Origin of the sequence: Delftia sp. Cs1-4 (assembly GCF_000214395.1) — a bacterium.
In the GTDB taxonomy this organism is placed as follows: Bacteria; Pseudomonadota; Gammaproteobacteria; order Burkholderiales; family Burkholderiaceae_C; genus Comamonas; species Comamonas acidovorans.
On sequence record NC_015563.1, the window covers coordinates 5,469,658 to 5,927,241 of the forward strand.

The 457,584-nt window shown below is 67.5% G+C and carries 399 protein-coding genes, 2 tRNA genes, 1 other RNA gene and 1 pseudogene (2 of these 403 cut by a window edge); 150 read left to right on the forward strand and 253 right to left on the reverse strand.

Features of this window, described 5'->3' with window-relative positions:
* The 16 genes from DELCS14_RS24045 to acs all read left to right on the forward strand — a co-directional run.
* Window positions 1-1,152 carry the 3' portion of an LLM class flavin-dependent oxidoreductase gene (locus DELCS14_RS24045; RefSeq protein ID WP_013803957.1) on the forward strand. Its footprint begins 213 nt before the window's first position, so the window shows 1,152 of its 1,365 coding nt (coding positions 214-1,365); the start codon falls outside the window, past its left edge; it ends in the stop codon at window positions 1,150-1,152.
* A gap of 88 nt (window positions 1,153-1,240) precedes the next feature.
* Window positions 1,241-2,542, forward strand: a complete 1,302-nt coding sequence (locus DELCS14_RS24050; protein WP_013803958.1) for an acyl-CoA dehydrogenase family protein — start codon at window positions 1,241-1,243, stop codon at window positions 2,540-2,542.
* 271 nt (window positions 2,543-2,813) lie between these two features.
* Window positions 2,814-3,437, forward strand: coding sequence for an FMN reductase (gene msuE, locus DELCS14_RS24055; protein WP_013803959.1), 624 nt, complete (start codon window positions 2,814-2,816; stop codon window positions 3,435-3,437).
* Window positions 3,434-4,615 carry an acyl-CoA dehydrogenase family protein gene (locus DELCS14_RS24060; RefSeq protein WP_012203700.1) on the forward strand — a complete coding sequence of 394 codons (1,182 nt, stop codon included), beginning with the start codon at window positions 3,434-3,436 and terminating at the stop codon, window positions 4,613-4,615. The genes msuE and DELCS14_RS24060 overlap by 4 nt, the downstream gene beginning before the upstream one ends.
* Window positions 4,616-4,624: 9 nt before the next feature.
* Window positions 4,625-5,767: a sigma-54 dependent transcriptional regulator gene (locus DELCS14_RS24065; RefSeq protein WP_013803960.1), complete on the forward strand. Its 1,143-nt coding sequence runs from the start codon at window positions 4,625-4,627 to the stop codon at window positions 5,765-5,767.
* A complete protein-coding gene (gene ssuD / locus DELCS14_RS24070; protein ID WP_012203698.1) occupies window positions 5,764-6,918 on the forward strand; it encodes an FMNH2-dependent alkanesulfonate monooxygenase in 1,155 nt (384 codons plus the stop codon). Before DELCS14_RS24065 ends, ssuD begins: the two co-directional genes overlap by 4 nt.
* A 100-nt stretch (window positions 6,919-7,018) precedes the next feature.
* Window positions 7,019-7,933 (forward strand): LysR family transcriptional regulator, encoded by a 915-nt coding sequence (locus tag DELCS14_RS24075; protein WP_012203697.1) that lies wholly within the window; start codon window positions 7,019-7,021, stop codon window positions 7,931-7,933.
* 167 nt (window positions 7,934-8,100) lie between these two features.
* Window positions 8,101-9,474, forward strand: coding sequence for an SLC13 family permease (locus tag DELCS14_RS24080; protein ID WP_012203696.1), 1,374 nt, complete (start codon window positions 8,101-8,103; stop codon window positions 9,472-9,474).
* 63 nt (window positions 9,475-9,537) lie between these two features.
* A complete protein-coding gene (mdcA, locus tag DELCS14_RS24085; RefSeq protein ID WP_013803961.1) occupies window positions 9,538-11,220 on the forward strand; it encodes a malonate decarboxylase subunit alpha in 1,683 nt (560 codons plus the stop codon).
* 10 nt (window positions 11,221-11,230) lie between these two features.
* Window positions 11,231-11,563 (forward strand): malonate decarboxylase acyl carrier protein, encoded by a 333-nt coding sequence (gene mdcC / locus DELCS14_RS24090; protein ID WP_012203694.1) that lies wholly within the window; start codon window positions 11,231-11,233, stop codon window positions 11,561-11,563.
* Window positions 11,560-12,477: a biotin-independent malonate decarboxylase subunit beta gene (locus DELCS14_RS24095; RefSeq protein WP_013803962.1), complete on the forward strand. Its 918-nt coding sequence runs from the start codon at window positions 11,560-11,562 to the stop codon at window positions 12,475-12,477. The genes mdcC and DELCS14_RS24095 overlap by 4 nt, the downstream gene beginning before the upstream one ends.
* Window positions 12,478-12,482: 5 nt before the next feature.
* On the forward strand, window positions 12,483-13,184 hold the full coding sequence (locus DELCS14_RS24100) for a biotin-independent malonate decarboxylase subunit gamma (RefSeq protein ID WP_012203692.1): 702 nt from the start codon (window positions 12,483-12,485) through the stop codon (window positions 13,182-13,184).
* A 14-nt stretch (window positions 13,185-13,198) separates the two neighbouring features.
* Window positions 13,199-13,909, forward strand: a complete 711-nt coding sequence (mdcG, locus tag DELCS14_RS24105; RefSeq protein ID WP_228676813.1) for a malonate decarboxylase holo-[acyl-carrier-protein] synthase — start codon at window positions 13,199-13,201, stop codon at window positions 13,907-13,909.
* Window positions 13,906-14,766 (forward strand): triphosphoribosyl-dephospho-CoA synthase, encoded by an 861-nt coding sequence (locus DELCS14_RS24110; RefSeq protein WP_013803964.1) that lies wholly within the window; start codon window positions 13,906-13,908, stop codon window positions 14,764-14,766. The genes mdcG and DELCS14_RS24110 overlap by 4 nt, the downstream gene beginning before the upstream one ends.
* A complete protein-coding gene (locus DELCS14_RS24115; RefSeq protein WP_013803965.1) occupies window positions 14,763-15,674 on the forward strand; it encodes an acyltransferase domain-containing protein in 912 nt (303 codons plus the stop codon). Before DELCS14_RS24110 ends, DELCS14_RS24115 begins: the two co-directional genes overlap by 4 nt.
* A 78-nt stretch (window positions 15,675-15,752) precedes the next feature.
* Entirely contained in the window at window positions 15,753-17,735 is a 1,983-nt protein-coding gene (gene acs, locus DELCS14_RS24120) for an acetate--CoA ligase (RefSeq protein ID WP_013803966.1), read from the forward strand.
* A gap of 35 nt (window positions 17,736-17,770) precedes the next feature.
* Here acs and DELCS14_RS24125 read toward each other — a convergent pair whose 3' ends face one another.
* The 4 genes from DELCS14_RS24125 to DELCS14_RS24140 all read right to left on the reverse strand — a co-directional run bounded on the left by DELCS14_RS24125 (window position 17,771) and on the right by DELCS14_RS24140 (window position 23,089).
* On the reverse strand, window positions 17,771-19,108 hold the full coding sequence (locus DELCS14_RS24125) for an MmgE/PrpD family protein (protein ID WP_013803967.1): 1,338 nt from the start codon (window positions 19,106-19,108) through the stop codon (window positions 17,771-17,773).
* 71 nt (window positions 19,109-19,179) lie between these two features.
* Window positions 19,180-21,282: an acetate--CoA ligase family protein gene (locus DELCS14_RS24130; RefSeq protein ID WP_013803968.1), complete on the reverse strand. Its 2,103-nt coding sequence runs from the start codon at window positions 21,280-21,282 to the stop codon at window positions 19,180-19,182.
* A gap of 4 nt (window positions 21,283-21,286) precedes the next feature.
* Window positions 21,287-22,078, reverse strand: a complete 792-nt coding sequence (locus tag DELCS14_RS24135) for an enoyl-CoA hydratase/isomerase family protein (protein ID WP_013803969.1) — start codon at window positions 22,076-22,078, stop codon at window positions 21,287-21,289.
* A 33-nt stretch (window positions 22,079-22,111) separates the two neighbouring features.
* Window positions 22,112-23,089, reverse strand: coding sequence for a tripartite tricarboxylate transporter substrate binding protein (locus DELCS14_RS24140; RefSeq protein WP_013803970.1), 978 nt, complete (start codon window positions 23,087-23,089; stop codon window positions 22,112-22,114).
* Window positions 23,090-23,365: 276 nt separating this feature from the next.
* On the opposite strand from DELCS14_RS24140, the gene DELCS14_RS24145 reads away from it, so the two are divergent.
* The 8 genes from DELCS14_RS24145 to DELCS14_RS24180 all read left to right on the forward strand — a co-directional run bounded on the left by DELCS14_RS24145 (window position 23,366) and on the right by DELCS14_RS24180 (window position 31,937).
* Window positions 23,366-24,154 (forward strand): IclR family transcriptional regulator, encoded by a 789-nt coding sequence (locus tag DELCS14_RS24145; protein ID WP_013803971.1) that lies wholly within the window; start codon window positions 23,366-23,368, stop codon window positions 24,152-24,154.
* 186 nt (window positions 24,155-24,340) lie between these two features.
* Window positions 24,341-25,285, forward strand: coding sequence for an RNA polymerase sigma factor RpoH (rpoH, locus tag DELCS14_RS24150; RefSeq protein ID WP_012203622.1), 945 nt, complete (start codon window positions 24,341-24,343; stop codon window positions 25,283-25,285).
* A 97-nt stretch (window positions 25,286-25,382) separates the two neighbouring features.
* Complete coding sequence (locus tag DELCS14_RS24155; RefSeq protein WP_013803972.1) at window positions 25,383-26,375, forward strand: tripartite tricarboxylate transporter substrate binding protein; 993 nt, start codon at window positions 25,383-25,385, stop codon at window positions 26,373-26,375.
* A gap of 19 nt (window positions 26,376-26,394) precedes the next feature.
* Complete coding sequence (locus DELCS14_RS24160) at window positions 26,395-27,141, forward strand: sterol desaturase family protein (protein WP_012203620.1); 747 nt, start codon at window positions 26,395-26,397, stop codon at window positions 27,139-27,141.
* Window positions 27,138-28,073, forward strand: coding sequence for a fatty acid desaturase (locus DELCS14_RS24165; protein ID WP_013803973.1), 936 nt, complete (start codon window positions 27,138-27,140; stop codon window positions 28,071-28,073). Before DELCS14_RS24160 ends, DELCS14_RS24165 begins: the two co-directional genes overlap by 4 nt.
* A 15-nt stretch (window positions 28,074-28,088) precedes the next feature.
* Complete coding sequence (locus DELCS14_RS24170) at window positions 28,089-30,041, forward strand: StlD/DarB family beta-ketosynthase (protein ID WP_013803974.1); 1,953 nt, start codon at window positions 28,089-28,091, stop codon at window positions 30,039-30,041.
* On the forward strand, window positions 30,041-31,018 hold the full coding sequence (locus tag DELCS14_RS24175) for a hypothetical protein (RefSeq protein ID WP_013803975.1): 978 nt from the start codon (window positions 30,041-30,043) through the stop codon (window positions 31,016-31,018). Before DELCS14_RS24170 ends, DELCS14_RS24175 begins: the two co-directional genes overlap by 1 nt.
* A 235-nt stretch (window positions 31,019-31,253) precedes the next feature.
* Complete coding sequence (locus DELCS14_RS24180) at window positions 31,254-31,937, forward strand: Crp/Fnr family transcriptional regulator (protein ID WP_043796446.1); 684 nt, start codon at window positions 31,254-31,256, stop codon at window positions 31,935-31,937.
* Window positions 31,938-32,053: 116 nt separating this feature from the next.
* On the opposite strand, the gene DELCS14_RS24185 is transcribed toward DELCS14_RS24180, so the two are convergent.
* The 5 genes from DELCS14_RS24185 to DELCS14_RS24205 form a co-directional block, all read right to left on the reverse strand.
* Window positions 32,054-33,841 (reverse strand): GGDEF domain-containing phosphodiesterase, encoded by a 1,788-nt coding sequence (locus DELCS14_RS24185; RefSeq protein WP_013803977.1) that lies wholly within the window; start codon window positions 33,839-33,841, stop codon window positions 32,054-32,056.
* Window positions 33,838-35,415, reverse strand: a complete 1,578-nt coding sequence (locus DELCS14_RS24190) for a PAS domain-containing methyl-accepting chemotaxis protein (RefSeq protein ID WP_013803978.1) — start codon at window positions 35,413-35,415, stop codon at window positions 33,838-33,840. The genes DELCS14_RS24185 and DELCS14_RS24190 overlap by 4 nt, the downstream gene beginning before the upstream one ends.
* Before the next feature lie 161 nt (window positions 35,416-35,576).
* Window positions 35,577-36,191 (reverse strand): SCO family protein, encoded by a 615-nt coding sequence (locus DELCS14_RS24195; protein ID WP_013803979.1) that lies wholly within the window; start codon window positions 36,189-36,191, stop codon window positions 35,577-35,579.
* Window positions 36,192-36,377: 186 nt separating this feature from the next.
* On the reverse strand, window positions 36,378-37,067 hold the full coding sequence (locus tag DELCS14_RS24200) for a hypothetical protein (RefSeq protein WP_013803980.1): 690 nt from the start codon (window positions 37,065-37,067) through the stop codon (window positions 36,378-36,380).
* Window positions 37,054-37,827 (reverse strand): SURF1 family protein, encoded by a 774-nt coding sequence (locus DELCS14_RS24205; RefSeq protein WP_013803981.1) that lies wholly within the window; start codon window positions 37,825-37,827, stop codon window positions 37,054-37,056. Before DELCS14_RS24205 ends, DELCS14_RS24200 begins: the two co-directional genes overlap by 14 nt.
* Window positions 37,828-37,856: 29 nt before the next feature.
* Between DELCS14_RS24205 and DELCS14_RS24210 the strand changes: the two genes are divergently transcribed.
* Window positions 37,857-38,099: a twin transmembrane helix small protein gene (locus DELCS14_RS24210; protein WP_013803982.1), complete on the forward strand. Its 243-nt coding sequence runs from the start codon at window positions 37,857-37,859 to the stop codon at window positions 38,097-38,099.
* A 70-nt stretch (window positions 38,100-38,169) separates the two neighbouring features.
* Here the strand turns inward: DELCS14_RS24210 and DELCS14_RS24215 are convergent, their stop codons facing one another.
* From DELCS14_RS24215 to DELCS14_RS24240, 7 genes are all read right to left on the reverse strand, one after another.
* Window positions 38,170-39,051, reverse strand: a complete 882-nt coding sequence (locus DELCS14_RS24215) for a cytochrome c oxidase subunit 3 (protein ID WP_013803983.1) — start codon at window positions 39,049-39,051, stop codon at window positions 38,170-38,172.
* A gap of 68 nt (window positions 39,052-39,119) precedes the next feature.
* Window positions 39,120-39,332 (reverse strand): DUF2970 domain-containing protein, encoded by a 213-nt coding sequence (locus DELCS14_RS24220; RefSeq protein WP_013803984.1) that lies wholly within the window; start codon window positions 39,330-39,332, stop codon window positions 39,120-39,122.
* Window positions 39,329-39,949: a cytochrome c oxidase assembly protein gene (locus DELCS14_RS24225; protein ID WP_013803985.1), complete on the reverse strand. Its 621-nt coding sequence runs from the start codon at window positions 39,947-39,949 to the stop codon at window positions 39,329-39,331. Before DELCS14_RS24225 ends, DELCS14_RS24220 begins: the two co-directional genes overlap by 4 nt.
* 24 nt (window positions 39,950-39,973) lie before the next feature.
* A complete protein-coding gene (locus DELCS14_RS31100) occupies window positions 39,974-40,081 on the reverse strand; it encodes a cytochrome oxidase small assembly protein (protein WP_012203604.1) in 108 nt (35 codons plus the stop codon).
* Window positions 40,082-40,104: 23 nt separating this feature from the next.
* Window positions 40,105-41,775, reverse strand: a complete 1,671-nt coding sequence (ctaD, locus tag DELCS14_RS24230; RefSeq protein ID WP_012203603.1) for a cytochrome c oxidase subunit I — start codon at window positions 41,773-41,775, stop codon at window positions 40,105-40,107.
* A 35-nt stretch (window positions 41,776-41,810) separates the two neighbouring features.
* Entirely contained in the window at window positions 41,811-42,992 is a 1,182-nt protein-coding gene (coxB, locus tag DELCS14_RS24235; RefSeq protein ID WP_013803986.1) for a cytochrome c oxidase subunit II, read from the reverse strand.
* Window positions 42,993-43,656: 664 nt separating this feature from the next.
* The gene (locus DELCS14_RS24240; RefSeq protein WP_013803987.1) at window positions 43,657-44,559 is read right to left on the reverse strand and encodes a hypothetical protein; all 903 of its coding nucleotides are present in this window, start codon (window positions 44,557-44,559) and stop codon (window positions 43,657-43,659) included.
* Window positions 44,560-44,648: 89 nt separating this feature from the next.
* On the opposite strand from DELCS14_RS24240, the gene DELCS14_RS24245 reads away from it, so the two are divergent.
* From DELCS14_RS24245 to DELCS14_RS24255, 3 genes are all read left to right on the forward strand, one after another.
* On the forward strand, window positions 44,649-45,383 hold the full coding sequence (locus DELCS14_RS24245) for a phosphoribosyltransferase family protein (RefSeq protein ID WP_013803988.1): 735 nt from the start codon (window positions 44,649-44,651) through the stop codon (window positions 45,381-45,383).
* Window positions 45,384-45,435: 52 nt separating this feature from the next.
* Window positions 45,436-45,933 carry a tRNA (uridine(34)/cytosine(34)/5-carboxymethylaminomethyluridine(34)-2'-O)-methyltransferase TrmL gene (gene trmL / locus DELCS14_RS24250; RefSeq protein ID WP_013803989.1) on the forward strand — a complete coding sequence of 166 codons (498 nt, stop codon included), beginning with the start codon at window positions 45,436-45,438 and terminating at the stop codon, window positions 45,931-45,933.
* Window positions 45,934-46,116: 183 nt separating this feature from the next.
* Entirely contained in the window at window positions 46,117-46,422 is a 306-nt protein-coding gene (locus tag DELCS14_RS24255) for a DUF4148 domain-containing protein (protein WP_013803990.1), read from the forward strand.
* 152 nt (window positions 46,423-46,574) lie between these two features.
* Here the strand turns inward: DELCS14_RS24255 and DELCS14_RS24260 are convergent, their stop codons facing one another.
* Window positions 46,575-47,039 carry a MaoC family dehydratase gene (locus DELCS14_RS24260; RefSeq protein WP_034390662.1) on the reverse strand — a complete coding sequence of 155 codons (465 nt, stop codon included), beginning with the start codon at window positions 47,037-47,039 and terminating at the stop codon, window positions 46,575-46,577.
* 76 nt (window positions 47,040-47,115) lie between these two features.
* On the reverse strand, window positions 47,116-47,745 hold the full coding sequence (locus tag DELCS14_RS24265; RefSeq protein ID WP_012203595.1) for a LysE family transporter: 630 nt from the start codon (window positions 47,743-47,745) through the stop codon (window positions 47,116-47,118).
* Window positions 47,746-48,041: 296 nt separating this feature from the next.
* Between DELCS14_RS24265 and kefC the strand changes: the two genes are divergently transcribed.
* On the forward strand, window positions 48,042-49,925 hold the full coding sequence (kefC, locus tag DELCS14_RS24270) for a glutathione-regulated potassium-efflux system protein KefC (protein WP_013803992.1): 1,884 nt from the start codon (window positions 48,042-48,044) through the stop codon (window positions 49,923-49,925).
* Between the two features lie 10 nt (window positions 49,926-49,935).
* Here the strand turns inward: kefC and DELCS14_RS24275 are convergent, their stop codons facing one another.
* Window positions 49,936-50,826 carry a LysR family transcriptional regulator gene (locus DELCS14_RS24275; protein ID WP_013803993.1) on the reverse strand — a complete coding sequence of 297 codons (891 nt, stop codon included), beginning with the start codon at window positions 50,824-50,826 and terminating at the stop codon, window positions 49,936-49,938.
* A 106-nt stretch (window positions 50,827-50,932) separates the two neighbouring features.
* Between DELCS14_RS24275 and DELCS14_RS24280 the strand changes: the two genes are divergently transcribed.
* Both DELCS14_RS24280 and DELCS14_RS24285 read left to right on the forward strand, forming a co-directional pair.
* On the forward strand, window positions 50,933-51,532 hold the full coding sequence (locus DELCS14_RS24280) for a short chain dehydrogenase (protein WP_013803994.1): 600 nt from the start codon (window positions 50,933-50,935) through the stop codon (window positions 51,530-51,532).
* Between the two features lie 78 nt (window positions 51,533-51,610).
* Window positions 51,611-52,069, forward strand: coding sequence for a DUF1841 family protein (locus DELCS14_RS24285; RefSeq protein WP_012203591.1), 459 nt, complete (start codon window positions 51,611-51,613; stop codon window positions 52,067-52,069).
* 93 nt (window positions 52,070-52,162) lie between these two features.
* Here DELCS14_RS24285 and DELCS14_RS24290 read toward each other — a convergent pair whose 3' ends face one another.
* Complete coding sequence (locus DELCS14_RS24290) at window positions 52,163-52,837, reverse strand: c-type cytochrome (RefSeq protein ID WP_012203590.1); 675 nt, start codon at window positions 52,835-52,837, stop codon at window positions 52,163-52,165.
* Window positions 52,838-52,953: 116 nt separating this feature from the next.
* On the opposite strand from DELCS14_RS24290, the gene DELCS14_RS24295 reads away from it, so the two are divergent.
* The 7 genes from DELCS14_RS24295 to DELCS14_RS31050 all read left to right on the forward strand — a co-directional run bounded on the left by DELCS14_RS24295 (window position 52,954) and on the right by DELCS14_RS31050 (window position 64,837).
* Window positions 52,954-53,808: a MoxR family ATPase gene (locus DELCS14_RS24295; RefSeq protein WP_012203589.1), complete on the forward strand. Its 855-nt coding sequence runs from the start codon at window positions 52,954-52,956 to the stop codon at window positions 53,806-53,808.
* An 11-nt stretch (window positions 53,809-53,819) separates the two neighbouring features.
* The gene (locus DELCS14_RS24300; protein WP_013803995.1) at window positions 53,820-54,530 is read left to right on the forward strand and encodes a GNAT family protein; all 711 of its coding nucleotides are present in this window, start codon (window positions 53,820-53,822) and stop codon (window positions 54,528-54,530) included.
* Between the two features lie 31 nt (window positions 54,531-54,561).
* Window positions 54,562-55,749 carry a VWA domain-containing protein gene (locus DELCS14_RS24305; RefSeq protein WP_012203587.1) on the forward strand — a complete coding sequence of 396 codons (1,188 nt, stop codon included), beginning with the start codon at window positions 54,562-54,564 and terminating at the stop codon, window positions 55,747-55,749.
* A 4-nt stretch (window positions 55,750-55,753) separates the two neighbouring features.
* Window positions 55,754-57,676, forward strand: a complete 1,923-nt coding sequence (locus DELCS14_RS24310) for a BamA/TamA family outer membrane protein (protein ID WP_013803996.1) — start codon at window positions 55,754-55,756, stop codon at window positions 57,674-57,676.
* A 2-nt stretch (window positions 57,677-57,678) separates the two neighbouring features.
* A complete protein-coding gene (locus DELCS14_RS24315; protein WP_013803997.1) occupies window positions 57,679-62,013 on the forward strand; it encodes a translocation/assembly module TamB domain-containing protein in 4,335 nt (1,444 codons plus the stop codon).
* A 78-nt stretch (window positions 62,014-62,091) separates the two neighbouring features.
* Window positions 62,092-62,166, forward strand: a tRNA-Arg gene (locus DELCS14_RS24320).
* 598 nt (window positions 62,167-62,764) lie between these two features.
* Window positions 62,765-64,837: an IPTL-CTERM sorting domain-containing protein gene (locus DELCS14_RS31050; protein ID WP_228676814.1), complete on the forward strand. Its 2,073-nt coding sequence runs from the start codon at window positions 62,765-62,767 to the stop codon at window positions 64,835-64,837.
* Between the two features lie 235 nt (window positions 64,838-65,072).
* Here DELCS14_RS31050 and DELCS14_RS30890 read toward each other — a convergent pair whose 3' ends face one another.
* Window positions 65,073-65,342, reverse strand: coding sequence for a hypothetical protein (locus DELCS14_RS30890; protein ID WP_139093415.1), 270 nt, complete (start codon window positions 65,340-65,342; stop codon window positions 65,073-65,075).
* Between the two features lie 113 nt (window positions 65,343-65,455).
* On the opposite strand from DELCS14_RS30890, the gene DELCS14_RS24330 reads away from it, so the two are divergent.
* Window positions 65,456-65,866 (forward strand): hypothetical protein, encoded by a 411-nt coding sequence (locus DELCS14_RS24330; RefSeq protein ID WP_013803999.1) that lies wholly within the window; start codon window positions 65,456-65,458, stop codon window positions 65,864-65,866.
* A gap of 12 nt (window positions 65,867-65,878) precedes the next feature.
* Here the strand turns inward: DELCS14_RS24330 and DELCS14_RS24335 are convergent, their stop codons facing one another.
* Window positions 65,879-67,216, reverse strand: coding sequence for a methyl-accepting chemotaxis protein (locus DELCS14_RS24335; protein WP_013804000.1), 1,338 nt, complete (start codon window positions 67,214-67,216; stop codon window positions 65,879-65,881).
* Between the two features lie 789 nt (window positions 67,217-68,005).
* Here DELCS14_RS24335 and DELCS14_RS31350 point away from each other — a divergent pair.
* The 3 genes from DELCS14_RS31350 to DELCS14_RS24350 all read left to right on the forward strand — a co-directional run bounded on the left by DELCS14_RS31350 (window position 68,006) and on the right by DELCS14_RS24350 (window position 69,347).
* Window positions 68,006-68,368, forward strand: a complete 363-nt coding sequence (locus DELCS14_RS31350; RefSeq protein WP_026062393.1) for a hypothetical protein — start codon at window positions 68,006-68,008, stop codon at window positions 68,366-68,368.
* A gap of 109 nt (window positions 68,369-68,477) precedes the next feature.
* Window positions 68,478-69,101 carry a glutathione transferase gene (gene yfcF / locus DELCS14_RS24345; RefSeq protein WP_013804002.1) on the forward strand — a complete coding sequence of 208 codons (624 nt, stop codon included), beginning with the start codon at window positions 68,478-68,480 and terminating at the stop codon, window positions 69,099-69,101.
* A gap of 21 nt (window positions 69,102-69,122) precedes the next feature.
* Window positions 69,123-69,347 (forward strand): hypothetical protein, encoded by a 225-nt coding sequence (locus tag DELCS14_RS24350; protein ID WP_012203534.1) that lies wholly within the window; start codon window positions 69,123-69,125, stop codon window positions 69,345-69,347.
* A 33-nt stretch (window positions 69,348-69,380) separates the two neighbouring features.
* On the opposite strand, the gene DELCS14_RS24355 is transcribed toward DELCS14_RS24350, so the two are convergent.
* Window positions 69,381-69,914, reverse strand: coding sequence for a DUF2939 domain-containing protein (locus DELCS14_RS24355; RefSeq protein ID WP_013804003.1), 534 nt, complete (start codon window positions 69,912-69,914; stop codon window positions 69,381-69,383).
* Window positions 69,915-70,401: 487 nt separating this feature from the next.
* On the opposite strand from DELCS14_RS24355, the gene DELCS14_RS24360 reads away from it, so the two are divergent.
* Window positions 70,402-72,009 carry a methyl-accepting chemotaxis protein gene (locus tag DELCS14_RS24360; protein ID WP_013804004.1) on the forward strand — a complete coding sequence of 536 codons (1,608 nt, stop codon included), beginning with the start codon at window positions 70,402-70,404 and terminating at the stop codon, window positions 72,007-72,009.
* A 95-nt stretch (window positions 72,010-72,104) separates the two neighbouring features.
* Here DELCS14_RS24360 and DELCS14_RS24365 read toward each other — a convergent pair whose 3' ends face one another.
* The 7 genes from DELCS14_RS24365 to DELCS14_RS24395 all read right to left on the reverse strand — a co-directional run bounded on the left by DELCS14_RS24365 (window position 72,105) and on the right by DELCS14_RS24395 (window position 80,456).
* Window positions 72,105-73,136: a sensor domain-containing diguanylate cyclase gene (locus DELCS14_RS24365; protein WP_013804005.1), complete on the reverse strand. Its 1,032-nt coding sequence runs from the start codon at window positions 73,134-73,136 to the stop codon at window positions 72,105-72,107.
* Between the two features lie 170 nt (window positions 73,137-73,306).
* Window positions 73,307-74,779, reverse strand: a complete 1,473-nt coding sequence (locus DELCS14_RS24370) for an ATP-binding protein (RefSeq protein WP_013804006.1) — start codon at window positions 74,777-74,779, stop codon at window positions 73,307-73,309.
* Window positions 74,776-75,450 (reverse strand): response regulator transcription factor, encoded by a 675-nt coding sequence (locus tag DELCS14_RS24375; RefSeq protein ID WP_012203526.1) that lies wholly within the window; start codon window positions 75,448-75,450, stop codon window positions 74,776-74,778. Before DELCS14_RS24375 ends, DELCS14_RS24370 begins: the two co-directional genes overlap by 4 nt.
* 182 nt (window positions 75,451-75,632) lie before the next feature.
* Window positions 75,633-76,037, reverse strand: coding sequence for a hypothetical protein (locus DELCS14_RS24380; protein WP_012203525.1), 405 nt, complete (start codon window positions 76,035-76,037; stop codon window positions 75,633-75,635).
* Between the two features lie 36 nt (window positions 76,038-76,073).
* Window positions 76,074-77,597, reverse strand: coding sequence for an ATP-binding cassette domain-containing protein (locus tag DELCS14_RS24385; RefSeq protein WP_013804007.1), 1,524 nt, complete (start codon window positions 77,595-77,597; stop codon window positions 76,074-76,076).
* 307 nt (window positions 77,598-77,904) lie between these two features.
* A complete protein-coding gene (locus DELCS14_RS24390) occupies window positions 77,905-79,458 on the reverse strand; it encodes a Do family serine endopeptidase (protein WP_013804008.1) in 1,554 nt (517 codons plus the stop codon).
* Window positions 79,459-79,532: 74 nt separating this feature from the next.
* Window positions 79,533-80,456 (reverse strand): LysR family transcriptional regulator, encoded by a 924-nt coding sequence (locus DELCS14_RS24395; RefSeq protein WP_013804009.1) that lies wholly within the window; start codon window positions 80,454-80,456, stop codon window positions 79,533-79,535.
* 202 nt (window positions 80,457-80,658) lie between these two features.
* On the opposite strand from DELCS14_RS24395, the gene DELCS14_RS24400 reads away from it, so the two are divergent.
* From DELCS14_RS24400 to iaaH, 6 genes and pseudogenes are all read left to right on the forward strand, one after another.
* Entirely contained in the window at window positions 80,659-81,975 is a 1,317-nt protein-coding gene (locus tag DELCS14_RS24400; protein ID WP_013804010.1) for an NAD(P)/FAD-dependent oxidoreductase, read from the forward strand.
* Complete coding sequence (locus tag DELCS14_RS24405; RefSeq protein WP_013804011.1) at window positions 81,975-82,424, forward strand: RidA family protein; 450 nt, start codon at window positions 81,975-81,977, stop codon at window positions 82,422-82,424. The genes DELCS14_RS24400 and DELCS14_RS24405 overlap by 1 nt, the downstream gene beginning before the upstream one ends.
* A 25-nt stretch (window positions 82,425-82,449) precedes the next feature.
* A pseudogene (locus DELCS14_RS30895) lies at window positions 82,450-82,545 on the forward strand (DUF1028 domain-containing protein); the annotation flags it as partial.
* A complete protein-coding gene (argE, locus tag DELCS14_RS24410) occupies window positions 82,538-83,755 on the forward strand; it encodes an acetylornithine deacetylase (RefSeq protein WP_013804012.1) in 1,218 nt (405 codons plus the stop codon). The pseudogene DELCS14_RS30895 and the gene argE, both read left to right, overlap by 8 nt.
* Before the next feature lie 118 nt (window positions 83,756-83,873).
* Complete coding sequence (locus DELCS14_RS24415; protein WP_013804013.1) at window positions 83,874-85,265, forward strand: cytosine permease; 1,392 nt, start codon at window positions 83,874-83,876, stop codon at window positions 85,263-85,265.
* An 8-nt stretch (window positions 85,266-85,273) separates the two neighbouring features.
* The gene (iaaH, locus tag DELCS14_RS24420; protein WP_049801455.1) at window positions 85,274-86,758 is read left to right on the forward strand and encodes an indoleacetamide hydrolase; all 1,485 of its coding nucleotides are present in this window, start codon (window positions 85,274-85,276) and stop codon (window positions 86,756-86,758) included.
* Between the two features lie 29 nt (window positions 86,759-86,787).
* Here iaaH and arsC read toward each other — a convergent pair whose 3' ends face one another.
* From arsC to DELCS14_RS24445, 5 genes are all read right to left on the reverse strand, one after another.
* Entirely contained in the window at window positions 86,788-87,156 is a 369-nt protein-coding gene (gene arsC / locus DELCS14_RS24425; RefSeq protein WP_013804015.1) for an arsenate reductase (glutaredoxin), read from the reverse strand.
* Window positions 87,157-87,187: 31 nt separating this feature from the next.
* The gene (locus tag DELCS14_RS24430) at window positions 87,188-88,504 is read right to left on the reverse strand and encodes a nucleobase:cation symporter-2 family protein (RefSeq protein WP_013804016.1); all 1,317 of its coding nucleotides are present in this window, start codon (window positions 88,502-88,504) and stop codon (window positions 87,188-87,190) included.
* A 206-nt stretch (window positions 88,505-88,710) separates the two neighbouring features.
* Entirely contained in the window at window positions 88,711-90,096 is a 1,386-nt protein-coding gene (locus DELCS14_RS24435) for an 8-oxoguanine deaminase (protein WP_013804017.1), read from the reverse strand.
* A gap of 111 nt (window positions 90,097-90,207) precedes the next feature.
* Entirely contained in the window at window positions 90,208-91,116 is a 909-nt protein-coding gene (locus DELCS14_RS24440) for a LysR family transcriptional regulator (protein ID WP_012203519.1), read from the reverse strand.
* Between the two features lie 57 nt (window positions 91,117-91,173).
* Entirely contained in the window at window positions 91,174-92,820 is a 1,647-nt protein-coding gene (locus tag DELCS14_RS24445) for an iron ABC transporter permease (RefSeq protein ID WP_013804018.1), read from the reverse strand.
* A gap of 212 nt (window positions 92,821-93,032) precedes the next feature.
* Here DELCS14_RS24445 and DELCS14_RS24450 point away from each other — a divergent pair, with 212 nt between their 5' ends.
* The 4 genes from DELCS14_RS24450 (at window position 93,033) to DELCS14_RS24465 (ending at window position 96,671) form a co-directional block, all read left to right on the forward strand.
* On the forward strand, window positions 93,033-94,130 hold the full coding sequence (locus DELCS14_RS24450) for an ABC transporter ATP-binding protein (RefSeq protein ID WP_013804019.1): 1,098 nt from the start codon (window positions 93,033-93,035) through the stop codon (window positions 94,128-94,130).
* 96 nt (window positions 94,131-94,226) lie between these two features.
* Window positions 94,227-95,618 (forward strand): SpoIIE family protein phosphatase, encoded by a 1,392-nt coding sequence (locus DELCS14_RS24455; protein ID WP_013804020.1) that lies wholly within the window; start codon window positions 94,227-94,229, stop codon window positions 95,616-95,618.
* Complete coding sequence (locus DELCS14_RS24460) at window positions 95,615-96,247, forward strand: DUF6272 family protein (RefSeq protein WP_013804021.1); 633 nt, start codon at window positions 95,615-95,617, stop codon at window positions 96,245-96,247. Before DELCS14_RS24455 ends, DELCS14_RS24460 begins: the two co-directional genes overlap by 4 nt.
* 37 nt (window positions 96,248-96,284) lie before the next feature.
* Window positions 96,285-96,671, forward strand: coding sequence for a DUF1987 domain-containing protein (locus tag DELCS14_RS24465; protein WP_013804022.1), 387 nt, complete (start codon window positions 96,285-96,287; stop codon window positions 96,669-96,671).
* A 25-nt stretch (window positions 96,672-96,696) separates the two neighbouring features.
* Here DELCS14_RS24465 and DELCS14_RS24470 read toward each other — a convergent pair whose 3' ends face one another.
* From DELCS14_RS24470 to DELCS14_RS24500, 7 genes are all read right to left on the reverse strand, one after another.
* On the reverse strand, window positions 96,697-97,173 hold the full coding sequence (locus DELCS14_RS24470; protein ID WP_013804023.1) for a GNAT family N-acetyltransferase: 477 nt from the start codon (window positions 97,171-97,173) through the stop codon (window positions 96,697-96,699).
* A gap of 14 nt (window positions 97,174-97,187) precedes the next feature.
* Window positions 97,188-97,937: a lysophospholipid acyltransferase family protein gene (locus DELCS14_RS24475; protein ID WP_013804024.1), complete on the reverse strand. Its 750-nt coding sequence runs from the start codon at window positions 97,935-97,937 to the stop codon at window positions 97,188-97,190.
* Window positions 97,938-97,939: 2 nt separating this feature from the next.
* Entirely contained in the window at window positions 97,940-99,235 is a 1,296-nt protein-coding gene (locus DELCS14_RS24480; RefSeq protein ID WP_013804025.1) for a dihydroorotase, read from the reverse strand.
* Between the two features lie 244 nt (window positions 99,236-99,479).
* Window positions 99,480-100,442 (reverse strand): aspartate carbamoyltransferase catalytic subunit, encoded by a 963-nt coding sequence (locus tag DELCS14_RS24485; protein ID WP_013804026.1) that lies wholly within the window; start codon window positions 100,440-100,442, stop codon window positions 99,480-99,482.
* 2 nt (window positions 100,443-100,444) lie between these two features.
* On the reverse strand, window positions 100,445-100,963 hold the full coding sequence (pyrR, locus tag DELCS14_RS24490; RefSeq protein WP_013804027.1) for a bifunctional pyr operon transcriptional regulator/uracil phosphoribosyltransferase PyrR: 519 nt from the start codon (window positions 100,961-100,963) through the stop codon (window positions 100,445-100,447).
* Complete coding sequence (ruvX, locus tag DELCS14_RS24495) at window positions 100,960-101,418, reverse strand: Holliday junction resolvase RuvX (protein WP_012203508.1); 459 nt, start codon at window positions 101,416-101,418, stop codon at window positions 100,960-100,962. Before ruvX ends, pyrR begins: the two co-directional genes overlap by 4 nt.
* On the reverse strand, window positions 101,415-102,014 hold the full coding sequence (locus tag DELCS14_RS24500; protein WP_012203507.1) for a YqgE/AlgH family protein: 600 nt from the start codon (window positions 102,012-102,014) through the stop codon (window positions 101,415-101,417). Before DELCS14_RS24500 ends, ruvX begins: the two co-directional genes overlap by 4 nt.
* A gap of 24 nt (window positions 102,015-102,038) precedes the next feature.
* On the opposite strand from DELCS14_RS24500, the gene DELCS14_RS24505 reads away from it, so the two are divergent.
* Window positions 102,039-103,520, forward strand: coding sequence for a deoxyribodipyrimidine photo-lyase (locus DELCS14_RS24505; RefSeq protein ID WP_013804028.1), 1,482 nt, complete (start codon window positions 102,039-102,041; stop codon window positions 103,518-103,520).
* A 63-nt stretch (window positions 103,521-103,583) separates the two neighbouring features.
* On the opposite strand, the gene DELCS14_RS24510 is transcribed toward DELCS14_RS24505, so the two are convergent.
* The 6 genes from DELCS14_RS24510 to DELCS14_RS30225 are packed head-to-tail and all read right to left on the reverse strand — an operon-like array spanning window position 103,584 to window position 113,831.
* The gene (locus tag DELCS14_RS24510; RefSeq protein WP_013804029.1) at window positions 103,584-110,006 is read right to left on the reverse strand and encodes an Hpt domain-containing protein; all 6,423 of its coding nucleotides are present in this window, start codon (window positions 110,004-110,006) and stop codon (window positions 103,584-103,586) included.
* 50 nt (window positions 110,007-110,056) lie between these two features.
* Window positions 110,057-112,306 (reverse strand): methyl-accepting chemotaxis protein, encoded by a 2,250-nt coding sequence (locus DELCS14_RS24515; protein ID WP_012203504.1) that lies wholly within the window; start codon window positions 112,304-112,306, stop codon window positions 110,057-110,059.
* A gap of 18 nt (window positions 112,307-112,324) precedes the next feature.
* Window positions 112,325-112,852, reverse strand: coding sequence for a chemotaxis protein CheW (locus DELCS14_RS24520; protein ID WP_012203503.1), 528 nt, complete (start codon window positions 112,850-112,852; stop codon window positions 112,325-112,327).
* Between the two features lie 15 nt (window positions 112,853-112,867).
* Window positions 112,868-113,233, reverse strand: a complete 366-nt coding sequence (locus tag DELCS14_RS24525; protein WP_013804030.1) for a response regulator — start codon at window positions 113,231-113,233, stop codon at window positions 112,868-112,870.
* A complete protein-coding gene (locus tag DELCS14_RS24530; protein ID WP_012203501.1) occupies window positions 113,233-113,631 on the reverse strand; it encodes a response regulator in 399 nt (132 codons plus the stop codon). Before DELCS14_RS24530 ends, DELCS14_RS24525 begins: the two co-directional genes overlap by 1 nt.
* Window positions 113,632-113,678: 47 nt before the next feature.
* On the reverse strand, window positions 113,679-113,831 hold the full coding sequence (locus DELCS14_RS30225) for a rubredoxin (protein ID WP_013804031.1): 153 nt from the start codon (window positions 113,829-113,831) through the stop codon (window positions 113,679-113,681).
* 115 nt (window positions 113,832-113,946) lie between these two features.
* Here DELCS14_RS30225 and DELCS14_RS24535 point away from each other — a divergent pair, with 115 nt between their 5' ends.
* Window positions 113,947-114,903: a bifunctional hydroxymethylpyrimidine kinase/phosphomethylpyrimidine kinase gene (locus tag DELCS14_RS24535; protein ID WP_012203499.1), complete on the forward strand. Its 957-nt coding sequence runs from the start codon at window positions 113,947-113,949 to the stop codon at window positions 114,901-114,903.
* 78 nt (window positions 114,904-114,981) lie between these two features.
* Window positions 114,982-116,280, forward strand: coding sequence for a glutamate-1-semialdehyde 2,1-aminomutase (hemL, locus tag DELCS14_RS24540; protein ID WP_013804032.1), 1,299 nt, complete (start codon window positions 114,982-114,984; stop codon window positions 116,278-116,280).
* Between the two features lie 71 nt (window positions 116,281-116,351).
* On the opposite strand, the gene DELCS14_RS24545 is transcribed toward hemL, so the two are convergent.
* The 7 genes from DELCS14_RS24545 to DELCS14_RS24575 form a co-directional block, all read right to left on the reverse strand.
* A complete protein-coding gene (locus DELCS14_RS24545) occupies window positions 116,352-116,750 on the reverse strand; it encodes a hypothetical protein (protein WP_013804033.1) in 399 nt (132 codons plus the stop codon).
* 503 nt (window positions 116,751-117,253) lie between these two features.
* Window positions 117,254-117,856 carry a DNA-3-methyladenine glycosylase I gene (locus DELCS14_RS24550; protein WP_013804034.1) on the reverse strand — a complete coding sequence of 201 codons (603 nt, stop codon included), beginning with the start codon at window positions 117,854-117,856 and terminating at the stop codon, window positions 117,254-117,256.
* A 2-nt stretch (window positions 117,857-117,858) separates the two neighbouring features.
* Window positions 117,859-118,371, reverse strand: coding sequence for a c-type cytochrome (locus DELCS14_RS24555; protein ID WP_013804035.1), 513 nt, complete (start codon window positions 118,369-118,371; stop codon window positions 117,859-117,861).
* The gene (gene purH, locus DELCS14_RS24560; RefSeq protein ID WP_013804036.1) at window positions 118,371-119,969 is read right to left on the reverse strand and encodes a bifunctional phosphoribosylaminoimidazolecarboxamide formyltransferase/IMP cyclohydrolase; all 1,599 of its coding nucleotides are present in this window, start codon (window positions 119,967-119,969) and stop codon (window positions 118,371-118,373) included. The genes DELCS14_RS24555 and purH overlap by 1 nt, the downstream gene beginning before the upstream one ends.
* Before the next feature lie 44 nt (window positions 119,970-120,013).
* The gene (locus tag DELCS14_RS24565) at window positions 120,014-120,247 is read right to left on the reverse strand and encodes a Fis family transcriptional regulator (RefSeq protein ID WP_013804037.1); all 234 of its coding nucleotides are present in this window, start codon (window positions 120,245-120,247) and stop codon (window positions 120,014-120,016) included.
* A complete protein-coding gene (gene dusB, locus DELCS14_RS24570) occupies window positions 120,244-121,314 on the reverse strand; it encodes a tRNA dihydrouridine synthase DusB (protein WP_013804038.1) in 1,071 nt (356 codons plus the stop codon). The genes DELCS14_RS24565 and dusB overlap by 4 nt, the downstream gene beginning before the upstream one ends.
* A gap of 143 nt (window positions 121,315-121,457) precedes the next feature.
* Window positions 121,458-122,009: a hypothetical protein gene (locus DELCS14_RS24575; RefSeq protein ID WP_228676815.1), complete on the reverse strand. Its 552-nt coding sequence runs from the start codon at window positions 122,007-122,009 to the stop codon at window positions 121,458-121,460.
* Window positions 122,010-122,163: 154 nt separating this feature from the next.
* Here DELCS14_RS24575 and DELCS14_RS24580 point away from each other — a divergent pair, with 154 nt between their 5' ends.
* Window positions 122,164-122,688: a YqaA family protein gene (locus DELCS14_RS24580; RefSeq protein ID WP_013804040.1), complete on the forward strand. Its 525-nt coding sequence runs from the start codon at window positions 122,164-122,166 to the stop codon at window positions 122,686-122,688.
* A gap of 40 nt (window positions 122,689-122,728) precedes the next feature.
* Here DELCS14_RS24580 and DELCS14_RS24585 read toward each other — a convergent pair whose 3' ends face one another.
* Window positions 122,729-123,652, reverse strand: coding sequence for a LysR family transcriptional regulator (locus DELCS14_RS24585; protein WP_013804041.1), 924 nt, complete (start codon window positions 123,650-123,652; stop codon window positions 122,729-122,731).
* A gap of 102 nt (window positions 123,653-123,754) precedes the next feature.
* Here DELCS14_RS24585 and DELCS14_RS24590 point away from each other — a divergent pair, with 102 nt between their 5' ends.
* The 5 genes from DELCS14_RS24590 to DELCS14_RS24610 all read left to right on the forward strand — a co-directional run bounded on the left by DELCS14_RS24590 (window position 123,755) and on the right by DELCS14_RS24610 (window position 129,248).
* Complete coding sequence (locus tag DELCS14_RS24590) at window positions 123,755-124,459, forward strand: pirin family protein (RefSeq protein ID WP_012203489.1); 705 nt, start codon at window positions 123,755-123,757, stop codon at window positions 124,457-124,459.
* A gap of 69 nt (window positions 124,460-124,528) precedes the next feature.
* Complete coding sequence (locus DELCS14_RS24595) at window positions 124,529-125,227, forward strand: isochorismatase family protein (protein ID WP_013804042.1); 699 nt, start codon at window positions 124,529-124,531, stop codon at window positions 125,225-125,227.
* A gap of 40 nt (window positions 125,228-125,267) precedes the next feature.
* Window positions 125,268-125,540 carry a XapX domain-containing protein gene (locus DELCS14_RS24600; RefSeq protein ID WP_013804043.1) on the forward strand — a complete coding sequence of 91 codons (273 nt, stop codon included), beginning with the start codon at window positions 125,268-125,270 and terminating at the stop codon, window positions 125,538-125,540.
* Between the two features lie 124 nt (window positions 125,541-125,664).
* Window positions 125,665-127,563 (forward strand): amidohydrolase, encoded by a 1,899-nt coding sequence (locus DELCS14_RS24605; protein WP_013804044.1) that lies wholly within the window; start codon window positions 125,665-125,667, stop codon window positions 127,561-127,563.
* An 11-nt stretch (window positions 127,564-127,574) separates the two neighbouring features.
* Window positions 127,575-129,248, forward strand: a complete 1,674-nt coding sequence (locus tag DELCS14_RS24610) for an MFS transporter (protein ID WP_013804045.1) — start codon at window positions 127,575-127,577, stop codon at window positions 129,246-129,248.
* A 50-nt stretch (window positions 129,249-129,298) separates the two neighbouring features.
* On the opposite strand, the gene DELCS14_RS24615 is transcribed toward DELCS14_RS24610, so the two are convergent.
* From DELCS14_RS24615 to mdlC, 9 genes are all read right to left on the reverse strand, one after another.
* Window positions 129,299-129,937 carry a response regulator gene (locus tag DELCS14_RS24615; RefSeq protein WP_013804046.1) on the reverse strand — a complete coding sequence of 213 codons (639 nt, stop codon included), beginning with the start codon at window positions 129,935-129,937 and terminating at the stop codon, window positions 129,299-129,301.
* Window positions 129,930-131,030 (reverse strand): ATP-binding protein, encoded by a 1,101-nt coding sequence (locus DELCS14_RS24620; RefSeq protein WP_013804047.1) that lies wholly within the window; start codon window positions 131,028-131,030, stop codon window positions 129,930-129,932. The genes DELCS14_RS24615 and DELCS14_RS24620 overlap by 8 nt, the downstream gene beginning before the upstream one ends.
* A 62-nt stretch (window positions 131,031-131,092) precedes the next feature.
* Window positions 131,093-132,466 carry a TolC family protein gene (locus tag DELCS14_RS24625; RefSeq protein WP_013804048.1) on the reverse strand — a complete coding sequence of 458 codons (1,374 nt, stop codon included), beginning with the start codon at window positions 132,464-132,466 and terminating at the stop codon, window positions 131,093-131,095.
* A gap of 11 nt (window positions 132,467-132,477) precedes the next feature.
* Entirely contained in the window at window positions 132,478-135,651 is a 3,174-nt protein-coding gene (locus tag DELCS14_RS24630; RefSeq protein ID WP_013804049.1) for a CusA/CzcA family heavy metal efflux RND transporter, read from the reverse strand.
* On the reverse strand, window positions 135,648-136,871 hold the full coding sequence (locus DELCS14_RS24635; RefSeq protein WP_013804050.1) for an efflux RND transporter periplasmic adaptor subunit: 1,224 nt from the start codon (window positions 136,869-136,871) through the stop codon (window positions 135,648-135,650). Before DELCS14_RS24635 ends, DELCS14_RS24630 begins: the two co-directional genes overlap by 4 nt.
* 447 nt (window positions 136,872-137,318) lie before the next feature.
* Entirely contained in the window at window positions 137,319-138,317 is a 999-nt protein-coding gene (locus DELCS14_RS24640) for a tripartite tricarboxylate transporter substrate binding protein (protein WP_013804051.1), read from the reverse strand.
* A gap of 70 nt (window positions 138,318-138,387) precedes the next feature.
* On the reverse strand, window positions 138,388-139,362 hold the full coding sequence (locus DELCS14_RS24645; RefSeq protein WP_013804052.1) for a tripartite tricarboxylate transporter substrate binding protein: 975 nt from the start codon (window positions 139,360-139,362) through the stop codon (window positions 138,388-138,390).
* A gap of 42 nt (window positions 139,363-139,404) precedes the next feature.
* Window positions 139,405-140,343, reverse strand: coding sequence for a 2-dehydropantoate 2-reductase (locus tag DELCS14_RS24650; protein ID WP_013804053.1), 939 nt, complete (start codon window positions 140,341-140,343; stop codon window positions 139,405-139,407).
* A gap of 28 nt (window positions 140,344-140,371) precedes the next feature.
* A complete protein-coding gene (gene mdlC / locus DELCS14_RS24655; protein WP_172642968.1) occupies window positions 140,372-142,006 on the reverse strand; it encodes a benzoylformate decarboxylase in 1,635 nt (544 codons plus the stop codon).
* Window positions 142,007-142,136: 130 nt separating this feature from the next.
* On the opposite strand from mdlC, the gene DELCS14_RS24660 reads away from it, so the two are divergent.
* Window positions 142,137-143,066, forward strand: coding sequence for a LysR family transcriptional regulator (locus tag DELCS14_RS24660; protein ID WP_013804055.1), 930 nt, complete (start codon window positions 142,137-142,139; stop codon window positions 143,064-143,066).
* A gap of 157 nt (window positions 143,067-143,223) precedes the next feature.
* The gene (locus DELCS14_RS24665; RefSeq protein ID WP_013804056.1) at window positions 143,224-144,006 is read left to right on the forward strand and encodes a 3-hydroxybutyrate dehydrogenase; all 783 of its coding nucleotides are present in this window, start codon (window positions 143,224-143,226) and stop codon (window positions 144,004-144,006) included.
* 48 nt (window positions 144,007-144,054) lie between these two features.
* Here the strand turns inward: DELCS14_RS24665 and DELCS14_RS24670 are convergent, their stop codons facing one another.
* From DELCS14_RS24670 to DELCS14_RS24700, 7 genes are all read right to left on the reverse strand, one after another.
* Window positions 144,055-145,050, reverse strand: coding sequence for a tripartite tricarboxylate transporter substrate-binding protein (locus DELCS14_RS24670; protein WP_013804057.1), 996 nt, complete (start codon window positions 145,048-145,050; stop codon window positions 144,055-144,057).
* Window positions 145,051-145,060: 10 nt separating this feature from the next.
* Window positions 145,061-145,942, reverse strand: a complete 882-nt coding sequence (gene nadC, locus DELCS14_RS24675; protein ID WP_013804058.1) for a carboxylating nicotinate-nucleotide diphosphorylase — start codon at window positions 145,940-145,942, stop codon at window positions 145,061-145,063.
* Window positions 145,943-146,066: 124 nt separating this feature from the next.
* Window positions 146,067-147,017 carry a membrane protein gene (locus DELCS14_RS24680; RefSeq protein ID WP_013804059.1) on the reverse strand — a complete coding sequence of 317 codons (951 nt, stop codon included), beginning with the start codon at window positions 147,015-147,017 and terminating at the stop codon, window positions 146,067-146,069.
* Between the two features lie 69 nt (window positions 147,018-147,086).
* Window positions 147,087-148,067 carry an SMI1/KNR4 family protein gene (locus DELCS14_RS24685; RefSeq protein ID WP_228676816.1) on the reverse strand — a complete coding sequence of 327 codons (981 nt, stop codon included), beginning with the start codon at window positions 148,065-148,067 and terminating at the stop codon, window positions 147,087-147,089.
* On the reverse strand, window positions 147,968-148,510 hold the full coding sequence (locus tag DELCS14_RS24690; RefSeq protein WP_013804061.1) for a CbrC family protein: 543 nt from the start codon (window positions 148,508-148,510) through the stop codon (window positions 147,968-147,970). Before DELCS14_RS24690 ends, DELCS14_RS24685 begins: the two co-directional genes overlap by 100 nt.
* Window positions 148,511-148,670: 160 nt before the next feature.
* Window positions 148,671-149,765 (reverse strand): redox-regulated ATPase YchF, encoded by a 1,095-nt coding sequence (gene ychF, locus DELCS14_RS24695; protein ID WP_012203464.1) that lies wholly within the window; start codon window positions 149,763-149,765, stop codon window positions 148,671-148,673.
* A 69-nt stretch (window positions 149,766-149,834) separates the two neighbouring features.
* Entirely contained in the window at window positions 149,835-150,701 is an 867-nt protein-coding gene (locus DELCS14_RS24700) for an MOSC N-terminal beta barrel domain-containing protein (protein WP_013804062.1), read from the reverse strand.
* Between the two features lie 174 nt (window positions 150,702-150,875).
* On the opposite strand from DELCS14_RS24700, the gene DELCS14_RS24705 reads away from it, so the two are divergent.
* The 5 genes from DELCS14_RS24705 (at window position 150,876) to DELCS14_RS24725 (ending at window position 156,042) form a co-directional block, all read left to right on the forward strand.
* Window positions 150,876-152,021 carry an FAD-dependent monooxygenase gene (locus tag DELCS14_RS24705; RefSeq protein ID WP_172642969.1) on the forward strand — a complete coding sequence of 382 codons (1,146 nt, stop codon included), beginning with the start codon at window positions 150,876-150,878 and terminating at the stop codon, window positions 152,019-152,021.
* A 146-nt stretch (window positions 152,022-152,167) separates the two neighbouring features.
* On the forward strand, window positions 152,168-152,890 hold the full coding sequence (locus tag DELCS14_RS24710) for a DsbC family protein (protein ID WP_013804064.1): 723 nt from the start codon (window positions 152,168-152,170) through the stop codon (window positions 152,888-152,890).
* A gap of 130 nt (window positions 152,891-153,020) precedes the next feature.
* Entirely contained in the window at window positions 153,021-154,982 is a 1,962-nt protein-coding gene (locus DELCS14_RS24715; protein WP_013804065.1) for a M61 family metallopeptidase, read from the forward strand.
* A 74-nt stretch (window positions 154,983-155,056) separates the two neighbouring features.
* Window positions 155,057-155,836, forward strand: a complete 780-nt coding sequence (locus tag DELCS14_RS24720) for an enoyl-CoA hydratase (protein WP_012203459.1) — start codon at window positions 155,057-155,059, stop codon at window positions 155,834-155,836.
* Window positions 155,837-155,965: 129 nt separating this feature from the next.
* Window positions 155,966-156,042 (forward strand) — tRNA-Met (locus DELCS14_RS24725).
* A gap of 94 nt (window positions 156,043-156,136) precedes the next feature.
* Here the strand turns inward: DELCS14_RS24725 and DELCS14_RS24730 are convergent.
* The 5 genes from DELCS14_RS24730 to DELCS14_RS24750 all read right to left on the reverse strand — a co-directional run bounded on the left by DELCS14_RS24730 (window position 156,137) and on the right by DELCS14_RS24750 (window position 163,638).
* Window positions 156,137-157,339: a DUF1513 domain-containing protein gene (locus tag DELCS14_RS24730; RefSeq protein WP_013804066.1), complete on the reverse strand. Its 1,203-nt coding sequence runs from the start codon at window positions 157,337-157,339 to the stop codon at window positions 156,137-156,139.
* Window positions 157,323-158,408, reverse strand: coding sequence for an imelysin family protein (locus DELCS14_RS24735; protein ID WP_013804067.1), 1,086 nt, complete (start codon window positions 158,406-158,408; stop codon window positions 157,323-157,325). Before DELCS14_RS24735 ends, DELCS14_RS24730 begins: the two co-directional genes overlap by 17 nt.
* Window positions 158,408-159,919 (reverse strand): di-heme oxidoredictase family protein, encoded by a 1,512-nt coding sequence (locus DELCS14_RS24740; protein ID WP_013804068.1) that lies wholly within the window; start codon window positions 159,917-159,919, stop codon window positions 158,408-158,410. The genes DELCS14_RS24735 and DELCS14_RS24740 overlap by 1 nt, the downstream gene beginning before the upstream one ends.
* A 104-nt stretch (window positions 159,920-160,023) precedes the next feature.
* The gene (locus tag DELCS14_RS24745; protein WP_013804069.1) at window positions 160,024-161,220 is read right to left on the reverse strand and encodes an imelysin family protein; all 1,197 of its coding nucleotides are present in this window, start codon (window positions 161,218-161,220) and stop codon (window positions 160,024-160,026) included.
* 249 nt (window positions 161,221-161,469) lie between these two features.
* Window positions 161,470-163,638 (reverse strand): TonB-dependent siderophore receptor, encoded by a 2,169-nt coding sequence (locus tag DELCS14_RS24750; RefSeq protein ID WP_013804070.1) that lies wholly within the window; start codon window positions 163,636-163,638, stop codon window positions 161,470-161,472.
* Window positions 163,639-164,350: 712 nt separating this feature from the next.
* Here DELCS14_RS24750 and DELCS14_RS24755 point away from each other — a divergent pair.
* Complete coding sequence (locus DELCS14_RS24755; RefSeq protein WP_170962147.1) at window positions 164,351-165,535, forward strand: MFS transporter; 1,185 nt, start codon at window positions 164,351-164,353, stop codon at window positions 165,533-165,535.
* Between the two features lie 94 nt (window positions 165,536-165,629).
* On the opposite strand, the gene DELCS14_RS24760 is transcribed toward DELCS14_RS24755, so the two are convergent.
* From DELCS14_RS24760 to DELCS14_RS24770, 3 genes are all read right to left on the reverse strand, one after another.
* Window positions 165,630-166,040 (reverse strand): hypothetical protein, encoded by a 411-nt coding sequence (locus DELCS14_RS24760; protein WP_013804072.1) that lies wholly within the window; start codon window positions 166,038-166,040, stop codon window positions 165,630-165,632.
* Window positions 166,041-166,149: 109 nt separating this feature from the next.
* On the reverse strand, window positions 166,150-166,425 hold the full coding sequence (locus DELCS14_RS24765; protein WP_013804073.1) for a hypothetical protein: 276 nt from the start codon (window positions 166,423-166,425) through the stop codon (window positions 166,150-166,152).
* A gap of 189 nt (window positions 166,426-166,614) precedes the next feature.
* Window positions 166,615-167,442 (reverse strand): TOBE domain-containing protein, encoded by an 828-nt coding sequence (locus tag DELCS14_RS24770; RefSeq protein ID WP_013804074.1) that lies wholly within the window; start codon window positions 167,440-167,442, stop codon window positions 166,615-166,617.
* 103 nt (window positions 167,443-167,545) lie between these two features.
* Here DELCS14_RS24770 and modA point away from each other — a divergent pair, with 103 nt between their 5' ends.
* The 9 genes from modA (at window position 167,546) to DELCS14_RS24815 (ending at window position 177,585) form a co-directional block, all read left to right on the forward strand.
* Window positions 167,546-168,307, forward strand: coding sequence for a molybdate ABC transporter substrate-binding protein (gene modA / locus DELCS14_RS24775; protein WP_013804075.1), 762 nt, complete (start codon window positions 167,546-167,548; stop codon window positions 168,305-168,307).
* A 151-nt stretch (window positions 168,308-168,458) separates the two neighbouring features.
* Window positions 168,459-169,139, forward strand: a complete 681-nt coding sequence (gene modB, locus DELCS14_RS24780) for a molybdate ABC transporter permease subunit (RefSeq protein ID WP_013804076.1) — start codon at window positions 168,459-168,461, stop codon at window positions 169,137-169,139.
* Window positions 169,136-170,266, forward strand: coding sequence for a molybdenum ABC transporter ATP-binding protein (gene modC / locus DELCS14_RS24785; RefSeq protein ID WP_013804077.1), 1,131 nt, complete (start codon window positions 169,136-169,138; stop codon window positions 170,264-170,266). The genes modB and modC overlap by 4 nt, the downstream gene beginning before the upstream one ends.
* A 52-nt stretch (window positions 170,267-170,318) precedes the next feature.
* Window positions 170,319-171,251, forward strand: coding sequence for a formate dehydrogenase accessory sulfurtransferase FdhD (gene fdhD / locus DELCS14_RS24790; RefSeq protein WP_013804078.1), 933 nt, complete (start codon window positions 170,319-170,321; stop codon window positions 171,249-171,251).
* Between the two features lie 73 nt (window positions 171,252-171,324).
* Window positions 171,325-171,723, forward strand: coding sequence for a hypothetical protein (locus tag DELCS14_RS24795; protein ID WP_013804079.1), 399 nt, complete (start codon window positions 171,325-171,327; stop codon window positions 171,721-171,723).
* A 144-nt stretch (window positions 171,724-171,867) separates the two neighbouring features.
* The gene (miaB, locus tag DELCS14_RS24800; RefSeq protein WP_012203445.1) at window positions 171,868-173,196 is read left to right on the forward strand and encodes a tRNA (N6-isopentenyl adenosine(37)-C2)-methylthiotransferase MiaB; all 1,329 of its coding nucleotides are present in this window, start codon (window positions 171,868-171,870) and stop codon (window positions 173,194-173,196) included.
* 203 nt (window positions 173,197-173,399) lie between these two features.
* The gene (locus tag DELCS14_RS24805) at window positions 173,400-175,688 is read left to right on the forward strand and encodes a tetratricopeptide repeat protein (RefSeq protein WP_013804080.1); all 2,289 of its coding nucleotides are present in this window, start codon (window positions 173,400-173,402) and stop codon (window positions 175,686-175,688) included.
* Window positions 175,685-176,914, forward strand: a complete 1,230-nt coding sequence (locus DELCS14_RS24810) for a hypothetical protein (RefSeq protein WP_013804081.1) — start codon at window positions 175,685-175,687, stop codon at window positions 176,912-176,914. The genes DELCS14_RS24805 and DELCS14_RS24810 overlap by 4 nt, the downstream gene beginning before the upstream one ends.
* Window positions 176,911-177,585 carry a DUF1266 domain-containing protein gene (locus tag DELCS14_RS24815; protein ID WP_013804082.1) on the forward strand — a complete coding sequence of 225 codons (675 nt, stop codon included), beginning with the start codon at window positions 176,911-176,913 and terminating at the stop codon, window positions 177,583-177,585. The genes DELCS14_RS24810 and DELCS14_RS24815 overlap by 4 nt, the downstream gene beginning before the upstream one ends.
* Window positions 177,586-177,633: 48 nt before the next feature.
* On the opposite strand, the gene DELCS14_RS24820 is transcribed toward DELCS14_RS24815, so the two are convergent.
* The 3 genes from DELCS14_RS24820 to ffh form a co-directional block, all read right to left on the reverse strand.
* Entirely contained in the window at window positions 177,634-178,038 is a 405-nt protein-coding gene (locus tag DELCS14_RS24820; RefSeq protein WP_012203441.1) for a helix-turn-helix domain-containing protein, read from the reverse strand.
* 80 nt (window positions 178,039-178,118) lie between these two features.
* The gene (locus DELCS14_RS24825) at window positions 178,119-178,673 is read right to left on the reverse strand and encodes a C40 family peptidase (RefSeq protein ID WP_013804083.1); all 555 of its coding nucleotides are present in this window, start codon (window positions 178,671-178,673) and stop codon (window positions 178,119-178,121) included.
* Between the two features lie 106 nt (window positions 178,674-178,779).
* Window positions 178,780-180,174, reverse strand: coding sequence for a signal recognition particle protein (gene ffh, locus DELCS14_RS24830; RefSeq protein WP_013804084.1), 1,395 nt, complete (start codon window positions 180,172-180,174; stop codon window positions 178,780-178,782).
* Window positions 180,175-180,431: 257 nt separating this feature from the next.
* Here ffh and DELCS14_RS24835 point away from each other — a divergent pair, with 257 nt between their 5' ends.
* The 10 genes from DELCS14_RS24835 (at window position 180,432) to DELCS14_RS30230 (ending at window position 196,239) form a co-directional block, all read left to right on the forward strand.
* Window positions 180,432-184,331: a response regulator gene (locus DELCS14_RS24835; RefSeq protein WP_013804085.1), complete on the forward strand. Its 3,900-nt coding sequence runs from the start codon at window positions 180,432-180,434 to the stop codon at window positions 184,329-184,331.
* The gene (locus DELCS14_RS24840; RefSeq protein ID WP_013804086.1) at window positions 184,324-185,250 is read left to right on the forward strand and encodes a diguanylate cyclase; all 927 of its coding nucleotides are present in this window, start codon (window positions 184,324-184,326) and stop codon (window positions 185,248-185,250) included. The genes DELCS14_RS24835 and DELCS14_RS24840 overlap by 8 nt, the downstream gene beginning before the upstream one ends.
* An 83-nt stretch (window positions 185,251-185,333) precedes the next feature.
* Complete coding sequence (gene ccsA, locus DELCS14_RS24845) at window positions 185,334-186,149, forward strand: cytochrome c biogenesis protein CcsA (protein WP_013804087.1); 816 nt, start codon at window positions 185,334-185,336, stop codon at window positions 186,147-186,149.
* Entirely contained in the window at window positions 186,146-186,397 is a 252-nt protein-coding gene (locus tag DELCS14_RS24850) for a PP0621 family protein (RefSeq protein WP_013804088.1), read from the forward strand. The genes ccsA and DELCS14_RS24850 overlap by 4 nt, the downstream gene beginning before the upstream one ends.
* A gap of 2 nt (window positions 186,398-186,399) precedes the next feature.
* The gene (locus DELCS14_RS24855; RefSeq protein ID WP_013804089.1) at window positions 186,400-188,163 is read left to right on the forward strand and encodes an ATP-binding protein; all 1,764 of its coding nucleotides are present in this window, start codon (window positions 186,400-186,402) and stop codon (window positions 188,161-188,163) included.
* The gene (locus DELCS14_RS24860; protein WP_013804090.1) at window positions 188,163-189,710 is read left to right on the forward strand and encodes a sigma-54 dependent transcriptional regulator; all 1,548 of its coding nucleotides are present in this window, start codon (window positions 188,163-188,165) and stop codon (window positions 189,708-189,710) included. Before DELCS14_RS24855 ends, DELCS14_RS24860 begins: the two co-directional genes overlap by 1 nt.
* A complete protein-coding gene (gene ampD / locus DELCS14_RS24865) occupies window positions 189,697-190,332 on the forward strand; it encodes a 1,6-anhydro-N-acetylmuramyl-L-alanine amidase AmpD (protein WP_013804091.1) in 636 nt (211 codons plus the stop codon). Before DELCS14_RS24860 ends, ampD begins: the two co-directional genes overlap by 14 nt.
* Before the next feature lie 529 nt (window positions 190,333-190,861).
* On the forward strand, window positions 190,862-193,783 hold the full coding sequence (locus tag DELCS14_RS24870; protein WP_013804092.1) for a ribonucleoside-diphosphate reductase subunit alpha: 2,922 nt from the start codon (window positions 190,862-190,864) through the stop codon (window positions 193,781-193,783).
* 206 nt (window positions 193,784-193,989) lie between these two features.
* Window positions 193,990-195,081, forward strand: a complete 1,092-nt coding sequence (locus tag DELCS14_RS24875; protein WP_012203430.1) for a ribonucleotide-diphosphate reductase subunit beta — start codon at window positions 193,990-193,992, stop codon at window positions 195,079-195,081.
* A gap of 177 nt (window positions 195,082-195,258) precedes the next feature.
* Window positions 195,259-196,239, forward strand: coding sequence for a hypothetical protein (locus DELCS14_RS30230; protein ID WP_013804093.1), 981 nt, complete (start codon window positions 195,259-195,261; stop codon window positions 196,237-196,239).
* A gap of 97 nt (window positions 196,240-196,336) precedes the next feature.
* On the opposite strand, the gene DELCS14_RS24885 is transcribed toward DELCS14_RS30230, so the two are convergent.
* The 7 genes from DELCS14_RS24885 to DELCS14_RS24915 form a co-directional block, all read right to left on the reverse strand.
* On the reverse strand, window positions 196,337-197,239 hold the full coding sequence (locus DELCS14_RS24885) for a carbohydrate kinase family protein (RefSeq protein ID WP_012203428.1): 903 nt from the start codon (window positions 197,237-197,239) through the stop codon (window positions 196,337-196,339).
* Window positions 197,240-197,274: 35 nt separating this feature from the next.
* A complete protein-coding gene (locus tag DELCS14_RS24890) occupies window positions 197,275-198,675 on the reverse strand; it encodes a zinc-ribbon and DUF3426 domain-containing protein (RefSeq protein WP_013804094.1) in 1,401 nt (466 codons plus the stop codon).
* A 75-nt stretch (window positions 198,676-198,750) separates the two neighbouring features.
* The gene (gene prmA, locus DELCS14_RS24895; RefSeq protein WP_012203426.1) at window positions 198,751-199,641 is read right to left on the reverse strand and encodes a 50S ribosomal protein L11 methyltransferase; all 891 of its coding nucleotides are present in this window, start codon (window positions 199,639-199,641) and stop codon (window positions 198,751-198,753) included.
* An 84-nt stretch (window positions 199,642-199,725) separates the two neighbouring features.
* Complete coding sequence (gene accC, locus DELCS14_RS24900; RefSeq protein ID WP_012203425.1) at window positions 199,726-201,090, reverse strand: acetyl-CoA carboxylase biotin carboxylase subunit; 1,365 nt, start codon at window positions 201,088-201,090, stop codon at window positions 199,726-199,728.
* Between the two features lie 132 nt (window positions 201,091-201,222).
* On the reverse strand, window positions 201,223-201,687 hold the full coding sequence (gene accB, locus DELCS14_RS24905) for an acetyl-CoA carboxylase biotin carboxyl carrier protein (RefSeq protein WP_012203424.1): 465 nt from the start codon (window positions 201,685-201,687) through the stop codon (window positions 201,223-201,225).
* Between the two features lie 145 nt (window positions 201,688-201,832).
* Entirely contained in the window at window positions 201,833-202,333 is a 501-nt protein-coding gene (locus DELCS14_RS24910; RefSeq protein WP_013804095.1) for a TlpA disulfide reductase family protein, read from the reverse strand.
* A gap of 46 nt (window positions 202,334-202,379) precedes the next feature.
* Complete coding sequence (locus DELCS14_RS24915) at window positions 202,380-202,988, reverse strand: hypothetical protein (protein ID WP_013804096.1); 609 nt, start codon at window positions 202,986-202,988, stop codon at window positions 202,380-202,382.
* 244 nt (window positions 202,989-203,232) lie between these two features.
* Between DELCS14_RS24915 and mpl the strand changes: the two genes are divergently transcribed.
* Complete coding sequence (gene mpl / locus DELCS14_RS24920; RefSeq protein ID WP_013804097.1) at window positions 203,233-204,672, forward strand: UDP-N-acetylmuramate:L-alanyl-gamma-D-glutamyl-meso-diaminopimelate ligase; 1,440 nt, start codon at window positions 203,233-203,235, stop codon at window positions 204,670-204,672.
* A gap of 74 nt (window positions 204,673-204,746) precedes the next feature.
* Here the strand turns inward: mpl and DELCS14_RS24925 are convergent, their stop codons facing one another.
* Entirely contained in the window at window positions 204,747-205,064 is a 318-nt protein-coding gene (locus tag DELCS14_RS24925) for a hypothetical protein (protein ID WP_012203420.1), read from the reverse strand.
* 259 nt (window positions 205,065-205,323) lie between these two features.
* Between DELCS14_RS24925 and DELCS14_RS24930 the strand changes: the two genes are divergently transcribed.
* Window positions 205,324-205,692 carry a YqcC family protein gene (locus DELCS14_RS24930; RefSeq protein WP_013804098.1) on the forward strand — a complete coding sequence of 123 codons (369 nt, stop codon included), beginning with the start codon at window positions 205,324-205,326 and terminating at the stop codon, window positions 205,690-205,692.
* A gap of 58 nt (window positions 205,693-205,750) precedes the next feature.
* On the opposite strand, the gene DELCS14_RS24935 is transcribed toward DELCS14_RS24930, so the two are convergent.
* From DELCS14_RS24935 to rodA, 4 genes are all read right to left on the reverse strand, one after another.
* Window positions 205,751-206,908 (reverse strand): 3-deoxy-7-phosphoheptulonate synthase, encoded by a 1,158-nt coding sequence (locus tag DELCS14_RS24935; protein ID WP_012203418.1) that lies wholly within the window; start codon window positions 206,906-206,908, stop codon window positions 205,751-205,753.
* A gap of 440 nt (window positions 206,909-207,348) precedes the next feature.
* On the reverse strand, window positions 207,349-207,969 hold the full coding sequence (locus DELCS14_RS24940; protein ID WP_013804100.1) for a hypothetical protein: 621 nt from the start codon (window positions 207,967-207,969) through the stop codon (window positions 207,349-207,351).
* 93 nt (window positions 207,970-208,062) lie between these two features.
* On the reverse strand, window positions 208,063-209,523 hold the full coding sequence (tldD, locus tag DELCS14_RS24945) for a metalloprotease TldD (protein ID WP_013804101.1): 1,461 nt from the start codon (window positions 209,521-209,523) through the stop codon (window positions 208,063-208,065).
* A 353-nt stretch (window positions 209,524-209,876) separates the two neighbouring features.
* A complete protein-coding gene (gene rodA / locus DELCS14_RS24950) occupies window positions 209,877-211,046 on the reverse strand; it encodes a rod shape-determining protein RodA (protein ID WP_013804102.1) in 1,170 nt (389 codons plus the stop codon).
* 212 nt (window positions 211,047-211,258) lie between these two features.
* Between rodA and DELCS14_RS24955 the strand changes: the two genes are divergently transcribed.
* The 6 genes from DELCS14_RS24955 to ruvC are packed head-to-tail and all read left to right on the forward strand — an operon-like array spanning window position 211,259 to window position 217,066.
* On the forward strand, window positions 211,259-211,843 hold the full coding sequence (locus DELCS14_RS24955; protein WP_012203415.1) for a YqiA/YcfP family alpha/beta fold hydrolase: 585 nt from the start codon (window positions 211,259-211,261) through the stop codon (window positions 211,841-211,843).
* Window positions 211,844-211,898: 55 nt separating this feature from the next.
* Window positions 211,899-213,977, forward strand: a complete 2,079-nt coding sequence (locus DELCS14_RS24960) for a ribonuclease catalytic domain-containing protein (protein ID WP_012203414.1) — start codon at window positions 211,899-211,901, stop codon at window positions 213,975-213,977.
* A 36-nt stretch (window positions 213,978-214,013) separates the two neighbouring features.
* The gene (locus tag DELCS14_RS24965) at window positions 214,014-214,877 is read left to right on the forward strand and encodes a TonB family protein (RefSeq protein ID WP_012203413.1); all 864 of its coding nucleotides are present in this window, start codon (window positions 214,014-214,016) and stop codon (window positions 214,875-214,877) included.
* Window positions 214,878-214,915: 38 nt separating this feature from the next.
* Window positions 214,916-215,776 carry a shikimate dehydrogenase gene (gene aroE, locus DELCS14_RS24970; protein ID WP_013804103.1) on the forward strand — a complete coding sequence of 287 codons (861 nt, stop codon included), beginning with the start codon at window positions 214,916-214,918 and terminating at the stop codon, window positions 215,774-215,776.
* A gap of 7 nt (window positions 215,777-215,783) precedes the next feature.
* Entirely contained in the window at window positions 215,784-216,500 is a 717-nt protein-coding gene (gene mtgA / locus DELCS14_RS24975; protein WP_012203411.1) for a monofunctional biosynthetic peptidoglycan transglycosylase, read from the forward strand.
* A gap of 17 nt (window positions 216,501-216,517) precedes the next feature.
* Entirely contained in the window at window positions 216,518-217,066 is a 549-nt protein-coding gene (gene ruvC, locus DELCS14_RS24980) for a crossover junction endodeoxyribonuclease RuvC (RefSeq protein WP_012203410.1), read from the forward strand.
* Window positions 217,067-217,229: 163 nt separating this feature from the next.
* On the opposite strand, the gene DELCS14_RS31055 is transcribed toward ruvC, so the two are convergent.
* From DELCS14_RS31055 to dapF, 25 genes are all read right to left on the reverse strand, one after another.
* A complete protein-coding gene (locus DELCS14_RS31055; RefSeq protein ID WP_012203407.1) occupies window positions 217,230-217,406 on the reverse strand; it encodes a hypothetical protein in 177 nt (58 codons plus the stop codon).
* Between the two features lie 13 nt (window positions 217,407-217,419).
* The gene (gene lpxC, locus DELCS14_RS24985; protein ID WP_012203406.1) at window positions 217,420-218,343 is read right to left on the reverse strand and encodes a UDP-3-O-acyl-N-acetylglucosamine deacetylase; all 924 of its coding nucleotides are present in this window, start codon (window positions 218,341-218,343) and stop codon (window positions 217,420-217,422) included.
* 93 nt (window positions 218,344-218,436) lie between these two features.
* Window positions 218,437-219,675, reverse strand: coding sequence for a cell division protein FtsZ (gene ftsZ / locus DELCS14_RS24990; RefSeq protein WP_012203405.1), 1,239 nt, complete (start codon window positions 219,673-219,675; stop codon window positions 218,437-218,439).
* Between the two features lie 119 nt (window positions 219,676-219,794).
* The gene (ftsA, locus tag DELCS14_RS24995) at window positions 219,795-221,024 is read right to left on the reverse strand and encodes a cell division protein FtsA (RefSeq protein ID WP_012203404.1); all 1,230 of its coding nucleotides are present in this window, start codon (window positions 221,022-221,024) and stop codon (window positions 219,795-219,797) included.
* Between the two features lie 84 nt (window positions 221,025-221,108).
* Window positions 221,109-221,909: a cell division protein FtsQ/DivIB gene (locus DELCS14_RS25000; protein ID WP_013804104.1), complete on the reverse strand. Its 801-nt coding sequence runs from the start codon at window positions 221,907-221,909 to the stop codon at window positions 221,109-221,111.
* Entirely contained in the window at window positions 221,906-222,886 is a 981-nt protein-coding gene (locus tag DELCS14_RS25005; RefSeq protein ID WP_013804105.1) for a D-alanine--D-alanine ligase, read from the reverse strand. Before DELCS14_RS25005 ends, DELCS14_RS25000 begins: the two co-directional genes overlap by 4 nt.
* Window positions 222,883-224,316, reverse strand: coding sequence for a UDP-N-acetylmuramate--L-alanine ligase (murC, locus tag DELCS14_RS25010; protein ID WP_013804106.1), 1,434 nt, complete (start codon window positions 224,314-224,316; stop codon window positions 222,883-222,885). The genes DELCS14_RS25005 and murC overlap by 4 nt, the downstream gene beginning before the upstream one ends.
* The gene (gene murG / locus DELCS14_RS25015) at window positions 224,313-225,407 is read right to left on the reverse strand and encodes an undecaprenyldiphospho-muramoylpentapeptide beta-N-acetylglucosaminyltransferase (RefSeq protein ID WP_013804107.1); all 1,095 of its coding nucleotides are present in this window, start codon (window positions 225,405-225,407) and stop codon (window positions 224,313-224,315) included. The genes murC and murG overlap by 4 nt, the downstream gene beginning before the upstream one ends.
* Window positions 225,404-226,669, reverse strand: coding sequence for a putative lipid II flippase FtsW (gene ftsW, locus DELCS14_RS25020; protein ID WP_013804108.1), 1,266 nt, complete (start codon window positions 226,667-226,669; stop codon window positions 225,404-225,406). Before ftsW ends, murG begins: the two co-directional genes overlap by 4 nt.
* Window positions 226,666-228,618: a UDP-N-acetylmuramoyl-L-alanine--D-glutamate ligase gene (murD, locus tag DELCS14_RS25025; protein ID WP_013804109.1), complete on the reverse strand. Its 1,953-nt coding sequence runs from the start codon at window positions 228,616-228,618 to the stop codon at window positions 226,666-226,668. Before murD ends, ftsW begins: the two co-directional genes overlap by 4 nt.
* A 4-nt stretch (window positions 228,619-228,622) precedes the next feature.
* Window positions 228,623-229,801 (reverse strand): phospho-N-acetylmuramoyl-pentapeptide-transferase, encoded by a 1,179-nt coding sequence (mraY, locus tag DELCS14_RS25030; protein ID WP_012203397.1) that lies wholly within the window; start codon window positions 229,799-229,801, stop codon window positions 228,623-228,625.
* The gene (gene murF, locus DELCS14_RS25035) at window positions 229,792-231,207 is read right to left on the reverse strand and encodes a UDP-N-acetylmuramoyl-tripeptide--D-alanyl-D-alanine ligase (protein ID WP_013804110.1); all 1,416 of its coding nucleotides are present in this window, start codon (window positions 231,205-231,207) and stop codon (window positions 229,792-229,794) included. Before murF ends, mraY begins: the two co-directional genes overlap by 10 nt.
* A complete protein-coding gene (locus DELCS14_RS25040; protein WP_013804111.1) occupies window positions 231,204-232,733 on the reverse strand; it encodes a UDP-N-acetylmuramoyl-L-alanyl-D-glutamate--2,6-diaminopimelate ligase in 1,530 nt (509 codons plus the stop codon). Before DELCS14_RS25040 ends, murF begins: the two co-directional genes overlap by 4 nt.
* Window positions 232,730-234,478, reverse strand: a complete 1,749-nt coding sequence (locus DELCS14_RS25045; protein ID WP_013804112.1) for a penicillin-binding protein 2 — start codon at window positions 234,476-234,478, stop codon at window positions 232,730-232,732. Before DELCS14_RS25045 ends, DELCS14_RS25040 begins: the two co-directional genes overlap by 4 nt.
* Complete coding sequence (gene ftsL, locus DELCS14_RS25050) at window positions 234,475-234,759, reverse strand: cell division protein FtsL (RefSeq protein WP_012203393.1); 285 nt, start codon at window positions 234,757-234,759, stop codon at window positions 234,475-234,477. The genes DELCS14_RS25045 and ftsL overlap by 4 nt, the downstream gene beginning before the upstream one ends.
* Window positions 234,760-234,796: 37 nt before the next feature.
* Window positions 234,797-235,726, reverse strand: coding sequence for a 16S rRNA (cytosine(1402)-N(4))-methyltransferase RsmH (rsmH, locus tag DELCS14_RS25055; RefSeq protein WP_012203392.1), 930 nt, complete (start codon window positions 235,724-235,726; stop codon window positions 234,797-234,799).
* A 15-nt stretch (window positions 235,727-235,741) separates the two neighbouring features.
* Window positions 235,742-236,170: a division/cell wall cluster transcriptional repressor MraZ gene (mraZ, locus tag DELCS14_RS25060; RefSeq protein ID WP_012203391.1), complete on the reverse strand. Its 429-nt coding sequence runs from the start codon at window positions 236,168-236,170 to the stop codon at window positions 235,742-235,744.
* 368 nt (window positions 236,171-236,538) lie between these two features.
* Complete coding sequence (hslU, locus tag DELCS14_RS25065; protein WP_170962086.1) at window positions 236,539-237,858, reverse strand: ATP-dependent protease ATPase subunit HslU; 1,320 nt, start codon at window positions 237,856-237,858, stop codon at window positions 236,539-236,541.
* 117 nt (window positions 237,859-237,975) lie between these two features.
* The gene (hslV, locus tag DELCS14_RS25070; RefSeq protein ID WP_012203389.1) at window positions 237,976-238,521 is read right to left on the reverse strand and encodes an ATP-dependent protease subunit HslV; all 546 of its coding nucleotides are present in this window, start codon (window positions 238,519-238,521) and stop codon (window positions 237,976-237,978) included.
* Window positions 238,522-238,645: 124 nt separating this feature from the next.
* Complete coding sequence (locus DELCS14_RS25075; protein WP_013804114.1) at window positions 238,646-240,427, reverse strand: STAS domain-containing protein; 1,782 nt, start codon at window positions 240,425-240,427, stop codon at window positions 238,646-238,648.
* Between the two features lie 45 nt (window positions 240,428-240,472).
* Window positions 240,473-240,967 carry an RNA polymerase-binding protein DksA gene (gene dksA, locus DELCS14_RS25080; protein WP_012203387.1) on the reverse strand — a complete coding sequence of 165 codons (495 nt, stop codon included), beginning with the start codon at window positions 240,965-240,967 and terminating at the stop codon, window positions 240,473-240,475.
* Between the two features lie 531 nt (window positions 240,968-241,498).
* On the reverse strand, window positions 241,499-242,614 hold the full coding sequence (locus tag DELCS14_RS25085) for a GTP-binding protein (protein WP_013804115.1): 1,116 nt from the start codon (window positions 242,612-242,614) through the stop codon (window positions 241,499-241,501).
* Window positions 242,615-242,748: 134 nt separating this feature from the next.
* Window positions 242,749-243,840, reverse strand: a complete 1,092-nt coding sequence (locus tag DELCS14_RS25090; RefSeq protein ID WP_013804116.1) for a tyrosine recombinase XerC — start codon at window positions 243,838-243,840, stop codon at window positions 242,749-242,751.
* Between the two features lie 14 nt (window positions 243,841-243,854).
* Window positions 243,855-244,568, reverse strand: a complete 714-nt coding sequence (locus tag DELCS14_RS25095; RefSeq protein ID WP_012203384.1) for a DUF484 family protein — start codon at window positions 244,566-244,568, stop codon at window positions 243,855-243,857.
* Window positions 244,565-245,425, reverse strand: a complete 861-nt coding sequence (gene dapF, locus DELCS14_RS25100) for a diaminopimelate epimerase (protein WP_013804117.1) — start codon at window positions 245,423-245,425, stop codon at window positions 244,565-244,567. The genes DELCS14_RS25095 and dapF overlap by 4 nt, the downstream gene beginning before the upstream one ends.
* A 115-nt stretch (window positions 245,426-245,540) precedes the next feature.
* Here dapF and DELCS14_RS25105 point away from each other — a divergent pair, with 115 nt between their 5' ends.
* The 4 genes from DELCS14_RS25105 (at window position 245,541) to DELCS14_RS25120 (ending at window position 252,055) form a co-directional block, all read left to right on the forward strand.
* Window positions 245,541-247,211: an MBL fold metallo-hydrolase gene (locus tag DELCS14_RS25105; protein ID WP_013804118.1), complete on the forward strand. Its 1,671-nt coding sequence runs from the start codon at window positions 245,541-245,543 to the stop codon at window positions 247,209-247,211.
* Window positions 247,212-247,264: 53 nt separating this feature from the next.
* The gene (locus tag DELCS14_RS25110) at window positions 247,265-248,008 is read left to right on the forward strand and encodes a S4 domain-containing protein (RefSeq protein ID WP_012203381.1); all 744 of its coding nucleotides are present in this window, start codon (window positions 247,265-247,267) and stop codon (window positions 248,006-248,008) included.
* 95 nt (window positions 248,009-248,103) lie between these two features.
* Window positions 248,104-249,426 (forward strand): sigma-70 family RNA polymerase sigma factor, encoded by a 1,323-nt coding sequence (locus tag DELCS14_RS25115; protein WP_013804119.1) that lies wholly within the window; start codon window positions 248,104-248,106, stop codon window positions 249,424-249,426.
* Between the two features lie 154 nt (window positions 249,427-249,580).
* Window positions 249,581-252,055 (forward strand): TonB-dependent siderophore receptor, encoded by a 2,475-nt coding sequence (locus DELCS14_RS25120; protein ID WP_013804120.1) that lies wholly within the window; start codon window positions 249,581-249,583, stop codon window positions 252,053-252,055.
* A gap of 44 nt (window positions 252,056-252,099) precedes the next feature.
* On the opposite strand, the gene rnpB is transcribed toward DELCS14_RS25120, so the two are convergent.
* An RNA gene (gene rnpB, locus DELCS14_RS29605) (RNase P RNA component class A) lies at window positions 252,100-252,525 on the reverse strand.
* A 56-nt stretch (window positions 252,526-252,581) separates the two neighbouring features.
* Window positions 252,582-253,376 (reverse strand): helix-turn-helix transcriptional regulator, encoded by a 795-nt coding sequence (locus DELCS14_RS25125; protein ID WP_013804121.1) that lies wholly within the window; start codon window positions 253,374-253,376, stop codon window positions 252,582-252,584.
* Window positions 253,377-253,472: 96 nt separating this feature from the next.
* On the opposite strand from DELCS14_RS25125, the gene DELCS14_RS25130 reads away from it, so the two are divergent.
* The 4 genes from DELCS14_RS25130 to DELCS14_RS25145 all read left to right on the forward strand — a co-directional run bounded on the left by DELCS14_RS25130 (window position 253,473) and on the right by DELCS14_RS25145 (window position 258,150).
* The gene (locus tag DELCS14_RS25130) at window positions 253,473-254,372 is read left to right on the forward strand and encodes a DMT family transporter (RefSeq protein WP_012203377.1); all 900 of its coding nucleotides are present in this window, start codon (window positions 253,473-253,475) and stop codon (window positions 254,370-254,372) included.
* Between the two features lie 273 nt (window positions 254,373-254,645).
* Window positions 254,646-255,965: an MFS transporter gene (locus DELCS14_RS25135; RefSeq protein ID WP_013804122.1), complete on the forward strand. Its 1,320-nt coding sequence runs from the start codon at window positions 254,646-254,648 to the stop codon at window positions 255,963-255,965.
* Between the two features lie 86 nt (window positions 255,966-256,051).
* On the forward strand, window positions 256,052-256,729 hold the full coding sequence (locus DELCS14_RS25140; protein WP_013804123.1) for a DUF2848 domain-containing protein: 678 nt from the start codon (window positions 256,052-256,054) through the stop codon (window positions 256,727-256,729).
* A gap of 50 nt (window positions 256,730-256,779) precedes the next feature.
* Entirely contained in the window at window positions 256,780-258,150 is a 1,371-nt protein-coding gene (locus DELCS14_RS25145; RefSeq protein ID WP_013804124.1) for an amidase, read from the forward strand.
* Between the two features lie 20 nt (window positions 258,151-258,170).
* Here the strand turns inward: DELCS14_RS25145 and DELCS14_RS25150 are convergent, their stop codons facing one another.
* Window positions 258,171-259,106: a LysR family transcriptional regulator gene (locus tag DELCS14_RS25150; protein WP_013804125.1), complete on the reverse strand. Its 936-nt coding sequence runs from the start codon at window positions 259,104-259,106 to the stop codon at window positions 258,171-258,173.
* A 140-nt stretch (window positions 259,107-259,246) separates the two neighbouring features.
* Here DELCS14_RS25150 and cysK point away from each other — a divergent pair, with 140 nt between their 5' ends.
* From cysK to DELCS14_RS25160, 3 genes are all read left to right on the forward strand, one after another.
* Window positions 259,247-260,164 carry a cysteine synthase A gene (gene cysK, locus DELCS14_RS25155; protein ID WP_013804126.1) on the forward strand — a complete coding sequence of 306 codons (918 nt, stop codon included), beginning with the start codon at window positions 259,247-259,249 and terminating at the stop codon, window positions 260,162-260,164.
* A 41-nt stretch (window positions 260,165-260,205) separates the two neighbouring features.
* Window positions 260,206-260,337 carry a hypothetical protein gene (locus DELCS14_RS31440; RefSeq protein ID WP_013804127.1) on the forward strand — a complete coding sequence of 44 codons (132 nt, stop codon included), beginning with the start codon at window positions 260,206-260,208 and terminating at the stop codon, window positions 260,335-260,337.
* Between the two features lie 139 nt (window positions 260,338-260,476).
* Entirely contained in the window at window positions 260,477-262,333 is a 1,857-nt protein-coding gene (locus DELCS14_RS25160; protein WP_013804128.1) for an ABC transporter ATP-binding protein, read from the forward strand.
* Here DELCS14_RS25160 and DELCS14_RS25165 read toward each other — a convergent pair.
* Window positions 262,330-263,076 (reverse strand): GntR family transcriptional regulator, encoded by a 747-nt coding sequence (locus DELCS14_RS25165; protein WP_013804129.1) that lies wholly within the window; start codon window positions 263,074-263,076, stop codon window positions 262,330-262,332. The genes DELCS14_RS25160 and DELCS14_RS25165 overlap by 4 nt on opposite strands.
* Window positions 263,077-263,173: 97 nt before the next feature.
* On the opposite strand from DELCS14_RS25165, the gene pcaB reads away from it, so the two are divergent.
* From pcaB to DELCS14_RS25180, 3 genes are read left to right on the forward strand one after another with little or no spacing between them, the layout of a single operon-like run.
* Window positions 263,174-264,556, forward strand: a complete 1,383-nt coding sequence (pcaB, locus tag DELCS14_RS25170) for a 3-carboxy-cis,cis-muconate cycloisomerase (protein WP_013804130.1) — start codon at window positions 263,174-263,176, stop codon at window positions 264,554-264,556.
* 44 nt (window positions 264,557-264,600) lie between these two features.
* A complete protein-coding gene (locus DELCS14_RS25175; protein ID WP_012203368.1) occupies window positions 264,601-265,593 on the forward strand; it encodes a tripartite tricarboxylate transporter substrate-binding protein in 993 nt (330 codons plus the stop codon).
* 4 nt (window positions 265,594-265,597) lie between these two features.
* Window positions 265,598-267,031 carry a class II fumarate hydratase gene (locus tag DELCS14_RS25180; protein WP_013804131.1) on the forward strand — a complete coding sequence of 478 codons (1,434 nt, stop codon included), beginning with the start codon at window positions 265,598-265,600 and terminating at the stop codon, window positions 267,029-267,031.
* Between the two features lie 5 nt (window positions 267,032-267,036).
* On the opposite strand, the gene DELCS14_RS25185 is transcribed toward DELCS14_RS25180, so the two are convergent.
* Window positions 267,037-267,993, reverse strand: coding sequence for a tripartite tricarboxylate transporter substrate binding protein (locus DELCS14_RS25185; protein WP_012203366.1), 957 nt, complete (start codon window positions 267,991-267,993; stop codon window positions 267,037-267,039).
* A 382-nt stretch (window positions 267,994-268,375) separates the two neighbouring features.
* On the reverse strand, window positions 268,376-270,364 hold the full coding sequence (gene ggt, locus DELCS14_RS25190) for a gamma-glutamyltransferase (protein ID WP_013804132.1): 1,989 nt from the start codon (window positions 270,362-270,364) through the stop codon (window positions 268,376-268,378).
* Window positions 270,365-270,689: 325 nt separating this feature from the next.
* Here ggt and DELCS14_RS25195 point away from each other — a divergent pair, with 325 nt between their 5' ends.
* Both DELCS14_RS25195 and DELCS14_RS25200 read left to right on the forward strand, forming a co-directional pair.
* A complete protein-coding gene (locus DELCS14_RS25195) occupies window positions 270,690-272,474 on the forward strand; it encodes an FAD-dependent protein (RefSeq protein WP_013804133.1) in 1,785 nt (594 codons plus the stop codon).
* Window positions 272,471-273,040, forward strand: a complete 570-nt coding sequence (locus DELCS14_RS25200) for a VUT family protein (protein WP_013804134.1) — start codon at window positions 272,471-272,473, stop codon at window positions 273,038-273,040. The genes DELCS14_RS25195 and DELCS14_RS25200 overlap by 4 nt, the downstream gene beginning before the upstream one ends.
* Before the next feature lie 165 nt (window positions 273,041-273,205).
* On the opposite strand, the gene DELCS14_RS25205 is transcribed toward DELCS14_RS25200, so the two are convergent.
* Entirely contained in the window at window positions 273,206-274,582 is a 1,377-nt protein-coding gene (locus DELCS14_RS25205; RefSeq protein WP_013804135.1) for an amidohydrolase, read from the reverse strand.
* 96 nt (window positions 274,583-274,678) lie between these two features.
* Between DELCS14_RS25205 and DELCS14_RS25210 the strand changes: the two genes are divergently transcribed.
* Entirely contained in the window at window positions 274,679-275,725 is a 1,047-nt protein-coding gene (locus tag DELCS14_RS25210) for a helix-turn-helix domain-containing protein (RefSeq protein ID WP_013804136.1), read from the forward strand.
* 85 nt (window positions 275,726-275,810) lie between these two features.
* On the opposite strand, the gene DELCS14_RS25215 is transcribed toward DELCS14_RS25210, so the two are convergent.
* From DELCS14_RS25215 to DELCS14_RS25300, 18 genes are all read right to left on the reverse strand, one after another.
* Window positions 275,811-276,131: a type II toxin-antitoxin system mRNA interferase toxin, RelE/StbE family gene (locus DELCS14_RS25215; protein ID WP_013804137.1), complete on the reverse strand. Its 321-nt coding sequence runs from the start codon at window positions 276,129-276,131 to the stop codon at window positions 275,811-275,813.
* The gene (locus DELCS14_RS25220) at window positions 276,092-276,376 is read right to left on the reverse strand and encodes a hypothetical protein (RefSeq protein WP_013804138.1); all 285 of its coding nucleotides are present in this window, start codon (window positions 276,374-276,376) and stop codon (window positions 276,092-276,094) included. Before DELCS14_RS25220 ends, DELCS14_RS25215 begins: the two co-directional genes overlap by 40 nt.
* A gap of 161 nt (window positions 276,377-276,537) precedes the next feature.
* Window positions 276,538-277,536 (reverse strand): tripartite tricarboxylate transporter substrate binding protein, encoded by a 999-nt coding sequence (locus DELCS14_RS25225; RefSeq protein WP_013804139.1) that lies wholly within the window; start codon window positions 277,534-277,536, stop codon window positions 276,538-276,540.
* Window positions 277,537-277,690: 154 nt separating this feature from the next.
* Window positions 277,691-278,620 (reverse strand): glyoxylate/hydroxypyruvate reductase A, encoded by a 930-nt coding sequence (locus DELCS14_RS25230; protein ID WP_013804140.1) that lies wholly within the window; start codon window positions 278,618-278,620, stop codon window positions 277,691-277,693.
* A gap of 8 nt (window positions 278,621-278,628) precedes the next feature.
* Entirely contained in the window at window positions 278,629-279,399 is a 771-nt protein-coding gene (locus tag DELCS14_RS25235) for a class II aldolase/adducin family protein (protein WP_012203336.1), read from the reverse strand.
* A 47-nt stretch (window positions 279,400-279,446) separates the two neighbouring features.
* The gene (locus DELCS14_RS25240) at window positions 279,447-280,991 is read right to left on the reverse strand and encodes a class I adenylate-forming enzyme family protein (RefSeq protein ID WP_013804141.1); all 1,545 of its coding nucleotides are present in this window, start codon (window positions 280,989-280,991) and stop codon (window positions 279,447-279,449) included.
* An 86-nt stretch (window positions 280,992-281,077) separates the two neighbouring features.
* A complete protein-coding gene (locus DELCS14_RS25245; RefSeq protein WP_012203334.1) occupies window positions 281,078-282,064 on the reverse strand; it encodes a tripartite tricarboxylate transporter substrate binding protein in 987 nt (328 codons plus the stop codon).
* Between the two features lie 125 nt (window positions 282,065-282,189).
* A complete protein-coding gene (locus DELCS14_RS25250) occupies window positions 282,190-283,122 on the reverse strand; it encodes an electron transfer flavoprotein subunit alpha/FixB family protein (protein WP_013804142.1) in 933 nt (310 codons plus the stop codon).
* A 14-nt stretch (window positions 283,123-283,136) separates the two neighbouring features.
* Complete coding sequence (locus tag DELCS14_RS25255) at window positions 283,137-283,886, reverse strand: electron transfer flavoprotein subunit beta/FixA family protein (RefSeq protein ID WP_012203332.1); 750 nt, start codon at window positions 283,884-283,886, stop codon at window positions 283,137-283,139.
* 122 nt (window positions 283,887-284,008) lie between these two features.
* Window positions 284,009-284,983 carry a nitronate monooxygenase family protein gene (locus DELCS14_RS25260; protein WP_013804143.1) on the reverse strand — a complete coding sequence of 325 codons (975 nt, stop codon included), beginning with the start codon at window positions 284,981-284,983 and terminating at the stop codon, window positions 284,009-284,011.
* 7 nt (window positions 284,984-284,990) lie between these two features.
* Window positions 284,991-286,004 carry a tripartite tricarboxylate transporter substrate binding protein gene (locus DELCS14_RS25265; protein ID WP_013804144.1) on the reverse strand — a complete coding sequence of 338 codons (1,014 nt, stop codon included), beginning with the start codon at window positions 286,002-286,004 and terminating at the stop codon, window positions 284,991-284,993.
* A gap of 65 nt (window positions 286,005-286,069) precedes the next feature.
* On the reverse strand, window positions 286,070-287,089 hold the full coding sequence (locus DELCS14_RS25270) for a tripartite tricarboxylate transporter substrate binding protein (protein WP_013804145.1): 1,020 nt from the start codon (window positions 287,087-287,089) through the stop codon (window positions 286,070-286,072).
* Between the two features lie 118 nt (window positions 287,090-287,207).
* On the reverse strand, window positions 287,208-288,464 hold the full coding sequence (locus tag DELCS14_RS25275) for a CoA transferase (protein ID WP_013804146.1): 1,257 nt from the start codon (window positions 288,462-288,464) through the stop codon (window positions 287,208-287,210).
* A gap of 42 nt (window positions 288,465-288,506) precedes the next feature.
* Entirely contained in the window at window positions 288,507-289,307 is an 801-nt protein-coding gene (locus DELCS14_RS25280; protein WP_013804147.1) for an enoyl-CoA hydratase, read from the reverse strand.
* Between the two features lie 16 nt (window positions 289,308-289,323).
* The gene (locus DELCS14_RS25285) at window positions 289,324-290,460 is read right to left on the reverse strand and encodes an acyl-CoA dehydrogenase family protein (protein ID WP_013804148.1); all 1,137 of its coding nucleotides are present in this window, start codon (window positions 290,458-290,460) and stop codon (window positions 289,324-289,326) included.
* A 20-nt stretch (window positions 290,461-290,480) separates the two neighbouring features.
* Complete coding sequence (locus DELCS14_RS25290) at window positions 290,481-291,677, reverse strand: acyl-CoA dehydrogenase family protein (protein WP_013804149.1); 1,197 nt, start codon at window positions 291,675-291,677, stop codon at window positions 290,481-290,483.
* 166 nt (window positions 291,678-291,843) lie between these two features.
* Entirely contained in the window at window positions 291,844-293,025 is a 1,182-nt protein-coding gene (locus DELCS14_RS25295) for an acetyl-CoA C-acyltransferase (protein WP_013804150.1), read from the reverse strand.
* Window positions 293,026-293,133: 108 nt separating this feature from the next.
* Window positions 293,134-295,251, reverse strand: a complete 2,118-nt coding sequence (locus DELCS14_RS25300) for a 3-hydroxyacyl-CoA dehydrogenase NAD-binding domain-containing protein (protein WP_013804151.1) — start codon at window positions 295,249-295,251, stop codon at window positions 293,134-293,136.
* 275 nt (window positions 295,252-295,526) lie between these two features.
* Between DELCS14_RS25300 and DELCS14_RS25305 the strand changes: the two genes are divergently transcribed.
* Window positions 295,527-296,438 carry a LysR family transcriptional regulator gene (locus tag DELCS14_RS25305; RefSeq protein ID WP_013804152.1) on the forward strand — a complete coding sequence of 304 codons (912 nt, stop codon included), beginning with the start codon at window positions 295,527-295,529 and terminating at the stop codon, window positions 296,436-296,438.
* 1 nt (window position 296,439) lies between these two features.
* Here DELCS14_RS25305 and DELCS14_RS25310 read toward each other — a convergent pair whose 3' ends face one another.
* The 9 genes from DELCS14_RS25310 to DELCS14_RS25350 all read right to left on the reverse strand — a co-directional run bounded on the left by DELCS14_RS25310 (window position 296,440) and on the right by DELCS14_RS25350 (window position 304,762).
* On the reverse strand, window positions 296,440-296,799 hold the full coding sequence (locus DELCS14_RS25310; protein ID WP_013804153.1) for a YXWGXW repeat-containing protein: 360 nt from the start codon (window positions 296,797-296,799) through the stop codon (window positions 296,440-296,442).
* A 127-nt stretch (window positions 296,800-296,926) separates the two neighbouring features.
* Entirely contained in the window at window positions 296,927-297,805 is an 879-nt protein-coding gene (gene htpX, locus DELCS14_RS25315) for a protease HtpX (protein ID WP_013804154.1), read from the reverse strand.
* A gap of 82 nt (window positions 297,806-297,887) precedes the next feature.
* Window positions 297,888-298,697, reverse strand: coding sequence for a DUF3025 domain-containing protein (locus tag DELCS14_RS25320; protein ID WP_013804155.1), 810 nt, complete (start codon window positions 298,695-298,697; stop codon window positions 297,888-297,890).
* Window positions 298,694-299,599, reverse strand: coding sequence for an NYN domain-containing protein (locus DELCS14_RS25325; RefSeq protein ID WP_013804156.1), 906 nt, complete (start codon window positions 299,597-299,599; stop codon window positions 298,694-298,696). Before DELCS14_RS25325 ends, DELCS14_RS25320 begins: the two co-directional genes overlap by 4 nt.
* A 33-nt stretch (window positions 299,600-299,632) precedes the next feature.
* Window positions 299,633-300,673 carry a dihydroorotase gene (gene pyrC / locus DELCS14_RS25330; protein WP_012203315.1) on the reverse strand — a complete coding sequence of 347 codons (1,041 nt, stop codon included), beginning with the start codon at window positions 300,671-300,673 and terminating at the stop codon, window positions 299,633-299,635.
* A 72-nt stretch (window positions 300,674-300,745) separates the two neighbouring features.
* Window positions 300,746-301,981, reverse strand: a complete 1,236-nt coding sequence (locus tag DELCS14_RS25335) for an alpha-hydroxy acid oxidase (protein ID WP_013804157.1) — start codon at window positions 301,979-301,981, stop codon at window positions 300,746-300,748.
* Window positions 301,982-301,983: 2 nt separating this feature from the next.
* On the reverse strand, window positions 301,984-302,961 hold the full coding sequence (locus DELCS14_RS25340) for a tripartite tricarboxylate transporter substrate binding protein (RefSeq protein WP_099734656.1): 978 nt from the start codon (window positions 302,959-302,961) through the stop codon (window positions 301,984-301,986).
* Window positions 302,962-303,028: 67 nt separating this feature from the next.
* On the reverse strand, window positions 303,029-303,724 hold the full coding sequence (locus DELCS14_RS25345) for an RraA family protein (protein ID WP_012203312.1): 696 nt from the start codon (window positions 303,722-303,724) through the stop codon (window positions 303,029-303,031).
* A 24-nt stretch (window positions 303,725-303,748) separates the two neighbouring features.
* Window positions 303,749-304,762, reverse strand: coding sequence for a hydroxyacid dehydrogenase (locus DELCS14_RS25350; protein WP_013804159.1), 1,014 nt, complete (start codon window positions 304,760-304,762; stop codon window positions 303,749-303,751).
* 100 nt (window positions 304,763-304,862) lie between these two features.
* On the opposite strand from DELCS14_RS25350, the gene DELCS14_RS25355 reads away from it, so the two are divergent.
* Complete coding sequence (locus DELCS14_RS25355) at window positions 304,863-305,792, forward strand: LysR family transcriptional regulator (RefSeq protein WP_013804160.1); 930 nt, start codon at window positions 304,863-304,865, stop codon at window positions 305,790-305,792.
* Between the two features lie 16 nt (window positions 305,793-305,808).
* Here the strand turns inward: DELCS14_RS25355 and DELCS14_RS25360 are convergent, their stop codons facing one another.
* Window positions 305,809-306,546: a Crp/Fnr family transcriptional regulator gene (locus DELCS14_RS25360; protein WP_013804161.1), complete on the reverse strand. Its 738-nt coding sequence runs from the start codon at window positions 306,544-306,546 to the stop codon at window positions 305,809-305,811.
* 153 nt (window positions 306,547-306,699) lie between these two features.
* Here DELCS14_RS25360 and DELCS14_RS25365 point away from each other — a divergent pair, with 153 nt between their 5' ends.
* Genes DELCS14_RS25365 through DELCS14_RS25395 form a run of 7 tightly spaced genes read left to right on the forward strand, consistent with a single transcriptional unit; the run spans window position 306,700 to window position 315,975 of the window.
* Entirely contained in the window at window positions 306,700-307,764 is a 1,065-nt protein-coding gene (locus DELCS14_RS25365; protein WP_013804162.1) for a porin, read from the forward strand.
* A 9-nt stretch (window positions 307,765-307,773) separates the two neighbouring features.
* Window positions 307,774-309,891, forward strand: coding sequence for an acetate--CoA ligase family protein (locus DELCS14_RS25370; protein WP_013804163.1), 2,118 nt, complete (start codon window positions 307,774-307,776; stop codon window positions 309,889-309,891).
* Window positions 309,888-310,910, forward strand: a complete 1,023-nt coding sequence (locus tag DELCS14_RS25375) for a tripartite tricarboxylate transporter substrate binding protein (protein ID WP_013804164.1) — start codon at window positions 309,888-309,890, stop codon at window positions 310,908-310,910. Before DELCS14_RS25370 ends, DELCS14_RS25375 begins: the two co-directional genes overlap by 4 nt.
* Window positions 310,911-310,934: 24 nt before the next feature.
* Window positions 310,935-312,320 carry a DUF1254 domain-containing protein gene (locus DELCS14_RS25380; RefSeq protein WP_013804165.1) on the forward strand — a complete coding sequence of 462 codons (1,386 nt, stop codon included), beginning with the start codon at window positions 310,935-310,937 and terminating at the stop codon, window positions 312,318-312,320.
* 8 nt (window positions 312,321-312,328) lie between these two features.
* A complete protein-coding gene (locus DELCS14_RS25385) occupies window positions 312,329-313,684 on the forward strand; it encodes a DUF1254 domain-containing protein (RefSeq protein ID WP_013804166.1) in 1,356 nt (451 codons plus the stop codon).
* Complete coding sequence (locus DELCS14_RS25390) at window positions 313,681-314,934, forward strand: alkyl sulfatase dimerization domain-containing protein (protein ID WP_013804167.1); 1,254 nt, start codon at window positions 313,681-313,683, stop codon at window positions 314,932-314,934. The genes DELCS14_RS25385 and DELCS14_RS25390 overlap by 4 nt, the downstream gene beginning before the upstream one ends.
* A gap of 51 nt (window positions 314,935-314,985) precedes the next feature.
* Entirely contained in the window at window positions 314,986-315,975 is a 990-nt protein-coding gene (locus tag DELCS14_RS25395) for a tripartite tricarboxylate transporter substrate binding protein (protein ID WP_013804168.1), read from the forward strand.
* A gap of 25 nt (window positions 315,976-316,000) precedes the next feature.
* Here DELCS14_RS25395 and DELCS14_RS25400 read toward each other — a convergent pair whose 3' ends face one another.
* The 3 genes from DELCS14_RS25400 to DELCS14_RS25410 are packed head-to-tail and all read right to left on the reverse strand — an operon-like array spanning window position 316,001 to window position 319,299.
* Window positions 316,001-317,029 carry a tripartite tricarboxylate transporter substrate binding protein gene (locus tag DELCS14_RS25400; RefSeq protein WP_013804169.1) on the reverse strand — a complete coding sequence of 343 codons (1,029 nt, stop codon included), beginning with the start codon at window positions 317,027-317,029 and terminating at the stop codon, window positions 316,001-316,003.
* 54 nt (window positions 317,030-317,083) lie between these two features.
* Window positions 317,084-318,100, reverse strand: coding sequence for a tripartite tricarboxylate transporter substrate binding protein BugE (locus tag DELCS14_RS25405; protein ID WP_013804170.1), 1,017 nt, complete (start codon window positions 318,098-318,100; stop codon window positions 317,084-317,086).
* A gap of 14 nt (window positions 318,101-318,114) precedes the next feature.
* Window positions 318,115-319,299, reverse strand: a complete 1,185-nt coding sequence (locus DELCS14_RS25410) for a M20 family metallopeptidase (protein ID WP_013804171.1) — start codon at window positions 319,297-319,299, stop codon at window positions 318,115-318,117.
* A 77-nt stretch (window positions 319,300-319,376) separates the two neighbouring features.
* On the opposite strand from DELCS14_RS25410, the gene DELCS14_RS25415 reads away from it, so the two are divergent.
* Window positions 319,377-320,324 (forward strand): MurR/RpiR family transcriptional regulator, encoded by a 948-nt coding sequence (locus tag DELCS14_RS25415; protein ID WP_013804172.1) that lies wholly within the window; start codon window positions 319,377-319,379, stop codon window positions 320,322-320,324.
* Here the strand turns inward: DELCS14_RS25415 and DELCS14_RS25420 are convergent.
* The 8 genes from DELCS14_RS25420 to DELCS14_RS25455 form a co-directional block, all read right to left on the reverse strand.
* A complete protein-coding gene (locus DELCS14_RS25420) occupies window positions 320,317-322,719 on the reverse strand; it encodes a TonB-dependent siderophore receptor (protein WP_043796450.1) in 2,403 nt (800 codons plus the stop codon). The two genes, DELCS14_RS25415 and DELCS14_RS25420, sit on opposite strands and share 8 nt — an antisense overlap.
* A 360-nt stretch (window positions 322,720-323,079) precedes the next feature.
* Window positions 323,080-324,126, reverse strand: coding sequence for a FecR domain-containing protein (locus tag DELCS14_RS25425; protein WP_013804174.1), 1,047 nt, complete (start codon window positions 324,124-324,126; stop codon window positions 323,080-323,082).
* On the reverse strand, window positions 324,123-324,734 hold the full coding sequence (locus DELCS14_RS25430; protein ID WP_228676818.1) for an RNA polymerase sigma factor: 612 nt from the start codon (window positions 324,732-324,734) through the stop codon (window positions 324,123-324,125). Before DELCS14_RS25430 ends, DELCS14_RS25425 begins: the two co-directional genes overlap by 4 nt.
* 188 nt (window positions 324,735-324,922) lie before the next feature.
* The gene (locus DELCS14_RS25435) at window positions 324,923-325,660 is read right to left on the reverse strand and encodes an amino acid ABC transporter ATP-binding protein (RefSeq protein ID WP_012203297.1); all 738 of its coding nucleotides are present in this window, start codon (window positions 325,658-325,660) and stop codon (window positions 324,923-324,925) included.
* A gap of 150 nt (window positions 325,661-325,810) precedes the next feature.
* Entirely contained in the window at window positions 325,811-326,482 is a 672-nt protein-coding gene (locus DELCS14_RS25440) for an amino acid ABC transporter permease (RefSeq protein WP_012203296.1), read from the reverse strand.
* Window position 326,483: 1 nt separating this feature from the next.
* Entirely contained in the window at window positions 326,484-327,236 is a 753-nt protein-coding gene (locus DELCS14_RS25445; protein WP_013804176.1) for an amino acid ABC transporter permease, read from the reverse strand.
* Between the two features lie 112 nt (window positions 327,237-327,348).
* Entirely contained in the window at window positions 327,349-328,248 is a 900-nt protein-coding gene (locus DELCS14_RS25450; protein ID WP_013804177.1) for a transporter substrate-binding domain-containing protein, read from the reverse strand.
* A gap of 443 nt (window positions 328,249-328,691) precedes the next feature.
* On the reverse strand, window positions 328,692-329,627 hold the full coding sequence (locus DELCS14_RS25455; protein ID WP_170962088.1) for a LysR substrate-binding domain-containing protein: 936 nt from the start codon (window positions 329,625-329,627) through the stop codon (window positions 328,692-328,694).
* Window positions 329,628-329,833: 206 nt separating this feature from the next.
* On the opposite strand from DELCS14_RS25455, the gene DELCS14_RS25460 reads away from it, so the two are divergent.
* Genes DELCS14_RS25460 through DELCS14_RS25470 form a run of 3 tightly spaced genes read left to right on the forward strand, consistent with a single transcriptional unit; the run spans window position 329,834 to window position 332,750 of the window.
* Window positions 329,834-330,379 carry a TRAP transporter small permease gene (locus tag DELCS14_RS25460; protein WP_013804178.1) on the forward strand — a complete coding sequence of 182 codons (546 nt, stop codon included), beginning with the start codon at window positions 329,834-329,836 and terminating at the stop codon, window positions 330,377-330,379.
* Window positions 330,376-331,674, forward strand: a complete 1,299-nt coding sequence (locus tag DELCS14_RS25465) for a TRAP transporter large permease (protein ID WP_013804179.1) — start codon at window positions 330,376-330,378, stop codon at window positions 331,672-331,674. The genes DELCS14_RS25460 and DELCS14_RS25465 overlap by 4 nt, the downstream gene beginning before the upstream one ends.
* A 32-nt stretch (window positions 331,675-331,706) precedes the next feature.
* Window positions 331,707-332,750, forward strand: coding sequence for a DctP family TRAP transporter solute-binding subunit (locus DELCS14_RS25470; RefSeq protein WP_012203290.1), 1,044 nt, complete (start codon window positions 331,707-331,709; stop codon window positions 332,748-332,750).
* 158 nt (window positions 332,751-332,908) lie between these two features.
* Here the strand turns inward: DELCS14_RS25470 and DELCS14_RS25475 are convergent, their stop codons facing one another.
* Window positions 332,909-333,565: a TetR/AcrR family transcriptional regulator gene (locus DELCS14_RS25475; RefSeq protein WP_013804180.1), complete on the reverse strand. Its 657-nt coding sequence runs from the start codon at window positions 333,563-333,565 to the stop codon at window positions 332,909-332,911.
* A 131-nt stretch (window positions 333,566-333,696) separates the two neighbouring features.
* Between DELCS14_RS25475 and DELCS14_RS25480 the strand changes: the two genes are divergently transcribed.
* A complete protein-coding gene (locus DELCS14_RS25480; protein WP_013804181.1) occupies window positions 333,697-334,122 on the forward strand; it encodes a hypothetical protein in 426 nt (141 codons plus the stop codon).
* 8 nt (window positions 334,123-334,130) lie between these two features.
* Here the strand turns inward: DELCS14_RS25480 and DELCS14_RS25485 are convergent, their stop codons facing one another.
* The 7 genes from DELCS14_RS25485 to DELCS14_RS25515 form a co-directional block, all read right to left on the reverse strand.
* Window positions 334,131-335,078, reverse strand: coding sequence for a 2-hydroxyacid dehydrogenase (locus DELCS14_RS25485; RefSeq protein WP_013804182.1), 948 nt, complete (start codon window positions 335,076-335,078; stop codon window positions 334,131-334,133).
* Window positions 335,079-335,184: 106 nt separating this feature from the next.
* The gene (locus DELCS14_RS25490) at window positions 335,185-336,147 is read right to left on the reverse strand and encodes a PDR/VanB family oxidoreductase (protein ID WP_013804183.1); all 963 of its coding nucleotides are present in this window, start codon (window positions 336,145-336,147) and stop codon (window positions 335,185-335,187) included.
* 33 nt (window positions 336,148-336,180) lie between these two features.
* Window positions 336,181-337,257 (reverse strand): aromatic ring-hydroxylating dioxygenase subunit alpha, encoded by a 1,077-nt coding sequence (locus DELCS14_RS25495; protein ID WP_013804184.1) that lies wholly within the window; start codon window positions 337,255-337,257, stop codon window positions 336,181-336,183.
* A gap of 30 nt (window positions 337,258-337,287) precedes the next feature.
* Window positions 337,288-338,640, reverse strand: coding sequence for an MFS transporter (locus tag DELCS14_RS25500; protein WP_013804185.1), 1,353 nt, complete (start codon window positions 338,638-338,640; stop codon window positions 337,288-337,290).
* A 259-nt stretch (window positions 338,641-338,899) separates the two neighbouring features.
* Entirely contained in the window at window positions 338,900-339,373 is a 474-nt protein-coding gene (locus DELCS14_RS25505) for a MarR family transcriptional regulator (protein ID WP_013804186.1), read from the reverse strand.
* Between the two features lie 96 nt (window positions 339,374-339,469).
* Entirely contained in the window at window positions 339,470-340,561 is a 1,092-nt protein-coding gene (locus tag DELCS14_RS25510) for an aromatic ring-hydroxylating dioxygenase subunit alpha (RefSeq protein ID WP_013804187.1), read from the reverse strand.
* A gap of 104 nt (window positions 340,562-340,665) precedes the next feature.
* Window positions 340,666-341,424 (reverse strand): GntR family transcriptional regulator, encoded by a 759-nt coding sequence (locus DELCS14_RS25515; RefSeq protein ID WP_013804188.1) that lies wholly within the window; start codon window positions 341,422-341,424, stop codon window positions 340,666-340,668.
* 230 nt (window positions 341,425-341,654) lie between these two features.
* Between DELCS14_RS25515 and DELCS14_RS25520 the strand changes: the two genes are divergently transcribed.
* Window positions 341,655-343,547, forward strand: a complete 1,893-nt coding sequence (locus DELCS14_RS25520; RefSeq protein WP_085929074.1) for a S9 family peptidase — start codon at window positions 341,655-341,657, stop codon at window positions 343,545-343,547.
* Window positions 343,548-343,599: 52 nt separating this feature from the next.
* Here the strand turns inward: DELCS14_RS25520 and DELCS14_RS25525 are convergent, their stop codons facing one another.
* The gene (locus DELCS14_RS25525; RefSeq protein ID WP_012203279.1) at window positions 343,600-345,426 is read right to left on the reverse strand and encodes an ABC transporter ATP-binding protein/permease; all 1,827 of its coding nucleotides are present in this window, start codon (window positions 345,424-345,426) and stop codon (window positions 343,600-343,602) included.
* 41 nt (window positions 345,427-345,467) lie between these two features.
* Here DELCS14_RS25525 and DELCS14_RS25530 point away from each other — a divergent pair, with 41 nt between their 5' ends.
* The gene (locus DELCS14_RS25530) at window positions 345,468-345,944 is read left to right on the forward strand and encodes an acyl-CoA thioesterase (protein WP_013804190.1); all 477 of its coding nucleotides are present in this window, start codon (window positions 345,468-345,470) and stop codon (window positions 345,942-345,944) included.
* 74 nt (window positions 345,945-346,018) lie between these two features.
* Here the strand turns inward: DELCS14_RS25530 and DELCS14_RS25535 are convergent, their stop codons facing one another.
* A complete protein-coding gene (locus DELCS14_RS25535) occupies window positions 346,019-346,684 on the reverse strand; it encodes a polymer-forming cytoskeletal protein (protein ID WP_012203277.1) in 666 nt (221 codons plus the stop codon).
* A 218-nt stretch (window positions 346,685-346,902) separates the two neighbouring features.
* On the opposite strand from DELCS14_RS25535, the gene DELCS14_RS25540 reads away from it, so the two are divergent.
* Together DELCS14_RS25540 and DELCS14_RS25545 are read left to right on the forward strand one after the other, a co-directional pair.
* The gene (locus DELCS14_RS25540) at window positions 346,903-347,370 is read left to right on the forward strand and encodes a MarR family winged helix-turn-helix transcriptional regulator (RefSeq protein ID WP_013804191.1); all 468 of its coding nucleotides are present in this window, start codon (window positions 346,903-346,905) and stop codon (window positions 347,368-347,370) included.
* Window positions 347,367-348,746, forward strand: a complete 1,380-nt coding sequence (locus tag DELCS14_RS25545) for an MATE family efflux transporter (protein WP_013804192.1) — start codon at window positions 347,367-347,369, stop codon at window positions 348,744-348,746. The genes DELCS14_RS25540 and DELCS14_RS25545 overlap by 4 nt, the downstream gene beginning before the upstream one ends.
* 40 nt (window positions 348,747-348,786) lie before the next feature.
* Here the strand turns inward: DELCS14_RS25545 and DELCS14_RS25550 are convergent, their stop codons facing one another.
* The 19 genes from DELCS14_RS25550 to DELCS14_RS25640 form a co-directional block, all read right to left on the reverse strand.
* Window positions 348,787-349,287, reverse strand: coding sequence for a thioesterase family protein (locus DELCS14_RS25550; RefSeq protein ID WP_013804193.1), 501 nt, complete (start codon window positions 349,285-349,287; stop codon window positions 348,787-348,789).
* Window positions 349,281-350,075 (reverse strand): enoyl-CoA hydratase, encoded by a 795-nt coding sequence (locus tag DELCS14_RS25555; RefSeq protein WP_013804194.1) that lies wholly within the window; start codon window positions 350,073-350,075, stop codon window positions 349,281-349,283. The genes DELCS14_RS25550 and DELCS14_RS25555 overlap by 7 nt, the downstream gene beginning before the upstream one ends.
* 16 nt (window positions 350,076-350,091) lie before the next feature.
* Window positions 350,092-350,922, reverse strand: coding sequence for a thioesterase family protein (locus DELCS14_RS25560; RefSeq protein WP_013804195.1), 831 nt, complete (start codon window positions 350,920-350,922; stop codon window positions 350,092-350,094).
* Between the two features lie 37 nt (window positions 350,923-350,959).
* On the reverse strand, window positions 350,960-351,862 hold the full coding sequence (locus tag DELCS14_RS25565; RefSeq protein WP_013804196.1) for an alpha/beta fold hydrolase: 903 nt from the start codon (window positions 351,860-351,862) through the stop codon (window positions 350,960-350,962).
* A gap of 104 nt (window positions 351,863-351,966) precedes the next feature.
* On the reverse strand, window positions 351,967-353,163 hold the full coding sequence (locus DELCS14_RS25570; protein ID WP_013804197.1) for an acetyl-CoA C-acyltransferase: 1,197 nt from the start codon (window positions 353,161-353,163) through the stop codon (window positions 351,967-351,969).
* A gap of 139 nt (window positions 353,164-353,302) precedes the next feature.
* Window positions 353,303-355,705 (reverse strand): 3-hydroxyacyl-CoA dehydrogenase/enoyl-CoA hydratase family protein, encoded by a 2,403-nt coding sequence (locus DELCS14_RS25575; protein WP_013804198.1) that lies wholly within the window; start codon window positions 355,703-355,705, stop codon window positions 353,303-353,305.
* A 54-nt stretch (window positions 355,706-355,759) separates the two neighbouring features.
* Window positions 355,760-356,200 (reverse strand): DUF2147 domain-containing protein, encoded by a 441-nt coding sequence (locus tag DELCS14_RS25580; protein WP_012203268.1) that lies wholly within the window; start codon window positions 356,198-356,200, stop codon window positions 355,760-355,762.
* Window positions 356,201-356,279: 79 nt separating this feature from the next.
* The gene (locus tag DELCS14_RS25585) at window positions 356,280-358,085 is read right to left on the reverse strand and encodes an acyl-CoA dehydrogenase C-terminal domain-containing protein (RefSeq protein ID WP_012203267.1); all 1,806 of its coding nucleotides are present in this window, start codon (window positions 358,083-358,085) and stop codon (window positions 356,280-356,282) included.
* Window positions 358,086-358,148: 63 nt separating this feature from the next.
* Window positions 358,149-358,856 (reverse strand): TetR/AcrR family transcriptional regulator, encoded by a 708-nt coding sequence (locus DELCS14_RS25590; RefSeq protein WP_013804200.1) that lies wholly within the window; start codon window positions 358,854-358,856, stop codon window positions 358,149-358,151.
* A gap of 149 nt (window positions 358,857-359,005) precedes the next feature.
* Window positions 359,006-359,548: a hypothetical protein gene (locus tag DELCS14_RS25595; protein ID WP_013804201.1), complete on the reverse strand. Its 543-nt coding sequence runs from the start codon at window positions 359,546-359,548 to the stop codon at window positions 359,006-359,008.
* Entirely contained in the window at window positions 359,545-360,648 is a 1,104-nt protein-coding gene (locus DELCS14_RS30900) for a hypothetical protein (protein ID WP_157158319.1), read from the reverse strand. The genes DELCS14_RS25595 and DELCS14_RS30900 overlap by 4 nt, the downstream gene beginning before the upstream one ends.
* Complete coding sequence (locus DELCS14_RS25605) at window positions 360,648-361,349, reverse strand: hypothetical protein (protein WP_013804202.1); 702 nt, start codon at window positions 361,347-361,349, stop codon at window positions 360,648-360,650. Before DELCS14_RS25605 ends, DELCS14_RS30900 begins: the two co-directional genes overlap by 1 nt.
* Complete coding sequence (locus DELCS14_RS25610) at window positions 361,327-362,262, reverse strand: hypothetical protein (RefSeq protein ID WP_013804203.1); 936 nt, start codon at window positions 362,260-362,262, stop codon at window positions 361,327-361,329. Before DELCS14_RS25610 ends, DELCS14_RS25605 begins: the two co-directional genes overlap by 23 nt.
* A complete protein-coding gene (locus DELCS14_RS25615) occupies window positions 362,259-366,974 on the reverse strand; it encodes a tape measure protein (protein ID WP_228676819.1) in 4,716 nt (1,571 codons plus the stop codon). Before DELCS14_RS25615 ends, DELCS14_RS25610 begins: the two co-directional genes overlap by 4 nt.
* Before the next feature lie 322 nt (window positions 366,975-367,296).
* Window positions 367,297-367,587, reverse strand: a complete 291-nt coding sequence (locus DELCS14_RS25620) for a DUF1799 domain-containing protein (protein WP_013804205.1) — start codon at window positions 367,585-367,587, stop codon at window positions 367,297-367,299.
* Window positions 367,588-367,616: 29 nt separating this feature from the next.
* Complete coding sequence (locus DELCS14_RS25625; protein WP_012203259.1) at window positions 367,617-368,072, reverse strand: hypothetical protein; 456 nt, start codon at window positions 368,070-368,072, stop codon at window positions 367,617-367,619.
* A gap of 43 nt (window positions 368,073-368,115) precedes the next feature.
* Window positions 368,116-369,042: a phage tail tube protein gene (locus DELCS14_RS25630; protein ID WP_012203258.1), complete on the reverse strand. Its 927-nt coding sequence runs from the start codon at window positions 369,040-369,042 to the stop codon at window positions 368,116-368,118.
* A 129-nt stretch (window positions 369,043-369,171) separates the two neighbouring features.
* Window positions 369,172-369,657 carry a hypothetical protein gene (locus DELCS14_RS25635; protein WP_013804206.1) on the reverse strand — a complete coding sequence of 162 codons (486 nt, stop codon included), beginning with the start codon at window positions 369,655-369,657 and terminating at the stop codon, window positions 369,172-369,174.
* Between the two features lie 708 nt (window positions 369,658-370,365).
* On the reverse strand, window positions 370,366-370,980 hold the full coding sequence (locus DELCS14_RS25640; protein ID WP_013804208.1) for a S24 family peptidase: 615 nt from the start codon (window positions 370,978-370,980) through the stop codon (window positions 370,366-370,368).
* 146 nt (window positions 370,981-371,126) lie between these two features.
* On the opposite strand from DELCS14_RS25640, the gene DELCS14_RS25645 reads away from it, so the two are divergent.
* Window positions 371,127-371,639, forward strand: coding sequence for a Mor transcription activator family protein (locus tag DELCS14_RS25645; protein WP_013804209.1), 513 nt, complete (start codon window positions 371,127-371,129; stop codon window positions 371,637-371,639).
* Window positions 371,640-371,742: 103 nt separating this feature from the next.
* On the opposite strand, the gene slmA is transcribed toward DELCS14_RS25645, so the two are convergent.
* The 6 genes from slmA to DELCS14_RS25675 all read right to left on the reverse strand — a co-directional run bounded on the left by slmA (window position 371,743) and on the right by DELCS14_RS25675 (window position 377,770).
* The gene (gene slmA / locus DELCS14_RS25650; protein WP_012203254.1) at window positions 371,743-372,438 is read right to left on the reverse strand and encodes a nucleoid occlusion factor SlmA; all 696 of its coding nucleotides are present in this window, start codon (window positions 372,436-372,438) and stop codon (window positions 371,743-371,745) included.
* Window positions 372,439-372,520: 82 nt separating this feature from the next.
* A complete protein-coding gene (locus DELCS14_RS25655; protein ID WP_013804210.1) occupies window positions 372,521-374,008 on the reverse strand; it encodes a sensor histidine kinase in 1,488 nt (495 codons plus the stop codon).
* A 37-nt stretch (window positions 374,009-374,045) separates the two neighbouring features.
* Window positions 374,046-374,765, reverse strand: coding sequence for a response regulator transcription factor (locus tag DELCS14_RS25660; RefSeq protein WP_012203252.1), 720 nt, complete (start codon window positions 374,763-374,765; stop codon window positions 374,046-374,048).
* A gap of 121 nt (window positions 374,766-374,886) precedes the next feature.
* The gene (gene argB / locus DELCS14_RS25665; RefSeq protein WP_012203251.1) at window positions 374,887-375,777 is read right to left on the reverse strand and encodes an acetylglutamate kinase; all 891 of its coding nucleotides are present in this window, start codon (window positions 375,775-375,777) and stop codon (window positions 374,887-374,889) included.
* 110 nt (window positions 375,778-375,887) lie between these two features.
* Window positions 375,888-376,991: a glycosyltransferase gene (locus tag DELCS14_RS25670; RefSeq protein ID WP_013804211.1), complete on the reverse strand. Its 1,104-nt coding sequence runs from the start codon at window positions 376,989-376,991 to the stop codon at window positions 375,888-375,890.
* A gap of 5 nt (window positions 376,992-376,996) precedes the next feature.
* Window positions 376,997-377,770: a glycosyl transferase gene (locus DELCS14_RS25675; protein ID WP_013804212.1), complete on the reverse strand. Its 774-nt coding sequence runs from the start codon at window positions 377,768-377,770 to the stop codon at window positions 376,997-376,999.
* A gap of 344 nt (window positions 377,771-378,114) precedes the next feature.
* Between DELCS14_RS25675 and DELCS14_RS25680 the strand changes: the two genes are divergently transcribed.
* Window positions 378,115-381,918 carry a methyltransferase domain-containing protein gene (locus DELCS14_RS25680; RefSeq protein WP_013804213.1) on the forward strand — a complete coding sequence of 1,268 codons (3,804 nt, stop codon included), beginning with the start codon at window positions 378,115-378,117 and terminating at the stop codon, window positions 381,916-381,918.
* Here DELCS14_RS25680 and DELCS14_RS30235 read toward each other — a convergent pair.
* Window positions 381,896-382,981 carry an acyltransferase gene (locus tag DELCS14_RS30235; protein ID WP_013804214.1) on the reverse strand — a complete coding sequence of 362 codons (1,086 nt, stop codon included), beginning with the start codon at window positions 382,979-382,981 and terminating at the stop codon, window positions 381,896-381,898. The two genes, DELCS14_RS25680 and DELCS14_RS30235, sit on opposite strands and share 23 nt — an antisense overlap.
* A gap of 134 nt (window positions 382,982-383,115) precedes the next feature.
* Between DELCS14_RS30235 and DELCS14_RS30905 the strand changes: the two genes are divergently transcribed.
* On the forward strand, window positions 383,116-383,898 hold the full coding sequence (locus DELCS14_RS30905; RefSeq protein ID WP_013804215.1) for a hypothetical protein: 783 nt from the start codon (window positions 383,116-383,118) through the stop codon (window positions 383,896-383,898).
* On the opposite strand, the gene DELCS14_RS25690 is transcribed toward DELCS14_RS30905, so the two are convergent.
* The 21 genes from DELCS14_RS25690 to DELCS14_RS25780 all read right to left on the reverse strand — a co-directional run bounded on the left by DELCS14_RS25690 (window position 383,899) and on the right by DELCS14_RS25780 (window position 405,196).
* Window positions 383,899-384,924 (reverse strand): acyltransferase, encoded by a 1,026-nt coding sequence (locus DELCS14_RS25690; protein ID WP_013804216.1) that lies wholly within the window; start codon window positions 384,922-384,924, stop codon window positions 383,899-383,901.
* A complete protein-coding gene (locus tag DELCS14_RS25695) occupies window positions 384,921-385,781 on the reverse strand; it encodes a class I SAM-dependent methyltransferase (protein ID WP_013804217.1) in 861 nt (286 codons plus the stop codon). Before DELCS14_RS25695 ends, DELCS14_RS25690 begins: the two co-directional genes overlap by 4 nt.
* 11 nt (window positions 385,782-385,792) lie before the next feature.
* Window positions 385,793-386,692, reverse strand: a complete 900-nt coding sequence (locus tag DELCS14_RS30240; RefSeq protein WP_228676821.1) for a hypothetical protein — start codon at window positions 386,690-386,692, stop codon at window positions 385,793-385,795.
* An 11-nt stretch (window positions 386,693-386,703) separates the two neighbouring features.
* Window positions 386,704-387,939, reverse strand: a complete 1,236-nt coding sequence (locus tag DELCS14_RS25700) for an ABC transporter ATP-binding protein (protein ID WP_013804219.1) — start codon at window positions 387,937-387,939, stop codon at window positions 386,704-386,706.
* A gap of 2 nt (window positions 387,940-387,941) precedes the next feature.
* Window positions 387,942-388,958 (reverse strand): acyltransferase, encoded by a 1,017-nt coding sequence (locus tag DELCS14_RS25705; RefSeq protein WP_157158320.1) that lies wholly within the window; start codon window positions 388,956-388,958, stop codon window positions 387,942-387,944.
* Between the two features lie 2 nt (window positions 388,959-388,960).
* A complete protein-coding gene (locus DELCS14_RS25710; protein WP_013804221.1) occupies window positions 388,961-389,761 on the reverse strand; it encodes an ABC transporter permease in 801 nt (266 codons plus the stop codon).
* A 250-nt stretch (window positions 389,762-390,011) separates the two neighbouring features.
* Window positions 390,012-390,920, reverse strand: a complete 909-nt coding sequence (locus DELCS14_RS25715) for a peptidylprolyl isomerase (protein WP_013804222.1) — start codon at window positions 390,918-390,920, stop codon at window positions 390,012-390,014.
* Window positions 390,921-391,020: 100 nt separating this feature from the next.
* Complete coding sequence (locus DELCS14_RS25720) at window positions 391,021-392,796, reverse strand: hypothetical protein (RefSeq protein ID WP_013804223.1); 1,776 nt, start codon at window positions 392,794-392,796, stop codon at window positions 391,021-391,023.
* 205 nt (window positions 392,797-393,001) lie between these two features.
* Entirely contained in the window at window positions 393,002-393,424 is a 423-nt protein-coding gene (locus DELCS14_RS25725; RefSeq protein ID WP_013804224.1) for a hypothetical protein, read from the reverse strand.
* Between the two features lie 73 nt (window positions 393,425-393,497).
* A complete protein-coding gene (gene gspD / locus DELCS14_RS25730) occupies window positions 393,498-395,963 on the reverse strand; it encodes a type II secretion system secretin GspD (protein ID WP_013804225.1) in 2,466 nt (821 codons plus the stop codon).
* A 38-nt stretch (window positions 395,964-396,001) separates the two neighbouring features.
* On the reverse strand, window positions 396,002-396,685 hold the full coding sequence (locus tag DELCS14_RS30910; protein WP_013804226.1) for a hypothetical protein: 684 nt from the start codon (window positions 396,683-396,685) through the stop codon (window positions 396,002-396,004).
* Entirely contained in the window at window positions 396,682-397,260 is a 579-nt protein-coding gene (gene gspM, locus DELCS14_RS25735) for a type II secretion system protein GspM (RefSeq protein ID WP_013804227.1), read from the reverse strand. Before gspM ends, DELCS14_RS30910 begins: the two co-directional genes overlap by 4 nt.
* Window positions 397,257-398,390 carry a PilN domain-containing protein gene (locus tag DELCS14_RS25740; RefSeq protein ID WP_013804228.1) on the reverse strand — a complete coding sequence of 378 codons (1,134 nt, stop codon included), beginning with the start codon at window positions 398,388-398,390 and terminating at the stop codon, window positions 397,257-397,259. The genes gspM and DELCS14_RS25740 overlap by 4 nt, the downstream gene beginning before the upstream one ends.
* 64 nt (window positions 398,391-398,454) lie before the next feature.
* Window positions 398,455-399,201, reverse strand: coding sequence for a general secretion pathway protein GspK (locus DELCS14_RS25745; protein ID WP_228676822.1), 747 nt, complete (start codon window positions 399,199-399,201; stop codon window positions 398,455-398,457).
* Between the two features lie 35 nt (window positions 399,202-399,236).
* Window positions 399,237-399,917 carry a prepilin-type N-terminal cleavage/methylation domain-containing protein gene (locus DELCS14_RS25750; RefSeq protein WP_013804230.1) on the reverse strand — a complete coding sequence of 227 codons (681 nt, stop codon included), beginning with the start codon at window positions 399,915-399,917 and terminating at the stop codon, window positions 399,237-399,239.
* Window positions 399,914-400,318 (reverse strand): type II secretion system protein, encoded by a 405-nt coding sequence (locus tag DELCS14_RS25755; RefSeq protein WP_012203233.1) that lies wholly within the window; start codon window positions 400,316-400,318, stop codon window positions 399,914-399,916. Before DELCS14_RS25755 ends, DELCS14_RS25750 begins: the two co-directional genes overlap by 4 nt.
* Complete coding sequence (locus DELCS14_RS25760) at window positions 400,318-400,764, reverse strand: GspH/FimT family pseudopilin (protein ID WP_013804231.1); 447 nt, start codon at window positions 400,762-400,764, stop codon at window positions 400,318-400,320. The genes DELCS14_RS25755 and DELCS14_RS25760 overlap by 1 nt, the downstream gene beginning before the upstream one ends.
* 58 nt (window positions 400,765-400,822) lie before the next feature.
* Complete coding sequence (gene gspG, locus DELCS14_RS25765; protein WP_013804232.1) at window positions 400,823-401,263, reverse strand: type II secretion system major pseudopilin GspG; 441 nt, start codon at window positions 401,261-401,263, stop codon at window positions 400,823-400,825.
* Between the two features lie 32 nt (window positions 401,264-401,295).
* On the reverse strand, window positions 401,296-402,513 hold the full coding sequence (locus tag DELCS14_RS25770) for a type II secretion system F family protein (RefSeq protein WP_013804233.1): 1,218 nt from the start codon (window positions 402,511-402,513) through the stop codon (window positions 401,296-401,298).
* On the reverse strand, window positions 402,506-404,212 hold the full coding sequence (gene gspE, locus DELCS14_RS25775) for a type II secretion system ATPase GspE (RefSeq protein WP_013804234.1): 1,707 nt from the start codon (window positions 404,210-404,212) through the stop codon (window positions 402,506-402,508). Before gspE ends, DELCS14_RS25770 begins: the two co-directional genes overlap by 8 nt.
* Before the next feature lie 171 nt (window positions 404,213-404,383).
* Window positions 404,384-405,196: a type III pantothenate kinase gene (locus tag DELCS14_RS25780; RefSeq protein WP_013804235.1), complete on the reverse strand. Its 813-nt coding sequence runs from the start codon at window positions 405,194-405,196 to the stop codon at window positions 404,384-404,386.
* A gap of 185 nt (window positions 405,197-405,381) precedes the next feature.
* Here DELCS14_RS25780 and lysM point away from each other — a divergent pair, with 185 nt between their 5' ends.
* Window positions 405,382-405,852: a peptidoglycan-binding protein LysM gene (gene lysM / locus DELCS14_RS25785; protein WP_013804236.1), complete on the forward strand. Its 471-nt coding sequence runs from the start codon at window positions 405,382-405,384 to the stop codon at window positions 405,850-405,852.
* A gap of 59 nt (window positions 405,853-405,911) precedes the next feature.
* On the opposite strand, the gene DELCS14_RS25790 is transcribed toward lysM, so the two are convergent.
* Window positions 405,912-406,670 (reverse strand): Asp/Glu racemase, encoded by a 759-nt coding sequence (locus DELCS14_RS25790; RefSeq protein ID WP_013804237.1) that lies wholly within the window; start codon window positions 406,668-406,670, stop codon window positions 405,912-405,914.
* Between the two features lies 1 nt (window position 406,671).
* Entirely contained in the window at window positions 406,672-407,646 is a 975-nt protein-coding gene (locus tag DELCS14_RS25795; protein WP_013804238.1) for a tripartite tricarboxylate transporter substrate binding protein, read from the reverse strand.
* A gap of 105 nt (window positions 407,647-407,751) precedes the next feature.
* Between DELCS14_RS25795 and DELCS14_RS25800 the strand changes: the two genes are divergently transcribed.
* Window positions 407,752-408,687: a LysR family transcriptional regulator gene (locus tag DELCS14_RS25800; protein ID WP_013804239.1), complete on the forward strand. Its 936-nt coding sequence runs from the start codon at window positions 407,752-407,754 to the stop codon at window positions 408,685-408,687.
* 22 nt (window positions 408,688-408,709) lie between these two features.
* Here DELCS14_RS25800 and DELCS14_RS25805 read toward each other — a convergent pair whose 3' ends face one another.
* The 6 genes from DELCS14_RS25805 to glyQ all read right to left on the reverse strand — a co-directional run bounded on the left by DELCS14_RS25805 (window position 408,710) and on the right by glyQ (window position 414,913).
* Window positions 408,710-409,150 carry a rhodanese-like domain-containing protein gene (locus tag DELCS14_RS25805; RefSeq protein ID WP_013804240.1) on the reverse strand — a complete coding sequence of 147 codons (441 nt, stop codon included), beginning with the start codon at window positions 409,148-409,150 and terminating at the stop codon, window positions 408,710-408,712.
* Between the two features lie 90 nt (window positions 409,151-409,240).
* On the reverse strand, window positions 409,241-410,185 hold the full coding sequence (locus DELCS14_RS25810; RefSeq protein WP_013804241.1) for a SprT family zinc-dependent metalloprotease: 945 nt from the start codon (window positions 410,183-410,185) through the stop codon (window positions 409,241-409,243).
* A 16-nt stretch (window positions 410,186-410,201) separates the two neighbouring features.
* Window positions 410,202-410,942 carry a lysophospholipid acyltransferase family protein gene (locus DELCS14_RS25815; RefSeq protein WP_013804242.1) on the reverse strand — a complete coding sequence of 247 codons (741 nt, stop codon included), beginning with the start codon at window positions 410,940-410,942 and terminating at the stop codon, window positions 410,202-410,204.
* A 150-nt stretch (window positions 410,943-411,092) separates the two neighbouring features.
* Window positions 411,093-411,662: an HAD-IIIA family hydrolase gene (locus DELCS14_RS25820; RefSeq protein WP_013804243.1), complete on the reverse strand. Its 570-nt coding sequence runs from the start codon at window positions 411,660-411,662 to the stop codon at window positions 411,093-411,095.
* Between the two features lie 166 nt (window positions 411,663-411,828).
* Entirely contained in the window at window positions 411,829-413,940 is a 2,112-nt protein-coding gene (glyS, locus tag DELCS14_RS25825) for a glycine--tRNA ligase subunit beta (protein WP_013804244.1), read from the reverse strand.
* Window positions 413,941-413,974: 34 nt separating this feature from the next.
* Window positions 413,975-414,913 carry a glycine--tRNA ligase subunit alpha gene (glyQ, locus tag DELCS14_RS25830; RefSeq protein ID WP_012203218.1) on the reverse strand — a complete coding sequence of 313 codons (939 nt, stop codon included), beginning with the start codon at window positions 414,911-414,913 and terminating at the stop codon, window positions 413,975-413,977.
* Window positions 414,914-415,272: 359 nt separating this feature from the next.
* Here glyQ and DELCS14_RS25835 point away from each other — a divergent pair, with 359 nt between their 5' ends.
* Both DELCS14_RS25835 and DELCS14_RS25840 read left to right on the forward strand, forming a co-directional pair.
* Window positions 415,273-416,388 (forward strand): SPFH and helix-turn-helix domain-containing protein, encoded by a 1,116-nt coding sequence (locus DELCS14_RS25835; RefSeq protein WP_013804245.1) that lies wholly within the window; start codon window positions 415,273-415,275, stop codon window positions 416,386-416,388.
* A gap of 73 nt (window positions 416,389-416,461) precedes the next feature.
* Window positions 416,462-417,637: a zinc ribbon domain-containing protein gene (locus DELCS14_RS25840; RefSeq protein WP_013804246.1), complete on the forward strand. Its 1,176-nt coding sequence runs from the start codon at window positions 416,462-416,464 to the stop codon at window positions 417,635-417,637.
* A gap of 16 nt (window positions 417,638-417,653) precedes the next feature.
* Here DELCS14_RS25840 and DELCS14_RS25845 read toward each other — a convergent pair whose 3' ends face one another.
* The 6 genes from DELCS14_RS25845 to DELCS14_RS25870 all read right to left on the reverse strand — a co-directional run bounded on the left by DELCS14_RS25845 (window position 417,654) and on the right by DELCS14_RS25870 (window position 425,079).
* Window positions 417,654-418,769, reverse strand: a complete 1,116-nt coding sequence (locus tag DELCS14_RS25845; RefSeq protein WP_013804247.1) for a TIGR03364 family FAD-dependent oxidoreductase — start codon at window positions 418,767-418,769, stop codon at window positions 417,654-417,656.
* Between the two features lie 32 nt (window positions 418,770-418,801).
* Window positions 418,802-420,586: a putative 2-aminoethylphosphonate ABC transporter permease subunit gene (locus DELCS14_RS25850; protein WP_013804248.1), complete on the reverse strand. Its 1,785-nt coding sequence runs from the start codon at window positions 420,584-420,586 to the stop codon at window positions 418,802-418,804.
* Window positions 420,583-421,656 carry an ATP-binding cassette domain-containing protein gene (locus tag DELCS14_RS25855; RefSeq protein ID WP_013804249.1) on the reverse strand — a complete coding sequence of 358 codons (1,074 nt, stop codon included), beginning with the start codon at window positions 421,654-421,656 and terminating at the stop codon, window positions 420,583-420,585. The genes DELCS14_RS25850 and DELCS14_RS25855 overlap by 4 nt, the downstream gene beginning before the upstream one ends.
* A 14-nt stretch (window positions 421,657-421,670) precedes the next feature.
* Window positions 421,671-422,714, reverse strand: a complete 1,044-nt coding sequence (locus DELCS14_RS25860; protein ID WP_013804250.1) for a putative 2-aminoethylphosphonate ABC transporter substrate-binding protein — start codon at window positions 422,712-422,714, stop codon at window positions 421,671-421,673.
* A 162-nt stretch (window positions 422,715-422,876) separates the two neighbouring features.
* Window positions 422,877-423,617 (reverse strand): GntR family transcriptional regulator, encoded by a 741-nt coding sequence (locus DELCS14_RS25865; protein WP_013804251.1) that lies wholly within the window; start codon window positions 423,615-423,617, stop codon window positions 422,877-422,879.
* Between the two features lie 10 nt (window positions 423,618-423,627).
* Complete coding sequence (locus tag DELCS14_RS25870; RefSeq protein WP_013804252.1) at window positions 423,628-425,079, reverse strand: NCS1 family nucleobase:cation symporter-1; 1,452 nt, start codon at window positions 425,077-425,079, stop codon at window positions 423,628-423,630.
* Window positions 425,080-425,289: 210 nt separating this feature from the next.
* On the opposite strand from DELCS14_RS25870, the gene DELCS14_RS25875 reads away from it, so the two are divergent.
* A complete protein-coding gene (locus DELCS14_RS25875) occupies window positions 425,290-426,171 on the forward strand; it encodes a LysR substrate-binding domain-containing protein (RefSeq protein ID WP_013804253.1) in 882 nt (293 codons plus the stop codon).
* A 6-nt stretch (window positions 426,172-426,177) separates the two neighbouring features.
* On the opposite strand, the gene rfbC is transcribed toward DELCS14_RS25875, so the two are convergent.
* The 10 genes from rfbC to DELCS14_RS25925 all read right to left on the reverse strand — a co-directional run bounded on the left by rfbC (window position 426,178) and on the right by DELCS14_RS25925 (window position 435,771).
* Window positions 426,178-426,726 (reverse strand): dTDP-4-dehydrorhamnose 3,5-epimerase, encoded by a 549-nt coding sequence (rfbC, locus tag DELCS14_RS25880; RefSeq protein WP_013804254.1) that lies wholly within the window; start codon window positions 426,724-426,726, stop codon window positions 426,178-426,180.
* The gene (gene rfbA / locus DELCS14_RS25885; protein ID WP_013804255.1) at window positions 426,723-427,613 is read right to left on the reverse strand and encodes a glucose-1-phosphate thymidylyltransferase RfbA; all 891 of its coding nucleotides are present in this window, start codon (window positions 427,611-427,613) and stop codon (window positions 426,723-426,725) included. Before rfbA ends, rfbC begins: the two co-directional genes overlap by 4 nt.
* Before the next feature lie 41 nt (window positions 427,614-427,654).
* The gene (gene rfbD, locus DELCS14_RS25890) at window positions 427,655-428,557 is read right to left on the reverse strand and encodes a dTDP-4-dehydrorhamnose reductase (RefSeq protein ID WP_013804256.1); all 903 of its coding nucleotides are present in this window, start codon (window positions 428,555-428,557) and stop codon (window positions 427,655-427,657) included.
* Window positions 428,554-429,624 (reverse strand): dTDP-glucose 4,6-dehydratase, encoded by a 1,071-nt coding sequence (rfbB, locus tag DELCS14_RS25895; RefSeq protein WP_013804257.1) that lies wholly within the window; start codon window positions 429,622-429,624, stop codon window positions 428,554-428,556. The genes rfbD and rfbB overlap by 4 nt, the downstream gene beginning before the upstream one ends.
* Before the next feature lie 164 nt (window positions 429,625-429,788).
* A complete protein-coding gene (gene fabB / locus DELCS14_RS25900) occupies window positions 429,789-431,012 on the reverse strand; it encodes a beta-ketoacyl-ACP synthase I (RefSeq protein ID WP_012203204.1) in 1,224 nt (407 codons plus the stop codon).
* Window positions 431,009-431,533 carry a bifunctional 3-hydroxydecanoyl-ACP dehydratase/trans-2-decenoyl-ACP isomerase gene (fabA, locus tag DELCS14_RS25905; protein ID WP_012203203.1) on the reverse strand — a complete coding sequence of 175 codons (525 nt, stop codon included), beginning with the start codon at window positions 431,531-431,533 and terminating at the stop codon, window positions 431,009-431,011. Before fabA ends, fabB begins: the two co-directional genes overlap by 4 nt.
* A 178-nt stretch (window positions 431,534-431,711) precedes the next feature.
* Window positions 431,712-433,364, reverse strand: a complete 1,653-nt coding sequence (gene lnt, locus DELCS14_RS25910; protein ID WP_013804258.1) for an apolipoprotein N-acyltransferase — start codon at window positions 433,362-433,364, stop codon at window positions 431,712-431,714.
* A gap of 73 nt (window positions 433,365-433,437) precedes the next feature.
* Complete coding sequence (locus DELCS14_RS25915; RefSeq protein ID WP_013804259.1) at window positions 433,438-434,319, reverse strand: transporter associated domain-containing protein; 882 nt, start codon at window positions 434,317-434,319, stop codon at window positions 433,438-433,440.
* Window positions 434,320-434,424: 105 nt separating this feature from the next.
* Window positions 434,425-435,150 (reverse strand): GNAT family N-acetyltransferase, encoded by a 726-nt coding sequence (locus DELCS14_RS25920; protein ID WP_013804260.1) that lies wholly within the window; start codon window positions 435,148-435,150, stop codon window positions 434,425-434,427.
* A gap of 138 nt (window positions 435,151-435,288) precedes the next feature.
* Window positions 435,289-435,771: an Lrp/AsnC family transcriptional regulator gene (locus tag DELCS14_RS25925; RefSeq protein ID WP_012203199.1), complete on the reverse strand. Its 483-nt coding sequence runs from the start codon at window positions 435,769-435,771 to the stop codon at window positions 435,289-435,291.
* Between the two features lie 375 nt (window positions 435,772-436,146).
* Between DELCS14_RS25925 and DELCS14_RS25930 the strand changes: the two genes are divergently transcribed.
* Window positions 436,147-437,229, forward strand: coding sequence for a tripartite tricarboxylate transporter substrate binding protein (locus DELCS14_RS25930; protein ID WP_013804261.1), 1,083 nt, complete (start codon window positions 436,147-436,149; stop codon window positions 437,227-437,229).
* Between the two features lie 64 nt (window positions 437,230-437,293).
* Window positions 437,294-438,190: a phenylalanine 4-monooxygenase gene (phhA, locus tag DELCS14_RS25935; protein WP_013804262.1), complete on the forward strand. Its 897-nt coding sequence runs from the start codon at window positions 437,294-437,296 to the stop codon at window positions 438,188-438,190.
* Here the strand turns inward: phhA and DELCS14_RS25940 are convergent.
* On the reverse strand, window positions 438,139-439,137 hold the full coding sequence (locus DELCS14_RS25940; protein ID WP_013804263.1) for an alpha/beta fold hydrolase: 999 nt from the start codon (window positions 439,135-439,137) through the stop codon (window positions 438,139-438,141). The genes phhA and DELCS14_RS25940 overlap by 52 nt on opposite strands.
* A 170-nt stretch (window positions 439,138-439,307) precedes the next feature.
* Between DELCS14_RS25940 and DELCS14_RS25945 the strand changes: the two genes are divergently transcribed.
* From DELCS14_RS25945 to DELCS14_RS25965, 5 genes are all read left to right on the forward strand, one after another.
* Window positions 439,308-441,008 (forward strand): AMP-binding protein, encoded by a 1,701-nt coding sequence (locus DELCS14_RS25945; protein ID WP_013804264.1) that lies wholly within the window; start codon window positions 439,308-439,310, stop codon window positions 441,006-441,008.
* Between the two features lie 86 nt (window positions 441,009-441,094).
* On the forward strand, window positions 441,095-442,066 hold the full coding sequence (locus tag DELCS14_RS25950; RefSeq protein WP_013804265.1) for an MBL fold metallo-hydrolase: 972 nt from the start codon (window positions 441,095-441,097) through the stop codon (window positions 442,064-442,066).
* A 237-nt stretch (window positions 442,067-442,303) separates the two neighbouring features.
* Window positions 442,304-444,604: a catecholate siderophore receptor Fiu gene (locus tag DELCS14_RS25955; RefSeq protein WP_013804266.1), complete on the forward strand. Its 2,301-nt coding sequence runs from the start codon at window positions 442,304-442,306 to the stop codon at window positions 444,602-444,604.
* 214 nt (window positions 444,605-444,818) lie between these two features.
* The gene (locus tag DELCS14_RS25960) at window positions 444,819-447,119 is read left to right on the forward strand and encodes a catecholate siderophore receptor Fiu (protein WP_013804267.1); all 2,301 of its coding nucleotides are present in this window, start codon (window positions 444,819-444,821) and stop codon (window positions 447,117-447,119) included.
* Window positions 447,120-447,229: 110 nt separating this feature from the next.
* Window positions 447,230-447,910: a Fe2+-dependent dioxygenase gene (locus tag DELCS14_RS25965; protein WP_013804268.1), complete on the forward strand. Its 681-nt coding sequence runs from the start codon at window positions 447,230-447,232 to the stop codon at window positions 447,908-447,910.
* Window positions 447,911-447,924: 14 nt separating this feature from the next.
* Here DELCS14_RS25965 and DELCS14_RS25970 read toward each other — a convergent pair whose 3' ends face one another.
* Both DELCS14_RS25970 and DELCS14_RS25975 read right to left on the reverse strand, forming a co-directional pair.
* Window positions 447,925-448,488 (reverse strand): DUF4124 domain-containing protein, encoded by a 564-nt coding sequence (locus tag DELCS14_RS25970; RefSeq protein WP_013804269.1) that lies wholly within the window; start codon window positions 448,486-448,488, stop codon window positions 447,925-447,927.
* Window positions 448,489-448,595: 107 nt separating this feature from the next.
* Window positions 448,596-450,575, reverse strand: a complete 1,980-nt coding sequence (locus DELCS14_RS25975) for a lytic transglycosylase domain-containing protein (RefSeq protein WP_013804270.1) — start codon at window positions 450,573-450,575, stop codon at window positions 448,596-448,598.
* Between the two features lie 15 nt (window positions 450,576-450,590).
* Here DELCS14_RS25975 and DELCS14_RS25980 point away from each other — a divergent pair, with 15 nt between their 5' ends.
* Window positions 450,591-451,163, forward strand: coding sequence for a 5-formyltetrahydrofolate cyclo-ligase (locus DELCS14_RS25980; protein WP_012203191.1), 573 nt, complete (start codon window positions 450,591-450,593; stop codon window positions 451,161-451,163).
* Window positions 451,164-451,304: 141 nt separating this feature from the next.
* On the opposite strand, the gene queC is transcribed toward DELCS14_RS25980, so the two are convergent.
* A complete protein-coding gene (gene queC / locus DELCS14_RS25985; RefSeq protein ID WP_170962089.1) occupies window positions 451,305-452,054 on the reverse strand; it encodes a 7-cyano-7-deazaguanine synthase QueC in 750 nt (249 codons plus the stop codon).
* A 97-nt stretch (window positions 452,055-452,151) separates the two neighbouring features.
* Here queC and DELCS14_RS25990 point away from each other — a divergent pair, with 97 nt between their 5' ends.
* A complete protein-coding gene (locus DELCS14_RS25990; RefSeq protein WP_013804272.1) occupies window positions 452,152-452,841 on the forward strand; it encodes a glutathione S-transferase family protein in 690 nt (229 codons plus the stop codon).
* A 32-nt stretch (window positions 452,842-452,873) separates the two neighbouring features.
* Here the strand turns inward: DELCS14_RS25990 and DELCS14_RS25995 are convergent, their stop codons facing one another.
* Window positions 452,874-454,415, reverse strand: coding sequence for a M20/M25/M40 family metallo-hydrolase (locus DELCS14_RS25995; protein ID WP_013804273.1), 1,542 nt, complete (start codon window positions 454,413-454,415; stop codon window positions 452,874-452,876).
* 94 nt (window positions 454,416-454,509) lie between these two features.
* Between DELCS14_RS25995 and DELCS14_RS26000 the strand changes: the two genes are divergently transcribed.
* On the forward strand, window positions 454,510-455,763 hold the full coding sequence (locus DELCS14_RS26000) for a multifunctional CCA addition/repair protein (RefSeq protein WP_012203187.1): 1,254 nt from the start codon (window positions 454,510-454,512) through the stop codon (window positions 455,761-455,763).
* 25 nt (window positions 455,764-455,788) lie between these two features.
* On the opposite strand, the gene DELCS14_RS26005 is transcribed toward DELCS14_RS26000, so the two are convergent.
* Window positions 455,789-457,584, reverse strand: the 3' portion of a protein-coding gene (locus tag DELCS14_RS26005) for a sensor histidine kinase (protein ID WP_013804274.1). Its footprint extends 157 nt past the window's final position; the window shows 1,796 of its 1,953 coding nt (coding positions 158-1,953); its start codon lies beyond the right edge, outside the window; its stop codon occupies window positions 455,789-455,791.

Genomic DNA, 457,584 nt, shown 5'->3' on the forward strand with positions numbered 1-457,584 from the left:
GGCGTGGACCTGACCCTGCGCGAAGGCATACAGCTGCCCGTCAACAACCCCTGGCTGCTGGTCTCGGCCATGGCGGCGGTGACGCGGCACATCGGCTTCGGCCTCACGGCCACCGTGGGCGCGCACCAGCCCTATACCTTCGCGCGCGACGTGACCACGCTGGACCAGCTGACCAATGGCCGCATCGGCTGGAACATCGTCACCGGCTATGTGGACAGCGGCGCGCGCGGCCTGGGCCAGGACGGCCTGGCCGAGCACGACAGCCGCTACGACCGCGCCGACGACTTCCTGGAGCTTTCCTACAAGCTCTGGGAAGGCAGCTGGGAAGAGGGTGCCGTGATCGCCGACAAGGCGCGGCGCATCCACGCCCTGCCCGGCAAGGTGCACCCGGTGGTGCACGAGGGGCCGTTCTACCGCGCCAACGCCATCCACATGAGCGCGCCTTCGCCCCAACGCACGCCCGTGCTGTTCCAGGCCGGCACCTCGCCGCGCGGGCTGCGCTTTGCGGGCCGGCACGCCGAGGGCATCTTCATCGGCGCGCGCACGCCCGAGGCCGCGCGCGAGGCCTCGCGCCAGCTGCGCCAGGCCGCCGTGGACGCGGGCCGGCGTCCCGAGGACATCAAGATCTACGCCGGCGTGGCCGTGGTGCCCGGCCGCACCGAGGCCGAGGCGCGCGAGAAATACGCCGACTACCTGGCCCATGCCAGCGCGGAAAGCGGGCTGGCCCACTTTGCCGCCAGCACCGGCGTGGACTTTGCGCAGTACGGGCTGGACGACCCCATCTCCTTCGGCAACACCAACGCCATCCAGTCGGCGGCGCAGGCCGCGCAGAAGCAGGGCTGGACCACGCGGCGCAAGCTGCTGGAGCAGTTCACGCTGGGCAGCCGCTACGCCACCATCGTGGGCGACCCGTCCCAGGTGGCCGACGAGCTGGAGCGCTGGATCGACGTGGGCGAGATCGACGGCTTCAACCTGACGCGCATCGTCGCGCCCGAGACCTGGGAAGACTTCGCCCGCCTGGTCGTGCCCGAGCTGCAGAACCGGGGCCGCTACCGCACCAGCTACGGCGAGGACGCCACGCTGCGCCAGCGCCTGTTCGGCCAGGGCGACCGCCTGCCCGCCAGCCACGCCGCCGCGCGCTGGCGGCGTTGAAGTCCTTAGCCACCCGCCCCCACCGGCCCGTGGCCCAGCCCTGCCTTGCAGGCAGGCCGGGTTGGCGGGCCTTTGAATTTGCAAAGCCATGACCACCACCCTCCCCTGCGCCACCGAGCCTGCGGCCTACGCGGCGCCCGGCCCAACCACAGACGGCCCGGCCGATCCCGACGCGCCCTCGCTGCCATCCCTGCAGGCGCGCTTTCGCCCCGTGTTCGACCGCATCGCCCAGGGTGCGGCCGAGCGCGAACGCACGCGCAGCCTGGCCCATGAACCCATCGCCTGGCTGCGTGACAGCGGCTTCACCGCGCTGCGCGTGCCGCGCCGCCTTGGCGGGGCCGGCGCCAGCGTGGAGCAGCTGTTCGCGCTGTGGACCGAGCTGGCCGAGGCCGACTCCAACGTCGCCCAGATCCTGCGCCCGCACTTCGGCTTTCTGGACCGCGTGCTCATCGACCGCGATGCCGCCACCCAGGCCCGCTGGCTGCCGCTGGCCGCGCGCGGCGCCGTGTTCGGCAATGCCACCACCGAGGTGGGCACGGGCACCCTGGGCACGCTGCAGACCACCCTGGTGCCCGACACGCAGCCCGGCTGGTGGCGGCTGGACGGGCGCAAGTTCTACAGCACGGGCACGCTGTATGCCGACTGGGTGACCGTGGTGGCGCGCGCGGTGGAGCCGGGCAAGGAAGACCAGACCGTGCACGCCGTCGTGCCCACCTCGGAGTCCGGCGTGCAGCGCTTCGATGACTGGCGCGGCTTTGGCCAGCGCCTGACCGGCTCGGGCACCACCGTGCTCAGCCAGGTGCGCGTGCCCGACGACGCCGTGATCCGCTTCCCGCGCGCCCAGCCCACGCCCCTGGTGGCCTATTTCCAGCTGGCCCACCTGGCCACCCTGGCCGGCATTGCCCGGGCCTTGCAGCGCGATGCCATCGCCTATGTGCAGGCGCGCCGCCGCGTGTTCAGCCACGGCAGCGCCACCCTGCCCAAGGACGATCCGCTGGTGCAGCACATCGTCGGCCAGCTGGCCGGCACGGCCTACATCGCAGGCCTGGCCGTGGCCGACGTGGCCGCCGAGCTGGGCCGCATCGCGCGTGAGCGCGAGGCCGGGCGCGAGGTGCCGCTGCAGCAGCTGCATGCCCTGGAGCTGCGCACGGCCCAGGCCCAAGTGGCCGTGGTCGATCCCGTGCTGCAGGCGGCCGCGCGGCTGTTCGAGGTGGGCGGCTCCAGCGCCCTGTCCGAAGACCTGGCACTGGACCGCCACTGGCGCAATGCGCGCACCCTGGCCTCGCACAACCCCGTGCTGTACAAGGCCCGCTCGGCGGGCGACATCCTGCTCAACGGCGCCGACCCCATCTACTACTGGCACGTGGGCGTGACGGGCGTGGCGGGCTGAAGGCCCTTGCGCGTCCGCGCTGCGCAGGGACGGGCGCAGCGGCCGTGCGCATATCGCCAGAACGCATTAGCACATGCCATGCGCCACAAAATTCCTTTCAGAAACAAGCACTTGCCAAGGCACCCAAACCGATAAGCAAATGCGTTAAGTTTCTTTCGCCATACCGGCGTTCGGCCCTGTAATGAAGGCATCCATCCCACCTCATCCGGGCTGGCAGTCTTCGCAAACCGCATGCCGCGCTGCCTCCTGGAACCCACGCCAAGGAGTTTCCATGAGCCGATCGCTGAAGACTGTCATCGTCAATGGCAGCCTGAGCCGCCCCTCCCGCACCCGTGTCCTGCTGGACGCCCTGCATGCCCGCCTGGGCCAGGAGCTGCCGCTGCAGGCACAGGTCATCGACCTGCTGGACCTGCAGCCCCACCTGGGCGCGGCCCTGTCCAAGAACGACCTGCCGCCGGCCACGCTGCAGGCCATCGAAGCCATCGAGCAGGCCGACTTCCTCATCGTCGGCGCGCCGGTCTTTCGCGCCAGCCTGCCGGGCCTGCTCAAGCACCTGTTCGACCTCATCGACCTGGACGCGCTGCAGGGTACGCCCGTGCTGCTGGCCGCCACCGGCGGCAGCCCGCGCCACGCCCTCATCCTGGACCACCAGCTGCGCCCGCTGTTCGGCTTTTTCTCGGCCCTCACCCTGCCCATTGGCGTGTACTCCACGCCCGAGGACATCCAGGACGGCCAGGTCCACAGCGAATCGCTGCGCCAGCGCATCGAGCTGACCGTGCAGCTGTCGGCCCCGGTGCTGCGCGGTGCGCTGCAGCAGCTGGTGCAGGCCCAGGCCGAGGCACAGCGGCCCGTTCCCGAAGCCGCCGACCTGGCCCTGGCCGGGCAGCCCGCGTGAGCCAGGCAGAGGCCGTCCCTGCGGACCCGATAGCCACTGCGCAGGATCTGGCGCAGCGCCTTGCCGCCACGGCGGCCCGGCGCGATGCCGCAGGCGGCACGCCCAAGGCCGAGCGCGATGCGCTGCGCGCCAGCGGCCTGCTGGCACTGAGCATTCCGCGCGAGCTGGGCGGCCTGGGCGCGGACTGGGTGCAGACGCTGGAGACGGTGCGCATCCTGGCCACGGCAGACGGCTCGCTGGCCCATGTCTACGGCTTCCAGCACCTGCACCTGGCCACCGTGCAACTGTTCGGCCAGCCCGCCCAGTGGCGGCCCTGGCTGCTGCAGACGGCACGCCACCGCTGGTTCTGGGGCAATACGCTGAACCCTCTGGACCGCCGCACCACGGCCACGCGCCAGCCCGGCCACTGGGAGTTCTCGGGCAAGAAAAGCTTTACCTCGGGCGCGCTGGACTCGCAGATGCTGGTGGCCTCGGCCATCGATGCCGACAGCGGCCAGCTGCTGATCGGCGTGGTGCCCACGGAGCGCACGGGCATCACCTTGCTGCGCGACTGGGACAACATGGGCCAGCGCCAGACCGACAGCGGCTCGGCCCTGTTCGAGCGCGTGCGCGTGGAGGCGGCCGAGCTGCTGCTGGACCCCGGCCCGCTGTCCACGCCGCATGCCGCGCTGCGCCCGCTGCTGGCCCAGCTCATCCTGGCCCATCTGTTCCTGGGCATTGCCCAGGGCGCGCTGGAGCAGGCGCGCGGCTACACGCTGAACGAGGCGCGGCCCTGGTTCAAGTCCCCTGCCGATGCGGCCGGCGCAGACCCCCACATCCAGGCGCTGTATGGCGAGCTGTGGGCCGCGCTGGAAGGCGCGCGCCTGCTGACCCTGCAGGCCGCGCAGCGCTTTGACGCCGCCTGGCGCCGTGGCCCGGCGCTGACCGCCCACGAGCGCGGCGAAGTCGCCGTGGCCGTGACGGCCGCCAAGATTGCCACCACGCGCTCGGGGCTGGACCTGTCCAGCCGCATCTTCGAGGCCACGGGCGCGCGCGCCACGCACGCGGCGCTGCGCTTTGACCGCTTCTGGCGCAACCTGCGCACGCAGACGCTGCACGACCCGCTGCACTACAAGCTGCAGGAGCTGGGCGACTGGGTGCTCAACGGAACCCATCCGCAGCCCAGCTTCTACTCGTGACGCCGCGCCATGAACACCCGTCTGCCCACCTGGCCGCCCGGCAAGTCCTCGGCAACACCTGCGCCCGTACCTGCGCCCGCGCACGATGACGGCGCCGCGCCCGCGCCGTGGATACTGCAAGACCCGGCCTCGCAGGCCCTGCTCAAGACCATGGGACAGGTGGCCGCCAGCGAGGCCGGCGTCCTCATCCTGGGCGACAGCGGCGCCGACAAGGAAATGGTGGCCCGCCACATCCACCGCCTGAGCCCGCGCCGCCACGGCCCCTTTGTCGCCGTCAACTGCGGCGCGCTGTCCGAGGCCCTGATCAACGCCGAGCTCTTCGGCCACGAAAGCGGTGCGCTGACGGGTGCCTTCGGCAACCTGCCCGGCCGCTTCGAGGACGCCCACGGCGGCACCCTGCTGCTGGACGAGATCGACGACCTGCCCCTGCACATCCAGAGCAAGCTGGTGCGCGTGCTGCAGGACAAGGCGGTCACCCGCATCGGCGCCAGCCAGCGCACGCCGGCCAACGTGCGCGTGCTCGCGGCCAGCAGCGCGCCGCTGCACACCAAGGTGGCGGCGCGGCGCTTTCGCGAAGACCTGTACTACCTGCTCGATGTCGTCACCCTCACCGTGCTGCCGCTGCGCCAGCGCCCGGCCGACATCCTGCCGCTGGCGCGGCACTTCATCGCGAGCTACTGCCAGCGCATGCGCTACGCGCCCATGGCACTGAGCCAGGACGCGCAGCGCAAGCTGCTGGAGCACGACTGGCCCGGCAACAGCCGCGAGCTGGAGAACGTCATCCACCGCAGCCTGCTGCTGACCCAGGGCATGCACATCGGCGCGGGCGACCTGCACATCGCCAGCAGCCAGGGCGAGCCCGATCCCGTCCCCACACGCGAGGCCGAACACGGCGCCCAGGCCGCCGCCGCCGAACTGGCCCTGGGCGAAGCGCTGGACAGCCTGTGCGACGTGCATGCCGAAGGCCTGGAGCAGCACGTGCTGGGCGCCCTGCTGCTCAAGGCCTGGCAGCGCAACCGCGGCAACCAGGTGCAGACCGCGCGCCAGCTGGGCATCAGCCGCAGCGTGGTGCGCGCGCGGCTGCAGCGCCTGGGCCAGGTGCCGGGCGAGGCCGCGCCACCGTCTTTTCCATCGTCCCCGGAGATCCCATGAGCCAAGACCCCCACGCATCGCCAGACATCTTCTGGTTCCTGCCCACCTCGGGCGACACGCGCTACCTCGGCACCTCCGACTTCGGCCGCGCCCCCACCAACGCCTACATGCGCCAGATCGCCGTCACGGCCGAGGAGCTGGGCTACGACGGCCTGCTGATCCCCACCGGCAGCTCCTGCCTGGACCCCTGGGTGGTGGCCTCCAGCCTGGTGCCCGTCACGCAGCGCATCAAGCTGCTGGTGGCCCTGCGCACCTCGCTGGGCGCGCCCGTGTCCAGCGCGCGCCAGGCCGCCACGCTGGACCAGGCCCTGGGCGGGCGCCTGCTGCTCAACGTGGTGCCCGGGGGCGATGCCACCGAGCTGGAGGCCGACGGCATCTTCCTGGCCCACGACGAACGCTATGCCTACGCCGACGAATTCCTGACCATCTGGCGCCGCCTGCTGGCCGGCGAGGCCGTGGACTTCGACGGCAAATACTTCAAGGTCAAGCAGGGCCGCAACTTCTTTCCCCCGGTGCAAAAGCCGCATCCGCCGCTGTACTTCGGCGGCTCCTCGGACGCCGCCCACGACCTGGCCGCGCGCCAGGTGGACGCCTACCTCACCTGGGGCGAGCCCCCCGCCGCCGTGGCCGAAAAGTTCGCCGACATCCGCCGCCGCGCCGCGCAGCAGGGCCGCCAGGTCCGCCTGGGCGTGCGGCTGCACGTCATCGTGCGCGAGACCAACGAGGAGGCCTGGGCCGATGCCGAGCGCTTGATCAGCAAGCTCACCGACGAGGACATCGCCCGCGCCCAGGCCGGCTATGCGCGCATGGACTCCGTGGGCCAGTCGCGCATGGCCGCGCTGCACGGCGGGCGGCGCGACCGGCTGGAGGTGGCGCCCAACCTCTGGGCCGGCGTGGGCCTGGTGCGCGGCGGCGCGGGCACGGCCCTGGTCGGCGACGCGGCCACCGTGGCCGAGCGCCTGCGCGAGTACGCCGCGCTGGGCGCGGACAGCTTCGTGCTCTCGGGCTACCCGCACCTGGAGGAATCCATCCGCTTTGCCGAGCTGGTCTTCCCCCTGCTCGGCAAGCGGGCCGTCACCACCAGCGACCAGGCCCAGACCGGCGGCGCCTTCGACATCCGCAGCATCCAGCGCAGCCAATCCGCATCGTGAGCCGCCCGGGGCCGCGCCCCCGGACAGACCGGAGTCTGTGCACGCAACGCGATCAACGCCACAATCCGCCCGTCCCCCACGATGAGAGCGTGACGTTGCCATGAGCCTGAGAATCGATGACGAAATAACCTTCCGCAGACTGGAGGTGCTGCTCGCCTTCCTGGAGACAGGCAATCTCGCCAAGACGGCGGAACGGCTGGAGACCAGCTCGGTCAGCGTGCACCGCGCACTGCACGCGCTGGAGGCCGGCATGCGCTGCGCCCTGTTCCGGCACGAGGGGCGCAACCTCAAGCCCACCGAGGCAGCGCAGACCCTGGCCGATGTCGCCAGGGAGGTGCTGGCCACCATGTCCGAGGGCATACGCGCCACGCGCGAGGTGGCAGGCTACTCGGCGGACCGCATCCGCATCGGTTCGCTGTACTCCCTGACCAACCGCACCGTGCCGGCGCTGGTGATGGCGCTGAAGCTGCGCCGCCCCGATCTGCAGACCGAACTGGTGCTGGGCTCGAACGCCGGCCTGCTGGAGCGGCTGCGCAACGGAACGCTGGACGCGGCGCTGATGGCCATGCCGGACAACGCCGCCGACATGCAGACGCAGTTGCTGTTCGAGGACGACATTTTCTTTGCCGCGCCCGTGGGCTCGCCCTATGCGCATCTGGCCGAGGTCGATCTGGGCGCCATGGCGCGCGAGAACTTCGTGAGCCTGGGCGAAGGCTTTGCGACCTATGGCGGCTTCATCGAGTCCTTCCGGGTGGCCGGCTTCACGCCCAACGTGGTGATGAAGACGGATGACATCTTCTCGCTGATGAACCTGGTCAGCGGCGGCGTCGGCTACACGCTGCTGCCCGGGCGGGTGCGCGGCGTGATGCCGCAGAAGGTGCAGCTGATACCGCTGCAGGCCAGGTACCTGATGCGCCAGACCATCGTGCTGACCTTTTTGCGCTCCCGCGAACGCGACCCCAACCTGCTGGCCCTGCTCAGCGTGTGCCGGCTCGCGGACGGGCAGCTCGGCTGAACCGCCGTGCCGGGGGCGACAGCCCCGCTTCGCCGGGTTAACCCTTCATTGTTTCTCTCTGCGTAATTGTTGGCGCTCGCGCTTTATTGATGCGCTCCGGGCCGCCGCGTACCGTGCATACCAGCATGCACACGTATTGCAGGCGCATAAAAAACCGGAGACATCGCATGAATTCCCATTGGATATCGATTGGCGCGTTGATAGGCATGTTCGTCCTGGCGACGGCACTGCCCATCAACATGGGCCTGCTGGCCTTTGTCGGGGCCTTCCTGGTCGGCACCCTGGTGGCCGGCATGGGGACCAAGGCCATCATTGGCGGTTTTCCCGCCGACCTGTTTCTGACGCTGGCGGGCATCACCTACCTGTTCGCGCTGGCGCAGAACAACGGAACCATCGACTGGCTGGTCCGCATGGCGGTGCGCGCCGTGCGCGGGCGCATTGCCGCCATACCGTGGATCATGTTCTTCATTGCGGCCCTGCTGACGGCGGTGGGCGCCGTCAGCCCTGCGGCCGTGGCCATCATCGCGCCCATTGCCCTGGGCTTTGCCGCCAAGTACGGCATCAATCCGCTGATGATGGGTCTGCTGGTGATCCATGGCGCGCAGGGCGGCGGCTTCTCGCCCATCAGCATCTACGGCGGCATCACCAACAAGATCGTGGCCAAGGCGGGCCTGCCGCTCAACGAGATGGCCACCATGCTGGCCAGCATGGGGGTCAACCTGGCCGTGGCCGTGCTGCTGTTCTTCCTGATGGGCGGCGCCCGGCTGATGCGCATGAAGGCCGACGCCGATGGCAGCGTGCCCGCCACGCCGCGCGTCTCGCATGCCCAGGGCGGCGCCCAGGTGTATGGCGACGCCGAAGGCGAGGCCCTGTCCGAGGAGCGCAACACGGCTGCACGCTCCAGCGACTCGCTGATGCGCGCCGCCCCTGAACAGGACGCCGCCCCGCAATCGCGCAGCTACCAGGTGGCCACCGTGGTCGGCCTGCTGGCGCTCGCGGTCCTCACCCTGTTCTTCAAGCAGGACATCGGCTTTGTCTCCATCACCATCGGCCTGGTGCTGACGCTGATGGCGCCCAACCTGCAAAAGCGCGCGCTGGGCCAGGTGTCCTGGCCCGAGATCATGCTCATCGTGGGTGTCAGCACCTATGTGGGCGTGATGGACAAGATGGGCACCATCGACTTCGTAGGCCACAGCGTGGCGCAGCTGACCTCGCCCCTGGTGGCGGCCTTGCTGCTGTGCTTCGTGGGCGCCGTGGTGTCGGCCTTCGCCTCCTCGACGGCGGTGCTGGGCTCGCTGATTCCGCTGGCCGTGCCCTTCCTGCAGGGCGGCTCCGATGTGAGCGCCGTCGGCTTCATCGCGGCCATGGCCGTGTCCTCGACCATCGTGGATGTCAGCCCCTTCTCGACCAACGGCGCCCTCGTCCTGGCCAATGCCAAGGGCGTGGACCGCGACCGCTTCTTCCGCCAGCTGATGGTCTACGGCGGCCTTGTCACCCTGGTGGCGCCGCTGCTCGTGTGGCTGCTGTTCGTGGTCCTCTAGCCAGGCACTTCGACGGAACGCCCGCCCCCTGCCCCTCCATGTCACGCCAACCCCTGATACCCCATGACTGACCCCTCCTGGAACCTCAAAGCCGGGGAGCGCGCCGCCAGGCTGGCGCGCGCCCGGGCCGCCCTCGGGCCGCGCCTGGCCGGCAAGCGCGTCGATGCCGGCGCCATCACCGAGCTGCTGCACGCCGTGCTGGCGCCCGGCGACCGCGTCTGCCTCGAAGGCAACAACCAGAAGCAGGCCGACTTCCTGGCCCGCGCCCTGGTCCAGCTCGATCCGCAGCAGGTGCACGACCTGCACATGGTGCAGTCGGTGCTGGCGCTGCCGGAGCACCTGGATGTGTTTGAAAACGGCATCGCGCGGCGGCTGGACTTCAGCTTCTCCGGCCCGCAAGGGGCGAGGCTGGCCAAGCTGGTCTCGGCCCGGCAGCTGGAGATCGGGGCCATCCACACCTACCTGGAGCTGTTCGCGCGCTACTTCGTGGACCTGACGCCCAAGGTGGCCCTGGTGGCGGCCCACGCGGCCGATGCCCAGGGCAATCTGTACACCGGCCCCAATACCGAGGACACGCCGGCCATCGTCGAGGCCACGGCCTTTTCGGGCGGCATCGTCATCGCCCAGGTCAACGAGATGGTGGATGGCACCACCACGGCGCTGCCGCGCGTGGACATTCCCTCGGACTGGGTGCATTTCGTCGTGCAGGCGCCCCGGCCCAACGTCATCGAGCCGCTGTTCACGCGCGACCCGGCCCAGATCAGCGAAATCCAGGTGCTGATGGCCATGATGGCCATCAAGGGCATCTACGCCGAGTACGAGGTCCAGCGCCTGAACCATGGCATCGGCTTCGACACGGCAGCCATCGAGCTGCTGCTGCCGACCTACGGCGAATCGCTGGGGCTGAAGGGCCGCATTGCGCGGCACTGGGCGCTGAACCCGCATCCGGCGCTGATACCGGCCATCGAGGCCGGCTGGGTGGAGTCCATCCATTCGTTCGGCTCCGAGCTGGGCATGGAGGACTACATCCGGGCGCGCTCGGACGTGTTCTTCACCGGCGCCGACGGCAGCCTGCGCAGCAACCGCGCCTTCTGCCAGGCGGCGGGCCACTATGCCTGCGACCTGTTCATCGGCTCGACGCTGCAGATCGACCTGGACGGCAACAGCTCCACCGCGACGCTGGGGCGCATTGCCGGCTTCGGCGGCGCCCCCAACATGGGCGCGGACGCGCGCGGCCGGCGCCATGCCAGCGCCGCCTGGCTCAAGGCCGGGCGCGAGGCGCGGGCGGGCCGCAGCGGCGCGGCAGGCACGCCGCGCGGGCAAAAGCTGGTGGTGCAGATGGTGGAGACCTTCCGCGAGCACATGCAGCCCGCCTTCGTGGAGCGGCTCGATGCCTGGACGCTGCAGGAGCAGGCCGGCATGGACCTGCCGCCCATCATGATCTACGGCGAGGACGTGACCCACATCCTGACGGAGGAAGGCATTGCCAACCTGCTGCTGTGCCGCAGCGACGAAGAGCGCGAGCAGGCCATCCGCGGCGTGGCCGGCTACACGGCCGTGGGCCTGGCGCGCGACCGTCGCATGGTGGAGAACCTGCGTGACCGCGGGGTGATCCGCCGTCCGCAGGACCTGGGCATCGACCCGCGCCAGGCCACGCGCAATCTGCTGGCCGCGCGCAGCATGCGCGATCTGGCCCAGGCCTCGGGCGGGCTGTACCAGCCTCCCCGCCGATTCAGGAACTGGTAGGAGAGACGATATGAGCGAGATACCCGCAGGGCTGGAGTCCCTGAGCTATTGCTTCGCAGGCGGCCGGCCGGCCGGCGCCTTTGCCCCCGTCCTGGTCGGCGTGGTCGGCTCGGGCAACCTGGAGGTGATGCTGGAGAGCACGGGCGGCGATGGCTGCGAAGTGCAGGTGCAGACCTCGGCACACGGCTTCGGCGCCATCTGGCAGGCCGTGGTGGAGGATTTCCGCGAACGCCACCCCGTGGGCGGCGTGCGCGTGTCCATCAACGACATGGGGGCCACGCCGGCCGTGGTCAGCCTGCGGCTGGACCAGGCCCTGGCCGAACTGCAGGGAGGCCAGCCATGATCAGCTACGCGGAATGCACGGCGCGCGAGCGCCTGGCGAAGCTGCTGGATGCCGCCAGCTTCCATGAATGGCTGCCGCCCTCCGAGCGGCTGACCAGCCCCCATCTGGCACAGCTGGGCGTGCCCAGCGCCTTTGACGACGGCGTGGCCATCGGCCGGGGCCTGCTGGGCGGGCGCACGGTGTTCGTGGCCGCGCAGGAGGGCGAATTCATGGGCGGGGGCGTGGGCGAGGTGCATGGCGCCAAGCTCGTGGGCCTGCTGCGCCGCGCCCTGCTGGAGCGGCCCGCGGCCGTGCTGCTGCTGGCCGAGTCGGGCGGCGTTCGGCTGCATGAGGCCAATGCCGGGCTGATCGCGGTGTCGGAGGTCATGCGCGCCCTGCTGGACGTGCGCGCCTCGGGCATCCCTGTGGTGGTCCTCATCGGCGGGGCCAACGGCTGCTTCGGCGGCATGGGCATCGTGGCGCGCTGCGCCGACCAGGTGGTGATGAGCGACATCGGCCGCCTGGCCATGTCGGGACCGGAGGTGATCGAGGCCTCGCACGGCGTCGATGAATTCGATGCGCGCGACCGCGCCCTGGTCTGGCGCACCACGGGCGGCAAGCACCGCTGGCTGTGCGGCGACTGCGATGCGCTGGTGGCCGACGATGTCGAGGCCTTCCGCGCCGCCGCCATCGCCGCGCTGGGCCACTCCCGCCCGGTGAGTCTTGAAGGGCTGCTGCAGGAGCATGCGCTGCTGCGCGCGCGGCTGGACACCCTGGACGCCCTCAAGGCGGGCAGCGCCATCGGCCCGCAGGACGAGGCCATGCGCCTGTGGCAGGCCCTGGGCGTGCCCGACGCCTGGCGCGTGCCCGACCTGGACGCCGCCGCCGTGCGTGCCTTGCGCACGACGCCCGCCACGGGCTTTTCACAGGAGTAGCCGCCATGCAATGGAACACACTTGCCGAGCACCTGTTCGGCCCGGGCCACCAGATTCACGCCAACGGCGATTTCCTCGAAGGCCACGCGGTGTTCGATGGCCAGACCCTCGCCATCGTCGGCACCACGGGCCACGCGCCCATCGGCGTGCGGCTGGCCCTGGCCCAAGCCCGCGTGGTGCTGGAGACGGTCGGCGCGCACCCTGGCCGCCCCATCGTGCTGCTGATCGACACGCAGGGCCAGCAACTGCGCCGCCATGACGAGCTGCTGGGCATCAACCGCGCCATGGCCCACCTGGGCACCTGCATCGACCTGGCACGGCGCCGGGGCCACCGCGTCATCGGCCTGGTCTATGACCAGGCGCTGTCGGGCGGCTTCATCACCTCGGGCCTGATCGCCGATGCCTGCTACGCCCTGCCCGAGGCCGAGATCCGCGTGATGCGCATCCCCGCCATGTCGCGCATCACCAAGCTGCCCGAGTCCCTCCTCAATGCCCTGTCCGAGTCCAACCCGGTGTTCGCGCCCGGCGTGGGCAACTACGTGGCCATGGGCGGCGTGCGCGGCCTGTGGCAAGGCGATCTGCAGGCGGCGCTGCGCGACGCCCTGGCCCACAGCCCGCGCGAGGACATGCGCGCACTGGACGGCGCCGAGCGCGGCGGCCGCAAGCTGGCCGCCGAGGTGGTGCAGCGCGTCCTGGCCGCTGGATGAAGGCAGGCCGCAGCATGCCGGACACCCTGCACCGCCACCAGCTGGTGGACCTGGGCCCGCAGGCCTGGGCAGACCTGCTGGAACGCCCCTGGGATGCGCAGGCGCGCGAGATCCTCACGCACTGGCGCGACCATGCACTGCCGCTGGTGGTCGCGCGGCAGTCGGCCGACCATGCCGCCGCCGGCCTGATGGCGCTGGGCCTGCCTGCGCCCGGGCGCTGGCAGCGGCGGCGCATGGGCTTCGATGTGGCGCGCGGCGCGGCCATAGGCACCCGCGAATTTCCCTCGCTGGACGAGCTGATGGCCTCGCACACGATCTCGTACTCGGCCTCGCACTCGGCCTCGCCCCTCGCCACATACGGCGCCTTGCAGCAGTGCCTTCGCGCTGCAGGTGCGACGGGCTTTGTCTTCGGCAGCCACGGGTGGCAGTGCATCACGGGCCTGCCCTATCTGCGGCCCGGCTCGGACATCGACCTCTGGGTGCCGGTCGATGGCGCCGAACAGGGCGATCGGCTGGCCAGCCTGCTGCAGGCCATGCCGCAGGAAGGCCCGCGCGTGGATGCCGAGCTGGTGTTTCCCGGCGGCTGGGCCGTGGTCTGGCGCGAATGGGCCGCCTGGCGTGCAGGCAAGGTGCGATCGGTCCTGGTCAAGGGCCTGCACGGGGTGGCACTGCGTGAAGACCATGACTGGTGTGCGTCGGCTGCGGCGCCTGGAGTTCCTGCATGAAACCTGCCCTTCTCCACCCGGCCCGGGCCTTGCCATCGACCGGGCATATCGGCCGCGCGGCCACGCTGGCCCTCTACGACGAGCTGTCGCTGACACCCAAGCCCGGCCTGGTGACCCTGGTGGACCGCGGCAGCCATGACGACATGGATGCCCACAGCTTCATGCGCAGCCTGTTCGCGCTGCGCAGCTACTTCCCCAAAATCGCACAGGCAGGCAGCCAGGGCGCATCGTTTCCCGTGCTGGAGCGCCTGGGCATCGAGGCGGAGCAGCGCATGCTGGCCGCCACCGGCGGCATCAACACCCACCGTGGCGCCGTCTTCATGCTGGGCCTGCTGTGCGCGGCCGGCGGCGCGGTGCTGGCCGAGCAGGCCTGCATTCCCGGCGCCGCATGGCTGCGCGAGGCCCTGTGCCGCCACTGGGGGGAGGCGCTGCACCAGCGCAGCCTGCGGGCCTCCGCCCTGCCCGGCGGCATCGCCGCGCACCGCCACGGCCTGCGGGGCGCCTCGCAGGAGGCGGCCCTGGGTTTCCCCGTTTTGTTCGACACCGCCGTGCCGGCGCTGGCCACAGCGCATGCCAGCGGGCTGCCCGCCCCCTTGGCGCGGCTGGAGGCCCTGTTCCACATCATGGCGGTGCTGGACGACTGCAACCTCGCTCACCGCGCGGGCATGCCGGGGCTGCGCCATGGCCAGGATGCCGCGCGCCGCTTTCTCCAGGCAGGCGGATGCGCGCATCCCGAAGGCCTGTACAGGGCGCAGGCCATTTGCGACGATTTCGTGGCGCGCCGCCTTTCGCCGGGCGGCGCGGCCGATACCCTGGCGGCGGCCTGCTGGGTGCTGCGTGTCTGCGAGCGGCCATGAGCTTTGCACTGCTGTTTTCAGGCCAGGGTACACAGCATCCCGCCATGCTTGCCTGGCTGGCGGACGATGCATGGACACAGGCAGTCTGCGAACAGCTGCAGGTTTCGCACTGGCGCGACAGGTTGGCCGATGCGCCGTGGGCCGAGTCCAACGCCGTGGCCCAGCCCCTGCTGGCGGGCCTGGCCATGGCCGCGTGGATGCAGCTGTCCCCGCAACTGCCCGCGCCTTCGGCCGTGGCGGGCTACAGCGTGGGGGAACTGCCCGCATTCGGTGCCGCGGGCGCGCTGGATGCCTGCGACATCGTCGCCCTGGCCGCGCGCCGCGCGGCGGCCATGGACCGCTGCGCCCAGCAGATGCCCGGCGGCGGGCTGCTGGCCGTCAGCGGCCTGCCGCCCGCACGCATGGCCGCCCTGCTGGAGACGACCGGGCTGGCCGTGGCCATACGCAACGGCCCCGAGAACCTCATCCTGGGCGGCCCCCATGCGGCGCTGGAGCAGGCGCAGGCGCTGGCGGCCCGCCAGGGCGCGCATGCCACCCGGCTGCGCGTGCAGGTGGCGTCCCACACCCCGTGGATGCGACAGGCCGCACAGGCCTTCGCACAGGACCTGGGCCAGGTGGCCGTGCACGCGCCCGCCGTGGCGCTGTTCAGCAACACGGCCCGGCGGGTGCGTGACGCCGCAGGCGCCCGTGCAGCCCTGTCCGAGCAGATAGCGGGCACGGTGCACTGGGACGACTGCATGGACAGCATTGCCGCACGCCAGGTGCGGTGCGTTCTGGAAATCGGCCCCGGCCAGGCGCTGGCACGCCTGTGGAACCAGCGCCATCCGGACATTCCGGCCCGCTCCTGCGACGACTTCCGCAGCGCGGCGGCCATTGCCGGCTGGATAGGCCGGCACTGCGGGGACTGACGCCCCGGGGCCTTGCGCCTGAGCTTTTTGCACCGGCTTCGTGACCCCCTTGATTTCTAGACCCAGGAGACAACCACCATGAGCCAAGACCTTGCACCGTCCCTTGCACCGTCCTATCCCCCATCTGCAGAGCTGGCCCGCAATGCGCGCGTGAGCGGGCGCGCCGCCTATGACCGGCTCGTCGCGGAGGCAGACGCCGATCCCCAGGCGTTCTGGGGCCGGCTCGCACGCGAGTTCGTCGAGTGGAAGCACCCGTTCACGCGCGTGCTCGATGAAAGCCGCGCCCCGTTCTACGAATGGTTCAATGACGGCACGCTCAACGCCAGCTGGAACTGCTTGGAGCGCAACATCCAGCGGGGGCTGGGCGAGCGCACGGCCCTCATCTTCGAAGCCGATGACGGCGCGGTGACGCAGGTGACCTATGCGCAGCTTCTCGCCAGGGTCAATCGCCTGGCCAACGCCCTGCGCAGCCTGGGCGTCGGCAAGGGCGACCGCGTCGTCATCTACATGGCCATGTCGATTGACGGCGTGGCCGCCATGCAGGCCTGTGCACGCATAGGCGCCATTCACTGCGTGGTGTTCGGCGGCTTCTCCGCCACGGCGCTGCGCGACCGCATTGCGGACACGGGGGCCTGCGCCGTCATCACGGCAGACCAGCAAGTGCGGGGAGGACGGCAATTGCCCCTCAAGAGCATCGTGGACGAGGCCCTGGCCCAGCCCGGCTGCGAGCAGGTCCGCCACGTGCTGGTGGCACGGCGCACGGGCGGCACCATCGCCATGCACCCGCCCCGGGACCTGTGGCTTGAAGAAATCACCGCAGCCCAGAGCGATGTCTGCGAACCGGAATGGGTGCAGGCCGAGCATCCGCTGTTTCTGCTCTACACCTCGGGCTCCACCGGAACCCCCAAGGGCGTCCAGCACGCCACCGGAGGCTATCTGCTGCATGCCGCCGTGACCTGCGCCTGGACCTTCGACCTGCAGCCCTGCGATGTCTTCTGGTGTACGGCGGACATCGGATGGGTGACCGGCCATACCTATATCGCCTACGGCCCGCTGGCGCTGGGCGCCACGCAGGTGGTGTTCGAGGGCGTGCCCACCTACCCGGACGCGGGACGCTTCTGGAAAATGATCGAGGCCCACGGGGTGACGGTCTTCTACACGGCGCCCACGGCCATTCGCTCGCTGATCAAGGCGGCCGACGCCGATGCGCAGGTGCATCCCGCGCGCTACGACCTGGGCAGCCTGCGCATCCTGGGGTCCGTGGGCGAGCCGATCAATCCCGCCGCCTGGCACTGGTACCACGAGCAGGTGGGCGGGGGCCGCTGCCCCATCGTCGATACGTTCTGGCAGACGGAGACGGGCGGGCACATGATCACGCCGCTGCCCGGAGCCACGGACCTGGTGCCCGGCTCCTGCACGCTGGCCTTCCCGGGCATTGCCGCCGCCGTGGTGGACGAGACCGGCAACGAGCTGCCCTGGGGCGACAGCGGCATCCTGGTGATCAAGCGCCCCTGGCCCTCCATGATCAGGAACATCTGGGGCCATCCCGAGCGGTTTGTCGCCAGCTACTTTCCCGAAGAATTCAAGGGCCGCTACTACCTGGCGGGAGACGGCGCGGTTCGCGATGCGCGCACCGGCTACTTCACCATCACCGGCCGCATCGACGATGTGCTCAACGTCAGCGGCCACCGCATGGGCACGATGGAGATCGAGTCCGCCCTGGTGGCCATGACCGACCTGGTGGCGGAGGCCGCCGTCGTGGGGCGGCCCGATGACACAACAGGAGAGGCCATATGCGCCTTCGTCGTCCTCAAGCGTTCGCGGCCCAGCGGCGCCGAGGCGGCAGACATCGCCCGGCTGCTGCGGGAGTGGGTGGCCAAGGAGATCGGGCCGATCGCCAAGCCCAGGGACATCCGGTTCGGAGACAACCTGCCCAAGACCCGCAGCGGCAAGATCATGCGGCGATTGCTGCGCAGCATTGCACGCGGCGAGCCCATCGTGCAGGACACCTCCACCCTGGAGAACCCGGCGATCCTGGAGCAGCTGTCACAGGCCTGCTGAAGGCCAGGCTGCAATCCACAAGCGATGCAGCCCTGTCAGGCTGCGAGGCCTGCAAGGCAGCCCGCCCGTTCAAGCTCCCAGATGTTGGAAAGCAACTGCCGGGCACGTCCCTCGCCGGCGACGGGCGCGGCAAGCTCGATGAACTTGTCCTCCAGCTCCCCATCCGACAACGGCAGCTCGGGATCGCCCTTGCGGTCCGGCTGGAACCAGCCATGGCAGCGGCCATCCCTGGTGACGATCTCCACGCGCGCCGATCTCTTTCCCGGGAAGGCCCGGTCGATTTGCGGGTCCACGGCCACCTGGACACGCCCAAGCAATGCGCGAACGGCGGGATCGGCCAGGCGCTCCGGGGTGTACGCCGAAAGCCGCACGCTGCCATGGACCAGGGCCGTGGCCACCACGAAACGAAGACTGAAGCGGGCTTCGTTTTCCGTCGCAGGATCGGTGTAACAGGCGATATCCAGGGCCGGGCCATAGGTGGCCACGGCCACGCTGCAGATGTCGTCCGCCCGCAGGGCATGCTGGCTGCGCAAGGCCAGCGCGGCGTCGATGGCGGCGAACGTATGGCCGCAGCCGACGTGGTTCTTGAAGGTGAGCCGGGTGATGTGGAAGTCCCTGCCCAGCGTCGCACCGATGTCTGACCAGTCGGGTCCGTCGCTGACTGCGCGGCCCAGGCCCAGTTCTCCATCCAGCACGTCCAGCGATCCCGTCACCCCCTGGTGCGCAAGCTGCGCGGCCAGCAGGCCGGCCTCCGCTGCGCGCCCGGCATGCAAGGGCTTGGACATCGAATCCATGCGAAATGCCTGCTGCAACCCGGCAGAGAAGGTGGCCGCCGTGGCCAGTGCATGGGCGAATTGCCCCGCATCCAGCCGCAGCGCATACCCTGCGGCTGCCGCTGCCCCGAAGACGCCCACGGTGCCGGTGTTGTGCCAGAAGCGGTAGTGGGCCCGGCCCAGGGTCACGCCGATGCGGGTGGAGACCTCATAGCCCAGCACCACGGCACGCAGGAAGTCCAGGCCACTGGCCCCTGCCTGCTGGCTTGCCGCCAGCGCCGCCGCAATGGTTGCGGCCCCGGGGTGGTACATGGCATCGCGGAAGCTGTCGTCCACCTCGGCGGCATGGGCCGCCGAACCGTTGAACAGTGCCGCCGCCCGCGCCGTGGCCATGCGGCCGTTTCCAAGCCGGCAGGAGCCGCGGTCCAGGTCCTCGGCAAGCACCTGCTCCAACTGTGCAAGAGGGGCCGCGCCCAGCCCCGGGAACAAAGCGGCATACCAGTCGATCACGGCACGCTTGGCATGGTGGATGACGGCTTCGGGAAGCTCGGTACGGTGGTATTGAGCGGCAAACTGCCCGAACACTTCGGTCGCATGCATGTGTGGTTTCCTTGGATTGGCCCTCAATGAGGCCGTCTTTTTTTGGAAGAAATGTGCAGTACCTGGCGCCCTCAGGCCAGAACCAGCACACCATCGGCAGCGCACACGCCCTGGCCCTGCGGCAGCACGAACACCGGGTTGATCTCCGCTTCGATCACGCGGTCGCCCAGCTGGGCGGCCATTGCAGAGAACGCGACGATGGCATGGGCCAGCGCATCGACATCGGCCCTGGGCCGGCCGCGAAAGCCGTCCAGCAGCGGCCAGGTCTTGAGCTCCCTGGCCATCTCCAGGGCGTCAGACAGGCTCAGCACCCCCAGCTGAGAGCCGTCGTCCGGCAGCAACCGCAGCGTGGTGTCCTGGAACAGCTCGGCCGTCACGCCTCCCATGCCCAGCATCACGGCGGTGCCCAGCGCATCCTTGTGCAGGCCCAGGATCAGCTCGGTGCCGCCGGCCACCATCTGCTGCACCAGGAACCGGTCCGGGCGCACGCCCGCCCTGGCCTGCACGTCGTCCACCATCGCGCCCCACCGGGCACCTATGGTTTGCGCCGTCAGGCCGACGGCGACACCGCCCACATCGCTCTTGTGCGTGATCCGGGACGAAAGGATCTTGAGCACCACCCGGCCGCCCAGTTCGCGCGCGGCGGCTTCGGCCTCTTCGGCGGTGCACACCACACGCTCGGCCGCGCACGGCACGCCGAAACGGCGGAAAACGGCCTTGGCCTGCGCTTCATCAAGGCAGCCAACGGGCAGGTCCTGGTCATGCACGGAGCCTTTTCCTACGACCGGCACGGAAGGCGCACCCTGGAAGCCGTTGACGCCCAGCATGCCCGCCAGCGCGGCCGTGCAGCTTTCCGCCGCAGCGAAGGCCGGCACGCCGCGTTGCGTGAGCAGCGCGCCGATCTCCGGCGCATGCGGGCTGACGTAGGCCAGCACCGGCTTGTCGGAGTGGGGCAGGCAGTCCTGGATGGCACCGGCCAGCAGCTCGGGCATGGCCAGGCTGGAGGAGCCGACGATGATCACCAGCGCGTCGTAGCTGGGGCTTGCCAGCAAGGCATTGATGGCGCCGCGCAGCAGGTCGGGACGCAGGCCCGCCAGGGTCACGTCGATGGGGTTGCGGTCCAGCACGGCCTCGCTGCCGGTCTGCAGCGCACGCAGTGCGTCGGCGGTCGCCTGGTCAGGGGCCGGCGTGTCGAATCCGGCCACTCCCAGATCGTCCGATACCAGGGTGCCCGCACCGCCGGTGGACGTCAGGATGGCGATGCGCCTGCCGCGCAGCCTGCGGCCCGTGGCCAGCGCAGCGGGCACGTCCAGCAGGTCGGCAAAGCTTTGCGCACGGATCACGCCGACCTGCCGGAACAGCGCGTCGTACATGCGATCCGCACCGGCCATGGCGCCCGTGTGCGATACGGCGGCCTTGGCGCCGGCCTCGGAGCGGCCGATCTTGAAGGCCACTACGGGCTTGCCGGCACGCGCGGCCTTCAGGCAGGCGGCACGGAACCTGGCGGGATGGCGCACCGTCTCCACATACAGCGCGATCACCTTGGTGGCCGGGTCATCGGCCAGGTGGTCGATGAAGTCGGCCAGTTCCAGATCCACTTCGTTGCTGGTGGATATGAGCTTGGACAGGCCGATGCCACGCGCGGCGGCGCGCGACAGCAGCGAACCCAGGATGCCGCCGCTTTGCGAGACGACGCCGATGCCTCCGACGGGGAACTCGTCCATCTCCAGCGCGCCCGAGGGCGACAGCACGATCCGGTCGGTCAGGTTGACCAGCCCGATGGTGTTGGGCCCCAGCAGGCGCATGCTGCCCGCCGCCTCGATCAGCTGCCGCTGGCGGTGCGCCCCGTCCTCGCCCGTTTCCGTATAGCCGCTGGCCAGCACGATGGCTGCCGCGCAGCCCAGCGCCGACAGCTCCCTGACGGCCTGGTGCGCACGCTCGGCGCCCAGCAGCACCACGGCCACATCAGGCACTTCAGGCAACGAGGCCACATCGGGATAGCAGGCCAGATCGCCGATGCGCTCCACGCGCGGATTGACGGGAAGAATGCGGCCGGCAAACCCGTGCTTTTGCAGGTAAGCCACCGGGCGGCCCGTGGTCTTTTTCAGGTCGGCAGAGGCGCCTATGACGGCGACGCTGCGCGGCGACAGCAGCTTGGCAATGGCTTCGCTCATGGCATCACTCCTTGCCGGCCGTCTTGGCCAGGAAGGCCTCCACCGATGCGCGGTGTTCACTGCTGGTGTAGCAGATGCCCTGGGCCTGGCTACCCTGGGCGAAGACATCGTGCGAAGACAGCTCGAAGCTCTGGTTCAGGATGGTCTTGGTCAATGCCAGCGCGGTGGAAGAAGCCGAGGACAGCTCGCGTGCCCAGGCCTGGGCGTCTGCCACCAAGGTCTCGGCACTGGCCTGGCGGTCCACGATGCCCAGGGCCAGGGCTTCCGGCAGCTTGACCTGGCGGCCGGTGAAGATCAGCTCCTTGGCCTTGACCAGGCCCACACGGCGCGGCAGGAAGTACATGCCGCCGCCGTCCGGGATGATGCCGCGCAGCACATAGCTCCACGCGAAGCTGGCCCATTCGCTGGCGATCACGAAGTCGCAGGCCAGCGCCGTGTCTGCCCCCAGGCCCGACGCTGCGCCGTTGACGGCGGCGATCACGGGCTTGGGCATGGTGTGCAGCAGGGCCTGGACATGGTGCACGCGCTGCTGACGCTGCCAGCCGTTGAAGCCCACCTCGCCCGCGGGAGCATTCATGCGCCTTTGCATTCCGGCGATGTCACCGCCTGCGCAGAATCCCTTGCCCGCGCCTGTCAGCACCAGGGCCTTGATGGCCTTGTCTGCCGCCACGCGCTCCAGGGCATCGATGAACTCGGTGCGCATGTCGTCACTCATGGCGTTGCGCTTGTCGGGGCGGTTCAGGGTCACGGTCGCCACCGCATCGGCGACATTCAGTTGGATCAGTTCGTAGTTCATGGCGTGCTTTGAAAGCGATCGCAGCCAGTGCGATCAATCGGGATGGATGTTGTTTTGCCTGACGATCTGCGCCCAGCGCTTTTCCTCGGCCTGCACATAGGTGTCCAGTTCCGCCGCAGGTCCGGCATTGACCATCAGGCCCTCGTGCTCCAGCTTGCGAACGAACTCCGGCGAGCGGGCCGCCTTGCGGGCCGCGGCGTTCAGGCGATCGATCACGGCGGCAGGCGTGGCTGCCGGCGCGTACAGGCCGTACCAGCTCTCGACGCGGTAGCCCGGGACGGTGACGGCGATGGGTGGCACGTTCTTGAAGGCCGCAGACGGCTCGGCCGTGGTGACCCCCAGCACACGCAGCTTGCCGTTGTCGATGAAGGTGGATACCGCCGCCGCCGTGGCAAACATCATGTCCACCTGCCCGCCCATGAGATCGGTGAGCGCCGGGCCTGCGCCGCGGTAGGGCACATGGGTGAGCCTGACCTTGGCAAGGTTGGCAAACAGCTCACCCGCCAGATGCGCCGAAGTCCCGGCGCCCTGCGAGGCATAGGTCAGCTTGTCGGGACTGGCCTTGGCGGCGGCCATCACGTCCGCCACCGTCTTGTACGGGCTGGCGGCGGGCACCACCAGCACGTTGGGGCCGCGGCCGATCAGGATCACCGGAGCAAAGGCCTTGTTGCTCCCGTACGGCAGCTTGGCCTGCAACGCCGGATTGACGGCGTGCGCGAACGAAGCCACGACCACGGAATATCCGTCCGGCGCACTCTTGGCAACGTTGTCGGTGCCGATGATCGTGCCGGCACCGGGCTTGTTGTCCACGATGACGGGCTGGCCCAGGTCCTTGGCCATCTCGGCCCCCAGCGTGCGGGCGATCAGGTCCGTTCCGCCGCCTGGCGCAAAGGGCACGACGAGGCGCACGGGCTTTTCAGGGAAGGCTGCAGATGCTGCGCTGCAGACAGTCGCGAGCACGGCAATGAACGCAATGGCCCTTGCACAACGGCGGGCGGCGAAACTGGGCATGGTGTGTCTCCTGGTTCTATGGACAGAGGTCCGGTCACTGCGCCAGCGTTGCGATGACGCTGGCGACTGGCTTGTGAAAGCTTAGGGAAACGCACCGCGCTTGTGACCCCCCATATTCCAACCAGTGAAATTCCAAAGCGGGCGCGCCAGAGCCCGCGGCTGCATTTCCCTTGCATTCGGTGGAATACTTGGCTTCCATCAGGCGCCCGTACCCGGGCAGGAAGAACACAGCTTTCGACACCGGGGCAAGCGCGTCCTCCCACCAGCGGCAGCAGCATGACGAACAGGCGATCCCCCATCCTCCATGACAAGCCGGGACAGTCCCCGAGCAACCGCTCCCTGGAAAGAGGCGTCGAAATACTGCGTGCGTTCAGGCCCGGCTCGGAGCTGCTGGGCAACAGCGACCTGGCGGAACGCACCGGCCTGTCCAAGGCCACGGTCACCCGGCTGACGCAGACCCTGGTGGGCTGCGGCATGCTGCAGGCCGACCACCCGAGCCGGGCCTTTCGCCTGGCCCCGGCGGTCCTGAGCCTGGCGCACGCCATGCGCACGGGCTCGACGGTGCTGTCGATCGCGGCGCCCCTGATGCGCACCCTCGCCGAGACACGCCGGATCAACGTGGGCCTGGCATGTCCCGACAGGGACGAGATGGTCTACCTGGAATCCATCCGCTACAGCCGCCGGATCGTGCTCAGGCATGTGGTCTCGGGCCAGCGCGTTCCCATGGAACTGACGTCGCTGGGGCGCGCCTACCTGGCAGCGGCGCCATCGGCCAGGCGCAAGGCCTTGCTCGACAGCTTCAGGCTCAAGAGAGGCGCCCAATGGCCTGCGCTGGAGCAGCAGATCCAGGCGGCGATCAAGTCCGTGAAAAGCCAAGGCTTCTGCGCCGCATCGTGGCAGCCGGAAGTGGTTGCGCTGGCCACGCCGCTGGTGACACCCGATGCCATCTATGTCCTGAACTGCAGCGTCTCCACCACGGAGCCTTTGCCGGCCATCGTGCAGGAGCTGCACCCGGCCTTGCTGCAACTGGGCCGGCAGATTGAAAGCCTGCTGGAAAAACTGTAATGCTCTCCCAGCAATATGCGCCCACCGCTGGCAAGCAGGGTTTCCAAAAATCGCTCAGACTAGGCACAAACGACTTTTGGCACTCCAAAAATGAGTGCAACCGTCTGAAAAACCCACGGAACTTTGGCTTTAGCACTCGGTCATAACGAGTGCTAATATGAAGGAATGGAAGAAAGGAACTCTGCAATGACAAACGCCTCCGGCTCCATTGCGACCACCTTGGCACCCGCTAACCCCTGGGCCCTGGTGCCGCCTCTGGGCAATTTGGATGCCTACATTTCCGCGGTCAACCGCCTGCCCATGCTCACCCTTGAGGAAGAGCAGGACTACGCCCGCAAGCTCAAAGAACACAGCGATCTGGACGCCGCAGGGCGTCTGGTGATGTCCCACCTGCGCCTGGTGGTGTCCATCTCGCGCCAGTACCTGGGCTACGGCCTGCCGCACGGCGACCTGATCCAGGAAGGCAACGTGGGCCTGATGAAGGCCGTCAAGCGCTTCGACCCCGATCAGAACGTGCGCCTGGTGAGCTACGCCATGCACTGGATCAAGGCCGAGATCCACGAGTACATCCTGAAGAACTGGCGCATGGTCAAGGTCGCCACGACCAAGGCCCAGCGCAAGCTGTTCTTCAACCTGCGTTCCATGAAGCAGGGCCTGAAGTCCGACGCCGCCATGGCCGAGGACGGCGCCATGCTGCGTGACACGCTGACCTCGGGCGAGATCGACGCCGTGGCAGAGAAGCTCAACGTCAAACGCGAAGAAGTCATGGAGATGGAAACGCGCCTGGCCGGTGGCGACGTGCTGCTGGACCCCTCGCCCAGCGACGATGGCGAGCAGGCCTTCGGCCCCATCGCCTACCTGGCCGATGGCGCACACGAACCCACGGCCATGATCGAGTCGCGCCAGCGTGACCACCTGGCCACCGACGGCATTGCCATGGCGCTGGATTCGCTGGATGACCGCAGCCGCCGCATCGTCGAGGAGCGCTGGCTCAAGGTCAACGACGACGGCTCGGGCGGCATGACGCTGCATGAGTTGGCCGCCGTCTACGGTGTCAGCGCCGAGCGCATCCGCCAGATCGAGGTGGCTGCCATGAAGAAGATGAAGAAGGCCTTGGCCGAGTTCGCCTGATGGCCTGACGGCCTGGGCTGACAGGCCGCTTCACGACAAACCCGGATAATCTCCGGGTTTTTTATTGCCCGCAGCCTTTGCGGCCCCTACGCACCCCATGCCCGCCAGCGCCATCTCGCCACTACGCCGCCTCTTCGCCAATGCCTTGGCCACCGCCCTGGCCTCGGCCCTGCTGCCTTGCGCTGCCGTGGCGGGCGACAGCTGGCCCAGCAAGCCGCTGCACCTGATTGTCGGCTTTCCCGCAGGATCTTCCCCGGACCTCACGGCGCGCGCACTGGCCGAGCCGCTGGAAAAGCGCCTGGGCCAGCCCGTCATCGTCGAGAACAAGGTGGGCGCAGGCGGCAACATCGCAGGCGAGCAGGTGGCCCGTGCGCGCGACGGCCATACCTTCAGCGTAATGATCAACGGCAACCTGACGATTGCCCGCCTGCTCAACCCCGCCGTGCGCTACGACCCTGTGAAGGACCTGCAGCCCGTCAGCCTGATCGGCGTGGCGCCCCTGGTGCTGGTGGCTCCGGCCGGCGCGCCCGAGGGCCGCGCCTTCCTGGAGGCCGCTGCCCAGGCCGGCAGCCGCTGGAGCTACGGCTCCCCTGGCGTGGGCACGGTGGGCCACCTGGGCATGGAGCTGCTCAAGAGCCGCTCCGCGCTCAGGCCCGAACACATTCCCTACCCCGGCTATCCGCAGGTGTTCAACGCCATCCAGGGGGGCGACCTGCAGCTTTCCATGCTGCCGCCCGCACTGGCCATGGCCCAGGTGCAGGCCGGCAAGCTGCGGGGCGTGGCCGTGACCTCGGCCGCGCGCAGCCCGCTGGCGCCGGGACTGCCCAGCCTCAAGGAGCTGGGCGTGGGGGACTTCGATCTGGAGATCTGGAACGCCGTGGCCGCGCCCAAGGCCATGCCCGCTGCCCATGTGCAGAAGCTGGCCGAAGCGGTCGGCGAGATCGTGCGCTCGCCCGAGATGCGTGCCCGCCTGGCCGCCCAGGGCTGGCAGGCTGTCGGCAGCTCACCGGAGGGCCTGGCCCTGCGCATACGCCAGGACGTGACGGCACTGGGCCGCATCATCCGCGAACAGGGAATCCACGCGCAATGACGTGCTCGATCACACTGCCATGACCGCTGCCCAAGCCTTCACCGAACTCAACGCCTGGCAGGTCATGGCCTGGGGCCTGCTCTTCTTCGGCGTGCTTTACACGGCCGGCGGCTGGGGCATGACGGCGCTCACGCGCTGGCTGCAGCGGCGCGGCGTGGGCCGCGTGCTGGACACGCGCCCGCTCAAGCCCGACCAGTTGCGCCGCGAATGGCGCCAGTCGCTGCATTCGGTGCTGATCTTCGGCATCGGCATGATCGTGCCCTGGGGCCTTCTGCAATTGGGGTGGGCGCGGCTGGAGCCCGATGCAGGCCCCTGGCGCATTGCCATCGAAATCGTGGTGCTGCTGATCTGGAACGATGTGCACTTCTGGATCAACCACCGCCTGCTGCATACGCGGCTGCTGGGGCGCTTTCATGGTGACCACCACCGCTCCATCGTCACCACGCCGTGGTCCACCTACAGCTTCCATCCCATCGAGGCGCTGATGCTGGGCAACGTCATCCTGCTGCCCATGGTGGTGCATGACTTCAGTTTCTGGTCGCTGGCCTCGGTGCCGGTACTCAGCCTGCTGCTGAACGTCATAGGCCACTCCAACTACGACTTCTTTCCCGGGGTGTCCGACACGCATGCGCTGGCCGCCAGCCGGCGCCACCATCTGCACCATGCCAGGCCCAATGGCAACTACGGCTTTGCGCTGGCCTTCATGGACCGGCTGATGCGCACGCGCGTGGCACTGCCCGCCACGGCCCGGCCCAGGACGGAATGAGCCGACCGCCTGCTCGCCACGTCCAGCCATGGCTGCCCCGGCTGCGCCACTGGCGCGACCTGCAGTCGCTGGCCTATCTGGTGGCGCTGCCGCTGATCGTGTGGTGGCAGTGGCAGCATGGCTGGAACCTGTGGCTCTACGGGATCGAGCTGTTCCTCACGCTGGGTGTGGGCGTCATCCACCACAACCACACGCATTTGCGCATGTGGCGCGGGCGCTGGGCCAACCGCATCACCGACTACTGGCTGACCCTGCTGCAGGGCCACCCGACCTTTGTGTTCTGGCCCGCCCATGTGGCCAACCACCACCGCTTCCGCCACGGCCCGCGCGACATGGCACGCACCTACCGCTTCGGCGGCGACCACAACCATCTGCTGGGCTACCTGCTCCACCCGCTGCAGGCCGGCTGGGTGCTGTACCCGCTGTTCCTGCGCTGGCTGGGCCAGCTGCGGCGGCATTGGCCCGGCGCCTTTCGCTACTGCATGGGCCAGTACCTGCTGTGGCTGGGCAGTTGGGCACTGCTGCTGTCGCTGGATTGGCAAAAGGCCTTGCTGCTGGTGATCGTTCCCCAGTTGCATGGCCTGCACTGGCTGCTGGCCACCAACTACCTGCAGCACGCCCATGCCGATGGCCGGCCGCTGACGCGCGGCCAGCGGATGGACAGCGCCACGCCACTGAACTACGCGCGCAATTTCGAGGGCTGGGTCAATCCGCTGCTGTTCAACATCGGCCTGCACACGGCCCACCACGAGCGGCCCCAGGCCCACTGGTCCGAGCTCACGCGCCTGCACAGCGAACACTACCGCCAGCGCGTGGCCCCTGCGCTCAACGAAGGCGGACTGCTACCCTACATGGCCCGCGTCTTCGTGCTCGGCACGGTCTGGCCGCCGGCGCGCACGCGTGCGCAAATGCCTCCCGGAACATACGACTGATACGACCCTGAACCCATGCCCGTCGCCTATTCCAACGTCTATCTGCATGCCGCAGGCATGTTCCTGCCCGGTGAACCCGTGGACAACGCAGGCATGGATGCCTACGTGGCGCCGCTCAACCGCCTGTCCGAGCGCCTCAAGCGCCGCATCCTGGCCGAGAACGGCATTGTCCAGCGCCACTACGCCATAGACCCCGAAGGCCGCACCGTCCACAGCAACACGGCCATGGCCGCCCAGGCCATCCATGACTGCCTGGCACAGGCCGGGCGTGCGCTGGGCGATGTCGGCTTCCTGGCCAGCGGCTCGTCGGGCGGCGATGCGCTCATGCCCGGCTTTGCCAACATGATCCAGGGAGAGATGGCCGCGCCGCCCATGGAGACCCTGTCCGTGCACGGCGTCTGCGCCGCCAGCGTGGGCGCGCTGCAGGCGGCGGCCCAGGCCGTGGACCGCGCGCCCGACTCGCTGGCCCTGGCCGTGGCCAGTGAAATGCCCTCGCGCCTGTTCAAGCGCTCGCGCTTCGCGGCCCAGGGATACAACACGGACTTCGACGCCCACTTCCTGCGCTGGATGCTGTCCGATGGCGCAGGCGCCGTGCTGCTGGGCGGCCCGCAGGCCCTGCCCCAGGCGCCGGGCCTGCGGCTGAAGCTGCGCTGGACGCATCTGCGCAGCTTTGCCGGCGACTACCCGGTCTGCATGCAGCTGGGCCTGACGCCCGACCGCGCCACCAGCCACCTGGACTTTGCCGCCTGGGGCGATGCCGAGGCCGCAGGCGCGCTGTCGCTGCGCCAGGACATCCGCCTGCTGCCGCACCTGTTCGATGTCTGCATCCACGAATACGCCCACCTGGCCCACACGGGCTGGGTGCCCGGGCGCGGCATCGACCATTTCCTGTGCCACTACTCGTCCGAGCGCTTCATCCCCGTGGTCGATGAGCTGCTGGGCAAGGCCCAGCTCGGCATCCCGCGCGAGCGCTGGTGGAGCAACCTGGCCTGGCGTGGCAACACGGGCGCGGCCTCCATCTTCGTGATGCTGTCCGAGTTCCTGCGCACGCAATCGGCACGCCTGAAGCACGGCGATACCGTGCTGTGCTTCATTCCCGAATCGGGCCGCTTCACGGCCGGCTACATGCTGCTGGAAGTGGAGGATGCGGCCCAGGCACCCACCGCCACCCCGGCCAAGGCCACAGCACGCAGTGCCACCGCCGAAGCTCCCGCTGCCCCGGACCTGCTGCCCGATGTCTCCACCATCGCCCCGCCCCACGATCCGAACCAGGCCCCGGCCACGCTGGCGCCGCTGCTGACCGAACTGGCCAGCCTCTGGCAGGACTACCGCTCGCGCGTGTGGCGCACGCCGCTGCTGCAGCGCATACGCACAGGCAGGCTGCAGACGGCGGACTACGTGCGGTGGATGAGCCACTGGGTTCCCCAGGTGCGCGAGGGCAGCCTGTGGATGCGCGAGGGCGCGGCCTCGCTGACCGGAGAACACGCGGCGCTGGCCGCGCTGATCGACGTTCATGCGGGCGAGGAGCAGAACGACTTCCGCATCCTGCACGAGGACTACCTCAAGGCCGGCGGCACCGAGACCGACCTCACCCGCCTGCGCCGCAACCCCGGCGGCGAGGCGCTCAACGCCTACCTGCACGGCCTGGCCGCCACGCCCAATCCGGTCGGCCTGCTGGGCGCCATCTACATCATCGAAGGCACGGGCCAGCGCATCGTGCCCAGCCTGCTGCCGCTGCTGCGCGCCAGCCTGCCGCTGCCGCCCGATGCCTTCCGCTTCCTGGAATACCACGGAGCCAACGACGAACACCACCTGGAGCGCTGGCTCATGGCCGTGCAGATGGTGATGGCGCTGGACGGCACAGACGGCAGCGGGGGCACGGCGGCGCAGGCCATCGTGCGCACCGCGCGCCACACGGCGGCGCTTTACCTGATGCAGTTCGAGCATGTCCTGCCCGAGGAGCACTGATGCAACCACCAGACTTCATCGAACCGCCCCACGACGAGCGCGACCCCAGCCCCTGGCGCGCGCTGTACCTGGATCAGAGCACGCCGCTGCCCGACGACGTCAAGGCCGCCTGGCTGCGTGACTGCAGCAGCGGCTCGCGCCAGTACCTGCTGCCCTTCCTGCGGCCGCTGGCACGCACCAGCATCGTGCTCATCCAGATCCTCAAGGTGCTGCTGCCGCGCAACTGGGCGCACTCCAGGCTGCTGCACCGGCTGCTGGCCTTCAGCATGAACCGCTTCGTCTCGCCCGAGGCCAACTGGCTCATCCTGCGCCATTTCCACCTGGGCTCGCAGATCCTGGCCTTTGTCGCGGCCAACGCGCCCACGCCCGTGTCCACCACACCGCTGGAGCCGGACAGCATCGACGACATCAAGGACGACCTGTTCCTCAGGCACGACCTGAATCTGTTCAACTTCGTCATCCGCCTGAACAACGCGCTGCGCGCCGCAGGCCAGGAACTGCAGCCCGTGGCCGAGCCCGACTTCGCCATGCTGCGCAACCCGCCCCTGCGCCTTGAGGACATGCCGCGCGGGCGCCTGAACCTGCTGGACCTGCAAAGCGCCATCGAGGTCTACACGCCCGTCTACCAGCTGCTGCTGACCGACAACGACTTCTGGCGCGCCAGCAACTCGCTGCAGCTGGACGAGACCGTGGCCATCTATGCGGCCAAGATCCTCGCCTCGCCCGAGCATCTGGTCATGCTCAACAACAAGCACCCGCTGGTGCCGCTGTCCACCCTGCGGGCCGGCCACCGCCTGGTGCTGCACGGCCTGTCCACCGAAATGCTGCACTGCCTGCTGATGAAGGTCGCCAGCGGCGACATCCCGCTGCCCGCACGCGAGCTGGAACGCATGCGCGAGGCGGCCCGCGCCCACGGCAGTGGCAGCAGTGACAGCAGCGGCAGCGCCAACAACGCCGACAGCACCGCAGCCGTCTGACCCAGGTCAAGAAACAGCGGCAGATGGCCGCCATCACGCGCGAAACGCGTTACATCGCGTTGCATTCAACGGCATAGCCCGCTAGCCTGCACGGCTTCTCCCGGGGCGCGCCGCCCGGGTCCACTGCCGGTGCCCTGGGTGGCTGTCTGCCTGCCCAGGCTGCGGCGCATCCTAGCCTGCGTGCCCCATGCCATCGTCGTCCTCCACGCCTTCAGCGGTTCGCTGCAGCGAATGCATGCGTTCGTCCCATTGCCTGCTGGGCCAATTGCCCGCGCCCGCATTCCAGCAATGGCTGCCGCACATCCGCGAACGCGGCCTGGCCAAGGGCCAGAAGCTCCAGGCGCAGGGCAGCGTCGCCCATGAATTCCAGGTGATCAAGATCGGCTTCGTCCTGGCCATCCGCCGTGGCGGCGACGGCGTGCAGCGGCCCGTGGCGCTGTTCGGCAACGGCCACGCGCTGGGCAGCCCGGGCTGGCTGCAGCAGCCCTCGGCCATGCACTTCGAGGCTTTGGGCCCGGGGCGCATCTGCTGCGTGGACATTGCCACCATCACGCGCCGCGGCCTGGTCGATGCCGCCTTCGTGCGCGCGCTGGCCGCCAGCTACACCTGCAACAACGCCCTGCTGGCGGAATGGGCCCACATCGTCCGCATCCCCGGCGTGCTGCGCCAGCTGGCCGCCACCCTGATGCAACTGGCAGCTCTGCAGTCAAGCCTGCTCGTGCGCCTGCCCAGCCAGGGCGCATTGGCCGCCCTGCTGGCCACCACGCGCGAAACCATCGCGCGCAGCCTTGTGCGCCTGGTGCAGCTCGGCGCGCTGGAGCGGCCCGACCGATGGCACTGCGTGCTGCAGCCTGCGGTGTTGTTGAGGATCAGTGGGGGTGGGGTGAGGGAGGTGGGGTGCGAGGGGCGTGGCGGTTGATCGGGCGGACCGGAAGGCTTGCCGACCTGTTGCAACATCAAGCGCCAGGTTTGGCAGAACCGTCGCCCCTGCTCACCATCGCTCCCTTCCCATCGCAACAGTCCGCAGTTTGATGCTCAAGCGCCTCTTGCCTCTTCCTCCTGCTGCGCCAGCAAGGTCGCCACGGGCTTGTGAATCAGCGCGGGAATCTGCTCTGCCGGCATGGCGCGGGCGAAGAGCCAGCCCTGGTAGGCGTCGCAGTCCAGGATGCGCAGCAGGCGCAGCTGCTCGGCGGTTTCCACGCCTTCGGCCACCACCTGCAGGCCCAGGGTGCGGGCCAGCGCGATCACGGCCTTGACGATCTTGGCGTCGGCCGGGCTGTCGAGCATGGGGCCGATGAAGGTGCGGTCTATCTTCACGCGCGAGACGGGCAGATCGCGCAGGTGGGCCAGCGAGGAGTAGCCGGTGCCGAAGTCGTCCAGCACCACGCAGACGCCGGCCGCCAGCAGGCTGCCCAGCAGCTCGCGCGCCTGCAGCGGGTCGGTCATGGCGGCGGACTCGGTGACCTCCAGCTCCAGCAGGTGCGGCGGCACGCCATGCCGGGCCAGGCTGGCCATGAGGCGCTGCTGCAGGTCGGCCTGGCGCAGTTGCTGGGCCGAGAGGTTGACCGCCACGCGCAGCGGCATGCCTGCGCGCAGCCAGTCGCCGGCCTGGCGGCAGGCAGCATCGATCACCCACTCCCCCAGGGCCAGGATCAGGCCCGTGGATTCGGCCACGGGCACGAAGCGTTCGGGCGAGACCCAGCCCATCTGCTCGTCGTTCCAGCGCAGCAGGGCTTCCACGCCCTGGACCTGGCCGCCCAGCACCTGCACCTGGGGCTGGAAGTGCAGGCTCAGCAGACCCCGGTCCAGGGCACGCTTGAGGCGTTCGTGCAGCAGCACTTTCTCGGCCATGGCCTCGCCCATGGCGCTGGCATAGCGCGCATAGGAGGAGCGGCTGCGCTGCTTGGCGTCGTACATGGCCATGTCGGCATAGCGCATGAGGGTGGCCGCATCGCCCGCGTCCTGCGGATAGAAGGCTGCGCCCACGCTGGCACCGAAGTTCAGCGCGTAGTGGCCTATGGCGCAGGGCCGGCACAGCTCGTGCAGCAGCGCGTCGATGCGCTGGCGCAGATCGGGCTCGTTGCAGGGCTGCAGCAGGGCGGTGAACTCGTCACCGCCCATGCGCGCCAGCGTGGCCGAGCCGCCCAGCGCGACCTGCAGGCGGCGCGCCACCTCCTTGAGGACCTGGTCGCCCACGTCGTGGCCGTAACCGTCGTTGATGGCCTTGAAGTTGTCGAGGTCGAGCAGCAGCAGCGCAAAGGACGCGGGGCCGGCGCCCGATTCAGACTGCGCCTGCGCCTGCGCCTGCGAGATCGCCTGTTCCACCTGCAGCCCGAACTGCCAGCGGTTGAGCAGGCCCGTCAGCGTGTCGTGGGTGGCGTGGTAGTGCATGCAGGCTTCCATCTGGCGCAGCTGCGACAGGTCGCGCACAAAGGCCACGGCCACGCCGCTGCCGTGCGGCGAGTGGCCCAGGGCGATGTCCACCGACAGGCGCTTGCCGTCCTTGCGCAGCAGCCACAGATCGCGCCCCTGGCCCATGGGCCGGCGCGCGGGCTGGGCGAAGTAGGACTGCAGTTGCGGCCCGTGGGCCGCCTGCGCCTCGGCCGGCAGCAGCATGTGCAGCGAGTGGCCCAGCAATTCGGCGGCGCCATAGCCGCTCATGGCCTGCATGGCGGGATTGGCCAGTAGGATGCGGCCGCTGCGGTCCACAAGCAAGATACCGTCGGGCGCGGCCTCCATGGCCACGCGCTTGAGGTCTTCGTCCAGCGCCTCGCCCGGTGCGGCGGGATCGCCGGCAACAATGCTCCAGCCCGCCGCCATCATGCGGACGCCCCGCTGCCGTGAAAGACCGATGCCGCAGCCTCCAGCGCCTGCGCCTGTCCGGCCAGCAGCTGTGCATGCCCGATGGTGTCGCGCGCCAGGGCGGCATTGTGCTGGGTCATCTGTTCGAGCTGCTGCACGGCGGCCTGCACCTGCTGCACGCCGCCGGCCTGGGCCTGGCTGGCGGCCTGCATGCCTTCGGCCAGCACCAGTTGCTCGCGCATATCGGCCTGCACGGCCAGCATGGCTTCGCCCACTTCACGCGCCATGGCGCAGCTTTGCGCCACCTGCTGCTGCGATGCCTCGATCAACGCCTTGATCTGCCGCGCGGCGTGGGCGCTGCGCTGGGACAGGCCGCGCACCTCGTCGGCCACCACGGCAAAGCCCTTGCCGTGTTCTCCAGCACGCGCGGCCTCCACGGCGGCGTTGAGCGCCAGCAGGTTGGTCTGGAAGGCGATTCCGTCGATGAGCGAGCTGATCTGCCCCACCTGGTCGCTGGTCTGGGCCACGCCGCGCATGCCCTGGTCCAGTTGCACGACCATGCGGCTGCTCTGCCCCGCCATGTCCACGCCGTGCCGCGCGCGGGCGGCGGCCTCGCCGGCCTGGGCGCTGCTGCGCTCGATGGCGCTGGCCAGGGCCTGCATGGCCTGGGCCGATTGCTCCAGGCTTGCGGCCGCGGCTTCGGTGCGGTCGCTCAGTTCGGTGCTGCCCTGCTGCACGGCCAGCGCGCAGCGGCGCACCTGGTCGCTCTTGCCCTGGATGTCGCCGACCAGGGAGACCAGGTTGAGTCCGGTCTGCCGCACGGCGCTGCCGATGGCACCGATCTCGTCCGTGCGCTGCAGGAACCGTGCATCGGTCTGCTGCCCGCTGGCCACGGCCTGTGCCTGGCCGCGCAGCGCCGCCAGGGGCATGAGCAGCCGGCGGCGCAGCCACTGCCCGGACGCCACGCAGGCCAGGCTCCAGATCAGCCAGGCCGGCCAGACCTGGGCCAGCGGCACGGCCGATGCCTGCAGCGCGGGTGACCACAGCCCGGCCGACCCCAGCAGCCACAGGCCGGCCACCACGGCCTGCACGCGCCAGGCCAGTGGCCGAAAGCGCCACCACCGCTGCAGCGCGCCCACGGCGCCGCGCCCCACGGGAAAGCCCCGGTGCAGGCCAAGCGAGCGCACGCCGGCATTGATCTGTTCATAGAGCGCCGCATGCTGCTGCACCTCGCACGGCTCGGGCCGGGTGCGCACGGACAGGTAGCCGACCACGGCGCCCGCATGGCGTATGGGACTGGCGTTGGCGCGCACCCAGTAGTGGTCGCCGTTCTTGCGCCGGTTCTTGACCAGGGCGCTCCAGGGCAGTCCGCGCTGGATGGTGGACCACATGTCGGCAAAGGCGGCGGCCGGCATGTCGGGATGGCGCACGATGCTGTGGGCCTTGCCGTAGAGCTCGGCGGCCTCGAAGCCGCTGACGCGGATGAAGGCATCGTTGGCATAGACGATGCGCCCCTTCAGGTCGGTGACGGAAAGAAGCGTCTCTCCTTCGCTCAGAGGGTACTCACGCTGGGTGACGTACACGTTTCGCCGCATGGATCAGGTCTCTCGGAGATGGGCGGGGCGTCGGCATGACACCCCCAGGCGGGGCCCACTCTAAGCAGTCCTGAGGCGATGCACATCAGGGATGGTGTGCTGCAGCGCACCTAAACGCAGTCAATGTGACGGGGGTCACATTGGCTGCGGCGCGCGCAGGATCAGGAACGTTGTTCCTGCAGCAGGGCCTTGACGTCAGCGCCCAGCACCTGCGGGCCGCCGCCGTATCGCTCATACACGCGCAGGCGGCCGGCCGTGTCATAGACATAGCTGCCGGCCGAATGGTCCAGCGTGTAGGTGCCTTCGGTCTTGCCGGGCACTTTCTTGTAGAAGAGCTTGAAGTCCTTGGCCACGGCCGCCGTCTCGTCCGGCGTGCCGTGCAGGCCGACGAAGCCGGGGTCGAAATTGCCCAGGTAGGCCTTGAGCACCTCGGGCGTGTCGCGCTCGGGGTCCAGGGTGACGAAGACGCCCTGCAGCCTGTCGCCATCGGCGCCCAGTTGCTGCTTGACCTCGACCAGCTCCTGCAGGGTGGTGGGGCAGACATCGGGGCATTGCGTGTAGCCGAAGAAGACCACGACGACCTTGCCCGCAAAGTCCTTGATGCTGCGCTGCTTGCCGTCCACATCGCGCAGGGGAATGTCCTTGGCGTACTCGGCGCCCGTGACATCGACACCCTGGAAACTGGTCTTTGCCTCGCGCGAGCATCCGCTCAGCGCCAGGGCGCCCCATGCCATGGCGGTCAAGCCCAGAACGCGCAGCGCTGTCCGTTTGTTCATGCTTCCTCAACAAGGTAGTTGCCGCAGGCTGCGTGGCCGCAAAGGCTGCGCGCCGGCCCGGGCTGGAAAGGGAAAAGGCGAAAGCGTCCGCTGAAGGCGCTTTCGCACAGCCGCAAACCATAACCCATAACCGCAAGACCCCGGCGCTGCGGGGCCTGCCTGCCGGCCTACCGGGGCCGGCCAGCCTTACTCGCCGTCGCCCGGACGCCCTGCCGTGTCCCAGGAGGCCGATGCACGCAGCAGCCGGTCCAGGTCGCGCTTGGCCTTGCCGGCATCGGCCATGCCCAGGCCTGCGGGCATGCGCATCATCCAGTGGCCCTGCGGGTCCACCACGTACAGGTGGTCCTGCAGCGCATGGCCGGGCGCCGGCTGCAGCCAGCCGCGCAGCACGGCCTCAGGCACGCGCAGCACCGTGGCCTGGGCCAGCGCGGGGCGCAGGTGCGCGGGCACGGGTGCGTCGTCGGAGATGAGCCAGACCCGGTCCAGCCGGTCCTTTTCGCGGCCCAGGGTTTCGCGCAGCTGGCGCTGCAGATAGAGATGGCTTTCGCAGGCGCTGCCGCAGGCACCGCCCGCCACGCTGACAAGCAGCCACTGGCCCTTGAGCGACTGCAGCGGCAGCGGCGCGCCGTCCAGCGTGGTGGCCGTGGCCGAAGGCAGGGCCGGCTGGGCCGCGATCAGCTCGCCAAAGCTGCGCTGCTGGCCAGGCCGCAGCACGTAGTAGGTGAAATAGGAGGCCACCACGGGCGCGGCGCAGACCGCGAACACGGCCAGCATCTTCCAGCGGCCGCTGCGCGTGCGCTGCGCGCCGGCAAGGGCCGGCTGCAAGGGTGGCAGGCCATGGACAGTCATCTCCAGGGGAGTCTCAGGAGCGGGCATGGCGCGGGCGGACAAAGCGTCGGACGATTTGGAACCAGACATACAAAAGCGTGATCAGGGCCGCAAGTCCAAACCATTGGAACGCATAGCCATGGTGTTTCTCGACACCGGCCGTCACAACGGGCCAGTCGCGCCGCAGGCCTTCGCTGGCTTCGCCGGTCTGCAGCAGGCTCCATTCGCGCAGCGGCAGCCCGGAGGCCACGGCCCATTCGGCAATGTCCACATTCTGTCGGATGCGCGACTTTTGCCCATCAGGGTCTGCCCCTGCACGGCCGAATTCGTAGAGCCGGGACGGCGCGGCCTCCATGCGCCCCTCAACGGTCACCAGGCCTTCGGGCGTCTGCACCTCGGGCAAGGCCGTGCGGTCCAGGAAGTTGCGCGGCACCCAGCCGCGCTGCACGGCAATCACCACATCCTCATGCGGCGCGGCCAGCCGCAGCGGCGTGAGCACAAAGAAGCCCGGCTGGCCCTGCATCTGGCGGTTGTCCAGGTACAGCGATTGCCCGGCAATCCAGTGGCCCTGCAGTCGCACGGGCCGGTGCAGCCAGGGCGCCACCTCGGTGCTCAGGGCAGCACCGGGTTGCATGGGCGCCAGCTGCGCGTTGTCCAACGGCGGCAGGCCCTGCTGGCGCTGCACGGCATCGAACAATTGCTGCTTGTAGGCCGCGCGCTGCAGTTGCCAGCGGCCCAGGGACAGTGTGATGGCCACGCCGATCAGCGCGGCCAAGGTGATCAGTACAAACCGCCAGCGGTCTGGCATTCTGGAAACACGCACCGGATAATCCACCCATGAAATTCGTGATCGTTCTCGCCCTGCTGGCCATTGTCGCCAGTCTGGGCAGCGCCTTGTTCTTCATGATGCGCCGCAATCCCGAAGACCAGGAGGGTCCGGGCGACGACCGGCGCCGCAGCCGCGCCATGTTCCGCGCACTGGCGCTGCGCGTGGGCCTGTCCATCACGCTGTTCCTGTGCGTGCTGCTGGCCGCCAAGCTGGGCTACATCCATCCCACCGGCTGGACCGCCGGGCAATAAACAGGCCCCCTGCCCCCGCAAACAAAAAGAAGCGCCCAGGCGCTTCTTTTTGCATGGGGCGGGCAGACCCTCACATCCAGTACACGAGGACGTAGAGGAACAGCCAGACCACGTCCACGAAGTGCCAGTACCAGGCGGCACCCTCGAAGCCGAAATGCCGCTCGGAGGTGAAGTGTCCGGCATGCAGGCGCATGGTGATGAAGAACAGCATCAGCATGCCCACGAAGACGTGGAAGCCGTGGAATCCCGTGAGAAGGAAGAAGGTCGAGCCGAACACGCCCGAGGACAGCTTGAGGTTCAGCTCGGTGTACAGGTGGTAGTACTCGTAGCCCTGCACGCACAGGAAGACGAAGCCCAGGATCACCGTCATCCACATGAAGGCGATGGTGCGGGCGCGGTGGCCGGCCTGCAGCGCATGGTGGGCAATGGTCAGCGTCACGCCCGAGGTCAGCAGCAGCGCCGTGTTGATGGTGGGCAGCCAGAACGGGCCCACGGTCTGGAAGGGCTCGACGCTGTTGGCCGGCGAGGCCGTGGCGCCGGCCGCCATGCTGGGCCAGACGGCCTTGAAGTCGGGCCACAGCAAGGCGTTGTCCAGGCTGCCCAGCGCGGGCACCGAATGCGAGCGCGCCCACCACAGGGCGGTGAAGAAGGCGCCGAAGAACATCACCTCGGAGAAGATGAACCAGCTCATGCTCCAGCGGAAGGACAGATCGATCTTGCGCCCGTACTTGCCCGACTCGCTTTCATGCGCGGCCTCCCGGAACCAGAAAAAGAGCACGGCCAGCCACCAGACCAGGCCAAGGCCCAGGCTGTACATGCCCCATTCATGCCCATTGATCCAGTTGCCCGCGCCCAGGATCACGAAGAACAGCCCCGCCGCCGCCATGACGGGGTGGCTGGACTCGGCCGGCACGTAGTAGTAAGGCGTTTTGCCGTGGGTGGTTGCACTCATTGCTCAGCTCCTGAAATTCTTGGTTCTCGGTTTCCCGTCTATCTCTCTGTCCCCGATGGCCGCACCGCTCAGACCACGAGCTTGACCAGCGCGATCAATCCCAGCACCAGCACGAAGATGGCCGCCAGCCCCACTGCAATCACATGCAGCGGCGTGATGCGCTCCCCGTCCTGCTGGTACTCGCTTCCCCTGCGCACGCCGAAGAGCGACCAGGCCACGGCGCGCACCGTGCGCCACACGCTGGGCGGGCGGCGCGGCTCCCGTGGCTGCGGCGCATTCATGAGGCGGGCTCCTGCTTCGGCCCTGCCGCCACCGGCGCCTCGCCCGTGGGTGCGGCCGGCGTCCTGCCGCCCACCTCGAAGAAGGTATAGGACAGCGTGATCGTGGTCACATCCTTGGAGATGCGCGGATCGATCACGAAGGCCACCGGCCATTCGCGCTTTTCCCCGGGCTCCAGCGTGTATTGCGAAAAGCAAAAGCACTCCAGCTTGTTGAAATGCGCGGCCGCCTGGCGTGGCGCATAGCTCGGTATCGCCTGGGCCGCCATGCGGCGGTCCTGCACATTCTGGAACTCGTACATGACCGTGGCCAGCTCGCCCGGATGGACCTGGATGGAGCGCTGCGCCGGCTTGAAGTCCCAGGGCCCGCGCGCATTGGCGTCGAACTCCACGGTGATGGTGCGGCTCTTGTCCACCTGCGAGTTGGCGGGCAGCTTCACATCGCGCCCGGCCGTGCCGTTGCCAGGCACCTGGCGCTCGGACAGCGACAGGATGTTGATGCCCGTGAGCTCGCAGATGTGCTTGTAGATGGGAATCAGCACGTAGCCGAAGGCAAACATGCCCAGCGCCACCACGGCCAGCTTGCCCACCATCTTCGCGTTTTCACTGCGCACGCTCACGGACGTCCCTCCTGTTGCCTGCCCTCAATGGAGCACGGTGATCTTGATCACGAAGCCGGCCAGAAAGACCAGCGCCACCGATACCAGGATCAGCGCCAGCCTCAGGTTGGCTTTTCGTTGCTGTGCGTCCATGTGCATCTCCCTTGGGGCTTGCATCAACCGATGATGCGGGTGGCGGTGGCATCGAGCTTGGGCGGCGTCTCGAAGGTATGGAACGGCGCCGGCGAAGGCACTTCCCACTCCAGTCCCTCGGCGGCCTCCCAGGGCTTTTGCGGCGCCTTCTCGCCCTTGCCGCGCATGGCGGGCACGACGACGAAGAGGAAGAAATACACCTGCATCAGGCCGAAGCCCAGCGCGCCCAGCGAGGCCACCATGTTGAAGTCGGCGAACTGCATGGGGTAGTCGGCATATCGGCGCGGCATGCCGGCCAGGCCCAGGAAGTGCATGGGGAAGAAGGTGACGTTGAAGAAGATCAGCGAGCCCCAGAAGTGGATCTGGCCGCGCGTCTCCGAATACATCACGCCGGTCCACTTGGGGGCCCAGTAGTAGTAGGCCGCGAACATGGAGAACAGCGATCCGGCCACCAGCACGTAGTGGAAGTGGGCCACCACGTAGTAGGTGTCCTGCAGCTGGATGTCGATGGGCGCCATCGACAGGATCAGGCCCGTGAAGCCGCCCATGGTGAACACGAAGATGAAGCCCACCGAGAACAGCATGGGCGTCTCGAAGGTCATGGAGCCGCGCCACATGGTGGCCACCCAGTTGAAGATCTTCACGGCCGTGGGCACCGAGATCAGCATGGTGGCGTACATGAAGAACAGCTGGCCCGTGACGGGCATGCCGGTCGTGAACATGTGGTGCGCCCACACGATGAAGGACAGGATGGCGATGGACGAGGTCGCATACACCATGGACGCATAGCCGAACAGCTTCTTGCGGCTGAAGGCCGGCACGATCTGGCTGATGATGCCGAAGGCCGGCAAGATCATGATGTAGACCTCGGGGTGGCCGAAGAACCAGAAGATGTGCTGGTACATCACCGGGTCGCCGCCGCCTGCGGGGTTGAAGAAGCTGGTGCCGAAATGGCGGTCCGTCAGCGTCATGGTGATGGCGCCGGCCAGCACGGGCATGACGGCGATCAGCAGGTAGGCCGTGATCAGCCAGGTCCAGGCGAACATGGGCATCTTCATCAGCGTCATGCCGGGCGCGCGCATGTTGAGCACGGTGACGATGATGTTGATGGCGCCCATGATGGAGCTGGCGCCCATGATGTGCATGGCCAGGATGGAGGTGTCCATGGACGGGCCCATCTGCAGCGTCAGCGGCGCATACAGCGTCCAGCCCGCGGCGGGGGCGCCGCCGGGCATGAAGAACGAGCCCACCAGCATCAGGCCGGCCGGGATCAGCAGCCAGAAGCTGAAGTTGTTCATGCGCGCGAAGGCCATGTCGGAGGCGCCGATCTGCAGCGGCAGCATCCAGTTCGCAAAGCCCACGAAGGCCGGCATGATGGCGCCGAACACCATGATCAGGCCGTGCATGGTGGTCAGCTGGTTGAACAGCTCGGGGTTGACGATCTGCAGCCCGGGCTGGAACAGCTCGGCGCGGATCAGCAGCGCCAGCACCCCGCCCACCATCAGCATGGTGAACGAGAACAGCAGGTACAGCGTGCCGATGTCCTTGTGGTTGGTGGCGAACATCCAGCGCCGCCAGCCCGTGGGCGTGGCGTGGTGGTGATGGTCGTCATGCCCGTGTCCATGCTCGTGCTCATGCGCATGTTCGTGGCCCTCGCCCGCAGGGCTGTGGATGGGGGGAAGTACGGCGCTCATGCTGTTATCTCCAATCGCTCATCTGTCTTGCGGGCTCACTGGCCGGGGAACTTGCCGGTGCGGGCGGCCACGAACTCGGCCGGCTGCACCAGCTGGCCGGTCTTGTTGGACCAGTGGTTCTTGGCAAAGGTGACCACGGCGGCCAGCTCGGTATCGCTCAGCTGTTTCCAGGCGGGCATGGCGCCGTTGGCACGGCCTTCCAGCACCACATGCATCATCTCGGCCGTGGGACCCAGGACGATGGGGCTGCCGTCCAGCGGCTTGATGGGACCGGCGCCCTTGCCGTTGGCCTGGTGGCAGGCCGCGCAGTTGGCCGCATAGACCTTCTCGCCACGTGCCATCAGGTCGGGCAGGCTCCAGACCTTGCTGGGGTCGTCCTTCTTGGCGGCGGCGATCTTCTTTTGCTCGTCCACCCAGGCCTTGTAGCCGTCGCTCGACAGCACCTTCACGTGGATGGGCATGTAGGCATGCTCCTTGCCGCACAGCTCGGCGCACTGGCCGTAGTAGTCGCCGGTCTTTTCGGCACGGAACCAGGTGTCGCGCACAAAGCCCGGGATCGCGTCCTGCTTGATGCCGAAGGACGGCACCATGAAGGAGTGGATCACGTCATTGGCCGTGGTGATGATGCGCACCTTGCGGTCCACGGGCACGACCAGCGGGTTGTCCACCTTGAGCAGGTAGTCGTTGGGTGCCTTGGAGACATCGCCGCTGTCGGACAGCGCGCGGTGGCTGCTGTCCAGCGTGGAGATGAAGCTCAGACCCTCGCCTTCGCCGTTGATGTAGTCGTAGCCCCATTTCCACTGGTAGCCCGTGGCCTTGATCGTGACATCGGCATTGGTGGTGTCCTTCTGCGCCACCAGCACCTTGGTGGCCGGCAGCGCCATGAGCACGACGATGATGAAAGGCACGATGGTCCATACCACCTCGACCGTGGCCGATTCGTGGAAGTTCGCCGCCTTGGCACCGCGCGATTTGCGGTGCTTCCAGATCGAATAGAACATCACGGCGAACACGCCGATGAAGATCACCGTGCAGATGATCAGCATCATCCAGTGCAGGTAATGCTGCTCATGCGCGATGCGCGTGACCGCCGGATGAAGGTTGAGCTGATTGACGGCCGGGCCGCCTGGCAGATCTGTCGTCGCATGCGCAAGGGAGCCTCCCCCTGCCACACTCATCAAGCCCCAGAGAACCAGCTTGGTGGAAATGCTTTTCATAGTTTTCACTTACATCTAAGCCTCGGGTTATCCACTCGCTCCGCTGCGCCGGCGTGGGGGCCGCGCAGCCAGACCGTTCAACGCCTGCCCAAAGGGCAACTCCCGGCCTCAACTGTCCGAGCATGCATGAAAGCGCCGCAGATGTGCCTGCGCGCAATCACCAATAGCGTGCCAGCCGGCATCAACGGCAGCTCGGGCGTGGGACCAGGATTCGGGCGTACAGCCATCCCCGCCTGCGCCTGCAGGCGCATGAATTCGGAGGACAGCAGCAAGGTGGACGGAAGAATGCGCGCACGCCGGCCATTCAGGGCATGTGTGCCATGGGAGCCGGGAGCGGATTGGAAAAGGGGGCGCATGCGGCCCGGCATGCGACACAGAAGAGGGGACAGCAGGGACAGAAAGACAAGTGCCCGCTCCCAGAGGAACAGGCACTGCTGCAGCCGGTGATGATCAAACTCGTGGGCGGGCCGCTCCTGGATGGGTCGGCCCGTTCTCGTTCCCGTGGCAAAACGAAACACCAAATCGTCTCCCCTTTCGGCCTGCGGACCGCTGGTCTTTTCCCGGCCCGGGAAAGCGAGCCCAGGGAAAAGCTGTTGTCTCTGTCAGCTCGGGAAAAGTGTAGACGTTTTTGTTTTCGATCAATGACCGGAAAGCGACATTGGGGCTATCGCAAACCCGTGTTGCGCGGCTGGCGCAGCATGCTGCGCATGTCCTCCAGCGATACGGCGCTGCTGGACTCCAGGCGCACGCGCGGCTGCGGCTTGTAGGCGTGGCCGTAGACGATCTCGAAGGTCAGCGCCAGCTGCCCGTCGGGGCCGGCCAGGCGCTCGCGCAGGGCCTCGTGCAGGCGCTGCTGCCAGCGTCGGCCGCGCAGCGCGGCAAAGCGCTGCGGATGGAAGTTGCGGCCCAGCTCGCGCAGCTCCTGCAGCAGCCGCTCGGGCGTGGCAAAGGTCAGCGTGATGTGCTCCATGTCCATCACCGGCTCGCTGAAGCCTGCGTGCACCAGCATGTCGCCCCAGTCATGCATGTCGGTGAAGGCCTGGCCGGCGGGCGGCCAGCCCAGCTGGGCGTAGATGGCGTGCAGCTCGCGCAGCGTATCGGGCCCCAGGCAGGAGAACATCACATAGCCGTCCACGGACAGCGCCTGGTGCCAGCGCGTGATCAGCGCCTGCGGGTCGGCCTGCTGGTGCAGGGCCATGTTGGCCCACAGCATGTCCACGCCGGCAGGCTCGGGCTCGCCGAAGCGCGTGGCGCCCCCGGTCCAGCGCGCGGGCTGCCACCAGCGTGCGCCCAGCTGCTCGCGGGCGGCAGCCTCATGCAGCGGCGAGGCTTCATAGACCAGGCATTCGGACTGCGCATAGCGCTGGCGCAGCAGCGCATGGGCCTGCAGGCCGCCGCGCACGGGCTGCCAGTGGCACCAGCGCTGGGGCGGCTTGACGATCCAGTCCAGCCGCTCCTGCATGCGGCGCGCCACCTCCTCATGCAGCCACGGCGAGGCCGCAGGCGCGGCCTGCTGCCAGCGCAATGCGGCGGCCGGATCGATGGTGGGGGGCAATTCGTGGGACATGGCTGGGCGGGGAATCCGGGCTCCTCGAAAGACAGGCGCCCGGCCCCGGAGCAAAGGGGTGGCGGACGCGGCGCGAGTATATTGACTCCATGCCCAACCTGCCTGCGTCATGGCTTTCGCACTGGCATGCCGGCCTGCCCAGCCAGTGCGCCGTCTGCCGCCGCTGGCCGGCGCAGCGCCTGTGCCAGGACTGCCGCTTGCGCTGGGCCAGGCCGCTGCCGCGCTGCGGGCTTTGTGCCATGCCGCTGCCAGCGGGGCACGGCGCCAGCGGCGGCCAGCAGGTCTGCGGTGCCTGCCTGGTCAAGCCCCCGCCACTGACGCACTGCCTTGCCGCGCTGGACTACGCCTATCCCTGGCACACGGTGATCGGCGACTTCAAATTCCGGGGCGACACCGGCCTGGCACGCAGCCTGGCCGCCCTGCTGCTGGAGCAGCACGGGGCCCGCGAGCAGCTGGAGCAATGCGATCTGCTGCTGCCCATGCCCCTGTCTGCCCAGCGCCTGCGCGAACGCGGCTTTCACCAGGCCCTGGTGTTGGCCCGTGCGCTGTCCGGCCCATCCACCCGCGGCAAGCTGCGGCACCAGGCCGTGCAGCGCGCCCACACGGCACAGGCCCAGCACGACCTGCCGCGCGCCCTGCGCCTGCGCCAGCTGCGCGGGGTCTTCGCGGTGCCGCCGGCGCAACTGCCCCATGTGCGCGGCCGCAAGGTCCTGCTGATCGACGATGTGATGACCACGGGCGCCAGCCTGCATGCGCTGGCCACCTGCCTGCGGCGTGCAGGCGCGGCCGAGGTCAGCGCCCTGGTGCTGGCGCGCACGCCCTGATCGTGGGGGTTCGGGGCTCGGGGGCATAGGCCGCCGCGAGACAATACGGGCCATGTTCCATATCGTTCTCGTCGCGCCGGAGATCCCGCCCAATACCGGCAATGTGATCCGTCTGGCCGCCAACACCGGCTGCAGCCTGCACCTGATCGAGCCGCTGGGCTTTTCCATGGAAGACCGCCTGATGCGCCGCGCCGGCCTCGACTACCACGAGTACGCGCCCGTGCGCCGCCATGCCGACTGGCAGGCCTTCCTGCAGGACTGCCAGCCGGACCGCCAGCGCATGTTCGCCATGACCACGCACAGCAGCAGCCCCGCCCACGCCATCGGTTTCCAGCCCGGCGACTGGCTGGTGTTCGGCTCCGAAAGCAAGGGACTGCCCCCCGAGGTGCGCGAGCAGTTCCCGCCGCAGCAGCGCCTGCGCCTGCCCATGCTGCCGCAGCAGCGCAGCCTGAACCTGTCCAATGCCGTGGCCGTGACCGTGTTCGAAGCCTGGCGCCAGCAGCAATTCGTGGGCGCTGCCCTGGCCGAGGGAGCAGCCGGCGCGGCCTGAGTGATCGGCCTGACCGGGCGGAAAGTTCCCGGCCGATTGTTTCAACAGCTGAAAAAGCGCATTGCCAATCCAAGGGTTTTTCCCGATTCCAAGCCGTCCTACATTTGAGTCATGGGCTCTACGTTACCAAGCGATTTCCGCAAAGAACGCCCTGTCCCAGAAACAAAACAAAGGACTTGAATCATGAAGAACACCCGCCGTTTTGCCGTCCTGGCCGCCCTCTCCATCTCCGCCATCGCCGCCCAGGCTGCCGGCTTCGACTATGCCGACAACAGCAGCTACCCGCCCGAAGTGAAGACCCAAAGCACGCTGACACGTGCCCAGGTCATGGCCGACCTCAAGGCAGCCCAGGCCAATGGCACCATGCCCTCCGTCGCAGAAGGCTACCTGCCCATCCAGAACACTGCCACTGCCACCGTGAGCCGCGATGAAGTGCGCCGCGAAGCCGCCGCCGCCGAGCGTTCGGGCCAACTGAACTTCGGCGCCTGAGCCTCAGCCCCCCGCAACCGCTGCCACCACGCAGCCAGCCCGCAGGTGCCCCCTGCGGGCTTTTTTCATCGCCGGGCCGCCCCAAGATGAAAAGCGCCCCTTCGGGGCAGCGGACCTTGCGTAGCAAGGATAGCGTGGGGGTCAGTTTTGCTTCAGGCCTTGGCGCCGTAGTTGCGGGCAACGGACTCCGCCACGCAGGCGGGCTTGTCCGCGCCTTCGCGCTCCACGGTCACCAGCCAGGTCATCTGCAGGCCACCGGGCTCGATGGGCTCGGCGGCCTGCAACGTCAGGCGCGCGCGCAGGCGGCTGCCCACGGGCACGGGAGAGGTGAAGCGCACGCGGTTGAGGCCGTAGTTCACGCCCATTTGCGCGCCTTCGATGTGAAAGCAGTTCTGGAAAAACTGGGGGATCAGCGACAGCGTCAGAAAGCCGTGCGCAATCGGCGCGCCGAAGGGGCCCTTGGACGCGCGCTCGGGGTCCACATGGATCCATTGCTGGTCGCCCGTGGCATCGGCGAACAGCTGCACCTGCTGCTGGGTGATGGTGATCCAGTCGCTGACGGCGACTTCCTGGCCCACGCAGGCACGCACTTCGGAATAGGAATGGAAGGTTTTCATGCCCCAAATGGTAGGGGCCGGTGCCGCGCGCTCCATGTCGGGCGCGCGACAGGCTAGGGTTAGTCCAGGGTGGATGTCACCTGGACGCGCGCTGAACAAAGAACAGCCCCGTGCCCACGGCCATCAGCAGCGCGCCGAAGACCCGGTTCTGGCTGCGCACCGCTCGCGCGCTGCGCATGAAGCCGCGCAGCGCGCTGGCGCTGGCCGCATAGCCGTGCATGACCATGGTGTCCACGGCCAGCATGGTGGCGGCCAGGATCAGCAACTGCAGCCACAGCGGGCGGCTGGTGGTCATGAACTGGGGCAGCACGGCCACCATGAAGATGATGCCCTTGGGATTGGTGGCGTTGGTCAGGAAGCCCGTGAGCACGCGGCGGCGCACACTGAGCTCGGGCATGGATTCCTGGGTGGCAAGGGGCGCGGCACCCGAGCGCCATTGGCTGATGCCCAGGTAGATCAGATAGCAGGCGCCGACGATCTTCACGGCGTTGAACGCCCATTCGGAGGCCAGCAGCAGCGAGCCCACGCCCGCACCGGCGATCAGCAAGATGGTCAGCAGCCCCAGCTGCAGCCCGAAGATGGTGGCGCTGCTCTTGCGCACGCCATACGACAGGCCATGGCTCATGGACAGCACGGCACCCGAGCCCGGGGAGACCGCAATGATCCAGCAGGCCACAAAGTAGGCGATCCAAGTATGCCAATCCATGCCAAACACCTTAAAAATACGGAGCAGGCCGGCATCTTAAAACTGTGCAGCCGATGTGGTGCACTGCCGCGGCAAAGCCGGATGGGGCGGTGAAGCATTCGGTGGCATTTTTCATCGCCGGGCCGCCCCAAGATGAAAACGGCCCCTTCGGGGGCGCCCGGCCAGGGGCAGCGGACCTTGCGCAGCAAGGGGAGCGTGGGGGGCATTTTTAACCCTGTCAGAAAGCTGACCCGGCTGTGAGAGTGACACAATCAATTGCCCCAGGGTAAACACCAACTCCAAGATCCCGAGCTCCCATGGAACACAGCGCCCCCATCTGGCTGACCTACGGCTTTCTCTATCTCACCGCCGCCGTGCTGGCCGTGCCCATTGCGCGTGCCCTGGGCCTGGGCGCCATCATTGGCTACCTGGGTGCCGGCATTGCCATGGGCCCCTGGGGACTGTCGCTTGTCAGCAATGTGGATGACATTCTTCACTTTGCCGAGTTCGGCGTGGTGCTGATGCTCTTCGTGATCGGGCTGGAGCTGCAGCCCAGCCGCCTGTGGGAGCTGCGCCGGCCCATCCTGGGATGGGGGCTGGCGCAGATGCTGGCCTGCACGGGCGTGCTGTTCCTGGCGGCCTGGGCCTTCGGCTTTTCCTGGCGCGTGAGCCTGATCGCGGGCATGGGCCTGGCCCTGTCGTCCACGGCCATCTGCCTGCAGGTCATGGCCGAGCGCAACCTCATGCGCACGCCCAGCGGCCAGGCCGGCTTTTCCATCCTGCTGTTCCAGGACGTGGCCGCCATTCCCATCCTGGCGCTGATCCCCATCCTGGGCGCGGTCAAGGCCGCCAATGCCACGCACACCGACAGCCACCTGTGGCTGCAGGTGCTCAAGACCGTGGGCACCATCGCCGCCGTGGTGGTGGGCGGCCGCCTGCTGCTGCGCCCCCTGCTGCGCTGGATCGCGCGCAGCCGCACGCCCGAGATCTTCACGGCCACCTCGCTGCTGCTGGTGGTGGGCATTGCCATGTTGATGGTGCAGGTGGGCCTGTCCATGGCGCTGGGCGCCTTCCTGGCCGGCGTGCTGCTGGCCGACAGCGAGTACCGCAGCGAGCTGGAGACCAACATCGAGCCCTTCAAGGGCCTGCTGCTGGGCCTGTTCTTCATGGCCGTGGGCATGAGCATCGACTTCGGCGTGCTGCTGCGAGCGCCCTGGGCCATGGCCGCCATGGTGCTGGGCTTTCTGGCGCTCAAGGGCGCCGTGCTCTACACCCTGGCCCGCGTGCTGAAGCTGCCCTGGCGCGAGCGCCCGGTGTTCACCCTGCTGCTGGCCCAGGGCGGGGAGTTCGCCTTCGTGGTGTTCCAGACGGCGGCGCAGTACAAGGTGTTCCACCACAGCATCTCGTCCATGCTGGTGGCCGCCGTGGCCCTGTCCATGCTGATCGGCCCGCTGGTGCTGGTGCTGATGGACAAGCTGCTGCTCAAGCGCTTTGCCGACATGAAGGATTGCCAGGTCGACGGCGCGGGCCAGCCTGCCAGGCCCCATGAAATATCGGAGCCGCAGGACGCGCAAATCATCATTGCGGGCTTTGGCCGCTACGGCCAGATCGTGGCACGCGTGCTGCTGACCCAGGGCGTGCCGGCCACCATCCTCGACCACAGCGTGGAGATGCTGGAAGTGGCCCACACCTTCGGCTACCGCGTGTTCTTCGGCGATGCCACGCGCATGGACCTGCTGCGCATTGCCGGCGCGGACAAGGCGCGGGTGCTGGTCATCGCGGTGGACTCTTCCGAGCAATCGCTGAAGATCGCCGCTCGCGTGCGCAAGCGCTTTCCGCACCTGGAGATCGTGGCCCGCGCGCGCGACATGGCCCACTGGTACCAGTTGCGCGACCTGGGCGTGCACCATGTCGAGCGCGAAGTCTTCGAGTCCAGCCTGGTGTCGGCGCGCACCGTGCTGGAACTCGCCGGCCACAGCCCTGCCGAGGCCCAGCGCACCACCACGCGCTTTCGGGAGCACAACCTGGAGCTGATCGAGCGCATGTACCCCCACCACAAGGACCAGGCCCAGCTCATTGCCGTGGCCAAGCAGGGCCGCCAGCAGCTGGTCGAGCAGATGGCCAAGGAGCGGCAGGAGGCCCAGGCGCAGCAGGAGAAGGACCAGGCGCCGCAGGAAGCCCCGCCGCCGCCCGGCCCCTGAAAACCGGGCCTCAGGCCGCGCCCAGCGCCCGCACCATGTGGTCCACGAACTGCGCCAGCTTGGGCAGCTGGCGGCGGTCCGGCAGATAGACCAGGTGCACCGGGCGCGGCAGTGGCACACAGTCCTGCAGCACGGGCACCAGCCGTCCCGCGGCCATGTCGGCGGCCAGCAGCACCTCGGGCTGCAGGATCAGGCCCAGGCCGCGCAGCGCCGCATGGCGCAGCCCGTCGCCGCTGTTGCAGCGCAGGCGGGCGTCTTCGGGCCACTGCACCGAACCCGAGCCGTCGCCGCGCAGAATCCATTCCGAGCGTCGCTGCCAGACCGCGTAGCTCAGGCAGTCATGGCGCGCCAGATCGTCCACGCCACGCGGATTACCGCGCCGCCGCAGGTACGAGGGCGCCGCCGCAATCACCATGCGATAGGGCTGCAGCGGCCGCGCCACCAGGCCTTCGCCGCCCACGGGGCCGATGCGCACGGCCACGTCGATGTTCTCGCCCACCAGGTCGGCCATGCTGTCGCTCAGTTGCAGGTCCACGCGCACCAGCGGATTGGCCAGCTGGTAGTCGGCCACCAGCGGCGCGATCACATGGTTGCCCAGCGTGGTCGGCGCGCTGATGCGCAGCAGGCCCTGCGGGGCACTGCGGCTGCGCTCCACGGCAGACTCGGCCCAGCGCAACTGCTCGAAGACCTGGCGGCTGTCCTCGTAGAAGCTGCGCCCCACCTCGGTCAGGCTGTGGCGCCGCGTGGTGCGCTGCAGCAGGCGCGCGCCCAGGTGGGCTTCCAGTTGCTGCACATGCTTGCCCACCATCACGGCCGAGATGTCCAGGCGCCGCGCGGCCTGGGCAAAGCTGCCGTCCTCGACCACGGCCATGAAGACCTCCATATTGCGCAGCTTGTCCATGGATTGCTAACCAATGCTTAGTAGTACAAAAAGATTTCGCTACTTTATGGCATAGGCAATTTGCAAAACACTGGAGGCCTGTTCACTCCTTCCGAAAGAAAAACGCATGAAGATCCTGCTCATCGGTGCCACCGGCACCATCGGCCGTGCTGTCCACGCCCTGCTGGCCCCGCGCCATGAGATCGTCACCGTGGGCCGCAACAGCGGCGACCTGCGCGCCGACTTCACGCAGCCCGACACGCTGCAGAAAATGTTCGAAGCCGCCGGCCAGGTGGACGCCATCGTCAGCACGGCCGGCAAGCTGCACTTCGGCCCGCTGTCCGAGATGACGGCCGAGCAGTTCAACTCCGGCCTGCAGGACAAGCTGCTGGGCCAGGTGCGGCTCGCCCTGCTGGGCCAGCGCTGGCTGCGCGACGGCGGCTCCATCACGCTGACCAGCGGCGTCGCCGCCACCGAGCCCATCCGCCACGGCGCCAATGCATCGACGGTGAATGCCGCCCTCCACGGCTTCGTCACCGGCGCTGCGGTCGAACTGCAGCGCGGCCTGCGCATCAATGCCGTGAGCCCAACCCTGCTGACCGAATCGGCCCAGGCCTATGGATCTGTTTTCCCCGGCTTCGAGACCGTGCCCGCCGCGCGCGTGGCCCTGGCCTACCAGCGCAGCGTGGAAGGCGCCCAGACCGGCAGGGTCTTCGAGGTGCTCTGATCCCTGTCTTGCGGCGGGCCCTCGGCAAAGTCCTTGCGTGCCCGCCCAAAAGGGCTGCGTGCTACGCTGCGCGCCACCATGTTCAACCCCACCCAAGCCGATGTGCGGCGCTTTTTCTGCGGCGTGCGCACCAAGATGCTGAACGGCGCGCCGATGGAGGCCATAGAGACGCTGGCCAGCCTCTGGATTGCCGAGCATCCCGAGTATTTCGATGACCTCGCCGACGTGGACGCCGCCCTGCTGCGCGACTACGACGCCACGCCCGGCGTGACCAATCCTTTCCTGCACCTGTCCATGCACCTGTCCATCAGCGAGCAGTGCAGCATCGACCAGCCGCGCGGCATACGCCAGGCCGTGGAGCTGCTCAGCCGCCGCCTGGACTCGCTGCACGACGCCCACCACGCCACCATGGAATGCCTGGGGCAGATGCTCTGGGAAAGCCAGCGCTCGGGCCGCCCCCCGGATGGCGAGGCCTACATTGCCGCCGTGCAGCGCCGCGCCACCAGCGACGGCGCCAAGGCCACGGGCGGCGCATAGTCCGGGCCGTTCAGCGCCTCAAGACAAAGCCCGAAACAAAGCTCGAAAAAAAGCCCGCAATTGCGGGCTTTTGCTTTGGAGGAAAGGCGCGACCTACTGCGATTTCTGACCGAGGCGGAAATGGGGCTGGGGCAGGGTCTGCAGCTCGCCATCAAGGCTGCCGATGTAGTTGGCCAGCGCCTTGAGTTCGCTGTTGGTGAACTGCTTGGCAATGCCGGCCATCACACCGTTGCTGCGGCCGATGTGGGGGTTGCCTTCTGTCTTGTAGGACTTGAGGGCAGAGTACAGATAGTCCGCATACTGGCCCGCCACCTTCGGATAGCTGGGGTCGATGGGCTTGGAAAAACCCTGGCCGTGGCAGGAGACGCAGGCCCCTTTTTGCAGCAGCGCGGCAACCTGGGTGCTGGGCTCGCGGACCTTGGCGTCGGCGGCCTTGGCCACGCCATGCTCGGCGTAGTAGGCAGCCACGTCGGCCATGTCCTGCTCGGTCAGCGGATCGGCGATGCCGCGCATGGTGGGGTGCTTGCGCTCGCCCTTCTGGTAGGCCTGCAGCGCGGCCACGATGTAGGGCGCGCCCTGTCCTGAAATCTTGGGGACCTTGTACACCTCGGGGAAGCTGGCCTGGTAGCCCTGGATGCCATGGCAGCCAATGCACATGGCGATCTTCCCCTCCCCTGCCTTTGCGTCACCTTTGCTTTGCTGGGCCTGTGCCACAGGGGTCACAGATGCGACAGTCAGCGCCAATACCGTGGTCAAAGTTTTTATCATTTTGCGCGCACAATCCTTCAAGAGTTCTGACGGATGCCTACTGCTGAGCGGGTAGCGCGAACGATTATGGCAGTCACCGTCAAGCGTCCCCATCAATACTTACGCTGATACCGCCCATGAAATTTCAAGGTTCCGAGAACTACGTCGCCACCCAGGATTTGATGCTCGCGGTGAATGCCGCAGCCACCTTGCAGCGCCCGCTGCTGGTCAAGGGAGAGCCCGGCACGGGCAAGACCATGCTGGCCGAGGAAGTGGCTGCAGCGCTGGACATGCCGCTGCTGCAGTGGCACATCAAGTCCACCACCAAGGCCCAGCAGGGCCTGTATGAATACGACGCCGTCAGCCGCCTGCGCGACTCGCAACTGTCCGACATCGACGGCGGCGAGCGCGTCAAGGACATCCACAACTACATCATCAAGGGCGTGCTGTGGCAGGCCTTCACGGCAGACCGGCCCGTGGCCCTGCTGATCGACGAGATCGACAAGGCCGACATCGAATTCCCGAACGACCTGCTGCGCGAGATCGACCGCATGGAGTTCTATTGCTACGAGACGCGCGAGATGATCCGCGCCAAGCACCGGCCGCTGGTGTTCATCACCTCCAACAACGAAAAGGAGCTGCCCGACGCCTTCCTGCGCCGCTGCTTCTTCCACTACATCAAGTTCCCCGACGCCGACACCATGCGCCAGATCGTGGCCGTGCACTTCCCCAAGCTGCAGGGCGAGCTGCTGACCGCCGCGATGAAGGTCTTCTACGACGTGCGCAACCTGCCCGGCCTCAAAAAGAAGCCCTCCACCAGCGAGCTGATCGACTGGCTCAAGCTGCTGGTGGCCGAGGACATTCCCGTGGAATCGCTGCAGACCGCCGAGGGCAAGGTCGCCGTGCCGCCGCTGGTGGGCGCACTGCTCAAGAACGAGCAGGATGTGAGCCTGTTCGAGAAGCTGGTCTTCATGAACCAGCGCAACCGCTGAGGCCTGCGCCCATGCCCCATCCAGAACACACCAACGACACGGGCGTGCCGGCCCTCACCGGCCAGGTGACGACCATTCCCGTGGCCGGCGCGGTGGCGCACCAGGGCTTTGTGCGACCCGTGGTCATGCGCTTCAACGGCGTGCGGCTGGAGCCCCTGGCCCTCGCCCATGAAGCCGGGCTGCGCGAGGCCGTGCAGGACGGCCAACTGTGGCGCATCCGCGTGACCTCGGCGCCCGAGCCCGGTGATGTGCGCGCCTATATCGAGGCCGCGCTGGAGCAGCGCAGCCTGGGCAAGCGCTTCGCCTTTGCCGTGCTGGACGACGACAGCGGCAAGGTGCTGGGCACCAGCAGCTACCACGACATCCTGCCCGAGGTGCGCCGCGTGGAGATCGGCTACACCTGGTACGCGCGCAGCGTGCAGCGCACCCATGTCAACACCTCGGCCAAGCTCATGCTCATGGGCCACGCGTTCGACACGCTGTCCTGCCATGTGGTGGGCTGGCGCACGGACTGCTTCAACTTCGCCAGCCAGCGCGCCATCGAGCGCCTGGGCGCGAAGAAGGACGGCGTGATCCGCGGCCACGCGCTGCGCCGCGACGGCACCATCCGCGACACCGTGATGTACAGCCTGCGCAGCGGCGAATGGCCCGAGTCGCGCGCCCAGCTGCTGGACCAGTTGCAGCGCCATTCGGACGGCAGCACCGCCGTGGCGCGCACATGAGGGCGCGTACGCCGGGCCCTCGGGAGATGCCATGCTGATCGACTTCTTCTACACCATGCGCGCGGCCAAGCTGCCCGTCTCGGTCAAGGAGTTCCTGACCCTGCTGGAGGCACTGCAGGCCGGCGTGGTCGGCCCCAAGAGCGACGACGCCTGGAGCCTGGACGACTTCTACCACCTGGGCCGCACCGTGCTGGTCAAGGACGAGAAGCACTACGACAAGTACGACCGCGCCTTCGCCGCCTACTTCAAGGGCGTGGAGATGGTGGCCGACCTCACGCGCGAAATTCCCCAGGACTGGCTGAAGAAGCTGCTGGAGCGCGAGCTCTCGCCCGAGGAAAAGGCCGCCATCGAGGCCATGGGCTGGGACGAGCTGATGGAGACGCTCAAGAAGCGGCTTGAAGAGCAAAAGGAGCGGCACGAAGGCGGCAACAAGTGGATAGGCACGGGCGGCACCAGCCCCTTCGGCCACGGCGGCTACAACCCGGCCGGCGTGCGCATCGGCGGGCCGGGCCGCAACAAGAGCGCCGTCAAGGTCTGGGAGCAGCGCGCCTACCGCGACTACGACGACACGCAGGAGCTGGGCACGCGCAACATCAAGGTCGCGCTGCGCCGGCTGCGCAAGTTCGCCCGCGAAGGCGGCGAGCTGGAGCTGGACCTGCCCGACACCATCCGCAGCACGGCCGCCAACGCGGGCTACCTGGACATCAAGATGATCCCGGAGCGCCACAACAACGTGAAGGTGCTGCTGCTCATGGACGTGGGCGGCACCATGGACGAGCATGTGCAGCGCGTGGAAGAACTGTTCTCCGCCGTCAAGAGCGAGTTCAAGCACCTGGAGTTCTACTACTTCCACAACTGCGTCTACGACTTCATGTGGAAGAACAACCGCCGCCGCTTCGCCGAGAAGTTTCCGACCTGGGACATCATCCGCAAGTACAACAAGGACTACAAGCTGATCTTCGTGGGCGACGCCACCATGAGCCCCTACGAGATCCTGCAGCCCGGCGGCAGCGTGGAGTACATGAACGAGGAGCCCGGCGCCGAATGGCTGCAGCGCCTGACGCATGCCTTCCCGCGCTTTGCCTGGATCAACCCCGAGCCGCCTGGCGTCTGGCAGTACCGCCAGAGCATCAGCATCATCCAGCAGCTCACGGGCAACCGCATGTACCCTTTGACACTCAAAGGTCTGGAAGACGCCATGCGCCTGCTGTCAAAATAGGCCGATGCCCAAGCTCCCCCCCGCGACAGCGCCGGCCCGAGGGCCGGCGTTTTTGTTTCTGTTGAGTGCAGCCCTGATGCTCGGTGGCTGCAGCCTCCTGCCGTCCAAGAATGATGACAAGGACACGGACCCGTCGCTGATTGCAGCGACCGGCGACCCGGCCTTCTCGCTCGTCGTCGATGCGCCCAAGGAAGTGCGCGAGCTGCTGGAAAAGCACCTCGAGCTGCGCCGCTACCGCTACCAGAGCGATCTGCAGCGGCGCGAGCTCACGCGGCTGCTGGGCGCCACCGACGCCAACGTGCGCGACCTGATCGGCACGCTGGGCTACTTCAGCCCCACGGTCACGGTGGAGATCAAGGAAACGCCCGAATCCGAAGAGGCCCCGCTGCAGGTCACCGTCAAGGTGGACCCGGGCGAGCCCGCCACCATTGCGCGCAGCCAGGTGCGCTTTGCGGGCGTCAATGCCGATGATCCCGACGGCGCCTCCCAGCGCGCTACCATCGAAGAGGACTGGCCGCTGCAGCCCGGCCAGCGCTTCAGCCAGTCCAACTGGAGCCAGGCCAAGAGCCAGGGCCTGCGCACGCTGCAGTCGCGCCGCTACCCGCTGGCGCGCATCGACTCCAGCCTGGCCGACATCGACGCCGACACGCATGAGGCCGATGTCAGCGTGGCCTATGCGCCCGGCCCGGCCTACACCTTCGGCCCGCTGCGCATCGAAGGCGCCCAGCGCTACGACCCCGTGGGCACGGCCCGCATCGCACGCCTGCCCGAGGGCGAGGAATACGACCAGACCGCCCTGGTCGATGCCCAGCTGCGCTTGGCCAGCAGCGGCTACTACGACTCCGTCTTCCTCACGCTGGCCAACGTGCCCCAGCAGGGAGAAAGCGCCGCCGAGGATGAGGAGGCCCTCAAGCGCAAGGGCGCCCAGGTCACCACGCCCGTCATTGCCCAGGTGCGCGAGGCCCAGATGCAGAAATGGGTCTTCGGCGTGGGCATGAGCACCGACACCGGCCCGCGCCTGAGCGTGGACCACATCCACAACCGCCTGCCCTGGCTGGGCTGGCGTGCCGTCACGCGCATGCGTTTCGACCGCAAGAACCCGCTGATCTCCACGCAGTGGACCGCCCTGCCCGATGAAACCCTGTGGCGCTGGTTCACCACGGCCAAGGCCGAGCGCGCGCCCTCGGGCGACTTCGATGTCAACAGCCTGCAGCTGCGCGCCGGCCGCACCAAGTCCGAAGACCACATCGACCGCAACTACTACCTGCAGTACGACTACGCCAAGACCCAGGGCGAGGGCGCGCCGCCCTCCAGCTCGTCGGTCACGGCCAACTACGGCTGGACCGGGCGCTACTTCGACAGCACGCTGGCGCCCTCCTCGGGCTTCGGCTTTGCCTGGGAAGTCGGCGCGGGCACCACGCTCACGCCCCAGCGCACGCCGTTCGGCCGCGTCTCCGGCCGCTGGCTCAGCCTGATTCCCATCGGCGAGGTCGATCCCGAGACCAAGCGCCGCAGCCGCCTGGCGCTGCGCGCCTCGGGCGGCGCCGTGCTGGCCCGCAAGGATGCCGACCTGCCCGTCACCCAGCTGTTCATCACCGGCGGCGACAACACCGTGCGCGGCTACGGCTACCAGAGCATCGGTGCGCGCACCGACAGCGGCAAGGTCATCGGCGGGCGCTACATGGCCGTGGGCAGCATCGAATGGCAGCGGCCCATCGTCATCAAGGGCAACACGCAGGACTGGGAGCATGCCGTCTTCCTGGACGCCGGCACCGTGGGCGATGCGCCCGACTCCATGTACATGCGCGTGGGCGTGGGCACCGGCCTGCGCTGGCGCAGCCCCGTGGGCCCCGTGCAGGCCGACATCGCCTGGGGCGCCCAGGAAAAACAGCTGCGCCTGCACCTGCGCCTGGGCTTCAACTTCTGACCATGGTGGATTCCCGCTTGAATACCCCTGCCTCCTCCGCCGCGCCAGACCAAAGCCCCCAGGCGTCCCCTCCCCCGCCGGCGCCCCCACCCGTGCCCCAGCGCCGCCGCTGGCTGCGCGCCCTGCTCTGGTTCTTCCTGGTCCTGGTCCTGCTGCTGGCCGCCCTGCTGGGTTCCGCCTGGTGGTGGAGCGGCCGTGCCGATTCGCTGGCCTACACCCTGCAGCGCGTGGCCGGCTGGCTGCCCGCAGGCCAGAGCCTGCAGGCCAAGGAGGTGACCGGCACCGTGCGCCAGGGCGGGCGCATCGGCTGGCTGCAATGGCAAAGCCCCACCATGAAGGTGGAGCTGCGCGACGCCACCATCGGCTGGCAATTGCGCCCCCTGCTGTCGCGCACCGTGCGCCTGGGCGAAGTGCGCATCGCCGAGCTGAACATTGCCAGCACCCCCGACCCCGAGGACAAGAAACCCGTCGAGCCACTGCAGCAGCTCGTGCTGCCCGTGAAGATCGACGTGCCCTTCCATGTGGAGCGCATCGTCTGGCAAGGCCCGCCCCAGGCCGAGGTGCTGGGCCTGCAAGGCCACTACGTCTACGACGGCAGCGAGCACCAGCTGGACGTGCGCGACCTGCAATGGGCCGATGGCAACTACCAGGCCAGGCTGCGCCTGCAGGCCCGTGCGCCCATGGCCATCCAGGCCCAGCTGCAGGGCGACCTGCAGGCGCCTGCCCTGGCTTCGGACGACGAGGCCTCCACGGCCAAGGCCCCCAAACCTGCACCGCTGGCCGTGCAGGCCAAGGCACAGATCGACGGCACCCTGGCCACCGCCGCTGCGCAACTGGGCATCAAGCTCCAGGTTGATGCCAAGCCCGGGACGGTGTCCGAGGAAACGCCTGCCCCTCCCGCCGTACAGAAATCCGCCAAGGCCGATGGCAAGAACGGCAAGGCCAGGGAGCGCAAGGAAGCCGCCCCCGTGTCCGAACCCATGCATGCGGACATCGAGGCCAGCATCCGGCCCTGGCAGCCCCAGCCGCTGCAGACCGCGCGCGCCCAGCTCAGCCAGATCGACATCGCCGCCTTCTGGCCCCAGGGACCGCGCACCCGCATCAGCGGCGAATTGCAGGCCGGGCCGGATGGCAAGGCAGCTGATACAGCCCAGGCACCCGCCACGGAACAGTCATCGGACCAGGCACCAGGCTCGGCCATCGCCACCACCGCCTGGCAACTGACGACACGCCTGAACAACGCCATGCCCGGTCCCTGGGACCGCCAGCGCCTGCCGCTGGACCAGATCGAGGCCGCGGTGCGCTATGACGGCCAGCAGTGGCTGCTGGAGCAGGCGCAGATCGCCATAGGCTCGGGCAGCATCGACGCCCAGGGCCGCTTCGAGCCCGCCACCAAGGTCTTCGAAGGCCAGGCCAAGGTCCAGCGCCTGGACCCCGCCGCGCTCTACAGCATCCTGGAAGCCGCACCGCTGCAGGGCGAGCTGCGCGCCAGCACCACGGCAGAGCAGCAGGTGGACTTCAGCGTGGACATCCAGGCCGCAGCCGCGTCCGCAGGCGGCAAGCGCCAGCCCCTGCGCATCGAAAAACTCGCCACCAAGGGCCGCTGGGCCCAGCCCGTGCTCTCGCTGGAGAACCTGCAGCTTGATGCGCTGCAGGCCTCGGTGCGCAGCCGCAGCCTGCAGTTCGACACCGAACAGCAAAAACTGCAGACCGTGCTGAAGGCCGAGCTGCCCGGCGCCGAGCTCTCGCTGGACGGCCACATCAGCCCCGCCGCAGGCCAGGGCAGCAGCCAGCTCAAGCTGTCGTCACTCACCGCCCTCACGCAATGGCTGCGCAAGCTGCCCGGCATGAAGGACCCGCTGGCCGGCGCCCTGGTCGAAGGCCAGGCCCAGCTGGACGCCAGCTGGCGCGGCGGATGGGGCGCACTGCAAAAGCGCATGAAGGCTGCCGTGGGCGACCCGCTGCCCGCCAGCGGCCTGCAACTGCAGGCCGACCTGCAGGCCGCCAAGCTGCGCTACCTGCCCGCCAACACGCCGCCCGAGCAGGCGCTGGAGCTGCCCGAGCTGCGCCTGGCCCTCAAGGGCTCGCCCGAGCAGGCCAGCCTCACCCTCACCGGCCAGGCGAAGCGCGGCACGCAGACCGCGCAGATCGACACGGCCCTGCAGGCCGGCCTTGCCACGGCGCGCGGTGCCGCGCCCCTGGACTGGCAGGCCAGCATCGACAGGCTGCAGGCCCGGTTGAATCCGGGCCAGGACCTGCCCGGCCCCTGGCAGTTGCAACTGGCGGGCAAGCAGCCCGTGCAGATCGCCCAGCGCACCACGGGCCGTACCGTCCTGTCCACCACCTTCACGGCGTCGGCCGGCAGCCTGCAGGTCACGCCGCCCACGCTGGCCCAGCGCCGCGCCAATGCCGAGGCGCCGCAGCGCGTGCTGCTGGCCTGGGACGACACCCGCGCCACCCAGGGCGGCGACGGCCGCTGGGCCCTGCGCAGCACCGGCCGCGCCCAGGCCCTGCCGCTGGCCTGGGTCGATGCCCTGTCCATGGCCGAGGAGCCTCCGCTGGCCGCCATGGGCCTGAGCGGCGACCTGAGCTTCAACGCCCGCTGGGACCTGGACACCACCGGCCCCGCGCTCAAGGCCGAACTGCTGGTCGAGCGTGCCGCTGGCGACCTGCGCCTGGCCGTGGAAGACGGCTCGGGCACCACCGTCATCCACACCACCGGCCCGCGCTCCAGCAAGCCCGGCGAAGTGCGCACGCATACCGTGCGCGGCGCCGGCATGCGCGCCCACATCAAGCAGGCACGCCTGAGCGTGCGCGCCCAGGGCGACGACGTGCAGGCCAAGCTCGACTGGGACAGCGAACGCGCCGGCACCCTGACCGCCCAGCTGGGCACGCGCCTGGCCCAGCAGGACGGCACCTGGACCTGGCCCGAGAAGGCCCCGCTGTCCGGCCAGATCGACGCCCGCATGCCCGACATCGGCATCTGGGCCCTGTTCGCCCCGCCCGGCTGGCGCGTCACCGGCTCGCTGCAGGCCAAGGCCGAGATCAGCGGCGACCGCCAGAACCCGCAGTGGCAGGGCAATCTCTCGGCCGACGGCCTGAGCATCCTGTCCGCGCTGGAAGGCATCGACCTGCAAAACGGCGTGCTGCGCGCCCGCCTGCAAGGCAACCGGCTGGACCTGACCGAACTGCGCATGCAGGGCGGCCGCGGCAGCAATGCGCGCATCCTGGGCTACAGCGGCAACCTCACCACGGCACCGCGCGAAGGCGGCGAACTCACGGGCTCGGGCTTCGTGCGCTGGGACCCGCCCAATGCCGATGGCAGCAACTCCGGCCTGAGCATGGACCTGCGCGCCCAGGCCACCAGGCTGCAGGTGCTGGTGCGCGCGGACCGCCAGGTCAGCATCTCCGGCGGCCTGCAGGCCAAGCTGGAGCAAGGCCAGTTCACGTTGCGCGGCGACCTAACTACCGACCGCGCCACCATCATCCTGCCCGAGGAATCCGCCCCCTCGCTGGACTCCGACGTGGTCGTGCACTCGGCCGCCTCGCGCAAGGCCGAGCAGGAAGCGGCGCGCAAACAGCAGCAGGCCGACCGCAAGGCCCAGGCCCGCGCGGAAACCATCAAGCTGCCCGACATCCTCGTCAAGCTCGACCTGGGCCGCGACTTCGCGCTGCAGGGCTACGGCATCACCACCCGCCTGGAAGGCGCGCTGGAAGTGCAAGGCCCCACCGTGGCGGGCGGCCCGCCGCGCATCACCGGCGAGATCCGCACCGTGCAGGGCCGCTACCGCGCCTGGGGCCAGTCGCTGGACGTGGAGACCGGCCTCATCCGCTTCAACGGCCCCTACGCCAACCCCTCGCTGGACATCCTGGCGCTGCGCCCGAACATCGCCGTGCGCGCAGGCGTGCAGGTGCAGGGCACGGCCAACGCCCCGCGCGTGCGCCTGTACTCCGACCCCGAAATGCCCGATGCCGAAAAGCTCTCCTGGGTGGTCATGGGCCGTGACCCCGCCACGGGCGGCGCCGAAAGCGCCCTGCTCCAGCAGGCCGCGCTGTCCCTGCTCAGCGGCGGGCGCAACAACAGCGGCAAGATCGCCAGCAACCTGGGCCTGGACGAGATCGGCTTCAAGGGACCGGGCGGCGAAGGCTCCACCGGCGCCGCCCTCACCCTGGGCAAGCGCCTGTCCAGCGACCTCTATGTCACCTACGAGCAAAGCCTCTCGGGGGCCATGGGCACGCTGTACATCTTCTACGACCTCTCGCGCCGCCTCACCCTGCGCGGCCAGACCGGAGAAACCAGCGCGCTGGACCTGATCTACACCGTGCGCAAGGACTGACGCCCCAGCGCCCCGCATGCCGCCCTCCCGGCGGTGCGCGGGGCGGGTCCGGCGTGGGTTTACAATCGCCGTTTGCTCCTCTCCGTAGTTCAATGGATAGAACGGGCGCCTCCTAAGCGCCAGATACAGGTTCGATTCCTGTCGGAGGGACCATCAGATGGTTTTTGCATCAATCATTTGCGCGCACTGTAAATCGTCCGGTGACATACCGGGGACATGATTCGTGCAGAAACGGCAAGAGCCCCTCGACACCGGATAGGGTGTTGAGGGGCTTTTTGCATTGCGCACCGTCATAGATCGCGATTCGCCCCGCTCCCGTTCGGGGCGATCGTCCAGAGCCAGTCCCATGTACGGAACTGATAGCGCAGGCTGACGAGCTGCTGCAGCCTCGCCGCACCCATCAAGCACGCGGACTGAGTCGCTTGCGGTTTGGCATGAATTGGATGGAGCCTTTGCCCGACTGCCGCAGCATGAAGACTCAATAGCCGCAGGACCCTGCACCTGTAGCACAAACACAACAACTGGGGGGACTCTCTCCTACCCCAGCACCCTCTGAAGACGCGCCTGGCAACGCGATCTGCTCAGATTTGCTCAGATTCAAAATGTTTCTGCTTGTTCTAATTTGTAGCAAAAGTCTCACTATGAGACCAAGGGCCAAACCTCCGGTCTAAGCAGGTCTTCTTTCCAGCCTCCCCAATCCTCAAGGCGTGCATTGCAAGCTCTCAGGGGTTTTCCTCAAAGGTGTCCACACATGATTCAGCGCCGTTCTTTGCAGCACGTCCTCGCCGCCGCTTCGCTCTCACTCATTGCCTGTGCCGTAAGCGCCGCCGATTACGCCTATATTCCCAATTCAAACAGCAGAACAATTTCGGTCATCAATACCGCGACTGGAGAACTCGCCACCACATTAAGTCCAGCAAGCATGGACGCAACGTTAAATGATAACATCTACACCCTTGCATTGCGACCAGGCGCCAACAATGAGTCATGGTTCGGGCAATACAGATCCAACAACAAACTGGGAGTTATTGACACAACAAACAACTCCCTAAAAGCAGTTATCGACAACACTGGAGCATCTGTCTCCATCACCTTTTCTGCAGATGGTGCCATCGCCTACGTCAGTGATTACGTCAATAGTAAGCTGCATATTATAGACGCCAACTCCAAACAAATCACTGCCAGCTTAAATACGGGATGCTGGGCAATCTCCTCTGCACTAAGCCAAGACGGTGCCTCACTTTATGTGCGGTGTGGAGACACTGGTGAGATCAAAAAACTGGACACTGCCACCAACACGTTATCCACACTGGAAAACGTCTCAAATTCGGGATTTGGCTTGGCTTATGACCCGACAGGAGCCGGAAAACTATATACGTCGAGCAATGCTGGCAACACGGTTGGCCTCATCGATTTGGCAGACAACACGGTTACTCAGATCACAATAAGCGGCATTGATGGCACCGCCAGGGCAGTAGCAGTTCGAAAGAATGGCAGCAAACTATATGTTGGCGGAAACAACAATGTACTGCACGTCGTTGACACTGCCAACACCTCAACACAGAAAACGCTCACACTGAGCGGTGCGGTCTCAGGTATCACGGGCCTTGGTATCTCGGCAAACGATGCAGCGCTGTATGCTGTAACAGCGAATGGCACAGTCCATGTCATTGATGTCGCCACCGATACGGAAACCAAGACGATATCTGCCGCAGCCGGTGCCTCTTCTTTCTGGATCTGGGGTGACTTCCTTGGCAACGTCGTCGCCAGTGCCACGCCGGGCGGGCCCTCGGTGGCCTCGATTGCTCCGCAGGGCACACCATCGGCCAGCGCCACAAGCATCGATTTCACAGTGACCTTCAGCGAAGAGGTCAACGGAGTTGACGCCGCCGATTTCGCGCTGACCGCTACAGGCACCGCCAGCGGCACGCTGGGCACGCCATACAGCGCTGACGGCGGCATCACATGGACTGTGCCCGTCACCGCCATCAGCGGCACGGGCAGCGTGCGCCTGGACCTCAACAGCAGCGGCACCGGCATCGAGAGCACCGCAGCAGCCAAGCCCATTGCAGGGGGCTTCGCGACAGGAACCGTGCACAACGTTGATGTACAGGTGCCAGTCGCTGGCGCTTGTGGCACGGCGGCGGACCAAGCCACGGCACTTGCCCCTGCAGCGGGCCTGTGCAGTGCGGGCACGGCTACGGCGATCTCCAGCGCCAGTGGCAAATACACCTGGCAGTGCCAGGGCTTGAACGGCGGCAACGCCAACAGCTGCGAAGCCCCCTGGTCCACCGCTGGAGGCAGCAAGGCAATGGTCGCACTGCAGCCAGCCAACGGCTGGCAGGTGAGCAACGCCAGCTTCAGCACCACGCCACCCGCGACCGCTCCGCAAGGCGTGACTTTCCCCTCCGGACTGCTCTCGCTGAATCTCAGCAGCGGCAACCTGGGCAGCGATGCAACCGTCACCCTGAACTTCAGCACACCGGTGCCTGCAGGCGCGGTATACATGAAGTACGGCCCCAGCCCTGATGGTTTCAACTGCCAAGGCACGGCATGTGCTCAACCACACTGGTACCAACTGCCTGCCAACCGTGCTGTGCTGGCGTCGGACCGGCTGAGCGCCACGTTGACGCTGACCGACGGCGGGCTCGGCGACAACGACGGCATAGCCAACCAATCCATCCAGGATCCGGGTGGCTTTGCACTGCTGGCAGCACCCGCCAGCACTGCGGCGATTCCCACCCTGTCTGAATGGGGCATCATCGCGCTGTCATCCCTTCTGGCCATGTTCGGCATCGCAAGAATGCGCCGCCGCCAGGGCTGAAAACACAAGCCATCTGTGAACTGCACCCCAAAAGTTGGACACCAGTCCAACCTTTGGGGTGTTTTTCATGGCGAAGTACGACGAGCGTTTGAAGCTAGAAGTTATTCAGAAGCATTTATTGGGGTCGGCCGGTCAGAGGGCGCCGGCGGGCCAGACGCAGGCAACGCTGATTGTCCTTGAGTGGCTTGCAGGTAGTTCGGCCTGAGCGGGCCAGGCAATGGTTCTCGAAAAGCCATCAATCAGCCTTCGGCGGCTTCCAGAAAGAACCACCCAGCACATAGCTGATTCCCATGAAGGTCACCGCCGTTGCCAATGACCAGATGGCACCCACGCCGTATCCCCAAAAAACCCAGGGCTCTTCGTGGTTCACCAGAACCTCGACAGCACCAAGGGCCATCCCAGTCAAGGCACCGCCGACTCCAACGACCACACCAAACCACCAAATAGCGATTGCCAGTCTTGCCACCACAGCCTGCCCCCAATGAAGTTGGGCGAGATGGTACACAAATGCATGTGGACTGAAGGTTGCGAGCGTTGTGAGAGGGAGCCACGCGCACACGCTTTCGAAAATATTCTTGAAATATAAAACCGGCCGCCTGCATCAATTCGGCGCGGCTGGTGCCCGGCGATGCGGAGTCCGGCCCACGCACTCGCCTGCTGGCAGAAGCGGCCCAGGCGCTGGCGCAGATATCAGAGACGCCGGTGGACGGGATCGTGTTTCCGCGCACCACGCTGCACGAATTGCAAGCCAGGCTGGACACCGGCGCAACGCCATCGCAGTGGCGTGAACTGGCCCGCCAGGCCAATTACGAGGCCCAGCAGTTGGCACAGGCGCTGATGCAGATGGGCCATCGCCAGGACACGGAGACCCATGTCGTGGCGCACGGCATGGCGGCGCGCATTGCGCAGCTGACGGAGATCGTTTTCGTGGCCGCCGCCCTGCATGGCGAGCACCGTGATGGCTGGGGCTCGCCGGTCCTGCGCGACGTGCGCCATATCTTTGAAGGCGGCATGGGCCGCCTGGGATGAGCGGGGCGCGGCTCAGCTCTGGACGACGACGTTCTCCAGCCTCAACACGGCTTCGCGCACCTCGCCCAGGCGCGTGTCCTGCGCCTGCGAGGCCTGGATGATGGTGTCCATGATGTCGCTGGCATTCACGGCCGCTGCGCGCATCTGCTTCATCATGTCGCCCGATTCATTCACACGCTCGAAGCCCAGTTGCACGCTGGCCGCAGACGCGCCGATGACGGATTTGACCTCCCTGGCGGCCTCGGCGCAGCGCTGGGCCAGGCTGCGCACTTCGCCGGCCACGACACCGAACCCGCGCCCCTGCTCGCCCGCACGCGCGGCTTCGACGGCGGCGTTGAGCGCCAGCAGATTGGTCTGGAAGGCAATGCCATCGATCAGGCCCACCATCTCGCCAATGCGACGGGAGTTGCTGGAGATGCTGGACATGGCGTCGACCGCGCTGTCCAGGGCCACGTCGCCGCGCTGGGCAATGCGCGTCACGTCCCGCGCCTGTGCATGCGCGTCATGCGCCTGGGCAGCGCTGTCGCGCACCAATTGCTGCAGTTGCTCGAAAGCCGATTGCACCAGGCGCGTGGCCTCGTAGCGCTGCGTGATGTCGGTGGCGTACTTCACAACCTTGAAGGGCTGGCCGGACTGGTTGAGCACGGGGCTGTAGTTGGCCTCGATCCAGACATCGTTGCCCAGGCGCCCTATGCGCCGGAACTGGCCCCGGTAGTGCTTGCCCTGCGACAGGTGCGCCCAGAAGGCCGCGTACTCGGCCGAACTGCGCTCCTGCGGGGCCACGAACATGCTGTGGTGCCGGCCGACCAGCTCGTCTTCGGACGCATAGCCCATGGCCTCCAGAAAATTGCGGTTGCAGCGCAGGATTCTGCCGTCCAGGCCGAACTCGATCACGGCCTGGGCCCTGCCTACCGCTGCCAGCTGGCTGCTGGCTTCGGCGTCGCGCAGCACTTCGGCCGAGATATCCATGGCGTACTTGACGACCCGCAGCACCTGTCCACGGCTGTCGAGCACGGGGCTGTAGTTGGCCTGCAGCCAGACCTCCCGCCCCTGGCGGTCGATGCGCCGGCACCGGCCCACAAAGGCTTGCCCGCGCGCAAGCCGTGCCCAGAAGTCCCGATAGTCCCGAGCCTGCGCATCCGCCGGGTCCAGGAAGATGCGGTGGTGCTGCCCGCGCAGCTCGTCCAGCTCATAGCCCATGAGGTCCAGAAACTGCGCGTTGGCGAAGAGGATGTGGCCCTGGGGATCGAGCTCTATGACGGCCTGGGTGCTGTACAAGGCCTTCAGTTGGGAGCTTGGGGAATCGGAACGCAGGCCGAGCCTGGACAGGATGGAGCGGATGCCGCGCATGGGAGCCCTTGTTATTCAGCGCTGAATGGGTGATTTGCGCCCGACAATGGGCTGGTGTGGCAACGATTGTATCTGTTTGCTATTTTCTGCGTCCTTCGCATTGACGTGCACTTCCTGTCAGAAGACGCCTACAGAAATAAAAAAACTCCTCTTCAATTCACAATTGTTTGCATTTTCTCAAGGCATCCAATTCCCTTTTCTGACCCAAGTCTTTCAAGCAGCAAGAAACATATGTAACTAATTGATATAGAGTTCGCAGCATTCCGTCGCCTGGCGGCGTCCTCTGTCTTGTGTGCTTGAAAAATGTCTTGTGGCGTTCGGGTGATCGATTTGACTTCCAGCCTGGGCGGCCGCGCCCTGGCCAAGCTGGGCGTGGCCTACGCCCCCGGCAAGCCGCGGGTTGCCGTGAGGCTGGCGGACTCGGAAAGCGCCCCTGTCATCGACTGGGGCGGACCGCCGGGGCGGGATGAGCCGCTGTGCGAGCCCTCGGCGCCGAGCGCCCTGGTGCTGCTGATCGGCCCCGGCGCCGTGCATCAGGCCAGGGAGTTGTTTCAAAGAGCATTGAATGAGGCCGTGCGTTGCGTACGCATTTTTCTGATGCCAAGCGCCATCATGGAAGAAATAGCGCTCAAGCAAATGCGGATGCCGCACCATGAATCCATTCAGCTTTACCGATTACCGGACAGCAGTTCAGAAACACTTTGGTTTGTTTTGATCGAAGAGCTGCAGAAGCTCTCAGCCCGATTTTCATCCGGTGGCAACACCGATTTCAGAAAAAGAGAAGTTTCAATGTCAAGCAATCTATCCCAATCCATGCAATCCATTATTTCCATCGAAGGCGCCATGGCGGCGGCCCTGGTGGACCATCAAAGCGGGATGTGCCTGGCCCAGGCGGGCAGCGGCGTGGATCTGGAGCTTGCTGCGGCAGGCAATACCCAGGTGGTGCGGGCCAAGCTCAAGACCATGGAGTCGCTGGGACTGCGCAAGGGCATCGAAGATATTCTGATCACCCTGGGCGACCAATACCATTTGATCCGCCTCATCCCCAACAGCCCCGGGCTGTTTCTCTACCTGGTGCTGGACAAGGCCCGTGGCAACCTCGCCTTGGCCCGCTACAAGCTGACGGATATCGAGCGGTCGCTGAAGGTGTGATCCTGGGACTGCGGGGCTTGGGCCGAGGCATGGCCGGCCCGGCCATCCGGCTGCCCACTCGGCTACCATCAGTGCCCCAATCACTGATGCAGTCTCCCGAAAGGCCTCCATGCTGCTGTACGCCGATTCGCAATTCGCCTCTCCCTATGCCATGTCCGTATTCGTTGCGCTGAAGGTCAAGGGGATTGACTTCGAGTTGCGCACGCTGGACCTTTCGGCGGGACAGAACACCGGGGCGGACTATGTGGCGGCATCGCTCACGGCACGGGTGCCCACGCTGGTGGACGGCGATTTCAGCCTGTCGGAGTCTTCGGCGATTTGCGAGTACCTGCAGGACCGCTTTGGCGGCGCTCCGCTCTACCCCCAGGATGCGCAGGCGCGCGCCCGCGTGCGCCAGGTCCAGGCCTGGCTGCGCAGCGATCTGATGGCCTTGCGCTCGGAGCGCAGCACCGAAGTGGTGTTCTACCGCCCCACGCCCACGCCGCTGTCGGATGCGGGCCAGGCTGCGGCGCGCAAGCTGTTTTCGGTGGCGGGAGCCTTCATCCGCTCGGAGGACGACCACATCGCCGGCCCATGGTCGATTGCCGATGTGGATCTGGCGCTGATGCTCAACCGCCTGGTGCTCAACGGCGATGCCGTGCCTGCGCCGCTGGCCGCCTATGCGCGCCGGCAGTGGCAGCACCCCGCCGTCCAGCAGTGGCTGGCCCTGCCCCGCCCGCCCCTGGCAGGCTGATCCGAACGGATACGGCAGGCCATGGACAGCCTTCTTTACATGGGCGTGCGGATCACGCCCGCATCACTTCCCAGCGATGCCTCGCCAGGCGCCTGGCTGCCGCGCGCCACCTTGCTGGAGGTGGCCAGCGGCAAGGCCCTGGAGGCCGTCACCGATGACCAGCCCTGCGACACGCAGCCAGAGGCCGATGCCCGCGCGCTGCGGCTGGGCAAGCGCCATGTGATGAAGGTGCTGCATCAAGGCTGAGGCGCCAGGGTGCTGGCCGCCTGCCCGCGCCCCTCAATCCATCTTCACGGCCACCAGCCTCCACCCCAACAGGCCTTCGCGCCTGAAGATGAAGCCGCCCGGCTCGCCGCGCGGGTGCACGAAGACCTTGGACCATCCCTGGTACTCCACGGAGTAGTCCTTGCGCGGCGGCCCGCCCTGGGTGTCCACGCCCACGCCTGCGGCGGCCACGTCCGTGGGTTTGCCGGGCTTGCCTTTTTCCAGCATGAGCATGACGCCGTCGGGCGAGACCAGCGCCTCGGTGAACTGGCTGACCAGGCCCTGGGCCAGTTGCTGGCCAAAGCCGGCCAGGGGGTTGGAGGCGCTGTCGCCCGAGCCGCCCATCTGGGACTGCAGCCTGGCCATCATCTGGCCCTTGATGCTTTCGCGCAGCGCAGGGAAGTCCACGTAGCCGGACAGGGCCTGGGCGTCGCGGCGCTCCACGGCCTTGCCGATCTGGTGCAGGGCGATGTAGGGCGATGCGTAGAGCAGTCCGGCCGCAGCCACGCAGAGGGCGGCCAGCGCGCGGGCAAGGGTTTTGGGTTTCATGGATCTCTTTCGTGAAGGCAGGCCAGGGGCCTCGCGCAAGCGCGGATGAACGCGCATGAACCGCGCATGCACAGCGCATAAAGGCGGATTCTAGGCGGCCCGTTCGGCGCCGCAGCCACTGCCAGGGCCGTTGCCGCCTGTATTTTTCATAGCGAAACAATAGCGAAGCAATACGCAGAGAGCCCCTATCAGGCCAAGGCCAATACCTGAAAAACTGGTATTGCCTGGAGCATTCGATTCATACTATAGTTTGTAACAAATAGTTTACAAAACAATACAACATGGATCGCCATTGGCCACGCAGGCCATCGGCAAGCCAGCATCGCCGTTTCCGGATGCCTGTGAGCATTTGTGCAGACCGGGCATTTCCCGTTAGTGAAATCTCATTTTCATTACCGATTCCGTTATGAGAGATGCGAGCCATCACGGGGCGGCCTGACAACGCAAGTACCCACCAACCATCCGCAATGCATGCAAAGGACGCAGTATGAATAATTTCAAGTTATCGACTCGCCTGACCGCCTTGATTGGTTTTCTCTCACTGCTCATGATCGTGATCGGCGCTTTCGGGCTATATGGAATCAGCGAGTCCAACCGCCGATTCAAGGTGGTCTATGAAGAGCGCCTGGTCGCACTGGGCGATCTGCTGGAAGTGCAGCGCCTTCTGCTGCGCAACCGCCATGCAGTCTCGGGCGCCATTGCCGTGCACCTGCCCGAGTACACGCAGCAAAAGCAGCAGGAGATACAGATCAACATCAACGACGTGAACAAGGCCTGGGCCTCGTTCCGCCAGACCCGGATGACCGAGGAAGAGGCGCAGCTGGCCGACCGCTTCGAGGCCGTGCGCGCGCTGTTCCTGCAGGGCTTTCTGAAGCCGGCCCAGCAGGCGCTGCAGTCCGGTGACCTGGAGCTGGCCCGGCAGCTGCTGATCGACAAGGACGAGGCGCTGTACGCGCCGCTGCGTGATGTGATCGTGCAGCTGACCGCGCTGCAGACCCGCGTCGCCAAGGAGGAATACGACGCCGCGCAGTCGCTCTACCAGGTGATCTTTGCGGTGGCCGTGGGCTCCATCATCGCGGGCGTGCTGCTCGGGGTGCTGCTGGGCTGGTCCATCATCCGCAACATGGCACGGTCTCTGCGCCTTGCCATCCATACGGCCGATGCCGTGGCGGCGGGCGACCTGACTCGGCACATCGATGTGCGCGGCAAGGATGAGGTGTCCATGCTGCTGCGCGCGCTGCAGACCATGCAGGAGGGGCTGCGCGGCGTGGTGCGCCAGGTGCACCAGGGATCGGTCAGCGTGGCAGCGGCCAGCGGGCAGATCGCGCAGGCCAACCAGGACCTGTCATCACGCACGGAAAGCCAGGCCAGCGCCCTGCAGCAGACGGCAGCCTCCATGGAGCAGCTCAGCTCCACCGTGCGCCAGAACGCCGACAACGCGCAGATGGCCAACCAGCTGGCGCTGGGTGCCTCCACCGTGGCCGAGCAGGGCGGCGAGGTCGTGCGGCAGGTGGTGGACACCATGCGCGGCATCAGTGATTCCAGCCGGCAGATCGCCGACATCATCAATGTGATCGACGGCATTGCCTTCCAGACCAATATCCTCGCGCTGAACGCGGCCGTGGAAGCCGCGCGTGCGGGCGAGCAGGGCCGGGGCTTTGCCGTGGTGGCCACCGAGGTGCGCGGCCTGGCCAGCCGCAGTGCCGAGGCCGCCAAGCAGATCAAGCAACTGATCACCGACAGCGCCAGCCGCGTGCACAACGGCAGCGCGCTGGCCGACCAGGCCGGCACGACCATGGCCGAGGTGGTGGACGCCATACGCCGCGTGACGGATCTGATGGGCGAGATCAGCGCCGCCAGTTCCGAGCAAAGCTCGGGCGTGGCGCAGATCGGCCAGGCGGTCACGCAGATGGACCAGGCCACCCAGCAGAACTCGGCACTGGTGGAGGAGATGGCCGCCGCCGCCTCCAGCCTGCGTGGCCAGGCCGGCGACCTGGTGCGCACGGTGGGCGCCTTCAAGCTGGAGGCGGCAAGCGGCCATCAGCATGCCGCCGTGGAACTGCAGCGCAGGCAGCCCATGCTGGCAGCAGGCTGAGGCGGAAAGAAAAAAGAGCGCGCGCGAGAAGCAGCGAGACAGGCCGGAGCAAGACAGCAGCAGGTCTTGGCCGCCGGGCCAGGCCTGCGGCTGGCTCAATGCAGCGCGTTGCCCCTGGCTTCACGGCTGCGCGCCATCTTGACGCGGTACATGGCCGCATCGGCCTTTTGCAGCGCGTCGTCGGCATCGATGGAGTCCGGCCGCAGGCAGACCACGCCCACGCTGGCGCCGCCGTAGTCCAGCGTCTTGCCATCGGGCAGATCGACCTGGAAGGCCGAGGCATCCGACAGGCGCTGCTGCAGTTCACGCGCCACGGCATCGGCCTCACTGCCGAACAAGGGCCCCACGCCGATGAAGACGAACTCGTCCCCGCCAAAGCGCGCCAGCATGTCGGCACTGCGCAGGTGGGCGGACAGGCGTTCGCCCATGGCACGCAGCAGCGCGTCGCCGGCCTCGTGGCCGTGCTCGTCGTTGACGTTCTTGAAGCGGTCCAGGTCGATGAAGCCCACCACCACGCATTCCTGGCTGCGTGCGCACCGGGCAATGAGCCGGCCCAGCTCGTCGGTGAGACAGCGCCGGTTGGGCAGGCCGGTCAGCGGGTCCAGCAAGGCCAGCGCCGCCAGCTCCCGGTTGGTCCGGTTCAGGCTGGCGATGAGCTGCTCGCGCTCCACGCGCTCGGCAATCAGGTTGGCGAACAGGCGCAGCATGCCTTCGGCCTCGCTGCTCAGGGCCTGCGAGGACTTGCTGGCCGCGCACAGCGTGCCATAGAGCTGGCCATCCGAAAAACGCACGGGCGCGCTGGCGTAGGTGCGTATGCCCAGTTCACGCGCGGCCTCGGAGTCTCCCCAGCAGTCGCCCACATCGGGCGTGTACATGCGGCCCTCGTCCAGGGCGCGCTTGCACAGCGTGTCGCCCCAGGGAACGACCAGGCCCTCGGGAATCTGCATCTCGCTGGCGTTGCGCGCGTACAGCACGCGCTGCTGGCCCTGTTCTTCGTTGATGGTGGTGAGATAGGTGGACTCCAGCTGCGTGCTCTCTTCGAGCATTTGCAGCAGGGGCCGCGTCAACTCTTCCAACGAATGCGCCTGGGTCACGGACTGGGACAGGCGCTGGACAAGGGACTCCATGAAATACCTCTCGAAATGACTACGGATGCAGACTGCCCGCGCGCCTGCTGAGGGAATGGCAAGGCAGGCGGGCCGGCACCAATTTGGGGATTGTGACCCGGCCGGACGCAGGCGGGAAGCATTCCCGCCGCGCGCTACACGCCGATAGGCCTGCGCGCCACGCGCCGCTGTCAGCGGCCCGACACAGGCGGCCACATCACCTGCACGCGCAGGCCGCCCAGCGTGGGCGAGCGGTCCAGCAGCAGGCGAGCACCGTGGCGCTCGGCAATGGTCTGCACGATGGCCAGGCCCAGTCCGCTGCCCTGCGCCGGCTGGCCCGCAGAAGCCGCTGAAGCCGCAGAGGGCCCACGCACAAAGCGCCGCAGCACCAGTTCGCGCTCGCTTTCGGCAATGCCGGGGCCCGAGTCCTCGACCACCAGGGCGCGGCCCTGGGCATCGCTGCGCCAGCCCACATCGACGCGACCGCCTTGCGGAACGTACTTGACGGCGTTGTCCAGCAGGTTGCGCACCAGCATCTGCAAGGACTGTGCGTCGCCCGCCACGGCAAAGGACTGCCGCAGTTGCGGGGACTCGCTCAGGCCCATGTCTAGGCCGTGCTGCTGGGCGGCCACGGCCTGGTCCGCCAGGGCCTGCTCCACCACCTCGCGCAGGTCCACGTCGGCAGGTGCGGCCGCGGCAGCGCCGTGCTGGCCCTGCATGCCTTGCAGGCCTGGGGCCGTGCCTTGTACCGTGCCTTGGGCTTCCTGCCGCGCCAATGTCAACAATTGTTCGACGAGCCGTGTGGCCCGGTCTATGCCGGCTGAAAGACGCTGCACGGCCTCGTCATGCGCGGCCGCATCGGGCGCGCGCTGCAAGGCCACCAGTTGCAGCTTGAGCGCGGCCAGCGGAGAGCGCAGCTCGTGCGCGGCGTCGGCCACGAAGTGCTGCTGCGCCTCGAAGGCCTGGCCCACGCGCTGCAGCAGCGCATTGAGCTCGGCCACCAGGGGCCGCACCTCGTCGGGCAGGCCCTCGGCAGGCACGGGCGCAAGGTCCTGCGGGCGGCGCGTGGCCAGTTCGCGGCGCACGCGCTGCACGGGCGCCAGCGAACTGCGCACCACCCACCACACGGCCAGCGCCAGCACGGGCGCCAGCAGGGCAATGGGCAGCAGGCTTTGCCAGGCGGCGTCGCGCGCCAGGGTGCGGCGCACGCGCATGTCCTGCGCCACCTGGATCACCTGCGAGCGCGTCTGCAGCGAGAACACGCGGTAGACGGTGCCGCGCGCAGGCACGTCGGCAAAGCCCAGCACGGCCATCTGCGGCAGCGCGGCGCCCAGGGCGGATTCAAAAATGCGCAGGCCTTCGTTGGTCCAGACCTGGACGATGAATTCGTGGTTCTCATCCTCGGGCGGCGTGCCCTGGGGCCTGCCGCGCGCATCCACCGGCAGGCCGGCGCGCAGCGCAAAGGCGGTCTGCTGCATCTGGTAGTCGAACAGGGTGTCGGTCTGCAGCAGCGCATTGCGGTAGGCCAGCAGGCCCTGCAGCAGCGCGGTAAGCACGATGGCCGCGCCCAGGAACAGGAGCAGCCGCGTGCCCAGTGCACCGGGCAGGCGGCTGCGCGCCCGGGCGACAAGGGAGGAAACAAGGGAGGAAGCCGGCGCCGTCATGGCTTGGGCACCATGTAGCCCACGCCGCGCACATTGAGGATCAGCCCCGCGCCCAGCTTCTTGCGCAGGCCGTGGATGTAGACCTCGATGGCGTTGCTGCTGACCTCGTCGCCCCAGCCGTAGAGCTTGTCCTCGATCTGCTGGCGCGACAGCGTGCTGCCCGGGCGTGCCAGCAGCGTCTCCAGCACCGCCCATTCGCGGCCCGAGAGCACCACGTCGCGGCCATCGACGCTGGCCTCGCGCGTGGCGGGGTTCAGCCGCACGCCCTCGCGCTCGTACAGCGGGTCGGACCCGCCAGAGGCACGCCGCGCCAGCGCGCGCAGCCGCGCGAGCAGTTCGTCCAGGTCATAGGGCTTGACCACGTAGTCATCGGCCCCCGCATCCAGCCCGGCAATGCGGTCGCGCACGGCATCGCGCGCCGTGGCCACCAGCACCGGCGTGCGATCGCGGCGCCCGCGCAGATGGCGCAGCACCTGCAATCCGTCCTGCCCCGGCAGGCCCAGGTCCAGCAGCACCATGTCATAGCCATGGCCGCCACCCGGGCCGGGGCACAGGGCCGCATCGGCCTGCAGGCCGTCACGGACCCAGTCCACCGCATGGCCCTCGCCGCGCAGCAGGGTCTGCACGGCCTCGCCGATCATGGCGTCATCTTCGACAAGCAGTAAGCGCATGGTTGAAGAATAGCTCCCTGGAAGGCTGGCTCAGTTCTGAGGCACATGCCGCCCGAAACTGGCGCGCTCAAACGTCAGGGACAGCGAGCAAGGGCCGCCCCGCCGCGAGGCTGTCGTCCCCCTCCTTCGCGAAGCGATTAGAGAGGGGGAAGGCGCGCAGCGACTCAGGGGGTGAGCGGCGGTCACACCGCCGCTTCAATCTTAGGCATGGCCATCCGGGCCTTGGTCAAGGCCATGCCCAGGTTGGCGGTACGCCGGCAGACGAAGACGGCCACGTAGTCGGGCATGAGCTTGCCGCGCAGGAAGACGTGGATGAGGTTGTCGCTGTTGACAATGAGCTCCTGGAAGTAGTGGTGGCCGTCGTCCTTGAGGCCGCGCGACTTCTTGAACAGGCTCTCGATCATCGAGACATTGGGGCCGTTGAACAGGTCGGCCGTGGCAGCGGCCACCAGGTCGATGACTTCGCGCGGATGCGAGTCCACCGTGCGGATGGCCAGCAGCATGCCGGAGGCGGCATCCACGTAGCCGATGGCCAGGCACTCGGGCACGGACCCGGCCACCTCGCTCAAAACGTTATCCAGGCTCATTGCAGCTTTCCTTTTATTGTGAATGGATGTGATCGGTCAGCCCATCTTCAGCAGCAGTGCCACTTCGTACGCGTAGAGCAAGTCCTCCTGGGCCTGGGACTGCACGTACTGGGCGTCGATGAGGCGCACGCGGCGCAGCGCCTCGTCGGCGGTGAGGCCCTCGCGCACCAGCCATGCGGCCAGCACCGTGCCCGTGCGGCCCAGGCCGGCCAGGCAGTGCACGGCCAGCACCTCGCCCGCGCGCAGCATGGCCGACATGCGCGCCAGCAGCATCTGGATCTGGGCCACCGTGGGTGATTCGTGGTCGCGCACCGGCAGGTGCAGGTTGCGCAGGCCGTGCCGCTGCAGCGGCTCTTGCGGCAGGTCGTTTTCGGTCAGCGTGATCAGCACGGTGACGCCGCAGCCGCGCAGGGCCTTCAGGTCAAAGTCCATGGACTGCACCACGCCGGGCTGCGGCGCACCGGCCAGCCGGCCCGGCACCAGCCAGGCAAAACCGTTGGGGCCGCGGCTGGCGGGCACGGCCTGCGGGTCGGCGGCCAGCGGCTGCCAGTCCACCAGCACGGCGGGATTGACGGCGCGCGGCCGGGCAGTGGCAGCGGGTGTCGGTGCGGGTGCGGGAACCGGCGCAGGCATGGATGCAGACATGGATGCAGGCACGGGCGCAGGCGCAGGCTCAGGTGCAGGCATGGGCTCGGATGCAGGCTCGGTGGCCACTGCATCCGACAGAAACTCGGAGATCGCGGCCATGGCCGCTGCAGGCAGCGGAGGAGGCAGGGGCACGCCCTCCTCCAGGTCTTCGGCCCGCGCATCGGGAGAGGCCACGGCGCAGCTGCCGGTGCGCAGGAACTGCTGGCCCGCCAGCGACAGCGGCGCACGCTGAAAGGCTTCCATGGATTGCGCCTCGGCGATGCGGCCGCCGGCCAGCAGCAGCATGTCCTGCGCCACGGCCTGTGCGTGCTGCTGCTGGTGCGTGCTCATCAGCACGGCGGTGCGCTGACCCACCTGGCGCAGCAGTTCCAGCAGCACGAAGGCCTCGTAGCCCTCCAGCTCGGCCGTGGGCTCGTCCACCATCAGCAGCGCCGGCTCGGCCAGCGCCTCGCGCAGGATGGCCACGGCACGCTGCTGCACGGGGGACAGCTGCAGCGCCGGCTGGTCGAACATCAGCGCAAGCTCGGGAAAGCCAAAAGCCTGCACCTGGGCGCGGCACCAGTCGCGCAGCTCATGCGGCACCAGCTTGAGACGGGGGCGCGCCAGCTCCACGATGGCATCGAAGGTGCTGGCCATCATCAGCCTGGCCTGCTGCTGCACCAGGCGCGGCGCCTGCAGGCCGCTGCGCCATGGCTGGCCCGCGTAGCGCGTGCTGCCCCAGCGGCGAAAACGCGGGTTGGCGGCATTGAGATCGGCCAGCGTGCGCAGCAGGGTGGATTTGCCCGATCCCGAAGGCCCCAGCAAAACGGTGACGCCCCGGGCGGGCAGTGCGAAGTCCACCTCAGCCAGGATGACGCGCGCACCGAACGATGCGCCCAAACCCGCCACCTGCAAACTGTAGTCCTGATTCAAAGCCGTGCCTTTCCTGTGATGCGTTGCGCCCCCAGGGGCCGTATTCCGTGAATCAAGACGGTCAGCGCACGCCTCGATGGGCCGGCAGTCTAAGCGGTTTCCCTTACATCAATCCGTCACAAAAAGAAACATTACTAACGCAAACGGGCGTCATTTCACACGATACAACCATCACATTGGCGTACCGATCCTTGGACCGCTGGCATTTTTCTCTGGTTTTTCCAAAGCGATAGCCCCGGCGCATTCACGCCGGGGCCGTGCGATCAATCAAGTGTGTGGATGCTTCTGGTCCCTTACCTCCTTTCACTTACCCGAGACGTACGGGGACAAAGATCCTGTTGCCATCGCGCCAGATCAGCACGGCCACGGTCTTGCCGGCCTTGGCCATGGCGGCACGCACGGCCTCGATATCACCGGCAGGCGTGCCGTTGATGGACAGCAGCACATCGCCCTGGGTGATGCCGGCCTCGGCGGCCGGGCCTGCGGCGTCGGCCACAACCAGGCCGTCCTTCACGCCGATCTGCTGCTTTTCCTCGGGCTGCAGCGGGCGCAGGGCCAGGCCCAGCTTGCCCTTGCCGGCGTCGGGCTTGTCCTTGGCCACCTTGGCGGCCTTGTCGCTGGCATCGCCCAGCACGGCGCTGAGCGTGCGGGCCTCGCCGTTGCGCCATATCTCCAGCGTGACCTTCTGGCCCGGCAGCGCCTGGCCCACAAAGGCCGGCAGATCGCCCGATCCCACTATGGGCTGGCCATCGATCTTGCGCACCACGTCGCCGGGCTCCAGGCCTGCCTGGGCGGCGGGGCCGCTCTTGTCCACGCTGGACACCAGGGCGCCTTCGGGACGGTCGAGCTTGAAGGAGTCGGCAAAGGCCTGGTTCACCTCCTGCACGGCCACGCCCAGCCGCGCATGCTGCACCTTGCCCGTGGCCACGATCTGCTGCTGCACACGCGTGGCCACCTCGATGGGAATGGCGAAGGACACGCCCTGGTAGCCGCCCGAACGCGAGTAGATCTGGCTGTTGATGCCCACCACCTCGCCGCGCGCATTGAACAGCGGGCCGCCCGAGTTGCCGGGGTTGATGGCCACGTCGGTCTGCAGGAAGGGCACGAAGGAGTCGTCAGGCAGGGTACGGCCCTTGGCGCTGACCACGCCGGCCGTCACGCTGCTCTCGAAGCCGAAGGGCGAGCCGATGGCCAGCACCCAGTCGCCCACGCGCAGATCGGCCGTCTTGCCCAGCGATACGGTGGGCAGGTTCTTCGCCTCGATGCGCAGCACGGCCACGTCGGTCTTGGGATCGGCGCCCAGCACCTTGGCGCTGAACTCGCGCCGGTCGGTCAGCTTGACGGTCACTTCCTTGGCGCCGCGCACCACGTGGGCGTTGGTCAGGATCAGGCCGTCGCTGGAGACGATGAAGCCCGAGCCTTCGCCGCGCGTGGGCACATCGCGCTGGGGCTGGCCCTGGCCCATGCCCGGCATGCCGGGCACGCCGAAGCGGCGGAAGAATTCAAAGAACGGATCGTTGGGGTCCATGCCCTGCAGGCCCTGACCTTGGCCCTGGCCCTGCCGCGCAGCGGCCTCGTCGCCATCGTCGCCCATGGCACGCGAGCTGCCGACCACGCTGATGTTGACCACGGCCGCGCCGTTGCGCGCCGTGATGTCGGCAAAGTTGGGCGCCGCCACGGCGGCGGCGGGGGAAGCTGGAGAAGCAGGCTGTGCTGCAGGCGCAAACAGCGACGTGGCGGCACGCGCATCGCCATGCACCACACCAACCAGACCGGCGCCCGTGGCGCCCAGGGCGCCGATGGCACCTGCGGCCACCAGGGCCAGCACCAGACGGCGGGGAGTGGACAGAATCTTGTTCATCGCAGACCTTTCCTCAAAAGCAGCGTTCCTTGCTGCGTTGGGGAGAAGTCTGAAGGGGCAGACTTAGGCGAGGCTTAGAGGCGCTGGCCCTCACCCATCCACTCTGCGCAAAACCCAGCAAAGCGCTGCACGACCTGCCTGGGCTTGAGGCTGCGGGACTGAGCAATGCCCAGGGTGACAACCGCCACCTCGTCCTTGAAGGGTCGGATGATGAAGTCCACTCCATCCACCGTGTGCGTGGACTGCAGGGGAAAGTTCAGGATGCTGAATCCCAGTCCATTGGCCACCATGCCGCGCACAACCTCGGGCTGGGCGGAGCGGAAGGCAGGCACGGGCCGCTCGCCCACGGCGTCGAACAGCCGCGCGAAATACTCCCGGCTGTGGGGCAGGTCGAGCATGACATAGGGCTCTGCAAGCAGGCTCTTGAGCGTGACGGCGCGCTGGCGGGCCAGTCGGTGCCGCGCCGGCAGGATGGCGTAGGGAGGCAGCGTGCGCAGCGGCTGGAAGGCGATGTCGTCGGTGAGGTCTATGTCATAGGTGAGGGCCAAGTCCAGCGTGCCGTCGCGCAGGCTGGTGAACAGGTCCTCCTGGTGGGCTTCGGCCGTGCGGAAGGTGATGCCCGCATGCTCCGCCACGAAACGGCTGATGAGCCCGGCCAGCAGCGGCGGGGCCAGCGAAGTGAGGCAGCCCAGCGCAATGCTGCCCGACATACCCGAATCCAGGCTGCGCGCAACGCCTTGCAATTCTTCCGCGTTCTTGAGCAGGCTTCGGGCCATGCCCAGTATTTCGCGCCCGGCCTGGGTCAGGGACAGCCCGGCCGCATGGTGGCGAATGAACAGCTGCACGCCAAAGGATTCTTCCAGATCGGCGATCGCCGTGGAGATCGACGGCTGCGAGACATGCAGCAGCCGCGATGCGGCAGTGAAAGACAGCGCCTGGGCCGTGGCGACGAAGTAGCGCAGCTGGCGAAGCGAGTACCGCAGCGATAGGTTTTCCACGGGCTTGGCTCCAGCGGCGACGAAGGCTCTACATAAAACAAAACTATGCAATGCATCTTATTAATATTCTTTATAAATAGCCACTTTCTCCCTAAATTTCCTCCCCAGACAGACCCATCTGACCCACGGAGGACGACATGCAGACAGCAGACCAGGGGCACTTTGCCCAGGCCCCGAACAGGGCGCGGGGAGACAGCGCCCCATGACAGCCAATCCCATTTCCATCGACACGCTGGTGGTCGGCGCGGGCCAGGCCGGCGTGGCCATGAGCGAGCATCTGGGCCGCATCGGCGTGCCCCACCTGGTCCTGGAGCGCGAGCGCATTGCCGAACGCTGGCGCACGGGCCGCTGGGATTCGCTGGTGGCCAACGGCCCCGCCTGGCATGACCGCTTTCCCGGCTTGGAGTTCGACGATCTGGACGCGGATGCCTTCGCACCCAAGGACCGGGTGGCCGAGTATTTCGAGGCCTATGCCAGAAAGTTCGGCGCCCCCATACGCACCGGCGTGGAAGTGACCCGGGTGCTACGCAATACGGGCGTCGAAGGTTTTACCGCAGAGACCTCCGAGGGCCTGGTCCACGCTCGCCGCGTGGTAGTGGCGACCGGCCCGTTCCAGCGCCCGGTGATCCCCGCGCTAGCCCCTGAAGACAAGCGGTTCACACAAATCCATTCCGCGCACTATCGCCACCCCGGGCAATTGCCCGAAGGCACCGTGCTGGTGGTGGGGGCTGGTTCATCGGGCGTGCAGATCGCCGATGAATTGCGGCGCGCCGGCCGAAAGGTCTATCTGTCGGTGGGCCCGCATGACCGGCCACCGCGCTCTTACCGCAACCGCGATTTCTGCTGGTGGCTGGGCGTGCTCGGCGAATGGGACAAGGAGACGGCCGCACCGGGCAAGGAGCATGTGACCATTGCCGTCAGCGGGGCGCGCGGCGGCCAGACCATCGATTTTCGCCGTCTCGCCCATGAAGGGATCACGCTGGTGGGCGTGACCCGGGTCTTCGATGATGGTGTCGTGTCCTTCGCGCCAGACCTGATCACCCATCTGACGCGCGGCGACGAGAACTACCTGTCGCTGCTGGACGCAGCGGACGCCTATGTGGCACGCAACGGCCTGGACCTTCCCGAGGAGCCCGAGGCGCGGCGCATGCTGCCCGATCCGCCTTGCGTCACGCAGCCGCTGGCGTCGCTGGACCTGGTGCAGGCCGGCGTGTCCTCCATCGTCTGGGCGACCGGCTACGCGGTGGACTACCGCTGGCTGCAGGTCGATGCCTTCGATGCCAGTGGCAAGCCGCGACACCAGCGCGGGGTTTCGTCCGAGCCCGGCATCTATTTCCTGGGCCTGCCCTGGCTGTCGCGGCGCGGCTCCAGCTTCATCTGGGGCGTCTGGCACGACGCCCGGCATATCGCAGACCACATCGCCATACAGCGCCAGTACCTCGCCTACCGCGATGCAGCCCACCGCACGCCCTCGCACGGGGCGCCCACCCAGGCCGCCCATCCCACAGGAGCGCAATGATGCCCGCCCACACACAGCCCCCTACCCACACGCGCATCCGGATGTTCAACACCAAGGACACCTATCCCAACCAGTCGCTGGACAACGACCTGTGCCAGGCCGTGCGCGCCGGCAACACCGTCTATGTGCGCGGCCAGATCGGCACCGATTTCGAGGGCAATCTGGTCGGCCTGGGCGATCCGCAAAAGCAGGCCGAGCAGGCGATGAAGAACGTCAAGCAGCTGCTGCAGGAAGCGGGCAGCGACCTGTCGCACATCGTCAAGACCACCACCTACATCGTCGACCCGCGCTACCGCGAGCCCGTCTACCGGGAAGTGGGCAAGTGGCTCAAGGGCGTGTTTCCCATCTCCACGGGGCTTTGCATATCGGCTCTGGGGCAGCCGCAGTGGCTGATGGAGATCGACGTGATCGCGGTCATCCCCGAGGGCTGGCAGCCCGGCGCGCAGTGAGGAGCAGGACATGACCTTCTCCATCATCGGGCAGGCGTATCGGCCGCAGATGCAGGTCTACCTGACGCGCGCTCTGGACCCCACGGCCGCACCCAGCTATGGAGTGCCTGGCGATGAATAAGCCGACAAGTCGCGATCTGCTCAGGTCGCTGGTGGGATTTCCGACCGTCAGCCGGGACTCCAATCTGGCGCTGATCGGCTTCATCCAGCGCTACTTGGCCGACCTGGGGGTGCAAAGCGAGCTGCTGCACAACGCCGAGGGCACCAAGGCCAATCTGTTCGCCACCATCGGCCCACGCGACCGTGGCGGCATCGTCCTGTCCGGGCATACGGACGTGGTTCCCGTGGACGGGCAGGCCTGGACCATGGAGCCTTTCCGCCTCACCGAGGCGCATGGCCGCCTGTATGGCCGGGGCACGGCCGACATGAAGGGATTCATCGCATCAGTGTTGGCCGCAGTGCCGCTTTTCCTGCGCCAGCCCCTTTCCATGCCCGTACACCTGGCTTTTTCCTACGACGAGGAGGTGGGCTGCCTGGGCGTGCGGTCCCTGCTGTCGGAACTGCAAAACCGCCCCCACAGGCCACGCCTGTGCCTGATCGGCGAGCCTACGGAACTGCAGCCGGTGCTGGGACACAAGGGCAAGCTGGCGATGCGATGCCGCATCCAGGGCGCGGCCTGCCATTCGGCCCATGCGCCGCGCGGCGTCAATGCCATCGGATACGCGGCGCGCGTGATCCGCAAGCTGGACGAGATCGGCGCAAGGCTGTCGCGGCCCGAGCACCACGACCCGCGCTTCGATCCGCCGTTCTCGACGGTGCAGGTCGGCGTCATCCAGGGCGGCCGCGCGCTGAACATCGTGCCTGCCGAGTGCGAGTTCGATTTCGAGGTTCGCGCCCTGCCGGGCTTCGATGCGCATGAAGTGGCGTACGAACTGCAGGACTATGCCGATACCGATCTGCAACCACTCATGCAAGCGGTGCAGCCCGGCACCGGCATCCGCTTGCAGCCGCTGAGCGCCTACCCGGGACTGGCCACACCGCCCGAGAGCGAGGCTGCGCAACTGCTGACCCTGCTGAGCGGGCGCAGGGATTTCGGCACGGTGGCCTTCGGTACGGAAGGCGGACTGTTCGACCAGGCGGGCATCCCCACGGTGGTGTGCGGGCCGGCCAGCATGGACCAGGGGCACAAGCCCGATGAGTTCATCACCGTGGAACAACTGCAGGCCTGTGACGCCATGCTGGCCCGCCTGGCGGCCCACCTGACGCACGTTGACGGTGCCACCCAGGACCCGGCCCGGCCACAAGCGGAGGACAGCCGCCATCCACAGTGACCGCAGCGGCAGATGCCGCGATTTTCCACCGACATAAAACATCGGACGCACCCAACGTGCCAATGCACAGGCACACGGACGTCACGCAACCGCAACTCCACTATCTGGAGGAGACACCATGGAACACAACGACAACACCCTGCGGCTGGAAGACAGCACCATCCAACCCATTCCCGCCCATGAACGGCATGGCAAGGCCAGCGACCTGTTCACCATCTGGTTCGGCACCAACGTCATGCTGCTGACCGTGGTCACCGGGGCGCTGGTCGTCACGGTGTTCAAGCAGCCGTTCTGGTGGGGCACGCTGGCCATCGTCGTCGGCAATCTGGTCGGCGCGGTATTCATGGCGCTGCATGCGGCGCAGGGCCCTCAGCTGGGGGTGCCCCAGATGGTGCAGACGCGCGGGCAGTTCGGCTCGCTGGGCTCTTTGCTGGTGGTGGGCCTGGTGGTGGTCATGTATGTGGGCTTCTTTGCCTCCAACCTCGTGCTGGGCGGGCAGTCGCTGCACAGTCTGAGCAGTGCCGTGACGGTCAACCAGGGCGTGGTCGCGGTGGGCCTGCTGAGCCTGGTGGCCACCATCTTTGGCTACCGGCTGATCCACGTCTACACGCGGCTGCTGACCTGGTGCGCAGGCGCGGTGCTGGTGCTGGCCTTCGCATGGATCATCTTCGTGCACGGGCTGCCGGCCGATCTGCTGTCGAAGAACGCACCCAGCCTGACGGGATTTCTGGGCAGCATGTCCATCGCCGCGCTCTGGCAGATCGCCTATGCGCCCTATGTGTCCGACTACTCGCGCTACCTGCCGGCGGACACCGGCCCGCGCGTGGCCTTCTGGGCCAGCTATGGCGGCTGCACCCTCGGCTCCATCTTTCCGATGGTGCTGGGCGCGCTCGTGGGCCTGACGGTGGAGGGCGATGACATCGTAAAAAGCCTGAGCACGCTGACGCAGGGCATCAGTCCGCTGGTGATCATCGTGCTGACGCTGGGCATCGCGGCCACCAACGCCATGAACCTGTACTGCGGCGCGCTGTCCACGATCACCATCGTGCAGACGCTGCGGCCTTCCTGGTCGGCCAAGGCGGCGGCGCGCGCGGCCTGTGCCTGCCTGCTGTTCGGCATCGCCTTGACGATTGCGCTGGCCGGCCAGGACAACTTCCTGGCCACCTACACCCACTTCATTTTGTTGCTGTTGTGCGTAATGGTGCCCTGGACTGCGGTGAATCTGGTGGACTACTACCTCGTCCGCCACGGCCAGTACGACGTGGATTCCTTCTTCCGCCAGGACGGCGGCATCTATGGGCGCTTCAACGGCGTGGCCATCTTTTCGTACGCCTTTGGCATTGCCGTGCAACTGCCTTTCGTCGCCACCGATCTGTACACCGGCCCCGTTGCGAAGATGCTGGACGGCGCAGACATTTCCTGGATCGTCGGGCTGATACTGACATCGGTGGTGTACTACGTGTGCCAGAAGCGCTTTGCGCCGATCCCCGCCCCCATGGCTCTGCCATGACATCCGCCATGACCAGGACAACCCTGCAGCAGCCGTACCTGCCCCCGAGCGCCCAGACACAGCGGGCCCTCACGTCCATCGAAGCCATTGCGGCCATACAGCAGGGCCGGCTTGCGGCGAGCGACTATTTGGCCACCCTGCTCGCGCATGCGCAGGCCATGTCGGGGCTCAATGCGCTGACGGCGCTGGACGTGCAGGGCGCGCTGGCGGCTGCGCGGCGCATCGACGCACTGCCCGCCGACGCCCGGGCGCAATTGCCGCTGGCCGGCCTTCCCATCGTTGTGAAGGACAACATCAACACGCGAGGCCTGCCGAACACGGCAGGAACACCGGCGCTGGAACACTTCATTCCCTGGGACAACGCGCCCTCTGTGCAGCGCCTGCTGAATGCGGGGGCCATTGTCCTGGGCAAGGCCAACATGCATGAGCTGGCCTTCGGCATCACCAGCACGAATCTGGCGCCGCATGCGGGGCCTGTGCGCAACCCCTACGACCCCAGCCGCATCCCGGGCGGCTCGTCGGGCGGCACGGCCGCCGCCATTGCCGCGCGCATCGTGCCTGCAGGGCTGGGCACGGATACCGGAGGCTCTACGCGCATTCCTGCGGCGCTGACCGGCATTGCGGGCTTTCGCCCCTCGGTGGGCAACGGCGGCGCCAGCCGGCGCTACCACGACCCGAATGCGGTCGTCCCCATCAGCCACACGCGCGATACCGTGGGTCCCATGGCGCGCAGCGTGGCCGACATCGCCCTGCTGGACCAGGTGATCACGGACAGCGGTTCCCTGGTGACCCTGGACCTGCGGGGCCTGCGCGTTGGCCTGCCCTCCCCCCTGTGGGAAGGCCTGGAGCCGGAGGTCGAGGCCGTGGCGCGCGCAGCGCTGCTGCGGCTCCAGGCCGCTGGCGTGGACTGGGTGGATATGGCCATGCCCGACCTTCTGGACATCAACAGCCATATCGGCGCACCGCTGGCCCTGCATGAATCGGTGGACGACCTGCCCGCGTGGCTGGACGCCAACGAAGCGCCGGTCCGTACCGTGGCCGACATCGCCGCGCGCATTGCCAGTCCCGATGTGCGTGACATGTACCAGGCCGTGCTCGCGGACGAGGCCGCAGACCAGTACGAAGAGGCCATGACGGTCTGGCGGCCCCGGCTGCAGCAGTACTACGCCACGGCCTTTGCCACGCACCGGGTCGATGCGTTGCTGTTCCCCACCACCCGGCTCGCGGCCGTGCCGCTGGACGAGGTGAACGGCTCCTCGACAGTGTCGATACAAGGAGCGGAGGCGGTCAGCACCTTCGAGGCCTTTCTGCGCAATACCGATCCGGCCAGCAATGCCGGTCTGCCTGGCCTTTCGCTGCCGGCCGGCCTGACGCCACAGGGGCTGCCGGTGGGCATCGAGCTGGACGGCCCCGAAGGCAGCGACCGCCGCCTGCTGGCGATAGGGGTGGCCTTCGAGCAGGTGCTGGGCCTGCTGGCCGCGCCGCGGCCCTGAGTCACAGGCACAGCCTGCGGCGCCGCCGCTCAGATCAGCGCCAGCACCTTCTCCGGCGGGCGGCACAGCGCCGCGCCCTTGGGCGTGACGACGATGGGGCGGTTGAGCAGCACGGGGTGCTCGGCCACGGCGGCGATGAGCTGCTCATCGCTGACGGATGCATCGCCCAGGCCCAGCTCGGTGTAGACGGCTTCCTTGCTGCGCAGCAGCTCGCGCACGGGCACGCCCAGCCGCCGGACCAGGGCCTGCAGTTGCGCAGCGTCCAGGGGCTGGGCGATGTAGTCGACGATGGTCGGCTCCACGCCGTTGTCGCGCAGCAGGGCCAGCGCGCCGCGCGAGTTGCTGCAGCGGTTGTTGTGGTAAATGGTGATGTCGGTGCGGGGTGCGGTGGTGTTCATGGGCCGCAGTGTAGGCCCATGAAAATGCGCATCAGGCCACGGCTTCCTCGGGATGGGCATCGACCTCGCGGCCGGGCAGCAGCAGGTTCAGCCCCACCGCGACCAGGGCGCCGACGGTGATGCCCGAGCCGAAAACTTCGCGCACGAAGGCAGGCATGCGGGCAAGCAGGTCCGGGCGCACCGTGACCGCCAGGCCGCAGCCCAGCGAGACCGCGATGATCAGGCTGGCGCGCCGCGAGTGCTCGGCGCCGCTGAGCATGCGGATGCCGGCTGAAATGATCATGGCAAACATCATCAGCCCCGCGCCGCCGAGCACGGGCTGCGGAATCGTCACCACCAGTGCGCCCAGCACAGGAAAGAGGCCGGCCAGCAGCAGCATGACGCCCGTCAGCATGACCACGTGGCGGCTGGCCACGCCGGTCAGCGAGACCACGCCCACGTTCTGGGCGAAGGTGGACAGCGGAGGGCTGGACATCACGGCGGCGAAGGCCGAGCCCACGCCATCGCACAGCATGCCGCTGGACAGGCGCTTGCCGTCGATGCGCGTCTGCGTGGCCGCGCCCAGGGCCATGAAGGTGCCCGTGGTCTCGACGATGGTCACCAGAAAGGCGATGGACATGGCGACGATGCCGGCCACCGGGAACGTCATGCCGAAGGTCAGCGGCTGCGGGATGGCGAAGACCGCGGCCTCGCTCACCTGGGTGAAGTCGATCAGGCCCAGCGCCAGGCACAGCACATAGCCGCAGGCGATGCCCAGCACCACGGCCGAGGCAGAGACGATGCCCCTGCCCCACTGCACGAAGCCGATCACCAGCACCAGCACGAAGCCGGCGATGGCCAGGTGGCCGATCGCGCCGTAGTCGCTGCGGCCCACGCCGCCCGCAGCCCAGTCCACGGCGACGGGGGTCAGCGACAGGCCGATCATGGTCACGACCACGCTGGTCACGGTGTGCGGAAAGAAGCGGCGGATCACGGGCATGAAGTAGCTGCCCACGATCATCACCAGCGACCCTACCAGCGAGGAGCCCAGGATGCCGGCCACGCCATGCTCCAGCCCCACGCTGATGCCCGCGCCCACGAAGGCGAAGCTTGTGCCCATGACGCAGGGCAGCCGTATGCCCACGGGCCCCACCCCCCTGCACTGGACGATGGTGACCACGCCCGAGCCCAGCAGCGCTGCATTCACCAGCGCCACGATCTGGTCGGCCGGCAGCTTGAGCGCCCCGCCGAAGACCAGGGGCACGGCGATGATGCCGCCCAGCGCCGCCAGCAGGTGCTGCAGCGACAGAAGCACCGTGGTGATGAGCATTGGCGGTCGGTCTTCCACCTTGTAAAGCAGTTGTTCCATTGTCTTGTCTCCTTGTGTCCTGGCCGTCGGCCTCTTCAGAGGCGCTTGTATGTATGTCGGGGCAGTGGTGCCGGAAAAGGGTGGGGGTCCTGAAAGTGCTGCCTGGGTCTTCGAGCCTCCTGGAGATGCTTCGGGGGAATGGCGCAGGGCGGCAGACCGGCACCCGCGATGGCCTGGGTGCCGGCCTGCCGCGCTGCAGGTGTATGTCAGTGGCCCGCTGCGCGCTCGAACAGCGTGCGGGCCAGTTCGCGGTGGCGTGTCAGCACGCGCGGCAGGTCGGCCGTGAGCAGGTGGCCGTCGCGGACCACGACGCGGCCGTTGATGACGCTGGTGGACACGTCGGTGGGCGTGCAGAACACCAGCGCGGCCACGGGGTCATGGCCTGCGCCCGCGTAGCCCACGCCCGACATGTCGAAGGCCACGAAGTCGGCCGACATGCCCGGCGCCAGCGCGCCGATGTCGTCGCGCCCCAGCACGCGCGCGCCGCCCAGCGTGGCGATCTCCAGCGCCTCGCGCGCGCCCATGGCGGCAGGGCCGTGGCCCACGCGCTGCAGCAGCAGGGCCTGGCGCGCCTCGCCCAGCATGTGGGCGCCGTCGTTGGAGGCGCTGCCGTCCACGCCCAGGCCCACGGGCACGCCCGCATCGCGCATGGTGCGCACGGGCGCAATGCCCGAGGCCAGGCGCATGTTGGAGCACGGGCAATGCGCCACGCCCGTGCCCGTGCGCGCGAACAGCGCAATGCCCTCGGCATCGAGCTTGACGCAGTGGGCATGCCAGACATCGGGGCCGACCCAGCCCAGGCTTTCTGCGTACTGCGCGGGGGTGAGGCCGAATTTCTCGCGCGAGAAGGCGACGTCGTTGTCGTTCTCGGCCAGGTGGGTGTGCAGCGACACGCCGTGCGCACGCGCCAGCACGGCGGACTCGCGCATCAGCTCGCGCGTCACCGAGAACGGCGAGCACGGCGCCAGCACCACGCGCAGCATGGAGTGGCGTGCGCTGTCGTGGTACTGCTGGATCAGGCGCAGGCTGTCGCGCAGGATGGCTTCCTCTTCCTCCACCACCGCGTCAGGCGGCAGGCCGCCCTTGCTGCGGCCCAGGCTCATGGAGCCGCGCGCCGCATGAAAGCGCATGCCCATCTGCTGCGCCGCGGCGATGGAGTCATCCAGCCGAGCGCCATTCGGATACAGGTACAGGTGGTCGCTGGTGGTGGTGCAGCCCGACAGCATCAGCTCGGCCATGGCGGTCTGGGTGGAGACGTGGATCATCTCCGGCGTGAGGTGCGACCACAGCATGTACAGGTTGGTCAGCCACGAGAACAGCTCCGCATCCTGCGCGGCCGGCACGGCGCGCGTGAGGCTCTGGTACATGTGGTGGTGCGTGTTGACCAGGCCCGGCATGACCACGCGGCCGCGCATGTCCAGCACCTGGGCCGTGCCGTCGTCCACCATGCGGCGGTACTGCGGCGGCAGATCGGCCGTTGCGCCCACCCATTGCACGGCCGGGCCGTCGGCCACCAGGGCGCCGTCGCGGATCTCGCGGCGCTGCGCATCCATGGTGACGAGTACATCGGCGTTCAGTGCGATCAAGGTCATGGCGCTCTCTTCTTCGAAATGGAAAAGCCGCCAGTCTAGGAAGGACAAGCCATTGCCGATAGCGCTGAATTCCGCCCGATGTGTCCACAAAAAGTGGACAGTGCCAAAGACTCACCGCCCCCCGGCAAACAGCCTTGCCAGCGCCTGGCCGATGGACTGGGCCATCAGCTCCCCCGCCGCGCTCAACTGCCCCCTGGCCCGGCCGGTCAGCACCAGCGTCTGCCGCCGCAGATGCGCATCGCGCAAAGGCACGAAGACCAGGGCATTGCGGCTGCGCTCCTCCATCACGTCCAGCGGATTGAGCAGGGCAATGCCCTCGCCCAGCATGACCAGGCGCTGGATCAGCGCCATGGAGGTGGACTCGGCCACGGGCGTGACCTCGATGGCGTTGCGCGCAAAGGCTTCGTCCAGCAGGCTGCGGATGGACAGCGGCGGCGCGGGCAGGATGAGCGGATGGCCTATGCACTCGCTGAGCAGCACGGACGATTGGCGCGCCAGCGCATGCCGGGGCGGCACGATGGCGCCGATCTGCCATTCGCTGGTGGCCAGCGCGCGCAGCGCGGGGCGTTCGGACAGGTCGTAGGCCAGGCCCAGGTCGGCGTCGCCGCCTTCCACGGCGGCCGCGATGTCGCTCAAGGGCAGGTCGATGATGCGCACCACGATGCCCGGGTGGCGCTGGCGGAATTCATGCACCAGCGAGGGCAGCAGCGAGCCGGCCAGCCCCGTGGTCGCGGCCACGGTGATCTCGCCGCTGCGCGCGCCCTGCAGCTCGGCAATGCGCTCGCGCAGCGCCGCATGCTCGCGCAGCGTGGCGCGCACATGGGCCAGCACCATCTCGCCCGTCGGGGTGAGGCGCAGGCGCTTGTGGATGCGCTCGAACAGGGGCGTGCCCAGCTCGGCCTCCAGGTCGAGGATCTGGCGGTTGACGGCCGTGGGGGCCACGTGCAGATGTTCGGCCGCCTTGCGGATGGAACCGCGGCGGACCACTTCGTCGAGATAGCGCAGGACTCTGGCGTGCATGGCGCGAGCGTAGCGGGGTTTGCCGGGCCGCGCTTTGCAGCACCCGGCAGCGCAGGCTCAGCGGGCCGTGCCCGGGCGCTCGGCGCGCAGCGTGCGGCTGAGCATGATCACGGGGATCAGGCCCACCAGCACCAGGGCCAGCGACGGCAGGGCCGCCTCGCCCAGGCGTTCGTCGCGCGCGAGCTGGTAGGCCACGACGGCCAGGGTATCGCTGTTGAAGGGGCGCAGCACCATGGTGGCGGGCAGCTCCTTCATCACATCGACGAAGACCAGCAGCGCCGCCGCCGCCGTGGAGCGCCTGAGCAGCGGCCAGTGCACGCGCGACAGCATGCCCCAGGCGCCCGTGCCCAGCATGCGGGCCGAGTCGTCCAGGCTGGGCGCGATGCGCGCATAACCGCTTTGCATGGACTGCAGGGCCACGGCGCAAAAGCGCACCAGGTAGGCCCAGACAATGCCCACGGCGGTGGCCGTGACCAGGCCGGCAAAGCCCCATTCGGGCCGCACCTGCTGCACCCAGCCCACGGGCAGCAGCAGGCCGACGACGACGACGGCGCCCGGCACCGCATAGCCCAGGCTGGCCAGTTGCACCACGCCGCGCGTGACGGCCGACTCCTTGTTGCGGCGCACGGCAAACGCCAGGGCCACGGCGATGATCACGGCCAGCACCGAGGTGATGGTGCCCAGGCGCACGCTGTTGAGCGCCCAGTCGAGGAAGCGGTCCCAGGGCAGCACCGACCAGTCGGCCGCCAGCGGGCGCAGCATGAAGAACACGGGCGCCACAAAGCCCATGAGCACGGGCAGCAGGCACGCCAGCCAGGCCAGCGCGCAGCGCCAGCCGCGCAGGCGCAGTGGCTGCGCCTCGGCCGAGCTGGCGCGGCCCGTGCTGCCGGTGACGAAGCGCATGCGCCGCTGGGCGCGCAGCTCCAGCTGCAGCAGCAGCACCACCAGCACCAGCAGGAAGGTCGCCAGCTGCGCGGCGGCAATGCGGTTGTCCATGGACAGCCAGGCCTTGTAGATGCCCGTGGTGAAGGTCTGTATGCCGAAGTAGCTGACCACGCCGAAGTCGGCCAGCGTCTCCATCACTACCAGGGCCACGCCAGCGGCCACGGCCGGGCGCGCCAGCGGCAGCGCCACCGACCAGATGCGCCGCGACAGCGGCGCGCCCATCAGGCGCGCGGCCTCCATCAGGTGCGCGGCGCGCTCGCCCAGCGCGGTGCGCGCCAGCAGGTAGACATACGGGTAGAGCGAGAAGATGAAGACCCAGACCGCGCCGCCCAGGCTGCGCACCTCGGGCAGGAGACGGCCTTCCAGGCCATAGGTGTCGCGCATCCAGGTCTGCAGCGGGCCGCTGAACTGCAGGAAGTCGGTATAGGCATAGGCCGTGACATAGGCCGGCATGGCCAGCGGCAGCAGCAGCAGCCATTCCAGCTGGCGCCGGCCCCGGAAGTCGAACAGCGTCACGGCCGCCGCCGTGCCCGTGCCCACGATGGCCGCGCCCAGCGCCACCAGCAGGCCCAGCCAGACCGTGGTCCACAGATAGCCGGGCAGCACGGTGGCCGCCATCTCGCGCAGGATGGAGCCGGCCAGGGCATCGCCCTGCCCCACGGGCAGCCAGGAGCCGAGCACGGCCAGCACGGGCAGCATCAGCACCAGGGCCAGCAGGAGCAGGGGAAGGGAGCGGAGTACGGACGACAGACGGCGCAAAGCGGAGGTCTCGGCTAGAGGATGAGGGGGAGGATCTGGCTGCCGGGCTATGGAACGGGCCGGGATCTGCGGCTGCCGCCGGCCTGTGGGCCGATGTGCCGCCGAGACCGGACGTGCCTGCGGGCTGCTGGAGTCGGCGGGCTCCGGGCATGCCCTTGGCCCGCCAATGCAAATGCGAATTCTATTCATTTGCGCGGTTCTACAATCGCCGCATGTTTTTGACCGTCTCCCAACTCGAGGTGCGCTACCCGGGCCGCGACAGGCCTGCCGTGCAGGGCGTCACGCTGAATCTGGCCGCTGGCGACATCGGCGTGCTCATCGGCCCCTCGGGCTGCGGCAAGACCACGCTGCTGCGTGCCGTGGCGGGCCTGGAGCCCGTGAGCGGCGGCGAGATCCGCATCGACGGCCAGCTCGTGGGCAGCGCGGATTTCTCGCTCCCTCCCGAGCAGCGGCGCATCGGCATGGTGTTCCAGGACTATGCGCTGTTCCCCCATCTGAACGTGGGCCGCAACGTGGCCTTCGGCATCCACCATCTTCCCAAGGCGCGCCAGGCCGAGCGCGTGGCCGAGGTGCTGGAGCTGGTGGGCCTGGCGGGCAGTGCAGGGAGGTTTCCGCATGAGCTGTCGGGCGGCCAGCAGCAGCGCGTGGCGCTGGCCCGCGCACTGGCGCCCAGCCCGCAGCTGATGCTGCTGGACGAGCCGTTCTCCAACCTCGACGTGGACCTGCGCGAGCGCCTGGCGCATGAGGTGCGCGGCATCCTCAAGGCCGCAGGCGCCACGGCCCTGTTCGTCACGCACGACCAGCTGGAGGCCTTTGCCATCGGCGACATGATCGGCGTGGTCCACCAGGGACAGCTGCAGCAGTGGGACGATGCCTATTCGCTGTACCACCGCCCTGCCACGCGCTTCGTGGCGGACTTCATCGGCCACGGCGTCTTCGTGCCGGCCACGCTGGCGCCTTCCGGGGCCGGCGGCGTGGTGGCGCGCACGGCGCTGGGCGATCTGGTCGATCCGGCCACCTGCCCGCTGCCTGCGCAGTTTCCGGGCGGCGAATGCGATGTGCTGCTGCGCGCCGACGATGTGGTGCACGACGATGCCTCGCCCGTGCAGGCACGCATCCTGCGCAAGGCGTTTCGCGGCTCGGAGTTCCTCTACACGCTGGAGCTGGCCAGCGGCCACAGCGTGATGGCCCATGTGCCCAGCCACCACGACCATGCGGTGGGCGAGTGGGTGGGAATCCGGCTCGACATGAATCACGTGGTCGCCTTCCCGCGAGAAACACAGGGCGCCCCGCAGTCCGCTGCAGCCTGAACCAGCGGCGTCCGCCGCGCCGTCCGGGCTTTGTCATTCGACGGTCACGGGTGGCACCCAGAATCAGTCACATCTTGTGACAATTCAAGGCCACCCATGTTTGCTCTGGACCCCTCCTCCACGCAGCACCCTGCAGCGGATCAGCTACCTGACCCTGCACCCATTCCCGCGCTGGCCCCGGCGCCCGCCGCGCCGCGCCTTGTGGCCCGTGCAGGCCAGCTCAGCCAGCCCACGGCACCGATCCCCCCCGAGGCCAGCAACGAGGATGTGCACCGGCTGTTCAGCGAGCAGCCCCTGCTCGAAACCCTGGCCGTGGTGGCCGATGACCGGCCGCTGGGCCTGATCAACCGCCAGCGCTTCATGGAGCAGTACGCGCGGCCCTTTGCGCGCGACGTGTTCGGCCGCCGCAGCTGCCTGGTATTCACCGACACCGCGCCCATGGTGGTGGCGGCCGGCCTGCCCATCGACCAGTTGGTGCAGCAGGCGCTGGCCAGCGGCAGCCGCGTGCTCAAGGACGGCTTCATCACGGTGGAGGAAGGCCGCTACGCAGGCATAGGCACGGGCCACGCGCTGATGGCCGCCATGTCCGACATCGAGGCCGACAAGACGCGCCAGCTCATGGCCAGCATCGACTACGCCAGCCTGATCCAGCGCTCGCACCTGGTCGAATCCGACCGCGTGCTCGCCAGCCAGCTGGCCGACCACGGCCTGCTGTGGGAGCCGCGCGACGTGGTGGGCGGCGATGCGTATTTCTTCCGCGCCACACCGCAGGGCCTGCTGGGCTGCATGTTCGACTGCACGGGCCACGGCGTGCCGGGCGCCTTCATGACGCTGATTGCACTGTCCTTTCTCGAACAGGCCGTGGCGCCTGCAGGTATCGGCACTGGCACCGGCACCGGCACCGGCGCCGCCATCGACCCCGGCGCCCTGCTGGGCCAGATGAACCGCTACATCAAGCGCGTGCTGCAGCAGCGCAGCCGCGACGTCCAGCCCGCCTGGGGCGCACCGGCAGCGCCCGCCGATGGCCTGCCCGCCGAAAAATCCTCCAGCGACGGCCTGGACGCCGCGCTGTTCCTGCAGTCGCCCTGCGGCACGCAACTGCGCTTTGCCTCGGCCCGGCTGGACCTGCTGGTGGCGCCGCCCGGCGTGCAGGAGGCGGCCCAGGTGCAGATCCATGCCGGCGACAAGCTGGGCATAGGCTATGCGACCACGCCCGACGACGCGGCCTGGAGCACGCAGGAGCTGGAGGTCGCGCCCGGCTCGCTGCTGATGGTGGCCACCGATGGCGTCATCGACCAATTGGGCGGCCCGCGCCAGATCGCCCATGGCAGAAAGCGCCTGGCGCGCTTCCTGCACGAGCAGCACGACCGCCCCGCCGCCCAGGCCTGCGCCGAATTCCGGCAGGCCTTTGCCCAGTGGCAGGGCACGCAGCGCCGCCGCGACGATGTCTCGCTGCTGGTGTGGCGCAACCAGGCCCTGCAGTCATGAGCCCGTCCGAATTCGCGCACCTGCGCGCCCAGGCCGAGCACAACGGCCTGCTGCTGTACTACGCGGGCACCTTCAACCCCAATGTGATCCAGGCGGCAGCCGACACGCTCAAGTGCCGGCTGGCCAGCGAGGACGGATCGAGCAGCGCCAAGCGCAAGCTGTTTTCCACCTTCATCGAAATGGCGCAGAACGTGCTGCACTACGCGGCGCCGCTGCCTGCCTCTGACGCCGGAGCCAGCCAGGCACTCGGCGAACCCGTGGCACAGGGCGCCATCGGCGTGGGCCGCATCGATGCACCGGCCGGTGCCCCGGACGCGGGGGCCGATCAGGCACAGGCGCGCTTCTGGATTGCCTGCAGCAACGCCGTGCGCCGCGAACATGTGCCGCGCCTGGCCGCCAAGCTGGATGCCGTGCGCGCCATGAGCCACCCCGAAATCAAGGCCGCCTACAAGGCCCAGCTGCACAACACCGACCACGGCGCCAGCGATGACATCAGCCGCGGCGCGGGTCTGGGCTGGCTGACCATTGCGCGCGACGCCTCGGCACCGCTGCAGTACCACATCGCCACGGGAGAGGACGCCGCAGATACCGCGCCCCATGCCGTGTTCCACGTCAAGGCGCTGATCTGAGCGCCGGGACCCCTTCCCGAATCCGAATGACGCCGCCATGCAAGCACTGAAATCCGAACGCACTTCCGTCACGCCCGAAGTGGTCTTCTCGCCGGCCGAGCAGCTTTTGCGCATCGAAGGCGAGTGCTACCCCGAAAACCCGCTGCCCTTCTTCAACCCCCTGCTGGTCATGCTGGGGCAGTACTTCGAGGCAAGCCAGCCCGCACGCTTCGTGGCCGAGGTGAAGCTGCAGTACATCAACAGCGCATCGACCATGGGACTGCGCTCGCTGTTCGAGCTGCTCGACCAGGCCGGGCAAAAGGGAACGGACATCCGCGTAGTCTGGGCCTTCGACGAGGAAGACGACGCCATCGAGGAACTGGGCGCCGACCTGGTGGAGGACTTCGCCAACCTGGTGCTGGAGCGACAGCCCTACAGCAACTGAGGGCGGGCCTGCTCCGCCCTGGCCTTCAGGCCAGCGGCTTGCCCATGAGCACCGTGGTCAGGCCGCAATCCCATTCCTCGTCGGGATAGGTGTCCAGCGTGGCGTAGCCCTGCGCCGTGTAAAAGCCCAGGGCCTGGGTGTTGAAGCTGTCGGTCTCCAGGCGCACCTGGGCGTGGCCGGCGGCGCGCAGAGCCTGCTCGGCATGGGCCAGCAGGGCACGGCCCACGCCGCGCCCCTGCCAGGCCGGCAGCACATGCAGGGCGCCGATGAAGTCATCCACCCAGTCCACGAAGCCGGCGACTACGCCGCCGCACTCGGCCACCCAGAACAGTTGGCCGCGCGACTGCACGTACTGCCCGGTCTTGCCGGAGGCGCAGAACTGCGCATGCTTGTCCGCCGTCAGCTGGGGCTTCCAGGTGCTCTCGTAGGTGGCCCAGAGAACGGCGTTCAGGGCCGGAAGGTCATCAGGCCGCGAGGGCCGGAGCGTGAGAGTGTCAGTCATGTCGCTGGCAGCGTTCAGGCCTGGCGCAGCCGGTCCACCTCGGCATGCAGGTCCTGGGCCCAGACGCGGCGGTCGCGGCCTTCGGCCGTCTGCGGCTGGCCATAGTGGACGACGGCCACCAGGTCGTCGGCACACAGCGTGCGCCAGATGGAGCCCAGCAGGGTTTCGTCGCCCTCGTAGCTGGGCGCGTGGCTGATCTGGCCGGTGGCGCCGTCGATGAAGCGCAGGCCCACGGGCAGCACGGGCGCATCGATCTGCACGGCCGCCTGCAGCAAATTGGCATGAAAGGGCAGCAGCTTGCGGCCGTCGCCCGTCGTGCCTTCGGGGAAGATGGCCAGGATCTCGCGGCGCTGCAGGGATTCCTCCATGCTCTGCACCATGCGCCGGGCATCGCGGCGCGAGGTGCGCTCGATGTACAGCGTGCCCGCCGCCGTGGCCAGCGTGCCGATCAGCGGCCAGCCCTTGACGTCGGACTTGGAGATGAAGCGGCAGTGCCGCGCCGCATGCAGCACGGGAATGTCGAGCCAGGAAATATGGTTGCTGACCATGAGCATGGGGCCCTGGCGCGGCGGCTCGCCCTGGATCTCCAAGCGCACGCCCGCATGGGCCAGCAACTGCAGGGCCCAGGCCTGCACATGGGCGTGCTGGCGCTCCTCGGGCAGCTGCGGAAAGCGCAGGGCCACGATCCACAGCCCCTTGCACACATGGCCGAACAGGCGCGCTGCGCGCAGCGTGGCGCGCCCTCCCCTGCGCAGACGGCTCATGTTCAGCGGCGTTCGTAAGCGATACGGCCATCGACCAGCGTGCAGCGCACGCGGGCCGGCAGCTCGTAGCCGCCGAAGGGCGTGCTCTTGCCCTGGCTGGCCAGCTCCTGGGGCTTCACGGTCCAGGCCGCCTGCGGATCGACGATGCACAGGTCGGCCACGCCGCCCTCGGCCAGACGGCCCAGTTGCTCCTGCAGCTCGCCCAGCGCCGATCCCAGCACCTGCACGGGCGATGCCGTGATGGCGGCCAGTGCGCGGCTCAGGGGCACACCGCTTTCCTGCGACCACTTGACGGCCAGCGACAGCAGCAGCTCCACGCCCGTGGCGCCGGGCTCGGCCTCGGCAAAGGGCAGGACCTTGGCGTCTTCATCGACGGGCGTGTGGTCGGAGACCAGGGCGTCGATGGTGCCATCGGCCAGCGCGGCAGACAGCGCATCGCGGTCGCGCTGCTGGCGCAGCGGGGGCGTGACGCGCGCGCTGCTGTCGAAGTAGCCGATATCGGTATCGGTCAGGTGCAGCGAGTTGATGGACACGTCGGCCGTGACCTGCAGGCCTTCGGCCTTGGCACGGCGCACCAGTTCCACGCCTGCGGCGCTGGACAGGCGGCACAGGTGCACGCGCGCCTGGGTGCCGCGCATCAGCTCGAAGATGGTGTGCAGGGCAATCGTCTCGGCCGCCACGGGCACGCCGGACAGGCCCATGCGCGTGGCCAGCGGGCCGCTGGCGGCCACGCCCTTGCCCAGGTACAGCTCCTGCGGGCGCAGCCACACGGTGTAGCCGTAGGTGGCCGCATACGCCAGCGCGCGCTGCAGGGTCTGGGTGCTGGTCATGGGCACTTCGGCCTGGCTGAAGCCGATGCAGCCGGACTCGGTCAGCTCGGCCATCTCGGTCAGCACCTCGCCCTTGAGGCCCAGCGTCAGCGCGCCCAGCGGGAACAGGCGCGACTGGTGCAGCTTCTCTGCGCGGAACTTGAGCATCTCCACCAGGCCCTGCTCGTCGAGCACGGGGTCGGTATCAGGCGGGCAGACCAGGCTGGTCACGCCACCGGCCACCGATGCAGCCATCTCGGACTGCAGCATGCCTTCGTGCTCGTGGCCGGGCTCGCGCAGGCGCACAGCCAGATCGACCAGGCCCGGCAGCACCCAGCAGCCGGCGGCATCGATCTCGCGTTCTGCGGCAAATCCCTCGGGCGCCTTGCCGATGGCCAGCACCTTGCCGCCGTCGATGGCCACGTCGGCCTGCTGGTCCAGGCCCCGTGCCGGGTCCATCACTCGGCCGTTGCGGATGAGTATCTTCATGGTTTGCTACCCCGTAGACCGCAGGCGGCGCATGGGCTGCGGCCTGCGGCGATCAAAAACATTTGCATTCACAAAAAGCGCCTGGACTCAGTCCAGGACACCGGGCATGGAAAAAGCATGGCCCATCTCAGGGACGCCGAGCAAAGGCCGCCCTGCAGCGAGGGCGTCGCCGGCTGCCCGTACGCCCCCCTCCCGCGTAGCGAGAGAGGGGGAAGCGACGCAGTCGCTCAGGGGGTGCTTCATTTCAAGCCTCGTTGCCGGCCACTATCGACATGACGGCCATGCGCACGGCGATGCCGAACGAGACCTGCGACAGGATCACGGCCTGCGGGCCATCGACGACTTCGGAGTCGATCTCCACGCCGCGGTTGATGGGGCCCGGGTGCATGACGATGGCGTCCGGCTTGGCCAGGCGCAGCTTCTCGGCCGTGAGGCCGAAGCTCTTGAAGTATTCCTGGCTGGACGGCAGCAGGGCACCGCTCATGCGCTCGTTCTGCAGGCGCAGCATGATGATCACGTCGCAGTCCCGGATGCCCTCTTCCAGCGTGTGGAAGACGCGCACACCCATCTGCGACAGGTCCGGCGGCACCAGGGTGCGCGGGCCGACGACGCGCACTTCGGCCGCGCCCAGCGTGGTCAGCGCATGGATGTCGGAGCGCGCCACGCGCGAGTGCAGCACATCGCCCACGATGGCCACGCGCAGGTTGGCGAAGTCCTTCTTGTAGTGGCGGATGGTGTACATGTCCAGCAGCCCCTGCGTGGGGTGGGCGTGGCGGCCGTCGCCGGCATTGACCACGTGGACATGGGGCGCCACATGCTGGGCGATGAGGTAGGGCGCACCCGACTCGCTGTGGCGCACGACGAAGATGTCGGCGGCCATGGCCGAGAGGTTGGCGATGGTGTCCAGCAGCGACTCGCCCTTGCTGGCCGAGCTGCGCGCGATGTCCAGGTTGAACACGTCGGCCGACAGGCGCTTGGCCGCGATCTCGAACGTGGTGCGCGTGCGCGTGCTGTTCTCGAAGAACAGGTTGAACACGCTCTTGCCGCGCAGCAGCGGCACCTTCTTGACCTCGCGGTCATTGACGCTGACGAAGTTGGCCGCCGTGTCCAGGATGTGGGTCAGGATGTCCTTGGACAGTCCTTCGGTGGACAGCAGGTGGATCAGTTCGCCGTTCTTGTTGAGCTGGGGATTGCGCTTGTACAGCACGGTCAGGCCTCTTGGATGCGGAATTGGAAGACGCCGGCGTCATCGCGCGCCAGCGACAGCAGGCGGTCGGCCGGCAGCGCGATGCGCGCGGCGGCGAAGTCGGCCTGGAAGGGCAACTCGCGCCCGCCCCGGTCCACCAGCACCGCCAGGCGCACGCAGGCCGGGCGGCCGTAGTCATAGAGTTCGTTGAGCACGGCGCGCACGGTGCGGCCGGTGTAGAGCACGTCGTCCAGCACCAGGATGTCGGCGCCGTTGACGTCAAAGTCGATCTGCGTCTGGGCGCTGGTGGCCATGCCGCGCTGCGCGAAGTCGTCGCGGTGCAGGGCCGAGGACAGCACGCTGGGGTTGCCGGGCAGGTTCAGGTCCTTGTGCAGCCGCTCCACCAGCCAGGCGCCGCCCGAGGTGATGCCGGCCAGGCGGGTTTCAGGCCCCATGAGGCTGCGCACGCCGCGCAGCAGTTCGCGGTACAGGGCCTCGGCGTCCAGCACCAGGCTGCCGGCTCCCGCAATGGATTCACTCATGGAAGACTCCTCAAAAACTGTTCAAGAATGATGCAGGCCGAGGCCGCATCGGCATCCCTTGCGCCACCGGCCAGGGCCTCGGTGGTGCTGTAGCGCTCGTCCACCTCGTAGACAGGCAGGCCGAAGCGGCTCTTGAGCTGGCGGCCGAATTTCTTCGCCCGCGCCGTGTTCTCGTGCGCATTGCCGTCGGGGTGGTAGGGCACGCCGATGACCAGCGCATCGGGCTGCCACTCCTTGATGCGCTCGCCGGCCTGGGCCAGACGGGCCTCGCCGGCCTCGGCGCGGATGGTGGGCAGCGGGTTGGCCGAGCGCAGCATGCGCGTGCCCACGGCGCAGCCCGTGCGCTTGGCCCCGAAGTCGAAGGCCACGAAACTCTGGAAATGGGAGGGAACGGTGGGCGGCACGGCCGTGCCGGCTGCCGCTGCTGCCTGGGACTCGGGAGCGGGCAGGCTCATGCGCGCCCCGCTTCGGGCGAGATCATCCAGCGCTGCAGGCCCAGCAGGCCCAGGGCGCGGTCATAGCGGTCGTCGACCGGGGTGTCGAAGATGACGTTGGCGTCGGCGCCCACCGTGAGCCAGGCGTTTTCGGCCAGCTCCGACTCCAGCTGTCCCTCGCCCCAGGACGCATAGCCCAGGGTGACCAGCAGGCGCTTGGGGCCTGCGCCGTCGGACAGGGCTTCGAGCACGTCCTTGGAGGTGGTCATCTCCAGGCCGCCGGGAATGGTCATGGTCGAGGCGTAGGCGGACTCGTCGTCGGGCGCGCCTTCGATGACCATGGGATCGTGCAGCACAAAGCCGCGATCGGTCTGCACGGGTCCGCCGTTGAAGACACGGTTGCCGCGAAGGTCCTCGCGGCCCAGGGCCAGATCCACCTTTTCCAGCAAGCCTTCCAGCGTAAGCTGCGAGGGCTTGTTGATAATCAGACCGAGCGCACCGCGCTCGCTGTGTTCGCACAGGTAGATCACACTGCGCGAGAACGCTTCGTCTTCCAGGCCAGGCATGGCAATCAGGAAGTGGTGCGTCAGATTGATAGGCGCAGTTTCAGCAGACATAACCACGGATTTTACCGGCGATCCATGCCACCTTCTTACCCTGTGGGCTTGGTCTGGCTGCGGCGCGACCTGCGCCTGGCCGACCATGCCGCCCTCTACCACGCGCTGCGCCAGTGCAGGCAGGTGCATTGCGTGTTCATCTTCGACGACGACATCCTCGCCCCCCTGCCCCGTGCAGACCGGCGCGTGGAGTTCATCTGCCAGAGCCTGAGCGGGCTGGACGATGCGCTGCGCGAGGCCTCGGGCCGCGCCGACACCGGCCTCATCGTGCGCCGTGGCCGGCCCGCTGAGCAGATCCCGGACCTGGCCCGGCAGCTCGGCGCCCAGGCCGTGTTCTGCAACTGGGACGACGAGCCCGACGCCCTGGCCCGCGACGCCCGCGTGCGCCAGGCCCTGGCCGCCGAGGGCGTGGCTCTGCACAGCTTCAAGGACCACATGGTCTTTGCGCGCGACGAGGTGCTGACCCAGGCCGGCGCGCCGTTCTCGGTGTTCACCCCGTACAAGAACGCCTGGCTGCGCCAGATCACGCCCTTCTTCCTGTCCGCCTATCCCAGCGAGCGCGACCTGCCCGAGCGCCTGGCCCCGCGCCCCGAAGGCGAGCGCCGCCCCGTGCCCACCGCAGCCGACCTGGGCTTTGAGGCCGGCACGCTGGACGGCCTGCGCCTTCCCACGGGCTGCGCTGGCGCCGAGGAACTGCTGGCCGACTTCCTGCCGCGCCTGCCGCGCTACAAGCAGGCGCGCGACTTTCCCGCCGTCAAGGGCCCCAGCTACCTGAGCGTGCACCTGCGCTTTGGCACGGTCTCCATCCGCCGCCTGGCAAGGCTGGCCTGGGAGCAGACGCAGAGCCAGCCCCATGATGCCGAGGGCGCCGCCACCTGGCTGTCCGAGCTGATCTGGCGCGACTTCTATTTCCAGATCCTGGCCCACCATCCGCACGTGGTGCACGCCAGCTTCAAGCCCGCCTACGACGCCATCGTGTGGGATACCGGCCCCGAGGCCGATGCGCTGTACGCCGCCTGGTGCGAGGGCCGCACCGGCTATCCGCTGGTCGATGCCGCCATGCGCCAGCTCAACACCACGGGCTACATGCACAACCGGCTGCGCATGGTGGCGGCCAGCTTTCTGGTCAAGGATCTGGGCATAGACTGGCGCCGGGGCGAGGCCTGGTTTGCGCGCCAGCTCAACGACTTCGACCTGGCGGCCAACAACGGCGGCTGGCAGTGGGCGGCCTCCACGGGCTGCGACGCCCAGCCCTGGTTCCGTATCTTCAACCCCATCACGCAAAGCCAGAAGTTCGATGCCGATGCGCGCTTCATCGAGCGCTACGTGCCCGAGCTGGCCCGCCTGCCCGCCGCGCTGCGCCACGCGCCCTGGCAGGCCCGGCCGCTGGAGCTGGCCGAGGCCGGCGTGGTGCTGGGCACGGACTACCCCCATCCCGTGGTGGACCATGCCGCCGCACGCGAGCGCACGCTGGCCCGCTATGGCGTGGTCAAGCAGGCCGGCTGAAAAACCTGCTGGAATAAAAAAAGAGCAGCGGATGCTGCTCTTTTTTGTTCAGGCCGCCAGCCTTCAGGCCCCTTCGCCCAGGGGCTCGCTGTCCACCTGCTGCGCCTGCAGCGACTGCGGCGCCAGCGGGCCGCCGCTGATGCTGCCGCCCTGCAGGGAGTAGTGCTGGATCAGGCCCAGCAGTTCCTCGTCCGAGTAGGGCTTGCCCAGGTAGTGGTTGGCGCCCAGCTGGCGCGCCATCTCGCGATGCTTCTGGGCGATGCGCGAGGTGATCATGACCACGGGCAGGTCGCGCAGGGCCTCGTCGGCGCGGATGTTGCGCAGCAGGTCGAAGCCGTCCATGCGCGGCATTTCGATGTCGGACAGCACCAGGGTGGGACGTTCCTCGGCCAGGCGCTCCATGGCCTGCAGGCCGTCGGCCGCCAGGGCCACGCGGTAGCCTTCGCGCTGCAGCAGGCGCTGGGTGACGCGGCGCACGGTGATGGAGTCGTCCACCACCAGCACCAGCGGCACCGAGGCCGGCCCTGCGCTGGCCAGCACGGCTTCGCCGTCGCCCTGGCCTGCGGCGCGCTCGGCCTCTTCGGTCCGGGCGCGCACCTCGTCGCCATAGACGTTGGCCAGCGCCACGGGGTTGTAGATCTGCACCACGGCGCCCGAGGCCAGCACCGACATGCCGGTCAGGCCGGGCAGGCGGGCCAGCTGGGGGCCGAGGTTCTTGATCACCACTTCCTGGTTGCCCAGCACTTCATCCACGTGCAGCGCAATGCGCTGCGCCGCGCTGCGCAGGATGACCACGGGCCGGGTACGGCCCACGGTTTCCTCGCTGCGCAGCGAGGACTGCCACAGCGCGCCGGCCCAATAGAAAGGCAGGGTCTCGCTGCCGTCTTCGAAGCTGTGGCTTGCATAGGCCTGCTGCAGCAGCTCCAGCGGCGCGCGGCGCACGATTTCCACCAGGCTGGCGGGCACGCCGACCAGCAACTGGCCCGCGCGCAGCATGACCACCTGGGTGACGGCGGTCGTCAGCGGCAGCACGAGGCGGAAGGCACTGCCCCGGCCCGCCTCGCTGTGGGTTTCGATGCGGCCGCCCAGCGCGTTGACTTCGGAGCGCACCACGTCCATGCCGATGCCGCGCCCGGCCACGCCGGTCACCTCGGTGGCCGTGGTGAAGCCCGGCTCGAAGATCAGGCGGCCGGCGTCCTGCTCCGTCAGCGTCTGGTCCTCGGGCCACAGGCCCTGGGCCACGGCCTTGTCGCGGATGCGCTGCAGGTTCAGGCCGGCGCCATCGTCCTCCACCGACAGCGCCACGTCGTTGCGCTCCTGGCTCAGGATGATTTCAATGGTGCCCATGGCGGGCTTGCCTGCGGCGGCACGCTGCTCGGGCGACTCGATGCCGTGGGCCACGCAGTTGCGCAGCAAGTGCTCGAAGGCCGGCATCATGCGGTCCAGCATGCCCCGGTCCATTTCAATGGTGCCGCCCAGGATGTTCAGCCGCACCTGCTTGCCCATCTCCTTGGAGGTCTGGCGGACCACGGCGTACAGGCGCTCGGCCAGGGAGTCGAACTCCACCATGCGCGTGCGCAGCAGGTCGCGCTGCAATTCGCGGGCCTGGCGGCCCTGGGCGACCAGGTCGTCCTCGGCGCCGGCCATGTCGCGCTGCAGGTTGCGCTGCACGGTGGCCACGTCGTTGACCGACTCGGCCATCATGCGGGTGAGTTCCTGCACGCGCGTGAAGCGGTCGAACTCCAGCGGGTCGAAGCCCACGGCCGAGTCCTTGGACAGGGCCAGGCGCGACTGCATCTGGCTCTCGGCCTGGACCTCGATGTCGCGCAGCTGCATGCGCAGGCGCTCCAGGTTGCCGGCCAGCTCGTCCAGCGAGCCACGGGCCTGGGCCAGGCGCGCATCGACACGCGAGCGCGCAATCAGCACCTCGCCGGCCTGGCTGATCAGGCGGTCCAGCAACTGGGCGCGCACGCGCACCGTCTGCTGGGCACCGGCGCGCAGCGGCGCAGTGACAGGCGCTGGCACAGGGGCCGCGGCCGCCGGTGATCCAGCCGCTGCCGATGCGTCGGAGGCCGCAGCCGCTGCAGGCTCGTCGAGGGAGATTTCATCGCCCAGGTCCAGCGGCGCTTCCTGCGCCTGCTCACCGGCCACGCGCAGCACGTCGAAGCCGGCCTGCAGCGCGTCGAAGCTGCCCAGCAAGGGCTCGATCTGCTCGGCGGTCGGAGATTCGCCATCGACCCGCTCCACGGCAGATTCAAGGCGGTGGGCCATCTCGCCAAGGCGCATGGCGCCCGCCAGCCGGGCACTGCCCTTGAGCGTGTGCAGGGCGCGCAGGGTTTCGTGGCGCGCCTCGTCCAGCGAGGGCCGGCCATGCCAGCGGCGCAGCGCGGCGCCCAGGCGGGGCAGCAGCTCGATGGCCTCTTCCTCGAAGATGGGGAACAGGTCGGGATCGACCTCGTCCAGCGCATCGATGTCATCGTCCAGGTCGCTGCCCACGGCCACGGCATGGGCGATGGCCTCGTCGATGCGGCGCTGCAGCTCGGCTTCGTGGCGCGCATCGTTGACCAGGGGGCGCATGGAGTAGGCCAGGGGCGCCACCGACGGTGTCTGCGCCTGGGCACCGGCGTCGAGCACGGCGTCCGTGCCATCGCTGGCGTCCTGAGGCTCCAGCTGGTCCAGTTGGTCCAGCTGCTCCAGCGCGTCCAGGCGGCTGTCCGGCGCGTCTGCGGCCTCGATGTCCAGCGCCAGAAGGGCCTGCAGGGCTTCTTCCACGCCCGGCTGGGGCGTCTTGAGGAAACCGGCGGCGAACTGGTGCAGCAGGCGCTGCACTTCGTCGGAGGCCGCCACGCAGGCGGCAACCTGGTCGGGCGTGCCACAGCGCTGCGGCTGCAGATGGGTCAGCGTATGTTCCAGCAGGCGCGCCAGGTCCGACAAGGCCTTGAAGCCCACGGTGGCCGAGCTTCCGGCCAGCGAATGCGCAAAGGCGACGGCGTCGTCGGGCACGGGCTCGCCGGGCTCGGTCGCCCACTGCTGCAGCGTCAGGTCCAGGCGGCGCGACCATTCGTCGGCCTCGTTGAGGTAGACGTTGTACAGCGGCGCGCTGATGCGCAGGCCATCCACGACCTTGAAGCCATCGGCGTCGATACCGGACAGATCCTCGTCGCCGGACTCTTCGGCCTGCGGGGTTTCTGCCTCGGGCACCTCGGGCGCCTTGACCGGCTCGACTGCGTCGGATGCTTCAACCGCTTCAACCGCTTCAACCGCTTCAACCGTTTCTGGCGCTTCGTCCGCTTCAACCGCCTCAACCGTTTCTGGCACCGCGATCATCTCGATCGCTTCGGCGGGTGCCGCTGCCGGTGTCAGGCCCAGATCCAGGTCCAGCCCCTCGAAAGGCGCCAGGGGCACGGCGGCTTGCGGTGCTTCAGTTTCAGTTCCAGCTTCGGCCTCGATGGCTTCGGCTTCGATGGCGGCGGCCTCGGGCAACGCGGGCGGGTCGCCCGCGACGACGGCCAGGGCTTCCTGCTCGCTGTCGCGCATGGCAGCTTCGAAGGCCGCAAAGTCCAGTTCCTCGACGGCGTCGGTGGCCAGTTCGGCAGGCGCCTCGGCGGCTTGCGGCGTCAGTGTCTCCAGCGACTCCTGAGGCGCGGCGGCCGAAGGCTGGGGGTCCGGCTCCAGCAGGTCGAAGTCCAGCGCAAAGTCCAGCTCGCCAGAGGTCTGGACGGGCTGGGCGGGCTGGACGGGCTGGGCGGGCGTTGCCTGCTCGGGCGCATCCAGGTGTTCTGCCTGCGGCTCCTGGGCCACGGGCGCGAATTCCTCGATTGCGGCGGGTGCGGGCTCGAGTTCGGGTTCGGGCTGTGCGAGGGGCTCGGCACGCGGTGTGCGCGGCATCAGGGCCACGTCGGCGCGCAGGCCTTCCAGGCGCATGGCATCGGCCGCAGCGCGGAACGGCGTGGCCTGCCAGGCGTCGGCCTGGTGGCGCTCTATGGCCGAGGCCCAGGCGCCAAAGGCGCGCAGCGCATCGCTGGCCAGCTCCTGCATGGGCTGGGGCATGGCCTTTTGCTCGGCCAGCCAGGCGTTGAGCATCTGCTCCATGGCCCAGCCGGCTTCGCCGAATTCATCCAGGCCCACCATGCGCGAACTGCCCTTGAGCGTATGGAAGGCGCGGCGCAGCGTGGTCTGCTCGCTGAGGTTGCCCGGCTCGTCGGCCAGGGCCCGCAGGGCCTGCAGGCCGTTGTCCACCACCTCGCGGGCCTCTTCCAGGAAGATGCCCAGCAGTTCGTCGTCCGAGTCTTCTTCCGAGACCGACAGGCCGGCCGGCGGGGGCACGGGCTCGGACACGGATGCAGAGACGAATTCAGAGACGGCTTCAGGCGCGGATTCGGCTGCGGGCTCTGGCTCGGCCAGGGACTGGTCCAGCTGGAAGACCGGCTCGGCCGGCGCTTCGAGGGCCTTGGCGAATTGCGCCAGTTCCGCGGCATCGGCCAGCGCGTCCTGCTCGGCGGCCGCGGGCTGCGCCAGCGGCTCGGTCGCGATGTCCACGGGAGCCGGGGGCGGCGGGGGCGGCGTGGAGGGCGCGGCAGATTCCGGCTCGGCGATGGCGTCCTGCGGCACGGGCAGCGGCTGGGCCACGGCAACGGCTTCGCGCTGCGGCGGCACGGCGGCGGTGTCCAAGGCGGGCAGTTGCTCGGGCGCCTTGCCCGCATCATCGGCCCGGTGGCCGCGACGGCCCATGAGGATGCGCAGGCCGCCTTCGGCCTCGTCATAGACGAAGAGCTTGCGCGCCATGCTGCGCTGGTAGCTCAGCATGTCGATCAGAAAGCCCATGGCGCCCAGGCTGTTGCCCAGTTTCTCGAACACCTGGGGACGTTCTGCGTCGTCGATCTCACCCAGCACCAGCCGTTCCACGGTCTCGCGCATGCGCTGCATGGCCTGCGTGGCCTGGTCCAGGCCCAGCACGGACAGCACGCCGCGCATCTGCGCCATCTGGCCCGAGACGGGTGCCAGCACGGTGGCATCGGCAGGATTGCGGAAATACTGGTCCAGGTGCCGCTCGGCCTCGGCCAGCGTGGCACGCAGCTCGCCCACGACCGAGCCCATGGTCTGGTGGTCGCTGGCCTGGCGGTAAAGCTCCTCCATCCAGGGCTCCAGCGGACGCGCGGGCGCGCCCTGCAGGGATTCCTCCAGGCGCTGGACCAGGTTGGCGGACTGCTCGGCCAGTTCCTCGTCGCCCATGTCCATGGTGGCAAAGGCCGCCTGCAGGTAGAGCACGGAGGTGGCCACTTCCATGGCCAGCTCGGCCGGTGGCGGCTCGCCGATGCGGGCCACGGTTTCGGCCACCTTGATCAGCATGCGCGCCAGGCCATGGCTGGCCGGGTGCAGCTTGACCAGGGATTCGGCCACCTGGGCGAACTGGTCCACCACGGTCTTGGTGCGCGCACGATCGCCGCCGGCAAGGGCGGACCAGGTATCGGCTGCCGTGGTGATGCGCTTGCGCGCCTGCACCAGCACCGCCGGGTCGTAGCGGCCAAAGCGTGTCTGCTGGTAGTCCACCTGGGGCTGGGCCTGCATGCCGTAGGCCTGGCGCACCGCCTGCAGGGCGGCGCCAGCCTGCTCGGCAGGGCGGGCCTGGGCGCAGAAGAACAGCAGGTCCTGCAGAAGCCGCGCAGGCGGCGTGCGGTCGCCCTTGGCCATGGCCGCGTACTGCATGAGCACGCGCGAGGCCATGCGCTTGACGTACAGGTCGACCACGATCATCCCGCGCGACTGCGCGTCGAAGAAGCCGGCCGCCACCTTCCAGAAGCTGCGCGCGGTGACATCCTCGGTCTGGCCCACGGCAAAGCGCAGGCACAGGTCGCGCATCTGGGCGGCGGCCTCGCGGTCGTCGCTCTTGACCATGCGCAGCACCACGCCATCGAGCAGGGCCCGGGCATCGGGGCCGTAGGCCAGCGGCTCGGGCTGGCGCGCCCACTCGGGCTCGCGCGCGCGGCGCTCGGCAGGCCACAGGTCGGCCGGGTGCACCTTGTCGTTGCCGGCCAGCGCCTGGGTGTCGCGGTATTGGGGAAACAGGGCCACGGCCGAGACGGTCTTGCCGGCCAGCACGGTTTCCAGGTATTCGATGAGCGCGAAGCTGGCGCGCTCCAGCGTGGCGGCGGCCTGGTCGGTACACAGCTCGGGGCGCTGCACAAAGCGCTGCACGGCGCTTTCCATGCCGCGCAGCACCAGGGCCGGAGAGCCCAGGCCCACCATTTCGAGGGCACCGCAGGCCTGGTGCAGTTGCTGGCGGGCGATGCGCAGGGCCGAGGTGTCAAGCTCCTCAAGGTCCGAGGCGCGTGCCGCATCGGCATCGCGCACGAAACGGGCCACCGCCTTGCTCGCCCCTTCCAGCGACTTGCGCAGCTCATCGAGCACCCAGGCCAGCGGGCCCAGGTCCTGTTCGGTGTGCGCGGCCTGCGCCGCGCCCGTTTGCGATTCGTCAACCACTGACATGGACAGTTCCCCAAGCCCCTAGGGCCTGTGCATAGCTATGTTGGACCGGGTCAGGCAATCTTGAAACGCGCCACCGACTGGCGCAGTTCCTCGGCCATGTGCGAGAGTTCGCGCACCTGCTGTGCCGTGGTGCGCGTACCTTCGCCCGTCTGCTCGGTCACCGCGAAAATGTGCTGGATGTTCTCGGCCACGTCGTTGGCCAGAACGGCTTCGCGCGAGGTGGACGAGGAGATCAGCTCAATCAGCTCGGCCAGATGGCGCGACACGGAGTCGATCTCGGTCAGCGCGGTGCCGGCGGAGTCGGACAGGCGGGCCCCCTCGACCACACCCTGGGTGGAGCGCTCCATGGCGGCCACGGCATCCTGGGTGTCGGTCTGAATCGCCTTCACCAGCGCCGCGATCTGGCGCGTCGCGTCGGCCGAGCGTTCGGCCAGGCGCTGCACTTCTTCGGCCACCACCGAGAAGCCGCGACCGGCTTCACCGGCCGATGCGGCCTGGATGGCGGCGTTCAGCGCCAGCACGTTGGTCTGCTCGGTAATGTCGGAAATCAGCTCGGTGATTTCGCCGATCTCCTGCGAGGATTCGCCCAGCCGCTTGATGCGCTTGGAGGTTTCCTGGATCTGGTCGCGGATGGAGTTCATGCCGCCGATGGCGTTCTGCACGGCCTTCAGGCCCAGGTCGGCAGCTTCCAGCGACTGGCGCGCCACCTGGGCAGATTCCTGCGCCTGGGTGGAGACCTCGTTGATGCGGCCGGCCATGTCCAGCACGGAGCGGCCGGTTTCGCGGATCTCGCGCAGCTGTTCGGTCGATGCGGCCAGCAGCTCGGTGGAGTTGGCATCCACCTCGGCCGTGGTCTGCGCCACGCGCGTTGCCGTGTTCTGCACGCTGCCCACCAGGGCGCGCAACTCTTCCACCGTGTAGTTCACCGAGTCGGCGATGGCGCCGGTGATGTCCTCGGTCACGGTGGCTTCCTGCGTCAGATCGCCCTCGGCCACCGACTGCAACTCGTTCATCAAACGCAAAATGGCGGCCTGGTTGGCGTCGTTGATGCGCTTGGCTTCATGCTCCTGCACGCGCGACTCTTCCTGGCGGCGTTCGGCAGCTTCCTGGCGCAGGCGGCTGTCGAGCAGCTGCACGCGGGACAGGCCCACGCCGCACAGCAGCACCAGCACGGTGGCCAGGGCCAGCAGGCCCATGGGCAGCGAGCCGATGCCGGCGCCGCTTTGCAGCTTGGTCTGCAGGTCTTCCAGTTGGCGGCGCAGCGGTTCGCTGTCGGCGTTGATGGCGGTCTGTGCCTCGCGGGCGGAGACCAGGCCCTGCAGGTTGCCCAGAATGGCGCTGGCCTCGGTGCGGGTCTCTTCGTAGAGCTTGATCAGTGCCTCGATCTGCTCGCGGGTCTGGGCGTCGCGCGTGGGGGGCAGGCGCAGTTCGCTGCTGCCGCCCAGCAGGCTTTCGGAGATTTCCTTGAACGAGTTCAAGTCCTTGCCCAGCAGGAACACGGCCTCGGGGCTCACGCCTTCGGCGGTCTGGAATTCGTTGGCCGACTTGCCGATACGCTGGGTCAACATCACCAGCTGGCCTGCGGCCGAGATCTCGGCGGGGCTGGCGCCCTGCTGCAGCTTGAGCGAGGAGATGGTTTCGGCGATCTCCAGCAGGTCCGAGGACTGCCGGTTGATGGTGCGCAGCGCGTCGCCGACCTGGGTCAGGATCTGCTTTTGCTCCATCACCACCTTGGCGCTTTGCTCGGCGCGCTCCATCAGCGGCATGATCTGGCCCAGCTCGTCGGCGTAGGCGCCGCCCAGCGGGCGCACGCCCATGGAGTCATCGCCCGAGGTGAGGGCGCGCACGTTGCGCGCCAGCACGCCCGCACTGTCTTGCACGTCCGCAAACGAAGGTGCCGCGCCGGTCAGCGCCTGCGACACCGACTTGGCAAGGCGCTGCGACTGCATCAGGGCCTGGCCGGTGGCGGCCAGCTGCTGCGCCGAGCCGTCCGCCTGGCGCAGAGCCCATGCCGCCGCCAGCACCAGGGCCAGCACGGAAACGCCCAGCAGCGTGGACAGCGTGCGCTGGTGGCGCGCGGCAGGCGCGCGGCCCAGCAGCGGCAGGACCACCGTTTCCTGGTCCAGGACTGCGCCGGCGTCGCCCGGCATGGCGTCGGGCGCGCCCTGCACGGTCATGGACGCATCGAGTGCGTACATATCCTGGGAGACGGTGTCTCCGAGCATGCTGTTGTCCGCGCCCGAGCCGGAGTCGGCCGGCTTGCGTTGGAAGCGATTTGCAAGACGTTGCAAGAATGACATGGGACGACCTTCAGAAACTCAGGCGCGAATGCTCAGAAACTCGGAGGTTTGGGACAGGCGCTGCAATTGCAGCTCCTGCCAGCGGTGGCCCGCTTCATCGATATGCACGGGGCCGAAAAAGGCGGGGGATTGCTCGGGCGCGGGCTCGGTGCGCACAAAGGCGTCGGCGCTGCGCAGGCCCTGCAGGCGGTCCACCAGCAGGGAGGCGTTCACTTCCAGCGCGGCATTGAAGGCCAGCAGGCTGGACTCGGCCAGCGCCGGTTCGCTGCGCGCCACGCCGTGGCCCAGCAGGCTGGCCAGGTCGATCACCCCGGCCAGGGTGCCGCGCAGGTTGGCAATGCCCAGGAACCAGGGCTTTGTATAGGGCACGGGCTGTACGCCGGCCCAGGGAAAGATCTCGCCGGACTGGCCCAGCGGCATCAGGTAGTTGCGCCCGCCGGCCTGGACGGCCAGCCAGGCCGCCACCTTGACGCCTTCGCTGCGTGCGGCCTGGAGACGGCCGGCCAGACGGGATTGCAGATCGCGCAGTGCTTCACGGTTCGCCATGGCCAGCGCACCGCGTCAGTTCAGCGCCGCGATCTTGGCCTGCAGCTCGCCTGCATCCACCGGCTTGGTGATGTAGTCACGCGCGCCCTGGCGCATGCCCCAGACCCGGTCGGTTTCCTGGTTCTTGCTGGTGCACATGATGATGGGCAGGTCCGCGTACAGCGGGTCGCGCGTGATGGCGCGCGTGAGCTGAAAGCCGTTCTGGCCGGGCATGACCACGTCCATCAGGATCAGGTCGGGCCGGTCTTCGGCCAGGCTGCGCAGGGCTTCTTCGCCGTTCTCGGCCGTACGTACCTGCAGTCCCTGCTTTTGCAGCATGTCGGACAGAAACATCAGTTCGGTCTTGGAATCGTCCACGACCAGGACTTTGCGGATGGGCATCAAAGTGCTCCTATGGTTTGCTTGCCGAACTGCTCCACGGCCTGCAGCAGCTGGTCTTTGGTGAAGGGTTTCGTGAGGTAGTCCTGGCAGCCCACCATGCGCCCGCGCGCCTTGTCGAATACGCCGTCCTTGGACGAGAGCATGACCACGGGCGTATCGGAGAAGCGCGCGTTGCGCTTGATGATGGCGCAGGTCTGGTAGCCGTCCAGCTTGGGCATGAGGATGTCGCAGAAGATCAGTTGGGGCTGATAGTCGTTGACTTTGGACAGTGCGTCGAAGCCGTCGTCGGCCAGGAGCACTTCGTGCCCGCCCTGTTTGAGGAAGATTTCTGCGCTGCGGCGGATGGTATTGCTGTCATCCACCACGAGTACGCGCAAGGGTGCGCCCGATGTCGTCACTGAGAAACCTCCCGGAAATGTATGAGTCGGCGCGGGTGGTCCCGCGCTCAGATTTCGACCATCTCAAAGTCTTCTTTACGTGCACCGCATTCGGGACAGGTCCAATTCATGGGCACGTCATCCCAACGCGTCTGGGGTGCGATGCCATGCTCGGGGCAGCCTTGCGCCTCGTCATAGATCCACCCGCAGATCAAGCACATCCAAGTTTTAGGGTCGGTCACAGCTTAAAGGGCCTTCACATAGAATGCAACGATTGTATCTAGTCATAACCACCCGCCACGGCCTTCGCTGGCGGGGCGCAAACTGGGCTGAGCCATGGCATTGAACCCCTCCAACTCCCCCAGTCCCGACACCGAATTGGTGGACGAAACCGCTCCCGTGTGCGTGCTGGTCTTCAACGCCAGCGACCCCAGCGGAGCAGGTGGCCTGTCGGCCGACATCGCCACCATCGCCTCGGTCGGCGGTCATCCGCTGCCCGTGGTCACGGGTGCCTACGCACGCGATTCGGCCAAGATCTTCGAGCATTTTCCCTTTGACGACGAGGCCGTAGCCGAGCAGGCGCGCGCCGTGCTGGAGGACATACCCGTGTCCGCCATCAAGGTCGGCTTCGTGGGCAGCCCGGGCAACCTGGCGGCGATCGCCGAGATAGCTTCCGACTATCCCGACATCCCCATCGTCTGCTACATGCCGGACCTGTCGTGGTGGGAGGAAGACCCGCTCGACCAGTACATGGACGCGCTCAAGGAGCTTGTGCTGCCGCAAACCTCGGTGTTGGTTGGAAGCCACAGTACGCTGTGCCGCTGGCTGCTGCCCGACTGGAGCAACAGCCGCAGCCCCACGGCGCGCGACATCGCCATGGCGGCCGAGGCCCTGGAAGTGCCCTACGTGCTGGTCACCGGCATCCCCCTGCCCGACCAGTTCGTGGACAACGTGCTGGCCACGGCGCAGTCCGTGCTGGGCAACAGCAAGTACGAGATGTTCGACGCCACGTTCACCGGCTCGGGCGACACCCTGTCGGCCGCGCTGGCGGCCCTGGTGGCCAGCGGCAACGACCTGGGGCTGGCCACGCAGGAGGCGCTGGAGTACCTGGACCGCAGCCTGGACAGCGGCTTTCGCCCCGGCATGGGCCACTTCATCCCGGACCGCATGTTCTGGGCCCAGCCCGAGCCCGAGGACGAAGACGCCGAGGCCGCCGAGCCGCTCACCGAGCTTGACGCCGACACCCAGGCCATCGAAGGCTTCGTGATGCCTCCCCATGACACCAAGCATTGAGGCAGGCCGCCCCTGAGCGGCTGCGCCCTTGGCTTGGCGCCTCTGGCTTGTACCCCGCACATGGCAGACTCCTGCACTATGACCACTGACCTGAATATTCCCCTGTTCGAACGCGCCAAGGCCGTGATCCCCGGCGGCGTGAATTCACCCGTGCGCGCCTTCAACGCCGTGGGCGGCACGCCGCGCTTCGTGCGACGTGCGCAGGGCGCGCATTTCTGGGACGAGAACGCCCAGCAGTTCACCGACTACATCGGCTCCTGGGGTCCGATGATCCTGGGCCACGGCCACCCCGAGGTGATGGCCGCCGTGCAGGCCGCCGCGCTGGAAGGCTTCTCCTTCGGCGCGCCCACGGAACGCGAGGTCGTGCTGGCCGAGAAGATCCTCTCGCTCATGCCCTCCATGGACATGGTGCGCATGGTCAGCTCGGGCACCGAGGCCGGCATGAGCGCGCTGCGCCTGGCGCGCGGCTTCACGGGCCGCAACAAGATCATCAAGTTCAACGGCTGCTACCACGGCCATGCCGACGCCCTGCTGGTCAAGGCCGGCTCGGGCCTGGCGACCTTTGGCGCCTCCTCCTCGGCCGGCGTGCCGCAGGACGTGGTCAAGGACACCGTGGTGCTGGAATACAACGACGTGGGCCAGCTCGAGGAGGCCTTCGCCCAGTTCGGCGACCAGATCGCCTGCGTGATCATGGAGCCCATTGCCGGCAACATGAACTTCGTGCGCGCCAGCGTGCCCTTCACGCGCCGCATCCGCGAACTCACGCGCGAGCATGGCGCGCTGATGGTCTACGACGAGGTGATGACCGGCTTTCGCGTGGCCCTGGGCAGCGCCCAGAGCCTGTACGCCCAGCAGATCGAAGGCTTTGCGCCCGACATCACCGTGCTGGGCAAGGTCATCGGCGGCGGCATGCCCATGGCGGCCTTCGGCGCGCGCCGCGAGATCATGGAAAAGCTCTCGCCCCTGGGCCCGGTCTACCAGGCCGGCACGCTGTCGGGCAACCCCATCGCCACGGCCTGCGGCCTCAAGACGCTGGAGCTGATCAGCGAGCCGGGCTTCCACGACGCCCTGCACGCGAAGACCGGCCGCCTGATGGCCGGCTTCAAGGCCGAAGCCGACGCCGCCGGCGTGCCCTTCAGCGTGGACCACCAGGGCGGCCTGTTCGGCTTCTACCTGCTGCCCGAGCTGCCCAGCACCTGGACCGAGGTCATGAAGACCGATGGCGCACGCTTCAACCGCTTCTTCCACGGCATGCTGGAGCGCGGCCACTACTTTGCGCCCGCCCTGTACGAGGCCGGCTTCGTGAGCGCCGCGCACACGGACGCGGACATCGACAAAACCATCGAAGCCGCGCGCGAAGTGTTCAAGACGCTCTGATATCCGCAGATATCTTCCCTTGCACGCCAACGCCACCAACGCCGTGATCCGGCGCTGGCGTGCAGGTCACATCACTCGTCGTCGCCCTGGTCCACGAACTCCACCAGCTCCGGCAGCATCTCCAGCTGCTGGATGGCATCCTTGAGCCGCAGGCCAAAGCGTGACTGCGGCCGCCCGAAGGCGCCCTGCGCCAGCCGCAGCGCCGCCGTTGCCTTGATCCATTCCACCTCGAAGGCATAGCGGTCCGCGTGCTGCTGGACACTCATGCGATTGATGTGTTCCAGCGCCAGCTCCACGACGCAGTCCACATCGATTTCACTGTCGTCCCTGTCGGGATCGTCGGTCATCAGCTCGATCAACTGCTGCAGCGTGCTCTGCACCAGGCCCAGCGAAGCATGCATGGCCTGCTGCCAGGTGGGAAGAAAAGGTGGTGGGGAATGGGCCGCCTGAGCGGCGATGAGAGGGTGCATGTCTTGGCTCCTACTTGCGCGCACGAACGCGCCAGCCCCAGAAATCTGGGTACAACAGAACCCCACTTTTCGCTGGGGGTCACAAACGCTGTTGAAAAGATGCTTCGACACACCGGGCCTTTCGGCCTCCCGCAAGTGTAGTAGCTGGATGTTTTCAAAACCAGGCCGAGCGCAGCGACGGCCCGCCCCCACTCCCCGTATGTCAGCGCCTGCGTCGGGCCGCCTGCGGGGTTGCAGTCCTGCCGAAGGACAGGACTGCCTCGTCATCTGACTCGCCGTGATTGTTTGAACGGAGCGCGCAGCGCGAAGTGAGTTTCACGGCGAACCCCGCAGGCGGCCCGACGCAGGTTGCCCCGCAGCGAAGCGAAGGGGTCGCGGACATTCGGGTCGTCTTTCTTTTGCCTCCTTTTCTTTGACGAATCAAAGAAAAGGAGGTCGGCCGCCGGGCCGAAACCCGGCCTCGAAAAACAACCACCCGGCAGGGTCAAAAACCAGACCTCAGCTCAAGCACCAAGCAGAAACGCACCCCGCGCCCGCTCCACCTCCCCCCTCACCACACACCCCAAATCATGGTCATTGACCAACCCCATGGCCTGCATGAACGAGTAGACAGTCGTAGGCCCCACGAACTTCCACCCGAGCTTCTTCAACTCCTTGGACAGCGCCCGAGACTCGGCCGTCTCGGACACGGGCCCGCCACCGGTCACGGGTGCAGGCGCATGGCGCCAGAAGAAGGCCGACAACGAGCCTTGCGCCTCCACCATCTCCAGCGCCCGCTTCGCGTTGTTGATCACGGCCTCGATCTTGCCGCGATGCCGCACGATGCCCGCATTGCCCAGCAGCCGCAGCACGTCGTCTTCGGTGAAGCGCGCGACCTGGTGGAAGTCGAAGCCCGCAAAGGCCGCGCGGAAGTTCTCGCGCTTGTTGAGGATGGTCAGCCAGCTCAGGCCGGACTGGAAGCCTTCGAGGCTGAGTTTCTCGAACAGGCGCCGGTCGTCGGTGACGGGAAAGCCCCATTCACGGTCGTGGTAGGCCAGGTAGCCGTCCGTGGCGGCGCACCAGTGGCAGCGCGGCCGGCCGTCAGGGGCGGTGAACAGGCGGGACATGGTCAGGATTTCCCCGGCTCGGGAGAGGGGAGGGACAGCAGCCAGGCCGCCATCTGCAGGGATTGCGCCGTATCGAGGTGCGGGTGGCGCGGCATGATGGCGCGGCCCCATTCGCCGGCCCCGCCCTCGCGGATCTTGCGCGCCAGGTAGTCGGCGGCATCTTCGCGGGCCCGGTAGCGCTCGGCGATCTGCTGGAAGGACGGGCCCACGTAGTGGCGCACCATGCCGTGGCAGCGCAGGCAGTCATTGCCCTCGACCAGGGCCTTGCCGGCAAGCAGCCGGGGGCCTGCATCTGTACCTGCACCTGCATTTGGATCTGCAGCTGCCGTCACGGCAGCCGCCGGCAGGCCCGCAACGGGCGCAACAGCCGGCCCGCGCATGATGCGCCAGCCGATGTTGAAGACACCCAGCGCCACCAGCAGCATGAAGACCACGAGCGCCCAGCCCAGCCAGCGGGGCCGGTGGGGGGCGTCGTCGCCCTCGTCGTCTGCGTCAGGAGGCAGTTGGCCGGCCATCAGTGGCGGAAGTGGCGCACGCCGGTGAAGACCATGGCGACGCCGCGCTCGTTGGCGGCGTCAATGACTTCCTGGTCGCGCATGGAGCCGCCGGGCTGGGCCACGCAGGTGGCGCCTGCGTCAACGACCACGTCCAGGCCGTCGCGGAAGGGGAAGAAGGCATCGCTGGCCACGACCGTGCCCTGCAGGCTCAGCTTGGCGGCCTCGGCCTTGATGGAGGCGATGCGCGCCGAGTCCAGGCGGCTCATCTGGCCTGCGCCCACGCCCATGGTCATGCCGTTCTTGCAGAACACGATGGCATTGCTCTTGACGTACTTGGCGACCTTCCAGGCGAACAGCAGGTCCTGCAGTTCTTCGGGCGTAGGCTGCTTGACGGTGACGACCTTGAGGTCGGCCAGGGCCAGCTCATGGTTGTCGGCGGTCTGCAGCAGCAGGCCCGAGCCGACGCGCTTGGCGTCCATGGCGTTGCGGCCCTGGTCCCAGGCGCGCTCTCCACCGGCAGGCAGGGCGATCTTCATCAGGCGCACATTGACCTTGGGCTTGAAGATTTCCAGCGCCTCGGCCGTGAAGTCGGGAGCCATCAGCACCTCGACGAACTGCTTGACCACGGCCTCGGCCGCTGCCTTGTCCACCGTGCGGTTGAAGGCGATGATGCCGCCGAAGGCGCTGGTGGGGTCGGTCTGGAAGGCCTTGGCATAGGCTTCGTGCGCGTCCTTGCCCACGGCCACGCCGCAGGGGTTGGCGTGCTTGACGATCACGCAGGCGGGCTGCTCGAAGCTCTTGACGCATTCCCAGGCAGCGTCGGCGTCGGCGATGTTGTTGTACGACAGCTCCTTGCCCTGCAGCTGCTCGCCCGTGACCAGGGAGCCGGGAGCCGGATACAGGTCGCGGTACAGGGCGGCCTGCTGGTGGCTGTTTTCGCCGTAGCGCAGGTCCTGCACCTTGGTGAAGTGGCCGTTGCTCTGGCCGGGGAAGGGGCTGCGCTCGGGCACGTAGGCTTCGGAGAGCTTCTCGTCCTCGAACTTCACGCTGGACAGGTAGTCGCTGATGGCGCCGTCGTACTGGGCGATGCGGTTGAAGGCGGCCACGGACAGCGCAAAGCGCAGCTTGTCGGACAGCTTTCCGTTGGCCTTGAGTTCACCCAACACGGCCTCGTACTGGCCGGCGTCGGTGATCACGCCCACGTCGGCCCAGTTCTTGGCGGCAGAGCGCACCATGGCCGGGCCGCCGATGTCGATGTTCTCGATGGCGTCGGCCAGCGTGCAGCCGGCCTTGGCCACGGTAGCCTCGAAGGGGTAGAGGTTCACCACCAGCAGGTCGATGGTGTCGATGCCGTGCTCCTTGAGGGCCGCCATGTGGGCGGGCAGCTCGCGGCGCGCCAGCAGGCCGCCGTGGACCTTGGGGTGCAGGGTCTTGACGCGGCCGTCCAGCATTTCGGGGAACTGGGTGACTTCGGCCACCTCGGTCACGGGCAGGCCGGCCTCGGCCAGCAGCTTGGCGGTGCCGCCGGTGGACAGCAGCTTGATGCCCAGGGCGTGCAGGCCTTGGGCGAATTCGACGATACCGGTCTTGTCAGAGACGGAGAGCAGGGCGTTCATGGGCGTCAGTGCAGGGAGTTTGAAGAAATGGAGATTCGTGCCGCTCAGAGCATGTCGTGCTCGAGCAGCTTCTTGCGCAGCGTGTTGCGGTTCAGGCCCAGCCAGTCGGCAGCGCGGGACTGGTTGTTGTCGGCCTGGGTCATCACCACTTCCAGCAGCGGCTTTTCGACCAGGTGGATCAGCATGTCGTACATGCCGTTGGGCTTTTCGCCGTCGAGATCGCGGAAATACCCCTCCAGGCTTTCACGCACGCATTGTTCGATGTTCTGGTTGCTCATACTGTCATTCCTGCGGGCTCTCCGAATTCGGCGCTTGTGGCGCCGGCATCGATGGCGGCCGGTATCCGGTCCATCTGTGCGCCCAGGGCGTCCAGATAGTCGGCCACGGCCTGCCATTGCACCGCGCAGTCCTCGATGGTGTTGATGTGTTGTCTGAATGCTTCACCGCCCGGCAGGCTGCGCAGGTACCAGGCGATGTGCTTGCGCGCGCTGCGCACGCCGGTGCCCTCGCCGTACAGGCTGTAGTGGTCCTGCAGGTGGTCCAGCAGCAGCCGGCGCAGTTCGGCCACCAGCGGCGGGGCCATGTGCTCGCCCGTGGCCATGAAGTGCGCGATCTCGCGGAAGATCCACGGCCGGCCCTGGGCCGCGCGGCCGATCATCACGGCATCGGCGCCCGTGTAGGCGAGCACGTCGCGCGCCTTCTCGGGGCTGGTGATGTCGCCATTGGCCACCACCGGCACACGCACCGCCGCCTTGACGGCAGCGATGGTGTCGTACTCGGCAAAGCCCTTGTAACCCTGCTCGCGCGTGCGGCCGTGCACGGTGAGCATCTGTATGCCCACCTCCTCGAAGCGGCGGGCCAGCACCACGGCGTTCCTGTGCGCGTCGCACCAGCCGGTGCGCATCTTCAGCGTGACGGGCACGCCGTGCGGGGCGCAGGCCTCTACCACAGCCTGGGCAATCTCCACGGCCAGGGCCTCGTTCTGCATCAGGGCCGAGCCGGCCCATTTGTTGCAGACCTTCTTGGCCGGGCAGCCCATGTTGATGTCGATGATCTGGGCGCCGCGGTCCAGGTTGTAGCGCGCGGCCTCGGCCATCATCTCGGCGTCCGTGCCCGCGATCTGCACCGCGATGGGGCCGGGCTCGCCTTCATGGTTGGCGCGGCGCGAGGTCTTGAGGCTGTTCCACAGGTCCTTGCGCGATGTCACCATCTCGCTGACCGCGTAGCCCGCGCCCAGGGCCTTGCACAGCTGGCGGAACGGCCGATCCGTCACCCCGGCCATGGGGGCGACGAACAGGCGATTGGCCAGGGCATGGGGGCCTATGGACAGGGGTGGGGAGGACATCGGAAAAGCCGGAGAAAACGCGCGCGCCGAGCACAAAACGGGCGGCAACAAAGGACCAAGATTGTACCTGCCCAAATTTTCAGCAGGGCTAAAACCGGGCCGTCAAGACGGCCAAGCAGCGAAAACAAGACAGTGCGCAGTTTTCATGGTGTGGGCACGAAGGTGCGCACCTGGCCCGGAACGGCCTGCAGCCCGTAGGCACCGAGCCGGCCCTGCCACCAGCGGCGGTTGAATTGCACGTCGGGAGAGATCTGGTCGTCGGGCATGGGGCGCAGGCCGACCTTCTGCAGCCCGGCTTTCGGCTGCCCTGCTGTCTGCAGCCCAGCCTCCAGTCCCAGGTCCAGCGCCTCGCCGTCGGCCAGCGGGCCGCGCACCACGGCCATGGCCTTGCGCCCGTCGGTCACCCAGGCGTCCAGCACCAGGGCCGGGCCGGGCTCCGACCCGGCCAGGCTCACGCAGCCTTGCAGACGCGGCTCCAGGCCCAGCGGCTCCAGCTCGCGCTGCAGCTGCTCCAGCCTGTCGCCCACGGCCGGGTCCGGCAGGGTGCAGCCCTTGGCCTGCAGCGCCTTGCCCCAGGCCGAGGGCGGTGCAGCCTGGGCGGGCGGCGCCTGGACAGCGGCCTGTGCCACCACGGTGGTGTCCTTGCCTGGCGATGGCTGCAACGCAGCGCAGCCGGCCAGGCCGGCTGCTGCCATTCCCAATGCCGCGCATCCCGCCCATCCTGCAATCCGCCCTGTCTGCATGACGCCCCCTGTGCTTGTGGTTCTGGAACAGGCCCCACGATAGCTTCAGGCCGACAAGGCGTCAGCCAGCGCAGACCTACACTTGGCAGCACCTATGGAATTCTGGATGCATCAATTGCTGGGCTGGCTGGCGCTGCCGCAGTTCGGCCTCAGCACCGTGTTCATCGTGGCCCTGATTTCGGCCACGCTGCTGCCGCTGGGCTCCGAGCCTGCGGTGGTCGGCCTGCTGCAGCTCAACCCCGATCTGTTCTGGCAGACGGTCTTCGTGGCCACGGCCGGCAATACGCTGGGCGGCGCCATCAGCTGGTGGATGGGCCTGGGTGCGCACAAGGCCTGGCGTGCGGCACGCGAGCGGCGGCGCGCCGGACTGCCCGAGGATCTGCGGGCCAAGCCGCCCCGCGCCCTGTCCCGCCACGAGCGCCGCGCCCGCGTGTGGCTGCGCCGCCTGGGCGCCAAGGCCTGCCTGCTGAGCTGGCTGCCGGTGGTGGGCGATCCGCTGTGCGCCGTGGCAGGCTGGCTGCGCCTGCCGTTCTGGCCCTGCGTGTTCTACATGGCCATCGGCAAGTTCCTGCGCTATGTGGTGATGACGGTGGTGCTGCTGCAGCTGCTGCCGGCCTCCTGGGCCAGCTGAGGCCGAAGCCCTCCCACCGAAGCCCTCCCCTTTTTGCGATCTACGCCTGCGGCTCGCGCGCCCAGGGCGCCAGCGCGAAGTGCGCAGCCAGGAAATCGATCAGCGCCTGCACGCGCGCCGGCCGGGCACGCCCCGGCGGCGTGACGATGTGCAGGGCGATGGAGGGAACCTGCCAATCGTCCATGCAGGTCTGCAACACGCCGGACTGCAGGTCTTCCCAAGCCAGAAATTCGGGCTGCAGGGCCAGGCCCAGCCCGGCGCGCAGGGCCGGCGCCAGGCCCTCGGCATTGTTCACGCGCATGGCCGTGGGCACGACCTGGGCGAACTCGCCGCGGCGCGCATGCACGAAGCGCCAGGCCTCGCCCAGGCGGCTGTGCACATAGCGCAGCGCCCGGTGCTGCGCCAGCTCGCGCGGATGGGTGGGGCGGCCGTGGCGCTCGAAGTATTCGGGTGATCCCACCAGCAGCAGGCGCACCGTGCACAGGCGCCGTGCTAGCAGGCTGGAGTCGGGCAGCGAGGAGATGCGCAGCGCGATGTCGAAGCCCTGGGCCACGACGTCGATCAGCTCGTCGCTGAAGTGCAGGTCCAGCGTGACTTCCGGGTGCTCGGCCATGAAGGCGGGCACGGCCGGCGCGAGGTGCGAGATGCCGAACGACATGGGCGCCGCAATGCGGATGGGGCCGCGCAGGCTTTTGGACTGTTCGCTGATCTCGGCCTCCACGGCCTCGCCCTCGGCCAGGATGCGCGCGGCGCGCTCCAGCGAGGCCTGGCCGCTGGCCGTCAGCGACATGCGCCGCGAGGTGCGGTGGAACAGGCTGGTCTTGAGCCGCGTCTCCAGCCGCGTGATGGCCTTGGAGATGGTGGGCTGGGAGACGCCCAGGTCGGCGGCGGCCTTGGCGAAGGAGCCCGTTTCGGCCACCTTGGCGAAGACGGCCCAGGCTTCGAGGTCAGGAAGTCTTGGCATGAAAGTTTTGGAATAGATGTCTTTGCATATTTTCTATTCTCTTCTTGATCGGCAAAACATAAAGTTCATCCATCGCAACACACAACGCAGCAGGAGAACACCATGATCGAACGCCGTCCCTTCCAAGCCCTTGGCGGTGCCAACCACGGCTGGCTCGATGCCAAGCATCACTTTTCCTTCGCCGGCTACCACGATCCGGCCCGCATGGGCTGGGGCGCGCTGCGGGTGTGGAACGACGACACCATCGCCGCCGGCACGGGCTTCCCGCCCCATGCCCACGCCAACATGGAAATCATCACCTACGTCCGTGAAGGCGCCATCACCCACCAGGACAGCCTGGGCAACAAGGGCCGCACCGAAGCGGGCGATGTGCAGGTGATGAGCGCGGGCACCGGCATCCGCCACTCGGAATACAACCAGGAAAAGGACACGACGCGGATCTTCCAGATCTGGATCATGCCCGACGAGCGCGGCCAGCAGCCCCCGTCCTGGGGTGCCAAGCCCTTCCCCAAGGGCGAGCGCTCGGGCAGCTTCGTGGCCCTGGCCAGCGGCCTGCCCGGCGACGAGGACGCCCTGCCCATCCGCACCGCCGCCCGGGTGCTGGGCGCCACGCTGAAGGCCGGCGAGAGCACGGAGTACCGCATCGGCCGCGACCGCCTGGGCTACCTGGTGCCGGCCAGCGGCTCGGTGCAGATCGACGGCGTGACGCTGCAGGAGCGCGACGGCGCCGCCATCAGCGATGTGGACAGCTTCCGCGTGACGGCCCTGGCCGACACCGAGCTGGTGCTCGTCGACACGGCACGCTGAAGCGCCCTGCCCGCCTCTTCCCAAGAAAACATTTCCCGTACCCCGTCCAACCCCTCACAGGAGATCACCATGACCGACCGCAAGTACCTCGAAGTCCTGACCCCCGCCAACAGCCAGATCATCTTCATCGACCAGCAGCCCCAGATGGCCTTCGGCGTGCAGTCCATCGACCGCCAGGTGCTCAAGAACAACGTGGTGGGCCTGGCCAAGGCGGCCAAGGCCTTCGGCATCCCCGCCACCATCACCACGGTGGAGACGGGCAGCTTCTCCGGCCACACCTATCCCGAACTGCTGGCCGTGTTCCCCGAGCACCAACTGCTGGAGCGCAGCTCCATGAATTCCTGGGACGACCAGAACGTGCGGGACGCACTGGCCAGGAACGCCGCCCAGGGCCGCAAGAAGATCGTGGTCTCCGGCCTGTGGACCGAGGTGTGCAACACCACCTTCGCCCTGTCGGCCCTGCATGACACGGACTACGAGATCTACATGGTGGCCGACGCCTCGGGCGGCACGTCGCTGGACGCGCACAACTACGCCATGGACCGCATGGTGCAGGCCGGCGTGGTGCCCGTGACCTGGCAGCAGGTGCTGCTGGAATGGCAGCGCGACTGGGCCCGCCGCGAGACCTACGACGCGGTGATGGACATCGTGCGCGAGCATTCCGGCGCCTACGGCATGGGCGTGGACTATGCCTACACCATGGTGCACAAGGCGGCCGAGCGCGTGCAGCATGGCGAGACCATGGGCCCGAACCCCGCCAAGGTCTGAGCGTCAGCGCCGCCGCCGGCCCCGTCCACGGAGTGACACCATGAAGCTCTACGCACTTTCCCTTGGGGCCGGCCTGCTGGTCGGTGTGGTCTACAGCCTGCTGCAGGTGCGCTCGCCCGCACCGCCGCTGGTGGCCCTGGTCGGCCTGCTGGGCATCCTGGCCGGCGAGCAGATCGTGCCCGTGGGCCGGCATCTGCTGCAGGGCATGGACCTGCGCAGCGCCTGCAGCAAGACGCAGGCCACCGAGCATGTGCTGGGCGAGTTGCCCGGCCGCAAGAACGCCGATGCCGATGCCGATCGGCACCACGGCTGACCCCTCCCCCTCTCTCCAAGAAAACTGCACCATGACCACGCGCAGAAAAGTCCTGGGCTCCGCTGCCACCCTTGCCATGGGTGGACTGCTGGGTTGCACCACCAACGCTCGCCAAGGAGCCTCCATGTCCGATTCCACGCCGGAAGTCATCTTCCACAACGGCCGCTTCACCACGCTGAACAAGGCCCAGCCCACCGCCACCGCCGTGGCCGTGAAGGACGGCCGGTTCATCGCCGTGGGCTCGGACGCCGAGGTGCTGGCCCTGGCCGGCAGCGGCACGCGCCGCATCGATCTGCAGCGCCGCAGCGTGCTGCCCGGCCTGTTCGACAACCACACGCACGTGATCCGCGGCGGCCTGAATTTCAACCTGGAGCTGCGCTGGGACGGCGTGCGCTCGCTGGCCGACGCGCTGGACATGCTCAAGCGCCAGGTGGCCATCACGCCTGCGCCGCAGTGGGTGCGCGTGGTCGGGGGGTTCACCGAGCACCAGTTCGTGGAAAAGCGCCTGCCCACCATCGACGAGATCAACGCCATCGCGCCCGATACGCCGGTCTTCCTGCTGCACCTGTATGACCGCGCCCTGCTCAACGCGGCCGCCCTGCGCGCCGTGGGCTACACCCGCGACACGCCCCAGCCTGCAGGCGGCGAGATCACGCGCGATGCCAACGGCAACCCCACGGGTCTGCTGCTGGCCAAGCCCAACGCCACCATCCTCTACAGCACGCTGGCCAAGGGCCCCAAGCTGCCTCTGGACTACCAGGTCAATTCCACGCGCCACTTCATGCGCGAACTCAACCGCCTGGGCGTGACCGGCGTCATCGATGCGGGCGGGGGCTTTCAGAACTACCCCGACGACTACGACGTGATCCAGAAGCTCAGCGACGCCAACCAGATCACCGTGCGCCTGGCCTACAACCTGTTCACGCAAAAGCCCAAGGAGGAGAAGGCCGACTTCCTCAACTGGACGCAAAGCGTGAAGTACAAGCAGGGCAACGACTATTTCCGCCACAACGGCGCGGGCGAGATGCTGGTGTACTCGGCCGCCGACTTCGAGGACTTCCGCCAGCCGCGCCCCGACATGCCGCCCAGCATGGAGGGCGACCTGGAGGAAGTGGTGCGCGTGCTGGTGCAGAACCAATGGCCGTGGCGCCTGCACGCCACCTATGACGAGACCATCTCGCGCGCGCTCGATGTGTTCGAGAAGGTGCACCGCGACACGCCCATCGACGGCCTGAACTGGTTCTTCGACCATGCCGAGACCATTTCGGACAAGTCCATCGACCGCATTGCGGCGCTGGGCGGCGGCGTGGCCGTGCAGCACCGCATGGCCTACCAGGGCGAATATTTCACCGAACGCTACGGCGCACGCGCCACCGAGGCCACGCCGCCCGTCAAGAAGATCCTGGAGCGCGGCGTGAAGACCTCGGCCGGCACGGACGCCACGCGCGTGGCCTCCTACAACCCCTGGGTGTCGCTGTCGTGGATGGTGACGGGCAAGACCGTGGGCGGCCTGCAGATGTACCCCCAGCGCAACCTGCTGGACCGCGAGACCGCGCTGCGCATGTGGACCGAGAACGTGGCCTGGTTCTCCAACGAGGAAGGCCTGCGCGGCCGCATTCAGGTGGGCCAGCTGGCCGACATGATCGTGCCCAGCAAGGACTACTTCGCCGTGCCCGAGGACGAGATCTCCTTCCTCACCTCCGACCTCACCGTGGTGGGCGGCCGCGTGGTCTATGGCGCAGGCCCCTTCCAGCAGCATGACGACAACCCGCTGCCGCCGGCCATGCCCGACTGGTCGCCCGTGCGGCGCTTTGGCGGCTACGGCGCCTGGGGCGAGCCCGAGGGCGCGGGCAGGAACTCGCTCAACCCCGTGCGCTACCGCAGCCTGGCGGCGGCCTGCGGCTGCGGCACCAGCTGCGGCATGCACGGCCACAGCCATGCCGACGCATGGGCATCGAACGTGCCGACCTCGGACCCCCGAAGCTTCTTCGGCGCGCTGGGCTGCTCCTGCTGGATGGCCTGAGGAGCAAGGCCATGTCCATCGATTCCAAGCCGTCTGCCCCAGCTGTTGCCGGCAGTTCCTCCGGCAGCTTCGCGCCGCTGCGCCAGCCCGTGTTCGCGGTGCTGTGGGCGGCCACGGTGCTGGGCAACATCGGCAGCTTCATGCGCGATGTGGCCAGCTCCTGGATGGTGACCGAGCTGTCGGCCAGCCCGGCCGCCGTGGCGCTGATCCAGACGGCGGCCACGCTGCCCATCTTCCTGCTGGCGATTCCGGCCGGTGTGCTGTCGGACATCCTGGACCGCCGCCGTTTCCTGATCGGCATCCAGATCCTGCTGGCTGCCGTCAGCGCCAGCCTGCTGCTGCTGGCCCGCACCAACACGCTGACCGTGGAGTACCTGGTGGCGCTGACCTTCGTGGGCGGCATAGGCGCGGCGCTGATGGGGCCGACCTGGCAGTCCATCGTGCCCGAGCTGGTGCCGCGCAGCGACCTCAAGAACGCGGTGGCGCTGAACTCGCTGGGCATCAACATCGCACGCGCCCTCGGCCCTGCGGCCGGCGGCCTGCTGCTGGCCAGCTTCGGCGCGGCGGCGGCCTATGGCGCGGACGTGGCCAGCTACGTGTTCGTGATCGCCGCGCTGGTCTGGTGGAAGCGCCCCAAGGCCGAGGCCTCGGCCCTGAACGAGCAGTTCTTCGGCGCATTCCGCGCAGGCCTGCGCTATGCCCGCTCCAGCCGCGAGCTGCATGTGGTGCTGCTGCGCGCCGCCGTGTTCTTCCTCTTCGCCAGCTCGGTCTGGGCCCTGCTGCCGCTGGTGGCGCGGCGCATGCTGGGCGGCTCGGCAGGCTTTTACGGCGTGATGCTGGGCGCCGTGGGCGCAGGCGCCATCCTGGGCGCGCTGCTGCTGCCGCGCCTGCGCAAAAGGCTGGATGCCGATGGCCTGGTGCTGCTGTCCTCCGTGCTCAGCGCCGCCGTGATGGCCGCGCTGTCCGCCGCGCCGCCGCAATGGGCCGCCGTGCTGCTGATGCTGGTGCTGGGCCTGGGCTGGATCATTGCGCTGACCACGCTCAACGGCGTGGCCCAGGCGGTGCTGCCCAACTGGGTGCGCGGCCGCGGGCTGGCCATCTACCTGATGGTGTTCAACGGCGCCATGGCGGGCGGCAGCCTGGCCTGGGGGCTGTTCGCGCAGGGCGTGGGCATTCCCACGGCGCTGCTGATCGGCGCGGCGGGCCTGGTGGCCATCTCGCTGGTGTTCCACCGCATCAAGCTGCCCACGGGCGAGGCGGACCTGCAGGCCTCCAACCACTGGCCCGAGCCGCTGCTGGCCGAACCCGTGGCCCATGACCGTGGCCCGGTGATGATCCAGGTGGAGTACCAGGTGCGCCGCGACGACCTGCCGGCCTTCATCGAGGCCATGCAGCATGTCGCACGCGAGCGGCGGCGCGACGGCGCCTATGCCTGGGGCATTGCCGAGCACACGGGCGAGCCGGGCCGGGTGATCGAGTGGTTCCTGGTGGAGTCCTGGGCCGAGCATCTGCGCCAGCACCAGCGCGTGTCCAGGGCCGATGCCGATCTGCAGGCCCAGGCGCTGCGTTTTCATATCGGCCCCGGGCGGCCCGTGGTCCACCACTTCCTGGCGCTGGATGCCGCCAGTGCCGCTAGTGCCGCAAGCGGGCCTGCGCAGGCACCGGCGCACGGCCACGCCCACTGAAGCGTTGCGGCAGGCCTGCCCCTGGCCTGCGCCCGGCCTGCCCGGACACCTCAGCGGATATCCAGCCGCTCCAGCGCACGCACCAGGTCGGCCAGCGTGCGCACCTGCATCTTGCGCATGGCCTGGCCACGCCGCACCTTCACCGTGATCTCGCTCACGCCCAGGTCTGCCGCGATCTGCTTGTTCAGCAGGCCGCGCACCACGCCCACGACCACCTCCTGCTCGCCCGGCGACAGCGACTGCCAGCAGGCGCGCAGCGCCTGTTCGCCGGCCTCCAGCGCGCGGCGCTGGCGGTCCAGGGCAATGCCCTGCTGTATGGCGTCCAGCAGGTCCTGGTCGCGGAAGGGCTTGGTCAGGAACTCGATGGCGCCGGTCTTCATGGCCTCCACGCTCATGGGAATGTCGCCATGGCCGGTGATGAAGATGGTGGGCAGCTTCAGGCCCATCTCCAGCATCTGGCGCCGGAAGTCCATGCCGCTTTGGCCCGGCATGCGGATGTCCAGCACCAGGCATGCAGGCCCCGCGGGCGGCTGCCGCTGCCAGTGGTCCAGAAACTCGCGCGTGGCGCCGAAGGCGCGCACGCACAGGCCCACCGAGGCCAGCAGGTCCTCGATGGCGGCACGCACCGAGGCGTCGTCATCGACGATGTAGACAAGTGCCTCGGCTTCGGCCGTGGAAGGTTCAGCCATGGCGCAATCCCGTGGAAGACCTGTCGCCCGTGGCCGGGGCGCAGGCAATGGTGATGTGAAAGACCGTGCCGCCGCGCATGTCCTCGCGGTCCGTGGCCCAGATGCGGCCGCCGTTGGCCTCGGCCATGTGGCGGCAGATGTTCAGGCCCAGGCCCATGCCGTCGGGCTTGGTGGTCCAGAAGGCATCGAACAGGTGGGTGCGGGCCAGCGGCGACAGGCCTTCGCCCGCATCGGCCACGGTCAGTACCAGTTGCTGGCCCAGGGCCTGGGTGGTGACGGTGATGCGCCGCTGCGCGGCCGGCGTGCCCTGCATGGCATCCATGGCATTGATCAGCAGGTTGGCCAGCACCTGCTGGATGTGCACGCGGTCGGCCCAGGCCGGCTGCAGCGCGGGCGCCAGTTGCAGGTCCAGGGCCACGCCGCGCCGGTCCAGCTCGGCGTCCGACAGGCGCGCCATCTCGCGCACGGCGTCGTTGAGGTCGAAGGACTGGCGGCTGGGCGCCTCGCCGCGCGCCATGCTGCGGATGCGGGCAATGACATCGCTGGCGCGCTGCGCATCGCCCAGGATGCGCTCCAGCGCCTGGCCGGCCTTGGCCAGATTGGGCGGCTCCTGGGCCAGCCAGCGCTGGCAGGCATTGCCGCTGGTGACGATGGCCGCCAGCGGCTGGTTGACCTCATGGGCGATGGAGGCCGTCAACTGCCCCAGGCTGGTGGTCTGGGTGATGCGCATCAGCTGGGTGCGCGCCTCATGGGCCGCGTTCTGGGCCGCCACCATCTTCAGGCCCAGATAGGCCGTGATGGCAATGGCCAGGATGCTGATCACCATGTTGATCAGTCCGGTGCGATAGGCACCGGCAGGCGTGAGCGCAAAGCTGGCCAGGGTCAGCACGATGCACAGCGCCGTGAGGCCGATGACCACGCGCGGGCTGAACCAGCGCACTGCCACCAGGATGATGGCGGTATGGAACACGGCGGCCGCCACGGCGTAGTCGGTCAGCGTGTCCAGCGCGAAGATCGCGGCCATGGCGACGCCCATGGCCGCCAGGATCAGGGCCCGAGGCCAATGGGGAAAGCGGCGCAGAGCGGTGGTCATGACGTGCAGGGCTGCGATGAGGGCGTGTCGATTGTGTCGCAAGATGCCCTGCCCTCCCGCGATCAGAGGGCGGGGCGCCGGCCCACGCTCAGTTGGAGCTCCACGGTGGCCTTGGCCAGCTCGGTCTCTGCCTCCAGCGATCCCAGGTAGGCCTCGTCGGCCGAGCGCTGGGCGGACAGCAGCTCCAGCAGCGAAGCCTCGCCATGCCGGTAGGACAGGCGCATGCCCTCGAGCACGCGCTGCGCGTCGCGCAGCACGCCGTCGCGGTAGCGCTGCACGTTCTCGCGCGCGGCGGTCAGGCGAAAGCGCGCGCCGCGCACATCGGCCTCGGCCCGGTTCTGGGCCTGCTGCAGGGCCAGCATGGCCTGGGTCACGGCCGCCTCGGCCTGCACCAGATCGCCCCGGTCCAGGCGCGACAGCGGCAGCGGCACGCTGACCGAGACCGACAGCGTGCGCGAGCGCCCGCCGCCATCGAAGGGATTGCCCTGGGCATCGGTGCCGGCCGCCGTGGACGGCACGGCGGCCATGCCCACCGCCAGCGTGGGATTGACCCAGCGGTTGGCCTGGGCCAGGCCCGCGTTGTCGCGTGCATGCTCCAGCGCCGCCTGGGCGATGCGCACCTCGGCGCGCGACTGCAGCGCCTGGGCGACCAGGGCGTCGGCATCCTCCAGCCCCGAGTCTTCGGCCAATTCCATGAAGCCGCATTGCAGCGTGTCGCTGGCAAAGACTTCGGACAGGCGGCGCCCCAGCGGGACGGACAGCGCCAGCCGCGCGGTCTGCGCCTCTGCGCGCGCCTGCACCACCTCGGCCTGGAAGCGGTCGCGCTCCACGCGCGACTGCAGCCATTCCACGCCGCCGATGTCGCCGGCCTTGCGCCGCAGCTCGTTGGCCTGCACCACGTCGCCCAGTGCCTTCAGCGTCTGCTGCTTGCGCTCCAGCGCCAGCGAGTCGCGGCAGGCCTGGGTGTAGTCCTGGGCGGCATCGGAGAACAGCTGGCTGCGCACGCCTTCAAGGCCGGCCTCGGACAGGCGCACCTGGCTGCGTGCGGACTGGATGCGCGCGGCGCGCTTGCCGCCCGTCTCCAGCTCCATGCTGATCTCGTAGTTGCGCGTGGTGGGCCGGGGCTGGCCGGTGCGCACCTGCTCGCGCGAGGCGCCCAGCGTGAGGTTGGGGTCGGGGCGAATGCCGGCGATGCCGATGCCGGCACGCGCGGATTCCACGCCCTGCTCCTCCGAGCGCAGCAGGGGGCTGTGCTGCTCCACGGCGTTGAGGTAGTCGGAAAAGCGCAGGCCGGCAGGTGCTGCCGTTGCAGTTGCAGTTGCAGTTCCTGTGGCTGCAACAGCCACGGCGGACGGCGCCGTCTGCGCCTGGGCTGCGGCGCCAAGGCACAGCAGCAGGGCCAGGGCCTGCCTGGGGAAGAAAGGGGTCGTTTGCATGGCGACTCGCATCAATGGGGTTGGCTCGTTGCGGTGTGCCGGCGGCCCTCGTCCTCGGCGGCATCCGGTTCGCCGCTCTCACCGCGTTCAGCGGCGCGGCGCTGGCGGCGCTCGGCCGCGCGGGCGGCACGGGCCTCGATCACGTAGTAGAGGTTGGGCAGCAGCAGCAGGGTCAGCAAGGTGGCGCTGAACAGGCCGCAGACCACGACCGTGGCCAGGGGCCGCTGCACGTCGCTGCCCAGGCCCGTGGCCAGCATGGCCGGCGTGAGGCCGAAGGCGGCGACGGTGGCCGTCATCAGCACAGGGCGCATGCGGCTGGAGGCGCCTTCGAGCACGGCTTCGCGCAGGCCCAGGCCGTCCTCGCGGCGCAGCCGGTTGATCTGCGAGACCATGAGCACGCCCGAGAGCACCGCCACGCCGAACAGCGCGATGAAGCCCACGGCGCTGGAGACGTTGAGCGTCATGCCGCGCAGGTGCAGGCCCGCAAAGCCGCCGATCATGGCCAGCGGCACCACGCCCAGCACCAGCAGCGGCTGGCGCAGGTTGCCGAACTCGCCGAACAGCAGCACCAGCATGATGCCCAGCGTCAGCGGCAGGATCATGAGCAGCCGCGCCTCGGCACGCTGCAGGTTCTCGAACTGGCCGCCCCACTCGATGTGCAGCTTCTGGCGGTCGTAGTCCAGGTGCTGGTCGATGGCGGTGTGCGCATCCTTGAGGAAGCCCGCCAGGTCGCGGCCGCGCACATTGAGCTTGACGAGGATGTGGCGCTCGCCGCCCTCGCGCACGATGACGCTCTGGCCCACGGTGGTGGTGATGCGCGCCACGTCGGCCAGCGGCACCTGGGCGCCATTGGCCGCCGACAGGCGCAGCGCGCCGATGGCCTCGGGGCTGCTGCGCGTGTCGGGCGTGAAGCGCACGGCCATGTCGTAGCTGCGCTCGCCCACGTAGAGCTGGCCGATGGAGGCCCCGCCCACGCCGGTGGAGATGAGCTGCGCCACCTCGGAGGCATTGATGCCATAGCGCGCGGCCGCCGCGCGGTCCAGCGCAATGCGCAGGTTGGGCAGCGGCGGCTCCACGTCCACGGCCACGTCGGCCGCGCCGGGCACTTTCTCCAGCACGGCCACCAGGGCATCGGCCACGCGCCGGTCTTCGGCCAGATCCTGGCCGAAGACCTTTACCGTGAGGTCGCTGTGCGCGCCGGACAGCTTGTCCTGCACGCCGTCGATCATGGGCTGCATGAAGCCCACGGAATAACCGGGCAGCTGGTCGAAGCGCGCGGCCATCTTCGCGATCAGCTGCTGCTTGGTCAGGCCCGACTTCCATTCGCCATAGGGATGCAGGCCCACGCTGGCCTCGATGTGCGAGGGCGTCCAGTAGTCGGTGCCGTCATCGTTGCGCCCGGTCTGGGTGACGATGTAGGAGACCTCGGGGAACTCCAGCGCGGCGCTGCGCAGCGCGTCGGCCATGTCGCGCGCCTTGTCCAGCGTGATGCCGGGCGGCATCTGCACCTGCAGCCAGATGGAGCCTTCGTCCAGGTACGGCAGGAAGTCGCGGCCCATGGTGCCCGCCAGCACGCCCAGCGCCAGCAGCGAGGCCGCCACCGCCCCCGCCAGCCAGCGCACGCGGCCCACGGCCACGCCCAGGAAGCGGTCATAGCCCACGCCCAGCCGGTGCAGCACGGGGTTGTGGAAGATCTTGCGCGGCCTGCGGAAGGCCAGCCAGGCCAGGGCCGGCGTGAGCAGCAGGGCCACGGCCAGCGCCCCGACCAGGGCCGCGCCCACGGCGCTGGCCATGGGCGAGAACAGCTTGTACTCGATGCGCTCGAAGGCGAACAGCGGCAGGTAGGCGGCCGCGATCACGCACATGCCGAAGAAGATGGGCCGCGCCACCTGCAGCGTGGCCGTGATGGCGTCCCTGGGCGTGAGCGGTCGGTTCTGGTCGGCCTCGCAGCGCCGCAGGATGTTCTCGACCACGACCACGGCGCCGTCCACCAGGATGCCGAAGTCGATGGCGCCCAGCGACAGCAGGTTGGCCGGAATCTTCGCGTGGTGCATGAAGATGAAGGCCAGCAGCAGCGCCATGGGAATGGTCAGCGCCACGATCAGCGCCGCGCGCGGGCTGCCCAGGAAGACCAGCAGCACCAAGGCGACGACGATCAGGCCTTCGGCCAGGGTCTTGCCCACGGTGTGGGTGGTGCGCTCGATCAGCGTGGTGCGGTCCAGGTAGGGCACCACCTTCACGTCGGGCGGCAGCAGCTTGCCGTTGAGCTCCTCCACGGCGGCGTGGATGCCCTCCAGCGCCTGCGAGGGGTTGGAGCCCTTGAGCAGCAGCACGATGCCCTGCAGGGTGTCGGAGTTGCCGTCCTTGCCCAGGATGCCGCGCCGCTCCACGTTGCCGTAGGTCAGCCGCCCCAGGTCCTTGACCAGCACGGGCGTGCCGCTGTCCGTGGTCTTGACGACCACGTTGCCCATGTCGTCCAGCGAGCCCAGCAGGCCCACGCCGCGCACCACATAGGAGACATCGCCCCGGTCGATGACGCTGCCGCCGCCGCTGGCGTTGTTGGCATTGATGGCCTCGATCACCTGCGACAGCGCCAGTCCGTACTGCAGCAGCCGCGCCGGGTCCAGCTCCAGCATGAACTGCGTGGTCAGGCCGCCGAAGTTGGTCACGTCCACCACGGACTGCGCCTTCTTCAGGCGCGGGATCACCACCCACTGCTGCAGCTCGGACAGCTCGCGCAGGCTGCGCACGGGGCTTTCCAGCGTGTAGCGGTAGACCTCGCCCGTGGGCGAGCTGTAGGGGTCCAGCCCGGCGCGGGCACCATAGGGCAGCGTGACCTCGTCGATGCGCTCCTTCAGGCGCTGGCGCGCCCAGTAGCCGTCCACGCCGTCCTCGAAGACCACGGTAATCAGCGACAGCGCGAACAGGCTGCGCGAGCGCAGCACGTGCATGCCGGGCGTGGCCAGCAGCGCGCGCTCCAGCGGGATGGTGATCTGCTGCTCTATCTCCTCGGCCGCAAGGCCTGGCACCTGGGTGACGATCTGCGAGGTCACGTCGGCAATGTCGGGGTAGGCCTCCAGCGGCAGCTGCTTCCAGCTGAACACGCCATACAGGGCCGCGAAGCAAAAGACCAGCCAGACCACGCCGCGGCGCGAAAAGCCGATGTTGACGATGCGCTCGATCATTGCAGCAGCACTCCCCCGTTGACCACCACGCGCTCGCCGGCCGCCAGGCCCGAGAGGATCTCGGCCTGGCCGTCCTGCTGCGCGCCGACCTGCACGTCGCGCGGCTCGAAGCGCCAGCCGCCCTTGTCCACGAAGACGCGCGTGCTGACCTGGCCCTGCAGCAGGGCCGCGGCCGGCACCATCACGGCCTGGCGCGCCGGGGCGTCGAAGCCCACGCGCGCAAACATGCCGGGGCGCAGCCGCCCTTCGGGGTTGTCCACGGCCACGCGCACCTTGACGCTGCGCGTGGCGGTGTCCACCAGCTCGCCCACGTACTGCACGCGGCCCTGCAGCTGCAGGTCGGGATAGGCGGCCAGCGCGATGTGGGCCTGCTGGCCCACGTCCACATGGGCCAGGTCGCGCTCGCTGACGCTGGCGCTGAGCCAGACCTTGCGCAGGTCGGCCACGGTCATGACGGAGGCATTCACATCGTTCCAGTAGCCGCCCTGCGAGCCCGCCATCTCGACCACGCGGCCGCTGATGGGCGACTTGACCACGTAGCTGCCGCGCGAGCCTTCCTGCACGGCCGCACCCAGCTGGGACAGGTGGTCGGAGGCGGCGCGCGCGTCGGCCCCCGCGGCGGCCAGCGACTGCTGCGCGGCCTCGTAGTCCTTGCGCGCGGCGATCTCGGCATCGAACAGCAGCTTCTGGCGGTCGAATTCCTGGCGCGCGTGCAGCAGCGCGGCCTGGGACTTGGCGTGCTCGGCACGCACGCTGGAGATCTCAGAGGAGTCCATGGTGATCAGCGCATCGCCGGCCTTCACCGCATCGCCCAGCTGGTGGTGCAGGCGCACCAGGCGGCCCGCCACGGGCGGCGTGATGCGGACCAGCTTTTCAGGCTCGGCCTCGATGGTGGCGGGGGCCGACAGGCGGGTCTGCAGCGGCTGCAGGGCGATCTCGGCCACCTGCAGGCGCTGGCGCAGCGGCGAGCCTTCGGGCACTACGATGAGGTTGCCTTCGCGGCGCACGGGAGCCGGCTGCGGGGCGGCGGTGGCGGGGGTTGCTACTGCAGCCTGGGTTTCGGCCGGGCCGTTGCAGGCGGCCATGGCCACGCTGATCAGCAGCCCGCCCACAGGCCATGCAGCCGCCAGCAAGGGATGGCGCTGGTGCAGGTCATGGGGTCGGCCATGTGGTTGGCCATGGGGTCGGCCTGGTCGTTCAGAAGCGAGAAAGCGGGTCATCCTGAGGTCTCCGGGTGCCACGGACCCGCGCAGACCTCTCGCCCCTTCAGGCGATCACAGGCCTCCGCCCAGGTCCGGGCAGATCAAGAAATGGAAGAAGGGAAAGACGGAAAGGGACGGCGCGGCAGCGCCTGGCAGGATCGGGATCGGAATCAGGATCGGGGTCCATGGGGTACTCCTTTGCGTGTGGGTGGCGCAGTCCCCGTGCAGGCCGGGAGCCCTGTTTGCTGCAGTGCAATATGTGCCCGGAATTATCAAAGGCGAAAGTGCCTGCGGCCAGCCTTTGTTGGGAAGGCTGGCCTGTTCATTGGTGGATGCGGGATATACCTTCGTATAGAAGATGGCCGGCACAAGGCCCGATCGGCCCGGCCCCCTCGGCCCGGCCCGAAAAGCAAAAAGCCGCCAGCGCGGAGCGGGCGGCTTGCGGGCGATGGCCTGCGGGAAAGGTCAGTCCACTTTCAGGCCGATGGCTTTCACCAGTTCGCCGAAGCGCTCGCGCTCGGTGGCGTGGTGGTCGATGAAGGCCTTGCGGCTCAGGGGCGCGGGCGTGGCGCCCAGGGTGAGGATGACATCGTTGACGTTCTTTTGCTCCAGCGCCTTGGCCACGGCAGTGCGCACGGCCTCGATCACCGATTCGGGCGTGCCCGTGGGCGCGTAGATGCCGAACAGCGTGTCGGCATCAAAGCCCGGCAGGCCGCTTTCGGCCAGCGTGGGCACGTTGGGGTACTGCGGCGAGCGGTGCGGGCTGCCGATGGCCAGCAGGCGCAGCTTGCCCGCCTCGACCTGCTTGAGGCCCGGACCCGGGTCGAACCAGAACTGCAGCTGCCCGCTGAGCACGTCGCTGAGCGCCGGGCCCGCGCCCTTGTAGGGGGCGTGCACGGCATCGACACCGGCCATGCGCTTGAACATCTCGCCGGCCAGGTGCGGCGAGCTGCCCTGGCCCGGCGAGCCGTAGGACAGCTTGCCGGGATTGGCCTTCAGATGCTTGATGAACTCGGCCACGTTGGTGGCGGGCACGGCGGGATTGGTCTCCAGGAACACATGCACGCGCGCCACGGCAGCCACGGGCGTCAAGTCCTTTTCGGGATTGAAGGCCAGCTTGCTGTAGATCATCGGGTTGATGGTGATGGCCCCGCCCGAGCTCAGCAGCAGCGTGTAGCCATCCTTGGGCGCGCGCACGGTTTCGCTGATGCCGATGTTGCCGCCCGCGCCGGGCTTGTTGTCCACCACCACCGACTGGCCCAGCACCTGGGACATGGTGGGCGTGATGGCGCGCGCCAGCACATCGGCCGCGCCGCCGGGCGCGAAGTTCACCACCAGGCGCACGGGGCGCTCGGGCCATTTGTCGCCGGCCTTCTGCGCCAGCGCAGGGACCGAGGCCGTCGCGCCCAGCAGGGCCAGCAGGCCCAGGCGGCGCCAGCGGCTGAAGGGGGTTGTCTTGTGCATGAGCTATGTCTCCTTGGGTTATGAGTTCTTGAAAACGGTGAGGACGCCTGAAGCAGCAGCGGCGCTACGGTCAATCCAGCCGTATGCCCGCCGACTCGATGACCTGGCCCCAGCGCCGGCTTTCGCTGCGCCAGTAGTCACGCATCTGCGCAGGCGTGCCGGGCAGCGGCTCCAGCGACAGCGCCTCGAAACGCGCCAGCACGGCAGGCGAGCGCAGCGCCTGCTGCAGCGCCACGGACCAGGCCTGTACGGTGGCGTCGTCCGTGCCTGCGGGTGCGACCAGGCCCTGCCAGGCATGGGCCTCGAAGTCCTTCACGCCCTGCTCGGCCAGCGTGGGCACGGACGGGTGGCTCTTGAGCCGCTCGGCGCTGGCCACGCCGATGACGCGCAGCTTGCCCGCCGCAATGTGCTGGGCCGCCGCCGCGCTGTCGGCCAGCATGAAGGGGATCTGGCCGCCGATCACGTCGATCAGGGCCGGCCCCGCGCCGCGATAGGGCACATGAGACATCTTCAGGCCCAGGCGCTGCGACAGCAGTTCGGTGGCCAGGTGGTGGGGCGTGCCCAGCCCCGGGCTGCCGTAGCTGACGGGGCCTGGCTGGGCCTTCACCCACTGCGTGAACTCCTGCAGGTTGTGCACCGGCAGCTGGTTGCCGACCACGAGGAACAGCGGAAAGCGCGCCAGCAGGCCGATGGGCACGAAGTCCTTCTCGGCGTTGTAGGCCAGCTTGCGAAACAGGTGGGGGTTGGCCGCCAGCGTGGCGAAGTCGGCCGTGAAGACCAGGCTGCCCAGCTCGCGCGTGCGCGCCGCGTATTCGGCGGCGATGTTGGTGCCGGCCCCGGGCTTGTTCATGACGACCACGGTGCGGCCCAGGGCCTTGCCAAAGGACTCGCCCACGGTGCGCGCCACGGCGTCCGAGCCGCCGCCTGCGGCAAAGCCCACCACCCATTCGACGGGCTTGCCGTTCTGTGCGCGTGCCGTGCCCATGCCCAGCAGGGGCGGGGCGCCTATGGCCAGTGCGGCCTTGAGTGCTTGTCTGCGCAGCATCTTGTCTCCTTCTTGTAGTGGCTCGTTTTGCCTTGAGCGCGTTCAGCGCGGTGCGACGGCGCCCGCGTTCTCCGACAGGCTGACCAGTGCATGCAGCGTGCGCGTCACGGGCACGGCAATGCCCAGGCGGTCGGCCACCTGCAGCACGGCGCCATGGATGGCGCCCGTCTCGGTGGCACGGCCGGCCAGCAGGTCCTGCAGCATCGAGGGCTGGTGGCCCCGGTGGTGGTCCAGCGCATCGCGCACGGCCGCGCCCACGCGCTCGGCGCTGGCAGCGACGCCATGGGCGTGGGCGACGGACAGCACCTCGTCCAGCACGCGCTGCAGCAGGGCCTCGCCCTGCGGATTGGCCAGTCCGTCCACGGTCTGGCGCGTCACGGCGCACACGCCGTTGAAGGCGGCATTGAAGGCCAGCTTCTCCCAGATGGCCTCCTGCACCTGCGGGTCGATGCTGCAATGCATGCCTGCGCGGTTGAGGTCTTCCGCCAGCAGGTCGAAGACCGCGCTGCGCTGGCCATCGCAAGGCATGAAGCGGATACCGCCCTGCCCCATGGAGCTGACCTCGCCCGGCGACATCACGCGCGCAGGCCAGGTGGTCACGCCCACGGCGATGCGTTCGACCGGCACCCGCTCGCGCAGCACATCGGCATGGCCTATGCCGTTTTGCAGGCTCAGGAAATGCGTGTCCGGCCCGATGAGATGCGCAATGCCCTGCAGCGCGGCCCGCGTATGGGCCGACTTGGTGAAGACCAGCCACAGCGCGGGCCCCGCCGTGAGCTGCTCGGCCCGCGCGGCCTGCACGCGGGCCTGCAGCAGCCCCTCATCGGTGTGGCAGCGCGCGCCATCACGGTTCAGGGCCTGCAGCAGCTCGTCGTTCACATCGACCAGGGTCACGTCCAGGCCGATGCGGGCCAGCCGCGCCCCGAACAGGGTGCCCATGGCGCCTGCGCCGAGGATGCCTATGCTTCTTGTGTTTTCCATTGCCGTGTCTCCTGCAGGGGGCTTCGCCTCAGGCGACCTCGACCTCGACCACGATGGGCTTGGGATGGGCCAGCGCGCGGGCCAGCACATCGGCCAGCTCGGCCGCGTTCTCCACATGCACGCCGTCGCAGCCCTGGCCACGCGCCAGCGCCACGAAGTCGATGTCGGGCAGTTCCGTGCCCTCGACCTTCTCGCCCTCGCGGTAGCCGAAGACATGGGCGAAGTCCTGCAGCGCCGCATAGCGGCGGTTCTTGAGGATCACGAAGCTGATGGGCAGGCGCAGTTGGGCTGCACTCCAGAGGGCCTGGATGGCGTACATGGCCGAGCCGTCGCCGATGACGGCGACCACCTTGGCCTCGGGCTTTGCCAGCGCCACGCCCACGGCGGCCGGCATGCTGTGGCCCAGGCCGCCGCTGCACATGGTGTAGAAGGTGCCCGAGTGGAAGATGGGCAGGTAGGTCTGGATGGTGGAGCGCGAGCTGGGCGCCTCTTCCACCACGATGCTGTGGCGGTCGCGCACCTGGGCCAGCGTGTGCATGGCAAAGGCCACCGACATGCGCTCGCCTGCGGCGGGCGCGGCCGGCACGGGCGCTGCGGGCCGGGGTGCGGGCGCCTGGCGCGGTGCGGGTGCGGGGCGCTGCAGCAGCTCCTCCACGCCCATGCGCACATTGCCCACGGCGGCCGTGCCCACAGGGGCCCAGGCGGCAATGGCCGGATCCTCGATCAGTTGGTAGAGCGCCGTGCCTTCGGGGATGTGCGGGCCCTCGCCTTCCACGTGGTAGGTGAAGGCGGCCGCGCCCACGGCGAAGACCACGTCATGGCCGGACAGCAGCTGCACGATGCGCTCGCGCATGGCGGGCAGGAAGCCGGCGAACAGGGGATGGTCCTCGGGGAAGCTGCAGCGCCCGCTCATGGGGGCCACGAAGACGCGGGCCTGGTGGCGCTCGGCCAGCGCGACCACGGCATCCCAGCCCTGGGCCCGGTCCACGGCCGCGCCCACGACCAGGGCCGGGGCACGCGCGGCGTCCAGCGCCTGGCCGATGAGGTCCAGCGTGCGCGGATCGGGCCGGGTCTCGAAGCCCACATGGCGCAGCCTGACGGGCTCGGCCGGCTTGTCCCAGTCATCGGCGGGAATGGAGACCAGCACGGGGCCGCGCGGCTCCTGCATGGCGATGTAGTAGGCGCGCGCCAGCGCCTGGGGCACGTCTTCGGCGCGCGCGGGCTCGCAGCTCCACTTCACATAGGGCTTGGGCAGCTCGGCGGCCTGGTTGGAGTGCAGGAAGGGGTCGAACTGCAGCAGCGAGCGCGCCTGCTGGCCCGCCGTGATCACCAGGGGCGTGCGGTTCTTGAAGGCCGTGAAGATGTTGGCCATGGCATGGCCCACGCCCGCAGCCGAATGCAGGTTCACGAAGCTGGCATTGCGCGTGGCCTGGGCATGGCCGTCGGCCATGCCCACGACCACGGTTTCCTGCAGGCCCAGCACATAGGAGAAGTCTTCGGGGTAGTCGCGGAACAGCGGCAGCTCGGTCGAGCCCGGGTTGCCGAAGATGCGCGTCATGCCCAGCTCGCGCAGCATGGCGATCACGGCATGGCGCACGGTGTAGGTCGCGGTGGAGGGGGAAGTCTGGGCGGGCTGGCTGCGGGGGGTGGTGGGTGCTTGCAAGATGGGGGCTCCTGGGGAATGGGCCGGCCGCCCGGTGCGTGCCGCGCGGTGGCCATGGAAGTCGGTGCCCATGGTGCAGGCGCTTATGATTTCCAGCAATTGAATAAACTATCTAAGAGATATTCACCAAATGGATATCAAGAACCTGGACCTCAACCTGCTGCGCGTCTTTGACGCCGTGTACCGCCACTGCAGCGTCAGCCGCGCGGCCGAGGAGCTGGGCATGTCCCAGCCCGCCGCCAGCCAGGCCGTGACGCGGCTGCGCCTGCTGCTGGGCAATCCGCTGTTCGAGCGCGCGCATGCGGGCGTGCGCCCCACGCCGCGTGCCGAACGCCTGGCGCTGGCCGTGCGCCAGGCGCTGGAGGTGCTGGAAGTCGCCATGTCCGAGGCCCAGAGCTTCGAGCCACTGCAGGCGCGCCAGCGCTTTCGCATCCACCTGAGCGACATCGGCGAGGCGCGCTTTCTGCCGCCGCTGATGCAGGCGCTGCACCAGCGCGCCCCGCATGTGCAGCTGGAGACCCTGCCCATGCCACTGGACGGCATTGCCGATGCGCTGGACCGAGGCACGCTGGACATCGCCATCGGCTTTCTGCCGGGTGGCACGCGGACCCGGCAGACCGTGCTGCTGTCCGACCATTACGGCGTGCTGCTGCGCAGCGGCCACCCCGCGCTGGCGCACGTGCCCGAAGGCGCGCCACTGGCTCTGGCCACGCTGCGCCAGCTGGACTTTGCCGCGGTGCGCTCGCACTCGGAAACCTTGCGCATCCTGCAGGCGCTGCGGCTCGATGAGCGCATCCGCCTGTCGGCCGCACATTTCATGGCCGTGCCCTCCATCGTGGGCAAGACCGACCTGGCGGTGATCATGCCGGCCGAGATCGCGGCCGGCTTTGTCGAGCGCGGTGGCTATGCGGTGCGCGATGCCGACCTGCCCGATCACCGCTTCGACGTGTCGCTGCACTGGAGCTGGCGCTTCGAGCAGGAACCGGCCAAGCGCTGGCTGCGCGAACTGGTCTGCGAGCTGTTCCAGCAGCCCCGGCACCGCGAGGCCGCCGCGCCCTGAAGGGCCGGCCGTCACAGCCATGACTTGCGGGCCTGCCGACTCAGTTTCGTCTAAGAAACCGGCGCCAGACTGGTCCCTGCGCCGACAAGGGCACGCGGCCGGCCGCGCCGAAGATGGGCACCGGCCTGTTTCATCCACTCTCCAGGAAAGACTCACCATGCAACTCAAGGACAAGGTCGCCTTCATCACCGGCTCGGCCAGCGGCATCGGCAAGGAGATCGCCAGGCTGTTCGCCAGCGAGGGCGCGCGCATCGTCATTGCCGACCTCAACAAGGAGGCGGCCGATGCCACGGCGGCCGAGCTGCGCGCCACGGGAGCCCAGGCCATGGGCGTGGCCGTGGACGTGACCGACGAGGCCCAGGTCAACGCCTCGGTCGAGGAGGCCGCCCGGGCCTTCGGCGGCATCGACATCCTGGTCAGCAATGCCGGGATACAGATCGTGCATCCGGTGGAGGAATTCAGCTTTGCCGACTGGAAGAAGATGCTGGCCATCCACCTGGACGGCGCCTTCCTCACCACGCGCGCCTGCCTCAAGCACATGTATGCGCAGGGCCGCGGCGGCAGCGTGATCTACATGGGATCGGTGCACTCCAAGGAGGCCTCGCTGCTCAAGGCGCCCTATGTCACGGCCAAGCACGGCCTGATCGGACTGGCCAAGACCGTGGCCAAGGAAGGCGCCAAGCACGGCGTGCGCGCCAATGTGATCTGCCCGGGCTTCGTACGCACGCCGCTGGTGGACAAGCAGATTCCCGAGCAGGCCCGCACGCTGGGCATCAGCGAGGACGAGGTCATCAAGAACGTGATGCTCAAGGAAACCGTGGACGGCGAGTTCACCACCACCGAGGACGTGGCCCGCGTGGCCCTGCTGTTCGCGGGCTTCCCCAGCAATGCGCTGACCGGCCAGTCGCTGGTGGTCAGCCACGGCTGGTTCATGCAGTAAGTCGCCAATCGGCCCTTCTCTGGCCCTTCTCTGGCCCTTCTCTGGCCCTCAATCGGCCTTCAGGCCCAGCGCCCGGGTCACGGCCGCATAGCGGTCGATGTCGGCTGCGATCAGCGCCTGGAATTGACCCGGTGTCTGCCGCGCCAGGGTGTAGCCCTGGTCGCGCAAGCCAGCGCTGACGGCGGGATCGGCCAGCGCCTGCTCCAGCGTGTCATGCAATGCCTGCACCGTGGCCCGGGGCGTGGCGGCAGGTGCCAGCAGGCCGTGCCACTGCTCCACCGCAAAGCCCGGCAGGCCGCGCTCGGCCACCGTGGGAACGCCGGACAGCTGCGGCAGTCGCTGTGGCGCCGTGACGGCCAGGGCGCGCACGCGGCCTGCAGCGATCATGGCCGAGGCACTGCTGGCCGTGACCATGCCCGCCGCCACCTGGCCTGCCGCCACGGCCGTGATGGCCGGGCCGCAGCCCTTGTAGGGCACATGCTGCACAAAGCGCTTCGCGTCGCGGGCCAGCATTTCGCCCGCCAGGTGCTGGGGCGTGCCGTTGCCGCAGGAGGCGAACAGCAGCGGCCGTTCCTGGCGCGCCTGGGCCAGCGCATCCTCCAGCGTCTGCAGCGCGCTGTCCGCAGGCACGACCAGCACCGAGGCGATGGAGCCTGCGTTGAACACCGCCGTGAAGTCCTTGCGCGGGTCGAAATCCAGGCGCTCGTAGACACCGGGGTTGATGGCGAACGAGCTGTTGGCCATCAGCAAGGTGCTGCCGTCCGCCGCGGCCTGGGCCACGGCATGGGCGCCGATGTTGCCGCTGGCGCCGGGCCGGTTCTCCACCACCACGGGCTGGCCCAGGCGCTGCTGCAGCTGCTCGCCCAGGCGCCGCGCCAGCAGGTCCGTGCCGCCGCCCGGCGGAAAGGTCACAACGATGGTGATGGGCCGCTCCAGGCGCGTGCCGGCCTTGCCCGGCGCCGCCAGCCACAGCCCCGATGCGCCAGCCAGCAGCGCGCAGGCCGCCAGCGTCCAGAGTCCCCGCCCGCGCAAAGAAAATGCCATGGCCGAGTCCTCAGGTGTCAAGGCCGATGTCGAGAACCCGGGCGCTGTGCGTGATCCAGCCCACGGCGATCTGGTCCACGCCGGTCTCGGCCACGGCACGCGCCGTCTCTGGCGTGATGCGGCCCGAGGCTTCGGTCACCGCGCGCCCGCGCGCCATGGAGACGGCCGTGCGCAGCGTGTCCAGGTCCATGTTGTCCAGCAGCACCACTTCCACGCCCAGGGACAGCGCCACCTCCAGCTGCTCCAGCGTGTCCACCTCCAGCTGGATCTGCACCATGTGGCCCACGCCTGCGCGCGCCCGGGCCAGGGCCTCGGCCACGCCGCCTGCCAGCGCGATGTGGTTGTCCTTGATCAGCACGGCATCGTCCAGGCCGAAGCGGTGGTTGCTGCCGCCGCCCACGCGCACGGCGTATTTCTGCAGCGCACGCAGGCCCGGCATGGTCTTGCGCGTGCAGGTCACGCGTGCGCCCGTGTCGGCGATGGCCCGCGCGATCGATGCCGTGGCCGTGGCCACGCCGCTCAGGTGGCACAGGTAGTTGAGCGCCACGCGCTCGGCGGTGAGGATGGCGCGCGCGCTGCCGTGGATGCGCGCGATCTCCTGGGCGGGAGCCAGTTCGCTGCCATCGCGCAGCACCGGCTCGAAACGTGACTGCGCATCCAGCGCACGGAACGCCAGCCGCGCCATGTCCAGCCCGGCCAGCACGCCCTCCTGGCGCGCCACCAGGCGCAGTTCGGCCTGTGCGTCCGCAGGGACGATGGCATCCGTGGTCAGGTCGCCCGCGCGGCCCAGGTCTTCCAGCAGGGCCGAGCGCACCAGCGGCTCCAGCATCAGGTCGGGCAGCGGCGGTACCGGCAGGCGGGCACTGAGGGCATTGGCAATATTAATGCTCATTTTGAGTATATGTAGGTCAAAAAAATGTGGCGCGCGGCCTTGCGGGCTTGAGCGAGGAACTTATGCTAGATACGAGCATAAGTGCTGTCAAGCCATTGTCACAATCGGGCAAGTGCCGTGCGGCTCAGGGAGAACCGTCGATGCCCTTGGCCAGGGGCAGCTTGCTGCCGGAGATGGCGCGCTCCAGCAGCACATCGCTGCGAAAGCGGAACAGCTTGGCCGGCCGGCCCGCCGAACCCACCGTGAGCTGGCCGGTCTCCTCGACCAGATCCTGCTGCTCGATCAGGCGGCGGAAGTTCTGCTTGTGCAGCCCGCGCCCGGCCAGGGCCTCCACCGTCTGCTGCAGCTGCAGCAGCGTGAACTCGGGCGGCATCAGCTCGAACACCACGGGCCGGTACTTGATCTTGGCGCGCAGCCGCGCCATGCCCGTGGCCAGGATGCGGCGGTGGTCGTGGTGCATGGCCTCGCCGGGCAGCATGGCGGCCGCGCCATGGACGCGGTGGGCCGCCTCCTGCACCAGCCCGGCCTCGTACAGCAGTTCGTAGCGCTGCAGCACCATGTCCTCGTTCCAGGGCCCGCCGTCCAGGCCGAAGGCGATGTCCGCGCGCTGGCGCCGCAGCGCACGCTGGGCGCCGCGCGCCTCGGCCATCCAGGCATGCAGGCGCGGAGCGATGTGGGAGCGCAGCAGGGCCGGCTCGCCGCCGCGCCAGTCTTCCCAGGGAAAGTAGCGGTACCAGTCCTGCCAGACGGCCTGCCCCGCGCTGCGGTCGGCAGACTCGCGCGTCAGCCCCAGGTAGCTGACCGAGATCACGCGCGCCCCGCTGGCATCGGTGCGATCGCCATCGGCAAAGGTGTAGAGCTGCTCCATGTAGCCCAGCGGGTGATGGGTCTGCTCCTCCACCCAGGCGCGCAGGCCGGCCTGCAGCGAACGGTGCCCCACCTCGAACGGCCCCGCCGGCAGCAACTGCCCGTCCGCCGTGGTCAGCACGCGCGGTGTGCCCTGGGTCACCGCCGCCAGCACGGCAACGAGTTCGGCATGGATGGGAGAGGCTGCGGGACTGGTGGGGTGGGGCACGAAGGTAAGGGACGGTCGGTTGGCGGGATGGGTGATTATGGTGGGTTGCAGGGGCCGGTCCGCCCGCGTTCAGGCAGAGCGGCCCAAGCTTCCGATGTACTGGTCCACCATGGCCTTGGCCTGTCCCAGGCTACAGCCATGCTCGCTCTGGCAGCCCCTGATGGCCGCCATCTTCTGCAGGGGATCGGCGGCGAGGGTCCGCCAGTCGATCTTTGCGGACTCTGGCGCAGGGCCATGCCGCGCGTCTCCCTCCTCCACCGAACGCACCTCCCAGCGCGCCAAGACGGGAAAGGAAAGGTCCACGGCAGGCAGCCGGTCCAGTTCGGCCGCCAATTCATCCTGTGAAATCAATGAAGCCACATGGCGAACACGCGCCCGGGGCCCATCGCGCCAAGGCCTGATCTCCAAGGGGCGCCGGCAGAAATCCTGCAGATAGTCGCCCAACTCCTGCGTCATGAAGCGCGCGGTCTGTGCGACATCGGCCTGCAACAGTTGCAAAGCCTCCGACTGGGAAAAGTCATCCAGCTGATCGCTCAGGTCCGCAAAGGTCTGCAGAAATCCCGCGCAGACAAAGTCATCGAAGCAGGCGTGCGAAACACTGCTGGCCTCGTCATCGTGCAACACCAGCGCCACGCCCACGCCATGCGTGTCCAGCGGCGTCAGGCACCAGGCATCGCCGGCGCCCGACTGGGCGAATGGCAGAAAGCTCCGGCCGTTCTGTGCGCCAGGATGAAGCCAGCCCTCGATGATTTCCCGGCTGGCTTCGGCGTCTATCCATTCGAAGTCCTGCCAACTCATGAACAAGGGTGGGTCCTGCAGGCAGCGCTGGCGCCAGGTGGCGGCCCAATCCGGACCGTAGACGGTCTTTCCCGATGCCAGGAGGTCGCTCAACAGCGGCGGCAGCGCAATGCCGGTCTGGATGGAGAGGTCGGCGTAGGTGGTCATTGGATTCATCCCACGTCCATATGCAGCCGATGCCGGCCGCAATGCACGCACTGGAAAAGGCAGCCGGAAATCATGCCGTCCGTGGACATGCGCTCCAGCATCCACTGCGCATCGTTCCTGTAGCTGCCTTCGATGTCGGGCAGGACTTCAGCAAGGAAAGGCTCGACGGCCTGCCTGTCGGCGTGACCCAGGAAGACACAGGGTGCGTTGCAGTGCGTGAGCCACACAGGCTGCTGCCAGGCCCTGTAGCCGGGCGTGCGCTGCGCGATCTCCAACAGCAGTTCCCTGGCGATGGTGGGTTCCGGGTCGGCCGGGTCAGGCGACACGCCTTCGATATCGGTATATCCCACAAGTTCGCCGTGGTATGTCTCGCAAGCCTGCCCGCTGGCAATGCACCAGGGACACAGGTAGTCGGGGCTTTGTTGGCTGTAGAACGGGCCTTCGTACTTGAGGCTGCGGTTTTGTCCGCAGCAGGAACACACACCCTCTTCCTGCTCGAAGACGGTTTCATAGGCACCGGGATGGAATCTGAAATGCGGGCGTTCCATTGCACGGACTCTCTTTCCCGATTGATTGGAAAGGTGCCATTGTCCATGGCAGCTCAGCGCGTGGGAATGAACGTTTCTGGCAAGAAAAAACCGCGCAAAGCGCGGTTTTTCCGAGAAGCGCGGGAGCTGCTCTAGCAGCCCCGCTGCAGCATGTGCCGCCTCAGACGTTGAACAGGAAGTTCATCACGTCGCCATCCTTGACGACATATTCCTTGCCTTCGGCGCGCATCTTGCCCGCGTCCTTGGCGCCTTGCTCGCCCTTGAAGGCGATGAAGTCGTCGAAGGCGATGGTCTGGGCGCGGATGAAGCCGCGCTCGAAGTCGCCGTGGATGACGCCTGCGGCCTGGGGGGCGGTGTCGCCGACCTTGATGGTCCAGGCGCGCACTTCCTTGACGCCGGCCGTGAAGTAGGTCTGCAGGCCCAGCAGGCCGAAGCCGGCGCGGATCAGGCGGTTCAGGCCGGGTTCTTCCAGGCCCAGTTCCTGCAGGAACATGTCGCGGTCCTCGTCGCTCATCTCGGCCATTTCAGCCTCGATCTTGGCGCAGATGGCCACGACGGGAGCGCCTTGTGCCTCGGCATAGGCCTTGAGGCTGTCGAGCAGCGGGTTGTTCTCGAAGCCGTCTTCGCTGACGTTGCCCACGAACATGGCGGGCTTGGCGGTGATCAGGCAGAACTGCTTGAGCAGGGGCGCGTCTTCCTTGGAGACGGGCACCGTGCGTGCGGGCTTGCCCTGGTCCAGGGCAGCCTGGATGGGGGTCAGCAGCGCCACCACCTTGGCGGCTTCCTTGTCGTTGCCCGACTTGGCGGCCTTGCTGTAGCGGTTCAGCGCCTTCTCGACGGTGGCCAGGTCGGCCAGGCACAGCTCGGTCTGGATGACCTCGATGTCGGCGATGGGGTCCACCTTGTTGGCCACGTGGATGACGTTCGGGTCTTCAAAGCAGCGCACCACGTTGACGATGGCGTCGGTCTCGCGGATGTGGGCCAGGAACTGGTTGCCCAGGCCTTCACCCTTGGAGGCGCCGGCCACCAGGCCCGCGATGTCCACGAATTCGACGATGGCCGGGACGATGCGCTCGGGCGTGATGATGTCGGCCAGCTTCTGCAGGCGCGGATCGGGCACTTCCACCACGCCGGTGTTCGGCTCGATGGTGCAGAAGGGATAGTTCTCGGCGGCGATGCCGGCCTTCGTCAGCGCGTTGAAGAGAGTGGACTTGCCCACATTGGGCAGGCCCACGATGCCGCATTTGAGGCTCATGGCAGGGCTTTCTACAGGGATTCTGGGGACAAACCCCGTATTTTAGTCAACCGGGCATTTCCTGTCGTTTCAGGCGAACTGCCAGTCGCCGGCCACGGACTGGCCAACGACCAGTTCGGCCCCGTCGTGCAGGCCTTCCAGCACGGCATTCATGCCGAAGGTGATGGCGCCATCGACACGGTCGTCCTGGCGGTAGGTACGGATGGCGTCACCCACGGCGGTGCCCTGCACGGCCGTGACGGGGTCGATGTCGGGAATGGGGCAGCGTGTGCAGGGCTTGGCCATGCGCAGCCGCAGGCCCTGGGCATCGAGCACGTCGAGCCCGTCGACCCGGTCCTCGTCATGGGCTTCCAGGCCTTCGATCACGATGTTGGGGCGAAAGCGCCGTGCGTCCACCGGGGCGTGGCCGGCCGCCTGCAGGCGCTGGTTGAGTTCTTCGATGGCGGCCTGGCTCAGTACCAGCAGCGGATAGCCGTCCGCGAAGTGCACAGGTGCGGCCTCGCCCCCGGTCCAGCGCTCGCTGGTGCGGCGCGGCGCCGCCGGGTCGAAGCGCACCAGGGAGCAGTCCGTGCCAAGGGCCTGCGTCAGCCAGCGGGCGGCCTCGGGGCCCATGTCCCAGGCCTGCACCCAGTCCGACCAGACGCGCGCCCGGCGCTCCGGCCCCGTGGCCTGCAGCGCGATGCGCAGCGGCGGCTGCTGGGGAAAGTGCAGCACCAGGTGCCCGGCCTCCAGCTCGGGGCGTATCCAGGCCATGCGCGGATGGTCGCGCTGGGTCAGGAATTCGCCCTGCGCATCGACCACCATCCAGTGGCGGTCCCAGGCCAGGCCGGTGGCGCCGACGCCGCTGCTTTGCAGCGCGATGCCCGCGCAGGATTTGACGGGATACACCCACAACTGGGCAATGCGGCCCTGCACGTCTCTTTCTTGGTCAAACATCGGATAGCTCTTTGTGGGAAATCTGGAGTGTGTATGCCATCCATGGTGCGAATGGCGCCATGCGATGGGCGGCAATATGCCAGATGGCGACGCAGGCTGCGGCAGGTCATGCCAAAGCCGGAGTTTGCGCCAGTTGGAATCCCCGGCATGGCCCGGACTCCTACAATGCCGGCCATGGCGCAAACCTTTGATGTATGTATACGCGGGGCCGGCATTGCAGGCCGGACCCTGGCTCTCCTGCTGGCCCGGGAACGGCTGCGCGTGGCCCTGGTGGTGGCCGCGCCGACCGGCAACGCGCCCGATGTGCGCGCCTACGCGCTCAATGCCAGCGCACGCGGCCTGCTGGACAGCCTGCGCTGCTGGCCCGATGACCAGCACGCCACGCCCGTGACGCAAATGGAGGTCTTTGGCGACCTTGACGGCCATGTGCTGTTCGACGCAGCCAGCCAGGATGTCGAGGCCCTGACCTGGATCGTTGATGTGCCCGCGCTGGAGCAGCGCCTGGCCGAGGCCGTGCGCTACCAGCCCATGGTCGAGGTGGTGGACCAGCCGGTGGCGGCGCCGCTGACGGCCATCTGCGAGGGCCGCGCCAGCCGCACGCGCAGCGAGTTCGGCGTGGACTTCGCCGTCACGCCCTATGCACAGCACGCCATCGCCACCCGGCTGCACTGCGAGCTGCCGCACGGACAGGTGGCGCGACAGTGGTTCACGCCCGAAGGCATCCTGGCCCTGCTGCCGCTGGACGGCCCGCAAGGCCACAGCGTGGCCGTGGTCTGGTCCATCGCCCGCGAGCTGGCCGACGGCTGGCTGGCCGCCGACACGCAGGATTTCACCGCGCGGCTGGAAGCCATCAGCCAGGGCGCGCTGGGGCGGCTGGAGCTGAGCGCACCGCGCATGGCCTGGCCGCTGCAGCAGGCCGTGGCCGACCACTGGTGCGGCTCCATGCCCGACGGCGATGCACGCTCGGCCCGCAGCTGGGTGCTGGTGGGCGATGCCGCCCACAACGTGCATCCGCTGGCAGGCCAGGGCCTGAACCTGGGCCTGGGCGATGTGCAGGCGCTGGCACGCGTGCTGCAGGAGCGCGGCTACTGGCGCAGCACCGGCGATCTGCGCCTGCTGCGCCGCTATGAACGCGAGCGCAAGGCCGCGCTGGCGCCCATGGGCCTGGCCATGGACGGGCTGCAGCAGCTGTTCAGCCGCTCCGAGGTTCCGGTGCAGATGCTGCGCAACTGGGGCATGAAGGGCTTCGAGCGCTTCGGCCCGCTCAAGGACTGGATGGCGCGCCAGGCCATGGGCCTGGACCCGCGCAGCGGCGCCTGAGCCTGGAGCCAAGCCGATCCCGTGCCGTTGAACCCTTTGCCGTTTTGCGACTCGTACCCCTGCTCCGTGGCGCCCCGCGCCGCGCAATCCCCCTCAACCACGGCGCGGCCGGCCTGAACGCGGCCCCGCCCACCCACCGCATTGCCATGAAACTCTTCGCCTGCCTGCTGACGGCCGCCAGCCTGACCTGGAGCCTCGGTGTCCATGCCCAGGACGCCAACCTGCGCAAGACGCTGACCGAGCGCATTCCCCAGCTGGAAAAGATCGACGAAATCCGCCCCACGCCCATGTCCGGCCTCTTCGAGGTGCGCATCGGCACGGACCTGTTCTATACGGACGCCAAGGGCAACTACCTGATCCAGGGCGAGCTGATCGACACCAAGGCGCGCCGCAATCTCACCGAAGACCGCATGAACCAGCTGACGGCGGTGGACTTCAAGCAGCTGCCGCTCAAGGACGCCGTGACCATCGTCCACGGCAAGGGCGAGCGCAAGATGGCCGTGTTCGAAGACCCCAACTGCGGCTACTGCAAGCGTTTCGAGCGCGACCTGCAGACCGTGGACAACGTCACCATCTACCTGTTCCTGTACCCCATCCTGAGCCCCGACTCGGCCGAGAAGTCGCGCAACATCTGGTGCGCCAAGGACCAGGCCGGTGCATGGGCCGACCACATGCTGCGCGACAAGGTGCCGGCCGCCGCCCAGTGCGACACCTCGGCCGTGCAGCGCAACCTGGCCTTTGGCCGCAAGTACAAGATCACGGGAACGCCCACCGTCATCTTCACCAACAACACCCGCGTGCCTGGCGCCATCAGCGCCCAGGAAGTCGAGAAGAACCTGGCCGCAGCCGCAGCCGCAGCCGCGCGCTGACCGCCACCGGGCGGGCCCGGCGCCATGGACGCCGGGCCCGCCCACCTGATCCCCCTCGGCCGGAGCTTCCCGGCTCCAGCCCGCCGCAGCGGGCCCGGGCAGCCTCCAGGCCACACCTGCAGGAGCCCGAATGACCTCTCCCCTCGCCGCCACCGCCGCTGCCGCTGCCGCTGCCACTGCCACTGCCACTGCCACTGCCACTGCCGCAGCGGACATCCACTACCGCGTGCAGGCCCTTGATGTGGACGCGCACCTGTTCAGCGTGCAACTGCACATCGCCCGCCCGGCCGCCGGCCAGACCCTGTCGCTGCCGGTCTGGATTCCCGGCAGCTATCTGGTGCGGGAATTCTCCAAGAACCTCCAGGGCCTGTCTGCCGAGCAGGACGGCCGCCCCGTCGCGCTGGCCCAGCAGGGCAAGAACCTCTGGCAGGCCGACTGCGCAGCCGGCGTGCCGCTGGTGCTCCACTACCAGTTCTGCGCCTATGACAGCTCCGTGCGCACGGCCTGGCTGGACCGCCGCCGCGGCTTTTTCAACGGCACCAGCCTGTGCCTGCGCGTGCACGGCCAGGAAGATACGCCGCACACGCTGCAACTGCTTGCGTCGGATGCCACGGCATCGTGGCAGGTAGCGACCGGCCTGGACGCCGTGGACACCGATGCGCGCGGCTGGGGCCTGTACCGCGCCGCCCACTACGACGAATTGGTGGACTGCCCCGTGGAGATGGGCAGCTTCTGGCGCGGCGACTTCGTGGCCGCGGGCGTGCCGCACAGCTTCGTCGTCGCGGGCGCCGCGCCCAGCTTCGACGGCGCGCGCCTGATTGCCGACGCACGCAAGATCTGCGAGACCGTGCTGGCCTTCTGGCACGGTACGGGCGAGCAGGCCACGCCCGCGCCCATGCAGCGCTACGTGTTCATGCTCAACGTGGTCGATGACGGCTATGGGGGCCTGGAGCACCGCAACTCCACGGCCCTGATCTGCGGCCGGCGCGACCTGCCGCGCGTGGGCGAGCGCAAGGCCGCCGAGGGCTACACCACCTTGCTGGGCCTGATCAGCCACGAGTACTTCCACACCTGGAACGTCAAGCGCCTGCGCCCGGCCGAATTCGCGCGCTACGACTACGGGCAGGAGAACTACACCGAGCTGCTGTGGTTCTTCGAAGGCTTCACCAGCTACTACGACGACCTGCTGCTGCGCCGCGCCGGCCTGATCGACAACGCCCAGTACCTCAAGCTCATCACGCGCACCATCAACCAGGTGCTGCAGACGCCGGGCCGACACCTGCAGTCCGTGGCCCAGGCCAGCTATGACGCCTGGGTCAAGTACTACCGCCAGGACGAGAACACGCCCAACCAGACCGTCAGCTACTACACCAAGGGCTGCCTGGTCGCACTGGCCCTGGACCTGCAACTGCGCCGCGAAGGCCGCAGCACGCTGGACGACGTGATGCGCGCGCTGTGGCAGCGCTGCCAGGGCGGCCCCATGCGCGAGGCCGACGTGCTGGCCGTGCTGCAGGACCTGGGCGGGCGCAGCTTCGCGCCCGAGATCACGCAATGGGTGCACGGCACCGACGACCTGCCGCTGGCCGAGCTGCTGGCCGCGCACGGCGTACAGGCCAAGGCCGAGCCGGCGCAGACTGCCCAGCGCCTGGGCTTGCGCGTGCAGGAAAGCCAGGGCATCACCATCAAGACCGTGCTGCGCGGCAGCCTGGCCGAACGCGCAGGCTTCATGGCGGGCGACGAATGGCTGGCCATCGAGCTGCCCACCGGCGCCGAGGATTCACAGCCCGCGCGCTGGCGCATCACCCGGCTGGACGACGTGGCGCTTTATGCAGGCACGGCCCTGGACATCGTCGCCTGGGTGGCCCGCGACCGGCAGATCCTGGCCTTGACCCTGCCCTGGGGCTCGGGCCTGCTGTCCGAGGCCGCCGCCATGGTGGAGAAAACGGACAACGGCGATGCAAAAGCTGCCACATCCGGCACCCTGGCGGCGCCCGCCCCCAGCAATCTCGGACTGGAAATCACGGACGAGGAGACCGCTGGACGCTGGCTGGCCGGGCACACGGGCAGCGCGCAGGCGCCTGCCACGCCCTGAGCGGCGCATGCCGCCCCGCGCCGCCGGCCGGTTATTCTTGAGGATCACGACGACAACCCCAGCAGGAGACTCCCTTGGCCTACGAAATGATTGAAGTTCGCGTCGAAGCCGACAAGGTCGGCATCATCACGCTCAACCGCCCCAAGCAGCTCAACGCGCTCAATGACCAGCTCATGGACGAGCTGGGCCAGGCCCTGCAGGCCTTCGATGCCGATGAGGCCATCGGCTGCATGATCATCACCGGCAGCGAGAAAGCCTTTGCGGCTGGCGCCGACATCGGCGCCATGGCCAAGTACAGCTTTGCCGACGCCTACAAGGGCGACTACATCACGCGCAACTGGGAAGCCATCCGCTCCATCCGCAAGCCCGTGATCGCCGCCGTCAGCGGCTTCGCACTGGGCGGCGGCTGCGAGCTGGCCATGATGTGCGACTTCATCATCGCCGCCGACAATGCGAAGTTCGGCCAGCCGGAAATCAAGCTGGGCGTGATCCCCGGCGCCGGCGGCACGCAGCGCCTGCCGCGCGCCGTGGGCAAGTCCAAGGCCATGGACATGGCCCTCACGGCCCGCATGATGGACGCCACCGAAGCCGAGCGCGCCGGTCTGGTCAGCCGCGTCGTGCCCTTCGACAAGCTCATGGACGAGGCGCTGGGCGCCGCCATCATCATCAGCGGCTTCTCGCAGATTGCCGTCATGGCGGCCAAGGAATCGGTGAACCGCGCCTTCGAGGGCTCGCTGGCCGACGGCGTCATGTTCGAGCGCCGCCTGTTCCACGCGCTTTTCGCCACCCAGGACCAGAAGGAAGGCATGGACGCCTTCGTCAACAAGCGTCCCGCCAGCTTCAAGCATCTCTGAGCGGGCTGAAAGTCACGCTACAATGCGCGTCTTCCGGCAAGGCGCAGCAAGCCTCTCGCAAAGAAATTTCGAGAAATTTGCACAACTTGCCGGATGGGCCGAAAATTCTGCATATAATTTAGGTCTTACGGCGCTTTAGCTCAGTCGGTTAGAGCGATGGAATCATAATCCACAGGTCCGCGGTTCGAATCCGTGAAGCGCCACCAAACAAAGAAAAGGGTCTACGTGCAAACGTAGACCCTTTTTCCGTTGGCGCTGCACTCCGCCAGAGCGCGCCGTTTGCGGCGCCGCCTCCGGCTGCTAGCTGCCGCGCTCCAACGCAATCCAGTGGTTGTCCAGCGCCATGCCGGGAACCGGCACCGTGCGCAGCACCTGACCGCGCTGGCGCAATTGGGCCTGGCGTGCGCCGCCCATCCACAGCGCGGGCTCGGCAGGCAGGGGCCGGCCCTTGGCATCCAGCGAGACACTTGCGTTGGCCACGCAGTACACGCCCGGCATGGCATCGCCGCGCAGCCAGCGTCCGCTGGCCTGGCCGCTGTCGGGCACCTGCCACCAGGTGACGGTGTTCACGCGCGGGCAGCTGACGGCAAAGAGCTGGCCGTCGCAGCCTATGTCGCCGCCATAGCCGGCCAGGGGCTCGCGCCATTCGGGCAGGGGCACGGCATGCAAACGGTGGCCATCGAACAGGGCCAGCACGGGCGCGGCGGCGCGCGCTTCGGTGTCGCGGTGCTCGGCCTGCAGCGCAATGCCCAGCCAGCGGCGTGCGGGCGCGTGGGTGACCTGCGGGCCCCAGGCCAGGTGGCGCAGGCTCAGGCGGCTGTCGTCCAGCTTCCACAGGCCGGCACGGGCGCCGCCTTCGGCCGGCAACAGCCGCGCGATGGACGAATCCATGTGGTCCAGCTGCAGCTTGCGCCGGCCGGTTTCGGACTGCGTGGGAATGCCGCCGTTGGCGACCATGAGCGTGCCGTCGGCGTCCAGCAGCAACTGGTGCGGGTCCATGCCGCCCGTGCGCCATTCGGCGATCTTCTCCAAGGTGATGGCATCGCGCACGCCGATCAGGCCCTGGGCATCTTCCAGGTCGGTCTCGGTGGTGTAGAGATGGCGGCCATCGACGCTTTCGATGACATGGCCGTTGAAGAAGCGGTCGGGCTCTATCCACTGCCACTGCGCATCCTCGGCGGCCTGTCCCGGCTTCAAGCGCACCAGCCAGTCACCGGGGCGGCGGCTGGCGAAGACCACGGAGCCGTCGCGCAGCGCGGCCATGCCATGGGCGCGCGTGGGCACATCCAGGGCCTGCAGCACCTGCAGCGGCCTGTCCACCTGCGCACTGGCCTGCACGATGCCGACACGCATCTGGTCACCCTGCATCCAGGCCGCAGCCAGCGACCGTGCCGGTCCAGACGGCCTGGCCGCATGGGAGGTTACCAGCGGCATGGCAGCCAGCAGCCCCATGCCCTGCAGCCAGCGGCGGCGATTCAGCGCCTGCTCAATCCCCGTCGGCATCCGAGAACCCGATGTTGACTTCCAGCGCAGGCGCCACCTCGCCTTCCATGAGGCGCTTGAGGCGCGACAGCGGCTTGGTCGCGGCATCGACGGCCTTGGCGCTCGGCTCGGTCAGGGCGCGCATGCCGGCATCGGCCTCGTTGACGGCCTTGAGCCAGCGGTCGGCCAGCGGGTTCAGGCCACGGCCGCGCAGGTAGGACTCGATGGGCACGATGTCCACGCCGGGCTGGGGCACCTTGCGGTCCACGCTCACGGCCAGCGTGCGCAGGCCCTGCCAGTGCGCGCGCCAGATCTCCAGGGTGCTGCCGCTGGCGAGATGCTCCCAGGCGGGCGGTTTGCTGCCCGCACTGCCCGCACTGCGCAAGGGCTTTTCCATGTCCGCCCAGCGCAGGCGCTCCAGGCCGCCCACCCACTGGTTGATGAACTCGGCCATGGCTTCGGTGGTGGCATCGCCGTCCTCGGACCAGTCCTGGGCCGCGAGCTTCGCAAAGCCGTTGCCGAGGATGCCCATCTCGGCGCCGATTTCCTCGGCCACCAGGGTGGCATAGGCGCAGGCCGGCGTCTGCGGCTCCACGGGCTGGGTCCACAGCAGGTTCTCGAGCGCCGGGTATCCCTTGGCGGGTGCGCCGATGCGCTCCATGGCAGCCAGATCGGCGGGGGCCGACTGTATGGCCTTCTTGAGCAGGGCCGGGCGCATGGGGCGGAAGTCCACCAGACGTGCCGAGCGGCGCTCCACCAGCGGCCCCAGGGCCACGGCAGAGAGGCTGCTCCACTGCCGCGACGATTGCACATAGGCCTGGCGCGCCGTCTGCAGCGTGGCGGCAGCCGATCCCGCAGGTGCCGCGCAGTGCGCGCGCAGCGCCTGGTTCAGCGCCTGGGCGGATGCCTGCGCGGCCTTGGCCTGGGGTGAGAACCATTGACCGTACAGCCCCTGCACGGCGTGGGCCGTGTTGTAGAAGGGAATGGCCATGTTGGCATCCACTTCCTGGGCATGGGCCGGGGCGGCGGCCAGCAGCGCCAGCGCGGCGGCACAAAGGATTTGGCGAGGGGTCATGCGCATGTCTTGCATCAGAGGGACTCCACAAATTTGACCAGGGCTTCACGGTCTTCGGCGCTGAACTGGCGCACCTGTTCGCGCGCGGCTTCGGCCTCGCCGCCGTGCCAGAGGATGGCTTCCAGCACGCCGCGCGCACGGCCGTCGTGCAGCAGGCGCTGGTGGTTGTTGACATCGGGCAGCAGGCCTATGCCCCACAGCGGCGGCGTGCGCCACTGGCGGCCTGAGGCCTTGAAGTCGGGCCGGCCATCGGCCAGCGCATCGCCCATGTCGTGCAGCAGCAGGTCGGTGTAGGGCGCAATGGTCTGGCCCGACAACCCCTTGCTGCTGAGTGCCGGCGACAGCGCGGGGAACAGCTCCGCGCCGGTCTTGTACGAGGGCCGGTGGCACTGCGCACACTGGGCCTGGTGGAACAGTGCCTCGCCACGGCGCACGGCAGGGTCGCTGGCGTTGCGCCGTGCAGGCGGCGCCAGCGTGGCCTGGTAGAAGATCACGTCGTCCAGCACGCGGTCCTCGATCTCCACGCCCTCGGCGCCGTTGCCGTTGGGCGCGGCCAGGCAGTCCTTTTGTGCGGGCGTGCAGGTCTGGTGCGGGAAACGCTTCGATGTGATGCCGATATCGCCCAGGAAGGCCGAAGCCGTCTGGTGGGCAATGGAGGCCACGTTGGCCTTCCAGCCGAAGCGGCCCAGCATCATGCGTTCGCCGTAGGCATCCCAGACATAGTTGGGCTGGCCCTTGATGGGGCCGCCCAGGGCCGCCTGGGCGGCAGCGTTGGCCAGGATCTCGGACTCCGGGATGTGCTCCAGCAGGCCCAGGCCGATGACCTGGGGCGCAATGCGCGGGCTGGTCATCAGGTTGGAAGCCAGGGGGCCGTAGTTGAGCGCAGCCAGCTCGTAGACCGGCTTTTCCAGTGTGTAGGCCGTGCCGTCGGCAAAGCGGCCATGCACCTGTTCATAGCGGATGCGCAACTGGCCCTCGCCCTTGACGCCCAGCACGCCCTCGGTGTTGAACTGGTCGCCATAGACCGGGTCCGGCACCGGGCTGCCGTGCGGGCCTTCGCCCGGAATGGACAGCCGCATGAGCAGGCCCGCGAAGGGCTGGGGTTTGAGCGGGTTGTGGAAGTCGGGCGGCTGGGCACGGCCGTCCTGCACATGACAGCCGCCGCAGGAGCGCGCCAGGAAGTGCGGGCCCAGGCCATCGCGCGCCGTGGTGGAGGCCGGCGCCTGCACCCAGTTGCGCTTGAAGAAGGAGTTGCCGATGACGAAGCGCGTGCGCTCTGCATCCTCCAGGTTGGCGGCGGGCAGCGAGAAGGCGTTGCGGCCCGTGGCGTGGACCGTGGTCTGGCCGCCCGGGGGCAGGGGCTCGCCGGGTGCCGCGAACAAAAGAGCTGGATCGGGAGCTGGATCGGGAGCAGGCTGCGGTGCTGGCGCGCGCGCTGGAGCGGCAGCCACCGTGTCCTGCTGTTGGGCCGAGCAGCCCATCAGGACCAGGGAGGCAGCGACCAGCAGCGAGGGGGAGAGATTCATGGGTGGGGACGTCCCTGGAAAAGCCAGGGCCGCCGAACCCTTTCGGGGGCGGCGGCCTTGGCACATGGGCGCAGGAATGGATGGACGCTGGCGTGGATGTTCTTTTAGTTGGCCTTGGGGTCCACCAGGTTGAGCTGGGTGATGCCGACGGCATTGGCCGCCTCCACCAGGTCCTTGCTCTGCTGGACCAGGCTGTCGATGGTGGCCTGGATCTTGGCGCGCGAGGCCGAGTCGCGCGCGCCCTGTATGGCCTGGTCGAACGGCGCGGGAATGGCCTGGGCCGCCTGCACCGACTGCGTGATCTGGCGCGTGGTCCTGTCGGCCAGCGCGCTGTCCTTGGAGGCCACCCAGTCCTTGATGCCCGGGCCTTGAAGCTCGCTGCCATCCAGGCGCTTGTAGCTGCCCTGCCAGACGTTGAGGATGCCCTGGGCATTGGTCACGGCATCGCGGTGCGTGTTGTCCGAGAAGCAGGAGTGCTCGTCTTCCTGGTCGCGGCTGGCCAGGGCCACCTCCAGGCGCTCGCCGGCCAGCTCGCCGCGCGACAGCGAACCCAGGCCCACGAAGATGCGGCGCAGCGCATCGTCGGGCTTTTTCTCGAACTGGGCGCGGAAGTTCTTGGGCGAGCCGGGCTTCCACTGGTCGGCCACGGACTGCAGATCCTCGATCAGCAGCGCGGTCACCACCTTCAGGTACTCGCGGCGGCGGTCGGCATTGGACTTCTTGCCATCGACGAAGTCGGTGTACGGACGCGCGCCCGGCCCCTTGTCATTCAGGTCCTGGCCCCAGAGCATGAACTCGATGGCGTGCCAGCCGGTGGAAACGTTCTCCTCGCCGTCATGCTCGTTGAGCTCGGCCAGGCGCTTCTTGGTGATGGCTTCCTTGCGGTTGTTGATGATGCCGGCGTTGGGATTGCCTTCCACATAGTCCACATAGGACTCGTCCATGGGCCAGGCGTTGATCTGGCCTTCGGGGCCTTCATCGTTGTCGATGGGACCGGCGTAGAAGCGGAAGGCTTCGGTCTGGCCGTAGTACTCCCGGGCATCCAGCCAGGCCTTGCGTGCCTGGTTCAGGCCCTGCTCGCTGGGCGCCGCCAGAAAGGCCGCAATGGCTTTCTGCATGGTCTTGGCGGAGCTGATGGAGTCCGAGTAATTGGCGTGCACCAGGGTGCCGTAATGCTTGACCACCTCCGCAACGGAGAGGCTCTTCTTCACGGGCTGTTGAACGGTGCCGGCGGCTGCGGCCTGGCTCATCGGGGCGGCCGCGCCCAGGGCCAGGGCGGCTGCAATCAGGATGGGATGCATGGCAGAAAGGATCGGAGGTTGGAGAACTCGGAATGCCAAACTGTAATGAGAATTGTTTTTATTGGCAAAACCTGTGAGATATCGCCGCACTGCACCGCAAGGTCATAGACGGACCCGGGCGGCCAACGGGCAGTGAACGGGCGGCAATGGGAGCGCTTGCGGCGCACGGGCCGCAGCGGGCGCCAGCCTAGCACGGCGCCCTTGGCGCCAGGGCCAAAGACCCCGCGCTGGCGCAGCGCGGGCCCGGCCTCAGAACTTGTAGTTCAGGCTGACATTCACCGAGCGCGGCTCGCCCCAGGTATAGGTGCTGTAGTAGCTGAAGATGGTGTAGTACTTCTTGTCCAGCAGGTTGCGCACGTTGACGGTGGCCGACAGCTGTTTGCTGAACTCGTAGCGCGCCATCATGTCCAGCAGCCAGTAGCCCTTGACGGTGTGAACGGCCGTGCCGCCCGATGGCGTGGAGATGTCGCCCCAGGTCTTGTCCTGCCAGCGCGCGCCGCCGCCCACCGTCAGGCCGGAAAGCGGGCCGTCCAGCCTGTAGCTGGTGTGCAGGCTGAACTGGTTGGAGGGCGTGAGCGTGGCCACGCGCTTGCCTTGGTCGCGCGAAATGGCATGCGAGAAACCGGCCTGCAGTTGCCAGGCGGGCGTGATCTGGCCGGACATCTCCGCCTCGAAGCCGCGCGTCCTGACGCCATCGACGGCTCGGTAGGCCGTGGCGCCGCCGGGCGTCAGGCCGCCGGTCTCGATACCGAAGTTGTCTTGCTGAAGCTGGAACAGCGCCGCCGATGCATTGAGGCGGCCGTCCATGAAGGCCGCCTTGACGCCGACCTCGGCGTTGTTGCCGCGCAGCGGGTCCAGCGCCTTGCCGCTCTCGTTTTGCTTGGACTGCGGGCTGAAGATGCTGGTGTAGCTGGCGTAGATCGAATAGTTGCCATTGAGGTCGTAGATCGCGCCCACATAGGGCACGAAAACGCCGGTCTCGCGCTGGCCCTGCACCTGGTTGCGATAGTTGGACCAGCGCCCGCCCGTGATCAGCTTGAGGTCGGCCGCCAGGTTCCAGCGCGCCGCCGTGTAGAAGCCCTGCTCCTTGGTCACTTCGCTGTTCACGTAGTCGGGTGAGGCGCCCCACACCGGCAGGCGCGAATCGCCATTCCAGTGGTAGTAGTCATTCACCGTGGACACATAGTCGGCGGGCAGTTGCCAGTAGCCATCGTTCTTCCAGTGGCGCCTTGCTACGCTGGCGCCCAGCACCAGTTCGTGCTCGCGCCCGCCCAGCGAGAAGGGCCCGCTGGCATAGGCATCGAGCGCATTGCTGGTGGTGCGGCCTATGTACTGGCCGCGCCACAGCGACACGCCGGAGCCGTCGGCCGGGTTGGGGAAGCCCGCAGCCGCCGCGCCCAGGTTGGCGTTGTAGCCGTTGATCTGGTGGTTGAACTGCGCCTTGGCCACCCAGCCGTTGCTGAAGCTGTGCTCCAGCGTGGCAAAGGCCGTGCGCGTGTACTGGTCCCAGCGGCTCCAGCGCGTGCCGTTGTTGTGCGAGCGCGGCATGTCATTGAATTGGCCATCGGCATTGAGCAGGGGAATGCCGCCCCAGGTGGAGTTGACCGGACGGTTGTTCTGCGCATCGCCGCCCAGCGTCAGCAAAGTGCGTGGCGTCAGGTCCATTTCCACAATGCCGTAGAGCGTCGCGGTCTTGCGCGAATAGCGGTCCATGAACGAGTCCTTGTCCTGGTAGGCCGCCACGCCACGCGCGCGCACGCTGCCGCTTGCATTGAGTGCGCCGCCCACATCCACCTCGGTGCGGTAGTTGCTCCAGCTGCCCGCAGAGATGGACGCATGCCCGCGGAAATCGCGCGTGGGCTTCTTGCGGATCAGGTTGATGGTCGCGCCCGGAGTACCGCTGCCCGTGAGCAGGCCGGTTGCGCCCTTGAGCACCTCGACGCGGTCATAGATCGCCATGTCGCTGAGGGTGTTGCCGGCCGAGTACGCGGAGTCGCGCATCATCGGAATGCCGTCGTACTGGAAGTTCTGGATGGCGAAGCCGCGGGCGTAGTACTCGGTGCGCTCGCTGTCATAGGTGACGATGCTGATGCCGGGCGTGTGCTCCATCACCTGGTCGATGGAGGTGAGGTTGAAGTCATCCATCTTCTGGCGTGTGACCACGCTGATGGACTGCGGCGTCTCGCGCGGCGTCAGCACCATGCGCGTGGCTGTGGCAATGGTGCCCGGCGTATAGGAGCCCGAGCCTTCGGTCACCTCGCCCAACTGGTTGGAGATCACGGTGACCGTGGGCAGCGTGGCCGGGTTCTGCGCGTCCGGCAATGCCTGGGCCTGGGCAGACAGAGTGCCGATGGCAAGGGAGATGGCCAGCGCAAGAGGCGCAGGGCGATGGCGGGGTCGAAGGCGATGCAGTGGCATGAAAAGCTCCGGGAGAACAGCAATACGGCAATAAAAAAACTTCCTCGCCATGCCCTCCGATGGGTCGAAGGGCATGAAGAGAAAGCGAATGCGATTTGTTCTCATTATCGTTTCTTCAATTGCCTGGGCCATCGGCAGCACAGGGGCTGCTGCATCCGCGCAACACCCGAATCCGTCCCGCGCCCGCCGGGCAGTACCAGCCGTCCATGCCGTAGAAGCTGTCTGGCAAGCCAGCCCTACTTGCCTTGTCCGGCCACTTCCCTTACCATTGCGCCCGCTCGCATGGGCCGCCCTCTCCTCTCAGGGCCTGCCCACGACCTCCAAGCCCTGATCGCCCGGCCGATTTCAGGGCTTTCGCTTTTTGCAGAAGCGGTCTTTTGGCGCTGCACCTTGCGCTCTGTCTTTGCGCGCAGCCCCTGCCATGCTCCGGCATGCCGGCCGCCCAGCTTGTTTTCCCACCAGGATTTCCCGTGCCCATCGCCACTCCAGGATGCCGCACACGCGCAGCGTGCCCGCACGCCGGCCCAGCCGGCGGCGCAGGCGTTTTGCGTGGTGCCGCACCCCAGCGAGAGCGCGCGCCGTCCTGGCTTTCAAGGATCTTCACGTGACCACCACTTCCTCCGGGGCGCTCGCAGCCACTGCTGCCGGCGCCAGCACAGACACGCATGTCGGCACACATGCCACCCAGGTCAATGGCTACAGCTGGAAGGCCCTGGCCGGCTCGGCCGTGGGCTATGCCATGGACGGCTTCGACCTGCTGATCCTGGGCTTCATGCTGTCGGCCATTTCGGCCGACCTGCACCTCACGCCGGGCCAGGCCGGTTCGCTGGTGACCTGGACGCTGATCGGTGCCGTGTTCGGCGGCATCTTCTTCGGCCTGCTCAGCGACCGCTACGGGCGCATCCGCGTGCTGACCTGGACCATCATGCTGTTCGCAGTCTTCACGGGCCTGTGCGCATTCGCGCAGGGCTATTGGGACCTGCTGGCCTACCGCACGATTGCGGGCATCGGCCTGGGCGGCGAGTTCGGCATCGGCATGGCACTGGCCGCCGAGGCCTGGCCCGCACGCCACCGCGCCCGCGTCTCGTCCTACGTGGCCTTGGGCTGGCAAATGGGCGTGCTGGGTGCGGCGCTGCTGACGCCGCTGCTGCTGCCCCTCATCGGCTGGCGCGGCATGTTCCTGGTGGGCGTGATACCGGCCGTGGTGGCCTGGGTGATCCGCAACAAGCTGCACGAGCCCGAAGTCTTCGTGAAGCGCCAGCAGTCCGCCACGCCCTCGGCCCGCGTGCCGGTGCTGCAAAGCCTGAAGCTGCTGGTGAAGGACCGCGCCACGACCAAGGTCAGCCTGGGCGTGATCGTGCTGACCTCGGTCCAGAACTTCGGCTACTACGGCATCATGATCTGGATGCCCAGCTTCCTGTCCAAGCAACTGGGCTTCAGCCTGACCAAGTCCTCGATATGGACTGCCGTGACCGTGGTGGGAATGATGGTCGGCATCTGGGTCTTCGGCCAGCTGGCCGACCGCATCGGCCGCAAGCCCAGCTTCCTGATCTTCCAGCTGGGCTCGGTCATCATGGTCGTGCTCTATTCGCAGCTGTCCGACCCCACGGCCATGCTCTGGGCAGGCGCCCTCATGGGCCTGTTCGTCAACGGCATGATGGGCGGCTACGGCGCCGTGATGAGCGAGGCCTATCCCACCGAGGCGCGCGCCACCGCGCAGAACGTGCTGTTCAACATCGGCCGCGCCGTGGGCGGACTGGGCCCGGTGGTGATCGGTGCGCTGGCCATGAGCTATTCGTTCCAGGTGGCCATCGCCCTGCTGGCGGCCATCTATGTGCTGGACATGCTGGCCACGGCCTTCCTTATCCCCGAACTCAAGGGACGCGAGCTGTCCTGAGCGGCTCAGATCCTCCGGCTCGGAACGATGCCCCACAATGCAAAGAGCTGCCGGTGGCAGCTCTTTTTTTGTCCAGCAACCGGCGTGCCCAGGCTCAGCCGCCTTCGCTGCACTCCAGGTTTTCGATGCGGTCTGCCGCCTCGCGGATGCCTTCCTGGAACATCTGGTCTCCCAGCATCACGGAGACCTGGCCCTCAAAGCCGCGCAGCTTGATCAGCGCGGCCTCGTAGCCGCCGCTGCCCATGCGCTTGAGGCCGCACAGCGCATAGAGCTTGGCCACGGGAGATCGGCGCGGATCGTCGATCACCGACAGCAGGACGGCATTGGCCTCGGGCCGCCTGAGCATGGCCTCCAGGTGCCGCTCCGCAGGCGAGATCTCGCCCGCGAACCCGACCAGCCCCAGGTTGAACTGCGAGGCGTCCAGCGGCGCCGGGTCCAGCGGACGGGCCATGGCCGGGGTGGACAGGAGCAGGCAGATCAGGGCGGCGGACAGGGTGGTCTTCATGGCAGGGGCAAGGCCGTGGATGGCCTGGTGAGGCAGTCGAAAAGGATCTTCGATGCAAAGCGTGGCGGCAGGTTCCCCCACCACCGCCTTCATCCGCCTTCATCCGCCTTCATCCACCAAACAGCCAGCCTGCGGCCAGCGTGCCGGCATAAAACAGCAGCAGGGTCACAGGCACCAGATGCCAGCCCCAGACCCGGAACCACCAGTGATTGAACCAGGTCACCAGCGCACCGATGACGGCGCAGATGGCCAGCGCATCCAGCCGCTGCTGAAAACTGTCAGCAACACCTTCGGACGCGAAGAAGATGAACGCCGCGATGAAGGAACACAGCAGGGCGGTGTAGACCGCCACTTTCTCTTGCCTGCGCAATTTCAGGATGCTCATGGAGGGCCAGGGAGGTTTCGATGATTAGGTCGCCAGAAAAGCCCGCGCCGCCAGAGCGCGCAGGTTTCACAGCGGCGCAATTCTTCGTATACCGCCCTGAATGCGCCATCAGACCCGTCCGAATCTGCAGCCACTGCTGCGCATGCGCAACGCGCTGCTGCTCCTTCAACGCTCCACCGCTCCACCCGCTCAATCAGCCACGGCCAGCACCACGGCGGACTCCGGTACCGTCAGCCAGACCTTGCGCCCTGCGCGCATGGTCCAGGACTCGCCCTCTGCCGGCTCGGCCGCGTAACCCACGCCGCTACCGCCCCAGGGCAGTTGTGCCACCACTTCACGCGGCCCCGCCCTGTCGGCCCGGGCCACGCGCTGCACCTGGGCGGGCCAGGCATTGGCTTGGGCATGCACATCGGAGCGTGGCGCCGAAGGCAGCACCTGCACGGCTGCGGCCTTGCACAGCGCCATCAGGGGCAGGCCCGGCGCCAGGCCCAGCAACTGGGCGCTTTCTTCGGTGATGCGTGCGGCAATGCCTGATGCATCCCCGCCGCCGTCGGGCAGCAGCCAGACGCGGACCTGGGCGCCCTGCGCCTGCAGGGCACCAACCCGGCAAGGCCACAGATTGCGCATGCTGGTGCGCAGGCCCAGCCCCAGCCCGGGAGCCGCCGAAGAAACGCCGGCGGGCCCGCCAAAGCGCTGCAGCACCTGCGCGCGCGCCTGCTCCAGCGCATCGGCCATGGCCAGCAGGGACTGCCCGGCCTCGGTGATGCGCGCGCCACCACCGCCGGCGCCGCCCACCGAGCGCTCCACCAGGGCACGGCCCGCCAGATTGGTCAGCACATCCAGCGCCTGCCAGGCCGCCTTGTAGCTGACACCCGCCTCGCGCGCGGCCTGGGAAATCGAATGCCCTGCCGCGATATGCCGCAGGATGGCGATGCGCCGGTCGGCCAGGTCATGGCCCAGCGCGGGCACCAGGTCTGAGGGAGAAGCGGGGGTTGCGGCAGTCATGCGTAGCATCATGCCCGCCAAGCGTTATTTCCCGCCAAGCAAAACGCCTGCACCCTGCATGCGCATTTTCAGGTCGTTACACTGCGCTATTCACCAACGGAATAGCGAGAGACCCATGAACGTGAACCAGCCCCTGCGTGCCACCGCCTTCGCCGCCCTTGCCCTTTTCGGCTGGGCCGCTGCGCAGGCCGCCGAAGTGTCGGTGGCCGTCGCCGCCAACTTCACGGCGCCCATGCAGAAGATCGCCGCCGAGTTCGAGAAGGACACCGGCCACAAGGCCCTGCTGTCCTTCGGCGCCACGGGCAAGTTCTATGCGCAGATCGTCAACGGCGCGCCCTTCCAGATCCTGCTGGCCGCCGACGACACCACGCCCGAGAAGATTGCCAAGGAAGGCCGCGGCCTGCCCGATTCGCGCTTCACCTACGCCATCGGCCAGCTGGTGCTGTGGAGCCCCAAGGCCGGTTATGTGGACGACAAGGGCGAGGTCCTCAAGACCGGCGACTACAAGCACATCGCCGTGGCCAATCCCAAGCTCGCGCCCTACGGCACGGCAGCCATGGAAGTGCTGAACAAGCTGGGCATCACGGCCCAGGTGCAGCCGCGCATCGTCATGGGCGAGAACATTGCCCAGACCTACCAGTTCGCGGCCACGGGCAATGCCCAGCTGGGCTTTGTGGCCCTGTCGCAGGTGATGGAAAACGGCAAGCTGCGCGAAGGCTCGGCCTGGCAGGTGCCCGGCTCCATGCACGAGCCCATCCGCCAGGACGCCATCGTGCTCAACAACGGCAAGGACAACGAAGCCGCCGCCGAGCTGATGAAGTATCTGCGCGCCGACAAGGCCCGTGCCATCATCCGCTCGTACGGCTATAGCTTCTGACACCTGTTGAGGCGCGCTTGCGCGCCTTCCCTCTCTCCTGGGGAGGGATCGGCCGGCACGGGCCCGTGCTCAGCGTCGCTGAGCCGGGCCGCGCCGGTTTCGTGCGTTGAGTGAGATCCAACAGCGCTGCGAACCACTGAATTCTTCCCGCATGATTCTTACCGCCGACGACTACGCCGCCATACGGCTGACGCTGAAACTTGCCAGCGTGACCACGGTGCTGCTGCTGACGCTGTGCACGCCGCTGGCCTGGTGGCTGGCGCATACGCGCTCGCGCTGGCGCGGCCCGATTGGCGCCGTGGTGGCGCTGCCCCTGGTGCTTCCGCCCACGGTGATCGGTTTTTACCTGCTGGTGACCATGGGTCCCAACGGCCCCGTGGGGCAGCTGACGCAGGCGCTGGGGCTGAGCACCCTGCCCTTCACTTTTCCGGGCCTGGTCATCGGTTCGCTGGTCTATTCCATGCCGTTCACGGTGCAGCCGCTGCAGCGCGCCTTCGAATCCCTGGGCACGCGGCCCATGGAGGCTGCGGCCAGCCTGGGCGCGGGGCCGCTGGACCGCTTCTTCACCGTGGCGCTGCCGCTGGCGCGGCCGGGCTTCATCACGGCAGCCGTGCTGACCTTTGCGCACACCGTGGGCGAGTTTGGCGTGGTGCTGATGCTGGGCGGCAATATTCCCGGCGTGACGCGCGTGGTCTCGGTACAGATCTACGACCATGTGGAGGCCATGGAGTACGCCCACGCCCACTGGCTGGCGGGTGGCATGGTGGTGTTCTCCTTCCTGGTTCTTCTGGCCCTGCACCTGTTGCAGCCGCGTGAGGAGCGCCGCGCATGATGACCGCCTTCTCTCCCTCCCTGATGTCCGACGCCGCGCACTCCCACCCCTCCTCGGAAATCATCGCAAACCTGGCGCTGGAGCGTGCAGACTTCCGCCTTGACGTGCAGCTGCAGTTGCCCGGGCGCGGCGTTACCGCCCTGTTCGGCCCCTCGGGCTGCGGCAAGACCACCTGCCTGCGCGCCCTGGCGGGACTGGAGCGCGCGCGCGGCCGCGTCGCCGTCAATGGCGAGGTCTGGCAGGACGATGCGGCCAGCCAATGGCTGCCCACGCACCGCCGTGCGCTGGGCTATGTGTTCCAGGAAGCCAGCCTGTTCCCGCACCTGACCGTGCGGCGCAACATCGACTACGGCATGCGGCGCACGCCGGCCGCGCGGCGCAAGGTATCCCAGGACCAGGCCGTGTCCCTGCTGGGCATAGGCCACCTGATGGACCGCATGCCCTCCACCCTGTCGGGCGGCGAGCGCCAGCGCGTGGCCATTGCGCGGGCGCTGGCCACCAGCCCGCGGGTGCTGCTGATGGACGAGCCGCTGGCCGCGCTGGACGCCCAGCGCAAGGCCGAGGTCCTGCCCTACCTGGACCAGCTGCGCCGCGAACTCGACATTCCCGTCCTCTATGTCAGCCACTCCATCGACGAGGTCGCTCGCCTGGCCCAGCACCTGGTGCTGCTCAAGGCCGGCGGCCTGGTCGCCGCCGGCGCCACCAGCGAGCTGCTGGCACGGCTGGACCTGCCCCTGAGCATGGGCGACACGGCAGCGGCCATGGTCAGCGCACAGGTTCAGCAGCACGATCCCGATGCACACCTGAGTACGCTGTGCTTCGATGGCGGGCGCCTGCGCCTTGTCATGGCCTCCCCGCGCCCCGTCGGCGAAACCGTGCAGTTGCGCGTGCAGGCACGCGATGTGAGCCTGAGCCTGCAGCACCCACAAGACAGCAGCATCCTCAACATCCTGCCTGCCACCGTGCAGGAGCTGCGCGAGGACGGCCCGGGCCAGGTCATGGTCTCGCTGCAGCTGGGCCCGTCCCGCCTGCTGGCACGCATCACCCTGCATTCCGCCCGGCAGTTGGGCATTGCGCCGGGCATGCATGTCTTCGCCCAGATCAAGGGCATGGCATTGCTGGACTGAGCACGCGCGGCGGCGCCGATATCATGCGGAAGCCGCCTGCGCGGCCCACGCCATGAACGCCACCACCGAACACGCCCCCGCACCCGTCCCCGCCCCAGACGCAGGCCCCGGCGCAGCAGATGCTGCATGCGCCGCCCCGCCCGCCATTGCCGCACTGCGCACGCATGCGGTGGCGCGCCACCGGCTCGGTGAAGGCGGCGCCGTCAGCATCCAGGCCGAACCGCAGGTGCTGGCCAGCGAAGTCCCCATCGCCCTGGTGTTCAATGGCATCTCCCATGCCGTGATGATGGGCACGCCCTCGGACCTGGAAGACTTTGCGCTGGGCTTTGCGCTCACCGAAGGCATTCTGGACAGCGCTGCCGACTGCTACGGAATCGAGGTGCGCACCGTGGCTTCACAGGCCGCAGGCCTGCCGGCCGGCATGGACGGCATCGAGGTGCAACTGGACGTGGCCTCGCGCTGCTTCGCCCGCCTCAAGGACCGGCGCCGCAGCATGAGCGGGCGCACGGGCTGCGGTGTCTGCGGCGTGGACAGCTTCGCGGCGCTGGACCTGTCCTTCGACCCCCTGCCCGCGCACGACTGGATCGCCCGTGTCGATGCCGACACCGTCTGCGCAGCCATCGCGGCACTGCCGCCGCTGCAGTTGCTCAACGCCGAAGCCGGCGCCGTGCATGCCGCAGGCTGGGCAGGGCTGGACGGGCAGCTGACGGATGTGCTCGAAGACGTGGGCCGCCACAACGCGCTGGACAAGCTGGTCGGCCGCCTCTCCCGCACAGGCCGCCTGGGCGAGGCCGGCTTTGTCGTGCTCTCCAGCCGCGGCAGCCATGAGCTGGTGCGCAAATGCGCCAAGGTCGGCATCGCCGCCCTGGCCACCATCTCCGCGCCCACGGCCATGGGCGTGCAGATGGCCGAACTGATCGGCCTGCGCTTCTGGGGCCTGTGCCGCCCGCCCAAGGCGGTGCTGTATGCGCCGGGCCGCACCTGAACCAATGCCCGAGTGCCGCGCCTGCGCGGCGGCAAGTTCGTAGAATCGCGGGTTCAGCCCCTGGATGTACACCATGAACCGCTGCAAGCCCCATTTCTCTACCGTCCGCCGCCTGTGTGCCGGCGCCCTGCTCGCCGGCCTGGCCTGCGCCAGCCTGGGCGTGGCCGCGCAGGGCCTGCCGTCCAACGAGACGCGCAATTTCCCCCCGCAGGCCCAGTTCGGCGAGCTGGTCGTGACCCAGTTCCCCGAGGTGGAGATCGACGGCAAGACCATTCGCACCAGTCCGGGCTTTCGCCTGTTCAGCACTGAACGCACGCTGGTGCAGGCCATCAATTACCGGGGCAGCAAGCTCGTGGTGGGCTATGTGATCGAGCCGCAGACGCAGTGGCTGCACCAGGCCTGGATCCTGACCAAGGCCGAGGCCGACAAGCACTACAAGCCCAAGTCGATGCTGCAGCGCATCTTCAACTGAGCACAGCACGTACACGGCTGACGCGGCCCGCGCCTCGCAGGCCGCAGCGGCCCGGCCATGGGGCACGCCGCCCCCTGGCCGAGCCACCTTCATTTTTTGCAGACCGCCGCTTGCAGTGCGGTGGCTGCCTGACGGAACCCCACCATGTCCAAGAAAGTCTTTATCAAAACCTTCGGCTGCCAGATGAACGAGTACGACTCGGACAAGATGGCCGATGTGCTGGGCGCAGCCCAGGGCTACGAGTCCACCGACGATCCCGAGCAGGCCGACCTGATCCTGTTCAACACCTGCTCGGTGCGCGAGAAGGCGCAGGAGAAGGTGTTCAGCGACCTGGGCCGCTACAAGCACCTGAAGGAACGCGGCGTGCTCATCGGCGTGGGCGGCTGCGTGGCCAGCCAGGAGGGCGAGGAAATCATCAAGCGCGCGCCCTATGTGGACGTGGTCTTCGGCCCGCAGACCCTGCACCGCCTGCCCGAGCTGCTCAATGCACGCGCCGCCAAGCACAAGCCCCAGGTCGATATCAGCTTTCCCGAGATCGAGAAATTCGACCACCTTCCGCCCGCACGCGTGGAAGGCTCCTCGGCCTTCGTCTCCATCATGGAAGGCTGCTCCAAGTACTGCAGCTACTGCGTCGTGCCCTATACGCGCGGCGAGGAAGTCAGCCGCCCGTTCGAGGACGTGCTCATCGAGGTCGCCGGCCTGGCCGACCAGGGCGTGAAGGAAGTCACGCTGCTGGGCCAGAACGTCAACGCCTACCTGGGCAAGATGGGTGACACGGCCGAGATCGCCGACTTTGCCCTGCTGCTGGAGTACGTATCCGAGATCCCCGGCATCGAGCGCATCCGCTACACCACCAGCCACCCCAACGAGTTCACGCCGCGCCTGATCGAGGCCTACGCTCGGCTGCCCAAGCTGGTCAGCCACCTGCACCTGCCCGTGCAGCACGGCAGCGACAAGATCCTCATGGCCATGAAGCGCGGCTACACGGCCATGGAATACAAGAGCACCATCCGCAAGCTGCGCGCCATCCGGCCCGAAATGGCCATGAGCAGCGACTTCATCGTGGGCTTCCCCGGCGAGACCGAGGAAGACTTCCAGAAGATGATGAAGCTCATCCACGACGTGCGCTTCGACAACAGCTTCAGCTTCATCTTCAGCCCCCGCCCCGGCACGCCGGCCGCCAACCTGCACGACGACACGCCGCACGAGGTCAAGCTGCGCCGCCTGCAGGAGCTGCAGGCCGTGATCAACAACAACATCAAGGACATCAGCGACGAGCGCGTGGGCACGGTACAGCGCCTGCTGGTGGAAGGCCTGTCCAAGCGCGATGGCAGCGAACTCATGGGCCGCACCGAGTGCAACCGCGTGGTCAACTTCCCGGGCAACGAACGCCTGATCGGCCAGATGATCGATGTGAAGATCACCGAGGCCCGCACCTTCACGCTGCGCGGTGAAGTCGTGGTGCGCCACTGAGCCCAACCCGGCCCCGGCGGCCCAGCGACCTCCTGCGTAACCCAAGCCCGGCAATGCCGGGCTTTTTTGCATGTAACAGGACGTGAAAACAGCCCGGCCACTCTGGCAGGGTGCCGGCTGGCCCGCTAGCATCGCGGGGTCGCCGCCCTGAGGTCCGTCGGCCTGCATGGCTTTTCCAGCTTCGCTTGCTTGCTATCGATTCCATGAACACCTCCCAGCCCGCCACCGCCCAGGCCGTCCTTGAGGGCGAAGCCCTGCATGCCTTCATGGACCAGGCGCACGACCTGCTGCAGCAGGAGGCTGATGCCAGCCCCATCGCCCCGGCCGAACGCCAGGCGGCCGTCATGGAGCTGCTCTCGCAGCAGCGCTTCGCCCCGGCCACGGTGGGCGAGCTGGAGCGCCTGCACGATCTCTGGCTGGACCTGGAACGGCCCGAGACCGCCAACGCACTGCTGCGCGAACACCGCGCTGCCACGCTGCAGCCCTTGCAGGGCGACAACCACCTGCTGGCCACGGCCAGCCTGGCGCTCAGCGACATCCAGAGCCGGCTGCGCTTTGACCGTGAAGGCGGCGTGGCCCTGCTCGCGCCCGCTGCCGATCTCATGGGCCGGCTGCCGCATACCAGCGAGCCCTACCGCTACTGGAACGGCTGGCACTACCTGGCCCGCGAAGCCCAGGCCTGGGAGCTGGCCGAGCAAGGCGTGGACCTGCAGCGCAGCCACGAACGCAGCGACCCGGATGGCGAGGCCTCCCCCGCGCGCCGCGACGCGCGTGCCTGCCTGCGCAAGGCCGAGCTGGCCCGTCTGCGCGGCGATGTGCCCGCCACCGTGCGCCAGGTGCAGGCTGCCACGGCGCTGCTGACCCAGGCCGATGCAGAGCAAAACGTGGACTTCGACGACTGGCTGCACCTTGCGCGCGAGGTCCTGCCGCTGGCCCCGCAAAGCGTTCCGGCCGTGCTCATGGCGGCGGAGCAGCATCTGGCCCGCACCGAAAGCCCCGCCGCATCGCAGGCGGTGCGCACGCACCGCAAGGTCCATGCGGCCCGGCTGCAGGCCATGGCCTGCCATGCCATGGGCCAGCCCGAGGCTGCGCTGCAGCTGGCTGCGCTGGGCCGCTTCGGCCTGGTGGATGACTCCGACGATGCCTTCAGCGGCCTGGTGCTGCAGTGGCTGGAAGAGGCGGGCCGCCTGGCCGATGCGGCGGACCTGGCGCTGGAAAGCGTGCTGCACAGCCGCCCCGGATCGGCCCGTCAGGGCTATGAACTGGCCTTGCGCAGAGTGGACAGCGACACCGCCCATGCACCGGCCTGGGCGCTGATCCTGGCCTGGGCGGGACTGGATTCCGACATGCAGGAGATCCTGGAAGACAGCCCGGCTGCTCCGCGCAGCGCCGACGACTACCTGGCCCTGGCGCGCACCCAGGCGCCCGGCCACCCTCTGCTGGACCTGATCGACGGCTGGCGCCTGGCCAAGGACCGCCAATGGGAGCAGGCCCTGCCTCTGCTGGAGCGCGGCGTGACCGACCAGCCCCGGCACGCCAACTCCGAGCTGCTGCCTATGCTCTGGGCCGCGCGCTTCGCCGTGCTGCCCGCCGCGCAGGCGCTGCAGCGCCCCTTTGCGCAGGGCCATGGCGCCCACTGGTGCTATGCAGCGGGCGTGACCCTGGACGACGAGGACGACCTGGCCTCCCTCATGGGCGAAGGCCGGCAGGTGCCGGGCGACGAGGTGCGCGAGCCGCTGGTGCAGCGTTACTACGAAGAGGGCCTGGCCCGCTTCGAGGCCTTCTGGGCCAGCGGCCAGGGCATGTACAAGGACGCGCACCTGCACGTCTACTCCATGCTCTGCAACAACCTGGCCATCAAATACCGCTCGCAGCAGCGCTATGACGAGGCGGCGGCCCTGCACCACAAGGGCCTGTCCAGCAGCCCCTTTGCCGAACACCACGACGGCCTGCTGTGGTGCGCCATCCGCCGTGACGACCGCCCCGGCATCGTCACGGCGGCCGAGCAGCTGTGGCACTTCACCCAGGACTACGGCTACAGCCGCCACTGCCCCACGGACTACTTCCCCAGCGCGGCGCTGGCGCTCTACCAGCTGGGCCGCGCAGGCGAAATCGGCATCTGGCTGGAGCGCCTGGACCAGTGGTTCGAGGAACTGGACGAGGACGACCAGCGCGAACAGCGGCGCGACTACCTGGCCTCACTGATGTCCCTGCTCGACTTCTTCTCGGAAAACCATGGCGAACTGGTGCGCCCGCGCCTGGACGCCCTGCTGCCCGAAGTGCGCGCCCTGGGCGAGTGCTACACGCTGCGCCGCCTGGCCTGCGCCATGGAAAGCTGCGGCCCCATCGACCAGGCCGTGGCCCTGCACCGCGAGGCCATCGCCAAGCTCACGCCCGACGACGGCGAGGCCGAGCACAGGATGGCAAAGGACGGCCTCAAGCGCTGCCTCAAGCTGCGCTCGGACAGCAAGCCCTGGTGGAAGCTGTGGTGAACCCGGGCGCCGGTGCCAGCGCCGCCAGTGCCTATCGGCCGCGCGACGTGGTCAATGCGCCAGCCATCAAGCAGCGCATCCGCGAGCGCAGCGCTGCACGCGGCGACAGCGAGGAGATCGCCGCCTGGCTGGCCAATCACTTCTACCGCCATGTGATCGGCAACCTCGACGCCGATCCGCCTGCCGTGCAGCCCGTGTCCACGCAGACCGAGCTGCTGCGCCTGCACCGGCGCGCCGAGCCTGCCGCCTGGGCGCTGGAGCGCCTGCGCGAACATGCGTCCCGCCAGCCGCTGTCACCGGACAGGCCTGCGGCCGACGGCAGCGCGCCGCTGTGGTGGGTGGAGCCCGACAGCGCACCCCTGCTGGCGCTGGAGAGCCGGCTGCTGGAGTTCCTGTCCACCCGGCGCGGCACCGCGCTGGAGGGCAAGCTGCAGCGCATCAACTGCCCGCAGGCGCTGGCGCGCTGGACGCTGGAGCACCTGGCCTTCGCCCGGAGAAGCGACAGCGGCTGGGCCGAGCACCGGCCCGGCGCCGTGCGCCCGCTGCTGCGTGGCCAGCTGGGTGTCTTCGTCGAATTCGATGCCCAAAGCCCGGACCTGCGCGCCGAAATGGCCTATGAAAGCCAGATGATGCGCCACTGCCTGGGCCAGTTCAGCGAGCGCGGCACACTGCGCGGCGGCTATGGCGAGCACTACGCCGAAGCCTGCGAGCAGGGCCGGCTGCGGCTGTTCAGCTACCGCACGGGCACGGCCCAGCCCCGCATCACCGTCAGCGCCCAGGTGCGGAACGACGGGCGGCTGCGCATCGACCAGATCAAGGGCAAGCAGAACCGCCCGCCGATTGCGCGCTACCTGGCCGATGTGCTGGCCCTGCTCAATCACCTCGATACCGATGGCGAGGCGCCGGCGGACGCCCTGGCCATGGGCATCGTGCGCCGACCGGCACAGCTGCTGGCCACGGGCAGCGCGGCTGCCTGGTGCGCGGCCAGCGAGCTGCACACCGAGGCCGAGCAGCTGTGGCTGCTGCAGTCCCACCCGGCGCTGCTGGAGCAGCTGGACATCCGGTCGCCCCTGATGCAATGGCTGGTCGCGGCACGACGCGACACCGTGCCCGTGCCCGCCTTCGAGCGCATGCCGCGCAGCGCGGCCCTGCAGCAGTCGCTGGAGCTGGCGCGGCGCCGAGCGGGATCGCCGGGAACACCGGGCAGGACAGGAAATCCGCGATGAACGCCTTCACCCTTGTTGTGCTGTCTGCACTGCTCTGGTGGGCAGTGCGCGCCGGCCTGCGGCGCATGTGTGCGTCACGCCAACGCGGCGACTTCAGCAGCTACCGCAGCGGTGACGCCGCACTGGACTGGGCCCTGGCCCTGGCCCATCCCATGGCCTTTCACGCCATTCAGGGCGGCTTTGCGGACCGGCAGCTCAACGGCGCCGACTCCGCACTGACCACCCAGCTGCGCCCCATGGTGCTGCACCACCTGGGCCTGCGCACCGACCTGGACGATGCCCAGATCGCACGCCAGTTGCCCGACGGCCTGCGCCAGCGCTGGTTCACGCTGGACCTGCAGCGCCTGCAGGCCGGTGACGATCCCCATGCCGCCATGGCCTTTGCCTGCGCGCGCGTGGCCTTCCATGTGCGCTGTGCCTGGCTGCTGGGCTGGGTGGACGAGGCCCTGCACCAGCAGATCCTGCACCTGAACGCATGCCGCGCGCGGGACTGCTTTGACAGCTGGCAGGCCTTCGGCCTGGCCTACGCACGCGGCCGCAGCCAGTGGCTGGCCCGTGGCCGCGCCGACGTGCTGGGGCGCAGCGTGACGCCCGAGCAAGTGCAGCAGTGGGTGGCCGATCCGCGCCACCCCTGGCATGCGATGCCCTGGCAGCAGCAGGCCGTCCGGTGACTGACGCCAGGTGGGTACGCCGCCTGTGCTGCCTGCCCTGCCCGGTGCTCAGCCTTCGCCATGCACCTTGGCGAAGGTGAGGATCACCTCCCGCACCACCTGGCGCTGAGGCGCGGGCAGCTTCAGAAAGGCATCGAAGGTTTCGCGTTCGAGATAGCCCACGCCCGGCTCCTGGCATTCGAGCGGCGACGGCAGGGACGGCGGGGACCGGTGGGCCGACTCGCCATAGCGCAACACATCGGGCTCGACCTCGAGCAAACCCGCCAGCAGCACCAGCTTGTCCTGCTCGGGAACGGCCTCGCCGTTCAGCCAGCGCGAGACCGCCTGGAAGGAGATCGGCGGCCCCCAGTAACTGGAATTGAACAGCTTCAGAAGCACGCTGGGCCGGGGCTCCAGTCCCGCAGCCTCGATGGCCTGGCGCAGGCGCAGTGCGAATTCGAGCTTGTTACGCATTCCGACACCCTGGATTTCCCTGGAATCTTGATTGACTCATCGATTGAAGACCCGGCTCAAACCCGTCGCCCGGCCAGCGTTCAGGCGAAGATGCTGCGCGCCTCGGTGAAGCGCTTGGCGAAATAGATGTTGTCCATGCGCACGCGCTGCACCGTGCCGCCGCTGGACGGTGCATGCACGAACTGGCCGTTGCCCACGAAGATGCCCATGTGCGAATAGCGCGCGCCCAGGGTATTGAAGAACACGAAGTCGCCACGCTGCAGGCTGCGGCTGCCCACGGGATTGCTGAACTGCGCCCACTGCGCCGTGGTGCGCGGCAGGCGGTTTTCGGTGATGCCGCCCACGGCCCACTGGATCAGGCCGCTGCAGTCGAAACCGCCTTCGGGCGAATTGCCGCCATAGGTATAGGGCGTGTTGACCACAAGCATGGTGCGCGCCAGCAGCGCCTCGCGCAATTCGCCGTCCAGATTGAGCGCCTGCGGGGAAGGCACCGGCGCCGGGCCCGCGCCCTTGCGTGGTGCGGAAGAGCAGCCAGCCAGCAGCACGGCGGCCGCCAGCAGACCCCAGTCACGGCGCGAGAGCCGCGCCCCGGTCACCGGAGACACCGCAAGGGAAGTCGAAACACCAGCCTTCATGGCGCTGCATGTTCTCACAAAGCCCTCGCGGCCAAAAGAAAAGCCGCAGGCTGCGCTGCGGCTTGGCGGGAAAGAGCGCGCGGCCCGGCGGCTCAGGCGGTGCCCATCAGAACGGGAGCTTGGGCATGCCGCCGCCACCGCCCATCATTCCCTTCATGGCCTTCATGCCGCCCATGCGCTTCATCATCTTCATGAGGCCGCCGCCCTTCATCTTCTTCATCATCTCCTGCATCTGCTCGAACTCCTTGAGCAGGCGGTTGACTTCCTGGACCTGCACGCCCGCGCCGTCGGCAATGCGCTTCTTGCGCGTGGCCTTGATGATCTCGGGCTTCTTGCGTTCCTTGGCGGTCATGGAGCAGATGATGCCTTCCTTGCGGCGGATCTCGCGCTCGGCCTTGTCCATGTCCACCTGGCCGGCCTTGGCCGTGAGCTGGGCCGGCAGCTTGTCCATGAGGTTGGACAGGCCGCCCATCTGCTTCATCTGCTGGATCTGGGCCAGGAAGTCGTTGAGGTCGAAGCCGTCGCCGCTCTTGACCTTCTCGGCCAGCTTCTGCGCGGCCTCCATGTCCACGCCCTTGGTGACCTGCTCGACCAGGGCCACGATGTCGCCCATGCCCAGCACGCGCTGCGCGTGGCGGTCGGCGTCGAACACCTCCAGGCCGTCGATCTTCTCGGACACGCCGGCGAACTTGATGGGGGCGCCCGTGATCTGTCGCACCGACAGCGCCGCGCCACCGCGCGAGTCGCCGTCGAGCTTGGTCAGCACGATGCCGGTCAGGGGCAGCGCTTCCTTGAAGGCCTTGGCCGTGTTGATCGCATCCTGGCCCTGCATGGCATCGACGACGAACAGGGTCTCGACCGGCTTGAGCGTGGCGTGCAGATCCTTGATCTCGGCCATCAGCAGCTCGTCGATGGCCAGGCGGCCGGCCGTATCGACCAGCAGCACGTCAAAGAAGTGGCGCTTGGCGTAGTCCAGCGCGGCCACGGCGATGTCGTGCGGCTTCTGGTCAGGCGTGGAGGGGAACCACTCGGCACCGGCCTGGGCGGTCACGGTCTTGAGCTGCTCGATGGCGGCGGGGCGGTACACGTCGCCCGACACGGTGAGCACCTTCTTCTTGCGCCGCTCGATCAGGTGCTTGGCCAGCTTGGCCGTGGTCGTGGTCTTGCCGGCGCCCTGCAGGCCGGCCATGAGGATGACGGCCGGCGGCTGGGCGTTGAGGTTGATGTCGGCCACGCCCTCGCCCATGGTGGTGGCGAGTTCCTTGTTGACGATGGACACCAGCAACTGGCCCGGCTGCAGCGAGCCCAGCACCTCCTGGCCCAGCGCCTTTTCCTTGACGCGCGCAACGAAGTCGCGCACCACGGGCAGGGCCACGTCGGCCTCGAGCAGGGCCATGCGCACTTCGCGCAGCATGTCCTGCACGTTGGATTCGGTGATGCGGGCCTGGCCGCGCATCTCCTTGACGAGTCGCGAAAGTTTGTCGGTCAGAGCGGAGGCCATAAGCGGGGAGGAACTGGAGTCGTCGGAAAGGAAAAGGTGTGCTGCAGCGAGCCAGCCGGGGCCAGGTGGCCAAGTGGGGCCGGGTCGCGGCACGGACCCTGCAGATCCCGATGATTCTACCCGCTGCCCCTGCCGGGGTAAGTACCGGCCTTCCGTGCCCCACGGCACGCACTGGCCAGCAGTAACATGCGCAATGTTTCCATAGTTTATGGCTATCACATTCCGCAATGCTGGCTTGCTACCGCCTGGGAGTCTTCATGCCTGATACGCCGTATCGCCAGTTCCTGGACCGTGTGCCCGACGGTTTTCTTCTGTTTGACGAGCAGGGCGGCCTGCTCGATGCCAATGCCCAGGCCTGCGCCAGCCTGGGCCATCACAAGGCCGCCATGCTGGGGCTGGGCATCATGGACGTATGGCTGGACCTGGATGGACGGCCGCGTGATTTCTGGCGGGACATGGTCGTGGACAGCCAGGCCCGTCTGCGAGGCCGGCTGATCCGCCGCGATGGCACCAGCTTGCCCGCCGAGATCCATGTCCATTGCCTGTCACTGTCGGGCAGGCGGCTTTTCTTCACTACCTGGCACGACCTCAGCGAGCGCACTAGCCAGGACGAGCCGATCGGCCAGCCCAATGCGCAGCTTGAGCCGCACCTGCAAAACCGCACCTGGCCGTGGCAGGACTCGACGCGCCTGCTGGAGACCGTGATGCGCGAGACGCCCGACCTGGTCTTCGCCAAGGACCGGCAGGGCCGCTACACCTTCGCCAACCCCGCCACAGCGCGCTTTGCCGGGCGCGCGCCCGAAGACATCGTGGGCAAGACCGACCAGGAGCTTTTCTCCGACAGCAGCTTCACCGACAGCGACCGCCGGGTGCTGGACAGCGATGCGCCCGTGGTGATGGACGATCATCTGCTGGTCGACGGGCAGCGCCGTATCTTCCAGTCCACCAAGATTCCCTATCGCGATGCCGAGGGCCGGACCGTGGGCGTGCTGGGCATTGCGCGCGACATCACGCTCATGCGCCAGACCGAGTCCCAGCTGCAAAAAAGCTACGACGTGCTGCGCCAGGCCGAACAGCTGGCGCGCCTGGGCAGCTGGACATGGGAACTGGACACCGGGCACTTTCAGGCCTCGGAGATGATGTATGTGATGAACGGCCTGGACCCCCAGGGTCCGCCACTGAAGCGCCAGGCCCTGCGCGCCATGCTCGGGCCGCAGGATCTTGCCCGGCTCACCGCTGCCGTGGATCTGTGCATCAGCACCGGCCAGTCCTACAGCATCGATGTGGTCCAGCGCTGCCCGGACGGCCGGCAGTTCGCTGCCCGCCTCATGGGCCGGGCCCTGCGCGACGAGCAAGGCCGCATCGTCGCGCTCAGCGGCACGCTGCAGGACCTGTCCGAACGCGAGGACGCACGAATGCGCCTCGAAGCCCTGGCCGACAACCTGCCCAGCGGCGCCATCTACCGCCTGGAAGGCGGCCTGACGCAACTGCGGCTCAGCTACATCAGCGCCGGCATAGAGAACCTGATCGGCGTGCCGGCCCACGCCATCATGGCCGATCGGCAGGTCTACCTGAATGCCATCCATCCCGAGGACCTGCCGCTCTACCAGGGGATGATGCAACGCTCGATCGATACGCTGCGGGTCTTCGATTGCCGCTTTCGCGTGATCAGGCCCGACGGAGAGATCCGCTGGCTGCGCTGCCGCTCGGCCCCCCGGCGCTGTCAGGAGGGCATGGTCTGGGACGGCATCATGCTGGACATCACCCGCGAACGCGAGGCCGAGCAGGCGCTGCATCAGGCCAAGGAAACCGCCGAAGCGGCCGAACGCGCCAAATCGGATTTCCTGGCCATCATGAGCCACGAAATCCGCACACCCATGAATACCGTCATCGGCATGACGCGCCTGGTGCAGCAGACCGCGCTGACATCGCGCCAGCGCGGCTACCTGGAGAAGGTGGAGCGCTCGGCCAGCGCCCTGCTGGCCGTGATCAACGACATCCTCGATTTCTCCAAGATAGAGGCGGGCATGCTGGCGCTGGAGGAAGTGGACTTCGCCCTTGACGATGTGCTGGAGACCGTGACGGCCTCCACGGCGCTGCGCGCAGAGGAAAAGGGGTTGGAAGTGGTCTATGCGCTGGACCCGCAACTGCCGCCCCGTTTGCGTGGCGACCCAATGCGCCTGGGCCAGGTGCTGACCAACCTGGTCGGCAACGCCATCAAGTTCACCGAGCATGGCGAGGTGGTGATCTCCCTGCATCTGGAGCCGCCGCCGGTGGACGCGCCTGCGGATGCCGATGCGGGCACCACGGCAGCGCCCCTGCACCACCTGTGCGTGAGCGTGCGCGACACCGGCATAGGCCTGGATGCATCGCGGGCCGAGCGGCTGTTCCAGCCCTTCACCCAGGCCGACATCCAGACCACGCGCCGCCACGGCGGCACCGGTCTGGGCCTGGCCATCTGCCACAGGCTGGTGCAGCTCATGGGCGGCGAGATCGGCGTGTGCAGCCAGCCCGGCCAGGGCAGCGACTTCCGCTTCACGGCCAAGGTCCGGCTTGCCACGGATGCACTGCCGGACGGCCACGACAACCTGGGCAGCACCGGCGTTCTCATCGTCGATGACAACGCCAGCGCGCGCGAGGCGCTGGCCGCCATGGTGCGCAGACTGGGCATGCGCTGCGATACGGCGGCGGACGGCATGCAGGCGCTGCGCATGCTTCAAGAGGCCGCACGCCAGGAATCCCCCTATGGTCTGGCCCTGCTGGACTGGCGCATGCCCGGCATGGACGGACTGGAGCTGGCACGCCGCATGCGCGAGCGACAGGACCTGGTCAAGACCCCGGCTGCGCTCATGGTCACGGCCTTCGGGCGCGACGAAGTGCAGCTGCGTGCCGCGCAGTTTGGCCTGCGGGGCCTGCGAGGCCTGCTGATCAAGCCCCTGACCGCATCGGCACTGAGGTCCTCCATCCGGGAGGCGCTGCGGGACCCCGAATCGACCCAGCCTGAAGACCCGGCGGCCGGCCCGTCGCCACAGCAGCGCTACCCGGGCCTGCCTGGGCGCAGGGTGCTGGTGGTGGATGACAACGTGCTCAACCGCGAGGTGGCCGCCGAGCTGCTGGAGCAGGCCGGCATATCGGTACTGACTGCGCAAGACGGTCTGCAGGCGCTGCAGCTGCTCGACAGCCAGCCTTTCGATGCCGTGCTCATGGACGTGCACATGCCCGGCATGGACGGCCTCAGTGCCACGCGCGCCCTGCGCACGCGCAGCGCGCTGCGGCATCTTCCGGTGATCGCGCTGACTGCACAGGCCTATGTCGAGGAGCGCGCCCGGATCGAGGCCGCAGGCATGAATGCCCATCTGACCAAACCCGTTGACGATGTGCTGCTGTACGAGACGCTGCAGCGCTGCCTGCGCGCAGCCCCCCCGACAACGGCAGCGCCTGCGCCGGCCCCGCCCTCCCGGCCCACGCCGCCACCCCCTGCCCCGCCCTGGGATCCTGTGCAGCTGCGGCAACGCCTTGCCAGCCAATCGCCGCGCATGCTGCATGCGATCGAAGGCTTTGCCCAGGACTTTGCCGATGCGCCGCAACAGCTGCGCCGCGCCGCGCGCAGCGGCAACTGGGCAACCGTGGCGTCGTTGGCGCATACCTTCAAGGGCAGCCTGGGCTACCTGGGCGCGAACCTGCTGGAGCAATGGTCGGCCATGGCCGAGACCGGCGCGCATGCCTGCCTGTCAGGCGACGGCGATGGCGGGAATGCCCGGCCCAGCGGTGATCTGCCATCCCTGGTCCAGGCGCTGGCCGATGGGCTGCAGGGCCTGCTGGCGGAAATCGCCGTGCGGTCCGGGCAGGCGGCCTTGCCAGCCCTGGCCACGGTGTCCAGCGCTGCGTCCCCGCCACAGCGGCAGCCGATGCCCGCAGAAGAAGTCTCATCCACGCTGAATCGGCTGCGGCTGCAGATTGCCGACAGCGACTATGCCGCCGTGGCTGAACTGGAACGGCTGCGGCCCCTGGTCAGCGGGCGCCATGCATCCGTGCTGCAGCGCATCCAGCGCTGCACCGAGTCCCTGGAAACCGAGGCGGCGCTGCAGGCGCTCGATCAGCTGGCGCGGAGCATGGCCGCGAACCGGATGGCCCTACAGGGAGCCGCAGATGCTTGACGCCCTGACCGGGTCGGAGCTGCCCACGGTCCTCATCGTGGACGACGAGCGGCTGAACCGCAGCATGCTGGCCGAGCTGCTGAGCCCCCACTACCGAGTGCTGCTGGCCAAGGACGGCCCTGGCGCCCTGGTGGTCGCCCACCGCGAAGCACACCGCCTGCAGCTGATCCTTCTGGACCTGGCCATGCCCGGCATGAACGGCTACGAGGTGCTGGGTGCGCTGCGCGCGCAGGAGCGCACCGCCCATATCGCCGTCATCTTCATCACCGGACAGAGCAATGCCGAGGCCGAGGAATACGGCCTGCGCCTGGGCGCGGCCGACTATGTCTCCAAGCCCATACGCCCCGCCGTGGTCGAGGTGCGCGTGCGCAACCAGATTCGGCTGGCCCTGCAGCGCCAGGCCCTGGAGCGCCTGGCCATGGTGGACGGGCTGACCGGCCTGGCCAACCGGCGCCACTTCGACGACGTGCTGGAGCGCGCCTACCGCCGCAGCCTGCGCACGGGCGAGCCCGTGGGCCTGGCTCTCATTGATATAGACCACTTCAAGCAATACAACGACTGCTATGGCCATGTGCAGGGGGACGAGGCGCTCAAGGCCGTGGCTGCCACGCTGCAGCGCCATGCGCGCCGGCCCTACGACCTGGCAGCGCGCTTTGGCGGCGAGGAATTCGCGCTCATCCTCCCCGGCGAAAGCGATGCGCCGGCCATGGCCGAGCATTTCCGCCAGGAAGTGCTGCGCCTGTCCATCGCCCACGCCGCCTCTCCCACGGCGCCGCAGCTCACCGTCAGCTGCGGCGTACTCACCGTGCGGCAGCCGTCTGCCGCGCCTTTGGAAACCTGGCTGCAGAAGGCGGACGGCCTGCTCTACCAGGCCAAGGCCCAGGGGCGCAATCGCATCGAGGCAGCCGTGGAGCCTTGAAAATGCGCGCCGAACCACGGCATGGCACCCGGATTCTGAGCCTGCACAACCGGCGGCGGGAAAGCCACAGCTATCATTGAAAGATGCTCTCCGTCCCCCTGATTTCCGCCAACGTATCGCCCCTGGGCTGGATGCTGGCGCTTGCCGCAGCCGTGGCCTATGCCGTGCCAGCCGCCGGCGCCCGACGCATCAGCCAGGCCGGCGCCCGCGTTGCCCTGCGCCTGGCCTGGGTGCTCCACGCCCTGGCCCTGGCCTGGGGCCTGCTCGGGGAGCAGCCTCATTTCGGCTTCGCACCGGCCCTGTCCATGACGGCATGGCTGGTGCTCACCGTCTATGGCGTCGAGCAGCAGCTGTTCCCCAAGATGCGCGCGCAGCTGGCGCTGTCCGCGCTGGGCACGGCCGCCGTGCTCATGGCCGCGCTGTTTCCGGGAACGCCTCTGCATGTCAACGCCTCGCCCTGGCTGCCGCTGCACCTGGCACTGGGCATTGCCTCCTACGGACTGTTCGCGGCCGCCGTGGTCCACGCCTCGCTGATGACACGCGCCGAGCAGCACATGCGGCTGGGCGGCGGCGGCCATGACAGCGGCCTGCCGCTTCTCACGCTGGAGCGCCTGACCTTCCGATTCGTGTCCGCAGGCTTTGTGCTGCTCACGGCCACGCTGGCCGCAGGCTGGCTGTTCGGCGAACAGCTCTATGGCAAGGCCTGGGTCTGGAACCACAAGTCTGTGTTCTCGCTGCTGTCCTGGCTGACCTTTGCCGTGCTGCTGATCGGCCGTGCGCGCTTTGGCTGGCGTGGCCGCAGCGCCGTGCGCATGCTCTATGCAGGCGCCCTGCTGCTGCTGCTGGCCTATGCGGGATCGCGCTTCGTCATGGAAGTGCTGCTGGAGCGCACCACATGAAGTACCTGCTGGTCCTGATCGTCATCATCATTGCCGTCGGCGTCTGGCGCAGCCAGCGCCGTGCCGAGGCCCGCGAGCGGCGCCACGCCGCTGCGCCGCGCAACCCGACCAATGCGCCGCTGGCGGCTCCACAGGACATGGTCGAGTGCGCGCACTGCGGCCTGCACCTGCCGCGCAGCGAGGCCATCGAAGCGGCCGGCCGCAGCTACTGCAGCGCAGAGCACCGCACCCTGGCGCAACGGCGCTGAGCATGCAGGACGCGGCCCCCCCCCAGCCACCCACCATCGACGAGGCCGCGGCGCAGTCGCCGCACGACGCCAACACCCCCTTTGTCCGGCTATGGCAGGGCTTCCTGACCGGCCGCGTGCTCATCGCCACTGCGCTTTTGCTGCTGCAGCTGGCGCTGCTCAGCGTGCAGCCCGGCGGCAATTCCCTGGTCTGGCTGGTCTGCCTGGGCTACCTGGGGCTGACGCTGCTGCTGCGGCTGACGGCACGCGCGCAGCCGCCCTCGCCCCGCGCCGGCGTGCACTGGCTGCCCGTGATCGGCGTGGACATCGCAGTCATCTGCCTGCTGCAGATGCTGCAGACCGGACCGCTGAACTACTCGGCCCTGCTGGCCATTCCCATCCTGATCTCGGCCGTGCTGGGCAATCTGACGCTGGCCCTGGCCACCACGGCCAGCGTCACGCTGCTGACCCTGGGCTGGGTGGCATGGCAGGACGTGGCTGGCCGCATAGAAAGCACCCAGGCCTACTACCAGGCCAGCTTTGCCTGCGCAGGCTATTTCGCGGTGGCCTATCTGACGCACGAACTGGCACGCCGCGTGCGGCGCGAGCGCCACCTGGCCCAGCACAGCAGCCGCAAGGCCCAGACGCAGGAACAGGTCAATGCCCTGGTGATCCGCCACCTGGGCGAAGGCGTGCTGGTGGTCGATCCCCAGTTCCGCGTGCAGCAGGCCAACCCGGCCGCGCTGCACCTGCTGGGGCTGGCCGACGCGCATGCCCTGCCCTTCGCCCTCAAGGAGCATTCCGGCTGGCAGCGGCTGCAGGACGCCGTGGCCCAGAGCTTTGCCCAGAACCTGCCCATCTCGGCCGCCATCCATCTGCAGTCCATCGGCCAGGAAGGCATGACGGGCCTGCACCTGCGCACCTGGCTGACCGAGGTCGCCACCCCATCCGACGCCGCCGACGCGGCCGAGCCCGCGCTGCTGCAGCAGCTGTGCGTGGTCTTTTTGCATGATCTGCGTGAGATGGAGGCGCGGCTGCGCACGGAAAAGCTGGCGTCCATGGGCCGCATGTCGGCCGCCGTGGCCCACGAGATCCGCAATCCGCTGGCCGCCATCACCCAGGCCAATGCCCTGCTGGCCGAGGATCTGGCGCAGGACCCGGCCCAGCAGCAGCTGTGCCGCATCGTGGGCCAGAATGCCGAGCGCCTGGCACGCATCGTCGAGGACGTACTCAACATCGCCCGGGCCCAGCAACACATTGGCGAGGCGCATGCCGGCCTGCTGGCCCTGGACCAGCATGTGGCCCAGGTTTGCCAGGAATGGCAGGCCCAGGGCCAGCCCGCGCACAGCATCCAGCTCCTGCTCGACGCCAGGGACAAGACCGTGGTGTTCGATGGCGAGCATCTGCGCCGCATCCTGGTGAACCTGCTGGACAACGCCCGGCGCTACCGCAGCAACGCCCACGAGCCTCACACGCTGCAGGTGCTGACCGGCGCGCCGGCCGGCGGCCAGATCTGGCTACAGGTCTGGAGCGACGGCGCCGCGCTGGAGCCCACGGTGCAACGCCATCTGTTCGAGCCCTTCTTCTCTTCGGAAAGCCGCTCCAGCGGCCTGGGCCTGTATATCTGCCGCGAGCTGTGCCAGCGCTACGATGCCAGCATCAGCTACCAGCGGCTGTCGCGGCCCACGCCGCACGGCCCTGTCGAGGGCAATGCCTTCAGCATCGTGTTCCGTGCCGGCCCGGCCTCGGCCCTGCCGGCCTCCCTGTTTGATCAGATTGTGGTGTGATGCCTTTGAACTCCCTGCCCGCTGCCGCATCGATCCTTGTCGTGGACGACGAGCCGGATCTGCGCACCCTCTATGAACTGACCCTTCTGCGCGAAGGCTACCGCGTGGAAACCGCCGCCAGCGTGGGCGAGGCGCGCGAGCAACTGCAGACCCAGCGCTTCGACGTGGTCATCACCGACATGCGCCTGCCCGACGGCATGGGCATGGAGCTGCTGCAGGACCTGCGCAGCCAGCAGCGGCGCGAGCGCTGCGTGGTCATGACGGCCTACGGCTCCGCCGAGAACGCCGTCGAGGCCCTGCGCTCAGGCGCCTTCGACTACCTGACCAAGCCCGTGGACCTCAAGCAGTTCCGCCTGGTCGTGGCCTCGGCCGCCCAGGGCGTGGGCGGTGTGCCGGCCCCGGGCGTGATGCCGGCGCGCAGCCCTTCGGCCGCTCCCGCCGCCAGCCCGGTGCTCAACGGCAGCGGCGCACTGGACGCCATGGTCGGCGAGTCGCCCGCCATGCAGACCGTCAAGCAGCGCATTGCCAAGGTGGCGCGCGGCATGGCGCCGGTGCTGGTGCATGGCGAGTCGGGCACAGGCAAGGAGCTGGTGGCCCGCGCGCTGCATGCCTGCAGCCAGCGCGCCCATGGCCCCATGGTGGCCGTGAACTGCGGCGCCATTCCCGAAAACCTGCTGGAGGCGGAGTTTTTCGGCGCGCGCAAGGGCTCCTATACCGGCGCCACCCAGGACCGCGACGGCTACTTCCAGGCTGCGCGCGGCGGCACCTTGTTTCTGGACGAGATCGGCGACCTGCCCCTGGCCATGCAGGCCAAGCTGCTGCGCGCCATCCAGGAGCGCCGCGTGCGCCCCCTGGGCTCCGCACAGGAGGAAGCGGCCGATGTGCGCATCGTCAGCGCCACCCACCGCGATCTGGCTGCCGATGTGCGGGAGGGGCGCTTCCGGCAGGACCTGTACTACCGCCTCAATGTCATCGAGGTGCTGCTGCCCCCGCTGCGCGAACGCCGCGAAGACCTGCCCGCCCTGTGCCGCGCCCTGCTGGCTCGGCTGTCGCAGGAATCCGGCCTGCCCATGCCCGAGATCGACGAGCGTTCAGTGCAGCAGATCGCCCGCCTGCCCCTGCCCGGCAATGTGCGTGAACTGGAGAACCTGCTGCACCGCGCCATCACGCTGGGCGAGGACGGGCCGCTGCGCATAGATCCCGAGATGCAGCTGCCCTGCGGCACGCCGCCCGCACCGCCTGCACCGCCCGCATCCGCCTCGCCCTCTCCTTCGCTCTCGCCTTCGCGCCCCCTGCCGCCAGGCGGCCCGCTATCGCCAGAGCCAGCCGATGCCGAGCTGCCCCGTGACCTGCAGGCCTGGCTGGACGAGCGCGAGCGCGGCATTCTGGTGCAGGCGCTTCAGGAAAACGGCTTCAACCGCACGGCCACCGCCGCGCGCCTGGGCCTGAGCCTGCGCCAGATCCGCTACCGCATCGACCGGCTGAACATCGCCCTGCCCGGCGATGCCAGCGCCGAGGCGGACGGAGGCGGCCATGGCGAGTCCTGATCCGCAGGCGCAAGCCACCCAGGCCCCGGCCTGGACCTGGCAAGGCGGCTGGCTGCAGCAGGCCCGCCACCTGCCCTCGCCCAACTTTGGCGAGCGCCCGGCCCAGGCGCTGGTCGATCTGGTCGTCGTGCACTCCATCAGCCTGCCCCCCGGCGAGTACGGCACGGGTGCGGTCCAGCAACTGTTCACCAACCAGCTCGACTGGGACGCCCATCCTTACTACCAGGGGATACGCGGCCTGGAGGTGTCGGCGCATTTCTTCATCACGCGCCAGGGCGAGGTCTGGCAGTTTGTGGACTGCGATGCGCGCGCCTGGCATGCAGGCGCTTCCTGCTGGCGGGGCCGCGACCGCTGCAACGACGACTCCATCGGCATAGAGCTCGAAGGCCTGGAGGGCCTGCGGTTCGAGCCGGCCCAGTACGCGGCGCTCGATGCCCTGTGCAACGCCATCGCGGCGCGCTACCCCGTGGCCCATCTCGCAGGTCATGAGCACATCGCGCCGGGCCGCAAATGCGATCCGGGCGCAGGCTTCGACTGGCACCGGCTGCGCGGGCTGCTGGCCCACCACCCAGCCACGGCGAACTGGCAGCTGCCGCCGGGCGCGGGCCAGCCCTCCACGTAAGCGCACACCCTCATCGCAGGCACCGCCAGATCTTGCGCAAAACCCCGCTTGTCCACAGGCAGAGGACAAAGGGTCTGTCAATCCAGAAAGCAACCGATGTGGCGCGCCAGGCGCACGCAGCGGCTGCCTGATCATTTTTTACAAATTCACGCATGTGTCGCAGCCCCACTGTCCATGGGGCTTTCAGCGGTCCGACCGGCGCAGGGCCAAGGCTGCCGCGGCTTGCGACGGACCATCGCCCGCAAGCCACGGCGCAGCGGGCCTTTGCTGCTATTGGCTTGTAGGTTGCGCACCCGTTTGGCGCAGCGCAAACAGCGGTTTTCCGGCCGTGAGTACCCCGTGTACATGAGACGGCGATACACTACAGGTAGTGCCCAGAAGCAAGCTGGACACCATATCTAGTGTTCACAAGCTGTGCACACCCTGTGAAAACGGTGTGTACATCCGACCCCGATTCCATCTCCCAGCAAGCCTGCCCCAAGTGCAGGTCCGCGTCCGTTCCATCCACAAACACCCGTTGAGGAAACTCATGCAAGAAGCACTGAATTCTTTGGCTCCCGCTGCGCACGGTGATGCTGCCAATCCTTCCTCCGCCCATCACCTGTCCGTGCAGGACGGCTACCAGATCATCCGCCGCAGCGGCGATGTGGTGCCCTTCACGCCGCAAAAGATCGCCGTCGCGCTGACCAAGGCCTTCTTGGCCGTGCGCGGCGCCCAGGGCGCGGCCTCCGCCAGCGTGCGCGAGACCGTGGACGAGCTGACCCAGGCCGTGGTTCGCGCACTGCTGCGCTCGCGTCCGGGCGGCGGCACCTTCCATATTGAAGATGTGCAGGACCAGGTCGAACTGGGCCTGATGCGCGGCGGCCACCACGACGTGGCGCGCGCCTACGTGCTGTACCGCGACCGCCGCAACCAGGAACGTGCCGAGCAAAAGAAGGCCGCCGAGGCCGCAGCGGTTGCCGCCGCCGCACCGGCGCCCGTGCTGCATGTGACCGACAACGGCCAGCGCGTGCCGCTGGACCAGGCCCGCCTGCTGGCGCTGATCGAGGCGTCCTGCCGCAACCTCAACGCCGATATCCAGGCCGCCCCCATCGTCGCCGAGACGCTGCGCAACCTGTACGACGGCGTGCCGATCGAAGAAGTCTTCAAGGCCTCCATCCTGGCCGCTCGCACGCTGATCGAGAAAGACCCCGACTACACCTACGTCACCGCCCGCCTGCTGCTGCACACGATCGTGCGCGAGGTCATGGGCCGTGACGTGCATCCGGCCGACATCCAGGCGGCCTACGCAGAGTACTTCCCCGGCTTCATCCGCAAGGGCGTGGACAACGAGCTGCTCAACCCCGAGCTGCTGAACTACGACCTGCCCCGCCTGGCTGCCGCCATCAAGGCCGAGCGCGACGAGCAGTTCGACTACCTGGGCCTGCAGACCCTGTACGACCGCTACTTCCTGCACGTGCGCAAGACGCGCATCGAGCTGCCCCAGTCCTTCTTCATGCGCGTGGCCATGGGCCTGGCGCTGCAGGAAGAGGACCGCAATGCACGCGCCATCGAGTTCTACGAGCTGCTGTCGTCCTTCGACTTCATGAGCAGCACGCCCACGCTGTTCAACAGCGGCACGCTGCGCTCGCAGCTGTCTTCCTGCTACCTGACCACGGTGCCCGACGATCTGGACGGCATCTATGAGTCCATCAAGGAAAACGCCCTGCTGTCCAAGTTCGCCGGCGGACTGGGCAACGACTGGACGCGCGTGCGCGCCCTGGGTTCGCGCATCAAGGGCACGAACGGCGAGTCGCAGGGCGTGGTGCCCTTCCTCAAGGTGGTCAACGACACGGCCGTGGCCGTGAACCAGGGCGGCAAGCGCAAGGGCGCCGTCTGCACCTACCTGGAGACCTGGCACCTGGACATCGAGGAATTCCTCGAACTGCGCAAGAACACCGGCGACGACCGCCGCCGCACGCACGACATGAACACGGCGAACTGGATTCCCGACCTGTTCATGAAGCGCGTCATGGAAAAGGGCCACTGGACCCTGTTCTCGCCCTCCGATGTCGGCGACCTGCACGACCTCTTCGGCGCCGCCTTCGAGCACGCCTACAAGGCCTACGAAACCAAGGCCGACAACGGCGAACTCAAGCTGTTCAAGCGCATCCCGGCCATGGACCTGTGGCGCAAGATGCTGTCCATGCTGTTCGAGACCGGCCACCCCTGGGTCACCTTCAAGGACCCCTGCAACGTGCGCTCGCCCCAGCAGCACGCCGGCGTGGTGCACTCGTCCAACCTGTGCACCGAGATCACGCTGAACACCAGCGACACCGAGACCGCCGTCTGCAACCTGGGCTCGGTCAACCTGGCGCGCCACATCGTCGATGGCGCCATCGACCACGGCAAGCTGCGCAAGACCATCACCACGGCCATGCGCATGCTGGACAACGTGATCGACATCAACTACTACGCCGTGCAGAAGGCCAAGGACTCCAACCTGCGCCACCGCCCGGTGGGCCTGGGCCTGATGGGCTTCCAGGATGCGCTCTATGAAATGCGCATCGCCTACGCCAGCGACGCGGCCGTCGAGTTCGCCGACCAGTCGATGGAAGCCATCTGCTACTACGCCTACTGGGCCTCCACCGAGCTGGCCAAGGAACGCGGCCAGTACTCCAGCTACAAGGGCTCGCTGTGGGACCAGGGCATCCTGCCGCTGGACACGCTGAACCTGCTGGAGAAGGCACGCGGCGGCTATGTGGAAGTGGACCGCTCCTCGCGCCTGGACTGGGATGCCCTGCGCGCCAAGATCGGCCAGCACGGCATGCGCAACTCCAACTGCGTGGCCATCGCGCCCACGGCGACCATCTCCAACATCGTCGGCGTCGATGCCTCCATCGAGCCCTCGTTCGGCAACCTGTCGGTCAAGTCCAACCTGTCCGGCGAGTTCACCGTCATCAACCAGTACCTGGTGCGTGACCTGAAGCGCCTGGGCCTGTGGGACGACGTGATGGTCATGGACCTCAAGCACTTCGACGGCTCGCTGCGCCCCATCGACCGCGTGCCCCAGGACGTCAAGAGCCTGTACGCCACCGCCTTCGAGGTCGAGCCCACCTGGCTGGTCGAGGCCGCTGCGCGCCGCCAGAAGTGGATCGACCAGGCCCAGAGCCTGAACATCTACATGGCCGGTGCCTCGGGCAAGAAGCTGGACGACACCTACAAGCTGGCCTGGCTGCGCGGCCTGAAGACCACCTACTACCTGCGCACCACCAGCGCCACCAACATCGAGAAGTCCACGGTGCAAAGCCGCGTGCTCAACGCCGTGCCCTCGGCCGCCGCCGCACAGCCTGCCGCCGTGAACACCTCCAGCGCCCTGGAAGCCGCGGCAGCCGCCGCGCGCGCCCAGGCACCGGCGACGGACATCAAGTTCTGCGCCATCGACGATCCCGGCTGCGAAGCCTGCCAGTAAGCCGCGCAGCGCGGGGCCTCGCCACGGCGCAGGCCCCGCGCCCTGCCCGCCAGCCAGCGCCATGCGCAGGATCTTCGCCATGGACCTTGGGCCTGCTCAACACGCCAGGCCACCCATGGTCCTACATTGACCGGAGCAGAAAGAGAGGACTCTTTCGCACCGAATGAACTGAACATATGCCCCAGGGCATGCCGGAGAAAATTGCAATGCTGACCTTTGACGACGACGCCACCCTCTCGAACACGCCCAGCGGCGCGGAGGCTGCGCCGAGCACCACACACAAGCGCGTGAATGCCGCCGACAAGCGCATCATCAATGCCAAGACCGACGTCAATCAGCTGGTGCCGTTCAAGTACAAGTGGGCCTGGGAAAAGTACCTGGCCACCTGCGCCAACCACTGGATGCCGCAGGAAGTGAACATGAACCGCGACATCGCCCTGTGGAAGGACCCCAACGGCCTGACCGAGGACGAGCGCCGCATCATCAAGCGCAACCTGGGCTTCTTCGTGACGGCCGATTCGCTGGCCGCCAACAACATCGTGCTGGGCACCTACCGCCACATCACGGCGCCCGAATGCCGCCAGTTCCTGCTGCGCCAGGCCTTCGAGGAAGCCATCCACACCCACGCCTACCAGTACATCGTGGAGTCGCTGGGCCTGGATGAGGGCGAGATCTTCAACGCCTATCTCGAAGTCCCCTCCATCCGCGACAAGGACGAATTCCTGATCCCCTTCATCGAAGCGATCATGGACCCCGCCTTCAAGACCGGCACCTTCGAAACCGACCAGACCCTGCTCAAGTCGCTGATCGTTTTCGCCTGCCTGATGGAGGGCCTGTTCTTCTACGTGGGCTTCACGCAGATCCTTGCGCTGGGCCGCCAGAACAAGATGACCGGCGCCGCCGAGCAGTACCAATACATCCTGCGCGACGAGTCCATGCACTGCAACTTCGGCATCGACCTGATCAACCAGCTCAAGCTCGAAAATCCACAGCTGTGGACACCCGAATTCAAGGAAGAAATCACGGCGCTTTTCGTCAAGGCCGTCGAGCTGGAATACCGCTACGCAGAGGACACCATGCCGCGCGGCGTGCTCGGAATGAACGCATCGATGTTCAAGGGCTACCTGCGCTACATCGCCAACCGCCGCGCCACGCAGATCGGCCTTGAGGCCCTGTTCCCCAACGAGGAAAACCCGTTCCCCTGGATGAGCGAGATGATCGATTTGAAGAAGGAACGTAACTTCTTTGAGACACGCGTCATCGAGTATCAAACCGGCGGCGCACTTTCCTGGGATTAATCGCTTCTCTGCAGGCACAATGCGAACCATGACGCGCTTCACGCTTTTGCAATACCGATGGTGTTGCGGCGTGGGGCGTCTCCGTGTTCATTGCGATGCGTCACTCCACATCGCTTTGGATCGCTTCGGAGCCCCGTACCCCGAAGTGTTTTGTGCAAATCAACGAAGGAGAAGATGATGGCAACTGCGAAGAAGACGGCCTCCACCAAGGCCCCCACCGACAAGAAGACCACTGCCAAAAAGGCGGCTGCTCCCAAGGCTGAAACCGTGAAGAAAACCACGGCCACTGCCAAGGCAGCACCCGTCAAGAAGGCTGCTGCACCTGCTGTGAAGAAGGCTGCAGCTCCTGCTGCCAAGAAGGCCGCTGCACCTGCTGCAAAGAAGGCTGCCGCTCCTGCCAAGAAGGCTGCTGCTCCTGCTGCGAAGAAGGCTGCCGCTCCTGCCAAGAAGGCTGCTGCTCCTGCTGCAAAGAAGGCTGCCGCTCCCGCCAAGAAGGCTGCTGCTCCTGCTGCGAAGAAGGCTGCCGCTCCCGCCAAGAAGGCTGCTGCTCCTGCTGCGAAGAAGGCTGCCGCTCCTGCCAAGAAGGCTGCTGCTCCTGCTGCGAAGAAGGCCGCCGCTCCTGCCAAGAAGGCTGCTGCTCCTGCTGCAAAGAAGGCCGCCGCTCCTGCCAAGAAGGCTGCTGCTCCTGCTGCAAAGAAGGCTGCCGCTCCCGCCAAGAAGGCTGCTGCACCTGCTGCAAAGAAGGCTGCTGCTCCCGCCAAGAAGGCTGCTGCTCCTGCCGCAAAGAAGGCCGCTGCTCCTGCCAAGAAGGCTGCTGCTCCTGCTGCCAAGAAGGCCGCTGCTCCCGCTGCCACAAAGGCTGCTGCACCTGCCGCGAAGAAGGCCGCTGCTCCCGCCAAGAAGGCTGCCGCTCCTGCTGCTGCCAAGAAGCCCGCTGCAGCTGCCAAGCCTGCCGCAGCGCCCGCCAAGGCCGCAGCAGCTCCTGCCGCTCCCGCCAAGAAGGCTGCAGCCCCGAAGAAGGCCGCTGCCCCCAAGAAGGCCGCAGCAGCTCCCGCCGCTGCCGCGCCTGCAACTCCCGCTGCCGCACCCGCGCCCATCGCGCAAACCCGCCTGGCTCCCCAAGCCGCATGGCCCTTCCCCACAGGCAACAAGCCCTGAGACTTTTCCGGTCTCAAAGCAAAAAGCCCGGCTCTTTGGAGTCGGGCTTTTTTCATTGTGAAGACGGCGGCTGCGCCGCCGGCCGGCGATCCCGGCTTCAGGGCTGGGCGAAGTCCAGCACGTAGTTCTGCGGGCCACGGCTGGCAATCTTGAGCGCGCCCAGGCGGTTGCCCAGTTCGGCGCAACGCACCAGGTCCCAGCCACGCTCCAGGCCGAACAGCATGGCGCCACGCCATGCGTCGCCACATCCCGTGGGATCGACCACGGCGGCGGGCTGCACCGGCGCCACCAGGGTCTTGGCGCCTTGCACCCAGACCTCGCAGCCCTCTGCCCCCAGCGTCACCACCAGGCCTTGCACCTGCCCGGAAATCTGCTCCAGGCTCCAGCCCGTGCGCTCGCTGAGCATGCGGGCCTCGTAGTCGTTCACGGCCACCCAGTCAGCCTGCTCGATGAAGCTGCGCAGCTCCTGTCCATCGAACATGGGCAGGCCCTGGCCTGGATCGAACACAAAGGGAATGCCGGCCGCCTTGAACTGCTGGGCATGCTCGAGCATGGCCTGGCGGCCATCGGGCGCAATGATGCCCACGCGCACCTGCTCCTTGAGCTCTGGCGTGATGCGGTTGCCGTGGGCCTGCATCATGGCGCCCGGGTGGAAGGCCGTGATCTGGTTGTTGTCACGGTCCGTCATGATCATGCACTGGGCCGTGTGCGTGTCCTGCAGCTGGCCGATGTGCGCGGTCTGCACGCCCAGTTCGTCGAGGCGCTGCACATAGTCGGCGCCGTCGCTGCCCACCATGGCCATGGGCCAGGCATCGCCGCCCAGCAAGCGCAGGGCGTAGGCGATGTTGCCCGCGCAGCCGCCGAAATCGCGGCGCAGCGTGGGCACCAGGAAGGACACATTGAGGATGTGCAACTGGTCAGGCAGGATCTGGTCGGCAAACCTTCCCTCGAAGGTCATGATGTTGTCGAACGCAAGCGATCCGCAGATGAGAGCGGCCATGGTGTGTCTCGGCTTTCTTGAAAAGTCAGGGGGATTCAGGGATAAAAAACCAGGGCGCGATAGCCGGCCACGGCCGCCTCCAGGCCTTGCACTTCGACCGGGGCCGTCACGCTCCACTCGCCATGGCCCTCGATCTGCGCGGGCGCGCCGAACTGGTCAAGCCGGATCACGCGCCGCAGCAGCAGCTTGTCCTGGGCATCGGTGAGCGTGAGTTCGACAGCGGGCATGGCCACGGGGAAGTCGGAACGGTTCTCCAGGCTCAGGCTCCACTGGTACTGGCCGCTGCGCGGCAACTGCCGAAAGCCCGAACTGCCGATCACCACGTCGCCGATCTGGCGGCGCGGCTGCAGCTCGCAGCCCGCCATGGCGCACAGGGCCTGCAGCGCAGGCGCCAGCGAAGGATGCTGCACGGCCAGCGCATCGCGCTGGCCCCACATGACCTGGCCTGCCAAGGCGCCCACGCCCAGCAGGCTGCCCAGCACAAGCGCCACGCGCACGGCAGGCCGGCGCCAGAATGCCTTGCGCCGCGCCTGGCGCACAAAGCCGGGCTCGGCCTCGGGCAGCGCGGCCGCAGCCTCACCGCTGCCCTCGCCATCGCTGTCGGGCCAGCGGGAGAACTCCGGCGAAGGCACGGAGGCCTGCGCCTGCGGCTCCGATTCCCGTAGCAGGCCGGTTGGCACGGACGGCGCAGGCGCATCGGACGACTTGTCAGATGGCTTGTCAGATGGCTTATGGGGCCGTGTGAACGGCGCGCCTTCCTCATCCTTTGCCGGTGCGGGCACAGGAGCCGCAGTGTCAGGCTCGGGTCCGAGCAGGCCGTCAACGGCTTGCCCGGCCTGGGCGGCGGGCGGGGACTTCAGCGCTGCCCGGGACGCAGCCAGGATCTCGTCCACCAGCGACGCTCCAGGCAGCGCGCTGCCCGACTCTTCGGCGGCGCTGGCGGAGGGGTCCTTCGCGGTCACAGGGTGCGAAGGCGGGGCCTCTGGAGTCGGCATCTCGGCCGGCGGCATGGACGGCGAAGGCTCGGCCCTGGCAGCCGCAGCCGTGGTTGCGGTGGATACCGCAGGTGCCGCAGGTGCCGCAGGTGCGGCAGGTGCGGCAGGCACAGAGGGTGCAACAGGTGCAGCAGGCCCCGATGCGGCCCGCCCCGGCAATCCGCTCGGCGCCGTCGGCAGCCACATGGATTCCCTGAATTCGCGGATGTCATCGTCCTCGAATTCGGCCGGGTTGTGCGATGCCCCGCCAGCCACCGGAGTGCCGGCCACCGAGGTGCCGGCCGCGTTCACAGGTGCCGTGGGCAGGGGCTGCAGATCCTCGGAGGCATCGAACACTTCATGGCAGACGCCGCAGCGCACCCACCCCTGCGAAATTCGCAGCTGGTCGGCCACCACTTTGAAGCGGGTTCCACAGGCAGGACAGCGGGTGACTTGGCTCATCAGCGATCGATTGTAGGCAGCTGCTCGCGGCCCGCGCCACGAAGGCGGCGGCCGCGCGGGGACTCGGGCCGGAAATCAGGCCGCGCGGCGCGCGGTCATCAGGATCCAGCCATCTTCGCTGTCGGCCACTTCCAGCGCCAGGTACGGCGCATAGGCCTCCTTGAGCTCGTCGGCCTGGCGCTCCAGGATACCGGCCAGCACCAGGCTTCCACCTGCTGCCACGCGGCCGCACAGCAGCGGCGCCAGCACCTTGAGCGGCGTGGCCAGGATGTTGGCCAGCACGGTGCGGTATTCGCCGTTGCCGGCATCGGGCAGGCCCGCCTTCAGTTGCACGGCGTTGGCATCGGCGTTGTAGCGCGTGGACTCCACGGCTGCCGGGTCGATGTCCACCGCGTCGATGTCGGTGGCACCGAACTTGGCAGCGCCAATGGCCAGGATGCCCGAGCCGCAGCCGTAGTCCAGCGTGCGGCCAAGACTGCCTTGGGGCTGGCGGGCGATCCAGCGCAGGCACATGCGCGTGGTCGGGTGCGTGCCCGTGCCAAAGGCCAGGCCCGGGTCCAGGCGGATGCTCACGCGCGCCTCGGGCGGCAGCTCGTGCCAGGTGGGAACAATCCAGAATTCGGGCGTGATGTCCACCGGGGCGAACTGCGACTGCGTCAGGCGCACCCAGTCCTGCTCCGGCACCTGCTTGACGGCGATGATGCTGCAGCCCTCGAAGAAGTCCTGGGGCAGCAGCAGATCACGCGCCTCTTCGGCCGCTTGCTGCGAGGGGAACAGCGCCACCAGGCGGCTGCGCTGCCAGCCATCCTTGGGCGGCGGCATGCCGGGCTCGCCGAACAGGGCTTGCTCGGCCTCGGTCTGCGCGTCGGCATCCTCCACCGATACGCTCAGGGCGTCCAGCGCATCCAGCGCATCGCTGACGGTCTCAACCCGGTCTTCCGGGCACAGCAGGCTCAACTCGAACATGGGCCCATCCTTTTCTATGCAATAAATGAAAATGCTGGCCGCCGTCGCCGGGGGCCAGCATGCAGGGTCAATCGGGCAACCTGCTCAACGCTTGTTGGCGTTGCGGTGCGCCAGCCACTCTTCCAGGTAATGGATGTTGGTGCCGCCTTCCATGAACTTGGCGTCCACCATCAGATCCTGATGCAGCGGGATATTGGTCTTGATGCCTTCGACCACGGTCTCCAGCAGCGCCGTGCGCATGCGCGCCAGCGCCTGCTCGCGCGTGTCGCCGTGGACGATGATCTTGCCGATCATGGAGTCGTAGTTCGGCGGCACGAAGTAGTTGTTGTAGACGTGCGAGTCCACGCGCACGCCGGGGCCACCGGGGGCATGCCACATGGTGATGCGGCCCGGCGACGGCATGAAGTTGTAGGGATCCTCGGCATTCACGCGGCATTCGATCGCATGGCCCTTGAGCTGGGCATTGATCTGGCGCTGGGTGAAGGGCAGCTTCTCGCCTGCGGCCACCATGATCTGGGTGCGAACGATGTCCACGCCCGTGATCAGTTCGGTCACCGGATGCTCCACCTGCACGCGGGTGTTCATCTCGATGAAGTAGAACTCGCCGTTTTCAAAGAGGAACTCGAAGGTGCCGGCGCCACGGTAGCCCAGCTTCTTGCAGGCAGCGGCGCAGCGCTCGCCGATCTTCTCGACCAGGCGGCGCGGAATGCCCGGAGCCGGCGCTTCCTCGATGACCTTCTGGTGGCGGCGCTGCATGGAGCAGTCGCGCTCGCCCAGGTAGACCGCGTTGCGGTGGTTGTCCGCCAGGATCTGGATTTCCACATGGCGCGGGTTCTGCAGGAACTTTTCCATGTAGACGGCCGGATTGCCGAAGGCCGCACCGGCCTCGGCCTTGGTCATCTGCACGGCATTGATCAGCGCCGCCTCGGTATGCACCACGCGCATGCCACGGCCACCGCCGCCGCCTGCGGCCTTGATGATCACCGGATAGCCCACGGCCTTGGCGATGCGGCGGATCTGCACGGGGTCGTCAGGCAGCTCGCCATCCGAGCCGGGCACGCAGGGGACGCCCGCCTTGATCATGGCCTGCTTGGCCGAGACCTTGTCACCCATGGTGCGGATGTTCTCGGGCGTGGGGCCGATGAAGGTGAAACCGCTCTTTTCCACGCGCTCGGCAAAGTCGGCGTTCTCGCTGAGAAAGCCGTAGCCGGGGTGGATGGCCTCGGCGTCGGTCACCTCGGCGGCCGAGATGATGGCCGGCATGTTGAGGTAGCTCAGCGGCGAAGGCGCGGGGCCGATGCACACGGCCTCATCGGCCAGCTTGACGTACTTTGCGTCACGGTCGGCCTCGGAATACACCATCACCGCCTTGATGCCCAGTTCACGGCAGGCGCGCTGGATGCGCAGGGCAATCTCGCCCCGGTTGGCAACCAAAATTTTCTTAAACATGAAGGTCCTCGCGACTTGGTGCCTGCGCCGGTACGCAGGCCGAAGCCGTCAGTTGAGCCAATTGCTCTGTCGCGCCGCGGCATGCGTTCGCGCCAGGGCGTCGTGCCGCTTGCGGCATCGCTCGCCTGCAGGTTACTCGATCACGAACAGGGGCTGGCCGTACTCTACCGCCTGGCCGTTTTCGCCCAGGATGCGCGTGATCGTGCCGCTCTTGTCGGCTTCGATCTCGTTGAGAATCTTCATCGCCTCGATGATGCAGATGGTCTCGCCTTCCTTGACCTGGTTGCCCACTTCCACGAAGGGCTTGCCGCCAGGGCTGGAGGCGCGGTAGAAAGTGCCGACCATGGGCGACTTCACCACGTGGCCGGAGACGGCTGCCTCAGCCGGTGCCGCCACGGGCGCTGCGGGGGCAGCGGCGACGGGTGCCGCCATCGGTGCGGCCATGGGAGCCTGCATGGGCGCTGCCACATAGTGCTGCACCACGGCGCCTTCGCTCTTGACGATCCGGACCTTGCCCTCTGCTTCGGTGATCTCCAGTTCCGACACGTTCGATTCGGACACCAGATCAATGAGGGTCTTGAGTTTTCGCAAATCCATGGGAGCTCCAGCGGCTAACAACTAAATAGGGCGCGAATTTACTCCAATTTCGCCCTTCTGCGTGCTTTGAGGCATATTTTTCATCAACGTCGCCATGGAATTCAGGGCATTTCCTGGGCTTTCACAGCTTCGATGATGCGAAAAATCAGCCTTTTGCGCTCCAGGAAGCCAGATCTTCGGTAGTAAGCTCACCTATTTTACGTTGCTGCACCATGCCATCTTCGCCGAGCAGCACGGTGAAGGGCAGTCCGCCCTGCAGATTGCCCAGCGAGCGGGTCAGGCCCAGACCGCCTTCCACCGCCAGCGCCACAGGGAAACGCAGGGGTGTGCGACCCAGGAAGCGCTGCACGGCCTCCGGCTTGTCCACGGCCAGGCCAATGACCTGAATACCATGCTGGTCTTGGCGCGCCGAGAAGGCATCGAGCATGGGCAGCTCGCGCACGCAGGGCGGGCACCAGGTGGCCCAGAAATTGACCAGCACCGGCTTGCCGCGCCAGCGCGACAGCGTCATGGCCGAGCCATCGGGTGTGATGAAGCGCTGTTGCCACAGCTGCTCTTCGGCACTGGCATCCATGGCGTGCGGCTGAAAACGCCACCACGCAAACCCTGCCCCACCCAGGCCCGCGGCGGCGGCAACGCCGCCCATCAGCCAACGGCGGCGGGAAGATGTGTTTTGCCCTGCATCCACTGAATCAGCCACGGTCGGCCTCCTCTTCATCCTGATCCAACAGCCTGCGCAGCGCCTCGGCGCTGCCGCGCGGGCTGCGCCCCTGGCCGTCGGGCTTGAGTGCGCCACGCAGATCATCATGGTCGTACACCAGCAGATGCACGCCCACGGACTCGTTCAAAGGGCGGCAGAAGGCGTGGATGCTCAAGGCCTCCACGGCCTGCCCCGTAAAGCCGGTGACGGTGCTGGGCTCGTACTCCACATGCTGGTTGATCAGCGCGATCTCGGCCGACTTGGGGTCGTCGCAGAACAGCTGCAGGTAAATATCGGACAGGCGGGTGGCTGTGCCGCGCCAGACGGCGCCGGCCAGATGGGGCCGGAACTCGGCCAGGCGGTCCATCCATTGCAGGGCCAGTTCGCGCAGGGCCTGCAGTTCCTGGGGCTGGGTGTCGGCGCAGAACAGGGCAATGTACTCGCGCACGGCCTCTTCCACCAGGTCGTTGCCCGGCAGCGCGGTGCGCGCGGGCAGCCCCAGTTGGCGAAGTGCGCGGTGCTTGGCAGCCCCCCATTCCAGCCCTTCCTCGACCACGAGGCGGGCCGCGGTCTGGGCAATTTCGGCAGTGGCTTGGTCCATGGCTTTCCGATCCGCTGTATCCCTACATATATATAAGAGGCCTTCCCTGTGGATGGCCCCGGGCCATTGTGACCCAAGCCGCGGCACCGCCGGCCGCGGACGGGCTTTGCCCGTTCCCGCCAGCGCCTTGCACCGGCGATTTCGCAACCTTGTGTTTCCGGGACCCGGTGCCTGCTTGGCCGCAAGCTCCTGTTTTTGCAGGACAGCCCTCCCGGACATGACGGCAACCGTAGAATGCCCGGCCATGCACATACATATTCTGGGCATCTGCGGCACCTTCATGGGCGGACTGGCCGCACTGGCGCGCGAGGCAGGGCACCGCGTCACAGGCTGCGACGCCGGCGTCTATCCGCCAATGAGCGATCAGTTGCGTGCACTGGGCATCGACCTGATCGAGGGCTACGGCGCCGACCAGATGGCCCTGCAACCCGACATGTATGTCGTGGGCAACGTGGTCAGCCGCGCACGGCTGCCCGACGGCAGCCCCAAGTTCCCGCTGATGGAGGCGATTCTTGAAAGCGGCGCCCCCTACACCAGCGGTCCGCAATGGCTTTGCGAACAGGTGCTGCACCATCCGTCCTGCCCGCGCCATGTGCTGGCCGTGGCCGGCACCCACGGCAAGACGACCACGACGTCGATGCTGGCCTGGATTCTCGAATGCGCAGGCCTGGCTCCGGGCTTTCTGGTCGGCGGCGTGCCGCTGGACTTCGGCGTTTCGGCCCGCCTGGGCGCATCCAGCCGCCCGACGCCAGGCCAGGGGCCGGCCGGCGCGGAGCCCGTCTTCGTCATCGAGGCCGATGAATACGACACGGCCTTTTTCGACAAGCGCAGCAAGTTCGTGCACTACCGCCCGCGCACGGCCGTGCTCAACAACCTGGAGTTCGACCACGCCGACATCTTCGAGGACCTCGGCGCCATCGAACGCCAGTTCCACCATCTAGTGCGCACCGTTCCCGCCTCCGGGCGGCTGGTGGTCAACGGCATAGAGGAAAGCATCACCCGCGTGCTGCACCAGGGCTGCTGGAGCGAGGTCTCCAGCTTCGGTGCGGTGGTCAGCGATTTCAGTGCCCAGGGCGATCCCGGCGCCTTCGACGTGCTGCACCGTGGCCGCAAGGTCGCGCGCCTGGAATGGGCACTCACCGGGGAGCACAACCAGCTCAATGCGCTGGCCGCCATTGCAGCGGCCGAGCATGTGGGCGTGACGCCGGCGCAGGCCTGCGAAGCGCTGGCGCGCTTTCAGAACGTCAAGCGACGCATGGAGCTGCGCGGCATGGCGGGTGGCGTGTCCGTCTACGACGACTTCGCCCACCATCCCACGGCCATCCGCACCACGCTGGACGGCCTGCGCCGCAAGCTCGGCAGCCAGGCACGCATCCTGGCGGTGTTCGAGCCGCGCAGCAACACCATGAAGCTGGGCACCATGAAGTCGCAACTGCCCTGGGCCCTGGAAAGCGCCGATCTGGTGTTCTGCCACACGGCCGGCCTGGACTGGGATGCTGCCGAGGCGCTGCGCCCCCTGGGCGTGGGAGCCGGCCACAAGGCGCAGGTGGCTGCAGACATCGATACGCTGATCGGGCAGATCCGCGCAGCCGCCCGCCCCGGTGACCACGTGGTGTGCATGAGCAATGGCGGCTTCGGCGGCATTCACCCCAAGCTGCTGGCGGCGCTGCAGGCCGCAGGCTGACCCGGGCACGGCCCCCAATGAAAGAAGCCCGGGTCATGCCCAGGCTTCTTTGCTGTATCGCTATCTGTCCGTCGTCAGTAACTGATGGACATGGCCGGCACATCGACACGGATCAGCGGCTTGGACAGCACGGCCTGGGCGGCCACGGCATAGCTGTTGCGCCATTGCTCGTCGTCGAACAGCCCGGAGCGCGAACGCGCCGCACGCGCCACCACCACCAGCTTGTCGGCCAGCAGAACCTTGCCGCTGGCGCGCAGGGGTTCGCAGTCCATGGAGATGAACTGCTGGTCCAGCCAATGCCGTCCTTCATCGGAACTCATGGGGGTGAGCCCGCTGGTGTCCGTGCGGTACTCTTGTCCGGCATCCAACACCACAATCACTTCGCTGCGCATGGAACTCCTCTCTTCATTACGGGATACGGCCCTGTGCCTGCTCATGCAGACAGGGCTGTCACTCATGCCCTGAGCTTAACCGCAAGCGCCTTTTCCACACCCCGGGCAAGCTGACATGCCTCAAGTGCCAGAGACTGGCACCGGCGCTGGAGTCGGCACTGCCGCCAGCAGGTGTTTCAAGGCCTGCCAGCGCCTGCCCAAAGGTGCAAACGTACAATGGCCGACAGATTTGGCCCCGTTTTTTCATGGACCTCACCGCATGACAACCGACACCACGCACCAGAAACTGCTCGACCAGTTGCAGCAACTCGAAGACGAGTTGCGCAGCCAGAGCCTCTGGTCGGCCGTGGCGCCCAGCCCTGAGGCCATGGCATCGACCATGCCGTTCATGTACGACACACTCAAGCTGCACGAATGGCTGCAGTGGGTTTTCCTGCCCCGGCTGCGTGCCGTGGTCGATGCCCGCGGCCAATTGCCCTGCCAAAGCCATGTGCATCCACTGGCCGAGCATGAATGGAGCCAGCCCGTGGCATTCGACAAGCGCCAATTGCTGGTCCTGCTGCTGGGCATAGACGACACGCTGAACCAGGGCGGGCTGACCCCGCCGGACGCCACGCCGCCACACTGAACAAGCAAACCGGGACATGGAAAAAACGGGGCATGCATGCCCCGTTTTCTTTTCCGGCTCAGGCGGCAACCAGGGCCGCAGCCGGCTCGGGATGCTTGACGCGGCGCTGCTGCACGGCGTCGGACAGCTCGGCCAGCGTTGCCAGGGAATCATCCCAGCCCAGGCAGGCATCGGTGATGCTCTGGCCATAGGTCAGCGCAGCCACCTCATCCTTGCCGGGCGTGAACTTCTGGGCGCCGCCCACGAGATGGCCTTCGATCATCACGCCGAAGACACTGCGCGAGCCGCCGCTGATCTGTCCGGCGATGTCGCGTGCCACATCCTTTTGGCGCTCATGCTGCTTGGAGCTGTTGGCGTGGCTGCAGTCCACCATCAGCGTGGGAGGCAGGCCGGCCTTTTCCAGATCCTCGCAGGCTGCGGCCACGTTGGCCGCGTCGTAGTTGGGGGTCTTGCCGCCGCGCAGGATGACGTGGCAATCCTGGTTGCCCGCCGTGTTCACGATGGCAACCTGGCCATTCTTGTGCACGGACAGGAAGTGGTGGCCGCGGCTGGCCGACTGGATGGCGTCGGTGGCGATGCGGATGTTGCCGTCCGTGCCGTTCTTGAAGCCAATGGGCGCCGAGATGCCCGAGGCCAGTTCACGGTGGACCTGGCTTTCCGTGGTGCGCGCACCGATGGCGCCCCAGCTGATCAGATCGGCGATGTACTGGGGCGAGATCACGTCCAGGAACTCGCTGGCGGCCGGCACGCCCAGGCGGTTGATGTCGATCAGCAGTTGCCGCGCAATGCGCAGGCCTTCGTCGATGCGGTAGCTCTGGTCCAGGTAGGGATCGTTGATCAAACCCTTCCAGCCCACGGTGGTGCGCGGCTTTTCGAAGTACACGCGCATCACGATCTCCAGCGTGTCCTTGTACTGCTCGCGTATGGGCGCCAGGCGGCGTGCGTACTCGATGGCGGCCGCCGGATCGTGGATGGAGCAGGGGCCGACGATGACCAGCAGGCGGTCATCCTCGCCAGCCATGATGTTGTGGATGGTGCGGCGGGTGTCGCCGATCAGGGTTTCGACGGCCGTACCGCGGATGGGGAAGAAGCGAATGAGGTGCTCGGGAGGGGGCAACACGGTGATGTCCTTGATACGTGCGTCGTCGGTTTGGCCAGTCTTTTGGGAACCGCCGCGATACCAGGAATCGGCGAGGGAAGCTTGATGAGCAGTCATTGCTTGCTTTCGTGAGGAAAGATGGATCGTGTAAAACGGAGCGAAGAATCGGGAGGGAAAAACAAAAAACCGCCGGGCTTTACAGCTTCGGCGGTTTTGAGGGAGGTTTGTTCGGGTGCGCGCGCTTACCTCTCTTCCGCCGGGGAGGAGAACCAAAAGTAAAAGTAGAAGGAGGCACGGGCTTGCATGGGGATCGAATGTAGCACAGTCATTTTTCGCAGTGCAACATGGACATGCAGGCGGGGAAGCTGCCGTTCACCGTGCCACAGAGAGAAAGCACAAAATCATTGACGCAAAAAAACTGCTTTTTTCTCAGTTTCACGCAAAAATTCTTCAGGCATATGTAGAAAATCACGATGCCATGCAGTTTTATTGCCATCAGCCATGAAAACGTGCAAACCCCGGGAAATGATGCATCTGCGCGTCATGCGAGGGCGCGATCAACGCCGCAGCAACGCGTCACGCAGCCTGCGCAGGGCCCGGCGCACGGCACTCAAGGGTTGCCATCGGCGCGCCTTGTAACCAGACAGGATGGAAGTCACATCGGCTTCGCCGGCCACGGCAGCGGATTCGGCAAACATGTCCGTCAGCAGGCAGGCATCGCCCAGCAGACGCCAGCCCAGGCGCTCGCAGCGGCGGAAGTGCTCGGGCTCCTGGGCATCGCCCACCAGCACGGACTGCTGCCAGGCGTGGACGGCCTCCCTGAAGCCTTTGAGCAGACGCTGGTAGGCAGGAAATTCGTAGAGGGCATGCCAGCCCGTGGCCAGCGTGGTGAGAAAGTGCTGGTGGTCCAGCACCGCCAGGTCAAGCTGCTGTATGGCGTCTTCCACCGCGGGGCGCGGGCTGCCCGCATAGCGCACGCGCACGGACTCGTCCAGCGCGACGGCCAGCAAGGCCAGTTGCTGGTGCATGGGCTGCAGGTCGCCCACGATCAGCTCATGCTGCCAGAAGCGGCTCAACCGCGACTCGCCGGCCCAGGCACGCCATTGCTTCGGCAGGCTGCGCAGGGGATGGACGGAGGTCCGCGGGCCTGGCCGGGAGGAAAAGGAAAGCTGGGTCATGGAATCGGCGCCGGGCGGCGCCCACCGAACGCGGCGGGCCGCGTCAGGCAGGACAGGGCCCGGCCTGCCGTGCAGGGCGCGGGCATGGGACCGTCAGGCCGTGCCGCCCACCGTCAGGCCGTCGATGCGCAGCGTGGGCTGGCCCACGCCCACAGGCACGCTCTGGCCTTCCTTGCCGCAGGTGCCCACGCCGCTATCCAGGCGCATGTCGTTGCCGATCATGGTGATGTGCTTGAGCGATTCCGGGCCGCTGCCCACGATGGTCGCGCCCTTGACGGGGTACTGGATCTTGCCGTTCTCGACCCAATAGGCCTCGCTGGCGGAGAACACGAACTTGCCGCTGGTGATATCGACCTGGCCGCCGCCGAAGTTGGTGGCGTACAGGCCCTTCTTGATCGAGGCCACGATTTCCTGCGGCTCCCGGTCGCCACCGAGCATGTAGGTGTTCGTCATGCGCGGCATGGGAATGTGGGCATAGCTTTCGCGGCGGCCGTTGCCCGTGGGCTTGACGCCCATCAGGCGGGCATTCATCGCGTCCTGGATGTAGCCCTTGAGGATGCCGTCCTCGATCAGCACATTGCTCTGGCTGGTGCAGCCTTCGTCATCGACGTTGAGCGAACCGCGGCGATCGGCCAGCGTGCCGTCATCCAGCACGGTGACGCCCTTGGCAGCCACGCGCTGGCCGATGCGGCCGCTGAAGGCGCTGGCGCCCTTGCGGTTGAAGTCGCCTTCCAGACCGTGTCCCACGGCTTCGTGCAGCAGCACGCCGGGCCAGCCGGGGCCAAGCACCACGGTCATCTCGCCAGCCGGCGCGGGACGGGATTCCAGGTTGGTGAGGGCCGCGCTCACGGCCTCGTTCACGTACTGGGTGATCTGCTCGTCGCTGAAATAGGCCAGGCCGAAACGGCCACCGCCGCCGGCAGAGCCCACCTCACGCCGGCCCTTTTGCTCGGCGATCACGGTAACCGACAGGCGCACCAGCGGCCGCACGTCGGCCGCCAGCGTGCCATCGGCACGGGCCACCAGCACCACGTCGTACTCGCTGGCCAGGCCGGCCATGACCTGGACGACACGCGGGTCCTTGGCGCGGGCCAGTTTCTCGACCTTGCCCAGCAGTTCGACCTTGGCCGTGCTGTCCAGCGTGGCGATGGGGTCCAGACCGGGATACAGCGAGCGGCTTTGCGCAATCTTGGGAGCATTGGCGCGCACGCGCTTGCTCTGGGCCGCGCCCGAGATGGAGCGCACGGTGCGCGCGGCATCCAGCAGCGAGGCTTCGGAAATATCGTCGGAATAGGCAAATGCCGTCTTCTCGCCACTGACCGCACGCACGCCCACGCCCTGGTCGATGCTGAAGCTGCCGGTCTTGACGATGCCCTCTTCCAGGCTCCAGCCTTCGGCGCGGGTGTACTGGAAGTAGAGGTCGGCGTCGTCGACCTGGTGGCTGCGGATCTCGGCCAGTGCGCGCGCGAGATGGGTTTCATCGAGCCCGAAGGGCTCAAGCAGCAACTGGCGCGCTGTGGCCAGGCGTTCAATGGTGGGTTCGCGGGAGATCATTCACGCATTGTAGAGAGCCGGCCATGCCCTCGCCGTGCAACGGCTGCGGCCAGCGGCTTGCCAACCCACAAAAAAAGAACGGAATGCCGCTCCACCAGGCTGAGCGGCATTCCGTAGGCATGCATCCGCGTGGATGGCGAACATGCTGGCCCATGTCCGCACTTGCTTTGTAGCCTGCCCTGGCGGCGCTGGCAAGTGAGCAGACTCCCGCAGAAGCTACCGAAAAAGGAGCAACCAGCGCTTTTGGAGTCTCATTTTCCAAGCCAAATCGCAGGAAGGAATGCGACGCCCGATACCGCAGGCATCCAGACTCTTTGACATTTGCGGGCGCCTTTGGCGCCGCAAAGTGCAATTCAGAGCGGCCCGCCGCCCTCGCCCGGCAGTTGCCGCTGCGAACGCGCCACCGACATCAGCACGCCCAGCGCCAGTCCCAGCGTGACCATGGCCGTGCCGCCATAGCTGATGAAGGGCAGCGGCACGCCGACCACGGGCAGGATGCCGCTGACCATGCCCATGTTCACGAAGGCATAGGTGAAGAAGATCATGGCCACGGCCGCCGCCATGAGCCGCGCGAACAGCGAGTTGGCCTGGATGGCGATGGCCAGCCCGCGCCAGACCAGCAGCAGGAAGGAGACGATGATGAACAGGTTGCCGACCAGTCCGAACTCCTCGGAATAGGCCGCGAAGATGAAGTCGGTCGTGCGCTCGGGGATGAACTCCAGGTGGGTCTGGGTGCCCGCCATGAAGCCCTTGCCCCAGACGCCGCCCGAACCGATGGCGATCATCCCCTGAATGATGTGGAATCCCTTGCCCAGCGGGTCGCGCGTGGGGTCCAGCAGGGTACAGACACGGGTTTGCTGGTATTCATGCAGCACGGGCCAGCGCACGCCGTCGGCGCACAACTGGGGCTCGTACAGCACGATGAGCGTGATGCCGATGGCGCCGGCCAGCACGGGCGGCACGATGAGTTTCCAGGGCAGGCCCGCGAAAAAGATCACGGACAGGCCTGCGGCCATCACCAGCAGCGAGGTGCCCAGGTCGGGCTGCTTCATGATCAGCCCCACGGGCACCAGGAGCAGGACCATGGCGATCACGAAGTCCGTGCCGCGCAGCTGGCCCTCGCGGCGCTGGAACCACCAGGCCAGCATCAGCGGCGTGGCGATCTTCAGCAGTTCGCTGGGCTGGATCACCACGCCAACGTTGACCCAGCGCTGCGCCCCCTTCTTGGTGATGCCGAACAGCGCCACCGCCACCAGCAACGCCACGCCCAGCATGTACAGCGGCACGGCCACCTTCATGAGCTGCTGCGGGGGAATCTGGGCCACCACAAAGAGGATGGCCGCCGCGATCAGCATGTTGCGCCCATGGTCGGTGAAGCGCGTGCCGTGGTCGAAGCCCGAGGAGTACATGGCGATCAGCCCCGCCGACGCCAGCATGCCCACGAACAGCAGCAACCAGAAGTCAAAGCCCCGCAGCAGCGGGGCAACACGTTGCCAGAGGGAGGGCTTGTCGAATTCGGTCACGGGGATGGTCGGTCGCGGGCACGGGCCGCCATTATCCCGTGGCGCATGCGGCCCAGCCCGGCGCAGGGTTGCCCACGGAGGCGGTTGTCATCCAGCTGTCGGCCCGGGCCTTCCCTGCTGGGCGCCGCCTGCCGCAGCGGCCACAATGGGCCATGAGCCGTCCGGGCCGCATCCCGCGCCCGGCCCCAGCAACGCAAAGGAGAGCGCCCGCCATGACCACCACCCATTTGCTGTACCTGCACGGCTTTCGCTCCTCTCCCCAATCCAACAAGGCCCGTCGCCTGGCCGAGCATGTGGCCACGCGCCATCCCCATGTGCGCTGGTGGAGCCCGCAACTGCCCCCTTCCCCGCGCGAAGCGGCTGCCCTGATTGCCGATGGCATCGGCAGCTGGCCGCGCGAGACCATGGCCGTGATCGGCTCCTCGCTGGGCGGCTACTACGCCAGCTGGGTGGCCCAGTTGGCGCGCTGCCGCAGCGTGATGATCAACCCGGCCGTCAACCCGGCGCGCGATCTTGAAAAGTACATCGGCGAGCAGACTTCCTGGCACAACCCGGAGGAGCGTTTCTTCTTCCGCCGCGAATACATCGAGGAGCTTCGCGCGCTGGACACGCGCCATATGACACCGGCCGCCCCCGAAATGCTGCTGGCGGCCGAGGGCGACGAGGTGCTGGACTGGCGCGAGATGAGCGCACGCTATCCGCATGCGCTGCAGATCATCCAGGAGGGCGGCGATCACGCGCTGAGCAACTTCGAGGAGTACTTGCCTCAGCTGGACGAGTTCCTGAATCTGGCCTGATGCCGCGCAAGACTGCGCGGCAGCTGCCAGCCGCAGCATGGGAGAATGTCGGGCTATGCACGCATTGTTTGAAGAATCCGGCAAGTTCCTGGCCGGCCGCATCCTCTCCGAAGCCGACACCTCCGCCCAGGTGGAGCTGGACTCGGGCAAACGGGTCAAGGTCAAGTCGGCCAACATCCTGCTCAAGTTCGACAAGCCGGCGCCTGCCGAACTGATCGCCCAGGCGCAGGCGCAGGCCGCCCAGATCGATCTGGACCTGGCCTGGGAATTCGCCCCTGAGGAGGAATTCGGCTTCGCCGACCTTGCACGCGACTATTTCTCGGACAAGGCCACGCTGGCCGAGCAGGCCGGCGCGCTGTTCCGCCTCTACGACGCACCGCACTACTTCCGACGCTCCGGCAAGGGCCGCTTCAAGAAGGCGCCGGCCGAGATCCTGCAGCAGGCGCTGGCCGGCATAGAGAAGAAAAAGCAGATCCAGGCCCAGATCACGGCCTGGGCCGAGCAGCTGGGCGCCGGCGAATGCCCCGGCCCCATCCGCGAGCAGCTCTACAAGATCCTGTTCCGCCCCGACAAGAACGCCGCCGAGTACAAGGCCGTGGTCGAGGCCAGCCGCGCCACGCGCCTGGCACCGCTGGACCTGCTGCACAGGGCCGGCGCCATTGAATCGGCCTACGAGTTCCACTGGAAGCGCTTCCTGTTCGACCACTTCCCCAAGGGCACGCAGTTCCCGGCCCTGCAGGCACCACAGCCACCGGCCGACCTGCCGCTGGCCGAGGTCCAGGCGTTTTCCATCGATGACTCGGCCACCACCGAAATCGACGATGCGCTGTCGGTGCGCGGCCTGGGCACGGGCACGGTCACCGTGGGTATCCACATTGCCGCGCCCGGTCTGGCCATCGTGCCGGGCACGCCGCTGGACCAGCTCGGCCGCTCGCGCCTGTCCACCGTCTACATGCCCGGCTACAAGATCACCATGCTGCCCGACGAGGTGGTGCAGATCTACACGCTGGACGAAGGGCGCGCCAACCCCGCCGTGTCGCTGTACGTCACCGTGGACGAGGCCACGCTGGAGACCACGGCCAGCGAGACGCGCCTGGAGCGCGTGCCCGTGCAGGTCAACTTCCGCCATGACAAGCTGGACCACATCGTCACCGAGCAGTGGCTGGCCGACCCCTCCTTCGAGGTCGAGGGCACGCCCGAAGTGCTGCAAGGCAAGCGCGCCGAACTGACGTTCCTGCAGCGCTGGGCCAAGCACCTGAAGGCAGGTCGTGAACTGGTGCGCGGCAAGCCCGAGAACTTCAACCGCCCCGACTACAACTTCCGCCTCGTGGGCAACGGCGGCGCCGAGCCCCGCGGCAATGAGCAGGTGGAGATCAGCGTGCGCAAGCGCGGCGCGCCGCTGGACCTGATCGTGGCCGAGGCCGCCATCGTGGCCAACAGCACCTGGGGCGGCTGGATGGCCGAGCTCGGCGTGCCCGGCATCTACCGCAGCCAGGCCAGCCTGGCGCCCGGCATCAAGGTGCGCATGTCCACCAAGGCGCAGCCCCATGCAGGCATCGGCGTCAAGAGCTATGCCTGGGCCACCTCGCCGCTGCGCCGTTACGTGGACCTGGTCAACCAGTGGCAGATCATTGCCTGCGCGCGCCACGGCAAGACCGCCGCCCTGGCCGCGCCGTTCAAGCCCAAGGATGCCGAGCTGTTCGGCATCATCAGCAGCTTCGACGGTGCCTACAGCGCCTACAACGGCTACCAGGCCGGCATGGAACGGTTCTGGACGCTCAAGTACCTGCAGCAGCACGCCATCACCGAGCTGACGGCCACCGTCATCAAGGAAGGCATGGGCGGCGGCCTGCTGGTGCGCGCCGATGACCTGCCCCTGGTCTTCCCCGTGCTGGGCGTCACCGGCCTGCCGCGCGGCGCCCATGTGCGCGTGCGCCTGGGCGAGATCGACGAGATCGCGCTCGATGTCTCGGGCACGCTGATCGAGCGCCTGGATGGCGATGCGGCGGCCGCTGCCGATGGCGCCGAAGACAGCGCCGAGGATGACGAGGAAGCCGTGGCCGGCCCCATCGCCATCGCCGTGGACATGAACGAGACCGATGGCACACCGGCGGCCGACCCCGCCCAGCCCTGACCTGCCTCACATCCGAGCAACTGCCCCAGATCTGACGTGAAACTGCCTACCGCCCTCCGTTCCCTGAGCACGCTGCAGTTGGCACTGGGCGTTTCCATCGCCCTGCATGCCGGGTTGTTCTCGTTCCGGTTCATCGACCCGGAGCGCTTCGACCGCGTGTTCCAGGACACGCCGCTGGAAGTCATCCTGGTCAATGCCCGCGCCAACGAGCAGCCCGACAAGGCGCAGGCCATCGCGCAGACCTCGCTGGCCGGCGGCGGCGAGGCCGACAAGGGCCGGGCCTCCAGCCCCATGCCCTACTCGGCACTCACGGCCGTGGGCGACGACTTCGAGGAACGCCAGCGCCAGATCGACTCCATGCAGGAGCAGCAGACCGTCTTGCTGACGCAGTTGCGCAAGCAGGTCGCGGCCCTGCCGCCGCTGGACCCGCGCGAGGCGGCCAAGCAGACCAAGGAGCAGCAGGCCCAGCAGGAAAAGCGCCAGCAGCTGGTCAAGCTGCTGGCCGAGATCGAAAAGCGCATCAACGAGGAAAACGCCCGTCCCAAGAAGCGCTATATCAGCCCGTCCACGCGCGAGGCCGTCTACGCCATCTACTACGACGGCCTGCGCCGCAAGGTCGAGGACAAGGGCACGGAAAACTTCCCCGAGCAGGCCGGCAAGAAGCTCTACGGCGAGCTGGTCATGATCCTCACCGTCAACCACGACGGGCGGGTGCTGTCCACCGAGATCGTGCAGGGCTCGGGCAACCGCCTGCTGGACACCCGGGCCGAGGCCATTGCACGTGCGGCCGGCCCCTTCGGCCATTTCGGCCCCGCCATGCGCGCCAAGGCCGACCAGATCGCCGTGGTCTCGCGCTTCAAGTTCACCCGCGAGCAGACGCTGCAGACGACGGTGCAGTAGCGCCCTCCTCTTGTCTTCGCGCACTCTCCTTTTCCGACATGACTTCCGCCGCCACCTCCTCCTCCGACCGCTACTGCGTCATGGGCAACCCCGTCGCGCACAGCCGCTCGCCCTGGATCCATGCCCGCTTTGCCGAACTGTGCGGGCAGGACCTGCACTACGAGCGCCAGCATGTGGAGCTGCAAGGCTTTGCCGAGGCCGTGCGCGGCTTCGTCGCGGCAGGCGGGCGCGGCTGCAATGTCACTGTGCCCTTCAAGCTGGAAGCCGCACAGCTGGCCACCACCTCCAGCGAGCGCGTGCAACTGGCCGGCGCCGCCAACACCCTGGTGCTGGCGGCGGACGGCATCCATGCCGACAACACCGACGGCCTGGGCCTGGTGGCCGACATCGTGCGCAATGCGGGCGTGCCGCTGGCCGGGCGCGACCTGCTGCTGCTGGGCGCAGGTGGCGCCGCAGCGGGCGCACTGGGCTCGCTGCTTGCCGAGCGCCCGCGCCGCATCGCCGTGGTCAACCGCACCTTCGAGCGCGCCCAGGCCCTGGTGCAGCGCCATGCCGCCATCGCCGCGCACCATGGCGTGGAACTGGTGGCGCTGGAGCAGCAGGCCGTGGATGAGGATTTCGACGTGGTCATCAACGCCACCGCCAGCAGCCTGGCCGGTGCCGAGGTGCCCGTGCCGGCCCGCGTGCTGCGGCCTGGCAGCCTGGCCTACGACATGATGTACGGCGCCGCAGCCCAGGGCTTCCTGCAATGGGCCGAGCAGCATGGCGCCCAGGCCCGCGACGGGCTGGGCATGCTGGTGGAGCAGGCCGCCGAATCGTTCGCGCTGTGGCGCGGCGTGCGCCCCCCGTCGGCCCAGGTGCTGAACGAGCTGCGCACCCATATTGCTCAAGGCGGCTGAGCGCTTTATGAAATCCCTGGCACGCGCCCTGCTGCTGGTGCTGTGCGCCGGCCTGCTGCTGCAGCTGTTCTTTGTGCTGCGCATTGCGCTGATGGTGGTGGTCGATCCTGAATCCACGGCCTTTCAGCGCTCCGAGGCCTGGCAGATGCTGCGCAGCTCCGAAGGCCTGCACTGGAGCCAGCAATGGCTGCCCTACGACCGCATCGCGCCCACGCTCAAGCGCGCCGTCATCGCCTCCGAAGATGACAGTTTCACCGAACACCACGGGGTGCAATGGGAGGCCATCGAGAAGGCCTGGCAGCGCAACCAGCGCGCCGAAGCCCGTGCCCAGAAGGCAGACAACGGCAAGGCGCCCAAGATCTACGGCGGCTCCACCATCACCCAGCAGCTGGCCAAGAACCTGCTGCTGTCGGGCGAACGCAGCCTGCTGCGCAAGGGCCAGGAACTGGTGCTGACCCAGCTGCTGGAACTGATGCTGAGCAAGCAGCGCATCCTGGAGATCTACCTCAACAGCGTGGAATGGGGCCAGGGCGTGTTTGGCGCGGAGGCTGCAGCCCGCCACTACTTCCGCAAGAGCGCCTCACAGCTCAGCGCGGCCGAGGCCGCACGCCTGGCCGTCATGCTGCCCCAGCCCAAACGCTTCGAGAAGCTGCCCAACTCCGGCTATCTGCTGCAGCGCACGCGCACGGTCATGCAAAGAATGCCCAGCGCCGTCATCCCCTGAACGGCTACAGTCACGCCATGCGCATTCTTGGAATCGACCCCGGGCTGCAGACCACGGGATTCGGCGTGATCGACGTCGACGGCCACCGCTTGGCCTATGTGGCCAGCGGCACCATCCGCACCACCGGCATCGCGCTCGGCGATCTGCCGGGCCGGCTCAAGCTGCTGTTCGACGGCATCTCGGAAGTCGCCAGCCGCTACCAGCCCGACACCTCGGCCGTGGAAATCGTCTTCGTCAACGTCAACCCCCAGTCCACGCTGCTGCTGGGCCAGGCGCGCGGCGCCGCGCTCACGGCCCTGGTCAATGCAGGCCTGCCGGTCGCCGAATACACGGCACTGCAGATGAAAAAGGCCATGACCGGCCACGGCCGCGCGGCCAAGAGCCAGATCCAGGAAATGGTGCGCCGCCTGCTGCAACTGCCCGGCCTGCCCGGCACTGACGCAGCTGACGCCCTGGGCCTGGCCATCACCCACGCCCATGCGGGCGCCGCCATGTCGAAGATGGCCGAGGTCACGCAGCTGCAGCGCCGCCAGCATGCCGTCTACAAGGGCGGCAGGGTGTATTGACTCCCCCTGAGGCGCTGCGCGCCTTCCCCCTGAGGGGGACGACAGCCTAGCTGCGGGGCGGCCCTTGCTTGCTGTCTCTCGCCTGAGCGCGCCTCCCGCAAGCGCCATGGTCTCGATCTCGCTACCGCAACTGCGTTGAATGGGATGCGAGTCAGAGCCGCCCTCAAACGATGCGGCCGAAGAACAGAACGGCGAAGAAGGTCACGCCGGCAATCACGGTCCACTTGAGGATGATGAAGCCCCAGCGCTTGTAGTGCGGCCGGCCCGTGCCCAGGTAGAACGCGAAGGAGACGGCCGAGGCCAGCAGCAGCAGGGTGGCCAGCCAGCGGAAGATCAGCATGGCGGCGCTCGCCTCACCAGGCCCGCGCGGGCTGGGCGAAGCCCTTGGGTGCCTGGCGCTCGCTGTCGAAGCTGACCAGTTCCCAGGCGTCGGGCTGGGCCAGCAGGGCACGCAGCAACTGATTGTTCATGCCGTGGCCCGAGCGAAAGGCGCTGTAGGCGGCCAGCAGCGGCCTGCCGATCAGGTACAGGTCGCCGATGGCGTCGAGGATCTTGTGCTTGGCGAACTCGTCGTCGTAGCGCAGGCCGTCGCTGTTGAGCACCTTGTAGTCGTCCATGACGATGGCGTTGTCCATGCCGCCGCCCAGCGCCAGGCCATGGCTGCGCAGCATTTCCACGTCCTTGGTGAAGCCGAAGGTGCGCGCGCGTGCGATGTCGCGCGTGTAGTTGTCCTCGCCCATGTCGAACTCCACGCACTGGCCCGTGGAATCCACGGCCGGATGGGCGAAGTCGATCTCGAAGCGCAGCTTGAAGCCGTGGTAGGGGTCGAAGCGCGCCCACTTGAGGTTCTGGCCCTCGCCCTCGCGCACCTCGACGGGGCGGATGACGCGGATGAAGCGCTTGGGAGCCTTTTGCAGCTCGATGCCCGCGCTTTGCAGCAGGAACACGAAGGAGGCGGAGGAGCCGTCGAGGATGGGCACTTCCTCGGCGGTGATGTCTATATAGATGTTGTCGAGCCCGAGACCGGCAATGGCCGACATCAGGTGCTCCACGGTATGCACCTTGGCGCCGCCGGTGCCGATGGTGGAGGCCATGCGCGTGTCGGTGACGGCTTCGGCCGAGATCGGGATGTCCACAGGCTCCGGCAGGTCCACGCGACGGAACACGATGCCGGTGTCGGGCTGCGCGGGTCGCAGCGTCAACTCGACGCGCTGGCCGCTGTGCAGGCCCACGCCAACGGCACGGGTGATCGTCTTGATGGTGCGTTGTTGGAGCATCCGGCTATTTTAGAACGCGGCAGCCGTGCGCAGGGCATGGCCCTGGCACGGCTTTCGCTATCACGGCTATGCAGCGACCGTATGGGCCGCTGCTCAGTCAGCCTGCTTGCGCAGGAAGGCCGGGATTTCCAGATCGTCCATGCCGCCGGAGGCCAGGGCATCGACGCGGGCAGCGGCCTGCGTGCGGTTGGTACGCCAGACGCTGGGGACCGACATGTTGTTGGCATAGTCGGCGCCGCCAGCGGCACCGCCCACCAGGCCGCCGGCTGCCGTGGCGGCACCCATGGAGGCCGAGGGCAGCTGGTAGCTCATGTTGTCGGTACCGGTGCGCAGACCGCCCTGCACCACCTGCATGTTCTGGCGGCGTGCGCTGGGGCGCGACAGGCCGGTGGCGACCACGGTGACGCGGATCTCGTCGCCCAGGGTGTCGTCGTAGGCGGCGCCGTAGATCACGTGCGCATCGGGCGAGGCGTAGGCATTGATGGTGCTCATGGCCAGGCGCGACTCGGACAGCTTGAGGCTGCCCTTGGCGGCCGTGACCAGCACCAGCACGCCCTTGGCGCCCGACAGGTCGATGCCTTCCAGCAGCGGGCAGGCCACGGCCTGCTCGGCGGCGATGCGCGCGCGGTCGGGGCCAGCGGCCTTGGCCGTGCCCATCATGGCCTTGCCGGGCTCGCCCATGACGGTGCGCACGTCTTCGAAGTCGACGTTCACATGGCCGTACTCGTTGATGATTTCGGCAATGCCGCCCACGGCGTTCTTGAGAACGTCGTTGGCATGGGCAAAGGCCTCGTCCTGCGAGATGTCGTCACCCAGCACGTCCAGCAGCTTCTCGTTGAGCACGACGATCAGCGAATCGACATTGGCTTCGAGCTCGTTGAGGCCGCTGTCGGCATTGGCCATGCGTCGGCCGCCTTCCCACTCGAAGGGCTTGGTGACCACGCCCACGGTGAGAATGCCCATTTCCTTGGCCACGCGCGCGATCACGGGCGCAGCGCCCGTGCCCGTGCCGCCGCCCATGCCGGCCGTGATGAACAGCATGTGCGCGCCTTCGATGGCGGTGCGAATGTCGTCCTCGGCCATTTCGGCAGCCTCGCGGCCCTTGTCGGGCTTGCTGCCCGCGCCCAGGCCGCTGCCACCGAGCTGGATGGTGCGGTGGGCGCTGCTGCGCAGCAGCGCCTGCGCGTCGGTGTTGGCGCAGACGAATTCCACACCCTGCACGTTGCGCGCAATCATGTGCTCGACGGCATTGCCGCCGCCGCCGCCAACGCCGATCACCTTGATCTGCGTACCCTGGTTGAATTCTTCAACTTCAATCATGTCGATGGGCATGTTGGTTCTCCTGTAGCTCTCTGTAAGTGGTCACCACCGTCTGGGGAAAATTCTGTCTTCTGTCCGGTATTCGGAAGCCGGTGGGCGGGCCGGTAATGCGCAGTCGATGAAAGCACATATCAAAAGTTCCCCACGATGAAGTCTTTGAAACGGCCAAAAGCGGTCTTCATCGACCCACTCTTTTGTGCCACCTTGAAACCGCGCAGGCGAGCCAGGCGGGCCTCTTCGAGCAATCCCATCACGGTGGCGGCGCGGGGTTGGGCCACCATGTCTGCCAGAGCGCTCGAATACTTGGGGATGCCGCGGCGCACGGGCTTGAGGAAGATGTCCTCGCCCAGTTCCACCATGCCCGGCATGACGGCGCTGCCGCCGGTCAGCACGATGCCCGAGGACAGAACTTCCTCGTAGCCGGAATCGCGCACCACCTGCTGCACCAAAGAAAAGATCTCTTCCACGCGCGGCTCGATCACGCCGGCCAGCGCCTGCTTGCTGATCATGCGCGGGCTGCGGTCGCCCAGGCCCGGCACTTCGACCTGGGCATCGGGGTCGGCCAGCAGCTGCTTGGCATAGCCGCTTTCGACCTTGATGTCCTCGGCGTCCTTGGTCGGCGTGCGCAGCGCCATGGCGATGTCGCTGGTGATCAGGTCGCCCGCGATCGGGATGACGGCCGTGTGCCGGATGGCGCCGCCCGTGAAGATGGCCACGTCGGTGGCGCCCGCGCCGATATCGACCACGGCCACGCCCAGCTCGCGCTCGTCGTCGGTGAGCACGGCCTGGCTCGATGCCAACGGGTTGAGCAGCAGCTGCTCGACCTCCAGGCCGCAGCGGCGCACGCACTTGATGATGTTCTCGGCCGCGCTCTGCGCGCCCGTGACGATGTGGATCTTGGCCTCCAGGCGGATGCCGCTCATGCCGATGGGCTCGCGCACTTCCTGGCCGTCGATCACGAATTCCTGCGGCTCGACCAGCAGCAGCCGCTGGTCCGAGGAGATGTTGATGGCCTTGGCCGTCTCCATCACCCGCGCCACGTCGGTGGCCGTGACTTCCTTGTCCTTGATGGCCACCATGCCGCTGGAGTTCAGGCCGCGGATGTGGCTGCCGGTGATGCCGGTGCACACGCGCTGGATCTTGCAGTCGGCCATCAGCTCGGCCTCTTTCAAGGCCTGCTGGATGCTCTGCACGGTGGCGTCGATGTTCACCACCACGCCCCGCTTGAGTCCGTTGCTCGGGGCCACGCCGAGGCCGGCGAGCTTGAGTTCGCCGTTGTACAGGACCTCGGCGACCACGACCATGACCTTGGCCGTGCCGATGTCCAGTCCGACGATCACATCTTTGTATTCTCTTGCCATATCAGCATCCGCCCCCGGTTGGTTCTGTCCTGTCGCTGTGTCGCTGCATGGTGTGCGTGTACATAGGTCTTTCCTCCCTCGTCTTCAGCGTCGGGGACGCACTGCAGCCGGCGCCTTGGCCGTGCCGGTGGTCACACCGCGCAGCCTCAGCGCATATCCGTCTTCGTAGCGCAGGTCGGCCGACTCGATGGCGTCGGCCTTGCGCTTGTATTGGGTCGTGATCTGGGGCAGCGTGCGCACGAAGCGCTGCACGCGCTGCAGCACGGCTTCCACGCTGCCGCCACCCAGTTCGATCTGTGCATCATTGGCCAGCCTGAGCTGCCAGCTTCCGCGCGCATTGAGCGTGAGCCCGTCGATCTCCACATCCAGCGGCCCCAGCGCCGGCACCAGCAGCCGGTACATCTGCAGCATCTGCGGGGCGCTGTCCTCAGGGCCCTGCAGGCGCGGCAGGCCGTCGCGGTCGAGCTCGCCCAGGTTGGCCTCGAAGACCTCGCCAAAGCTGTTGATCAGGCCGGTGCCCGAATCGGGGCCCCAGAAGGCCTCGGCCACATGCTCGTGCAGGATGACGCGCAGGCTGTTTGGATAATCGCGGCGCACCTGCGCCTCGCGCACCCAGGGCACCTGCTCGAATGCCGCCTTGGCCCCCTTGAGGTCCACGGTGAAGAAGTTGCCCGTGAGCACGGGCGCCACGTTGGCGCGCAGCGTCACCGTGTTGTTGTGCACCAGCTCGCCCTCGACCACGATGCGGCCGATGTTGAAGGCCGGGTGGCGCAGCGCCCACCAGCTCACCGCTGCCAGCCCCAGCGCAGCCACGCCCACGAACAGGACCGTGGCGGTCACGTTCATGAGCTTGACGTCGAAGGGGGCCGGCAGGGAGTAGCTCATGCGTGCTCCTGCTCCGGTTGCGCAGCGTCCAGCGCGGCGCTGGCCAGGATGCCCAGGCAGAGGTTCTCGTAGCTGACACCGATGGCGCGGGCCGACATGGGCACCAGCGAGTGGCCCGTCATGCCCGGCGAGGTGTTGATCTCCAGCAGGAAGGGCTTGCGATCGCCGGCGCGGATCATGATGTCGGCGCGCGACCAGCCGCGGCAGCCCAGCGTGCGAAAGGCGCGCACGACGATGCGCCGGATCTCGGCCTCTTCCTCGGCGGGCAGTCCGCTGGGGCAGTGGTACTTGGTGTCGTCGGTGAAGTACTTGTTCTGGTAGTCGTAGTTGCCTTCGGGGGCAACGATGCGGATCACGGGCAGCGCATGGGCGCCCTCGCCCGTGCCGAGCACGGGGCAGGTGGTCTCGTCGCCCTCGATGAACTCTTCGCAGAGCACTTCGGGGTCGTAGCGGGAGGCCAGCACATAGGCCTGCTCGCATTCCTCGGCCGTCCAGACCTTGGTCAGGCCGATGGTCGAGCCCTCGCGCGAGGGCTTGACGATCATGGGTGCGCCCAGCGCCTGCAGCGCGGCGCGCGTCTCGCCTGCGCTGGCGACCAGACGCCAGTCCGGCGTGGGCAGGCCCTCGAAGCGCCAGATGCGCTTGGTCATGATCTTGTCCATGGCGATGCTCGAGGCCATCACGCCGGGGCCGGTGTACGGGATGCCCAGCAGCTCCAGCGCACCCTGCACCGTGCCGTCTTCGCCGTAGCGGCCGTGCAGCGCGATGAAGCAGCGGTCGAACCCTTCCTTCTTCAACTCGCCCAGGTCACGCTCGGCGGGGTCGAAGGCATGGGCGTCCACGCCATGCGACAGCAGGGCCTTGAGCACGCCCGTGCCCGACATCAGCGAGACCTCGCGCTCGGCCGAGCGGCCGCCCAACAGCACGGCCACCCTGCCCAGGGCCTTGACATCGATCTGGGTGCCGAAGCTGCTCATTGCACAGCTCCCTGCTGCGCCTGCAGCTCTTGTTTCTGAAGCATTTCAACCAACTTTCCGGGCACGGCGCCAATCGAGCCTGCCCCCATGCACAACAACACGTCGCCATCGCGGGCATTGACGGCAATGGCCGCCGGCAGCTCGGCAACGTTTTCCACAAACACCGGCTCGACACGGCCGGCCACGCGCAGGGCGCGTGTCAGCGAGCGGCCGTCGGCCGCCACTACGGGCGCCTCGCCGGCCGCATAGACCTCGGTCAGCAGCACGGCGTCGGCCAGGCCGATGACCTTGACGAAATCCTCGAAGCAGTCGCGCGTGCGGCTGTAGCGGTGCGGCTGGAATGCAAGCACCAGGCGACGGCCCGGGAAGGCGCCGCGCGCGGCGGCCAGCGTGGCCGCCATCTCGACGGGGTGGTGGCCATAGTCGTCGATGACGGTGAAGCTGCCGCCGTCGGCAGTCGCCAGTTCGCCATAGCGCTGGAAGCGCCGGCCCACGCCCTTGAAGCTTTCGAAGGCACGCAGCAGCGCGTCGTCGGATATCTCCAGCTCCATGGCCACGGCCACGGCCGACAGCGCGTTGAGCACGTTGTGCTCGCCCGGCAGGCTCAGCACCACGTCCAGGTCGGGATAGCTCTGGCCGTTGCTGCGACGCACCGTGAAATGCATGCTGCCAGCTTCGGCGCGCACGTTGAGGGCGCGCACCTGTGCGTCCTCGGCAAAGCCGTAGGTGGTCACGGGGCGGGCCACCTGGGGCAGGATCTCGCGCACGGCCGGGCTGTCCACGCAGACGATGGCGCGGCCGTAGAACGGCATGCGGTGCAGGAAATCGACGAAGGCGCCCTTGAGCCGGCCGAAGTCATGGCCGTAGGTTTCCATGTGGTCGGCGTCGATGTTGGTGACGACGGCCATCACGGGCAGCAGGTTCAGGAAGGAGGCATCGGACTCGTCGGCCTCGACCACGATGTAGTCGCCCTGGCCCAGCTTGGCGTTGGCGCCCGCGCTGTTGAGCTTGCCGCCGATGACGAAGGTCGGGTCCAGCCCGGCCTCGGCCAGCACGCTGGTCACCAGGCTGGTGGTCGTGGTCTTGCCATGGGCACCCGCGATGGCGATGCCCTGCTTGAAGCGCATGAGCTCGGCCAGCATGAGCGCACGCGGCACGACGGGGATCTTGCGCTCGCGCGCGGCCAGCACCTCGGGATTGTCGGACTGCACGGCGGTGGAGGTGACGACGGCGTCAGCCCCTTCGATGTGCGCGGCCGCATGGCCGACGTGGGTGGCGATGCCCAGGCCGGCGAGCCGGCGCAGCGTGGCGCTATCGGACAGGTCCGAGCCCGAGATGGCGTAACCCAGGTTGTGCAGCACCTCGGCGATGCCGCTCATTCCGGCGCCGCCGATGCCGACGAAATGGATGTGATGAATGGCGTGCTTCATGCGGCCAGTTCCTCACAGGCGGCGACCACCTCGGCGGTGGCATCGGTCTTTTGCATTTTCTTGGCTTTTCCAGCGCGCTCCAGCAGCGTCGCACGCTGCATATTTTGTAGCATTTCGGCCAGGCTTTGGGCAGTCAGTGCGCTTTGTTGCATCAACCATCCACCACCGGCATCGACCAGGAAACGCGCGTTCGTGGTCTGGTGGTCGTCCACAGCGGACGGGAAGGGCACATAGATGGCTGCGGCGCCCACGGCCGCGATCTCGGTGACCGTGCTGGCGCCAGCGCGGCAGACGATGACATCGGCCTCGGCAAAGGCGCGCGCCGTGTCGTCGATGAAGGGCGTGAGCTCGGCCGCGACGCCTGCGGCGGCATAGTTGGCGCGCAGGGCATCGATCTGCGCGGCGCCGCTTTGGTGCAGCACGACGGGGCGCACATCGGCCGGAATCAGGGCCAGCGCCTGCGGCACGATCTCGTTGAGCGCCTTGGCGCCCAGGCTTCCGCCCACCACCAGCAGGCGCAGCGGACCGCTGCGGCCTGCGAAACGCTGCTCGGGCGCGAGCTGCTCGGTGAAGGCCTGGCGCAAGGGGTTGCCAACCCAGCGACCCTTGGGGAATACGTTGGGGAAGGCGGTGAAGATGCGGTGGGAGACGCTGGCCAGCACCTTGTTGGCCATGCCGGCCACGGAGTTCTGCTCATGCAGCACCAGGGGCTTGCCGGCCAGCACGGCCATCATTCCACCGGGGAAGCTGATGTAGCCACCCAGACCGACCACCACGTCGGGCTTGACGCGGCGCACCACGGCCAGCGCCTGCCAGAAGGCACGCAGCAGGCGCGCGGGCAAAAAGGCCAGGGTCATGATGCCCTTGCCGCGCACGCCCGAGAACTCGATGGTCTCCAGCGGGAAACCCTGGGCGGGCACGATGCGCGACTCCATGGAGCCGGGCGCGCCCAGCCAGCGCACGTTCCAGCCGCGCTCGCGCAGGGCCTGGGCCACGGCCAGGCCCGGGAAGATATGTCCGCCCGTGCCGCCGGCCATGATCAGGGCCGTGCGCTGGCGTTGCGTGCCTTGGGAGATGGGCTGCTGTGTCATGCATGCCCTCCCTTCATCAGCAACTTGTTCTCGTAGTCCACCCTTAACACCACCGCTATCGCTATCAGATTCATCAGAATGGCCGAGCCGCCGAAACTCATCAGGGGCAGCGTCAGCCCCTTGGTAGGCAGCGCGCCCAGGTTCACGCCCATGTTGATGAAGGCCTGGAAACCCATCCAGATCGCAATGCCCTCGGCCACCAGGCCGGAGAACACCCGGTCCAGCGCAATGGCCTGCCGCCCTATGAGCATGATGCGGCGCGTGAGCCACAGGAAGGTGACGGCGATCAAGAGCACGCCGACCAGGCCGAATTCCTCGCCGATCACGGCCAGCAGGAAGTCGGTGTGCGCCTCGGGCAGCCAGTGCAGCTTCTCGACGCTGCGGCCCAGGCCCACGCCGAAGATCTCGCCGCGACCGATGGCGATCAGCGCATGCGACAGCTGGTAGCCCTTGCCCAGGGCGTGCTTTTCATCCCAGGGATTGAGGTAGGCAAAGATGCGCTCGCGCCGCCATTCGGAGGTGGCGATGATCAGCACGAAGGCCAGCACCACCAGGGCCGCGATCAGGAAGAACATGCGCGCGTTCACGCCGCCCAGGAACAGGATGCCCATGGCGATCACCACGATCACCATGAAGGCGCCCATGTCGGGCTCGGCCAGCAGCAGCACGCCGACCAGCACCACGGCCAGCCCCATGGGCAGCACGGCGCGGAAGAAGCGCTCCTTGACCTCCATCTTGCGCACCATGTAGTCGGCCGCATAGATGAGCACGGCGAACTTGGCCAGTTCGGACGGCTGGAAATTCATGATGCCCAGCGACAGCCAGCGCCGCGCGCCGTTGACCACGGTGCCCACGTGCGGGATCAGCACGGCCACCAGCAGGACCAGGGACACCAGGAAGAGCTTGCGCGCCATGCGCTCCCAGGTGGCCATGGACACCTGGAAGGCCAGCAGCGCGCCGACGAAGGCCATGCCGATGGACATGGCATGGCGCATCAGGAAATGGGTGGGCGCGATCTTGCCGAAGCGCGGATTGTCCGGCATGGCGATCGACGCCGAATACACCATGATCAGGCTCCAGGCCAGCAGGCCTATGACCACCCAGATCAGGGCCTGGTCCAGGCCGAGCACGCTGGCCGGCGTCTGCGTGGGCCGGTGGTACTGGGGACCGCCCAGGCGCACGGGCAGCACGTCGATGGCCTTCTCCTGCGCGCCTCCGAACCAGGAGCGCATGCGGCCCAGGGCCTGCGATACGGCGGTCATGCAGCACCTCCGAGTTCATGCCCGGCATCCAGCGCCAGCGCGCGCACGGCATCGACGAACTGGTGGGCCCGGTCCTCGTAGTTGCGGAACATGTCCAGGCTGGCACAGGCGGGCGACAGCAGCACGGCATCGCCCTCATGGGCGCGCGAGGCGGCCAGCTCCACGGCGTCGGCCATGGTGGTGGCATCGACCAGGGGCACGCCGCAGTCCTGCAGGGCGGCGCGGATGCGGCCGGCGTCGCGGCCGATCAGCACGGCCGTGCGCACATGGCGCGACACGGGCGCGACCAGCGGAGAGAAATCCTGGCCCTTGCCGTCGCCACCCAGGATGACCACGATGCGGTGGTCAGGTCCCAGGCCGGACAGCGCGGCCACGGTGGCGCCCACGTTCGTGCCCTTGCTGTCGTCGTAGTACTCCACGCCGTTGACGCGGCCAATGGGCTGGACGCGGTGCGGCTCGCCCCGGTACTCACGCAGTCCATAGAGCAGCGGCGCCAGCGTGCAGCCGCCCGCGCTGGCCAGTGCCAGGGCGGACAGGGCGTTGATGGCGTTGTGCCGGCCGCGGATGCGCAGTGCGTCGGCAGGCATGAGGCGCTGGATGTACAGGTCTTCGGCGTTCTTGCCCTTGGCGGTTTCGTCGGCCTCATGGGCGCGCACCAGCCACGTCATGCCGCTGACCACTTCCAGGCCGAAGTCGCCGGGGCGGCGCGGCATGTCGCCGCCGAAGGTGATGTGGGCGCGCTGCTGGGGCTTTTGGCGCTTGCCCGGCGGCACCACGGGCGCCGGCAGCATGCGCATGACCTCGGGGTCTTCGCGATTGAGCACCATGGTGCCGCTGCTGCCGAAGATGCAGGCCTTGGCATCGGCATAGGCGCGCAGGCTGCCGTGCCAGTCCAGGTGGTCCTGGGTGATGTTGAGCACGGCGGCGGCCGTGGGCTCGAACATCTGCACGCCATCGAGCTGGAAGCTGGACAGCTCCAGCACCCAGGCCTGGGGCAGCGTTTCGGCATCGATGGCCTGGGTCAGCGTATCCAGCAGCGTGGGGCCGATATTGCCGGCCACGGCCACGCGCAGGCCCGCATGCTCCAGCAGTTTGCCGGTCAGCGAGGTGACCGTGGTCTTGCCATTGGTCCCGGTGATGCCCAGCACCGTGGGACGGTAGCCATGGGCTGCGGCCAGGGCCTTGAGCGCCATGGCGAAGAGATCGAGCTCGCCGCCCACGGGCAGGCCCTGGGCGCGCGCGGTATCGACCACGGGCGCCACGGCGGCCGGGCTCAGGCCGGGCGAGCGGTAGACCAGGCCCAGGCTCTGGCCGTCCACCAGCTGCGCCGTGAACTCGCCGGGCACGAAGCGCACCTGGGGCAATTCGGTGGACAGCTGCTGCAGCTGGGGCGGTGCCTGGCGCGTATCGGCCACGATGACCTCGGCGCCGCAGCGCACGCACCAGCGTGCCATGGCCAGGCCCGAGGCGCCCAGACCCAGCACGAGCACGCGCTGGCCCTGCAGGTGCTGGACCTGCTCGCCGGGCCAGCCGGCAGCCACGGGCGGCAGCACCTGTTCGGATTCAACCGCCTCTTCGGCGGCAAGGGGCGTGACCTCGGCATCGGACGAGTCGGAGATGCTGGGGTCCGCAAAGATCTGGGCCACGAAGGCGGCAGCATCCTTGGCTGCCGTCAGCGTGGCGATGTCGGGCACGGGCTCGGCAAGGGCCACAGGCACCTGCGGCACCTGCGTCACCTCGGCGACCGGAAGCTCCGCCTCGCCGTCGCCGGCTGGCACGGGAGCCGGTGAATCGTCCAGGACCGGATCCGCAACCACCTGCCCCTCGGGAGCGAGGCCGGGCATTCCGGCCGGCTTCGCCAGCTCGACAAGCTCGGCAGGGAACGCCGGCACGACGGGCTCGGTGGCCGGCAGTGCGTGGAGGTCGGTCTTGAAGTCTTCGGTGTTCATGCACTCACCTCAGCTTCAGCGTGGACAGGCCCAGCAGGCACAGCAGCATGGTGATGATCCAGAAGCGGATCACGACCTGGGTCTCCTTCCAGCCACTCTTTTCGAAGTGGTGGTGCAGCGGCGCCATCTTGAGCAGGCGGCGCCCCTGGCCATAGCGCTTCTTGGTGAACTTGAACCAGGTGACCTGCAGCATCACCGACAGCGCCTCCACCACGAAGATGCCGCCCATGATGGCCAGCACGATTTCCTGGCGCACGATGACGGCAATGGTGCCCAGCGAGGCGCCCAGCGCCAGCGCCCCCACGTCGCCCATGAACACCTGGGCCGGGTGGGCGTTGAACCAGAGGAAGGCCAGGCCCGCGCCGGCCATGGCCGCGCAGTACACCAGCAGCTCGCCCGAACCTGGGATGTGCGGGAACAGCAGGTACTTGGCGTAGCCGGCATTGCCGGTGACGTAGGCGAAGATGCCCAGGGCCGAGCCCACCATGATCACGGGCATGATCGCCAGGCCGTCCAGCCCGTCGGTCAGGTTCACGGCATTGCTGGCGCCCACGATGACCAGGTAGGTCATGATCACGAAGCCCAGCACGCCCAGCGGGTAGCTGACTTCCTTGAAGAAAGGCACGAGCAGGCCCGCCTTGGGCGGCAGGTCCAGCGCAAAGCCGGACTGCACCCAGGTGACGAACAGCTCGAAGACCTGGGCATTGGAGTTCTCGGAAATGCAGAACACCAGGTACAGCGCGGCCAGCAGGCCGATGACGGACTGCCAGAAATACTTCTCGCCCGAGCGCATGCCTTCGGGGTCCTTGTTGACCACCTTGCGCCAGTCGTCCACCCAGCCGATGGTGCCAAAGCCCAGCGTGACCAGCAGCACGATCCAGACGAAGCGGTTGGACAGGTCGAACCACAGTAGCGTGGAAACGGCAATGGACAGCAGGATCAGCGCCCCGCCCATGGTGGGCGTGCCGCTCTTGGCCAGATGGGTCTCCATGCCGTAGCCGCGCACGGGCTGGCCGATCTTGAGCGAGGTCAGCATGCGGATCAGGCGCGGCCCGGCCAGCAGTCCGATGACCAGGGCCGTGAGCGCGGCCATCACGGCGCGCATCGTGAGGTACTGGAAGACGCGCAGAAAGCCGAACTCGGGGGACAGGCCCTGCAGCCATTGGGACAGCATCAGCAGCATGCGGCCTCCTTCTTGCAACCGTCATCCTTGCCGGCCGCCTCGACCGCCTGAACCACCTGCTCCATCTTCATGAACCTCGAACCCTTGACCAGAATGCTGCCCACCTCGGGCAGCGCGGCACAGGCTGCCTGCTGCAGCGAGGCCATGTCTTCGAAATGCCGCGCACCTGCACCGAATGCGGTGGCGGCGGATGTGCTTTGCGCACCCAGCGTGAACAGCCGGGCAATGCCCAGGCTGCGCGCCAGCGCGCCAGCCTCGGCATGGAATTGCGGCCCCTGGTCGCCGACCTCGCCCATGTCGCCCAGCACCAGCAGCTGGGGAGCGGGCAGTTCGCGCAGCACCTCGATGGCCGCGGCCACCGAGTCGGGATTGGCGTTGTAGCTGTCGTCGATCACGGTGACCGTGCGGCCCTGCACCGAAACGCCCAGTGCGCGCGAACGGCCCTGCACGGGCTCGAACACGCTCAGGCCGCGTGCAATGTCGGCCAGCGGCACACCGGCTGCCTGGGCGCAGGCCGCAGCGGCCAGCGCATTGCGCACGTTGTGGCGGCCGGCAATGTGCAGGCGCACCGGGGCCTCGCCCTCGGGCGTGACCAGCGTGAACTGCCAGGCATCGCCCAGCCACAGCGCATCGCGCGCATGGACCTGGGCGCCATCGGCAGACTCGCCGAACAGCAGGCACTGGCGCGCAGCGGCCAGCTCGCGCCACAGCGGCGTGTAGGTGTCGCCGGCCGGGAACACGGCCACGCCGTCGGCGGGCAGTGACAGCAGCACGCTGCCGTTCTCGCGCGCCACGGCCTCGACCGTGTGCATGAATTCCTGGTGCTCGCGCTGCGCGTTGTTGACCAGGGCCACCGTGGGCTGGCCGATGGCGGCCAGCTCGGCAATCTCGCCGGGATGGTTCATGCCCATCTCCAGCACGGCCACGCGGTGCTGGGCGGTCATGCGCATCAGGCTCAGCGGCAGGCCGATGGAGTTGTTGAAGTTGCCGCGCGTGGCCAGGGCCGCCTCGCCCGCATGGGCGCGCAGGATGGAGGCCACCATCTGCGTGACCGTGGTCTTGCCGTTGCTGCCGGTAACGGCAATCAGCGGCAGCGCAAAGCGCGCGCGCCAGGCCGTGGCCAGCGCGCCCAGGGCGGCCAGGGAATCGGGCACCTCGATGCCGGACAGGCCTGCGGCCTCCAGGCCGCCATGGGCCAGGGCTGCGGCAGCGCCGGCCTCGCGGGCCTGGGCCAGGAACTGGTTGGCATCGAAACGCTCGCCCTTCAAGGCGACGAACAGATCCCCGGCCTGCAGCGTGCGGGTGTCGGTGTGCACGCGCGTGAGCACGGCCTGGCCGTTGCCGACCAGCCGTGCCTGGGGGATATGCGACTGGATCAGCTCCAGCGCTTGTTGCAAGGTCATCATGACCGCTTCTTTCCTTCGCGGGCCGCCAGCGCCTTGTGCGCCTCGGCCATGTCGGAGAACGGGTGGCGCTGGCCCGCCGTCTCCTGGTAGTCCTCATGTCCCTTGCCGGCGATCAGCACCACGTCGCGTTCGCTGGCGTGCGCAATCGCCTGGGCGATGGCCGCTGCGCGATCGGCCTGGGACTGCAGGTTCTCGCCCGGCTGCATGCCGGCCAAGATCTGGTCGATGATGCGGTCGGGCACTTCGCTGCGCGGGTTGTCGCTGGTGACCAGCACACAGTCGGCATTCTTCTGGGCGGCCTGCCCCATGAGCGGCCGCTTGGTGGCATCGCGGTCGCCGCCGCAGCCGAACACGCACCACAGCCGGCCACGGCGCTGCTCGGCGGCCGGGCGCAGGGCACGCAGGGCCTTGTCCAGCGCATCGGGCGTGTGGGCGTAATCCACGGCCACCAGCGGCTGGCCGGGCTGGACGATCTGCTGCATGCGGCCGGGCACGGGCTCCAGGTGGGCGCAGGCCGCAACGGCCTGGTCCAGGGTCAGGCCCAGGCAGCGCAGCGCGGCCAGCACGCCCAGCAGGTTGGATACGTTGTACTGGCCCACCATGCGCGTGTGCATGCGCAGGCTGTGGCCGGCCTCGATCACGGTGAAGCTCAGGCCCTCGGCACCCAGCGCAATGTCCTTGGCCTGCAGGCGCGCCGCGCCTTCGATGGAAATGCTCCAGACGTCGAGCGCGGCAGGCTGCTTGCGCGACTGCAGCGTGGCCCACAGGCGTGCGCCATGCACGTCGTCCACATTGACGACGGCGGCCTGCAGGCCGGGCCAGTCGAACAGCGCGGCCTTGGCATCCCAGTAGGCCTGCATGCTGCCGTGGTAGTCGAGGTGGTCCTGCGTGAAATTGGTGAACAGCGCCACGCGGATGCGCGTGCCGTCCAGCCGGTGCTCGACGATGCCGATGGACGAGGCCTCGATGGCGCAGGCCGCCAGGCCCGCATCGGCGTACTCGCGGAACGCGCGCTGCAGCCGCACCGGATCGGGTGTGGTCATGCCCGTGGATTCCATGGCGGGCGGAATGCCCACGCCCAGCGTGCCCACCAGGGCGCAGCCGCTGCGTTCCTGCAGCTTCACCTGGGCCAGCGCGTGCGCCAGCCACCAGGCGGTGGTGGTCTTGCCATTGGTGCCGGTCACGGCCAGCACGTCGATCTGGGCGCTGGGATGCTGGAACCACTGGTCGGCGATCAGGCCCGTGGCGGCCTTGAGGCCGGGCAGCGCCGCGATGTGCTCGCCGGAAAAACCGAAGGCTTCGACGCCCTGCGCTTCGACCAGGCAGGCCATGGCACCGCGCTCCAGGGCCGAGGCCACATGGGCGCGGCCATCGGTGGCCGCGCCGGGCCAGGCGATGAAGGCGTCGCCGGGCCGGACCTTGCGGCTGTCGGTCTGCAGCGTGCCGCTGCCTTGCAGGCGGGCGGCCAGCCATTGGACAGCCTCGGTGGCCGTGGACAGCACCCGCAGGGCTTGGGAGGAACTCATAGCGAGGGCTCCTCCACGGGGTTGGCGACGATCAAGGGCTTGACTTCCATATCGGGCTGCACGCCCATCAGGCGCAGCGTCTGCTGCACCACTTCACTGAACACGGGTGCCGCCACGGTGCCGCCGTAGATGGTGCCGGCACTGGGCTCGTCCACCATCACGGCGACGATGATGCGCGGGTTCTCGATGGGCGCCATGCCCGTGAACCAGGCGCGGTACTTGCCGGCGGCATAGCCCTTGCCCTGCTGCTTGCGGGCCGTGCCCGACTTGCCGCCCACCGAGTAGCCGATGGTCTGGGCGCGCTGGCCCGTGCCGCCGGGGCCGGCCGCCAGGGCCAGCATCTTGCGCACCTCGTTGGCCGTGCGCGGCGAGAACACGGGCACGCCCACGGGCGGCTCGTCGGTCTTGACCATGGTGGCCGGGATCACGCGGCCGCCATTGGCGAAGACGGTGTAGCTGCGCGTCATCTGCAGCAGGCTGGCGGACAGGCCGTAGCCATAGCCCATGGTGGCCTGCTCCACCGGCCTCCAGGTCTTGTAGGGACGCAGGCGACCGCTGGCAGCGCCGGGGAAGGAGATCTGCGGCTTCTGGCCGAAGCCCACGGCCGAGAAGGTTTCCCACATTTCCTTGGCCGGCATCTGCAGCGCGATCTTGGTCGTGCCCACGTTGCTGGACTTCTGGATCACGCCGGCCACGGTGAGAAGGCCGTAGTTGTGGGTGTCGGAAATCGTCGAGCCCGTGACGTTGACGCGCCCCGGCGTGGTGTCGATGGGCGTTTCCGGCTTGAAGCGGCCCGACTCCAGCGCCAGGCCGATGGTGATGGGCTTCATGGTCGAGCCGGGCTCGAAGGTGTCGGTGATGGCGCGGTTGCGCAGCTGCTCGCCCGTCAGGTTCTTGCGCTTGTCGGGCACGTAGCTGGGGTAGTTGGCCAGGGCCAGCAATTCGCCGGTGTGCGCATCCATGACCACCACGCTGCCCGCCTTGGCCTTGTGCGCGATGACCTGCTCCTTGAGCTTCTGGTAGGCGAAGTACTGGACCTTGCTGTCCACGGACAGCTGGATGTCGCGGCCGTCCTGAGGGGGCACTTCCTCGCCCACGCCCTCGACCACGCGGCCCAGGCGGTCCTTGATCACGCGGCGCGAGCCGGGCTTGCCGCCCAGCTCCTTGTCGAAGGCCAGCTCCATGCCTTCCTGGCCATGGTCTTCCACATTGGTGAAGCCCACGATGTGGGCGGCCGATTCGCCTTCCGGGTACTGGCGCTTGTATTCCTTGCGCTGGTAGATGCCCTTGATGTTGAGGGCATGGATCTGCTGACCAACGTCCCAGTCGAGCTGGCGCTTGATCCAGACGAAGGTCTTGTCCTCGTCTGCCAGTTTTTCCATCAGCGCTGGCAGCGGCATCTCCATGAGCGCGGCCAGCTGCTTGAGCTTGGCCTTGACCTCGGGGTCATCCTGCTCGACATCTTCGGGAATGGCCCAGATGCTGGCGGCCGGCACGCTGGAGGCCAGGATCAGTCCATTGCGGTCCAGCAGGCGGCCGCGGTTGGCCGGCAGCTCCAGCGTGCGCGCAAAGCGCACCTGGCCCTGGCGCTGGAAGAAGTCGTTGCCGAACACCTGCACGTAGGCTGCGCGCGCGCCCAGGCCGACAAAGCCCAGGCCCAGCATGGCCACGATCATCTTGCTGCGCCACAAGGGAGTCTTGGACGCCAGCAGGGGACTGGAGGTGTAGAGCACGCTGCGCGTCATGGAGCCACTCCGGTGCGCGCATCGTCATTGACGTACTGGGCGATGGCCGGCGTGGCCGGCTTCATCTGCAGGCGCTCGCGCGCCATGACCTCGATGCGCTGTGGCGTGGCCTGGGCGCGCTTTTCCACCTGCAGGCGCTGCTGCTCGGTGGCCAGGCGGCGCGACTCGGCCACGGCGCGGTCCAGTTCGGTGAACAGGCGGCGCGATTCGTACTGGTTGTGCACCAGGAAGATGGCGCTGGCCATCACCGCCAGCAGCAGCACGAGGTTCAGGCGCAGCATGCCACGCCCTCCTCTTGCGCCAGACGGTGCATGCGCTTCATGCAGGCACCCCGGTGCGGCGGGCCACGCGCATCACGGCAGAGCGCGAGCGCGCATTGGCGGCGACCTCGGCCTCGCTGGGCTTGATGCGGCCCAGCGCTTCAAGACGCATGGGCGTGGGCACGGCAAAGGGTGCGCGCCGGTCATAGACTTCCTTGGAGTGCTTGGCGATGAACTGCTTGACGATGCGGTCCTCCAGCGAGTGGAAGCTGATCACCACCAGGCGTCCGCCCGGCGCCAGCACACGCAGGCTGGCCTCTAGCGCCTGTTCGAGCTCTTCAAGCTCGGCATTGATGAAAATCCGAAGAGCCTGGAATGTGCGTGTCGCTGGGTTCTGCCCAGCCTCGCGGGTCCGGACCGCGCCAGCCACGAGCTCGGCAAGCTCCGCGGTGTTGCGAAGGGGCCCCTGGCTTTCGCGCCGAGCAACAATCGCCTTTGCAATGGGGCCAGCAAACCGTTCTTCGCCGTAGTCACGTATCACCTCCGCAATCTGCTGGGCATCGGCTTCCGCCAGCCAGTCCGCCACGCTCTGGCCGCGCGTGGTGTCCATGCGCATGTCCAGCGGACCCTCGAAGCGGAAGCTGAAGCCACGCTCGGGGTTGTCGATCTGGGGAGAGCTCACGCCCAGGTCCATCAGCACGCCCTGCACGCTGCCGGCCGGCAGCTCGCTGAGGTGGCGAAACCCTTCGTGCCGAATCGAAAAACGCGCATCGGTGATGCGCGCTGCCTCTTCGATCGCGTCCGGGTCCTTGTCGAACGCCAGCAAGGCCCCATCCGGCCCCAGCCGCTGCAGGATGCGCCGGGAATGCCCGCCTCGCCCGAAGGTCGCGTCCACCCATTGCCCGGCAACGGGCTGTGCGGCGCCGTCCAGCAGCGCATCGACGGCCTCGTCGAGCAAAACGGTGATGTGTTGCAACGGCTGATTCAAGAAAACGCCTCTTTCCTAGAAAGCAAAATCCTGGAAGGCCGCAGGCATTTCCTCCTGCATGGCCTTCGCTTCATGTGCCTCATAAGTGGCCTTGTCCCACAGCTCGAAATGGTTACCCATGCCCAGCAGCACGACCTCCTTGGTCAGACCCACGGCTTCACGCAGCTCGGGCGACACCAGCACGCGGCCGGTGGCATCCATGTCCACGTCCATGGCGTTACCCAGGAAGATGCGCTTCCACCACTGCGCCGACATGGGCAGCTGCGCGATCCGCTCGCGAAACTGCAGCCACTCCGTGCGCGGGAACAGCATCAGGCAACCGTGGGGATGTTTGGTGAGGGTGACCTGGCCCTGGGCCATGGCCACAAGGGCGTCACGATGCCGGGTCGGCACAGACAGCCGCCCCTTTCCATCGAGATTCAGCGAGGACGCCCCTTGAAACACGGTCAGTCACCCCGGTCGGTTGGAGCCATCGCGTCCCGGAAATCGGGGCACAAAGGCAACTTTCACCACTTAATTGCACTTTTTTGCACTGTAGCAGCAATTTGGTGTTTCACAACCCGGGAATGGACAATTATTTGCAATGAAATCAACAACTTAGAAGCCGAATGCAATGTGAGTGGTGACAAAAATCCCAGGCTTTACAAGTACTTAGAGGACTGACTGCAAGTGATCTCTCAAAGCCTGCACGCAATTGCAACGATTCAATTCGCTGGCGACCGGTTGCAACTCGGGCAACCCTCCTACAAAAAGTGACTGCCCGGCAATGCGGGCAGTCACTTCGGTGGCGGCTGCGCGGCAGCCGGCCCATTTCAGAGGATGAAGCGCGAGAGGTCTTCGTCCTGGCTCAGGGACTGCAGACGCTGGTCCACGTAGGCCGCGTCGATGGAGATGGTCTGGCCCGACAGATTGGCCGCGTCGAAGCTGACCTCGTCCAGCAGGCGCTCGAGCACGGTGGACAGGCGGCGGGCGCCGATGTTCTCGGTGCGCTCGTTGACATCGAAGGCGATGCCGGCGAGCCGGGTGATGCCTTCGGGCGTGAATTCCAGCGTGACGCCTTCAGTGGCCAGCAGCGCCTGGTACTGCTTGACCAGGGAGGCATGGGTCTGGGTGAGGATGGCCTCGAAGTCCTGGACCGACAGCGAGTCCAGCTCCACGCGGATCGGGAAGCGCCCCTGCAGCTCGGGGATAAGGTCGCTGGGCTTGGACAGGTGGAAGGCGCCCGAGGCGATGAACAGGATGTGGTCGGTCTTGACCACGCCGTACTTGGTGGAGACGCTGGTGCCTTCGACCAGGGGTAACAGGTCGCGCTGCACGCCCTGGCGCGAGATGTCGGAGCCGCTGGTTTCCTGGCGCGTGGCCACCTTGTCGATCTCGTCAATGAAGACGATGCCGTTTTGCTCGGCATTGGCGATGGCGCGGGTGCGCACGTCTTCCTCGTTGACCAGTTTTGCCGCTTCCTCGTCGGTCAGCAGCTTCATGGCCTCGGCAATGCGCAGTTTGCGCGTCTTGCGCTTTTCCTGGCCCATGTGGCTGAACATGCCGCGCAGCTGCTCGGCCATCTCTTCCATGCCCTGGGGACCCATGATCTGCACCTGGGGCGGCGCGTCGGCGACATCGATCTCGATTTCCTTGTCGTCGAGCTGGCCCTCGCGCAGCTTCTTGCGGAAAACCTGGCGTGCCGTGTTGTCGGCGGCCACCTCGCCGCTGCGGGCCTGGGGCACGAGCACGTCGAGGATGCGGTCCTCGGCCGCGTCTTCGGCGCGCAGGCGCAGCTTCTTCATGTCGGCCTCGCGCGTCTGCTTGACGGCCACCTCGGCCAGGTCGCGGATGATGGCATCCACGTCCTTGCCCACGTAGCCCACTTCGGTGAACTTGGTGGCCTCGACCTTGATGAAGGGGGCATCGGCCAGCCGCGCCAGGCGGCGCGCGATCTCGGTCTTGCCCACGCCTGTGGGGCCGATCATGAGGATGTTCTTGGGCGTGATCTCCTGGCGCAGGCCGTCGGCCACGTTCTGGCGGCGCCAGCGGTTGCGCAGCGCGATGGCCACGGCACGCTTGGCGCCAGCCTGGCCGACGATGTGGCGGTCCAGTTCGGAGACGATCTCCTGGGGGGTCATGGCAGAGGACATGGTGTGTATTCGATGCATTGCGCCGCCAGCCCCATTGCCTGGCCGCTGGCGACTGTGAGTTTCAATGCCGTGCGTTTCGATCGCCGGCCTGCTGGGCAAGCCGGCGCCGCGCGGGTGTCAGAGCGTCTCGACCGTGTGGTGCATGTTGGTGTAGATGCACAGCTCGCCGGCAATGGCCAGCGACTTGCGCACGATCTCCTCGGCCGACAGCTCCGTATTGGTCAGCAGCGCCTTGGCCGCCGAGTGCGCGTAGGCGCCGCCCGAGCCGATGGACACGATGCCCTGCTCGGGCTCCAGCACGTCGCCGTTGCCGGTGATGATCAGCGAGGCCGATGCGTCGGCCACGGCCAGCATGGCCTCCAGACGGCGCAGCACGCGGTCGGTGCGCCAGTCCTTGGTCAGCTCGATGGCTGCGCGCGTCAGGTGGCCCTGGTGCTTTTCCAGCTTGGCCTCGAAGCGCTCGAACAGCGTGAAGGCGTCTGCCGTGGCGCCGGCAAAGCCGGCAAGCACCTTGCCGTGGTAGAGCTTGCGCACCTTGCGCGCCGTGCCCTTGACGACGATGTTGCCCAATGTGACCTGGCCATCGCCACCGATGGCGACCTGCACGCCTTCGGGGGTCTGCCGGCGCACGCTGATGATGGTGGTGCCGTGATACTGTTCCATAGCGGTGCCAGATGAGGGCGAAGGCGGCCTTCTCAAGGGTCTGCTCAAAGAATGCCCACGCGCTCTTCGCAGCGAGTGCGCCGTCCTGCCGGAAGGGGTGTGGCGCAGCCGCCGCGCGGCAGGATCAGTCCCGCCGTGGAGTGACCTGCGCGTGCTCCTGGATGCCGATCACATTGAAGAACACCGCCACCAGCTGGTGCAGCTGGCCGAACTGCAGCACATGGCCCAGCGACTGCATGTGGGCAGCCCAGTTGAGCACGGAGCCGGCCGCCGCAAAGTCCATGCGCACCAGTTGGGTGCAGTCGATGAACACGGGCTCGCCCAGGCTGGCCCCCTCCTGCACCGGGTCCAGCCAGGTGGAGGCATCGCCTTCAATGGTGCCGGCCAGCGCAAATCGCACGGCGTCCGCCGTGGCAGCAACGCCTGCCTGCAGGGGTGCATCCGCGGCCTCGGTTTCGATGGCTTGCGTCAGGCACTGGCAGACCGGGTCCACCCACGAGGGAGGCGAGACCTCATAGGTGACGCAGTAGTCCAGCGCCACCAGCTCGAAATCATCCTGCCGGTTCATCAAACGCAGCACCGCCATGCGCAACCGCCACCACAGCGTATCCACGCTGGAATCGCCCGAGGGAGCCAGCGTGCCCAGCAGCGCCAGCAGCCGGTCCGCATTGAGCAGCACGAACACGCCCTGTGAGCCCGCCCATTGCTGCAGCAGCGCCTCCAGAGGCGTGGCCGCTGCATCGTCGATGCCGGCCACGGCAGCCCAGTCCAGGCTCCAGGGGCTGGAAGCCTTGGCCTGGGAGGCCTTCAGCGCCGTCACGGCACTCGGCGTGATCTGTGCAGGTGCGCTCCAGCGCCAGCCACGCCCGGCCGCTGCGCCCGGCATGGACACCACGGGGGCGGTGCGCTGTTGCGGCATCGCAAACCATTGGGGAGCGGAGCGGCCGAAGCGCGCCGCGAATTCGATGCCCGCCTTGTCGAACTGCAACGGGCGGTCGGCCGCACGGTACAGGTCCAGCAAGGCCAGCCAGACCGGCAACTGCGCGGGAACATCGCGCCGGTCGATCAGCTCCAGCATGCCCTGCTCGGCACCATCCACATCGCCATTGGCAAAGAGGATGGCCGGCTCTTCCAGGTCGGGATCGTGCTCGAACACCACGAAGCAGGGCGGCACCATGTCCATGGGCTGCGGCGGAGAGACCTCGGTGGCCGCGAAGGCCGGCAGGAAATCGGTCGCCCCCTCCAATGGCCGCAGGGGGCGGGCCATGGGCATGGGGTCAATGATGGGAGCCGTCGAGACGGAGGGCACCTGCGGCGCAGGTGCCAGGCTCATGGGCAAGGTGGTGGCAAAGGCCGCCACGTCGCCGGCCGAGGCAATGGCCGGCGGCACCACGTCGCTGAGCATGGGAATCTGCCCAGACGGCGGCGGCTGCTTGCGAAACGAGGCCGGGGCGGGGTTGCCGCCCGCAGGCAGCGCCATGGGAATGGTGGTTGCATCGGCCGCCTGCTTGCCCCGCCACCATTGCTGGGACATCTGGGCCTCGATCTCGTCGATCTTCTTGAGCGTGACGGCGCGTTCGCCGGAGGATTTGGAGCTCAGCAGGCTGCTGAGAAATTGCGAGCCCTGCGCGGCGGGGCCGGGCACACCGACCGGTGCGCTGCCCGGCCTGGAGGCCTGTTGCAGCTCGGCCTGGCGCAGGCGGCGCAGCTGGTCGAACTCGCGCTTGCGCACGAAATCGTTGCGGCGCTTGCGCTCGATCATTTCCTTGAGCGCCTGCTTGCTGTACTGGCTTTCCTGCTCCCCGTCCAGGCCGTCGAGGTCGGACCAATTGACCGTAGGGTGGCGCACAAAGCGCACCACCTTGGACAACAACCCCCCTGATTTGCTGCTCTCTTCTTTTGCCATGGCGAGTCAGATTAGCACCGACGGCCTGCAGGCCGTTGCTGCAACTCAATCCCCATACATCTTCTGCTTGAGCTCACGGCGCTGCTGGGCTTCCAGCGACAGCGTGGCCGTGGGGCGGGCCAGCAGGCGGCCCACGCCGATGGGCTCGCCGGTCTCGTCGCAGTAGCCGTAGTCGCCTGCGTCGATGCGTGCAATGGATTGCTCGATCTTCTTGAGCAGCTTGCGTTCGCGGTCGCGCGTGCGCAGTTCCAGCGCATGCTCTTCCTCGATGGTGGCGCGGTCGGCCGGATCGGGAACCACCACGGTGTCCTCGCGCAGGTTTTCTGCCGTCTCACCCGCGTTGGTGTGCATGTCGTGCTTGAGAGTGAGCAGCTTGAGGCGGAAGAACGCCATCTGCTTCTCATTCATGTATTCGTCATCCGACATGGCCAGCACTTCGGCATCCGTCAGTTCTTCCACCGACTTGGTCTTCCAGGCATTGGCCAGCTTGGGGTCTCGTTTCGTCGATCCCGACGAAGGCGTTTGCGTAGTGGTAGGCATAGTGTTGGTTTCGCTAACTTAGTCCGCGCCGAGGGCTTCGGACGGGGCCATGGATGGTACTGTCAATCGGGGCGCCCGGGTCGAATGCCGTGTAGGACAGCCGATCGCCGCAGTTGCGGAACCTGCCGGCTTCCCCGTACGGCGGGGTGCGGCAATCCAGGCCGTGCGGCGGCCGTGCGTGCAAAGAGCCCTTTTGCGGTCAGCAAGGGACACCAGGTCGGCAACGCCGACCGCAGTGCGGACCGCGGCCTTCTGGCTTGCAGCCGGGGCCGGTGCGGCCACTGACGGCTTCTTGCTGGATTCGGCGCTCACTTGCTGTCTCCTCACGGTATGGGCGACCCCTGCGGGGCAGTCCATTGGGCTTGGGGGCTCTCTTCAGGGGCGCGATTGTATCGATGCTCTACAGGAGCGCAAGCCGTTGCACATACCCCACAGGAATGCAAAGGGGCCGCCCACGCATGCGGGCGGCCCCTGTGTCATTCAGATGTCAGCAAAAAGCCATCCGATTGCCCACAAAGGTTCACAAAAAACTCAGACCAGGCACTGCTCCAGGCCCTGCAGGAAGATGTCCTGGGGCAGGTCGATGCCAATGAAGACCATCTTGCTCTGGCGCTTTTCGCCCTCGGCCCACTGCGGTCCCAGGTCGCTGCCCATGAGCTGGTGCACGCCCTGGAAAATGACCTTGCGCTCCGTGCCCTGCATGTTCAGCACGCCCTTGTAGCGCAGCATGCGCGGGCCGTAGATGTTGACGATGGCGCCCAGGAAGTCCTCCAGGCGGGCAGGGTCAAAGGCACGGTCGGCACGGTAGACGAAGCTCTTGACGTCGTCATCGTGGTGATGGTGGTGCGGATGCTTGCAGTGCTCGCCGTGCTCGTGGTCATGGGCGTGGTCGTGCCCGCAGTTCTCGTCGTGCTCATGGCCATGGTCGTGGCCGCAGTGCTCGTCATGCTCATGCTTGTGGCCATGGTCATGTCCGTGGTCGTGATCGTCTTCCTTGAGGAAGTCGGGATCGATGTCCAGCTTGGCATTGAGGTTGAAGCCGCGCAGGTCGAAGACTTCGTTCAGGGGCACTTCGCCGAAATGCACGGCGCGGATGGGCGCGCGCGGGTTCATGTGCTTGAGGCGGTGGATGAGCGCGTTCTTCTCGTCCTCGCTGACCAGGTCGGTCTTGGACAGGAACAGCTGGTCGGCAAAGCCCACCTGGCGGCGCGCCTCCTGGCGGTCGTCCAGTTGCTGGTTGGCGTGCTTGGCATCGACCAGGGTGAGGATGGAGTCGATCAGATAGGTCTCGGCGATCTCGTCGTCCATGAAGAAGGTCTGGGCGACGGGGCCGGGATCGGCCAGGCCCGTGGTCTCGATCACGATGCGGTCGAACTCCACCAGGCCCTTGCGGCGCTTGGCGGCCAGCAGCTGCAGGGTTTCGCGCAGGTCTTCGCGGATGGTGCAGCAGATGCAGCCGTTGCTCATCTGCAGGATCTGCTCCTTGGACTCCGTCCTGAGGATGTCGGTGTCGATGTTCTCTTCGCCGAACTCGTTCTCGATCACGGCGATCTTCATGCCGTGGGACTCGCTGAGCACGCGCTTGAGCAGCGTGGTCTTGCCCGAGCCCAGGAAGCCGGTGAGGATGGTGACGGGAATCAGTGCCATGGGATTGCTTTCAGAAAATTCAGCAAAGGGAAGCGTCAAGGCCCGTCCACCACGGACGGGCCTTGTCGAAAAGACGTTCCGAATAAGTTTAGCGAGCCTGTCAAGTGCCGTTTTGCCAGAGGGCTTGGCCTTTTTTATCGGAGGCCGCCCTTTTCATCGCTATCGCCATTGCCATCGCCACTGTCGCTGCCGTCCCCACTCTGGCGCCGCGCGCGTGGGTGGGCGCTCTCGTAGGCCTGGGCCAGATGCTGGAAATCCAGGCGCGTGTAGATCTGCGTGGTCGAGATGCTGGCGTGGCCCAGCAATTCCTGCACGGCGCGCAGGTCGCCGCTGGACTGCAGCATGTGGCTGGCAAACGAATGCCGCAGCACATGGGGATGGACACCGGCCGACAGCCCGGCCTGCTGGCCGCGCTGGCGCAGCCGCGCCCAGACCGACTGCGCGCCCAGGCGTTCGCCGCGCCGGCCAATGAACAGCGCAGGCTCCTGCCGCGCCGCCTGGGCCGCCGCGCCAGCCAGGCCCGTCTCCCGCAAGGCCAGCCAGCGCTGCAGCGCCTGCAGCGCGGCGGCGCCCACGGGCACGGTGCGCCGCTTGCCGCCCTTGCCCTGCACATGGGCATCGGCGGCCTGCAAATCTATCCAGCCACGGCCCTGGCGCTGCGTGTCCTGGCCGGGCGCCACGTCCAGGCCCACCAGCTCGCCCACGCGCAGGCCGCAGCTGTAGAGCAGTTCGGTGATGGCGGCGTCACGTGCCTCGATCCAGGGGTCGGCGTCGGCGTTGCTGAAGGCGGCCAGCTGCACGGCGTCATCCACGCCCAATGCCTTGGGCAGGGGTTTGGGGGCCTTGGGACCGCGCACGCCCTCGACGGGATTGAAAGGCACCAGCGATTGCTGGGCTGCCCAACGGAAGAAGCTGCGCCAGCCAGACAGGATGAGCGCAATGCCGCGCGGGCTGCGGCCCCGGGAATGCATCTGGGCCACGAAGCGGCGGATGTGGGCGGGCTGCAGCGCCAGCAGCTCCTGGCCGGCGTCGCGGGCCATGGTGCAAAGCCGGGCCATGTCCAGCGCATAGAGTGCGCAGGTGCGGTCGGCCAGGCGCTTTTGCACGCGCACATGCTCCAGATAGGCATGGACGGCGGCGGGGAGCATCGCCAGGTTCTCTGCAGCCAGATCCTCTGCCGGAAGGTCGCCTTCCGGGAGCCCGTCCCTGTCCGATGCTCCCGGCATGGGCTTTCAGCCGGTCAGCCGCGCGCCAGGGTCAACGGCACGGGCCGCATGCGCGACAGGGCCGCGCTGGCCAGGGCCGAGATGCGCGAGAGGAATTCCGTGCCCATGGTGGCCTCGAAGCGCAGCGGATCGGGAGACCCCAGCACCAGCATGCCGAAGGCATTGGCCGGGTTGATGCTGTCGCCGTCATGCAGCGTGAGCAGGGCCAGGGACTGGGCTGCATCGGGATCGACCAGCCAGCCGCCGGGCTCGAAGCCCATGTTGGGGCCGCAAAATGGCATGGTCAGCGATGCCGCAAAGGACTTGGCGTCCTCGCTGACGCCCATGGTGTAGATGCTGCTGGTCTGGGCGCCGGAGACGTTCCACAGGCGCAGGGCCACCTGGGGCACCTCGAATACATGCTGCAGGCTGGCCGTGAGCGCGTGGGGCAGCTCGCGCAGGTCCTGGACCTTGGCAAGTGCGCAGCTCCAGGCATGCAGCTTGTCGCCGATGGAGGCGTTCTCGCTGCTGTGGCGCATCATGTCCATGATGCGGTGCTCCAGGCCCTTGATCTTCTCGCGCAGCATCTCGGCCTGGCGTTCCTGCAGGCTGACGGTGCGCGGGCTGTGGCTGCTGACCAGCTGCACACGCGCGAGCATCTCGGCGTGGCGCTCGAAGAATTCCGGATGGTTCAGCAGGTAGTCGGCAATCGTCTCTTCGGTGACGGCGATATCGGTAGTGCTGTTCATGGCTGGTCGGGAACCTCGATCTGTCCTTCAAAAACAAACTCTGCGGGGCCGGTCATGCGCACCGCGCCGCCGTCCCACTCGATGGTCAGCCGGCCGCCGCGGGTGTGCACATCGACGCGCGCGTCGAGCAGCCCCCAGCGAATGCCGGCCACCACGGCCGCGCAGGCGCCCGTGCCGCAGGCCAGCGTCTCGCCGGCACCGCGCTCGTAAACACGCAGCCGGATCTGGCCGCGATCGACGATCTGCATGAATCCCGCATTGACGCGCTGGGGAAAGCGCGCATGGCGCTCGATCAGCGGGCCCCAGGTGGCCACGGGGGCGTGGTCCACATCGTCCACCAGTTGCACCGCATGCGGGTTGCCCATGGAAACGGGGGCGATCCAGACCGTGGCCTCGTCGCCCAGCTGCAGGGGCCATTGCTGCGCCGCACCCAGCGGGCGGGGCACAAGGTCTGCACTATTGAAGGGCACCAGGGAGGGCTCCAGCACGGGCTGGCCCATGTCCACGGTGACGCGGCCATCGGCATGCAGCTCGGGAGCGATGAGGCCGGCCAGCGTCTGCACGCGGATGACGGACTTGCCGGTCAGGCCCTTGTCGTGCACATAGCGCGCAAAGCAGCGCGCGCCGTTGCCGCACTGCTCGACCTCGCCGCCGTCGGCGTTGTGGATCACATATTCGAAATCGATGCCTTCGGCGGGCGAGGGCCGCACCGTGAGGATCTGGTCGGCGCCCACGCCGAATTGGCGATGGGCGAGGAAGCGGTACTGGGCTGCGCTCAGGCCCAGCGGGCCGGCGGTTTCGTCGAGGACCACGAAATCGTTGCCAGCGCCCTGCATCTTGGTAAAGCGGATCTGCATCCGGCGATTATCCCCTGCACGGCAGCCTCATGGCGCAATCCGGGGCCATGCCCCGCAGCAGTACTTGCGTCTCTTGCGCAACAGCGGCGGGCGGGCCAATCCGCATAATGCCCCCATGACCCGCCCCAGCCAGCTCCTGCACCCCCAGCGCCAGCCCGTAGACACGCTCAAGGCCTCCACCGTCCTGCTGCTGCGCGACCGCGCCGATGGCCAGGGGCTGGAGGTGCTGATGACTCGGCGCTCGCCCAAGGCCAGCTTCGTGCCCAGCGCCTATGTCTTCCCGGGCGGCGGCATCGAGGCCCAGGACGCGGCCGAGGCCGCCCATGCCTGCGCCAGCACCCGCCCCGCCCAGGCCGGCGACGGGCTGCGCATCACCCAGGCCATCGCCGGCCTGCGCGAGACCTTCGAGGAACTCGGCATCCTGCTGGCCCACGATGCCCAGGGCCGGCCGGTATCTGCCGCCGAACTGGCCACGCTGGACCGCAAGGCGCCGCTGGTGCCCCAGTGCGAGGCACGCGGCCTGCGCCTGGCCGTGGATGCGCTGTGGTACCTGGCCCACTGGACGGCCGACCGCGACCAGCCCCGGCGCTTCGATGTGCCCTTCTTCGTGGCGCGCATGCCCGAAGACCAGGAACCCGACGCCGACGGGTCGGAACAGTTCGAGCCCATCTGGGTGCGCCCGCAGGAAGCGCTGGAGCGCCACCGCGCGGGCAGCTTCCCCATGATCTTCCCCACCATCCGCACGCTGGACCGGCTCAGCCGCTTCGCGGGCACCGATGCCGTGTTCGCCGCCCTGCAAGGCGAGCAGCCGCTGTGGCAGTGCTGCCCGCGCACCGGCTTTCTCAATGGCAAGGAAGCCCGCCACATGGAGGACGAGGCCCCCTTCGGCGAGCTGGAAATGGTCTGCCCGGACGGCCAGATCCTGCACACGCTGGACTGGCAGAGCGAGCGTGCCGTGCCACTGCGCAAGAACCTGCTGCGCCTGACGGCACCCAACCCCGGCGTGATGACCGGCCCCGGCACCAACAGCTATCTGGTGGGCGATGCCGCCACGGGCTACGCCGCCATCGACCCCGGCCCGGCCGACGCCGCCCATGTGCAGCGCCTGTTCGATGCGGCGGGCGGCGACATACGCCACATCCTGTGCACGCATTCCCATGCCGACCACTCGCCGGGCGCCGCGCTGCTGCAGGCGCTGGCGGTGCAGGCCGGCAGGCCCAGGCCCGCCATTGGCGGCCTGCCCTCGGCGCCCACGGCCCGGCCGGCCAGCCGCTTCACCCCCGACTACGCACTGACCGACGGCCAGCGCATCGTGCTGCAGGATGGGCAAGGCGGCACCACCCACACCCTGCAGGCCGTGTTCACGCCCGGCCATGCGGCCAACCATGTGTGCTTTGTGCTGGAGGAAGACGCCCTGCTGTTCAGCGGCGACCACATCCTCAATGGCAGCACCACCATCATCGATCCGCCTGACGGCAACATGCGCGACTACATCGATTCGCTGGACAGGCTCGACGCGCTGTGCGCCGCGCACGATGCGCGCTTCATCCTGCCGGCCCATGGCTATGTGCTGGGCTTTGCGCGCCAGGCGATCGCCAAGCTCAAGGCCCACCGGCTGGCGCGCGAGGCCAAGGTGCTGGCCGCCATGCAAAAACAGCCCGACGGCAGCGTGCAGGACTGGGTGCGGCTGGCCTATGACGACGCCCCGCCCCAGCTGTGGCCGATTGCCGAGCGCTCGCTGCTGGCGCATGTGGAGCGCATCCGTGCGCTGTGCGGGCGGCAATGACCGGCAATGACCGACGACGCGCGCGGGGCCTGGTATCTGGTTAAGCTGCGCGCATGTCTGAATCTGAAAGCGTTCGCCTGGCCAAGCGCCTGGCCGAACAGGAACAATGCTCGCGCCGCGAGGCCGAACTGCATATCACCGCCGGCAACGTCCAGGTGGACGGCAAGGTCGTGCAACTGCCCGAGACGCGCGTGCGCCCCGAGCAGCAGGTCACGCTGCGCAGCGGCGCCCAGCCCGAGGCCGTGCCGCCCGTCACCCTGCTGATGAACAAGCCTGCGGGCTACACCCAGGGCCGGCCCTATGGCCGGGTGCGCAGCGCCCACTCCCTGCTGGGCGAAGCCAGCATGGCCCAGGTGGACACGCCCATGCCGCTGCTGGTGCTGGCCCAGCATTTCAAGAACCTGGAATCCTTCCTGCCCCTGCCGCTGCCGGCCAGCGGCCTCATCGTCTACACCCAGGACAAGCGCGTGGCGCGCAAGCTGGGCGAGGAAGGCATGTGGCTGGAGCAGGAATGCATCGTCGGCGTCGAGGGCCAGATCCACGAGGACGGCCTGGAGCTGATGAAGGCCGGCCTGCCGATCGGCAAGCGCCAGCTGCCGCCCTGCCGCGTGAGCTGGCAGAACGAGAACCACCTGCGCTTTGCGCTCAAGGGCATCGCGCCCGACGAGATCGACGCCATGTGCACCGAAGTGGGCCTGCGCGTGGTCAGCCTGCGCCGCCTGCGCATTGGCCGCCTCTCTCTGGCCAAGGTGCCCGAAGGCCAGTGGCGCTACCTGATGCCCTGGGAGCGGTTCTAGGCCGGCATTGCCGGGTGCGCGGCGGGCAGCACATTCGGCAAATGAGAATCATTTCATAGAATGCGGGATTCCCGTGCTGCCTTCGGGCCTCCCGCATGCCTGCGCCCGCCTCTTCCTCTTCTTCCCTGCTGAGCACCTTCCAGGACAGCTACCACGAGCTGGTGCGCTTCGTGGCGCGCCGCGCCGGCCCGCAGGCCGCGCGCGACCTGGTGCATGACGCCTGGATACGCCTGGCCGAACGCCAGCGCGGCGAAAGCGATGCGCCCGCCGCGCCGGACAGTCCGCCAGGCGCCAGCCGCGCCTATCTCTACGCGGTGATGGAGAACATCGCCATCGACCACCTGCGCCATGGCCAGCGCACGGCCGAGCGCTTTGACACCAGCGCCAGGGAAGGCGAGCCGCCCTCCCCCCTCAGCCCCGATGTGGCCGACACCCATTCCTACCGCCAGGCCCTGGCCGGGGTCGAAGGCGCCCTGGCGCAGCTGCCCGCGCGCTGCCGCGACATCTTCCTGGCCGACCGCATCGAGGGCGCCTCGCATGCCGAGCTGGCCGAGCGCCACGGCGTCTCGGTCAAAACCGTGGAACGCGAGGTCATGCGCGCCATGGACAGCGTGGAAGCCTCGCTGCGCCGCTGGCGCGGAGACACCGCCGCACCCGCACCACGCACGGGCCGCCGCCGCGCCCTTTCCACCCTGCTGGGGATGGCGGGCCTGGGTGTCGGCAGCCCGGCGATGTGGCTGGCCTGGCGCCAGTGGATGCCGCAGTACCAGGTGCGGCTGGCCACGGCCACCGGCCGCCTGCTGAACCAGCCCCTGCCCGACGGCAGCAGCTTGACGCTGGACGCCGCCAGCCGCGCCGAGGTGGACTTCTACGCCACGCGCCGCCAGGTGCGGCTGCTGGCCGGCAGCGCCTTCTTCGCCGTGGCGCGCGACACGGAACGGCCCTTCGTGGTCCAGGCGGCGGACGTACAGGTCACCGTGCTGGGCACGCGCTTCGAGGTGGCGCTGGAGGACGATGCGGTGCTGGTCGCCGTCGATGCGGGCCGCGTGCAGGTGCGCGACGGCAGCGGCGCCCGGCATGAACTGGGTGCAGGCCAGCTGCTGCGCCTGGCGCCAGGCCAGACGGCCGCCGTGCAAACGGTTGCGGCAGTGGCCGCCTGGCGCGAGGGCTGGCTGGACTTCCAGAACACGCCGCTGGCCGAGGTGGCCCGGCGCCTGGAGCGCTACAGCCTGCAGCCACTGCGCGTGGAGCCCGACGCCGCCGCCCTGCCCGTGCTCGGGCGCGTGCGCATTGCGGCGGCCCAGGGCTGGCTGCGCATGCTGCCGCGCACCCTGCCGGTCAGCGTGCAGGAAGAGGTGCAGGAAAAGGAACAGGGCCCGGGAACCGGGCGCACCCTGGTCATCCGCCGCCGCAGCTGATGCGCTGATGCGCCCATGGCCCCGGTATGCACGGCGCATGCGCACCAGGCGTGAGGGAATGTCTGCGCCCGTTCGTATAGGCATGAGGACCCGGGAACGCGACGCATTCGCAGCCCGGGAATCGCCATTGCCCAGATCCGCCACGGGACCTTCCATGTCTTCATTCCCCTCCAAGCCTTCCCGCCTTGCCTGCCACCATGCCGTTGCCGCGGCCATCGCGCTGCTGGCCGTGCAGCTTTCTCCAGCCGCGCTGGCCCAGGCGGCACCGGCCCTGGCCACGGCCGCCAGCACCGACTTCCACATTCCCGCCCAGCCGCTGGACCAGGCGCTGGCCCAACTGGCCCGCCAGGCTGGCCTGCAGCTGCTGGCCGCGCCTGAACTGGTACAGGGCCGCCGTGCGCCCGCCGTGGAAGGGCGCCTGAGCACCGCCGCCGCCGTGGCCCGGCTGCTGCGCGGCAGCGGGCTGGAAGGCCATGTGAGCCAGGGCACGCTGGTGGTGGAAAAGCCCGCCGGCACCGTGGCCCTGCCCGAAGTCACGGTCTCCGCCGTGGGCGAGACCACGACCACCGAGGGCTCGGGCTCCTACACCACGGGGCTGATGAGCACCTCTACCAAGCTGCCGCTTTCCATCCGCGAGACGCCCCAGTCCCTCACCGTGGTCACGCGCCAGAAGATGGACGACCAGGGCATGCTGTCCATCGACGACGTGGCCAACAGCGCCACCGGCATCACCATCAACCGCTGGAGCGACGACCGGGCGCGCTATTTCTCGCGCGGGTTCGTGATCGGCTCCTTCCTGCAGGACGGCGTGCCCGTCTCGTATGAAACCGACACCTCCACCTACGACACCATGGCCATGTACGACCACGTGGAAGTGGTGCGCGGCCCCACGGGCCTGATGACGGGCGTGGGCGACCCTTCGGGCACGATCAACTTCGTGCGCAAGCGCGCGCCGCGCACCACCCAGCGCTCGGTCACCCTGCGCGGCGGCAGCTGGAACCAGGCCGTGGGCGAGGTCGATGTGGGCGGCGCCCTCAACGAGGACGGCTCGGCGCGCGGGCGTGTGGTGGCCTCGGCCCAGTCGCGCGACCACTTCATCGATGGCTACAGCAGCCGCCGCCAGCTGCTGTACGGCACCGCCGAGTTCGACCTGGGCCGCGACACCACGCTGAGCGTGGGCGGCTCCTATGTGAACGAGGACAACCCCGGCTCGCAATGGATGGGCGTGCCCATGGGCTTTGATGGCTCCTTCCTCGACATTGCGCGATCCAGGCGTTTCTCGCCCTCCTGGAGCAAATGGGACAAGAAGGAGGTCAGCCTGTTCGCCGACCTGGAGCACCGCTTCGACAACGGCTGGAAGGCCAGGCTGGCAGCGCGCGCCCTGCAGGCCAAGTCCGCGCTGGACGGCGCCTACCTGGTCTCGGGCGGCCTGGACGACCAGGGCCGCACGCGCTACGACGTGGCCGGCGGCCTGTACGACTACGACAAGCGCCAGCTCAGCCTCGATGCCTCGGCCCAGGGCCCCGTGCGCCTGTTCGGCCGCGAGCATGACCTGGCCTTCGGCGTCAGCCGCCGCACCATCCGCTGGAGCGACCAGGGCTACAGCTACCTGTCGCCCACGGGGGAATGGCTGATCGCCAATGGCGTCGATCCCTATACCTGGAACCCCGACTCGCTGGACCGCTCCGGCCTGCTGGCCGAAGACCTGTGGACGCGCCGCCAGAAGACCACGCTGACCTCGGCCTACGCCACGGGCCGCTTCCTGCTGGCCGAGCCACTGAACCTGATCGCCGGCGCGCGCCTGGACTGGTACGACTTCACCAACGTCCAGCGCCAGGGCAGTTGGAGCCGGGAGCGCGAATTCAGCGAGAAAGCCCATGCCACGCCCTATGCCGCGCTGACCTATGACATCAACAAGACCTACTCGGCCTATGCCAGCTACACCAGCATCTTCCGGCCGCAGGATTTTCTGGATGTCTCGGGCAGCATGCTGGCGCCGGTGGAGGGCCGCAATTTCGAGCTGGGCCTCAAGGGCAGCTACCTGGACGAGCGCGTGAACCTGGCCGTTGCCGTGTTCAACACCACGCAGGACAACCTGCCCCAGGCCATCGCGGACATCAACTCCTGCACGGTGAAGACCAATTGCTACCGCTCGGTGGGCAAGGTCAAGAGCAAGGGGCTGGACGTGGACATCAGCGGCGAGATCCTGCCGCGCCTGAACGCCGGCCTTGGCTATACCTTCACCCAGGCCAAGATCGCCAGCGACAGCACCGAAGGCGCCAAGGGCGCGCCCTATGCCAGCTACACGCCGCGCCACCAGCTCAAGCTGTCGGCCATGTACCACCTGGGCGGCGAGCTGGGCGCATGGCGCGTGGGCGGCGGCCTGCGCTACCAGAGCCGCACCACGTCCGAGTCGCTGACCAGCGCCGAAGGCTATGCAATCCGCCAGTCCGCCTATGCCGTGGCCGACCTGGTCATCGGCTATCGGGTGAACCGGCAGCTGGACCTGCAGATGAACGTCAGCAACCTGTTCGACCGCCGCTACTTCGAGACCCTGGGCACGAACAACGGCGGCAACTATTTCGGCGTGCCGCGCAGGCTGCTGCTGACGGCCAAATACCAGTTCTGAACCGCCCATGAAAATGCCCCGCCGGTGGCGGGGCATGGAAGAAAGTGTGAAGCGCGCCGATAAGCCGGATTCTGTGCACGCGGTTGCCCGCATGTGACCGCCATTAATCTGGGCCGGGCGTCGCCGCCCGGCTCGGTGCTACCTACCCGCACACTCCGGGGGCCCCGTCAACGTGTGCCTACTTGGTATTGCTGCGCGTAGAGATTGCCCGTTTCACCTTGGACGGTTCCCGTCCAAGGTGGCTGTGGGTTCCATGCTTGCGCATGGACCGTATGGCTTGCGCCATCCGGTTCGGCTTTCGCCGACCCACAGAACACCCGGGGGGAATTGTTCCGTCCAAACTCGTCTCTGTTGCTCTGATCCTCACCTCACGGTGGACAGCCGTTAGCTGCTACGCTGCCCTGTGCAGTCCGGACGTTCCTCCAGTGCCGTGTTTCCACGATTGCACCAGCGGCGGTCTGGCGTGCTTCACGGGCGGCATTATCTCGCGGCTTGGGCCGGGCTGCAGGCAGATGGCGCAACAGCCTCACGGCGGCATGCAGAACTCGCGGCGGAATTGTTCGGGTGAGGTGCCGGCCTCGCGCTGGAACATGGCGATGAAGGCCGAGGGCGTGCTGTAGCCCAGGTCATAGGCGATCTGCTGCACGCTCAGGCCGGCCTCCAGCGCATCGATGGCCAGCAGGTAGCGCATGCGCTGGCGCCATTCGCCCAGGCCCATGCCCAGCTCGCGCTGGCAGTGGCGCGCCAGGGTGCGCTCGGTCATGTGCACGCTGGCGGCCCATTGGGCCAGGCTGCGGTGGTCCTCGGGCGCAGCGCGCATGCGGGTCAGCACTTCGACCAGGGCCGGGTGTTCAGCGGCCGGCAGATATCCAGGCTCCACGGGAACGGCCCGCAACTGGTCGTAGAGCACACGGGCCAGGCGCAGGTCGGCGTCGGTGGCGGGAATGTGCACGTCGCGCACGGCAAAGTCGGCCAGTATGGCCTTGACGATGGCGCCGATGCGCATGGAGCACGGTTGCGCCGGCAGCTCCCTGCACAGCGCAGGCGCCAGGTAGACCGAGCGGTAGACCACGGCGTGCGCCACATGGCAGCTGTGCACCACGCCGGGCGGCACCCAGACGCCGTACTGCGGCGGCGAGACCCAGCGCTGGCCTGCCGTGTCCATGCACATGCTGCCGTGGGGCGTGTAGTTGAGGTGTCCCCAGCTGTGGCTGTGCGGCGGCACCTCGGTGTCGGCGCCGAATTCGTCGTAGCGGAAGTAGTACTCACCCGGCACATCCTCGACGTTCTGGATGTGCATGGGCTTGCTGGGACGGGGCATGGCGGATGGTCCGGGTTGCGCTATCGATTGTCCGAAACCAGGGATGCACTCCAAGTCGGACAGAACGATCATAGGACCAGTCTTAGGAGTCTTCCAATGGGGTCTTACCTTTTCCCTTTGATCGCCGTGCTCATCTGGTCGGTCAATACCGTGGTCAGCAAGATGGCGGCCGACAGCATCGGCGCGGCCGAGATCGGTTTCTACCGCTGGCTGGTGGCGGCCGTGCTGTTCACGCCTTTCCTTTTGCCGTCCATCTGGCGCCAGCGCGCCGACATCCGGCCGCTGCTGCCGCGCCTCATCGTGCTGGGGATGCTGGGCATGGTGATCTACCAGAGCCTGGCCTATTACGCGGCCCATATGACATCGGCCACGCACATGGGCCTGATCGGCTCGCTCACGCCCATGATGGTGCTGGGCCTGTCCACCGCCATGCTGGGCCAGGCGTTGAGCCGGGGCGCCGTGCTGGGCTGCGTGCTGGCCATTGCGGGCGTGGCCCTGGTGGTGTCTTCGGGGCAACCTGCCACCTTGCTCACCCAGGGCCTCAATGGCGGCGATGCGCTGATGTTCGTGGCCATGCTGGCCTATGCGGTCTACAACATCCTGCTCAAGCGCTGGCCCATGCCGCGCCTGGCCACGGTGCAACTGCTGTACCTGCAGATCCTGGTGGCCGTGATCGCGCAGCTACCGCTGTTCCTGATGGCGCCGCGCACGGGGCTGAACGCGACCAACCTGCCGCTGGTGGGCTTTGCGGGCATCATGGCCTCCATCGCCGCGCCGCTGCTGTGGATGATGTCGGTGGCGCGCATCGGCCCGGGCCGCTCCAGCATGTTCTTCAACCTGGTACCCATCTTCACGGCCGTGATCGCCTTCATGGCATTGGGTGAGCCCCTGGCGGCCTACCACGCCGTGGGCGGCGTGCTGACCATTGGCGGCCTGCTGCTGGCCGAGCTGTGGAAGCAGCCTTTGCGCGCACCGCGTGCCGCCGCCACCGCCTGAAAAATCAGGGTTTTCCCGAGCGCAAATGGTGCACGCATGCTGCATGCCGGTGCGGCGCCCGCACCAGCTCTGCCCATAAGAATTTGCATTCAGGCCTGCTCATAATTTCTTGTTGGACAGCCCTGTCCCGCCTTTCGATACTGCCGCCACAGGAACAGCTCCAGACGCCCGGCCGGTCTCACTGCAGACCCGCCAGCGCCTGAAGCCCCTGAGACACACGGGCCCCGCCCCGGTCCGTGTGCCCGCTGCACCGTCGAAGACAGGAGACACCCCATGAGCAGTCCGGCATCCGCCGCACATTCCCCCGCCCACGGCGCCGGCCAGGCATCGCCGCCCGACATGGACGCCACCTACCGCAAGATCGCCTGGCGCCTGATTCCCTTTCTGGTGCTGCTCTTCATCCTGGCGTGGATAGACCGCGTCAATGTCGGCTTCGCCAAGCTGCAGATGCTGGACGACCTGCAGTTCAGCGAGGCCATCTACGGCCTGGGTGCCGGCATCTTCTTCATCGGCTACTTTTTGTTCGAAGTACCCAGCAACCTGCTGCTGGAGAAGATCGGCGCACGCAAGACGCTGGCGCGCATCACCATCCTGTGGGGCGCGGCCTCCATGGCCATGGCCTATGTGACCACGCCCACCATGTTCTACGTGCTGCGCTTCATCTTGGGCGTGGTGGAGGCCGGCTTCTTCCCCGGCGTGGTGCTGTACCTGACCTACTGGTTCCCGGCCCGCCACCGGGCGCGCGTCAACGGCCTGTTCATGACCTCGTTCGCCATTGCGGGCGCCGTGGGCGGCCCCATTGCGGGCGCCATCATGAATGGCATGCAGGGCGTGGGCCATCTGTCCAACTGGCAGTGGCTGTTCATCCTGGAAGGCATTCCCTCGGTGATCGCCGGCTTCTTCGTGCTGCTGTACCTGCCCGAGAAGCCCGCCAACGCCAGGTGGCTGAGCCCGGCCGAGCAGCGCGCCGTGACCGCCGCCGTGGAGGCAGAGAACCAGGGCGGCCACAAGCATGTGTCCTTCCTGGACGCCTGCCGCAACTACCGCGTGTGGCTGTGCGCCGCCGTGTACTTCTGCATCGTCAGCGGCAACGCCACCATTGCCTTCTGGTCGCCGTCCATCATCAAGGAGATCGGCATCCAGAACACGCTGCAGATCGGCCTGATCTCGGCCATTCCCTTCCTGGCCGGCACCCTGGCCATGGTCTGGAACGGCATGCATTCGGACAAGACCGGCGAGCGCCGCATGCACTGCGCCCTGTCCGCGCTGATCGCGGCGGCGGGCCTGATCCTCACGGGCCTGTTCCTGCACAACGCCGTGCTCGCCCTGTGCGCGCTGACGCTGGCCTCCATCGGCATCCTCGCGGCCTTTCCCGTGTTCTGGTCGATTCCTGCCGCCTTCCTGGCCGGCACGGCGGCGGCCGGCGGCATTGCGCTGATCAACTCCATCGGCAACCTGGCCGGCTTCGTGGCGCCCTACATGATCGGCGCGCTCAAGACCAGCACGGGGTCGCTGTCCTCGGGCCTGTACTTCGTGGCCGCGCTGGAATTCATGGCCGCCTTCCTGGTCGTGCTCTTCGTCAAGAAGCAGTGATGCCTGCGCGCCGCACCGCGCGCGCCACTGCCCCCTCCTCTTTCCCACCGGGGCCTGCGGCCCCGCCTTTCCCTGGATCGCCTGCCATGCAACTGCAGTTCACCACCCCTGAGGGCCAGACCTTCGCCCCTGAATTCGACACCCTGATCGTCGCCGGCTGGGCCGGCCGCGACCGCGAGGCCATCGAGCACCACATCGAGGAGCTGGCCGCCATCGGCATCCCGCGCCCCAGCGCCGTGCCGCTGTACTACCGCATCTCCAGCAACCAGCTGAGCCAGCGCAGCGCGCTGCAGGTGCTGGGCCCGGACTCCTCGGGCGAGGTGGAGGTCTTCGTGTTCACGCACGAAGGCGAGATGTTCGTGAGCCTGGCCTCCGACCACACGGACCGCAAGCTGGAAGCCTACAGCGTGGCCTTTTCCAAGCAGGCCTGCGTCAAGCCCGTGGCCACCCAGGCCTGGCGCTTTGCCGACGTGGCCGGCCACTGGGATGAGCTCGTCGTGCGCTCGTGGATCGTGGAAGACGGCCGCGAGGTGCTCTACCAGGAAGGCACGCTGGCCAGCCTGCGCACGCCCCAGGACCTGATCGCAGGCTTCACGGGCGGCAAGGATCTGCTTCCCGCAGGCTGCGGCATGACCTGCGGCACGGTGGGCGCCATCGGCGGCATCCGCCCCTCGACGCAGTTCTCCATGGAGCTGTACGATCCCCGCAGCCAGCGTTCCATCCGCCACAGCTACCGCAGCGAACTGCTGGACGTCGTGGCCTGAGCCCCGACTCCGATCCGCCCACGCCCGCCTTCACCCACAGGACTTCCCACATGACCCAAGCCCTCCCCCTGCCCAGCCTGGAACTGGCATCACAGCGCCTGCATGGCGGCGAAACCACCTCGGTGCAGCTGACCGAGCAGGCCCTGGCCCGCACCATGTCGGGGGAAGGCCCCAAGGTGTTCACGCGCGTGTTCCAGGGCGCGGCCCTGGCCGAGGCCCGTGCCAGCGACGTGCTGCGTGCGGCCGGCCTGGCGCGCTCGCCCATCGAGGGCCTGCCGGTCTCGGTCAAGGACCTGTTCGACATCGCCGGCTTTCCCACGCTGGGCGGCTCGCGCCTGCTGGCCGACGCACCGCCCGCGCAGCGCACGGCCGAAGTGGTGCAGCGCCTGCGCCAGGCCGGCGCCGTCATCGTGGGCACGACCAACATGACCGAGTTCGCCTACTCGGGCCTGGGCATCAACCCGCACTACGGCACGCCGCGCAATCCCTGGCAGCGTGACGAGGACGGCGGCCGCATCCCGGGTGGCTCGTCCTCGGGCGCGGCCATCTCGGTCACCGACGGCATGGCCATGGCGGCCATCGGCTCGGACACGGGCGGCTCGGTGCGCATTCCTTCGGCGCTGTGCGGGCTCACGGGCTTCAAGCCCACGGCGCGCCGCGTGAGCATGGAGGGCGTGCTGCCGCTGTCGGCCAACCTGGACTCCATCGGCCCGCTGGCCCCCAGCGTGCGCTGCTGCGCCACGCTGGACGCCATCCTCAGCGGCGAGCCGCTGGGCGAGCTGCATGCCGCGCCGCTGCAGGGCCTGCGCCTGCTGGCACCCACCAACGTGGTGCTGGACGGCATGGACGCCACCGTGGCCGCCGCTTGGGAGCGCACGCTGACCCTGCTGTCGCAGGCGGGCGCCCACATCACCCATGCCGTGGTCGCGCCCTTCGGCGAGCTGGCCGACATCAATTCCAAGGGCGGCTTCACGGCCGCCGAGGCCTGGGCCTGGCACCGCCACCACATCGCCACACGCCTGTCCGAGTACGACCCGCGCGTGGGCACGCGCATCCTGCGCGGCAAGGACATCAGCGCGGCCGACTACATCGACCTGCTGGCACGCCGCAGGCAGTGGATTGCCGCCGTCAGCGCCCAGATGGCCGACCATGACCTGATCGTCATGCCAACCGTGCCCGTGGTCGCCCCGAAGATCGCCGACCTCACGCAGAGCGACGAGGCCTACTTCGGCGCCAACGGCCTGATCCTGCGCAACCCCACGCTGATCAACTTCCTCGACGGCTGCGCCATCTCCCTGCCCTGCCAGCGCGCAGGCGAGGCGCCCGTGGGCCTGAGCCTGGCCGGCCTCGGCGGGCAGGACCGGCGACTGCTGTCCGTGGCCCTGGCCGTGGAGCAGCTGCTGGCTTCGGCGCAGGGCTGATCGACCAGGTGGCCTCGGGCCTAGCCGCCCAGGCCGCTGCCCGGCAGCCGCGCCACGGCCTGGCCGTGGTTCAGCGCAAAGGCGGCGGCGGTCTCCTCGGCCGCGCGCGCCACCACTTCGGTCAGCGGGTTCTGGTGATCGTTGCGAAAGCAGGCCACCAGCGGCAGCGAGGGGAACTCCCGGTCCACGCGCAGCAGGCGCAGGCGCTGCTCGGCCAGCTCGCGCTGGATGATGGCCGGCGGCACGGCGGCCACGCCCAGGCCGTCGCAAACCACGCGGATCATGGTCGCCACCGAGGCGATGCAGTTCAGGTGCACCGAGGCGCTGCTTTCGGTGGAGAACAACTGCTCGATCACCGCATACGGCTCGGAGCCGCGCGCAAAGCACATGATGGGAAAGGCCGCCAGCTCGGCCAGGCTCAGGGTCTCGTCGCCAATGCCCAGCTTGGGGCTGCCCACCCAGGCCATGGGAAATTCACCCAGCGACAGATGGCCCACGCCAGCCGCCGTCACGGGCTTGGCCTGCAGCGACAGGTCCAGCTGGCCCTTCACCAATTGATCGGACATGTGCAGCGTGGTGTCGCAGGCGATCTCCACCTGCAGGCGCGGATAGCGCTGCTGCAGCAGCGCCAGAAAGTTGGGAAACCAGCTGTGCACGATGGACTCGATGGCGCCGATGCGGATCACGCCGGCATAGGCCTGCTTGTCCAGCATGTCCTCGCGCATCTCGCGCATGAGGCGCAGCATGCGCTCAGCATGGACCAGGGCCTTGGCGCCGTCGGCCGTCAGCGTGACCTCGCGCACGCCACGGTCGAACAGGCGCACGCCGAACTCCTGCTCCAGCGTGGCGATGCGGCTGGAGACGGCGGCCTGCGTGGTGTACAGCCGCTCGGCCGTCATGCGGAAATTGCGCAGCTCGGCCAGCAAGACAAAGGTTTCCAGGAACCGTAGATTCATGCGGCGATGTTAGCCGTCCAGGCCATATCGATATAGCCCATGCATAGAACAGCTGCGTGCACAATGAATGCCTGGTTTTCGCGCAGCGTCTGCGCGCCACCCCCGACTGTCCAACCACCACCCCAACTCGCGGAGGTCCGATGAGAGCTGACAACATCCTGCAAACGATTGGCAACACGCCCCATGTGCGCATCAACCGCCTGTTCGGCGCCGGTGCCAATGTGTGGATCAAGTCCGAGCGCGGCAACCCCGGCGGCTCCATCAAGGACCGCATCGCCCTGGCCATGGTCGAGGACGCCGAGAAGTCCGGCGCCCTGCAGCCCGGCGGCACCATCATCGAGCCCACCAGCGGCAACACCGGCGTCGGCCTGGCCCTGGTGGCCGCCGTCAAGGGCTACAAGCTGGTGCTGGTCATGCCCGAGAGCATGAGCATCGAGCGCCGCCGCCTGATGCTGGCCTACGGCGCCAGCTTCGACCTCACGCCCAAGGAAAAGGGCATGAAGGGCGCCATCGCCCGCGCCCAGGAACTGGCCAGCCAGACGCCCGGCGCCTGGATTCCCCAGCAGTTCGAGAACCCCGCCAACATCGACGTGCATGTGCGCACCACGGCCCAGGAAATCCTGGCCGACTTCCCCGAAGGCCTGGATGTGCTGATCACCGGCGTGGGCACGGGCGGCCACCTGACCGGCGTGGCCAAGGTGCTCAAGGCCAGGTTCCCCCAGCTCAAGGTCTTTGCCGTGGAGCCTGCCGCCTCGCCCGTGATCTCGGGCGGCCAGCCCTCGCCCCACCCCATCCAGGGCATTGGCGCAGGCTTCGTGCCCAAGAACCTGGACACCAGCCTGCTGGACGGCGTGATCCAGGTCGAGGCCGAACCCGCGCGCGAGTACGCACGCCGCTCGGCCCGCGAGGAAGGCATCCTGGTCGGCATCTCCTCGGGCGCGACCCTGGCCGCCATTGCGCAAAAGCTGCCCGAGCTGCCCGCAGGCGCCAAGGTGCTGGGCTTCAACTACGACACGGGCGAGCGCTACCTGTCGGTGGAAGGCTTCCTGCCGGCCTGACGGCGGCAAGCCCCGTCCGCTGCAGTGCACTGCACTGCGGCATGAAACACAAGGCCTCGCAAGAGGCCTTTTTTGTTGCCGCCAGCGGCATGCTGCATTCCCCGTTCGCGCACAACGAAGCGGCCCCGGACGCGGACAATCTTCCCCACGGCGCGGTGTTCCCCCTGCACTGAAATCCGGGCGCGAACCCACGCGTAGGACAGTTGTGTGGAGATTTCTTACAAAACATGTTGCGCCCAAAGGTCATGCTGAACGCGCATCGGGCAAACCCGACTCTGGCCTACGATGGTCTGACCAAGGAGTAAAAAAATCTTGTTCGGTTTCTTTGAAAAACGCGTTCCGCCCTATCCCAGCGTCGAGCCCACGGTCCCTCCCAAGGGATTTTTTGCCTTCATCTGGGCCTGCACGCAAGGCATGCGCGGCTGGATCGCGCTGCTGACCTGCACCTCGGCGCTGCTGGCCGTCTACGAGGCGGCGCTGTTCGCCCTCATGGGCCATGTGGTGGACTGGTTGTCCACGGTGTCGCCGGCTGGTTTCTGGGCAGAGCAGCGCGGCACGGTGTGGGGCATTGCTGCCGTCCTGCTGTCCAGCGTGCTGCTGCTGGCCTTTCACACGGCGGTGATGCACCAGGTGCTGGCCATCAACTTCCCGATGCGGCTGCGCTGGGTGTTCCACCGGCTGATGCTGGGCCAGAGCATGTCGTTCTATGCCGACGAGTTCGCGGGCCGCATCACCACCAAGATCATGCAGACCGCGCTGTCGGTGCGCGAAGTGGTGTTCATGGTGGTCGATGTGCTGGTGGGCGTGAGCGTCTACATGATCGGCATCCTGATCCTGGCGGCCAGCTTCGAGTGGCGGCTGATGATTCCGTTTGCGCTGTGGCTGGCCGCCTATATCGGCGCCTGCTGCTACTTCGTTCCGCGCCTGGGCAAGATCGGCAAGGAGCAGGCCGATGCACGCTCCATGATGACGGGCCGCGTGACCGATGCCTATACCAACATCGCCACCGTCAAGCTGTTCGCCCACACGCGCCGCGAGGCCGAGTACGCGCGCAACGCCATGGAGGCCTTCAAGTCCACGGGCTATGCGCAGATGCGGCTGGTCAGCCAGTTCGAGATCGTCAACCACCTGATGATCACGATGCTGCTGGTGGGCTCGGCGGGCACGGCGCTGTACCTGTGGTCGGCCGGACAGGCCAGCGCAGGCGTGGTGGCGGCCATCATCGCCATGGCGCTGCGCCTGATGGGCTATTCGCACTGGGTGATGTGGCAGATGACGGGCCTGTTCGAGAACGTGGGCACCATCCAGGACGGCATCCTCACGCTGACCAAGCCGCGCACCATCGTGGATGCGCCCGACGCCAGGCCGCTGCAGGTCACGCACGGCGCCATCGCCTTCGAGGACCTGAGCTTTGCCTACAAGGACGGCGGCAAGCAGGTGATCGACCACCTGAACCTGCACATCCGCGCCGGCGAGCGCATCGGCCTGATCGGCCGCTCGGGCGCGGGCAAGTCCACGCTGGTGAACCTGCTGCTGCGCTTCCATGAAGCCCAGGGCGGGCGCATCACCATCGACGGCCAGGACATCCGCACCGTCACGCAGGACAGCCTGCGCGGCGCGGTGGGCATGGTCACGCAGGACACCTCGCTGCTGCACCGCTCCATGCGCGACAACATCCTCTACGGCCGCCCCGACGCGACCGAGCAGGAGATGCTGGCCGCCGCGCAGAAGGCCGAGGCCTCGGACTTCATCGCCACGCTGACCGACCTCAAGGGCCGTGGCGGCTACGACGCCCAGGTGGGCGAGCGCGGCGTCAAGCTGTCGGGCGGCCAGCGCCAGCGCGTGGCGATTGCGCGCGTCATGCTCAAGGACGCGCCCATCCTGCTGCTGGACGAGGCCACCAGCGCGCTGGACAGCGAGGTCGAGGCGGCCATCCAGCAAAGCCTGGACAGCCTCATGCACGGCAAGACCGTGATCGCCATCGCCCACAGGCTCTCGACCATCGCGGCCATGGACCGGCTCATCGTCATGGACCAGGGCCACATCGTCGAGCAGGGCACGCACCAGCAACTGCTGGAGCTGGGCGGCATCTACGCCAAGCTGTGGTCGCACCAGAGCGGCGGCTTCCTCGCAGAGCAGGGCTCGGAAGCTGCCAACGCCAACGGCTAGACGCTCGCCAGATCCCGGTCCAGCTGCGTATGCAAGGTATAGCGGCTGGCCGGGTGCAAGGTCACGCTGAGGTCCATCAACTCCCCATCGGTATCCAGGTAGCGGCGCACGATCTTCAGCGCCGCTGACCCGGCCGGGGCCTGCAATTCCTCCGACAGCGCATCCGGAATGAGCGCCCCCACCACGGCCTGCCGCACCCGCGCGATGCGCAGGCCGTACTGCTGCTCCAGCAGGCTGCTGACCAGCAACTCGGGCGCGGCGCGCACGCGCTCGGCCAGTTCCTGCGTGTCAAAGCGCTGCGCATCCACATAGACCACGGTCCAGGCAATGGGCAGGTGCGGCGCGGCGCCGTCGCGGCGCAGGCTGCAGATGGCCAGCCAGCGGCTGCCGGCCGGGCAGTCCAGTTCGGCGGCCAGGTCCTGGTCCAGCACCACCTCCTCGATGCGCCGCACCTCGCGCACATGGGTGGCGCCGAACTGCACCAGGTCCTCCAGCGAGGTCAGCGCCTGGCGGTAGTGCGCATGGGGCTGCGCCGCCTCCACGCGCGTGCCCACCTTCTTGCGCCGCGATACCAGCCCTGACTGCTGCAACTCGGCAATCGCGGCGCGCACGGTGTGGCGGCTCACGCCATAGCGGTCGCACAGCTCCAGCTCGGTGGGCAGCAGGGCGCCCACGGCGTATTCACCCGAGGCAATGCGCTCGGACAGGTCGCGCGCCACCTGGGCATAGCGTGTCTCAGCCATGGGCGCAGGCCCTCACCCCAGGCAAACCCGGATGTTCGTAATGTACGTACATAAATAAAAATATCGATATGTCCGAACTTAATTGCAATTGCGCACCATGACCCTTCCGTCCTTCACCTCCAGCACCGCCATCGATTCGCTGCTGTTCCGCGACGCCTTCGGCACCCCGGCCATGCGCGCCATCTTCGCCGACAGCGCGCTGGTGTCGCGCTACATCGAGGTCGAGGTCGCGCTGGCACGCGCCCAGGGCCGCTGCGGCGTGATTCCGGCCGAGGCCGCACACGAGATCGCGCAGCGCTGCAGCCTCGAAGCGCTGGACTTCGAGCTGCTGCGCAAGGAAACCGACATTGTCGGCTACCCCATCCTGCCGCTGGTGCACCAGTTGGTGAAACAGTGCGGCGACGCAGGCCGCTACATCCACTGGGGCGCCACCACCCAGGACATCATGGACACGGCCACCGTGCTGCAGGTGCGCGATGCGCTGGACCTGGTCGATGCCGACATCGCCGCGCTGCGAACCATCCTGGCCGACCTGGCAGAGCGCCACCGCGACACGCCCATGGCCGGCCGCACGCACCTGCAGCACGCCCTGCCCATCACCTTCGGCTACAAGGCCGCCATCTGGCTGGCCATGTTCGACCGCCATGCCCAGCGCCTGCAGGAACTGCGCCCGCGCGTGCTGGTGGGCCAGTTCGCGGGGGCGGCAGGCACGCTGGCCTCGCTGAGCGGACGGGGCCTGGAAGTGCAGCAATTGCTGATGGAAAAACTGGGCCTGGGCGTGCCCGCCACCACCTGGCATGTGGCGCGCGACGGCCTGGCCGAGGCCGTGAATTTCCTGGCCCTGGTCACCGGCTCGCTGGGCAAGATCGCCTACGACGTGATGCTGCTTTCCTCCACCGAGTTCGGCGAGGTGTTCGAGCCCTTCGTCACCGGGCGCGGCGCCAGCAGCACCATGCCGCAAAAGCGCAACGCCATCTCCAGCGAGCTGATGCTGGCCGCCTCCAAGGCCGTGCGCCAGCATGCGGGCCTGATGCTGGACGCCATGGTCCAGGACCTGGAGCGCGCCACCGGCCCCTGGCACGCCGAATGGGTGGCCCTGCCCGAGAGCTTCGTGCTCTCGGCTGGCGCCCTGCACCAGGCGCGCTTCATGCTGGGCGGCCTCATCGTCGATCCCGAACGCATGGCCCGCAACCTGGACATGACCGACGGCCTGATCGTGGCCGAGGCCGTGATGATGGGCCTGGCCCCGCACACGGGCCGCCAGCAGGCGCACGACATCGTCTATGCCGCCTGCCGCAGCGTCAACGCCGAGGGCGGCACGCTGGCCGATGCGCTGGCCCGCCTGCCCGAAGTCACGGCCCATTTCGACCGCGCGGTGCTGCAGCGCCTCACCGACCCGCGCAACTACCTGGGCGAGGCCCCGCAGATGGTGGACCGCGCCCTTGCGCTGTCGCGCGCCCATACAGCCAGCGGCCGCTGACACTCCGGCCCAGGACAGAACACAGCACTACAGGAGACAACACCATGCCTTTCCATCTTCCCCGCCTGCCACGCCTGGCCCTTGCCCTGGCCGCCACCACCTTCGCCCTGGCCGCGCACGCCCAGGGCGGCTACCCCGCCAAGCCGCTGACCTGGATCGTGCCCTTCGCGGCCGGCGGCCCCACGGACGCCATGGCGCGCGACATCGCCCAGCGCACCAGCACGCAACTGGGCCAGCAGATCATCATCGAGAACGTTCCGGGCGCGGGCGGCACCATCGGCGCGGCCAAGGCGGCGCGCTCGGCGCCCGACGGCTACAGCTTCCTGGTCGGCCACATGGGCTACATGGGCGCGGCGCCGTCGCTGTACAAGAAGCTGGCCTATGACCCGGTCAAGGACTTCGAGGCGGTGTTCCGCTTCCCCGACACGCCGCTGGTGCTGCTGGTGGGCAAGAACTCCCCGTACAAGACGGCAGAGGAGCTGGTGGCCTTCGGCAAGCAGAACCCGGGCCGGCTGAACTTCGGCAACGCGGGCGTGGGATCGACCTCGCACCTGGTGGCGGCGCTGTTCGCCAGCCGCGCGCAGATGGAGATCACCCAGGTGGCCTACAAGGGCGCGGCACCGGCCATGACCGATGTGATCTCGGGCCAGGTCGATGCCATGTTCGACCAGACCAACACCGCCCTGCCCCAGCTGGCGGGCGAGCGCATCCGCGCCATCGCGCTCACCTCGGACAAGCCCATGCCGCAGTTCCCGGGCGCGGCAGCGCTGGGCCAGAAGCTGCTGCCCGGCTTCGAGACCGCCACCTGGTACGGCATCTACGCGCCCAAGGGCACGCCGCGCGACGTGGTGCAAAAGGTCTACCAGGCCTATACCAAGGCCCTGGCCGACAAGGCCTGGACCGACAGAATGGCCGCCCAGGGCATACGCCTGCTGCCCGCAGATCAATACGCGCCCGAAGCCCTGGCCCGCCACACGGCCGCCGAGGTGGAGCGCTGGCGCAAGGTGGCGGCCGACGCGAAGATCTCGCTGGACTGAGCCCATGGACCAGACACGCACCCAGGCCCAGGCACAGACCCAAGCTCATACCCGCATCGAGCACGATGCCTTCGGCCCCGTCCACATCCCTGCCGACCGACTCTGGGGCGCGCAGACCCAGCGCGCGCTGGAGCTGTTCACCATTGGCGAGGAGCGTTTTCCGCAGGGCCTGTACCGCGCCTTCGGGCTGCAGAAGCTGGCGGCAGCGCGTGCCAACCGGCGCCTGGGCGTGCTGGACGACGAGCGCGGCGCGGCCATTGAGGACGCAGCCACCGAACTGCGCGACGGCCTGCTGGACGCGCATTTCCCGCTGACCATCTGGCAGACGGGCTCGGGCACGCAGACCAACATGAATGCCAACGAGGTCATCGCCAACCGCGCCAACCAGATGCTGGGCCAGCCCCCGGGCACGCGCAGCCCGGTCCATCCCAACGACCATGTCAATGCCTCGCAGTCGTCCAACGACAGCTTTCCCACGGTGATGCACCTGGCCACGGCGCTGGAGCTGCGCGACCACCTGCTGCCCGCCCTGGAACAGCTGCAGCAGCGCCTGCAGGAACGCGCCCTGGCCTTTGCCGGCGTGCTCAAGGTGGCGCGCACGCACCTGATGGACGCCGTGCCCATGACGCTGGGCCAGAGCTTCGAGACCTTTGCCCACCAGGTGGGCCACGGCATGGACCGGCTGCAGGCCACCCAGCCCCGTCTGTGGAGCCTGGCCCAGGGCGGCACGGCGGCCGGCACGGGGCTCAACGCGCCGGCCGGATTCGACCGGGTCTTCTGCGAGGAGATACAGGCGCTCACGGGCCTGGCGGTCACGCCCAACCCCTGCAAGTTCGAAGGCATGGCCGCGCACGATGCGCTCATCGAGGTCTCGGGCGCGCTCAACGTGGTGGCCGGTTCGCTGGCGAAGATGGCCAATGACATCCGTTTGCTGGGCTCAGGCCCGCGCTGCGGCCTGGGGGAGCTGGTGTTTCCCGACGATGGGCTGAGCTCCTCCATCATGCCGGGCAAGCGCAACCCGACCGTGGCCGAAGTCGTGGTGCAGGCCGCCTACCAGGCCATGGGCCACCACCTCACCGTCACGCTGGCGGGCTCGGCCGGGCACTTCGAGCTCAACGTGGCCAAGCCCGTGCTGATCCACCACCTGCTGCGCGCCATGCGCGCACTGGGCGACGCCAGCCGCGTGTTTGCCGAGAAGCTGGTGGCCGGCCTGCAGGCACACACCGAGCGGCTGGAGCAGCAGGTCAGCCACTCGCTGCTTCAGGCCACCGCGCTCAACCCGGTGCTGGGCTATGACGCCGTGGCACGCATCACGCGCGAGGCCATGGCACGCGGCATTGCGCCGCGCGAGGCGGCCGTGGCGCTGGGGCTGGTCACGGCGGCCGAGTACGACCGGCTGGTGGACCTGCGGGCCATGGCCGGGCTGCCGCCCGCGTAGCGGCCTCAATCCTCCAGGCCTATGTTCTGCACGATCTTCTTCTCGTCCTCGAACGCCTTCCTGGCGAACGCCGTGTACTCCTGGCTGCCGCGGAACTGCGTGCGCACGCCGTAGTTGCCGACGACCTGGCGGAAGGCCGGATCGTCCATGGCGGCCTTGATGGCGGCTTCGAGCTTGCGCACGATCTCGGGCGGCAGGCCGCGCGGCCCGGCAATGCCCAGGGGCGAGGGCACATCGAAGGCATAACCGGCCTCGCGGAACGTGGGCACGTTGGCAAAGGCCTCGGGCCGCACCTCGGAGGCCGAGGCCAGGGCACGCAGCTTGCCCGAGCTCAGGTACGGCAGCACCGTGTTGGCGTACACGCCGGACTTGATGTGGCCGGCCATCAGCGAGTTCAGCGCCTCGGCATCGCCCTTGAAGGGCGCATGCGTGAAGCGTGCGCCCGTGGCCTGCTCCAGCAGCGCCATCACCACGTGGTTGGCCGTGAACTTGCCCGGCGTGCCGTAATCCACGGCACCCGGATTCTTCTTGGCGAACTCGACCAGATCCTGCACCGTCTTGAACGGCGAGTCCTGGGGCACGGCCAGCACGAAGTCATAGGTCATGTAGGTGGCGATGTAGCTGAGATCGCGCACCGGGTCGTACTGCACCTTCTGGATGTGGGGCTGGCGGAAGATGCTCACGGGCGCCAGCGTCAGGCGGTAGCCATCGGGCTTGGCCGTGCGCATCTCCATCACGCCCATGGACGCGCCTGCGCCGGGCTTGTTCTCGATCACCACGGTCTGCCCCAGCTGCTTGCCCATGCCCTGGGCCAGCGCACGCGCCACCACGTCGGTCACGCCGCCCGCGCCGTAGGGCACGACCAGGCTGATGGGGCGGCTTGGATAGCTGTCCTGCGCCCATGCTGCGCCCGTCATCAGGACCGATGCGCACATCCATGCGCCAAACACTCGTCTTTGCATTTCCATCTTCCTCAGAGGCTCACGACCATCGAACTTGCTGCTGTTCAATTTAGATGGATGCATGCCAACCATGGATTCGGGCAAGCCCGTAGCGTTTGGGCGTCTGGGGAAAACGCGCAGCGTGGGTGCGGGGAGTGGAACTCTATAGCGGAGGGTGACGTGGTTACTTGGTTTGCAGAGTTTGTGGGCTGCTTTTTGTGCGCATCGCGGTGATTGGGGCATGTCTTTGACGTGACAGTTACGGGGCGTATGCCTTCAGAGCGGCTGCCATTCAGGGATGTTTTTTTGTCCCTGCCGGGGGTAGGCTATGGACCCCATAAAAGAAAAGCGCCACCAGCATCCCTGCCAGCAGCGCCTTCCTCAGCCAATCATCAGACCAAAATCAGCGAACGGTATCGCCCAGAACAAGCCCTTCACGGCGCGGATCAGCCCCACCTTCCAGCTGCGCCTGCCCATTGCGCTGCACCCGCAAGATGGTGCCGATGCCGCTGGACTGCGCACTGATGGACACCACATGGCCCAGGGCACGCAGGCCGCTGACCAGCGGATCGTCGTTGCCGCCATTGGCCGTGTTGATGTTGGGGTGCTCGCCGCCCACGTTGGTGGTCGGGCTGTTGGCCGCGCCGAAGTCCACCATCGATGTGGCCTGCTGGGCATCCAGACCCCAGTCCAGCGCGCCGACCAGGGTCTTGGTCACGTACTGGATGATGGTGCTGCCGCCCGGCGAGCCGGTGGCCATCTTGAAGTCGCCGGCGGTGCCGTCGGTCTTCAGGTCGAACACCAGCGTGGGCGCCATGGAGCTGCGCGGGCGCTTGCCTGGCTGCACGCGGTTGGCGACCGGGCCTTCGGTGGTGCTGGGGATGGCAGCGAAGTCGGTCAGTTGGTTGTTGAGCACGAAGCCGCGCGTGACGTGGAAGGAGCCCATGCTGGACTCCACCGTGGTCGTCATGCTCAGTGCGTTGCCCTTGGCATCGACGATGCTCATGTGCGTGGTGCCGGCCTCCTTGACATCGACCACGCCCTGCGAAGGCGTGCCGAAGTTGCCTGCCTGGGCCGTGCCCATGCTCTTGGTCGTGGAGATGAGGGCGGCGCGCTGGCGCAGGTAGCTCTTGTCCAGCATCAGGGCCGGCGAGCCGCCGGGCAGGGACACGAAGTCGGTGTCGGCCACGTACTTGTCACGGTCGGCATAGGCCAGGCGCAGGGCTTCGCTGACCAGGTGCACGCCCATCACCGAGGGCTTGCCGCCCTCGCCATCGATGGCCGTGGGCGCATAGGCCTTGAGGTCGAAGTTTTCCAGAATGCCCATGGCCTGGGCCACGGCGATGCCGCCCGACGACGGCGGCGGCATGCTGCAGACCATGTAGCGCGCACGGTAGGTGGTGCAGACGGCCTCGCGGCGCTTGGCCTCGTAGCTGGCCAGATCCTGCAGCGTGGTCTTGCCGGGGGTGATGGGTGCGCCGTCCGAGACGGTCTGCGTCACGCCCACCTTGCTGACGATGGCCTGGGCCAGGTCGCCACGGTAGAAGGCGTCGGCGCCGCCATTGGCGATGCTGCGCAGCGTGTCGGCATAGGGCTGGTTGACGAACTTGGCGCCCAGCGCCAGCGGCTTGCCCTGGGCATCGAAGTAGAGCTTGGCGGCATCGGCGTCGCGCGCCAGTTCCACCTTGGAGCCGTCCAGCGCCGCAGCCATGCGACCGCTGATGGGGAAGCCCTTGCTGGCCAGGTCGATGCCCGAATTGAACAGCTGGGGCCACGCGGTCTTGCCGTAGTCCTTGTGCGCGAGTTCCAGCATGCGCACCACGCCCGGCGTGCCGATGGAGCGGCCGCTGGCGCGCGCCGAGGGCTTGGGCGCGGTCTGGTCGGCGGTGTCGTCCACGTAGCGCAGGTAGTTTTCCGTGGCGGCGGCCGGCGCGGTCTCGCGGCCGTCATAGGCCACGACCTTGCCCGTGGCTGCATCGCGGTAGAGCATGAAGGCGCCACCGCCGATGCCGCTGGACTGCGGCTCCACCAGGCCCAGCACCATCTGCACGGCCACGGCCGCATCCACGGCCGAGCCGCCGGACTTGAGCACCTCGCAACCGGCCTTGGACGCCAGCGGGTTGGCCGTGACCACCATGTACTTGGAGGTGTGCAGGGCCTTCTTGCCGAGGCGGTAGCCCGACGAGGGTTCGGGTGCGGCCGGATCACCGGGCAGGCCCGAGCCCACGACCACGCTGCCATCGCCCGAGGTGATGGCACAGGCGGCCAGGTCGTCCTGGCCCGATCCGCCATTGCCGCCGCCTCCGCACGATGCGAGGAACAGCGGCGTGGCGGCCGCAAGGCCGATCCACTGCCATGCAGGCAGGCGTTGCCTGGAAGGGGGTTGCTTCATGAAATGTCTCCTTGTGGTGCGTGGAATGCGTTGATCTTGTTCACCTGGGGCAGCACCCGCCCGCAGGCTTGCCGCGAGCTTACATCCGTTCCACCACCACTTCGCGCAGATGCAGCCACCCCGTCAGACCGGGGCTGAAGGACCCCGCTCGCGGATGGCCGGCCCTGCATGCAAGGTCCGTGCCCGGATCGGGACGACATCAGGACCAGGAATATCTGGCGGAAAATCCGAACCCGAGCACACCCCAAGGCTGTGCGGCCCGCAGCCTGTGCGGTCGCCCACTTTGGCTTACCATCGCCGGCCCTCTGCTTGATAGGTACAAGCCATGATCCGCGTCTCTGAACTGAAACTGCCCCTGTCGGCGGTGCAATACCACCCCGACAGCCACACCGAATATCTGCCCCTGGAGCCGCTGCGCGCCCTGGCCGCGCGCCAGCTGGGCATTGCCGAGGAGGCCATTGCCTCCGTGCACGTGCACAAGCGCAGCTTCGATGCGCGCAAGTCCGAGCTGCTGGCCGTCTACATCGTGGACCTGACGCTGGCCGACGAGAGCCAGGAAGCCGCACTGCTGGAGCAGTTCTCCAGCCATGCCCATGTGAACCCCACGCCCGACATGCGCTGGCATGCCGTGGGCCAGGCGCCTGCCGACCTGCAGCGCCGGCCCGTGGTGGTGGGCTTCGGGCCCTGCGGCATCTTTGCGGCCCTGGTGCTGGCACAGATGGGCTTCAGGCCCATCGTGATCGAGCGCGGCCGCTCGGTGCGCGAGCGCACCCAGGACACCTGGGGCCTGTGGCGCAAGCGCGAGCTGGTGCCCGAGTCCAATGTGCAGTTCGGCGAAGGCGGCGCAGGCACCTTCTCCGACGGCAAGCTCTACAGCCAGATCAAGGACCCGCGCCACCTGGGCCGCAAGGTGATGCAGGAATTCGTCACCCACGGCGCACCGCCCGAGATCCTCTATGCCGCGCACCCGCACATCGGCACCTTCAAGCTGGTGAAGGTGGTCGAGGGCATCCGCGAGGAAATCATCCGCCTGGGCGGCGAGATCCGCTTCGGCCAGCGCGTGTGTGACATGCGCATCGAGGGCGAGGGCGAGGACCGCCATCTCACCGCCCTGGAGGTGCTGGACCAGGACAGCGGCGAGCGCCAGTGGCTGGAGACAGACCATGCCGTGATGGCCCTGGGCCACAGCTCACGCGACACCTTCGCCATGTTCTACGAACGCGGCGTGCACATGGAGGCCAAGCCGTTCTCGGTGGGCTTTCGCATCGAGCATCCGCAGGGCCTGATCGACCGGGCGCGCTGGGGCAGGCATGCCGGCCACCCGCTGCTGGGCGCGGCCGACTACAAGCTGGTGCACCACGCCAGCAACGGGCGCGCGGTCTACAGCTTTTGCATGTGCCCGGGCGGCACCGTGGTGGCGGCCACCAGCGAGCCCGAGCGCGTGGTCACCAACGGCATGAGCCAGTACTCGCGCGCCGAGCGCAATGCCAACGCCGGCATGGTCTGCGCCATCGACCCCTCCGACTATCCGCGCGATGCCAAGAGCTTTGCCTGGGCCTTCGACGGCAAGACCCATGGCGTGGAAGACCTCAAGGACGGCGAACTGCACCCGCTGTCAGGCATCGTGCTGCAGCGCCAGCTGGAGACCAAGGCCTACCTGCTGGGCGGACGCAACTACAACGCGCCGGGCCAGCTGGTGGGCGACTTCATCGCGGGCAAGGAATCGGCCGCGCTGGGCGAGGTCGAGCCCTCCTACCAGCCCGGCATCACGCTGACCAACCTGCACCACGTGCTGCCGGCCTACGCCATCGAGGCCATGCGCGAGGCGCTGCCCGCCTTCGGCAAGAAGATCCGCGGCTACGACATGCACGACGCCGTGCTCACCGGCGTGGAAACGCGCACCTCCTCGCCCGTGAAGATCGAGCGCGGCGCGGACTTCCACAGCCTGAACACGCGCGGCCTGTACCCGGCCGGCGAAGGCGCCAGCTACGCGGGCGGCATCCTGTCGGCCGGCGTGGATGGCGTCAAGGTGGGCGAGGCCGTGGCCTGCGCCATCCTCGGGCTGCCCCTGCCCTCGTCGGGCGCACGCGGCTCCGGTGGCGCAGCATGACACCGCGCCCGCCCCGTTTCGCCGCCCCCTCGCGCACCCAGCTGCTGACCGCCATTGCAGCCATGGGCGTGGTGGTGCTGTCGTCCAACATCCTGGTGCAGTACGCCATCAACGACTGGCTGACCTGGGGCGCCATCACCTATCCGTTCGCCTTCCTGGTGAGCGAGCTGGTCAACCGCAGCTTCGGCCCGCAGCAGGCCCGGCGCGTGGCCTGGGTGGGCTTTGCCGTGGCCGTGGCCGCCTCGCTGGTGCTGGCGCCGCCGCGCATCGCGCTGGCCTCCGGCGCGGCCTTCATCGCCTCGCAGTGGCTGGACATCGGCGTGTTCCACCGCCTGCGTGCGGGCCGCTGGTGGCGTGCCCCCCTGGTGGCCACGCTGCTGGCCGCCTGCCTGGACACCTTCCTGTTCTGGAGCATCGCCTTCGCAGGCGCCGCCGAGCCCTGGGTGACCTGGGCCCTGGGCGACCTGGGCGTCAAGCTGGTGCTGGGCGTGGCGCTGCTGCTGCCCTTCCGGCTCGCCATCGCCCGGTGGTGGAAAGGCCCATCGGCAATCGCCAGCGCCAAATAAAGCCGACGCGGTTCGCACGGACTCGATCTCAAGCCAGGGCACCGAGCAAGGGCCGACGCCGGCCGCGCCGCCCCGCAGCGAGGGTGCCGTCCCCCTCCCGCGTAGCGAGAGAGGGGGCGCCGTGCAACGGGAAGCGGCGTCCGCCGCTCAGGGGGAGTCCAATAACTATGGGTTGCGCTGCAGGTAGTCCACGGCCAGCGCGGCCAGTGAACGCGCGCCCGTGGGCAGTTGCTTCTCGTCGATGTCGAACAGCGGCGAGTGGTTGGACGGCGCCTTGGCAAAGTCCTGGCCGGCCGGCGGCGCGCCCAGGAAGTAGAAGAAGCCCGGCACCACCTTCTGGAATTCCGAGAAATCCTCGGAGCCGCTGACCTTGGGAATCACCATGGCCTTGCCGCCCATGGCCAGCTTGAGCGCGGGCAGCGAGGCCTCGGTCAGTGCCGCGGGGTTGGTGGTCACCGGATAGGCCACGGGGCCGAAGCGCACCTTGGCCTTGGCGCCGCTGGAGGCCGCGATCTGCTCGGCCGTGGCGGTGATGCGCTTGTGTGCCTCCTGGCGCATGTCCTCGTCGAAGGTGCGCAGCGTGCCCTGCATCTCCACGTTGTCCGGGATGATGTTGTAGCGCGTGCCGCCCTGGATGGAGCCGATCGTCAGCACGGCCGGCTCCAGGCTGATGTTGAGCTGGCGGCTGACCACGGTCTGCAGGCCCAGCACCACCTGGCTGGCCGCGACGATGGGATCGACCGCATTCCACGGCGACGAGCCATGGCCGCCTCGGCCCTCGACCTGGATGCTGAGGCTGTCCGAGCCCGCCATCAGCGGCCCGCTGCGATAGCCCACCATGCCCGAGGGCAGGTTGGCCGTGATGTGCAGGCCGTAGATGGCCTGCACGTCCTTGAGCACGCCGGCCTCCACCATGGCCTTGGCGCCGAAGCTGGGCACATGGCCGTGGGCATCGGCCTCCACCGGGGCGCCTTCCTCGGCGGGCTGGAAGATGAACTTCACCGTGCCGGGCAGCTTCGCGCGCATGCCGGCCAGCGCCTCAGCTGCGCCCATGAGCATGGCCACGTGGGCATCGTGCCCGCAGGCATGCATGACCGAAACCTCCTTGCCCATGTACTGGGCCTTGGCCTTGGAGGCAAAGGGCAGGCCGGTCTTCTCGGCCACGGGCAGCGCATCCATGTCGGCACGCAGCGCCACGGTCTTGCCGGGCTGGCCGCCACGCAGCACGCCCACCACGCCCGTACCGCCCACGCCGGTCTGCACCTCCATGCCCAGGCGGCGCAGGTGATCGGCCACCAGTTTGGCCGTGCGTTCTTCCTGCCCCGACAGTTCAGGGTGCTGGTGGATGTCTCGGCGCCACTCCACCATCTTGGGCGCCAGCGGCTGGATGGCGGTATCCAGGGCCGCCAGGCCCTGTGCATCGAGCCCCTGGGCGCTGGCCGCCAGTGGCAGGCCGCAGGCCAGCAGCCCGGCCAGGGCGATGGAGCGCAGGCCTGTGCGCGGGGAGGAGGAAGGCTTTGTCTCGGCGCTGGTGTGGAGCATCTTCGTGGTCCTGGAAAGTGGCACAAGCAGCCATGCTAAAAGTGAAGCACGTATGACGGGCACGTCAAAATCGCCATTCGAGGAGCCAAAACCGCCATGCCCCGAGCCTTCATCATCGAGCTGCCCTGCCTGGAGCACAGCGCCATCGGCCATGCCGCGCACCTGGTCGAAATGCTGCGCAGCGCCAACCTGGTCGCCAGCCTGCGCCTGGGCCGGCGCGCGCCACGCTTTGGCTGGCGCTGGGTCGACGGCCAGGGCCGGCCCCTGCCCGCCATGCCGCATGCGACCGAAGGCGCGGCAGCCGAGGGGCCCGCGCAGGCCGTCTTCGTGAGCGCGCTGCACTGCCCCGACATTCCCTCCATCCGCGACATCGTCGCCGCGCATCCGGCCCTGGTGCGCCGCATCACCACGGCCTTCGACCAGGGCCTGGCCGTCTGCACGCTGGGCAGCGCCGCCTGGTTTGCGGCAGCGGGCGGCCGCTGCCAGGGCCGGCTTGTGGCCCTGCCCTGGTATTTCATGGGTGGCTTCGGCCTGGACTTCCCGGGCATCGAACTGGCCGAGGGCCAGCCCTTCGTGGACGACAGGCCCTGGCTCAGCGCCTCCCACCCCGAGGCCCTGGCGCCCATGGCCGTCGCGCTCACCCGCCATGCCTTCGGCGACGACCTGGCCGCAGCGCTGGCCGCCGTGCTGCAGCCCGATGCCCAGCGCGAACGCGCCACCCGCGCCGCCCTGCAGGACCGCCGCATTCCCGCCACACGCAACAGCGTGCTGGCCCATGCCATCGCCTGGCTGGAGGCGCGCGTGGAGCAGCCCTATGACCTGCAGGCCCTCGCGGACGCGGCATCCACCAGCCCGCGCACCCTGCTGCGCCACTTCCAGCAGGAACTGGGCCACAGCCCGCTGGACCACCTGCACCGCCTGCGCTGCGCGCGGGCCCGGGTGCTGCTGGAGATCACGCTGGAGAGCGTGCCGTCCGTGGCGCTGGCCTGCGGGTATGGGGATGCCTCGGCGTTTCGGCGGGTGTTCTTGCGGTATGTGGGGATGGCGCCTGCGGCCTATCGGGAAAGGCATGCGTTGAGGGCGCCCAGGAGGCGGTGGAGGGTCGATGCCCTGGACGGGAGGGCTACGGGCATAGACGTTTGAACACCGCTTCGGGATGGGCATCGACCATCGACTCCTGCGTCGCGTCGATCCATGCGCGTACCGGATCTCCCCGTCCGGGATACGGCTATGTCCGCTGCGGCGGCCACTGGCGGGCCGCATGCAGGACGCGCAGCACACGCACGCTGTCGGCGATCATGTCATAGACCAGGATGTAGTTGGGATGCACCACCAGTTCGCGCGTGCCGGCGACGCGCCCGACTCGGCCAAGCAGGGGATGGTCGATCAAATGCCCCGCTATTTCGGAAAACCGCTCGTCAAGGGCCAGCGCGGCGGACGGATTGTCTTGAGCGATGTAGGCACGGATCTCCCGCCTGTCGGCGGCTGCTGGACGTGTCCATACCAGCTTCACGGCGCGGAAATCTTCCTGCGCATTTCGGCCCGCCATGCCCGTGCTTCTGCCTCCACTTCATCGGCAGACAGCACCTCGCCCGCGTTGGCCGCGTCGATGCCGACCTGCACTTGCGCGCGCAACCATGCGTCATGTGCCGCAGTCTGTTCCTGCTGTTGCACATATGAGCGCATGAAGTCGCGCAGCAACTGCGCACCCGTGCGGTCGCAGGCTTTGGCGGCGGTGGCAAAGTCGTTTTTCAGGACCTCATCGACCCGGAAGGTGAAAGTTGCTTCGCTCATGGCGCGGGCTCTCATGTGTTACAGGGTACGTACAAGGTAGCACATAGGACAATGCCACACAGATGTATCGGCATGGCATCAAGGTCACCCAGGCCTGACGGATGGAGCTGGACGAGCAGGCACGGGACAGGGACAAAAACAGACCCGAGAACAAGAAGAACCTAATCCACCGTCACCTTCGCCTCCCGAATCACCCTCCCCCACTTCTCCGTCTCGGCAGCAATGAACCGATCGCACTCCTCAGGCGTGGACCCCTCCGCAAACGTCCCCATCACCTGCTCCAGCCGCTGCGACACCTCGGCACTGCGGATGATGCGCGACACCTCGGCGGACATGCGCTGCACGATCTCGCGCGGCACGCTGGCCGGCGCGATCATGGCCGCCCAGGTGCTGCCCAGCAAGCCGTCGTAGCCCTGCTCCACGAAGGTGGGCACGTCGGGCAGCGCGGCCAGGCGCTTGTCGCTGGCCACGCCGATGAGGCGGATGCGGCCGGCCTTGGCGGGCTGGATGAGGTTGGGCGGCGGGTCCAGGAACAGCGGGATCTGGCCGCCCATGAGGTCGGCCAGCGCGGGCGCGGCGCCCTTGTAGGGCACGTGGACCATGTCCGTCCTGGTGAGCAGCTTCATCAGCTCGGTGGTCAGGTGGGCGCTGGAGCCGCTGCCCGAGGAGCCGAAGCCCACCTTGCCGGGATTGGCCTTGGCATAGGCGATCAGCTCGGGCGTGGTCTTGAAGGGCGCGTTCATGGCCACGGCAGCGACCAGGGGCGAGACGCCCATGAGCGAGACGCCGACCAGGTCCTTCTTCGGGTTGTAGGGCAGCTTGGGATAGAGCGTGGTGTTGGCCGCATAGGCCGCGATGACCACGCCGAAGGTGTGCCCGTCCGGCGCGGCCTTGGCGATCTGGTCCACGCCGATGATGCTGTTGGCGCCAGGTTTGTTCTCCACGATGACGGGCTGGCCCAGGGCCTTTTGCAGGCCGACCTGCAGCAGGCGCGCCATCTGGTCGGTGAAGCCGCCTGCCGTGTAGGGAACGATGATGCGGATGGGCTTGGAGGGCCAGGGGCTCTGGGCCCAGGCCGAGGGGGCCAGCACGGTGGTGGTGGCTGCTGCAGCGGCGGCAGCGGTCGATTGCAAAAAGCCGCGGCGGGAAGTCGAAGGCATGGTGTCTCTGGATTCTTCTCAGTTGAAAAATGGCCCCCACGCTACCCTTGCTGCGCAAGGTCCGCTGCCCCCCAAGGGGGCCGCTTTTCATCTTGGGGCGGCCCGGCGATGAAAAAACGCCACGCAACAGCGCAGCGTCGGATGGAAAAAGGGCTCAGTACCCCCGCGCCACATCCACAAGGTTGAGCAGCGGCTCGCCCGCGCGCAGGCGACGCAGGTTCTCCAGGCACTGGCGCGCCACGGTGTCGGCCGAGGCCTGGGCCGCGATGTGCGGCGTGACGAAGGCCTTGGGATGGCCCCAGACCTTGTTGCCGGGCTGGGGCGGTTCGTCGCGCAGCACGTCCAGCGCGGCGCCGGCCAGGTGGTCTTCGTCGAGCAGGGCCAACAGGTCGTCTTCCACCACCTGTTCGCCGCGCCCCACGTTGATGAAGTAGGCGCCGCGCGGCAGCAGGGACAGGGTGCGGCGGTCCAGCAGGTCGCGCGTCTCGGGCGTGAGCGGCAAGGCGCAGACCAGGATATCGCTGGTGGACAGCAGTTGCTTCAGACCTTCGGCACCGCTGTGCGTGGCCAGGCCTGCAATGCTCTTGGCGCTGCGGCTCCAGCCGGCGACGGGGTAGCCGATGGCCTGCATGGCGCCGGCCACGAAGCGGCCGACCTCGCCCAGGCCCAGGATGCCCACGCGGCAGTCTGCGCTGGCGCGCACGGGGCGGCGCAGCCAGTCGCCGGCCTGCTGCTGGCGCTCGAACAGGTCCAGCTCGCGCGTGTGGCGCAGCGCGGTGCCGACCACGTACTGTGCGATCTCCACATGCTGCTGCGGATCGACGGTGCGCGCCACGGGCAGGCCGGCCGGCAGGTCGGGCACGGCCAGCAGCTTGTCCACGCCCGCGCTGGGCGCGCACAGCAGCTTCAGGCCCGGATAGGCCGGCAGCACGCCCGGCTTGAGGCTCCAGGCGAGCATGGCCTCGACCGCATCGGCCGGCGCCTCCTCGCGGTGGCCCCAGACCTGCACGCCGGGCGCCAGCGAGCGCAGCGAGTCGACGATGGGCGCGCCCATGCTCGGGTGGATATTGACCAGAATTCCCATGGTTTCCTTCAGTCCTTGTAAGAAGGGTCTATGCGGTCCAGGCGGCGCAGCAGGCCGGGCCAGGCCAGGCCTGCGCCCTTGCCCTTGGTGACCTGGCGCGACTGGTTGACCGCGTCGGCAATGATGTCCTGCGGGATGCGCGTGAGCTCGCCGCCGCCCGACTGCGCCAGGATCTGGATGCGGCAGGCCGACTCCAGCGTGTACATGGCCAGCACGGCCTCGGCCACGTTGCGGCCGCAGGTCAGCAGGCCGTGGTTGCGCAGGATGAGGAAGTTGCTGGCGCCCAGGTCATCGACCAGGCGCGGCTTCTCGTCGTCGCGCAGGGCCACGCCTTCGTAGTCGTGGTAGGCCAGGCGCGCCAGCGGGAAGATGGACTGCTGCGAGATGGGCAGCAGCCCCTCCTTCTGCGCCGAGACGGCCACGCCGTAGCGCGTGTGCGTGTGCAGCACGCACTGCACCTCGGGGCGGCCGTCGTGGATGGCGCTGTGGATGACGAAGCCGGCCGGGTTGACGTCATACTCGGTCTCCATCAGCGGCCGGCCCTCGTGGTCCACCTTGACCAGGCTGGACGCGGTGATCTCGTCGAACAGCATGCCGTAGGGGTTGATCAGGAACTGGTCGGGCTGGCCCGGCACGCGCGCCGAGATGTGGGTGAAGATCAGGTCGTCCCAGCCGAAGTGGGCGACCAGCCGGTAGGCGGCGGCCAGCTCGATGCGGGTCTGCCATTCCTCGGCCGTCACCTGGCGGCGGACCTCGGACATCGTGGTGTCGTTGCTCATGGGGTGTACCTCTTGGTGGACATCGTTTGGAGAAAGCCTCCGCCGGTTCAGCGCCCCGTCGCGTACTGGTCGCGCAGCTCGCGCTTGAGCACCTTGCCGATGGCGCTGCGCGGCAGCTCGGCAATGAAGCGCAGGTCCGCCAGGCGCTGGGTCTTGCCGGCCCGCTGGTTGTACCAGCCCATGATGTCCTCGGGCAGGGCCGGCTGCCCCGCGCGCGACACCACGTAGGCCACGGGCGTCTCGCCCCATTGCTCGGAGGGCACGCCGACCACGGCCACGTCGTCCACTGCCGGGTGGGCGCGCAGCTGGGTTTCCAGGTCGCTGGGGTAGATGTTGAAGCCGCCGCTGATGATCATGTCCTTGCGGCGGTCGAACAGGGTGAGGAATCCATCGGCATCGAAGCGGCCCACGTCGCCCGTGCGGATGAAGCGCTTGCCCGTGGGGTCGAACCATTCGGCCTCGCGCGTCTTGGCGGGCTGGCCGTGGTAGCCGGTCATCATGCTGGCCGAATGGCCCACGACCTCGCCGTCCGCGCCCGGGGCGACCTCGCGGCCGTCCTCGTCGATGAGGCGGATGTCATGGCCCTCGGCGGGCTTGCCCACGGTGTGCAGCTTGTCCTGGTGCAGATGGGCTTCGAGGATGCAGGTGCCGCCGCCTTCGGTCATGCCGTAGAACTCGGTCAGGCTGCCGGGCCAGCGCGCCACCACGTCGGCCTTGAGCTCGGCCCGGAACGGCGCGCTGGTGCAGAACTTGGCGCGGAAGCTGGACAGGTCATGCTCGCCGAACTGCGGCAGCGCCATGATGCGCTGGTACTGCACGGGCACCAGCATGGTGTGGGTGACGCGGTGCTGCTGGGCCAGCTGCAGGTAGCGGGCCGCGTCGAATTTGGGCATCAGCACCACGCAGCCGCCGCTGCCCAGCGTGGGGAAGAACACCACCAGCGTGGTGTTGGAGTACAGCGGCGTGGCCAGCAGCGTCGTGCCCTCGGGGCCGTAGCCGTAGACGCTGCCCCGGTTGATGTGGGCCCAGCGCATGCCGTGCGACTGCACGATGCCCTTGGGGGTGCCCGTGGTGCCCGAGGAATAGATGATGTTGAACGGCGCGGCCGGCTCCACGCTCACGGGCGCGGGCTGCGCGCCTTCGGGCGCCAGCCAGTCGTCAAAGGCCCGGCCGGGCGCGGCACCGTCCAGCGAGATGCATTGCAGGGCGCTGTCGGCAGGCACCAGGTCCTGGGCCGCCTTGTCGAGGAACAGGTGGCGCGCCTGGGCATCGCGCAGCATGGAGGCCAGGCTGTCGGCCGTGGAGGACGGCGCCAGCGGCGCAACCACCACGCCCGCGCGCAAGGCGCCCAGGAACAGCGCGGCATAGCGCACCGAGTTCAACGCGCAGATGGCAATCGCCTGGCCAGGCTGCACGCCGTCGCGCTGCAGCGCGGCGGCCACGCGGTCCATGAGGGCGTCAAGCTGCGCGTAGCTCAGCATCTGCTGGTCGTCGCGCAGCGCGGCATGGGCCGGCTGCTGGCGCGCGTGGCTGCGGATCAGCTCGGCCAGCGTGGTGAAGGGCGCATCGGGCGAAGGCAGGGAGACAGTCATGAGGGACTCCGTTTCACGAATTCACGAATCTCAAGCGGACTGCGCCCGCCAGCCCCCTGGCCCTGCGGGCGCATTGGAGGACAGGCCTACTTGGCGGCCAGGCCCAGGCGGTCGATCAGGACCTTGTCCTTGGCATAGGCCTCGCGCACCCACTGCGCATAGTCGGCGCCGGAGCGGTACCAGGCGTCCTGGTTCAGCTGCTTGAGCACCTCGATGTGGCGCGGGTCATCCATGGCTTTCTTGAAGGCGTCGTGCAGCTTGCGCACCACGGCCGGGTCCATGCCCTTGGGGCCGGCCAGTCCGTAGGGCGAGGTGGAGACCACGCCATAGCCCAGCTCCTTGGCCGTGGGCACGTCGGGCCAGCGCTGGGTGCGCTTTTCGCCGAAGGTCATGAGCAGGCGCATCTGGCCGCCATCCACATAGGTGTCCCAGCCCGAGGCATCGCTTTGCGCGGCCACGTGGCCGCCCAGCAGGGCCTGCTGCAGGTCGGCGTTGCCCTTGAAGGGCACGTGGTTGAGCGTGACCTTGGCGTTCTCGGCCAGCTCCTCCATCAGCAGGTGGGGCGAGGAGCCTATGCCGGTGGAGCCGTACTCGATCTTGCCGGGGCTCTTGCGCGCGGCGGCAATGTATTCGTTGAAGCTCTTGTAGGGCGAGTCCGAGCGCACCGTGAAGCCGAAGGTGTAGCCCGAGACGCCGATGATGTAGGTGAAGTCCGTGACCGGGTTCCAGGCCGTCTTCTGCATGTGCGCCATGCGCAGCATGGACATGGGGAACTGGGTGATGGTGTAGCCATCGGGCTTGGCCGTGCGGGACATGTTGCCCGGGCCCAGCGTGCCGCCCGCGCCGGGCTTGTTCTCCACGATGATGGTCTGGCCCAGCTGCTTGCCCGCGATGTCGGCCAGGGTGCGCATGTGGCGGTCGGTGGAGCCGCCTGCGGGGAAGGGCACGATCAGCGTGATCGGGCGCGTGGGAAAGTCGCTGGCCTGGGCCCATGCCGGTGCGCTGGCGCCCGTGGTGGCCACAAAGACAACAGCCGCAAGCGCAAGGCTGCGGCGGCCAATGGAAATCTGCATATCTGTCTCCTGCATCTCTGAACCAGGTGGGGCCGGGGCACATGCCTTGTGTGCCGCTCTGGCCAGGGCCCGGATACTTCACCCGGGCCCGTTGGCACCGCCTCCCGGTGCGGTGCCTTGCGTTCTTACAGCGACTGCACCAGCTCGGGCACGGCCTGGAACAGGTCGGCCTCCAGGCCGTAGTCGGCCACCGAGAAGATCGGTGCCTCGGGGTCCTTGTTGATCGCCACGATCACCTTGGAGTCCTTCATGCCGGCCAAGTGCTGGATGGCGCCGGAAATACCGGCCGCAATGTACAGCTGGGGCGCGACGATCTTGCCGGTCTGGCCGACCTGCAGGTCATTGGGCGCATAGCCTGCATCCACCGCTGCGCGCGAAGCGCCGATGGCGGCACCCAGCTTGTCGGCCAGCGGGGTCATGACTTCGTTGAACTTCTCGCTGCTGCCCAGCGCGCGGCCGCCGGAGACGATGATCTTGGCAGCCGTCAGTTCCGGGCGGTCATTCTTGGTGACCTCGCGGCCCACGAAGCTGCTCTTGCCGTTGTCGCCAGCGGCGGCCAGTTGCTCCACCTGGGCGCTGCCGCCCGTGGTGGCCGCTGCGTCAAAGCCCGTGCCGCGCACGGTGATGACCTTGATCTTGTCGCCGCTTTGCACCGTGGCAATGGCGTTGCCTGCGTAGATGGGGCGCTCGAAGGTGTCGGCGCTGTCCACCTTGGTGATGTCGCTGATCTGGGCCACGTCCAGCTTGGCGGCCACGCGCGGCGCGGCGTTCTTGCCGCTGGCGGTGGCGGGGAACAGGATGTGGCTGTAGTTCGAAGCAATCGCCAGCACTTGCGCCGCAATGTTCTCGGCCAGGCCGTCCTTCAGGCTGGCGCCATCGGCGTGGATGACCTTGGACACGCCAGCGATCTGGGCAGCGGCCTGCGCGGCGGCGCCGGCATTCTCGCCCGCCACCAGCACATGCACGTCGCCGCCGCAGGCCAGGGCCGCAGTGACGGTGTTGAGCGTGGCGCTCTTGATGGAAGCGTTGTCGTGTTCTGCAATAACGAGGGATGTCATGTCTGCGAATTCCTTTAGATGACCTTGGCTTCGTTCTTGAGCTTGCTGACCAAGGTCGCCACATCGGGCACCTTCACGCCAGCACCGCGCTTGGCGGGCTCGGCCACCTTGAGCGTCTTCAGGCGCGGGGCCACATCCACGCCCAACTCTTCAGGCTTGACGGTGTCCAGCTGCTTTTTCTTGGCCTTCATGATGTTGGGCAGCGTGACATAGCGCGGCTCGTTCAGGCGCAGGTCGGTGGTGATGACGGCCGGCAGGCTCAGGGCCAGGGTTTCCAGGCCGCCGTCCACTTCACGCGTGACATTCACCTTGTCGCCAGCGACTTCGACCTTGGAGGCGAAGGTGGCTTGCGGCAGGTCGGCCAGGGCCGCCAGCATCTGGCCGGTCTGGTTGGCATCGTCGTCGATGGCCTGCTTGCCCAGGATGATGAGGCCGGGCTGCTCCTTGTCGACCAGGGCCTTGAGCAGCTTGGCGACTGCCAGGGGCTGCAGCTCCTCGGTGGTCTCCACCAGGATGCCGCGGTCGGCACCGATGGCCATGGCCGTGCGCAGGGTTTCCTGGCACTGGGCCACGCCGCAGGAGACGGCGATGACTTCGGTGGCCACGCCCTTTTCCTTGAGGCGAACGGCTTCTTCGACGGCGATTTCGTCAAAGGGGTTCATGCTCATCTTGACGTTGGCGATGTCCACGCCCGTGCCGTCCGACTTCACGCGGACCTTCACGTTGTAGTCCACGACACGTTTGACGGGTACAAGGATTTTCATGAGAAAGCTCTTTCCTGGTTTTTGAAGTACGACCTACGCAAGAAGGAACAAGGCAAGCGGCTTGCCATGAGGCGCAGCACGTTGTCGCATCCTGTTTGCGTAAGTCCTGTGAAGATGGGCGGTCAGCGGGCCAGGCCGGCCAACCGCTCGTTGATCAGTGCATGGGCCTGGTCCATGATGCCGGAGATCAGCTGCTGGACCGTGGGCACGTCGTGGATCAGGCCGGCCACCATGCCACAGGACCAGACGCCTGCGTCCATGTCGCCGTCATGCATGATGCGCGGATAGACGCCGGCCACCTCGGGCGCGATGTCGGCAAAGGTGATGGCCGCGCCCAGCTCGCGCTCCTTTTGCAGCAGGCGCTCGGTGGCCGGGTTGGTCAGCACGCGCTCGGTGTTGCGCAGCGGACGCATGACAAGGCGCGTGTCCAGCTCGCTGGCCGCGACGATGGCCTGCTTGACGTTGTCGTGCACGGGCGCTTCCTGGGTGGCGATGAAGCGCGTGCCCATGTTGATGCCCTCGGCGCCCAGCGCCAGCGCCGCCACCAGCGAGCGGCCGTCGGCCATGCCGCCCGAGGCGACAAAGGGAATCTTCAGTTCTTCGGCCGCGCGCGGCAGCAGGATGAAATTGGGAATGTCGTCCTCGCCCGGATGGCCGCCGCATTCGAAGCCGTCCACGCTGATGGCGTCGCAGCCGATGGCCTCGGCCTTGAGCGCATGGCGCACCGAGGTGCACTTGTGGATGACCTTGATGCCGGCTTCCTTGAGCGCGGGCAGCCATTTCTGCGGGTTGTTGCCCGCCGTCTCCACGACCTTGACGCCGCCTTCGATGATGGCCTTGACGTAGCCCGGGTAGTCGGGCGGGTTGACCGAGGGCAGGAAGGTCAGGTTGACGCCGAAGGGCTTGTCCGTCATCTCGCGGCAGCGGGCGATCTCGCGCGCCAGCAGTTCGGGCGTGCGCTGGGTCAGGCCCGTGATCAGCCCCAGGCCGCCCGCGTTGGAGACGGCGGCGGCCAGCTCGGCCAGGCCCACATGGTGCATGCCGCCCTGGATGATGGGGTGCTCGATGCCAAAGAGTTCGGTGATGCGTGTCTTCATGTCGATGTCACTCCACTGCAATGCCCTTGTCGCGGATCAGCTGGCCCCAGCGCGTGTAGTCCTGCTGGATGCGCTGGCCCAGCTGGGCGGGGTTCTGGTAGGCGGCGATGGCGCCTGCGTTGAGCAGCTTTTCCTGGATGTCCTTGTCGGCCAGGATCTGCTGAACTTCGCTGGCGATGCGGTCGACCACGGCCTTGGGCGTGCCCTTGGGCGCCAGCAGGCCGCCCCAGGAGACGGCGTCGTAGCCCTTGATGCCCTGCTCGGCAATGGTCTTGGTGTCGGGCAGCATGGCCACGCGCTGGGGCGATCCCACGGCGATGGCGCGCAGCTTGCCGGCCTGGATGTGGGGCAGCGCGGCCACGAGGTCGGCATACATGATCGGCACCTGGCCGCCAATGGTGTCGGTGATGGCGGGCACGCCGCCCTTGTAGGGCACGTGCTGCATGTCGAAGCCGGCCATCTGCTTGAGCAGCTCCATGCTCAGGTGGCCGAAGCTGCCGGCACCCGAGCTGGTGTAGTTGAGCGCGACCTTCTGCGCCTTGGCGTGGGCGATCAGGCTCTTGAGGTCGGTGACGTCGGGCAGCAGCGTGGGATTGACCACGATGACGATGGGCAGGTCATAGACCGTGGCCACGGGCGTGAAGTCCTTGACGGTGTCGTAGCCGGCCTTCTTGTACAGGTGCGGCGCCAGCAGCGTGGGCGTGGCCAGCATCATCAGCGTGTAGCCGTCGGCCGGGCTCTTGGCGACCTGCACGGCCGCGATGGAGCCCGAGGCGCCGGGGCGGTTTTCCACCACCACGGTCTGCTTGAGACGCTCGCCCAGCTTCTGGCCCACGATGCGCGATGCCGTGTCGGTGGGGCCGCCCGCCGGGAAGGGAACGACCAGCCGCAGCATCTTGCTGGGCCAGCCGGTCTCGGCCAGGGCGCCGCCGGCCATGCCGGCCAGCAGCGGGGCTGCGGCCAGGGCCAGAACGCTGCGCCGCGTGGGGCGTGCCGGGGATGCGGGATTGCGCGTGTACATGAAGTCTCCTCTCAAAGCTGTCTCAGCAGTCGTCGGTGGCGGCCCGCTGCTGCGGGCCGGAAAAATCAATCAAGCTTCGCGCCAGCTTCTTCCACCAGCGCCTTCCAGATGGGCATGTCGCGCTGGTAGTTCTCGCGGAAGGCCTGCGGGCTGTTCATCAGCGGCATGAAGCCTGCGCCCACGGTGCGCTCCAGCACCTTGGGGTCCTTGGCGATTTCGCGAAGGTGGCCGTAGAGCTGGTCCACGATCTCCTTGGGCACGCCGGCCGGTGCGCCCATGGCCACCCAGCCGTAGATGGCGTAGGCGTCGTCGGTGACGCCCTGCTCATGGATGGTGGGCAGCTTGGGCAGGATTTCCATGCGCTCCTTGCCCGTGACGCCGATGGCCTTGAGCTTGCCCGAGTCGATGAAGGGCTTGGTGTTGAGCGCGCTGGAAAAGCACATCTGCAGCTGGCCGCCGATCAGCTCCTGGATCATGGGCGCCTCGCCCTTGTAGGCGGCGTGGGTCATGTCGGCGTCCATGGTCTTGCTCATGTAGGCACCGGCCAGGTGGGCATACGAGCCCACGCCCCAGGAGCCGTACGAGAGCTTGCCCTTGTTGGCCTTCACGTAGGCCAGCAGCTCCTTCATGTTGTTGGCCGGCACCGAGGGATGGACCACCAGGGTGACGGGCGCCGCCGCGATCTGGGTGACCAGGGCGATGTCCTTTTGCGGGTTGTAGGGCAGCTTGGTGTAGAGGAACTGGTTGATCAGCATGGAGGTGCTGAGCGAGACCAGCAGGGTGTGGCCGTCGGCGGGCGCCTTGACCACGGCGTCCGTGCCCAGGATGCCGGCCGCGCCCGCGCGGTTGTCGATGACCACGGGCTGGCCCACGCGCTTGGCCAGGGCCTCGCCGATGGTGCGCGCAATGATGTCGGTGGCGCCGCCCGCGTTGAAGGGCACGACCACGCGGATGGGCTTGGTGGGCCACGCTGCCGGCTTGCCGGCCTGTGCGAGGGCGCTGGTGGCGCCCGTGGCCAGCAGGCTGGTGCCGCCGATGGCGGCCAGCCCTTGAAGAATGTCGCGGCGTGTGACTTGGTTGCTCATGGTTTTGTCTCCTGGGTATTGCTGTCTATGGGTGCCGTCTTGGTGCGGCATGCAAACCTGGCGGGTCGGGAGCCGGGCATCAATGGCCCCCGTGGAATCAGTCGCGTGATCGGTCCTCTTATCCCTGTTGCGCGGGGGTCTCGGGCAGGGTCAGCACGCCCTTGGACTGCAGCTGCTGCAGCTGCTCGTCGCTCATGCTCAGCAGCCGGTGCAGCACCTCGCGCGTGCCCTCGCCCAGCGTGGGCGGTGCATGGCGGATGGGCAGGCGCTGGCCGTCCAGGCGGTAGGGCGGCGCGAACACGGGCGTGGTGCCGACCACGGGGTGGGGCATGTCCTGCAGCAGGCCGCCACGGCGCGTGCGCTCGCTGGTCAGGGCCTCGTGCAGGCCGGCCACGCGGCCGCAGGGGATGCCGGCGGCCGTCAGGCGCTCCAGCAGCAGATCGCGCGGGAAGGAGCGGATCAGTTCCTTGAGCATGGGGCCCAGCTCCAGGCGGTTCTTGGCGCGGTTGACGTTGGTGGAGAAACGCGCGTCCTCGACGATGTCGGGGCGCATCACCACCTGGCGGCAGAACTTGTCGAACTGGGCGTTGTTGCCCACGGCGATGATCAGCGGGCCGTCGGCCGCCTCGTACATGCCGTAGGGAACGATGGAGGGGTGGGCATTGCCGTAGCGCTCGGGGTCGTGGCCGAGCTGCATGGCGTCCAGGCCGTAGTAGCCGGTGATCATGATGCCGCTGTCGTACAGCGCCATCTCGATGAGGCGGCCCTTGCCCGTGCGCTCGCGGCGGAACAGCGCGGCCAGGATGGCCTGGGCCGCGTACATGCCGGTCATGAGATCGACCACGGCCACGCCGAACTTGAGCGGCGGCGTGCCGGCCTCGCCGTTGAGCGCCATGAGGCCCGCCTCGCCCTGGATGACCAGGTCGTAGCCGGGGCGCTTGGCCTCGGGGCCGCTGCTGTCATAGCCGGCCACGGCGCAGTAGATGATGCCGGGCTTGATGGCCTTGAGCTGTTCGTAGCCCAGGCCCAGCTTCTCGGCGCCGCCGGTCTTGAAGTTGTGGATGACCACGTCGAACTGGGGCAGCAGGTCGTGGACGATCTTCACGCCCTCGGGGGTCTGCAGGTCCAGCGTGATGGACCGCTTGTTGCGGTTCATGCTGTTGTAGTAGGTGGTCTCGGTCTTGCCGATGCGCAGGCCCCAGTCGCGCGTGTCGTCGCCGCGGCCCGGGTGCTCGACCTTGACCACTTCGGCGCCGAAGTCGGCCAGCACCATGCCGCACAGCGGCCCCGCGAACACGCGCGAGAGGTCGAGCACGCGCACACCCTCCAGCGGGAAGTCGATGTCCTGGTTCTGATCGTTGTGGCTGTCGGCCATGTGCGTTGTCTCCTTGGAAAGTCTTTTAGGTCTTGAGCGGTTTCAGCCGCGCAGCTTGGTGAAGTCGGCAGCGCGCTTTTCGAGGAAGGCGCCAATGCCTTCGCGCGATTCCTCGCTCTCCTGCGAGCGCACCATGTACTGCGCCTCCAGCTCCAGCTGCTCTTCCAGCGTGTTGCGCGGCGCCTGGCGGCACAGGTCCTTGATCAGGGCCATGGCCTGGTCGGGGCCGGTAGCCACCTGGGCGGCCAGCGCCACGGCGTCGGCCTGGGCCTGGCCCGGTTCGGACAGGCGGTTGACGGGGCCCAGGGCGTGCAGGCGCTCGCCGCTGATGCGCTCGCCGGTCAGGCACAGCTCGGTCAGCACCTGGCGCGAGACGAACTCGGCCAGGAAGGCGGTGGCGCCGCCATCGGGCGTGAGGCCGACCTTGACGTAGGCGACCGAGAACACGGCGTTCTTCGCCGCCACCAGCATGTCGCAGGCCAGGGCCAGCGACAGGCCCGCGCCGGCCGCCGCGCCTTCGACGGCGGCGATCACGGGCTTGGGAAAGTCGCGCACACTGCGGATCAGGTCATGCAGGCCTTCGAGCTTGGCGCGTCGCTCCTGCACCGGCAGCTCGCGGCGCTTGGCCAGCTGGCGCAGGTCGCCGCCCGCGCAGAAGTGGCCGCCCTCGCCCGTGAGCACCACGGCGCCCACGGTGGGGTCGGTCGCCGCGCTCTTGAGCGCCGCCGAGACGGCCGCGTAGAACTCGGGCGACAGCGCATTGCGCGCGGCCACGTTGTTGTTGGACAGCACCAGCACGGCGCCTTCGCGGCGGGTCAGCAGGACTTGGTTCGCTTCGGTCATGGCGGCTTTCCTTGGCTCAGTGTTGCAAGCCGAGTGCGATGTAACGCGACAGATGGTGGTCCTCGTCGCCGAACTGGTGGTCGATCATGACCAGGCGCTTGGCGTAGTGGGCCAGGGGCAGCTCCCAGGTCATGCCGATGCCGCCATGCATCTGGATGCTTTCCTCGGCCACCAGGGTGCCGATGCGGCCGATGCTGTACTTGGCGGCCGACAGGGCCTTCTCGCGCGCCACGCGGTCTTCGTCCGCAATGGCGGCGGCCGCGTTGATCACGGCCGAGCGCGCCTGCTCCACTTCCAGCAGCAGGTCGGCCATGCGGTGCTGCAGGGCCTGGAAGCTGCCGATGGGCACGCCGAACTGCTTGCGCGTGCGCAGGTACTCCAGCGTCTGGTCCTTGGCCACGTCCATGGCGCCCACGGCCTCGGCGGTCAGCGCCAGCACGGCGTAGCCGCTGACACGTTCCAGCAGGGACAGGCCCTGGCCTTCTTCGCCCAGCAGGGCGTCTGCGCCGACCTGCACCTTGTCCAGCACCAGCTCGGCCGCGCGGCCGCCTTCGATGCGGTTGTAGCCGCGCTTTTGGATGCCTGCGGCATTGCCGGGGACCAGGAACAGGCTGATGCCGGCCTCGTCGTACTGGCTGCCCGAGGTGCGGGCCGAGACCAGCAGCAGGTCGGCCTTCTCGCCGAAGGCGACCACGCCCTTGGCGCCGTTCAGCACCCAGCCGTCGCCGCTGCGCACGGCCGTGGTGGCGACGTTGTTGAGCTCGTAGTGGCTGCCGGGCTCGTCATGGGCCAGGGCCGCAATGGACGTGCCGCCGATGATGGCTGCCAGCTGTTCCTTTTGCGCATCGCTGCCAGCCGAGATCAGGGCCTGGCCCACGACCAGGGCGCCCAGCAGCGGCTCGGCCACCAGGCCGCGGCCCAGGCATTCGAAGACCACGCTGATGTCGAAGCCCTGGCCGCCGAAGCCGCCAGCGTCTTCCGGGAACAGCGCGCCGATGGCGCCGATGTCCGCGAACTGCCCGTACAGCAGCGGGCTGTGGCCTTCCTCGCCATAGGCGACGTGGTTGCGCGCCTCGATGGCGTACTGCTCGGAGACGAAGCGGTTGAGGCTGTCCGCCAGCATGCGGCGGTCTTCGGTGTGTTCGAAGTTCATGTTCCGTTTTCCTTGCCGGATCAGAGGCCGAGGATCATCTTGGAGATGATGTTCTTCTGGATTTCGTTGGAGCCGCCGAAGATCGACAGCTTGCGGTAGTTGAAGTACGCGGCGGCGGCCGTGGCGGCAGCCGCGTCGCCGATGGCGGGCTGGTCGTAGCCGGCCTGCAGGGCCTCTTCGATGAAGGGCGCGGCGTAGGGGCCCATGGCGCGGCGCACCAGGGACAGGATTTCCTGGCGGATCTCGGTGCCGCGGATCTTGAGCATGGAGCTTTCGGCGCCCGGCACGCCGCCGCCGGCCACGGCGGCGATCACGCGCAGGTTGGTGGTCTTCATGTTCTCCAGGTCGATCTCGACCTTGGCCAGGCGGGCCGCGAACAGCGGGTCCTGCGTCAGCGGCTTGCCGTTGCGCAGCATGCGGCCGGCGACGGCCTTGAGCTTTTCCAGGCCGGCCACCGAGAAGCCCACGCCCGCGATGTTGGTGCGCTCGTAGGTCAGCAGGTACTTGGCGTAGGTCCAGCCCTTGTTCTCTTCGCCGACCAGGTTTTCCACGGGCACCCTGACGTCGGTGAAGAAGACTTCGTTGACCTCGTGCTCGCCGTCCAGCGTGATGATGGGGCGCACTTCCACGCCGGGCGAGTTCATGTCCACCAGCAGGAAGCTGATGCCCTGCTGCGCCTTGGCTTCGCGATTGGTGCGCACCAGGCAGAAGATCATGTTGGCGTGCTGGCCCAGCGTGGTCCAGGTCTTCTGGCCGTTGACGATGTAGTGATCTCCATCGCGCACGGCAGACGTCTTGACCGAGGCCAGGTCCGAGCCCGAACCCGGCTCCGAATAGCCCTGGCACCACCAGTCGGCGCCATTGAGGATGCGCGGCAGCCAGTGGGCCTTCTGCGCCTCGTTGCCATACTTGATCAGGACGGGGCCCAGCATGCTCAGCCCGAAGGGCACGATGCGCGGCGTGCCCGCCAGTGCGCATTCATGCTCGAAGATGAATTTCTGCACCGCGCTCCAGCCCGGGCCGCCGTGCTGCTCAGGCCAGTGGTTGGCCAGCCAGCCGCGCTCGTTGAGGATGGCGTGCCAGCGCTCCATGTCCTGCTTGCTCAGCTGCAGGCCGTTCTTGACCTTGTGCGACAGGTCCTCGGGCAGCTTGTCCTTGAGGAAGCCGCGAACCTCGTCGCGGAAGGCCAGTTCTTCAGTCGTAAATTGCAAATCCATTGCTATTCCCCAGTAATCCGTGGCGTTGTAAGCCGTTTGCAGCCCTGAAATTGGCATGCCCCAAGCGAGGGACGCCGAGCAAGGGCCGCCCCGCAGCAAGGGCGTCGTTCCCCTCCCGCGAAGCGAGAGAGGGGGAAGCGGCGCCAGCCGCTCAGGGGGTGCTTATTCAATAAATTTCGAACAGGCCTGCGGCGCCCATGCCACCTGCGATGCACATGGTGACCACGCCCCACTTGGCCTTGCGGCGCTGGCCTTCCAGCAGGATGTGGCCCGCCAGGCGCGCACCCGTCATGCCGAAGGGGTGGCCGATGGAGATGGCGCCGCCGTTGACGTTCAGGCGCTCGTTGGGAATGCCCAGCTTGCGCTGGCAGTACAGGGCCTGGGAGGCGAAGGCCTCGTTGAGTTCCCACAGGTCGATGTCCTCGACCTTGAGACCGTGGCGCGCCAGCAGCTTGGGGACCGCGAAGACGGGGCCGATGCCCATTTCGTCAGGCTCGCAGCCGGCCACGGCAAAGCCGCGGAAGGCGCCCAGCGGGGACAGGCCCAGGCGCTCGGCCTGCCTGGCTTCCATCAGCACGCAGGCCGACGATCCATCGGACAGCTGCGAGGCATTGCCGGCCGTGATGAACTGGTCCGGGCCCTTGACGGGTTCCAGCTTGGCCAGGCCTTCCAACGTGGTGGAGGCGCGGTTGCAGTTGTCCTTGGTGGCGACCACGTCGCGGTAGGTGATCTCGCCCGTGTCCTTGTTCTTCTCGGCCATGCGCGTGGCGCAGGCAATGATTTCGTCCTTGAACAGGTCGGCGGCCTGGGCGGCGGCCGTGCGCTGCTGGCTTTGCAGCGAGAAGGCGTCCTGGTCCTCGCGGCTGATGCCGTAGCGGCGCGCCACGATGTCGGCCGTGTCGATCATGGCCATGTACAGCGCGGGCTTGTGCTCGACCAGCCAGGGGTCCATGTCGGTGGGCAGGTTGTTGCCGGGGCGGATGCCCGAGATGGTCTCGATGCCGCCGGCCAGCATGGCGTCCACGCCCTCGGCCACGATGCGGCCCGCCGCGATGGCGATGGACTGCAGGCCCGAGGCACAAAAGCGCGTGATGGTCGTGCCCGCGATGGACAGGGGCAGCTCGGCGCGCAGCACGGTCTGGCGGCCCAGGTTGCGGCCCTGGAAGCCGTCGGGGTTGCCGCAGCCCAGGATCAGGTCCTCGATCATGGCCGGGTCGATGCCCGAGCGCTCGACCGCGGCCTTGACCGAGAAGGCCGCCAGCTGGGCGGCGGGCGTGACGTTGAACTCGCCGCGGTGCGACTTGGTCAGGGGCGTGCGGGCAGTGGAAACGATGACGGCTTCGCGCATGGTCGGTCCTTGCTTGTCTCTGGAAAATTGTTGTGGTTGTGCACGGCCCTGCCCGCTCTGCGTTGGACGAAGCGGGTCAAGGGCATGGCGGGGAAACGCGGGGGCGGCTTACGCTGCCTTGTTCAAGCTTTCGAAATCGCGGCCTTCGGCCACGAGCTTTTCGAGCAGGGGAGCGGGCTTCCAGAACAGCGCGTCTTCCTTGGCGAATTCGCGGATGTCGGCCAGCACCTTGTCCAAACCTTGCATGTCGGCCCACTTCATGGGGCCGCCACGAAAGCGCGGGAAGCCGTAGCCGGACAGGAAGGTCACGTCCACGTCCAGCGGGCGCAGGGCAATGCCCTCCTCCACCACCTTGGCGCCTTCGTTGACCATGGCGGCCATGTAGCGGCGCATGATTTCCTCAGGGGTGAACTTGCGCGGCGTCACGCCCTTCTTGGCGCGCTCGGCATCGACGATGGCCAGCACTTCGGGGTCGGGCTGGCCGACGCGCGCGCCCTGCGGGTAGAGGTAGAAGCCACGGCCCGTCTTCTGGCCGAACCAGCCGCGCTCGCAGACGCGGTCGGCCACTTCGACGTAGCGGGCCTTGGGATCGCGCGTGGCCGCGCGGCGCTTGCGCGTGGCCCAGCCGATGTCGCCGCCGGCCAGGTCGGTGACCTGGAACGGGCCCATCGGGTAGCCGAAGCCGCGCACGGCCTCGTCGATCTCGTAGGGGCTGGCGCCGTCTTCCATGATGTAGTCGGCAGCCTGCTTGTAGACGGCCAGGATGCGGTTGCCGATGAAGCCGTCGCAGACGCCGGCACGCACGGGCACCTTCTTCATGCGCTTGGCCAGCTCGAAGGCCGTGGTCACCACGTCGGGCGCCACCTTGGCGGGCACCACGATCTCCAGCAGCTTCATGATGTTGGCGGGGCTGAAGAAGTGCAGGCCGATCACGTCCTGCGGGCGCGAGGTGGCGGCGGCAATGGCGTCGATGTCCAGGTAGGAGGTGTTGGTGGCCAGCACGGCGCCGGGCTTGCAGACGCGGTCCAGTTCCTTGAACACGGCCTTCTTGACTTCGAGGTCCTCGAACACGGCCTCGATCACCAGGTCCACATCCTTGATGTCGTCATAGGAGGTGCTGGGCGTGTAGCGCGCCATGACGGCGGCCTTGGCCTCCTCGGTCATGCGGCCCTTGGCGATCAGGCCGTTGTAGACCTTCTCCACATTGGCCTGGCCGCGCGCGATGGACTCGGCGTCGCGCTCGATCATGGTCACCGTGAGGCCCGCGTCCAGCGCGGACACCGTGATGCCGGCGCCCATGGTGCCGCCGCCGATGACGGCGATCTTGGCAAAGTGGCGCGGCGCGGCGGCCTTGGCTTCGGGAATCTTGGCGGTTTCGCGCTCGGCGAAGAAGGCGTGGATCAGGCCGGCGCGCTGCGGGCTGTTCAGACATTCCACGAACAGGGCACGCTCCTTGGCGATGCCTTCGTCGAAGGGCAGCTCCACGGCGGCGCGCACGCATTCCACGATCTTCAGCGGCGAGAACAGGCCGCGGCTCTTCTTGGCGGTCTCGGCGGCCAGCGCGTCGAGTTCGGCCAGGGCGGCGGCCTTGTCGGCAATCTCGATGTCACGCGTGCGGCGCGGCGCGGTATTGGATGCCAGCAGCTCGTTGGCGTAGACCAGGCCTGCGGCCGTGGCGTCGGTGCCGTCCACCAGCTTGTCCACCAGGCCGGCGGCCAGCGCGGCCTTGGCCGACAGGTGCTTGCCGCTGAGCATGAGGTCGGCGGCCGCCTTCACGCCCATCAGGCGCGGTGCGCGCTGCGTGCCGCCAGCGCCGGGCAGCAGGCCCAGGTTGACTTCGGGCAGGCCGAGCTTGGCAGCCGGCAAAGCCAGGCGGTAGTGGGCCGACATGGCCACTTCCAGGCCGCCGCCCAGGGCCGGGCCATGGATGGCGGCGACCACGATCTTGTCGGAGGCTTCGAGACGATTGAGCACCTCGGGCAGCGAGGGCGGCATGGCGGGCTTGCCGAATTCGCGGATGTCTGCTCCGGCGATGAAGGCCTTGCCCTCACCCACGATGAGCACGGCCTTCACGGCGGCATCCGATTCGGCCTGCTCCACGGCAGCCAGCAGGCCGGCGCGCACGGCCTGGCCCAGGGCATTCACGGGGGGATTGTTGATGCTGACCACCAGCACGGCACCATCAAGGCGGGTCTGGACCACGGAAGCCTGGGCTTGTTCGCTCATCTGTATGTCTCCGAACTTGGGTTTTCCACTCAAAACATCCATTCTTGCCACGACAATGGTTCTTTACAATCCCATGAATGATTGACAGACTGTAAAAAAATCTTTGACATTGAAGCGCTTGCGCGCCTTCCCCCCTCTATTTGCTGCGCGAGGAGGGGGACGACACCATCGCTGCAGGGCGGCACGGCCGGCGTAGGCCCTTGCTCGGTGTCCCTGGTTTTGGAGCCCCGCCCATTTCATAGGCTGTGGGCGAAGCAAAGTATCTGGACATATCCATGGATCTGAACTCCCTGACCCTGCTGGTGGAAATCATCGATAGCGGCAATCTGAGCCAGGCGGCGCGCAAGCTGAAGATGACGCGGGCCAATGTGAGCTATCACCTGACGCAGCTGGAAAAATCGGTGGGGGTGCAGCTGGTGCGGCGCACCACGCGGCGCGTGGAGCCGACCGAGGTGGGGATGCGGATGTACGAGCATGGCCGCGCGATCCAGAACGAGATGATGTCGGCGCGCGAGACGATCACGTCGCTGGGCCAGGGGATGGCAGGCCGCGTGGGGCTGAGCGTGCCCAGCGGCTATGGGCAGATCGTGATGAGCGACTGGCTGATCGAGTTCAAGCGGCTGTATCCGGGCATCGTGCTGGATGTGCTGTTCGAGAACCGCGCCGACCATTTGCGCGACGAGGTGGACATCGCCATCCGCGTGATCCAGGAGCCGCCGCTGTCGGTGATTGCGCGCAGCCTGGGCAATGTGCACTACGTGGCCTGCGCCTCACGCGAGTATGCGCAGCAGCACGGCCTGCCCACCACGCTGTACGAGCTGCGCAACAGCCCCCTGATCACGGCCGGCGTGATGGGCCGCCAGCTGCGCCTGTCGGCCTACCAGGGGACGGACCGCCAGGAGGTGCTGCTGGCGCCGACCATGATCTCCGAGCACTTCCCCTTCCTGCGCCAGGGCATTCTGGCGGGCCTGGGCGTGGGCCTGGTGCCCGACTACGTGGTGCAGGACAAGGTGGCCAGCGGCGAGGTGGTGCTGACCCTGCAGGAGTACCGGCTCAGCATCTTCGGCACCCACATGTACCTGCTGTACCTGCCCGACCGTCATCAGACGCGGGCCGTGCGCACCTGCATCGACTTCCTGCTGGCCAAGGCCGGCCAGGGCGGCAGCGGCGACGCCGCCGCCAGCTGACTCAGCGGCGGTACCAGCCGCCCGGGCGCTGGTACCAGCCACGCGGGCCATGGTCCCAGCCGTGCGGGCGCCAGCCATAGCCGGGGTGCGGCGGCGCGGCCCAGTAACCGGGGCGCCAGGCATAGCGGCCGCCACCCCAGCCCCAGGAGCCGCCGATCCAGACATGAACCGGCGAGGGAGCGACCGGAATGACCTCGGTCTGCAGCGGCGGCGGCGCCATGGGCGCGTAGACCACCTCGCCCGAAGGACCTACGGGATAGGCTGGCGCCACCACGCAGCCGGTCAATGCCACGGTGGCGGCAGCCAGGACCAGGGCCGGAGCCAGGCGACGACCCGGCGTTTGAATCGATACAGACTTCACGATGCACTCCTGGCCGCACTTTGGGCGGCCATGCAGATACAACGAAAAAGCCCCTGCCGGTTGTTGACAGGGGCTTGTGAAGCCTGAGTAAAGATCCGCCGCCAAAGGTAGCGGCGGGATCGGTCGCTCAGAGGTTCTGCGCGTTCTGCAGCGCGGCAATGCGCTCTTCGATCGGCGGGTGGGTCGAGAACAGCTTGCCGATGCCACCGGCAATGCCCATGGCGGCCACGCTCTTGGGCAGCTCGCCGGGGTGCATGCCGCCCAGGCGGGCCAGGGCGTTCATCATGGGCTGCTTGCGGCCCATGAGCTGGGCGGCACCCGCGTCGGCGCGGAATTCGCGCTGGCGCGAGAACCAGGCCACGATGATGGCGGCCAGGAAACCCAGCACGATGTCCAGCACGATGGTGGTCACGTAGTAGCCGATGCCGGGGCCCGAGCTGCTTTCGTCGTTCTTGCGCAGGAAGCTGTCCACGGCATAGCCGATGACGCGCGACAGGAAGACCACGAAGGTGTTCATCACGCCCTGAATCAGGGTCATGGTCACCATGTCGCCATTGGCGATGTGGGCGACCTCGTGACCGATCACGGCCTCCACCTCTTCGCGCGTCATGCCTTCCAGCAGGCCCGTGGACACGGCCACCAGGGCCGAGTTCTTGAAGGCGCCGGTGGCGAAGGCATTGGGCTCGCCCTCGTAGATGCCGACTTCGGGCATGCCGATGCCGGCACGGTCGGCGAAGCCGCGCACGGTGTTGACGATCCAGGCCTCATCGGCGTTGCGCGGCTCGTTGATCACGTGCACGCCCGAGCTCCACTTGGCCAGCGGCTTGGAGATCAGCAGCGAGATGATGGCGCCGCCAAAGCCCATGATGAAGGCGAAGCCCAGCAGGGCCCCGAGGTTCAGGCCATTGGAAGTCAGGAAGCGGTTGACGCCCAGCAGGCTGGCGACGATGCCCAGCACCACCACGACGGCGACGTTGGTCAAAAGAAAAAGTGCGATGCGTTTCATCAGTGGGTTCTCCACAAAGTGGGGAAAGGGGGAAGGATCTGGGCCCTGCAGCGTTGAAAAGTGAGGGCCCCACCGGCTGTTTTCAAGCCGGGTCCTGCGCCGTTGCCATTCCTTGTTGTGATGCTTGTGCGGAACGGGGCGCCCGGAACACGAGAGAGTCATCATAGAAGGAAAAGTTCTCGTTCTCGTGGCACCAGCCGGGCACGCCCAGCACGGGCAAGGGTGCAAAAGGCTTGCACGCCAGGGTGTCGGCCTCCAGCCAGATGCTGCCGGCCAGCCAGGCGTCGATGTCCGACGTGGCGGGGCCTGCCGTGGCGCCTGCACCATCCGTGTGCACGCACAGCACATGGGCCGTGATGGGCTTGCGCGGCTGCACCAGCTTTTCCAGCAGCGCATGGCCTATGGGCAGCAGCCTGGCCTGGCGCCACAGCGCGCGCTGCTCAACGAAGAGCTGCTGCCAGCGCCGGTGCCTCAGCGCCTCGCACAGCGCGGCCGGCGCCAGCAGCAGGGCTCCGTTCTCGTCCAGCACGGTGACGGCATCGCGCAGCGGCCCGCGCTGCGCACCCACGCCCGCCTGGGCAATGGCGCCGGCCTGCAGGGCATTGCAGCGCTGCTTGAGCGCGGGCCAGCGCAGCCAGATCAGGCCGTTGAAGAAGTCATGCAGGTTGTCGCGCGTGGGAATGCAGCGCGTCTCGAAGATGAACTGCTCGTAGGCCTTGCCTTCGGGCAGATCGTGCTGGGGCACAAAGCGCCAGGGCAGCGCCTGTGCGTCGGCCAGTGACTGCAAGGCCTGCCAGACCGGCCGGCCCTGCGCCACCTGCAGGCAGGCCGCCCTGCCCTGCGTTTGCAGCCCCTGCAGCCAGGGCGCATTCCAGTCGATGGGAAACGTCAATTGCCGGAGGGCCTGGACTGGGCCTTGGCCAGGCGCTTGTCGCGCACGGCCACGCGCGAGGTGCCTTCGTCGCGCATCTCGAACGCCTGCGTGGCCGCCAGCAGCTTGGTGAGCGTGGCATAGCCGTAGTTGCGCGCATCGAACGAGGCCTTGTTGCCGATCTGCGCGCCCACGGCGCCCACATGGGCCCAGCCGCTTTCATCCTGCGTGGCGTTGACGGCGCCGCGCAGCATGCTCAGCAGGCGCGTGTCCTGGCGCAGTTCCTGCGAAGGAACACGCAGGCAGGGGCGCTGCGGCTCGGGAGCGGACAAAGAGGAAGGTGCCTGCTCGGCCTGGGCGCGCTCCTTGCCCGTACCAGTGGAGGGCTGGACAGAGGCCGCCACCGCAGCTGCAGCCACGGGCGGCACCGCCGCCTGGCCCGCCTCATGCGCGGCGTCCTGGCCATTGCCGTTGGCGGGCGCCGCCTCGCCCAGCGCCTCCAGGTACAGGAAGCGCGAGCAGGCATTGACGAAGGGCTGGGGTGTCTGCGCCATGCCGAAGCCGTAGACGGCCGCGCCCTTGGAGCGCAGGTGCATGACCAGCGGGGTGAAGTCGGCGTCGGAGGAGACGATGCCGAAGGCGTCGGGCCGCTCGGTGTAGAGCAGCTCCATGGCGTCCACGGTCATCGCCATGTCGGTGGCGTTCTTGTGCTTGGAGTAGTCGAACTGCTGCATGGGCCGCAGTGCGAAATCGAGCAGCTTGCGCTGCCAGCCGCTGAGCGAATGCTTGGTCCAGTTGCCGTAGGCGCGGCGGATGTCGATGACGCCGAAGGTCGACAGCTCGGTCAGGATCTCGTCGATCATCTCGGCCGGCGCGTTGTCGGCGTCGATCAGCAGGGCGATGCGCGGTTGCGGCTCAGGCATGGCAATCCTCTGGCGGGTGGCAGTCCCGCCAGCTTAAACCAGCTTCCAGGGCAAGGCTTCGCCGGAGCGCAGGGGCTTCAGTTGCGCCTCGCCGAAGGCGAAGCTGTCCGGCGGCGTCCAGCTTTCGCGCACCAGGGTGATCTTGCCGGTGTTGCGCGGCAGGCTGTAGAAGTCCGGGCCGTTGAAGCTGGCGAAGGCTTCGAGCTTGTCCAGCGCGCCGGCATTGTCGAAGGCCTCGGCATACATCTCGATGGCGGCATGGGCGCTGTAGCAGCCCGCGCAGCCGGTGGCGTGTTCCTTGAGATGGGCCGCGTGCGGCGCGCTGTCCGTGCCCAGGAAGAACTTGGGCAGGCCGCTGGTGGCTGCCTCCACCAGGGCCAGGCGGTGCGTCTCGCGCTTGAGCACGGGCAGGCAGTAGTAGTGCGGACGGATGCCGCCCGTGAAGATGGCGTTGCGGTTGAACAGCAGATGCTGGGGCGTGATGGTGGCGCCCACGAAGCGGTCGGCCTCGGTCACGTACTGGGCGGCTTCGCGCGTGGTGATGTGCTCGAAGACGATCTTGAGTTCGGGGAAGTCGCGGCGCAGCGGGATCAGGTGCTGGTCGATGAAGGCGGCCTCGCGGTCGAACAGGTCGATGTCGCTGCTGGTGACTTCGCCGTGCACCAGCAGCAGCAGGCCTTCGCGCTGCATGGCTTCCAAAGTGGGGTAGATCTTGCGCAGGTCGGTGACGCCGTGGTCGCTGTTGGTGGTGGCGCCAGCCGGGTAGAGCTTGCAGGCCACGACGCCGGCCGCCTTGGCGCGCACGATTTCCTCGGGTGGCAGGTTGTCGGTGAGGTACAGCGTCATCAGCGGCTCGAAGGCCATGCCCTCGGGCACGGCCGAGAGAATGCGCTGCTTGTACTCCAGCGCCTGCTCGGCGGTGGTCACCGGCGGCTTGAGGTTGGGCATGATGATGGCGCGCGCAAACTGGGCGGCCGTATGCGGCACCACGCTGCGCATGGCTTCGCCATCGCGCACGTGCAGGTGCCAGTCATCGGGACGGGTGATCGTGAGGGTGTTGGTGGAGGCGGTCATTCCGCCATTTTCCCATCGCCGCGAAACCGCGGGCCAATTGCGGGGCACGCCACCCTCGGGACTGGCGCGTGGCTAACGCGGTCGCAGGTGCTGCGGCCCCAGCTGCTGCAGGTTTTGCACGCCGATCAGGGCCATGTTGCGCCGCATTTCGGCCGCCAGGATGGCGATGGCGTGCAGCACGCCGGCCTCGCCGCCCACGGCGCCCGCATAGTTGAAGGGCCGGCCCACGAAGACGAAGTGTGCGCCCAGGGCCAGCGCCACCAGCACGTCGTTGCCCCTGCGAAAGCCGCTGTCGATCATCACCGGGTAGTCCGGCCCCAGCGCCTCCACCACCAGGGGCAGCATGTGCAGGGGCGCGACCGCGCCATCGAGCTGGCGGCCGCCGTGGTTGGACAGGATGATGGCGTCGGCCCCGGCATCGCGCGCGGCCAGCGCGTCCTGCGGGCTGAGGATGCCCTTGACCACGAGGCGGCCCTTCCAGCGCTGGCGTATCAGGGCCAGGTGTTCCCAGCTCAGGTGGTCGCGTGCGCCGAAGTCGCGCGTGACGGTGGACGAGAGAATGGGCGCGCCGCGCGTGGCCTGCGAGTTCTCGAAGTGCGGCATGCCGTGCCGCACCAGCGTGCGCAGCGCCGTGCCCAGCAGCCAGCGCGGATGGGTGATGCCCTCCCACGCCAGGCGCAGGCCGGGCCGCAGCGGCGTCGAGAAGCCCGCGCGGATGTTGTTCTCGCGGTTGCCCGACACGGGCGTATCCACGGTGACGACCAGGGTGGCGAAGCCTGCGGCCTCCACGCGCCCCAGCAACTGCACGATGCGTTCGGTCTCGCCGGGCACATAGGCCTGGAACCAGGCCTGGGGATTGGCCTGGACTACCTCCTCCATGCGGATCAGCGAGGTGCCGCTCAGGATGGCCGGGATGCGGGCGGCCGCCGCCGCGCGCGTCTGCACCAGGTCGCCCCGGTAGGCGGACAGCGCGCTGATGCCCATGGGCGCGATGCCGAAGGGCGCAGCCCAGGTCTGGCCCAGCAGCGGTGTGGCCAGCGTGCGCCGCGAAGTGTCGGTGAGCACGCGCGTCACCCAGCGGTGGGCATCGAAGGCCTCGCGGTTGGCGCGCAGGGATTTGTCGGTCTCGCAGCCGCCGCTGACGTAGGCGAAGATCGGCGCAGGCAGGTGGTGGCGCGCCGCCCGCTCGAAATCATCGAGCGACAGGATGTGCCTGAGCCTGCGCGGCGTGGAGGAGCCCTGGCCCGCACCTGCGGGTGCGGAGGAACTGGGGGTGTCGAGCCGGTCGACCTCGATTGGGGCTGCCATGGTCAGTTGATCTGGAACTTGCCCTCGCGGATCAGCTTGCCCCATTTGGCGTGCTCGCTGCGAATCCACTCGCCGAACTGCGCGCCATTGGCGGGCGTGGCCATGCTGCCTTCCTGGGCCAGCTTCTCTTTGACCTCCTTGGTGGCCAGCAGCTTCATGGTCGCGTCGGCAATGCGCTCGGCGATGGGGGCGGGCAGATTGGCCGGCCCCACCAGGCCCAGCCAGGTGGAGGCCTCGAAGCCCGGATAGCCCTGCTCGGCCACCGTGGGCACATCAGGCAGGGACGGCACGCGCTGGGCGGAGGTGACGGCCAGCGCACGGATCTTGCCCGTGGCCAGCTGCGACATCACCGACACCGTGTTGCCGAAGTACAGGTCCACCTGCCCGCCCATCAGGTCGGTGAGCGCGGTATTGGCGCCCTTGTAGGGCACCTGCAGCACCTCGATGCCCGCGCGGCGTGCCAGCATTTCCCCGGCCAGGTGGCCTACCGTGCCATTGCCAGCCTGGGCGATGCCGTAGGTGCCGGGCCTGGCCTTGGCCGCCTTGATGAAGTCCTGCAGGTTCTTGAAGGGCGAGTCGCGCCGCACGGTCAGCACCACGGGCTGCAGGGCCACGCTGGCGATGGGCGTGAAGTCCTTGAGCGCATCGAAGGGCATCTTGGCGTAGAGGCTGGGATTGATGGCCAGGTTGGCGGCCTGCCCCATGCCGATGGTGTAGCCGTCTGGCGCGGCCTTGGCCACGGCATCCAGGCCGATGTTGCCGCCCGCGCCGGGCTTGTTGTCTATGACCATGGTCCAGCCCATGGCGAGGTTGAGCCGGTCGGCCACCAGGCGCGAGGTGGCATCCGTGCCGCCGCCGGGCGGAAACGGCACGACCAGGCGCACGGGCCGCTGCGGCCATTCGCCCTGGGCCAGCGCCAGTGCAGGGAAGGCCGTGGCCAGGGCGGCGGCAGCGCCGCCCAGAAGATGCCGTCTGCGCATTGTCATTGTTTGTCTCCTTGGAATCGTTTTGGCGGGAAAAAGTCGGGCGCAGCCTGCGCGCGGGACGCTAGACCGGCAGGCCCTTGGCGCGCAGCACGGCGTCGAAGCGCTCGGGGTCGGCCGTGCCGCTGCGGTTGGTCTCGCGGATGACGGCCTCGCGGGCCAGGTGGGCCTGGCTGCGGCGCAGCACCTCGGCGGCCTCGGCCGCGGGCACGGCGATCACGCCGTCGGCATCGCCCACGATCAGGTCGCCGGGTAGCACGGCCAGGCCGGCGCAGGCCACGGGCACATTGATCTCGCCCGGGCCGTCCTTGCTGGGCCCGCGGTGCGTGTGGCCGCGCGCAAAGATGGGCATGCCGTCCTGCGCCCATTCGCACAGGTCGCGGATGGCGCCGTCGATGACCAGGCCGCCCAGGCCGCGCGCCAGGCAGGTGGTGCGCATCAGGCCGCCGACCAGAGCCTGCGAGACATCGCCGCCGCCGTCGATGACCAGCACATCGCCGGGCTGCACCATCATCAGCGCCTTGTGGATCATGAGGTTGTCGCCGGGCCGCACGCGCACGGTGACGGCGGGGCCGCAGAGAACGGCCTCCAGCCGCGCGTGGTACTGGCGCAGGCCGATGGCGCCGACATTGCGGCTCATGGCGTCGCCGATGGCGGCCACGGGAATGGCCTTGAAGGCCTGGACGACGCCGGCCTCGGGGCCTGCGGCGCGCGGATGGATGCGGTAGCCCGCAGGCCATTGGCTGGATGGGGTGGTCATGGCAAATCTCCGGGAAAAAACAGCTCAGCGCAGAACCTCGGGGTTCACGCAGTGGGACGGATCGGCCGGGCTGCCCTGCAGCCAGCCCAGCACATTGGCGGCGGCCATGCCGGCCATGGCCGCCAGCGCGGCGGGCGTGGAGCCGCCCACATGGGGCGTCAGCACCACGTTGTCCAGCCCGGCCAGGGCGTGGCCCGCAGGCAGGGGTTCCTCGGCCATGGTGTCCAGGCCGGCGGCGGCCAGGTGGCCGCTGCGCAGGGCGTGGATCAGCGCCGCCTCGTCCACCACCTCGCCCCGCGCGGTGTTGACCAGCAGGGCGCCGCGCGGCAGCTGGGCGATGCGGCCGGCATCGAGCAGATGGCGCGTGCGGGCATTCAGGGGCACGTGCAGGCTGAGCACATCGGACAGGGGCAGCAGCTCGTCCACCGAGCCCAGCATGCGCACGCCCGCCACGGTGCCGGGCCCTGGGGCGCAGGCCGGATCGAACGCAGGGTCGAACGCTGGATCGAAGGCCACCACCTGCATGCCCAGCGCCAGCGCCACGCGCGCCACGCGCTGGCCCACCTGGCCAAAGCCCAGCAGGCCCAGGGTGCGGCCGCTCAGCTCCAGGCCGTCCTGGGCGCGGGACCAGCGGCCGGCGCGCAGCTCGGCATCCATCCAGGCGATGCGGCGGGCGGCCGCGAACATCAGGCCCAGCGTCATCTCGGCCACGGACTGGGCATTGGCACCCGGCGTCACATAGACCGGAATGCCCCGCTGGCTGGCCGCGGCCACATCGATATTGCTCACGCCCACGCCGTGCTTGGAGATGACCTTGAGCGTGGGACAGGCCGCGATGGCAGCGGCCGACAGCGTGGCCGTGCGCGAGATCACGGCATCGACGCTCTCGCGTGCCAGCACGGCGGCAACCTCGGCCTCGCCGCCGCCGTCTTGCAGGTACAGCACGCGGCAGTGCGCCGCCTGCAGGCGCTGCAGCCCGGCGGGCGCCAGGCGTGGCGCGGTCACGAAAACGGTGGGCGGGTGGGTAGTGGCGGTCATGGAAACTGGCAATTCGCTTTGTCGATGCACCGCATTCTTGTGAGCGCCACCCATTCCGTCCATTCGATAATGTTCATTCAAACATCACTTTTATTCATCGATGGACCTGCACCTGCGCGACCTGCGCTTCTTCGAGATCGTGGCCGACCTCGGGCACCTGGGCCGGGCCGCAGAACAGCTGGGGCGCACCCAGCCCGCGCTGAGCAAATGCATACAGCGCCTGGAACTGACCGTGGGCGGCGCGCTGTTCGAGCGTGCCGGGCGCGGCATACGCCTCACGCCGCTGGGCGATGTGCTGCTGGCGCGCGCACGCATGCTGCGCAATGCCAGCCAGGAGGCACTGCGCGAGGTGCGCGACTTCAACGAAGGCCATGCCGGCCATGTGCGCATCGGCAGCGGGCCTGTGGCCGCCGACCACCTGCTGCCCGAGCTGTGCAGCAAGGCCCTGGCCGACGGGCGGCGCATCACCATCAGCATCGTGATCGGCCCCAGCTGGGAACTGCGCGACCGCCTGCGCGAGGGCCAGCTGGACCTGCTGATCGGCCTCACGGCCGAGGGCGATCCGGAGCTGGTCTCCCACCCGATTGCCGAGGATGTGGTGGTGGTCGCGGCGCGCCAGGACCACCCCGTCTTCGAGCGCCAGCGCATCACCATGGCCGCGCTGCTGCGCCATCCCTGGGCCCTGCCCAGTGCCAACATTCCCAGCCGGCAATGGCTGGACCAGGCCTTCACCTCGCGCGGCATGCCGGCGCCCACGGTGCAGGTGGAGGCGGGCTCCATCCCGCTGCTGCCGCGCATGGTGGCCAAGACCGATCTGCTGACCTTCGTCTCGCGCCACACGCTGCGGCTGGAGCGCAGCCGCACGCTCAGGGAAGTGCGCCTGCCGGCCACCACGCTGCGCCGCCACCTGGGCGTGACCTGCCGGCGCGACGGCTATCTGTCGCCCGCGGCCCGGCACATGCTGGAGCTGCTGCGCGCCGACGGACAGGCCCTGTTCGGCGAGGATGCCTCGCCTCTGGACGAGGACTGATTCCCGCGGACCGGGGCTAGGGCCCCGGCCGCGCGCCCGCATCGGCCAGGCGCAGCAGGCCCGCCAGGTCGACGATGGTCAGCCGGCCATAGGCGGCCTGCAGCAGGCCGCGCTGCTCCAGCAGGCGCAGCTCCTTGTTGATGGTCTGGCGCGAGACCGACAGCATGGCGGCCAGGTCGCTCTGCGAGATGCGCAGCACCACGCCCTGCCCGTCGGGCGCGGGCTGGCCATGCGTGGGGGCCAGCCGCGCCAGCAGTTCGGCCACGCGGTTGTCGATGTTGCTGAAGGCGTGGCGCTGCTGGACGACGATCAGCTCGTGCATGCGCGCCAGCACCAGCAGGCAGATGTCCTTCCACAGCGGCGGATGGGCATCGAGCAGGGCCAGGAAGGACTCGCCGGGGATCTCCACCAGCACGGTGGGCTGGTGCGCGTGGTAGTCGTAGACGAATTGCGTGTGCTCCAGCAGCCGCGCCAGGCCGACGATGTCGCCCGCGCTGTGCATGGACAGCACGAAGCGCGAGCCCGTGGCGTCCACGCCGCCCACTTCCACGCAGCCCGAAGCCACCACCAGCACCTCGCGCCGCTTGGGGTCGGCGGCGCGCACCTGCTGGTGGCGCTCGTAGCGGCCCAGGCGGGACAGCGCCGTCAGCTCATCCAGCACCTCGGGCGGCCAGTTGCGCAGCATGCGGCACAGGCCCAGGGCGCGGCGGATCAGCGCCGAAGGGTCGGCCACGGGAGCAGGCTTGGAGCGCATGGTTCTCTCACGATGTCGAAGGCCCCGGGTTAGTCCGGTGCCCATGTACCGCCATTTGTCAATGGCTTGACAGAGTGCATCCCCTGTCGCTCGGGATAGTAGCAAGCAAGCCACCGGGCAAAGCATCCGGGGCGCTACCAAGGAGACAAGTTCGTGAAGCACAAGCATTGGCTGGCCGCCGGCGGCATGGCGGCCCTGGGCACGTCCGCGTGGGCCCAGAGCAGCGTGGAGATGTTCGGCATCGTCGACGTCCACATCAACAGCGCAAGGTCGGGCGCCACGCGCCTGAGCCGGCTGGAGGACGGGGGCAGCGCGGCATCGCGCATCGGCTTTCGCGGCAGCGAGGACCTGGGCGGCGGCCTGCGCGCCCAGTTCATGCTGGAGGCCGGCGTGGCGCCGGACACGGGCCTGGGCACCATTCCCGGCCCGGGCCTGGCCTTCACGCGGCAGGCCTGGGTAGGACTGAACAGCGGCTGGGGCGCCGTGGAGATGGGCCGCATGTATACGCCCATGTTCGGCGCGCTGTTCCGCGCCGATCCGCTGGGCATGAACGCGCTGTTTTCCTCGCTGAACCTGGTGTCGGCCACCGATGCCCAGGCCGGCCTGAGGCCGTTTGCGGCGCGGGCCAACAACCTGGTGCGCTACCGCACGCCGGCAGGCCAGCCCTGGCTGGCGGACCTGGCCTATTCCTTCGGCGAAGTGGCTTCACCGAACAGCAGCAACGGCCGCCTCTACGGCGCCACGCTGGGCTGGAACCAGAAGCCCTGGTTCCTGGCCTACAGCTTCCAGAAGTCCGTGGAAGGCAGCGCCGCCGCACCCGTGGCCGCGCCCGCCACCAGCCAGTACCAGGCACTGTCGGCCAGCTGGGAAGCCCTGGACGGGCTGCGCCTGACGGGCAACTACGTCATCAACCGCGTGGACCGTGCAGGCACACCCAAGGCGAAGCTGGCCCAGCTGGGCGCCGATTGGAGCGTGGATGCGCGCTCCAAGCTGCTGGTCTCGGTGGCGCGGCGCGAGGTGGGCGGCACGGACCGCGCCCAGAACACCTGGACGCTGGGCTACGACTACGCGCTGAGCAAGCGCACCGTGCTCTACGCGCGCTGGCTGGAGCTGGGCAACGCGGCCAATGCCTCGGCCGCCATTGCCAACGTGCCGGTGGCCGCCAACAGCGGCGACGGCGTGCGGTCCCTGGCGCTGGGTGTGCGCCACAACTTCTGAGGGACACACATGACCGACAGCCATTGCTTTGACACCTCCCGGCTCGACGCGCTGTTCGCGCCGCGCTCCATCGCCGTGGTCGGCGCCTCGGACCAGGCCAGCAAGATCGGCGGCATTCCGCTGGACTACCTGCTGCGCTTCGGCTACGGCGGCGCGCTGTATGCGGTGAACCCGCGCGCCAGCCGCGTGCAGGGCCTGCCCGCGCACGAGCGGCTGGCCGCCATCGGCGCGCCGGTGGACCTGGCCATCGTCGCCGTGCCGCAGTCGCAGGTGGCCGGCGTGCTGGAGGATGCGGCCGCCGCGCGCGTGCAGTCCATGGTGCTGTTTTCCTCGGGCTATGCCGAGACCGGCTCCGACGGCACGGCCGCCCAGCAGGCGCTGGCGCGGCGCGCGCAGGAGGCGGGCATACGCCTCATCGGCCCGAACTGCCTGGGCTTCATGCGCCCCGGCCACCAGGTCTACGCCACGTTCTCGCCCGCGCCGGGCGGCGGGCTGGTGCGGCCCGGGCGCATCGGCATGGTCAGCCAGTCGGGCGCCTTCGGTGCCTATGCCTACAGCCTGGCGCGCGAGCGCGGGCTGGGCCTGTCGCTGTGGGCCACCACGGGCAACGAGGCCGATGTGCAGCTGGCCGATGGCCTGGCCTGGCTGGCCCAGGACCCCGAGACCGACGTGATCATGGCCTACATGGAAGGCTGCCGCGACGGCCCCCGGCTGCGCGCGGCCCTGGCCCTGGCGCAGGAGCGCGGCAAGCCCGTGGTCATGTGCAAGGTGGGCACCAGCGCCCTGGGCGCGGCCGCCGCCGCATCGCACACGGCCTCGCTGGCGGGCAACGATGCCGTCTATGACGCGGTGTTCCGCCGCTACGGCGTGCTGCGCGCGCATTCCATCACCGACTTCTTCGCGCTGGCGGCCAGCGCCTCCATCGCGCGGGCCCCCAAGGGGCGGTCCATCGGACTGTTCACGGTCTCGGGCGGCGTGGGCGCCATGATGGCCGACGACGCCAGCGCAGCCGGCCTGGACGTGGCACCGCTGTCCGATGCGGCCCAGTGCCAGCTGCGCGAATGGGTGCCGTTTGCCGCGCCGCGCAACCCCGTGGACATCACGGGCCAGGTCACCAACGACATGACGCTGCTGGAGCGCAGCGCCCGCCTGATGCTGGCCGACCGGCAGTTCGACAGCTGGCTGGGCTTCTTCGCGGCAGGCGGCCTGTCCGACGCCTTCTGGCCCGTGCTGCAAAGCCTGGTGCAGACGCTGCGCGCCCACCATCCCGACACCCTGCTGGCCGTCAGCACGCTGTGCCCGCCCGAGCGCCGCGATGCGCTGGAGGCGCTGGGCTGCCTGGTGTTCGCCGACCCGGGCGCGGCCATACGCTGCATTGGCGCGCTGGCCCGCCTGCATGAAACACCGCAGGCTCTGCCCGCGATGGCAGATGCAGGCAGCGCATTGCACCTGGCGGCGGGCACGCTGTCGGAGCAGCGCAGCATGGCTCTGCTGGCCGAGGCCGGCGTGCCCGTGGTGCCGCACCGGCTGGTGCGCACGGCGGCCGAGGCAGCGCAGGCCGTGCAGGAGATGGGCGGACGCATTGTCCTCAAGGTCTGCAGCGATGCCATCGCCCACAAGTCCGACGTGGGCGGCGTGGCACTGAACCTGGCGGATGCGGCCAGCGCCCAGGCCGCCTTCGACCGCATCCTGGCCAATGCGCGCCAGGCCCGGCCCGATGCGCACATCGACGGCGCGCTGGCCGCCCCCATGGTGCAGGGCGGCGTGGAGTGCATCGCCGGCGTGCACCGCGACCCGGTATTCGGCCCGGTGCTGATGTTCGGGCTGGGCGGCATCCATGCCGAGATCCTGCGCGATGTCTCGCTGCGCCTGCTGCCCATCACGCGCGACGACGCGCTGGCCATGGTGCGCGAGCTGCGGGCCTTTGCCGTGCTGGACGGCGCGCGCGGCCGCCCCCGCGTGGACCTGGACAGCATTGCCGACACGCTGTGCGCCCTGGCCGGCTTTGCGCAGCGCGCAGGCGCCACGCTGGAAAGCGCCGAGATCAACCCCCTGATCGCCCGCCCGCGCGAGGACGGCGGCTGCGTGGCCGTCGATGCGCTGGTCATCGGCAGGGAGGCTGCATGAAAGCCAATGCCCATTCCAGCTCCCACCCGGAGGCCACCATGAACACACCCCTGCTGCGCACCGCCGCGCTGACCTGCCTTGCCCTGGCCTGCAGCGCCGCGCTGGCCCAGGACGGCTATCCCGCCCGGCCCGTGCGCATCGTCGTGCAATACCAGGCCGGCGGCTCCACCGACACCGTGGCGCGCATCCTGGCCGAGGGCCTGGCCAAGCGCCTGGGCCAGCCCGTGGTGGTGGACAACCGCAGCGGCGCGGGCGGCATCATCGGCACCGAGCATGTGGCCAAGAGCGCGCCCGACGGCCACACCCTGCTGCTGACCGTGCCCGGGCCCATCACGGCCAACCTGGTGCTCTACAAGAAGCTGCCCTACGACCCGCGCACCGAGCTGCGCATGGTCTCGGACGTGGTCTCGCCCTCCATGGTGATGGCGGTCAACCCGGCCGTGCCGGCCAGGGACTTCAAGGGCCTGGTCGAGGCCGTGCGCCAGTCGCCGGGCAAGTACGCCATGGGCTCCTGGGGGGCGGGCACACAGCCGCACCAGGTCCAGGTCTTCATGGACAAGGCCTACGGCCTGCAGTCGCTGCACGTGGCCTACAAGGGCGAGGGGCCCATGTCCATCGACCTGATCAGCGGCGTGATCCAGATGACGCTGGGCTCGGCCGCCACGCTCAAGCCCTTCATCGAGGCCGGCAAGCTGCGCGCCCTGGCCGTGGCAGGGCCGCGCCGCAGCAAGGCCCTGCCCGATGTGCCCACCTTTGCCGAGCAGGGCTACCGCGAGCCCGTGTATGCCATCACGGGATCGATCTCGCTGATGGCGCCCGCACGCACGCCCGACGCCATCGTCGAACGCCTGGGCCGCGAGGTCGCCGCCGTGATGCGCGAGCCCCAGGTGCGCCAGCGTGTCGAGGCGCTGGGCCTGGAGGCCCAGGGCAACAGCCCGGCCGAGGCCAGCGCCGCCTACGCCGCCTTTTTGCCCGTGGCGCTGGACCTGGCGCGCTCCACGGGCGTGACCCTCGACTGACCCCCTCCTGCCCTGAAGAAAACAATGGACATGAACCCGACCCCTCCCTCCCTGCCCGAAGTCCGCCGCGCCCTGGCGCGCTCCATCGGCCTGGCCGCCTTTGTCTACGGCTATCCGCTGATAGAGACCTACCGCACCTGCCGCCTGCAGACCGATGCCGGCGCCGCGCGCGCCACCGGCCTGGGCCTGGACATGCGCGGCGACTTCGACACGCTGCACCACAGCCAGCGCCCCTCCACCCATGAGGACCGCGACGTGGTCACGCCCGCCAACGACCTGCTGTACTCGCTGGCCTGGATCCACCTGGCCGACGGCCCGCGCCTGCTGACCGTGCCCTCCAGCGCCGCGCATCCGGGCCGCTATTTCGTGCTGGCCCTGTACGACGCCTATACCGAGAATTTCGAGAACCTGGGCCCGCGCAACTGCGCGCCCGAAGGCGAGACCGTGGTCCTGGTCGGGCCGGGCGGCCAGGTGCCGGAACACCTGGCCGGCCACCGCCTGGTGCACTGCCCCAGCAACCTGGTCTGGCTGATCGGCCGCACCGTGGTGGGCGATGCGCCCGACTGGCCTGCAGCCCGCGCACTGCAGGCCGACATCCGGCTGGAGCCCGCGCCAGGCACGCCGAAAGGAGGCCGCCCGGCCGCCGTCACGAACTGGGTCGGCCCGCCCGTGGACGCCATGGCGGCCGCCTTCGAGAACCAGGAGCCTGCGGCCGAGGTTGCACCGCGATTTTTTGCCAACCTCTGCCATGCGCTGGCCGAGGCGCCTGGCCGCAAGGAGGACCAGGGGCTGCTGGCCTGGTTCGGCCAGGCCGGCCTGGTGGCCAGCGCCCACATGGCGTGGGAGCAGCTGGAGGAGCCCGTGCGCGAAGGCCTGACCGAGGGCTTTGCCGACGGCGTGCGCACCGTGGCCGCCATGGGGCGCAACCGCCGTCCCCGTCCCTGGACCATGACGCCGTCCACCGGCCGCTACGGCAGCGAGTACCTGGGCCGCGCACGCACCGCCTACCTGGGCCTGGGCGCGCTGGCCACCAGCGAGGCCATCTACGCCGCCGCCCACCACGACGCAGGCCTGCAGCCGCTGGACGGCAGCCAGCGCTATGTGCTGCGCTTCAATGCCGCCGACATGCCGCCGGCCGATGCCTTCTGGTCGGTCACCCTGTATGACGCCGACCGCTTTCTCTACGGCAACGAGATCGGCCGCCACTCCATCGGCGACCGCACGCCGGGACTGCTGCGCGAGGCCGACGGCAGCCTGCAGATCGACCTGGGCCATGCCCGACCGGCACAGGGCGCCGCCAACTGGCTGCCCACGCCGCACGGGCGCTTCTACCTCATCCTGCGCATGTACCACCCGCAGGCAGGCGCGCACCAATGGCCTGTTCCGCCCCTGCAGCCCGTGGCCGCATGAGACACGCCATGGACCTGAGCACCCTGGCCGAAGAGGCCGTCATCCACACCTGCCCGCTGTACGAGATGCGCCGCATGCGCGCGGCCACCTCGCCCCGGCGCAATGCGGCGGGCGAGGCTGCGCCAGCCACGCTGCGCTGGTGCAACCAGTTCGTGCATGCGCGCCAGCTGCTGCGCGCCGGCACCAGCCGCGTGGTCACGCCCAACAACGACACGCTCTACACCAACGCCTGGCTGGACCTGGGCGCCGGGCCGCTGGTGATCGATGCGCCCGACACGGCGGGCCGCTACTACGTACTGGGCCTGCTGGACTTCTTCACCAACCCCTTCGCCCACATCGGGCAACGCCTGACGGGCACGGCAGCGCGCTCCTTCCTGATCACGCCGCCCGGCTGGCAGGGGGCGCTGCCGCCACCGTTCGATGCGCCCGGCGCACACATTGCCGCGCCCACGCCCTGGCTGTGGGTGATAGGCCGCATCCTGGTCGATGGCGAGCATGACCTGCCCGCCGTGCACGCGCTGCAGGACGGCTTTGCGGTGCGCCCGCTGGCCGACTGGCAGGCGGGCACGCCCTCGCAGGCCCGCGCCTTCGACCCGGACTGCAATCCCCAGGCCGCACCCGACGCCATGCCCAATGCCGTGCCCACCGCTGCGTACTACGCCGCCCAGGTCAATGCCGCGCTACGCGACAACCCGCCACCAGAGGAACACACCGCACGGGTCGCGCGCTTTGCGGCCGTGGGCCTGGGCGCCGGGCTGGGCGCACCCGATGCGCAACAGCAAGCCGCACTGCAGCGCGCACTGGACAGCGTGCTGCCACGGCTGCGCGCGGCCAGCACGGGCCGGCGCCTGGACTCGGGCTGGGAACTCCCCGCCCTGGTCGAAGGCAGTTTTGGCGACGACTTCCAGGCCCGCGCCGAAATTGCGCTCAAGTACATCGGCATGCTGGAAAGCCGCGAGGCCATCTACCCGCTGGCCTGGCATGACGCCCAGGGCCGGCCCCTGCATGGCAGCCGCCGCTACCGGCTGCGCTTTGCCCCAGGCGCGCTGCCGCCCGTGCAGGCCTTCTGGTCCCTGACCCTCTACGGCGCCCACGACTGCATGCTGGTGGACAACCCCATCGACCGCCATGCCATCGGCGACCGCACGCCGGGCCTGCGCCCCGACGCTGATGGCGATGGCGATGGCGGGTTGACTATCCACATCAGCCACGCGCCGCCGGCCAGCGAAGACCACCGCGCCAACTGGCTGCCCGCGCCGCGCGAAGGCTTCTACCTGTGCCTGCGCGCCTACATGCCCCGGCCCGAACTGCTGGACGGCCGCTACGCCCTGCCCCCCATCGAACCAGACCCGGAGACCCCATGAACGCCAGAGACGACGACAAGCCCTTTTTGCTGGTTGGCACCGGCAGCGAAACCGTGGCGCCGGGCCTGCACATATTGCGCGGCCAGGGCCAGTCCTTCGTGGCCGAGACCGACGCGGGCCTGGTGGTGATCGACGCCGGCCCCGGCGGCAAGGTCAGCCAGGACATGATCGCCAGCCTGCGCCAGCTCAGCGACGCGCCCGTGCATGCGCTGTGCTACAGCCACGGCCACATCGGCTACAACGCGGGCGTGCCTGCCTGGCTGGAGCATGCGGCCGCGCGCGGAGAACCCGTGCCGCGCCTCATCGCCCACCGCAACCTGCCGCGCCGCCAGGCTCGCTACCGCGAGACCCGGGCGCTGCAGCACCGCATGGCCGAGATCCAGTTCAACCGCAGCGCGGGCTTTTTCGAGCACCGGCTGGACATGCACGAGCCCACCGAAACCTTCGACACGCGGCTGGAGATAGGCAGCGGGGACAGCCGCATCGAGCTGTTCTGGGCGCCGTCCGAGACCGACGACGCCATCGCGCTGTGGAGCCCCGGCCAGCGCGTGCTGTACGGCGGCGCGGCGCTGCTGGACTCCATACCCAACATCGGCACGCCCTTTCGCACGCTGCGCGACACCGTGCGCTGGGCCGACACGCTGCAGGCCATGGCCGCGCTGCGCCCGCTCAAGGCCGTGCGCGAGTTCGGTCCCGTGATCGAGGGCGAGCAGGCCGTGCAGCAGGTGCTGCTGCACACCGCACAGGCGCTGCGCTGGCTGCGCGCCGAAGTCGTGCGCCTGATGAACGAGGGCCTGAACGAGCAGCAGGTGCTGGCGGCCATGGACTATCCGCAGGAGCTGTTCGGCGTGGAGTGGATGAAGCCCACCTATGGCGACCCCAGCTACATCGTGCGCGACATCTACCGCTCGGAAAACGGCTGGTGGGACCGCAACCCGACCACGCTGCACCCGGCCCCGCCCGAGGCTGCGGGCGCCGCCATTGCCCAGGCCATCACCGACAAGCCCGGCCTGGTGGCCAGCGCCCAGGCGCTGGCCGACGCGGGCCAGTGGCAGCTGGCCCTGCATGTGATCGACGTGCTGGCCACGGCGGCCGGCGACGCGCCCGAGATCGGCCAGGCCCGCAGCCTCAAGGCCGCCTGGCTGCGCGAGCGTGCGCGCGAGGTGGACAGCTATGTCTCGCGCAACCTCTACCGGGTGGGGGCCGACATGATCGAGCAAGGCACGCAGGCGCGCCTGGGGCTGCGCTGACGGGGCCGCGCACAGGCAAGGCGACTCAAGGCGACACAAGGAGACAAGTGCATGAAGACGATGAAGAAGCACGGCATGGCCCTGGCACTGCTGCAGGCCATGGCCTGCACAGGCCACGCCCAGCCGGCACAGGATGCCGGCAACTACCCCGCCCGCCCCGTCACGCTGATCGTGCCCACGGCCGCCGCCGGCGGCACGGACACCATCGCGCGGGTGTTTGCCGAAGGCCTGACCCGGCTGCTCAAGCAGCCCTTCGTGGTGGACAACCGGCCCGGCGCCAACGGCCTGGTCGGCGTGGAGCAGGCCGCGCGCAGTGCGCCGGACGGCTACCGGCTGCTGTTCACCTACACGGCGTCCATGGCCGTGAACCCCAGCCTCTACCGCAAGGTTCCGTATGACCCGATCAAGGACTTCGCACCCATTGCGCAGATAGGGCGCGCGGGCAATCTGCTGCTGGTCTCTCGCGATCTGCCCGTGCATTCGCTCAAGGAGTTCGTGGAGCATGTGCGCGCCCGGCCCGGCCAGCTCAGCTATTGCTCCTGGGGCCAGGGCTCGGGCGGGCACCTGACCATGGAATTCCTGCTCAAGCAGGCCGGCCTGCAGATGCAGCATGTGCCCTACAAGGGCAGCAGCCCCTGTGTGCAGGGCCTGCTGGGCGGGCAGGTGCAGGCCGCGTTTGCGGACACCTCGTCCACGGTGGAGCTGGTGCGTGCGGGCCGCGTGCGCGCCATTGCGCACAGCGGAGACAAGCGCATTCCCAGCCAGCCGGACCTGCCCAGCCTGACCGAGGCGGGCTACCCGTTTCACAACTATTCCTGGTACGGCGTCTTCGCGCCCGCCAAAACGCCGCAGCCCATCGTGGACAAGCTCAACGCCGCCATCAACCAGTTGCTGCAGGACCCGGCCACGGCCAAAAAGCTGGGCGAGCTCAACCTGACCGACCTGCCCCGGACCACGCCCGCGCAATTCGCCGACACGCTGCGCCAGGACCTGGCGGACTGGGGGCGGCTGGTGCGCGAGGTGGGCGTGCAGTTGGACTGAGGTGAAGGCCCTTGGCGGGCCAGGCTCACTCGGCGACGATGCCCGTCCTGCGCACCACCTCGCCAAAGCGCTTGAGGCGGTCGGACATCATGGCCTCGAAGGCGGCGGGGCTCATTTCCTCGGGCGGCGTCACGCCACGGTCCTGCAGGCTGGCCACCATGGCCGGCGCCGTGGCGGCCTGGCGCACGGCCTTGAAGAGGGCCTGCACCACGGGTGCGGGCGTGCCGGCCGGCGCGGCCAGGCCGGTCCAGGAGCTCATGTTCAGTTGCTGGTAGCCGACCTCGGCCAGCGTGGGCACATCGGGAATTTGCGCCACGCGCTGCTCGGAGGCCACGGCCAGGGCGCGCACCTTGCCTGCCTGGATGTGGGGCAGCATGGAGATGAGGTTGTCGAAGAACACCTGCACCTCGCCCGCCAGCACCGAGGTGACCAGCAGCGTGCCGCCCCGGTAGGGAACATGGGTGATGTCCAGGCCCGCATCGGCCTTGAACATCTCCATGTTGAGCTGGCCCATGCTGCCCGTGCCGCCGCTGCCGTAGTTGAGCTGGCCAGGGTGCTTTTTGGCATAGGCGATGAACTCCGCAAAGCTGCGGATGGGCAGGCTCGCGGGCACGACCAGCACATTGGGCAGGCGGCCCAGGATGGCGATGTTCTCGAAGTCCTTGATGGGGTCGTAGCCCACCTTGGGCTGGGTCAGCGGATTGGCCAGGTGGCTGCTCTGCGAGGACACGACCAGGGTGTAGCCGTCCGGCTTGGCGCGCGCCACGGCCAGCGCGGCCACCGAGCCGCCCGCGCCGGGCCGGTTCTCCACCACGATGGGCACGCCCAGGATGCGCGCCATGGGCTCGGCATACTGGCGCGCCATGGCGTCCACCGAGCCACCGGCCGGAAACGGCACGATGAAGCTGATCTGGCGCGTGGGGTAGCCGGCGGCCTTGCCTTCAGCGGCCAGCGCCGCAAGCGGCGCCAGCACACCCAGGCCCAGCCCCGCGCCGAGCACACGGCGGCGGGAAGGGTGGCTGGCAGCCTGGCGGGCGATAGGGGTCATGCTCATGTCTCCTCCTTATGGAAATACGTCGGCTGCGCCCGGCCATCCAGGGCGCCCTGCTTACTCGGCCACGATATGGGCCTTGCGCACCACCTCGCCGAAGAGCTTCAGGCGCTCGGCCATCATCTTCTCGAAGGCGGCGGGGCTCATCTCCTCGGGGGCGACCACGCCGCGCTCCTTGAGGCTGGCCACCATGGCCGGCGCCGTGGCCGCCTGGCGGATGGCCTTGTACAGCGTCTGGACGATGGCGTCGGGCGTGCCCGCAGGCGCCGCAATGCCGGTCCAGGAACTCATGTTGAGCTGGGGATAGCCGACCTCGGCCATGGTGGGCACGTCGGGCAGCATGGGCAGGCGCTGCTCCGAGGCCACGACCAGGGCGCGCACCTTGCCCGACTGCACGTGGGGCAGCATGAAGACCAGGTTGTCGAGGATGAACTGCACCTCGTTGCCGATAGCGGCCGTGACCAGCGGCGAGCCGCCACGGTAGGGGATGTGCGTGGCGAAGATGCCCGTGGCGGCCTTGAGCATTTCCACATTGAGCTGGCCCATGCTGCCGATGCCGGCGCTGCCGTAGTTGACCTGGCCGGGGCGCTTTTTCACGTACTCGATGAACTCCTGGAAGTTCTTCACGGGCAGGCTGGAATGCACCATCAGCGCATTGGGCTGGCGGCCCAGGATGGCAATGTTCTCGAAGTCCTTGATGGGGTCGTAGCCCACCTTGGGCTGGGTCAGCGGATTGGCCAGGTGGCTGCTCTGCGAGGACACGACCAGGGTGTAGCCGTCCGGCTTGGCGCGCGACACGTACTGCGTGGCCACCGAGCCGCCCGCGCCGGGCCGGTTCTCCACCACGATGGGCACGCCCAGGATGCGCGACAGGGGCTCGGCGTACTGGCGGCCCATGATGTCCACCGAACCGCCGGGCGGAAACGGCACGACCAGCGTGATCGGGCGCGAGGGGTACTTGTCATCGGCGCGTGCGGCCAGCGGCGCCAGCGCGGACAGGCCCGCCAGGCCAAGGCCTGCGCCCAGCAGCTTGCGGCGGGTGTTCAGGGAGGGGTTCACGGACAGGTTTTTCATGGGTATCAGCGCAATCAGGGGTGATCAAAGATGGCGAGGGCCACGGCCTGCGCACGCGGCACGAAGGTGGCCAGCTCGCAGTACTCGCGCTCGGTATGGGGATGGCCGCCCACGGGGCCGGTGGCGCACAGCGTGGGCACGCCCACCGAGGCGGTCAGGCCGCTGTCGGCCGCGCCGCCCGTGAACTCGCCCTGCACATCAAAGCCCAGCGACTGCGCGCCGCGCCGGTACAGCTGCAGCAACGCATCAGGCGTGGGCGCCATGGGCAGGGTGCGGCGCACGGCGGTGACGCGGCCCTGGGTGCGGGGCACGGATTCTTCCTCCACGATGGCGCGGATGCGCTCCATCAGCGCATCGGGATCGGTCTGGGCCGTGTAGCGCACATCGAGCTCGGCCTTGGCGTGGGGCGCCACCATGTTCGGCACGATGCCGCCCTGCAGCACGCCCACATTGGTGGTCGTGCCCGTGGCGGGATCGGTCAGCGCATGCAGGGCCAGCAGCTTGCGCGCCATGGCCTCCAGCGCGCTGGCGCCGGCCGCGTGGTTGATGCCCGCATGGGCGGCCACGCCCTGCACCTCGAACTCCACGGCCATCGATCCCTTGCGGCTGGTCACCAGGTTGCCACTGACGCGGCCGGGCTCGGCATTGAAGACGGCGCGCGCGCCGCGCACCGTGTCCATGATGGTCTGGCGCGTGGCGGGCGAGCCGATTTCCTCATCGCACGAGAAGAACAGCTTGAGCGGCGCGCCCAGGCCGCCGCAGCGCGCAAAGGCCTCGGCCACGAAGACGTTGAGCACCAGGCCCGACTTCATGTCGGCCACGCCGGGACCGTAGGCCCTGCCCTCTTCCACGCGGAAGGGGCGGCGCGCCACGGTGCCCGCCGGAAAGACCGTGTCCATATGGCCCATCAGATAGATGGGTGCGCCTTCGGCCGGGCCGTCCCCGTCGGGACCGGCGACATCGGCATGCAGCAGCACGCCGTAGCCGGGCACGTCCTCGAAACGCACGGCCACGCCGGCCGCCTCCAGCCGCTCGCGCAGCGCCTGGGCCACGGCCAGGATGCCGGCTTCATCGCGGCTGCCGCTGTCGATATCGACAATTTTGTGCAACAGGCCTTGCATGGCCTGCTGCTGACCGCCCAGCCAGTCCAGCAGTCTCGCGCGCTGCTGCACGCGGCTTTGTTCGAGGGTATCGTGCATGGTGGAATCTCCAGAGTGCATGCAGTGTTGCACGCGACCCCCTATTTTGCAACACACGTTGCATATACAAGAAAAATATGAAATCACCATTGCAAAAAGCCGCACTGCTGCTGCCGCAGCGCCTGGCGCAGCAGGGCGCGGAGCTGACGGCCAGCGAGCTGACGCTGGCCCAGACCCTGGGCAGCAACTACCCGCATGCGCTGCTGGAGTCGGCCACGGCGCTGGCCGCGCACACGGGCACCAGCGCCTCGACCGTGGTGCGCCTGTTCGCCAAGCTCGGCTATGCCAGCTATGCCGAGGCCCAGCGCGAGGCGCGCGGCGAGGTGACGGCACTGCTGCAGACGGCCGCCCAGCGCGCGCCCGTGCTGCTGGGCGCGCAGCGCAGCCTGAGCGAGTGCGTGGACGATGCGCTGCTGCACGACCAGCACAACATCCAGGCCACGCGCGAGGGGCTGGACATGGCGGCCTTCGAGGCCATGGCCCGCAAGCTGGCCCAGGGCGAGGGCCGCGTGTTCGTGCTGGCCCAGCTCAACAGCTCGCCGGTATCCGCCTGGCTGGCCCTGCACCTGAACATGTGCCGCCCCGGCGTGCAGGAGCTGGATGCCGGAGCCATCGCGCCGGCCGACCAGCTGCTGTGGATCGGCCCCTCGGACACGCTGCTGGCCTTCAGCGTCAGCCAGTATTCGCGCGGCACCTTCGAGATAGCGCAGCGCTTTGCCGACGCCGGCGCCCAGGTGCTGGCCATCACCGACAGCCCCGCCGCGCCGCTGGCCACCGTGGCCCACCACTGGCTGCAGGTGCGCACGGCCAATGCCTCGCCCTTTCACTCCTACACGGCAGCCTTCTACCTGTGCAACGCCCTGGTCTCGGCCGTGGCCCAGCTGCGCCACAAGGATGTGTCCGAGGCCCTGGCCCGGCGCGACGCGCTGTGGAAGGAGTTCAACCACCAGTTGATCAGGACGGCCGAGCCGCGCGGGCCGGCTCGCGCCGCGCGCAAGCCACCCACGCGCAGGTCTTCTACATAGACCAGTAGTACTTGAAGCTCAGCGTGGCCTCGCGATCCACGCCGCGGAAGATGCCTGCGAAGTACTTGCGGTTGAACAGGTTGTTGATGTTCAGCGCGATGCGGTACTGCGGCGTCTCGTAGGCCAGCGCCAGGTCGGCCAGCGTGGCGGAGTCGTTGATGTTCAGCGTGCCGTCCGCTGCCACGTTGTAGGGAGAGCGACCCTTGTAGCGCAGGCCGCCGGCCACCATCAGGCCCGGCACCGCGCGCGGTCGGTAGTCCAGCCACAGGCTGGCCATGTGGCGTGTGGTCTGTATGGTCTGGCGGCCGATTTCGGCGGGCCGGTTGCTCTGCGTGGTGCGCGGGTCCAGGTAGGTGTAGCTGGCCAGCGCGTTCAGCTCGCGCGTGAGCGCGAAGCGGCCTTCCAGCTCCAGCCCCGTGGAGCGCACCTCGCCCGTCTGGATGCTGAAGCGCGGGTGGTCGGGGTCCAGCGTGGTGACGTTGGTCTGGCGCAGGTCGAAGACCGAGGCCGTGAACAGCGAGGTGCTTCCCGGAGGCTGGTACTTCACGCCCGCCTCGTACTGCTTGCCGCGCCGGGGCTCGAACGGATTGCCGTCGTACTGCAGGCCCGTGACCGGATCGAAGGAGGTCGCGTAGCTCGCATAGGGCGCCCAGCCGCTGTCGAACAGGTAGAGCAGGCCCGCGCTGCCGGTGGTGGCGCTGTCGCTCATGCGCGGCTGGGTGCTGCTGTTCTGCGTGGTGCGCGCCTGGTCATGGCGCAGGCTGAGATTGGCCACCCAGCGGTCCCACTTGAACTGGTTGAGCGTGTAGATGCCGGTCTGGCGCAGGTCCGTGCGGCTGTCCTCCAGCTCTGGATAGGCGATGGACTGGCCATAGGTGGGGTCGAGCATGTCCAGGTCGGGCACATCCCAGCCAAAGCCCAGGCCGCCGCGCTCCCTGTACTTCACATGGTCCATGCCGAAGGCCATCCGGTGCTGCAGCCCGCCCCAGCGCAGGTCCTTGTGCAGGCGGGTGTCCAGCGCCAGCGTGCGGCCCTTGGTGCGCTGGGCCAGGCTGGCGCGCGAGACGCTTCGGCCGTCGGCCAGCACGTCCATGGCGTAGATGTGGCGGTAGTCGATGTCGATGGTGGAGTAGCGCAGGTTCTGCGTGAGCTGCCAGCCGCTGTCGGTCTGGTGCGAGAACTCGTAGCCCAGCGATCGCGTGTCGCGGTCGAAGCGGTCGAAGGACGGGTCGCCGGCCGTCAGGTGCGCGGGCAGGTCCTTGATCTGCGGGTAGGTGAACAGGCTGGGCCACCACGACTTGGGCGTGCCGCGCTCGCGCGAGTAGCTGCCCAGCACGGTCAGGTGGGTGCGGCCGGAGAGGTTCCAGCGCAGCGAGGGCGCAATGGAGATGCGGTCATCGCGCGAGCCCACGGTGCGTCCGTCGCTGTCACGCGCCTTGAGGTTGAGCCGGTACAGCAGGTCGCCCGAAGCATCCAGCGCGCCGCCCAGATCGGCCGTGGCCTGGGCGCGCTGGTAGCGGCCATAGGACAGGCCCAAGCTGTTCACATGGTCGGCCTCGGGTTTCTTGGAGACCACGTTGATCACGCCGCCCGGCCGCCCTTGGCCAAAGAGCACGGAGGCCGGGCCCTTGATGACCTCGATGCTGTCCAGCTCGTCGATCTCGTCGTTCCACGAACCATAGGTGCCGGCCGAAAACTGCCGCAGGCCGTCCTTGTAGTAGGAGCTGCCATCGCTGAACCCCCGGATGATGGCACCCGTCATGCGCAGGTCCGCGCCCGTGACTTCGGTGGACACGCCGGCCGTGTACGACAGGGCCTGCTCGATGCTCTTGGGCGCCTGGTTCTGCAGTTGCTCCTGGGTGACGATGGAGATGGAGCGCGGCGTCTCGATCAGCGGCGTGTCCAGCTTGGTGCTGGCGCTCCTGCCGCTGCCCACGTAGCTGCCCGGCGCGGCCATGCGCTGCGATGTCACGTTGACCGTGGACAGCGTGGTGCCCGCCGACGGCTGCGGCGCAGGCGCCTTGCGCAGCGTGAACGTGCCCTGCTCGGTGCTGTGCGCGGTCACACCGGTGCCAGCCAACAGCCGGTCCATGGCCTCCTGCGGCGTGAAGCTGCCTTGGAGGGCCGGCGCCTGGCGGCCGCCCAGCACGGCTTCGTCGTACAGCACCTGGAACTGGGTCTGGCGGCCAAAGGCGCGCAGCGCGTTGATCAGCGGCTGCGCCGGCTGGTCAAAGGCCAGGCGCTGTCCGGATGACGGCATCGGTGAAGAGGCGGCCGGCTGCTGAAGCTGTTGCGCACGGGCGGACGGCGCGGCCCCCATGCCGGCCACGGCACCGGCCACCAGCCACGCCAGCAGGCGCGGCCCGGCCTGCGGGCCAGCGCCCTGCTCCTTCATGTTCCTGTGTCGGGCATGCGTGCCCCTGCCTGCGAATTCCCTGCCTGCTGCTTCTTGCGCTCTCATTGCCACTCCGTTGCTGTGCCGTTGCACGGGCACGCGACGGGCAGGCTGCAGGCAGCCGTCGCGGGCGATCAGGAACCGCGCCGGACAAGCCATTCCAGCCCACCCGCGCATGCGCGTCAGGTGTTGCGGCCGTTGGCTGGGGCGTGAGGGACGAGCGCCCTCGGTGGTCCTTGGCTGGCAGCCGTGCGGGCCTGGAAAATCCACGCCCCTGCCCCTATAGAAGCCAAGACCGGTGCAAAGCTGGAACCTGGGGTTGGCCGTCAGTTTGAAACAAATTGTTTCTCAACCTTCGATTCATCCCCGCACGATCAGCCACCCTCCGCCGCTGCGCGGCTGCACGCGTACCGCAATCAAGGCAGGCAGCGCGCGCACAAAGCGCTCGGGCGCGGCCGTGGCCAGCAGGCCCGAGACACGCAGGCGGCCCAGCGACTCGTCGCCCAGCTCCACGGGTGCACCCAGATAGCGCGACAGCTCCTGCGCCACCTCCGCCAGCGGCGTGCCGCTGAAGCGCACCTGGCCCGTGCGCCAGTCGCCCACGCTGTCCGCATCGGCCACAACGGAGCTGTGCCGGCCGGCGCTGTCCACAGCCACGCCCGCGCCTGCCGCCAGCAGCAGGACATCGCCCCCGGCCCGCTCCCGCTCGGGCCGCAGCTGCACCTTGCCCTCCAGCACCTTCACCACCAGCCGCGGCGGCCCGGCGCGCACATTGAACGCGGTGCCCACCACCCGGACGCGGCTGGCGCCGGAGTCCACGGTGAAGGGCCGGTCCGGGCCGGGTGTGACCTCGAAGAAGGCCTCGCCCCGATCCAGCACCACCTCGCGGCGGCGCGGGTAGTAGCGCACCTGAAGTTCGCTGTCCACGTTGAGGTCCACGCGCGAGCCATCGGGCAGCTCGATGCTCTGAGTCTGCCCGGGCGCCGTGCGGGCCTGCAGCGTATAGCTCGGCGTGTGGTCCCAGCGGTACCAGCCCCCCCAGGCCAGCAGCGAGACCACCGCCAGCACGGACAGGGCTGCTGCAGGGCGGCCGGGCCAGCGGGCATGAACGCGCTGGCGCGGCGGCGCGGCCGCTGGTGCAGCGCAGACGGCAGGCGCGGCGGGCGGCACCGCTGCGCCGAACTCATCGGGAAACAGTTCCCTGAGCTGTGGCGCGCCATGCCAGTGGCGCGACATGCCTTCGAAGATGCTGCGGTGCAGCGGGTTGGCGCCCAGCCACGCATCCAGCGCGCGCTCATCGGCGCCCGTCCAGTCCGGCTGCTGGCGGCGCACGAACCAGTCGGCCGCCCTGTCATGCAGCCCCACCAGCTCCTGCGGCGAAACGCCCGGGGGAAGTTCGTTGCTCATCGTGTGTTCTCTGCGGCGCCCGGCCGCTGCTCGTCTGCGCGCAGCAGGGCACGCATTTGCTCGGCGCTGGCGTAGCGTACGCGGATCTCGCAATAGGACAGTGCCCGGCTCAGGTGGCGCGAGACCATGCGCACGGTGATGTCCATGCGCTCGGCCGTCTGCTCCAGCGTCAGTTCCTGCACGCGGTGAAGCACGAAGGCCTGGCGCTGGCGCTCGGGCAGCTCGTTCAGGGCATCGCGCAGCCGGGCCAGGCGCTGGCGGCGCTCATCGTCCAGCGCATGATCGGCTCTGTCGCGGGCCGGCAGGGACTCGACCTCGTCGCGGCAATCCTCCACGGACACCAGCCGCACACCGGCCTGCTGCGGCGCCGTGCGGTGCGCGAAGGCCGCCACGCTGCGCACGACCTGATGCAGATAGGGCCGCTCTTCGTCCACGGGCAGGCACTTGTCGGCCGACAGCATGCGCACGAAGACCTCCTGGGAGGCATCCTCGATATCGGCCGGGCTCTTGAAGTACCGCGCCAGCATGCGCTGCAGCGGCTTGCGCCAGCGGGTGTAGAGACTGCGGGAATGGCCACCGGGCTCTCCCGGGGCGTCGTCGCGCTTCATGGCAGGCATGGCACGGCGGACGTGGAAGTTGTCCGGCGGCGGGGTAATGGGAGCGGAATCTGGAGCACGATGCAAACAGCTGAGCCGGCGATTGTATCGAGAACTATTCTCATCATCAGCTCGCCTTGGCCACAAAAAAGGGCGCCGAAGCGCCCCTTGATTGCCGTGCCCGCAAGGGCCGCACCGGTTCAGTGCTGCAGGATCTTGTTGAGAAATTCCTTGGTGCGCGGCTGGCGTGCTTCGGGGTTGCCGAAGAATTCGTCCTTGGAGCAGTCCTCCAGGATCTTGCCGCCCACGTCCATGAAGATCACACGGCTGGCCACCTTGCGTGCGAAGCCCATTTCGTGGGTCACGCACATCATGGTCATGCCTTCGTTGGCCAGGCCGATCATCACGTCCAGCACTTCGCCGACCATTTCGGGGTCCAGCGCGGAGGTCGGTTCGTCGAACAGCATCACGATGGGGTCCATGGACAGCGCGCGCGCAATGGCCACGCGCTGCTGCTGGCCACCCGACAGCTGGCCCGGGAACTTGTCCTTGTGCGCCGTCAGGCCCACGCGGTCCAGCATCTTGAGGCCACGCTTCTTGGCATCGTCCGGGCTGCGACCCAGCACCTTGATCTGGGCGATGGTCAGGTTCTCGGTCACCGACAGGTGCGGGAACAGCTCGAAGTGCTGGAACACCATGCCCACGCGGCTGCGCAGCTGGGGCAGGTTGGTCTTGGGATCGTGCACGGCCACGCCGTCCACGAAGATCTCGCCCTTCTGGAAGGGCTCCAGCGCGTTGATGGTCTTGATCAGCGTGGACTTGCCCGAGCCCGAAGGGCCGCAGACCACCACGACCTCACCCTTCTGGATGTTGGTGGAGCAGTCGGTCAGCACCTGGAAGCTGCCGTACCACTTGGAAACGTTCTTGAGTTCAATCATTGGTTCACTCCGACTCGTGTCAGTTGTCCATCGCCGCGCCGACAAGGGGCGCGGTCATGGGGGCGGGACGGCCAGCAAGGGCCGCCCCGCAGCCAAGGCCGTCGTCCCCCTTCAAGGGGGAAGGCGCGAAGCGACTCAGGGGGTGGTGTGTCATCGAATGATGGCAATCTTTTTGTGCAGGCGCTTGACTGCCCACGAGAGCGAGTAGCACAGCACGAAGTAGGTCACGCCAGCGGCCAGATAGGATTCGATGGGACGGCCATAGTTCTTGCCCGCCACTTCGAAGCCCTTGAGCATGTCGTAGGCACCGATGGCATAGACCAGCGAGGTGTCCTGGAACAGGATGATGGTCTGCGTGAGCAGCACCGGCAGCATGTTGCGGAAGGCCTGGGGCAGGACCACGAGGCGCATGTTCTGGCCGTAGGTCATGCCCATGGCCTGGCCCGCGGAGACCTGGCCGCGCGGGATGGACTGGATGCCCGCGCGCATGATCTCGCTGAAGTAGGCCGCCTCGAAGGCGATGAAGGTGATGATGGCCGAGACCTCGGCGCCGATGGGCCGACCGATGATCAGCGGCATCAGCAGGAAGAACCACAGGATCACCATCACCAGCGGCACGGAGCGCATGCCGTTGACGTAGAGCGTGGCGGGCACATCAAGCCACTTCTTGCCGGACAGGCGCATCAGCGCCAGCACGGTGCCGAAGAGCACGCCGCCGATGGTGGCGATGACGGTCAGCGTCAGGCTGAAGTACAGGCCCTTCAGCACGAAGTTGCTGAACAGGTCCCAGGTGAAGAACGACCAGTCGATTTGCAGGTTCATGTCAGTGTCCTCCGCCGCTGGCAGCGATCAGGCCCGGGACGCGCGAACGCTTCTCGATGAAGGCCATGATGCGGTTGATGGCAAAGGCGGAAACCACATACAGGCCGGTGACGGCCAGATAGATCTCGATGCCGCGCGAAGTCTCTTCCTGCGCCTGCATGGCGAACATGGTCAGCTCGGCCACGGACACGGCGAAGGCCACGGACGAGTTCTTGAACACGTTCATGGTCTCGCTGGTCAGCGGCGGGATGATGATGCGGAACGCCATGGGCAGCAGCACGTAGCGGTAGTACTGGAACGTGGTGAAACCCATCGCCATGCCCGCATAGCGCTGGCCGCGCGGCAGCGCCTGGATGCCCGAACGCACCTGCTCGGCGATACGCGCCGAGGTGAAGAAACCCAGCGCCAGCACCACGAGCACGAAGCCCGGCAGCGACTTCAGCGCAGGAACAAAGGACGGAACCACGTGGTACCACATGAAGATGTGGACCAGCAGCGGAATATTGCGAAACAGCTCCACCCAGGCATTGCCCAGCCGCACGATCCACGGCCGGCCCTCCAAAGTGCGCAGCGTGCCGATCAGCGATCCGACGACCAGTGCGATCAACAGCGACAGCAGCGACACGGAAATGGTCCAGCCCCAGGCCGACAGCATCCAGTCCAGGTAGGTGATATCGCCGTTCTTGCCGAAGCAGCTTTGACCGACCTCTTGGGTAATGGTGTCCTGGCAGAACACCTGCCAATCCCAACTCATAGGAGCACCCCTTCATTCAAAACACGAAATGCGTGCCGGCAGAAAAACCGGCGACGCAACAAAAAACGCCCCTTCCAACCGCATGGCAGAAGGGGCGGCATTCAGCTGGTGCTTACTTGACTTCGTACGACTCCATGGGCTTGTCGTTGGGGTGAGCCCATGCGTCCTTGGTGGCGTCGGACAGTGGCAGGCCGACCTTCACGTTGACCGGGGGAATCGGCTGCATGAACCACTTGTCATAGAGCTTGGCCAGCGAGCCGTCGGCGATCTGGCGCTTGATGGAGTCGTCCACGGCCTTCTTGAAGGCAGGGTCGTCCTTGCGCAGCATGCAGGCGATGGGCTCGACCGACAGGGTTTCGCCGACGATCTTGTAGTCGGCAGGTGCCTTGGACTTGGAGATGTTGGCGGCCAGGATGGAGCCGTCCATGATGAAGGCGTCGGCACGGCCGGTTTCCAGCATCAGGAAGCTGTCGGCGTGGTCCTTGCCCATGACTTCCTTGAAGGTCAGGCCGTCGGCGCGCTTGTTCTTGCGCAGGGTCTGCACCGAGGTGGTGCCCGTCGTCGTGACGATGGTCTTGCCGTTCAGGTCCTTGATGCCGGTGATGCCGGAGTTGCCCTTGACGGCGATGCGCACTTCTTCCACGTAGGTGGTCACGGCGAAGGCCACATCCTTTTGGCGGGCCTGGCTGTTGGTGGTGGAGCCGCACTCGATGTCCACGGTGCCATTGGTCACCAGGGGGATGCGGTTTTGCGAGGTGACGGGCTGGTACTTGATGTCCAGCTTGGCCAGGCCCAGTTCCTTCTGGATGTCAGCCAGCACGCGCTCGCCCATCTCGGTGTGGAAGCCCACGTACTTGCCATTGCCCAGCGTGTAGCCCAGGCCGGAGGATTCACGCACGCCCAGCGTCACGGCGCCGGAGGACTTGATCTTGGCCAGGGTGTCACCAGCCTGCGCGAAAGCGCTGCCTGCAGCCAGGGCGGTCACGGCGATGGCCAACAAATGCTTCTTCATACGGGTCTCCTGAGATGAGAACGAAAACGGTCTTGATGAGAACGGTCGAGTCGCCTTGTGGGCTTGCTCGAACTATCAACGATGTGACACATATTGTGCAATCACGCACGGTGCTGGAGCACCGAGACGTGCTAGGGCTTTCCAGCACGTCAGCCGGATTCAGGTAAGCAACTGCCGTGCCATGGCACGCGTTTTTTGCCCGATCCAGCGCACCGGCGGTCCTGCACACGGCGTGGTTGCTGTGCGCGCACTCTAATGCCAGGGCCGGTGGCACAGCCAATGCCGTTTGCAAAAGCCCTTATGCATGCTATGCATAATAGGTGTTTACCCTAGGCATAACCCGTGCACCAAGTCGGGCTCTTGCCGGGCACCCGCATGCACCAACGTGCAGCAAAAAGGGGCTGCGAGAGCCCCTTTTTTCCTGATGCGTGCCGTTTGGCGTGTCAGCCGATGGTCTCGCCCTGCTCCAGCAGGAAGTTCCACAGCGCGCCGGCCACGCCCTGGGGCGCGTCCTTGCTGGCGGGTTTTTCACGGTAGGCGCGCACTTCCATGTCCATGCGAAAACCGTTGTCGCCCGCAGGTGCGGCGCTGACCAGGCGCCCGGCCTCCAGCTCGTTGCGCACGGCGCTGAACGGCAAGAACGCGACGCCATGGCCTTCCAGCGCCATGGCCTTGAGGCCTTCGGCCATGTCGGTCTCGTAGACGCGTTCCAGGTGCACGGCCTCGGCCGCTTCCTTGAGGATGAGCTCCGTCACCCGGCCCAGGTAGGCGCCGGGCGCATAGCCCAGATAAGGCAGCGGCTGGCCCTGGCGGCCCGGCAGCTGGTGCAGCGGCAGGCCGTCGGCGTCGGGCTTGGCGTAGGGGGCGAGCACCTCATGGCCCAGGCTGACCATCTCGTAGCGCGCCGGGTCAAGCTGGAAGGGCTGGGACGGATGGAAGTAGGCGATCAGCAGGTCGCAGCCGCCTTCGACCAGGCGCATCACGGCGTCATGCACGTTGAGCGCGAACAGCCGGCTTCGGAACGGCCCGAACTTGGCCTGCACGCTGGAGACCCAGTTCGGGAAGAAAGTGAAGGCCAGCGTGTGCGGCACCGCAAACCCCACCATGCCCTTGCCCGCGCTGACGTGGGCACGCAGCATGGTGCGCGTGCTCTGCAGCGACTGCAGCATCTCCAGCGCCTGGTCATACATGGTCTTGCCGGCCGGCGTGAGCCGGGTCGGGTAGGAGCTGCGGTCCACAAGGTCGGTGCCGGCCCAGGCCTCCAGTGCCTGGATGCGGCGCGAGAACGCAGGTTGCGTCACGTGCCGCAGTTGGGCGGAGCGGCTGAAACTGCGTGTTTCAGCCAGGCTGACGAAATCTTCTAGCCATTTGGTTTCCATGCCCGCCATTATCCGCCGGGCCGTGACGGGTGCCTGACAGGGCAGGGATGGTCCCTCTGGCACACCGCATGGATGCGCACATAATGGCGCTGCGCCGCATTTACCCAATGTGACATTTTTTCCTCACGGCCCCCGGCACACGACGCCGAGGAAGCTCAGTGACTGCATCTGCCCCGCCATGTGTAATTTTCTGACTCCCCGCGTCCATGTCATCCCCTCCCACCGAAAACGGCGCCGCTGAGACGCCTTCGCAGCCGGACGAGCCGCGCTCGCTGCGCATCGAGGACTGGCTCACCGTGGTGATCATGGCCCTGCTGGCCCTGATCACCTTCGCCAATGTGCTGGTGCGCTACTTCACTTCCTCCTCCTTCGCCTGGACCGAGGAAATCTCGGTCTTCCTGATGATCCTGCTGGCCATGGTCGCGGGCTCGGCGGCCGTGGCGCGCAACGCCCATATCCGCATCGAGTACTTCGCCGAAGGCGGCAGCGCCCTGCGCAGGAAGCGCCTGGCGCGCTTCGGCACGCTGATGGTGGCCCTGCTGTTCGCCGTGATCGCCGCACTGAGCGTGCGCGTGGTCTGGGACGACTACCGGTTCGAGGAAACCTCGCCCGGCATCGGCGTGCCGCAGTGGTGGTATTCGATGTGGCTGCCGATTTGCTCGGCCCTGATCACGGTGCGCGCGCTGCAGCTGTTCCAGCGCCAGGGCCGCCCTGGCGCCTTCGATGACAGCACCGGGGAGAAGGCGCAATGATCGCAACCCTGCTCTTCATCGCCTTCCTGGGCCTGATGTTCCTGGGCGTGCCGATCGGCGCGGCCCTGGGCCTGGCGGGCGCCGCCGCCATCGCGCTGGCCAGCCCCGACACGCAGTGGTTCGGCCTGCTGGCCGTGCCGCAGAACTTCTATGCGGGCCTGGGCAAGTACCCGCTGCTGGCGATTCCGATGTTCGTGCTCGTGGGCTCGATCTTCGACCGCTCTGGCGTGGCGCTGCGCCTGGTGAACTTCGCCGTGGCCATCGTGGGCCGCGGCCCCGGCATGCTGCCCCTGGTGGCGATTGCCGTGGCCATGTTCCTGGGCGGCATCTCGGGCTCGGGCCCGGCCAATGCCGCCGCCGTGGGCGGCGTGATGATCGCGGCCATGAGCCGCGCCGGCTATCCGGGCAGCTTCTCGGCCAGCGTGGTGGGCGCGGCTGCGGCCACCGACATCCTGATCCCGCCGTCCGTGGCCTTCATCATCTACTCGGTGCTGGTGCCCGGCGCCTCGGTGCCGGCGCTGTTTGCGGCCGGCATGATCCCCGGCATCCTGGCCGGCGTGGCGCTGATCATTCCCGCCGTGTGGATGTCGCGCAAGCACAAGATGGGTGCGCTGGAATCGTCCATGCCGCGCCCGCCGTTCTGGCACAGCCTGCGCGAGGCCTCCTGGGGCCTGGCCGCTCCGGTGCTGATCCTGGGCGGCATGCGCGCCGGCTGGTTCACCCCCACCGAGGCCGCCGTGGTGGCCGTGTTCTACGGCCTGTTCGTGGGCATGGTGATCCACCGCACCATCACGCTGCGCGACCTCTACCCCATCCTGCGCGAGGCCGGCGAGCTGTCGGCCGTGATCCTGCTGGTGGTATCGCTGGCCGGCATCTTCGCGTTCTCGCTGTCCACGCTGGGCGTGATCGATCCGGTGGCCAAGGCCATCGTGGACTCGGGCCTGGGCGAGTACGGCGTGATGGCTCTGCTGATCCTGCTGCTGATCACCGTGGGCATGTTCCTGGACGGCATCTCCATCTTCCTGATCTTCGTGCCGCTGCTGCTGCCGATCATGCAGCACTACAACTGGGACCCGGTGTGGTTCGGCGTCATCCTCACGCTCAAGGTGGCGCTGGGCCAGTTCACGCCGCCGCTGGCCGTGAACCTGATGGTGTCCTGCCGCATCGCGGGCGTGCGCATGGAGTCCACCGTGCGCTGGGTCGGCCCCATGCTGCTGGCCATGTTCCTGGTGATGATCGCCGTGATCGCCTTCCCGCAGCTGGCTCTCTGGCTCCCAGCACGCCTGGGCTACTGATTCCCCAAAAATTCAACAAGGAGACCTTCGCAATGAAACTTCGCACTTTCCTCGCCAGCGGCCTGGCCGCGGCTGCGGCCCTGGCCCTTTCGTCCGCTCCCGCAGTGGCGCAGACTCCGGCCAAGTACAAGAGCGAGTACCGCATGTCGCTGGTGCTGGGCACGGCCTTTCCCTGGGGCAAGGGCGGCGAGATCTGGGCCAACAAGGTGCGCGAGCGCACCAACGGCCGCATCAACATCAAGCTCTACCCGGGCGTGTCCCTGATCCAGGGCGACCAGACGCGCGAATTCAGCGCGCTGCGCCAGGGCGTGATCGACATGGCCGTGGGCTCCACGCTGAACTGGTCGCCCCAGATCAAGGAGCTGAACCTGTTCGCCCTGCCCTTCCTCATGCCCGACTACGCCGCTGCCGACGCGCTCACGCATGGCGAGCCCGGCAAGCGCCTGTTCCAGCGCCTGGAAAAGGCCGGCGTGGTGCCGCTGGCCTGGGGCGAGAACGGCTACCGCGAGATCAGCAACTCCAAGCACGCCATCAAGACCCCTGCCGACCTCAAGGGCCTGAAGATCCGCGTCGTGGGCTCGCCGCTGTTCCTGGACACCTTCACCGCGCTAGGCGCCAACCCCACGCAGATGAGCTGGGCCGATGCCCAGCCCGCCATGGCCAGCGGCGCCGTGGACGGCCAGGAAAACCCCGTCTCGGTCTACATGGCCGCCAAGCTGCAGTCCGTGGGCCAGAAGCATCTGACGCTGTGGGGCTACATCAACGATCCGCTGATCTTCGTGGTCAACAAGGACATCTGGGCCACCTGGACCAAGGAAGACCAGGACATCGTGCGCCAGGCCGCCGTGGACGCTGCCAAGGAGCAGATCGTGATCGCGCGCAAGGGCATGATCGAGGCCGACAAGCCGCTGCTCAAGGACCTGGCCGCCAACGGCGTGACCGTGACCCAACTCACGCCAGCCGAGCGCGAAGCCTTCGTCAAGGCCACGCGCCCTGTCTACGACAAGTGGAAGCAGCAGGTCGGCACCGACCTGGTGGATGTGGCGGAGAAAGCCATTGCCGCGCGAACTCGTTAGAATGCTATCGGTTGATCGCACACTCCGGTAGAAGCAAAAGGCCCCGCTCTGCGGGGCCTTTTTTTTCGCCATCCTGCTGCGCAGGAACGGCCTGGGTCTCCGGCACGCCATCAACGAACGCCATGCCCCCATGATGGCCTCGGCGAATGGGACAGCCTCTATGAGGCAGCAGCGCCGGCGCCCTGCACGCCACCCAGCAACATGTCTGTCCCCATCTCGCACAGCAGCTCCTCCAGTGCGCCCGAGGCAATCAGCGGCGAGGCCTCCAGCGAGGCGAAGCGCACCGTGCCCAGCACGGCCCGCGTGGCCACGTAAAGGCGCGCATAGGACAGCGAGGGACCGCCCCAGCGCTGCAGGTGGGCGGCCATGCGCTCGGCGGTCTCGCGCATGGACAGGGCAATGCGCTCGTCACCATCCTGGCGCCAGGCAAAGCGCGCCAGCTTGCGCCGCGCGGGCGTGCGGCCCGCAAAGCCCTCGACGATGCAGGCGACCACGCCGCGCGCCACGGCCTCGCGCGGCAGGCCCTGCTCCGACGCCTGCTCCAGCCAGGTCTCGATGGCCGCGACGGCCACACGGCGCTGGCCATCGACCATGGCGCGGAAGACAGCCTGCTTGTCGGGGAAGTACTGGTAGAGCGTGCCGATGGAGACGCCTGCGCGCTCGGCAATGCGGTTGGTGGTGAGCGCGGCTTCGCCCTCCTTGACCAGAATCTGAGCTGCTGCCTGAACAATGGCCTGCAGCGTACGCTGCGCACGGGCCTGTACGGGCTGTCTTCTTCTCTGGGATTCAGTGGTAGTGGAGGTATGGGAGGGCATGCGGCAAAACCTGAGCACAAGGCGAGTTTCCTGCCCGGAGTTTAAGCACTACAGTGGCCGGCCATTGCAGCAAATCCCAAGGAATACACCATGAAGAAGCATCAGCACACCGGCGCGTGGGAAGCCCTGCCGTGAAGGGAGTGCAACTGCTGGCCCTGGCCGCCGCCCTGTTCGACACGGCGGCCGCGCTGGCCCACTTCGCCTGCATCGTCTGGGGGGGACGCGGGCTGCGGCTCATGGGGGCCGGCGAGCGCATGGCGCGCATGGCCGAGGCCGGGCACTGGTATCCGCCGCTGGTGTCGGCGGCCATCGGCGTGGTGCTGTCGCTGCTGGCGGGGTATGCGCTGGCAGGCGCGGGCCTGCTGGGACCCCTGCCCTTCATGCGCCCGGTGCTGGCCGGGGCCGGCCTGGTGCTGGTGGCGCGGGCCGTGGCCTATCCGTGGCTGAAGCCGCGGTTCCCGGACAACAGCGACCGCTTCTGGCATGTGTCCTCGGCCATCTGCCTGGTCATGGGACTGCTGCACCTGGCAGCAACTGCCGGGATGGCACAGGGCTGAATCCGGCCTCAGGCCGTGACGGGCGAGACCAGCGGGCGGCCTTCCAGGTGGCAGCGCATGTTGGCGATGAAGCGGTCCACCGAGGCCTGCACGGCTTCGGGCGACCAGCCGCCCACATGGGGCGTGAGCACCACGGCGTCCAGGTCCAGCAGTTCGGCCGGGGGCGCGGGTTCGCTTTCGTAGACATCCAGGCCCGCGCCGGCAAGGCGGCCTTCGCGCACGGCGGCGGCCAGGGAGGCGGTATCGACCACGCTGCCGCGCGCGATATTGACCAGATGGCCCTGCGGGCCCAGCGCATCCAGCACCTGCGTGTTGATGAGGTGGCGCGTGCCCGGGCCGCCCGGCGTGGCGACCAGCAGCACATCGGCCCATTGCGCCAGGGACAGCAGGTCGCCGAAGTAGCGGTGGGGCAGCTCGCTGCGCTGGCTGCGGTTGTGGTAGCCGATCTCCATCTCGAAGCCCAGCGCGCGCTGGGCGATCTTGGCGCCGATGGCGCCCATGCCGAGGATGCCCAGGCGCTTGTGCGAGACATTGGGAGGCAGCGGCATGGCAGTGCGCCAGACGCCGTCGCGCGTGGCGCGGTCCAGGCGCACCAGGCCGCGCACGGAGGCGATCAGCAGGCCCATGGCGTGGTCGGCCACGCAGTCGTCATTGGTGCCCGCGCCATTGCCCACGGCAATGCCATGGGCCTGCGCATGGGCGACATCGATGTTCTCGTAGCCCGCGCCCAGCGCGCAGACCAGCCGAAGCGCAGGCATGCGCTGCATCTGCGCGGCCGACAGGCCGATGGAGCCGATGGTCAGCACGGCCTGGATGCGTGCGCCGTGCTCGGCGAGAGCCGCCTCGCATTGGCTGGCGTCGGGCGCGTAGAGCAGGTCGAAGGAGGGAAAGGCCTGGGCCATCTGGCGCAGATGGCCTTCGGCGTTGAAGTTCAGGACAAGCAGGGCAGGTTGCATGGCGAAAGAGCGGCGCCCGCTGCCGCAGGGAAATCAGCGGCTTCAACGGGCTGTGGGCAAGGGGAAACCCATTGTCCACCCGCCAGAGGCCCTGAGCGGTGCCGCCCTACAGGTCCAGCACCAGCCGGGCGGATTTGGCGCGCGAGCAGCAGGGCAGGAACTGGTCGCAGGCGGCCTGTTCGTCCTCGGTCAGGTACATGTCGCGGTGCTCGGGCTCGCCCGAGAGCACGCGCGTGAGGCAGGTGCCGCACACGCCCTGCTCGCACGAGGTCTGCACCTCCACGCCGATGCCGGCCAGCGCCTGGACCACGGTCTGCTCGGGCGCCACGCCCACCACCTGGCCGGTGCTGGCGATCTCGATCTCGAAACCGGCATCGCCCTCGCGCTGCACGGCCTCGCCCGCGAAGAACTCGTAGTGCAGACTGTCCTCGCCCCAGCCCGACGTGCGAGCCATGCCCAGGGCCGCGTCCATGAAGCCGCGCGGGCCGCAGACATACAGGTGCAGGCCCGCCTGCGGGGCGCCGAGCAGCTGCGCCATGTCGAGCGCGCCCTCGCCATCCACATGCAGGTGCACGCGGTCGGCCCAGGGCATGGACTGCAGCAGGGCCGTGAAGGCCATGCGCTCGCGCGAACGCGCGCAGTAGTGCAGTTCGAAATCGGCACCCTCGCGCGCCAGCTGGCGCGCCATGGCCAGCACGGGCGTGATGCCTATGCCGCCGGCCAGCAGCAGATGCCGCGCAGGGCCGCCCGCATGCAGCGCGAAGTGGTTGCGCGGCGCGCCGATGGCGATCTGCTGGCCTTCCTGCACCTGTTCGTGCACGGCGGCCGAGCCGCCGCGCGAGGCGGCTTCGCGCAGCACGCCGACCACGTAGCGGCCCGTGTCCTGCGGGTCGTTGCACAGCGAGTACTGGCGCACCAGGCCGCCGGGCAGGTGCAGGTCGATGTGCGAGCCGGCCGTGAAGGCGGGCAGGCTCTGGCCGTCCAGCGGCACGAGTTCAAGGCTGCAGATGTCCTGCGCCTCGGCGCATTTGCGCGCGACGCGCACCTGGAGGATGGGGTTGGCTTGCATGGGGAAACGTGGGAATGGAGGGGTTCGGAAAAATCAGGCCGCCGCCAGCGCCTGGGCGCTGGCCTCGCGCAGCCGGCTGATCACGCGGCGCGCGCGATTGGGGCCGGCGTCCACGTGGATGTCGATGACGGGGCGCGCACCAAAGCGCTGCTGGTTGCGGAACTGGGCCTCGATGACGACCTTGTCCTCCTCGAAGGTGGCGGCCGTCTGGTCGATCACCAGGCGCGTGGTGTCCTGCATGTCGGGATGCGGGTTGGTGGCAATGGTCCAGAAGTAGTGGGCCGAATGCTCGGTCTCCGGCGTCACGCCGTGAAAGCCCCGCATGTGAAAGCCTTCGCGCTGCGGATCGTCAAGCTGCCCGCTGCCCGCATCCATGGCGCCAGTCCAGATGCGCACATGCGAGGGGTGGAACTCCACCTCCTGCCAGCGGTCGATGCGGCCCGCGAACGGCCAGGCCGCCGCATAGGTGGGCGGCGGGTCGGAGTCGGGCATCCAGCGCAGCACGGTGACGCTGTCGCCCTCCTGGCGCACCTTGAGCTCGGCATTCATGTGGACGCCGGCATTGCCGCCAATGGTCTTGAGGTGCACATAGCCCAGGTGGCTGAGGTCCAGCAGGTTGTCGTGGATGAGCTGGTAGGGCGCGTCGTAGTGGTAGACATCGCCGCCGAAGCGGTAGCGCGCATCCCCGTGCACGGGATAGGCGGGCGGCTCCTGCGCGGGCACGGAATCGGGCGTGGCGCCCATCCAGATCCAGAGAATCTGGTCACGCTCGCGCAGGTCGAAGGACTTGACGCAGGCCTTGGGCGGTATGCGCTGCTGGCCCGGAATCTCCAGGCACTGCCCGGCGCGGTCGAACAGCAGGCCGTGGTAGCCGCAGCGCAGGCCGCGCGCCTCCACCGTGCCGCAGGACAGCGGCAGCTCGCGGTGGCAGCAGCGGTCTTCCAGCGCGGCGACGCTGCCGTCGGGCGTGCGAAACAGCACGACGGGCCGGCCCAGCAGGGTGCGGGCCAGTGGCGCGTCCTGCAGCTCCCAGGCAAAGCCGGCGACATACCACTGATCCAGCGGGAAGGCGGGTGTGGAGGCGGGTGCAATGGTGGTGCATTCGGTCATGGGGTTCTCCTTCTTGTCTGCAAGTCGCGCTCAATGCGCCGACAGCGTGCGGCCCGTGGCTGCGGGCCTGCCGGCTTCAGGCCCTTGCAGCCGGTGCAGCGACACGATGCAGGCCGCGAACACGAAGGCCGCGCCATAGCCCACGTACAGCTGGCTGGCCGACCAGGAGGCGTCGAGCAGCGAGCCCGCGACCATGGGCGAGACGATGGCGCCGATGCGCCCTATGCCTATGCCCCAGCCCACGCCGGTCACGCGCACCTCGCCGCCATAGACCATGGGCGCGATGGCATAGAGCCCCGCCACGCAGCCGTTGACGAAGACGCCGATCAGGAAGGCCAGCGCGTACGACAGCAGCAGCGAGCCCGGATTGCTCACGATGAAGCACAGCAGCACGGCCGTGGCCAGCATGAAGCCGGCCAGCGCGCGGTGCACGGGATAGCGCGCCGCCAGCAGACCCAGCAAGGTGGCACCCAGGATGCCGCCCAGGCTCAGCAGCACGCCGCCGGTCACGCCCTGCTCGGGCGTGAGGCCCGAGGCGGCGAGCAGCTTGGGCGTCCAGCTCATCACGAAGTAAAAGCCGAACATCACCGCGAAGAACGACAGCCAGACCAGCAGCGTGGGCCGGCGCAGGCCCGGCGCGAACAGCTGCAGCGGGCCCCGCCGCACCGGCCCCGCCGATGCGGGCGCGGCAGGCGGCAGCGCCACCAGCGTGGGCAGGCCCAGCCGGCCGACCAGGGCATTGAGCCGCTGCAGCGCGCCGGCCGGGCGCCGCGCCAGCAGGAAGTCCATGGACTCGGGCAGTCGCCACCAGGCCAGGACCAGCACGCCCAGCGTCACGCAGCCGCCGAACAGGAAGACGGCGCGCCAGTCATGGCGCCCCAGCAGCCACACCGCGATGGAGCCGCCAATGCTGGCGCCCAGCGCATAGCCCGTGGACTGCAGGGTGACGGCCAGGCTGCGCCAGCGCTGCGAGGCGTATTCGCTGGCGATCACGTTGCTGCAGGCCAGGATGCCGCCCACGCCCAGGCCCGTGAGCACGCGCAACGCCGCAAGCTGGATGGCGCTGTGGCTGAAGGCCGAGCCCAGCATGCCCACGCCCGAGAGGGCCAGGCAGGCCAGGATCAGCGGCCGGCGGCCCAGCCGGTCGGCCCAGGGCGCGATCAGCAGCGATCCGCCCGCCATGCCGAACAGGCCCGCACTGAGCAGAAAGCCCAGCTGGGCGCCGCTGAGCTGCCAGTGCGCCGACACGGCCGAGGCCGTGAAGGCCATGACCAGCACGTCGAAGCCGTCGATCATGTTGAGCACCATGCACAGGGCTATGACCGACCACTGGAAGCGCGTCATGGGCCGCTGGTCGACGCTTGCACGCAGGTCGGCGCTCATGGCCGCAGCTCCTGCGAAAAGGGGATGGAAGATGCGGCGGCGCGGGGCCGCTGCAGGCGAGGGGCAAGCAGGCAGGCAGTCATCGTGGGTCTCCTTGGGGTCGAAGCTCTGGCCGAGCTTTCTTGTGTTTTCAGCCGTTTTTCAGCAGTTCATTACGTATGCTGAATGTGATTCAGTTTACTGAATGATGATGTACGTCAAATACCGGGTTTCCCCGATCAGGGTCGGCTCGCCATGCGCGCTGGCGGCCAGGCCGCCCTCAGTCGGCGGACGTTGTTTCCGTGGATTCGCGCACGTCGTGCAGCTGCACGAACTTGCGCAGCAGGCGCTTGAACTCGGCCTGCTCTTGGGGTTCGAGCGCGGCCAGCATGCGCTCGTGCAGTTCGTGGACATTGGGCACGAAGCCGGCCAGCATGGTCTCGCCCTCGGCCGTGAGCGTCAGGCGCCGCTGGCGCCGGGGCAGGATCTCGCGCAGCACCCAGCCCTTGGCCTCCAGGCGCGCCGCGATGTCGGCCGTGGTGGAGTTGTCCAGCGCCACCAGCCGCGCCAGCGTCACCTGGTCGATGCCCGGCTTTTCCTGCAGCATGCGCAGGATGGCGTACTGCACCGGCGTCACGTCCGGCCCCAGCACGTCGCGGAACAGCTGCGCCGCGATCTGCTGCGCGCGCCGGATCAGGTGGCCCGGCTGGTCGTAGAGGTCGATGGAAAGCGGATCGGAGGCGGAGTGGACCATCGGTGGCGGCAGGCCTTGCGGCCCTGGGGTTGAAGCCCGCCGAGGTTACCCCATCCCCGGCGCCGGTCCTGGATGCACGCCGGGCCATGGCCGCCCTCAGGCCACGGCGGCGGCAGGCTGGGCCGCTGCTGCGGCCACCGCCGCCGCCTGCTGCTCCTGCGCAATCCATTTGTCGATGACCTTGCGCGACTGCACGCCGCCCGCATCGATGTTGAGCTTGAGCAGCTTGCGGTCGGGGTGGGCACTGAGGTTGCGCTGCTGCAGCTCCAGCATCTGCAGGTCTTCGCTGAAGATCTTGTGCTGGCCCTCGCGGATGCGGTCGGTGACTTCGGCATCGCCCGGATTGAAGCGGCGCGCCATGCCCCAGAAGTACCACATGGACTCCTCGGTCTCCGGCGTGATGAAGTCCACCACCATGCTGTAGACCTTGTGCTCGTCGGGCGCGTCGTAGCCACCGTGGCCTGCATGGGCCACGCCGACCTCGATCAGCACATGGCTGGGCGGGGTGAAGCGGCAGACCTGCCAGCGGTCCACGGGCACCTCGTCGGCCAGGCCGTTGCTGCGCAGTGCCATCTTCCAGAACGGGGGGGCGGGGATGTCGTTCATGAAGCGGCTGGTGACGACCTCGACATCGGCGCCCTCGCCGCGCGTCTCGGTCTTGCAGGGCGTCTCGTCGATCTCGGCCTGGCCGATGGAGCTGGCGTGCACATAGGTCTCGTGCGTCAGGTCCATGAGGTTGTCGATCATCAGCCGGTAGTCGGCCTGGATGTGGAACATGCCGCCGCCGTAGGCCCATTCGGGGTTGTCGTGCCAGGGCAGCTTCGGAATCAGGGCGGCATCGGCCAGCGCCTTGTCGCCAGGCCAGACCCAGATGAAGCCGTGGCGCTCCTCGACGGGATAGCTGCGGATCTCGGGGAAGCCGCGCACGCGCTGGCCCGGCATGGCAATGGTCTTGCCGTCGCAGCCCATCTCCAGCCCGTGGTAGCCGCAGACCAGCTTGCCCTCGCAGACAAAGCCCAGCGACAGGGGCGCGCCGCGGTGCGGGCAGAAATCCTCCACGGCGGCAACGCCGTGCTGCGCGCGGTAGAACGCAATGCGCTCGCCGCAGATGCGACGGCCCAGCGGCTTGTCCTGGATCTCGTCGGACGTGGCGGCCACGTACCAGGTGTTCTTGGGGAATGTGCTCATGGGGGTCTCCTTTATGGGTGGGGTCCGCAGTCCTTGGCGCTGCGGTGGCAGGGGCACGGGCGGCCGAGGCCGCCGGCACGTATCAATCTCAGATCAAGCGCGGATCAGGCTCGGATCAACTGCACGCCAGGAACCGCATGGCTGCCGGGCTCGCTCACGGCCTCGTGCAGGTTGCGGCGCGCGATGCGCGAGTGCTCTTTCATCAGCGCCTCGGCCCGGGCGCCCTCGCGCGCGGCAATGGCGTCCAGCACCTGGCGGTGCTGGTCCTGGGCCACCATCAGGCTGTGGCGCGCACGCGGCGATTCGGCCCGCGCCAGCACAAAGCCCGAAGGCGAGGCGAAGGGCATGCGCACCACGCGCTCCAGCTCGCGCTGCATGACGCTGCTGCCGGCCATGGAGTGCAGCAGGTCGTGGAATTCGGAGTTCAGCGCCACATAGCGCGAGAAGGCCTCATCGCCCCAGTCGGCCGTCTCCAGCACACGGTCGATGGCATCCAGGCAGCGGCCGGCCTGGGCCAGCAGCGGCTCGGCCACGCCGCGCTCGGCCGCCCAGCGCGCGGCCAGGCCTTCCAGCGTGCCGCGCAGCTCGATGGCATCGGCCACATCGGCTTCGGAGAACAGCCGCACGCGGTAGCCGCGCCCGCCGGCCATGGCTTCGAGCAGGCCTTCCTGCTCCAGCCGCATCAGCGCGGCGCGCACCGGCGTGCGTGAGATGCCCAGGCGCTGCACCACGGTGAGCTCGGCGATGCGCTCGCCTGCGGGCAGTTCGCCCGCAAGAATCATCTCGCGCAGTTGCAGCTGGGCCTTGATGACCTGGGAGTGGCTTTCCGCTTCGGAGGCGGCGGGGGCAAGCTGGGGGCTCATGGGGCTTCGTCTGGATGGAATGGCGTGAATGTATACATCCAAGGCGATTCATGGTGCATTTTTCCGCAAAAACACGGGAAAACACCAATCAAATGTATACAACCAATCCCAGCAAAGACAGTGACCCGCCTGTTTGTATACATCGCCATGGCATCATGGCCGGCTCCCTTTTTCCCCTGCCGCTGCAACCCAGGAGGTCACCCTTGCCGACGTTTTCCCGACACCCCGCCATGGCCGCCCACATCCTCAACCTGGCACGGGATGCCAGCGCCGATGCGCAGGCTCCGCAGGCCTATCCGATCAAGGACTTCTTCCGCAATCCGGAGCGCGGCTTCTTCCGCCTGGCCGATGACGGAAGCATGCTGGGCTTCATGCAGCCCGTCAGCGTGGACGGCCATCCGGCGCGCATGAACATCCATGTGCAGGCGCTGGAGGGCAGCACCCCTGTGGGCGAGCCGCGCCGCATCACGGCCGAGACCGAGCGCGACATCAGCAACTTCTTCTGGAAGGGCTCGGATGTGGTGCTCTATCAGAAGGACTTCGGCGGCGACGAGAACTTCCACGTGCTGGCGGTCAACGCGCGCAGCGGCGAAGCCACCGACCTGACGCCCTGGGACGGCGTGCGCGCCAGCATCGAGGACGACCTGGAAGACGACCCCGACCATGTGCTGATCAGCCACAACCGGCGCGATGCCGAGGTCTTCGACGTGTACCGCGTGAACGTGCACACGGGCGCGGCGCAACTGGTGGCGCAGAACCCCGGCAACATCGTCGGCTGGCAGACCGACCATGCGGGCCGCGTGCGGGCCGCCGTGGCCAGCGACGGCCTGAATAGCGCCCTGCTCTACCGCGACGACGAGGCCGGCGAGTTCCAGCCCCTGATCACCACCGACTACCGCACCAGCGTCAGCCCGGCCTTCTTCACCTTCGACGACCAAAAGCTCTACGCCCTGTCCAACCGGGGCCGCGACAAGCTGGCCCTGGTGGTCATCGACCCGGCCCGGCCCGACGAGGAAGAGGAAATCTTCGTGCCCGAAGAAGTCGATCTGGGCGCGGCGGCCTATTCGCGCAAGCGCCGCGTGCTGACCCTGGCCGCCTACCAGACCGACAAGCCGCAGTACCGCTTCTTCGATGCCGAGACCGAAGCCCTGTACGGCCGGCTGGCCGCGCAGCTGCCGGGCTACGACTTCGCCATCCAGGGCGCCAACCGCGCCGAGGACAAGTTCATCGTCGCCGCCTTCAACGACCGCACGCCGGGCGCGCGCTATATCTACGACGCGGCCGCCGATGCGCTGACCAAGCTGGCCGACATCAACCCGGCCATTCCCGAGTCCGCCATGTCGCGCGTGCAGCCCGTCAGCTACACCAGCCGCGACGGCCTGACCATCCACGGCTACCTGACCCTGCCGGCCGGCCGCGAGCCCAGGAACCTGGCCTGCATCATCAACCCGCACGGCGGCCCCTGGGCCCGCGACGGCTGGGGCTACAACCCCGAGGTGCAGTTCCTCGCCAACCGGGGCTTTTGCGTGCTGCAGGTGAACTTCCGGGGCTCCACGGGCTATGGCCGCGCGTTCTGGGAAGCGGGATTCGGCCAATGGGGCCTGAAGATGCAGGACGACATCACCGACGGCGTGCACTGGCTGATCGACCAGGGCATTGCCGACCCTGCGCGCATCGGCATCTACGGCGGCAGCTATGGCGGCTATGCCACGCTGGCCGGCGTGGCCTTCACGCCCGACCTGTATGCGGCGGCCGTGGACTATGTGGGCGTGTCCAACCTGTTCACCTTCATGAAGACCATTCCGCCCTACTGGAAGCCGCTGCTGGACCAGATGCACGCCATGGTGGGCGATCCCGAGCGCGACAGGGAGCGCCTGGCCGCCACCTCGCCAGCCCTGCATGTGGACCGCATCAAGGCCCCGCTGTTCATCGCCCAGGGCGCGCGCGATCCGCGCGTGAACAAGGACGAGAGCGACCAGGTGGTGAAGGCGCTGCGCGAGCGCGGCGTCGAGGTGCAGTACATGGTCAAGGACAACGAGGGCCACGGCTTTCACAACGACGAGAACAAGTTCGAGTTCTACGAAGCCATGGAGCAGTTCCTGGTCACGCACCTCAAGCCCTGAAGCCGTCCAGGCGCCCGGCCACCCGGCCGCCCGGTCCCTCGGCCGCCCCGCGCTACAGCACGGCGGGCTCCCCGCTTTGCTGCAGCGCCCACATGTCCGCATAGCGCCCGCCCGCCGCGACCAGCTGGGCGTGGGTGCCGCGCTCGACGATGCGCCCGGCATCCATGACCAGGATCTCGTGCGCATCGACCACGGTGGACAGGCGGTGGGCAATCACCAGCGCCGTCTTGTTGCGCGCGGCGCTTTGCAGCTCGGCCTGGATGGCGCGCTCGTTGGCCGAGTCCAGCGCCGAAGTCGCCTCGTCAAAGATCAGGATGGGCGGGTCCTTGAGCAGGGTGCGCGCAATCGCCACCCGCTGCTTTTCGCCGCCCGACAGCTTGAGGCCGCGCTCGCCCACGCGCGTGGCATAGCCCTGGGGCGTGGCCTCGATGAAGTCGTGGATGCGCGCGGCGCGCGCGGCCGCCACCACCTGGTCGCGGCTGGCGCCGGGGCGGCCGTAGGCGATGTTGTATTCCACCGTGTCGTTGAACAGCACCGTGTCCTGCGGCACGATGCCCACGGCGCCGCGCACGCTGTCCTGGGTCAGCTCGCGCAGGTCGTGCCCGGCGATGCGCACATGGCCGGACTGCACGTCGTAGAAGCGGAAGATCAGCCGCGCCAGCGTGCTCTTGCCCGAGCCCGAAGGGCCGACCACGGCCACGGTCTTGCCGGCCGGAATGGTGAAGCTCACGTCCTTGAGGATGGGCCGCTCGGGGTCATAGGCGAAGTCCACGTGTTCGAAGCGCAGCTCGGGCGGCGCGCCGTCTGCCGGCAGGGGCCGGGCGCCGGGCGCATCGGCCACCTCGCGCTCCTTGTCCATGAGGGTGAACATGCGCTCCAGGTCGGTCAGGCTCTGCTTGATCTCGCGGTAGATCACGCCCAGAAAGCCCAGCGGGATGTAGAGCTGGATCATGAAGGCGTTGACCATGACCAGGTCGCCCAGCGACAGCCGCCCGTCCACCACGCCCTGCGTGGCGCGCCAGAGGATGGCGACCAGGGCCGTGGCGATGATCAGCTGCTGCCCGCAGTTGAGCATGCTCAGCGTGGTCTGGCTCTTGAGGCGCACGCGGCGCAGCGCCTCCAGGTTCTCGTCATAGCGCCGCGCCTCGAAGCCCTCGTTGCCGAAGTACTTGACGGTCTCGTAGTTCAGCAGCGAGTCGATGGCCTTGGTGTGGGCCGCCGACTCCTGGGCATTGGCCTCGCGCCGAAAGCGCGTGCGCCACTCGGTCACCGTGACCGTGAACGTGATGTAGAACACCAGCGCCGCCAGCGTGATGACCGCGAACCAGATGTCGAAGCGCAGCGCCAGGATGCCCAGCACCAGCGCCATCTCGATGAAGGTGGGCAGGATGCTGTAGAGCGAATACGAGATCAGCGACTCGGTGCTGCGCACGCCGCGCTCGATGTCGCGCGTCATGCCGCCGGTCTGGCGCTCCAGGTGAAAGCGCAGGCTCAGCGCATGCAGGTGCTCGAAGGTGGACAGCGCAATCGCCCGCGAGGCGCCCTGCGTGGCCTTGGCAAAGACCAGGTCGCGCAGCTCGGTGAACAGCGAGCTGGAAAAGCGCAGCAGCCCGTAGGCCAGCAGCAGGGCCACGGGCACGACGAGCACCGCGCGGGCATCGCCGGCCTTCAGATCCAGCGCATCGACCAGGTGCTTGAGCAGCACCGGCACGCCCACGTTGGCGAGCTTGGCCCCGATCATGAAGCCCAGCGCCGCCAGCACGCGCCACTTGTATTGCCACAGGTAGGGCAGCAGGCGCCGCAGCGCGTTCCAGTCCCGCGACGGTGCCGGGGTTGGGACTAAGGGTAAATCCGTAGGGGAAGCGCTCTCGCGTCGCATGAAAGACAATTCTCGGTTGTTATATTGACCCGATTGTGCCCATGCCACCCCGCCCCGACCTCCCGCCCCATCCCTTGCCCGCAGACAAGGAGCTGGTTCTCAAGGTCATTCCCATGCCCGCCGATGTCAACGCCAATGGCGACATCTTCGGCGGCTGGGTCATGGCGCAGGTCGACCTGGCAGGTTCCGTGCTGCCCTCGCGCCTGGGCCAGAGCCGCATGGTCACCGTGGCCGTGAACGAGTTCATCTTCAAGCAGCCCGTGCGCGTGGGCGACATCCTGTCGTTCTACTCCAGCGTGCAGCGCGTGGGCCGCACCTCGGTCACGGTCGATGTCGAGGTCTATGCCGAGCGCTTTGCCGACCAGGGCCGCTTCGTCAAGGTGACCGAAGCCCTGCTGACCTACGTGGCCATCGACGGCCAGGGCAAGCCCCAGTCGCTTCCGGACAACGACCAGGTGCGTTCCTGGCGCGCATCGGCCGAGCGCAATGCAGAACGCAAGCAGCAGCAGGCCGGCTGAACCCGCCCACCTCTGCAGCCATGAAAAAAGCGACCTTCGCAGGTCGCTTTTTCATTTCCGGCAGCAGAGATGGCTCATGCCAGCGACGGCGTGACGCGCGGCTGCAGCGAGGCCGCTGCGGTGGCCGCAGCCAGGGCAGCGGAACTGCTGGCGGCGCTGTCGCTGGAGACGGCCGACGAGGAAGAGGACAGGCTGGAGGCGCTGGACGCCACGGCCGAACCCGAAGATGAACGCGGCGAGGAGCCGGCCTCGATTTGGCCCGTGAGCTCGCCGCCCTCTTCGATCACCACCTTGCCGTAGCGGATCTTGCCGCTGACTTTGCCCGTGCCGTAGATGACCAGCTTCTCGCGCACGGTCAGCGTGCCGTCGAACACGCCATGGATCTCGGCGATATCGATCTCGGCCGTGCCATGGAAGGCACCCTGCTCGGCGATCTGGATCACGCGCGAGTCCATGGTGGCCTCCACCGTGCCTTCGACCACCAGCGTGTCGCAGTCGGTGATCTCCACGCCCTTGAGCTTGATGTTGGGGCCCACGGTGAGCTTGCTGCCCGGAGAGTCCTGCGACACAGGCGAGGCCTGGCGCTGGGTGGATGCCGGGCTGCTCACGCTGGAGCTGGGCATGACGGCTCCCGAAGGGCTGCCGCCCGTGCTGGCGGCGCCTGTGCCGCTGCCCAGGGTGTTGCGGGAGGTGAAAGCATCGTTGTCGCGCTTGCCAAAGAACGGGTTCTGAACAGCCATGGGTGGGTCTCCTTCGGAAAAATCCGATGCTACGCACACGAACTGGCAACAAATGCCGGCATCTCGCAAGAACGGTAACGAGATGGTTCTCCCGTTTCATGTGCTTGCAAGCCTTTCTCGATCACACACCGCGCATGCGCAGGTCGCGCAGCGGACATGCGCAAATCAATAGGTGCATCTACACTCATTTCCATTCCAGGCAACCTGCCCCTCGCCCCATGACCTCCTCCACCTCAAGCGCCGCCAGTCCGGTCTGCACCTGCTTCATGGTGCGCAGCCTGTCGCGCAAGATCTCGCAGCTCTATGACGACACGCTGGCGCCCAGCGGCCTGCGCGGCACGCAGTTCAGCCTGCTGGTGCAGGCACGCAATGCGCCCGACGGCCCACCCACGGTCTCGGCCCTGGCCGAGCAGTTGCACACCGACCGCACGACGATGACGCGCAACCTGCGCACGCTGCAGCAGGCCGGCTTCATCGACCTGGTTCCCGGCGCGGATGCGCGCAGCCGCTGCGTGGTGGTCACGCCCGAAGGCCGCGCCCGCATCCGCGAGGCTGCCGCCCTGTGGCGCCAGGCCCAGCAGCGCGTGCGCGAGCTGTGCGGCAGCGAGCAGATCGGCGCGCTGGAAAGCCTGGTGCTGGGCATGCTGCCCGTGCTGGAAACCGCCACGCAGGAGAGCGCGGAATGAGCGCCGCCCTGCCCTCCGCAGCCCCTGGCGCTGCGGCCAGCGGGTCCGAGCATCCGTTGGTCAGCGGCCCCATCGCCTCCACCCTGGTGCGCCTGGCCGTGCCCAACATGGTGGCGCTGAGCATGTCGGTTCTGGTCGCCGTGGCGGAGACCTATTACGTAGGGCAGCTGGGAACCGTATCGCTGGCGGCCATGGCCCTGGTGTTTCCGCTGGCCATGCTCACGCAGATGATGAGCAACGGTGCCATGGGCAGCGGCGTGTCCTCGGCCATCAGCCGCGCGCTGGGTGCGGGCGACGGCGCGCGTGCCTCGGCACTGGCCCTGCACGCCATCGTGATCGGCGCCATCGCAGGCCTGCTGTACTCGCTCATCTTCGTGCTCTGCGGCGCCACCTTCTACGGCTGGCTGGGCGGGCGCGGCGAGGTGCTGGCAGCGGCCACGGGCTTTGGCGCCGTGCTGTTCAGCGGCGCCATCCTGGTGTGGCTGTGCAATACGCTGGCCTCGGTGGTGCGGGGCACGGGCAATATGCGCATGCCGTCGGCCGTGATCTTTGCGGCCTCGCTGGTGCAGATCGTGGTGGGCGGCACGCTGGGGCTGGGCCTGGGGCCCATGCCGCGCTGGGGCATGCCGGGCGTGGCCGTGGGCAACATCGTGGCCATGGTGCTGGCCGTGGCGGCCTTCCTGGCCTACCTGCAGTGGGGCCAGCAGCGCCTGCAGCTGGACTGGCGCACGCCGCGCCTGGCCTGGCCCATGTTCCGCGACATCCTGCGCGTGGGCGCCCTGGCCTGCCTGTCCCCCGTGCAAACGGCGCTGGCCGCGCTGCTGCTGACAGGCATGGTCGCCCGCCTGGGCCCGCTGGCCCTGGCCGGCTACGGCATAGGCCAGCGGCTGGAGTTCCTGCTGATCCCCATGGCCTTCGGCGTGGGCATGGCCGCCGTGCCCATGGTGGGCATGGCCATGGGCGCAGGCCAGGTGGCCCGCGCGCGCCGCGTGGCCTGGTCGGGCGGCGCCATGGCCGCTGCCCTGCTGGGCGTGCTGGGGCTGGTGGTCATGGTCTGGCCGCAGCTGTGGTCAGGCATCTTCACCGGCGACCCGGCCGTGCGCGCCTACGCCGACCTCTACCTGCGCACCGTGGGCCCGGCCTTCGGGCTGTTCGGCCTGGGACTGGTGCTGTACTTCGCCTCCCTGGGCGCAGGCCGCGTCTGGGCTCCCGTGCTGGCCGGCACGGTGCGCCTGCTGATCGTGGTGGTGGGCGGCGGCTGGCTCATGTCCAGCGGCCTGGGCAGCGCGCAGTCGCTGTTCATCCTGGTCGCCGTGGCCATGGCCGCCTATGGCGCAGGCACGGCCTGGGCCGTGTGGCGCGCGCGCTGGGGGTGAAGAAACGCAAAAAGAAGGCCCGCAGTCAGCGGGCCATGCTTCAAGAAACGATGTACGCCGCCGTCCCCGTGGACAGCAAGCTGCCATCGGCCCCCAGGAATTCCATGCGCGTGTTGGCCACGCGCGAACCCAGCCGCAGCACCTCGGCGCGCAGGATGAATTCGCCGCCTATGCCGGGGCGCAGGTAGTCCACGCGCAGGTCGATGGTGCCCAGGCGCGAGAAGCGGTGCAGGCGCTGCAGCGGCGCATCGTCCATGTGCTTGGCGCCGATGGCAGCCATGACGGCCAGGCCGCCCATGGAGTCCAGGCCGGCGCTGATCACGCCGCCGTGGATGCGCTGGTAGGCGGCGTGGCCTATGAGCTCGGGCCGCATGGTGATGCGGCCTTCAACCCGCTCGGGCAGCACTTCGGTGATGCGCAGGCCCAGCACCTGGTTGAAGGCGATCTGGCGCTCGAACACTTCGCGCAGCCCGGCGATGAACTCGGGCTCGAACTGCACGGGCGCCTCGGAGGCCTCGGAGGCCTTCGTGGATTTCAGCACTGGCTGAAGTCCGGCTTGCGCTTCTCCATGAACGCGGTGAACGCCTCCTTGGCAGCAGGCCCGCCCATCAGCTTGCCGAAGCTCGCGCCCTCCTCGGCCATGCGCTCGCGCACCAGGCCGGACTGGCCGGCCTTCATGAGGCGCTTGGTCTCGATCAGGGCCGACAGCGGCTTGGCGGCCAGCTTCCTGGCCTGGGCCTGGGCCAGCGCATTGCATTCGCTGGGCGGCACGACGCGGTTGACCAGGCCCACTTCCAGGGCGGCTTCGGCCAGGAAGGGCTCGCCCAGCAGCAGGGCCTCGGCCGCGCGGTGGTAGCCGAGCATCTGGGGCAGCAGCAGGCTGGAGGCCGCTTCGGGGCACAGGCCCAGGTTCACGAAGGGCAGCGAGAAGGCCGCGTTGTCGCCCGCATAGACCAGGTCGCAGTGCAGCAGCAAGGTGGTGCCGATGCCCACGGCCGGGCCGCAGACGGCGGCGATCACGGGCTTGGGAAAGGCGGCGATGTTGTGCAGGAAGCGCCAGACGGGGCGCTGCTCGCCTTCCGGCCTGGCGGCGCCGCCGGCCGACTGCTTGAGGAAGTCGGCAATGTCGTTGCCCGCGCTGAAGATGGCCATGTCGCCCTGGAAGACCACGCAGCGCACGGCGGCGTCTTCGCCGGCCTGGGCCAGCGCATCGGCCATGCTGGCGTACATGGCCTCGGTGATGGAGTTCTTCTTGTCTGCGCGGTTGAAGGTGATGGTGCAGACACCGGCTTCGGTGTGCACGAGGATGTCCTGGGTGGTTTCGCTCATGATGGTCTTGCCTTGCTTATTCCTTGAAATACACGATCTGGTGGCTGCTCGCCAGCATCACGCCGGCCTCGCTCCACAGCTGGGCGCTCTGGTCGAAGAAGCCGTTGCGAAATTCCTGGCCGCGCGCCTGGGCCAGCAGGTGGCCCGTGCCTGCCGCCGCCAGTTCCTCACGCCCCGCATGGAAGTAGACGGTGATGGACACCGTGCCCGCCGGGGTGCGCTGTGCGCGGCGCAGCCACACGCGCGGGAAGAATACGTCAGCCAGGCCGGCCAGCGCGCAAAAATCCAGTGCGCGCGGCGGCTCGTCGCGCACCCACAGGCGCGTGAGGCTGTCGGTCTCGCGGCCATCCCAGGTCTGGGGAATGATGCCGTCGAGAAAGCGCATGTCGTAGCGGTTGAGCCATTCCACGCCGCCCAGCGGCGGCACGCGCGGCACGGTGGCGGGCGACGGCACCTCGGGCATGGACAGGTCGGTGCCGCCCCAGGTGCTGCGCCGCACGGCCGTGACGGCCGTGGCCGTGGTGACGACCTGGGCATCACCATCCTGGTCGGGCTGGGTGATGGTCAGCAGCCAGTGCTGGGTGGAGCGGTTGGTGCGCACGGGGCGGGCTTCGATGTCGAAGCGCCCCGCGCCCAGCGCGGCCGCGTAGTTGACGGTGATGGACAGCGGATCGCCCAGGCACAGCGGATGCTGCTGGATGGCCTGCACCAGCGCGGCGGCGGTGATGCCGCCGTACGGGCCCACCATGTTCCAGTAGTCCTGCGTGGTCTGGCCCTGGTAGTGGCCAACGGCGCCGGTGGGCGTGAGCGCCACGGCCTGGTCGAGAGGATGGATGTCTGTGCTCATGGCAAACGAGTGTGATGGCAAGCGGGGCCCGCGTCCGTCAAGCCGGCGACTCTGCGGGTGAGGGAAAGCGCGGGTGGGCCGCGGCGGCCGGCGCCTTGGTCCAGCCCGAGAACACGTCCACGGCCCGGCCCCAGAGCGCGTCGCGCATATCGGCGCGGAAGAAGCCGAAATGCCCTATGCGCCGCAACTGCAGGGCCTTGGGCTCGATGCGCTCGATGCGGCTGGGGGCATTGGCGTAGAGCGCGAACAGGTGCTCGGTGCCGCGCCAGGTCATGAGTTCGTCGTCGCTCATGGACAGCGCCATCACCGGAAAGCGCACGGCGGCGTAGCTGCGCGCGGCGGCCTCGCCCTCGGCACCCACGCTGTAGCGCGGGTTCAGGCACCAGCGGCGCCACTGCAGCATGACGCCGGCCGGCAGGTCGCCCACCTTGCGCAGGCGCCGGCCCGGAAAGTAGCCGCACAGGCGCGTGGCCACGGGCACCAGCACATGCCAGAAATAGGGAACCATGCGCTTGAGGCGAGGCGCATTGTCACGCCAGTAGCCGCTGCCGGCCGCAATGCTCAAAAGGCCGTCCACCAGCTGCGGGGAGCGCAGCAGGCCCGGCAGCTGGGCGCCCAGGCTGTGGCCGATCAGGAACAGCGGCTGGTCCGGCAACTGCGCCTTGGCATGGGCGATGACCGCCTCGTAGTCGCGCGCCCAGTCGCACAGGTCGGCACGCACCTGGCGCAAAGAGCCTTGCAGGGAATCGCCATGGCCCCGGTAGTCAAAGCTGGTCACCCGATAGCCCTGGCCCGCAAGCCAGGTGGCAAAGGCCTCGTAGAAGGCCTGGCGCACCCCCATGGCCCCGCCGATGACCACGCTGGCGTGCGGCGGGCCAGCGGGCGTGTAGACGCGCAGCGCCAGCGTGGCGCCGTCGCTGCTGAGTTGGTGTTGTTCCATGGCTGTCTCCTGGTCGGTGCCGTTTCTGTGCCGGCTCGCATGGATGGGAAAGGATGGGATGAGCGGAAAAAACAAAGCCCCGCGAACGGGGCCTTGAGCAACGGTCAGACCCGCTCGAAGATGCCGGCGGCGCCCTGGCCCATTCCGACGCACATGGTCACCATGCCGTAGCGCAGTTGCTTGCGGCGCAGCGCATGCACCACGGTGGCCGAGCGGATGGCGCCCGTGGCGCCCAGCGGGTGGCCCAGGGCAATCGCGCCGCCCATGGGGTTGACCTTGGCGGGGTCCAGGCCCAGCGTGTTGACCACGGCCAGCGACTGGGCGGCAAAGGCTTCGTTGAGTTCGAACCAGTCGATGTCGTCCTGCTTGAGGCCCGCATAGCGCAGCGCGGCCGGGATGGCCTCGATGGGGCCGATGCCCATGATGGCCGGCGGCACGCCCTTGCTGGCATAGCTCACGAAGCGCGCCAGCGGCGTGAGACCGAAGCGCTGCACGGCGGCGCCGCTGGCCAGGATCAGCGCGCCTGCGCCATCGCTGGTCTGCGAGCTGTTGCCGGCCGTCACCGAGCCGCGCGCCGCGAACACGGTGCGCAGCTTGCCCAGGCCTTCCAGGCTGGTGTCGGGGCGTGCTCCCTCGTCCAGCTCCACGGTGCGCGTGCGCACCACGGGCTCGCCCTTGGCCAGGTCCAGGCCCCGGTCGGTGACCTCGAGGGGCGTGATCTCGTCCTTGAACTCGCCGGCCTGCTGCGCGGCCAGGGCACGGCGGTGCGACTCCAGCGCAAAGGCGTCCTGCGCATCGCGCGAGACCTTCCACTGCTGGGCCACCTTCTCGGCCGTCAGGCCCATGCCATAGGCAATGCCCACGTCGCCATCGCGCTCGAAGATGGACGGCGACAGCGAGGGCGCGTTGCCCATCATGGGCACCATGCTCATGCTCTCGACGCCGGCCGCGATCATCACGTCGGCCTCGCCCACGCGGATGCGGTCCGCCGCCATGGCCACGGCCGACAGGCCCGAGGCGCAGAAGCGGTTCACGGTGATGCCGCCCACGCTGGTGGGCAGGCCCGCCAGCACGGCGCTGATGCGCGCCACGTTCAGGCCCTGCTGGGCCTCGGGGATGGCGCAGCCGCAGATGATGTCCTCGATGGCAGCCGGGTCCAGCCCCGGCACCTGGGCCAGCGCGGCCTTCAGCGTGGTCGCCAGCAGGTCGTCGGGACGGTAGTTGCGGAAAAAGCCCTTGTGCGACTTGCCAATGGGCGTGCGCGTGGCGGCGACGATGTAGGCGTCTTGGATTTGTTTCATGGAGATTGCTCCTAGATCTCAGTTATTCGCGGCCCGCAACGCAGGCATGTCCCAAGTCAGGGACAGCAAGCAAGGGCCGCCCCGCCGCGAGGCTGTCGTCCCCCTGGGGGAAGGCGCGAAGCGACTCAGGGGGGACATATCAATTCCGGACGGGCTTGCCGGTGTTCAGCATTCCGAGAATGCGTTCATGGGTCTTCGGATGGCCGATCAGGTGGCAGAACGCCTTGCGTTCGAGCTTCATCAGATAGGCCTCGTCCACCAGGGTGCCCGCATCCACGTCGCCGCCGCAGACCACGTTGGCGATCAGGCTGGCCACATGCTGGTCGAACTCGCTGATGAAGCCGCCGTCACGCATGTTGACCAGCGAGCCCTTGATGGTGGCCACGCCGCTGCGTCCCGCCACGGGGAAGCTGCGCGGCAGCGGCGCGCGCCAGCCGCCTGCGGCCATGGACTTGGCCTCGTTGATGGCGACGAAGAGCAGTTCGTCCTTGTGCGGCACGATGAGGTCGCTGTCCAGCAGGTAGCCCAGCTTGCGTGACTCGATGGCACTGGTGCCCACCTTGGCCATGGCCGCGGCCGTGAAGCCTTCGGTCAGGAAGGGCAGCAGGTCCTTGCCCGTGCTGGTGGCGGCGTTCTCTGCCGCGCGGCGCGCGATGTAGGTCAGGCCGCCCGCGCCGGGCACCAGGCCCACGCCGACTTCCACCAGGCCGATGTAGCTCTCCATGTGCGCCACGCGGCGCGCGCTGTAGACGGCCAGCTCGCAGCCGCCGCCCAGCGCCATGCCATGGATGGCCGCAACCACGGGCACCTGGGCGTAGCGGATGCGCAGCATGAGGTTTTGCAGCTCCTGCTCCACGCTTTCGATGGCGTCGGCGCCGCCGATCACGAAGGCCGGCATGGTGGCCTCCAGGTCGGCGCCCACGCTGAACGGCGCATCGCCCGACCAGATGACCATGCCCTGGAAGTCGGCCTCGGCCACGTCCACGGCTTCCATCAGCGCTTCCATGACTTCGGGGCTGATGGCGTGCATCTTGTTCTTGATGCTGGCGATCAGGATCTGGCCGTCCAGCGTCCAGGTGCGCAGCACCTTGGATTCGGCAATCGTGGTGCCGGCCGTCTTCCAGTCGGGCAGGCTGTCTTCGCCCAGCAGCTTCTCGGGGAAGATCTGGCGTTCGTAGACGGGCAGCACGCGGCGGGGCACGAATTGGCCCTTGGCAGGGCTCCACGAGCCCTGCGCCGTGTGCACGCCGCCAGCCTCGGCCACCGGGCCTTCGAAGACCCACTTGGGCAGGGGCGCCTTGCTCAATGCCTTGCCGGCATCGATGTCCTCCTGGATCATCTTCGCCACTTCCAGCCAGCCGGCTTCCTGCCACAGCTCGAACGGGCCCTGCTTCATGCCGAAGCCCCAGCGCATGGCTTGGTCCACGTCGCGTGCGGACTCGGCAATGCTCTCCAGGTGGATGGCCGCGTAGTGGAAGCTGTTGCGCAGGATGGCCCACAGGAAGCGGCCCTGCGCGCCCTCGGCATTGCGCAGCAGCTTCAGGCGCTCGGCAGCGGGCTTCTTGAGCATGCGGCCATAGACCTCGTCGGCCTTGCCGCCGGCGGGCACGTAGTCCTCGCTGTCCAGCTCGAACTGCAGGATGTCGCGGCCGACCTTCTTGTAGAAGCCCTTCTTCGCCTTCTGGCCGAGGTTGCCCAGCTCGATCAGCTTGGCCAGCACGGGCGGCGTGCCGAAGCTGCCGTAGAAGGGGTCGGTCTCGGCGCTGAGGTTGTCCTGCAGCGTCTTGATCACATGGGCCATGGTGTCCAGGCCCACCACGTCGGCCGTGCGGAAGGTGCCGCTGGATGCGCGGCCCAGCTTCTTGCCGGTGAGGTCATCGACCACGTCGAAGGTCAGGCCGAAGTTCTCGACCTCCTTCATCGTGGCCAGCATGCCGGCGATGCCGATGCGGTTGGCGATGAAGTTGGGCGTGTCCTTGGCGCGCACCACGCCCTTGCCCAGGCCGCTGGTGACAAAGGCTTCGAGCTGGTCCAGCACCACGGGCTGCGTGGTCGGCGTGGCGATCAGCTCCACCAGCGGCATGTAGCGCGGCGGGTTGAAGAAGTGGATGCCGCAAAAGCGCGGCTTGATCGCGTCGGGCAGCGCCTCGGACAGCTTGGTGATGGACAGGCCCGAGGTGTTGGACGCCACGATGGCGTGCTTGGCCACATGGGGCGCGATCTTGGTGTACAGATCGAGCTTCCAGTCCATGCGCTCGGCAATGGCCTCGATGATCAGGTCGCAGCCCTTGAGCAGCTTGAGGTGCTCCTCGTAGTTGGCGGGCTGGATCAGGTCCGCGTCCTCGGCCACGCCGATGGGCGAAGGCTTGAGCTTCTTGAGGTTGGCGATGGCGCGCTCGGCAATGCCGCTTTTCGGGCCTTCCTTGGCGGGCAGGTCGAACAGCACCACGGGCACCTTGACATTGACCAGATGGGCGGCGATCTGCGCTCCCATCACGCCAGCGCCGAGCACGGCGACTTTCTTCACATTGAATCGGGACATGGATGTTCCACAAGTGGGAGGAAGGCGGCCGCTGCGGCCGCCTTCCGGAATGGTTTACTGCACTCGCACCCAGGTCTGGGTGCGGCCGAAGGGGCCGATGGAGCCGCGCACCTCGAGCTTGGCGCCGCCCTCGATGGGCGTCAGGCGCAGCGTGTAGGTCTTGCCGTTTTCGGGGTCGAGGATCTTGCCGCCTTCCCAGACGTCCTTGCCCTCGGCCTTCTTGGCGCCGCGGATGATCTCCAGCCCCTTGAGCGGCTGGCCCTTGCGGTCATCAGAACACTCGGTGCAGGTGGCGGCCGGATCGGCGCCCTTGCGCAGGATCTGCTCGATGCGGCCCGTGACCACGCCGTCGTTCTCGGCCACGCGGATCTCGGACTTGGCCTCGCCGCTCTTGTCGTCCACGCTCTTCCACAGGCCCACGGGCGTCATCTGCGCCTGCGCTGCGGCAGCCGTGAGGCCCAGGACCATTGCTGCCAGTGCTTGATATGCCTTCATTTCAAACCCCTTTCGCCTAGAAAGGCGCGCGGGCCACGCTGATGCGCACAGCCCGCGCCCCATATTGGAGTGAAGCCGTTCAGGCCAGCGCCGCGTCCGTGTCCATCAGGGACTTGCTGCCCGCGCGGGCCGTGCGCATGAGCGTGGCGGTCTCGGGCAGCAGCTTGGCGAAGTAGAAACGCGCGGTCTGCAGCTTGGCCTGGTAGAACGGGTCCGTGTTGCCCTTGGCGATTTCGCGCAATGCCACCTGGGCCATGCGGGCGAAGAAGTAGCCGAACACCAGGTGGCCCGCCACACGCAGGTAGTCCACGGACGCGGCACCCACCTCGTCGGGGTTTTGCATGCCCTTGAAGCCGATCTCGGTGGTGAACTTGGTCATCTGGTCGCCCAGGTAGGCGATGGGGTTGATGAACTCGGCCATCTTCTCGTTGACGCCCTCTTCCTCCACCAGCTGCGCCACCAGCTTGCCGAACTTCTTGAGCGAAGCGCCCTGGTTGCCAAGCACCTTGCGGCCCAGCAGGTCCAGCGCCTGGATGCCGTTCGTGCCTTCATAGATCATGTTGATGCGCGCATCGCGCACGAACTGCTCCATGCCCCATTCGGTGATGAAGCCATGGCCGCCATAGACCTGCTGGCTCATGGTGGTGGCCGTCCAGCCGTTGTCGGTGATGAAGGCCTTGACGATGGGCGTCAGCAGCGCCACCAGCTCGGCGCTGTCCTTGCGCACCTTTTCGTCGGGGTGGTTGAACTCCTTGTCGATCAGGAAGGCGCAATAGGTCACCAGCGCGCGGCCGCCTTCGGCATAGGCCTTGGCCGTCAGCAGCATGCGGCGCACATCGGGGTGGACGATGATGGGATCGGCCGGCTTGTCCTTGGCCTTGGTGCCCGACAGGCTGCGCATCTGCAGGCGGTCCTTGGCATAGGCCAGGGCGTTCTGGTAGGCCACCTCGGTCAGGCCCAGCGACTGGTTGCCCACGCCCAGGCGGGCGGCATTCATCATCACGAACATGGCCTGCAGGCCCTTGTTCGGCTGGCCCACCAGGGTGCCGATGGCGCCGTCGATATTGATCTGTGCCGTGGCATTGCCGTGGATGCCCATCTTGTGCTCCAGCGCACCGCAGAAGATGGGGTTGCGCTCGCCCAGCGAACCATCGGCCTTGACCACGAACTTGGGCACCACGAACAGGCTGATGCCCTTGGAGCCGACCGGCGCATCGGGCAGGCGGGCCAGCACCAGGTGGACGATGTTGTCGGTGAAGTCGTGCTCGCCCGCGCTGATGAAGATCTTGTTGCCGGTGATCTTGTAGGTGCCCTCGGGCGCGCCGGCCACGGGCTCGGCCTTGGTGCGCAGCAGGCCCAGGTCGGTGCCGCAATGGGGCTCGGTCAGGCACATGGTGCCGGTCCACTCGCCGCTGGTCAGCTTGGGCAGGTACAGCTTCTTTTGCTCTTCCGTGCCGTGCACATGCAGGGCTTCATAGGCGCCGTGCGACAGGCCAGGGTACATGGTCCAGGCTTGGTTGGCGCTGTTGAGCATCTCGTACACCGCCGAGTTCACCGCAAAGGGCAGGCCCTGGCCGCCGTAGGCCGTGTCGCAGGACAGCGAAGGCCAGCCGCCTTCCACATACTTCTGGTAGGCCTCCTTGAAGCCCTTGGGCGTGGTGACCTCGTGGGTTTCCTTGTTCAGCACGCAGCCCTCTGCATCGCCGCTGATGTTCAGCGGAAACGTCACATTGGCCGCAAACTTGCCCGCCTCTTCGAGCACGGCATTGATGGTGTCGGCATCGACCTCGGCATGCGCCGTCATCTGCTGGTAGTCGTCCGTGACCTTGAACACCTCGTGCATGAGGAATTGCATGTCGCGCAGGGGCGGGTTGTAGCTGGGCATTTGTCTTCTCCTGTGATGGCGGGGTTTGCGGTGGATGCGGTGAAAACGGTGGAAGCGAAAAAATCAGGCCGGGCTGGCGTAGCGCGCCAGAATGCTCTCGAAGCCGTCGATGGCGCGCTGCATGGAGCCTTCGTTGCGCAGAAAGCGCGCCTCGTAATGCAGGGCCAGGATCAGGCCGTGGATCTCGAACAGCAGCTGGTTCTCGTCCAGGTCGGCACGCAGGTCGCCGCTTTCGCGGCACTGCACGATGGTGCGGCGCATGGCTGCGTGCCAGGTCTGGACCGAGGCCGTCAGCGCATCGCGCACCGGCCCCGTGCGGTCGTCGAACTCCACGGCGCCGCTGATATAGATGCAGCCCGAGTCCAGCTCGATCGAAGTGCGCTTCATCCAGTTGTCGAACAGCGCACGCAGACGCGCCACGCCGCGCGGCGCCTCCAGCGCGGGAAAGAACACTTCCTGCTCGAAACGGTCGTGGTACTCATGCACCACGGAAATCTGCAGCTCCTCGCGCGAGCCAAAATGCGCGAACACGCCCGACTTGCTCATGCCCGTCAGCTCGGCCAGAGCGCCGATGGACAGGCCCTCAAGGCCAATGTGCGTGGCCAGGTTGAGGGCAGCCTCCACAATGGTGGCCTTGGTCTGCTGCCCCTTGTGCAGCGCGCGGCGCGGCGCGGGCGCAGCGGCTTCGTGCACGGAAGAGCCCGCCTTGGGATCGGCCGTGGCGTCAGCGGTCAAACGGGTGGTGCGGCGTGGGGCGGAAACGCTGGACATGCAAAATTCTTGTTAAAACGAACGTTCGTGCTATTTTGCATGGAAAGCTTGTCGCGGCGAAGACATGCGGGGGAAAACACCTAGCTTGTGGGCAGGCGCAAAAAAGCCGGCAGGTGCCGGCTTGGTTGTTTGTCACGCCTCAGAGCAAGTCATGCCTCCACGGCAAATACCTTGATGCCCTTGAAGCGCATGTGGCGTTCGGGAGGAAGGTCGGAATTGACCATGGCTTCGGTCACTTCCCAGACCCGACTGTCCTCGAAGTGGACAGAGAAGCGGATGAAGCCCTTGGCCATGGAGGCCAGCACCACGCGCTCGCGGCCATCGCGCGACCGGATGGGCAGCCGGAAGCTGTCGTCCAGCGTCAGCACCTGATCGCCGGCCCGCAGTTCGGCAGCGAAGGCCAGCGTAGCACCCACCGGCACCGTCGCATCGGTGAAGTCCGGGGTGTGCACGAAGCCCTCCCTGTCGGCCGCGATACCGGTGATGACGATCTCCGGCAGCGCGGGTTCGGGCACCGGCTCGGGTGGCGCCTCATAGGGCAGCTCGACCCAGGCCAGCCCCGTGAAGTTGCTGCGCGGCCGGCCCGCTGTCTCGTGCGTCTGCATGTTGTCGGGCGGCAGTGTCGTCGTGCGCGAGCCGGGCGTAGTGGACATGCCTGCGTACCAGCCCCAGAGGTTGAATTCGTAGTTCATGCGGCACCCAGTTCGTAATAGAAGTCGCGGTCGTTGACGGTGTCGGAGATGAATGCATGGTCTGCATCTGCCCAGGGGATGGCATAGATCCCCTGGCCAGGGGCGAGCTCAAACATCCCGTTGGACGGGTCTATCAAGCTACTACGAGTTGCGATGGCAGGCAAAGCGCGCCAGGAAATGCCATCAATGGACGAGAAAATTCGAGTACGAATAATACCGGCCGTATCGCTAGTAGCGGCTCGCATATACATCACCCCATCTGCCGCAACGACCTGGATGATCCAGCTCCTAAATTCTTCCCCCTCTACGCCGCTTTCTAGCGACTGGCTAAATTGCTCAAAATCAATACCATTCTCAGTCATCACGGTGTATATCTGCCCCCCCTGCACGCCCACCATTACAAACTTTTTCCCAATGACTGCTGCACTTTGCATATAAGCACCAGATGGAAACTTTGATCGCTCGTTTGCAAATTTATTTGACAAAATGAACGACACCCCATCCAATGAGTAAGCTGCATTGTAAAATACATTGTTAATAATACTCAATGTGAAATAAATTTCACCATTGTGCAGCACATGACTCCATACCTCCCCTGATGGCATGGACGTGGCACTCCATGCCGTATCCAGGCCCGTCTTCGAACGAACCATGCTCGAAGACAAGGCGTAAAAATAGTCTCCTGCTCTTACAAACCTTGGCGTCGCAAGTGCATTTCTGAATGTCAAACCGTCATCAACACTGACATACCCCCCATATGAGGTGTACATACCTGATCGATATTGCGTACCAACGATCACAACCCCGCCCAGTTGAGCAATGGATGTAATAATTGAATTCTCTCCACCAGCCAACAAACGGTGGGTGAGAGTTTTCAAATCTGGAGTGGTATAAACATTTCCACCTTTAGCCAAAAAATACAGGCGCCCATTGTATAAACCCATGCTTGCAGAAAAATTTGCAGGAGAAACACTGCGAACTGGCTTGAATGCATTGGCAATATGCGCAGAGACACCAGAAATCTTGCGCTCCTCCCCGCTCCAAATACGCCGACGCATCAGCGCGGCAGGTTGGCCATAGATATTGTTGAAGGAAAGCATCAGATCCACCCAAGGGTTGCGGTTTGAGTAAATACGCGGTCGGCATAGCGCGAGTCCAGCGCCAGGTCGTCCTCGATTCCGGAAAACTTGCCTCCGTTGCGCCTGAGCACGGGCGTCAGCGCACCGGAGCGGTTGGTGACGCGCAGTTGCTCCTGCGGCGCGGACCCGGCCGGCATCAGGCATTCGCACTGCGGGTGCAGGACGATGTAGTGCATGCCGACGATCAGGTGATGGGGCCCTGCCGTTGTCAGCTCCTGCTGCGGCATGGACTGCGGTGAACCGGACAGCCGCCAGCCCGCGGGATCCTGGGCCGGGTCGAGCGCGCTGGCCGTGGTGCCGGCTGGTACGCGCCGATAGGTCAGCAGCGACTGGGGCGACCACACGGCGTCGCCCTGGGCGTAGCTGCCCGGCGCCCATCGGGAGGCACCGGCGACAATGGCAGCGTTCTGGGCGCTGGTCGCGGCGGCGGAGGCGGCGGCCTGCGCAGCGTTCTTGTTGCCCTCGACCGTCAGCATGGCCTGGGCCATTTCCGTCAGAAACGTCGTGAGCCAAGTCACCAGGCCCGCCGTCCAGTTACGAAAGCCCGTCAGCCAGTTCAGATAGACATCCGTCTTGACGTCGAAGACGTCCTGCGGGTCCGTGCGACGATTCGGGATCGCCACCGATTCCTCGGGTGCACTAGGTGGGGGTGTGAAGTTCATCGTCTTCCAGTCCTTCAATGGTTAGGTTGCAATCGGAGAAGCCATGGGCCACCAGAACCTGGTCGAAGCCCGTGATGTAGCCGTAGGTGGTGAGCACGCCGTAGCCGCGCGCACCTATCCAGACGACCGGTCTGGCGCGATACGCCAGGATTTCGTTGCGCACGCGCTCGTACTGCGTGCCGTGAACGAGGACCTGCAGCTTCAAGCGGTCGCTGTAGGCGCCGGGCTCGGCCATCCAGCCGCCCCAGTCGTCGCGCTTCTTGAGGCTCCAGTCGTCGAAGCTGACCGAGGGCCGCCACTGCGTGTTGCCCAGCCAGACGGCACGGCCGATGACGACTTCGGCGCAGCGCGCCTTGGCCCCCATGTTGGCGATGCGTATCGTGATGCTGGCCTGCGTGTAGGCCGGCAGTCCCGAGATGGACAGCTTGCGTTCGCGCTCTATGGGGTTGAAGAAGTAGCCCCAGTGCGAATTGCCCGAAGGGCGCAGCACCAGGCGCTGCCCGCTGTGGAACACCTCGCCGGCCACGGGGTCGGTCATCACCACCTCGACCGTGTGCGCCTGCAGGCCCAGCAGCTCGATGTCCGTGACCACGCGGCCGGGCTTGATGGTGACCTCGATAAGGTCATCGGCCTCGGTGTACGAGCCCAGGCTGGCATCGAACATGCGCAGCCGGTTTTCCACACCGCGCCTTTGCCACTTGCCTTCCGAACTGGCGGGGTCATTGCCGGTATTGCTGCCGGCCATGCTGCGCCAGATCACGCGCGAGGCGTCGATGATCTCGTCGTTGAGCGCATAGGCCTTGCTGGCGGACCAGGGCTGCAGGCCGCTTGCGGCGACGTTCGTGCTCATGTTGTCCAACGTGATAGGCAGGGGCGGCACAAATCCCATGCCGCGTGTGAATTCATCGTTCATGCGGTCTCCCTTTGCTTGACGCCGATGGCGTCGCTCTTGCGAGCCATCTTTTCGAGGCTTTGCAGCAGCACGATCTGCTGGCGCCCCAGGTCATAGGTCAGACGCTGCAGGGACTCGAGGGCCCTGTGCAGGTCGCCGCCCTGCATACCCTCCAGCAGGCGCCGCGTCTGCTGGGCGCTGTGGATCCGTGAAGGTCCGGTGAACTCGAGCTCGGGGCCGTTTTCCCCGACCAGGCGCAGGCCGCCGAAGTGCTCGCCACCCGAGGCGAAGCGCGGAATGCCGAACTGGTCCAACGCCGCCAGCACGTCGCGCTCCGAGTAGCCATACAGATAGGCAAGATCCAGCGCCGTGCCCCCCTGGGCCTTGATGTCATTGGCCAGTCCCACCAGGTCTCCGGTGCCGTCGTACTTATGGAAGGTTGGCGAGAGCGCATCGAGCTTCTTGACTCTCTCGGGATCCGTTTCGTAGTCGTAGATCGCGAAGCCATCACCGAGCACGGCAACAGGCATCTTGTACTTGCTGTGCACGGTGGAGCTGCCACCCCCACTTCCAGGACCTGGCCCAGGACCAAAGTCCGCACCCCCGCTGCCGCCACCGGAACCGCTTTCACCAGAACCAGCACCATCTCCGGTATCCGCTCCTTCCTTGAGCAGTGCCGCGCGGAATTCCGCCCATGCGAGATCGGACGACAGCAGCCGCGTGTCGATGCCACGCGCTATGTCCAGCGCCTCCTTCTCGGTCTTGAGCAGCCGCTCCAACGCATCGACCTGGCTTTTTTCCTGCTCCAGAATCAATTCATCGGCAGACAGCTGCTCGCCCGCCGCGTCATGCAGCACTTCGAGCTTGTTGGCCAGGATCAACTGCGCGGCCTCATAGTCCAGGCGCGAGCGGAAGTTGCCCGAGGAAATACCGCCGCGCGCAACCGAGACAGCCTCGCCGATGTCAGCCGATTCGGGCAGATAGCCCGTGCGCCGGTACGCAGCCAGTGCCTGGTCAATGACCTCGTTGGCTCTGGCCAAGGCCATGGCCTGGGTGCTCTCGATCTGGCCGCGCAGTTCGACGACATGCCCGCGCAAGGTGTCCATGAGGGCGCGCTCGGTATCCACGCGCTCCTGCGCGACATCGATGCGTGCCTGTATGGCCGAGCGCTCCGCATCGACGGAACGCTGCAGCAGGCTCCACGCCGCATCCGTATCGGCCTCGTTCTTTTTCTTCGCCTCCTGCGCCTGCTCCTCCTGCTTGCGCTTGGTTTCCTCCGCCTGTTTGGCCGAAGCCGCCGCAGCATCCTCGGACGTCTTGGTAACGGCCTTGAACGTGTCGTTGAGCTTGAGCAGCTCGGCAGCGGTCTCGGCCGAAGACTTGCCGGTGCCGCCGATATTGCCGATCAGCTTGTCCATACCGGCAGTGAAGTCGGCCAGCGACGTGCTGGTGTTCGCCAGGTTCTCGAGATCGGCCGCGAGTTTTCCGATATCGCCCGAACCTTCTCCCAGGGTGGTGCTGGCCCAGTCCTTGAAGGCACCAGTCTTGGCCATGTCCTTGAGGCCTTGCGTGCCCTGGACCTTGGAGATGGCGTCCTTCAATACCTTGGCATTTGCCTCCTCAGAGTTGGCTGCCTTGAGCTTGTCCTCCACCAGCTTGCGGAACCGGGCCTGGGCGTCGTCGGCATCCAGGTCGATGTCCACGCCCAGGTCCTTGAGCTTGCTGCCCATCTCGCGCTTGGCGATGGTCTTGCGCTCGTCCTCGCTGTAGAAATTCTGGTAGAAGCTGCCGGCGTTGGCATTCAGCGCCTCGATGCCGCCCGAAGCCTTGATCAGGGACTCGAAGGCCAGGTCGGTCAGGTCGGCAAAGCCCGTGATCTTCTTGCCCAGTTCCTCGAAGGAGCGGCCGATCAGGTCGATGGTCTGGAAGGCTGCCTGCAACGCCTCGATATTGGGTGCTTCGCCCAGCGAGTCCAGCGTGGTGCGCATCCAGCTGGGCAGGTCCGCCTTCTTGAGTTCGGACACCAGCAGGGAACCGGTCTGGCCCAGGAAAGCCTTGTAGGCCTCTTCCGGGTTGTTGCCCAGCGAGCGGTTCTCGAAGCCGGCCAGGATCATGCCGGTCGTCTTGTCGATGATCTTGGCGTAGCCGTAGGCGTCCTCGTCGGTGTACTTTCCGTTGGCGGCAAAGCCGCCCACCAAGTCAATGCCGCGCGCGCTACCCGTCGCGTATTTGCTGAGGGACCCATAGACCGAGGCCAGGCCATCCAGGCTGGTCTTGAGCTGCTTTTCGACGGCATCGCTGTGGCGCTGCGTCAGATCGTCATACCAGTCTCCGGCCGCACGGCCGAACAGCTGTTCGGCAGCCTTGTCGTTGCCGACGCCAGCGGTGCTGTAGGCGGCACCGGCGTGGTTGGGGCCGCGGGAGCCGAAAACATCGCTGCTGAGCAGCGAATACAGTGCCAAGCCCCCAGCGATCCATGGCATCGCAGCACCCAACCCCATTGCGCTACCCGCGGTTCCGGAGCCCAGCCCAGCGCCGATGGAGCTCGCACCTGCCCCGGAGGCAGTCAAGCCCAGCCCGCCTCCAGCCGTAAGGCCTAAACCGCCTCCAGCGGTCAACCCAAGACCTGATGCAGCTGCTGTCGAACCGCCGAAGCCAAGCCATCCCCCAACGGTTCCCGCCAGACTGCCCAGCATTCCGCCGCTGCCAGCCAGAGACAAAAAGTTGCCTGCGTTGCCGGCCAACCCGAGCAAGCCGCCTGAACCCGCCCCGCCGAGCCCCAGCGCCGCGCCAAGGTTGCCGATGAATCCTTGCAGTTGCGCTATCACAGGCATGACAAGCGGCCGCGCGAACGCCTTGTACATCTCATCGGCCACCGTGGCCTTGAACGTCGCGCTCAGGTTCTTGGTGAACGTGCGCCAGCCTTCCGTACCGTTGGCCAGCATGTCTGCGAAGCCCTTGCGGAACATCTCGTCCATCTGGTCAACGGACTTCTGGGTTTCCTGCATGCGGGTGCGCTCGGCGACATTGGCCTTGGCCTGGTTCGCAGCGGCCGTGGCGTCTTCCTTGAGCTTCTGGGCGGCAGCGGCATCCGTGGGATTCTTGGCCGCGATGTCTTGCAGCTTTTTCTGGAGATCTATCTCGATCCTGTACTGCGCCAGGGCAATCTCCCGATCGCGCTGCGACATGGCGGCCAGGGACTGCTCGAACTGGGTCGCCTCGTTGGCCTCCTTCACGCTTTGCGCGTACTCGGCCACCATGCGTGCCGAGTCGTTGTAGCCTTTGACCCTGGCGAGTTCGCGCGTGGCATCGGCCTCTTTGCCCACGACCTCGGCGACGTCCTTCGAGCATCGGACGCTCTCTTGCTTGGCTGCGTTGTCTTGCAGTTCCGCGATGGTCTTTTCAACCTGCTCCTGCCGCAGCTGTCCCAACGCATCGCCAGTCAAACCGATCGCGAGGGTCTCCTGCCGGGCGAGGTCCAGGTTCTTTTCGGCCAGTTCTGCCTTGGTCTGGTGTTCCTTTACGAGCTGCGCCACCTCCTGCTGCCTTTTCTGCAGTTCCTGATCGCGCTTGAGCTCCTCATTGTCCTGCTGCGTTCTGGCTGGCGCGGCCGGTGGTGCGTAGCTGACGATGCGGGGCACTGCAGGCTTCTCTTTCCTCTGCGCAGGCGCATCGGTTTTCTTGCTTTGCTCCTGCGGCTGCGGCTGTGGCTGTCCCACCAGCGGCGGATTGATGAACCCACGGCCGCCGCCTGCATTGCGCTGACCCTGTGCCGCCATCAATTCGCGCTGCACCTGCTGCAATTTTTCGACCAAGCGCTGGGCATCGTCATGGGCCGTGCGCACCCACACATTGCGCGATGTGGCTGCCCCCTTGGCCTGCAGCATCTCCAACTCAGCCCTGGCGCGCGGAAGCTCCTTGGCCAGATAGGCTGCCTTTTCCGCATTCGACTGGAAGGCCGTGCTGACATATTGCAAGCCCACCGCGCGCCCGGCGATGTTTCCCAGCCCGCTGCTGATCTGGCCCAGGAAGCCCGACCCGTTGTCACGAGCACGCGACATGGACTCCGAAAAGGCGTTCATGTCGTTGGCCGCTGCATTCATACCAAAGGAGATCATCTGGCTGATGCCGGAATCTCCCACGGCGGACTTGAGCTTGTCCCAGGCGTTGGCCATGCGTTGGGTGCCGGCATCCAGCCTGTCCGCCGCCTTGTCCGTCCCCTCTCCCAGGGAGCTTTGCAGCGCCTGCGAGAAACGGGGCAGAAAGTCCTGCGTCACGACCTCGCCGGTCTGCAGCATCTGGGAGAACCGCTCCTGTGTCACACCCAGGGCCTGAGCGCCGACCAGCGCCGCATCCGGGATATGTCCCAGTTTCTCGCTGAAGTCCGACGCGCCTATCGTCCCCTTGCCCATCAGGTCGAGTACGGCTGCCAACGAGGCATTGCCCTGCTCCACGGAAAGGCCCATGGCCGCGTTGGCCGAGGCAATCCCCGTGAAGATGGTCTGCACCTGCGCGCCTTCCAGCGCCGTACCCCGCGCCTTAGTGGCGAAGTCGGCGTAGGCCTGGCCGGTGGCATTGAGCTGCAGGCCCAGCCGATCGGCCAGGGCCGTGACATAGGCCAGTTCCTGCGCGCCCTTGCTGCCGGTGGCAAGGTCCAGCCGCGTACGCAGATTCTCTGTCTGGGCACTGGCCGTGTAGAGGGCCTCTCCCACCTTGGCCGCCGAACCCGCCACCTCCAGCAGGGCATTGGCGCGGCCTGCAATCTTGCCCATGGAAGTAGACAGGCTCTCGACATCGACGCTGGCACGCGCCGACACAAGTGCCGTGTCCGTTGAGGCACCTGCGAACTGCGACATGCCGGCATACGCCTGCTGCAGCTTGCCGTGGAGTTTGTCGAGCTCCTGGGAGAACTGGGCATTCTGCGCACGCAGCTCGCTCAGGCTGGGCATCTCGGCGATGCCTATGCTTTTGACCGCTGTACTCATGCTGATCTCTGTTCGGTATGCTTGACCGCTTGTGTTTGTCTTGAAAGGCCGGAGCCGAGGCCCCTATGCCTCAGCCCCGGTTGAGCTGGCGCAGCGCCTGCGCCTCCAGTACCTGCAACTGCGCGAAGACCTCGCCGCGCTGCGCAGCGGGCACCGCGTAGCGGCGCATCACGATCTCGGCCCCGGCGTAGTCCAGCCCGTCCCAGTGCCACTGGCCCCAGGGCGTGGCCGTCCTGCGCCACTGGGTGGAGCAGCCGAGGTACACGCTCCAGGCCATCGCATGCTCCGGCCACAGTTCGTAGTCCTCGGGGTGCAGGCGTTGCAGATCGCCGGGCACCATCCGGTCGGGGTCGATCCCCATCTGCGCGCACTGGGCGCGCAGCTCGTCGTCTACGAGATAGCGGTCTGCGCCGTCGAGGCCGAGGTGATGCCGGACAGCGCCACGGAGTTTTTTGTGGCGGCATCCCGCTGGTGCACGTTGAGTCCGTCGAACCAGGCCACGGCCATGGCCTGCTCCAGTCCCGGGTAGGCCTCCTCGGCCGCCAGGCGCTCGTCGCGGCTGTAGGGCACGGGTGTTCCTTCGTCGCCCAGCATCCCCTCCCAGCCCACAACCACTTCGTCGAGCAGCTCAGGGATGGTCATGCGACGTACCTCCTGCGAGCCATCGGGCTGCGTGGCGGGCTTGCCGACGACGATGAGTTCATTGATCTCGTCACGCCGCGCCTTGCCCAGGCGCTTGAACACGACGGCAAAGTGATGGGCTCCGAACCTGCCCTCATCGACGGGCAGGTACAGCGTTGCGGGAACGGAGATGGTGGGCTTGAGCCCGGAAATCTTGACGGCCATGGTGATCCTTGGATGTGTAGTTGTCAGGCAGGGAGGTGACGCGTCAGATCTCGATGGACCACTCGTCGTTGCCCGCGTCGGAGGGAATGAACGACAGAGGGATGGTGATCATCTGCACGCCATCGCTGTCGCTGTAGGTCGGCTTGCCGATCTGGGCGCGTGCGCTCTTGAAACTGACGGTGTTGGTGGCGCCGGGGCCGTGCTTGAGCGTGACGGGCACGATGGCGCTGGCACGCGCCAGGCCGATCCAGTCCTTGGTGGCCACGCTGGTGTTCTCGAAGGTGACGCTGCCCGTGGACTTGCGGTCCGTGATTTCCACGGTGTCCACGTTCATCAGGTCGCGCTTGACCACCTGGTTGCCGCACTTGAAGCTGAAGGCGCTGCAGGCCACCGCCAGGCCGTCGAGGGTCAGTTGGGTGTTGGTCTTGTTGACGCCCAGGGGAGCGACGAAGTCGCTGTAGTCCACTGCCGGCAGTGCCTCATCCACGGCGGGGACGAAGGAGCCCGTGAACTCGAACTTCCACTTGGGAATGGCCTTGGCATCGGTGCTGAACTCCACCTCGCCGCGTGCACCATGCATCTTGTAGAGGGTGCCGTCCACGTTGCCGTAGATGGTCACGCTCTGAATGCCGTCGGTCACGGGAGAGAAGACCGTCTTCACGCCAGTCTCGGTGCTGGCGCTGGCGGCACACGCACGCAACAGGTCGGTCACGCCGGGACGCTCACCCGCTGCGGCCACACCCGCGAATTCCACGGAGAACGCCACCTTCTGGTATTCGGTGACCAGGGTGCTGCCGCTGGAACCGAAGAAGGGACGGATGTTGTTGCGCTCGACCACATCGCCCTCGATGGGGGTGAGGGTCACGTCGCTGACCAGCATGGCATTGGCCGCCAGCGGCACGACGGCCGTGCCGACAACGGTTTCAACCAGGGCCAGGAGGGCCATCTTGCGCATGATCTTTGCTGCCATTTGGAAAATCCTTTGAAGAGATGAGGAGAGGTTTCGCGGCCTTTGGCGCCGTTCTCCAGCGCCGCAGACCACAGGGGTTGCGGGAAAGTTGCGGGTATCCGGTCTAGGCCCGGTTCGGTGGTGTGCAGGTCACAGGTAGCTCCAGGTTCTCAGTTGCAGGACAACGGAGTGGCAACGCACTCCCGCGAAATCCACAGGCTCGGCACGCATGACCTGCACGCCATCGGTGCTGTCGTCGCTGCCTGCCAGGGGGCCGGGCTGGCAAACGCCACCCAGGGTCGGATCGGCTCGCACCAGGGCGCGGAACTGCTCGACCAGGTCGTCCAGCAGCAACTCGCTGGCCTGGGCGTCGGCGATGGCCAGGTAGCCATGCAGCGTCCACTGGTGCACGCTTACCGTGCGGGCCGTGCTGCTGCCGTGCTCGGCCGTGCTGCTTCTGCGCAGCCACCAGCCGCGGACATGGGCCGTGCCTGCTGCAGGCGGCGTATACGTGAACAGGGCGGCCAGCTCGGCATCGCTGGCGGCATGGCGTTCGCGGTCCTGCACAACGCCGATCTGCGGCACCGAGGCCAGGACGGCCACGATGGCGTTGCGATGCTGGGCCAGTGCATTCATGAGCGCAGCACCGGAAAGGCCGCCGCCACACTCGCCGCAGCCTCGGCCACGATGGGCCGCAGATGAGCGGCAAAGAGCAGGAACAGTTGTGCGATGGCGTACATGGGTCACTCCGTTGGGGGACGCAGAAAAAGATGCGTCGTTGCGATGGAGTGACTGTGCCGAGGCAGGCAAAAATGAATAAGGCCTGCATATGCAGGCCCGATTTCAGCGTCCACAGGAGCGAGCCTTCTCAGGCGCAGCGGATCTGGATGCCAGGCACATGTGCCTTGGCCCGACACATCCCAACGGCCAGGCAAGCGCAAACGTCCTGCCGCTCGGGCAGGCACGGATGCACGAAAGAGGAGGACGAGAAAGGCTGGGAGAAGACGGAAGCGCGCAGGCTGGCCTCAGGCCCGCGGCAAAGTCTTTGGAGCGGTGCCGGGCGGCACGGCCCTGGGGCTAGAGCGTGTTATGCACTTTTAAGCGCCCGCGAAAGCCGGGAAAGAGGCCCGGAACGAGGCGCAGCACGCGCCGCGGTTGCCATACCGCAAGCGGGCTGCAACGAAGGGCCGGGCCTCTTTCCCGGCTTTCCCTTCGGGTTGGCTCTGCGCGCAGGCGCTCGCGGCGTTGCAGCGCTTGCCAAGGCATCAGCCTTGGCGGCGCACTGCGCCTTGCGATCACCAGCGCGCAGAGCCAACGCGGGTACTTAAAAGTGCATAACACGCTCTAGAGTTCTCCGCCGTGCCAGAGGACCCGGCCGCAGATGCGCAGCCGGTTGGCGGCTTCGCCTTCCAGAACCTGGGGCGGATAGGCGGGGTTGTAGCTGACGATGCGCACACCGCCCGTGCTGAAGTCGCGCTCCAGCAGCTTGACGTAGTTCTCGCCCTCCAGCTCGATCACATAGACACCATCCTGGGTCAGCGTATCGACCGAGGTGTTGACCAGCAGGATGTCGCCGTCGTTGATGCGGTCCGCCATGGATCTTCCACGGGCACGCACGATCTTGGCGTTGTGCCTGCCCAGTCCCTTGGACTGCAGCCAGGACGAACGGAAGGCGAAGCGGCCTATCACCTCGTCGGGGCCATTGACGGCCCCATGCCCTGCGCTGACGTGCGCATCGAGCATCTCGATCTGCGTGAACTCGTCTTCGGCCGCCCCACCATGCCGAGCCCCAGGCTTCGCTGCGCCCGTGCCGTTGAAATACTCCAGCGGCCGGCCCGCTCGCTGCGAGGCCCGCAGCAGTTGCCGTGCTGGCACTTCGCCGCGCTTGCGCCAAGTCCGCACCGTTTCAGGCTGCACCTCCATGCCCGCCATCCAGTCTGGTCCCAAGGCTTCAGCCATGCGCGCCAGTACCTCATCAACGTTGGATGTAAGCGCATCAGTCACAGGTTTTGCAGGCATGGCGAATCTTGACAGTGGTTCGTTATGGACCAAGAATATGGTTCAAATTGAACCGTTTCCTTTTGAACCAAGAGCGTACAGCCAAAATGCATTCCGAACACCATCCGGCACCTGCCTTCCAGGGCTTTCGGCCTGCTGCCCTGCCCCCCACCATCGGCATGCACACGCCCGCGTCAGCCGCCTCGCACCCGCACCATGGCACTTGCAGCGATCTACTTCCGCCCCTGCTGCAGGACTTCGAGCGCCTGATCGGACTGCAGCCCACGATGGCCCTGGTGCAGCGCTGGGGTGGACTGCGCATCTACGTTCCCACGCCGGACAAGGTCACAGCCGAGCATCCCTATGCGGCCACCATCGGCGTACAAGCCTTGCTCCAGCTCGCCCGTGAGTATGGCGGCCTGCCCCACTTCCAGCTGCCCAGGGCGGCGCGCGCACTGCAGGCACTGCGCAATCAGCGCATCGCCGCAGACTACGCCACGGACAAGACGGCCCGGCAATTGGCTGCCGAGCATGGGATTACGGAAGGCCAGGTGGGGCGCATCGTTGCGGCGCTGGGCGTGACAGCACCGGCCAGGCGACGGCGCAATCTCGTGGGCTGAGCACAGCCACCGCGACGAAGCAAGGCCCTGGTCGCAAAAAAAGCCACCGGCGCAAGCGGGTGGCTTTGCTGCAAAGCGGACCCTGGGGTCCGCTGGGCCATGTTCAGACCATCAAGGCCAGGCTGGCTTCCAGATGCTCGGTAGGCAGGCGGCGGAAACCCGAGCGCGCGTAGCGCTGCAGGCGGCCCAGCGCGAACGATGTCAGCACGCTGGCGGCCACCTGGGCATCGACCGTCGGGGCGGAAGAGCCCAGCGCACCGGCGGCGGGGCGCAGGCACTGGCGCAGCGTGGATTCGATGCGGTCGAAGAACTGGTTCATGCGGGCCTGCAGGCGCTCGTGCTCGAAGACGATGGCATCGCCCACCATGACGCGCACCATGCCGGGGTTGCGCTCGCCAAACTGCAGCACCAGGGAGATCACGCGGCTGGCCTGGCGCATTCCGTCCACTGCGGGCCGCTCTTCCTCCGGCACATCCCGACCGACGATCTGCTGCACCAGCGTGAAGACGGATTGCTCGATGAACTCGATCAGTCCTTCGAACATCTGGGCCTTGCTGGCGAAGTGGCGGTACAGGGCTGCCTCGCTGACGCCCAGATGGGCTGCCAGCGCTGCCGTGGTGATGCGTTCTGCGCCGGGCTTTTCCAGCATGGCCGCAAGCGCCTGCAGGATCTGCTCGCGCCGCTCCCCGGGTTTGGGGCGTTTGCGCGCTGGCGTAGGGGCGGAAGCGGAGGCGGCTTCGTCGGAAACGACATCAGCGCCAGGAGCGGATAAAGGCGACAGAACTTCAGACTCGGACATAAGCAGATCAACTATTTGTAAGTAATTCTCTCACAGCCCTCGGCGGCAACTCCGCACAAAGCTGTCCCCATGAGCGCAACCGTCAGGATCGCTTGCCTGTTGCTTGCGCTGCTATTGTTTCCGAGAGCACGGCCGGCATTTGCAATGGAAGCTCCAAGCGTACCAGCAGGCCCTTGCCCTGCGCTGCGGCGCCAAAGGCCAGAGTGCCCTGGTGCAGCAGGGCGATTTCTTCGGCAATGGCCAATCCCAGCCCCGTGCCATCGCCGGCCGCGCCCTGCGCGCGGTAAAAGCGCTGCGTGATCTGCGAGCGCTCGGCCTCGGGCACGCCGGGGCCGTCGTCCTCGATCTCCAGGAAGGCCCAGCCTTGCGGTTCATCCGCAGACTGCCCCGCGCCATGGTACATGCCGCAGCGCAGCGTGACGCTGCCGCCGGGGGGCGTGTACTTGATGGCGTTGTCCACGAGGTTGGAAACCAGTTCGCGCAGCAGCCAGCTGTGACCCCAGACACTGGCCGGAGCAACGTCAAGGCCGAAGTCCAGCCCCTTGGCGCTGGCCTGGTCGAAGAACATTTCCAGCATGCTTTCGCACAGGTCCTTGAGGTCCACCTTCTGCAGCGGCTGGACTTCGGCATTGCGGGCATCGGCACGTGACAGCGCCAGCAACTGGCGTGCCAGCTGCGAGGTTCGCCGCGTGGCATCGCGCAACTGCTCGATCTGCGTCACGCTGAGCACCACCTGGGCCTCGGTGCCCTTGCGCCGCGCCTCGGCCTGGGCAGCCTGCGCGCTCAGCGCCCAGGCCTCGACCTGGGCCTGCAAGGCCGCCAGCGGCGTGCGCAATTGATGGGCCGCATCGGCCACAAAGCGCCGCTGGCCTTCGGCCTGTGCGTTGACCAGTGCAAACAGGCGATTGAGCGAGCGCACCAGCGGACGGACTTCGGCCGGCGAGCTGTGCTCCGAGATGGGACTGAGGTCGCGCGGCGAGCGCCGCTCCACTGCCTGGGTCAGGGTCAGAAGCGGCCGGAAAGCCCGGCTGACCGACCAGTAGATGGCAATGCCGGCGCCGGCGATCAGCAACACGCTGGGCAGCAGCACATGCAGCAGCAACTGGCGCACCCATTGCTGGCGCACATCGCCGCCATCGGCCAGCACCAGCACCATTTCACCGGCGCCATAGGTTTCGGCGCGCATGACGGCCACGCGATAGGTCAGGCCGTCATGCTCCTGGCTGTGGAATTCGGCCAGCGGCGTGGAAGGCACGTCGAAGCGGATCCAGGTGTCGCCGGCAACGACATGGCCCTGCAGGTCACCTATGGCATATCCGACGTCGTCGCCGCGCTGGCGCAAGACGTCCTCGATGGCGGGCGTCAGCGCCACCAGGGGCGGCGTTCCCTCGGCGATCGACGGCGCCAGCACCGAATCAGCCAGCGCAGGCAGCAGGCGCAAAAGGCGCTGGTCATGCTGGGTGGAGGCTTCGTCTGCCGAGCGATAGCCGAACCAGCCGCCCATCAGCGCCAGCAGCGTCAGCGGCACCACCAGCAATACCAGCAGGCGAAGGCGCAGATTGGCTGTCATGGGCGGTCAGCGCCTGGGGCCATGCGCCATGTCCGCATCAGGCGGCGGTATGCGAGAGTTCCAGCCGATAGCCGAAGCCCCGGATGGAACGAAGCGCCACGCCATGCGGCTCCAGCTTGCTGCGCAGGCGAGAGACATAGACCTCGACCGCATTGGGCGTGATCTCGCGGTCCCAGCCCGTGAGCGCCTGCAGCAGCTTGTCCTTGCTGGCGGGCTTGGGCGCGTGGATCAGCAGGTACTCCAGCACGGTCCACTCGCGCGGGCCCAGATCGATGGGCAGCAGCTTTCCCTCGCTCTCATCGTCTTGCGCAGGCTGGCGCGCGCCGGCGCGGCGGCCTGCCGTGTCCAGCTCGATGGGACCGAAGCTCAGGACGGCCGATGTGGCTGCCTGCGAGCGGCGCAGCAGCGCGCGCAGCCGGGCCAGCAGTTCGGGAAGCTCGAAGGGCTTGACCATGTAGTCGTCGGCGCCCTGATCCAGGCCCTGCACGCGGTCCTGCAGCGCATCGCGCGCCGTCAGGATCAGCACGGGCATGGCCGAGCTCTCCACCGCGCTGCTGCGCAGGCGGCGTGTGAGTTCAAGCCCGTCGATGCCCGGCAGGCCGATGTCGATCACGGCCAGGTCGAAGGCTTCCTGGGCCAGCACCTCCAGGGCGCGCTCGGCACTGCCGACCCAGTCCACGGCATACCCCGCATCGGACAGCCCCAGCTTGATGCCGCTGGCCACCATCACATCGTCTTCCACAAGAAGCAAACGCATATCAAACCTAAAAAACAAAAGCCGCCCAAAGGCGGCTTGCAGCAAACCGGCCCAGGCCGTCAGACCACGCCCGGGCCATGCGCGATGGTAACGCGAACCGCAAAGTCCGCGCCATCGGGCCTCAATGGCTGCGGATCATGGTGCCGTAGGCCTGGTCGGTCAGGATTTCCAGCAGCATGGCATGCGGCACGCGGCCGTCGATGATGTGCACGGCATTGACGCCGGCCTTGGCGGCATCCAGGGCGCCGCTGATCTTGGGCAGCATGCCGCCCGAGATGGTGCCGTCGGCGAACAGGGCGTCGATCTCGCGTGCCGTGAGGTCGGTCAGCAGGCTGCCGGCCTTGTCCAGCACGCCGGGGGTGTTGGTCAGCAGCACGAGCTTTTCGGCCTGCAGCACGGTGGCCAGCTTGCTGGCGACCACGTCTGCGTTGATGTTGTAGCTCTCGTTTTCCTCGCCAAAGCCGATGGGGCTGATCACGGGGATGAAGGCGTCATCCTGCAGCGCGCGCACCACGCTGGGGTCGATGGAGACGATGTCGCCCACCTGGCCCACGTCGTACTCGATGTTCGGATCCTTGTTGTCGACCATCTTGAGCTTGCGTGCGCGGATCAGGCCACCATCGCGCCCTGTCAGGCCCACGGCCTTGCCACCGGCCTGGTGGATCAGGCCCACGATGTCCTGCTGCACCTCGCCGGCCAGCACCCATTCCACGACTTCCATGGTTTCCGCGTCGGTCACGCGCATGCCCTGGATGAACTCGCCCTTCTTGCCCAGGCGGTTGAGGGCCGTCTCGATCTGCGGCCCGCCGCCATGCACCACCACCGGATTCATGCCCACCAACTTCAGCAGCACCACGTCTTCCGCGAAGTCGGCCTGCAGGGCCGGATCGGTCATGGCGTTGCCGCCATACTTGATGACCATGGTCTTGCCATGGAACTTGCGGATGTAGGGCAGGGCCTGGGCGAGGATTTCGGCCTTGTCGCGGGGGGCAATCGAGAGGATATCGTTCATGGTGCTAGCCCTGGGGCGTGGAAGTAGTCAACAACAAGGCGGGCATTGTGCCGCAACTGCGCGGCAGTGTTGCATGCCCGGATGACGGAACGCCCACTGGCGCCCGGCCATCATCCATTGTTCTGCATCCAGCCCGGCAGCTTGAAGCGCACGATGGCCAGATAGGCGATCACATAGCTGACCACGAACAGCAGGCAAAAACCCACCAGAACGGGCGTGTTGCTCCAGAACAGCAATGCCGGCACCACGGTCAGCAGCGTGAACGCCCACAGGTAGGGCGAAGTCCGGTTATTGCGACGCAGCATGCGCCGTGCCAGATCGTCGTCGAACACGCCGCGCACGATGCGCCGGTAGATCAACTGGTGGAAATGCAGGGCATCCGCCATGCCCGGCGACATGCCGCGCATCAGCTTGCGGTAAATGGAAAACACCGTCTCCCAGACCGGATAGATCAGCAGCAGCATGGGAAACCATGGCGAGACTGCGGAATTGCGCTGCACCAGGGCAATGCTGGCCAGGGCAATCGCCAGTCCCCAGACATAGGCCCCGCCATCGCCTGCAAACATCATGCCGCGCGGGTAGTTCCAGACCAGGAAGCCGCAGGTGGCGGCGGCCAGCGTCACCAGCATGGCGGCCAGGGTCCGGTCCCCCACCTGCAGGGCTACGTGGGCCAGCGCCAGGCAGATGATGGTGGCCACCATGCCGGCCAGCCCGTTGTAGCCGTCGATGATGTTGAAGGCATGGGGCAGGCCCGTCAGGGCCAGGACGGCCAGGCCCATGCCCAGCCAGGGCATGGCCGGACCCAGTGCCTGTTCCAGCCAGGGCCAGCCGAGCCGGGGCACGGTGAGGCCGCACAGCAAAACCGCCAGCACGGCGCTCAGCAGGGTGAGCACCAGGCGGTAACGCACGCTCAGGCGCTGCGATACATCCTCGATGATCCCCCCGACCACGGCCGGCAGCATGGCGGCCAGGCACACGACAACCCACAGCTGCATGCGCAGCGAGGAAGGATCTCCGCGCATGCTCAGCCAGGTGCCCACCCCCCAGGAGACAGCCAGCCCGAGGTACATCGGCACGCCCCCAAGCCGGGGTACCTCGCCGATGTGAAAGCGCTGCGGCTTGTCGTATCCGTAAGAGGACGTCGAGGACCGCCCGGCCCAGCGCACCAGCAGTGCACAGCCGGTGCAAGACACCATGAAGGCCAATACCGCCATCCAGATCACGATGGCTCCCCATGCAGGCTGCGCAGCGAGGGCGCTGCCTGCGGCAAGGCTCGGGCCTTGCGGTAGGCCGGACGGCTCCACAGCCGCAGCAGGCTGGCCACGTGCCATGCGCCATGGCGCAGGCTGCGCCGGCTCGCCCTCTGGCCCGCATGGACGACAGGCAACTCACCGCGCCGAAGCTCTCCGCCCAGCACCCGCAGGCGAAGGCACAGATCCACATCCTCACAATACATATAGAAACCTTCGTCAAACCCACGCAGCCGCATCCAGCTATCCCGGCCCAGCACCAGGCAGGCCGCATTGACCCATTCCACACGCTGCTCCACACGCCCGTGCAGCTTGCGTCGCAGCAAATTCCAGAAAGATGGCAGCTCCCGCTCGAAATCCTGCAGCGTGCCGTCTTCGCCGATCTGCGGGGGATAGGCCAGGGCCAACCCCGGCCGGGCCGCCAGCGCCAGAAGCTCTTGCAGCGGCTCTTCCTGCGCTCCCCAGTACACGTCAGGATTGATCACGCAGACAAACGCCTCCCGGGCATTTGCCAGCGCCCGGTTGTGATTGCAGCCAAAACCCAGGGGTTGCGCATTGCGCCGGATCTCCAGGACAAAAGGCCAGCCGGTCGCTGGAGCCAGGGGCTCCGGTTCGGGAATATTGAGCGTCAGCACCACGCGGGACATCGGCGCAAGGCGCGCCGAACCCAGGCATTCAAGCAGCCTCTGTATATGAGCGCCATGTCCGTGGCTCACCACCGACACGACCAACGATGAACCCATCAATGCCGCCCTTCAGATCTTCAAATTCCAACCCGCATACCTGCGCCGAAAAAACGGCGGCTCCGAGTATTCAGCGGAAGGCGCCCGGAAGGCGTCAGCGGGTATGCCGTGATGCAAGGAAATGCAACAGCCGCACAAAATGTCATTAACCCGCCATGCCATGCAATCACTGCAGTGGCCGGGATTATGATGCGCGACAATCTGCCGCCCGGACTTCCGGGATTTTTTGCGCCTGGCGTGGGCGTGCTCCGCCGCTCTCTGCGGACCGGCCACGGTCGACTGGCGCAGATGAATATGACGGGCGATCGATCCCTGCCCGGACCGCGCCTGGCACCTCATTTCCTATGACCACACCCATTCCCGATCCCCACGTCTACCTGCGCACCGTCGATCTGAACGAGCGCACGTCGCTGTCCGTGCTGGCCGGCCATGTCCGGGCCCAGGCGCACATACTGGATCTGGGCTGCGGCAGCGGCGCGCTGGGCGCCTTCCTCGCCGAGCACAAGCAATGCGTCTGCGACGGCGTCACCCTGAGCCAGGAAGAGGCCCGCCATGCCGCGCCCTTCTACCGCCATGTCCATGTGGCCGACCTGGAGGACTGCGACCTGGACCAGCTCTTCGGCGACGCGCGCTATGACTACATCGTCTGCGCCGACGTGCTCGAGCACCTGCGCCAGCCCGAGCGCATCCTGGCTGCCTGCCGCAAGCGGCTGACACCCGAAGGCCGTCTGCTGATCTCCGTACCCAACGCAGGCTACAGCGGCCTGGTGGCAGAACTGCTGCACGGCGAATTCCGCTACCGCGAAGAAGGCCTGCTGGACCGCACCCACCTGCGCTTTTTCACGCGGCGCTCGCTGTCGCGCTTTCTGGCCGAGCAAGGCTGGCAGGTGGACGACATCGACACCATCGAGCGCGCTCTTCCCGAGTCGGAATTCCGCGTCGCCTACGACAGCCTGCCCCCGGCCGTTGCCCGCCACCTGCTGGCCACGCCCGATGCACTGGCCTACCAGTTCATCGCCAGTGCAGCGCCCGCCGCCCAGGCGCTGCCCATCGAGCCGCCGCTGAACTACCCACAGGGGCATGCACTGTTCACGGCCCAGCTCTACATGGCGCGCGCTGGCCGCTATGAGGAAGAGAGCAAGCTCTCCACCACCGGCATCATTGGCCAGGCACGTCAGACATTGCGCTTTGCACTGCCCGACCACAACACTTCGCTGAGCCATCTGCGCCTGGACTTGGCCGACCGGCCGGGCTTCGTGCACCTGTACCGGCTGGCCTTGCTGGATGGGCAAGGCGCCGTCGTCTGGCAATGGCGTCCCGAGGATTCGGATGCCGCCTTGCTGGGGCAACGCCCGCACCATCAGCTCGTGTGGAATGGGCTCCATCCGGCAGGCGCATTCGCGCTGATGCTGCTGCTGACCGGCGATGACCCCTGGTTCGAACTTCCCATTCCCGCAGAAACCCTGACCCCCTTGCGTGGCGCCTCGCTGGAGATCGAGATGGGATGGCCCATGTCGGCCGACTATCTGGCACTGGCCGGGGCCGTGCAGCCGCTTGAGCGGCAGATCGCGCAGGAACGCAGCCGCGCCAACGATCTGCAGGATCAACTACACATCCAGCAACAGGTGCATGAGCAAAAGCATGCACAGGAAGTGCAGCGGCTAGCGGATCAAACTAAACAGCAAGTTGATTCAATCCAGCAGCTTCAGCATCGCAATGCCCTGTTAGAAGAAAGCCACGTCACGCAGAGCAAGGAGCGAGCCATCTGGCAACAGGAAGCCACCCGCGTACAGCGGGACTTCGCACGGCTGGAACAACACCTGCGCGACATAGAGAACTCCACCGTCTTCCGAGCCACACGTCCCCTCGTCCACGCCAAGATGCGCATTGACCGCCTGCTGGGCCGCACACCCGTTCCTGCCCCTGTCCCCTATACCCCAGTACCGCAGCCGATGCCCCAGCAACCAGTCGATGTGATCGTGCCCGTGTACCGGGGGCTGGACGACACACGCAACTGCATCGAATCCGTGCTGGCCAGCCCCTGCCGCACGCACTGGCAACTGGTGGTCATCAACGATGCCAGCCCGGAGCCCGAAGTCACGGCCTGGCTGCGCGAGAAGGCGGCACAGGAGCCTCGCATCACCCTGCTGGAGAACGAGGAAAACCTCGGCTTCGTCGGTACCGTCAACCGGGGCATGGCGCTGAACACCGCCCATGACGTGCTGCTGCTCAACAGCGACACCGTGGTCGCCAATGACTGGCTGGACCGCATCCGCCAGGCCGCCTACGGCGATGCACGCATCGCCTCCGTCACGCCGTTTTCCAACAACGCCACCATCTGCAGCTACCCGCGCTTTTGCGAGGGCAACGACCTGCCGCCCGGCATGGATACGGCCGCCATCGACGCACTGTGCGCGCGCACCAATCCCGGCCAGGTGGTGGACGTGCCGACCGGCGTGGGCTTTTGCATGTACATCCGCCGCGACAGCCTGAACGCCGTCGGCCTGTTCGATACCGAGCACTTCGGCAAGGGCTATGGCGAAGAAAACGACTTCTGCCAGCGTGCCGCAGCCGCTGGCTGGCGCAACCTGCATCTGCTGGACACCTTTGTGCTGCACACAGGCGGAGTGAGCTTCGGAGAAAGCAAGAGCCCGCGCGAACGTGCCGCCATGGAAACCCTGCGCCGCCTGCATCCGCGCTACGAAGCCGATGTCATGGCCTTCGTCCAGGCCGACCCTGCGCGCACCGCACGCCTTGCGCTGGATGTGGCACGCCTGCAGGCAGAGGCCGCACACCAGCCTGTGGTGCTGGCCGTGCTCCACGACCGGGCAGGCGGCACGGTGCGCCATGTGCGCGAACTGGCGCAGTTCCTGCAAGGCAAGGCACTGTTCCTCATGCTGTCCCCGGCCGCTGGTGGAGTCGTGGTTTTGCGCCGCGCCGAGGAAAAGGAAGCATTCGAGCTCGCCTTCCGCATCAACGACCAGATGGAGGAACTGGTGCAGGCCCTGCGCCAGCTGGGCGTGGTGCATGTGCACTACCAGCATCTGCTGGGCCATAGCGAAGCCATCCTGGACCTTCCCACCCGTCTTGGTGCGGCCTATGACTTCACGGCCCATGATTTCTATACCTACTGCAAGAACATCTCGCTGACCGGCATAGACAACCGCTACGTCGTGCCGCCCCGCGCGGGCGAGTGCGGCTGCTGCGAACCCACGGACACAGCCCCCTATGCCGGCACCGTGGCCCAGTGGCGCCACCGCAATGCGCTGCTGCTGAACAACGCGCGCCATGTGCTGGCCCCCAGCCAGGACACGGCCAACCGGATCGCCGGTTTCGTGCCCGGTGCCCGCGTCCAGGCGGTTGCCCACACCGACCTGCCGGCACAGCTGCCGGTCCCGGTGGCACACCCGCTGGCCGCCACGGCCCCGCTCAAGATCGTCGTACTGGGAGCCATGAGCGCCATCAAGGGCGCCGACGTACTGGAAGCCGTGGCACAGGAGGCCGCCAAGCGTGGCACCCCGGTGGAGTTCCATCTGCTCGGCTATGCCTACCGCAGCCTGCAGACCCAGCCGCGCGCGCGCCTGACCGTGCATGGCGGCTACAAGGAAGAGGAACTGCCTGCGCTGCTGGAGTGGCTGCAGCCCGATCTGGCCTGGTTCCCTGCCCAATGGCCGGAGACTTACAGCTACACGCTGAGCGCCTGTCTGGCGGCTGGCCTACCTATCGTCGGACCCGATCTCGGCGCCTTCCCCGAAAGGCTGGCAGGGCGCGAATGGTCCTGGGTCCACGCCTGGGATGCCAGCCCTGCGCAGTGGCTGGATTTCTTCGCCAAGGTACGTCAGGCACATTTCGTCGCCTCACACGCACCGGAAACTCCTCCTGCGTCAGGCACCTCTCAGGCGCTGGCTGGCGAAGCCTTCTATGCGCAAAGCTATCTGAAAGGTCTCCAGCCTGGCGAACAGGCCGTACTCCAGCCTTTGTCCACGGCTTTACTGGCAACGCATCGCCTGCAGCGCGAAGCCCATGTGGCCAGCTCAGTGGCATTGGCCGCTCTGGCACGATTGCGCTCCATGCCAGTCCTGCGCGGCGTGGCCAAGCGCATTCCCGCACACTGGCAGCGTCGCGTCAAGAACTGGTTGCAGGCTTAGTCGCGGCTCCATGCTGTGCAGCACTACGCCTAAGGTAACGTTGTGCAGCCAGTATGCAGGGTCGCTCCACGCCATACCAGGACAGCAATGCAAGCGTGAGAATCAAAGCCAGCGAGACAGACAGGCACCAAGCCAGATCCCAGCCGGCGCGCAAACCGTGCTCCGTGACCGCCTGCTGAACAGGAAATGCGTATATGTACACGCCATAAGACAGATCGGCGCGCCAACGTTGGGATCCTATAGTGCTTGCACCCACATGCGCGACATAGAAGATGCCACAGGACACCCCTGTCCAGACAGCCATCTGCCTCACCCAGGCATCCATCGCACCCCAGGCACATGCGAACCCAGCCACTGCGACTACCATCATCCAAGCCCGAGGACGGACGTCATAGACGGCCAAGGTGCTTCCCACAAAAAAGGGGACGCCAAAGGCGCAAAAATCGCGCCATCGAAACACTTCAGCGAACAGGCTACGGCTCGCCGACAAGCTCACATCCCAACCTGCTGCAGAAGCGACTTGCCATAACACTGCCAGCAAGGCTGCAACCACCGGATATACCCAGCGCCGTCCTCGAACGCACAAGGCCACAAGCACCAGAACCAAGTACATGGCCAGTTCATACCGGATGGTCCACAACGATCCATTGACGGCCTTGGCAAATGGATTCGTCTCGAAGACACCAGGGAGAGTTTGCACCGTGGCGAAACCTGCCGCGTTGTTGAAAAAATTGCGCCAGGTTGCAGGCGCACTGAAGTAATCGGCAGATCCCAGCGTGGTCACCCCCCAACCCAGTACAAAGACCGAAAAAGCCACGGACACAATCAGTCCGGGAAAGACTCTCATGAGACGCTTCAGCCAAAAAGCACCCCAGACAGGATCCCTCATCCAGCTCTGACACACCAGATATCCGCTGACGAAAAAGAACACATAGACCGCGAGGGATCCCAGGCTATGGCCAGGAAACGGAACAGGCAGCCGCAGCCGATACAGAAACTCGCCGTGCGCGGCGAATACGGCCAGTGCTGCGGCCAAGCGCAGCAAGTCAAAACGGTTACCCATGTCCAAGCGATCCGATAGGCCGTGGCACAAAGCCATTGCGGCGCAAAGATGAGGCAGAGTTGCCCATGAGGAGACGGCCTAGAATCAACGGCTCAGGCACCATCCTTCGCAGCCGACCTCCGCCAGTCTACATTATGAAATTTCCTGCCCGCTTTCTGCTTCCTGTAGTCGGCTGCTCGCTGCTGCTCTGGGCCGCCCAGGCCATCACCTTCAGCCAGACAGTTCCGATCAATCCGTCAGCCCCGGCGATCCCCTCGAAAGTGGTGTTCACCCGCGACATCCGTTCCGACGGGACTGCCGCTGACCATGTCAAGGAAACCTATCCCTGGGGAGAGCAGACTCTGCCCTCCCATCGGATAGCAGTTGCAGGACAAGGCTTCCTGCATCACACCTTTGCCACGCCCCGGCCTGCGGGAACCCATACTCAAGTCTTGAAGTTTCGGTTCCGCTCCAACGACCTCTTCACAACGAATCCAGAGGCACACTTTTTCGTATCAGGCAGGAGCGAGAGCACCTCTTGGTACAACCGCGGCAGAGGCTTCATCGTCGGCGATCTGTCTGGCACGCTTCGCCCGTGCCAAGGACACATGGTGAGTCAACCCGAATCATGGTGGACCATCCAGGCCGAAGCGCGGCCTTCAAGCATTGTCTGGAATGGGGAGCACTGCGGCCCCTCCATGCAGGACCATGTCTGGTACGACGTGGAATTGCATATCAACAGCGCCGACTATTTCGCCTACTGGCTGCGCCGTGACGGGCAGCTGGTCACCAGCCAGCTGGTGCATGACACGGAAAACCCTGAGGGCAACATCCTCAACAACAAGCTCACAGGGTTCGCCTTTGGTCTGGTCTTTGCGCGCAACTACACCCAAGGCTGGTCACTGGAATTCGACAACATCTCCGTCAACTGGCTTTGATCAGCTGAGGCGAGGATTCAGGAAGCGTTTCAGTCGGAGAGCTGGCGACTCGACAGCATGCCAGGAGACGTAACCGGCGGTCAAGGCGATCGTCAAGGCCAGCATCAAACCAGCCAGAAACGGTAGTTGTGGCCAGGTCGCCTGCACCGCTTGCTGGATAGGGCAACCCAACAAGTAGATGCCATAGGAGGGGTCACCCCATCGATGCAGCCGGCTCAACACTGTCCCTGTCTGCAGTCCCAGAAAAATCAGCAGCGGCGGCAGCAACAAAAGGCCCGCAGAATGCTCCAGCCCCAATCCAAAAAATAAAAAAACAGCCAGCAGTAAGGCACCCAATAGCAATGCTTTGGCATGAAAAACAAACCATTTCCTGTTCAAAGCAATCAAACTGCCACAAGCGAAATAAGCCGGATATTCAAACCAATGTCGCATGACACCAGTCAGGTCGGCGTTACGCAGGGTCAGAAAAAATACAAGATAACCCGCCAGCACAGCAGACGCAACCCACCGAGAACGAAGCAATCCCAGCGCCCCTGCACCAGCAAGTACGGCATAACACATAACCTCGAGAGGAATGGTCCACAACGGTCCATTCATCAGACCAGCCAAAGGGTTTTCAGTAAAAACTCCAGGTAGATTTGGATATGCCTTCACCAACAGCAGATTACGCCAGTGATCAAGCGTTAAGGAGTGCAGAAAGAAATCGCGCGTGGGCAACGCAGTGAATATCGGGCCAAACAAAAAAATGCCTATAAGAACGGCAACTAGCATCCCTGGCCATAGGCGAAGCAATCGCTTGCCAATGAACGCTATCAATCGCGGATCATGCAGCCAACTCAAAGTGACCAGATAGCCGCTGATGGTAAAGAACGTCATCACTGCAACGCCCCCCACCATGTTCGAGTGCAGCCACGGTGGTGGTTGTGTGCCGGTGATGGGGAATTGATGGCTAAAAATAACCGCCGCCGCGGCACCAATCCGCAGCAGGTGAAAAGCGTTGTTGCCAGCGTCCCTCACCGCGCTCATTGCTTTCCTAGCAGCAGCAGTATCTCGTTATTACCCAGCCACTCTTGCGGATACTGGGCAAGCAGCTCCTGCGGAACGGACTCCTCCACCATGCGCCTTTCCTGTCGCAGCAACTCAAAACCGGCCTGCTGCAGGATCTCGACCAATTCGTCAGCCGTCAGACGATTCAGCGCCTGGTACTCCTTGAAGACGAAACGCTTGTACCCGTCCACGCCAAAGTCAGCGAACCCAAAATCCACCTCTGCGGCATCAAGCGGCCCTTGGTGCTCCTCAATCCGATGCCAAAGCTCATCCTCCGACATCAACAGATGGTGCCAAGGTGTGTCGATATACCGACGCAAGTGAGACCCAAACGGAGAATAAAACAAGGGCTCGATCTGCAGAAAGAATACCCCGCCAGGGCGCAGGCAGGCATGCAAGTCACGAAGTATTGGCAACAGCTGGTCCCGCTGCACATGCTCGAAGGTAGACCAACTCAAGATGCCATCCACACCTGCATGCCGAGCCGCCAGTGGACTGCTGGGCTCAATGGTCTCAAAGGTCAGTGCCGTCGGAATCCGCTCCATTCCCAGTTGCTCCCGCGCAATGCGCGGCAACTTGGCGTACTCCCGGCGTATATCCACGCCATGGATGGCAGTGGCGCCATGCCGCAACACAAGCGCAAGATCCGTAATTCCATCGCCACATCCAAAATTCAGGAGCTTCGCCTGACTCACGTCAAGCCGATCTCCAACCCATTGGTGTACAACGTCAGCTGCATAGCCAAAGTGTGCACGAAACCACTCGTCGGTGATATGTGAGGCATCCCATGGTGCCGTTCCCCACATCCGCTCCCGCAACCGCAACAACCAGTCCATAACGTCCTTTTTCAATCCCGTGCCACGAAAAACCGTGGAGCCTGTGCCCACAAATGCCATGCGGCAGGTGCTGTACGCAATAAATGATCAAGATTGGCGAAGACCGTATCGGTCAATACACCAGTATCTCCATACACACCAAGAGGCTTGATGCACAGCATCCGGCGACCAGTCGCCAGGTCTGCCCCCATGTAAAAAACCGTCACTGGCAATTGCTGCTCCACTGCCATGGAAGGAAGTACAGCCGGCACACTGACCGGCAAGCCAAGCAATGGCGTCACCCGCGTCACAGAAACCTGGTCCTGGGGAACATCCATCACAACAATTACCTGCTGCTGCCTTGAAATAGTCCTGCGGACTTCAGACATGCCTCCTGGGACAAAGATCACCGGCTCGCCCAATGCAAGCGCGACCGAGCGCATACGGGCTCTCACATAGATGCCGAACACCGTTCGCCCGACAAAGTCAGGCCCACTGGGTGCTGCAAGCACCATGGATGCATGCACGCCATGCTCACGCGCATGACGCAAGGCCCACATTCCCATGCCCCAATGGAAGGTCCAAAGCAAGGCCGCCCCTCCTTGGCAATCCCACTGACCTTGCACTTCCACATGCCGCCGCATCCACGCCACAGACCGAGTGCGCAGCAGATAGTGGTCCGCATGATCCATCAAGGTCACCAGCTTGCGTTCGGCCAGCCACGCTTCAGAATCATCGCCACACAGACCATACTGTCGCGCTTGCTCCAACGCCGCAATACTGTCTTCCGCATAGAGCCAATTCCAGCGAGCGAAACACTTGAACAATCGAAAGCACGCTGACCACGGCAACACAGCTGCAAGTCCGGGCAACAGGACAAACTCCAGCAGATCACGGCTCTCTGTCTTCAGCCGCCGCAGAAGATTTCCCAATCCAGCCACCCTTACTCCCATCGGTGCGGCAGCTGCACCAGCCCCGGCATCAGCTTGGGCGCAACAAAGCGTACATGCAGATAATGCAGCCACTCGTCATAGACAACCAACCCAGTGGCATCGAACAGGTAAGCGCTGATCACGTAGTCACCACTATGCAGCGGCAGATCAGGGAATGTCAGTACAGACTGCCAGGTTCCATCACCCATGGGCTTTGGCACCACACCTTCCTCATGCGTGCCTAGCGATGTAATGCCCACCCCCTGTGACTGCTCAATCATGAAGCCGATATTGGGCGGCTCATCGCCACGGCCACGCACCGTGATGGTCACAGCCAGATCCTGCCCCTTCAAAAGCGCGGGCTGTCCTGGAGGTGCCTGCTCCAGATTGGCCACATCTACCGACAGAATGCAGGCACTACCCAAATCCAGCGCAACCGGAGCTGGAGTTGGCGCTTCTACCTCTCCTGGCTGATGAGGCGATGCAGGTGACTCATCCACAGCCTGCCGCTGGCGCGTATACGCGTCGTAGGCCGCAAGGACGGGCTCAGTGGGACCGAACTGCTCGACATGCCCATTCTTGAGCCACAGCGCCGCATCGCACAGGTTGCGGATATGGTACGGACTGTGCGAGCAGAACAATATGGTGCAGCCATTTTCCCGGAACGCAGTAATGCGCTCCACGCATTTCTTCTGAAAGTGCTGATCGCCGACGGCCAAAGCCTCATCGATGATCAGAACGTCGGGCTGTACTGCTGTCACAAGTGCAAATGCCAGACGCACGGTCATGCCTGAGGAATAGGTCTTGACGGGCCTTTCCAGAGCTTCGCCAAGCTCGGCAAACTCGGCGATCTCCGGCTCCAGTTCGCGCATGCGCTCTGGGCCGATACCAATCAGGCTTCCACCGAAATACAGGTTGTCGCGTCCGCTGAAATCAGGATGAAAGCCTGCACCCAATTCCAGAATGGCAGTCACTCTCCCCACGCGCTCGATACGCCCCTGGGACGGCTGCAAGGTACCAGCCAGGAGCTTGAGCAACGAACTCTTCCCCGCGCCGTTATCGCCGATCACACCTATGCACTGTCCGCGACGCAACTCGAAGGACACATCCCGCAGCGCCCAATGGCTACGGTGCGTGGCGCGCCCAGTCAGCAAGGCCTTCAGCCTGGAACGGGGTGAAGCATAGAGCTTGTACTCCTTGCAGACCCCTTGCACCTTCAACACCGTTTCATCGTCCAACTGCTTCATTCTCAACTCACCAGCCGGCGCATACCGGGTATTGCAGATATACACAGAGAAGTCAGCATGGACAAGGCAAACACCAGGCATGTCAGCAAAATCCACGCATCACCCGCACGCTGCAGGCTCCAGCCCCAGCGCGCCAGCATGTCGATCCAAAAAGGATGTATTGCATAAACCCCCAACGTGGCAGCACCCAGACGGTTCACCCACGCAGGAATGACTGTCCTGGGCACGCGCAGTACCAAAAGGAACAGACTGACGGTCAGTACCATCGCCCACGGACTGCGGTTGCTGTAGAACAGCACGAATGCCCAGCCCTGCAGTTGCGGGTAGGACCATGCCACCCCGACCGCCATCATGGCCACGCACAAGACAATGGCCAGCAACAGTATCCAGGCCGGCACTTCAACCGGCTTGCGCAGCAGGTAGTAGCCTGCCCAACAATAAATGGCAAAGAAAGGCACCAGCCCGACAAAGCTCGCGTGCGACAGCTGCTGCAGTGTCTGTGCGATCGATGCAAACCAAGTCATGCCCGCCGCCAGCAGTAGCAGGTAAATCCAGCCTCGCCCCTCTCCAACACCCAGCACCGCAAAGCGCATGGCGGGCATGGCGATGTAAAGGCCCAACATCATGAACATGAACCACAGGTGATACCAGGGCGAGCCCAGCAACAGGTCATGGCCTACGACGTTCCAGGTGATGCCGCCCCACATCCACTGCCGCCAGAGGAAGTAGAAGACGCTCCAGAACACTACGGCGGGCAGCAGACGCTCCAACCGCTGCCATATGAAACGGCCTGGTTCACGCTCGCTTGGGCGTGCCAAGAGCACTGCGCCAGCCACCATGGCAAACATCGAGCTGCCAAAGCGCCCCGCCCCATCGGCCGCATTGGCGACCCACCAGCCCAGGCTGTGGATGTCGACCTGGGACACCCTGACCATGGTCGTGTGAACGATGACCACCGCAAATGCGGCCAACAACTTGAGCAAGCTCAAACGCGGGTCCGCGCCGCTGCGTTGCTCCACGCTCACAACCAGTCCACCAATTGGTCTCGGCTGCGTGCAACCAGCACATTCAGCAGCAGTGCCAGCACGCCCAGCCAGATGAATGACACCCACCACACGGCCGCTGGTGGCCATGCGCCTTGAAGCAGGATCTGCTGATAACCCTGAACCAAAGCCGTCATAGGGTTGAGCCAAAGCACCCAGCGCCAACGCTCCGGGAACATCGCCATGGGAAAAAGAATTGGTGAAAGGTAAATGCCGACGGACAAAAAGAAGCCGACCAGCTGCACAACATCACGGAGTGCCGCCGCCAGAATGGCCAGCACATAGGACAGCACCAGGCACAGCAACAACTGCACCAGCAGCAGCGGCACCAGAGCCAAGACCGGTGGCTGCAGACCATGGGATGGCAGATAGGCCAACGCAACCAGCAGCATCAGCGGCCCATAGATCAGGCCGCTCGCCAGCACGGTGCGCGTGACAAACAAGACTGGCGGCAACGGATTCTTGTGCAACAGGCCGCCAGCATCGATCAGGCTGTTCATGCCCCTGCCCACCGCATCACAGAAGGCCATCCAGGGCAGCGCGCCCACGACAAGAAAGGCGCCAACAGCCTTGGTAGGAGCGGCATCGCCGAGACGCATGCCGAACACCACGTCAAAGACCAGATAGTAGGCAGCCACCACCAGCAGCGGCTGCAGATAGGGCCAGACCACGCCAGCCGCCGTGCCTGCGTGGCGCGCCGCCACTTCGCGGCGGGTCATCACCCACAGCAGGCCACGTGCCTGCCAGAGTGCCCGGCATTCGCCCAGAAAATAGTACATGCGTTGTTTCAGGCAAGCGCGCTGGGACGGAAAGGAGTCGCAGCGCCGTGCGTCACGTCAAACCGCGTATTCTCGCGCATTGCATGCCCTTAGTGCCAGGACGTGGAATCCACTATGCGTCAAATGCACAGCCTTCGGAGAGCCAGCACATGCGCCGTGCTCCCCTTGAAACCGTTGCCAGGCCTGGCTCTGCCACACACAGCTCACAGCACCAGGGAGCCAAGAGCATACGCAGAGCCAGGACACTCGCTTACTGTTTTTTCACGCCTTCGCTGAAGGCTTGGATGGCCTCGGTACGCACCGTGCCGGTGGCCATCAGCTTGTCAGCCTCGACCGAGATGGCCGTCTGCACCGCAGCCGCACGGACCTCCTTGAGCAGTTCATCGCGCACCTCGGTATAGGGCTGAACGCCTGCGGGGCGGCGGGCATCGAGCTTCAGGATGTGGTAGCCAAACTGGGTCTTGACCAGATCGAGCGCGCCCGGCTTTTCGAGCGCAAAAGCGGCCTTGTCGAATTCGGGCACCATGCGCCCGCGTGCGAAATAGCCGAGATCACCGCCCTTGCCGGCATTGCTCTTGTCGGCCGATTTCTGTTTGGCCAGTTCGGCGAAGTTGGCACCGGACTTCAATTGGGCCAGCAGCTCTTCGGCCTGTGTCTTGGCTTCGGGGGTGTCACCTGCAATCAGGATGTGGCTCACCTTGACCTGTTCCGGCAGCTCAAAGCGCTCAGGCTTGGCGTTGTACAGATTGCGTGCCTGGGCCTCGGCCACCTGGTCTGGCAGCTTGTGGCGCTCCTGCATCATCTGGATCCAGGCCTCGGAAAGCACCTTGTCATGCGCAACGACCAAGGCAGCCTGTACATCGGCCTGCTTGGCCAAGCCCTGCTTGGTGGCCTCATCAGCCAGCGCACGGCGCACATAGAGGTTGGTGACGATCTGCTCCACCCGTTGCGGCTGCGCCAGGATGATGGCGCGCGCATCCTCGGGCATGCGCATGCCATCCGCTTGCACATCTGCGGCCGTAATGCGATGCACGGGCCCGTCCATCAGCACAGCAGTCTGATCAGCACGGGCAGCTGTGGCGCTCAGCAGGGTTGCAGCCGCCAGCAGGGCCAGGGAAGTACGCGACAGGGAAAAGGAAGCAGTCTTGGTCACTTGCATGGTTGATTTCTTTTGACAATACAAATAAAAAAAGCGGGACTTGCGTCCCGCTTTCTTAGAGTGCTACTTAGGTCTTAAGTTGCTTGCTTACGCAAACAAATTAACGACGGGTGTAGCGGTGGGGCCAGGTGATGCCGTAGGTGGCGGACTGGCCAGCGCTCACGCTGGGGTTGGTCAGCTTCAGGAAAGCGTGACCAGTGATGGGCAGGCCAGCGCCGTTCGCGGTAGCAGTAGCATTGCTGTACACGGCAACGCTTGCCCAGCCACGTGTGAAGGCCGAAGTGCCGGTATCTTGGCGAGCAACGCTTGCGCCCAGAACGGAAGCACCTGCGTCACGGAAGCTCAGCACGCTGGTTTCGCCGCAGAAGCGAGCTTGCTCGACTTCACCGGGCGACAGGACCGCGCCGTTGCGACGGCTTTCTTCTTCACGGCCGAAGAAGGCTTGGCCAATGGCGTTCACGCAGATGCGGGCATCGGCGCGGGGAGCCGTCACAGTGGAATTACCGCTGTGGAAGAAGGCCTCAGCACCAGCAGCTGCACCGGTGATGTTACGCGTGAACACTGCAACAGCAGGGTTGGTCGTGTCAGCACCCTTGTAGTCCAGAGCCACGCTGTAACGACGGGTGGGCATGGAGAACACCCAGTCAGTCTTACCAGTGACAGAAGCGTCGTTGGCGTACTGGTTGATCACGCTGTCAACTGCCAGTGCACGTGTCAGAGCCTGGGCTTGACCTTCGGGACCCGTTTCGTCAGCAGCCAGGTTCGACAGGTAAGGGGTCGACATGTCGGGCAGGTCGTAGTAACCAGCACGGATCACGGGCGTAGCAACGGTACCCAGACCGGTAGCAGCACCAGCGGCATCCTTGGAGGTGCCGATGAGGTTAGCAGCCGTAGCAGTACGCAGCAGCGGGTCAGCAGTCACGCTGTTCACGTCTTCATCCGTGACAGCGGGAGTGGGGCTTTGCGGGAACAGCACGAAGTTGCCAACACCAGCCACGCCAGCACCGGTAACAGCAGTCAGCGTAGTGGCAGCGCCAGAGTACGTGGTGCTTTGAGCAACGTTCTGGATGTACCAGTCAGCCATCAGCTGGCCTGTAGGAGCGTTCAGACCGGCGGCAGCAATTTCGGGCTCAGTCTTGAAGTTGGTATCCAGAGCAACAGCTTCCAGCACGGCTGTGTTGCAAGCTGCAACGCCAGACGAGTTGTGCTTGATGGTCTGGTACAGAGGCGAGCGCGCAGTGCCTGCCGTACCGAAGGTTGCGCCGTACCACGCTTCTTCCGTGATGTCAGCCATGTTGAAGATTTCAACATAGCCTTCACGTGTGCCGTTGGCCTTCTGCTCAGCCGACAGCTTGGGGTTCAGGCGGCCGGTGGAAGAGTTGAAGAAGCCCAGCTTGCCAGCTTCCTTAGCGGGGATGGAATCAAAGTCTTCGCCAGCGGCCACAGCGCGCGAACGCAGAGCGGGCACCGTGCAGGTGTTGTCCGACGATTGCAGTTGCAGGCGGCCATCGGCGCCTTGCGTCACGGCAGCGGTCCAGACGTCTTGGGGCGACAGGAAGACTTGGAAGTCCAGCAGGTCGTCAGAGTTGGCAGCGCCACGGAAACGGACCTTGACAGCCTTGCCCTTGACGGTGTCGGTGTTCACCAGGTGCAGAACGGTCATGTTGCCGTTTTGCGCGTTGAAGTAAGGCACGACCAGGTTGTGACCCGTGCCGCCTTCAGCCAGACGGAAGGACTCAGCATTGGACTTGCCGATGGTCTTCAGCGTGTTGTCAGCTGCAGCAGAGCCGATAAACACACCAGCAGACGCCACGCTGGCGAAGCCCAGGCCACCAACCATGGCAGCAATGCTCAGGGCCAGAACATTTTTCTTCATAAGAACTATCTCCAGTAAAAAAGATAAGGTAGTTGCAACCACCACGATTGATCGCCGGGGAATCGTAGCACAGCCAGTTACGCCCCTATATGGCTTTTTCAGGGCGCCCAAGCGAGCTTTTGCGAAAAAAACAACACTTGCCTGGCCAACTGCGGTACAGGGACGGCGAATTATCCCAGACATTTGCACACAGGTGTAGAGGAACTTACTCCATGTACAGCCACCACTGCCCGTCCTGGTTCACCCAGGCCTCAGTGATGCTGATCGGCACCAGTACCTCCCCCATGGCGGCAGAGGAAGCCTGGAAATTGCGGCGTACCACGCAGCGCACTTCCTCGCACTTGACCGACAGCAGTTCCCCACCCTTGAGAGGGGTGACGGAGCCGTTTTCCAGCACGAAACGCTCCTTGGTCTTGATCGCACGGTAGGAGGGCGTGGTCAGCGCATAGGCCTTCTCCACCTCTCCGGTCTGGCGCGCCTTCAGGAAGGCGTTGGAGCGGTTGGTCACCTGGTCCTCGGGCGACTTGCCTTCATCCGATACCGTGGCACAGCCCGCCAGCACCGCGGCGCAGGCCAGGCCTGTGCCCCACTGCAGCAGGCGGGACAGCTTGAATGTCGAGTTCTTCATGCGTTTTCTTTCTCTCCAAAAAAGGGGATTGGAGGCAGACAGCCTCCAAATGTTCCGGATGCCTGCCATTGCGTCAGCGCGGCTCGGCGGTCATGGGGCCGACCTCCACGGAGGCCGGGGATTTGAGCAGCGGCGCAAGCGCTCGCATGCGCTCGCGCAGATCCTCGCTGACTTCGCGCACATCGATGTCAGTGCGTACCACGCGCGGCGTGATGATGACGATCAACTCAGTGCGTGCGCCCGAGTTGTTGGTAGTACCAAACAGGTTGCCGACGACCGGAAGGTCGTAAAGATAGGGAATGCCCGAGCGGCCTTCACTGGAGTTTTCCTGGATCAAGCCACCCATGACGATGGACTCGCCGGAGCGCACGGCAACACGGCTCGATATCTGGCGCTGCAAGAAAGACCGTTGCTTGGTCACATCATCTTGCGCACCCACATCCGTCACCGATTGATTGACGGTCATGGTGACCAGATTGCCCGCATTTACCGATGGGGTGACCTGGAGGTTCACACCCGTGTCCTTGTATGCAAAGTTATTGATGGGCGTTCCTGAGGTTCCAACCACCGTGGTCCCCGCTTGGTAGGGCTGCTGCGTCCCCACTGCGATCGCAGCTGTGTGATTATCAAGCACCGTCAGTGTGGGGCTCGCCACGACTTTGACCTGGGTCTTGCCCGCCAAGGCGGTAAGCATGGCCTTGATATTGCCCAACGAATTCTTGAGCGTGTAGTTGAAGCCTTGCCCCAGCGTAATGCCTTCAGCGGTCAGCTGTCCGGCTGCGTTCAGGCCAGACGCCCCCGGCGGCGCGCTGTCCCCGCCCGCGCCAAGCAAACCACCAGTGCCGCTGTAGCCTTTGTTGCCCACATCGCCGCTGAAGGCCCATTGCAGGCCATAGCGCAAGGTGTCATTGAGCGTCACTTCCACGATGCTGGCCTCGATCAGCACCTGGGTGGGCGGCAGGTCCAGCTTCTTGAGCGAAGCCTCGATGCGCTCGAATTCGGCCGGCGTACCCCAGACCAGTACGGAGTTGTTGAGTTCATCGGCCATGACGCGGATACTGCCCAGATTGGCCACGACGGCACCCTGGCCTCCTGCCTGCCCCGTCACGCCCGACTGGCCAAAGCCGGTTGTGCTGCCCAAACGCTGGCCGGAGTTGCTGCTTCCAAAGCCGCCGCTCCCGAAACCACTGCTGCCAAAGCCACTGCTTCCAACACCGCTATTGCCGAAGCCACTGTTGCCGAAGCCACTATTGCCAAAGCCGCTGCTGTTGCCGAACGCACTGGCGCCCGTCGACGTGCCCAGCCCGGGCGCCACACCGCTGTTGGCCGTGGTCCCGCCCGTGGACCCTCCAAAGATGCCGGACAGCACACCCGCCAGATGGCGGGCATTGCCGTTCTGCACATGGTAGATGTTCAACTGCGGCTGTGACCCGCCAGAGCCTGGCTGATCCAGCTTGGCGATCCAGCGGCGCGCCTCGTCCAGGTAGGCTGCGCGCGGTGTGATCACCAGAATGCTGTTGAGGCGCTCGATCGGCATGATACGCAGAGCGCCGAACAAGGGATTGCCTTCCGTCAGCGCCGTGGCGCCCGCCGCCGCACCTGCGCCCCCCGCAACGGCACCAGCACCGACCGCGCCTGGCCGCACCCCACCGGCGGCACCTGCAGCAGGCGCAGCAGCGCCTGCTGCCCCGGCCCCGCCGTTCATCAGTTGCAATGCCGAACTGACCTCCTGGATGGAAACGTATTTCAATGGAAATACACCGACGGACATACCTTCCAGCAAATTCACATCGAAGGTCCGAACCATGTCGAGCCAGCCCTCTGCCTGGGCGCGCGATCCGGCCATGACCAACAGATTACGGATGTTGTCCACGCGCAAGATGGCATCGCCGGGAACCATGGGCCGGAGAATGGCGGCCATTTCATTGGCACCGATGTACTGCAGGGGCACGATGATGGTGCCGTAGCCCGGAGCCAGCGGCTTGTCGACCACCGCCTGGCGCACGGTGGCACCGATGCTCTTGAGCGCATCGACACGGCCTACATGGTAAGTGCCGCGCGCATCGCGCACCATGGCCAAGCCATTGGCCTGCAGCGCCGTCTCGAGCAGGTTGAGGGCCTGGTCCGCGGGAATGGTGCTGCGCGTACTCAGCGTGATATTGCCCGTGATCGGGGGGTGCAGCACGTAGTCAAGCGATAGGATATCGCCCAGCACGGTACGCACCACCTGCGCCAAAGGCGCATCCTCGAAATTGAGCTTGACGGGCTTGCCTTCGACAGCAGGAAAGGTCTTGGCCTCCCCCAGCAGCTTGCCGGTACCGTCAAGGATGCGAGGCTTGGTGCGACCAGCCTCATCGTCGGACTTCTTGCTCTTAGCGTCGCTTCCGTCGTCCTCGGGCAGGAAGACATAGTCGCCCTGGTTCGTATCGGTGCGGAAATGGCTGACGAAATTGTTCTTGGCAGGCTGCGCGCAGGCCAGCAGCAACTGGCACACGGCAAGTGCCAATGCGGTTCGGATAGGTCGATTAGACAGTTGCATAGGTTTTCTAGGTGAATTCTTCCAAAGTCGTCGAATGCTTACTCGACAGTCCCGCCGCCCAGGGAGGCTCGTCTGCGGGGAGGGGATGGAGCAGCTGCTTGGCCTGATTGAAGCCTTTGCGCCTCCTGAGCCTTACGCGCCTCTTCAATAGCATTCGAGGGAGCAGGACCCGGCACGCGCGGAGCTGCGGCGGAAGGCGGTGCCTTGTCCATTGCAGCCTTGGTGAGCGGCAGCTGGCGAGTTCTATCGCCCCGCTCCAACTCAATACCCCTGTCAAGCACGCGCAGCAATTTCCAGCCGCCAAGCGACTGATTCATCAGCAGGCGCTGCTCCTTGCCTGCGTACTGCACGATGACACCAGAAACACTTCCGTCGAAGAGGCCAAGGACTTTGGCCTGAGACCATTGGTCCTGCTCTGTTTCATCCACCTCAGGCTTTTTGGGTGGCGGGGGCGGCGGCGGAGGGCGGCGGCTGAGCGCAAACAGCGGCCGCTCCTGCATCTGCAGCATCCAACGGTCTTCCTCCCTCTCCCCGCCAGAGGCCTTGGCAGGGGGATCGACAGGCAACAATGCAGTGATGTCCGCTTTGATAGGCGCCGGGGGCTGCCAGTGTGCATTCTTGATCTGACCTTGCGGTGTGAACCAGACCCAGGCCAAGACACTACTCAGCAGCACCAGGGTGGTTGCAACGCCCCACCCGAGCCAATTGATTTGCTGCTTCACGACGTCTTGCTCCGAAGAATGCTGAAAGTGAGTTGCACACTGACCCGAGGTGCAGTCTTGACATCACTCGTCTGGAGATTCCCAAGCAGGCCGACCTCCAGATCCTGGAGCCAGACCGTTGGACTGAGGTCGCGTAGGGAAAGAAGAGCCAGTTGAACGGCCGACCACTCTCCTTCGGACGTCATGATGATGTCAATGCGCTCATAAGTGCCTTCTTCAGGATTCAAGCGCACCTGGCTGCTGACAACCGACAGGCCCGCACGATCCAATGCGGTACGCAAACGCTGCTGTACGCCATTGCCCGTCTGCATTGCGTCTCCGCCCTCACCGGGGTACACATGCAAAGCTTTGACCTCGGCAATGCGCTCCAGTGTCTGCTGTATCTCTTGCTCCTGCATCTGCATTCCCAGCAAGCGCGCATAGCGAGGCTCCAGCGCAGCAAGCTGTTCCTCGCCATTGCGATGATGGGCATGCACCCAGAACGCCAGCAGCACCAACATAATCATCAGCAACAGAACAGGTGCAGCCAGCAACATCATCTGCCGCCAGGCCAGCCTGGTGGTCTTACGGGTCATGCGCCCTCCTTTGCTGAGTCCTTCGTTGCCGATGGCGCCTGAGCTTCTGGAGCCTGCTCAGGCTCTTTAGGAGCCACGGCATGCAGGCCCAGGATTGCTGGATCAATCATGGCCTCCAAGACAAAGCTTTCCTTGCTCGTGCGCGACACACGTGTCACAGCGCTGGGCAACCGCACTTCCCGAAATCCGGGCTCTTTAGCTAACGTACTCACCACCGCCGATGCGTTGTCACTCAAGCCATTCACGATGAGTTTCGTTCCTTTGAACTGTATGCGCTGTACTGCCGTGTCATCCGGCAGCAATTGCGTCAGCATGGCCAACAGCCGCAGATGATCGAGTTGCTGCTGCTGGAGCTTGAGGAGTTCGGCAACACTTTCGGCCTCTGCCATCATGGTCTGCCGTCGCGCCGCCACTTCGCTGGTGCCTTTGGCCAGCTTTGTGAGCTGGCTTGCGGCATCAATGGCGCGTAGGCGCAATTGCGCAGTGGGCGTAATTGCCAGTGCTGCAACCAAGCCCACAACTGCCACGCCTCCCAAAAGAAGCCAAACACGCTGGCGGGCTTCGCGCTTGAGCCGACGCTGCTCGCCGAAGCCGGGCAGCATTATGGGTCCGGCGGGGGCCTGTAGCCATACCTCTGGTCCGGCATTGTCGGCCCCCTGGAAGCCATGGACCGCTATCGCCTGCTCGACCAGATCACGCGAAGTGATGACGACATCGACCTTCTGGCCAGTACCTGCCTCTGCGCCTCTTGCCGCATAAGCCCACAGTGTCTGCTCCTGCGAAAAAGGCGACATGGTGTAGACATCAAGCTCAACGGCACCGTGAAGTGCTTTGGAAGGCATTGACGGTAGCAGCAGCGTGCGAGCAAGTACCTGATCGGATCCCACAAGAATTGCAGAATAGGCGGCAGGCGATTTATGGCCATCAGCCCGAGCGGACATGTGCCACGACAAGCGACTGCCTCTGACCCAAGCATCGGTCTCCGCACCCACGACCTGCATGCGAGTCGCAGGCATGCCTCGGCGCAGCAATGGCAGATCCAGCAATTGCTGCCACGCATCATGCAACTGCCTGCCCAATGAGCTCAGATCGACGCCGAAAAGTTTGGCATCGGAAGTCATCAAAGCCATGAAGCCGTTCCTTGTTTAAATTGTTGTGTCACGGTAGGAGCTTCCTTTCTTGTACCGGCCGACGCTACATGCGCCCCCGCCAGGCTTGGGAAGCGGATAAAACGGCCCAGGGCAATCGCCCCCCTCCCATACCACCCTGCACAAACACTTGCATGGTGATCTGGGCAACACCCGAGCCTTCGAATGGAACCCGCGCCACCAGCGAATAGCGCGGACCGGAGACGCTCTGGCGGAAGGGTGCCGCAGCATCCGCGCTTTCAAGCCAGTTGCGCAAAACATCAGGTGCAGCAGCAGGATTCAAGCCCGACCTTCCACCCGCATCGGCTACGACGAAGTCACGCAGGCCCGAAAAAATGGCGTAAGTCATTCCAGGCACCTGAAGTAGATCCTCCGGAGCCTCCCAAGGCGATCTTTGAAGGGTTTGCCCTCCTGGGCCAGATCGAGCTTGCACAATCGCTTGGGCCAACTCGTCCGCCGCTCCCCTACCCATACCTGCGGCCTGCACCAGAAGGCCAGAAAGCAGGGCAGGTGGCGCACCGTTGATGTTGATCAGACCGGTCCACGGAACGATATCCACCTCGACAATTTTGCCTCCTAGCGGGATTGAGACGGAACTGAACTCCCTGAATTCGGTAGGCTTCACCGCCATGCGCTGCAAGACCTGATAGATGGCCGCTTCACCCACAGCCCGGCCTTCAATCATCTGGCGCGTCACGCCACCCACCGCAGCCTCCTGGCGGACAACGCCACCCAAGCTGGAGGCAAAAATAGCCAAGGCAGCAACGATCCAAAGAACCAGGATCAATGCCATGCCACTCTGCGTTGACTTCGTCCGAGGCTGCTCCATCAAAACACTCCACCGCCGCCGAGGCTGGCACCGCCACGCGTCTGGCTGGAACTTGCCGGCGTACGCACGGCAACCACCATCATCGGCCATACCCCCGACGCCGACTGCAACTCGATTTGCACGGCAGACGGCAGTTCCTTTTCGTTGTCCTTTTCGGGTCCCCATTGCGGCTGCCAATGTGCCACGCCCAGCTTGGCGTTCTGGTAACGCAAGGCAAAACCCGTGACACCGCGATCGATCACGTAGGACTGGCTCTGCCCCCAGTCGGGCATTACATCGGCCCCTTGCCAGGGTGCGAACCGCAGCACCAGGGCATCGCCTTCGACGGAAAGCTGGAAGTGGGTACGACCGCCCATGCCGAAGCGGGCGGGCATGATGCCCAGCCAGCGCATGCCTTGCGGGCCGCCTTCGAAAAACAGTTCGCTCTCGCCTTGCTTGCGCAGAGCCGTCTGTCGCCGTACGGCAGAGACCTGACCCAGAACCGAGCGCAGGAATGCAATGGACACCCGTTGATGGTCCATGCGGTCCAGCCGAGCATCCACACGCTCCTGTGTCTGCGAGACCGTGGACATGGCCGAGGCCAGCCCGAGCATGAGCAGGGACAGAAGGGCCATGACCACCAGCAGTTCCACCAGCGTGAAGCCCTTTTGCCTGCCCGAAGATGGAGCGCGCCCAGTCATCGCGTCACCTCGCCTTGCTGCAAAGGGCGCTGCGGGCGCAGGGTCTCGAAGACCCAACTGCGGTTTTCAACGGAGATCGTGATGCGCAAGGCATGCAGGGGAACCGCGGTTTCGGGCAGGCCGCCCACGGAGAAAGGCGCGGAAGCCACCTGCCAAGCGTAGACACCATCCTGCCCTGAGGCCTGGGTGCCACCAGGATCGACCATGGGAAAGGCGTCCATCAGCGAATCGGCCAGCAGGGCCACGCCCTGGTTCTGCTCCAGTTTGGAAACACCGCGCGCGGAACCACCAACGGCCCGATAAATGAGCGCCAGCGAGATAGCCATGATGGACAGCGCCACCAACAGCTCCAGCAAGGTCATGCCCCGCACCCTGGGGCGGGAAGCGGCGCGCCGACGCATTACAGGGCCTCTTTGGTGACTTGGCCGGACAGCCAGTCCACACGCAGACGCACGCCACCGCCGCTTTGCGCGCGGGCGAGCGAAATGCTGCCCCCCGTGGCGCCGCCTTCGGGCAGAAAGACGATGGTCTGGCTGCCATCAGCCAGCGCCATGCCGGCTGCCGTGGTCAGTTGCACCGTCAGGCTGTCGGGCAGCTTGGCCGTGGCTTGGCCGGCGATGCCGTACTGGCGGCTATTCGTATTGACCGCGAATGCCACAGGCATGCCCTGCAGCGTGGCCTGCTGGCGCGCCTTGCGCAGCAGGGCCGTCACGTCCTGCACCGTCTGCCGATAGTCCACGGCATCGCGCAGCTTGCCCATGGCAGGCGGCACGATGCCGATGATGGCGCCAAGAATGGCGAACACCACCAGCAGCTCGATCAGCGTGAAACCCTGGGCGTGCTTCAAGACTCATCCTTGGCAAAACGGTGCGGCAACGGTGGCTACAGCAGTGTTCAAGAGCACCTTACTTGGTGTTGCGCACGTCGGCTGCTTCACCTTCGCCGCCCGGGGCACCGTCAGCACCCAGCGAGAGGATCTCGAGGTCGCCATTGGCAGCAGGATACGTGTAGCGGTAGGCGTTGTTCCAGGGATCATTCGGCACGCCGCCCTTGAGGTAGGGGCCCGCCCAGCCGGCAACGCCGGCAGGCTGCTTGACCAGCGCGTCCAGGCCCTGCTGCGAGGTGGGATAGCGGCCCACGTCGAGCTTGTACAGCTCCAGCGCCTTTTCGATGTCGGCGATCTGCACGCCGGCCGTCTTGGTCTTTGCTCCACCCAACTGGTTCAGCACCTTGGGGCCGACCAGGCCGGCCAGCAGGGTCAGGATGGCCAGCACGACCAGCAGTTCGATCAGCGTGAAGCCACGCTTGCGGGCGCGGGAGGACAGTTGCTTTTGCATGCGCATCATCTTCTACATACCTTTCAGTCAATTCAGATTCATCAGACGGCCAGATCGTTGACGGACAGGATTCCGAGCAGGATCGACACGATGATGGAGGCGATAAGGATACCGAGGACCAGGATCAGCGCCGGCTCCAGCATGGTCAGGAGGCGTTTGATCGCGTTTTCGACCTCGCGGTTCAATATGTTGGACAGCTCCAGCATCATGTCGCCCAGGCGGCCGGTTTCCTCGCCGACCCGCACCAGATTCAGGGCCAGGGGCTCGAATTCTCCGGTTTTCTGGGCGGCATGGGCCATGCGATGACCTTCCTTGACCATGGGACCCATTTTTTCCAGGCGCTCGCGGATGGCAACGTTGGAGACCGTGTCGCTGGCAATGCGCAGTGCGGTCAGCAGCGTGACGCCGTTGCCCAGCAGCGTGCCCAGCGAGCGGCTGAACAGGGTCAGCTGGTACTTGCGCACCACGCCACCCAGGCCTGGCAGGCCCAGCAGCCACGATTGCCAGGTCTGGCGGCCCTTGGGACTCTTGGCCCAGCGGGCTAAGACCCAGCCCAGCGCGCCCAGCACGATGAACACCGCCCAGCCGTAGCTGCGAAACGCATGGCCCAGCCCCATCACGAACTGCGTGGGAAGGGGCAGCGCGTCGCCCATGTCGTTGAAGAGCTGCTCGAACTGCGGGACCACGAAGCCCAGCATGGCCACCAGGGACAGCACGGCCACGCCCAGCAGGATGGCCGGATAGATGGTGGCCGAGACCACGCTGTCGCGCAGGGCACGCTGGCGCGCCATGTGTTCCACCAGCCGGTTGAGCACGCCCGACATCTGGCCGCTGGCCTCGCCCGATCGCACCATGTTGATATAGAAGTCGCCGAACAGGTCGTGGTGCTTGCCCAGTGCCTGGCTCAGCGGCATGCCGGCCTTGACGCTGTCGAGCACGGACTGGAGCATGGCCTGCATCTGCACTTTGTGGCTCATCTCGACCAGGACCTTGAGCGCGTTGTCCAGCGACAGGCCGGCCCGCATCATGATGGCCAGCTCGGTGGTCATGCCCTGGATGTCGTCGGCCTTGATGCGGCCCTTCTTGAGCGCACGCGCCGCCAGCGGCACGTTGCCCAGGCTTGCGGCTTCCTCGACCTTGATGGGCGACAGGCGGCTCTTGCGCAGGTGCACCACCACCTCGGCCACGGCCGCAGCGGAAAAAGTGCCCTTGACCATCTGACCGCGGCTGTCCACGGCCTCCCAGCTGTAATCAGGCATCGCTCTGGTCCTGGGTCACGCGCAGCACTTCGTCCAGCGTGGTGGCGCCCGAGGCCACCTTGCGCAGGCCGTCGTCGTAGAGGCTCAGCATGCCGCTCTTGGCCGCCATGGCATGCAGGGCGTTGGCGTCCTGGCCTTCGATGATGGCGCGGCGCAGCGGCTCGTCGATGACCATGAGTTCATGGATGCCGGTACGGCCCTTGTAGCCCGTGCCCCGGCAATGCTCGCAGCCGACGGCGCGGTAGATGGGCGAGCCCTCGCGCAAAAAACGCTTGAGGCCGCTGCCCTCGACGGCGGCGGTCGGCAGCGTGTCAGGCTGCTTGCAGTGCGAGCACAGCGTGCGCACCAGGCGCTGGGCCAGCACGCCGTTGACCGAGGACGTGATCAGGTAGCTCTCCACCCCCATGTCGCGCATGCGGGTGACGGCGCCTGCGGCCGTGTTGGTGTGCAGCGTGGACAGCACCAAGTGACCTGTCAGTGCGGACTGCACGGCGATCTGCGCGGTTTCTCCGTCACGCATTTCTCCGATCATGATGATGTCCGGGTCCTGGCGCAGGATGGAGCGCAGGGCGTTGGCAAAGGTGAGGTCGATCTGCGGATGGACCTGGATCTGGTTGATGCCATCGAGCTGGTACTCGACCGGGTCCTCGACGGTGATGATCTTGTTGGAAACCGCGTCGATCTTGGACAGGGCCGCGTACAGCGTGGTGGTCTTGCCCGAGCCCGTGGGCCCCGTGACCAGCACGATGCCGTGCGGCTTGGCCAGCAAGGTGTTGAAGCGCTCCAGCGTATCGACCTCGAAGCCCATGCTTTCCAGGCGCAGGCGCACGTTGGCGCGGTCCAGCACCCGCATGACGATGCTCTCGCCATGCACCGTGGGTGCGGTGGAGACACGCAGGTCCAATTCGCGGCCCTTGGCGCGGGTCTTGATGCGACCGTCCTGCGGCAGGCGCCGCTCGGCAATGTCCAGATGGGCCAGCAGCTTGACGCGCGAGCCCACGGCCGCGCTCAGCCGGGGCGGCACGAGTTCGGCCGCATGGATCACGCCGTCCATGCGATAGCGCACCTGCAGGCCGGCCTCGAAGGGCTCCAGGTGGATGTCGGAGGCGTGCAGCTCGATGGCGCGGGAAATGATGCCCGTGACCAGGCGGATGACCGGCGCCTCGCTGGCCAGGTCCTTCAGATGCTCGACGAAGTCGCCGCCCGTGGCGTCCGACTCCCAGTCCTGGCCTTCTTCGCCTTCGGGTTCCTGGCCGGCTTCGGACAGGGCCTTGCGGATATCGGCTTCCAGCGCCAGCACGGGCTTGATCTGCAACCCGGTGGCCAGGCGCAGCGCCTTGGTAATGAAGGGGTCCTGCGGCACGGACATGGCCACTTCGAGCACGCCGTCCTGCAGCGAAATGGGGCAGACGCACTGCGCATCCAGAAAGCTGGCCAGCAGGCCCGGCACATCGGGCAGCAGGTCGGGAAACTCTTCCGCGCGCAGCCAGCGCATGTGCAGTTGCTCGGACAGCGCCTGGGCCACGTCGGCTTCCGCCACCACGCCCAGCTGGACCAGCACCTGGCCCAGGTAGCCGCCCAGCTCCTGCTGCGCCTGCAGGGCGTTTTGCAGATCGCGCTCGTTCAGCTTGCCGGCGGAAAGCAGGCGTTCGCCCAGCCGCCCCTTGATCGGGGCTTCGACACCGGCAATCGGTTCCATGACGTGATTGGTGGAAGACATTGCCGCGGATTATCCACTGTCGCCGCATCCCCCGCGAAAGGCTCCGGATGCGGGGTCCACGGCCGCCCCTGCACCCGGCACCAGCGCTGTCATCAACTGTTACGCAACGGATATAACGGCGCGATGCTGCGCCGCACGATCGAAGTGGCTTCAGGCCGCTTTGACCGCGTCGGCAGGCAGGCCGCTGGCATCGCCCCAGCGGCGCTGCGCCATGACCAGCAGGCCTTCGAAGATGAGGTTGTCCACCAGCTCGAAGGGCCGCGTCATGCTGGGCACCATCTTCCAGCCTGCACCGCCGGCCATGACGCAGGCGGGCTCCATGCTGCAGTGCATGTACAGATGCTGGTAGATGCGCTCCACGGCCCCGGCGATGGCGTAGGTGCCGCCACTGGTCAGCGCGTCGCTGGTGTTGGTGGGGAATGGCGTGACTGCACCCGTGGGCACGTGCAGGCCGGCCGTGCCGCTTTCCAGGGCGCGCAGCATGATGCCGTGCCCCGGCAGGATCAGGCCGCCCATGAAGTGGCCGTGCTGGTCCAGCGCATCCACGGTGACGGCGGTGCCGATCATGACCACGATCAGGGGCCGCTCTGGCCCGCGCTGCAGGATGTGCTGGCGCGCGCCGATCATGGCCACCCAGCGGTCCGCCCCCAGGCGCGAGGGGAAGTCGTAGCCATTGGTGACTCCGGCCTCGGCCGCGCCGGGCACGGCCCACTGCGGCTCGAAATCCCATCCCAGCATCATGTCGATCTGGTCGTGCACGCGCCGGCGCGCCGTGTCGCCGGCCACCACGCAGCCCAGCATGCGCGTAGGCGTGGGCAGGTCGCTCCACGGCCCTTCGGCCAGGTGCTCGATGTGCTCCAGGAACTCCGCGCCGTGCGCCAGCAAAGCGGCGCCAGGCCGATGCGCGTCGTACATCGCCCATTTCAAGCGGGTGTTGCCGATGTCTATGGCCAAAAAAGTCATGGGCGCGATTATCGGAGTTTTCCGGAGGATAGCGTCAGCCATGGACGACAACTGAGTGAGGACGTGAACGCAAGAATGGCGCAAATGTCAAAAATCCGGGAGCGCTCCTGCCCGGCAGCGCGCGCTGCCACTGTTAGGCGTTACATTGGCCTTTCCGTTTTTCCACCCACCAACAGGAGTCACCCATGGGACTTTTCAGTTTCATCAAGGAAGCCGGCGAAAAGCTGTTCGGCGGCAGCGCCGCACAGGCAGCCGAGCCTGCGCAAGACCTGAATGCCAAGGCCGCCAAGGCCATCGAGACCTATATCGGCACGCAGAACCTGGGCGTCAGCGACGTGAAGGTGCAGTTCGATGGCTCGCAGGGCAAGGTCACGGTGCTGGGCACGGCCCCCACCCAGGCGGTCAAGGAAAAGGTGACGCTGTGCTGCGGCAACGTCTCCAGCGTGCAGTCGGTGGACAACCAGATGACGGTGACCAACCCCGAGCCCGAAGCCCAGTACCACGACGTGGTGCGCGGCGACACGCTGTCGGCCATTGCCAAGAAATTCTATGGCGATGCCAACAAGTACCCCGTGATCTTCGAGGCCAACAAGCCCATGCTGAGCCACCCCGACAAGATCTACCCCGGCCAGAAGCTGCGCATCCCGGCGCTGTGATCTCTTGCCTCCGTGAAAAAACCGCCTTCGGGCGGTTTTTTCGTGGGCTCAGTCAGTAGTCAGTATTTACCGCTCAACAGCGCACCGAATCCCGGAACGGCTGTCGGCAAGCCCAGGCGCTTGAGCATCATGAACGTCGTGGCCACCGAGGAAGACAGTACCGGCAGGCCCACGTGGTCCTCGATGGGCTGCACCGAGGCCAGCGAGGGCATCTGCACGCAGGCAGAGGCGATGACCGCGTCGGCGTTGGCCGTGTTCAGGCGCCGCGTGATCTCGATGGGTGCGCGCGCATCCTGGGCACCCACCTGCAGATTGTCGGCAATCTCCAGCGAGATGCTGTCCACCACTTCGATGCCCTCGTTCTCTATGTAGTCGATGACCAACTGCGTCAGCGGCTTCATGTAGGGCGCCAGCAGCGCCACCTTCTTCGCGCCGATGGCGTGCAGGCCATCGACCAGGGCGCCGGCGCTGGTGACAACTGGCGCGGGGCCGCCGTTGTCCACGGTGCGCTGGTGCAGGCGCGCTTCCGAGACACGGTGGTAGCCGCGCCCCATGCTCATGATGGCCACCAGGCAGGCATAGCCGAGCACATCGACACGCGCATCCGACAGTTCCAGCGCGCAGCGGTCGCTGTCGCCGTCCATGGCGGCCAGTTCCTCCTTGGTCACATGCTTCATGCGCATGCGGCTGGAGTGGAAGGTGAAACGCTCGGGCGCCAGCGCCTCGCGGGCGCGCAGGATGGCGGGGATCTCGGTCTCCATCGTGGTGTTGGAGCTGGGCACGATCTGCCCGATGCGGAAATGGGTTTTGGCTGTCATGTCAATCCATCGTGATGTGGTTGGCCTTGATCACCTTGCCCCAGTGGTCCGTCTCCCGCTGGACCAGGGCGCCCAGCGCTTGCGGGCCAAGGAATCGCGGCTCCACGCCCTGCAGGGCCGCGCGCTTTTGCACGTCGGGCGACTCCAGGGAGGTCTTGAGCGCGTCCGACAGCCTGGCGATGGCCTCGGGCGGCGTGCCCGCAGGTGCGAACAGGCCGACCCAGGCTTCCAGCTCGAAGCCCGGCAGGCCCGCTTCGGCCGTGGTGGGCACATCGGGCAGCATGGGATGGCGCGTCTTGCTGGTCACGGCCAGGGCCCTGAGCTTGCCCGTCTGCACATGGCCCAGCACCGAAGGCGGCGTGGTGATGAACATCTGCACCTGGCCACCCAGCACGTCCTGGATGGCAGGGCCGGACCCCTTGTAGGGCACATGCGTGATCTGGGTCTGGGTCACCTGGGCGAACACGGCCGTGCCCACATGGGATAGCGAGCCATTGCCCTGCGACGCGTAATTGACCTTGCCCGGGTTCTTGCGCAGATAGGCGATGAACTCCTGCAGATTGTTCGCCGGAACGGAAGGATGAACGGCGATTACATTGGTGGCGGCCACGATCAGCCCCACGGGCGCCAACTCGGACTGCGCCCAGGGCAGCTTGGGGAACAGTGCCGGATTGCCCACGTGGTAGGCCGAATACGAGGCCAGCAGCGTGTAGCCGTCCTTGGGCGACCGGGCCACCATCTGGTAGGCGATGTTGCCGCTGGCGCCGCCCCGGTTGTCCACCACTACCGACTGCCCCAGCAGGCGCGACAGCGGGTCGGACGCCAGGCGTGCCGCCGTGTCTACCACGCCGCCGGGCGGGTTGGGGACCACGAGGGTGATGGACTTGGTTGGAAAGGCCTGGGCCTGGACGGTTCCTGCGCCCAGCAGGGCGGCCGCTGCCAGGCCGGCGGCCTGCAGCACAATGCGTCGATTCATGCTTGTCTCCATGTTCTCTTTGTACCGGCGCATTCTTGCGGGCCTGCACGCGGCCGAACAGCCGTATCTCGTTGATCCATCCTTCGCCTGCGGTGGAGGATGGGAATGATCAACCTGCACCGATTCGATCTGCTGACGCTGCGCCTGTATGTGGCCGTGGTCGATGCCGGCAGCCTGACGGCGGGCTCGCGCACGCTGGGGCTGTCGTTGGCAGCCGCCAGCAAGCGCGTGGCCGAGCTGGAGCAGCACTGCGGCGTGACCCTGCTGGTGCGCAGCAAGCGCGGCGTCACGCCCACGCCTGCCGGTCAGAGCATGTACCACCATGCCGTGGACGTGGTGGCCCGGCTGGAACATCTGGCCCTGGCCATGGACGACTTTCGCAGCGGCGCCACGGGCCAGTTGCGCCTGTGGGCCAACAACTCCGCATTTGCAGGCTTTCTGCCCCGGCTGCTGGCCGACTTCATGGCCGCCCACCCAGGCGTCTCGGTGGACCTGGAAGACGCGCTCAGCGAGGAGTCCGTGCGCGCCGTGCTCAGCGGCGTGGCCGAGCTGGCCATCATCGGGGAGAACACGCCCCTGGAAGGGCTGAGCACCCAGGTCTGCGATGTGGACGAGCTGGTGCTGGTCATGCCGCGCGGCCATGCGCTGGACACGGACGACGACTCCCCCGTGCCCCTGGCCACCGTGCTGGACCACGACTTCGTGAGCCTGGCCCGCTCCACCTCGCTGATGCGGCGCATTGCGGCCGAGGCCGAATCCATCAACCGGCCCGTGCGGATCCGCATCCAGGTGCGCAGCTTCGACGCCATGTGCCACATGGTCTCGGTGGGCCTGGGCCTGGCCATCCTGCCGCGCGCGGCCACCGCGCCGCACCTGGCCGCGCGGGCACTGCGGCTGCGCCCGCTGGGGGCGCTCAACACCCGGCGCCGGCTGCTGCTGGCCATGCGCTCGCAGGCCACGCTGTCGGGACCGGCCCAGGCCCTGGTGGACATGGTGGCCGCCCGGGCGGTGGCGTTGGGATTCGCGGAGCCGCAGCGCTGAACGACGCCAGATCGGCGCCGGCTTACTGGCGCCAGGGCAGGCCGCGCAGGCGCCAGCCGCCGACATGGCCACGCTGGCCGTTGGCGTCCACATCGCCCTCGAAGCCTTCGAGGATGTTGTAGGCCTCGATGCCCAGTTGCGCCGCGCGCTGGGCAGCGGCCACCGAGCGCACGCCGCTGCGGCACAGCAGGACAACCTTGCGGCCTTCAGGCACGGCGGCGCGCAGCTGGCTGTCGAAATCGGGGTTCATCGCCATGGACGGCCACTGCTTCCAGGCCACGGCCACGGCACCCGGTACGCGGCCCACCCAGTCGCGCTCGGCATCGGTGCGCACATCGACGAGCACGGCTTCGCCGGATTGCAGCCATTGCCAGGCGAGTTCGGCAGGAATGTCGCCTGCATAGCCCGGTGCGGGCTGGACGGTCAGCGGAATGGCTGCGGGAACGGGAGCGCTTGCGGACATGGGTTGGCTTTCTTGATAGGACGCGGTTGTGTGCCCGGCAAGAATAACCGTCCAGCCCGACTGGCGCCGGCTCGCCGGTGCCCGGATCGCCTATTCCCAGGGAGGCAGCAGCTTGTCACGCAGCACCTGGCGCTGCGCCTCCCAGCCCGGCATCACGCTGGCCACCGTGGCCCAGAAGCGCGGACTGTGGTCCATGTACCGCAGGTGGGACAGCTCGTGCACGACCACGTAGTCGATGACCTCGGGCGCGTGCTGCATGAGCCGCCAGTTCAGCCGGATGGCGCCGGCCGTGTTGGCACTGCCCCAGCGCGTGCTTGCGCTGGTCAGTCTCAGGCTGGTCCACTGCACGCCCAGGAGCGGCGCGTGGCGCTGCAGGCTGGCCGTGAACCAGGAGCGCGCCTCGCGCAGCATCCAGGCCTGCACGCAGGCGCGCACCTCGGCGGCCGATGCCCCGGGCGCCAGCGGCAGGTGCAGGGACTGGCTGCCGTCGGCCGCCTGTTCACGGTGTACCTGGCGCGTGCGCAGCGGCTGGGTTTCGCCGCCGGTCAGGCACAGCTGCAAGGGGCGGCCCAGATAGCCGATCTCTGCGCCGTGCTCCCAGCGGATGCGTGCCGCCTGCTGGGCTTGCTGGCGCTGGCCGGCCTCATGCAGCTTGCGCAGTATCCAGCCCGATTTCGCCTCCAGCGCCTGCGCGATGGCAGCCATGTTGACCCAGGCAGGTGCGCTGACCACCAGCCCCTGCGCGCCGATGGTGAAGCCTATGGTGCGCCGGCGCGAGCGCTGCAGCCGGTAATGCAGCACCTGCCCCTGGAGGACCGCCTGCTGGTTGGCCTCCGGGTGGATGCGGGGACTGGGCTCGGGGATGGTGGATGGAGATGGGAGAGATGTAGGAGAAGGAGGAGAAGGAGGAAGAGGCGCGGACGAAGGCTGGGCGGGGGCAGCAGCCCCGTCACGGCGCGGCTTCAGCCCGCCGTCCTGCGTTTGCACGGCAGGTGGCAGCAGCCAATCCCAACTGCGCTGTGCCGGGTCCGCCATGCCGGTCTCCGGCGCCTCAGGCGCGGTAGGCCTCGGGGTCGAGGCGCTGCATTTCGGCCTCGATCCAGTTTTCGACTTCCACCATCAGCTCCTCGTGCTTGCGGCCCACGGAAGGAATGGGCTTGCCGATGGAGACATCGACCACGCCCGGCGTCTTGATGAAGGCCTTGCGCGGCCAGCACTTGGCCGAGGTGACGGCCACGGGCACGACGGGCACGCCGGTCATGATGGCCAGGCGCGTGGCGCCGGTCTTGTACTCGCCCCTTTGGCCGCGCGGGATGCGTGTGCCTTCGGGAAACATGATCACCCAGGTGCCCTGGCCCAACAGGCGCTTGCCCTGCTCGACCACCTTGTGGAAGGCGCGCGAGCCGTGCTTGCGGTCGATGTGGATCATGTCCATGCTGCCGATGGACCAGCCGAAGAAGGGCACCATGAGCAGCTCCTTCTTGAACACATAGGCCAACGGGCGCGGCATGATCGCCGGCATGAGGAAGGTCTCGTAGGTGGACTGGTGCTTGACCAGCAGCACCACGCCCTGCTTGGGGTCGGTGGGCAGGTTCTCCATGCCCTGCACGCGGTGGCGCACGCCCATGATGACGCGGGCGCTGTCCACCGACAGCTTGAGCCAGGCGCGCGCCACGGCATAGACGCGGCGCGGCCCACCGCCCAGCCAGCGCGTGAGCAGCACGGCCAGGGTGTAGGGGATCACGGTGATGCCCATCCAGAGCATGTGGAGGGTGGAGCGGATCAGGGACATGGCGGCAGTGTGGTGCAGAAAGCGGCGCAGCGGCCGGGCGGCAGGCCCGGGCCTTGCGCCCTCAGGAATCGGAATTCACAAAGATAGCATTGTGCGCAGGACGGCAGGCCGGCGGCGCATGGGCAAAGCGCCATTCGGGCGTTCAGGCGTTCAGGGAGCGGGTGCGGCATCTGCCGGAACCAGCGCATCGGCCAGCGCGGCCAGGCTGGCATGGCGCTGGGTGCCGGGCGGCAGTCCAGGCGGCAGCGCCCCGTCCAGAGACACTCCGGCGCTGGCGCCCGTGCAGACCAGGTGCAGGCGCGCGCCCATGGCGGCGCCGGCCTGCAGGTGGGCCACGCAGGAGCCGACCACCCACAGCTGATGTCCCTCGACGCCGAAGCGCTCGGCAATCTGCTCGAACAGCGCCGTGCCGGGCTTGCGGCAATGGCATTCCTCGTCCGGCGCATGGGGGCAGTAGAAAACCGCATCGACGCGCGCGCCTGCCGCCGCCATTTCGCGGTGCATGCGCGCGTGCACGGCATTGAGCTCGGTCACGTCGAACAGGCCCCGGCCCAGGCCCGGCTGGTTGGTGGCGACCACCACATGCCAGCCGGCCCGGTTCAGGCGCGCCACGGCTTCCAGCGCCCCGCGCTGGGCCTTCCAGGCTTCGGCTGAGCCGATGAAGCCCTCCTCACCGATCTGGTTGAGGGTTCCGTCACGGTCCAGGATCGCAATTTTCATGGTCGGGTCCCAAGAATGTCAGAACTCAATTGCGCGCGTCCCAAGACGAGGGACACCGAGGAAGGGCCGCCCCGCACCGAAGGTGTCGTCCCCCTCCCTTGCGAAGCAAGTAGAGAGGCGCCGTGCCACGGGGGGAAGGCGCAAAGCGCCTCAGGGGGTGCTCCATTTACGCCAGTCGCGAAAGGTCCGCCACGCGGTTCATGGCTTCGTGCAACGTGGCCAGCAGGCCCAGGCGGTTGGCCTTGAGCGCCGGGTCTTCGGCGTTGACCATCACATGCTCGAAGAAGGCATCGACCGGGGCGCGCAGCGCGGCCAGGGTCTGCAGGCTGGCCGTGTAGTCGCCGGCAGCAAACTGCTGCTGCGCCTTGGGCGCCACCGATTGCAGGGCCGCGTACAGGTCCTTCTCTGCCACCTCGGCCAGCACGGCCGCGTCGACCTGGGCCAGCACGGCCTGGTCGGCCTTCTTGAGGATGTTGCCCACGCGCTTGTTGGCGGCGGCCAGGGCCGGTGCCTCGGGCAGCTCGCCGAAGGCGCGCACGGCCTCCAGGCGCTTTTGCACGTCGGACAGGCGCTGCGGGCGCAGGGCCAGCACGGAGTCCACTTCCTGGGCCGAGAAGCCCTGCTCGCGCAGGTTGCCGGCCAGGCGGTCGTAGATGAAGTCGGCCAGCTGGGGCGTGGCGTCCTCGATCTTGTCGCCGAAGGCAGGCAGCACGCTGACCAGCAGGGTTTCCAGATCCAGCGCCAGGTCCTTCTCGACCAGCATGCGGATCACGCCCAGCGCATGGCGGCGCAGCGCGAACGGGTCGCGGTCGCCCGTGGGCAGGTTGCCGATGCCGAACATGCCGACCAGGGTTTCCAGCTTGTCGGCCAGGGCCACGACCACGCCGGCGTTGCCGCGCGGCAGTTCGTCGCCCGCAAAGCGGGGCTTGTAGTGGTCCTCGATGGCATCGGCCACGGCCACGTCCAGGCCGTCGTTGAGCGCGTAGTAGCGGCCCATGGTGCCCTGCAGCTCGGGGAACTCGCCCACCATGTCGGTCACGAGGTCGGTCTTGGCCAGTTGCGCGGCCAGGTCGGCCTGCTGGGCCAGGCCCGTGTCGCCCAGCTGGCGGGCAATGCTCTTGGCGATGGAGCGCACGCGCTCCACGCGCTCGCCCTGGGTGCCGAGCTTGTTGTGGTAGACCACCTTGCCCAGCCCGTCCACGCGCGAGGCCAGGGTCTTCTTGCGGTCCTGGTCGAAGAAGAACTTGGCGTCGGCCAGGCGCGGGCGCACCACGCGTTCGTTGCCGCCGATGACGGCGCTGGCATCCTGGGGGCTGATGTTGCTGACCACCAGGAACTGGTGGGTCAGCTTGCCGGCGGCGTCCAGCAGCGGGAAGTACTTCTGGTTGGCCTTCATGGTGAGGATCAGGCATTCCTGCGGCACGTCGAGGAATTCCTTCTCGAACTCGCAGACCAGCACATTGGGACGCTCGACCAGGGCCGTGACTTCGTCCAGCAGGGCCTCGTCCTCGATGGGACGGACACCGCCGCCCACGCGCTCGGCAGCGGCCTGCAGCTGGCGCGCGATCTCGGCACGGCGCTCGGCGAAGCTGGCGATGACGGCGCCTTCCTCGCGCAGCTGCGCGGCGTAGTCATCGGCGGAGCGGATGACCACGGGATCGACCGCCGCCTCGAAGCGGTGGCCATGCGTGGCCGTGCCGGCCGTCAGGCCCAGGGCCTTGACGCCGATCAGCACCTCGGTGCCGTGCAGCACCACCAGGCCGTGGGCCGGGCGCACGAAATGGACGCTGCTCCAGCCGTCGGCCAGCTGGTAGCGCATGACCTTGGGGATGGGCAGCTTGGCAATGGCTTCGTCCAGCGCCTTTTGCACGCCGTCGGCCAACATCACGCCGCGCACGGTGGAAGCGTGGAACAGGGCTTCGGCCTTGCCTTCGCCCTGGCGGGTCAGGCCGGCAACGGCTTCTTCGCCGGCGCCCAGGGCGGCCAGCTTCTTGATCAGGGCGGGCGTGGGCTTGCCGTCGGCGTCCAGGCCCACGGAGACGGGCATGAGCTTTTGCGCCACGGCCTTGTCCTCGGCCTGGGGCAGGACTTCGGTGATGTGGGCGGCCAGGCGGCGCGGCGAGGCATAGGCCGTCAGGCGCGCTTCGCTGGAGGCCAGCAGGCCCTGGGCCTTGAGCTGCTCGAACAGCACGCCGGCAAAGGCGTCGCCCAGCTTTTGCAGCGCCTTCGGGGGCAGCTCTTCGACAAACAGTTCAACAAGAAGATTCGATGCGTTCATGGTCTGGTGTTCTCTCGGTGCAGCGGTGTCCGCCTCAGGCGGCCTTCTTGCCCTGTTGTTCGGCGGCCTTGGCCAGCTCGGCCAGCACTTCGTCGGCATGGGCCTTGGGCGCCATGGGGAAGCCCAGGCGCGCACGGCTGTCCATATAGGCCTTGGCCACGGCGCGGGCCAGGTTGCGGATGCGGCCGATGTAGGCGGCACGCTCCGTCACGCTGATGGCGCCGCGCGCATCGAGCAGGTTGAAGGTGTGGGCGGCCTTGAGCACCTGCTCGTAGGCCGGCAGCGCCAGCTGTTCGCCGATCAGGTGGTTGGCCTGCTTTTCGTAGGCGCCGAAGGCGGTGAACAGGAAGTCGGCGTCCGAATGCTCGAAGTTGTAGGTGGACTGCTCCACCTCGTTTTGGTGGTAGACGTCGCCGTAGCTCAGGCCGTCGGTCCAGGTCAGGTTGTAGACGTTGTCCACGCCCTGCAGGTACATAGCCAGGCGCTCCAGGCCGTAGGTGATCTCGCCCGTGGCGGGCTTGCAGTCGATGCCGCCGACCTGCTGGAAGTAGGTGAACTGCGTCACCTCCATGCCGTTGAGCCAGACTTCCCAGCCCAGGCCCCAGGCGCCCAGCGTGGGGTTCTCCCAGTCGTCCTCGACGAAGCGGATGTCGTTCTTCTTCAGGTCGAACCCCAGGGCTTCGAGCGAGCCCAGGTACAGCTCCAGGATGTTGTCGGGCGCGGGCTTGAGCACCACCTGGAACTGGTAGTAGTGCTGCAGGCGGTTGGGGTTGTCGCCATAGCGGCCGTCCTTGGGGCGGCGGCTGGGCTGCACGTAGGCGGCCTTCCAGGGCTCGGGGCCCAGGGCGCGCAGGAAGGTGGCGGTGTGCGAGGTGCCCGCGCCCACTTCCATGTCATAGGGCTGGAGCAGCGCGCAGCCCTGGTCGGCCCAGTAGGACTGCAGCTTGAGGATGATTTGTTGGAAAGTGAGCATGACTTGTTTCAGGCGTCGCACGCAGGCCGGGGCCGCGCCGGTGAATGAGAGGCGGCTCGCGCCGCGCAAACGACGATTTTAAGGCGCCGCCCGGCCGTGCGCCGTGCTGCCGGCCTGCGGCCCCACGGCAGACGCTCCACAGGGCGATCTGCATCAAAAAACAGAGCAGGCGACACATGCCAGCAAAGGCCGTGGCGCGCGAAGACCTGAAAGCCCGCCTTGCACGACGCATCCGGATCATTTTTTGACAATTCACCAGGGCAGCGGCCGGTGACCGTTCGCCACGCCGCCATGCACGCCCCCTAGAATGGCCCACTGACCTTTTTTTGTCGTGGACCACCACCGCCCCGGAGCCTGCCATGAACCTGATGAACATCATCACCAAGCAACTGATAGAGATCATCGAGTGGACCGATGACTCGCGCGACACGCTCTCCTACCGCTGGCCCGATGACGACAAGGAAATCAAGAACGGCGCCCAGCTCATCGTGCGTGAGTCGCAGCAGGTGCAGTTTGTCTCGGCCGGCCAGTACGCCGACCTGTTCAGCCCCGGCAAGCACACGCTGACCACGCAGAACATTCCCATCCTGTCCACCATCCAGGGCTGGAAGTACGGCTTCAACTCGCCGTTCAAGTGCGATGTCTACTTCATCAACACGCGCCTGTTCACGGGCAACAAGTGGGGCACATCCAACCCCGTGATGGTGCGCGACAAGGACTTCGGCGCCGTGCGCCTGCGCGCCTTCGGCACCTACGACTTCCGCATCGTCGAGCCGGCCAAGTTCCTCAAGGAAGTGGCGGGCACGGACCAGAACTTCCGCATCGACGAGTTCGCCGACACCATGCGCTCGCGCATCATCAGCGTGTTCACCGAGTCGCTGGCCAAGGCCCAGGTGCCCGTGCTGGACGTGGCCCAGCGCTATGGCGAGCTGGGCGATGCGCTGCTGCCGCTGATCAACCCGGCCATGACGGACAAGTACGGCCTGGAGATCACCAGCTTCGTGCTGGAGAACGTGTCCGTGCCGCCCGAGGTGGAGCAGGCCATCGACAAGCGCTCCAGCATGACGGCAATCGGCAACCTCAACGACTACGTCAAATACCAGATGGGGCAGGCCATGACCACGGGCGGCGAAGGCGCTGCCGCGGCCACCCTGCCCGCCACCATGGCCATGGGTTTCGGCATGGCGCAGGAGATGATGAAGAGCATGCAAAACGGCGGTGGCGGTGGCGCACCGGCCGGCCAGGGCCAGGCGTCCGATCCGTTCTCGCCCGCTGCCGCACAGGCGGCCCAGGCCCCCGCAGCGCCCGCCGCCAGTGGACTGCAGGTGCTGACCCCGGCCCAGGCGGCCCAGGTGCTGGGTGTGAGCGAGGCCGATGTGCTGGCCGAGATCCAGGCCGGCAACCTCAAGGCGCGCCAGATCGGCAGCCAGTGGCGCATTGCGCAAGCCGCACTCGATGACTTCCTGCGCGGCTGACATTTCCGTGGTTTGACCCTTTGCGGCGCCAGGCCCTGCCTGGCGCCGCGTCCCGTTTTCCAGGACCGATGCCGTGAGCGCGCCCTCCTCCAGTTCCTCCAGCACCTCGACTTCCCCCGCCTCCGGTTCCTGGGAGGCCGCAGCCGCCGCGCCCGCCATGGTGCGCAAGCACCCCTGCCCCGAATGCGGCGCCAACCTCGAATGGAATGCCCAGGCCCAGGCGCTCAAGTGCCCGTACTGCGGCACCACGGTGCCCTGGAGCGAGGAAACGCGCGAGGAACTGGGCCGCGATGTGGTCGAGCAGGACCTGGCCGAGGCGCTGCGCAACCCCAAGTCCGGCCGCGGCTGGGGCACGGAGGACCGCTACGAGGTCCAGTGCCAGAACTGCCGTGCGATCTCGGTCTTCGTGAACCGCACCGTGGCCCAGCGCTGCGACTTCTGTGGTTCACCCTCCATCGTCGCCCATGAGGACCAGGGCGATGCCATCACGCCGCAGAGCATCCTGCCCTTCAAGATCAGCGACGGCCAGATCCGCGACCGCATCCGCCAGTGGTACGGCAGCCGCTGGTTCGCGCCCAACCGCCTGAAGTCCGCCGCGCTGACCGACACGCTGCACGGCGTCTACCTGCCCTACTGGACCTTCGACGCCCACGCCAGCGCCGACTGGCAGGCCGAGGCGGGCTTCTACTACTACACCACCGAGTCCTACCGCGACAGCAACGGCAACGTGCAGACGCGCCAGGTGCGCCATGTGCGCTGGGAGCCGGCCTCGGGCAGCCTCGCCCATTTCTTCGACGACGAACTGGTGCCCGGCACCGTGGGCGTGCACGCCAACCTGCTGCGCCAGGTGGAGCCCTTTCCCACCACCACCGACCTCAAGCCCTACACGCCCGAGTTCGTGCGCGGCTGGACCGTGGAGCGCTACCAGATCGACCTGGGCAAGGCCGCCCAGGTCAACGTGCAGGACATGGACGAGCAGCTGCGCGCCCTGTGCGCGCGCCAGGTGCCCGGCGACACCTACCGCAACCTGCAGATGCAGCGCGAGTACCAGGGCCGCACGTTCAAGCACATCCTCGTGCCGGTCTGGCTGGTGGGCTACACCTACGGCAGCAAGACCTTCCAGATCATCGCCAACGGCTACACGGGCCAGATTGCGGGCGAGCGCCCCTACAGCGCCCTCAAGATCACGCTGGCCGTGCTGGCCACGATCATGGTGCTGGCGCTGCTGTGGGTGATGTTCGGCAAGTAAGTAGGCCGGCTGCCGCTCACCACGCGCTCCAGACCTCCTCGGCCAGACCGAACGCCGTGCTGGCGCCGGACCCGCCCGTGACAGCGACCACGCGTGTGGCCTCGTCGGGCGCATGCACCACGCAGGGCGCGTCCTGCGCACTCGGGTAGACGCCCACCCAGCGCTCCACCACCTGGGCATCGCGCAGGTGCAGGGCATCGTTCATGTGGCGAAGCATCAGCCGGTCCACGGCTTCGCTGGCAAAGGGCGGGGGCGCTGCGCCGTAGTGGTGGGAGTCGCCCACCACCAGGCTGCCGTCGGCGCTTTGCACGGCGATCAGGTGGATGCCGTGGGCCAGGCTCTCGCCCTCCTCCCGCTCCAGTTCGGCGCGCAGCGCGGCGGCTTCGGGCAGGGCGCTGTAGCCCTCGTATCTGACCATGCTCAGGTCACCCATGACCGAGCCCTTGAGCCGAAAGCCCGGCTGCGGCCGCACGCGCAGCATCTGCAGCTGGCACAGCTGGATGCGGTGCGGCGCCCAAAGGCCGGCGAACAGGCCGCCCGGGTCGGCGTTGTTGCAGACCACCACGCGTTCGCCGTGGTAGCTGGCGCGCGTGCTGCGTACCCGGGGTGCCGCCACCTCGAGCACGGCCTCGCCAAAGCGGAAATCCACGCCCATGGCCTGCTCCAGCCACTGCGCCAGCCGGGCAATGGCCGTGCGCGACTCCACGCGCAGTTCATGCGGGCTGTAGAGCACGGCGGACAAATCCCCGGTACGCAGTGCAGGATGGCGTTCGGCGGCCTGGGCCGGCGTGAGCAGCTCGCAGCGCTCGCCCATGGAGGTGCTCAGGAAGGCGTGGAGCACGGCCTCGGCGCTGGGGCGGCGCGCCGTCAGCCACAGGCCGCGGTGCACGACCTCAATGCCGGCCTGCGGCGCAATCTCGGCCCAGGTGTCGCGCGAGCGCATGGCACGCCGCCAGTGGGCACCGGCCTGCTGGCCCGTGACGGTCACAAAGCCGAAGTTGCGGATGGAGGCGGAGATGCAGGCCGCGTCGCGCTCGATGACAAGCACGCTGCGGCCACGGCGCGCAGCCGCATAGGCGTGGGCCAGGCCGACAATGCCGGCCCCCACCACGATCAGGTCGTAGTTCTTCATGGGAAAAAACGGAGGAAGGAAGAGAGAAGGGATCAGCGCTGGCGCCAGCGCTGCGTGCGCCGCTGCACCCAGGCATCCAGCGCCGCGATCAGCAGCCGGCCCGTGGCGGCGGTGGCAAAGATCAGCGTGGCCATGGCGGCGGCGGGCGCGGTGTCGCCCGCGTCGTCCATGGCCAGCACGGCCACCGAGGCCAGCGTGGTCTCGGGCGAGTAGAGGAACACCACGGCCGACACCGTGGTCATGGCGTTGACGAAGAAGTAACCGGCCACCTGCATCACTACGGGCATGCACACCGGCAGGTGCACGCGCCACAGCAGCGTCCAGAAGGCCACGCCCAGGGAATCGGCCACGCGCTCGTATTCGGCATCGAGCTGCTGCAGCGCGGCCAGTTGCGTGATGTGCGCCACCGAGAAGAAATGCGCCACCGAACACAGCACCAGGATGGCCATGCTGCCGTACAGGAAGTGCAGCGGATTGCCCTGGGCATTGAAGAACAGGATGTAGCCCAGGCCCAGCGCCAGCCCCGGCACGGCCATGGGCAGCGTGGCCACGGCATGCAGCCACTGGCGCGTGCGTGCCCAGCGCTGGGGCTTGGCCACCAGGTAGGCGGTCACAAAACTCAGCACCGCCCCCACCACCGCCGTGGCCAGCGCCATGGACAGCGAGTTGCCATAGCTGGCCCAGCCGCCGCCGTCCATCATGTCGAAGCGGTAGTTCTTGAACGTCAGCGTGAGGTTGTAGGGCCAGTAGCTGACCAGGGAGGCCAGCACGGCCGTGCCCATGACGGCCAGCAGCGCCAGCGCCACCAGCGCGCAGTAGGCCAGCAGCGCGCGGTCCAGCGGCGCATGGGGCTGGGGCACCAGCGGCACGGAGCGCACGCCCATGGTCGCCGCCTGGCGCGCACGCAAATGGCGCTCTGCCGCAAAGGCCAGGCCCGCAGGCACCAGCAGCAGCATGGCCACCACGGCACCCATGGACAGCTTTTGCTGGCCTATGACCTGCTTGTAGATATCGGTGGCCAGCATGGCCGTGTTGCCGCCAATGACCTTGGGCACGCCGAAGTCGGTCACCACGAGCACGAAGACCACGATCCACGAAATCATCAGCCCGTAGCGGCTGGCCGGCAGCGTGACCTGGCGGAAGCTGCGCCAGCGGCTGGCGCCCAGCGTGGCGGCCGCCTCGTACAGGCGCGCATCGCCCGAGGCCAGCGTGGTGCACAGGATCATCAGCGCATGCGGAAAGGTCCAGAGCACCGAGCCCACGATGATGCCGAAGGGCCCGTAGGCCGAGCCCCCCTGCAGCCAGCCCTTGAGCAGGCCCTGGCTGCCGAACAGGTAGATCAGGCTGATGGCCATGAGCAGCGAAGGCGCCAGCAGCGGCACCAAGGCCAGGCCCCGGAACCAGCGCGCCAGCGGCATGCAGCTGCGCACCACGCCATAGGCGTAGACATAGGCCAGCAGCACGCAGACCGTGCTGCTCACGGCCGACAGCCACAGGCTGTTGAACAGCGATTGCGCCACGCCCGGCATGCGCGCATAGGTGATGAACTGGGCCAGGCCCGTGAAGCGGCCCGCATCGTCCCAGAAACTTCTGCCCAGCAGGCTGGCGACCGGCAGGGCGATGGTGGCCAGCAGCCAGGCCAGTGCCCCCAGCACCAGGGCGCCCAGCCACCAGCGCTCCCAGCCTGCGCTGCGCCCCCGCGGACGCACGGGCCCTGCAGGCACGCTGCGGCGGGCGGGAACGGAGCGGTCCACCGGCACGGGCACGGGGACGGGCACAGGCACGGAAATGGCCGTGTCCATGGGATGCGCGCTCATGCGGCCTTCCTCGCGTCGGGCGCCGCCAACGGCTGCAGCGCAGCGGCGGGCAGCTCCATCAGCACCTCGCCCTGCAGCCAGTCGGGCAGGCCCACGTCGTGGCGCAGGGGCCACTGGGCGTCAACCTGGCATTGCAGCGTGGGGCTGAACAGGCGCACCAGGGCCATCGATCCCAGGAAGGAGGTCTCCACCACGCGGGCGCGGAACAGGTTGGCCAATGCCGTGGGCTGGGCCGGGTGCAGCACCACGCTCTCGGGCCGCACGCCCACCAGCAGGGCAGCGCCAGGCTCGAAACCGGCCAGCGCGCAGCGCAGGCTGGCCTCGCCGATGCGCACCTGGTCCGCCGATTCGGCCGTGGCCGGCAGCAGGTTCATGCGGCCCACGAAGCCAGCCGCGAACTGGCTCACGGGCCGGGCATAGAGCTGCTCGGGCGAGCCCTGCTGCTCGATGCGGCCCTGGTGCATGAGCACCACGCGGTCGGCCATGGACAAGGCCTCTTCCTGGTCGTGCGTGACCATGATGGAGGCAATGCCCAGCTGGCGCTGCAGCTGGCGGATCTCGCTGCGCAGCTCGGTGCGCACCTGGGCATCGAGCGCGGACAGCGGCTCGTCGAGCAGCAGCAGGCGCGGCCGGGGCGCCAGCGCACGGGCCAGGGCCACGCGCTGCTGCTGGCCGCCCGACAGCTGGGCGGGGTAGCGCTGGGCCTGCGCGCCCAGGCCCACCAGGGACAGCATCTCGGCCACACGCTCGCGCGCCTGCGCCGCAGGTTGCCCGTTCAGCCCGAAGGCCACGTTCTGCGCGGCCGTGAGATTGGGAAACAGCGCATAGCTCTGGAACACCACGCCAAAGCCACGGCGTGCGGCCGGCCAGCGCGTGATGTCATCGCCCTCGAACAGCACCCTGCCCTCGTCAGGCATGTCGATGCCGCAGACGATGCGCAGCAGCGTGGTCTTGCCGCAGCCCGAAGGGCCGAGCAGGCTGACGAACTCGCCCGCCTCCACGTTCAGGTCAATGCCGCGCAGCACCTGCTGCTCGCGGTAGCGCTTGGCGATATGGTCTATGCGCAGCATGGCGTGGCTCCGGCTTACTTTTTCTCTGCCTTGGCTTCGTAGCGGCGGCTCCACTCGGCCAGGATGCGGTCGCGGTTATCGGCGGCCCAGTTGAAATCGTTCTTCGCCAACCGCTTTTCCAGATCGGCAGGAATGAACTCCAGCTTCTCCTGCGCCTCGGGCAAGGCCAGCACGGCGAAGTTGGCGGCGTACAGCTTGTTGGCCTCTGGCGTGACGGCCCAGTCGGCCAGCGCCTTGGCGGCTTCCTGCTTCTTGCTGGTCTTGAGGATGGCCGTGGCCTCCACGTCCCAGCCCAGGCCTTCCTGCGGGAAGACGATGTCGATGGGCGCACCGTCCTTCCTGGTCTTGCTGGCGCGGTACTCGAAGCTCAGGCCCACGGGAAACTCGCCGGCCCCCGCCTGGCGGCAGGGCTTGGAGCCGCTGTGCGTGTACACGCCCATGTTCTGGTGCAGGCCGTCCATGTAGGCCCAGCCCTTTTCCTCGCCCATGATCTGCAGCCAGGCCGCGACCATCAGGTAGCCCGTGCCGCTGGAGGCCGGGTGGGGCATGGTGATCGTGCCCTTGAACTCGGGCCTGACCAGGTCGGCCCAGCTGGCGGGCACGGGCAGCTTGCGCTTGCCGGCCTCCACGGTGTTGAAGCAGATGGCCGACGACCACAGGTCCATGCCCACCCAGGTCGGCTGCGCGCGCGGATCGCGCATGTTGGCGCGCACCTTGTCCAGGCCCTTGGGCGCATAGGGCTGCAGCATGCCCTGCTTGTCCAGCAGCATCAGCGAGGTGGCGGCCACGCCCCAGATCACGTCGGCCTGGGGATTGGCCTTCTCGGCCAGCAGGCGGGCCGTGATGATGCCCGTGCTGTCACGCACGAACTTGAGTTCGATCTCGGGATGGGCCTTCTCGAAGCCGCTCTTGTAGGCCTTGATCTGGTCGGCTTCCAGCGCGCTGTAGACCAGCAGCTCGGTCTTGGCCGCGTGGGCCAGGGATGCGAAGGAGGCGACGGTCAGCGCCGCAGAGGCAATGGCGAGGCGGCGGCCCAGGGAGGCAAGGGTGTGGCGCATGGCGTGGCAGTTCCGTTGTGGGTTCGTGGACAGGTGGCAGGTTCACCACCTCTGACACCCACTTTAGGAAGCGCAGGTGAAACGCCCGTGTCACACAACGGAAATTTGGCGAAGCGGGTATTGGCGGATTTGGGAGTCCCACCCATCGCCCACCCCGTCTCTTCAGCCGCGCGGCTTGCCCCTGCCTGTGCGCGTTGCCTGCGCCGCCTGGGGCTGCAGCGCATCCAGCAGCCGGTCCTGCAGGCGCGCGCGGTGGGCAAGGTTCTGATCCAGCCGCGCGGCCAGCGCGTCGATGTGCTCGCGCATCAGTTGCTCGGCGCGCGCCATGTCGCCGGCCGCCAGCGCATCGACGATGGCCTCGTGGTCGGCATTGGAGTGCTGTGCCTCGGTCTGCGACTGGTACAGCGCAGACACCAGGGTGGTGCGCGCCGAGAGGTCGGCCATCATGGCCGTGAGAAAGCGGTTGCCCATCTGCTCGGCCAGGCAGACGTGGAAGTCGGCCAGCAGCACGCTGCGCTGGCCGGCGTTGTCGGCCTCTGCGATGGCGCCGCGCTCCTGGGCCACATGCTCGCGCAGCGTGCGTATGGCCGCCTGCAGCGGCCGGCCCGCGTCGCGCAGCATGCCGGACTCCAGCACGCGGCGCGCGGCATAGGTTTCCTGGGCTTCCTCGAACGAGGGCTCGACCACGTACCAGCCCTGGCGCGAGCGCACCTCGACGAAGCCGCGCGCCTGCAGCTGCATCAGCGCCTCGCGCACCATGGTGCGGCTCACGCCGAAGACCTCGGCCAGTTCCTTTTCGCCCAGGCGTTCGCCAGGGCGCAGCTTGCGCTCGACGATGGAGCGCATGACACGCTCTGCGATCAAGGCCGGCCCGGTGGCCGGCGCATCCTGTGGCTCGGACATGGCGGCCTCCTCAGGCCGCGGCCGGAATGCGGCGCGGGCGCAGCGTGGCCATCACCCAGTACACGCCGCCGCCGATCAGCACGCCGAAGAACCAGCCGTAGGTGCCCCACCAGACCGGCAGCAGGCTGGTGAAGTTGGGCAGGATGGTGGAGAACACGCTGCCGATGCCCGTGGCGATGAGCGCGTTGACGTTCCAGCCGCCCTCGTAGCGGTACTCGCCATGCTCGTCATACAGCGCGGCCACGTTGATGTTGCCCTTGGCCACCAGGTAGTAGTCCACCAGAATGATGCCCAGCAGCGGCCCCATGGTGGCGCCGATGGCGTTCACGAAGTGGGCAGCGCCGCCCTCCCATGGTGCAAAGGGGTAGAGAGCCAGGGCGATCAGTGCGGCGATGTATCCGCCGCGCTTGAAGTCGATGCGCTTGGGAAACACGTTGGAAATATCGAAGGCCGCCGAGACGAAGTTGGCCACCACGTTGATGCCCAGCGTGGCCACGGCAAAGGTGACGGCGGCCAGCAGGGCCAGCACCCAGCTGTCGAACTTGGCCGAGATCTGCTCGGGGTGCAGCAGCACCTCGCCATAGACCTTGAAGGCCGCAATCGTGGTGATGCCGGCCACCAGCGAGAACGCGATCAGGTTCACGGGCAGGCCCCAGAGGTTGCCCTTGGCGACCGCCTCCTTGTTCTTCGCATAGCGCGAGAAGTCGCAGAAGTTCAGGTACAGCGCCGCAAAGTAGGTGATCCAGGTCGCGCCCACGGCCATCAGCGCCCAGAAGCTGCCCGGCGCGCCGCTCACCCCCGCATCCTTGGTCTTGTCCAGCAGCACATCCATGGGAATGCCGTGGTCGAAGCTGAAGCCGCCGGCCTTCACGCACAGGCCGATGGCCAGCACCAGCATGGCGATCCACACGGCAGGCCCGGCCCAGTCCTGGAATCGCCGCACGGTCTCCATGCCCCTTTGGATGATCAGCAGCTGCAAGGCCCAGATGACCACGTAGCAGATCACCTCCAGCCCCGAATGGCCCAGCCAGTGCGTGGTCTGGTGGAAGGACAGCAGGGCTTCATTGCGCACCATCAGCGCCACCATGGCGCCCGAGGCGGCCGCCGTCTGCGCGCCATACCAGAAGCAGGCCACGACGGCGCGCACCAGTGCAGCCAGATTCGCACCCCAAACCCCGAACGAGGCACGCGCCAGCACCGGATAGGGCACGCCGGTCTTCTCGCCCGCATAGCCCACCAGGTTCATCAGAAAAAAGATGACCAGGGAACTGATGCCGATGGCGATCAGAAAATTGACGAAGCTGCCGCACAGCAGAAACAGGCTGGCCGCCAGGTAGTAGCCCCAGAGGCTATGCACGTCCGAAGTCCAGACGTTGAAGATGCTGAAGGCGCCCCAGCGGCGGTCCCTGGTGGGCGCCAGATCTTCGTTGTAGAGACCTGGCGAGGGGTTGCGGATGTCCATTGATGCGCTCCTTGACCACGAGTAATCACTGACACAAGACCAGCCGAAAACCATGATCAGCTGGCACACAAACTGGCACGCAAACTGGTATGCAAGAAGTGTGCCTTTGGGCGCAGGAGTTTTTTCCCGGGACATACCCGGCCACCGCAGGCCTTCAGGCTGCGGCGACATGGTGAAATATGGAGCCGCCCCCCTGCCTCCAATCCCGCCATGTTCGTCACGCAGCTCAAGTCCTTTTTCTGGGTCGCCCGCCTTGGCAGCATCACGCAAGCCGCGCGCCAGCTCGCACTGAGCCAGCCCACCGTGACCACCCAGATCCGCGCGCTGGAAGAGCACTACGGCGTGGAGCTGTTCCATCGCCAGGGCGGACGGCTGTCCATCACCGATGCCGGCTTGCGCCTGCTGCCCCAGGTCGAGCAATTGCTGCTGCAGACCATCCAGCTGGAGTCGGCGCTGCGCCATTCGGGCGATGCCAGCCAGGGCCAGCTGCGCATAGGCGCGACGGCGCCCTACTACGTGCTGGACATCGTCAAGCGCTACCAGCGGCGCTTCGAGCGGGTGGAAGTGGCCATCGTGGGCGGCAACTCGCGCCAGATGGTGCAGGCGCTGGTGGACTACCAGGTGGACCTGGCGACCTCGTCACACCTGGAGAGCGATCCGCGCCTGCTGCGAGTGGAGCTGGGCCAGGACCCGCTGGCCCTGCTGGTGCACCGCAGCCACCGGCTGGCGCAGCGCACCATGGTGCAGGCGTCCGATCTGGTGCACGACACGCTGATCCTGCGCGAGCGCGGCTCCATGACGCGCCAGCTCACCGAACAGATGCTGGCCGCCGCCGGCCTGGCACCGCGCCACATCATGGAAATCGCCAGCCGCGAAGCCATCCGCGAGGCCGTGATCCGCGACATGGGCATCAGCGTCTTCGCCCAGCATGAAGCCTCGGCCCACCCCGACATCGTCGTCCTGCCCTTCGCAGGCCCCGTGCCGCGCCTGCCCGAATACCTGTACTGCCTGCGCGAACGCCGCCAGGCCCGGCTGATCGCCGGCTTTCTGGAGGAAGCCGTGCCGGGCGGGGTGCTGCCGGACCATATGTGAACCGGCTCAGGCCAGCTCGGCATCCGCCAGCAGCGGCTGCCTGAGGTCCTTGTCCGACAGCGAAATCTCCACATCGAGCTGCGGCCACTGCACACCGATGGCCGGATCGTCCCAGGCAATGCCGCGATCGGCCTGGGGCGCGTAGAAGGCCGTGGCCTTGTAGAGGAAGTCGGCGCTGTCGCTGAGCACCACGAAGCCGTGGGCAAAGCCTGGGGGCACCCACAGCTGGCGGTGGTTGTCTTCCGTCAGCTCGGCGCCCACCCACTGGCCGAAGGTCGGCGAGCCCTTGCGGATGTCCACGGCCACGTCGAACACGGCGCCGCGCACCACGCGCACGAGCTTGCCCTGGGCATGGGGAGGCAACTGGTAGTGCAGGCCGCGCAGCACGCCCTTCTTGCTGCGGCTGTGGTTGTCCTGCACGAACTGGTGGTCCGTGCCCGTGGCTTGGTTGAAGGCCTGCTGGTTGAAGCTTTCGAGGAAGAAGCCGCGATCGTCACCAAAGACCTTGGGCTCGATCAGCATCACCTCGGGGATGGCCAGGGGTGTTGCCTTCATGCGTGCACCTTTTCCTTGAGGATCTGCAGCAGGTACTGGCCATAGCCGTTCTTGGCCAGGGCCTGGCCCAGTGTCTCCAGCTGTGCTTGATCTATCCAGCCCTGGCGGAAGGCGATCTCCTCGGGGCATGACACCTTCAGGCCCTGGCGCTGCTGCAGCGTGGCGATGAACTGGCCTGCCTCCAGCAGGCTGTCATGCGTGCCCGTGTCCAGCCAGGCATAGCCACGGCCCATGAGCTCCACATTGAGCTGGCCCTTGTCCAGATACAGGCGGTTGAGGTCGGTGATTTCCAGCTCGCCGCGCGCCGAGGGCTTGATGGACTTGGCCAGCTCAACGACCTGGTTGTCGTAGAAATACAGGCCCGTGACCGCGTAGTTGCTCCTGGGCTGCTTGGGCTTTTCCTCCAGGGAAAGAACCCGGCCCTGGGCATCGAACTCGGCCACGCCATAGCGTTCCGGGTCCTGCACATGGTAGGCAAACACCGTGGCGCCTTCGCTGCGCGCGTCAGCCCGTTCGAGCAGGCGGGGGAAATCGTGTCCGTAGTAGATGTTGTCGCCCAGCACCAGGGCGCTGGGGGCGCCGGCCAGGAAGTCTTCGGCGATCAAAAAGGCCTGGGCCAGGCCATCCGGGCTGGGCTGGACGGCGTACTCCAGCTTCAGGCCCCACTGCGAGCCGTCGCCCAGCAATTGCTCGAAGCGCGGCGTGTCCTGCGGGGTGCTGATCACGAGGATTTCGCGGATGCCCGCGAGCATGAGGGCGCTCAGCGGGTAGTAGATCATGGGCTTGTCGTAGACCGGCAGCAGTTGCTTGCTGATGGCCAGCGTGGCCGGGTGCAGGCGGGTGCCGGAGCCGCCCGCGAGGATGATGCCTTTGCGTGTCTGGTTCATGTCCTGGATCCTGGGGTTCTTGCTGAAGCGCGCAGCCACGCTCAGATGATTTCCTGCAGCATGCGGTCCACGCCGGCCTGCCAGTGCGGCAGGCGCAGGCCGAAGGTCTGCTGCAGCCGGTCGGTGTTCAGGCGGGAATTGTGCGGACGCTGCGCCGGGGTGGGAAAGGCGCTGGTGGGCACGGCAGCTATGCGCTGCACCTTCCAGGGGCGTTCGGGCGCGAGTTCGCGCGCCTTGGCGATCACATGGCTGGCGTAGGCATGCCAGGTGGTCTCGCCACCGGCCACCAGGTGGTACAGGCCCTGGTCGCCGGGTTGGCGCTGCAGCTGGCGAATGGCGTGGGCCGTGACGTCGGCGATGAGGTCCGCGCCCGTCGGTGCGCCCCATTGGTCGTCGATCACGCTCAGTGCCTCACGCTCCTGGGCCAGGCGCAGCATGGTCTTGGCGAAGTTGCCGCCGCGCGCCGCATAGACCCAGCTGGTGCGAAAGATCAGGTGGCGGCAGCCCGAAGCCTGGATCAGTTGCTCGCCTTCGAGCTTGCTGCTGCCATAGACGGACAGCGGCGCCGTGGCCTCGGTCTCCGTGCGCGCGGCGCTGCCGCTGCCGTCGAAGACATAGTCCGTGCTGTAGTGCACCAGCAGCGCACCGGTCTGCGCCGCCTCGCGGGCCAGCACCTGGGGGGCCAACGCGTTGAGCAGCCGCGCCTGGTCAGGCTCGCTTTCGGCCTTGTCCACGGCCGTGTGGGCGGCGGCATTGACGATGACATCGGGGCGCAGAGCGCGCACGGTCTGTGCAAGCTCATCGAGGCGCGAGAGATCGCCGCACAGGCCCTGACCACCGGCGTCGCCCTGGCGGTCCAGCGCAATCAGTTCGCCCAGTGGCGCCAGGCTGCGCTGCAGCTCCCAGCCCACCTGGCCATTGCGGCCCAGCAGCAGCAGCTTCATGCGCCGGCTCCCTCCGTGTACTGGCGGCTGACCCATTCGCGGTAGGCGCCGGACTGCACATCGGCCACCCATTCGGGGTTGTCCAGGTACCACTGCACGGTCTTGCGGATGCCGGTCTCGAAGGTCTCGGCAGGCTTCCAGCCCAGTTCGCGCTCGAGCTTGCGCGCGTCGATGGCATAGCGCCGGTCATGGCCGGGGCGGTCCTTCACATAGGTGATCTGTGCGCTGTAGCTGGTGCCATCGGCCTTGGGGCGCAGCTCGTCGAGCAGCGCGCAGACCGTGTTCACGATCTCGACGTTGGGCTTCTCGTTCCAGCCGCCCACGTTGTAGGTGTCGCCCAGCCTGCCGGCCTCCAGCACGCGGCGGATGGCGCTGCAGTGGTCGCGCACATAGAGCCAGTCGCGTACCTGCATGCCGTCGCCATAGATGGGCAGCGGTTTGCCGGCCAGGGCGTTGACGATCATCAGCGGGATCAGCTTCTCGGGAAAGTGCAGCGGGCCGTAGTTGTTGCTGCAGTTGGTGGTCAGCACGGGCAGGCCGTAGGTGTGGTGCCAGGCGCGCACCAGGTGGTCGCTGGCGGCCTTGCTGGCCGAGTACGGGCTGTTGGGCTCGTAGAGGTGGTCTTCGGTGAAGGCCGGTGCCGCAGGCGCCAGGCTGCCATAGACCTCGTCAGTGGAGACATGCAGGAAGCGGAAGGCCGCCTTGGCCTCGGCATCCAGCGCGCTCCAGTAGCCGCGCACGGCCTCGAGCAGGCGGAAGGTGCCGACCACGTTGGTCTGGATGAAGTCCTCGGGGCCATGGATGGAGCGGTCCACATGGCTCTCGGCCGCGAAGTTGACCACGGCGCGCGGCCTGTGCTCGGCCAGCAGTCGGGCCAGGACTTCGCCGTCGCCGATGTCGGCCTGCACGAAGACATGGCGCGCATCGCCTTGCAGGCTCTCCAGGCTTTTGAGGTTGCCGGCGTAGGTGAGCTTGTCCACGTTGAGCACCGGCTCATCGCCGGCAGCCAGCCAGTCCAGCACGAAATTGGCGCCGATGAAGCCAGCGCCGCCTGTGACAAGAATCATGGTTCAACCTTGCAAAATTTCATTGTTCTTGGGGCGGGGATCCGGCAGCAGCATGGGGTGCTGCCTCCCGCGCGACCTGGGCATTGTCGGCGCTCGCCAGTAAAAAAGCCCGCAGGAGGCGGGCTTTTTCCTTCAGGACACGCCTTTTACACACCAGGGCGTGTTCACTGGCCCTGCCAGCGGCGCAGCACCAGCGAGGCGTTCGTGCCACCGAAGCCGAAGCTGTTGGACAGCACGGTATTCAACTGGGCATCGCGCGTGCGGGTGACCAGGGGCATGTCGCCCAGTGCCGGATCGGGCGTGTCCACATTGACCGAGCCTGCGATGAAGCCCTTGTTCATCATGATCATGCAGTAAATGGCTTCCTGCACGCCGGTCGCGCCCAGCGAGTGGCCGGTCAGCGACTTGGTGGAGGAGAACGGCGGCACCTGGTCGCCGAACAGGGCGCGCATGGCGCGCACTTCCTGCATGTCGCCCACAGGCGTGGAGGTGCCGTGGGTGTTGATGTAGTCCACGCCGCCTTCGATGCCTTCAAGGGCCTGCTGCATGCAGGCGATGGCGCCGTCGCCCGAGGGCGCGACCATGTCCTCGCCATCGCTGGTGGCGCCAAAGCCCACGACTTCGGCCAGGATGTTCGCACCCCGGGCCTGGGCGTGCTCCAGGCTTTCCAGCACCACGGCACCGCCGCCGCCTGCGATCACGAAACCGTCGCGGTTGGCGTCATAGGCGCGCGAAGCCTTTTCGGGCTGGTCGTTGTGCTTGCTGGACATGGCACCCATGCCGTCGAACAGCAGGGCCATGCCCCAGGACAGCTCTTCGCCGCCACCGGCAAACATCACGTCCTGCATGCCCCAGGCAATCTGCTGTGCCGCAGCACCGATGCAGTGCGCCGAGGTGGAGCAGGCCGAGGTGATGGAGTAGTTGATGCCCTTGACCTTGAAATTGGTCGCCAGGCAGGCCGACACCGTGGAGCTCATGCAGCGCGTGACCTGGTAGGGACCGACGCGGCGAATGCCCTTCTCGCGCAATGTGTCAGCCGCCTCGATCTGGTTGGCCGGCGAGCCGCCGCCCGAGCCCATGATCAGGCCCGTGCGCGGATGGCTGACCTGCTCGGGAGCCAGGCCGGCCTGGGCGATGGCATCTTCCAGCGCGATCTGCGCATAGGCTGCCGCATCGCCCATGAAGCGCAGCTGCTTGCGATCGATCCGTGCCTCGACGTCGATCTCCGGCACACCGGCCACCTGGCTGCGCATGCCCAGTTCGGTGAACTTCGGCATGGCCTTGATGCCCGTGCGGCCCTCGCGCAGCGAGGTCTCCACGGTATCGAGGTCGTTGCCGATGCACGAGACAATGCCCGCGCCGGTGATGACTACGCGACGTTTGGTCATGCTGCCGTTCCCTGGCCTTCACCCTCGCGCAGGAACAGACCCACGCGCAGGTCATTGGCCACGTAGATTTCCTTGCCATCGGCCAGAAGGCGTGCATCGCCGATGGCCATGTTGAGCTTGCGCTTGATCACGCGCTTGATGTTGATTTCGTAGGTCACCAGCTTGACGTCAGGACCCACTTCGCCCGTGAACTTGACCTCGCCGGCGCCCAGGGCGCGGCCACGGCCGGGAAGGCGCAGCCAGGTCAGGTAAAAGCCGATCAACTGCCACATGGCGTCCAGGCCCAGGCAGCCGGGCATGACGGGATCGCCCCGGAAATGGCAGTCGAAGAACCAGAGATCAGGCTTGATGTCGAGTTCGGCGACGATCTTGCCCAGGCCGTGGGCGCCACCATCGGTGTCGATGTGCGTGATGCGGTCGAACATCAACATGGGAGGCAGGGGAAGACGTCCGCTGTCTGCGGAAAACAGCTTGCCTTCGCCCGAAGCGATCAGTTGCTCATACGAAAAAGAATCGGCCATTGTCTAACTTGCTCCACGGCGGCACTGACGCCACCTCTATCTCTGAATGGGTGCGGCCCGCAGCGGACCATGCAGCCGCGCATTATCGGGGTTGAACGTTGCCAGACTGCAACAAAACCCCGAGGCCGCATCAAAACTCTGCCACAAAAGCCACGCCGACCCAGGTCGCGGGCCTTGGCTACAGCCCCTGGACCGGCCGCTTGCGGCGCCTGATCCACGCCACCGCCAGCACCGCCAAGGCAGCCAGGCACAGCGGCACCAGACCTGCCGCGTGCACCCAGCGCGCGAATGGCGTCAAGGCCTCACGCCCCTGCACGCTGGCCTGCAGCACGGCACGCTCGTAAGGCACCAGCGCCTGCGTGACCACACCCCGGTGGTCGATGGCAACCGTGGCGCCGGTGTTGGTGGCGCGCAGCATGGGGCGCTCGAATTCCAGGGCGCGCATGCGGCTGATGGCCAGATGCTGGTCGATGGCCACGCTGTCGCCAAACCATCCGATGTTGCTGAAATTCACCAGCACCGTCGGCGCCGTCGCCGCGTTGCCAAAATGCGCCCCCAGCTCCTCGCCAAACAAATCCTCGTAGCAGATGTTGGGCGACAGGCGCTCGCCGGCCCAGGCCATGGAGGGCTGACCCAGCGCGCCACGGTTGAAGTCGCCCAGCGGTATGTTCATCATCTGCGTGAACCAGCGGAACAGCGGCGGGATGAACTCCCCGAAGGGCACCAGATGGTGCTTGTCGTATTGGTAGTCCTGGATCTGGCCGGGCTGCCAGCCCACGACCGAGTTCGTGTAGCCGGCCTCTTCCGACCCCAGGGGAATGCCCAGCAGCGCAGCCTGCCGGCCGTCCTTCTTCAGATACGGTTCGCGCAGCAGGTCCAGGTATTCCTCGGGCAGTTGCTGGGGCAGCAGGGGTACGGCCGTCTCAGGCGCCACGACCAGTTGCGCGGTGGCCGCGCGCAGCTCGCGCCCGTACCAGCCCAGCGCCAGCGGAATGCCGCTGCCGGCCTCGAACTTCTCATCCTGCGGGATATTGCCCTGCAGCAAGGCCACGCTCAGCGCCGGCCGTTCGGCCGACGGTGCATTGATGGCGGCATCGCGAAGCCACCACAGCCCGCCCCAGGCCAGGACCAGCGCCACTGCAGTGACCACCAGGCGGACGGGCCGGAGACCCTGTCTGTCCAGCAAGGCAGCCAGCCCATACGCCAACCCATATGCCAGCCAGGCCGCCACGGCGCCCGTGCCATAGACGCCAATCCAGCGCGGCAGCACGGACAAGGGGCCTTCCACATGGGCATAACCGCCCGCGCCCCAGGGAAAGCCGGTCCACAGCCAGCCACGCGCCAGCTCGGCCAGCAGCCAGACGGCGGAAAACAGCAGCGCGCCACCCGCCGCACCAGCAGGGCGCAGCCTTTGCCAGCCCCAGGCGGCCACAGCGTAGTAGCTGCCCAGAAACGCCGCAAGCGCCAGCACGGCGGCAACGGCCAGCGGCGCAGGCAGGCCGCCGTAGACATGCATGGAGATGAACAGCCACCAGAAGGTGGCCACCAGCCAGGCCGTGGCGAAGAGCATGGCACGCCCTGCCGCCTGGGCCGGACGCTGCGCCGTCTGCAGGGCGCGCGCCAGCACGGCCAGCGACAGAATCTGCAGCCACCACAGCGGGCGGCCATAGCCGCCGATGAGGCTCAGCGGCCCGTCGCCTTGCCCGCGCGCCCAGGGCCAGGCCAGCGACAGGGCCTGCGCTGCACCGGCCACAAGCAGCAGCACGCCATGGGCGAACCGGCCCATGCGCCGGCCGTCTTGCGAGAAAGCGGAAGAACTGGACAGGGGCATCGGCCGGTTGTGCGCAAAAAGAGGTAGGTCTCGGGTGAGAGAGGTCCAGCCAAGGGCAGGTTCAGGCGCAGCCTCAGCTGCGCAGCAGGCTGTCGGCGGCGGGATCGCGCACCACCTTGAACCAGCGCACGGCGCCGCCCTTGGTGTGCAGCACGGTGAATTCCAGGCCCGCCAGATGGATCTGCTCGCCGCGCTTGGGCACATGGCCCATTTCGTGGGCGATCAGGCCGCCGATGGTGTCGAACTCATCGTCGGGATCGCGGGCATGCAGGGCGACCTCGAAGGTCTCGTTGACATGCTCGATGGTGGTGTCGCCCGCCACGCGGTAGCTGTTGTCGGCCAGGGCGAAGATGTCGCCCTCGTCCTCGGGGATGTCGAACTCGTCCTCGATCTCGCCGACGATTTCCTCCAGCACGTCCTCGATGGTCACAAGACCCGCCACGCGGCCGAACTCGTCGATGACCACGGCGAGGTGGTTGCGGTTGCCCCGGAATTCACGCAGCAGATCGTTCAGGCCCTTGCTCTCCGGCACGAAGGCGGCGGGGCGCAGCAGGGCGCGGATGTTCAGGTCCGGCGAACGCTGCAGCTTGAGCAGGTCCTTGGCCAGCAGGATGCCGATGATGTTCTCGCGCTCGCCCTGGTAGACCGGGAAGCGCGAATGGGCCGTGGTGATGACCTGGTGCAGCAATTCATCGAACGGCGCGTCGATGTTGACCAAGTCCATGCGAGGGGCTGCGACCATGACGTCGCCGGCCGTCATGTCGGCCATGCGGATCACGCGTTCGAGCATGACGCGCGACTCGGGGCCGATGACCTGATTGTCCTCGGCGTCGGCCAGGGTCTCGATCAGCTCGTCGGGAGAGTCGGGGGCCGGGTGAATGAACTCGGCCACCTTTTGCAGGAAGCTTCGCTTGCTTTCCTTCTCGGAAGAGCGCGCAGGATGGGGGTCGGACACTGTCTTGGAGTGCAGGACGTGCGGTAGTGAAACAAGCTGCAAGGATAGCGGATTGCTCCGTCACCCCTGCATGCGCTGCGCCAATTCCCTTGCGGCGTTTTGCGCTTATTCGCCGGCCTGGTGGCGGCCATCCTGCACGCCACGGCGGATTTCCTGCACGTCGGCCAGGAAATCCCAGAACTGCTTGGCCTGCTTCTTGAACTGGTAGTCCACCTCGCCGATGTGCTCGGTCATCAGAGACGCCATGTGCGTGTCGATGCCGGCGGGCGGCAGTTGCAGGTAGGCCTCGGATTCGGAGCCATCGCGCTTGATGGTGGCGCCGGCCTTGCGCGCAATCCTGAGCATGGCCGTGTTCTCCGACAGCGCGTGGATGAACATCATGGACACGCCCTTGGTGCGTGCATGGATCACGGCGCGGTTGAACAGGCGCCCGCCATAGCCACGGCCACGTGCCTGCTTGAGCACGGAGACGCCGAATTCGGCGCAGCTCTTGTGCTCGGGATGCGAGGCAAAGGCCAGGTGCGCCATGGCGATCAGTTCGAGACGGCGGTTGTAGATGCCGAAGATGTCATCGCGCTCGAAGTCGAGCTGCATGGCATAGCGGCGGACCTGCTCGTCGCTGGCGGCATAGCCGAAGCGCAGGTAGCGGTCGCCTTCATCGAGCTTGAGCAAATGCGCCACCACGCGCTCGCGGTGGGACGGGCCCAGCGAGCGAATGGGCACCATGGACGCGGAGCGCCCATCGGGACGGTGCGGCTGGCCTGCGCTCGCACGCAACATGTCCCGGCCGGCCTGCCAGGACGCCTTCAACCAGTCTTTGGATGCATTCATGGCTCAAATATAGGTAAAAACCCGATGTCGAGCAACGGAGATATTGCAATGCAACAAAACCGTAAGGTTTTGGCATGCAAACCAATTTTCCCTCCCTGCACCTCTCGACGGCCAGGCCCCCTGTCCGAGCCTTCGTGGCTACAGAGGCACCGCCGTGGTCACCTTCACCCGGTCCATCACGAAGCTGGTCTTGCAGTCCTGCACGCTGGGGTGCTTGAGCAAGGTGTCCATGACGAAGCGCGTGTAGTGCTGCATATCGGCCACGACCACGCGCATCAGGTAGTCCATTTCGCCGGTCAGTGACACGCATTCCACCACCTCGGGCCAAGTCTGCACGCTGGCGCGGAACACGTCCATGGGGTTGCGCTTGCTGGTCTCGGTGTACTTTTCCAGGCGCACGTTGAGATAGGCGGTCAGCCCCAGGCCCACCGTCTCGGGCTGGACCAGGGCCACATAGCGATCGATCACACCGCCGTCTTCCAGGCGCTTGACCCGGCGCAGCACGGCGCTGGGAGACAGGCCGACCTGCTCCCCGATGACGTCATAGGTTTCCCGGCCGTTGGCCTGCAGGCGGCGCAAAATGGCCCGATCCAGTTTGTCGATGTTGTGCGTGGCGCTCATGGCGGTGGACTCGTAAATAAGTACGGATTTCTTCAGGGTTAACCCGAATTAACCAGTTAAATTGCGATAAACGAAAGATTTCCGCAATTTTCATGCATTTCGCATTTTCCCTCCACGGGCAAACGGCAAAAAGCTGAAGCCCCTCCCGCCTACAGTGACAGCACCGATCGAGAAGACGCAGGCGCCGGCCATGGCGCCCGTCCGACTGTCCTGCACTGAACTGGCCGGAGATCCCCATGAATGCCCCGCTGAACCAGGCTGCCGCCCAGGCCTGCGCGCAAACAGTCAAGCGCCAACGGGACATGCATCGTCCACGCCTTCCGGCCTGCCCACGCTGCCTATACTGCGGGGATCGCCTCCATTTCGCTTCACGCCATGACGCCCCGCCACGACGCCAACCGCGCCATGTCACGCCATGCCCGAGCGCCTGCGCCAGCCGGCCCGCAGCCGTCGGCCCGGTTGGCGCGGCGCAGCCTGCTGGCAGCACTGGCCGCCCTGCCCTGGCTGCCTGCGGCGGCGCAGGCCCAGCAGCCCTCCGCCGCCCAGACGCGCGATGCGAAGCCCGACTCCCTGACCCTGATCGTTCCCTATGCGGCCGGCGGCCCGCTGGACCGCACGGCACGGCCGCTGGTCGAGGCCAGCACCGCGAAGCTGGGAGCCATCCAGATCCTCTATGTGCCGGGCGACGGCGGCGCCAAGGGCTCCAACATGGTCGCCCAGGCCACCGCCCAGGACCGCTTGCTGCTGATGGGCGCGGCCGCCACCCATGCCGTGCTGCCCTGGCTGCAGCCCCAGCTGGGCTACGACCCGCTGCGCGACTTCCAGCCGCTGGTGCTGGTGGCGCGCATGCCCAATGTGCTGGTCATGCGCAGCGATCTGGCACGCCAGTGGCGCATACGCACGCCGCTGGACCTGCAGCGCTTTCTTGCAAAGCACCGCCAGCCGCTGCGCTATGCCTCGGGCGGGCCGGGCAGCAGCGGCCACCTGTCGGGCGAGATGTACCAGATGCTCACGCGGCTGCCGCTGCTGCACCTGCCCTTCGGCGGCACGCAGCCGGCACTGTCGGCCCTGCTCGACGGCTCGGCCGACCTGCTGTTCGACAGCCTGGCGTCTTCGCTGCCGCACATCCGCGCAGGGCGGCTGCAGGCCCTGGCCGTGACCACGCTGGAGCGCGCGCCCCTGCTGCCCGAGGTGCCCAGCCTCAACGACACGGTGCAGGGCTTCAACATGGCCAACTGGTTCGGCCTGTTTGCACCGGCCAGCTGGCCCGCGGAACAGGCGCAGCGCCATGCCGCCGCGTTCTCGCAGGCCATGCGCAGCCGCCCGGTGCAGGACACCCTGTCCGCCATGGGCGCGCTGCCCGAAGAGCTGCAACTGCAGGAGTTCGCGCGCTTTGTGCGTTCCGAGCACAGCAAATACGGCCTGCTGGTACAGGCCGCCCGAATCCGCCAGCTCTGAGCCGCGCAGGTGCCTTGCCTGCCCCCGGCCTGGGGCGGCAATGACAAGATCCTTGGAGAGCACCATGATGAGCACCGCAGCGACCCCCACCTCGTCCCACGCCCCCGCCCACGCCCCCGGTGTGGCACCTGTGGTCTACGGCCAGGCCGACCGCCCCCCGCGCGGCGACTACAGCCGCGCCAGCGACGACTACACCTGCGCGCAGGACTACGACGCCTACACCGAGGCCGACCACGACACCTACCGGCGCCTGTACGAGCGCCAGTCCGCCCTGCTGCCGGGCCTGGCAAGCCAGCACTTCATCGACGCCCTGCCCTCGCTGGGCGCCAAGGACCGCATTCCGCGCTTCGAGGAAGTCAACGAGCGCCTGCGCCGCGCCACGGGCTGGGAGATCGTCGGCGTGCCCGGGCTGATTCCCGAGGTGCCCTTCTTCTCGCTGCTGGCCAACCGCAAATTCCCGGTCACGGACTGGATCCGCAAGCCCGAGGAGTTCGAGTACATCGTCGAGCCCGATGTCTTCCACGACCTCTTCGGCCATGTGCCGCTGCTGTTCAGCCCCGTCATCGCCGACTACATCCAGGCCTACGGCCAGGGCGGGCTCAAGGCGGCCGAGCTGGGCGCCTGCGAGATGCTGTCGCGCCTGTACTGGTACACCATCGAATTCGGCCTGATCCGCGAGCAGGGCGGCCTGCGCGCCTATGGCGCGGGCATTCTCAGTTCATCGGGCGAACTCAACTACTCGGTGCGCAGCCCCGAGCCGCAGCGCCTGCCGCTGTCGCTGGAGCGCGCCATGCGCACGCTCTACAAGATCGACAGCTACCAGCACACCTACTTCGTGATCGACGACCTGCAGCAGCTGTTCGACCTCACGGCCGCCGATTTCGAGCCGCTGTACCGCCAGCTGCGCGATCAGCCCACCGTCGCGGCAGATGCGCTGCTGCCGGGCGAGGTCGCTCTGTAGGAATCGGCGCTGCAGGAATCTGCAGCCTCAAGCCGCTCGCGCAGCGCCAGGCAAAAGCGCCAGACGCGCTCGTCGAACACCAGCTGCACGTGGGCCACATCGTCCAGGCGGTGCGCATCCTGCCCCGGCAGCGTGGCCACGGGGAATGGAAAGACGATGTTGTCGCAGCAGCTCCACCAGCAGCTGAAGGGCACGTCCGAGGGCGGCGGCCCCAGGCGCTGCAGCCAGGCGCTGTCCATGCGCATCTGCAGCGCCGGCAGGCCATGGGCGAAGCGCGCCATCCAGGTGCCACGGTGTGGGGTGGCCAGCGTCACCACATGGGCCGCCAGTTGCGGGCGCTCCTGCGCCGACAGTTGCCCCAGCCAGGCCCGCACCACCAGGCCACCCATGCTGTGCGCCACGATCAGCGGAGCGCGCCCAGTGGCCTGGGCCATGCGGCGCGCGCAGGCGTCAAGGTCGGCCACCATGGCATCGATGGATGCGCCATGCGCCGGCTCCAGCGTCATGGCAGCGCAGGCAATGCCGCCTCTCTTGAGCCGCCGCAGCCAGGGCGCCCAGACCGCGCGGTTGCAGAAGAACCCGTGGACCAGCACCACGCCCACCTGGCCCATCGCACCCACTTGGCCGGTGGTGCCGCCGTCAGGCCAGCCATCGGCCTGGGCACGGGCGCGAAACGGCAGCCGCCAGCCAAACACCTGCACGGCCAACCGCCACTCGGCCAGCCAGGCCGCCGCCACCGTGCGCCACGACGGCACAGGTGCCCCCTCCTTGCGCACCACGCGGCGCATCAACACCATCTGCAGGCCCAGGTGCAGGCCCGGCCAGCACAGGCCCAGCAGCGCCCCCGCCAGCGCCAGTCCGGGTGAACGCGGCCACCACCATGCCAGCCAGGCCGCGGCGCCCGCCAGCGTGCCCAGCGCCACCATTTGCAGAATGCGTGCGTTCACGGCAGCCCGTCCCCAATGAAAAAAGAAGCCAACGTAGCACAGGCCCTAGGACAACCCCGTGTAGACCGCAAAGCACCCGCCTGACCAGAATCGGCCGCAGCGGTGGCCGGCCGACCGGCGCCTGCAACTTCGCTGTCCCCCTGTCTTCCCAGCAACCCAAGGTACCCTGCATGGACGCTGCGCCCTGGCTCAAGAACTATCCCGCCGATGTGCCTCACGAGGTGCATCCCGAGCAATACCGCTCGCTCACACACCTGCTGGAGGAGGCCTTCACCCAGCATGCGGACCTGCCCTTTTCGGTCTGCATGGACCGCTGGATGAGCTACCGCGAGCTGGACCAGCTGTCCACCCGCCTGGGCGCCTGGCTGCAGGGGCTGGGCCTGGAGCCCGATGCGCGCGTGGCCATCATGCTGCCCAATGTGCCGCAGTTCGCCGTCAGCATGGCGGCCGTGCTGCGCGCCGGCTACACCTGCGTCAACGTCAATCCGCTGTACACCCCGCGCGAGCTGGAGCACCAGCTCAAGGACTCGGGCGCCACGGCCATCATCATCCTGGAGAACTTCGCCCACACCCTGGCCGACGTGATCGAGCGCAGCGCCATACGCCATGTCTGCGTCACGGCCATGGGCGATCTGCTGGGCGGCATGTACGGCAGCTGGATCACCTTCGCCGTGCGCCACCTGGCCAAGATGGTGCCAGCCTACAGCCTGCCGCTGGACGGCTCGGGCGGCACGGTGCGCGAGGTCACGACCTTTTCCCAGGCGCTGGCGCGCGGCGCCCAGAAAGAGCTGCGGCCCAGCCAGGCGGGGCTGGATTCGGTGGCCTTTCTGCAGTACACGGGCGGCACCACGGGCCTGTCCAAGGGCGCCGTGCTCACCCACCGCTGCATCGTGGCCGCCACGCTGCAGGCCCATGCCTGGTTCACGCCCGCGCTGCATGGCCGCGTGAAGGCCCAGGACACGCACATCATCGCGGCGCTGCCGCTGTACCACATCTTCGCGCTCACGGTGAGCCTGTTTGCCATGCGCATGGGCGCCAGCCTGAGCCTGATCCCCAATCCGCGCGACATCCCCAAGTTCGTCAAGGTGCTGCAAAAACGGCCCTTCCACATCCTGCCGGCCGTCAACACCCTGTTCAATGCCCTGCTCAACAACGCCCAGTTCCGCGAGCTGGACTTCTCGCAACTGCGCGTGTCGCAGGCCGGGGGCATGGCCGCCAGCGAGGGCACGGCGCGCCAGTGGCAGCAGGTCACGGGCAGCGTGATGATCGAAGGCTGGGGCATGAGCGAGACCTGCGCCATCGGCACCAACAACCCCGTCATCACCACCTCCTTCAGCGGCACCATCGGCCTGCCGCTGCCGGGCATCTCCATCGCCATCAAGGACGACGAAGGCCGCGACCTGCCCATGGGAGAGGCCGGCGAGCTGTGCATCAAGGGCCCCAACGTCATGCGCGGCTACTACAACCAGCCCGACGAAACCGCCAAGGCCTTCACGGCCGACGGCTACATGCGCACCGGCGACATCGGCGTGATGGACCAGGAGGGCTTCACCCGCATCATCGACCGCAAGAAGGACATGATGGTGGTCAGCGGCTTCAACGTCTATCCGAACGAGCTGGAGAACGTGATCTCCATGTGCCCCGGCGTGCTCGAATGCGCAGCCGTGGGCGTGGCCGACGAGCGCCAGGGCGAGGCCATCAAGGTCTACGTGGTGCGCAGCGACCCGGCACTGACCGAGGAACAGGTGATGCGCTTTTGCCATGACCAGCTCACCGGCTACAAGCGCCCGCGCACGGTGGAGTTCCGCGACGAACTGCCCAAGACCAACGTAGGCAAGATCCTCAGGCGCGCCCTGCGCGATCCCGCCTGAAACCCGCACGGCCGCAGCTGTAGCCCACGCGTCAGCCGTGGCTGCCTGCGGCTGTTAGCCTCGGGCAAAAGCCGCCTCGCCTCCTCATGACAACTTCCGCCCCAACCAGCGACAGCGCCGCGCTGCCCCCCGGCATGACCGTGCTGGAGCGCGGCTGGCTGTCGGCCAACAACATCGTCTTCGCCGCCGATACCGATGTCCCTGTGGACGACCCGCAGGACGACGGCGCTGCCGTGGTCGATACCGGCTACGTCAGCCATGCCGGGCAGACCGTGCTGCTGGTCGAGCAGACGCTGGCCGGCCAACCGCTGGCACGCATCCTCAACACCCATCTGCACAGCGATCACTGCGGCGGCAATGCTGCCTTGCAGGCGCGCTGGCCGCAGGCCCGGACCTACGCCGCACCGGGCCAGGCCGCCTTCGTGCGCGACTGGAACCCCGCTGCACTGAGCTACACGCCCACCGGCCAGGAATGCCCGCAATTTGCGCTGACCGGCGTGCTGCAGCCCGGCACCAGCGTGCGGCTGTCGGGACGCGACTGGCAGATCCATGCCGCGCCCGGGCACGATCCGCACTCCATCATCCTGTTCGAGCCCGCCAGCCGCACCCTGATCTCGGCCGACGCGCTCTGGGAAAACGGCTTCGGCGTGGTCTTCCCCGAGATCGAGGGCCTGAGCGCCTTCGACGAGGTGGCCGCCACGCTCGACGTGATCGAAGGCCTGGCACCGCTCACCATCGTCCCCGGCCACGGCGGCGTTTTCACGGGCGTGGCCGCCGCGCTGGACACGGCGCGCCGCCGCCTGGACGGCTTTGTGCGCGCCCCCGAGCGCCACGCGCTCTACGCGGCCAAGGTGCTGCTCAAGTACCGGCTGCTGGACTGGCAGCGCATACGCACCACCGATCTGCTGGCCTGGCTGGCCGCCACGCCCTACTTCGGCATGCTGCATGCAGGCTATTTCAGCCACGAAACCGCCGAGCACTGGAGCCGCACGCTGGTGGATGCGCTGGTGCAATCGGGCGCGGCGCAGCGCGAGGGCGAATGGGTTCACAACGCCTGAACGAAACAGATCTGCGATAGACGTAAAAGAAATTAAGAATGCTCTGATAGATTTCACAAATGGCAATGACTAGCATTCGCTGATCAGCAAAAAGGCGCTCCTGACGTCCACGGGAATCGCACTGCAGGCCAAGTGCCTGCGCTGATCAGAGCGAGCCTCAGGCCTGCCACATGACGCGCTCCGCGTCCAGCCGCCCCGCCAGCCAGCATCCAATCATGCACAGCGAGGGAGGCGGGCATGGCTCACCACACCAATCACATCACCGGCCGCAAGCACTGCGCGGCTGCGACACGGCCGCATGCCGTGGGCATCGCCGCCACGCTGATGGCACTGAGCCTGCCGATGCAGATCCAGGCGCAGCCCGCCACGCCAGCTCCGCTGGACCAGACACTCGGGGAAGTCCAGGTCCGCGACCGCCATGACGGTGGCTACAAGGCGCAAAAGGCAGCATCCCCCAAGTTCACCCGCCCGCTGGTGGACACGCCCCAGACCCTGTCGGTGATACGCCGGGAAGTCATGGAGGAACAGGAAGCAACCACCTTGCAGGAAGCCTTGCGCAACACGCCCGGCGTGACCCTGTTGCTGGGAGAAGGCGGCAACTCCAACAGCAAGGACAACATCTTCATGCGCGGCTTCGACACCACAGGCAGCATCTTCATCGACGGCGTGCGCAACCTGGGCAGCTCGGTGCGCGACACCTTCAACATCGAGGACATCGAGATCGTCAAGGGCGCCTCGGGTTCCGAGTACGGGCGCGGCGCGCCTTCCGGCAGCATCAACATGCGCACCAAGCTGCCGATGCTGGGCGATCTGTCGCAGATACGCCTTGGCACCGGCACCGCCGACACCAACCGCGCCACTGCAGACCTGAACCGGCAGCTCGGCGACACCGCCGCCCTGCGTCTGAACGCCATGGTCCAGAGCAGTGGTGTCGCAGGCCGCGACTTCGTGCGCGACCAGGGCATGGGCATGGCGCCATCGCTGGCCCTGGGGCTGGGCACGCCCACGCGCCTCATCGCCGACATGCAACTGCTGCAATACGACAACCGTCCCGATGGCGGCGTGCCCACCGTGGGACTTCCAGGCTTCTACAACGGCGCATTGTCCATACTGGGCATCAAAGACATACAGCCCGTGGACCCGTCCAACTTCTACGGCAGCCTGGACGACTTCAGCAAGACCGAGCTGAACCAGGCCACCGTGCGCTTCGAGCACGACCTGTCACCCGGCACCACGGTGCGCAACATCACGCGCGTGGGACGCAGCAAGATCGACCAGTTGCTCACGGGCACCTCGGGCATCGTCAGCGACGGAAGCGGCGCAAGCGCCGTGGGTCGCCCGGACCCCGCCACCTGGACTGCCTCGCGCTCGCGCCAGTTGCGCTGGCAATCCAACCAACTGCTCACCAACCAGAGCAATCTTTCATCGAGTTTCAAGACCGGCGGACTGCAGCACGCGCTGAGCGCGGGCCTGGAACTGATCTACGAGAAGCAGACCTCCAGGGGACGCACGGGCGCCGGCACCATGGCGCCCGCCAACCTCTATGACCCCAACGTCAACGATCCAATCACGGGCCAGGACATCCGCTACACAGGCCAGATCAGCGAAGGCAACACCAGAACCGTCGCGCTGTATGCCTTCGACAGCATCGAGTTCAGTCCGCAGTGGCAGCTCAACGGCGGCCTGCGCTGGGACCGCTACCGCAGCGCCAACGACAACACCACCGCACCCAATGCCGCCACGGGTGCGCAGACCACCAGCCAACTAAGCAGCAGCGGCAGCCTGCTAAGCACAAAACTGGGGCTGGTCTTCAAGCCGGTGGACTACGGCAGCATCTACGCCGGTATCTCGACGTCGCAGCAGCCGCCGGGCGGCAGCAACTTCTCGCTCAGTGCTACGGAGGGCAACATCAACCACTCCAGCATGGACCCCTCCAAGGCCGCCAACCTGGAAGTGGGCACCAAGTGGGACATCCTGGATCGCCGCCTGCTGCTGACGGCCGCCCTGTTCCAAACCACGGTGCGCAACGACCTGGGCACCATCGACAACGTCACGGGTGCCGTGACCCAGTATGGCAAGAAGCAGGTCAAGGGGATCGAGCTGGGCGCCGTCGGCCAGATTACGCCGGCCTGGAACGTCACGGCCGGCCTGGCACGCATGAACACCAAGATTGAGCAGGGCACGTCTTCACAGACCGGCGCACACCTGAACTGGTCACCCAAGCTCAGTTTCACCAGCTGGACCACGTACCGCTTCGGCAACGGACTGACGCTGGGTGGTGGCGCACGCTACATGGCCAGGATGGCGCGCCTGGTCAGCAATTCCGCCGTGCCGGACACCACCAACATGCCCAGCACACGCGACTACTGGGTCTACGACGCCTTCATGGCCTATGAGGTCAGCAAGCACCTGCGCCTTCAACTGAACGTCTACAACCTGGCCGACAAGAAATATGTGGCCAGCCTCAACAACAACGGCGCACGCTACATGCCGGGCCCAGCACGCTCGGCCCGGCTCGTGGCCACGCTGAAGTTCTGATGCCAGCGAGGTGTTGCCGAGCGGCAACGAACAGACAAGGCGATATCAGATAGTTCTTATATTTTTATTAAGAATCACTATCATTTTCACTACAGACATAGACCTCTGTTACAGCCAGCACCGGAGCCGTCCTGCACGCCATCCGACCAGCAAGCCAGCACATTCACCGCCCACGGCGCCCTCCCGTGCGCCGGGCATTGCGCCCTCCTCCAACATGGCGAACTCCAACACGTACATCAAAAGCCGCAAACACCATGGTGCCGGCCGCCCGTCGTCGGCCGGTCTCATCGCTGCTGCCGCAGCCCTGGCCACCCTGGGCCTGCCCGCAATGGCCCAGACTTCTTCCCCTGGCACCAATGCCGCGCCCAGCCTCAAGGAAGTGACGGTCGAAGGCGCACGCAGCACCGGCTATGAGCCCGCGCAGGTCTCCTCTCCCAAGTTCACCCAGCCGCTGGTGGACACCACGCAGACCATCTCCGTCATCAAGGAGCAGGTGCTGCAGGAACAAGGCGCCACCACGCTGACCGAGGCGCTGCGCAACGTGCCCGGCGCAGGCACCTTCTACGCGGGCGAGAACGGCAACACCAGCACGGGTGATGCCATCTACATGCGCGGCTTCGACACCTCCAACAGCATCTATGTGGATGGCGTGCGCGACGTGGGCTCCATCTCGCGCGACGTGTTCAACACCGAGCAGGTGGAAGTCACCAAGGGCCCGGCCAGCACCGACTACGGCCGCAGTGCCCCCACCGGTGCCATCAACATGGTCACCAAGCAGCCCAGCCTGACCGACAGCTTCGGCGCCTCGCTGGGCGCGGGTTCGGGCAGCTACAAGCGCTCCACCGTGGACTGGAACAAGAGCCTGACCGGCATGGGCGGCGCGGCCTTCCGGCTCAACGCCATGGTGCAGGACGCCGGCGTCGCCGGCCGCGACCGCGTGGCCAACGACCGCTGGGGCATCGCACCGTCGTTCGCCTTCGGACTGAACACCGACACGCGCACCTACCTGAACGTGCTGCACGTCAAGCAAAGCAATGTGCCGGACGGCGGCGTGCCCACCATCGGCCTGCCCGGCTACAGCAACACCGACGCGCGCCTGAACGCGGGCCGCCCCGTGGACCCCAGCCGCTTCTACGGCACCAGCGCCGACCACGACGACGTGACGGCCGACATGGTCACGCTGCGCGTGGAACACGACTTCACGCCCGACACCACGCTGCGCAACACCACGCGCTGGGGTCGCACCAAGCAGGACTACCTGCTCACGGCCTTCATGACGCTGTCCGCCAACAACAGCAGCAACCCCGCCAACTGGACCGTGGCGCGCAGCCTGCCGACCTTCAAGAACCAGGTCAACGACATCGTCACCAACCAGACCAACCTGACGACCAAGCTGGCGACAGGCAGCGTGCGGCACGAGCTGAGCACCGGGGTGGAGATCACGCGCGAGAAGCAGAGCAACTACGGCACGGGCACCACAGGCGCCTGGCCCGATGCCAATCTCTATGACCCGCAGGTGCCCAGCTCCGGCCTGAACTGGTCGCGCAACGGCGCCGACAGCAAGGGCTCGACCGACACCTTTGCGCTGTACGCCTTCGACACGCTCAAGTTCAACGAACAGTGGCAGGCCAACGCCGGCCTGCGCCTGGACCGCTACAAGACGCAGTACGACGCACGCGCCGTCTGCGGCGGCCGCAGCGGCCCGGCCTGCGGCAGCAATCCTGCAGGCACCGTGCTGCCCAGCGCCGTGGGCCTGGAGGCCTCCGACACCCTGCTGAGCTGGAAGATCGGCGGCCTCTACAAGCCCGCGCCCAATGGCAGCGTGTACGTGAACTACGCCCTGTCGCAGCAGCCACCGGGCGGTGCCAACTTCACGCTGTCCACGGCCGCCAACAACGCCAACAATCCCAACATGGACCCGCAAAAGGCCAAGACCGCCGAGCTGGGAACCAAGTGGGAGCTGATGGACAAGCGCCTGCTGCTGACAGGCGCGCTGTTCCGCACCGAGATCACCAACGAGATCGTCACCAACCCTGACGGCACCGTGGGACAGACCGGCAAGAAGATCGTGCAGGGTCTGGAGCTGGGCGCCACGGGCCAAATCAGCCCGGCCTGGGGCGTGACGGCGGGCTACACCATCCAGAACACCAAGGTGGACACGGGTGCCACCGTGGCGCAGGACGGCTCCAGCGGCCTGACCTACACGCCCAAGAACGCCTTCTCGCTGTGGACCAGCTACCAGTTCCCGTTCGGCCTGACGCTGGCTGGCGGGGCGCGCTACTCGGGCGGACTCAAGCGTGGCACCGACGGCGCCGTGGGCACGCCCAACTTCACCGATGCCTACTGGGTCTTCGATGCCATGGCCAGCTACCGCATCAACAAGAACGCCGACATCCAGCTGAACTTCTACAACCTGTTCGACAAGGAATACGTGGGCGCCATCAACAAGAGCGGCTACCGCTATTTCCCGGGCACGCCGCGCTCCGTGCGCGTGTCCGCGAACTTCCGCTTCTGAGTGGATGCAAGACGGGCCGCCGCGCCGGCCTTGCCGCGCGCAGAGCGCCGACAATCTCTGTACCGCCCCGGCCCCGCCGGGGCTTTTTCCATGCGAGGAGGACCCGCACCATGATGCTGCACATTCCCGACGTGCTCACGCGCCAGCAGATCACTGCCATCCGCACAGCCATCGACGCCGCCGACTGGGTGGATGGCCGTGCCACGGCAGGCAGCCAGGGCGCCCGGGTCAAGCGCAACCGCCAGTTGCCCGAAGACTCGCCCGTGGCACTGGAGCAGGGCCGCATCATCGAGCAGGCGCTGGCGGCCAATGCGCTGTACTTCAGTGCCGCCCTGCCCGCACGCACCATGTCGCCGCTGTTCAACCGCTATGCGGACAGTGAAACCTATGGCCTGCACGTGGACGGTGCGGCGCGGCGCCTGTCAGGCGCGCAGCAGTGGATGCGCACCGATGTGTCCTGCACCCTCTTCCTCTGCGATCCCGAGGACTACGACGGCGGCGAGCTGGTCGTGGTGGACACCTACGGCACGCACGAGGTCAAGCTGCCGGCCGGCGATCTCATCCTCTACCCCTCCACCAGCCTGCACCGCGTGGAACCGGTCACCCGGGGCGAGCGCGTGTGCTCCTTCTTCTGGGCGCAGAGCATGGTGCGCGACGACACACGCCGGGCCATGCTGTTCGAGATGGACCAGACCATCCAGCGCCTGCGCGAAAAACTGGGCGAGACCGACGAAACCCTCAGCCTCGCGGGCCAATATCACAACCTGCTGCGCATGTGGGCGGAGACCTGAGGGATCGGATCGCTTCAGGGCTTGTGCTTTTCCGCGCAGCCGATCAGGTGGTTGTAGCTGCTGGACATGCACTGGTACATGGCCTTGGAGCGGCCCGTGGCGGCCTGGCAGTCGGCCACCGTGGCGTGCGTGCGCGCCTCGCGAAACTTGCCGGCGGTTGCATCGAACTGCGCCTGGGTGATGTAGCCGCCCTTGACGTTCTTCTGCCCGTTCTCGACCATGGTGTCCACCTGGCTGCGGATGTTGTCCACGGCGGCGGCGCAGTTCAGCGGCACCTCCTTGGAGTCGACCTTGCTCAGGCCCTTGGCCACGCCGTCCGCCATCTCGCGCACCTGCTTGGGCAGCTTCTTCGTGCCGTCGGGGTTGCGCTCCTCGCCAAACCGGCCCGAGCCTGCGCCCGAGCTGCCATTGGGCGATACCTTGATCTGGCCGGCATCGGCCTGGTCGGTGGGCAGCTGCGATCCGTAATGCGTGCGCCCTTCCGCGTCCACCCATTTGTAGACCGGCTGCGCTGCCGCCGTGCACGCCCATGCAAGACCCAGCGCGGCCCAGGCCGCGCGGCTCCATGTTGTTTTCATTGTTGAAACCCCTGCGGTATCCGGGCCGCGGCATGCGGCCCGCCTGTCGGTAACCAAGTGTAGCAACGCCAGGCGACGCTGCACCCCGCAGGAATGTCAAGTGCGGCTCAGGGCAGGTCCTTGCTGGGGTCGGGCGTGGCTGCATCGCGGGGGCCGATGGTGCCCAGGCGGCTCTTGAGCGACTGGGGCTGGCCCGTGATGAGCGCCGCGTAGTTGGTGGTGTTGGACAGCACCTTCTTCACGTAGTCGCGCGTCTCGGTGAAGGGCACGTTCTCGGCCCAGATGGCGGCGTCGAGCACCGGGCCGTTGCGCCAGTTGCGCGGGCGGCCGGGACCGGCGTTGTAGCCTGCCGCAGCCAGCGCCATGGAACCGTCGAAATCGTCCAGCGCCAGCTTCAGATAGGCGGTGCCGATGGTGATGTTCACCTCGCGGTCATTGATCATGGACGGAGAAAAGTCCGTCATGCCGATCTTGCGCGCCGTCCAGCGGGCCGTGGCCGGCATGACCTGCATCAGGCCCGAGGCGCCCACGCCCGAGCGGGCATCCATGATGAAGCGGCTTTCCTGGCGGATCAGGCCATAGACGTAGGCCGGGTCCAGGCCGATGGAGCGCGAGCGCGCCAGCACCGTGTCGTGGAAGGGCATGGGAAAGCGCTGGCTCCAGTCGGCAAAGCTGCGGGTGCGCTCGCTGGTGTTGATGCAGCGGTCCCAGACCTGCTGCTGGCAGGCCAGATCGGCGGCGGCCAGCAGTTCGCGGTCGCTCATGCCGCCGGCCTGGTGCAGGTTGGTGGCGTAGTTCCATTCGCGCACGCCTTCGCTGCGCAGGCCGTTCTGGATGGCGTAGAGACCGCGCACCAGGCTGGGGTTGGCGCGGGCGGCGGCCTTTTCGGGCGCCGTGGGCGGCGCCGGCTGGGGGGGCGCCGTCACGCGCTGGCCGATGTCCTCCAGCGCCAATTGCTCGTAGAAGCTGCCGGGGCCGGCCATGTCCTCCAGCAACTGGCGCGCCTCGGAGCGTTCCTGCTCGCTAGGTCGGCCGGACAGCAAGGCACGCGCCTTCCAGTAGGTCCATGTGTGTTCGGTGCGCTCGGGACCCATGGCGTCGATGGCGCGGCGCACCGTGCGCCAGTCGCCGGCGCGCAGCGCGGCGCGCACCTTCCAGCCCAGCAGTTCATCGCTGAGGTCGCCGTCCTTGCGCACCTTGCCGAAATAGGTCGCCGCCTCGGGCTGCAGCTTGAGCGCGGCCTGCTTGCCGATCACGCCCCAGGCCCAGTTGTTCTCCTCGGCCGTCAGCCGGGCACCCCAGCCGCCTTCCAGCTGGGTGGCCGCCGCCGCCGGGTCGCTGGAGGCCATGCGGATCAACGCCAGCAGCGCCAGTTCCTTGGGCACGGCACCGCGCACGCGCGTCTGCCCGGCCAGGTACTTGGCGGGCGAGGCAAAGACCTGTGCCACCTGGGGCAAGGCCTCGGGAGCGACGATGGCCACGGCATCGCGCGTGGCCTTTTGGCGATTGGCCTCGGCCGCCTGGCGCGCCTTGCGCCAGACTTCGGGTTCGCTGATCTGCTTGGCCGCGTACAACTCGCCGGCGGCGTAGGTGCAGCCGTCGTCGGCGTCGCGCTGGGCCCACCACAGGTCGCGCACCTGCTGGCCCAGGTTGGCAGCAGGCTGGCCCTTGATGCTGTCGATCAGCAGGGCGTAGCAGCTGACGGAGCGGTCATCGCGCATGCGAAACGCACCATGCACCTGGTCGAACATGCCCCAGTCGCGGCGCTGCCCCAGCAGCAGCAGCCAGTCGTTGCGCAGCCGGTCTTCCTGGTAGGTGCCGGGCCAGCGCTTGAAAAACCCCAGAATCTCATCGGCACTGGCTTCTTCCAGCCGGGCCTTGAGTTCCCAGTACGCGGCCCAAGGTTCGAGCACATGGCCACGCGCAGAAGGCAGCAGCTGCGTGAGCTTGGCCTTGTCGCCTTTGCGGAAGGCCTGCTGCATTTCCAGCAAGACATCGTCGCCACGGTTTTGCGCCAGCGCAGGCGTGGCTGCGGTGGTCCAGAGGGAAGCCGCCAAAAGCGGTGTCAAAATCTTCAGCCAGTGCATGGAGGAAATTATCTGATGGACAAAGCAGCCCTGCGCCGCAGCTTGATAGACCAGCGCCTCAATCTTCCCGACCGACTGCAGCGCGCCGACGCGCTGCAACAGGTCATGCGCTTTTGGCTGATACAGCGGCCCGACACCGTGATCGGCGCCTATTGGCCGATCAAGGGAGAGTTCGATCCGCTGCCCGCGCTTCACCGCTGGAAGGAAGATGGCGAGCTACAGGGTACCCCACAAAGGCGCCGAATCGGACTGCCGGTGATTGACAAGCAGCGTAAGACACTCAGCTTTCACGCTTGGTACCCGGGCTGTCCCATGGAAGAGGATGCCTACGGCATTCCCAAGCCCAAGGACACCGAAACCCTGACCCCCACCCTGCTGTTCGTGCCCTGCGTGGGCTATGCGGCCGGCGGCTACCGCCTGGGCTATGGCGGGGGTTTCTACGACCGCACCCTGGCTGAACTGCAGCCCAAGCCCTTCACCGTGGGCCTGGGCTACGGCTGCGGCTATGTGGACGAGTTCGAGCCCGAGCCGCATGACCTGCCGCTGGATGCCATCCTGAATGACCATGGGGTCGTCTGGCCGGTGTAGAACAAGCACCCCCTGAGGCGCTGCGCGCCTTCCCCCTCTCTGCCCGCTTCGCGGGGGAGGGGGACGACACCCTCACTGCGGGGCGGCCCTTGCTCGGTGTCCCTCGCTTTTGGCCGCGCCGGTTTTTAGCGCTGTGCTTCTTTAGTTTGCTGTCTCGCGCTGCGCCTGCCATTGATGCCAGCCGCGGGCGCGCAGGTCGCAGGCGGGGCAGGTGCCGCAGCCGTAGCCCCAGTCGTGCAGCGTCTCGCGCGTGCCCTGGTAGCAGGTGTGGGTGTCGCGCTGGATGAGGTCCACCAGGGTGTCGCCGCCCAGGTCGTGGGCCATTTGCCAGGTTTGGGCCTTGTCTATCCACATCAGGGGCGTTTCGATGCGCAGGCGCCGCTCCAGTCCCAGGTTCAGGGCGAGCTGCATGGCCTTCATGGTGTCGTCTCGGCAGTCGGGGTAGCCGGAGTAGTCGGTCTCGCAGACGCCGGTGACGATCACCGACAGGCCGCGCCGGTAGGCCAGCGCGCCGGCCAGGGTCAGGAACAGCAGGTTGCGGCCGGGCACGAAGGTGTTGGGCAGGCCGTCGGCCTGCATGGCGAAGGCCACGTCCTCGGTCAGGGAGGAGCCGCCGATCTGTTGCAGCACGTCCAGCGAGAGGACATGGTCATCGCCCAGGCGCGGAGCCCATTGGGGAAAGTCCCTGGCCAGCCGCTCGCGCACCTGCTGGCGCACCTGCATTTCCACGCTGTGGCGCTGGCCGTAGTCAAAACCGAGGGTCTCGACGCGCTCGTACAGCGACAGCGCCTGCGCCAGGCAGGTGGTCGAATCCTGGCCGCCGGAAAACAGGACCAGTGCAGCCGTGTGGCGCGCCGCTGGCGCCTGGGGAGAAGAGCTATCGTTTTGCATGGCACGCATTAGAGCGCGCCCAGGCAGCGCCCAGCTCCTACATGGGTTTTCCTGCCATGCTTGCTAAGCTGTAGGGCCTATCGCGGAGGTTGCGGCCATGCTCACGCTCTATATCGGCAACAAGAATTATTCGTCCTGGTCCATGCGCCCCTGGGTGCTGATGCGCCAGGCCGGCATTGCTTTCGAAGAGGTCATGCTGCGCTTTGACAGCTTCGACGAGCAGTCCGCCTTCAAGCAGCGCGCCCGCGCGCTCTCGCCTTCGGGCCGCGTGCCCGTGCTCATGGATGAAGGCATGGCCATCTGGGACAGCCTGGCCATCTGCGAGTACCTGGCCGAGAAATTCCCTGAAAAGCACCTGTGGCCCACGCTGGCGCTGAATCGCGCCCGCGCGCGCAGCCTCTGCGCCGAGATGCACAGCGGCTTCGGCGCCCTGCGCTCGCTGTGCCCGATGAACATCGAGGCCCAGCTGCCCGAGGTCGGCGCGCGGCTATGGGCAGAGAACGTCGCACTGCGCGACGATGTGCAGCACCTGTCCGAGCTGTGGCAACCGCTGCTGTCCACGGCCAGCGGCCCCATGCTGTACGACCAGTTCAGCATCGTCGATGCCTTCTTCGCCCCCGTGTGCATGCGCCTGGCGACCTATGAGCTGCCCGTGGCACCGGCCATCGACGCCTATGTGCGCCGCGTGCGCGCCCTGCCGGGCGTGCAGGACTGGGTGCAGGGCGCACTGGCCGAGCATGATTTCCGGCCGTTCGAGGAACCGTACCGCACGGCTGCGGCGGGCTGAGTGCCTCCTGTCTGCTGCCAGTCCGGCGCCTGTCAGAACGGCTCGGCCAGCAGATGCACCAGGCTGTGCACGCCATCGAAGTAGTTGCCCAGGCGCATGTTCTCGTCAAAGCTGTGCTGGTTGTTGTCGGCATTGACCAGGGGCACGATGACGAAGGGAATCTTCAGCGCCTGCACGGCCGCGCCCGTGGGCACGGTGCCGCCCATCATGCGGATCTGCACCGGGTCGCTGTCCCAGGCCTTGTTCATGCCCTTGCGCAGCCACTGGCCGACAGGGGCGTCCAACGGTGTGCGAACGGCAGAGCCGGAGGCTGATACACCGCCCAGCTTGAGGGTGGCGAGCCTGGGGTGGCTGGCACGCTGCTCGGCCGTGGGCGGGCCATCGACCAGATGGAAGCCCTGGGCCTCGATATGGGTGCGCAACAGTTTCTCCAGCCGCTCGGGAGGCGTCTCGGGCACGGTGCGCATGTCGATCTCGGCCACGGCCACGGAGGGCACGACGGTACGCGCCTTGCTGCCCACCTCGGCGCTTTGCAGGCCGCGCACGTTCAGCGAGGGGTACTGCATGGACTCCTGGTAGTTGCGTCCCACGGTCTCGGCCTTCGCAATGCCCAGGCGCTTGCGCAGGGCGGCCTCGTCGTCGGGCACGGCCTGCATCACCTCGCGTGCCTGCGCATCGAACTCGATGCCGTCGTAGTAGCCCTGGATCAGCACCTTGCCGTCATCGCCCTTCATGCTGGCCAGCAGGCGCGCCAGGGTCTGGGCCGGATTGGCCGCGTAGTTGCCGTAGTGGCCGCTGTGCAGTTCCTGGCTGGCGCCATAGACAGTGAGCGTGGCCTGGGCAATGCCCCGGTTGCCGAACACCAGGGTGGGCCGGTTGCTGGCGTGCATGGGACCGTCGAGCACCACCATGGCGTCGGACTTCAGCGCAGCCAGGTTCTCGCCGATCACGCGGCCCAGCGTGGGAGAGCCCTTTTCCTCTTCGGAATCCAGCAGCACCTTGATGTCCACGCCCGGCTGCTTGCCCTGGGCCTTGAGCGCATCCAATGCCGCCAGCAGCATGACGATGGGCGCCTTGTCGTCCGAGGACGAGCGCGCAAACACGCGCCACTGCGGATCGGGCTGCTCGCCGTACAACTGCTCCAGCGGCAGCGTGGCCCAGCGGCCATCCGGCTGGCGCTGCTTGAGCGTGGCCTGCCAGGGGCTGGCCTGCTGCCACTCCTCGGGCTTGACGGCCTGGCCATCAAGGTGGGCGTAGAACAGCACGGTCTTGCGCCCGGGCCCAGCCGACGGCAGCGTGGCCATGAGCATGGGCTTGTCGCCATTGGCCAGTTGCCGTACCTCGAAGCCCCGCCGCTCGAAGGCCTTGGCAAACCAGGCCACGTTCTTCTGGATGTCGGCCGGCACATTGGCGTCGTTGGGCAGGGCCAGCACCTCGACCCATTCATGCAGGCTGGCACGGGCCGCCTGCCGGGTGGTGTCGGCCAGCGGTGCGGCGCTGGCTGCGGACAGCAGGCCGGCAGCCGCCAGGCCCAGGATCAGGGCGGGAACACGCGGTCGAAAGGACCAAGCCATGGTTTTGTCTCCAAATGGAAAATGGGCATGCGGCGCCCCTGGGCGCCCGGTGCAGCCCGCCATCATGTCACCGCCCAGGCCGTACCATTGCGGGATGAGCGAATTTCAGGTGTACATGGTGGGCGGCGCGGTGCGCGACCGCCTTCTGGGGCGGGCCGTGCATGACCGCGACTGGGTCGTGGTCGGCGCCACGCCCGAGCAGATGGCCGAGCGCGGCTTCATGCCCGTGGGGCGGGACTTCCCCGTCTTCCTGCATCCCGAAACCCACGAGGAGTACGCCCTGGCGCGCACCGAGCGCAAGAGCGGGCCCGGCTACCGCGGCTTCGTCGTGCAGGCGGCGCCCGACGTCACGCTGGAGCAGGACCTGGCCCGGCGCGACCTGACCATCAACGCCATGGCCGCCCCCCCGGACTGGGATGGCAAAGGCGCCATCGACGATCCCTACGGCGGCCAGGCCGATCTGCAGGCCCGGGTACTGCGCCATGTGACCGATGCCTTTCGCGAAGACCCGGTGCGCATCCTGCGCGTGGCGCGCTTTGCGGCACGGTTCCACGAATTCACGGTGGCACCGGAAACCATGGCCCTGATGCAAGAGATGGTGGCCGCCGGCGAGGTGGATGCCCTGGTGCCCGAACGCGTCTGGCAGGAGATCAGCCGGGGCCTGATGGAGCGCCAGCCCTCGCGCATGTTCGAGCTGCTGCGCGAATGCGGCGCGCTGGCCGTGCTGCTGCCCGAGCTGGAGCGCCTGTGGGGCGTGCCCCAGCGCGCCGAGTACCACCCCGAGGTCGATACCGGCGTGCACGCCATGATGGTGCTGGACATGGCCGCGCAGCTGGACACCCCGCTGCCCGTGCGCTACGCCTGCCTGGTGCACGACCTGGGCAAGGGCACGACCCCGGCCGATGTGCTGCCGCGCCACATAGGACACGAGCACCGCAGCGCCCGCCTGGCCGAAAAGGTGGGCGAGCGGCTGCGCGTGCCCACCGACTGCCGCGAACTGGGCGACGTGGTGGCGCGCGAGCACGGCAACATCCACCGCAGCGGCGAGCTCAACGGCGCCGCCATCGTGCGCCTGCTGGAGCGCTGCGACGCCATCCGCAAGCCCGCGCGCTTCGAGCAGGCCCTTGCGGCCTGTGAATGCGACGCGCGGGGGCGCCTGGGTTTCGAGGACCGGCCCTACCCCCAGCGTGCCCGCCTGCGCGATGCGCTGGCTGCCGCGCTGTCCATCTCCACCTCGGACATCGCGGCCCAGGCCGCAGCGCGCGGCAAACAGGGCAAGGCCATAGGCGAGGCCGTGCAGGCGGCGCGCGCGCAGGCCGTGGCCGATTGGCTGGCGCAGGCGGCCTGAGCGCAAAGGCCGCCACACACGGGAATCAGGCTCGCGCCACGGGCAGGACCAGTCGCAGGCACACGGGCTGCTCGCCTCCTGCCGTCAACAAGGCCACGCTGCCGCCCAGCCGCTCGGCGATGCGCCGCACCAGGTACAACCCCAGCCCGGCGCCGGGCCGGTGCTGGGCGTTGCGGCCACGGTAATACCTTTCGAACAACTGGTCCTGGTCCGCCTGGGCAATGGGCTCTGCCGGGTTCGAGACCTGGATCTCCAGACCCTCACCCTGCCTGGTCACGTCCAGGCGGAACGATTCGCCTTCGGGCGTGTGGCGGTCTGCATTGGCCAGCAGATTGCGCAGCGCGATGCGCAGCAGGCCGGCATCGGTGATCAATTGCTGCGTGCCCCCGCCCAGGTGGCAGACGATGCGGCCGGGCGCAAAGTCCAGGCACAAGCCATCCACCAGCGCATGCAGGTCGCAGGGCTGCAGGCGTGGCTCGGCATGGGGCTGGGGTTCGGCCATGCGGTCGTCGGCCAGGCAGTCGTCCACCAGGGCCAGCAGGCGCTGGGCGGCTTCGCGGATGTTGCGGCTGCGTGCCAGCGTCTTGTCGGGCGGTGCCGCCAGATTGCGCGCCAGTTGCTGCGCACTGGTCAGGATGATGGCCAGCGGTGTGCGCAGTTCGTGCGAGACCATGGCGACAAAGTCGCGCTGCTCCTGGCGGACCCTGCGCTCCAGCACCAGCGCCTCGCTGAGTTCACTCTCGCGCAACTGGCGCTGTACAAGCTCGGCCTCCAGCAGCACCTGCTCCCGCTCTCGAACGCGGCGCCTGTGCTCGTATCCGCCGATGATCCAGCCGCTGAGCAGCAGCATGTGCGCCATGGTGCCCAGCGCGGACGCATGCGTGGACACCAGCGCGGTCAGCGCGTTCATGGGCAGCCAGCCCAGGTTGCGCAGGAAAGAGATCAGCACGCCGGCATAGAAGATGCCGAACGCCAGCATGAAGAACCGCGCCGGGGCATGGCCGCGCCGCCACAGCCAAAGGGCGAACGTGAGAAAGCCCAGGGTCAGCGGCAGGGTCATGGCCTGCACCGGGACCATGCCCGCCGAGTAGTGACCCGACACCACCAGCAGCATGCAGCACAGGCTGAACAGCCACAGCAGCGGCACGATCTGGCGCACCAGCCGCGGATACAGCGACGCCAGGTCCAGCTGCCTGCAGGCCAGTTGTATGGAAATCGCCAGGGCGGCGGCAATGCCGCATCCCAGCAGGCGGTCGCTCCAGAACCCGGGCAGGCCCGTCAGCTGCTGCACCAGCCCCAGCGATACCACCTCATTGAGCACGCAGACGCTGAGATAGGCCAGGAACAGGCCGCTCAAGGGGGCCCGCGTGCCCAGCCAGAACACCAGCTGCACGCCGATCAACAGCAGGTACAGCCCGAAATACAGGCCGAACGACAGGGCCTCGCGCCGCGTGTGGTTGTCGAACGCCAGTCGCTGCCACAGATCGATGCGGGTGACGAGCGCGTTGCGCGCGCGCAGGCGCACCAGCAACTCGTAAGACCCGGCGGCAGGCGGCTCGAACTGGAATGCCGGACTGCGGTAGTCCACCGGCCAGGCGTGGCGCGGCACTTCTTCGCCGCTGCGCCCCAGCAGCTGCCAGGGGCCACCGGATCTGCGCACGTGGACCTCCACCTCGTCCAGCAGGGCATTGCCCAGCAGCAGCATCCAGCTGCCGGGCTGCTCCACCTGCAGCGGCATGCGCAGCCAGACCGCCACCTGTGTGAAGCTGGCGTTCAGGTGACCGGGCAGCGGCTGCCATCCGGGGGCGGCGTCGGCCTGCC

Coding starts and splice junctions, on each gene's coding strand:
- DELCS14_RS25295 (WP_013804150.1), bottom strand. CDS start 293,025: ATGCGCGAAGCCGTCATCGTTTCCACTGCCCGCACGCCCCTGACCAAG.
- ftsW (WP_013804108.1), bottom strand. CDS start 226,669: ATGACCGCCGTATCGCAGGCCCTGGGCCGCATGCGCTCCTGGTTCGGA.
- lpxC (WP_012203406.1), bottom strand. CDS start 218,343: ATGCTCCAACAACGCACCATCAAGACGATCACCCGTGCCGTTGGCGTG.
- DELCS14_RS25115 (WP_013804119.1), top strand. CDS start 248,104: ATGCCTGCGCCCGCCTCTTCCTCTTCTTCCCTGCTGAGCACCTTCCAG.
- DELCS14_RS25835 (WP_013804245.1), top strand. CDS start 415,273: ATGAACCTGATGAACATCATCACCAAGCAACTGATAGAGATCATCGAG.
- DELCS14_RS25335 (WP_013804157.1), bottom strand. CDS start 301,981: ATGGCAGCCCCAATCGAGGTCGACCGGCTCGACACCCCCAGTTCCTCC.
- DELCS14_RS25860 (WP_013804250.1), bottom strand. CDS start 422,714: ATGCGCCACACCCTTGCCTCCCTGGGCCGCCGCCTCGCCATTGCCTCT.
- DELCS14_RS31055 (WP_012203407.1), bottom strand. CDS start 217,406: ATGCTGATCTTCCGCTGGCTGGCCACCCTGCTGCTGCTGGCCTCGGCC.
- DELCS14_RS25075 (WP_013804114.1), bottom strand. CDS start 240,427: ATGGCAAAAGAAGAGAGCAGCAAATCAGGGGGGTTGTTGTCCAAGGTG.
- DELCS14_RS24515 (WP_012203504.1), bottom strand. CDS start 112,306: ATGTCATTCTTGCAACGTCTTGCAAATCGCTTCCAACGCAAGCCGGCC.
- DELCS14_RS24595 (WP_013804042.1), top strand. CDS start 124,529: ATGACCGACCGCAAGTACCTCGAAGTCCTGACCCCCGCCAACAGCCAG.
- DELCS14_RS25340 (WP_099734656.1), bottom strand. CDS start 302,961: ATGCGCAGACGGCATCTTCTGGGCGGCGCTGCCGCCGCCCTGGCCACG.
- DELCS14_RS24645 (WP_013804052.1), bottom strand. CDS start 139,362: ATGCTGCGCAGACAAGCACTCAAGGCCGCACTGGCCATAGGCGCCCCG.
- DELCS14_RS24875 (WP_012203430.1), top strand. CDS start 193,990: ATGCTGACCTTTGACGACGACGCCACCCTCTCGAACACGCCCAGCGGC.
- DELCS14_RS24625 (WP_013804048.1), bottom strand. CDS start 132,466: ATGCAAACGACCCCTTTCTTCCCCAGGCAGGCCCTGGCCCTGCTGCTG.
- DELCS14_RS25140 (WP_013804123.1), top strand. CDS start 256,052: ATGCAACTGCAGTTCACCACCCCTGAGGGCCAGACCTTCGCCCCTGAA.
- DELCS14_RS24260 (WP_034390662.1), bottom strand. CDS start 47,039: ATGAAAACCTTCCATTCCTATTCCGAAGTGCGTGCCTGCGTGGGCCAG.
- kefC (WP_013803992.1), top strand. CDS start 48,042: ATGGAACACAGCGCCCCCATCTGGCTGACCTACGGCTTTCTCTATCTC.
- DELCS14_RS24370 (WP_013804006.1), bottom strand. CDS start 74,779: ATGACGGCGCCGGCTTCCTCCCTTGTTTCCTCCCTTGTCGCCCGGGCG.
- lnt (WP_013804258.1), bottom strand. CDS start 433,364: ATGCCCCTGTCCAGTTCTTCCGCTTTCTCGCAAGACGGCCGGCGCATG.
- DELCS14_RS25575 (WP_013804198.1), bottom strand. CDS start 355,705: ATGTCCCGATTCAATGTGAAGAAAGTCGCCGTGCTCGGCGCTGGCGTG.
- DELCS14_RS25920 (WP_013804260.1), bottom strand. CDS start 435,150: ATGAATGCATCCAAAGACTGGTTGAAGGCGTCCTGGCAGGCCGGCCGG.
- DELCS14_RS24245 (WP_013803988.1), top strand. CDS start 44,649: ATGCCCAACCTGCCTGCGTCATGGCTTTCGCACTGGCATGCCGGCCTG.
- DELCS14_RS25810 (WP_013804241.1), bottom strand. CDS start 410,185: ATGGCGGACCCGGCACAGCGCAGTTGGGATTGGCTGCTGCCACCTGCC.
- DELCS14_RS25105 (WP_013804118.1), top strand. CDS start 245,541: ATGACCCGCCCCAGCCAGCTCCTGCACCCCCAGCGCCAGCCCGTAGAC.
- dapF (WP_013804117.1), bottom strand. CDS start 245,425: ATGCAGATCCGCTTTACCAAGATGCAGGGCGCTGGCAACGATTTCGTG.
- pyrC (WP_012203315.1), bottom strand. CDS start 300,673: ATGACCGCCTCCACCAACACCCTCACGATCACCCGTCCCGATGACTGG.
- aroE (WP_013804103.1), top strand. CDS start 214,916: ATGACTTCCGCCGCCACCTCCTCCTCCGACCGCTACTGCGTCATGGGC.
- DELCS14_RS24455 (WP_013804020.1), top strand. CDS start 94,227: ATGTTTGCTCTGGACCCCTCCTCCACGCAGCACCCTGCAGCGGATCAG.
- DELCS14_RS25990 (WP_013804272.1), top strand. CDS start 452,152: ATGCTCACGCTCTATATCGGCAACAAGAATTATTCGTCCTGGTCCATG.
- DELCS14_RS24195 (WP_013803979.1), bottom strand. CDS start 36,191: ATGAACAAACGGACAGCGCTGCGCGTTCTGGGCTTGACCGCCATGGCA.
- DELCS14_RS25845 (WP_013804247.1), bottom strand. CDS start 418,769: ATGAAGAACTACGACCTGATCGTGGTGGGGGCCGGCATTGTCGGCCTG.
- DELCS14_RS25945 (WP_013804264.1), top strand. CDS start 439,308: ATGGACGCTGCGCCCTGGCTCAAGAACTATCCCGCCGATGTGCCTCAC.
- DELCS14_RS24305 (WP_012203587.1), top strand. CDS start 54,562: ATGCTGATCGACTTCTTCTACACCATGCGCGCGGCCAAGCTGCCCGTC.
- DELCS14_RS24460 (WP_013804021.1), top strand. CDS start 95,615: ATGAGCCCGTCCGAATTCGCGCACCTGCGCGCCCAGGCCGAGCACAAC.
- DELCS14_RS24480 (WP_013804025.1), bottom strand. CDS start 99,235: ATGAAGATACTCATCCGCAACGGCCGAGTGATGGACCCGGCACGGGGC.
- slmA (WP_012203254.1), bottom strand. CDS start 372,438: ATGTCCGAGTCTGAAGTTCTGTCGCCTTTATCCGCTCCTGGCGCTGAT.
- DELCS14_RS25585 (WP_012203267.1), bottom strand. CDS start 358,085: ATGCCCAGCTACAACCCGCCCCTGCGCGACATGCAATTCCTCATGCAC.
- DELCS14_RS24135 (WP_013803969.1), bottom strand. CDS start 22,078: ATGAACTACGAACTGATCCAACTGAATGTCGCCGATGCGGTGGCGACC.
- mdcC (WP_012203694.1), top strand. CDS start 11,231: ATGAGCGAGATACCCGCAGGGCTGGAGTCCCTGAGCTATTGCTTCGCA.
- DELCS14_RS31050 (WP_228676814.1), top strand. CDS start 62,765: ATGATTCAGCGCCGTTCTTTGCAGCACGTCCTCGCCGCCGCTTCGCTC.
- DELCS14_RS24885 (WP_012203428.1), bottom strand. CDS start 197,239: ATGGCCGCTCTCATCTGCGGATCGCTTGCGTTCGACAACATCATGACC.
- DELCS14_RS24050 (WP_013803958.1), top strand. CDS start 1,241: ATGACCACCACCCTCCCCTGCGCCACCGAGCCTGCGGCCTACGCGGCG.
- fdhD (WP_013804078.1), top strand. CDS start 170,319: ATGAACGCCACCACCGAACACGCCCCCGCACCCGTCCCCGCCCCAGAC.
- DELCS14_RS24690 (WP_013804061.1), bottom strand. CDS start 148,510: ATGGAACGCCCGCATTTCAGATTCCATCCCGGTGCCTATGAAACCGTC.
- ssuD (WP_012203698.1), top strand. CDS start 5,764: ATGAGCCAAGACCCCCACGCATCGCCAGACATCTTCTGGTTCCTGCCC.
- lysM (WP_013804236.1), top strand. CDS start 405,382: ATGGGACTTTTCAGTTTCATCAAGGAAGCCGGCGAAAAGCTGTTCGGC.
- DELCS14_RS25510 (WP_013804187.1), bottom strand. CDS start 340,561: ATGAGCACATTCCCCAAGAACACCTGGTACGTGGCCGCCACGTCCGAC.
- DELCS14_RS24550 (WP_013804034.1), bottom strand. CDS start 117,856: ATGTCCCGCCTGTTCACCGCCCCTGACGGCCGGCCGCGCTGCCACTGG.
- DELCS14_RS25495 (WP_013804184.1), bottom strand. CDS start 337,257: ATGACCGAATGCACCACCATTGCACCCGCCTCCACACCCGCCTTCCCG.
- DELCS14_RS25250 (WP_013804142.1), bottom strand. CDS start 283,122: ATGACATCCCTCGTTATTGCAGAACACGACAACGCTTCCATCAAGAGC.
- DELCS14_RS25125 (WP_013804121.1), bottom strand. CDS start 253,376: ATGCCCCGTCCCAGCAAGCCCATGCACATCCAGAACGTCGAGGATGTG.
- DELCS14_RS25725 (WP_013804224.1), bottom strand. CDS start 393,424: ATGAAGAACTCGACATTCAAGCTGTCCCGCCTGCTGCAGTGGGGCACA.
- DELCS14_RS24215 (WP_013803983.1), bottom strand. CDS start 39,051: ATGAGTGCAACCACCCACGGCAAAACGCCTTACTACTACGTGCCGGCC.
- DELCS14_RS24575 (WP_228676815.1), bottom strand. CDS start 122,009: ATGGCAGCAGCCGGCCTGGCCGGCTGCGCTGCGTTGCAGCCATCGCCA.
- DELCS14_RS25815 (WP_013804242.1), bottom strand. CDS start 410,942: ATGTCCCTGATCCGCTCCACCCTCCACATGCTCTGGATGGGCATCACC.
- ftsA (WP_012203404.1), bottom strand. CDS start 221,024: ATGGCAAGAGAATACAAAGATGTGATCGTCGGACTGGACATCGGCACG.
- DELCS14_RS25745 (WP_228676822.1), bottom strand. CDS start 399,201: ATGGCATTGATCCTGGTTCTTTGGATCGTTGCTGCCTTGGCTATTTTT.
- DELCS14_RS25525 (WP_012203279.1), bottom strand. CDS start 345,426: ATGCGACGCGAGAGCGCTTCCCCTACGGATTTACCCTTAGTCCCAACC.
- DELCS14_RS25210 (WP_013804136.1), top strand. CDS start 274,679: ATGCCCCGAGCCTTCATCATCGAGCTGCCCTGCCTGGAGCACAGCGCC.
- DELCS14_RS25375 (WP_013804164.1), top strand. CDS start 309,888: ATGAAAGCCAATGCCCATTCCAGCTCCCACCCGGAGGCCACCATGAAC.
- DELCS14_RS24940 (WP_013804100.1), bottom strand. CDS start 207,969: ATGACCCAGCTTTCCTTTTCCTCCCGGCCAGGCCCGCGGACCTCCGTC.
- DELCS14_RS24155 (WP_013803972.1), top strand. CDS start 25,383: ATGCCCGCCAGCGCCATCTCGCCACTACGCCGCCTCTTCGCCAATGCC.
- DELCS14_RS24555 (WP_013804035.1), bottom strand. CDS start 118,371: ATGGCCGGCCAACTGCCTCCTGACGCAGACGACGAGGGCGACGACGCC.
- DELCS14_RS24910 (WP_013804095.1), bottom strand. CDS start 202,333: ATGGGCGGCGTTGCCGCCGCCGCGGGCCTGGGTGGGGCAGGGTTTGCG.
- DELCS14_RS24740 (WP_013804068.1), bottom strand. CDS start 159,919: ATGAATCTCTCCCCCTCGCTGCTGGTCGCTGCCTCCCTGGTCCTGATG.
- ctaD (WP_012203603.1), bottom strand. CDS start 41,775: ATGAGCGCCGTACTTCCCCCCATCCACAGCCCTGCGGGCGAGGGCCAC.
- DELCS14_RS31350 (WP_026062393.1), top strand. CDS start 68,006: ATGTCAAGCAATCTATCCCAATCCATGCAATCCATTATTTCCATCGAA.
- DELCS14_RS24265 (WP_012203595.1), bottom strand. CDS start 47,745: ATGGATTGGCATACTTGGATCGCCTACTTTGTGGCCTGCTGGATCATT.
- DELCS14_RS25225 (WP_013804139.1), bottom strand. CDS start 277,536: ATGCCTTCGACTTCCCGCCGCGGCTTTTTGCAATCGACCGCTGCCGCC.
- DELCS14_RS25715 (WP_013804222.1), bottom strand. CDS start 390,920: ATGCAAGTGACCAAGACTGCTTCCTTTTCCCTGTCGCGTACTTCCCTG.
- DELCS14_RS25800 (WP_013804239.1), top strand. CDS start 407,752: ATGATCAACCTGCACCGATTCGATCTGCTGACGCTGCGCCTGTATGTG.
- DELCS14_RS25085 (WP_013804115.1), bottom strand. CDS start 242,614: ATGGCACTGATTCCCGTCACCATCCTCACCGGCTTCCTGGGCTCGGGC.
- DELCS14_RS25205 (WP_013804135.1), bottom strand. CDS start 274,582: ATGCTCCACACCAGCGCCGAGACAAAGCCTTCCTCCTCCCCGCGCACA.
- DELCS14_RS24960 (WP_012203414.1), top strand. CDS start 211,899: ATGCACGCATTGTTTGAAGAATCCGGCAAGTTCCTGGCCGGCCGCATC.
- DELCS14_RS24170 (WP_013803974.1), top strand. CDS start 28,089: ATGCCCGTCGCCTATTCCAACGTCTATCTGCATGCCGCAGGCATGTTC.
- DELCS14_RS24820 (WP_012203441.1), bottom strand. CDS start 178,038: ATGCGTAACAAGCTCGAATTCGCACTGCGCCTGCGCCAGGCCATCGAG.
- DELCS14_RS24770 (WP_013804074.1), bottom strand. CDS start 167,442: ATGATGCTACGCATGACTGCCGCAACCCCCGCTTCTCCCTCAGACCTG.
- DELCS14_RS24580 (WP_013804040.1), top strand. CDS start 122,164: ATGCATCAATTGCTGGGCTGGCTGGCGCTGCCGCAGTTCGGCCTCAGC.
- DELCS14_RS30225 (WP_013804031.1), bottom strand. CDS start 113,831: ATGTGCTTGATCTGCGGGTGGATCTATGACGAGGCGCAAGGCTGCCCC.
- DELCS14_RS30230 (WP_013804093.1), top strand. CDS start 195,259: ATGGCAACTGCGAAGAAGACGGCCTCCACCAAGGCCCCCACCGACAAG.
- ruvX (WP_012203508.1), bottom strand. CDS start 101,418: ATGAGCCTGCCCGCTCCCGAGTCCCAGGCAGCAGCGGCAGCCGGCACG.
- DELCS14_RS24750 (WP_013804070.1), bottom strand. CDS start 163,638: ATGCCACTGCATCGCCTTCGACCCCGCCATCGCCCTGCGCCTCTTGCG.
- DELCS14_RS25380 (WP_013804165.1), top strand. CDS start 310,935: ATGGACATGAACCCGACCCCTCCCTCCCTGCCCGAAGTCCGCCGCGCC.
- DELCS14_RS25460 (WP_013804178.1), top strand. CDS start 329,834: ATGTCATCCCCTCCCACCGAAAACGGCGCCGCTGAGACGCCTTCGCAG.
- DELCS14_RS24935 (WP_012203418.1), bottom strand. CDS start 206,908: ATGACTGCTCATCAAGCTTCCCTCGCCGATTCCTGGTATCGCGGCGGT.
- DELCS14_RS25450 (WP_013804177.1), bottom strand. CDS start 328,248: ATGAAGAAGCATTTGTTGGCCATCGCCGTGACCGCCCTGGCTGCAGGC.
- DELCS14_RS25215 (WP_013804137.1), bottom strand. CDS start 276,131: ATGGCGGGCCGAAATGCGCAGGAAGATTTCCGCGCCGTGAAGCTGGTA.
- DELCS14_RS25005 (WP_013804105.1), bottom strand. CDS start 222,886: ATGAGCAGCTTCGGCACCCAGATCGATGTCAAGGCCCTGGGCAGGGTG.
- DELCS14_RS25740 (WP_013804228.1), bottom strand. CDS start 398,390: ATGGCTTTGATGACTTCCGATGCCAAACTTTTCGGCGTCGATCTGAGC.
- dksA (WP_012203387.1), bottom strand. CDS start 240,967: ATGCCTACCACTACGCAAACGCCTTCGTCGGGATCGACGAAACGAGAC.
- DELCS14_RS24280 (WP_013803994.1), top strand. CDS start 50,933: ATGAAGATCCTGCTCATCGGTGCCACCGGCACCATCGGCCGTGCTGTC.
- DELCS14_RS25700 (WP_013804219.1), bottom strand. CDS start 387,939: ATGAAGCAGTTGGACGATGAAACGGTGTTGAAGGTGCAAGGGGTCTGC.
- rfbA (WP_013804255.1), bottom strand. CDS start 427,613: ATGAACCAGACACGCAAAGGCATCATCCTCGCGGGCGGCTCCGGCACC.
- DELCS14_RS25110 (WP_012203381.1), top strand. CDS start 247,265: ATGTCTGAATCTGAAAGCGTTCGCCTGGCCAAGCGCCTGGCCGAACAG.
- modB (WP_013804076.1), top strand. CDS start 168,459: ATGATTCTTACCGCCGACGACTACGCCGCCATACGGCTGACGCTGAAA.
- DELCS14_RS25680 (WP_013804213.1), top strand. CDS start 378,115: ATGACCACACCCATTCCCGATCCCCACGTCTACCTGCGCACCGTCGAT.
- DELCS14_RS24660 (WP_013804055.1), top strand. CDS start 142,137: ATGGATATCAAGAACCTGGACCTCAACCTGCTGCGCGTCTTTGACGCC.
- DELCS14_RS25040 (WP_013804111.1), bottom strand. CDS start 232,733: ATGAGTTCCTCCCAAGCCCTGCGGGTGCTGTCCACGGCCACCGAGGCT.
- DELCS14_RS24605 (WP_013804044.1), top strand. CDS start 125,665: ATGTCCGATTCCACGCCGGAAGTCATCTTCCACAACGGCCGCTTCACC.
- DELCS14_RS24855 (WP_013804089.1), top strand. CDS start 186,400: ATGCAGGACGCGGCCCCCCCCCAGCCACCCACCATCGACGAGGCCGCG.
- hslU (WP_170962086.1), bottom strand. CDS start 237,858: ATGTCCTCTGCCATGACCCCCCAGGAGATCGTCTCCGAACTGGACCGC.
- DELCS14_RS24635 (WP_013804050.1), bottom strand. CDS start 136,871: ATGACCCGCTTTCTCGCTTCTGAACGACCAGGCCGACCCCATGGCCAA.
- DELCS14_RS24115 (WP_013803965.1), top strand. CDS start 14,763: ATGAGCTTTGCACTGCTGTTTTCAGGCCAGGGTACACAGCATCCCGCC.
- DELCS14_RS25520 (WP_085929074.1), top strand. CDS start 341,655: ATGGCCGCCCACATCCTCAACCTGGCACGGGATGCCAGCGCCGATGCG.
- DELCS14_RS24500 (WP_012203507.1), bottom strand. CDS start 102,014: ATGTCTGCTGAAACTGCGCCTATCAATCTGACGCACCACTTCCTGATT.
- mraY (WP_012203397.1), bottom strand. CDS start 229,801: ATGCTGCTGATGCTGTCCCAATGGCTGCAGGGCCTGTCCCCCGAGTTC.
- cysK (WP_013804126.1), top strand. CDS start 259,247: ATGAGAGCTGACAACATCCTGCAAACGATTGGCAACACGCCCCATGTG.
- ampD (WP_013804091.1), top strand. CDS start 189,697: ATGGCGAGTCCTGATCCGCAGGCGCAAGCCACCCAGGCCCCGGCCTGG.
- DELCS14_RS25390 (WP_013804167.1), top strand. CDS start 313,681: ATGAACGCCAGAGACGACGACAAGCCCTTTTTGCTGGTTGGCACCGGC.
- DELCS14_RS24825 (WP_013804083.1), bottom strand. CDS start 178,673: ATGAAGGCTGGTGTTTCGACTTCCCTTGCGGTGTCTCCGGTGACCGGG.
- DELCS14_RS25385 (WP_013804166.1), top strand. CDS start 312,329: ATGGACCTGAGCACCCTGGCCGAAGAGGCCGTCATCCACACCTGCCCG.
- modC (WP_013804077.1), top strand. CDS start 169,136: ATGATGACCGCCTTCTCTCCCTCCCTGATGTCCGACGCCGCGCACTCC.
- DELCS14_RS24400 (WP_013804010.1), top strand. CDS start 80,659: ATGACAGCCAATCCCATTTCCATCGACACGCTGGTGGTCGGCGCGGGC.
- DELCS14_RS24715 (WP_013804065.1), top strand. CDS start 153,021: ATGACCTCTCCCCTCGCCGCCACCGCCGCTGCCGCTGCCGCTGCCACT.
- DELCS14_RS25870 (WP_013804252.1), bottom strand. CDS start 425,079: ATGGACATCCGCAACCCCTCGCCAGGTCTCTACAACGAAGATCTGGCG.
- DELCS14_RS25275 (WP_013804146.1), bottom strand. CDS start 288,464: ATGGCCGACAGCCACAACGATCAGAACCAGGACATCGACTTCCCGCTG.
- DELCS14_RS25360 (WP_013804161.1), bottom strand. CDS start 306,546: ATGCGCTCCAAGCCTGCTCCCGTGGCCGACCCTTCGGCGCTGATCCGC.
- DELCS14_RS24600 (WP_013804043.1), top strand. CDS start 125,268: ATGAAGCTCTACGCACTTTCCCTTGGGGCCGGCCTGCTGGTCGGTGTG.
- DELCS14_RS25425 (WP_013804174.1), bottom strand. CDS start 324,126: ATGAGCAACGAACTTCCCCCGGGCGTTTCGCCGCAGGAGCTGGTGGGG.
- DELCS14_RS25595 (WP_013804201.1), bottom strand. CDS start 359,548: ATGAACTACGAATTCAACCTCTGGGGCTGGTACGCAGGCATGTCCACT.
- DELCS14_RS24335 (WP_013804000.1), bottom strand. CDS start 67,216: ATGCGCGGCATCCGCTCCATCCTGTCCAGGCTCGGCCTGCGTTCCGAT.
- mpl (WP_013804097.1), top strand. CDS start 203,233: ATGCACATACATATTCTGGGCATCTGCGGCACCTTCATGGGCGGACTG.
- DELCS14_RS25485 (WP_013804182.1), bottom strand. CDS start 335,078: ATGCAACCTGCCCTGCTTGTCCTGAACTTCAACGCCGAAGGCCATCTG.
- DELCS14_RS25625 (WP_012203259.1), bottom strand. CDS start 368,072: ATGGCCGTCAAGATTTCCGGGCTCAAGCCCACCATCTCCGTTCCCGCA.
- DELCS14_RS25930 (WP_013804261.1), top strand. CDS start 436,147: ATGACGCCCCGCCACGACGCCAACCGCGCCATGTCACGCCATGCCCGA.
- DELCS14_RS24465 (WP_013804022.1), top strand. CDS start 96,285: ATGCAAGCACTGAAATCCGAACGCACTTCCGTCACGCCCGAAGTGGTC.
- purH (WP_013804036.1), bottom strand. CDS start 119,969: ATGAACGCCCTGCTCTCCGTCTCTGACAAGACCGGTATCGTCGAATTC.
- modA (WP_013804075.1), top strand. CDS start 167,546: ATGAACGTGAACCAGCCCCTGCGTGCCACCGCCTTCGCCGCCCTTGCC.
- DELCS14_RS25195 (WP_013804133.1), top strand. CDS start 270,690: ATGATCCGCGTCTCTGAACTGAAACTGCCCCTGTCGGCGGTGCAATAC.
- DELCS14_RS25355 (WP_013804160.1), top strand. CDS start 304,863: ATGGACCTGCACCTGCGCGACCTGCGCTTCTTCGAGATCGTGGCCGAC.
- DELCS14_RS24160 (WP_012203620.1), top strand. CDS start 26,395: ATGACCGCTGCCCAAGCCTTCACCGAACTCAACGCCTGGCAGGTCATG.
- DELCS14_RS25545 (WP_013804192.1), top strand. CDS start 347,367: ATGAGCGCCGCCCTGCCCTCCGCAGCCCCTGGCGCTGCGGCCAGCGGG.
- DELCS14_RS25455 (WP_170962088.1), bottom strand. CDS start 329,627: ATGGAAACCAAATGGCTAGAAGATTTCGTCAGCCTGGCTGAAACACGC.
- DELCS14_RS25045 (WP_013804112.1), bottom strand. CDS start 234,478: ATGACGCGCAGCGTGCTCTACACCTCCAGTCCCCTGCTGGCGTCCAAG.
- DELCS14_RS25850 (WP_013804248.1), bottom strand. CDS start 420,586: ATGAGCGCGCATCCCATGGACACGGCCATTTCCGTGCCTGTGCCCGTC.
- DELCS14_RS24175 (WP_013803975.1), top strand. CDS start 30,041: ATGCAACCACCAGACTTCATCGAACCGCCCCACGACGAGCGCGACCCC.
- DELCS14_RS24200 (WP_013803980.1), bottom strand. CDS start 37,067: ATGCCCGCTCCTGAGACTCCCCTGGAGATGACTGTCCATGGCCTGCCA.
- DELCS14_RS25695 (WP_013804217.1), bottom strand. CDS start 385,781: ATGGACTGGTTGTTGCGGTTGCGGGAGCGGATGTGGGGAACGGCACCA.
- DELCS14_RS24350 (WP_012203534.1), top strand. CDS start 69,123: ATGGACAGCCTTCTTTACATGGGCGTGCGGATCACGCCCGCATCACTT.
- DELCS14_RS24310 (WP_013803996.1), top strand. CDS start 55,754: ATGCCCAAGCTCCCCCCCGCGACAGCGCCGGCCCGAGGGCCGGCGTTT.
- DELCS14_RS24065 (WP_013803960.1), top strand. CDS start 4,625: ATGAACACCCGTCTGCCCACCTGGCCGCCCGGCAAGTCCTCGGCAACA.
- acs (WP_013803966.1), top strand. CDS start 15,753: ATGAGCCAAGACCTTGCACCGTCCCTTGCACCGTCCTATCCCCCATCT.
- DELCS14_RS24140 (WP_013803970.1), bottom strand. CDS start 23,089: ATGCCCAGTTTCGCCGCCCGCCGTTGTGCAAGGGCCATTGCGTTCATT.
- DELCS14_RS24435 (WP_013804017.1), bottom strand. CDS start 90,096: ATGACCTTGATCGCACTGAACGCCGATGTACTCGTCACCATGGATGCG.
- DELCS14_RS24145 (WP_013803971.1), top strand. CDS start 23,366: ATGACGAACAGGCGATCCCCCATCCTCCATGACAAGCCGGGACAGTCC.
- DELCS14_RS24080 (WP_012203696.1), top strand. CDS start 8,101: ATGAATTCCCATTGGATATCGATTGGCGCGTTGATAGGCATGTTCGTC.
- DELCS14_RS24390 (WP_013804008.1), bottom strand. CDS start 79,458: ATGAACAAGATTCTGTCCACTCCCCGCCGTCTGGTGCTGGCCCTGGTG.
- mdcA (WP_013803961.1), top strand. CDS start 9,538: ATGACTGACCCCTCCTGGAACCTCAAAGCCGGGGAGCGCGCCGCCAGG.
- DELCS14_RS24180 (WP_043796446.1), top strand. CDS start 31,254: ATGCGTTCGTCCCATTGCCTGCTGGGCCAATTGCCCGCGCCCGCATTC.
- glyQ (WP_012203218.1), bottom strand. CDS start 414,913: ATGCTCACTTTCCAACAAATCATCCTCAAGCTGCAGTCCTACTGGGCC.
- DELCS14_RS24915 (WP_013804096.1), bottom strand. CDS start 202,988: ATGGACCAAGCCACTGCCGAAATTGCCCAGACCGCGGCCCGCCTCGTG.
- DELCS14_RS25445 (WP_013804176.1), bottom strand. CDS start 327,236: ATGAGTTGGGATTGGCAGGTGTTCTGCCAGGACACCATTACCCAAGAG.
- DELCS14_RS25515 (WP_013804188.1), bottom strand. CDS start 341,424: ATGAGCCCCCAGCTTGCCCCCGCCGCCTCCGAAGCGGAAAGCCACTCC.
- DELCS14_RS24760 (WP_013804072.1), bottom strand. CDS start 166,040: ATGAAGACCACCCTGTCCGCCGCCCTGATCTGCCTGCTCCTGTCCACC.
- DELCS14_RS25470 (WP_012203290.1), top strand. CDS start 331,707: ATGAAACTTCGCACTTTCCTCGCCAGCGGCCTGGCCGCGGCTGCGGCC.
- murG (WP_013804107.1), bottom strand. CDS start 225,407: ATGACACAGCAGCCCATCTCCCAAGGCACGCAACGCCAGCGCACGGCC.
- DELCS14_RS25420 (WP_043796450.1), bottom strand. CDS start 322,719: ATGAAGGAGCAGGGCGCTGGCCCGCAGGCCGGGCCGCGCCTGCTGGCG.
- yfcF (WP_013804002.1), top strand. CDS start 68,478: ATGCTGCTGTACGCCGATTCGCAATTCGCCTCTCCCTATGCCATGTCC.
- rfbC (WP_013804254.1), bottom strand. CDS start 426,726: ATGAAGGCAACACCCCTGGCCATCCCCGAGGTGATGCTGATCGAGCCC.
- DELCS14_RS24285 (WP_012203591.1), top strand. CDS start 51,611: ATGTTCAACCCCACCCAAGCCGATGTGCGGCGCTTTTTCTGCGGCGTG.
- rfbD (WP_013804256.1), bottom strand. CDS start 428,557: ATGAAGCTGCTGCTGCTGGGCCGCAATGGCCAGGTGGGCTGGGAGCTG.
- DELCS14_RS24470 (WP_013804023.1), bottom strand. CDS start 97,173: ATGACTGACACTCTCACGCTCCGGCCCTCGCGGCCTGATGACCTTCCG.
- DELCS14_RS25405 (WP_013804170.1), bottom strand. CDS start 318,100: ATGAAAAACCTGTCCGTGAACCCCTCCCTGAACACCCGCCGCAAGCTG.
- DELCS14_RS24210 (WP_013803982.1), top strand. CDS start 37,857: ATGAAATTCGTGATCGTTCTCGCCCTGCTGGCCATTGTCGCCAGTCTG.
- DELCS14_RS24475 (WP_013804024.1), bottom strand. CDS start 97,937: ATGAGCCGTCTGCGCAGGGGAGGGCGCGCCACGCTGCGCGCAGCGCGC.
- murF (WP_013804110.1), bottom strand. CDS start 231,207: ATGATGACCTTGCAACAAGCGCTGGAGCTGATCCAGTCGCATATCCCC.
- arsC (WP_013804015.1), bottom strand. CDS start 87,156: ATGAACACCACCGCACCCCGCACCGACATCACCATTTACCACAACAAC.
- DELCS14_RS25855 (WP_013804249.1), bottom strand. CDS start 421,656: ATGCTGCGCATAGACCATATCGCCAAGCGCTACCGCGAGCAGCAGGTG.
- DELCS14_RS25440 (WP_012203296.1), bottom strand. CDS start 326,482: ATGAACCTGCAAATCGACTGGTCGTTCTTCACCTGGGACCTGTTCAGC.
- DELCS14_RS24565 (WP_013804037.1), bottom strand. CDS start 120,247: ATGAGCAACCAGAACATCGAACAATGCGTGCGTGAAAGCCTGGAGGGG.
- DELCS14_RS25370 (WP_013804163.1), top strand. CDS start 307,774: ATGACCGACAGCCATTGCTTTGACACCTCCCGGCTCGACGCGCTGTTC.
- DELCS14_RS24835 (WP_013804085.1), top strand. CDS start 180,432: ATGCCTGATACGCCGTATCGCCAGTTCCTGGACCGTGTGCCCGACGGT.
- DELCS14_RS24240 (WP_013803987.1), bottom strand. CDS start 44,559: ATGTCCCACGAATTGCCCCCCACCATCGATCCGGCCGCCGCATTGCGC.
- DELCS14_RS25395 (WP_013804168.1), top strand. CDS start 314,986: ATGAAGACGATGAAGAAGCACGGCATGGCCCTGGCACTGCTGCAGGCC.
- DELCS14_RS25970 (WP_013804269.1), bottom strand. CDS start 448,488: ATGAAAACAACATGGAGCCGCGCGGCCTGGGCCGCGCTGGGTCTTGCA.
- DELCS14_RS25255 (WP_012203332.1), bottom strand. CDS start 283,886: ATGAAAATCCTTGTACCCGTCAAACGTGTCGTGGACTACAACGTGAAG.
- gspD (WP_013804225.1), bottom strand. CDS start 395,963: ATGCAACTGTCTAATCGACCTATCCGAACCGCATTGGCACTTGCCGTG.
- DELCS14_RS25980 (WP_012203191.1), top strand. CDS start 450,591: ATGGACAAAGCAGCCCTGCGCCGCAGCTTGATAGACCAGCGCCTCAAT.
- DELCS14_RS24860 (WP_013804090.1), top strand. CDS start 188,163: ATGCCTTTGAACTCCCTGCCCGCTGCCGCATCGATCCTTGTCGTGGAC.
- DELCS14_RS24275 (WP_013803993.1), bottom strand. CDS start 50,826: ATGGACAAGCTGCGCAATATGGAGGTCTTCATGGCCGTGGTCGAGGAC.
- DELCS14_RS25220 (WP_013804138.1), bottom strand. CDS start 276,376: ATGAGCGAAGCAACTTTCACCTTCCGGGTCGATGAGGTCCTGAAAAAC.
- ruvC (WP_012203410.1), top strand. CDS start 216,518: ATGCGCATTCTTGGAATCGACCCCGGGCTGCAGACCACGGGATTCGGC.
- DELCS14_RS25475 (WP_013804180.1), bottom strand. CDS start 333,565: ATGCCCTCCCATACCTCCACTACCACTGAATCCCAGAGAAGAAGACAG.
- DELCS14_RS24405 (WP_013804011.1), top strand. CDS start 81,975: ATGCCCGCCCACACACAGCCCCCTACCCACACGCGCATCCGGATGTTC.
- DELCS14_RS25975 (WP_013804270.1), bottom strand. CDS start 450,575: ATGCACTGGCTGAAGATTTTGACACCGCTTTTGGCGGCTTCCCTCTGG.
- DELCS14_RS24765 (WP_013804073.1), bottom strand. CDS start 166,425: ATGAGCATCCTGAAATTGCGCAGGCAAGAGAAAGTGGCGGTCTACACC.
- DELCS14_RS24890 (WP_013804094.1), bottom strand. CDS start 198,675: ATGAGCCAAGTCACCCGCTGTCCTGCCTGTGGAACCCGCTTCAAAGTG.
- glyS (WP_013804244.1), bottom strand. CDS start 413,940: ATGAACGCATCGAATCTTCTTGTTGAACTGTTTGTCGAAGAGCTGCCC.
- DELCS14_RS25635 (WP_013804206.1), bottom strand. CDS start 369,657: ATGAATGCACTGGCCCAGCATCGCAACGCCATCGTGGCCGTCCTGGCC.
- DELCS14_RS24840 (WP_013804086.1), top strand. CDS start 184,324: ATGCTTGACGCCCTGACCGGGTCGGAGCTGCCCACGGTCCTCATCGTG.
- DELCS14_RS25230 (WP_013804140.1), bottom strand. CDS start 278,620: ATGGGAATTCTGGTCAATATCCACCCGAGCATGGGCGCGCCCATCGTC.
- queC (WP_170962089.1), bottom strand. CDS start 452,054: ATGCAAAACGATAGCTCTTCTCCCCAGGCGCCAGCGGCGCGCCACACG.
- rfbB (WP_013804257.1), bottom strand. CDS start 429,624: ATGATTCTTGTCACAGGCGGCGCTGGCTTCATCGGCGCCAATTTCGTG.
- DELCS14_RS25325 (WP_013804156.1), bottom strand. CDS start 299,599: ATGCCTGAGCCGCAACCGCGCATCGCCCTGCTGATCGACGCCGACAAC.
- DELCS14_RS24295 (WP_012203589.1), top strand. CDS start 52,954: ATGAAATTTCAAGGTTCCGAGAACTACGTCGCCACCCAGGATTTGATG.
- DELCS14_RS25620 (WP_013804205.1), bottom strand. CDS start 367,587: ATGGGGATCGACCCCGACCGGATGGTGCCCGGCGATCTGCAACGCCTG.
- phhA (WP_013804262.1), top strand. CDS start 437,294: ATGATGAGCACCGCAGCGACCCCCACCTCGTCCCACGCCCCCGCCCAC.
- DELCS14_RS30900 (WP_157158319.1), bottom strand. CDS start 360,648: ATGCTTTCCTTCAACAATATCTATGGCCAACCTGCCGCGCTGATGCGT.
- DELCS14_RS25820 (WP_013804243.1), bottom strand. CDS start 411,662: ATGAAAATTGCGATCCTGGACCGTGACGGAACCCTCAACCAGATCGGT.
- DELCS14_RS24665 (WP_013804056.1), top strand. CDS start 143,224: ATGCAACTCAAGGACAAGGTCGCCTTCATCACCGGCTCGGCCAGCGGC.
- DELCS14_RS24670 (WP_013804057.1), bottom strand. CDS start 145,050: ATGGCATTTTCTTTGCGCGGGCGGGGACTCTGGACGCTGGCGGCCTGC.
- DELCS14_RS24430 (WP_013804016.1), bottom strand. CDS start 88,504: ATGGAACAACTGCTTTACAAGGTGGAAGACCGACCGCCAATGCTCATC.
- hslV (WP_012203389.1), bottom strand. CDS start 238,521: ATGGAACAGTATCACGGCACCACCATCATCAGCGTGCGCCGGCAGACC.
- DELCS14_RS24805 (WP_013804080.1), top strand. CDS start 173,400: ATGAACACCTCCCAGCCCGCCACCGCCCAGGCCGTCCTTGAGGGCGAA.
- DELCS14_RS24095 (WP_013803962.1), top strand. CDS start 11,560: ATGATCAGCTACGCGGAATGCACGGCGCGCGAGCGCCTGGCGAAGCTG.
- DELCS14_RS24520 (WP_012203503.1), bottom strand. CDS start 112,852: ATGGCGAACCGTGAAGCACTGCGCGATCTGCAATCCCGTCTGGCCGGC.
- DELCS14_RS25780 (WP_013804235.1), bottom strand. CDS start 405,196: ATGACTTTTTTGGCCATAGACATCGGCAACACCCGCTTGAAATGGGCG.
- ccsA (WP_013804087.1), top strand. CDS start 185,334: ATGCTCTCCGTCCCCCTGATTTCCGCCAACGTATCGCCCCTGGGCTGG.
- DELCS14_RS24730 (WP_013804066.1), bottom strand. CDS start 157,339: ATGCCGACGGGGATTGAGCAGGCGCTGAATCGCCGCCGCTGGCTGCAG.
- DELCS14_RS24100 (WP_012203692.1), top strand. CDS start 12,483: ATGCAATGGAACACACTTGCCGAGCACCTGTTCGGCCCGGGCCACCAG.
- DELCS14_RS25305 (WP_013804152.1), top strand. CDS start 295,527: ATGGATCTGAACTCCCTGACCCTGCTGGTGGAAATCATCGATAGCGGC.
- iaaH (WP_049801455.1), top strand. CDS start 85,274: ATGACCAGGACAACCCTGCAGCAGCCGTACCTGCCCCCGAGCGCCCAG.
- DELCS14_RS24930 (WP_013804098.1), top strand. CDS start 205,324: ATGACAACCGACACCACGCACCAGAAACTGCTCGACCAGTTGCAGCAA.
- DELCS14_RS25345 (WP_012203312.1), bottom strand. CDS start 303,724: ATGACCACCCCATCCAGCCAATGGCCTGCGGGCTACCGCATCCATCCG.
- DELCS14_RS25285 (WP_013804148.1), bottom strand. CDS start 290,460: ATGAACTTCGAACACACCGAAGACCGCCGCATGCTGGCGGACAGCCTC.
- DELCS14_RS25790 (WP_013804237.1), bottom strand. CDS start 406,670: ATGACAGCCAAAACCCATTTCCGCATCGGGCAGATCGTGCCCAGCTCC.
- argB (WP_012203251.1), bottom strand. CDS start 375,777: ATGAACGATATCCTCTCGATTGCCCCCCGCGACAAGGCCGAAATCCTC.
- DELCS14_RS25465 (WP_013804179.1), top strand. CDS start 330,376: ATGATCGCAACCCTGCTCTTCATCGCCTTCCTGGGCCTGATGTTCCTG.
- gspM (WP_013804227.1), bottom strand. CDS start 397,260: ATGACCCGTAAGACCACCAGGCTGGCCTGGCGGCAGATGATGTTGCTG.
- htpX (WP_013804154.1), bottom strand. CDS start 297,805: ATGAAACGCATCGCACTTTTTCTTTTGACCAACGTCGCCGTCGTGGTG.
- DELCS14_RS25530 (WP_013804190.1), top strand. CDS start 345,468: ATGCCACCCCGCCCCGACCTCCCGCCCCATCCCTTGCCCGCAGACAAG.
- DELCS14_RS24955 (WP_012203415.1), top strand. CDS start 211,259: ATGACCACCACCCATTTGCTGTACCTGCACGGCTTTCGCTCCTCTCCC.
- DELCS14_RS24315 (WP_013803997.1), top strand. CDS start 57,679: ATGGTGGATTCCCGCTTGAATACCCCTGCCTCCTCCGCCGCGCCAGAC.
- DELCS14_RS24630 (WP_013804049.1), bottom strand. CDS start 135,651: ATGATCGAGCGCATCGTCAACATCGGCTTTTCGCGCCGCGGCGTGGTC.
- nadC (WP_013804058.1), bottom strand. CDS start 145,942: ATGAGCATTAATATTGCCAATGCCCTCAGTGCCCGCCTGCCGGTACCG.
- DELCS14_RS24255 (WP_013803990.1), top strand. CDS start 46,117: ATGAAGAACACCCGCCGTTTTGCCGTCCTGGCCGCCCTCTCCATCTCC.
- prmA (WP_012203426.1), bottom strand. CDS start 199,641: ATGTTCGAGTTGAGCCTGCTGTGCCCGGAAGACCGGGTTGAGACCGTC.
- DELCS14_RS25955 (WP_013804266.1), top strand. CDS start 442,304: ATGGCTCACCACACCAATCACATCACCGGCCGCAAGCACTGCGCGGCT.
- DELCS14_RS24510 (WP_013804029.1), bottom strand. CDS start 110,006: ATGTCAGTGGTTGACGAATCGCAAACGGGCGCGGCGCAGGCCGCGCAC.
- DELCS14_RS25095 (WP_012203384.1), bottom strand. CDS start 244,568: ATGAACAGCACTACCGATATCGCCGTCACCGAAGAGACGATTGCCGAC.
- rpoH (WP_012203622.1), top strand. CDS start 24,341: ATGACAAACGCCTCCGGCTCCATTGCGACCACCTTGGCACCCGCTAAC.
- DELCS14_RS25645 (WP_013804209.1), top strand. CDS start 371,127: ATGCATTCCGAACACCATCCGGCACCTGCCTTCCAGGGCTTTCGGCCT.
- accB (WP_012203424.1), bottom strand. CDS start 201,687: ATGGATTTGCGAAAACTCAAGACCCTCATTGATCTGGTGTCCGAATCG.
- DELCS14_RS25505 (WP_013804186.1), bottom strand. CDS start 339,373: ATGGTCCACTCCGCCTCCGATCCGCTTTCCATCGACCTCTACGACCAG.
- DELCS14_RS24615 (WP_013804046.1), bottom strand. CDS start 129,937: ATGGCTGAACCTTCCACGGCCGAAGCCGAGGCACTTGTCTACATCGTC.
- ychF (WP_012203464.1), bottom strand. CDS start 149,765: ATGAGCCTCAAATGCGGCATCGTGGGCCTGCCCAATGTGGGCAAGTCC.
- DELCS14_RS24380 (WP_012203525.1), bottom strand. CDS start 76,037: ATGAGCCTGGATAACGTTTTGAGCGAGGTGGCCGGGTCCGTGCCCGAG.
- DELCS14_RS24290 (WP_012203590.1), bottom strand. CDS start 52,837: ATGATAAAAACTTTGACCACGGTATTGGCGCTGACTGTCGCATCTGTG.
- DELCS14_RS24590 (WP_012203489.1), top strand. CDS start 123,755: ATGATCGAACGCCGTCCCTTCCAAGCCCTTGGCGGTGCCAACCACGGC.
- DELCS14_RS26000 (WP_012203187.1), top strand. CDS start 454,510: ATGAGCGAATTTCAGGTGTACATGGTGGGCGGCGCGGTGCGCGACCGC.
- DELCS14_RS24355 (WP_013804003.1), bottom strand. CDS start 69,914: ATGAAACCCAAAACCCTTGCCCGCGCGCTGGCCGCCCTCTGCGTGGCT.
- DELCS14_RS24545 (WP_013804033.1), bottom strand. CDS start 116,750: ATGCACCCTCTCATCGCCGCTCAGGCGGCCCATTCCCCACCACCTTTT.
- DELCS14_RS31440 (WP_013804127.1), top strand. CDS start 260,206: ATGAAACACAAGGCCTCGCAAGAGGCCTTTTTTGTTGCCGCCAGCGGC.
- argE (WP_013804012.1), top strand. CDS start 82,538: ATGAATAAGCCGACAAGTCGCGATCTGCTCAGGTCGCTGGTGGGATTT.
- DELCS14_RS25435 (WP_012203297.1), bottom strand. CDS start 325,660: ATGATTGAACTCAAGAACGTTTCCAAGTGGTACGGCAGCTTCCAGGTG.
- murD (WP_013804109.1), bottom strand. CDS start 228,618: ATGAACACCGAAGACTTCAAGACCGACCTCCACGCACTGCCGGCCACC.
- fabA (WP_012203203.1), bottom strand. CDS start 431,533: ATGGCCGATTCTTTTTCGTATGAGCAACTGATCGCTTCGGGCGAAGGC.
- DELCS14_RS24110 (WP_013803964.1), top strand. CDS start 13,906: ATGAAACCTGCCCTTCTCCACCCGGCCCGGGCCTTGCCATCGACCGGG.
- DELCS14_RS25720 (WP_013804223.1), bottom strand. CDS start 392,796: ATGAAGAAAAATGTTCTGGCCCTGAGCATTGCTGCCATGGTTGGTGGC.
- DELCS14_RS24220 (WP_013803984.1), bottom strand. CDS start 39,332: ATGAATGCGCCGCAGCCACGGGAGCCGCGCCGCCCGCCCAGCGTGTGG.
- miaB (WP_012203445.1), top strand. CDS start 171,868: ATGTCCAAGAAAGTCTTTATCAAAACCTTCGGCTGCCAGATGAACGAG.
- DELCS14_RS25500 (WP_013804185.1), bottom strand. CDS start 338,640: ATGAGCGCCGACCTGCGTGCAAGCGTCGACCAGCGGCCCATGACGCGC.
- DELCS14_RS24190 (WP_013803978.1), bottom strand. CDS start 35,415: ATGCGGCGAAACGTGTACGTCACCCAGCGTGAGTACCCTCTGAGCGAA.
- DELCS14_RS25875 (WP_013804253.1), top strand. CDS start 425,290: ATGTTCGTCACGCAGCTCAAGTCCTTTTTCTGGGTCGCCCGCCTTGGC.
- DELCS14_RS25185 (WP_012203366.1), bottom strand. CDS start 267,993: ATGCAAAGACGAGTGTTTGGCGCATGGATGTGCGCATCGGTCCTGATG.
- DELCS14_RS24130 (WP_013803968.1), bottom strand. CDS start 21,282: ATGAGCGAAGCCATTGCCAAGCTGCTGTCGCCGCGCAGCGTCGCCGTC.
- DELCS14_RS24795 (WP_013804079.1), top strand. CDS start 171,325: ATGAACCGCTGCAAGCCCCATTTCTCTACCGTCCGCCGCCTGTGTGCC.
- DELCS14_RS25565 (WP_013804196.1), bottom strand. CDS start 351,862: ATGGAACAACACCAACTCAGCAGCGACGGCGCCACGCTGGCGCTGCGC.
- DELCS14_RS25710 (WP_013804221.1), bottom strand. CDS start 389,761: ATGTACTATTTTCTGGGCGAATGCCGGGCACTCTGGCAGGCACGTGGC.
- murC (WP_013804106.1), bottom strand. CDS start 224,316: ATGAAGCACGCCATTCATCACATCCATTTCGTCGGCATCGGCGGCGCC.
- DELCS14_RS24620 (WP_013804047.1), bottom strand. CDS start 131,030: ATGACCACCGCTCTGCGCCGCTTTCCCCATTGGCCTCGGGCCCTGATC.
- DELCS14_RS24585 (WP_013804041.1), bottom strand. CDS start 123,652: ATGCCAAGACTTCCTGACCTCGAAGCCTGGGCCGTCTTCGCCAAGGTG.
- DELCS14_RS25690 (WP_013804216.1), bottom strand. CDS start 384,924: ATGAGCGCGGTGAGGGACGCTGGCAACAACGCTTTTCACCTGCTGCGG.
- DELCS14_RS31100 (WP_012203604.1), bottom strand. CDS start 40,081: ATGGACGCACAGCAACGAAAAGCCAACCTGAGGCTGGCGCTGATCCTG.
- DELCS14_RS24745 (WP_013804069.1), bottom strand. CDS start 161,220: ATGCATCCCATCCTGATTGCAGCCGCCCTGGCCCTGGGCGCGGCCGCC.
- DELCS14_RS30905 (WP_013804215.1), top strand. CDS start 383,116: ATGAAATTTCCTGCCCGCTTTCTGCTTCCTGTAGTCGGCTGCTCGCTG.
- DELCS14_RS25090 (WP_013804116.1), bottom strand. CDS start 243,840: ATGCCGGGAGCATCGGACAGGGACGGGCTCCCGGAAGGCGACCTTCCG.
- DELCS14_RS25570 (WP_013804197.1), bottom strand. CDS start 353,163: ATGAAACAAATCCAAGACGCCTACATCGTCGCCGCCACGCGCACGCCC.
- DELCS14_RS25950 (WP_013804265.1), top strand. CDS start 441,095: ATGACAACTTCCGCCCCAACCAGCGACAGCGCCGCGCTGCCCCCCGGC.
- DELCS14_RS25120 (WP_013804120.1), top strand. CDS start 249,581: ATGTCTTCATTCCCCTCCAAGCCTTCCCGCCTTGCCTGCCACCATGCC.
- DELCS14_RS25965 (WP_013804268.1), top strand. CDS start 447,230: ATGATGCTGCACATTCCCGACGTGCTCACGCGCCAGCAGATCACTGCC.
- DELCS14_RS25795 (WP_013804238.1), bottom strand. CDS start 407,646: ATGAATCGACGCATTGTGCTGCAGGCCGCCGGCCTGGCAGCGGCCGCC.
- DELCS14_RS25270 (WP_013804145.1), bottom strand. CDS start 287,089: ATGAGCAACCAAGTCACACGCCGCGACATTCTTCAAGGGCTGGCCGCC.
- DELCS14_RS25300 (WP_013804151.1), bottom strand. CDS start 295,251: ATGAGCGAACAAGCCCAGGCTTCCGTGGTCCAGACCCGCCTTGATGGT.
- dusB (WP_013804038.1), bottom strand. CDS start 121,314: ATGTCCTCCCCACCCCTGTCCATAGGCCCCCATGCCCTGGCCAATCGC.
- DELCS14_RS25350 (WP_013804159.1), bottom strand. CDS start 304,762: ATGACCGCCACTACCCACCCGCCCACCGTTTTCGTGACCGCGCCACGC.
- DELCS14_RS25660 (WP_012203252.1), bottom strand. CDS start 374,765: ATGCGTTTGCTTCTTGTGGAAGACGATGTGATGGTGGCCAGCGGCATC.
- DELCS14_RS24365 (WP_013804005.1), bottom strand. CDS start 73,136: ATGGAGTCCCTTGTCCAGCGCCTGTCCCAGTCCGTGACCCAGGCGCAT.
- DELCS14_RS24850 (WP_013804088.1), top strand. CDS start 186,146: ATGAAGTACCTGCTGGTCCTGATCGTCATCATCATTGCCGTCGGCGTC.
- DELCS14_RS24360 (WP_013804004.1), top strand. CDS start 70,402: ATGAATAATTTCAAGTTATCGACTCGCCTGACCGCCTTGATTGGTTTT.
- DELCS14_RS25200 (WP_013804134.1), top strand. CDS start 272,471: ATGACACCGCGCCCGCCCCGTTTCGCCGCCCCCTCGCGCACCCAGCTG.
- DELCS14_RS25410 (WP_013804171.1), bottom strand. CDS start 319,299: ATGCACGATACCCTCGAACAAAGCCGCGTGCAGCAGCGCGCGAGACTG.
- DELCS14_RS25655 (WP_013804210.1), bottom strand. CDS start 374,008: ATGACAGCCAATCTGCGCCTTCGCCTGCTGGTATTGCTGGTGGTGCCG.
- msuE (WP_013803959.1), top strand. CDS start 2,814: ATGAGCCGATCGCTGAAGACTGTCATCGTCAATGGCAGCCTGAGCCGC.
- DELCS14_RS24415 (WP_013804013.1), top strand. CDS start 83,874: ATGGAACACAACGACAACACCCTGCGGCTGGAAGACAGCACCATCCAA.
- DELCS14_RS24525 (WP_013804030.1), bottom strand. CDS start 113,233: ATGCCCATCCGCAAAGTCCTGGTCGTGGACGATTCCAAGACCGAACTG.
- hemL (WP_013804032.1), top strand. CDS start 114,982: ATGACCACTGACCTGAATATTCCCCTGTTCGAACGCGCCAAGGCCGTG.
- DELCS14_RS25555 (WP_013804194.1), bottom strand. CDS start 350,075: ATGAGCGAAACCACCCAGGACATCCTCGTGCACACCGAAGCCGGTGTC.
- DELCS14_RS25605 (WP_013804202.1), bottom strand. CDS start 361,349: ATGAACTTCACACCCCCACCTAGTGCACCCGAGGAATCGGTGGCGATC.
- DELCS14_RS24610 (WP_013804045.1), top strand. CDS start 127,575: ATGTCCATCGATTCCAAGCCGTCTGCCCCAGCTGTTGCCGGCAGTTCC.
- DELCS14_RS25610 (WP_013804203.1), bottom strand. CDS start 362,262: ATGAACGATGAATTCACACGCGGCATGGGATTTGTGCCGCCCCTGCCT.
- DELCS14_RS24075 (WP_012203697.1), top strand. CDS start 7,019: ATGAGCCTGAGAATCGATGACGAAATAACCTTCCGCAGACTGGAGGTG.
- DELCS14_RS25265 (WP_013804144.1), bottom strand. CDS start 286,004: ATGTACACGCGCAATCCCGCATCCCCGGCACGCCCCACGCGGCGCAGC.
- DELCS14_RS25755 (WP_012203233.1), bottom strand. CDS start 400,318: ATGCGTCGGCGCGCCGCTTCCCGCCCCAGGGTGCGGGGCATGACCTTG.
- DELCS14_RS25290 (WP_013804149.1), bottom strand. CDS start 291,677: ATGGATTTGCAATTTACGACTGAAGAACTGGCCTTCCGCGACGAGGTT.
- DELCS14_RS25135 (WP_013804122.1), top strand. CDS start 254,646: ATGAGCAGTCCGGCATCCGCCGCACATTCCCCCGCCCACGGCGCCGGC.
- DELCS14_RS25145 (WP_013804124.1), top strand. CDS start 256,780: ATGACCCAAGCCCTCCCCCTGCCCAGCCTGGAACTGGCATCACAGCGC.
- pyrR (WP_013804027.1), bottom strand. CDS start 100,963: ATGAGTGAATCCATTGCGGGAGCCGGCAGCCTGGTGCTGGACGCCGAG.
- DELCS14_RS30235 (WP_013804214.1), bottom strand. CDS start 382,981: ATGGGTAACCGTTTTGACTTGCTGCGCTTGGCCGCAGCACTGGCCGTA.
- DELCS14_RS25640 (WP_013804208.1), bottom strand. CDS start 370,980: ATGGCTGAAGCCTTGGGACCAGACTGGATGGCGGGCATGGAGGTGCAG.
- fabB (WP_012203204.1), bottom strand. CDS start 431,012: ATGACCAAACGTCGCGTAGTCATCACCGGCGCGGGCATTGTCTCGTGC.
- DELCS14_RS25770 (WP_013804233.1), bottom strand. CDS start 402,513: ATGCCTGATTACAGCTGGGAGGCCGTGGACAGCCGCGGTCAGATGGTC.
- DELCS14_RS24705 (WP_172642969.1), top strand. CDS start 150,876: ATGGCGCAAACCTTTGATGTATGTATACGCGGGGCCGGCATTGCAGGC.
- coxB (WP_013803986.1), bottom strand. CDS start 42,992: ATGAAAAGCATTTCCACCAAGCTGGTTCTCTGGGGCTTGATGAGTGTG.
- gspE (WP_013804234.1), bottom strand. CDS start 404,212: ATGGAACCGATTGCCGGTGTCGAAGCCCCGATCAAGGGGCGGCTGGGC.
- pcaB (WP_013804130.1), top strand. CDS start 263,174: ATGACCCTTCCGTCCTTCACCTCCAGCACCGCCATCGATTCGCTGCTG.
- DELCS14_RS24870 (WP_013804092.1), top strand. CDS start 190,862: ATGCAAGAAGCACTGAATTCTTTGGCTCCCGCTGCGCACGGTGATGCT.
- DELCS14_RS25750 (WP_013804230.1), bottom strand. CDS start 399,917: ATGACTGGGCGCGCTCCATCTTCGGGCAGGCAAAAGGGCTTCACGCTG.
- DELCS14_RS24125 (WP_013803967.1), bottom strand. CDS start 19,108: ATGCATGCGACCGAAGTGTTCGGGCAGTTTGCCGCTCAATACCACCGT.
- DELCS14_RS24165 (WP_013803973.1), top strand. CDS start 27,138: ATGAGCCGACCGCCTGCTCGCCACGTCCAGCCATGGCTGCCCCGGCTG.
- tldD (WP_013804101.1), bottom strand. CDS start 209,523: ATGATCTCCCGCGAACCCACCATTGAACGCCTGGCCACAGCGCGCCAG.
- DELCS14_RS25235 (WP_012203336.1), bottom strand. CDS start 279,399: ATGAGCAACGACACCACGATGTCCGAGGTCCGCCGCCAGGTGACGGCC.
- DELCS14_RS24640 (WP_013804051.1), bottom strand. CDS start 138,317: ATGCACAAGACAACCCCCTTCAGCCGCTGGCGCCGCCTGGGCCTGCTG.
- DELCS14_RS24735 (WP_013804067.1), bottom strand. CDS start 158,408: ATGCAAGACATGCGCATGACCCCTCGCCAAATCCTTTGTGCCGCCGCG.
- DELCS14_RS25995 (WP_013804273.1), bottom strand. CDS start 454,415: ATGGCTTGGTCCTTTCGACCGCGTGTTCCCGCCCTGATCCTGGGCCTG.
- mtgA (WP_012203411.1), top strand. CDS start 215,784: ATGAAATCCCTGGCACGCGCCCTGCTGCTGGTGCTGTGCGCCGGCCTG.
- DELCS14_RS25415 (WP_013804172.1), top strand. CDS start 319,377: ATGAAATCACCATTGCAAAAAGCCGCACTGCTGCTGCCGCAGCGCCTG.
- DELCS14_RS25245 (WP_012203334.1), bottom strand. CDS start 282,064: ATGCAGATTTCCATTGGCCGCCGCAGCCTTGCGCTTGCGGCTGTTGTC.
- DELCS14_RS24925 (WP_012203420.1), bottom strand. CDS start 205,064: ATGCGCAGCGAAGTGATTGTGGTGTTGGATGCCGGACAAGAGTACCGC.
- trmL (WP_013803989.1), top strand. CDS start 45,436: ATGTTCCATATCGTTCTCGTCGCGCCGGAGATCCCGCCCAATACCGGC.
- accC (WP_012203425.1), bottom strand. CDS start 201,090: ATGTTTAAGAAAATTTTGGTTGCCAACCGGGGCGAGATTGCCCTGCGC.
- DELCS14_RS25490 (WP_013804183.1), bottom strand. CDS start 336,147: ATGCAAGCCAACCCCATCCTCCAGGTGCGCGTCGCGCGCAAATGCGCC.
- ffh (WP_013804084.1), bottom strand. CDS start 180,174: ATGGCCTCCGCTCTGACCGACAAACTTTCGCGACTCGTCAAGGAGATG.
- DELCS14_RS25000 (WP_013804104.1), bottom strand. CDS start 221,909: ATGAGCTACTCCCTGCCGGCCCCCTTCGACGTCAAGCTCATGAACGTG.
- DELCS14_RS25670 (WP_013804211.1), bottom strand. CDS start 376,991: ATGGCGGTATTGGCCTTCATGGTGTCTTGCACCGGCTGTGCACTGCTG.
- ggt (WP_013804132.1), bottom strand. CDS start 270,364: ATGAAGCAACCCCCTTCCAGGCAACGCCTGCCTGCATGGCAGTGGATC.
- DELCS14_RS25675 (WP_013804212.1), bottom strand. CDS start 377,770: ATGGGTTCATCGTTGGTCGTGTCGGTGGTGAGCCACGGACATGGCGCT.
- DELCS14_RS25180 (WP_013804131.1), top strand. CDS start 265,598: ATGGACCAGACACGCACCCAGGCCCAGGCACAGACCCAAGCTCATACC.
- DELCS14_RS25960 (WP_013804267.1), top strand. CDS start 444,819: ATGGCGAACTCCAACACGTACATCAAAAGCCGCAAACACCATGGTGCC.
- DELCS14_RS24375 (WP_012203526.1), bottom strand. CDS start 75,450: ATGCGCTTACTGCTTGTCGAAGATGACGCCATGATCGGCGAGGCCGTG.
- DELCS14_RS24505 (WP_013804028.1), top strand. CDS start 102,039: ATGCCACCTTCTTACCCTGTGGGCTTGGTCTGGCTGCGGCGCGACCTG.
- DELCS14_RS25240 (WP_013804141.1), bottom strand. CDS start 280,991: ATGACTGTCTCCCTGCCTTCGCCCGATGCGCCCTTCACCACGCTGGCC.
- DELCS14_RS24205 (WP_013803981.1), bottom strand. CDS start 37,827: ATGCCAGACCGCTGGCGGTTTGTACTGATCACCTTGGCCGCGCTGATC.
- DELCS14_RS25130 (WP_012203377.1), top strand. CDS start 253,473: ATGGGGTCTTACCTTTTCCCTTTGATCGCCGTGCTCATCTGGTCGGTC.
- DELCS14_RS24300 (WP_013803995.1), top strand. CDS start 53,820: ATGCCCCATCCAGAACACACCAACGACACGGGCGTGCCGGCCCTCACC.
- DELCS14_RS25535 (WP_012203277.1), bottom strand. CDS start 346,684: ATGGCTGTTCAGAACCCGTTCTTTGGCAAGCGCGACAACGATGCTTTC.
- DELCS14_RS24710 (WP_013804064.1), top strand. CDS start 152,168: ATGAAACTCTTCGCCTGCCTGCTGACGGCCGCCAGCCTGACCTGGAGC.
- DELCS14_RS24650 (WP_013804053.1), bottom strand. CDS start 140,343: ATGGAAAACACAAGAAGCATAGGCATCCTCGGCGCAGGCGCCATGGGC.
- mdcG (WP_228676813.1), top strand. CDS start 13,199: ATGCCGGACACCCTGCACCGCCACCAGCTGGTGGACCTGGGCCCGCAG.
- DELCS14_RS25540 (WP_013804191.1), top strand. CDS start 346,903: ATGACCTCCTCCACCTCAAGCGCCGCCAGTCCGGTCTGCACCTGCTTC.
- DELCS14_RS24450 (WP_013804019.1), top strand. CDS start 93,033: ATGTTTTTGACCGTCTCCCAACTCGAGGTGCGCTACCCGGGCCGCGAC.
- DELCS14_RS25805 (WP_013804240.1), bottom strand. CDS start 409,150: ATGTCCGCAAGCGCTCCCGTTCCCGCAGCCATTCCGCTGACCGTCCAG.
- DELCS14_RS25260 (WP_013804143.1), bottom strand. CDS start 284,983: ATGAAGACACGCATCACCGAACTCTTTGGCATCGAGCACCCCATCATC.
- DELCS14_RS24700 (WP_013804062.1), bottom strand. CDS start 150,701: ATGTTTGACCAAGAAAGAGACGTGCAGGGCCGCATTGCCCAGTTGTGG.
- DELCS14_RS25580 (WP_012203268.1), bottom strand. CDS start 356,200: ATGAAGGCATATCAAGCACTGGCAGCAATGGTCCTGGGCCTCACGGCT.
- ftsZ (WP_012203405.1), bottom strand. CDS start 219,675: ATGCCCATCGACATGATTGAAGTTGAAGAATTCAACCAGGGTACGCAG.
- DELCS14_RS24185 (WP_013803977.1), bottom strand. CDS start 33,841: ATGATGGCGGCGGGCTGGAGCATTGTTGCCGGCGATCCCGCCGCACCG.
- DELCS14_RS24440 (WP_012203519.1), bottom strand. CDS start 91,116: ATGCACGCCAGAGTCCTGCGCTATCTCGACGAAGTGGTCCGCCGCGGT.
- DELCS14_RS25590 (WP_013804200.1), bottom strand. CDS start 358,856: ATGTCCAGCGTTTCCGCCCCACGCCGCACCACCCGTTTGACCGCTGAC.
- DELCS14_RS25630 (WP_012203258.1), bottom strand. CDS start 369,042: ATGGCAGCAAAGATCATGCGCAAGATGGCCCTCCTGGCCCTGGTTGAA.
- DELCS14_RS25430 (WP_228676818.1), bottom strand. CDS start 324,734: ATGAAGCGCGACGACGCCCCGGGAGAGCCCGGTGGCCATTCCCGCAGT.
- ftsL (WP_012203393.1), bottom strand. CDS start 234,759: ATGCTGCGCCTGAACCTCGTGCTGCTGCTGGCGGTGATGGCCAGCGCC.
- DELCS14_RS25925 (WP_012203199.1), bottom strand. CDS start 435,771: ATGAGCGCCACGCACAACATCGACAAACTGGATCGGGCCATTTTGCGC.
- DELCS14_RS24815 (WP_013804082.1), top strand. CDS start 176,911: ATGAACGCCTTCACCCTTGTTGTGCTGTCTGCACTGCTCTGGTGGGCA.
- DELCS14_RS25175 (WP_012203368.1), top strand. CDS start 264,601: ATGCCTTTCCATCTTCCCCGCCTGCCACGCCTGGCCCTTGCCCTGGCC.
- DELCS14_RS25560 (WP_013804195.1), bottom strand. CDS start 350,922: ATGAGCACAGACATCCATCCTCTCGACCAGGCCGTGGCGCTCACGCCC.
- DELCS14_RS25400 (WP_013804169.1), bottom strand. CDS start 317,029: ATGAGCATGACCCCTATCGCCCGCCAGGCTGCCAGCCACCCTTCCCGC.
- DELCS14_RS25150 (WP_013804125.1), bottom strand. CDS start 259,106: ATGAATCTACGGTTCCTGGAAACCTTTGTCTTGCTGGCCGAGCTGCGC.
- DELCS14_RS25865 (WP_013804251.1), bottom strand. CDS start 423,617: ATGTCCGAGCCACAGGATGCGCCGGCCACCGGGCCGGCCTTGATCGCA.
- DELCS14_RS24535 (WP_012203499.1), top strand. CDS start 113,947: ATGGCATTGAACCCCTCCAACTCCCCCAGTCCCGACACCGAATTGGTG.
- DELCS14_RS25280 (WP_013804147.1), bottom strand. CDS start 289,307: ATGACCGAAGCGAACCAAGTCCTGCTGACCCGCCGCGAAGGCGCCGTG.
- gspG (WP_013804232.1), bottom strand. CDS start 401,263: ATGATGCGCATGCAAAAGCAACTGTCCTCCCGCGCCCGCAAGCGTGGC.
- DELCS14_RS25165 (WP_013804129.1), bottom strand. CDS start 263,076: ATGGCTGAGACACGCTATGCCCAGGTGGCGCGCGACCTGTCCGAGCGC.